This is a genomic window from Desulfosarcina widdelii, assembly GCF_009688965.1.
In the GTDB taxonomy this organism is placed as follows: Bacteria; Desulfobacterota; Desulfobacteria; order Desulfobacterales; family Desulfosarcinaceae; genus Desulfosarcina; species Desulfosarcina widdelii.
Genome location: NZ_AP021875.1, coordinates 3,052,075 through 3,513,447 on the forward strand (window position 1 = coordinate 3,052,075; position 461,373 = coordinate 3,513,447).

A 461,373-nucleotide genomic window follows, 5' to 3' on the forward strand; every position below is an offset into this window, starting at 1 on the left:
AGCTTGCAATCACCCTGCATCCCTCGCTTGGAAACCGACGCGGTAGCTCCGGCCGAGACCGTTCCGGAAAGGGCCACGTCCTCCATGGCTGGAATCAGTCGGCCCAGATCCGCACCGGCCGCCAGCGAATAAGGCGGCACCTTCATGCGCAGGACCGCGACCGGATCGGCCGATTCCGAGAGTTGCACGCTGCCTTCGATGGCAGCCGTCATTTCCGGGAACAGGTCGCTGGAATGGGTGGCGGAAAACAGATAGGCATCCGTGCTGCGGGTCACCCGCCCGTCAAGGCTTCCCAGGCTATGGACACCGTAGCGCATCCGCTTGACGGAAAAGCGGCCCTGGGCCGTGCCCGCCGGGGTATTGAGGCCATAGGGCAGATCCAAACGGAGCCCCGCCAGTTCAAACCCGGCGGAATCATGCCGCAATCGGCCATCGGACATCCGCAGCCTTCCCTGGACAACGGGGGCGGCATCGGCATCCTGTCGGGCACCGACCGACATTTCCAGGTTCGCCAGGTCGCCGGCCAGGCCATGGCCATCCAAGGTTGCGGCTGGCAGGTCAAGACGGACATCCGTCTGCCAGGATACGTCAAAAAAAGGCGCCTTGACCGCCACCCGCCCTTCGATCCGGGCAGAGTCGCCCCACACCTCAATTCCGAATGCAGCGGCCCGGATTCCCGGCATTCCCATTTGCCAACTGGCCTGCATCGCCTCCGCTTCAATCCCGACTTCCAGTTTGAAACGCGGCACCTGCGATTGCAGGCGTAGCCCTTTGACAGTCAAATCCAGTTGGTCGGCCCGTTCGGCCTCTTCCTTTTGGTCGGTTTCTTCCTTTTCGGGAGTATGACAGGATGCCGACCATCCTCCCGATGCGGAATTATGGATATCAAAAACCAAGGGCAACGGTACTCTATTTGCCAATGTCACCGTCTCGGGACAGCGAATGCCAAACGGCAGGACCGTCAGATCCGCCTGCCCGGAGATGGTGCGGACATCCCCAGCCAGACCGATGCTTGCCTTCACGGTTTTCACGGCTACCCGGGCTGGGGTTTGAAGCTGCGCGCCGCTCACATCGATCTGCCAGTCGGCAAGGTTTGCCGAAAACGCCGAAAACGTTGCCGGGGCATTGTCCGCCTCGGGCATGATCGAAGCGTTCCCGACCTTCAGGCGGCCGTCATGCCATGCGGCATCAATGCTGACATCGGAGATCGCAAAGGGCTGTGTCTGCACCTGGGCCGACGCATTGAGATTCAGTGTACCGGAAAGATCCAGGTTCGGAACACGGTGAAAAAGGTCGGCAAAACGGTCCAGGTGGATGGCCGAACCGTTCAGGCTCAGCGCACCGGTGCCGTTTGCAAGGTCGGCCCGCAGCTTCAGGGCGACCCTCTGCTCACCGGGAAACAGACGCACCTCGGCCGTCAATTTCGTTGGATCGGATGGCTCCGGTGCGATATCGACATCGAATGGAATCCGGTAGGTCGATTGACCCCATTGGAGAAGGATGCGGGCGCTGCGGATCTCGATCTTGCCGAAGATTTTTCCAAGACCGGCCGGCAGCCCCCCGGAAACGGACGGCTCCTCCGGTGTTTTTTTACCCGAATGAATCCCTTCCAGCCCCGGAAGGACGATGCCGTGGGGCGTCACCAGGGCGTTGACCGTCACATCGTCAATGCGGACGCATCCGATTTTCCGGCGGCGCAGTTCACCGGGGGAATAGTCGAGTTCCACAGACCGAATGACGATGGCGGGCCGGTGGGCTTGGCCGAAAATAAAAGGCCCTGCCGCGGTCCGATACAGACCGATTCGGGAAATGCGTCCGTTGAAATCGGCAAACCCCAGCTGCCGGATTTTCTCTACGGGCAGGTATTGGCCGGCCAGCATCGGCAAAGCCAGGTATCCTGCGAGGACCAGGCAGGCCAGCAGGGCGACAACGCTTACCGCCGCCAACGCGATAACCGATCTGCGGCTTCTCTTTGGGGCAGGCGGGTTCATCTACCAGTCGAGGCCCTGAGAAGAGAGTAGTTTGGTCGCCCGCTGGTGGCCCAGCCGGGCGGCCTGTTTAAACACCTCGATGGCGCCGGCGGTGTCGCCGTTTTTATTCCGCACCACCCCCAGGTTGTACAGGGCGCTGCCGTTTTGCGAATCGAGTTGAATCGCCTTTTCAAAGGCTTCGGCGGCATCGTCGAAACGCCCGGCTACATAGGCCTGTTTTCCGGTTTTGATCCAGGCATCGGCCGTCGGCGGAGGCGGGTCGGAAGGCGCGGGGTTCGGCATCGCCGAAGGCGCCCGGGGCGGACCTGGCGGTGGCGGGGGGCCGGGAACTGGACTTTTTCCCACTGCTGGGATTGAAGCGCCCCCCACGACCGGTTGCACGGGCGGCGGCAATGGTGCTTTGGCAGGCTTGCTTGCCTTTTTTCGTCGCCATATCACCCATACAACCAGAGCCGTACCCACACCCATCAGGGAAAATCCCAGTACGGGCCGGTAAAAAATCCAGGCCACCCCCATGACCATGAAGCCGAAGAACAGGGCCAGCACAAATGCGATCAGACCGGTCCCGGCCTGGACGATATTGCCCACGAAGGGGATCACGTCGGCAAAAACGGAAAGGGGCTTGAGCAGCAAGGTCAGGCCGATGAACATCATCAACACCCCGCCGGCACGCAGCCCCCAGGTCAACAGGCGGTTGTGGAAATGGGCCGTTTTGAACATGTCGACGGCGCTGTGGATTCCCGTCTGCAAAAGACTGATGGTTCCGCCGGTCTTCGTGGCATAGGGCGCGAACGAGCTGCCCTGCTGGGCGGCGATCAGGCTCACCGGCCCAGGATAAACGGCTTTGAACGTGATACGCACGTCGCCGATGGCCGGATTGCCCGGATCATCCCCGCGATAGTAGCCGTCGCCGTGGATCATGCCCCGGCTGCCCAGGGCCGCGGGAACCGGCGATGACGAATCAACGGCCACGGGTTTCCAATTGTCGATTTCCTGGATTAACGCGGGAGAGAGTCTGAACGCGCCCACGGTCACAAGGGTTGCGTTGCGGGTCTGGGAGGGAAAGGGCATGGAGCCGGGATTTTCGTGGCCGCTGCGCCGTTTGAATCCCGAAGAGCGGATGAGCGAAGAAGACCAAACCCGGGAGTAGGAGTAAGTCGTCACTTTCTTCTCGCCGCCGCCGGCCTTTTTTTCCGTGCGCGTGCTTTTATTTTCCTTCCATTGGTACATCTCCACCGTTCGCTTGAGACGCAGGGCGGTGATAGAGACGGCAAAGGCGTCGTCGGTCAGTGTCTGGCGGGTATCCGCTGTTCCGCTCAGGTGCACCAGTCGGCCCTGGTTGGCCGGATCCACACGGTCCGGGGATGCGGAGATCACGACCCCCTCCCCTTCTTTCAGGGTCTGGTAGCGTTTGATCGCCCGGCCTTCATTCCAGAACAGCAAGGGAAAAGCTCCAAGAAACAGAATCAAACCGAAAAAAAGGCCCTTGAAAGACGTTTTGATCCGCCCGCCCCACGAAGCATGGCTGACTTCGGTAAAGCTATCCTCTGACATGGCTCTCTCCCGGGTATGGAAAGCAGTGTGGATTCGACCAGGGTGCAAATAGACCTGGATATTTTTTTTTCTAAATGATATTGGAGAGATATCTTTGTGTCAAACAAAAAGACCCACTTTGGTGGATTTCGCGGACGGGCTCTATTTGTGAACATATGATCGAATGTCACGATATTACCTTTCGATATCCGGGGGCAGACACGACGCTTTTTCAAGGGCTCGACCTGGTGATCGACCAGGCGGGTTTTCACGCCCTGTTCGGACCGTCAGGCGTCGGCAAGACCTCTCTTGCCAGAATCATTTCGGGTGATATCGAAAAATTTTCCGGGGGGGTGAAAATCGCCGGCGACCGGCCCTGTCTGTACACCCACAACCGGGAGCGACTGCCCGGATGGTCGCCTGTGGGCCGGCACCTGGAGAAAACCACCCCCGCCGGCCGTCATACCCTGAGAGATGATCTGATCGACGGTTTCGGTCTGTCGGAGTTGATGGGCATGCGCTACTCCCAGCTCTCCATGGGCCAATGCAACCGGGTCAACCTGCTGCGTTACCTGCTTCAGGATTTCAGCCTACTCATCATGGACGAGAGTCTGGCCAACGTGGACGAGCCGACCCGGCAGGCCATCCTCTACACCATCAAAACGACTTTTCCTGACGCCGGCTTTTTCTATATTTCCCACAACGTCGTGGAGGTATGCCGGTTCTGCGACCGGATCGTGGTTTTTCGCGGCGCCCATAAATCACCCCAGATCCTTCAGATTGGTGGCCAGGACCATTATGCGGATCGTCCCCTGGACAAGGCCGCCTTGGAGCGGTCCATGCTGGAGGTGATCAATGCTGCATAGACGCATCCTTCAATTTCTCATCGTCTACCTGCTGGGCGTCGGCCTGCTGCTGACTCTCAAGCTCGCTCTGGGACTTTCCGACTACGTCATCCCGGGTCCGGCAAGTGTCTGGCATACGGGCCAGACGCAATTTTTGCGCTATGCCGGGGATGTGCTCGACACATTCGGCGTGGCTGTTGTCGGCCAGGTGCTCTCCATTATCCTGGCCACAGCCGTTGGCGTGGCCGGCAGACGGGCCACCTGGTTGGGGTCTTTCATCAAGGTAGCGGCCTACAATGTCCAGGCCTATCCCATCGTAGCCATTGCCCCCATCCTGTTTATCCTGTTGGGAGACGGCTTTTTAACCCGCCTGTTCATCGCCGCCATGATCTGCTATTTTCCCCTGCTCCTGTCGGTGATCGGCATCATGAGCGAACCGGTTGCCGATATCGAGCATTTTTACCGGGTGACCGGACGGCTGCGCTGGCAACTGGAAGTCAAAATCCGGGCATTCGAAAACCTTCACAAGCTGACTACGGTAATCTCGGGAAGCGCGACCCTGGCCATGGCCGGAACCATTGTGGCCGAATTCATCGCGGCCAATGCCGGCATCGGCTACAGTATCCGCATTGCCCTGTACCAGAGCGACCTGGCCAAGATCCTGGTGGCCCTGTTTATCATCGGCATCACGCTCTCCCTGTATCAGGGGCTGCTGGAGATGCTGGGCGCCGGTGTCAAAAAAGCCTGGGCCGCCGGATAGGAAACTTGTAAGCGACCATGGGGCTAGCGCATCTGCTTTGCTCCCGGGTACTTGGAGGTTGACCAATACGTCTGCGCCCCCGGCGCCTCACATCTGCGGCACCCCATGAACGACTACTGACCGGGCAGTTGCAGCAAATTGGGCATTTCAACCTCCTTAACGCATACGAAAACTTTCTTTTCAAAAAAAAGGAGGTCGAGCCATGCGAGCGTCTTGGCGCGTATATCTTTTTATTCTTCTTGTATCGCTATGGGCCGTAAATAGTGGTTGCCTGACGCCCCGCACAGCCGTTGCCGGGGAAAAAGTAGCCTACCGCCTGAAATGGCTGATCAACGCCAGCACTGCCGGCGACGTCTTTGCAGCCAGTCAGGGATTCTTCGCAGCCCGGGGACTGGACGTGGATGTAAAAGCCGGGGGACCTGAGCGCGATGCCATTCGCGAACTGGAGCTGAACTATGCCCAGTTTGGCGTAGCCTCGGCGGACCAGGTGATCCGGGCGCTGGCCAAGGGGGCCTCGGTCGTGGTGCTGGCCCAGTTGTTTCAGGTCAATCCCCTCCAATGGATCTATCGAACCAAGGACTGCACCATCAAGAAAACGCAGGACCTGGCGGGGCGCACTGTCGGCATCACCTACGGCGGCAACGACGAAACCATCATGCGGGCCCTTTTGGCCAGCGCAGGCATGACGGAAGGCCAGGTCCGCCTGGCCAGCGTACGCTACGACTACACGCCCTTTTTAAATGGCAGCGTATCCATATGGCCTGTCTACCGCAACACCCAGGGAATCTATCTGACGGACAAACTCGCTTCAGCAGGCGAACAGGTGGCCTTTTTCGACCCTTCGGATCATGGGGTCCGCTTTGTGGCCAACAGCGTGGTCACCTCCCAGAAAATGATCGATCAGCACCCCGACATGGCGAAGCGATTCGTCCGGGCCCTTTTGGCCGGTTGGGAGGCGGCCATGAATCCTGCCAATGAGACCGAAGTCATTCAGGCTCTGGCCAAATCCGATCCGGACACCTTGCCTGAAACGATGCGCCGCCAACTGGCGGTTACCCGCCGCATGGTCCAGCCGGACCCAACGGTTCCCTTGGGTCGCATCGATAAATCGGCCTGGCAGCAGACAGAGCAAATCATGGTCGCGCAGAAACTGGTCCCGGATCAGGTTGGTGTTGTTGAGCGGCTCGTGGAACCCTGACGGATTGGCAAGAGGCCAAAATCTGTACTTCCCTTGGCCTATTCGGGGTATTGTTCCTTGATCTTGGCGTGCAGTTTTTGAGAACGCATCCACAGGTAGCCCGTATCGGACTGGTGGTCGTAGGACAACTGCCGGTCAGTTCCCCCGCCGCGCCAGCGATACTTGTCCGGCTGGCCGGGAACCGGGTCGGCTTCACCGTAGCGTCGGAACGCCTCGGCTTTTAAATCGAGAAAGTCCATGTAATTGCTGACTTCGACAAGGATGGTGTACAGCTGCTTCTTCCAGAAACCGAAAACGATATTGTCGACCCGCGCACGAACGAACCGTTTTCTGGCTTTTGGACGGCTGTACTGCTCAACGCCCCCGTACGCGGGATCGGTTTGGACAAATTCAAGCCCGTCGATCTGCGAAGGCGGCTGGCCCCATTTCACCCCCAGGTACCCGGCATCGTCGCCGACCGATGGCTGGAATCCGGGCAGCCGTTCGGGGATGCCGATGTCGGGAGGCGCTGACGGATTGGGCAGTGATTGCGGGACCGACGGCTTTGGGGGCGGCGGTGGCGGTTTGGCCGGGGTCTGCGAATGGATCAGACGCTCTACGGCCTGCGCATCGACCCGAACCACCCGACCGTCGCGATAATAGCAGACGGCCCCATTCTCTTCCCAGGCCTTGGAGGTCTGGAACATCTCGCCGGATTTGAGGATGACCATATCGGCATCGACCGGGCCGAGGCCAATGGCCATGAGGATGGAAAAAATCAAGAAAACCCGCTTGCTCTGCATCGATACGAACCTTCCCAATGAGCGGTGAATCGGGGAAAACGACACGCCCGGATCCATCGAACACAGGGTATCCCCCTACCCGCCTCCTGTCAAAGAAAAAGCTTTGAATTTCTCATGACAATGGCATAAGCTGCCGGAACCTGTTCACGGGGTTGAAACGCCCAAGGAATTCCAACCCCTCGCAAGGTAAGCGTTTACAGGGTGCTTTAGATGCGAGACGCCGGGCATGCCGACGTACTTTTCCCGTACTTCAAATGCCCGGGAACAAAGCAGATGCGGTGCCCTGTGAACGCTTACAGCTGCCGTTTTCAACGATTATGTCAGCGAGGCGCCATTGGCAGCCAGAACGAACAATCCTCGCCGTCGACCGGAACCGCCGCGCGTATGGACGTATACGCTGCCCGGCGGCCACCGGGTGATGGCCGGCAAAACCGATGCCGACAACGACCGGCTCAGCCTGAAAATCGCCGGTCCCGGGGATTGGTGGTTTCATGTCCGCGGTATGCCCGGCAGCCATGTGGTCCTTAAAACCGCCGACGGGCAAGAGCCGGATCGGGAAACCCTGGAGCAGACGGCCGCCATCGCCGCTTTCCACAGCAAAGCCAGGTCAGGAGGCGTGGTTGCCGTTTCCGGAACGCTGGCGCGCTATGTTACCAAACCCCGCGGTGCCAAACCGGGCAGCGTGAGCATCCGCAAAGAACGCGTCTTCAAGGTCAGGCCAGCTCTGCCGGATGCCGGGTAGAAGCAGAACCGACTGTCCGGATGACCATCCATCCAAAACTGATGCTGAAAGGATTCTTTGATGCTGTATCAATTCGACGGGAAGCAGCCCCAAGTGGAAACGGGAACCTATGTTAGCGAGCTGGCCCATGTCATCGGAGACGTGATTATCGGAAAGCAATGTTATATCGGCCATGGCGCCATCATCCGGGGGGACTACGGCCGGATTGTCATCGGCGACGGCACGGCCGTGGAGGAAGGCGTTATCATTCACGCCCCTCCCGGAGACACCCATACCATCGGGCGCAAGGTCACCCTGGGGCATGGCGCCGTTCTTCATGGAAGATCCATCGGTGACCTGGCCGTAATCGGTATGGGTTCGATTCTCAGCATTTTCAGCCAGGTGGGGCAACGCAGTATCGTCGCCGAGGGCAGCGTGGTCAAACTCAACCAGGTTATTCCGGAAAAGGTGGTCGTTGCGGGAAATCCAGCCAGGGTGGTACGGGCGGTCAGCGAACAGGATGAAGAAATGTGGGCCTACGGCAAGCAGGTTTATATCGATCTGGCAGCCAAATACCTGAAGCAGGATATGGTTCCCGTCTCCTGAACCGGCGGCTTATTGCAGCCAGGGCCTGGAAAGCCGCCGGCCATGGTCGCCGAAGAAAACCAGTTTCGGGCAGCGAAGGCGCAGATCGGAAAGATTGCGCTGCAGGACCGCCTGGCCGAAAGGGTGTATTGCTTTCAGACCGCTGGTATCGATTACGACCTGATCCACACCCTGCTCACAGGCGGCCAAGGCGTTGATCAGTTCATGGGCGGAAGTACCGTCGAAGTCGCCATCGAGAGCGAGGCGGACACTGTTTTTCGATTGGCTTCGAAGTCGATAGATCTTGAAGTTCACGGCCATCGGCTGCCTTCCTTTCGACCGCCGCACAACGGCGGAATCCATTGCCGACCAAGGGCGCGGGAAATGGGTGGTCGGCGGTTGGGACGGGGAAAGCGGTGAAACGGCGGGAGGTTCAACCGGGGAGCCGGATATCCGGTCCAGGCAAGTCCAATGGTCAGCCTTCACTTACCGGTTCACGCTTCATTGAAAAGCAATGAGCAATGATAATGCCGTTTTTTATCCGGCGGGCTAATAATTTTTTTATTTCCTTTGATATCAAACTGATAACTCTCACCTCGAAATTTATAGCAAAGACATCTCCCGATTGATTTAGGAAATCCGTTACCCACTCTCCATGAATATTATGTTATACTGCTTTTTACTGCTCCTTTCGGTGGCCCCCGCTCCAAGATAAGCTAAAGTTTTCAGTAAAGATTCCGATGATAGCCCCAATCGGATGATCACTTTTAGGAACACGACGAAAACCGACAAAGCGGCCTTCACGGATGGCAGCAAGCGACAGGCAAAAGTAGGATAGACTTTCATGACGGACGATCAAGCAGCAAATAACAGGTTTGGCGAGATTGCCGTTGAAATGAACTTTGTCGAGCAGGAAAAAATCGACAAAGCTCTGGTGGTCCAAAAACGCATTTTTCAAAAGGCAGGGGTTTCCATGCCCATCGGTCAGATATTGGTTGAAATGGGCACCATTACCGCCGATGTATGTAAAGAAATCCTTGAGATGCAGCGGGAGATCGAAAACAAACTGGCTGCCGCGACCGGCGGAAATACCCCGAAAAAGAAACCTTCCGGGCAGGTGACCGCCAAAGGGGACAATGAGCTGGACATCCGGGTTTCAAGGGACAAACTGACCGTCACGGCAACCATCGAGGGAAAGGTTCCGGCAACCGAATTCGACGTCAATGACGTCAAGGTGATGCTCCATTCCGAAAGCATTCTTTACGGCATCGTTGAAGACAAGCAGATCGAGGCTTTTCTGAAAGGCGAGTCCGAAGTGGAAGAAGGTTTGGTCATTGCCAAAGGCACCGCCCCTGTTCCGGACACGCCGCCTGAACTCAAGTACCATTTCGACACCGACCCGCTGAAAGTCGGGACCCTGACCGAAGACGGCTTGATGGATTGGAAGGAACGGGGGAGCCTGCCCCAGGTAAAAGAAGGGGACCTGCTCGCGGAAAAAATACCGGGACCTCCGGGCAAGGAAGGGATGGACGTATACGGCAAGAAGATTCCCATCCCCAAAGCACGCGATAAAAGGTTCAAATGCGGCAAGGGTGCCCGGAAATCCGAAGACGGCATGCAGGTATACGCCACTCAGACCGGATTCGCCAAACTGTCCTTCAACGGCGAAATTTCGGTGATGCCCACCTTGCATATCGAGGGAGACATCTCCCTGGAAACCGGACATGTAACCTTCGATGGACATATCGAAGTGACCGGCACCGTCGAGAAAGGCTACCGGGTAAAAGGGGGCAGCCTGCGAGCAAATGAAATCCGCGATGCCCAGGTCGATATTGACGGTGACATCACCGCGACCAAAGGCATTTTGGGAGCCACCATTCGATGCGGCGGCAATCTAAAGGCCGGTCACATCAACAATGCCGATATCGTTCTGGCCGGTGACATCGCTGTTGAAAAAGAGGTCATCGAATCGAAAATCGAAGCCAATGGGCGCTTTTTGATCAATGACGGCATCATCATCGGTTCCACCATTTCCGCAAAAATGGGGATCAGTGCCATGGACATCGGAACCGAAGCGTCCAAATCCAGCGAGTTGATCGTCGGCATCGATCAGCAGATGGAACGGGAGGCCGAGTCCATCGCAGCAGAAATACAGTCCATTAAAAAAGAGCGGGAAAGCCTTCCAAAACGCCTGGAAAAACTCAAAGAACAGTCGGACCACGTCAATACCCGGCTGGGGGAAGTCGCCCAGGAGCAGGACAAATGCATGGTTCAACATCGGCAGCTACAGAAAGAGGTGGACACCGATTCGCTGAATCAAGGCGATGTCGCCGCCGAAAAGCTGCAACAACGGATACTTGAACTGCAAGCCAAACAGGAAGCCTACGACGAAGAAGTGGCCGGGCTCATGGAGCAGGACGATGCGATCAGCCAGGAAATTGAGGCCACGGAAGCCAGAATCGTTGAATCCAAAGAGAGAACCGAGGAATTGAACACCCGGCTGGATGCGATTGCCGAAGCCCGGAAAACGGATCAAGGCATCGCGGCCGTCAAGATCGGCGGCAACGTCTTTTCAGGAACCAAGCTTACCGGACCGCACAGCGTGCTGGTCCTGCAAGAAAACCTCAAGCGGCTGTCCATCGTCGAAACGGACAAACCGGATCATGAAGGCGCCAAGCGCTGGCGATTCGAGTTGGCCCCTTTTCGGTAAAATGCATGCGAACGCACTGCTGTCAATTCCTCCCGGTGTCCACAGCGATTAAAATAATGTTTTTGGCAAGACCACTGGGAGGAAGCTGTATAATCAATACCGCGACCACCAATAACGCAGTCCAAAAACATTGCCTTTAACGCTATATATTCGCTTGACGGAAGCCTTTCCAGAATATATAGGTGGCCACCTAAACAATTTTGACAGGCCAACCAAACGAGGGAGGAAAACAAAAAATGAACAAAGGTGATTTAATCAACGAAATCGCTCAAATCGTAGCGACCAAAAAACAGGCTCAGGAAGTTGTGGACACCGTTTTCTCCGTGATCACCAATTCCCTGAAAAAAAACGAACCCGTCCAGATCGCCGGTTTTGGCAGCTTCAAAACCGCCAAGCGCGAAGCTCGCACCGGACGCAACCCCCAGACCGGCGCCGAAATTCAAATCGCCGCCAGGACCGTTCCCAAGTTCGTACCGGGAAAAGCGCTCAAAGATGAGCTGAAATAGCGGTCTCCTTATATTCTGAAAAAAGCGAAGGCAGGGCTTTGGCCCTGCCTTTTTTATGGTCCGGCAGAGTTGCAAGCTCGGGGCTCCACCCTCTACGCAATTGACTTTCACCAGGGGGGTTGTTAATACCTTAAGCCATGGAATCAGGCGAAGTTGTAGAATATATTGACAATAATAAAATTATCTGCTCGGTGGTCATGGAGAGCGGGAACCAGAAGCTAAAGCTGTTCACCGAAAACGACCGGGAAGTCAAAGTCTCCGCCCAGAGGCTCTCCCATCGGGGAAAAACGAAACTGCCCCTCATCACGGACAGGCATCGGATGGCAACATCGCTCAAAAACCTGTCCGCCGCCCGGCAGGCCATTGCCGAAACGATCCAGATCCACGAATTATGGGAAATTCTCAATCAGGAAGAGGACTGGATCGACCTGGAAATCATGACCGGCCTGTGTTTCCCGGATTCCTCGGACGACGATCATCAATCTGCGGTGATCCGTGCCATGTTTAAAAGCCGGCGCTATTTCAAATTCAAGCCGGATCGTTTTTTACCCCACACAGAAGACCAGGTCGCAGAAATCATTGCTCTTGAGCAGAAAGCGGCGCGTGAGCAGCGGCTCATCGATGTGGGTGCCGCCTGGGTCCGATCCACCCTGTCGGGATCGGTTGTCGAGCCCGGCGTCGATCATCGTGAACTGACGGAAATCCTCAAGGATTTCTACCTTTTCGAAAAAGACAGCCCCCGTTGCGAAATCGCCAGAGCACTCGTTAAAAAGGTCCAGTTGAAATCCCCCGAGGCGGTTTTCGACCATCTGGTGGCGGTTGGTGCCTGGTCTGCGGACGAAAATCTGGATCTTTTGCGCTACCGCATCCCTACCGATTTTTCGCAGCCGGTTATTGAAAAAGCCCAATCCCTGCGGATACCGACGGAAGAAGATTTGAAAGCCAGTGGACGGGTGGACCTCACCCACCTTGCCACCTTGACCATCGACGGACAGTCCACCCTGGATTTCGACGATGCCTTGAGCGTCGAACCCCGCGACGGCCATGTCCTGGTCGGTATCCACATCTCCGATGTCGCCCAGTCTGTCAAAAAGGGGCATCCGCTGGATGCAGAGGCTCGCGCTCGCGGCAGTTCCATCTATATGCCCGACCAGCGCATCTCCATGATGCCTCCGGTACTGGCGGAAAACCGCCTGAGTTTGAAAAAAGATTGCATCCGGCCGGCCATCAGCACCATGGTCAAAATCGACCCGCGCGGAGAAATCGTCAGCTACGATATCTTTGCCTCCATCATCCGTGTCAAGCATCAGCTCAGCTATTATGAAGCCAACGGCAACGCGGAACAGGCGGAAACGATCAACTGCCTTTACGACATCGCCACCCGCTTCAGGGAAAAGCGCCTGGGACAAGGAGCCCTTCAGATCACCCTTCCTGAAATCAATATCTGGCTGGACGACACCGGCGCCCCCGTGATCAATCGGGTAAACCGCGAGAGTCCGGGCCGCCTGCTGATTGCCGAAATGATGATCCTTTCCAACTGGCTGGCAGCCCGATTCCTGACGGAAAAGAAGATCCCCGCCGTTTTCAGGTCCCAGCCCAAACCCAAGGACCGTATTCTGAAAAACGGCCCCGGCACCCTGTTTCAGAACTGGATGCAGCGCAAATTGCTCAATCGCTTCGCTTTGCGTCCCGAACCGGATCGCCACTGCGGCTTGGGACTCGACGCCTACGTGACGGCCTCGTCGCCGATCCGAAAATACTTCGACTTGGTGACCCAGCGCCAGATCCGGGCGGCCCTGGGTCTCGAAAAAGCCTATACCCGAACGGAAATCGAGGAGATAATCGACCGGTTGTCCAGACCCATGGCCGACATTGGACGGGTCCAGTATCGCAGAAACCGTTACTGGCTGCTCAAATATCTGGAGGGCCGTGTCGGTGAGAAGGAGGAGGCCATTGTTTTACAACGAAGGCGAAACGGTTACGCCATCCTCCTCAAAGCTTACATGATCGAATGTACCCTGCCCCAATCCAGCGGTATCGATCTGAAAGCCGAAAATCTGATACGGGTCACCATCCAGCATGTCAACGCCCGCCGCAACATCCTCTCCGTATTCCTCGGATAGTGCGCATGCCAGCGTATTGACTTTTGTTTTCCCGTACTTACTTTTACTCATTTGAGTTTCTTATATTCGCACGGTTGGTTCTTGCAGACCGGCGCAAATAGACACTTTAAAGGAAAATTGGTCGTTTTCGCTTGACCCCGGATTGAATATTCATTATAGAGTCGTTTTCAAAATAAATTATATTCAGGAAGCAATTGTATTATGGGTATCCAGGAACGAAAAGAGAGAGAAAAAGAAAGACGGCGGCAGCAGATTATCGTTGCGGCAAAGCGGGTTTTTTCGGAAAAAGGTTTTAACAAAGCAACCATGGAGGATATCGCCAAGGAAGCGGAACTCAGCCCGGGGACGCTCTACCTTTACTTCAAGAACAAGGAAGAGCTTTACGCATCGCTGTCTTTGCGAATCCTTCAATACCTTCACATCCGGGTTACCCATGTCAACAAGGAAACGAGTCTGACACCGGACAAGAAACTCAGCGCGCTCATGGAAGCCATGTACGATGTCTATGAGTTCGATCCATTGATCATCATCAACATGTTCCACCTGCAATCCAGCGAAACGCTGAAAAATCTTTCCGAATCTTTACTCGACGAGATCAAGGACTTGTCGAAAAAATCCATCGGAGCGATTGCCAAAATCTTTGAAGAAGGCATTGAACAAGGCATTTACGAAGATCGTCATCCGGTGGCCCTGGCTGATATTTTCTGGGCCATGTTTTCAGGCGTGGTGCTGTGGGAGGCCAGTAAAAAAATCATCAGTTCTGACAAGGATTATCTCAAATCCACTCTGGCCGCAGCTTTTGAGCTGTTCGAACGGGGAATCCGGAAGGCAGGCTGAACCGAAGAACAGGCATCTTTTTCTCATTCCCGTTCCTGTCAAACAATTAAAACGAACTTCCATGCAAGCCGGCAGTTGCTGCCGGCTTGTCTGTTTTCAACGGCACCGACGAAACAAGCGAGCACACCATGACCGGTACACTGGTAAACGCGGCCGCGATCATTGCAGGCGGCCTGATCGGGCTTTGCCTTCAAAAAGGAATTCAAGAGCGCTTCAAAGCCACCATCATGCAGGCCATCAGCCTGACGGTCATTCTCATCGGAATCCGATCCGCCCTGAACGCATCCGACCTTCTGGAAGTGATCGTTTGCATGGCGCTGGGCAGTCTGATCGGCGAAGCCATGGGCATCGAAGACCGGATCGAAGCGATGGGAAGGCTGGTTGAAAAACGATATAGCCGCTCTTCCAATGGCGGCTTTGCCAGAGGACTGGTGACGGCCAGCCTGGTTTTCTGCGTGGGATCCATGGCGATTGTCGGATCGCTGGAAAGCGGGCTTACCGGCAGCCATGAAACCCTCTTCGCCAAGTCCCTGCTGGACGGCATCACGTCGGTGGTTTTTGCCTCAACCTTTGGCAGCGGCGTAATTTTTTCCGCCGTTCCCGTAATGATCTACCAGGGGGCGATCACTTTGGGCGCGTCCATGCTCAAGCCTTTTCTCACCGGCGATGTGATCGCCCAGATGTCTGGGGTGGGAGGATTGCTGATTGCCGCCATCGGCATCAACATGCTGGAAGTGGCCCGCATCAAAATCGGCAACATGCTCCCAGCCATTTTTCTTCCACTGGTTTATTTCATGGTAGTCCAGCTATTTTAACGGTGGGGATTACCGTCACGCGAGGAGTCCATCGGCACATCTTGTTTACCCAAAAGAAAAACCCGCTCCAGGACGGGTTTTTCGATTTCGGATAAATTGTGTCGGCCGCTTATTATTGAGATCTACGCTGCGGCTACTCTTTGGGATGACAGCCGATACAGCCGGTGGGTCCGGTAACCGGAAGCTTGCCATCGATCCCGGCGAGGGTCTTGGCCATCTGCTGGATTTCCTGTTTCATGGTCTTGTGGCAGCCGATGCACTGGCCGTGGTAGGCATTTTTGTAATACCGGAAGGCCTGATCCTTGTCGATGGCCTTGGAACCTTCCTTTCTGGGCAGTGCATCCAGATCGTGACAGCCGGAAGTCATGCAGCCGGTGACGGGTTCGGAACCGTCCCAGGTGTGGTGGCAGTTGTTACAGGCCAGCACGAAATGCCGGCTGTGCTGAAACTCGACGGCAGCGCGCTTGGCCTCCACCGTATCCGGCGGTTCAAGCGTGATAATCCCCATGGGAACGCACATCTCTTCATCTTCGGCAAAAGCCACCCCCAACGAGGTGCAGGCAATAATACCGATGAGCAAAACCACCCCCCCAAACGATAAGCTACGCATATGTTTCCCCCTCCTCAATGCTTAATCTTGATGGTTCCCATAAAATTCCGGTAGATATAAACCCAAACAGATTTTTTTTCAATGAATAATTGGCCGCCGGCTTCGCAGAAGGTCCCCGCCTTGCGCCGCTTAGTCGCTTGACGCTCGCAACCGCTTCCCGCCATGCGGATTGGCTTATTGACGAACGGCTCTCACGGCTCCGCAGCTATCTTCACTTTTCTGGCTCCTGGTAAAAACAGTCTCCGGTACTGAGGTTACCACGTCCACGACCCGGTGATATCCCCTGGCGAAAGACTCCGACGACCAATACCACGCCGCTCCGGTAGCTGGGAAAAAGGGGCTGTTTTTGTACAGCGCCGCCAGTTCTCCGGCAGAGGGAAGGCGCCAATCCGAATGGCCGCCGGTTTTCATCCCTTTGACGTAATCCTTTGCCGCGCTGTAGGAAAGGCATTTTCCGAGCACCAGGTGAGAATCCAGCAGGCACCACGTAAGACCGGTAACCCGGTCGCTCACCGTGCCGTCCCCATGGGCGACGAACCGGTTGGACACCGGGCGAAGCTGGTCGTTCACCTGCTTGTAAAGCTGTCGAATCCGCTGGGCCTCCTTATCGCGACGCGCCTGATCCGCCTTTTTCCGGGCCAGTTCCTGGCGCCTTTTATCTTCCGCCTGCTGGGCACGGATGGCCGCCTGGAGTTCCGGTTCCAGCTGTGTCCTCAACTTGTTGGCCGGTTTTATGTAAGGGTCTGACGAATGGTTTTCGATGTACCGTTCCAACCGTTTGATCCTCTTGAAGATGTCAGTGGACTTATTCGAGGCGTAGGCCGCTGTCTTTTTCCATTCTGCCAGGCCGGCAAGATCGCTGTTCAAGGGCTCAATGCGCTCGAGGATGGCTTCTTTCTGGCTGGTGTCGGGGTGCTTGGCAAGGTAGTCGGTATAGATCCGTTTGGCTTTTTCGAAATCGCCGGCAATGAGAGCGGCCCTGGCGGTCAGTTCCTCGACGTCTTTCTTGTCTTCGAGCAGCGACCGCAGCCGTTTGACCTTTTCCACGGCCGGCTCTTCGGAAAAAACGGAAAGAAACCGGTCACAATCGGCGATGCAGTCATCCCAGTTCTGCGCGGCATCACAGTTGTCGACACGCTTGGCGATGGCCGTGTAATACTCGTCGGCCAGTTCCCGTATCAGTTCTTCGACCCTCTCCCGCTCGGCTCCTTGGGGGAACTGCTCGAGATATTCGTTGTAGGCGGCCTGCCGCTCCAGATAGTCGGTGGCGGGATTTTCCAGCAATTTTCCGTAAAATGCGGTCGCCAGCAGTTGACGGATGCCGCCAATGGCCTCGTTAATGGAGTCGGCGTAGCGGCTTTGGGGATATTTGGTCAAAAAGGCTGTATATAGCGAAAGCGCCTTTTTCTCGTATTTCTCGTCGACGGGAAGCCGGTCGACATCCGACAGGGTCCTTTCGTAGTCCCGCTTCTCGATTTCGGCGTCGAGATTCTCCAGGCGCTTTTCCAGTTCCTTGCGATGGGCATCTTTGGGGTAGGCGCTCAGGTACTGCATCAATAGCACCACCTGGCCGTCCAGCTCTTTGGTGACGGCCAGCTCCTCCATCAATTGTTCATATCGGTGACCGACCTGTTTTTTATGAAACAGCCGGCCGCCAAAAGTAACCGTAAGGGCAAAGACGATGACCACTCCCAGAACGATCAGCAGCTTGGTCTGCCGTTTCATCTGACTTTGCTTGTGCGCCGAACGGTCTTCGACTTTTTCGAAGCCGGAGCTTGCCGTCGGTTCAACCGCGGGCGCCTCCACTGCCGGCTCGGGAACCGGTTCGGGGGCCGGCTCGGAGATCTCCTCTGATGGTTCCTCGGATGCCGGCACGTGGGGTGGCTTGGACGCTGGCCTGGAGGGTGGGATGATCATCGCCTCGAGTTCGGGCACGTATTCGATTTCGGATGCTTCGGGACTCGATTCCGGCGTCTTTTCCGGAATTTCTTCTCCAGGGGGAGGACCATCCGTTTCCGTTGGCGGCTCGGGCGCTGTTTCCATTACCAGATCGGGCTCGGCGGCTGATTCCGGCTCTGGTTCAATCTCCATCTCCGGTTCCGCTTCCATCTCCGGCTCTGGCTCCGGCTCCATGTCCATCTCGAGTTCAATTTCCGGTTCCGGTTCCGAAGGGGGCTCAGGGGGTTCGGATTCGGCGCCGGTTTCGTCCTTGATCTTCAGACTCTCCATCATTACATGCATGAGGGGGTCGTGAATTTCTCGCTTCCGGTCGGGCTCGGCTGCCTGGATCTGGATGGCGGCGTTATCCCAGCCGATAATTCGGTAAGCCGCCTCGTTGCCGGAATAGTCGCCATAAGTTGCCGCAATGAGGCTGCCGTCGGCGAGATAGAGATGGCCGGTGAGGCTGCCGCTGGTCACTTTGAGAGTATAGGTGGCGCCCTCCATCTCCGACATCTGGAGAAATGAGGGCAAACTGATGCCATGAATCTGACCGCCGACATCGGCAACGGTCTCGATCTTTTTCTTGCTTAAAAATTTATGGACCAGCGTTTCCAGGCTCCGGACATCTTCATCGGCCATGTTCGGAGAGCAGAAGCCCAGCAACACTTCGATCTTATCCGGATCACGTTGCCAGGGCCACAGGGCTCCGTAAAAGGTGCCGGTTTTCAATTCTTTGAGAAAGAGTGCCTGGTCCTTGCGGATCCCGCCCAGCAATTTAACGGTAGGAAGAAAACGAAGTTCGGCGGGAAGGGTATCGCCGGGGGATTTGGCCGCCGCGCCGAAGAACTCGGATAACTTTTCCATCAAATCGTCGATGGCATAGCCGGAAGCGGTGACTTGGTACAGGCTTCGCGGCTTCTGGTAAAACCGGTTCTCCATATCCGGCAGGTCATCGATGCCTTTTACCAGCGTCAGAAATCCGACCAGCACGGCTTCGTTTTTGGCGAGGTCGCGGACCGCTTCACTGTCGCCGGTCAAATATTCATCGATCAGCGTTTCACCCATGCGTTGTCTGGTCCCTTTACGTTAATGAAAGTAACCAATCGATAACCGGGCGCTTGAAAAAATGCCCGGCATTAAAACCCCGACTGCCGGTTCAATGGTGGGCAGAGCACCTGACCGCCCCTGCAGCTATTTTTTTCAATGATCTATAACAGATGGCAAGGAATCTTGTCAAAGGCAAGATCGCGGCGCAACCCGGCCAGCACCTGATCGCCATTGTATGTACTTCGCTCGACAACAAGCCCAAAAGTGCATTTGCCTTGAGGTTTGTCGTCAATGCCCTATACTGTGACGGTAAGAAGGTGCATCGACCTGACATGGGAGCATCACGCATGCAAGCCAATCACAACGATTCAAGGAAAAAGGAACAGGTGGTCGTTCTGGCCACGGGCGGCACCATTGCCGGGGCGGCTGAATCCGCGACCCGCGCGGACTACACCTCGGGACGGGTAACCGTCGATGCCATGATCGGCGGGGTGCCGCAAATCCAGGAAATCGCCCATGTGCGCGGAGAGCAACTGGCCAACGTGGGCTCCCAGGATATCACCTTCGCCATAATGATCGCCCTGGCCAACCGGATCAACGATCTGTTGGCCGACAAGGACGTCCACGGTGTGGCGGTGACCCACGGCACCGACACCATGGAGGAGACGGCCTACTTCCTCAACCTGACTGTGGCCAACCGAAAACCGGTGGTCATGACCGGAGCCATGCGCCCCGCCACGGCCATCAGCGCCGACGGGCCTTTGAACCTCTACAATGCCGTGGCCGTGGCCGCAGACCCGCAGGCCGCCGAATGCGGCGTTCTGGTGGTCATGAACGACCGCATCCATGGCGCCCATTCGTTGACCAAAACCAACACCACTTCGGTGGAAACCTTCATTTCTCCCATCAACGGTCTGATCGGAACGGTCAATTACGGCCGCAGCGAGTATTTCCGCCGGCCCTTTCGAAGGCACACCTTCAACAGCGAATTCAGTATCGAAGGCGTAAGCGAGCTGCCCCGTGTGGATATCGTTTACGCCTGCGCGGACATGCCTCCCGATCTCATCGACGCTTCCGTGGATCGCGGCGCCAGGGGGATCGTAATTGCCGGCGACGGAAACGGCAACATGAATGCGGCCACCCTCAAGCGGGCAGCCCGGGCCGCTGCCGGCGGGGTCCTGATTGTCCGCAGCTCCCGCGTACCCACCGGCAAAGTGGGCCGCAACGTGGAAATTGACGACGACCGGTTGGGATTCATCGCTTCGGATGAACTCAATCCTGCCAAGGCCAGAATTCTGCTGATGTTGGCGCTGACGAAAAAACGCAGTTTGCAGGAAATCCAGCGGCTGTTCTACGAGTATTAAACGATCGCCCCTTCTCTTCCGGCAATAAACGCCCGTACCACCTGCTCGGTGCACCGGGCGAGAAGATCGGGAGCCTGCTGCATGGCCTCTTCCAGTGGAAGGGGGCCGCGGCAGATGGAAAAGACGGCATCGATGCCGATGTCATGCAGGGTGTGAATCGCTTCCCCCACCGCACCGCAGATGGCGAAACAGGGGACACCGGACACTTTGGCCATGCGGGCCACGCCGGCCGGAGCCTTGTTGAAGCGGGTCTGGTCGTCGATCTGCCCCTCGGCCGTAAGCACCAGGTTCGCTCCGGCCAGACTGTTTTTCAGCCCCACCACCTCAAGGACCAGATCGATGCCCGGCTTCAATTCAGCCCCCAGAAAGGCGTGCAATCCCCCGCCCAGACCGCCGGCAGCCCCGGAACCGGCAAGCTTTTGAATATCGATCCCAATATCTCGCCGGATCACCCGGGCCAGATTGGCCAGGCCGGCGTCAAGCGCATCGACCTGGTCCGCGGAGGCGCCTTTCTGGGGGCCGAAAACCTGCGCGGCACCCTCGGGTCCGGTCAAGGGGTTGGTCACATCGTAGGCTGCCGCCACCTGGATACCGGCAAGCCGTGAATCGACACCGCTCTTGTCGATAGCGGCAACGGCGTTCAATTGCCCGCCGACCGGTCTGATCTCGGCACCGGATCCATCGAGAAAGCGGTATCCCAGGGCGGCGGCCATGCCGATACCGCCGTCGCAGGTGGCGCTGCCGCCGATTCCAACGATAATCTGCGTGGCATCTTGCTCCATGGCAGACAAAATCAGTTCACCGGTGCCGTAGGTCGTCGTCTCCATGGGATCCCGCTGTGATTCGGGCAGCAGCGCCAGGCCGGAGGCCCTGGCCATCTCCACCACGGCCAGACGTTTGCCGGGAACCAGGCAAAAAGGTGCCGGCACTTTCTCAAACCGCGGGCCGGTCACTAGCGTTTCGACGCGCTGCCCGCCCATACTCTGCAGCATCACCTCGGTGAGACCGTCTCCACCGTCGGCCACGGGCACACAGGAGACCCGGCAGCCGGGGTTGGCGGCCAGAATGCCTCTTCTCATCGCCTCTGCCGCTTCAACAGCGCTGAGGCTGCCCTTGAATGCATTGGGTGCGACGACGATATACATAGGTTTTCTCCCGGAATCCGGTTGAGAAATCATCGGAAAAAATCATACCGCAGGACAACAGGAATGGCCGTAATGGCATTCGCTTCAGGTGGCATTCATCCCGAAACCAAACGCAGCTGATCCAATAGCACCCCCACCACCCGGTCGGGCGTCACATCGTCGGTGCATACAGTGATGTCGGCATATTTCTCATATAGTGGGCTGCGCTCTGCATACAAACCATCAATGCTCTGGCCGGGCGTTCGCAGCACCCCGCGTTCGTCAAGGCTGCCCAGCCGCTCTTTCAGGGCCGCCAGTCCGATGCAAAGATAGATCACCGGTCCCAGAGACCTGAGGTAGGACATCGCTTTTTGGCTGTAAACGGCGCTGCCGCCGGTGGCCACCACCCCGCAATCGGGAGGTACGCGCAGCAGGTAGTTTTCCTCGACGGCGCGAAACCCCGCGACGCCGTGTTCGGCAATGATCTCCTGTAAAAGGCAGCCCTGGCCCGTCTGGATGAGAATATCCGTATCCACGAAGGAAACACCAAGCTGTTTGGCCAGCAATACACCGACCGTGCTTTTCCCCGCGGCCGGCATGCCGATGAGAATCGGATTCCGGATGGTGCTGCTCATTGCAGGACCTTGTAATTCCCCTCGTACCAGTTCTTCAGGTCGCTGAGATACCATCGGGAGAAACGCCGGTCCGATGGACCGCCGAGCAGGTTGGTGTGGATTTCATCGACGGCCATATCGGCGATCATGCGGTATCCGGGGCTGAAGGTGGTCAACCGGCCGGCATGTTTGAAAATCTGCCCCTGGGGGATCGTCGCCCGGCAGCCGGGAAGCACCACGGGACCGCGGTCGAACCCGAGGAATCGGGGCAACTGGCCTCCGAAAAGCAGATGGGACAGGACCACGGACCGGGTTTGGCCATAGCCTTTGGGCTTGACGTCCAGCCCCTCTTCGATTCCCTGCCGAAGCAGGTCTTCGCGACGCCGGCCATCGAACCAAGCGGAAGAAGGCTTTTCCAGGATGCGATCGAAGTTGGCGTAATAGTCGTTGAACAGGCTGGTTTCCGAAAAAATATGCCCGACCACGTCCCGACCGAATCCCTGGTCCCCGAACACCACGTCGATGACGGACCGGTAGACCGATTCGAAGAGCATGGCGCCCTTCGAGTCCGCCGGATAGCGCAAATCCCAGGACTTGAGAATGCAGCCGTTTTCCGTATCCGGCAGCAGCGGGGTTATGATTTTCATCAGCCGCTCGGCCTGCAGCGAATAAAGATCGTAGTGCATGTCCTTCATGAACGCCGCGTCGATTCCGCTATGGCTCTCCAGCAATTGAACCACCCGGTCGGCCCGGTAGCTCCCCATGCACAGGTTGATGGGATTGGAACGGCCCAGGTAGTTGAGATCCTGGTTGGCCGTGGCGATGATGCCTTCGGGCGGATTGAACACGCAGGGTAGATCGTCCGGGGCGTTGAATCCTGACGAATCGTATTTCTCCTCCCAGGCCGGCAGGGGCAGAAGACCGCTGATCCCTCGCGGCCGTTTGAAATGGCGGCCGCTCATCTGGTAGCCGATATTTCCCCGGGTATCGGCGAACACCCAGTTCATGGACACGGCCTCCACCCTGCGAAACAGGCCCATGGCCGTATCAACATCCGGAGCGTCGATCATCCGGATGATGGTATCGAAATCCCTGGCTCCGCAACCGCGGGAACCGGACCAGTTCAACGCCAGGTAGTGACCTTCCCGGTCGGGATCGCCCTCCAGCAGCCCATTTTCGTTTTCGTACACCCGGATCTTAAGATCGGGCCGGTTCTTGACTTTGATCGTCTCCTCGCGAACCGAAAAAGGCTTCCATCCGTCCCGGCGATAGTACTCGCCCTCCCGGCAGCGCTCGATGCGGTAATCGAGCATGTCCATGTACGAATAGGTGGCGCTCCAGGCCAAATGGCTGCTGCGGCCGATGATCAGGCCGGGAACCCCGGGAATGCTTACGCCCAGCAAGGTGTTGCCGGGCAGCCGCATGACGATCTCCTGCCATACATTGGGCAGGCGGTTGACTTCCAGGTGGGGGTCTCCACACAAAATGGGAAAGCCGGAGCGGGTAAGGCGCCCGGCCACGACCCAGTTGTTGGAGGCGTTAAAACGCGGCAGACGGTTGCGCCAGGCCACGGCCTCGGGCACCAGTGGCTGCGCCAGCCGCACCTGCTTCAGCAGTTCGATATCGATGTCATCGGTCAGGTAGGGAAACAGCTCCCGCAGCCGCGGTTCGTCGATCCCGTTCTGGACCGCCTGGACGATAAATTTCTCCATTTCGGCCTGGACGTCGGCCAGTCCAAGAAAGCCGAAAACCTTGCCCAGCCTAAGGCAGTCGGCAACGGCATAGGGCTCCGGCCGCCGGTAGCCCAGCAGCCTGAACTCGAACACCGGCCTGTTGGCCGCCATCCATTGGTTGAACCCTTCGACATAGGCCTCCATGGCGCAGCGCGTGTCCGGCGCCAGGGCGTCGATCTGCTCCTGGGCATCGGGAAGGAAATTCATCCTGCGCATATAGGTGTCGATTTCGATCAGGGCGTCATCGGCCTTGAGCAGCTCGGCGGCGCGGCCTTGGAGGAGAATTCTCGTCAACAGGGTCTGCAACTGGCGGTCGTTGGCATGCACCCAGCCCAGTCCACGCATCAGGTCCGGTACCGTTTGGGCAGATATTTCCGGGATTCCGTGGGCGTTTCGCGCAATGCGGATCGCTCCGTCGTTTCCGGTAAGATTGACGGTTTTTTTCTTCAGCTTCATCGGGTCATGCTGGGCCATAGGTGAGAATCAGGGTCGCCACCGCTGCGGCGTGAAAGAGCCAGGCCGGCAGGATGCTGTGGGACCGCTCCCGGATCATTCCGGCAAAAAGGCCGAAAATCGCAGCCATTGCTGCAAATTGGACCATGAAAACGAGGGTCCGCGTAGAGGCGGGATCGACGGGCATCATGATCATCTGAACGCTAACGGCAGCGGTATACAACAGAGAAGACCCGATGGTCGGGCCGGAAAAGAACCAGCGGCTTTCGCAATCCTGAATGGTTGCCAGCTGGGCCATCATGCCATGTATCAGGCTCCGGAACAGAAGTTCCATAGCGAGCGGAATCAAAACCAGGGCAATGGTCCAGGCCACCACCGGGTCGGCGGCAAACAGGGCTTTTCCGGGGACCGGCAAAAGGTCGGAAAGGCCGCAGGCGACGGCAAAAGGCAGCAGGCGCAGCCAGTCTTTTCCGGAGGGCAGAATGATACCGAACTGCCAGGGCCGGCGGATGGCCATGGTCCCGAGAATGACGACCGTTAACACCAGCAGCGCCAGATAATAGCCGAATAGCGGATGCAGGCTCCACGCGGCCATCCCTTCACGGTCCAGCCAGTGTGCCGGATGCCAGTTTTGAGCGGTGGCAATGGCGGCGACCAGAATCAGGGCGGCCAGGACCGCACTGGTCAGAAACCGTTTCACATGCCGGATGTCGCTGCGCTTGTCGATCACATCGCGGCAGGCGGAAACGATATCCGCTGGGGCAAGCCGTGTTCCGGTGCTTCTGGGCGACCCCCCGATATCGCCGCTACCGCCCCAGCGGTTGACGTTCAGGCGACCTTTGACCGCCGGATCCATAAAATTCAGCCGTTGATAGACATCCTCGAGGTTCACCGGCATGAACAGGTCCATCTGCCTGAGGGTGTAATCCTTTTCTCCCCGTCGCAGGGCCACCCAGCCCAGTCGGTTGCCGTACAGTTTGGCCAGATGGGGCTCCAGTTCGTAAATTCCCAGATCCGATTCCACCACCACGGCAATACGATTGTTGGTCAGTTCGATGCGGGCCAGTTCCTCGATCCCCTTGAAATCGTCCAGTTCGCCCTGCTTGATGAGAAACTGGTCCAATTTGCGCAGTACACCGAGGGTGTAGTCGAGAAAATCGGTTCCGGCCCACTTTCCGGCCTTTTTCAATTCCAGTTCTTCGGCCCGCAGACGATCGATGACCCGCATCAGTTTCTGGAGCAGATCTTCCGGAAAACCGCTGAGTTCGCGCATCTCGAGGCCCAGAGAATCGATGATCCCTTCCAGTCGTACCAGCGCAAACAGCGATCTTCGGTTGATGGCTTCGCGGTTGTTGATTCGTTTGTAATTGAGAATGATCCAGATGGATAAAATGGCGTCAAGATCGGGCTCGTTGGCGTATATTTTCCATTCCCGTTCCTGCAGATCCAAGCCCTTGACGCACATGATCAGGGCCTGCTCGCAGGTGGCCAGGGTAAAGGTACGCACGCAGCCTTCGTGGTGATCCAGATTGTAAACCTTTTTTTCGTGATCCAGAAACGGGGCGGCCTGGGCAACGCCGTCCAGGTAGATGGTTCCGGCCGGGGCTTTGCGTGCAGCCGAGGCTGTCACCGTCAGGCTGGATTTCACGACAACCTGAATATTGGGGGCTTCCAGGCAGGTCAGGACCCGATCCGTTCCGGTCCCCTTGATCGCGTAGCGGTCCGGGAAACCGTTTCCGGCGGCATCCGCTTTGGCGGGAGCGTTTTGCAGCACAAAAGGAGCTTGATCGGTATCTTCCATATCCGGCGACCGTTCCTGGGTTCTTTGGCAGCGACAAATCGAAACCAAATCGCTTTTCAGTGCCCATCCAGAAATTGGCAAATTTGGTCGAGATCAAGGCGCACGACCAATTTTAGCTCGGGTTTTATGCCATTGGGGTGCATAGAGTTGATATTCCGAGAATAAAATTGTTCGCGCAGCAAAGATATCGGCCAAGGGTAAGATTGGCTTGGCCATTTCTGGTTGTGCACTTTTTATCCATAACAATCGCCGCAGTTAGGGTCAACAGCCAAATGGCCGGTCAACGATGGCCACAATGCTGCGCAGACGACCCTTTTCTATTGATATTACAGCTTATTTTAGAATCGATGCTTCCATCGGGCATCGTCGGCCTACAACACCCGCCCATGCTCGTCAAACTCCAGCCCCAGGTCCGCTTTTTCTGCATCCGAAAGGAAATTGACGGACATGATCTCGACCGGATCCGGATCGTCATGGGTGGGCACCACCGTCATGCTCACCCAGGGCTGCTCTTCCATGCCATAAGTAATGACGCAGAACTGGGCGCAGGACGTCACGTCGTATCCGTCGGACTTGATCCACTTGGAGATGAACCGGGTGAACCCGCCGTACTCGCTCTCGAACCATTCAACGGCATCGGAGGCACTTACCGGGAGGGTGCAGACCACATAAAAGGCATTGCCCTTGATCAAAGGAGAACAATGCTGGCTTTTGTCCAGAAGGGTCCGATCCATACTCTCACGGGCTTGTACGGCAATGGCATTGGACATTTTCTCGGAAAAGAATGCGTAAACGAATTCGTCGTATTTCTTCCCCAACTTCCGGATCTGTTCCAGGTGCCGTTCCAGGCAGCGTTGCAGCATCTTTTCCAAATCGATTTCACCGAAGCGGGGCTCGGAAGACTCGTTCGCAGAGACGTCAAAGGGGGTGATCTCCAGCATCACCGTGTCGCCACTGACAATCTGGTCCAGGCGCACGAATTTGAAAACCAGATTGGCAAAACCGATCCGGTCTCCGCTTTTCAAACGCACCGGCCGGTTGGCCAACATCTGGTGGTCATTGAGCCGGGTGCCGTTGGTGCTGCGCTGGTCCTCCAGAAAAAAGGCCCCCTCGCGGTATTCAATGGAGGCGTGCAGATTGGAAACCGTAGGTGTGGCAAGGGGCAGGTCGTTCTCTTCGTCCCGCCCCACGGTCACCCGGGACTTGTCGAATCGGTGGACGCCGCCGATGTTGGTCAAATCCTGCAGTTCCCACTCCGGAGGCGGCAGGACCCGCATGCCGGACAAAGGCGCGGGACCGTTTTTGCGCCCCCCCAACCAGGATGGCAGGCTGAACAGCTTGAACACCAGCATCGCCACCAACCCCATCAGCACAAAAATGATCAGAATCAACGGCAGGTAAAATTTCCAGAAACTGCGGGAGCCGTTGGTTTCCTTGTCGGGATGGGAGGGCGGTTCGGCAGGCGGATTTTCTGTCGATAACGGCGACGCCTCCGCAGGTGCGGTCGTTTCTTCGGGCGTTGCGGGTTCGACCGGCAAATCGGGCGGTTCGGGCGGCAACAGGGTCTGAATCCGGTCCAGCACGTCGGCGATATCTTCGGGGCGGGTGGCCCGGTAATAGGCGCCGCCAGTGCGTGAAGCCAGGGCTTGAATCAGGGGAAAATCGGCATTTTCGGTAAAGGCGATTCCCAAAATACGAATCCCGGCGGTGTTGCATTCGGCCGTCAGGTCCGTTTTCAGCCACTGGGTCAGTTCCGCGTCCTTTTGGCGGTCTCCGGTATCCACGATGCCGTCGGTCAAAAAGATGATGCTTTTGCGGGCTTGTTTCCTGCCGTCGTTTTTGAGTTCGTAGGCGGCCCGCTCGATGCCGGCGGCACTGTCCGTGAATTTGCCCCGATAATCGACCTTTTTCAGACTGGAAGAGAGCTGCTGTCTGGCTTTCGGGTCGGAAAGCTGTGTCAGGGGTTGCAGCAAGCGGGCATGCCGATCGAAAAGGACCATACCCACCCGGGTGGCATCCGGCAGTCGATCCAGAAACGCACTGACGGTCTTGGGCGTCAGGAACTCAGGGTCGTTCTTGCGCATGCTGCCGGAGTTGTCGATGACCAGCACCGCGTCCACCAGCCTTTCGCCGGTTGCGGCCGCGCTTCGGCAGGGCTGCAGCGAACCCGTTGCCAGAAGGCCGGCCACCACGAAAAGGACACATAAACGGCGCCATAACTGAAAATCGTACCTGTCGAAACCGCGCATAATCGCCTTTCCCGGCTGCCAGCCTGATCGGGGCCGGGTGCCGGTTTTTATTTTCATGGAATTCAATGGGTATGGATCGATGGTCGCTTCCGAAGGGCAAGAGGCACCGCCGGCCCAAAAAGGCCGCATCCGGGAACTGGCCGCCGGATTCCCCTCTTTCAGATAGCCAAAGGCAACCGGAAAGTCAAATCCTCTTGAACCAACGCTTTTTCGTTTGATCTGCAGGTCGATTGCAGGTAAACATTGAGAACATTCGCCGCCACTGGAAATGCAACCATAACCGCTACGGACGGGCCATGATCCGCGTGATTCTCGCTTTTCATCTGGCATTGTTGGCATCCGGGACAGGCCTTGCCGCAGAGGGCGCCGTCTGCCCGGATATGGAGCGTCCGTTCGCAGCCCCTGCCAGCGAAGTGGTTGAAGTGATCGCCGAGTGGTTCGGCAACCGGGGATATACCATCCATAAGGAACATCCACGTCCCGGAGTTGTCCATCTAAAGGCCTGGAACGCCCGCGATAACTGGGAGATTACCGTCAGGCCCCGATCGGCCCTGGCCGCCGTAGCCACGGTGGTCCATGTCAACGCCGCCAACGGTGGATCGACCTGCCGGCAACTGAGGGAGTATGTCGACGGATACCTGCTGTCAGCGGCACCCGGTTTGCCGCCAGTTGCCGCCAATCGCACCCGGACGGTTCCCACGGCGGTCCTGGACCACATGGAGGCAGCGGTCTGTATTCGGGCGCGATCCGAGAAAAGCAGCATCCAATGCTCCGGGTTCATCGTCGATCCGGCGGGTCTGGTATTGTGTACAGCCCACGATCTGAATGGCCACCAACGGGTTACCCTGACGTTCAATGATGGAACCAGCGCACCTGGAGAAGTTACCCGATTGGACCTGCGCCGGGACCTGGCCCTGGTTGAATGCCTGGCCGGAGACTTCGGTTTCGTACCACTGTCCGGCGGAAGGAACCTTTTGGGGATGGGGGAAAGCGTTTTTTCCATCGGCTGTCCCAACAACCTGCGGGGTACGTTGACTTCCGGGACCGTCAACGGGCCGCCGCGGCGGGTAGCGGACCAACCGTACTGGCAGGTGAATATGGATATCTTTCCCGGAAGCAGCGGCAGCCCGGTGTTCGACGCCCGCGGCCGATTGGTGGCCGTCGTGAAAGGCCGCTACCGGGGCACGTCGACCGTCGGTTTTCTGATACCGCTGGAAACCGTCTACGCTTTTTTATTGAACTCCAGAAATTGATCGGCTCGTAAAAAAGGATCGGGAGGGAAAAATGCAGCAGCGCACCATCGTTTTTCGGATGATCGGACTGGCCGTCATTTTGTTCTTGTCTACGACCATAGCGGTCGGTGCCCAGCCGTCCCCCGGGCAGGTGGGTCCCGACTTTACGCTCAAGGACGTCAAGGGGACCGCTTATGTGCTGTCTGCACTGAAAAATCACCAGATGGCGGTGCTCTATTTCTTCGATGCGGCATCGCGCCCCAGCCAGGAAGGGCTGGCCTATCTGGACACGCTTAAAAAGCGCTTTCCCGACGACAACCTGGCGGTATGGGCCGTTACCATGAGCCCCGCCGATGCGGTGGCCCGCTACGTCAAACAGGCGTCCCCGGCCTTTCCGGTGCTGCTCGATCCCGGTGAGGTGAGCACCAGCTACAACGCCAAGGCCATCTTGCCCGCCATTTTCGTCATGGGACCGGACCGCAAGATTCTGGACTTGTTCCAGGGCGGCGGGAAAACAACGGAAATTCTGCTTGTACGGCTGGCCGAACGAACCTTGAGCCAGAAAAACCAGCAAATGGCAAAAGCCATCAGCGACGCGGTCATCGCCAAAAACCCGGACAACGTCGAAGCCAAAACGGTCAAAGGGTATGCCGAGATGAAGTCAGGCAACCTGGATGCGGCCGAGACCATCTTCCAGGACGTTGCCGCCAGTTCCGGAAACGGAGAAGTGCTGGGCAAGGAGGGACTCAGTGCCGTATATGCCGAAAAGGGCGAAGACGAAAAAGCCGTGACCCTGGCCGACCAGGTGACCCGCAAAGCCCCAAAACGGGGCTTTGCCCATATGGTCAAAGCCAATGTGCTTTACCGTCAGAACAAAAAGGAAGCAGCGGCGGCGGAGTATAAAGAAGCCGTCGCAAAACCGGACGCTTCCCCTAACCAGAAGGCCGTGGCCCTGAATAAATACGGCCGGTTCTACGCCAGCATCGGCAAACAGGAAAAAGCCCGCGAGCTTTACGACCAGGCCGTGGCCGTGGACCCCTATTTCGTGGAGGCCACCTCCAACAAGGGGATGTCCTACCAGCGGGAAGGCAAGTGGGACCAGGCCCTGACCGCCTATCGCAAGGCCTCGGATGTCAGCACCACGGACAGCGTCGCCGCCCTTTTGGCCCGCAAAGCACGGGAGATGGTCGAACTCCAGAAGGATGCCGATCGGCGTAAACAGATCGATACCCTGGTCAAGGACCTGGCCGAGCGCTACCGCAAGCAGAAGAAGAACCCACCAGCCAATCCGGATGAATGGACCTCGCGCCCCCTGGCCTTAGCCTTTATCGATTTCCAGGAAAAAGGCGGGCTTTCCGACCGGGACGGGCTTTCGACCATCCTCACCGCCCAACTGGCGGAAAATCTCAACGCCTCGGGAAGGGTGAAGGTGGTGGACCGGGTGGTGCTCGACCGGCTTCTTTCGGAACTCAACCTGGGCTCCTCGGATCTGGCACAGCCGGAAACCGCCCTGCGCCTGGGCAGAGTCATGGCGGCCCGGATCATGGGCACCGGCACCCTGTTCACCATGCCGGCCGATACGCTGGTGAACCTGCGTCTGGTCGATACCGAAACCTCGGCCATTGCCAAAACCCTCACCCGGCAGTTGGGCCCCGAGTCCGGCTGGGACAAGCAATTGCATCGTCTGAACCGCGAAATTCTATCGGCGATCATGGCCGACTATCCCTTGCAGGGATTCGTGGTTCAGGTGGCCGGCGACCAGGTGCTGATCAATCTGGGGGCGGCCCAGGGCATGGTCGAAGGCACCCGGATGGATGTGATCGAAGAGGCCGAACCCATCGTTTACAAGGGCCGCAAGCTCAAGGGCCTGCCCAAGGTCGTCGCCCAGTTGGAAGTAACCCGCGTGGAAACCGATCTGTGCCATGCCCGCATCGTGAAAAAGGAACGGGACCTGAAAGCCGATGACAAAGTCAAGGAAAATGCAGCGGAAATGTAAGCACTGCGGCCCATGGGCCGCGGTTGGAGGCCTGGCTTTATGCCTGATCCTCGTCATGGCCGGCTGCGCCGGCCAGCCGGCCCCGGCACCGTCCGGCCCGCCGGCGTTGGCGGTCTGGCCCCTCGAGGATCTCAGCCTTCCGGGAAGCGGCCGGCCGGAGGCGGCGGAACTGATGACCGCCGCGGTCATGGAAGCCGTGGAAGCCAACGGCGACTATGCGCTGGTAGAACGGGAAAAGCTGCTGGCCGTTTTGCAGGAACTCAGCCTGGGTTCCAGCGAATTGGCGGCCGAGTCCACCGGCCTGCGCATCGGGCGGATCGTGGGCGCGCGGCTGATGCTCTTTGGCGCCTGCCAGGCGGTTGCCTCCCAGATGCGCGTGGATTTGCGTCTGGTTGAGGTGGAAACGGGCAAGGTAATCCAAACTGCCCAGAAAACGACGTCCGCCGGGGACTTGCCCCGAATGATGCAGGTGGCCGCCGAAGCCGCACGGGAGCTATTGCAGCACCAGTGATTTCATTCAAGGACCCGCTTTTCCGGCAGGTTCGGAAAATCCGGCTCTTTTCCGTCTAAAAACGCCCCGATCCCTTGCAGGCATTCGCCAGAGGCAATCAGATCCACCGCAATCATTCGCTCGAGGTCCAAGGTCGCCTCCAGGGATAGATTGCGACCGGCCCGAATCACCTTCAGGGCGCTTTGTACGGCTCGCGGCCCGTTGACCATGATCGCCTCTGCCAGTTCGAAGGCCTCGTCGACAGCTTTTCCAGGCGCACTGACGCGATTCACCAACCCCAATTGCAGGGCTTCATGGGCGCCGACCCGTCGAGCGGTCAGGATGAGATCGGCCGCGGCAGCCGATCCGATCAAATGGGTCAGCGTGGCCCCACCGCCCCAATCCGGCATCAATCCCAATCGGACCTCGGAAAAGCATATCACCGCGGCAGGATCCATGATCCGCATGTCGCAGCGTACGGCCAGTTCCGCCCCGCCGCCAAAGGCCTTGCCGTTGACGGCGGCAATGATGGGCACCGGCAAGGCCACCAGCCGATCCACGGCCTTTCTTATGGCAGCGATTGCGTTTTCGATGGGCCGGTGATCCCCCTTTTCCAGGGCCTGGGCCATCTCCGCGACCATGGGATTGTCAGGATTGACGTCGAATCCGGCGCAGAACGCATCCGATCCCTCCCCGGTGACGATCACGGCACGGGGCAAGGGTCCTTCGGCCAGGTTGCGGGCGGCGGCTTCCAATTGGACGAACATCTCCCGGTTGCAGGCATTCAACCGTCCGGGCCGCCGGAGAACCATCACGGCCAGCGCCCCCCTTCTTTCCAAAAAGACGCCTTCCGAACGCATGGCTACCCTCCTTTACAGATTTTCGGCATCAACGGAATATGGGGCACCCCTTTTAACAAGCAGCGGTATGAAAAAGGGCAAGCGTCTGCGTCATGGAATAAATGGAGGTGGGCATAGGTGATTTGAACCGGTTCGAAGCGTTCAACTCTTGTCGGAGTCCTTTTTACCTTTAAACCCCGGGTAGAGTTGCTTGATGCATTCCGGGCATATGCCGTGGCTGAACTCCGCTTCGGAATGGTCCCGCACGTACACCTCCACCTGTTCCCAGTAACCTTCGTCGTTCCTGATCTTTTTACAATTGCTGCAGATCGGCAGCAGGCCGCTCAGGGCCTTGACATCCTTGAGCGCTTTTTCAAGCTGCTGTTTCTCATTCCGCAGGGCCCGGTTTTTTTCACTCAGCAGGCGGCTGAATCGCGTTCGCGACGATTCCAGCCCGAAACCGACAATGGAGATGATCGTCAGTGTAATGAGAAAACGGGAAATCGTAACCCCGCTGTAAACGTGTCCGTCAAACCAGCCCGGCAGGAACAGGATAACGATCAGGCAGGCGTAAAAGAGAATCGTCCAGATGATTCCTTCCCGCTTACCGAAAAAGAAAAAAAACAGCAGGGGTGCAATCAGCGCCCAGAAAAGCACGGTTTCTTCTCCGGCACCAATCGAGACGCTATAGCATAAACCGAGGCTGATCAACGCGTGTGACGCCCGATAAATCGTTTGATCGGCGTCCCATCTTTTCAGGGCGGCCAGGCTGGCGGTCATGACCGCAATGACGGCCAGATTGATGGGAATCTCTTTGAAATTTCTCTCGGTGGCGTTGATCGCCGTGAGGATGGTAAAGGCCACAACGATGATGACGGCGCACAAGGTGTAAAGGAAGCGCTTTCTCTGCCGTTCCGTCGATGACGTCGCTTGCATGTTTGAACCCCTCTATCGGGCGGGCCGGAAGGCGCATCGGCCGCAGTTCAAAAGGCTTTGCTCACCGCGATATCCATGATCATGCCGCGATATTCGCGATCCTCTTCATGGTACCAGTTGCGCCCTTCGTCCAGCAGGTAGCCCTCCAAACCGATGCGTCCGGAAAAGTCCTCCGCGAATTGATGGTGGAGAGAAACCTTGAGAGAAACCTTTTGCTTCTCATCGATAAAAGAGGGATCGTTCTCTTCGTAATCGTTTTTCAAGACCATCAGGTAGTAAAGACGCGAACTGAGAGCGTTTTCCGGGGACAACGCCAATCGTACCGTCAGATCCGCCAGGAATTCGTCGCCGTATCCGGCCCGGTCTTCGGTGGCCAGTTGCAGGTTGTCCGCCTGGAATTGGCACTTACCCCGGAAAATACCCTGACCGCTGAGCGAAGCCTCCCATTTATCCTTGAAGTAGTCCACGCCGATGCCGGCCAGAAAGAAGTCGCCCTCCTGATAGTACTCCTGGCTCTCCATCTCATCGGTGCCGTAAAAGGCCATCTCTCCGAAAATCCGTCCCAGCCAGACGTCGGTAAAGGCGTAAAAGCCCTCGGCCGTGATGTTGAAAATGTCGCCGGGATCGTAATTTTGGGCGGTGTCGCTGAAATCGTATTCTCCCCGCCACAGGTATCCGAAACCCACACCGATGCCCCAGCGTTCTTCCTGCCTGGCCATGGTGAAGGTGGGATTGACGTTGAAGCCTTCCCCGTAGCGGGAAATGTCCACCAGATCGGGATCCAGCAGCAGGTTGCGCTCCTCGCTGTCCAGGTCGGTTTTGCCCGTGGGCAGGTTGAAATCCAGGCCGAAGAGAACATCCACGGGGAATTTCTCCAAGACGGCATAGGAGAAGTTGAGTTTGGTATCCACCGCTGTGGTCAGGGAGTCTTTCGAGGCGTTCGACGGATCGATGCGTGTGTTGACAAAGGCGCTGAGCACCTGCATGGAAAAATCCCCGTGGACCCCGTCGATGGTCACCGGGATATAGGTCTGGTTGCCCCGGTCATTGCTGTCGCTGTCCCACCAGTTGGTGCTCAGGCCGGTCTGCACGCTGATGTCCATGGCGTGTGTTATGCCAAATCCGCTTAGAATCAGGGTTGCTATCAGAATCCATCGAAAACAAATCATCATAGCTATCCTTTTCGCTGATGGTCTCTTAAAAGCATAACGAGTATAAATACCACAAACAACGAGAAAACCGGTCAACAGTTTTCGTTGCTCAGACCATTGCAGTTCTCATCCACCTGCAGGTCATCACAAATCTCCTCCGCACCGGGGTTAATCCTTGGATCACTGTCGTTACAGTCCACCGAGGCGGGGTAGCCGTCGCCATCTTCATCGATATAGTCCAGCGAATTGATGCGTCGGTCCCGCTGTTCCACATCCGCTGGCGTCCGCACGCGCTTGAGCACATTGGGCTGGCTCAGGCTGTTGCTCAGCGACGTCCGCTTGCGCACGGATCGAAGCAGCGCGGCGGGCTGCTTTGGTGGCACGCCGTACAGTCCCAGGCGGCGAAGCTCCTTTAGGGCATCGGCCGCCGGTTTCAATCCGGGATCGGCCTGGACCGCCTTCTCATAGTAAGCACCAGCCTGATCGTACATCTGCATGTCACTGGCGTTGAGCCCCATGAAAAAGGAAAACAATGCCCGGGCGTTGGTCGTCATGGGAACGCGCAGGGCCGCTTTTTCACCCTCGCTCAAGGCAATTTCAAGCCGTTCGACGATGGAAAAAAGAATCTGCTTTTCTATCCGAAACAGGGTGTTGACCAGTCCGTCCACGCCGGGCAGCGGCTGGAGACTTCCCTCCGGAACGTTCAACAAGTTGGGATCGATCCGGATCGGAATGTCCAAGTCCCCACCGGTCTCGCCGGCCTGCTGCCCCGAGGCACCGCCTTCGAAGATCGCTCCGCCCACAAAAAAGCGGGCACCCAGCAGGCGGCCCAAACGGGGGGCCGTTCCCGGCTCGACCAGACCGGAAGCACCAAGACCGAGTTCTTCGATCACGGCCTGCAGCTTGATCCGCTCTACCACAATCAGGCCTTTGACTTTGGACAGATCGGTGACGAGCATGTAGGCCAGCCCTTTTCGCAGTACATCGAGGGTAGGCTGTCCCGTTGTATTCGAAAAGTAGGACACCGCGAGCGTGTTGTCGCGCATCTGGGCGCCATCCAGGGACGATTCCCGGGCCAGTGCCTGCCGGGCCCAGTTCCGCTCCTTTTCGGTGACCACCTGGCCGGCCTGGGCCATCGACACCACCAGCAAACAGCATAACCATCCGGCCAGAAATGCACACGCGCTTCGGTTTCTCATCTCTGCGACTCCTTTGCGTTTAGACGACACATCTTCAACACCCTGGTCCGGCATCCTCTGGGCACAGAAAACCTGTCCATCGGGCCACGGGGAGTTTCAGCGTACAGGAGGGGGCAAGGTACCATCCCGACCAGCTATCGTCGGTGTGACCAGCTATCGTCGGTGTGGCGACCGTATTTCATATACCCGCCGAACGGGAAACTGTCAATAAAATAGGGAGAAAACTCAGGGATTCCGTATGATTAGAAAAGTATGAGCACAATCGGGTTGCCCGAAAACAGGGATTTTTCTCAAACGAGCCAGTTACAGTTCAACTTTAATACGTCCCACAGCCGCCTCCACCGCCTCCAGGATCGCGCCGGAACGTAGCACATCCACCATGATCTCCATGTCCTTGTAGAGTTCGCGGTCCCGGTCCATGGTTGGCACATGGCCGCGGATCACCCGGTAGGCCTCGCGGGTGCCCTTTCCGGCCTTCAGCTGCCTGTTCTCAGTGAGCAGGTCATAAGCCTGGGCCGCGCAGAGCAGTTCGATGGCAATGACGGTTTCCACGTTGGTGAGGATTTCACGGCTCTGGCGGATGCCGATGGTTCCCATGCTCACATGGTCCTCCTTGTTGGCCGACGTGGGAATGGAATCGACGCAGGCCGGGTGGGCCAGCACTTTGTTCTCGGACACCAGGGCCGCGGCGGCGTACTGGCCGATCATGTAGCCGGAGTTGATGCCGCCCTGCCGGGTCAGAAAAGCGGGCAGTTCGCTGAGCTGGGGGTTGACCAGGCGCTCGATGCGCCGCTCGGAGACGCTGCCCAGTTCCGCCAGCCCCATGGAAAGGTAGTCGGCAGCCATGGCCACCGGCTGGCCGTGGAAATTGCCGCCCAGGCGCACCTCCTCCGTATCGGGAAAAATCAGCGGATTGGTGGTGGTGGAATTGATTTCGATGTCGATGACCCGGCGCGCATGGGCCACGGCATCCTTGCTGGCGCCGTGGATCTGGGGAGCGCAGCGCAGGGTGTAGGCATCCTGGACCCGGGCGCACCCTTCGTGGGAAGAAACGATTTCACTATCCGCCGTGAGGCGCAGCATGTTGTCCGCGGTCACCAGCTGGCCGGGATGGGGACGCACCTGGTGGATGCGCGGGTCGAACTCGCTGTTGGACCCCATGAGCACTTCCAGGGTCATGGCGCAGGCGATGTCTGCCATCTTGGACAGGCGCACTGCATCGTGCACCACCAGGGCACCGATGGCGGTCATCACCTGGGTGCCGTTGATCAGGGCCAGTCCTTCGCCGGCAGCCAGGGCCAGGGGCACCAATCCGATTTTTTCCAGGGCCGCTGCCCCCAAAATTCGCTCACCATCGTAAAAAGCCTCGCCCTTGCCGATGAGCACCAGCCCCAAATGGGCCGTGGGCGCCAGGTCGCCGCTGGCCCCCACCGACCCTTTTTCGGGAACCACCGGCGTGACGCCACGGTTGAGGAATTCCAACAGGTAGCGAACGGTCTCCATGCGGCAACCGGAATACCCCAGGCACAGATCGTGGATCCGCAGGGCCATGATGGCCCGGACCACGGGTTCGGGCAATGGATTGCCAACCCCGGCAGCATGGCTCATCAGGATGTTCTCCTGCAGCCGCCGAGTGTCTTTCTCGGAAATAGTCACGTTGCACAAGGCCCCGAATCCGGTGGTAATGCCGTAAATCACCTTTTTTTCCCGGACCCAGCGTTCGATCAGGGCGCTGGTGCGGGCCACGCGCGACGCTCCGGCCTCGGAAACCACAACTTTCCGGTCAAACCGGGAGACCTGCACCAGGTCTTCGATGGTCAGATTCTCTTTGTCCAGCAGCAGTTCGTTCATGGCTGTTATTCCCCGTTCATGGATTGGACGCTATTTTTCCTTCATTGAAAACATCCCGTCTACTGCGATCTCGACAGCCTCGTCGTCGGCCAGGAAAGGCAGCGTGATCTGATCGCCGTTGTCGTTTTCCCGGTTGTAGGCGGCGGCCACCGCCATGGCGTTGGGGTTTCGGGCCCAGTTGCGCCGGGCCACCCCGCCCATGACATCCCAGTTCACGGCGCTGCGGATGATCCCGTCCACCCGCCGGCTGCCGTCCAGAACCAGGCCGAAACCGCCATTGACCGCCTTGCCGATGCCGGTGCCGCCGCCGTTGTGCAGCGCCACCAGGGACATCCCCCGGGCGGCATTGCCCGCGAAACAGTGGGTAGCCATGTCCGCGGTGACGTTGCTGCCGTCGTTGATGTTGGCCGTCTCCCGGAAAGGCGAATCCGTGCCGCCGGGATCGTGGTGGTCTCGGCCCAGCATGATGGGACCGATCTCTTTGCTTCTCACCATGGCATTGAAAGCCAGGGCGATTCGCATGCGGCCCGCGGCGTCCTGGTAGAGAATTCTGGCCTGGCTGCCGACCACCAGACGGTTTTTGCCGGCGTCGCGAATCCAGACATGGTTGTCACGGTCAGCAGGGCGCCGTTCGGGATCGATGCAAGCCATGGCGGCCCGGTCGGTTTTTTCCAGATCATCGGGATCGCCGCTTAGGCACACCCATCGGAACGGGCCGTAGCCATAGTCGAAAATGGGCCCCATGATGTCTTCGAAATAGGAGGGGAAGACAAAGCCGTCCTTGACGTCCCGGCCGTTTCTGGCCACGTCGGTGACGCCAGCGTCGAAAACGGCCTTCAGAAAGGCGTTGCCGTAATCGAAGAAGTAGGTACCCCGCTCCGTAAGGGTGCGAACCAGCCCGATGTGCACTTTGAGGCTGGCATCCACCAGCTTCCGGAAGGTTTGGCGATCCTCGGCCAGCAGCCGGGTGCGCTCCTCGAACGAAACCCCCTGGGGGCAGTAGCCGCCGTCGTAGGCCACATGGCAGGACGTCTGGTCGGACAGCAGATCCACGGGAACCTGTCTGTCGGCCAGGTATTGCAGCAGGTCGACCACATTGCCGTCGTAGGCGATAGACAGGGTCCGTTTTTCATCTTTGGCCTTGTTCGCCGCCGCCACGATATCGTCCAGGTCGCTGGAAACCATATCGACCCATCCCTGGCTGTGGCGAGTGTCGATGCGCGATTTGTCCACCTCGGCGATGATGGAAACGGCCCCGGCGATCTCGGCCGCCTTGGGTTGGGCGCCGCTCATGCCCCCCAGGCCCGAGGAGACGAAAAGCAGCCCGGCCAGGTTGCCGTCGGACGGCACCCCGCACATCTTGCGGCCGGCTCCCAGCAGCGTATTGTAGGTCCCGTGGACGATGCCCTGGGGGCCGATGTACATCCAGCCGCCGGCGGTCATCTGGCCGTAGGAAGAAACCCCCATCTGGGCGGCGACTTCCCAGTCTTCCGGGTTGTCGAAAAGACCTACCAGGAGGCCGTTGGTGATGATCGCCCGCGGCGCGTCCGGTGCGGAACGGAACAGGCCCAACGGGTGGCCCGACTGCATCACCAGGGTCTGGTCGTCGGTCAGCGCCTGCAGGTATTTTTTGATCAGCCGGTACTGCATCCAGTTCTGGCAGACGCTGCCGGTCTCGCCGTAGGTGACCAGTTCGTAAGGGTAAAGGGCCACCTCGAAATCCAGATTGTTGTCGATCATCAACTGCAGGGCCCTGCCGGCCAGGCAATTGCCCTCGTATTGGTCGATGGGCAGGGCCCGAATGGCACCTTCCGGACGAAAGCGATAGCCATAGATGCGGCCCCGCGTTTTCAGCTCTTGGAGGAACTCCGGAATCAGCTCGGCATGATGCGCTTCGGGGATATAGCGCAGGGCGTTTTTCAGGGCCACGACCGTCTGGCCACGGGTAAGCCGGAAACCCCGATCCGGTGCCCGCCGGATACCCGGTTGAAAGGTGGGCATGGGCGGCAAAGGACGGTCCAGATAAATTTTCATGGCGCTGGAAGTATCGGTTGGGGTGGGCATGATGGCATCCTTCGTTAATCGGGCAGCCGTATGCTGCGTTAAAGGTGTATCTCCATCTGATAGGTTTGTAACAACCTGCTTTCCAGACGAATTCGTAAAAGCTCCGAGGTCAAGGCTTGCAAGTCCCAAGGAAGGGGACGCACATAAACGTACTTCGCACTGACGAGGGATGAAGCGCAACGCAGATATCGGTTGTTTTCCGAATTCATCATTGTTCTAGCATTAAATGCAGGCTGTACCCCTGTCAAGCAAAGAACCGGGTCCGGCCATTTGCTGTTTCGCTGTGTTTGCATTGCCGGCGACAGGCCATGACGCCGGTAACGGACCGCCGGGTTTTCAGGCCCTCGAAAATATGATAATCAATTTTGACAGTCTCGCAAAAAGTCACAGACTCATCATGCCGGACTTGATCCGGCATCCAGAACATGTTGAAATAACTGGATTCCGGCATACGCAGGAATGACGGCAACTTGCGATTTCCGACTTTTTGCGATTTAATCAATTTTCTTCCTGGCGTATCCCTTATCGATTTCCGGATTGCGAAAACACAAAGAGGTTCCTATGGCCACCAAACCCACCGATCAATGCATCGTCCTGCCCTTTCAACCTGCAAACCCGAACCCTTTTGACGGCAGCGGCCTGGCCCTGCATTTTCTCATCGGCAATGTTCTGGTCCTGCACGACGGCCTCAAGGAGATGTGGTTCGGCTGGCGGGTGGGAAAGATCTTTCCCCGGCAGAAAATGCTTCAGGATTACTGCCGCGATGCCAGCATCCAATTGGATCTGGTCCAGGTCAGCCTTTCGCAGAAAGTTCGTTTCTGGATCTATGGCAGCTATACGGAAGATACCGTGTCCGTGAACCTTTTCGACGCCCAATCGCCTGAAAAAACAGCGCAGTCCACCGAATTGCCGATTTCGGTCGACGACGGGCTGGTTCGATTACGCAGCCAGTTCATCCAGTGGCTGGATTCTTCGGGACTCGCCATGGAGCAGGCGCAAGCCCAGGCGGCCCTCTGGCCTGAAACCGTTGGCCGCAAGGGCCTGGATGCCGTGGGACGCGCACTGGAGCGTTTTTATATCTACTCGTCCTACGGAGGCGACGGTTCAATAGATCTCGCGCCGTTCGAGAGGGCCGCCGCCATTGCGCCGGACTCGTTCATGGCACAGGACCTTTACGGCTGGGCGCTTTACCGCAACAAAGACTATATAATGGCAAAAATCGCTTTTCTCAAATCCTTGAGAGTCAACCCGGCAGGCGCCGGGGCCATGTCCGGCCTGATGTGGTGCGGGGTCTATGCCAAGGACCTGGAAGAAGCCATGTTCTGGTCCGGCCGCAAGGCCGATGCCTGCCGCCAGGATGTGGCCGCCGCGCGCGAAGCCGGCCGCCGCAGATATGAGAAGGCCAACTCTTAGTGCACCTATACATAAATACGATGGCATTCGATTGCCGCTGCATCGCATCCCGGCTCGCGGCGTTGCTCGGCGCGTAAATAGGCTTTGGCTATTCACGCTTCTCGCGCCTTGCGATCCGAGCGCAGCAACAATCTCGATACGTCACCGTATTTACGAACAGGTGCACTTAGCCGGGAAAAACTCCGGGCCATGCGAAGCTATCCGTTCAAAACCCTGCGATCCCGGTTGACCGTCCTGCTGATCACGCCGGTGGTGGTGATCCTGCTGACAGGCGGCATATGGGGCTTCATCCATGCGCGCAATACCATGCTGGGGCAATGGACCGAGCATGTCATGCTGCAGCTTGAACAGGCGGCCCACACAATCGAAGCCGGACTTTCCCGGCCCATGGAGTTGATGAAGATATTCGGCCAGAGCGGTGTCGACGGAACATCCGCCGACCTGCCGGAAGTTCTGGTCGACAAACTTCGAACACTTCCGGGCGTGGTCGCGGTGAACGTAAACTGGCACGGCGTTCCGGGCGCTTTGCAGCCGAAAACCCGGCATAAAGGACCGAGCAGAGGCCGATTCATGCGATTCCATCGGGGAACGTTCACCCGAATCTTGCCTCCCGTGGTCGATGAAACCACCGGGGAACAAACCGTCTCCATCAACATGATCCTGATGGATGCCGACGACACGCCGGTGGGCAATCTCGAAATCGTTCTGCTTTTCGAGGCCCTGGTCGCCCATATCACCTCCGATCCCTGGTGGCAAAACCACACGGCGTGCATCGTCGACCGGAAAACGGGCAAAATGGTGCTGGCCAGCGGCCTGATGCGAGGCCGCAACCAACTCGGTGATAACGGAGACCGGTTGGAACAAACCGTAAAAGACGCACTCGGAGAAAAATCCGCGGGTACGGTGTGGGGGCAGGGTCAGCCCCCGGAACGTATCGCCGGCTACCACAGCCTCGATACCTTTCCCTGGGCCTTTGTGGTTTTTGCCGACGGCAGGACGATCCTTGCACCGATCATCCATTTCCGGAACGGTTTCATCATCGGCGCAGTCGTCCTGATCCTGACCATCTTCGGCATTATCCGGTTTAACGTGGACCGCATCTCTTCCACCGTCAAGCGCCTTTCCCAGCAGGCCGTTGCGATTGCCGACGGCGATTATAAGGAGAAAATCGAGGTGACCGCCCGGGACGAAATCGGACTGCTGGCCAACAGCTTCAACACCATGATCGACGGTCTGCGCGAAAGGGACGCCATCCGCAATACTTTCGGTATGTATGTCGATCCGGATCTTGCCCGCACCCTGCTCAGCAAACCGCAGGCCGACCGCTTGGGAGGTCGGCGACGGGACGTGGCTGTTCTGATGGCGGACATCCGCGGATTCACCCCCATGACCGAAAAAATGCCTCCTGAGAAAACCGTCGACATCCTAAATCGTTATTTCTCGGCGATCATCCCGCTGATTCAACAGCATAGAGGCATTATCGTGGATTTTATCGGCGACGGCATCCTGGCATTTTTCGAACCTTTCGAAGAAACGCTGGACACTGCTGCACAGCGCTGCTTACAATGCGCCTTTGCCATGCAGGATGCCATGAATCGGCTCAACGAGGAGTTGACCCAACACGAACTGCCCGATCTTGCCATGGGCATCGGCATCAACTGCGGGCCGGTGGTGGTCGGCAACATCGGATCTGAAAGACGCAAGAAATACGGCATCGTGGGATCGGCCGTCAACATCACCCAGCGGATCCAGGGGCAATCCCGTGCCGACGAGGTGGTGATTTCAGAAGCGGTGTACCGTCTCATCCGATCCGATGTGGCGGTCTCGCGAACCATCTCGACCGCTCTGAAAGGGGTGGCATCGGAGATGCAGTTGTACGCCGTTTACCCCAACAAAGAATCGAACCAGGAATAGAGGAAGTGGAATTTATGGAAGATCGATCAAATTTGCTGATGGCCTGTGTGAAAAGCGCCCTGGCCGCGGGAAGGGCCATCCTGGAGGTGTATGACGGACCGGACATGCAGGTGGAAAAAAAATCGGACGACTCGCCCCTCACCCTGGCCGACCGCCGCGCCCACGACATCATCATGAAAGGCATAGGCAATTTGGACATCCCCGTTCTCAGCGAGGAAGGACGGAATATTCCCTTCGGGGAGCGCAGCCAGTGGCCGCGCATGTGGGTGGTCGACCCGTTGGACGGCACCAAGGAATTCATCAAACGCAACGGCGAATTCACGGTCAACATCGCCCTTGTGGAAGAGGGTGTTCCCACCCTGGGGGTCGTCTTCGTGCCGGTGTCGGACTGCCTTTATTTTGCCGACCTTGAGAAGGGTGCGTTTAAAATCGAACGTTGCCATGAGGCCGGCATCGACGAAAAGCTGATCAATTGTATCGGTGAAATAAAGACCTTGATCGATCAAGCGGTCCGCCTGCCCGTGGCACGGGAGAAGGAACGGCCCTTCACGATCATGGGCAGCCGCTCCCACGCCACGCCCGAACTGGAAGCCTATGTGGAAGAGATGCGCCGCAAGCACGGCGAGGTGAATTTCATTTCAGCTGGCAGCAGTCTGAAAATCTGCCGGGTGGCCGAGGGCGCGGCCGATATCTATCCCCGTCTGGGCCCGACCATGGAATGGGATACCGCCGCCGGCCAGGCCGTCGCCGTAGCCAGCAGGGCGCAGGTCGTCCGCCACGACGACGGCACGCCCCTGGCCTATAACAAAAAAGATCTGCTCAACCCCTGGTTCATCGTCGAGAGAAAAAACGCTTGACTTGAAATGCCCTGCCCCTCTATATGTAGGGACACTTTTCGGGCGATTAACTCAGCGGGAGAGTGCCACCTTCACACGGTGGAAGTCACAGGTTCAAATCCTGTATCGCCCACCAAAAAAATCAAGGGGTTAGCGATTTTTCGCTAACCCTATTTTTTTGAAATGTGTCAGGATTGTGACAAAAAAATTCGGCCGAACCCTGTCAGTTGGGTTTAGACTTCTCATTTTCCCCGAATATCTGTTCTTCCAACGCCGTCGCAGCATCCGGGTTTCTGTCTTTAAGCAGGTGTGAATAGACGTTCAGGGTCACCGTCGGGCTCGAATGACCGAGTTGATTCTGAATGTATTTGATGTTCCTGCCCTGGGCCAGCTGGATCGACGCGTAGCTGTGGCGCAAAGCATGGAATTTCACCATGGGGATTTTGGCTTTTTCCAGGGCGGGATTGAAGTACCGGCCCACCATATTGTTGTGGTTCATCGGGTTGCTTATGGTTCTATTTTAGATTCTCCAGTCGTCACTGATGATTCCGATATGACTGAATTGGCAGATCAATTTACAATAGAAGTCTGGGGGATTTTGGATTTGCTTGAAATAATGAAAGAAAATGGGCATGCCACAAAAAGCCAAATAAAGGCCTTAATTGAATTTCTAGAATACAATAACGATTTACCCTATCCATCATTTAAGAAAAAGGCAGTTTAAAAATTTAATATTATTTTTTAATTGGGGAATACGGGGGTGGGATGGCCTGCAATATAGCAGAGTGCGGCCTTATCGGGCCTTTTAGTACAGGCTTTCTCATATTCAAGCGTTCAGGGAGTTGGCCGCGATGATTTTCTGGAACCCATCCAGGTATTCTGGATAGCGGGTCGATAAAAAACGCACGATTTTTCCGTTGTCCAGCAGGCGCGACAGGAATCCACAGCAAAGCACGAGGTTCAAGGTATCATTTTGCACGATGCGAACATCGAAAATATCTTACAGTATTATTTTTTTGCTATCTTACGAACCATCAATTCTCGTTTTTTCGGGGGAAGACGGCTTTTTCCTTAACTTTCGGTTTGAAATATTCCGATCTATCCCTCGGAAGCCAATAAAAGTCCCAGAATCGTTAAATATTGGTACACCGCTGGTTTCCAATACTACCCGGCAACCGTTTTTATGCAGGTTCACGTTTTCGATTGCTTTTAGGGGGCTGCCTTCTGCCTTTAGTTTCCGAAACACCCGCTTTATTCGTTCGGCCTCGTTTTTTGGCATGAAATCGAATGGCTTTTTCCCAAGGATTTCTTCAGGTAAATATCCTAAAAGTTCATATACAATTGGATTGGAGTATGTGTATGTGCCGTTAGCGTCTACTTCCCACAACCAATCGCTGGTTACTTCAGCCAGCCTTCGAAATTTTTCCTTTTCTCTTTTCAATTCTAAGGTTCTCTTTAAAGTATTAATTTCATTTGACGCTTCCTTTAGCTCCTCCAGCAACCTTACATTTTCCAACTCAATCCGTTTTCGTTCAGTAATATCCCGGAATATTTCAATAATTGAAAGGCTCCCATCAGGATTCTCAAAAAACGTATCGATCAGATCGTATGTCTTTTTAGTCTTTGGCGAATACCAATCTCTTCGTATAGTTTCACCTGAAAATACTTGGGGATTTTTGCACCAAGAGCAGACGGTTCGTTTTCCAAGAAAATATTCATAACATTTTTTTCTTTTATAATCCCCAAAATCTATTTCCATTGCCGAATTTGCATATTGTATTGAATGGTCTTCGTTGATTATACAAACACCATCAGCCATAGCATCAAAAACTTTTTTCATTTTTTGTATCTCATTTTGAATGAAAGTATGTGAACAACCTTCCAAAAACGCCTTGGCATCCTCGAAATTATTGAACAGCATGGTATTGACTGGTGAGTTTTTATTAACCATACGATATGATTTCATTAAATTATGTTGGAACCGCCTTGGCGCAAAAACCGATACAATAACATTGCTTAACCGTTCACGTCGGAAGACTTCACTACAATAGTCGGATACCTCTCTAAATCCTTGAAGGGTTACTTTTGCGTCATCTAAAGCACTAAGGTCAATCAGTTCAGGCATGCCTGGAGTCCATTCACTTCCTTCATAGACCCCTTTCCAAGCTCCAATGACCTCATCATCCGACACAGTTCCTTTATAACTGGCCGTCAAATATTGTCTCTTCTGGTCGATTTCAATTATTATCGGCATGCTACAGCATCCAGATGATTAGCGGTTTCAATCACGCAAATATTATATGGGACAAATTTACCAAAAACAATTTGGAGTTACAAATGGTAAAATATAAGCTCAAGTTCGAGTTGTTCTCATCCTTCATCTGTTTTTGTAAATGCTCTTATCTGCACCGGGTGCGGACTCAGAAAGGAGTGACTGGATCTGGTGGTCATTCAATGGATACATGGTATTTCGACAGGGCCGGAAAACATGTATCCACTGTCTATCTGACAAATTTGATCATGGATCGTTAATAGCAAGAGTACCTGGGCATTGCTGGAATTGAAATATGGTCAGTACAATCTTTGTAGCGTCTTCAGACACAAAAAACCATTAGTTCAACTAAGGGTTTTTTAGGAAAAATTCGGTGTATACAATGGCTACACTCAACAATATGATGTAACAGTTCGTTACATTGCTGCACTGTAATAAATTGGTACACGAACTAACTTAACAATGACATAAATGGCGTTTTATTATGAATCGGCATTTCATTGTTTTGACCGCAATCTTCTCTGTTTTGATACTGATACCTGTGAATTCAATGAGCTGTGCTGGTTCAATAAAAACAGGTCATGATTTATACAATAGCTTGTTGCTGATGGATAAAATTTCAAACGCTGAAGAACTTTCGATCATCAATAATGCAGTCTGCTTTATTGGTAGATTTATCCAAAGCATCTATCTAATACAGGACACCTGTCAGGATAAGATATTGTCAATAAATATAAGCGAAAAAGAGCTTATTGAGCTTGCCAAACTTATGAATCAAAAATGTTTGGATCTGCCTGATGAAGGAATCGAAATAACTCAGGCGATAATGATATATCAAAGATGGGCCAAGAATAACCCTGATAAACTATACGATACCGCAAAGGTTTGTTTTTTTATGTCATGTGTTGAAGCCTACGGATTTGAGATGCCAATAAAAAAACTGTAGGAATTAGTCTCTATAAATAAAGCAGTAGGCTTTTGTACTGACCGTATGCGTTAAAGAGTTCCATATCAGGAATGCTCATTGGTCATGCACCATTGGCACCTCCAAAATTCCTGATATTGTTGGAGGGGTTCTTGGGAAAGGACCCCTCCAACACAACATTCCTATTATACCTCCCCAATTTAAAGATACATTAAGATCGGACCAGGTCTTGCCAGACTTGTGATAAGTAAATGGATAGCTGCCGGTCCAGCCCGTCCTGAAAACATTTAATTGCCAACAGCTATGCGAATCCCAGGTAGTTACCGACCTTTTGGATAGCCAGTTGGAATATGGTCATAGGGAAGTCTTGAGGGATGGCATTGCTATCTTCACCGGCGTAGGAACTGATGACGCTTGGGATACATTAAAAATATATAACTTGATACTTCGCTCTTTGGATAAATTCTTTTAGCTGTCCTCAATCAGCTATGTTCAAAATACGTTAATGAATGCTATATATCTTTCAAGTTGATGAAACGCTTTTATTGACATTTTCTAAGAGTTGTGGACGTTTAAATGCTCCCCCTGCTCTTGACCATAGGTGTACTGTATATATTCGCAATCGGCGTTGGCCGCTTGAGTGCCGCTTTGGGAATTCCCCGCGTTACCGGATACCTTTTAGTGGGTCTGGTGGCCGGCCCCTATACCGCTGAGATTTTAGGGTTGCCCGCTATCGTTACAAAGGCACAACTTGCCAAACTTTCACCGCTGCACGATATGATTCTCAGCTTGATTGTATTTACCATCGGCGGCAGTTTTCGTTTGAAAACCATTCGTAAAATCGGATCGGGGCTATTTCGTCTCAGCGCATTTGAAATCGGCTTGAGCGCACTTCTTGTCTGGGTGGGGACCCTGTTAATGGGGGCTTCGCCGCTGGAAGCAGGCTTCCTTTCCGTGATGGCGATCACCACTGCTCCGGCCGCCACCCAAATGGTAATGCGCGAATATCAATCGCGGGGATCACTGACCGACACCATTCTGCCGCTCATCGGTATAAACAATCTACTATCGATCATCGCTTTCATATTGCTGATGCATTACGGCTTATCTACTTCCCCGCCATTTTGGAAAACGATGATCCAACTTTTGGGTCCTCTCGGATTGGGTGTACTTGCTGGAACATTTGTCGCTGTCATGGATCAGCGTCTCACCCGTCAGGTGGAACGACAAATGTTAGTATTGGGGGCTGTTGCTCTCGCCACCGGTGCAGCTTCGTATTTCCACTTATCAGCTATGCTGAGCATCTTGGTCGCCGGCGTCGTTGCCGTGAACGCCGCCCCCCACGGTCCGCGAATGCTCGAAGAACTATCGGGAATCGATTATCCATTTTATGTGCTGTTTTTCATCATGGCAGGAGCAGAACTCCATATCGAAGCCCTTTTCCATATGGGGGTCATCGGTTTGGTTTACATAGTTGCACGGAGCGTGGGAAAATTCATTGGATGCCGTACAGGGGCCAGGATGGCTGGGATGAATATTACGATCAGAAATTGGCTGGGCCCAGCCATGCTGGCACAAGCCGGCCTGGTAATCGGTTTATCAAACGTTTTGGCGAAGGAGTGGCCAGGTCCTGGCAAGAATCTACAGACGTTGATCCTGGCATCGGTGGTGGTGTTCGAAATGGTTGGCCCCCTGCTTACCCGCACTTCGCTGGTCAATGCTGGTGAGATAACGGTTTTGAATCTACTCGGAAAGCGCAGTCCGGTGGGCTATGGCGATGGCTTGCGACGGGTCTTCGGCGAATTTGTGAGATCCTTGGGTCTTTCTCCCATTGTGCGACGGAATCTGCCAGGTGATATCCGGGTATCCCACATCATGCGTCACAACGTGGAGGTATTATCCCACAGGGCGCCGTTCGACGAAGTCGTTAAGACCCTTGGCCATTCCAGCTATGACAGCATACCGGTAGTCAATGACAGTGATGAGCTTATTGGGGTTGTGAAATTTGCCGATGTTTCGGATACCCTTTTCGATCCGGGCCTGAGACATATAGTCGTCGCGGCTGATATCGCCACCGATGTCTACCTTAAAGTGACCCCGGAAGATACCCTTCAAACGGCTATACTCAAACTGAAAAATCACCCACGGGCCACCTTCCTGCTGGTGGTGGCACAGGGCAATCCCTCCATGTTGGTGGGCATCGTGAGCCACAATGATTTGCTGGCAGCCCAATTGCACTATCCTCGATAGCCAACGATCGATAGTCCGCGAAAATGAATCTCGATGTATAAAGGCGGATACACGCATGGTTAAAATCGTTGGAATTACAGAAACTTGCAATCTCTGGAATTCAGGCTAACCTCATTCAATCCCATATCTTGTGGTCGGCCATTATTCCCAATTATTGCAGCTTACAATTACAAACATGGCATGCCGCCCGAAACTTTCATTGTTCAGATTTGTAAATGGATACCTGCCGATCCAGCCCAGTCCGAAAACGTGCTATTGCCAAAAGCTACTTGCCACTGGCGCAGGTACGAACACTATAGAGTGAAGAACCTTATAACAGGAGGGATAATACCTAAAATTTGATAAAATATTTCCCTACCCTCCAATCATTTCGGCATTTTTGATTTTGGTCGGAATATGATTTTGTTGAAGTGAAGGTCAGGCGTTGAGCTTTTGCAGTTGTTTGCGCGCTGCGTCGCGGACCGTTTTGTCGGAATCGTTATCGATGACCTTTTTGAGAACGTCTATGTTGGTCTCTTCCTTGACGGCAGATTTTCTTACCTTGGGATCTGAGCGAGCAATTTTAGGAAGAAAAATGTCTCTGAACTTCATACGCGATTTGCCCTCCTTTGTTTGCTTTTTTTTATTTCGTATAATGCGAACATTCGTCTTTCAATGGGGTGAAGACTGTATTTTGACAGCCAAACCGTCGAAACTTGCGCAGACTGGTTTTGTGCAAGTTTTCCGGGGTCATAGAGATGAGTAAGCGCCTCACTGAAGCCATTCAAAATACATGCTTTACAGTATATGCAAATGGGTATCCCTGGCGAATTGTTTAAATCGATTCGCAAGGGTTTTTTACGTTTTCAATCTCCCGGTCCTTATTTTTCTGATTTAGTGTGCAAATAATTCTGAGATAGTGAGCAAATTTACAGCGTGTTTGATACAGGTACAGGGGTATAGGGGGGGTTGACTATTCCAACAAAACGGAATGCGGGGATCTGATGCGACTTTTGTGATACTTTGATTAGACGTTCCTGATACTTATGTGATCCGCGCGGCGTGTGCCGAGGCGGATTTTCTATTCCAGAAAAATGGTCTGTTTACGGCATCGCGGAACAAATTTTTGCACTCTATTCCAGAAATTAGAACCGGGGGTTTTAAATGAATATGTTTTGATTAGTTGTGTTTGCAGTGCATATACGAAGCCCGGGTAATGACCGACCTTTCGGATAGCCAGTTGGAATATGGTCATAGGGAATTTTGAGGGATGGTATTGGTACCTTTACCGGGGCTGAAACGATTTCGGATTTAAGGGATGTGGCTATCTGTCGTTGGGCTAGTTTGGTAATTAGTTTGAGGCATCAGCATAAGCCTGCCTTGTCATCATCCCTATTCGATAAAAAGCATGCTTAAAAGTCACCCAATGGTCTACTGAACGTAAACTTGAACGGATCAGCCACCAAATAGTCGTAGGCGGGCTTTGTGTTGCCTCCCAAAGCAGAAAATGGAAGGGAAATGACGAACACCGCTCCGCCGATCACCGTCGCACAGAGACCCAATGGTCTGACCACCAAAGCATCACTTGCCATTTTCCCGGCAATGAGATCGTCGTCTTGTTCTAATTCTCCAGCAAAGCAGGCCATGCAGGGAACAGTTACCAATGCCATCACGGTCAGTAATACGATAACGTGTTTCAGAATCCCGTTCATTTTATTTCCTTCCTATCGGTGAAACGGTACCTTCGTAAAAACATCGGGCGACTGATAATGATATCGGAAGACAACAAATTTACTTTAGAGACCTTGGGCAGAATAGACTACAACCTGATCACCCGCAAAGCTCACCTGGATGTATTTCCCTTCATTACCCCAGATGCAATTTTTCAGGCCAATCGCTCCATCGCATTTGTCAGATTTTCCCAAAAGAGAGACAACCTCATCGTAACTCATACCGATTTCCAGCTGGTTATAATTTTCTGTGGTTATCTTGCTGCAGCCAACGAACAACAAGACTGCAGACAAAACTAAGAGCACTGTTTTTTTGAGCATATTGAGACTCTCTCTTGAAATAAAAAAAAGGCAGGGTCGGATTGCCCTGCCATTAAAAATTTTTCCCTACCTTCTATTTTTTAGCCCATTTATTGTTTTTCTTTTTATTCATTTTTTTCATCTGACCGGGAGGGTACTGTTTCCGGTGCTGATCATTGTAGGTATAAGGTTTATCGGTATCCATTTCGATCGACACAGAACTCCCAAGCCGAACCCTCAAATCATGAGGAAGTGATGCCGCAATTTGCCAGTTCGAACCATTGAGATAAAAATACAGGCCCCTGTTGGCGTCATGATACACAGAGGATGAAGGATAATACTCGTATTGATGTTTTGCGCGATATCCGTGAGCAGGCGCATGAGACGGTGGACCGTTCTTCTTTGCTTTCACCACAGTTGGACTCGGTTCCGCCTTCTGGTCGTTGCCCCAAGAAAAACTGAATGATCCAGCAAAAACATACGATGACAATAGAAAGAAAACTGATAAAAAAATGATACATAGAATGAATTGCTTTCGCATTATCCCCCCTTTCTGGTTTGTGATAAATTCCTGCAAGAGGGGTGCCGACAATTTCAATCATGAAAATACATATTATTACAATATGTTAAAAATTTAGGATTTAATTCAATTCATTGTCAGTAACAATAATTGTCAATGATACCGTACAAAAAAAGTAAAAATGCTGGCCTATTGAATGTGAAAAGATGCAAAAGTCTTATTTGTCCGTTCTTTTGATGAATTGTTATTAATTGAGATAAGTCAAAGTCTTGCCGTACTTGGGATATGTAAATGGATACCTGCCGATCCAGCCCAGTCCGAAAACGTGCTATTGCCAAAAGCTCTTGCCACTGGCGCAGGTACGAACACTATAGAGTGAAGACCTTATAACAGGAGGGATAATACCTAAAATTTGATAAAATATTTCCCTATCGAGTTGTCTGGATCGGCTCGTATAGGTTTTTTACGTTTTCAATTCACCGGAATGGATTTTTCTGATTTAGTGTGCAAATAATTCTGAGATAGTGAGCAAATTTACATTCTAAAATTATCATAACCTTCTGTTGTTTAAAATGAATTCCCTCCTGTTTCTGCTAAATCCTATGTCCAACGTTCCTCATTAAGGTTACCGATTAGCCGATTGCAGCACGCCGGGCATATGAACACCGTAAACGCCTACATTTTTTGCCTCAGAAATTTCTGACATATTGGTAGGATTAACCTACCGTCAACCGGCCAAACTTCTCATATTGCCAAATACAAGCCCCAACATAAATTAAATCTGTACAAAATTATGTAACGGGCGGATGGGATATGGTGACCATGAACAGACGAATTGAGGCTGTGCGTAGATTACAAAACTGCGGGACGCAACAAATGGTCGCATGGATCTTTGCTGCCAGCCTCCTGCTCTATGGCTGCCAAGCCCATACCATCAACCCATCACCAGAGCCATTGCAGACCGGAGGCGACGTTTACAGCATCCCCTTGCCATCTTCAAAACCAGTCGATCAAAATTGGTGGGCGTCGTTTGAAGATGCCAAGCTCGATGAACTCATCGATGAAGCACTGAACCGCAATTTCGATATCATGCGGGGCCTGGCCAGGATCGATCAGGCCGATGCACTCACCCGCCAGGCCAGGGCAGCGCGCCTACCTCAGGTAGACCTCGAGGCCAGCGTTCTGAGGGATTGGGCAGATGGTGAAACACGCAATCGCCTGGATCGGATCGGCGGTGCATTGGCCTGGGAAGTCGATGTGTTCAATCGGCTGGGATCCGCAGAATTGGCGCGCCAGAGTGAACGCGCAGCACGTGTTGAAGACCTGGAAGCCATAAGGCTCAGTCTGTCCGCCGAAGTAACCACTGCTTATTTTGATGCGGTCGGACAACGCGCCCAACTTCTCTTGCTCGAACAACAGATTGAGGTTGACCGGGAGTTGCTGGAACTCACCGAGCTTCGTTTTGAAGCGGGCCTGACGGCATCGGTGGATGTACTGCAGCAAAGCAGTGTATTGGCCGAAACGGAAAGCCTGGTGCCCCCCACCGAAGCTTTGCTGCGCGTTGCAGAAAACCGCTTGGATGTGTTGATCGGACAGGCACCGGATGCCGTGGATCGCATAGACGACAGCGATCGGTTTGTTCCAATCAAAGACCTGCCGTTTATCGGGGTCCCCTCCGATCTCTTGCTCAACCGTCCGGACCTGAGGGCCTTGAGAAACGAGCTGATCGCAGCGGATGCCGAGATTGGACAGGCCATTGCCGACCGCCTGCCGCGGATCACGCTTGACGGTTCCCTATTTTACGGAGACGGTTCGGACTTCACCGGACCCGCAGGCATCCTATTGGGATCGATCGTCCAACCGCTTCTGGATTGGGGGGCGCGCAAGGCCGAAGTCGAACGCAGCCGCGCGCTGTATGTCGAACGGCTGGCGGTATTTTCCCAGGCCTATTTGCAGGCGATCGAAGATGTTGAAAACGCGCTTTTCCAGGAACGCAAACAGCGCGAGTTTCTGGATCGCCTGGAGCGTCGTCGCCGTTTTCTTAAGCGCACCGTCGAAGAGACCAGAGATCGATATACCAATGGCCTGACAGATTTTTTGCCGGTCCTGGATGCGCTCAAAGAGATGCAGAGGATCGAGCGCATCATCGTCAGACAGCAGCGAGCGTTGCTGGGTTTTCGGATTCAGCTCCACCGTGCTTTGGGTGGACAGGTGAACGCAACCGGAAATGGAGATCCGATTTCATGAAAATCAAAAACTATTCAACGATTCTGCTTGGGACGGCCCTGGCGGGGCTAATGGGCGTTTTTGGGGTTGCGCAGACAAGCGCTGCTCAGCAGGCCGTGCCCGTGATTGTCAAGGCGGTTGTGAGCGATCGTTTTGTCGACCGTGTGGAAGCGCTTGGAACGCTGCGTGCCAACGAAACCGTGGCATTGACCGCAACGGTTTCCGAAATCGTGACCGCCGTACACTTTGAGGATGGCCAGCGGGTGAACAGCGGCAGCATCCTGGTCGAGATGACCAATGAAGAGGAGCATGCCCTGATCGAAGAAGAACGTTCGACGCTGACCGAAGCCAAAAAACAGTATGATCGATTGCGCCCTCTGGTCGGGCGTGGGGCGGCATCCACATCGTTGCTCGATCAGCGGCGCCGGGAGTACGAAACCGCAAAAGCGCGGCTTAGGGCCATCGAATCCAAGCTGCGGGATCGTCTGATCATCGCACCGTTTGCCGGGATTGTCGGCCTGCGCAATGTCAGTGTGGGTGCACTGATCGAACCGGGGGACGTGATCACGACCCTGGACGACGACAGCGTCATGAAGCTCGATTTTACGGTGCCGTCCATTTACCTGGCGAGCCTCAAAACCGGCCTGCCCATTGTTGCCACATCCCCCGCATTCGGCGAACGCCAGTTCGAGGGCAATGTTTCCAGCATCGACAGCCGCATCGATCCGGTTACTCGTGCCATCGTCGTCAGAGCGATTCTGCCCAACCCGGAGCGTCTGCTCAAACCGGGGCTGCTGATGCACGTCACGTTGCTGAAAAATCCGCGGGATATTCTGGTGATTCCTGAAGAAGCGCTGATTCCGTCCGGGCGTCTTAACCACGTGCTGGTCGTTGACCGATCCGCCGACCCCAGCGTCGTCCACCGCCGCCAGGTGACCATCGGCAACCGCAGGACGGGCGAAGTCGAAATTGTCGAGGGACTTGAAGCCGGAGAATTCGTGGTCGTTGACGGTACGTTGCGCGCTCGACCGGGGCATCCTGTTACCATCATCGCCCAGGACGGCGGCGACGAGCCTTTGGCCCGCCTGTTGAACCGTAAACGGAAAGGTCAGGGCCAATGATTCTTTCCGATGTTTCCGTCAAGCGGCCCGTATTTGCCGCCGTAATCTCGCTATTGCTGATTGTCTTCGGCATGGTCTCGTTTGGCCGACTCCCGTTGCGGGAATACCCGGACATCGACCCTCCCGTGGTGACCATTGAAACGCTCTATCCAGGTGCCTCTGCCAATGTGGTGGAGACACGCATTACCGAACTGATTGAAGAGCGCATTGCCGGCGTCGAAGGCATCGATTTTATCTCCTCCACCAGTGAAGACGGGCTTTCCACGGTGACGGTCGAATTCGATACCGGGCGGGATGTTGACGGGGCGGTCAACGATGTTCGGGATCGGGTCTCGGCGATTTTAGGCGATTTGCCGGACGAAGCCGATCCGCCGGAGATCCAGAAAGTCGATTCCAACAACGATGTCATCATGTGGTTGAACCTGGTCAGTGATCGTATGAACGTGCCAGCCTTGACGGACTATGCCGATCGCTATCTGGTCGATCGGTTTTCGGTCCTGGACGGTGTCGCCAGGGTGAGAATTGGCGGCGGTCAGAACTATGCCATGCGGATCTGGATCGACCGCAATGCCATGGCGGCGCGGGGGCTTGTAGTCAGCGACGTCGAAACCGCCCTGCGAGCAGAAAATCTGGAACTGCCGGCCGGAAGTATCGAATCCGAAACGCGCAGCTTTACGGTGCGGGTCAAGCGTGCCTTTCGAACGGCGCAGGATTTCAGCCGCCTGGTTCTGGCCCGCGGTGACGACGGCCACCTGGTTCGATTGGGTGACATTGCCCGCGTCGAGCGCGGCACCGAAGAGGACCGGACATTCTTTCGGGGCAATGGCGTGGCCATGGTGGGCATGGGCATCATCAAACAATCGACCGCCAATACGATCGATGTGGCCCGCGGTGCCAAGCAGGAAATGCAGCGCCTCAACCCCACCTTGCCCGAGGGGATGGAAATCAAGCAGAGCTACGACACGTCGGTTTTTGTCGAAGGCGCCATCAAGGAGGTCTATAAAACCCTGCTGATTGCCATCGGCCTGGTCATCCTGGTGATCTTTTTCTTTCTGGGCAGTATTCGGGCCACGCTCGTTCCGGCGGTAACCGTTCCGGTTTCCATTGTTGCCAGTTTTATCGTTTTAAATATACTGGGGTTCTCGGTCAATCTGCTGACGCTGCTGGCACTGGTCCTGGCCATCGGATTGGTGGTGGATGATGCCATCGTGGTCTTGGAGAATATCTACCGGCGCATGGCGGAAAAAGGCGAATCCCCCCTGGTTGCGGCGTATCGCGGCGCACGCCAGGTTGGCTTCGCGGTAATCGCCACCTCCCTGGTGTTGATCGCGGTGTTTGTTCCCATTGCTTTTCTGCAGGGGGATGTGGGGCGTCTGTTTTCCGAGTTTGCCATCACCATGGCGGCGGCGGTTTGCTTTTCCAGCATCGTGGCCCTGAGTCTCTCGCCCATGCTGGCATCCAAAATACTGAAACGCAAAACCAGCCGCCGTGACGGTTACACCCGTATGGGCCGCTTTTTCAAATCCATCCGCAGCCACTACCGCCGATTGCTCAGCCGCTGCATGAAGCGCCCCATGCTGGTGGCGGGCCTTTTTGCGGCACTGGTCTTGGCCACGGTGTGGCTGTTTGGACAGATTCCCACGGAATTCGCTCCCAAGGAAGACCGCGGCGCATTTTTTGTGATCGTCAACGGGCCGGAGGGCGCCTCCTATGCCTACATGGAAGAATATATGAACGAAATCGAGCGGCGGTTGATGCCATTTGTCGAAAGCCAAGAGGCCACCCGGCTGCTGGTTCGAGCGCCGCGAACTTTTTCGAATTATGAGAACTTCAATACCGGCATCGTGATTTTCGTTCTCAACGACTGGAACCAGCGGCGATCCGCCTGGGCCATCATGGGCGAGGTGCGCAGCAAACTGGCCGGCCTGCCGGGGGTGCGCGCCTTCCCCGTTATGCGCCAGGGCTTTGGTGCTTCCATTCAAAAGCCGCTGCAGTTCGTCATTGGCGGCGGCACCTATCCGGAATTGGCCCAATGGCGAGATACGCTGCTGGCGCAGATTGACGCCAACAATCCGGGCCTGATCGGGATCGACTGGGATTACAAAGAAACCAAGCCCCAGCTGCAGGTGAACATCGACTACGATCGCGCCGCCGAGTTGGGGGTGACCATCGGCGCTGTCGGTCGCACCCTGGAAACAATGCTGGGCTCCCGGCGCGTGACCACCTATCTTGACGCCGGTGAAGAGTATGACGTGATTCTGGAAGGTGAACGCGAGCGTCAACGCACGCCAAATGATCTGCAGAACATCTATGTGCGTTCATCGCGCAGTGGCGAGCTGATTCCGCTGTCCAATCTGGTCACCATAGAGGAGTTCGCCGATTCGACCACCCTGAACCGCTACAACCGGGTCAGGGCCATCACCATCGAGGCCAACCTTGCAGACGGTTTGGCCCTGGGTGATGCGCTGGCCTACATGGAAGGATTGGTCAAGGCCCACCTGCCGGAAAACACGATCATTGATTACAAGGGACAATCCCAGGATTACAAATACGCAACCCAGTCCATAATGTTCGTTTTCCTGCTGGGAATATTGGTGGTGTTTCTTGTTCTGGCTGCCCAGTTTGAAAGCTATCTCAATCCGCTGGTGATCATGCTGACGGTGCCGCTGGCCATTGCAGGCGGGTTGATGGGTCTGTATCTGACCGGAAGCACCTTGAATCTGTACAGCAAAATCGGCCTGGTCATGCTGGTCGGACTGGCGGCGAAAAACGGCATTCTCATCGTCGAGTTCGCCAACCAGCTCCGGGAGCGGCACAAATCGTTTAATTATGCGATCCTGAAAGCTTCCGAAGTTCGCCTGCGCCCCATCGTGATGACGGGCATCACCACGGCCACGGGTGCAATCCCCCTGATTCTTTCCTCGGGTGCCGGGTCGGAAACCCGCATGGTGATTGGCGTTGTCGTTCTGGCCGGGGTGTTGTCGGCGACCCTGTTTACCCTGTTTGTGGTGCCGGTTGCCTACAGCCTGCTCTCCCGGAGAACGCATCCACCCGGCCAGGTCGCGCGACGGCTCGAGCAAGAGCGGGCCAGTCTGAAAACCGGCCCGACCTTGCAGCTGTATAAAAAAATGATCCCAATCGTTTTCAACAGACAGTTAAAAAATGACAGGAAATATAGATAGTGCCCGTCCAGAAATAGGCAAATTGGGTCGAGATCGAGGCGCACGAAAAATTTTACCACAGACATATAGTGGATATTTCGAGGATAAAATTTTTTGGTGCAACAAAGATATCGGGCGAATTGGCCATTTCTGGATAGGCATTAGATAAAAAGGGAACAATTTCTATGCGGTCCGTTTGTTTATTGATCATCATATTGGCAGGATCAATCATTCTACCGGCCTTCGACAGCTCGGCAGACAATAACGAGATGATTGCCCGGCTAAAAGCCGGCGGCCATATCTTAATGGTTCGTCATGCGCTTGCACCGGGAAGTGGCGATCCGGATCATTTTACGATTGGTGACTGTGCCACGCAGCGGAACCTCAATGAAACGGGTCGCGCTCAAGCGCGAAGCATCGGCAATTGGCTTCGCCACATAGGCGTCGCATCGGCGCGTGTATACTCCAGCCAATGGTGCCGGTGCCTCGAAACGGCCAGTTTAATGCACTTGGGCCCTGTAAAACAGTTGCCCGCCTTAAATTCGTTCTATGAGCGAATTCAAGACCGGGAGCCGAACATCAGCGCGCTGAAAGATTTCATTTCCCGGCAACCCGTGGATGGCGAGTTAATTGTAATGGTAACCCATTTTGTATCCATTGCCGCCATGACAGGCGAGAGCGTTTCCTCAGGCATGGGAGTACTGTTGGAATTGAAGGAAGATGCACCCTACAGCGTGGTCGGCAAGCTGACTTTTGAGAATTAACACAATGGACTCTTTGACCCAGTTAACATTCGGCGCCGCCTGTGGAGAGGCCATCCTTGGTAAAAAGGTCGGCCGGAAGGCTCTTGTTTGGGGTGCCGTCTTGGGGACATTACCGGATCTGGATGTCTTTATCCCCCTGGGCGGCCCGGTAGACAACTTTGTTTACCACCGCGGCTTCAGTCATTCTCTTATTCTCCTGGTGCTGTTATCACCGATGATTGCCTGGCTGATTTCGAATATCCATTCTGACACGAAGCGATATTATCGCAGATGGGTTCTGCTCGCCTTCCTTGTACTGGAAACCAGCGTGCTGTTGGATCTGCTGACCATATACGGGACACAAATCTTTTGGCCGTTTGACACGACGCCCATGGCACTCCCGATTTTATTCATCATTGACCCCCTTTTTACTTTACCGATACTTTCGGGCGTTTTGGCTGCACTGGTGCTAAAGAGGAACAGGTCCCTGGGCCATCGACTCAATTCGGTCGGCCTGTTTCTCAGCCTGATCTATCTTGCCTGGGCGTTTGGTGCCGGCGAATTCGTCGAACGCAGGGTAAAAGAAAAGCTTGCGCATCAGCAGGTATCTCATTCCCAGCTCATATCCTCCCCGGCGCCGTTCACCACGCTGCTATGGCGGGTGGTTGGCATCGATAAAGACCGATATTTCGAAACCTATTTCTCGCTGTTCGATAAAGAAACACCGTTGCTGGTTGATTTCCACCCCAGAAACCTGGCCTTGATGACAGGAATCGAAGAACACCCGCCGGTTGTCAAACTGAAGTGGTTCACCAGGGGCTATTATGCCTTTTCTACTGTGGACGAGGATGTGGTCATGACCGATTTGCGCATGGGGTCGGAACCCGATTATGTCTTCCGATTCAAGGTTGCCCGATTGAACGATTTGCAGCCCTATCCGATCGACGATGAAAGATTGAAAACCAGCCAGGATTGGCGGCGCCTGGCTTGGGTGTGGAAAAGAATCTGGAACGCGAGACCTGAAGGCTGAAAAAACCAATTTTGAAAGTCAGCCAGATTGATACTTGACGGTCTTGTAAAAAGTCGCAGCGCCGTCATGCCGGACTTGATAAGCCTGCCCCGGACCTGATCCGGGGGCATCCAGAACCCATTGAAATGACTGGATTCCGGCCTGCGCCGGAATGACGAAAAAATGAAAATTTCGACTATTTATGAGTCTGTCAAGATTAACCACATTGCAAAATAAACTGTTTGTCGTAGATTATTATTATGATGACATCCGATTCTCGACATCCCCATCCGTTAAGCACCCTGCGCCTTGTTTTCGTCGCTGCGCTGGCAGGACTGTGGATTCTTTTTGCGGCGGCCGTCGATTCCGCAGCACAGCAGACCCTCCACCACGAACTCGAGGTGGAAATCCTGCACGATGCCAAAACCCTGCGCGGCAAGGACACCATCCGTTTTCCCAGGGGCGCGTCGCGCCTGCGCGTGGCCTTTCGCCCCGATGTGCGCATCCTTGGCGTAAAGGGCGCCACGTACACCCAAAAAAAGGGCGTGCTGGATCTGAATCTCGAGGCCGCAGATCCGTCTTCGAACACCGTGGTCCTGCGCTACGAGGGCGTATTCGACGACCCCTTCGAGGCCGAGCCCTTTTCCATGGACAACCCCGGCCAGGGTGTCATGGGAACCATCACCGGGTATGCCGCCTTCTTCCTGGCTGGCAGCGGCTGGTACCCAGTGATCCTGGAAGATATCCCCGAGACCTTTCGGGTGTCGGTGACCGCGCCCAGGGGTATCTATGCGGTGATGGAAGGCAGGCTTGAAACCCATGCCGACGACGGCGACAGGAGTCTTTCAATTTGGTCGGTGGCTCGCCCATCGGGACCGCTGGCCATGTTTGCGGGGCGCTACGTCGTCAATGAACGTATGCACGGCAAGGTGCGCATCGCCACCTACTTCTTTCCGGCCAATGCAGGACTTTCAACCCGTTATCTGGACGCCGTGCAGCGTCACATCAGCCGCTATGAAGCGCTTCACGGGCCTTATCCGTTTGCCAAATTCGCCGTGGTGGAAAATTTCTTTCCCACCGGATACGGTTTTCCATCGTTTACGCTGCTGGGCAGTCGCGTGTTGAGGCTGCCTTTCATTCCCGATACCAGCCTCAGGCACGAGGTGGCCCACTGCTGGTGGGGCAACGGCGTGTTGGTGGATGCTGCCGGGGGCAATTGGTGTGAGGGGCTGACCACTTACGTGGCCGATTACCTTTCCAAGGAGGAGGATTCCTTCGAACAGGCCCGGGGCTATCGCCTGCGTACGCTCGAAAAGTATGCGCTTCTCGCCGCAGGAGAAAAGGACTTTCCCCTGTCCAATTTCCGCAGCCGCTACAACCCTGCCAGCCAGGCCGTCGGCTATGGAAAGGCCATGTTCGTGTTCCATATGATGCGCCTGCGAATCGGCGACGCGGCGTTCTGGGCTGCTTTGCGGGACATCTATGGCGAGCGGCTATACAAGAAAACCAACTGGGGCCACTTTATGGATGCTTTCGCCGAGCACGGCGGCTTGGATCAAGATGCGGTGCGCACATTTTACGATCAGTGGATCACCCGTCCGGGTGCACTGCAATTGGCCATGGATCGCCCCCGGGTGGTTACCGCGGCAGGCCGTACGCAGGTGGAGGGGGTACTCATTCAGAAATCTCCCCGCTACAACGTCCGCGTGCCGTTAGAGGTGGCCGGTGCCACGGTCAAACAGAGGGAGAACGTACCCCTGGATGGTGCCACGGCGAAGTTCAGCATCCGAATGCAACAGGCGCCTCGAACCGTGGCCGCCGACCCCGACTTCGATGTTTTTCGCCTTCTCTACCCTGAGGAAATTCCGGCCACCGTCAATGCGGTTAAGGGCTCCGGCGCCCTCGCCGCCGTTCTCGCCGAAGACAGCCCCGAACCCTGGGCACAGATTTTCCGAGGACTTCTCATGGGCCTCAACCACGGTGGCACACCCGTCTGGAGAGAAAGCAGGTTCGCTGCCGAGGATACCGCCGGAGCGGACGTACTCTTCTTTGGCATGCCCAAACGGGAAAAAGGACGGAACCTGTTGTCGGAGTTAGGTGATGCAGTACTGCTCTCGTCCAGGGCTTTCCAGGTGGGAAAGGACATTTCCAGCCGCAATGCCGACACCCTGTTCGCGGTCTTTAAAAAGAACCAGAGGCTGGTGGCCGTGTTCCTTCCCGTGGCGGGCACCGACGTCGAGACGGTGGTGCGCACGGCCCGCAAAATTACTCACTACGGCCGCTATGGCCGGCTGTCCTTCAAGGGCGGCGTCAATACCGGCAAAGGCGTCGGCGAGGTGTCCGGTTCGCCCCTTGTCGTTGATCTGGGAGACAACTCATGAGAATGCGCCTTGGTGTTCAAACGCTGCTGTTTGTATTGCTGTTCATTCCCGGCACCATCCTTCAGGCAGCGGACATGACCCTATGGGACGTGGCCGGCAGAGCCGAAATCAGCCTGGACCAAGCCGCCGGGAAGTTGCCGTCACCGGGTATTGTCTACGTCGGAGAATTCCACGACAATGCGGCCCACCACGCCGCCCAGCTGGCTGTCATCCAAAGCCTGGATAAACGCAAACGCCCCGTGGCCGTGGGCCTGGAGATGTTTCAACACATCGAACAAAGCGTCCTCGACGCCTGGGTCGCGGGGGCGCTGAGCGAGGACGAGATGCGCCGGGCCTTTGCCCGCAATTGGAGTCAGGACTGGCATTTGTACCGGGATATCTTCCTGTACTGCCGGGACCGGAGCATTCCTATGATCGGTTTGAACGTGCCGCGAAGCATCACCCGCAAGGTGGCGAGAAACGGCTTCGAGTCCCTGACGCCCGAGGAGATCGGTAAGCTTCCCCCCATCGTTTGTCGCGTAGACCGGGAATACGAGGAATTCCTGCGCCGTGTACTTGGCCATCACGGCTCGGAATCGGGCTTTCGCCGCTTCTGTGAGGCCCAACTCGTCTGGGACACAGCCATGGCCATTTATGCCCTGGCGTACCTCGAAGACCATCCCGAGCACACGGTTGTCGTTCTTTGCGGCATGATCCACGCCTGGAAGAAAGCCGCTCCCGAGCAGGCCGCGCGCGAGAATGCCGAAGTCGAGCAGGCCGTGATCCAACCCTCTGTAAAAGGCCGCTGGACGCCCGGAAGTGTCTCAAAGCAGGACGCCGACTACCTGATCCTCGGCCTGGAGGAATAGCCCAGGAGAAGATCGCCAACCGTGCAGAATTGCCTGAATGATTCGACCCAACCGTCATGGCGAGGACGGGGCCTGGCGATCCGCGGCCGGTTCGAGGCGAATGAGGTGACCGTCGGATTCATCCGTGAGAACGTAAATCAGTCCATCCGGTCCTTGACGGACATCTCTCACGCGATGCCCGATGCGCAGGGCCGTTTGAGCGATCACCCGTCCGGAATGATCCAGGTCGATTCGCCGGATATCCTGGGACTTGAGTCCGCCAACGAAGATATCGCCGTGCCACCGGGGAAAACGGTCGCCGGTATATACCATCAACCCGGAGGGAGCAATGGCCGTCATCCAGACCACTGTTGGATCCACCATGCCAGGTTTTGATACGTGGTCTGAGATTTTGAAACCGCCCAGGTACTCGCGGCTGAAGGTAGCCTCCGGCCATCCATAATTTCCGCCCTTGACAATGCGGTTCAACTCGTCTCCACCAAGCGCCCCGTGCTCCGATGCCCACACCACCTTTCGGAGCGAATCGTAGGCCAACCCCTGGATGTTCCGGTGCCCATAGCTCCAAATGGTTTTCTCGGCATCCGCCGTATCGGAAAAAGGATTATCCCGGGGCGCATTGCCGGCATCATCCAGCCGCAGTATTTTTCCCAAATGGTTTTGTTTGTTCTGGGCCTGTTTGCGAATCCAACCCCCCGAGAGTCGTATCGGTGGATTCCCGCCATCACCGATGGAGACCAGTAGGCTTTCATCGGGAAGCCACAGCAAGCGCGATCCAAAATGTTGTTTGCCGGACTTATGCACCCCGACTTGAAAAATCACCGTCCAGTTTTCGAGGCGGTCACCATCGAACTTGGCCGCGGCGACGCGCGTATGGTTCGCATTGGCATTGCCGTGAGCATAGGAAAAATAGATCCGGCGGGTTTCAGAAAAACGGGGGTGCAAACGGACATCAAGCAGGCCTCCCTGACCCGCGGCAAATACTTCGGGGACACCATCGACGGGAGCAGGCACCAGCCTTCCCCCCTTCACCAGACGCAGCCGCCCCGGCCGTTCGGTGATCAGCAGATCACCATTCGGCAACCACGCCATGGACCATGGGTGCGCCAACCCTTGAAGCAGTGTGAAACTGCGAAAGCCACCCTCGGCAGGCACCTCGTCGTCAATGACAACAGGCTCTGCCGCGCGAACAGATACGACAACCGTTGCCAGCAGAACAATCATCACGGGGAACGCCAATGCTCTCGTCAATAAATGGTTGCCGGGTATCATTTACTCAATCCTTTACACGGTTAAGGGAAGCAGCATAAAAAGCGAACCCGCCCAGGTGACCGTGGTAAAAAAACATTCAGAAAATTACTGATCCTATGCTGCCAAACATATCTCATATTTCCAGATTTTTGTATCTGTGGCAAGAGCACAAGAATCGGTAGGGTTCTTTTTTATGGGATCGCCGGAATGGTTTTGCCTTTCCGTCCGAATCCGTTCGAATTGACCGCCCATCGCCCAACATCTTGTATTTTCTTTCCAGACTGTTATACTTAAAAGTTTATACCAGACGCTTTTGTTGATTCATGCGCACTCGGATCGCACGGTATAGACACCATAAATAGGCCTTTCGCCTTTTTTGAAAAATAAGGATAAAAGGTATTTCCATGTCCGTAGAGCAGAACGTCGAAGGCGATGCAAAAGGCGTCCACCAATCCTCAATGATATCGCGAAAAAGAAAGCAAGGTGCGGGGTTGCCGCACCTTTCGCTGTTCACGTTTGAAAAAGGACCCCAAGCCCACATACGCGGTTTACAGTCCGGGAGACCGGGTCCGGCTAAGCGCCGAAACTGGAACCGTATGGATTATCACAAGGGCACAGTTTCAACATGGAGATGTCCATGCTGAGGCAGGCCGCTGCTGCGCTGGGCACGGCTCTTTTAGGTTCATGCCGTGACCTTGCGCCGATTGTGGTCGTCATCGCTTTGTTCCAAGGGATGATCCTGCGTCAGCCCCTTCCGGAATTTTTTTCTATTGCAATGGGACTTGGGCTGGTCATTCTGGGGCTGGCCCTCTTTGTCGTTGGTTTGGATATCGGCCTTTTCCCTCTGGGTGAGGCGCTGGCCGAAGAGTTTGCCCGAAAAGGAAGCCTTACCTGGCTGCTGGTGTTTTCCTTTATGTTGGGATCGGGAACAACGGTGGCCGAGCCGGCGTTGATCGCCATCACCCGCGAGGGTGCGCTCGCCGTGTCGGAAGCCGGACTCATTCCCCGCACCCAGGCATCCATTGCGGGATACGCGCTGGGTGTCCGCCTGACGGTGGCTGTTTCGGTGGGCGTGGCTATCGTCATCGGTGTTTTGCGAATCCTTCGCGGGTGGCCCCTGCCCTATTTTATTTTAGGAGGTTACGGCCTGGTGATGCTGATGACCCTGTTCGCCCCGAAAGAGATCATCGGGCTGGCCTACGATCTCGGTGGGGTGACGACCTCGACGGTGACCGTGCCCCTTGTGACCGCTTTGGGTGTGGGACTCGCCCGCACCATCCGTGGTCGGGACCCGTTGACGGACGGATTCGGCCTCATCGCCTTGGCGTCGCTGACGCCGATGATTTTCGTCATGGTTTATGGCCTGGTCATGCACTGACGGGATGGACCGAAGGCGGTCTCCGGATAAAGTCGCCAAAAGCGACATTCGAAAATGCCGCCCATCACATCGGGAGATGACAATACCATGGAAATCCTTTTCAATCCGGCTCGACTGCTTTTTGCCACCGCTAAAGACGTGGTGCCGGTGCTGGCGCTCCTGGTCTTTTTTCAGATGGTCGTTCTTCGCCAGCCGATCCCCCGGCCCAGGCGCATTGTCTTCGGTTTTTTTCTGGTTCTCGTCGGGATGGCTTGCTTTCTGGGCGGCCTCGATCTGGCGCTTTTCCCCGTGGGACGAAGCATGGCCAAAATGCTCACCGAAAATGCGGGCGGCGGCAGCGCGGTGTCCTGGACGGCTTACGGGTGGGTGTATCTCTTTGCCTTCATGGTGGGGTTTTCCACCACCATTGCCGAGCCCTCCCTGATCGCCGTGGCCAACAAAGCCCAGGAGGCCTCCAAAAGAACCGTGTCGGCGATGGGTTTGCGTGTGGCCGTGGCCCTGGGTGTCGCCGTCGGTATCTCCCTGGGCACGTTTCGCATTGTCACCGGCACACCGCTTTATCTTTACATTCTTGTCGGCTATTCTTTGGTGGCCATTCAAACCATGGTTGCACCTAAAGTCATCGTTCCGCTGGCCTACGATTCGGGGGGCGTCACCACTTCAACGGTTACGGTTCCGCTGGTGACCGCGTTGGGTTTGGGTATCGCCTCCAACGTACCGGATCGCAGTCCGATTCTGGACGGCTTTGGCCTGATTGCCTTTGCCAGCCTGTTTCCCATCATCAGTGTGCTGGGCTATGCACAAGTTGCCCAGTGGATGATCCGCAGGAAAGGCTGAGTAAAATGACTCCGCATGAGGGTGGCCGGATAAAACAAGGGAAAGCGCAATGCCAAAAGCAACCGGTTGGCAGCGCCCAGAGGAAATGCAAGATTATCGGTGCGTCTTGCAGACATCGATTCACACAGGAGGACAAACGTGGCTTTTAAATGTATCGTAGCCATGGTCAAACCGGATCTCACCGACAAGGTCGTCGACTCGGCGAAAGGCGCCGGCGCAACTGGGGCCACCGTCATCGACGCGGCGGGTACCGGTGCGCGAGAAGCTAAGACGTTTTTTGGATTGAGTCTCGACATTCGCACTGAGGTGGTGCTGTTTCTCGTAAGTGAAAATTGCGTTGCATCGGTGCTTTCGGCCATTCACGAAGCCGGGCGATTTCACGAACCCGGTACCGGGATTGCTTTTGTGCTCAGCGTAGAATCGGCAATCGGCATCGAAAGCCAGATGACCAATGAGCAATAGGTAGACTCCCTGTTGGAAAAAAAACGAATCATGGCGGCTCCAAAAGCAATGATGAAAATAAGTTGGATAATGAGAAGAACTCCGGAAGAAAAAAGTAATTGATACCTGATGAGGCACCTCATGCTTAAAAATACCCGCGAAGATTACGGCTTGGTGTCCCGATTGCTGCACTGGCTCACCTTTTTTGTTGTTGCAGGGATGTTGGCCGGGGGGCTGTTGCTTGGGGTGTTGCCGGATGGCGGCATCAAATCCATCGTTGTCAGCGCCCATAAATCATTTGGGGTTTTGGTTTTTTTCTTAATGGTCGTGCGCTTGCTCTGGCGTCTTGAAAATTTTAGACCCCGGTTTCTGGGTTCCCACCTGGCGCTGCGCTACGTTTCAGAGGTTTTGCATGTCTGTCTCTATGTCCTCCTGCTGATTCAGCCGTTGGCTGGAATCCTCATGTCCCAAGCCTATGGATATCCCGTTGGCGTGTTCGGCTGGATCCAAATGCCGACGCTGGTCTGGCACAGTCCATCCCTTGGCGGGATTTTCAGTCAGATCCACAGCGCAACCGCAATGATTTTGGCGGCGGCCATCGTTGTCCACGCTGCAGCGGCCTTGAAGCATCACTACATCGACGGCGACCGGACGTTGATACGAATGCTGAAAGGTCGATAAACGGATATGGGTAGGCTTGGCCTACCAACTACCGATCAGGCATTTCATATTGCAGCCTTCTGGATCGGCCATAGCTTTGTTCTGAGAATGGTAATGAATATGCCATTTGTCCGAAAAGTATGGTCGCGGGCAAGGAGGTGTTGCCATGAAATGGTCAATCAAAATCGGAAAATTTCTCGGTATCGACGTAAACATGCATCTCACCTTTCTTCTGCTGATCGGATGGGTCGCGCTGGTACACTGGCAGCGGGGCCAAAGTGTCGGCGCCGCGCTGATTGGTGTTCTATTTATTCTCGCCATCTTCCTGTGCGTGGTGCTGCATGAGTTCGGCCATGCCCTGATGGCCAGGCGGTATGGAATCGCGACACGTGACATTATTCTGCTGCCAATCGGCGGTGTGGCGCGCCTGGAGAAGATTCCTTCCCAACCCATGCAGGAACTGTGGGTGGCCCTGGCCGGACCGGCCGTCAACGTGTTCATTGCGGCCGCCTTGTTTTTCTGGCTTCAGGCAACGGCTTCATGGGAACCGTTGCAGCGCCTGACCGTCACCACAGGCCCGCTTTTGGAGCGTCTCATGGCGGTCAATCTGTTCATGATCGCTTTCAACATGATTCCCGCCTTTCCCATGGATGGGGGGCGCGTTTTTCGCGCCGCCCTGGCAACGCGGTTGAAATACGACCGGGCGACCCGGATTGCAGCTTCCGTTGGCCGCGTGATCGCCGTTTTGTTTGGCCTGATGGGCCTCTTCTATAGTCCGTTTCTACTGTTCATCGCGGTGTTCGTCTGGCTGGGCGCGACCCAGGAAGCGGCGTTCACCCAAATGAAATCTGCTGTCGGCGGCATCCCGGTTCACCAGGCAATGGTCAACGAATTCAAGACCCTCGACGCCGATGACAGTCTGCAGCGAGCTGTTGAGTTCACGCTGACCGGCACCCAGAAAGATTTCCCGGTCGTCAGCGATGGCATTTTGGAGGGTGTTCTGCGCCAGGCCGACCTTGTCACGGCGTTGTCCGGAAAGAGCTCCCAGGCAACGGTAGCATCCATCATCCGCAAGGATGCCGCTTCCGTCGAATCAACGGAAATGCTGGATACGGTCGTTACCAAGTTGAATGAATGTCGATGTGACCTGTTGCCCGTGACCCGGGAGGGAAAGCTCGTCGGTGTCGTGACGACAGACAACCTCGGTGCGTTCATGCGGATTCGGGAGGCTGCGGCGGACTAGTAATGAAAGGAGACCTTTATGGAGCTGAATATGCGTGCAATCGGCAAACAAGAGGTTCAGCTGTGGGATCATTCGCGGGTACAGCTGACAGAATTCTGGAGGCAGGGCCCACTGGTGCTGGTTTTTTTGCGACATTACGGCTGACCGTTCTGCCGCGAGCAGGTGGCGCAGTTGCGCCGCGAAAAAGAAGCGTTTGACCGCCTGGGTGCGGCAGTGGTGCTTGTCGGGTTGGGCAGTGTCGGGCAGACGGCCGCATTCAAAGAACGGTTCGATGTCCCCTTTCCCATGATTGCCGATCCGGATAAACGTCTTTTCGAGGCCTTTCGACTCAAACAGGCGTCCGCTGGGGCGCTGCTGTCTGCCAAAATGGTATTACGGGGGGTTACGGCCATGGCCAAGGGCCATGGTATCGGCGTTCCCCAAGGGGACGTACGCCAGCTGCCCGGGGTCTTTATTATCGACACCGACGGTCGCATCCTGTTCAGCCACCATGCCGCCGGACCGGCCGATCATCCGTCGCCCGATGTTCTGCTTGATGTGCTGAGCGGTGAACGCACTGCATGATCATCTGGCGTGACACTTCTCAATGTATCCCCACTTGGCGCAATTGCCTAAAATACACAGATTACAAAATGCCAATGCAACCAGATCGGCACACCGACTGTTCGAGATTCATTTTTGGTTTTCAAATACTTCAACCATTGATTTGTATTTCTCGTGAATCATATTTCGATCAAACTCCCAGAACTCTTCAAGCATTGCCCGGTCCTCTTCATCAGTGAAGTAAATTCTGGATCTATGGGTAAAAATTTTATCTTCTTTTTCAATATGTCTGGGATAAAAATCAATGAGGGTTTTAAGATTTGCAGTAATATCTGCCAAGGCAAGCTCATCCCCATTCCGATAGCGAGTGTCAACTTCAACAAGCGCTTTGGTTGTCTGTCTACCAAATACATGTTCATCGATCAGTTCTTTCATGATTTTAATATCTTCTGATTTCAACCTTTTTTTATTGAGTTCCCGAAAAAGAATATCTTCCTCTTTCCCGTGATGCGTCCGGTCGGCGTATACACGTATGAAATCAACTGCTATATCCACGAACACAGGATCTAACTCGTGATTCGATTCGATTTTGGCCAAAACTCCTTTGAGTACGTTAAGAATTCTTTCAATCAAAAGGTGCTCTATCATGAGAGCGCCTCATGCTTGCATATTAATACCTACTTTTTTATTCCCGAAACTCATTTTGATGAAATTACAGAGTCGGGTGTAGCTTTTTTGCGTAGTCAGCCGCATTGATACCGGCAACACACCCCTCACCAACCGCCTTTGCTACCTGCCATGGTGGGCCACAGATGTCCCCGGCGGCGAAGATACCAGGTACACTGGTGAGTTGGTCCTTGAACTGGCTGCCGAAGTTTTTCGCTTGGCGTAGGCCAGTTTCCAGCATCGCCTAGCCAGTGGCATTTAACAAGCTCGCCATGTTCTCCACGTGTGCCCGAAATAGGCTGCTCTTGTGCTCCTTTTACGAACACAACCTGGAACTGGCCGACTATAAGCGGATGGCGGTAGTATTGGCCGGGATCTCCAGCCGATTCATCATTAGCATCAATGACCATCCAGATATCAGGGAGGTTTTCAACAATTTTGAAATAAAGTCGATGAGTTTGAAGTATACGGTTTCGAAAGACAAACAGACGACAGGAAAGAAGTTGTTGGTTTCCAATTTCTGATGCTGGAGGGTCCCAACTGCTTTTAATGACAGTTTGCCACATATCCAACCGACAACGTAGTTCCGCAAAAATCGGGCTTTGACAGAGATTAATTTTATGGATTAGGCTCAATTTATCCGCAATCGAATCAAAGCTGCGATAAAGTATTGTATTCTTCGTTCCGATTTGAAACGTTTGGGGCAGTCAAGAGAATGATATTTGTATTTGGAGTCTGCTATTGCTTTTAAGGAACGAGTTAATGCCATGATTCAATTTTGAATAATGATATAAAACAGTTGGGGGTGAGTTGGTTTTATTTTGTCAGCGGCCACGGATCAGCAACCGCCTATAACTTTTTATGTCTGATATTAAGGAAGGTAAGAAATGGTATCAGGTACTGATTTATTCTATGGCCTATTTAATAATATGGCGATTTTTATCGTCTTAATAGCTGTCTATGGATTTTTAATCAGTACTTTTGAAGAATCAGCCAAATTTACCAGGCAGGCTTTGGTCGGTTTTACTTTTGGTCTTTTTGCCATTGGCTGCATGTATGCCAAAATACCTGTAGCTGAAGGCGTTGTCGTCGATCAAAGAAACGCCATAATCACACTTTGCGGTGCTTTTGGGGGGCCACTGTCAGCAGTTATAGGCGCCTTTATGGCTGGCACCTACCGGATCAATCTTGGCGGAGCAGGCGCTTTAAGTGGAGTAATCGGGGTTGGCTTATCTGCTCTGGGTGGTACGGTTTTATATAATTTCCGTGACAAAATTGACAGCATCCCAAAGGCATTTGTTTCTGCACTGGCAGCAACACTAATAGTCCTTCCTGGTTGGCTTTTTTATAAAGATATACAGACAGCATGGGCGTTGTTAAAAGCGGTGGCTTTGCCTTATGGTTTAGCCATTTTCTTCGGAATTTTTTTTGTTGGCCTCCTGCTTGCTCGACAGGAGCACAGCCACCTTGCAAAAATAAAACTAATAAAATCCGAGGAACGCTTACGAGAAAGTGAGCAGCGTTTAGATTTAGCATTGTCGGGTGCAAATGAAGGAATATGGGACTGGAATCTACAAAACAACACAATTCATTTTGACAAACGCTATTACACAATTTCTGGCTATTCGCCCAATGAATTCCCAGCTAATTTCGATGAGTGGGAGCTGCGGGTCCATCCTGATGACATACAGCAGGTGAAGTCTTCAATTCAGAATTATTTGTCTGGAGAAATAGAAAGCTACGATAATGAATTCAGGTTTAAACACAAAGACGGCCATTATATGTGGATTCAAGGCAAAGGAAAAATCGTGGCACGGAACGATCAGGGAGAACCTGTTCGTTTTATCGGTACGCACTCGGATATCACCCTACGGAAACAAACAGAAGACTCGCTGCGTATCACGCGATTCATTTTTGACAAGGCCTCTATCGGGATTTATCGAATTGGGTCAGACGCTATGATTATTGACGTAAACAGACAAGCTGCCTTAGAACTCGGGTATACTGTTGATGAGCTTCATGGAATGTCAATCTTCGACATCGACCCACATACAAAAAGCGATGAATGGGGGGCGATGTGGCAATCATTATGTGAGACTGGGTCAAATCATTTTGAAAGAATACACCGCCGCAAGGATGGCAGTGATATGTTCGTTGAGATTACAACGAACCTGCTTGAATACGAGGGAAACCAATTTTCTGTTGCATTCACCCAAAACATCACTGAACGCAAAATTGGGGAGAATAATTTAAAGGCCAGTGAGCGCCGATATCAAGATCTATTTAACGAAGCTCCGATAGGATACGTGGTAATCGAAAATAAAGATGGAGATCCTTATATCAAAAATGTCAACAAAGCTTTTCTGAACCTCATAGGCTATAATCGCGAAGAAATTTTAGATACGCCTCTGTCTCGATACTACACAGAGACATCAAGAGAACTATTGAAGAAAGTTGATTATCAGCGAGCATTCAATGGGGTTACCATACATGAAGAACGCGATCTTCTAACTCGCGAAAAAAAGATTGTGAACACGATTTTGCATGTCCATCCTATTTATGAAGAACACAATAAAATAGCCGGTGCACGTGCAATGTTTTTAGACATCACGGATCGTAAAAATGCTGAAAAAGAGGCCAAACGATTAGAGCTTGCTTTGCTGCAAGCCCAGAAAATGGAGGCCATTGGCACACTTGCCGGAGGCATTGCTCACGATTTTAACAATATCCTTGGAGCGATTATAGGCTATACCGAGCTTGCACAAATATATTCAAAAGAAAATCCTAAAATTCAAGAATATACTAAACAAATTTTTATAGCAAGCGAACGTGCAAAGGGACTTATACAGCAAATACTCGCTTTTAGTCGGCAGACTAAACTTGAAAAGCAACCGCTTGATATTGGTGTGGCTGTAAAGGAAACATTAAAGCTCCTCCGGGCATCAATTCCAAGAACTATTGAAATGCAGCAGGATATTAAAACAAATATAGGTGCTGTATATGCGAACCAAACTCAAATCCACCAAGTCGTTTTAAATTTGTGTACGAATGCAGCCCATGCTATGGAAAAAAAAGGTGGAAAGCTTTCCGTTGATTTGCATCCTATAGCCATCAATGAGAACGATCGCTCAAACTTTAATGAACTAAAACCGGGTCTTTATATTAAGCTTATGGTTACAGATACAGGCCACGGTATGGATAATTATACAATCTCGCGAATATTTGACCCTTACTATACGACCAAAGAAGTTGGAGAGGGAACCGGGATGGGACTTGCCCTGGTACATGGAATCGTAAAGGATCATGGCGGGGATATAAAAGTCTACAGCGAGCTCGGTGTTGGAACAGCTTTTCACATATTATTTCCTACAATTGAAGGAAACGAAGAAAAAGCAACAACAGAAATAGATCCTTTGCTGAAAGGTAAAGGCAACATTTTATTTGTTGATGATGAAAAGCCCTTAGTTGATATTGGAAAGGATTTATTGGAATTTCTTGGCTACCAAGTTGAAACGCGAACAAGTCCTATTGATGCATTAGAAGCCTTACGAGCAAAACCTGACAAGTATGATTTAGTCATTACGGACATGACTATGCCTAATATGAACGGTGACAAACTTGTTGAAGAAATAAAACAATTCCTACCCAAACTTCCTATCATAATTTGTACTGGATTCAGCAAAAGACTATCACAAGACAAAAAATCGGAAATGGGGATTGATAGCATTCTTATGAAGCCACTTACATTAAACGATCTTGCTACTACGGTTAAGAAAGTGTTGGATGAAACAAATCAATCAATCAATCAATAAATAATGCTTGAAAAGCAAGCCTAAACAACCTCAAATTGAATATGATAAAAGACCATCCGGATATACGAAGCCCAGGTAGTCACCGACCTTTCGGATAGCCAGTTGGAATATGGTCATAGGGAAGTCTTGAGAGATGGTATTGTAACCTGCACCGGGGGGTGAAACGATTTCAGGAAAACGGAATGTGGATATCTGTCGTTGCTCCAAACTGGCTTTTGGGGAGGTATCTGGATTCAAAACTTAAGAGGCCTGTTTCTCGTCACAGATCTATTCCTACACCAACTCAGCTTTAGATTTTCAGGAAGCTACTTTCACTTGAATTTCGTGGAAATATATTCGATCGGCTGCTTAGAATCCATCTCTATGATTTTTACCTTTCCGCCAGCCCCAGCCAACGCCTCGCGCACGTCAACACTCCGAATTGACTGGTCGTTATATGTCCTGAATGCCCAGCGAATGTTCTTCAAGTCGGATGCGCTCGTCCAAACGGTGTAGTCATAGTGAACTTCGTCCCCGTGCACGTCGCGCACTGCGCCTACCGGAATGTCGAAGGCGTTCATGATGTGAAACACCTGCTGTAAGGTTTCCTGTGCCGTCGGCAGCTTTTTTGCGAACTGAGAGTACGCAACTGCACGCACAAACCGTGACGGCGGCGAGAAGTCACCTGGGATTCCGCGCAGACCAGTGCCTTGGCCAAACTGAGTCAGCTTAATTTTGCCTATTTCGACAGGCGGCACGTTGGTAGCGGTCAAATTGATGTAGTTTCGAAGATTGGTGATGTGCCAGTCAAAGGTTGGAGAATTGGACATCGCACCAATGGGATTGTCATAGATCTTCATGGTTTTGTCCACTGGTTCGATCACTACTGAGGCTCCGGTGCTGTCATGCAGGATAAAGTGGCCGGGGAAGCTTTCACCACCGATCTCCTTTATTGGATTCGGAACCAAGACGGCTTTGTCGAAGTTGGCCTTAACTTCCTCGACACTGGCGAAGTTTGCGAGAATCCAAGCGCCGTAATCCTCCGGCGCGAGAGCCCGAGAAGCATTTTTCGGATCTGGATCGGCATAGCTTGCGTAGCCGGGAAAATAAAATCCGCCAATGTAAAGTCCTTTCTCGTTGACGCCGTCTACGATCACCTTCATGCCGAGAATGTTGGCACCGACCATTCCATATTTGGACGTGTAGCTCATGCCTTGGGACTTATCGGCAAGGGAACTCGTCAGCTTTGTGCCAGCTGGTACCACGACAACGTTAGACTGAACGTCGAAACCGAACTCCATCGTTCGGCCGACAACCACACCGCCGTCCTCTGCAACAAGACGGATTCCGGTGCATGCGTTTACTGAGGGATTCTGGATACCGGTCAGCATAACTGCGACAATTAAAAGTATTACTTTAGATTTCATTCTCTTTTCCTTGTTTTCGAGGTGGCAGGCTCGACTAAGCAATCTTTTCCTAAGCTACCGGGTTATTATGCAGAGCCGGATATCATTACATTTGTGATGTTAAACAGAAATATGGGAGATCTCATCGGAATATAGATAAATTGAGATTACCTTGCGTCGGACAGCCCTGTCAAATGTTGTGATAGACGGCCTTCAGGAAGCCTTCCGGTTTTTTCGCGAAAATCAAGATACGTAAATGGATACCTGCCGATCCAGCCCAGTCCGAAAACGTGCTATTGCCAAAAGCTCTTGCCACTGGCGCAGGTACGAACACTATAGAGTGAAGACCTTATAACAGGAGGGATAATACCTAAAATTTGATAAAATATTTCCCTATCGAGTTGTCTGGATCGACTCGTATAGGTTTTTTACGTTTTCAATTCACCGGAATGGATTTTTCTGATTTAGTGTGCAAATAATTCTGAGATAGTGAGCAAATTTACAACGAGAACGAACATGTGGCCGCCGCCAAGGCACTGGATCGCAAGCTGCTCGAACAGTTCGAACAGATTTACGAGGTGGTCTATGAGTTCAGGCAAGGGGCGGCGGATGTCGACGACAACGAGATCGAAAGTATTGTCGATGAAACTGTGGATGCGGTCAGGAAAATGGCCTAACCCAACTGGACGCAAACTGCGAACGGTCATCGACACCAATCTGTTTATCAACGGAATGTTTGCCAGGGATTCTTAGTCGGCGCAGCTTCAAAATCTCTGGATCGACCAATAGTCCGAGTTGATCAATTCCTTTGAAATCGTCAAAGAGATCGGCCGAGTGCTCAGATATCTATTGATTAAGGAACGTTTCAACCCAAATGAAGACAATGTGCGGCGGCTTTTTTCGGCTGATTTTCAGGGAGACGATTATCACGAAAAGCCCTTGCCGCAAGAACAAAATGGTTGACGATCCCACCGACAACAAGTTTTTTGCCTGCGCCTTGGAGAAAAAGGCCGATCACATCGTTCCGCGCGATCCCCACCTGAGGAACCTGAAGCATTTTCACGGCATCCAGATCATTGACGCCACCAGATTTATTCGGAAGGTCAAAACGATAACATAAGTTAATGCGTCCCTTTCATACGCCGTGTTACCGTATCTTCGTTTCAATACTATCATATCCACAAGCAGGAAAGGTTGTCTCTATTTTGCTCAAAATTCGACAACCCATGGGGCAATGAAATTTTAATCAGGCAAACATAAGGATAGCACATGAAGATTAAGCAAATGCAATTTGCAGCAACACTTTTTGCTTTGGAAAAAATAATAAAAATTACAGCTGCCCGGAACAAGGAATACAGGGATAGAATTGAGAATGCACCGAATTTTATTGCTCAGATACGAGTTAAAGACAATTCCCAGGGCAGATATTATGTATTTAAAAACGGGAAACTCTCTTCCAAAAAGGGCATCCATCCGTCTCCGGATGTATTGATGACAATGGAAACCGCAGAACTGGCTGTAAAATTGATGAGCCCTGCCAAAAAGCAGCTTGATATGATCAATGCCATGAAGGAGATGGTGGTCAACATGGAAGGGCCGGACCATCTTATGCAGTGGTTTGGCGAAACCCTGAATTTGATCGAGCATGTGGGGTCGGAATACGGAATTGATATGGGCAATGGGGTCACCCGCTATGTGAACTGCACCAACGGCGGTGCCGTGCACGTAGATGTCAAAGATGGTAAAATTCTGCGTATTATACCCATTGAATTTGACGATGAGGATGCTGCCTCCTGGACAATTGAGGCCAGGGGCAAAAAATTTACTCCCCCCAGAAAAACCAGTCTTTCTTCTTATTCCCACGCTATGAAGTCCATTATTTATTCCAAGGACAGGCTGCTTTATCCCATGAAGCGGGTGGATTTCGATCACAATGGCGAACGGAATCCTGAAAACAGAGGTGTTTCCGGATATGAACGGATCTCCTGGGACGAAGCCCTTGATATTGTGGCCAATGAGATTATGAGGATGAAAGAGGTGCATGGCCAGGGCGCTATTCTATCCAGCAACGGGTCCCACCATATGTGGGGAAACCTGGGGTATTGGCTGAGCGCCTTTAAACGGTTTTTAAACCTCATCGGCCATACTCCCACCATTCAGAATCCTGATTCCTGGGAAGGATGGTATTGGGGTGCCTCAAATCATTGGGGATACAGTATGCGCTTAGGGGGAGGCGAATGCTACGGGCTTGTGGAAGAACAACTGAAAGAGTGCGAAATGATTGTTTTCTGGTCCAGCGACCCTGAATCCACCTGTGGCGTTTACGCCGGCATGGAGGGCACCATCCGCCGCCTGTGGGCTAAGGAACTGGGCATGAAGTTTGTCCATATCGACCCCTACTATAACCATACGGCAGCGCTACTAGGCGGAAAATGGCTGGCGCCGCGCCCCGCCACGGGCAATTCTCTTTCCCTTGCCATCGCCTATGTTTGGATCACGGAAGATCTCTATGACAAAGAGTATGTCGCAACCCGGACCACAGGGTTTGATGAGTGGAAGGATTATATCCTGGGTAAAAAAGACGGCATTCCCAAGACCCCGGAGTGGCAGGAGGGTGAAGCCGGAATTCCGGCAAAGGACGTAAGGGCCCTTGCCAGGGAGTGGGCAAGCCATAAAACCTATCTGTCTGCCGGCGGAGCCGGCAATAATGTCGGCGGGGCCTGCCGGGATTCCACCGGTATTGAATGGGCCCGTTCCATGGTCTGCCTTATGGCCATGCAGGGACTTGGCAAGCCCGGTGTGAACATGGGGAACCTACAGGCCGGAACTCCCATTGACAGAACCTTTTGTTTTCCCGGTTATGCAGAAGGCGGCATGTCGGGCAGTTACCTGGATACCGGCCTTGCCATGCGCATGCTCAACCGGATGCCCCAGATTCCTACCTTGAACCCCTCATTTCAGAAAGTTCCCCGCCTGCAACTGCCCGAAGCCATTCTCGAAGGCAAGGCCGAGACCTGGGGCAATAACAATGCCCCCTTCTCCATTGAAAGCCAGTTCCAGAAATTCGATTATCCTGCACCCGGCCATTCGCCTGTAAGAATGTACTACAAATACGGGGGATCGTTCATCGGCACACAAAGCGAAACCAACCGTTATGTCAAGGCTTATCGGACCGACAAGCTGGAATTCGTGGTCAACCAGTCCATCTGGTTCGAAGGGGAGGCCCAGTTTGCAGATATTATCCTGCCGGCATGCACAAATTTCGAGCGCTGGGATATCGGCGAAAGCGCCAATTGCGGCGGTTATGTCCAGGATTCCTTTGGTCAGCTCAATCATCGGGTGATCACCCTTCAGCACAAGTGCATCGAACCTTTAGGCGAGTCCAAATCCGATTATGACATTTTTCAGGAACTGGCCAACCGGTTGGGGATCGGGCCTGTTTTTTCAGAGGGCAATACCGCCTTCGAATGGTGCAAGCGCTTGTATGATGCCACAGACCTTCCCGGAAAAATATCCTGGAAAAAATTAATGAAAAAAGGGTATTACGTGGTGCCTGCTCCACCCGAAGAACTGCGGAGTAAACCATCTTACAGGGCCTTTGCCGAAGACCGGGTCAAGGATACTCCGGAGCTTGGCCCCCTGCCCGGCGACTACAATGGAAAATTCGGAAAAGGGCTCCAGACCCAATCCGGTAAAATCGAGTTTGTCTGTTCAAGCCTTAAACGGTTTGATCCCAATGATCCTGAACGGCCTGTGATGACCAAGTATATTCCGTCATGGGAAGGGCACCATACAGCAGAGTTGTATGAAAAGTATCCGCTCCAGCTCATATCTCCCCATCCTCGGTACAGCTTTCACACCCATAATGACGGCAAGGATTCATTCACCATCGATATTAAAAACCACCGGGTTCTCCTCGACGGGTATTACTACTGGATTGTGAGAATCAACCCTGAAGATGCCAAACAAAGAAATATTAAGGAAAAAGATCTGGTCAAGGTATTCAACGATAGAGGGGCTGTGATCTGCGCCGCCCAGGTGACCGAACGGGTATCCAGAGGAACCTCCCACTCCTATGAGTCCTGCTCTGTGTATGATCCCATCGGGGAACCCGGCAACTCCCCGGACCGGGGAGGATGTATTAATCTTCTTTCATCCAAACGTCCTATTATCAAAAAATCGCATTCAACTTCAGCCATGTCATGTCTCGTGCAGATTGAGCGCTGGGAGGGAAAATAAAATGAAAAATTGGTATATGATCATCGACATTGAAAAATGTGAAGACTGCAACAACTGCTTCATGGCCTGTAAAGACGAGCACGTGGATAATGACTTCCCGCCGTATTCGGCGGCTCAACCCCTTCACGATCACAGGTGGATGAACATCATGCGCAGGGAAAGGGGCTCCGGGTCCCTTATGGATGTCGCCTACCGACCAACCCCGTGCATGCACTGCGATGACGCTCCCTGTATTAGAGCCGCTGAAAACGGGGCGGTTTACAAGAGAGAAGACGGCATTGTCATTATTGATCCGGTAAAATCAACAGGGCAGAAAAACATCCAAAAGGCCTGTCCCTATAACGCGGTGTATTGGAACGAGGAAAGGGATATCCCCCAGAAATGCAACTTCTGCGCCCATCTTCTGGACGGGGGCTGGGAAGAACCCCGATGCGTTCAGGCTTGCCCCACAGGTGCCTTATCCATTGTAAAGGCAGATGATGCTCAAATTCAGAAAATGGTCAAAGAGGAAAACCTTGAGGCCTTGCACCCGGAATACAATACGTTCCCCCGGGTCTTTTATCGGAATCTATACCGATATAACCGGGCATTCATTGCAGGGAGTGTCGCCTATGGGGCGGACAGTGGTGAGGAGTGCGCCAAAAATGCTGTTGTTAGCCTAGTAAAAAACGGCAGGGCCGTTTATGAATGTAAAACCGATTTTTTCGGTGATTTCAAGTTTGACGGCCTTAAAGAAAACGGCCAAACCTATGAGGTTCATATCCTGCTTGCGACCTTTCCGGAAAAAATTCTCACGGTGGACTTGAAAACAAGTATCAACCTTGGCGCCGTTACTTTATAGGAACGCCGGATACACGGTATGCGGAGTTGCAAGCGGCAAGAGAAATTCTGTAAGGAAGAATAGAAAATTGAAAGCAATTACGATCAACTCCTACGGTTCATCCGAGGTTTTAAACCTTGACACCCGACAGCCTCTTCCTGTGGTCGGTCCCCATGACATACTCGTTCGGAATAAGGCCACCAGCGTCAATCCCATAGATGTGATGAAACGGGAAGGGTACGGCCGGCCTGTGTTTGAAAAAAAACGACAGGTGAAGTTTCCGTGGATCCTTGGTAACGACACTGCTGGCATTGTGGAAAAGGTTGGAAAAAAGGCAACCCGATTCAAGGCGGGCGATGAGGTGTTCAGCGCTCCTGGTATCCACCGCCAGGGAACGTGGGCGGAATATGCGGCCGTTGATGAAAAAGAAGCGGCATTTAAACCCAAAAACCTGTCTTTTGAAGAAGCGGCATCCATCCCCTATGTGGCCATGACTTCCTGGAAGGCCTTGGTTCACCATGCAAAAATAACCCCGGTCAAAGCCTCGGGAAAAAAAGTGCTGGTTCATGCCGGATCCGGGGGCGTAGGAACGTTTGCCATCCAATTGCTCAAGGCTTGGGGATGTCATGTGGCCGCCACCTGCAGTACAAGGAACATTGAACTGGTCGAAGAACTGGGAGCGGACACTATTATTGATTATACCGTTACCGATTTTACCCGTGAGCTTAAGGATTACGATGTCGTATTTGACACAATCGGTCATAAGGTGGCCGGTCATGAAGAGAAATCAATATCCATACTCAAACAAAACGGTACAGCCGCTTATGTCAGCATTGTCCACCCGATGCTCTCCATTATAACCGATAATGGTCTTCTGGCCGGGGTGCCCAAGATGGGGTTGGCGCTTTTATCCAATAAATTTAAAAACCGGGGAATCCGCTACTGTTGGTCTGTTTTTTCTCCAAACGGCAAGGCGCTGGAACAAGTCCGACAACATCTGGAGGTGCAGAAAATCAAGCCGGTGATTGACCGGGTTTATCCTCTGGATCAAATGGCTGAAGCCAATACTTACGTAGAAACCGGTCGGGCCAGGGGGAAGGTTGTCATTCGCATAGACTGATTGGCATCAATGATCCAGAGCCTTGGTACTTTTATGAAAAGGCCGGGGTGCCGGGTATCGTTCCGGACATCTCCTTGTTTTAACAGGATACCCGTGCTAACTCATTTAAGAATACAAGATTGACAGGCTGTGTTTTTTCCAATCCGATAGATGGGTTGATAGGTATGACCGCTTTTGATCCTCAGGTAATAGAAAAATTTAAAGCTATCTCTAAAAAGATTGATTACCCGAAAAAAACGTTTCTGGTGAATGAGGGAGATGTCTGCAAACAGATTTTCCTGATTGAGGACGGCTGCCTCCGGTCATGGTTTAACGATGACGGGAACGATATAACCTTTCAGTTTTTCTTTGAAGGCAATTTTGTCTCTTCCTTTGAGAGCTTTAAAAACAACCGGCCCTGCCTCTATAATATTGAAACCTTAACCTCGGCTGTTCTATATGTGGCTCAACGGGCCGACTTTATGAAGGTTCTTGAAAAAGAGCCCGAAATAAATGAGCGGTTGAACCAATTTCTAATGCAGCGGCTATACCATTACCAGAAACTGTTCATATCCAGAATCACCCATAGTCCCCAGCGGCGATATGAAGAACTGATTAAAGAACAGCCACAACTCATGGACCGCGTGCCCCAGCATTATATTGCCACCTACCTGGGCATCACCCCAGTCTCCTTAAGCCGTATAAAAAAGAAAATACGGATCTCTATGAAACCCTGGTAACGGTAAAGTACTCAGAAACTGGGCCCATCGCCTCCCTCATGCGAGCAATCCACATCAATAGGAGCCGAAGTGCTTCCGTTCATTCAAAATACAAATAGATCGGCGCCGCCAGTCACCGGAATTGCGGCACCGGTAATGTACCTCGAAACGTCGGCCGCCAGGAAAGCCACCAGGGCGGCCACTTCTTCCGGCTTTCCCATGCGCTTCATGGCGATCCGTTTCTCTATCCGTTCACGCATTTCCGGGCGATGGAGTTGAACGGCCTCGGTATCGATAAATCCCGGCAATACCGCGTTGACCGTGATGCCATCTCGGGCACCTTCAAGGGCAAGGGATCGGGTCAGGCCGATCATGCCCGCCTTGGAGGCGCCGTAGCCTGGCTGGGCAAAAGCACCGCTCAGTCCGACAAAAGAGGAAATGTTGATAATACGTCCCCATTTGTTTTTTCTCATGTGTGGCCAGACCGCCTGGATGCAATTGAAGGCACCGGTCAAATTGACACCCACGTCCCGCTCGAACATCTTCACGGCTTGGTGTTCCATGGTCGCCATGTTGTCCATCACCCCGGCGTTGTTCACCAAAATATCCACATATCCCATCCGATCGGCTATTTCTGAAAGAACGGCCTGAATTTGATCCGGTTTCGTGACATCCATTTTTATGCCAAGGCTGTTGGCATTCATTTCACGGATTGTCTCTGCCGTTGAAGCTGTCCGGACATCTTCAGAGCCGGCAAAATGCGCGGCGAGAATGCTGTATTCGGCGAGTTCCTCTTTGTCCACATTCTCATTTTCAATGAGAAGATCGGTGACGGCGACATTGGCTCCGGCACCGCCGAGGGCCATGGCGATAGCTCGACCAAGTCCCCTGGAGGCACCGGTCACCAGAGCCGTTTTTCCGGATAAAGTTGTCATATCGAGTATTTTTATGAATTGCTCGGAGTCTGTTATATTTGCGGCAACGCGTCGGCTTTTTCTCTGAACCGGTTCACTTTTTTCTCCAGTTTCGGCGTGTTCAACCACAGGTCCGGGTACAATTTTTCGCGCCCAGCCGTGGGATTGACCGAGCATTCCAGCCAGTGTGAGATCATCAGATTCATGTAACACCGCTGGCATCGGACGCATTTTACGATATCATCGACCCTGCCCGCTTTGACCTTGGCAGGCCAGAAGGGGTCCGCAATGGCCTGTCGCCCCAGGGAAATCATGTCGCTCTGACCGGAGGAAATCACCTCGGCGGCGACTGCCGGATCGATAAAATTGGGTGTAATGACCGGCAATCCTCCCGAAGCCTCCTTGAATCCTGGCGCCCAGCGCGTAAATTCGTTTTCTCCATCAGGGGCAAAGGCCGCGCCCGGATTTTCGTAGGACCCCTGGGAAATGTTGAAGAAATTAGCCCCCGCATCCTTGCACCAGGAGACAACCTGCTTGATCTCTTCGTGGGAAATGCCACCCGGCATCAGCTCATCTCCGGAAAGCCGCACCCCAAAGGCTTTGTCCGGCCCGATTTTCTTGCGGGTTTTGTCCACGATATTGAGCAAAAACCGCGCCCGATTTTCCAGGCTGCCGCCATATTGGTCGTGTCGCTGATTGGATCGGGGCGACAAAAACGAATGAAGCAGATAGCCATGGGGTGCGTGCACCTCCACGCCGTCATACTCGATTTTGAAGGCCGCATCGGCCTGGACGGCAAACCGGTCTTCCAGATCGACAATTTCGCCCACCGTCAGTTCGCGAGGGGTGTCGCCATACATCACATGCAGCATATCGGGCGACTTCTCGGCCAAGACATCACGGACCATCCCTCTTACAGCGGCATACTCCTCGTCGCTCATATTGCGCACCGTGTCGAAATCTGGAATAAGCTCCGCAAACTCGGGAGTTACCCGTTTCATCTGGCGCTCCCATCCTTTGTTCAAATTTCGGACGTCCACTTCCAGGGCAATCGCTGAAGGCCCCCCGGAGGGGCATTCGGGCGTTTCCGCATGGGGATGCCCCTGCCATCCCCATCCTGGGGATAACTGCATAAAAATTTTGCATTGGCTGTATTCGTGTACGAACTGGACCATCTCGCTGTGGTATCGGTAATAGCGATAATCCGTGAACCGCGAAGGGTTGAGAATTTCCGATCCATGCCAGGGGTGCGGATTCATGACGCAGCATTCGGTGATAATCAGCCCGAAACCACCGCGCGCCCGCGTCGCATACCAGGCGGTGTTCACATCCGTATGGTATCCCTCGGGCCCCGAAAGGCCCGGATTCATGGGCGCCATGGCGATTCTGTTTTTAATTTCCACATCACCGATCTGGATGGGTTCGAACAACTCATCGTAAGCCATGGAAATCTCCTTTATGCTTTAAGTTTTCGTTTAGAGGTGTCGATGTTCAATAGTCGGCCCAGGTTTCCGCCAAAGATCTTCGCCCGGTCTTCGTCAGTAATGGCTGGATAGCCGTAATCTAACTGCATGTCCTCAGGAATTTGGAAATCCCGAAGTCCCATGACCGCAGAGCGGATCTGAGCAGCGTAACCGGCGTAGTCGGTGCCCCAGATGATTTTGTCCGGTCCTACCCAGCGCAGGGCCTCACCGATGATCGTGGCAAATTTTCGGGGGGCGCACAACGCCCAGGGAACCAGCAGACTCAGGCAGACATAGACGTTGGGATGACCCATGGCGATCATATTCAGATCGTCACAATAGGGATATCCCATGTGAAAGGCATTGATCTTCAACTCCGGGAAATCACGGGCCACGTCGTCTAGGTGAATCGGCAGGGCGTATTTGCTTTTCCCCGGCGGCACCCAGCAGAATCCGGTGTGAATGTCCAGGACGATGCCCAGTTCCTCCGCTTTTTCATAAAACGGCCACAAGTCCCGATCATTGATGTAGGTATCTTCGGGAGGGTAGAACTTGAAAATCTTGGCCCCTTTCTCCTTCACCCAATATTCCAACTCCCAGATCGTGTTTTTCACTCCCTTGTGTTTGATAGGCGAGACATTGGGCTGGTACATGAAGCGATCGGGATGGGATTCCACCACCTGGGCCATCTCGCCATTGGTGCACCAGCGACTGGTGTACCCGGTGGTATCCATCATCGATTCGGGCAGCAAGCAGGCGATATCCACCCCGTATTTGTCCATGGCCCTGAGCAGTGACTCCGGATCGGCGGTTTTCACCATTTCCCACTCTTCCAATCCCTCATAGGTGCTCGCAGGCATACCGGTGAGCATAGGGCGGTGAATGTTTTCGATGGCCCTCCACCACATCTGAACGCCGGGGAAATGATTGACCTGGTCCATGTTTCCGATCAGGTGGGGTTCGGGATCAATTTTGAAATAGTCGTCCTTTTCATAAGCGGTCATCATCTCTCCTTATTTTGGGTGATTGGGTGGAAGACCAAAAAATCGTCAATTGGCGGTATTCTCATTGTATTGCCATATGGTACAAAGATTAGCCGATAGAGCGTTCATGACCTTTCCAGAATGTCTCCTTCACATCCTTGCGGAGAATTTTTCCCACAGGAGTGGTTGGAAGCGAATCCCAGAAGTCGATGGCTTTGGGGTATTTGTAACCGCCCAGTTTACTTTTGCAAAAAGTGATCAATTCATCTTCCGTTGCCTTGTGGTCCGGTTTCAGCACCACCACCGCCTGGACGCGCTCTCCCCATTTCTCATCCGGGGCTGACACCACCGCTGCCATGGAGACGGCCGAGTGTTCGTAGAGAACATCTTCGACCTCCTTGGGGTAGACGTTCTCTCCGCCGGTGACGATCATGTCGGCCTTGCGGTCCAGCATAAACAGGTATCCGTTTTCATCCATGTAACCCATGTCCCCGGTGTGGTACCATCCGTTGCGAAGGGCATTGCCGGTTTGTTCCGGGTTTTTCCAATACCCCAGCATGACATGCTCTCCCCTGACGGCGATCTCCCCGGTTTCATTGGCCGGTAATGGGGCACCCTCTTCGTCCACGATGCGGATTTCCGAGCACAGGGAGGGTTTGCCGGCGCTGACCAGCAATCCCATTCTTGGGCCCGACAAGACGTGGTCCTCTTCCCGTAAAAAACTGATGGCGCCGCCGGCGGTCTCCGTGGCTCCGTAACCCTGGGCGAAAATCGGGCCGAATTTCTCCATGCACTGTTTCAGGATTTCCGGCGGAAAGGGACTGCCGGCATAGGAAAGCAGTTTGAGACTGGACAAATCGTAGGCATCCACATTGGCAAACTGCAGCAGCCATCCGTAAACCGTTGGCACGGCGTTCATGTGGGTACATCGTTCATCCTGAACGATGCGCAGGATTTCGTCGAGGTCGGCCTTGCGGTTTATGGCGACTTTCCCGCCGGCCAAAAGCAGACAAAAGGCCGGCCAGAAAGAGACGTGAAAGAGCGGCAGCACAAAGCATGTGGCATCCTCGCTGGAGAGATTGGACATCAGGTTAGCATTGATCACACCGGTGAGGATGTTGCGATGGGACAGCATGACGCCTTTGGGAAGGCCTGTAGTGCCGCCGGTGTACATCAGCACCGCCAGATCGTCTTCATCTACGGTCACATCCGGTTCGGTGTCAGCTGCATCGGCGAGCATCTCTTCATAGGCCATGAAACCCTGCGATGGGTTATCCAATGCAACCCAGGTTTTGATCGCATGAAGATGTTCACGCATCGCCGCGGCTTTCGCCTCATAACCGTCTCCGGCAAAAAAGCAGGACGCCTCGCTGTCATTGGCGATGTGAACAATTTCCGTCTCAGAAAGTCGGAAGTTCAACGGCGTTACGCTCATGCCCAGCTTGGCGGCGGCGAAATAGATTTCAAGGTATTTGTGGGTGTTCTCGGCCAGAACCGCCAAACGGTCCTGGCGGGAAAAGCCCATTTTTGTCAGCGCATTGGCCAGGCGGTTGATGCGCCGGTTCAGCTGGCCGTATGTCAGCCGATTTTCTTCAAAGACGATGGCTTCGTTGTCTGGGTAATACAGCGCGCCTTTACGGGGAATGTCGCCGAGGGTGTACATCTATCGATCTCCTGTCGTTTGGGGTGATCGTCTTCCGCGCCACAGATCGACGTCCTTTTGGCTGTACCCGTTTTCCGTGAGCGGCGGACCGTTTCTTGCTTTCAAGACCACGACTTTGGCAGTCCCTGAAACTGCATCAGCATGTTCTTGCTCATCTCGTTTGAAATCGGCGAGAATTGAAGTTGATAGGTATCCCGCAGATATCGCTGCATGGGGTATTCAAGGCAGATGCCGTAGCCACCCATGATCTCGGCCCCGAAGCGACCGGCGTGTAGGGCTCCTTCCGAGGCCACCAGCTTGGCCATGGTGGCCTCCAGGTGATAGGGCTGACCCTGATCGCACAACCAGGCCGCCTTGTAGGTCAGGTTGCGGGCGTTTTCCAGATTGATGTACATGTCCGCCAGGTAGTGTTGCAGGATCTGGAAACGGCTGATGGGGCCGCCAAAAGCCTGGCGCTGCTGGGCATATTGGAAGGCGTCCGAATAGGCGGCGGCCATGAGACCGACCCCCATCATAGCGCAACCGATGCGTTCGGGATTCAGCACGGTGAGCATTTCATACCACCCGTTGCCACGGGTTCCCAACAGATTCTCCGCGGGGATTTCCACATTGGAGAACGTGATCCCCACGGAGTCGCAGTGATGACAGCTGATCTTGGGAATACGGGTAATGGTGATGCCCTTGGTATCCGACGGCACCAGAAGCACGGAAAGGGACTGGCTGGGTTTGGCATCCGTTTCGGTCCTACAGATGGTGATCATGTAATCCGAGGCATGCGCACCGGTGATGAACACCTTTTCTCCATTGATCACCCATCGCCCCTCTTTTTCCTCCGCGAAAGTGGCGACGCTGCCTAAAATGTCCGTACCGCCGGCCGGTTCGGTCAGGGCCATGCACATCTTCAGTTTGCCTTCGCCCAATAGAGGAAGGAACTTTTCCTTCTGGGCGGCTGTACCCATCTCCGCGATAAACCGGGTGCCGAAGCCGATGGTGGTCCCCACTGCAAGGGCCACGGACATGGAGGCCTTGCAGATCTCTTCATACGAAATCATGCCGTCCACCATGCCAAGTCCTTCCCCGCCGTACTCCCTGGGGATATTGTATTGAAACATACCGATGTCCACGAATTTCTGCCATAACTCCGGCGGCGGGAAATCGACGTTTTCGTCCATCCAGGCCACATATTCCTTGTTCAATTCCTTTTTGCAGAAATGAGCCATCTCTTTGCGGATCATCTCCTGCTCTTTGGAAAATCCAAAATCCATGTGTAAGTCTCCTCGTTATTACTCAGTGTCGGAACAAATGTTCTGCTGTTTCTGCTGCCGGGTCAGCTGATCGGGCTGGGCCCGGAACTGATCCATGACCGCCTGGATATCAGGCGAATAGGTCAGCCACTGAATACCGTTTCGTTCCACCGCCAAAGCGGTTTCCATGTCGCAACCGTCAACGGAGCGGGCCATGACCTCCTTACCCATACGCAGGGCGATGGGCTTTTTTGCGGCGATGTTCTTAACCGTTTTCTCGAACTCGGACTCGAAGTCCTCATCCTTGAACACCCGGGTCAGCAGGCCCATGTCGTACATTTCCCGGGCGGTATAGTCCTTGCGGCCGCTGAAGATGATTTCCCGGGCACGAAAAATCGGCATGCTACGGGGCAGCCGGGCGGTCCCTCCCCAACCGGGCAGAATCCCCATGTTGATTTCCGTCGTGCCCATCTTTGCCGATTCACTGGCGTACAGAAGGTCACAGGCCAGGGCCAGTTCGAGGCCGCCGGCCAAGCAATGTCCGTCGATTTTGCAGATCACGACTTTCTCGCAGCTTGCAATTGCGCGCTGCACATCGAGACCTTCGTGGGACAGCCAGTTGAGGCTGTTCTGGTGCTCGGCTAACGAGGGGAAAATTTCCAAGTCGCCGCCCGTGCAAAAGGCCTTCTCTCCGGCGCCCGCCAGCACGACGACACCAACTGCGGGCTCATTTCTCACCCGGCGGAAGGCATCGATGAGTTCGATCGCCATCTGCCGGTTGATGGCATTGTATTTGTCCGGACGGTTCAGGGTGATGGTGCATCCGCCGTCACAGGTTTTGCCGATTTCATAGAGGATGGTCTGGTAGTTATCGGGGCCCATGGCGATGTCCGCTGCGCCGGTTTCGAGAGTTTCAGCTTCCTGATCCGGTCCGGCCAGCCGCAGGGATTCGTCCGCCGGCTGAAACATCGGGAGGGAGCAATCCGGCGACACATCTTCGAAAACGACCTCAACGTTCATGCCGATGGAGACGTCCTCCGGCTTGCAGTTCACAATCCGGGTGGTCATGCGGATTCCCTCGTCCAGATCCACCATGGCGATTACATAGGGCAGGTCCCCCATAAATTTGGGTTCCACCATGTCCAGCATGGTGGTGAATGTATGAACCGCGGCTTTCCCTCTCGATTCGATCCAGCCGAGGTTTTCAGACCAGCATTCCGGGCAGACTTTTTTAGGGAAGAAAATGTTCGCTTGGCAGTCATTACAATGCTGAACCAGAAGTTTGCCCTGCTTGGTCGCTTTCCAGAATTCTTTTGTCCAGGGTTGCATCACCGGAACCGGACGTTGTATTTCCATTAGTTATTCCTCCCCCACACGGTAGCGATGAAATTCATACCCGATCCTCCGGATGTATTTTGGAAGATATGGCTAACACCCGGCACCTGCCGCTCACCGGCCTTTCCCATGAGCTGACGGGCGGTCTCTACATAGGTCGCCATGCTGACACCCGACCCCGTGTGGCCCCGGCCGATGGCGTCGCCGATGGTCGCCCACGGCAGTTTTCCCCCCGGCCATGTATGGCCTTCCATGAACATCTTTCCCGCCTGGCCGGGCTCGCACAGACCGACGGTTTCCATGAACATGGGATGGCCCACCGGATAGGCCAGATAGATATTCCAGATATCGATCTCTTCCTTGGTGAGACCGGCTTGATCCAATGCCTCCCGGGTTCCGTTAAGAAAACCGGCTTTGACATCTTCCGTACTTCTGGTGGTTGTGAATGCGCTGAAATAGCGGGAACTCTCACCCAGTTTGACAGCGGCCGGACACCTCATTTGCTTTGCCGTATCCGCGGAGGTTACCACCAGGGCGGCACCGCCATCGGCCAGCACATTGCATTCGCGTTTGTGAAGCGGCGAAGAAACCATGCTTGACGAGAGCACTTTTTCGACAGTGGGGGCCTCTTTGCCATAAAAAATGGAATTGGGGTCCAGGGTCGCCCATTTTCTCAATGAAACCACCACGGAGGCCATCTCTTCCTCTGTGGTACCGGACTCATACATGTAGCGCCGGGTCATCATGGCAATGACGCCGTTGTATGTCGTCCCGTAGGGGTACTCCCATTGCCGGTCGATCCCCGCCTTGGCAAAAAAGTTGATCAGATCGGAGAGCGGAATGGTGGAATGAACGGTTACGTGGGGTATCAGGACGGCCTTGGCCTGACCGGTTTCGATCAGTTGTTCCGCCAACCGGAGGCAATTGGACGTTGATGCGCCGCCGGCGTTGCAGGTGCAGACGTCCCTGCATCCCTTCAACCCCAGCTCTTCGGGTATCTTGCCGAAGGAGATCTCCGCGTACAACTCCGGCTGCGCCTGGGGCGCCACCGTAACCACCGCCTCGATGTCGTTTTTGTGTAAACCGGCATCCCGTACCGCCTGAATGCTGGCGTCATAAATGATGTCCCACCTGGATCGATCCGGATAGGTACCGGTCGGGACCTCGCCAATGCCGATGATTGCAAGATGTTGCTTTCCCACTTGTGCCTCCATGTAATATATCTTGACTTCCAGCATGCTTCAGTTTACAGAAAATGAGGTTTCATTTTTTATTAGTTTGCAAACAACAAGCTGTCAACATTTGCAAGCATGAATCATTGAAATAGAATGAATTGTTTTAACACTTTAATATATTTGATAATACTAAATAGCCGAACCGGGTTCAATCCCCGCACCACCGCCATGCCTGAGGCAGCAGCCGTCAACTTTACAAAGTTCCACTCTATAGTTTCGAAAGAGGATCAGAAATGAAAATAAAGGAATTGGTAGAGAAGTCAGGTCTGCCGCGATCTTCCATTCAATACTACCTTCGAGAGGGGCTGCTGCATCCGCCCCTGAAGACAGGAAAGACAATGGCCTATTATGATGAAAGCCATCTTCATCGATTGAAACAAATCAAGAACTTGAAGAAAGACGCGCGGGTGCCGCTTTCCTTTCTCAGGGAAAGACTCAAAGAAACCGAAGAGGAATCGCAATCGCCCCCCCGGCAATACGATATCCCCCGAAAAGTGATTACAACCAATGAGAAGAAGAAAAAGAAGGCGGCAATTATCAAAAAAGCCATCGAGGTCTTCAGCCAGAAAGGCTACCATCGGACCAAGGTGGTGGATATCACCGACTCGCTTAACATTTCAACCGGTACGTTTTATATCTATTTTAAAAACAAAAGAGATCTGTTTGTCGAGGTCATTGACGATGTGTTCCGCAATATCGTAGGCGAAGCCGCCTCCTCCATAAAAACCGAAAGGGACTTCTTAAAGCGACTGGAAATCAGGGGACAAGTTTTTTATAACAATTACACCAAATACAATGAAATTTTAAACCAACTGCGCGCAGAAATAACCAGCGATGACTTATGGCCGGAAGAAAAACTAAAAAAAATCTATCATGGATTGACCAAGCCCGTCATACGAGAAATTCAAAACGCTTCTGAAGAAGGTGTCATTAAAGAAATCGATTCTGATCTCTTGGCGTATGCCCTGACGGGGTTGATCGAGATAATGTCCTTCAGACTGTCGTTGGACAGCAAATATTCGCTTCGAGATGTTATGGCATTCATCGGGGACCTAATCGGGAGCCGGTTGGTGACGAGTAAATAACCCTACCCTAACCAACCCTTACAGGAAGGCATATCCCATGGAAATAGAAGCAGATCCAAAAGAATTAGAAGCACACCTGAAGCAGCTCCAAAAAAAAATAGACGCGTACGAGACCATTTTTAAAGAAATCGAGGATGGCTACGCTGAAATCGACCTTCATGGCAGGGTCGAATCTTGTAACCCTGCGTTGTGTCGTATCATCGGATACACCGTTGATGAACTCACAGGGATGGATTACAGGGAATACATGGATGCCGATACTGCCGCAAAAGTGTATCAGGCACACAATGAGGTCTTTAAGACAAGTGTCCCCAAAAAGTCATTTAACTATGAGATCACCGGCAAGGACGCCTCCAAACATATTGTTGAGATTTCCATTGCCCTTCGTAAAGACGATGCCGGCAATCCGGATGGATTCCGCATCTTCATGCGCGATGTCACCGAGCGTCGGATTGCCGAGCAGGAACTCTACAATCACAAAAGCCGCCTCGAGGCCATATTCCGCAGCGTCAAAGATGCCATTATCACCGTCGATCCCGATATGAACATCATCGATGCCAACGAGAGTGCCAAAACGATCTGTGGAATCTCATCCGACGAAATGGGCGGCCATGATTTTTCACATTGTCAATGGGGCGGCTGCCAGCCATGCCGGGACGTACTCTCCGAGACGTTGAACAAAAAGAAGGCAATTTACGAATACCAGGTTGAATGCAGCCGTCGAGATCGACCCCATCAAAAAGTTATTCTCTCGAGCGCCCCATTGCTAAATGGTATGGGTGGCTTCTCAGGAGCAGTATTGGTTATCCGGGACATTACCCGAATCAACGATCTTGAAAATGAATTAAAGATGCGGCACCGGTTCCATAATATTGTAGGGAAAAACGCAAAAATGCAGGAACTCTACAAGTTGATCGAAGATTTGGCCGACTTTGAAACTACCGTCCTGATTGCAGGTGAAAGCGGGACGGGCAAAGAACTCGTCGCCCGCGCATTGCACCAGTCCGGCAGGCGGGCCCTCAAACCGTTTATCGCCGTGAACTGCTCGGCGCTGGCTGAAAACCTGTTGGAAAGCGAACTTTTCGGCCATGTGAAAGGTGCATTTACCGGGGCAATTCACAATATGCAGGGAAGATTTCAAAAGGCGCACACCGGTACCCTCTTGTTGGATGAAATCGGTGATATTTCACCAAGAATCCAGCTGAAGCTGCTGCGGGTGCTCCAGGAAAAAACCTTTGAACGCGTCGGTGATGCAAAGGAGATCGAAGTGGATGTGCGCGTGATTGCCTGCACCAATCAAGATCTCAATGAAAAGGTTCGACGCGGGGAATTTCGGGAAGATCTCTACTATCGCCTGAAAGTCGTTGAACTCAAGGTCCCGCCGCTGCGGGAGCGCAAGGACGATATTCCGCTATTGGTGGAATACTTCAAGGAGCGGTACCAAAGAAAATTTAATATCGCTATCCCCGGCATTGCCAATGACGTGCTGCGGACGTTCATGGATTATTCATGGCCCGGGAATGTCCGTGAACTGGAGCATAGTATGGAACGCGCCGCAGTACTCTGCCACGGCCAGGCCATAACCCTCAAACAGCTTCCGCCTGAACTCAAAGAATCCATTCCCGCCGGCAAGCAAGTCCACCCGCAATCCACAGCAGAAGAACCCGAACAGATCCTGAGCGCACTCGACAAAACCGACTGGAACAAAGCCAAAGCTGCCCGCTTACTGCACATTAGCAGAAACACGCTTTATCGTAAAATGAGAAAGCATGGTCTGGCGCGTTCAACCGACCCACATCGGTAACCACCCAAGGACGCACCTACTTTACGCCATCCTCGGCCTGTTCCATCGGGCGGATCGGATTTCCGTCTTTCGCCTGCATCGAGTGTAACCTGCAACACATGTGCCCTGTTACACATATGTATCATGGCACACATATTTCACCATTTCACGGCCATAGATAGATGCCTAAAACCAGAAGAAACTAAAATCACACCAGAATTTTACACCCCCAGTGCGTCCGACAGCTGGCATACCTCTTGATTGTGGGACATAAGCGTGCCGAATTGGTTATCCGTTAAAAAGAACCGCGCGATCGCTGCAAAGGCATGGCATGCATCGTTTTAAACTTCTTGATGAAAGCAACAATGAGAGTCTCGCAAAAAGTCCCGGACTCGTCATGCCGGACTTGATCCGGCATCCAGAAGGCATTGAAATGACTGGATTCCGGCATATGCCGGAATGACGACAACTTGCGATTTCCGACTTTTTGCGAAAGCATCAACAATACTCACCAACCACATAGGAGTCGGATGCCATGGCACGAGAAGTGGTTTTTATCGATGCAGTGAGAACCCCCTTCGGGCGTATGGGTGGAACGCTGAAGGATATTTTCAATTCCAAACTGGCAAGTATCGGTCTGAAGGGACTTCTCGATAAAACCGGAATCCTCGAAAAGGCCAGGGTTGACTGTTTTTTCATGGGCAGCGCCGCTCATTGTTCCCACGCCCCTGAATCCAGCCAGGTGTGCTGCACTGGACGCCGGCGTGGGTTATGCGACATCCGCGTCTTACATCGAAATGCAGTGCGGTTCGGCCATCGACAGTATCAACCATGCCGCCTGGAAGATTCTGGCGGGCCAGGCCGATGTCATCGTCGCCGGCGGATCCGAATCTTACAGCCAGATGTTCGCCAAATTTCCCATGTCTCAGGCACCCTACCGCCAGATCCCGCCCGCGGCCATTATTCAGACCCTTTCGCCGGTGACGGCTGAGCAGATCGGCATGGGGCTGACCGCCGAAAACCTTCAGGAGAGGTACAACATTCCCCGCGAGGCGTCGGACGCGTTCGCCTTCAACAGCCAGATGCGCGCCAAGACGGCCTGGGGCAAGGGGTTTTTCAACGGGGAAATCATCCCCGTCACCATCCCCGGCACCCGAAAGACACCGGAGGTCGTTTTCGACAGAGACGAACATCTCCGGCCCGACACCACCCTGGCAGGACTCGCCAAGCTGAAGCCTGTGTTCAAGGACGGCGGTACGGTGACGGCCGGCAACGCATCTGGCCTCAACGACGGCAGCGCCTTTGTGCTGATGATGGCCGCCGAGAAAGCCGAGGAACTCGGCTACGAACCCATGGCGCGTTGGGTCTGCGGAGCCGATTGCGGTGTAGACCCCAAAATCATGGGTATCGGCCCGGCCTACGCCATTGTCGATGCCCTCAGACGCGCCGGCCTGACGCTCGACGACATGGATGTCATGGAGTGCAACGAAGCATTCGCGGTCCAGAACCTGGCCGTGATCAAGGAGGTGGAAAAGCAGACCGGTTGCAAGGTGGATATGGACAAGTGGAACCCCAACGGCGGGGCCATCGCCTACGGCCACACCAACAGCGCATCGGGAGCCCGGGTGGGCATGTTTGCCATGCGGGAACTGATCCGGCAGGGTGGACGCTACGGCTTTTTCAGCTCCTGCTGCGGCGGTGGGCTGGGCGTGGTGACCTTGATTGAAAACCTCAAAAGATAAATGAAGGAGAATTGATGATGAGAATTGATGATATCAAAAACATCTGTGTCGTCGGGGCCGGCAACATGGGCCACCAGATTTCGCTGCACTGCGCCATCATGGGATTCAACACCTTCTGCACGGATGTCAGCAAAAAAGTCCTGGCAAAAGCCGACGCATTCGTGGATAAATACCTGTCCGGACGCGTCGAAAAGGGGAAGCTGACAACACAACAGGCAGCGGCCGCCCGGTCACGAATTCGTTTTATGCCGTCCATGGAAGATGCCGCCAAAGACGCGGATTACATCATCGAAGCCGTTCTGGAGGTGCTTGACCTCAAGCGAAAAATTTTCGCAGACCTGGACAGGATCGCTCCGCCCCACGCCATTCTGGCGACAAACTCCTCGGCCATCGTCAGTTCCAAAATCGCCGATGCCACAGGGCGGCCGGACAAGGTCATCAACCTGCACTTTTTCAATCCTGCGTTGGTGATGAAGCTTGTGGAAGTGGTGCAAGGCCCGCATGTGTCCGAGGAGACCGTTCAGGTCAGCATGGAATTATGCGAGCGCCTTAAAAAAATCTCCGTGCATGTGAAAAAGGAAGTCAAAGGTTTTTTGCTGAACCGCATCCTGCTCAGCATGTTCAAGGAAGCCTTCTGGCTTCTTGACATGGACGTTGCTTCCATCGAAGACATCGACAAGGCCTGCGTGTATGGTGCCGGGCACCCCATGGGGCCGTTTACCCTGAATGACCTCACCGGTATCGATTTGCAGTATATCATGGACTTGGAAACTTTCCGGGAGACGGGCAACGTTGCCGATCTGCCGTCGCCAAGCCTTGTGGAACGATATGTCAAAGGCTGCTATGGTAAAAAGACCGGCAGGGGCTGGTATGATTACAGCGACAAATGACACCTGACCCATCAACAAAGGAAACACGCAGCATGGCTTCTCACTTTATCGTGTTTAACAAGGAAAAACGAAAAGCACAGTTCAAAGGAAGGTAAGAGAAATGGAGACAAAATTCCTCAGTGAAACCAACCTCAAGTTTCTCCTGCACGATGTCCATGAGATATCTGCCCTGACCGAATACGACGCCTACCGCCACCAGAACCGGAAGATGTTCGACATGGTGATGGGGGCGGCCCTGGATCTCGCGAAAACAAAGCTCTATCCCATTCTCGAAGAGATGGATGAAAACATTCCGGAGCTGTTGGACGGCTCGGTCCGGGTGCATTCGGCGGTTCGCAACCTGATGAAAGAGTACGGTGAAGGGGGCTGGATCGGGGCATCGTTTCCGGAACAATACGGCGGGGAGCAGCTGCCCCTGGCCGTGGCCATGGCCACCAGGTATATTTTCGCTGCCGCGAACTACAGCGCCAGTACCTTCCCGGAACTCACCGCAGGTGCGGCCCACCTGATCATCTCCTTCGGCAGCGAAGATATGGTGGCAGCCTATGTCCCCAACATGCTGTCCGGCAAATGGCAGGGCACCATGGCCCTTACGGAACCCGAAGCCGGCAGTTCTCTGGCAGATATCACCGCCAGTGCCAGTCCGGCCGGCGATGGAAGCTACCGGATAAAAGGCCAGAAAATCTTTATCTCCGGAGGGGACCACGACGGGGTGGACAACGTGGTTCATCTCATGCTGGCCAAAATCGATGGGGCCCCGGCAGGGGTCAAGGGCATCTCGTTGTTCGTGGTGCCCAAGAAACGCATCGATCCTGCAGGCGCCCTGGTTGGGAACGATATCGTGGTTTCTCAGGTCTTTCACAAGCTCGGTTACCGTGGAAATCCCATCACGCAACTGAGCATCGGTGAAAACGGCGACTGCCATGGCTTCCTGCTGGGGGAGCCTCACAAAGGCCTGGCCTACATGTTCCAGATGATGAACGAAGCAAGGCTCGGTGTCGGTATGGGGGCTGCCGCCATTGCCTCCGCCGCTTACTATGCGGCCCTGGAATATACCAGGGGCCGAACCCAGGGAAGAAAAATAGGGCAAAAAAACCTCGCAGATCCCCAGGTGCCCATCATCGAACATGCGGATGTCAAACGTATGCTCCTGTTCCAGCGATCCGTGGTCGAGGGTTCCCTGTCCCTGCTTTTACAGTGCAGCATGTATGCGGACCTGGCGCACCTCCAGGATGGCGAAGATAAAACGAAGCATGCCCTCCTGCTCGACCTGCTCACCCCGGTGGCAAAATCCTATCCTTCGGAGATGGGAATCCTGACCACCAGTCAGGCCATCCAGTGCCTGGGCGGATACGGATACTGCAAGGATTTCCCCGTGGAGCAATACTACCGCGATGTGCGCATCCATCCTATCCATGAGGGGACAACCGGCATCCAAGGCATGGACTTGCTGGGGCGCAAGGTCACGATGCACGGCGGCGAATCCTTTAATCTGTTCAACAAGGAGGTTGGCAGCACGATAGCACACGCGCGCAGGTCGCCCGAGCTGGCTGCCAGTGCAGATCAGCTGGAAGCCTCATTGATCGAGCTTCAGAACGTTACCCGGCACAAAATCGAGCAGGCCGCCACCAGTGGTCCTGAGGTCTTCCTGGCGGATGCAACCCTGTATCTTGAGTACTTCGGAATCATCGTGATTGCATGGCAGTGGCTCAAGCAGGCCATCGTGGCCCAATCCCAATTGGAAAAAGCCAGCCGTATCAGGCGCAGCTTTTTAACTGGCAAAATGTTTACATTTCGGTACTTCTTTGCCTACGAGCTTCCCAAAACCAAGGGACTGAGGAGCCGTTTGCTGGACACCGACCCCCTGACCGTACGAATGGAATCATCCTTTTTCAATGATTAACAGCCTGTCAACGTATCGAGAAGTCAGACCATAATGGGCCGCCTGCTGCCCACAAGGAAAGAAAACGGCGATTGAAGGAGAAAATTCCTTCAATCGCCGTCCATATTCCCGGTTTTCGAACCTGTACCGGATAGTTTCCTTAAAACGCTCTTTTTGAACCCGAAAACATCGATTTAAGACAGAAAAACGGGCCTGATTTTGACCTAACCCATCGATATATTGGCATTCTGCTTGGTCCGACCCGATTTCATTTCGACCCCAACGCCCCGTTAAAAATAAACAAACCAGTTAGCTTTTGTTTATATCAAATCATCTGCTGCTCATAATGTAGTTTTTCAACTCTAAATTGAGCACATTCCTCACCCTGCACTTTTTTATCGTCGAAAAGAGCTATATTCGAGCCACTGCTGATAGAGCTCTTAAAAACAACACCATCATATCCACATCTCTTTATAAACTCGCATATCCGAACAAGACATTCTCTTTTCCCCTCCCCTTGTTGCTCTCCTCATCAATCTGCCGGCAAAACCTAGTAAATATTCGGGCCTGTAGGACCCGGCTTTGGGTTCCCCCTTGAAGTGGGGTTGAATGCAATCACGAGAAACAATAGGCGTCAGAAGACAAAATTCAGAAGCCAGAAGGATTTTGATGTCGCTTCGCTCCGTCTTTTGGAAAAAATCGAATGCGCCGAAGGCGAAAACCTTATTCTGAATTCTGGATTCTGACTCCTGAATTCCTACACGACTAATACGGCGGAGCCAATTATCTCTGACTTGGCCCAGAAGACCAGGTTTTCTGGATCGAATAAAAAAAATCAAGGCTGAAAGTTACACCCTCATCGAGTCTTGACATGACCGGCGCATTCGCGCTATGTAATTCGTAAAAAGCCTTAAAACAAGAAAAAAATAATCCGTATGAAACAACGCTTCACCATCATGACCACTACCACCAGGACCAAGCGTCTCAGGGCTTGGTGCGGTCATTTTGCCGGGGAATGTTTATAACCCAATAAATACAAACACCACTGACTCACCAAGCCCGGATGCGACAAACGCATTCGGGCTTTTTTATTTATACGAGGGTTCCATCAACTGAAAAGGAGAAGACAATGCAAAAAATCCCAGTCGGCGTGATCGGCGCTACGGGCATGGTCGGACAAAATTACATTCGGCTTTTGGACGCACACCCGTGGTTCGAGGTAACCTGTGTGGCGGCCTCTCCCGGATCGGCCAATCAACCATACCGGGATGCCGTGGCCGGCAGGTGGCTGATGGCCAGCCCGATTCCCGAGGGCGTGTCCCACTTGATCGTCGGTGATGCCAACCGGGCTGATCAGGCCAGAAATCAATGCCGTTTGATTTTTTCAGCCGTCAATATGAAAAAAGACGCCGTCGCGGCCCTGGAAATGGAATATGCGAACCAGGGCCTGGCCGTGGTCTCCAACAACTCGGCCCATCGCCATACCCCTGATGTTCCCATGGTCATCCCGGAAATCAATCCCCATCATCTTGAAATCATTCCTGCCCAGCGAAAAAGCCGAGGTTGGGACAAAGGACTGATTGCCGTAAAATCCAATTGCAGCGTTCAAAGTTACATGGCCCCGATATACGCCCTCATCAAGGCCGGTTTTCCTGTCAACCGGATTATCCTGACCACCCTTCAGGCCCTGTCCGGCGCGGGCTACCCGGGACCTGCCGCAATTGACCTGGTGGATAACATCGTCCCTTATATCGGCGGCGAGGAAGAGAAGTCCGAGATCGAACCTCTCAAAATCCTTGGACGCGTCGATGGGAACGCCATCGTCAATGCCTCCGGTATAGACATTTCCGCCCACTGCACGCGCGTTCCGGTAACGGATGGCCATACCGCCTGTGTCAGCCTGGAATTCAAGGAGGCCAAACCGGATCTCGATGAGATCGGAACCATCTGGCGTCGATTTTCAGGGCTCCCTCAAGAATTGGCGTTGCCGTCGGCCCCGAAAAGACCCATTATCGTCAAAACGGAACCCGACCGCCCCCAACCTCGAAAAGACCGGGACCTCGATAAATCGATGACTGTTACCGTAGGCAGATTGAGAAAATGCAACGTATTTGACGTACGCTTCATCGGACTGCACCACAACACCGTCCGTGGTGCTGCCGGCGGAGCTATTTTGACAGCCGAATTGCTGCAGGCTGGCAATTACCTTTGAATTTTTCGTAAGATGTGACCATAGCCTATGTTTCTCCCTATCCCTATGTCCGGAACTCAGAAGGTATAGCGCACGTTGAGCTCGAAAGAATAGGCCTCGGACCTGTACCCCGAAAGGTATGGAAGGTTGCCATCGGGTGCCAGGGTGGTGTCCCTGCCGCTGGGCACTATCTGCGGCACAAAGGTGAGTTGGCGTATCTTGCCCATGACGCCGAAGGACCAGGGCCCCCAATCCCGGGCCAGTGCGGCGCTGAACTCCAGACCGGTGGTTCTGGTCTTATCGCTCAGAGAAAACTCCCCTGAATAAATTGGCTCCTCGGCCTAAATGCCTTTATAGTCGGTACGAACCTCGTATCTGCCCACGCTGCCGGCAATGGTGGCCAGGCATTCGCCCAGAGGGATCTGCAGCCTGGCCCCGATCAGTCCTCCCCGGTACCTCGTATCCACGCGATCATGGAACTCCCTGATGTCCGCATCGGTGGTAGTATAATAGTCCATATCGTACGACTGATCGATGTCCATGATCTCACCACCCAAAAAGGGGCTCAGGGTGAGGCCATAACCAAGCTTCAAAGCATAGCCGACCAGAAAACGACCACCGGATTCGGAAAAACGGGTATGCAAACACACAAAGGCGGTTCCCGATGTGCGCCATTAGCCGAACGCAAGCCGTCCACCGGGAAAAAGCCAATGTAGTCGCTCCCTTCTTCAGCGGTGGTATAGGCTTTGTTGATTCTGTCGTTTGTTTTGAAGGTCCGGCCCGTCAACTCAAAAAAGATCGGGGACGCCGTGCGGATCCCCAGGGTCAGACGGCCCATGATCCCTGTTGCGGGATCGTCATTCACCGCCAGTCGCGTCACAAGTGTGCAGGGCGGTCCCCCAGGATAATTGAACGCCTGAATGGGCCTATAGTCCGGAAGCGCCAGGATGTATCGCGACACGCCTCCGTCCACGTAGAAGTCCGGACCGCCGTCATCCCCCGCCAGGGCCCGGGGTGAGCCACAGATTTGGATCAGGCAACAGAACACGAAGACAATGTATAACGCGCGCACAGACATCTACTCCCCCTCTCATCATCCGTAACAGTGGCTTCGTCATCAAAATGGGGTAAAAATGGGGCATCGGGATCACAGCTTAATTATTAATTTTTGGGGTTTTTAGGCTTTAACCGAAACTCTGCCGAGTCTTTCACCCATCCAAAACTTTTCGAATCTTGTCCGACAATTTGGAAATCGTGTAAGGTTTTTGGATAAAGCCGTTGCAGCCGCGCTTCATAATCTCTTCCGCTTTCCCGTCGCGGGCATATCCGCTGGACAGAATGACTGGAATATTCGGTCGGACGTCTCTGATGCGATCGAAAGCTGCGCTTCCATCCATACCCGGCATAATCATGTCAAGAATTACCAGATCGATGGAATCGCCCGTTTCCGATAGCTCGAAGATTGCCTGTTCGCCTCCGTTTGCAGCAATCACCGTATAGCCCATACTCTTCAATAATTCGGTAGTCACATCGATGACCATGGTTTCATCATCCACCAGCAGGATCGTTTCCGTTCCCTTCCGCATCTCCTGGACAGTGGGATGCTCGTGATAGACTTTTTTATCTGATACAGGCAAATGGACGGTGAAGGTGGTCCCGATGCCGACTTCACTGTTTACCGTTATGAAGCCGTCATGATTTTTGACGATTCCGTAGGCCGATGCCAGCCCCAAACCCGTACCGCGGCTTTTTTCCTTGGTCGTGAAAAAGGGATCGAACACATGCTTGATGTCGTTTCCATCGATGCCCATGCCATTATCCTTAACCGAAATGGTTGCATACCGGCCGGGCATCGCATTGTGAAGCTTACATAAGTTCACGTCTAATGTTGTGACATCGGTCTCCAGCAAGATCGTACCGCCCTCAGGCATGGCCTGCCAGGCATTGACATACATGTTGAGCAATACCTGCTCAATCTGCTGCCGGTCTGCCTCAACAACGATGGGATCCGGTGACGGTTGCTTTTCGACTTGAATTTCTTTCCTGGTCCGGCTGAACATGGCCGAACTTGCATTGACCACTTCATTCACATCGATGGGTTTGGGCTCGTATTTGCCGCCTCGGGCGGCGCCAAGCAGTTGTCTGGTAAGCCCCGATGCGCTTCGAATATATTCATCGATGGCCTGGACATGCTCTAAAAGGCTGTGGGAAGGAGGCAAGTCCATGGCCATCAGTGAGGCACGCCCCTGAATACCCATCAGCAGGTTGTTAAAATCATGGGCGATGCCTCCGGCAAGGGTTCCCATGGACTTCATTTTCTGGGCCTGTTGAAGTGCATCCTCCATCCGTTTTTGCTCGGTAATATCACGCATGCAATTCAATGTAGCCGGTTTGCCGTTCCATTCGATTATCGCTACGCTGATTTGAACGATTTTTTCAGTGTTTTGTTTTGTGATCAGTCGAAACGAATAGGTTGACGGCAATTCACGCTCACCGCCAGTACGGCGGGCAAACCGATCAAGTACTGTCTGTAAATCGTCCGGATGAATGAACGCCTGGAAGGGTCTCCCTAAAATCTCATTGATTTCGTATCCTGAGATTTCAGAGGATCGGGCATTGGCAAAAATAACTTTTTGCCCCTGGGCAATAAAGATGGAATCATTGGCCGTCTCGACAAGCTGACGGTATTTAAGCTCACTTTCCCGTAATGCATGTTCAGACTTTTTTCGCTCGGTAATATCCCGAACAAAGGCGAGCAGCAGCGGTTTTCCCTCTTCATCACCCAGCCGCTTAAGCCGGACTTCAGAATCGAAGAGGCGTCCATCACTGGTTTGCGTCTTCCACTCGAAGGTCTGCAATTCTTTTATCAAGGCGTTTTTAACGAGCTTTTCGCCAAGTAAGGCAGAGGGTTCACCATCCTTTTGCTCCGGTGGAGAATAGTCGAGAAAATTTTTCCCTATAATGGACAATCGATTTGTTCTCAACAGACTCAGCGTAGATTCGTTACAATCGATAATTGACACGCCCATCATCAAAAGAATCGCATCCGGACTTGCTTCGTACAGACTCCTGTATCGTTCCCGTTCACTTTTGATCTCGTTGTTCTGCCTCTCCGTCATATCCAGAAATGCGTTGAATTCCCGCGCCAATTGGCCCAGCTCATCATCGGCCGGGATAGGGAGGCGAACATAGTCTGCGTTTGTGGAGTTCATATCCAATTGACGCAGCATCTTAATCACCGGTCGTGTCAATCGTCCGCTTAAGTAAAAACTTGCCAGTCCTCCTGTCAGCAGAAGCAGGAGCGCCGAACCATGCGTCACGATCCGGGCCAATTTAGCCGGCCTCATAATCTCGTCCAAATAAGCTGAAGACGCTACCACCCAGTTATAGTTGGGTATGGACTCATAGATCGCGATTTTACGCCGCTTCACGTTCTCATCCGGGTTGCGCCACTCATACTCTACGATACCGGGACCGCCGGAGAGTATTTCCCGACACAAATCGGAATTTTCTGTTCCATGCTGTAGAATGTTAAATTCCGACAGTTTGGGATGGATCAGCACACCTCCGTCTTTTTCTAAGACGTAAGCATACCCGCTTTTTCCAAACTGCAGGGACAAAACCATATCCCGTAGGTCTCCAGGGTTGAGCAATTCACTGAATTCCGATCGATAACTCGAGACTGAGATGATCCATTCAAGCTCTTTCAGATAAACCATATAGAGGGCTTTTGGGCGGGGTTCCGGCTCCCCGGGATTTTGCCAGTCATATTCAAGGTACCCCTCTTTACGGGCCAGTTGTTTCTGAAAAAAGTCAACGCTGGAAAAGTTGCTGCCCTGCACTTTTGGGTTAGGATGAACAACCATCCGTCCTTTTGAATTAAGGCAGTATATATAACCGGAACTGCCAATTCGTTGACTGAGCAGAATCGATCTCGTTCGTTTGAGCGCTTCCTCTTTTGTAAGCATCCCTTGATCGACATAAGAGAGATGTTGTCGAACAATTTCACGATTTCTTTCAGCAATGGCTTTAAGATGATTGCGTATCGCAACGGATGCGCTGGCTTGAATTGCATTGGTCAGCGCGTGGGTTGAGTTGGTGAGGTCAAGCTTGGCATGAGAAGTCAACGATGGAACATAAAACAGCTCGACGGCAATCGATAACAGCAGGACGACCGGCAAATAAGCCCAGAGGATGGATCTGAAAATACGGGCGCGAAATGTTCTGTTTGGCTGTTTCAACGTCCTGCCTGATTCCTGTTCCGATTCAACAATTCTGTTCTGCGCCACATCAACGTCTAAATTTGCATCGGCTTGTTCCTGCTTAACTTTAGCCTAAAGAAGGCGTTTCTCTTTTTTCGAAAAATAGACGAGGTTTCATGATTTCAGACAATCGCCTAATTCAGGCTTAGGAGAAACGCCATCTTAAATGGTGACCATCCGGAAATGGCCAATTTAACCGACATCTTTGTTGCGCGAAAAATTCTTTCAGGAAAATATCGGCAGGATCGGCTTTTCTGATTTTTCTTTTGATTCAATCGGCATTATCTTGTTACTGGGCAGGAAAGAAACTATTTTTACCTGACGATTGACTCAAGGATTTAAACGAGGTGTCCCATGGCCAGCCACGATACAATGCTCAAGGAGATCCCCACCCGGCCGATCCTGCTGGACGGGGGGATGGGGCGTGAATTGCAGTTCCGCGGGGTACGACTGTCCAGGCAGATCTGGTCGGCCGGTGCCCTGACAGAGGCGCCGGATATGGTCCGGACGGTTCATGAAGACTACATCCGGGCCGGTGCGGACATCATCACGACCAACACCTACGGATTGATCCGGGAAGATCTTGCAAAGGCCGGCCTGGAAGACCGGTATGAGGATCTCAACGCCATTGCCGGACGCCTGGCCAGACAGGCCTGCGCCATTGCGGACCGGCCCGTGTTGGTGGCAGGCTCCCTGCCGCCGCTGCGGGGCAGTTTCAGGCCGGACCGGGTTGGGCCCGCATCAAAGCTTATCCCCTTCTATCGGGAACAGGCGAGGCTTCTGGCCCCTTTTGTGGATTTTTATTTGTGTGAGACCATGTCCAGTGCCGCCGAGGGCAGGGCAGCGGCTGCAGGGGCGCAGGAGGCGGGAAAGCCCGTGTGGGTTTCCTGGACCCTGCACGAGGATCATTCCGGACGGTTGCGAAGCGGAGAAACCATCAAAGAGGCGGTCCATGCCCTTGATGGGCTCGGGGTCACCGGCTGTCTTGTCAACTGTTCCGCCCCTGCAAGTATCACAAAGGCCATCCCTCTGCTGGTCGAAAGCGCTGCAGATCGAATCATTGGTGGATATGCCAATACCTTCCATCCGATCCCTGAAGACTGGCAGCTTGACGGGAACCAGGAAACCGACGGGCTGCTCTCCTTGAGAAGCGATCTTGATCCGGAAGCCTACGCCCAATACGCCGGCCAGTGGATTCGGGACGGTGCTGCCGTGGTTGGCGGATGCTGCGGCACCCGGCCCGCCCATATTAAAAAAATTTTCAATCTCATATCCGGGGGAGGCAATTGATGACGATTTACGCTTACATGGACAAGTAAGTGGCGGCTTTTCAATTGAAAAGCGGCAGATATGCGGCCCAACCGCCGACGTGCAGTTTATATCCTGGAAATGCTTCCCATGGCGCATGAAATGCTTTGTGAAAGAACCGCAGCCCAGTGGTTCAAGCGGTAGTCTCGGACCGCAGCGTCGGGAACCTGCATTCTCTACTCAGCCCATCCCGTATAAAAGGAAAGATCGAAAAAGTTACCATCACCGGATTCGTTGGGGAGGACCCATGTCCGGTTGCGGCTGTTTTTATGAATTGAACTGTTTTATCAGATTGATGATGTCTTTGTTCAAAAGAAGATCCGCCATGGAATGTCCGTAATGCACATACCGAAGCATCCCGGATTTATCGATGAGCATTTGGGCCGGCATTCTGCCCAATTTAAACAACTTAACCTCCTGACCATACAACTTTAAAATTTCATGTTTCGGGTCGGTCAGCCCGATAAATGGCAGATCTTCTTTTCTCCAATACTCCCGAAAAGATTCGGCACCTTCGGGTCCGATAACAACGATTTGTGTATCCAGCTTTAGAAAACGACGGTAAACCTGACGCAACTGCGCCATATGCCTGCGGCAAAAGGGTCAGATAAATCCACGATTGAAAACCACAAGTACATTTTTCCGACCGGCAAAATCTGATGGTTTCGTAAAAAGTCGGAAGCTCCAAGTCGGCGTCATTCCGGCGTATGCCGGAATCCAGTCATTTCAATGCTTTATGGATGCCGGATCAAGCCCGGCATGACGAGCCTGGGACTTTTTACGAGACTGTCAAAATCTGAGAGAGAAACACTGTTTCCATTAAAATCCGCTAAAGCAAACTCGGGTGCAGGGGTATTTATCTCAATTCTGGCCATGGATTGGCTGATCTCCTGAAGTTTTGATCGGCGGTTGCCGCTGAATCCGGCGTCCGTATTTGCTTGGCCGCTACATATGCCATTCGTTCATCAAGATATATTTTCGAAAAAATTTCCCCAATCGGGAACGACGCGTTTCAAGATCAGCCGGCCGCTCAATTGCATTAGCCCCGATTGACTTGCTGTAAGCGTCCAAAAAATCCCACTGCCTTCGACTCTTAGGCTCGGAAGGTGTATGATCGAGCAAGGCCTCAGCCTGGTCTGCAGAGTATCCCTGCCCAAGCAGCCATGCCATTACCACGGTGCCGGTGCGTCCAATCCCGAAACGGCAATGGATCAAAACCTTCTTGTTGGCGCCGATTTTTGAATTCAACCAGTCGATCGCCTTCTGGGCGTCCTCGAGTTGAGGGGCGTCTTCGTCGGTTATGGGCAGCCAATGTACATCCAGTCCGTGAGCGTTCTCGATCTCGTGAAGATCGTAACACTCAGCGCACAAATTGAGGACAGCTTCGATGCCGGATGATTTGATCGCTTCGATATCAGCCAGCGAATGCGGCGCGTAACCGACGGCAACCTGCTTAGTAACCCACTTTAGAGGGTACGTGTTTTCTCTGGACGTTTCCACTGACAAGTCTTCTTTCCTGATATTCGATTCGTACTGCTACACCAGGTACTGTTGGAAAATTACGGCAAATCCGAGAAAAGCAAAGAATCCGATGATATCGGTTACCGTAGTCAAAATGATATTGGCGCTTTGCGCTGGATCCAAACCAACCTGCTTCATAAACAGCGGTATGGTGGCACCCGATAGCCCTGCAAAGAAAAGATTCACCAACATGCCCAGCCCGGTTACCAGTCCCAAAAAGGGGCTGCCCATCCATAGCCAGGCCGCTGCAGCGGTCACCGCGCCGATGATCGTACCGTTGATGGCGCCCAATCGCCCCTCTTTGAAGATCAGCTTCAAGCGCTTGCCGGCGGGGATTTCCCGCATCACGATGCCCCGCATGACGACGGCAAGAGATTGCGCACCGGCGTTGCCGCCCTGCCCGGCAACGACCGGCAAAAAGACCGCCAGGATGGTAATCTTTGCAATGATACCTTCGAACAGAGCCACTACACCCGCAGCCATAAAAGCGGTCACCAGATTTATATTCAGCCAGAACAGGCGTTTCTTCAACGAAAAACCGATGGTGGAAAACGGCCTCTCATCCGCGCTGACGCCGAACATTCGCTGGATGTCCTGGGTGGTGCCCTCCTGCACCCCCTTGATCAACCTTTCCGCCTTGATGATTCCCAGGATGTGATTCTCACTGTCGACCACGGGGGCCGCAAAGTAGCGTCTTTTGGCCAATGCATTGGCAGCCTCCTGGACATCGGTAAAACAGTGCAAGGTGAAGATATCTTTCAGACAGATCGATTCCAGCGACTGCTGGGGGGAGGCGAGCATCAAATCGCGCATGTTCAAAACGCCGACGAGGTGTTGCTCATCGTCGACCACGTAGGCATAGGATGAAGGCATCCGTTTTTTCGCCAATGAACGGATCTTGCCGATGGCGTCGTGCGCCAGGGTCTCCTTGCCGAAAGACATGAAATCCGATGTCATGATGCGGCCGATACTGCCCTGCGGATATTCCAGCAGATCCCGTATTTCATCTTCGGTTTTTCCCGAGATATGCACCCGAATGCGCTCGCGGGATTCTTTGGGCAAATGCATCAGGATGGAGGCCAGAAACTGCGGGTCGAGTTGGGAGGTGATGTGTTGAAGGAATCCATCGGCCGTCTGGTTCAACAATTCAGCGGCAAATCCGATCTGCAGGGTCTTGATTACCCGCACAGCCATCGGACCAGGCAGGGACTCGAGCACATCGGCTGCGTCCGGAACCTTCATCCCCTCGAGGACACGAGCCGCACCCGCCAGATCCTGTTCTACAAACTTGATAACCAGCGGCAGATAAAGATTGCGATCGGGCATACGATCTTCTCCTATTGTTCAGGAAGCCGTTCATGGCAATCAGGTCGAACCCCTTGGGGTTCGATATCGCGAACGAAAATGGGATAGCGGTTAATCAATGTCCAGTTGGCCGGCAAACCAGTAGCAGTTGTGTACCATGGCCAGCAGCACCTGGGCCCATTTGCTGGCCTCTGAAGTGACGCCATCCGTTCCGGCAAAACGTTTCGAAATGAAACCGATATTCTTTTTCATGGTCTACCCTATCAGGCCTGAACGATAAGCATCACCGTATAACAGACGTACAGGGTGACAAACAGAATTCCTTCCCATCTGTCCAGTACATGGCGTTGTCCGGTATGCATAAAGGCGAAGAGCAGGAGCGTCGCCGCCAACATTGCCGCGATATCGAGATTGCCGTCGGTCCGAAAGGGCAAAGGCTGAAACAAGGCGCTGAGCCCCAGAATAAATAAGGTGTTGAAGATGTTGGACCCGACCACGTTGCCGACGGCGATGTCTGCGTTGTTTTTACGCGCAGCGATGGTGGATGTCGCCAGTTCGGGCAGCGACGTACCCAAGGCCACGACGGTCAAACCGATTAACTTTTCACCAACTCCCAACTGGCGTGAGATCGTCACTGCACCATTGACGATCATGTGTCCACCCCCGATCAGGCCTGTGAATCCCAAGCCGATAAAAAACAGGGACCGCCGAAGATTCGCTGCCGATTGGGGCACAAATGCATCGATACCCTTTATATGCATTGCGCCGGCCAGTGTATAGTAGATGAAAATGATGAAAAAGCACAACAGCACCCATCCATCGATACGGGAGAGGATATCGATGCCACCTCCGTCGATGAAGCGATCATTGGCCAACAGCGACAGAACGAAGGCGGCCAGCAGGCACATGGGAATCTCGCGCCAGACGGTTTCCGACGTGACGCGAAGCGGCCGGATCAGGCTCGAAATTCCGAGGATAAGGAAAATATTAGCGATATTACTGCCTACGACATTGCCGATGGCAATGTCCGGGGTATTCTTGACGGCAGCCAGTAGGTTGACGGCAAGCTCAGGTGTGGATGTTCCGAAAGCCACCACCGTCAGGCCGATAACCATGTCGGATACATGGAACCGGCGGGCCAATGCGGAAGCGCCCTCGACCAGCAAATCGGCTCCCTTGATCAGAAGTCCGAATCCGATAAGGATCATCAGGTAAGGCAACACATTTACCGGCATGAATGCCACTCTTTCTATTTGTTCTTCTGCCGGGGTTGCGGATCTTCGGCCAAGGCCTCGTGCGTTTTCGCGGATTGGACCGGGACGATAATGCCCCGCATCAAACGCCCCAAAATATCGGCACCCGTAATAACGCGTCGTTCATCTCCCCAGAGCAAGATGATGTCGTGGTCGATGACATCGTCCTCCGGTTTTTGCGGATCGACTTTCAACCGACCGATCACTTCGCCAAGGGAGGTCAGGGGGTCGCGAACGATCACCGGGCGGTGGCAATGCGCAAATGGGTTGATCTCCTGATGAAACAGGGCATGGCGTAAAAAGCTGTCCGAATTCATAACCATCTGAGGTTCGCCAAGACGATCCGTCAAAATGATCCATTTTTTCCTCGATCGTTCCACCTGCCTGAGAAATGGATCGCTGCATGAATTTTCGAAATGCGGAAAGACCAGCCTGTTTTTCTGATCGGTATCGAGCGGGATCACACTTTCCGGATCGACGGTTTCGCCCTCGTGGCTGACGGCCAGGTCGTCGATCGCCAAAAAATTCAATGCGCCGGAACCTTCCATATGGTCGACTTCGGCCTCGTCCGATGCCATATGCATCTTGATCATTTCACGCAAATCGCGTTCGCGGAGATAGTGGATTCCCTCCGGGCCAAGCCAGTTATCGAGAATTTTCGCAGTTGGTTTGGCCACTGGATACAGCAGGATCTGATACAACCTCAATACGGGCGCCAACAGGGAAGCCATTTGCAAAGCATGTCGGGAAAAATATGCCTGAGGGATAATTTCACCGACCAGGGTGATCAGTATGGTGGAAAAGCAAAAAGCCAATACACCAGCCATGACCGAATCGGAAAGCAGTGTCAACAGCACATTGATTCCAACGTTTCCCCATAGGATCGTTGTCAATAAAAAGTTGGCATCCTGCCGCAGGACGAGCGCCTTCTTCGCCAGCGGGTCACCGGAAGCGGCCTGCACTTCCAAGCGCAATCGGCTGATACTGAATGCCGCCAAATTCATACCGGAAAAAATTGCGGATTGCGACAGGCAAAAGACAATGCCTATCCAGTTTAACCATTGATATGATACCATATTCCCTTTAGCGACAAAACGTCCAATCAAACAAGTTATGGCCTATCTTCCTTTGGCGTTGAACCATCCGTACCGCGTCAGGTTGGCTTTGATATAGGACCAATGCAGCCAGATGTGGATGCCGACGGCCAGCAGAAATGCCACCGCCAGCCAGGCATGGACATCCATGATAAAATGGCGGGTCTCCGTCACCCATGATTTCCGCCCACCGCCGTGGGGCAGCACCAGCCAGTTGATCAGGCCGGTAATCGCCAGCAGGAACAGAATAACGAACGAAACCACGTTCACGATCCAAAGTTTCATGCTTCTTGGTGCTGTCATGAGCACATACCTCCTGTTTCCGTCATCATCGTTTAGCCGTTGACGTCGAACCATTCAACGCTGCAACGAGTCTCGCGTCGCGGCCGTAAATGTCGTTGATCAGACGCAAGGAGCCGTCGGGCTCGGAAACCGCGGTAAAATAAAGGATGTAAACCGGAATGTTTTTTCTCAAATTGATCCGCTTCTCGCGTTTTTCCGAGATGGTGTGATCGATTTCCGACCGCGTCCAGCCCGGCGTTTCGTCAAGCACCCATTCCGCCAATCCAATCGCATCCGAAACCCGCACGCATCCTGAAGAAAAGGCCCGTTCGGTGCGCGCGAACAAATCCCGCGACGGTGTATCGTGCAGGTAGACGTTGTGCCTGTTGGGGAACATGATCTTGACCATCCCCAGGGCGTTGTGTGGGCCGGGCCGCTGCCGGAGGCGGAAAGGAAAATTCCAGGTGGTGTATCTGCCCCAGTCGATATTTTTTGGATCGATGACTTTTTCGGATCGATCCAGCACTTCGATTCCTAGACGGGTCACCGCTTTCGGGTCTTTGCGAAATTCCGGCAGTTTGTCCAGACGGGCGATGCTGTCGGGGACATCCCACCAGGGATTCAGCACGACATAGGAAATCTCCCCTGAGAAAACCGGCGTCATGCGATAGGGTTGGCCGACAATCACATCGTGGACGCGCTCTATCCGTCCGTTTCTTCGCGCCTCGAGGCGAAAGTCGGCAATGTTTACGCGAATGTGCCGATCTCCGAGATCCTCCGGCAGCCAACGCCACCGTTCCAGGTTGGCGCGGATCTGATCGACACGTTCGGCCGGACTTTTATTCAACTCTCGAAGCGTCTTCGGCCCCACCACACCATCGGCCTCCAACCCGACCCGACGCTGAAACATGGCAACGGCGGCCTGGAGTTCGGCGTCGAACCGGTCCGAAACCGATGCTGAAACATCAAGAAGCCCCGTGGCCCGGAGTCGCTCGCGCAATTTGACAACTCCGGGACCTTCATGGCCTGGTTTTAGTGCAGCGTCCTCTGGTATGGGGCTCCAGCCTCCGTCTCTGGAGGACTTGCGATACATTGCCAAGGCATGCTTGAGGACACCGTAACCCGGGGCATTGGGTTCGAGGTCCGACAAGCTGGCGGCAATCGTTCGGCTGGAAACCGCATCTTCCAGATGCTTCACCAAGTCGCGTTCGCGACGCATGGCGGTCCAGTCGGTTTCGATCGTTACCGGATTCAAGCGCCCGCCGACAAGATGGGCCGCCATGGTTAGAAAGGCATCGGTGGCAAGCAGTTCGACCGCCACCGGGTCGTCGCCGGCGTTGGCGCTTTCCAGAGCGGACAGATGGTAGTCATCTGGCGACAACCCATGTTCGTCGATCCGCCAGATGAAGCTTACAAGCTCCGATAACGGGGTCTGACCGGAATGATCCGACCAGGCCGGAGAATAACCGCGGTTGACATAAAATTTTTGAAGCGCAGTTCTGGCATGGAGCGGCTCCTCCTCCGGGAGAATTGTTAGCGGGACGGTTGTGCCCAGCAGTTCCTTCAATATCGTGGATACCGGTGCCTTCCCATCCGCCGCCATCGATATTGAAGCCGGCGAAAGGATAAAGGAAAGCACCCAAACACAGCACACGATGAACTCGCGTTTAAGAACCAGGAAGTCTCTTACCGGTTTTGCCATCTGGAATCTTGTTCAAGGCGTTTCTTTAGAGTTTGAATTTCGTCCAGCAGCCCCATCTCCCTTACACGCATCCGCGTTTCCATCTCATCGAGCCGCTTCTGCAAGTCTATCAGGCGTGTGCGCAAGCACAGGATGAAGTCGATCGCTTGAAGGTCGAATCCCAAATCCTCATGGAAGTGTCTGATCCGGATTAGTCTGCGGACCATCGAATGATCGTAACCTTTTCTGCCTTCCAGAACTTTTGCTTGAATCAGGTTTTCTCTTTCGCACTCGTTGACAAATGAGGTCGAAACACGAGCCGCCATGGCGGTCATCGAGACGGTATAGAAACTCTGGCGGGAGTCCAGTTGAATATCGATCATGCTTTCAGTCAATGGTAACCTCCCTAACGCAGTTTTTTCCAATGTTGAATGAGATCTTTCTCTTCCGCAATCAGGTCTTTGGGAAGTTCGGCGTCCACGGTGACATATAAATTACCGCGTTTTTCGGGATTCTTCAAAACCGGCATCCCAAGCCCCTTCAACCTGAAGACCCGCCCATTAGGGGTTTCCGCCGGGATATCCAGGCGCACGGAGCAGTCGATACCAGCCACTGTCACACTCCCCCCAAGGAGCAGCGTAAAAAGATCCACGGGTATACTCGCCTCAAGGTCGTCTCCCTTACGATGAAACCGAGAGTCGGGCAGCACCTCGATGATCAGGAAGAGATCACCCGGCACGCCCCCATGGTCGCCTGGCTCTCCCTGGCCTTTCAATCGCACCCGTGATCCCGTTTGAACGCCACGGGGGATTTTCGCTTTGATGGTACGGCCGTCCTCCCACTGAAAAGAGCGCGTGGCGCCGGAAAACGCTTCGTATAAGGATATGGGCAGTTGGTATTCGCGGTCATGGCCGTTTCTGGAACGGCCATGAAGATGAGCGCCTTCGTCACCCGCACCACTGGCCGCCCTTCTTTGGCCGGCTCCACCGAAAAGCGTCTCAAAAAAATCCGAATATCCTCCTGCGCTTCCGAACAATTCTTCGAACTCTTCGGGAGTCACCGTGCGGTAGCTGTAGGTACTCTGCGGACTGGACCGCCATTGCTCCCAGTTATAGCTTTCAGGTTTTCCACCTTTATTGCGGTAGTTTAGCCATTGCGTTCGGAATTGATCGTATTTCTTTCGCTTCTCCGGATCGGAAAGAACCTCTTGAGCTTCGTTGAGTTCCTTGAACTTATTCTCCGCAGCCGTATCACCAGGGTTATGATCCGGATGAAATTTTCTTGCCAGCTTGCGATAGGCCTTCTTAATTTCATCCTGACTGGCGTTGGAACCGATTCCCAGGACGCTGTAGTAGTCTTTGTACTCCATCCACGTTTTTCCCGTCTATGGCAGCTTACCTCTTATCAGCATTCAGCATGTTCGAAGGTTCAACCCATGTCTTCAATCTCATAAAAATCTCGAACCCGCGCAGCGATCTGCCTGGCTGTCATTTTATCGGCTGTTTCCACCATCATGACTCTTCCCGAGAGGGCCTTTGTCCTATTGATCGCATTTTTCAACTGGTTCTTGGTTTCGCCCGGCCCCATAATGAAAATCCGATCCGCGCCTTTAATCGTATCCATGACCGAGTCGAAATATTCTTCAAGTTGTTTCTTTCTGCGGGCCGCACTTTTACTGTCGACGGAAACATCCTGAGGTCCCCATGGTGTTCCTCTGACCCCTGAACCGCCTGAAAGCCTCAGGCGCGGTTCAACCTCCGACGCAATGGTTTCGACGGCCTGTTCATATCCATCTTCGGGTGGGTTTCTCTTGGACAGGCTGACGATATGCGCATTGCGGCGGTCAATCCAAATACCGATATAGATCGACATTGCCTCCTCCTTCGGATTCCTCTTGCTGTCATCCAAATGCACAAAATATCAATGCCATAGACAAATGACAGAATTATAGCTGTCTCCGTATGGCGTCGGGGTTTGATCATCGGCGTCCGGATCGTTTCCCCATTCAGCATCGCCCAACAAGTATCTAAACTGATAGGATTGGTTGGTTTCAAGTTCCAAGGTAGCGCTGAATTCACCGGTCTTCAACTTTTTCATGGGAGTTGCCGAAGTTGACCAACTGTTAAAATCACCCACGACATGGGCAAGATCGGCTTTCTCTCCCAAGCTTTTTGGAACCTTGAATGTTACCTTGCATACGGGCTTGCTTTTTAAAAACTGTTTTCGAATAGTCATGTTCAACCCTCCTTTTGTCTACCGAATCCTGTTTTGAGCTTGGCATTTGCGTATTATTCCTGCAACCTGACACTCACCAATGGGAAGGGGCAGTGCCGGAACATCTTTTCCGCGGTGGCGCCGAGAATCACGTCAGCCAGGTTGCTGCGCCCCTTGGTTCCGATAACGACAAATCGGGGGCCTTCATCCTTGGCCACATCGATTAAGCGTTTGAAAGGAACCCCGACCGCAATCCGGATCGCGTGCGGCGGCTTCGGACAATCCAGTTCGGCCAACAATTTGTCGATGTCGTCTTTACGTTGTTTTTTCAACCCTTCCAGGTATTCGCCAATGGTGACCGGGAAGTTGCTGATCTCCGCTTTTATTTTTTCGATGGCGTGTTCCATGGCAGTTACATCCCGCTGGTTGATAACGTTAACAATCAGCAATTCGGTATTCAGGTCCATGGCCAGGGCGGCGCCACATCGAATCGCCTCTTTTGAATGGGCCGACAGGTCGCAAGCCACCATAATTTTGGAATTGGTTTTCATTTTCTCCTCCGCAGTCTCGATAACAACCTGCTTTTTGCTCATCCTATTTTTTTATCGTATCCGCAGAAAAACCGTGCGACCTTGACTGTCGCCCGGTATTTCAATGGCTTATGTTTCGGAAACTGTTCGTTGCTTTACGACCGATTCGAAGCCATAACCATTTTAAGTGGTTTTTATTTCTATCTTCTTGCTTTCCGACGGAACCATTTTGTTGAGGGATACCGTCAGGACGCCCTTCTTGTAGGTGGCCTCCACGGCATCCTGGTCCACCTCGGCCGGAAGCTCGATGGTTCTGGAGAAGAAACCCCGTGCCCGCTCCCTGCGGAGATAATTCTCGTCTTTTTCTTCTTTTTCGTGCTTTTTCTCGCCTTTTATGGTCAATCTGCGACCCTCGAGAGAAATATCGATGTCGCCGGCTTCACATCCCGGGATTTCAGCCTGGACCGTGATCTGTTTTTCGCCGTCCGTCACATCCATGCGCGGCGCCCACTCTCCGGCTTTGAGCAAAGGAAAGTCGAGATCGAAAAACCGGTTGAAGAGGTTGTCCATCTCGCTTTTGAATCCCATCAGGTCACTTCCCGAACCTTTACGCCAAGGCATCAGATCAAACATTTTTCCTTCCTCCCTTTATTGTTTGTTATGGTGACCAATAGTGTCCTCCAGACACCCCATTGTGTCATCCAAAACACTTTCAAACGCTGCTCTAAGATAGGCATGTGCCCGACGCTTTGTCTGCCTTTTCAACAAACTAACGGGTGTTGCTTTCAACCAGATCGCCGTTGGCCCCCATGAACAGCACCCCGGTAATCCGGCCCTTGTCGTCGATCAAAACACACCCCAAAGGGGGCATTATTTTCATTGGGGTCGACTTGTCTTCAACCGTACCCGCAGACCGGGCATGGTTCGTCTGTCCCCCGTTCAAATTTGTCGATACCTCTTTGGAAAACGATGTGCTGTTGCATGATGACAGGCTGAGCGCCGCCAAAAGTATCAAAACCACGCCGGCAACGGTAAGCGACCGATTCATTTTTCATCCATCCTTTTTTAAGGGTGACTGGCCGGTTTTCTTTAGCTTGAGGGGCCGATATTGCCATTCGCCTATCAGGCACAGAGACGTTTCCCTTGGTATAGCAACCCACATACCAACTATGGGTTTGCCTGAATGCCGTCATCGATTACTAGAGAAAAATAACGACAACTTACGATAGCAGACAGGCGGCAAAAAAATCCGGTTCGTTTACTGCATACGAACCGTATGCGTACTCCCGCAATCAAATGGCCGAAATGTTCAGTTTGAGAAAATCGGACATTTCGTTTCCCATCGATCACGACGGAGGACATCCAATGTCCTGGTATGAAACGAACACACGCCTTGCACAAATCGTCGTCGCGAATATCGGATAGTCGCAACCGTGTCGAAACGGCCCTTCCCTCCCCTCATGATAACCAACGAATGGATAAGCGATTCACCTTTATGGGTTTTTCTATTACCGGTGGAACATCGCCTATCTGATCGAAAATTGGAGGATTGAATGAATTGGGCTTATTTGTTGCATTGGCAGAATTGAATTGGGCGGATTTATCTTAAATCATTTGGTGAAAATATGGACACGGGTCCGTTGGTCACTTTAAAAGGAATCGTGGTCGCTGCCGACTGGGAGACAAACGGGAAGGTTTCGGCGGTGGATATTGCAGGGTACGATGAAAAACGCTACCGCGTTGCCGACGAACTGATGGGGCCCAGATTGCTCAACCTGGTCAAGGAGAGAATCATTGCCCAGGGAACAGTGGTTTCGGAGAACCAGCGAAATGTGATTTATGTTCACCGATTCCGACTGGATGACAAAGAAACGGTACTTGCCGTTGTCTAATTTCCCCAGCTTTAAAGCCCTCTTTTCATTGATCGAATAATTTGGTAATAGTGTATTTGATCAGATGCTTTTACGTTTAAAATTTTATTCCCGCACCAATCCCGAACCAAAATAAGCACCACCAACTGCTAACGATGAACGACGTTCTGATCATTTGCGCCGATCCGGAAGTCACCGAGCTGATAGAAAGCAACCTCGGCAGAAATAATACCGTTCAGCATTCAGCGGGGCTTCACGCCTCCCCGGAAGTCCTTGATACGCAATTCGACCTGATCTTTATCGATCTAATATCGATGCAAACCACCGCGGTTGACGCGTTCCAGCAAACAATACAAAAATTCAGGCTGCAAAATCCCTGGGTACAATTCGTCGCCCTGGCTCCGCAAAAACATACCAGGCAAGCCGTCAATGCCGTCAGGCAGGGAGCTGACGATTTTTTAACCTACCCCTTCGATGAATCCGAGATCAAATTGGTGGTAGATAACCTCCAACAGGAGCGGACCAAGCATTTCGAGCTGGAATACCTCAGGGACAAATTCTGGAAATCGGACTGGCTGGATATCATTTACACCAACAATCCGGCCATGCGAAAAATCCTCAAAAAAATCCAGAGCGTTGCGCCAACCATCGCCACGGTCCTGCTCCTGGGGCAGACGGGCACCGGAAAAGGCCTGATGGCCAGACTCATCCACCGACACAGCCATCGATCCGAAGGCGCTTTTATCGCGGTTCATTGCGGCGCCATTCCCGACACCCTGATCGAAAGTGAACTGTTCGGCCACGAAAAGGGGGCATTTACCGGGGCGGACCGCAGAAAAATCGGCAAGTTCGAAATGGCTCGCAACGGTACCCTTTTTCTGGACGAAATCGGCACCATCTCCCTTGCCGCCCAAATCAAACTGTTGCAAGTTCTCCAGGATGGGACCTTCAACCGGCTGGGCAATGAGGAAACATTGCAGACCAATGCCCGCATCATTGCAGCCACCAACGCCGATTTGGAACAGATGGCAGCCACCGGTGCTTTCCGGAAGGATCTGTTTTACCGCCTGAATATTTTTCCGATTCAGTTGCCGCAGCTATCGGAGCGTCTGGAGGACCTGCCCCATTTGGCCGATGTCTTCCTGAATCGTCTCAACAATAAATACGGGAAGAATATCAATGGATTGCATCCCGGCCTCATCGACGCCCTGAAAGCCTACGACTGGCCCGGAAACCTTCGGGAACTGGAAAATATCCTGGAGAGAGCCTACATTCTGGAAACGGGAAATGTCCTGCGTCCCGAGAGCTTTCCCGAAACGCTGATCGTTGGATCCGAAATCCAGCAGGCCGTGGATCGATCCGAAGAACTCCCCCTGTCGGAAGCTCGTCAAATCGCTATCGATGCATTCGAGCAAACCTACCTGGAAAAGCTGTTAAAAAAACACAGTGGAAAAATCGGCTCCTCCGCCAAGGAGGCGCATATCACGAGCCGGCAGTTCAGCAGGCTGGCGAGCAAGCACGGTCTGGACAAGAAAATGTACAAAAAGTAAAAGGAGCCGTACTCCGTTTGTTGAATGATTCAGGGCTGCTTTCTCCCTGTTTATCGCGTATGATCTCTTTAGGAAGGCAGCTTACGCAACAACGATTTAACCCCGTACCGGGCGAGTTCTTCGGCGGTGAGCCAATGCAGCCCCATTCCCAATTGCTTGATCCCGCCAAGGACATCCTCGGTCAACGCTTTCTGGGTGCCGTCGAAGGTGCCGCGCCACAATCGCAGGCCCGTTTCGACATCGACCAGGTACAGGGCGAAACCCACCGATGCCGGACTGTCCGGCACATCCTCGAGAGCACCCTTCTCCCGGAACCGCCATACCGTGCCGACCACGACGATATCCGCCTGAAGCATCTTTCCGAATCCGACAGCCCGCTTGCGGGGCGTATCCAGGGTCGGGTCCTTTTCAATTTTGGCATAGGCCTCCACCGCAAGGTCTGCCGGGATCATGTTGTCCTGAAACCGCAATTTCAATTCCTTTCCGGCAACGCGGTAAATGATCCGGTCCGATCCCTCGGGCAATCCACGGTAATCCACTTCCAGTTCGGATAAAGTTTTGCTCAGCGGTTTGGCGATGGTTTGATCGGCCGACTCCAACTGGCCCTGGAGAAACGGCATCAGCGCAATCCTTGCGTTTGTAAGATCAGCGGCGGCAATTTGCTCCGATTCGGATTGCGCATGGCTTTTTCCGAAAAACAGCAGGCACGCGATCATTGCCACCAGCAAGGCGGCGAAACATGGATTTATTTTTTTCATGGGCAGCACTCCGGTTAAAGATGGTCTGACACGTCGCTCATCGTTCCCGCGGCTCAGCCGTTTGATTTTTAAAATCTATCACAATTGATCAGCCAATAACAATATGTTAGACCTTCTCAAAAAGCATTCCACCGCATCGAAAATTCCGATGCTTCTTCCGGCATCTTCAACATACCGGCCAACGACCTGCATGAATTGAAAATGGAAGCATTCCTGCAAACCTACGGGTACTGGGCGATCCTGATCGGCACCTTCCTGGAGGGGGAAACCATCCTGGTGTTGGCGGGCCTGGCCGCCCATCAGGGATACATGACCCTGGAGGGCGTTATCCTGTGCGCCTTTGCCGGCAGCCTGTGCGGGGACCAGATGTTCTATTTTCTGGGGCGCCGGCACAGCGATTTCATGTTGCACCGGCGACCGGCCTGGCGAGAAAAACTGGAGCGGGCCAATCGCCTGGCGGATCGCTTTCAAACCCCGTTGATTTTAGGATTCCGGTTCCTGTATGGACTGCGCACGTTGATGCCGTTCGCTTTCGGAATCAGTGAGGTCCCGGTGCTACGCTTTGTCTGGCTCAATGTCATCGGTGCCGGTATCTGGGCGGTGGTGTTCGGCGTGGCCGGATATCTTTTCGGCAGCGCCCTGGAGCAAATCCTGGGCAATCTGCGTCATTACGAAAGAATGCTGTTTGTCCTGGTGGCCGTCGCCGGCGCCATGGTCTGGATCGTCTATATTTACCGCCGCAACAGCCGACGGACGCCGGGAGATGAACGCGGCAGGGATAAGGAAACAAAATGAAGTTCAAACCGCCTGCATGGGTGGGGCCTTTGTTCGGCATCCTGCTGTTCTCCCTTGCCGTCTGGGTGCTGCATCACGAGTTGGCCGCCTATCACTTAAAGGATATTGTTCATCAGATCAGGTCCATCTCCATCGCCCGCGTGGCCCTGGCCTTGTTGCTGACCGCTGCCGGTTACGGTGTCATGACCCTTTATGACTTTCTTGCCCTGCGTTATCTCAAGCATCTGCTGGGATATGGGAAGATCGCCCTGGCCGCCTTCGTCGGCGCCGCGTTCAGCAACAACATTGGGCTTTCCATGATCGCCGGCGCGTCGGTACGCTACCGTCTGTATGCCAACTGGGGACTCTCCGCCCTGGAGATCACCAAGGTGGTTTTTTTCTGTACCCTCACGCTGTGGCTGGGGTTTCTGGGTCTCGGCGGGACGGTGTTTTTCCTGGTGCCCCTGACCCTGCCGGACCAACTGCATCTGCCCGCGATCTCCATACACCTGGTCGGCCTGTCGATGACGCTGCCGGTCGCAGCTTACCTGCTCGCAGGGGCGTTTTTGAAAACACCGCTGCGCCTGCGCGACTGGCAGATCGACGTGCCCGGCTTGCGGACCGGCCTTCTGCAGCTTCTTACGGGGACGGCGGACTGGCTGCTTGCCGGCAGCGTGCTGATCGTCCTGCTGCCGCCGGTCGACGGGCTTTCCCTGCCGCTGATTCTGGGGATGTACCTCCTGGCCCAACTGGCCGGTCTGGTCAGCCAGGTTCCGGGCGGATTGGGCGTATTCGAAACGACCTTCCTGCTGTTGATCGGCGGCCGGTTGCCCGCCGAAACGGTGATGGGGGCCCTGTTTGCCTTCAGAATCATCTACTATCTGCTGCCCCTGGCAGTTTCGGCGCTGCTGTTGGGAGGCAACGAAATCCTTTTGCACCGGGAATCGGCGAAAAAGCTGGCCGCAACGTATCATCGCTGGAGCGGTCCGGTGGTGCCCCCGGTGCTGGCCTTCACCACCTTCATCGCCGGCGCAGTTCTGCTCTTCTCCGGGGCGACACCGGCCCTGGATCACCGCCTGGCATGGCTCAGGCAGGCGATCCCGCTGCCCCTGCTGGAAGTCTCGCACCTGGTGGGCAGCACCGTCGGCATGGGGCTGCTGCTGCTGGCCCGGGGAATCCAGCGGCGCCTCAGCGGCGCCTATTGGATCACGGCGATCCTGCTCGGCGTGGGAATAGCCGCATCCCTGTTCAAAGGCTTGGATTTCGAGGAAGCGCTGTTTCTGGGGGCGCTGCTGGCGGCCCTGCTCCCCAACCGGCGTTTTTTTTACCGGCATACCTCCCTGCTCCACCAGCGCTTTACCCCGGCCTGGATCGCGGCCATCGCCATGATCGTCATCAGCGCTTTCTGGCTGGGATTTTTCTCCTACAAACACGTGGAATACCGGGAAGCCTTATGGTGGCAATTCGCCTTCAATGCAGATGCCCCCCGCTTTCTGCGTGCCTCGGCTGCTGCCGCGGCGGTTTTGCTGCTCTTTGCCGTAGCCCGCTTGCTACGGCCTGCCCACCACCGACCGGGGAAAGCCAGCGAGGAAGAGATGCAGACTGTGGTTCGCATTGTCGGCAGCGCCAATGCGACCACCGCCAACCTGGCCCTTTTGGGAGACAAATCCTTTCTAATCAATCCGCAAAAAAATGCCTTTATCATGTATGGGGTTCAGGGGCGCAGTTGGGTGGCTATGGGAGATCCGGTAGGACCGCAGGACGCCTGGCCCGAGCTGATCTGGAACTTCCGCGAGCAATCGGACCGGTTCGGCGGATGGGCCCTGTTTTACCAGGTGACGCCGGACGGTCTGCCCTATTACCTGGACCTGGGGCTCACCCTGACCAAACTGGGCGAAACCGCCCGCGTTCCCCTCGAAGACTTCTCCCTGGAGGGCAGCCATCGCAAGGGACTGCGCTACACCCGGCGCAAGATGGAAAAAGAGGGCCTCTCCTTGGAAATCTTGCCCGCCGATCAGGCCATGGCCCGGTTCGATGCGCTCAAGCAGATTTCGGATGCCTGGCTGACGGAAAAGAACACCAGCGAAAAAGGATTTTCCCTGGGCCGTTTCAGCGAGGAATACCTGCGCTGGTTCGACGTGGCGGTGATCAGGAAAAGCGATGCCATTGTCGCCTTTGCTAATCTTTGGAAGGGCGCGGACAACGGCGAATTCTCCATCGACATGATGCGCTACGATCCGGCGTTGGCGCCGGGCGGGGTCATGGATTACCTATTTATTGAACTCATGTTGTGGGGTCAGGAAAAGGGCTACGAATGGTTCGATCTGGGTATGGCGCCGCTGTCTGGTCTGGCGGATCGATCCCTGGCGCCGCTTTGGAACCGCCTGGGAGGGTTTCTGGCGCGTCACGGCGGACACTTTTACAACTTCGAAGGGCTGCGCCAGTACAAGGAGAAATTCGACCCGGTGTGGGAGCCGCGCTATCTGGCATCTCCCGGCGGTATGGCGCTGCCTTTGATTTTTGCCCATCTGGTCCAGTTGATTTCGGGCGGGATCAAGGGCACAATTGCCAAATAACCCACATGGAATGCGGGCAATGAAGAAATATTTGATCGTGATGATCGGGGTGGTTCTGGCCGTCCAGAGCGCCGCCGCCGAGGAATTATCCCTGACTTACGGCCGGTTCGGAACGGTTGCCGTTTACCGGCAGACGCCCCATCCGACCCGTGTGGCGTTGTTCGTCTCCGGCGACGGAGGCTGGAACCAGGGGGTGGTGGACATGGCCCGCCAGCTTGCCGGCCTGGATGCCCTGGTGGCCGGCATCGACATCGTTCACTACCTCAAACAACTGGCCGACAGCGGCGAAGCATGCAGCTATCCGGCGGCCGATTTCGAGAACCTGAGCCACTTTCTCCAGAAGAAGCTCGATTTCCCCGATTATATTCAGCCGGTGCTGATCGGCTACTCTTCCGGAGCGACCCTGGTGTACGCCACCCTTGTCCAGGCGCCGCCGGGAACCTTTTCAGGCGCCATAAGCCTGGGCTTTTGTCCGGATCTACCCCTGGTCAATCCCTTCTGCACGGGCAGCGGCTTTAAAATGGAGCCGGGGCCCAAGGGCAAGGGGGTTAACTTCCTGCCCGCCTCCCATCTCGAGAATCCCTGGATCGCCCTGCAGGGGGACGTGGACCAGGTGTGCGATCCCACCGCCACCCGGCGGTTCGTCGATCAGGTGGCCAAAGGCGAGATCGTCATGCTGCCCAAGGTCGGCCATGGATACAGCGTCCCGCGCAACTGGATGCCTCAGTTCCGGCAGGCTTTTCTGAAAATTGTCGGAAGGCAGGTAGCGGATACCGGGGGGATCGACGGTACGCTTTCCGACCTGCCGCTGGTGGAAGTCCAGCCTGTCGGGAAACAAAGCCGGACCATGGCTGTAATCGTCACCGGTGACGGCGGCTGGGCCGGTGTCGATCGGGAACTCGCCGCGGGACTGGCCGACCGGGGAATCGGCGTGGTGGGACTGAATTCACTGAAATATTTCTGGACGCCCCGGACGCCTCAACAGTTGGGGAGCGACATGGATCGCATCCTGAGCCACTACATGAAATCCTGGCGCAAGGAGCAGGCGGTTCTGATCGGGTACTCCCTGGGAGCCGACGTGTTGCCGTTTGCCGTCAACCGTTTGCCGGAGAGCCTTCGGGCGCTCGTCCGCTGCGTGGTGTTGCTGGCTCCCGGCAGGCAAACCTCCTTCGAGTTCCATCTTTCCAACTGGATCGGCGGCCCGAGCAGCGATACTTTCGCGGTCCAGCCGGAAATCGAGCGCATCTCCGGACCATCGCTGTTGTGCCTGTACGGCGCACAGGACAAGGAGAGTGTATGCCCCCTGCTGGCCGAAGGAAGCGCGCAAATAGAGGAATTGAAGGGGGGTCACCATTTCGGAGGGGATTATGGCGCGCTGGTCCAAAAGATCATTGCCCGGACCGAGCCCTGAGAAGGAACTATAATTTTAATAAAATCAATTGGGACGGTTATGCCATTGAAAACATCCCGTGACGGGAAGAATAAAAAACCGGTTTGCCGGATCTGCCAGGCAGCGGTGGACCGCCCGGAAAGCGTGCCTCTGGCCCTGGTCCGGCCGGCGGTCCTCGAAGAAATCCGCAAGGACCATCCCGACCTGTCCACAGACGGATTCATCTGCAAGGACGATCTCAACCGCTATCGCATCCGGTATGTGGAAAGTCTCCTGTCATCGGAGCAGGGCGAGCTTTCCACCCTGGATCGGGATGTCCTGGAAAGTTTCCGGCAACATGAAATTCTTACCAGCAACCTCAATGAGGAGTTTGTCAACAAACTGACCATGGGCGAGGCCCTGGCCGACCGCATTGCCACATTCGGCGGCAGTTGGCCCTTCATCATCGTGTTTGGATCCGTACTGCTGGTATGGATTTTGATCAACACCATCTTCCTGGTAAACAGGCACTTCGATCCCTATCCGTTCATCCTGCTCAACCTGATCCTGTCCTGCCTGGCGGCGGTCCAGGCGCCGGTGATCATGATGAGCCAGAACCGCCAGGAGGCCAAGGACCGCCTGAGGTCCGAGAACGACTACCGGATCAACCTCAAGGCGGAACTTGAAATACGCCATCTGAATGAAAAGGTGGATCACCTGCTGTCCCGCCAGTGGGAACGCCTGGCCGAGATCCAGGCGATCCAGCTTGAACTGATCGCCGAAGTGGCCGCCCTGAAACACAGCCGGGATTGACGTTCCCACCCGTGGTCGAGATGGTGAACCACCCGATGATAAAATACTTTTCCTTGGCCATGATCGGCATCGTCGCCGTCGGCCTCATCTATTGGCGTGCCATTTCCGTCAATGTGGCGCGCTACCTGGTCTGGCGCCTGACCTCGAACGCCACGATCGCCAGCGGACAGGTGCGCAACGCAGACGCCGATATTCACTATGTCGGCTACGGCAGCGGTTCGGCGGTGTTGCTGTTGCATGGGGGCTTGAGCAACCGGCTCAGCTGGTTTTCCCAGGTTCCTGAACTCGTCGATGCCGGACGGCGGGTGATATTGCCCGACACGCGCGGCCACGGCGATTCGGATCTGGGCGGCAACGAACTGAGTTACCGGCTGATGGCCGCCGACGCCGTCAAGATTCTCGACCGGCTGTCCATCCGGAGGGCGGATGTCGTCGGCTGGAGCGACGGCGGCAACACCGCCCTGCTGCTGGCACGCTATTGGCCGGAGCGGGTGCGGCGCATGGTGGTCATCAGTGCCAATTTCAATCCGCAAGGCTTGACGCCGGAGGTTCAGAAAGAGAACACCGGACCGAGTCGTGGAATAGAGCGATGGTGGAAGCGATGGTGGACGGGGGCCGGCGACCGGCTCCACGAACTGGAAGCCCGGGTGAAGCGCATGTGGCGGACCCGCCCGAATCTGCAGGCTGCCGATCTGGCCGATATCGCCGCACCGACCCTGGTAATCGTCGGCGACGCCGATGTCGTCTCCACTGCTCATGCCCGCCTGATGGCAAAATGGCTCGCCAATGGATCGCTGGCGGTTATCGCCGGAGGGCATTTCACACCGGTGACGCAAGCCCGCCGGGTAAACGAATGGATTGCTCGATTTCTGGGTGAGGGGACGCTGGAAGGCAGCTCTTGACGCGTTTGTTAAACGGATACGACGTCGTCGTTTGGATGAAGTATCGCCGTGCCGGCGGCTCAAATCGCCGGTGCAGAGTCGAGAATCCTTCGTGCTTTTAAACGAAAAATCGCTTTGGTTGGTCGATAGGTGCTTTACCGGTACTGCGGGTTCCGATTCAGAAAGCGACCACAGGAGGAAATGTGATTCAGCAAGTGTTTACGGCCGTCGTGGGTATCCTGCTCCTGACCCTGGGCTGGAGGCTGTTCTGGATGTTTGTCGGTGTGTTGGGCTTTGTTGCGGGCCTCCAGATGGCCCAATCGCTTTGGGTACAACAACCCTTCTGGATACTTTGGGTTGCCGGACTGGTCTGCGGCTTTTTCGGAGCGATACTGGCGCTGTTTTTGCAGCATCTGGCCGTGGCCATCGGCGGTTTTTTCGCCGGCGGAATTCTTGCCCTGCAACTGGTAGCAATGTTGGGATACAGCGTTAATGGACTGATCGCCCTTATCGGAGGTATTCTCGGTGCGGTGGCCCTGGTCCTGTTCTTCGACTGGGCACTGGTGTTCCTTTCGTCAATGGTGGGCGCCGCTTTTATCGTGGATGCCATCGACGGTGGACGTTTTCCCTATGCACCGTGGCTGTTTGTGGCTGTCGCTGCCGCGGGGGTGGTTTTTCAATCGCGCCTGCTGATGGCTTCACGCCAGCCAACACACTGAGGATTCAACCCCCAAGGCAGCAGCGTATCGAGGCCGCCGGAGGAACTTTTTCAGTCAGAAAGCAAAAATCCCAACGTTACCGTGCAGACAAACTTCATTCGACCAACGAAAGGAGAGTCCCTATGTTCAACAAGATCCTTTATCCCACCGACTTTTCCGACGTTGCCGCCAAAGCGCTTGATTACATCAAACAGCTCAAGGAGGCGGGCAGCCAGGAAGTAGTGATCCTTCACGTGATCAATCAGCGTATTATCGATGGCCTGATGCGTCATGCCATTCTCGAAAGCGACATCGAAAATTGGCGTAACAAGGCCCGGGAGGTCGCCGACGAATCCATGGCGGAGATGCGCAGAGATCTGGAAGCCGTTGGATTCAAGGTGACCTGCCTTGTCAAAACCGGATTCCCATGGCAAAAAATTCTTGCCGTGGAAGAGGCGGAGTCCCCCTCGGTGATCGTGATCGGATCGCACGGCCGCACCAACCTGGGCGAGGTCCTGTTGGGGTCCGTCTCCGACCGTGTCATCCGCAAGTGCCGGCGTCCGGTCCTGGTGGTCAAGCGGGACACGACAGTCTGACCGAAGGCCCAAGCGAGGAACAAACGATGAAAAAAAGCCTCCTTCTTGCCATAGTTTTCGTCATCATGGCCCTGCTCCTGGTCGCCGCTGCTCCTGTCACCGATGCTGCCGACCGCTTTCAATCCTCCTTTTCGGGACTGGTCAAAAAGACCGGCCCCGGCGTAGTCAACATCGTGGCCACCAAACTGGTTCAGGCATCCGAACAGGATCAGTCGCCCTTTGGGCCGGACAACCCCTTCAAGGATTTCTTCGACCACTATTTCGGCAACCGCATGCCCCACGAATACCGCCAGGGCGCCTTGGGCACCGGTTTTATCATCGACAGGGACGGATTGATCCTGACCAACAATCACGTGGTGGAAGATACGACGGAATTGAAGGTCAAACTGGCCGATGAACGGGAGTTCAAGGCTGATATCGTCGGCCGAGATCCCAAGACCGATGTGGCGCTGATCCGCATCACATCCGACAAACCCCTGCCGTTTCTACCCCTGGGCGATTCCGACGCGCTGGAGGTGGGCGACTGGGTGGTGGCCATCGGCAACCCCTTCGGCCTCGGCAACACGGTGACCTCGGGCATCGTCAGCGCCAAGTACCGCCAGATCGGCACCGGAGCTTACGACAATTTCATCCAGACCGACGCCTCCATCAACCCCGGCAACAGCGGAGGCCCACTCCTCAATATAAATGGCGAAGTCATCGGCATCAATTCCGCCATCTTTTCCCAATCGGGCGGCAGCGTCGGCATCGGCTTCGCCATCCCCATCAACATGGTCAGGGAACTGCTGCCCCAGCTTCGCCAGGGCAAAGTCCGGCGTGCCTACCTGGGCGTTATCATCCAGGACATCACAACGGCGCTGAAAGCCAAACTCGGGCTCGATTCGGAATACGGCGCCCTGGTGTCCGATGTGGTGCCGGACGGTCCGGCAGCCGCGGCCGGCATCCAACGCGGCGATGTGATTCTCTCTTTGGACGGCAAGCCTGTAAAAAATTCCCGCGAGCTGCCCCTAATGGTCGCGTCCAAGCCTATCGGCAAATCGGTGATGCTGGAAGTAGTGCGCCAGGGCAAACGACTATCTGTCAAAGTGGTAACCCTGGAGATGAGCGAGGAGAAGCCTTCCGATGCCGAGGCCCGGATCGACGTCGGCCCCGAACTGGGTTTGGCCTTGCAGGCCCTGACGCCCGAGATTGCCCGCGGCTATGGCCTGTGGCGTTCCCTGGGCCTGTTGATCGTCCAGGTGGCTCCCGGATCGCCGGCGGGCGAGGCCGGTCTGCAGCCGGGCGACATCATTGTCGAAGCGGAACAGTCGCCGGTGGCGGACGTGGCATCGCTGCGAAAAATCCTCGATCGGCACGCCGCTAACGACACGATCCTGCTGCTGGTGGACCGGGATGGGACTACGATATTTGTCACCATGGTGCTGCCGTCGTAAACCATATAGAAAGCCAACTTGTTCAGCGAGGTAGTCAACAACGCCAGTTTGCATTATACTGATGGTATGTTCTGACGGTATCTGGCCATTCCTCCGGGACGATGGATCCTTGGCCCTACCTGGATGCTGACCGGTTCGATCATTCTTGTCGCAATCGTGCACCGCCTCGACCGAACGGTTTGAAAATGAAACTTCCAAAGACATAGCTGCATTTTGCCAACAACCGTTTGGGTTCTTTTCTTCAGTGTCTACAAGGAGAGAACGATGTGTACCCGGACCAAACCATGGAAGCTGCTATCCATCATCATGGTGGGCATTTTAGTTGTGTGTTTCGGTTGTCCGGCAAGCGCCCAGACGCCTGCAGATCCCTCAGCCGGTAAGCCACCCGAATCGACCGAGACGCCTGCCGAGAAGGACGTCAGGCCCCCGGAGATCGGTAAGATCGATGCAGCCGGGAACCGGATCAGCCAAAAAATCGAGGCGTTTTCCGAAAAAGCGTCTGACCGCGTTGGTGGATGGATTGACAGCAAGGTTTTCCTGAATATCAGTTGGCTCAAACTATTCTTCTGTCTGCTTCTGGTTTTTTTGGTGGTGGTTATAGAAAGGATGGTCCGCTGGGCAATCCAGCGTCGGATTGAAGCAATCCCCCAGGTCGAAGGACAAATATCCTGGGCGCGCCTGATGCTTAAAGCCTTGATACATCCATTGAATTTGTTGATCTGGGTGTACGGCATCTATGGTGCTATATCGCCCCTGTATACCCATTTTCAGGCAGCCGACGGTAGCAACTTGGTCCACCTGGTCATGCAGAAAGTGGCATCGGCGGGAGGCATTCTGGCGCTGTTCTGGTTCGTCTACCGTTTCGTCAACGTCTTGGACGCCCGCCTGTCGCTTTGGGCCAAGAGCACCGATAGCACTATCGACGACATTCTGGTTCCCCTGTTCGGAAAGACCATTCGCATTTTTATCATCCTCCTGGCAGGGATCATCGTGCTTCAAAACCTCACCGGGGTGGAGATCGGCCCTCTGCTGGCCTCGTTGGGCATCGGAGGCCTGGCCGTGGCGCTGGCCGCCAAGGATTCAATCGCAAACTTTTTCGGCACCCTGACCATTCTGTTCGACAAGCCGTTTCAGGTAGGCGAGCGCATTGTCATCGACAACTATGACGGAGTGGTGGAAAATGTCGGCTTTCGCAGCACACGCATCCGGCTGCTCACCGGGCACCTGGTGACCATCCCTAACGAAAAAGTGGTCAACTCCGGACTGGAGAATATCGGCAGGCGGCCCAACATCCGCTGGCTGACCAACATCGGCATCACCTATGATACGCCGACGGAAAAAATCGAGAAAGCAGTCGCCATTGTCAGAGAGCTTTTAGCTGACCATGAGGGCATGCATCCGGATTTTCCCCCACGGGTATACTTCAACGGCTTCAATGACTGGAGCCTCAACATCATGGTGATCGCCTGGTATCACCCGCCCAACTACTGGGACTTCCAGGATTGGATCCAGCAAACCTGCCTGGAAATTACCCGCCGCTTTTCTGCCGAAGGCATCGATTTCGCTTTTCCCACTCGCACGCTGCATCTGGCCAATGACGCCAAAAGGCAGCTTAAACTTGAATTGCTCAAAAGCGATGGGGAGGTCGTTGAGTAAATGACTTGTATGCAACCCAAAGCTATTTTTACGCACAGTAATCTCCATGCGATGAATACTTTGACAGCCGCATTGATGTGTGCCGTTTTCGTTTTCAGTTTGGTTGCTCCGGAACTATCGGCATTTGCTCAAGAAGGCGGTACGGTCAAAAAGCTCAGGAACCGGGCTGAGTTCTCCGTTGTGGATACCAGTGGCAACACGGACCTGTTTACGCTGTCTTTGAAAAACACGCTTGAATACAAATTCCGCCCCGATCTGATGGGAACCTGGAATTTGTCCGCGCTTTACGGCGAACAGGATTCCGATAAAAATGCCGAGCGTTACAGTACGGATCTGCGGTTTGACTATGATCTGGCGACAACCTACTATTCGTATCTTTTGGGAGGCTGGCTTCGCGACCGGTTCGCCGGGTTCGACCACCGCTATCATATAGGTCCGGGCCTCGGAAGAAAGTTTCTCATTGGCCCCAGGCATTTTCTCAAAGCCGAAACCGGTGTCAACTGGACGCGTGAAGACTACATTGAAGAGGGTGCCGAGGATTTTCTGGAAGGCAGGATTTACGGTCAATACGATTTCGTTGTCTCCGAAGGCAACAAATTCTTTCAGGGCCTTGAATATCTTCTGGATTTCGAGGATAGCGACAACTACAAGATCATATCCGTGACCGGAGTGACCTCGACTCTGACCAGGGGCCTGGCCATCAAGGTGGCTTACGAAATCCGTTACCAGAACAGACCCGTTCCCGAAACGGTTGAGAAAACGGACACAACCCTCAGCGCATCCCTGGTGCTGAGCTACTGAGCGCTCTTTAATTGACGAAACCGAATCGGAGCCGCTTATGATCGAACCATCGTCCGGATTGGTTTATACCCACACCACAGGAAGTGGCAAATCCAATGTTTCATTGACCTGGAACGAAGTCAATGCCTGCCAGCCGGACCGGGCGTGTTGTGGACAGATTGGATCCAACATACCCGCTGCACCAGGTTCTTTTCAACTCCGTGAATATCTATCCGCATGCCCAGTATACGGATACGCCGGCCGAAAGTCTGATCGACTATCAGGATCTTACCCATGCCTTCCGGCTGGGATTTTCCATTGTGAGATAGTGTCGCCGGGCGGATCTACCGCTTCGATTCACTCATCGAATATGAAAACTGATATAAAGAGGTGACAATGAAATTGAACCGTACAACCCTTCATCAAAAAAGGAGAATCTCATGATCAGCGACAAAATGACAGAAGCATTGAACGAGCAGGTCAACCGGGAAACGTACTCGGCCTATCTCTACATGGCCATGTCTGCCCATTGCAATCAGGTGGGACTCAAGGGCTTTGCGAACTGGTTCATGGTGCAATACCATGAGGAGATGCTGCACGCCATGAAGATCTACGAGTACATCCAGCGCCAGGGCGCGGCAGTCACGCTGGCCGCCATCGAGGCACCGCCGGCAAGCTTCGCGTCCCCCATGGACATGTTTACCCAGACCCTGGCCCATGAGCAGTTCATCACCCGCAGCATCAACGACCTCATGGAACTGGCCATTGCCGAGAAGGATCATGCCTCCCAGATTTTTCTGGAGTGGTATGTGACCGAGCAGGTGGAAGAGGAGGAGAACGACAACGACATCCTGGCCCAGCTCAGGCTGATCGGAGACAACCCCCAGGGGCTGATGATGCTGGACCGGGAACTGGCCGCGCGGATGACGACGGTGCCCACCGATTTCAGCAAGGGCGTCGAAGCGGCCATGGCCGCAACAACTGCAGCACCGTGACAAAAGATAACCGTGTCCATCATGCGCAACCAACCGGTTAGAATCGTTTTTATTTTGATCGTTCTGCTCGGCGTCTGGATGCCGGGTGCCGATGCCGGCACGATCAATGCGCTCAATGCGGAAAACCTCTACGTCTCGGGCCAAATCGTCAATTCCCACGGTGAAGCGATTCCGGAGGCCAGTGTGACGCTGGCCGTGACGGGAAACGATGCGCCGGTAAAGAAAACCGTCCTGACCGATGGAAACGGCCGCTACGAATTCAAAGCGCTCTTTCCAGCGGGGAGTCTTCTAAATGCCCGAATCCTTTTGGAGGCCCGAAAGCTTTCTTATGCCCCTTCCGTCCGGATATCGCTGCTGCCGATCCGGGCCAGCATCGATGCACTGGGAAGCTCAGTATATCTTGCAGAAGCCAACCTGACCTTGATGCGGGTGGCCTCGCCGGCGCTCTGGATATCGGGCGCCGTTCTGCTTTTCGTTTATGTGATGATCGGATTCGAACTGGTCCACCGCACACTGGCCGCTCTGGCCGGTGCGACGTTGCTGTTGAGCTGCTCCTACCTGGTGGGGCCGTTTTATCCCGATCTCAGGATAATCAGTTTTGAGATTGCGGCCCGGTCGGTGGACCTGAATGTAATTTTCCTTCTGTTTTCCATGATGATGATCGTGGGTGTGTGCGAAAAAACCGGAATGTTCCAGTGGCTGGCCCATCGCTGCTACCGGATCTCCGGCGGCCGCGCCTCTCTGCTGGCGGCGGTATTGATGATCCTGACGGCCGTCACTTCCTCGTTCCTGGACAATGTAACCACCATGCTGCTCATTATCCCGGTCACCATCCGGATCGCCCGTTCTTTGGGGCTGAATCCCATCGCCCTGATGGTTCCGGAAGTATTCGCCTCCAATGTCGGAGGAACGGCCACCCTCATCGGCGATCCGCCCAACATCATGATCGGATCGTATACCGGTCTCACCTTTATGGACTTCGGTCTCAACCTGGGGCTACCCTGCCTGTTGGTCATGGCGGTTTCAGTGCTTTTTTTTCTGATCTATTACGCCAAGGACTATCGTGATGTCGGAAAGGCGATTGAAAGCAAACATCCTGAACCGGCAATCGACTTTGCCATCAAAGATCGCCGGCTTCTATTTCTCAGCCTGGTTTCTCTCGGCATCACTATCGTCCTGTTCCTCCTGCACGGCATTCTCAAAATGGCCCCGAGTATCGCCGCCCTGATCGGCACCACGATCCTTCTCATCAGTGTCGGCCGCCGCGTCGACATCGTCGAGCTGCTGGAAACCAAGGTAGAGTGGTCGACTCTGGTCTTCTTTGCAGCGCTGTTCACGGTGATCGCCGCGGCACAGGAAAGCGGGCTGATTCACCTGATTGCTGACGGTGTTAAATCCGCTTCCGGAGATTCGTTGATCGTTGCCGTTCTCATGATCCTATGGGTGTCGGCGCTGGCATCCGCAGTTATCGACAACATCCCGTACACGGCCACCATGCTGCCCGTTGTGGCCTATCTTACCGCCACCGTCCCGGGCGCCCAGAACGGGGTCCTCTGGTGGGCACTGGCCATGGGGGCCTGCCTGGGAGGCAACGGGACCCTGATCGGTGCCAGTGCCAACGTGGTCACCGCCGGGATGGCGGAAAAGGCCGGCTACCGCATTGCATTCGCCCAATACTTGAAGATCTGCCTGCCGCCGATGATTCTTTCCATTGTCGTATGCACCATCTGGCTTCTTGCAGTCGAATTATAAAGGACATCGGCCGTCCGAAAAACGTGAAATCATCAACCGACGGCAGGAAATATTCAATTCGCCCAATAGCAGCCGGATCTTCGGCCGCAAAAAATTAGCCGTCGGTCCATGTGGCGATAAAAACCGGTCGCGGGAACTGGTACTGTTCCTTATCCGACAACCAAGGAGGTAAACCATGACGACACAATCCAACCCTTCGGCAGCATTCATCACCTCGAAAGACTCACTGGATGGAGCCTATCCGGGGTTGATTCTTGCCATCAACGCCCGGCGCATGGGAATGCAATCGACTATCTTCTATACCTTCATGGGCATCAACGTCATTCGAAAAGGATGGGTCGATCATGCCCGTTTCAATCCTCCCGGTTTCATGGGGGCCATTCCCGGCATGTCCGCCGTAGCCACCTGGATGATGAAGGAAAAAATGGAGCAGGCACATATCCCCGCCCTTCCCGACCTTCAGGAGATGGCGGCGTTGGAAGGCGTCAAGTTTGTCGCCTGCCAAATGACGGTTGATATGATGAAACTTGAACCGGACGACTTTATCGAGGGGGTGGCCATAAAGACGGCCGATGATTTTCTTAAGCAGGCGATCGAATCCAAGATTTTGCTCTATACATGACCGTCGCCGTATCAAAGAAAGGGGCAATTGGGTCGGTTCCACGTGTTTATCTTTATTGTCCCACGTAATTCCTGTTGCATTTTTGAATTGACTGCTTTAAAAGGCCGCTCGCATTTCATCAGGGCGAGATGGCATAGGGCATATCGGAGAACTTCTTTCCGAGTACCCGTTGCGCTGGTCAAACAGTCATCCACACGAAGGAGGTCAAATCGGTCAGATGGGAACCTGACTATTTTTCTTTTGAATGGTGCACAAGGTAATAACGGCTTTTTACTTATTTCAGTGTGTTGTTTGGGAGGAATATAGAAAATGGTATCATTTAGAAAATATTGGATTTATTTTACATTGATTGCCGGTTTGATGCTCGCTTCCACAACTTCATTTCATGCCCTGGCCCAGAGCCGGGCGGATAATTCCACAGCAACGTTGGATGCCGGGCAACCGTCGGCTGTGCCCGCACTGGTGGGCAGCGATCTGGGGCTTCCCGGCAAACTCGGACAAGCCGTGGCCAAAGCGCCGCAGGGCAGCGGAAAGGGTCAGATCAACCCCCAGGCCGCTCCCGGATACCTGGGTATTCCCGGCGGCAGGCAGGTCAGTTTGGCAACTGCTCTGCTGTGGTCCATCTGGGTGGGATGGGTCTTCTCAACGGTGGGCGCCTTCGGTGGCGTGCTGGCCGGTGTGGGCCACATTTCCGTCTTCGGACTGGGTGCTTACGCCAAGACATTCAAAGACACGGCACCGGACTTGAACAAGTTCGTTACCGACAGCATCCGCGTCTCCAACCAATGGCTGGTGGGCCTGTCTGCCGCAGTATCGAGCTTCAACTATGCAAAACAAAAACGTCTTGTGATTCCCTTGGGACTGTCCCTGGGAATGGGCTCTCTGCTGGCAGCCTTCCTGGTGGTCTACACCACGATGGGCAAGATCAAATTCTCTGAATACCAGGGGTATTTCGGATTGATCGTCTTCGTCATCGGCGGGTTCATGATTTATGAAATGACTCCGCGGGGCCAGTCCAAGAAAAAGGCCGCCAAGGAAGCCGTCAAGGCGTTTGAAGCGACCATCAAGCAAAAGGGCGACATCACCCTGTCAGGAGCGCAGACCACCCGGTTCAGCCTTGCCCGGGCGGAGATCTCCTTTTTCGGCCAGACATTTACCTTCAACCCGATCTGGGCCTTCGTGGGGGGCTTTTTCATCAGCGCCGTCTCATCCTTTATCGGCGTGGGCGGTGGTTTTCTGTATGTTCCCTTTCTGACCAGCATCGTAGGACTGCCCATGTTCGTGGCCGCCGGCACTTCGGCACTGGCGGTGTTGATCAGTATGATCCTGTCGATCTTCAATTTTATGATAAAGGGCGTAACGATCTACTGGACAATGATCGGTGTCGAGCTTGTGGGCATTTTCATCGGCTCGATGATCGGACCGCGAACAGGCAAATACATTCCCGAAAAGGGCCTCAAATGGTTCTTCATCGCCTTGGCGATCTACGTCGGACTGGACTACACGTTGCGGGGCTTTTTCAATATTCGCATGTTTAGCTAAAATGGAAATCGGCTGGACTCCGGTCCATCGTCTAAAATAAATATATGAAGCATGGGCCGGTTCCGAATGACCGGAACCGGCCAGAAACGATTCCCATGGAACAGTGGCTTGAAGCACTCTTTAAAACCGCAGATCCCCAGATAACCCGTCTGTTTCTTCTCACAAGGGACCCGGTGATCAATTTCTTCATTGGCTCGTTCCTGCTGGCTTTTGGGTGCGTAGTGGTCGGCGAGATAACCCTTTTGCTGGCCATCCGCTGGAACCGCAACCATATTGAGGGACTTAAAAAGGAAATCCGGAACAAGGAGAAGCTCAGCATACAGGCCTACGAAATGGGGGATCGCGACAGCTACCGGGCGCTTAACAAGGACGCCAACGATGCTTGGGGACGCCATTTTTTCACCATGACGGCCTACTCGGCCGGGGTGCTCTGGCCGGTTCCCTTTGCCCTTGGCTGGTTCCAGATACACTACGGGCAAGTCCGTTTCCTACTGGCATTCCCGTTTTCTCTGATCTTCGGCGAGACCGTAGGCTTCGCTTTCAGTTTCATTCCCGTCTATATTCTCTGCCGCATCCTCTTTCGCTATTTGCACCCCTGGTTGCCCTACTTCAAGGAGATTCACGGCGGGTTGGAAGCAAGTCGTTCCTGACCGGCATTTCGACCCTCCACACCGCTAAAACGAAGAAGGACATTCTGGGAAGCAGGCTTTTCCCACCCTGCACAACGGTCGATGGCGGAGCTTGAAGTGCACTTTGGAAAAGAATAGCTGTTGTTCGATTTTTATTTCAAGTGGCCTCGGGTTTCACTTGAAATCATCCTCGGCGGATGATTATCATTGAGTGCTTCTGTAGGTTGATTGGGGTGACTTCTACGAGGACGGTTGCACGCCATCGGCATGGCAGTTCTTCGAGCAATTATTATTATCCAATCGGTACATTAGAAAATCATGTTTGACACACAGGTCTTGTTGACAGGCGCTTTGGTCTTCCTGGCTCGTATCTGCGACGTTTCCATCGGCACCATTCGAACCATCGTAACGGTACAGGGAAGAACGGCCATCGCCTTCGTACTGGCGATTTTCGAAATCACCATCTGGGTGACCGTAGCAGGAACGGTAATCAATCAGATCAAGGATCAACCGCTGCTGGTGGTTTTTTACGCATTTGGCTACGCTACCGGTAACGTATTGGGGATTCATGTCGAGCGAAAACTGGCCTTCGGCACCACCATTCTTAGAGTCATTACCCGCACGGCAGGCGAAAAAATGGCTGCCCATTTAAGAGAGAAGGGTCAACCGGTCACCATTTTTAATGGCGAAGGGATGCAGGGGCCGGTTCACGAGCTGTACATTGCCTGCCGGCGTAGGGATTTGAAGTGGATACTGCCCGAGGTTCAAAAAATCGATCCGAAACTGTTCTACGTTATCGAGCAGGCCCGGGACATGAGCAAGGTGCTCAAGCCGGTATACACGCCTGTCGGTGGATGGCGCAGCGTAGGTAAACGTAAATAGAAAGCATTACTCCTTGAGCTGCCGAAAGAGGATTGGCGATGGAGATTATCAAAGAATTGGCGACGTGGCGGGCGGCGGTGGACATCCTGCTGATTACTGCAGGGTTGTTTTTTCTCTACAGGACATTGCTGCGTTTGGGTACCTGGGCCATCTTTACCGGCATACTGCTGGCCACGGCCGTTTTCTTCGTAGCCAATTTTCTCGATCTGAAGGGCATCGAATGGATCTACTCCAACCTTAGCCATGTGGCGCTCATCGCCCTGATCGTAATTTTTCAGCCGGAACTGAGAAAGATCTTCGAAAGGGCCGCTTCGGTCACCCGCCAGGAAATCCAAAAAAATGAGGAGGGGCTGGCAGCCATGGTGGCACACTCCCTGTTCAAGCTGGCCGAGCAGAAACGGGGTGCCATCGTGGTTTTTCCCGGACGGGAATCGGTCGGCGAATGGCTTTCCGGCGGATTCCGACTGGATGCCAGGCCCAGCCCGCCGCTGCTCATGAGCATTTTCGATCCCAACTCCCCCGGACACGACGGGGCCTTGATCGTATTTAAAGGCATGTTCACCCGCTTCGGCGTACGTCTTCCCGTTTCCGAAAGCAGGCGGTTGGCGGAAGACTATGGCACCCGTCACCATGCTGCCATGGGGCTGGCAGAGCGTACCGATGCCCTGGCACTGGTGGTTTCCGAAGAACGGGGCAAGCTGTCCATTTTCAGCGACGGACAGATCCGACCGGGGAAAACTCCGGATGCCGTCGAGGAGGCCATCGTTGCCCACTGGACAAAAACTTCTGAATCGGCCATGGAAATGCCTGGAAAGGGGCGATGGTGGGCGGCCATGGTTCAGTTGCTGCCCAGTTTCATCGTGGCGGTTCTATTCTGGATGTCCATTACCGTCTCGCAAGGGGAGGTGTTGGAAAAAAGCTTCAATGTCCCTGTTGAGTATACGCTGACATCACCGGATCTGGTCCTGGTCGGCGACAAACCCAACGAGGTTCGTCTCCATCTGGCAGGACCCCGCATCAATCTTGACGGGTTGAGCCCCTCCCAGTTCAGCGTTAAAATCGATTTGTCCAATGCCGTACCCGGAAAACAATCCTTTCTGATCACGGAAGCGAACCTGCGGCTGCCCAGGAAAATCAGACTGCTCGATGTGACGCCGCCCAACGTGGAGCTGACCCTGGCTGAAATCGTCAAGCGGGAATTGGCCATCAAGCCGCAGCTGGTAGGCCGGCTGCCGGACAATATGGCAATTTCAACCCTGACCGTGAAACCGGATAAGTTGAATGCCCTGCTGCCGTCCATGCAGGGTAAAGGGCAGGTGTCGAACCTGACGACCACCCCCATTTACCTGGAAAACATTCGTGAAACGACCACCTTGTTCTGCAAAATCATCGCCCCACCGGCCATTCAACCGCTGGACAGGCGGTGGCCCGACGTGGAAGTGGTCGTTGAGGTGAAATCCAAAAACTAACCCATGCGCCCGTTAAAAAATTCATAGAACCCGGAGGTGAAACAGCTCCAATGACCTGGACCACGTTGGTATTCGAAACCCCGTTTGTCACCCGCCTGCTGAGCACGCTGGTACTCATCGGGATCATCCTCGGCGTCCGATCGATGCTTCTGCGCCGGCTTGCCTCGCGGCAGGATGTGGATGCCACCACCCGACGGCGGTGGATTGTTACCACCCGCAACACCGTTTTCTTGATTATCCTTGGCATCGTGGTGGTCATCTGGCTGGAGCAACTGCGTGCCGTGGCCGCCACGGTCGTGGTGATCGCCGCCGCCATCGTCGTCGCCACGAAGGAGTTTCTGCTGAACATCATCGGATACTTCCACCAACGCAGTGCCAAGTTCGTAACTGTCGGCGACCGCATCGAGGTCGACGGCATCCGTGGAGACGTTATCGATCTGGATCTGCTGGGCATGACCCTGATGGAGATCGGTTCGGGGGAGAAAACCAACCAGTACACGGGATTGACCATTTATGTCCCCAACGCCAAAATGCTTTCTGCTACCGTTAAAAACGAAACCCGGTTGTGGGGCGATTATGTGTTTCATCTGGTAACGATTCCGGTGGAAGGCCTTCAGGGGTGGGAGGCGTCCGAACAGGCCCTGCTTCAGGCGGCGAACAAAGTTTGCGCCCCTTATCTGGAAAAGGCCCAGGAATCGATGACATCGTTGTCCCAACATCACAGCCTGGAGGCGCCTTCCGTTAATCCCCGGGTGAATGTACAGATGGCAGCGACGGACAAAATCAACCTGATTTTACGGATGCCGGTACCCACACGGCATCGCGGACGTTTGGAACAGGAGGTCACCCGTCATTATTTAAAGATTCTAACCGATATGCAGCAATCAAACGCAATGCCGGACGGTTTGGGAAAAGCATGACAAGAAATCTGCGCAAAAATTGATTTATTAAACCAGACAGGTTTCAGGAACTAACCGAAAAGCATTATAATCTGACAAGTTATTGCGGAATCGAAAAACAGTTACATCTCACCTGGAAATTTAACGGATCATGTCTATCAAAGCATCACGTGCTCTTTGCTTCGGTTGATTTGTTGAAAGGAGTCAAGCCGGAGAACAAATTGTTGCACCAGACTTCAAACGAGCGAAAGGATATCCAATGGCGCCTAGCATACCCGGAGGTCTGCTGACGACTGCAATGGCCGTGATGCCGCACACGGAAGTTGACCGGGCTCTCGAAACGGCCCTGTCCCTGGACATCCCTTTCTGGCCCCAGTTGCCCAACTACAGCTACTACGAAGATATGTATGTCCAGGCGGCCGAGCACTTTCCGGGCATCGTACTGGACATCGAAAAGCGGACCCTGCGTTTTTCCATGGACAAGTTTGCCGAGGAACTGGAAGAGACGCTGCTTCGATTCGACGACCCAACCCTTTTTGATGTCAGTGAAACCTATTCTGCGGTCTATCAACGTTTCCTGTCATTGGATCTTTCGGACCGGCCCGCCATTCGCGGCCAATTGGAAGGCCCCATCAGCTTCGGCTTCAATATCTTGGATCAGGATGAGCGACCCATTATTTTCGACGACACCGTCAGGCCGTTCATGCTCGAATTCATGGCCAAACGGTTGAACGTTCAACTGGCTCGGCTTAAACAGCGCAATGCCAATGCCTTCATGTTCGTGGACGAACCGGGGCTGCAATTCCTGTTTTCCGCCATAGCCGGGTATGGAGACATGAAGGCCAAGGGAGACCTGGATCAATTTTTCGCTCAGGTGGATCGACCGCGGGGCATTCATTTGTGCGGCAACCCGGACTGGGACTTTCTGTTGAGCCTGGATTTGGATGTGCTTTCCCTGGATGTCTACGCCAATGCCGAGATTTTCGCATCTTACGCGGCATCCATAAAAAAATTTCTGGATCGCGGTGGCGTGATTGTCTGGGGGATCGTTCCCACGGGATTCGAGACCTTTCAAAAAGAAGACATGCAATCCATGATGGAACGACTGGAAAATATCTGGCGCGTCTTGTGGCGCAAAGGGATAGATAAAGAGCAAATGATTGCCAACAGCCTGCTTTCACCGGCTACGTGCTGTCTGGTCAACCCGGACAAAGAACGCACGGTTGAAAGAGCCTTTACTGCCGTGAAACAGATGTCGGATCGGTTGCGGGTTAAATACCAATAACCATCTAAACCAAGGAGGGATCCCATGTTTTGCTTTCAATGTCAGGAGACGGCTAAAAACCAGGGATGCACCGTAAGGGGCGTGTGCGGCAAACCGGAAGAGACCGCCGATCTTCAGGATCTGCTCATTTATGTGTGCAAGGGTATTTCGGTGTACGGGGAAAAGTTGAAGGAAAAGGGTACGGTGGACAAAACCGCCGGTCGCTTCATCTGTGAAGCCCTCTTCACCACCATTACCAATGTGGCTTGGAACGATGACGTGATCATCGATCGAATCAAGCAAGCGCTCAAAGTTCGGGATACGGTCAAAGAAAAGCTTGGCACTGATTTTCCCGGTGCGCTTCCGGATTGCGCCACCTGGACCGCGACCGACAAACAGGCGATTATCGACAAGGCTCTGTCCGATCCGCTGCGTATAACAGCCACCCAAAACGAAGATGTGCGCTCATTGCAGCAGATGCTGGTCATCGGATGCAAAGGCATCGCCGCCTATGCCGATCATGCTGCGATTCTCGGCCATGAAAAGGACGACATCTATGGCTTTCTGATGGAAGCCCTGGCGTCCACGACCAGGGAACTGTCAACGGACGAGATGATCGCCATGGTGATGAAGGCTGGAGAGTGCGCCGTCAACACAATGGCCCTGCTGGACGAAGCCAATACCAAAACCTACGGCAATCCTGAAATTACAGAGGTGAACATCGGTGTGGGCAAAAACCCCGGCATCCTGATTTCCGGCCATGACCTGAAAGACATGGAGGAACTTCTCAAACAGACCGAGGGAACGGGTGTGGATGCTTACACCCATGGCGAAATGCTGCCGGCCAATTACTACCCGGCCTTTAAGAAATACGGACACTTCGTGGGCAACTACGGTGGGTCGTGGTGGCATCAGAACAAAGATTTCGAATCCTTCAACGGCGCTATTGTTCTCACCACCAACTGCCTGATCCCAATTAAAAAGGACAACAACTATCTGGACAGGCTCTTTACCACCGGCGTGGTCAACTATCCGGGAGCCAAGCACATTCCCAACAGGCCGGCGGGCGGGACGAAAGATTTTTCCGCAGTCATTGAGCTGGCCAAACAGTGCGCGCCGCCGCAAGAAATCGAGTCCGGCAAGATCGTGGGCGGTTTCGCGCATCACCAGGTTTTGGCCCTGGCCGACAAAGTGATCGAGGCCGTCAAATCAGGCGCCATCAAGCGGTTTGTGGTCATGGCCGGCTGCGACGGACGCCAGAAAGCCCGTAGCTACTTTACCGAGGTAGCCAAAAACCTGCCCAAGGATACCGTGATTCTCACGGCAGGTTGCGCCAAGTACCGCTACAACAAGTTGAAGCTTGGCGAAATCGGCGGCATACACCGCGTTCTGGATGCCGGCCAGTGCAACGATTCATATTCCCTGGCCGTAATCGCGTTGAAACTCAAAGAGGCTTTCGGGTTGGACGACATCAATGATCTTCCCGTTTCTTACGACATCGCCTGGTACGAGCAAAAGGCCGTGGCGGTGCTGCTGGCCCTGCTGGCCCTCGGTGTCAAGGGGATTCGCCTTGGACCGACCTTGCCGGGATTCCTGTCTCCCAACGTGGCCAAGGTATTGGTGGAAAAGTTCAATATCAAACCCATCGGCACCGTCGAGGAAGATATTGCGGCGATGATGGCTGGCAATTAAAATTGCTTTTTACTCCGTTTTAACGCCGGCTTTCTGGAGGGTGTAGATTTTAAGGTGAGCCTCCATCCCGATGGTTTCCTTGACGATCTGCCGCAGGTCGGTCCGAAGTTCAGGCGGTACCGGACCTTCGGCGGCAAGCAGAATGCCGACGACGATGCCCTTTTCGAGAACGGGAGACCGACCGCTTAGAATGAGTTCGAGACCGGGCTCCTGTTCGATGCGATATCTCAGCGCATCGTGCAGCACCGTTGAAAGCGGATAGGCCATGGGCCTCGTCGGCCCCTCCATGATTTTGGCCGCCGACCGGTGAAACAGCGGTGCGCTGAGCAACACGGCCGCCAGCGACAGCACCAATATCGACCGACGTGCCCACAAGGCCGGCCCGATACCGAGCCGAATCCCCTGAATGCCCAGTACCCGGAAGGTGGCGGCGGCCCCCAAAGTAATGGCCACCAGGTTGGTCACGTGCAAAATGGCCGCACCTTCGAATACGCGCCACGCCCCCCGGCTGAGACCGATTCCGGCAGTTGCCAGCGGCGGCACCAGGGCGGCTGCGATGGCCACACCGGCTAAGGTTCCCGCCAGGCCCGGCCGGGCAAATGCATAGGCCGCCGCTGCACCGGAAAGAAACGCGACAAGCATATCCCGCACTTCGGGTCCGGTGCGAGCCATGATCTCCGCCGTGAAATCCTCATTGGGATTCAAGAATCCGATCAGCACGGACAAGGCAAACCCGAATAAGATACCCAGAGCAATGCTGCGGATGGAAAACCTGAATAGCCTTATGTTGCCCTGGACCAATGCAAAGCCGGCCCCGATCAGGGGGCTCATCAATGGCGCCACCAGCATGGCGCCGATGACTACGGCACCGGAGTTCTGCAAAAGGCCCAAAGCGGCAATAGCGGTGGCCATGGCCATCATGATCAGAAAATCGGGATTAAAACGGGCTCCGGCCAGCAGTTGATCGAAAACCCGCACGCGTTCAGTGGAATTGAGTCTCGGCAGATATCTGGCCAACCACTCCATCAGGGCGGTAACCCGTTCCTTCCGGGCGGGGCTGTAAACCAGGAGGGTGCCCCTGGCTTCAGTCTCTGTTTCGCTCTCCCGGCGGATATGATGAAACCGGTGCAGGACCTGTGCGCTGGACGCTGTAATCAGCATGGTGTCTTCAGGGTGCAATGCCCGCACCAGTCCCTGCATTGTATCAGGCGCCACGACGACGTCCGGTACGAATTTGTCGGACATGCCCATTCCGATTTCGCGCAGTTTCAGTTCCAGTTCCTTGCGGGCGGTGGCCCGGGCATCGGCCCCGAACGCCGGTCCTACCAGCAAGGGGACAACCGTACCGCCCTGTTGCGCCAAATCCAGCGCAAAGGACAAAGAAGACTCACGCATCGAAGACCCCATGGGGACCAGTATGCGGCGCTTCTCTATGGGGCCCGAAGGAGCGGGGTCAACCAAAAGGGTTTCACACGGGGCAAAGCGAAACAGTCTTTCGGCGAAAGAGGCGTCTCCTGTGCCGTCTCCCATGCGGCCCTCGGTGCCGATGATCAAAAAGTCGAAGGCATTGGTCTCGAGGGTTTCGAGCACCGCCGTAACCGGGTCGGGATGCCGCAGATAGGCGATGACGGCATCCTTCGGATCGCCGTCGGATGCATTCAACGCCTGGTGAACCGCCCGCAAAAGGCCCTCCCCGCTGATCAGTCGTTCCGGCGTCAATGGGGTCAAGGGTTGGATCGGGTGTCCCTTGAAACAGCACAAGATCGTCAATGGACCGAAACGGGAACTTGGCAGCCGGCCGGCCCAGTCGATCATCGCCCCGGCGTTTTCCGCATCAGTTAGCACCATCAGACTTTTCATAGGGTCACTTATCCTTCAGGAGGACTGGCGATCTCCCTGGGGTTGTAAATCTCGATATCGCCCGTTCCGTAATACGGAATCGTTCCGTCCTCGTCGTCGACCACGGTGATATTGTATAACGCACCCGGCAAGCCCCCTTCAGCCTCTTTGCGAGTGGCCTGCCAGAGCTTCCAGGCATATCGCCAGGCCGTAACATCCGAATTCAGCATCGCATCCGTCATCGGAGGGGAGTACACCTGTTCGAATCCGGTTTCGTTCTGCCTGTGGAAGCGGACCCGATAGCCTTTGGGTTTACGAATCCAACCCTTTTCGATCACTTTCAGTCCTTCGACGATTTTCATCGATCTCTCCTCATCTCATGCAATCGTTTCGTCTTGATCCGCTTGGAGGCCGGTCACTTTGTCCGACACCGCAGCGCTGCAAATGCCCTGTCCTTCCACCGCTTCGCCAGGATTGAGGTGCAAGTCCAATTGCGGGAATGCGAAACAAATCCCTTCCTGATCGAACCGCAATTTGGTCTTCTCCAATAATTCGCAACGCGCCACCCAGTAGTCCTTGTTGTCCACCCAACAGCGGCCGCCCAACTCCACCGCGCTTGCGGCCAGGTTGAGAACGTATACCATGGGCCCGGGTTTGGTCTTCACCCGGGCATCTTCGGTCATCACCGCTTCTAAAACCCGTTTGGCTTTGAGCAGGTCCTGGTCGTAACGAATACTCACGTCAACCTTCACCCGGCGCGTCTGGGTAAAGTGATAATTGATCACGATATCGTTGAGAATCTGGCGGTTGGGAACGAAAAATGTCTTTCCGTCGAAAGTTCTCAAACGGGTGTTGAGAAACGTGATGGCCTCTACCTTGCCCAGCAGATCGCCGGCTTTGACGGTATTACCGGCCTTGAAGGGCATGGAGGGGAAAAGAGGGCGCAGGAAAAGAATCAGCCCGACCGCAACCAAGGCAATAATCGTAAGCAGTCTGACGATGTTGACCGGCTTGGCACCATACTCTACCGCCGCAACGGCAACGACGCTGGTGACCAGCAAAATATATACGACATTGCAGGTTGCGGTGGCATAAACTGTTTTCGGCATTATTCGTTGCAACAATTTGCGCAGCCCCTTGTCGATCCAACGGGCCAACAACAGGCCCAGGATCAGGATGGCCAGTGCAATCACCATCTCCCTGCCGTGTAGGGCAAGCGTATCGCCAATCTGTTGTATTCGGGACAGCTCAGGGTTCATCTGTTTTCACCTCCTTGAAAGCGGTCTCTTTAGTCATTTTTTTTCATTATGTTACAATAGGTTACTGCGGATGGCCGATGTCTTTTATTACTTCATCTGCGGAAAACAATCAATGACCGATATTTTTGCAGTGCTTGTCGGTTTAACGACGGAAACCACGCGTAGATACAGGCATGCAGCGCATGGGTGTCCGGAATGACGAAGCTGGTCTTTTCGATTCCAATCTCGTCCAGAAAGAACACAAAGGCTTCCACCGGTCCGTTTTGATGTTCTTCCAGCACTTGGGCGTTTGCCATTCGGTTTTTCAAAGGCAATGGGGCCTGGTCGCAGAGGCGTTTGAAAAGCCAGTTCGGCTCGTTCGTACAATGTAGGGCGCCGAATAGAATAAGATGACGCCTACCTGGTCGATACCGGCTCCAGAAGTTATGGGCAATCGATTGGTCGCGCGATCCCGAATGAATGTTCTCTTCTTTTTGCTGTTCGTCGGTTTCTTCGATACCGCAGATCTGGACATTCGGGTTCTTGGCCCTGACAGTACGCAGAATATTCATGATATCGGCCCCCAGTAAAGGGAAATAGGTTCGCCCGGCGTTCATCCGTTTGGTAAGACGTCTCAACGCTTCAGGGGTCGCCTCAAGCAGCAGGACATCGACACTTAAATTTGCGAAGAATTCTTCAGCAAGAAAATTACGTGTCGATTCCTCGTGAAGCTCTCCAATGCACATGATCCGGCAATCCGATTGGCCGATACGCGTCAGCCACTGCTCCATGGAAATCAAACCGGATTCCAGGCTTTTTTTAATCCCATTCCTTTCGCGGTTGGACAGGCGGGCAAACCGCTGCAGGGCGTTGACCGCCTGTTCATGATAGAAGGGGTGCTGGATACGTTCGGTATTCAGCGGCCTGGCGGAAGGTTGCGGATATTCCTCTTTGATCCATTCGAATACGGTCAAACTGATCAGAATGAGGAGGTACCCGCCAAGTACGGCCAGGATCACACGGGCCAGTGGTGAGTCCATTTGGTAGATCTCGTTTTAGTGGAACGGGATTCGAATTACCGACAAGCTACGCTGCCGTTTGATTCTTTTGTGCTGTTGAAAGGCATTGTCTGCATCATTGTTCAATCCATTAAAAACCAGGCCCCGGGGGTTGTCAATGCGGGCGGGCCTTGTTCCAACCATCACGTTGCACGTGCAGGTCGGGCTGGAATTGGGGTTGACACATCCTTTGTAAGGCTCTATTCAATTCGCAGCGCTTGTCTGAAGACAGGTAATAAACCCCGCAGCAAAGAATCAATTCGAATACCGAAAGCCACGAAGGCCAACGCAATAAATGCGTGCAGCCTTGGTGGCTTTTTTATTTGAGGGAGAACGTTTTATGAAAAAATGTCTTGTCTCGCTAACCGGAGTTTTTCTTTTATTGATTATATTTTCAAATACTTGCATGGCCGAACAAAACATCGTAGATGCCATGGGGCGGACGGTTTCCATTCCCGACAAGGTGGAAAAAGTCATTTGTTCCGGACCGGGCTGCCTGAGACTGCTCACCTATCTGCAAGCCCAGGATAGGATTGTCGGCGTGGACGACATGGAAACCCGGCGCTCCCGCTTCGATGCCCGCCCCTATGCCCTGGCCCATCCCGAATTCAAGCAATATCCCGAATTCGGCAGTTTTCGCGGCCATGACAATCCGGAACAAATCCTGGTTCTCGACCCTCAGCCCCAGGTAATTTTCAAAACCTACGCCACCATGGGCCATGATCCTGTCGAACTTTCCCAAAAAACCGGGATTCCCGTTATTGTGCTAAATTATGGAGATCTGGGGGCGAACAGAAACCAGTTGTTCCAGGCCATTGGCATTATGGGCAAAGCTTTGGGGCAGGGAAAAAGAGCACAGGCGGTTGTCTCTTTTTTTGAGTCGACGATTGCGGATCTTCACGGCAGAACCAGGGATATTCCCGAGGACGCCAGGCCCTCCTGCTATGTGGGCGGCATTGCTTCCAAAGGACCCCACGGGTACCAATCCACGGAACCCGGATATCCGCCCCTGGCTTTCATTCATGCAAACAACGTGGCCTACGAAACGGGTTTAAAAGGCAGGGCCCTGCTGCACAGCAACGTGGCCAAGGAGAAGATCGTGGAATGGGACCCGGACATCCTCTTTCTGGATTTATCCACCCTGCAAATGGGCGACAAGGCCGGCGGCCTCTACGAACTGAAAACCGACCCTGCCTATCAATCCCTTACAGCCGTGCAGCAGGGCAAGGTGTATGGTGTGCTGCCCTATAACTGGTACTCTCGGAATTACGGCTCCATTCTGGCCAACGCCTATTACATGGGCAAACTGATGTATGCCGATCGTTTCGAAGACGTAGACCCCAAAGCCAAAGCGGACAAAATTTATACTTTCCTGATCGGCAAGGGGGTCTTTGAAATCATGAATCAAAGTTTCGGCGGGCTGGTCTTCCAGCCGGTGCCGGTGCAATAAGGGGAGATACCGATGCACCTGATGCATGGCACCAAGCATGAGGCGTATTCCCGATACGTGGGCCGCAAGGCCGCAATGCTCATGCTGGCCGGGGTCCTGCTCGCCCTGGTTTCTCTTATCAGCATTTCCAAGGGCGCGGCCAATCTGCCCATCCAGGAGGTGGCCAAGGCCCTGTTGGGCTATGATGTGGCCAAGCGATACGAACTCATTGTCTGGAACATTCGCCTGCCCCAGGTTCTCGCCGCGATTGTCGCCGGGGCGGGACTGTCTCTCTCCGGAGCGGTCATGCAGTCGGTCCTGCGGAACCCTTTGGGCTCTCCGTTTACCCTGGGCATTTCCCACGCAGCCGCCTTCGGCGCCGCCTTTGCGGTCATGATCCTTGGATCGGGAACCATGGCCAGCTCCCAGGTCGGTGCGATAACCCTATCCAATCCATATCTGACGACGGGAATGGCATTTATATTTTCCATGGCCGCTTCGGGGTTGATTGTGGGGATATCGCGTATGCGAGGCGCCACCCCGGAAATCATGGTGCTTTGCGGGGTGGCATTGGGGGCCCTGTTCACCGCGGGAACCATGTTTCTCCAGTTTTTTGCAGACGATGTCCAGCTTGCCGCCATGGTCTTCTGGACCTTTGGAGACGTCGGCCGGGCGTCATGGTCCGAGTTGGGGGTACTTTCTTTCATTACGATCACCGCCTCGGCCTATTTTCTGATCAATTCCTGGAATTACAACGCCGTGGATGCCGGGGACGAAACCGCCCGGGGACTGGGCGTCCGGGTGCAGCGGGTGCGCATCTGGGGCATGCTGGTATCTTCTCTGGTCACGGCCGCGGCCGTGGCATTTTTAGGCATCATCGGCTTTGTGGGCCTGGTCTGCCCCCACATGGTCAGGCGGATGATCGGTGGAGACAATCGTTTTCTGCTGCCGGCTTCCATGCTGCTTGGAGCCATCCTGCTGCTGGCGTCCGATACCGTGGCCCGGCTTCTATTGGCACCCCATCTGCTGCCCGTTTCCATCCTTACGGCTTTTATGGGAGCGCCGGTTTTCCTGGCCTTGATCATCAGAGGATATGCAAAATGATTCTGGAAGTGAACGGCGTAAAATTTGGGTACAACGGGAAAGCTGTTCTGAAAGATGTGGAACTGGATGTCAAAGAAGGTGAAATGCTCGTGATTCTCGGTCCCAATGGCGTGGGCAAAACTACTCTGTTGAGATGTATCAACGCCATTCTCAAGCCCAAAGCTGGGACCATTATGGTGGATGGCAAAAACGTGTTGAAAATGGAGCCCAAAGCCATCGCCCGCCGGGTTGGCTATGTGGCCCAGTACCAGGCAAGAACCCGCATGACCGCCTTTGACGCCATACTCATGGGCAGAAAACCCCATCTGCGTTTTCGCACATCGGAAAAGGATCTTCGCATGGTGGACGGGGCCATCAAGGTGCTCGGTCTGGGAGAACTGGCCATGCGGCATATCGATGAGATGAGCGGCGGCGAATTGCAAAAGGTTGCCGTGGGCAGGGCGCTGGTCCAGGAGCCGCGCCTGCTTCTGCTAGACGAGCCGACCAGCAGCCTGGACCTTAAAAACAGCATGAACATCCTTTCGCTTATCAAGCGCGTGGTGCGGGAACATCGTGTCAGCGCGGTCATGACCATGCACAATCTCAATACGGCCCTCCGGTTCGCAGACAAATTCGTTTTCCTCAAAGGGGGAACGATTCATTCGGCCGGCGAAATCCGTGATGTTTCCGCAGATATGATCAAAGACGTTTACGACATCCCCGTGGAAATTCTCCACCACAAAGGCCGCCCGTTGGTGGTGCCGCTGAACTGAAGCGCAACCTTATCCGAGCCAATTAACGGGCCGCACCGCTGCGGGTCGATAGGGAATGGTAAAAAGCATGATCAACCACGACCGTATTGGGGGGCTTGCTTTCGCGAATGTGCGGGAATGAGATCGTCAGCGGGTTTACCTATCCTGCGAATAGCAACCCGGCATACCTTGCACCCGTGTGCGGCCTGGGATTCAAGAACGACAAACTGCCCGCGGATCTTCTCCAACAGGCATCGGTCGAATGCCATCACCTTGTAGCAGGCCTGGACATCGCCACTGTCTCGCGGGGGACACCGGACATGGGTCTCCGCATACACCGTATCGGCATCGGATGAGATGATTTCCTGCATGCCAGAAGCAGGAAACATGCGTTTCCACTCTCTACCGGCATCCGTTATATCCTGCTTGGTTTCGGCCCGCCTGATAAACAGCACCGATCTGGCATTCAGTCGCATAAAATGCCTGGTAAAGGAATCCCATCCCATTCGGGCCGAGAAGGCGCCGATGACGAGACCAATTTTGAAAACCGGAAAATAGATCAACGTATCAAAAAAGGATTTTTGCCTTTGCCTTCAGCATGATTTCTCTTTTTCGGTAAGTTCATGCAATATTTGGGATATTTTAGCCTCTGGATCGATGAGTATTATCAAGAAAAGTAAAGACACCAACTTCGTCATGCCGGACTTAATAAGCCTGCCCCGGACCTGATCCGGGGGCATCCAGATTTTTCCTGGATTCCGGCTTCCGCCGGAATGACAAATATTGGTTTGGCCATTTCTGCATCGACAATAGTTACAGGGTCCACGTACCGTAATAATATCTATCGAGAATTTCACCGGCCTCATTCTTTGCCCATTTTTCAATTCCGACATTTTTTATCCGGCAAAGATTAATTTTAGCTATTCTTCATTCGCAATGCCCACGCGGCTTTATCGATGTCCGGCGGGCGATAGGATGCAAATTTTTCAAGCAAGGACTCCGGGCTGTCGTCAATCAGGACAAGTTCGCGGTGTCTTTTTCCAATAAAATTTTGGCCCGCAACATGATCTATAAATTCAGAAAATTTTTTATAATATTGACAAACATTTAAAAGGCCACATGGCTTCTGGTGGATCCCAAGCTGCGCCCATGTCAGGACCTCGACAAATTCTTCGATTGTGCCCAGTCCTCCCGGCAGGGCAATAAAGCCGTCGGAAAGTTCTGCCATCAGGGCCTTACGTTCATGCATCGATCCAACGACACGCAGATCGTCCAAGTCCGTGAAGGCCACCTCCTTGTCCGCCAAGGCCTTCGGTATGACGCCAGTGACGTTGCCGCCTTTCTCAAGCACCGCTCTGGCAATTCGTCCCATGAGACCGACATTTCCGCCACCATAGACAAGTCCGATATTCTGATCTGCAAGTGCGTGACCCAATTCTAGAGCGGCTTCAGAATATTCCGGCTTCGCTCCCGGACTTGAACCACAGAATACACAAATTCTTTTCATAAAGTCCTCCTGCAGCAGCTAAACTTCGGTCGTATTTGTGGCATAGGTGAGAATATCGGCAATGGCTTTTCCCCACGCGTAGCTTCCTTCCAGAAGTGCCTTTTTCAAACCCGATACAACGGCATCATGGTAATTTTTACCCGTTGGATAAGATGCGAACTCGATGTATTGGTCAAGTTCCGTTTCTGTAACGTTTCTATACGTATAAAGCAAAGAAACGATTGTTTGGGCACGCATCGCACTTTCTATCTGAGGACGGGTTTGTTCGACAACCGCAGCCAAATTGTCATATGTTGGCCGTTGCTCCTTCGGTAGCGAGGCAACAATGGCTATAGTGATGGCCAGCTGGGTGTTCATCGCCACCTCCACGCTGGTCTCCGTAGCTTTTGCGGCTTCATCCAATCGCCCTATGATTTCCAGCCGTTCCGGCAACGGCGGCGATTCCTGAAGCATCTGCGCGAATTGCTGCATCTCGGTATATTTTTCGGGTGTCGAAGCGGCCTCCTCCAGTTGGGTAAATTTACGACCTAAAGGCGAGTCAAGCCATGCCAGTACTTTTTTCAGGTCATCAATGCTCAGTTTTTCTCTGCATTCACTCAATATGGCTCTTTTGATATTTTCCGGAGCAAAGACCGTTTCTATGGACGCCCGGATTTCACCAATGACGGTTCGGGGCATTGCTTTCAAACGGTCATCGGTTGCAACGGCTTGATCAAAACCGACCTGGACGACCATCGGCAACTGCAAGACCTGCTCCTCAAGGCCGGCTTTGCCATACAAAACCTGTAAAAACGCTTCTTTGCTGTCCTGCGCTGTTGCTGTATTTGGTAAAACAAAAAAAACGATAGCCAGCAGCAAGATTTTTGAACGCATTATATTCCTCCGGTCCATTATTAAGCAGATTTCCATCGAACCCATTTTCCTTTGGATTTTATTGGAACGAAGCACAACCGCGGCTTTTTTGCCGTTGGCTGCAATTCGCCATACATGCAAGCAGTAGTATGAAGTATCGCGTTAATTCTTGGCCCTGAGAATATGGCGGGTTTCCAAGCGGGTGTCAACTTTATGAATTTTTCAGCGTCTTTTTGACTTTAATGGCCAGATCTTTCACCGAAAACGGCTTTTGAATAAACTGCACCTCTTTTTCCAGTACTCCCCTGTTCGCAATTACATCGGCTGTATAGCCGGACATGTATAGCGCTTTAATATCAGGATAGAGCGACTTGATCTGCTGCGTCAGCTCGTGTCCGTTCATACCCGGCATAACGACGTCGGTGACCAGCAGGTCAATTTCACCCTGGTGTTCGTCGGCAATGTGCAGCGCCTTTTCGGGCGCATCTGCGGACAATACCCGATAGCCCAATTTTTCAAATATGGTCTGACACATCTCGCTAACCGCCGGCTCGTCTTCAACGAGAAGCACCACTTCTCCCTCTCCCAAAGGTATTTCGGGCACCACATCAGGCGACATTGCATCTACGTCACCGATATGCTGGGGAAGGTAGACGTTGAATGTGCTGCCGCCTCCCGGCTCACTATCCACCTCTATGACGCCATTGTTCTGCCTGACAATCCCGTAGACCGTCGCCAACCCCAAACCGGTGCCTTGAGCGACGCCTTTGGTGGTAAAAAATGGCTCGAAAATATTTTTCAGGGTTTCCTTGTCCATACCGCATCCGTCATCACTGACGGACAGCTTGACAAACTCGGTGCTGCCATCCCCCGCAAAATCACTCCGGTTTGCTTCGTCAATGGATTCCATTTGGGTTTCGATAATAATTTTCCCGACACCGCCAATGGCGTCCCGGGCGTTGACACACAAATTGGCCAAAATTTGTTCGAACTGGGATGGGTCGATTTTTACGGGCGACAGCCGCCGTCCTGGATGCCAGATGACGTCGATATCCTCACCGATGAGGCGGCGCAACATATTGAGCATCTTTTCAATAACAGCGTTGATATCGAGTGCTTTTGGCTCAATAGCCTGTTTGCGGGCAAAAGCCAGCAACTGTTGGGTGATTTCAGAAGACCGTTTTGCGGCCTTGTATATCTCCTGAAGATCGGTACGCAATGGATCACTGTACGGGACCTTCTCCAGGGCCATTTCGGTATAACCGAGGATCACACTCAACATGTTGTTGTAATCGTGGGCCACCCCACCCGCCAACCGTCCCACGGATTCCATTTTCTGGGCCTGGGTCAATTGATCCTGGAGTTTTTCTCGTTCTTTCTCAGTTTGCTTTCGTTCCATGATATCGTGGTAGTTGCCTAAAACCCCCCGGATATCCGGATCGTCCAAAAGGTTGCTTCCCGTGAACTCGATCCATTTATGGGTGCCATCTTTGCATTTGTAGCGGGTTTCGATGGTGCCGACGCTTTCGGGTTCGCGTATCAGCGATTCAAAAAATTCTCTGGAAGCCGCCAAATCCTCGGGATGCACGTTATCCCAGACGCTGGCACCCACCAGATCCTCGGGTTTCCAGCCAAACATCTTCTCTATGTTCGGGCTCTTATATCGGTTGATGCCGTCCCGGTCGATGATGACAATGACATCTCCAATGTTAGCGACCATTTTTCGCTGAAAGGCTTCACTTTTCTTTAAGGCGATCTCTGCTTGTTTGCGGTCGGTGATTTCAATGACTGAACCTTCAATATACCCATGCTCCGGGTAGAGGGTTGCTGAGAACAATATCCAAATATGTTTTCCATCCCTGCGGATGATTTCGGCCTCTTAATCGGTTACCGAGCCTTTCTCCCGCAAGACGCGCACCATTTTTTCCCGTTCGCTCGGATCCGCCCACGCATCCCCGGGAACGTATTCTGCCATGCAGTGTTCAACACTCGAAAAACCCGCCCTTTCCGCATAGCGTTTGCTGATTTCCAAAAGCCGGCCATCAACACTCGTCCTGAAAAGCGCCGCCTGCGCCCGGTCAAACAACGAATGGTACTTTTTCTGGTTTTCTTGTAACTCTTTTTCAACCTGCTTGAGTTCGGTGATCTCGGTAAAAATGCCATACAGGCCGGCCTCTGAGCCGTTGTCATCGAGCAAAGGGAACTTGTTGGAGATGAAATACCGCGTTCCTGATGTCGTCTCCAAACGCTCTTGCGTCTCCATGGCCGAACCCGTCCGGATTACATGCAGGTCGTTATCACGAAACTGGCGGGCCATTTCAGGCGAAAACAGTATGGTATCGGTATTCCCCAGTACGGATTCCCTTTTCAGGCCGGTAACTTCCTCCCATTTGCGATTGACCAGGAGGTAATTCCCCTCAAGATCCTTGATTACAATAAGGGTCCCGCTGTTTTCGATGAGATCGATGAGAAAGCGTCTGTTTTCCAGCAGGATCTTAGTGGCCGATGGGTGCATTGCAAAGGCGGCGGCCAAAGGTTCGCGGCTGTGCTGTTTCCGTTTTTTATCGGGAGGCTTTTGTGTCATGAATAATTTGGATGATAATTATGAATCCGGATAGTTATATAATTTTTTCAGAGCTGGCGTTCGCCTTTCTCGAAGATGTTATTGTCGGCGTTGAATGTGCATTTTCCTGACGCTGGCAAACCGGTCTGTAGGCCGACCACAATATCGAGTCTGTTGTTGGAAAAGCATTATACATGAAGATCATTCATGGGGGCAAAACAAAAAAAGGCCCGATGCTTCACAATTAAACCTTCCGGCGTTTAAAAAGACGCCGTCTCGCAAAGCCAGCCCCAAGGGGTTTGGCGATCCGTCAGCGCGTCTTGGCCCGCGTCCAGGCTTCGTCCATAATGCGGTTGTCCTTGCCCAGGTCCTTGGTAAAGTGGAGGTTCTCCATGATCTCGGGTGTGGGGTATATGCCCGGATTTTTGAGGTCTTCAGGCGTAATGAAGGTTTCCGCAGCCGCGTTGGGCGTAGCGTACTGATTGTAATTGGAAAGCTCGGCACCCACTTCCGCTTCCAGAATCCAGTTGATCCACTTGTGGGCGGCATCCGGGTTGGGCGCCTTTGCCGGAATACACATGGAATCGAACCATATCTCGCTGCCCTCTTTGGGAATGGTGAAAGCGAGGTTTTCCGGGTCTTCGGTCACCGACTGAATGGCGTCGCCGTTGTAAACAATGGCGGCCACGGCCGTGCCGGCGACCACGTCGTTTTTACCGCCCACACCGGATTTAAAGCCCATGCAGTTTTTGGTTCGCTTGGTGGATACCAGAAGATCCGAAGCGGCCTTGAGGTCTGCGGGTCGGGTGCTGTTGAAGTCTTTCCCCAAATAGACCAGCGCAATGCCCATCATCTCCCGTACGCCGTCGATCAGCCAGAAGGGACCGGGCTGGCTTTTCTCGTCGAACAGAACCGACCAGCTATTCACCGCATCTTCAGGGACCTGGTTCCTGCGGTACATCAAGCCCACCGTACCCCACTGATAGGCCACCGAGTAAACGTTGCCCGGATCGTACCCCGTCTGGTGAAAAAGCGGTTTGAGGTTTTTCAGGTTGGGCAGTTTGGCATGGTCCAGGGGCTGAACGAGTTTCCGATTGATGAGCACCGGCATGATATAGTCGGAAGGAACAATGATGTCGTACTGGCTGACGCCGCCGGCCTGGAGCTTGGCCACCATCTCCTCGTTGTTCTCGAAAATGTCCAGGCGTACCTTGATGCCGAAGCGCTTTTCGAAATCGGCCGGCATCTTCTCTTCATCCATGTATTCGGACCAGTTATAAATTCTCAGTTCCTGGCCACTGGCGGCCACGGCGGTAAGAAGCAGTACAATGCCGATCAGTAGACTTAATTTGCGCATCATGGTTTTCTCCTTTTCAGACCTGTCGCTAACGACGGGTGAATCGTTCCGCCAGAATTACCAGCACGACGGTGATTAACATGATCAGGGTGGACAGGGCGTGGATTTGCGGTGTCACCCCCCTGCGGACTGCCGCGAAAATAAACAGCGGCAGGGTCTGCGAATCGGGCCCGGCCATAAAAAAACTAATCACGAAATCGTCCAGGGAAAGGGTAAAGGCCAGCATGGCTCCCGCCATGATGCCGGGCATCAGCAGCGGCAGCATCACCTTTCTGAACATGTACCAATTGGATGCAAAAAGATCTCGGGCGGCTTCCTCCATTTCCCGGCCGATGGCCCCCAGTCGGCTGCGAACCACCAGGGCCACGAAGGCGATCTGAAAGGTGACGTGACCGACAATCATGTTGGGCAGTCCGGGTTCGAAAAAGGAGGAAAGCAGCCGCAGCAATCCGAAAACCACCACCAGGGATGCCGCCAGGATAATGTCCGGGATGACCACGGGAATGTACAAAATGGTATCCAGAAAATTGCGGGTCCGTCTGGCCCAGGGAAAGCGGTCCATGGCAATGGCCAGGATTGTACCCAGGACAGTGGCGACGAAAGTGGAGATCACCGCCAGCAGTAGGGTGTTCCAGGCGGCCTCGAGGATCCACTCGTTTTCGAAGAGTTTGAGATACCACTTCAGGGTGAACCCTTTCCACACCAGCCCCCTTCGCGCATCGTTGATGGAGAAAACTGCTACGCCAACCAGCGGCAGATAGAGAAATGCCAGGGTCAGCCAGGAAACGGCCGCGGTAACGAAATCGCTGCGTCTCATAGGACCTCGATCTCTTTGCCCCTGCGCCGGTAGATTTGCAGCCCGACCATGGTCAGCAGCATCAGGGCCATGCTGATGGCCGCTCCGAAGGGCCAGTCCCGGCTGGGGCCGAACTGCTGCTGAATGAGGTTGCCCACCAGCATGTACTTGGCCCCGCCCAAAAGATCGGGAACCACAAACATGCCCATGGCCGGTATAAATGTGAGGATGATTCCCACCGAAAGGCCCGGCATGGTCTGGGGCAAAATCGCCTGGGTGAAGACCCGCGTCCGCGAGGCGTACAGGTCCTGGGCCGCCTCCACCAGCGACCAGTCCAGCCGCTCTACGCTGGCATACAGCGGCAGGGTTACGAAGGGCAGAAACATGGAAACCATGCCCAGATAGACGGCAAAGGCGTTGGGGTACAGCGGTGCCCCGGCCGGAATGAAGCCCAGCAGCGCTGCCAGACGGGCAAAGGGCATCTCGGGCGACAGGATCAAAAACCAGGCGTAAGTCCGGATGACCATATTGGTCCAAAAGGGAATGATGACCAAGGTCAGCCACAGGTAGCGACTGCGCTCGGGCCGTGCGGCGATAAAAAAGCACAGGGGGTAAGAAACGACCACCGACACCAGGGTGGTAACAAAGGCCACGACCAGCGACCGCCAGAGGATGATCAGGTAGTCTGCCGTCCAGCCGAAAAGCGAAAAGCCGGCCAGCCGCCGGTAATTCTCCAGCGTAAAGGTCCATTCCAGCTCGCCGTATGCCCCCCGGGTGAGGAAACTCACCGCCACCAGCACCAGGCCGGGAATCACCAGAAAGAGCATCAACCAGAGCATTCCGGGGATCAACAGGCCGCCGCCGAGTCTCATCAACCGGTGCCGGGTCGTCAATGCCCCGTACCAGGCAATCGTGGCATCAGTTCGTGTCATCTTCAAGAACCTGCAGTTCCTCGGGGGCCAGTTCCAGCCAGATTTCCCTGCCTGGATTGATGCGTCGATAGGAGCTGGTGCGCACACGCAGCGGCCCCGGTTCCACCCACAGTTCGAAACTGGTGCCCCGGTAGACGATATCCGTCACCCTCACACGAACGCCGTTGCGCTCGGGCGGATGCTCCCCCACGCGGATCCATTCCGGGCGGATGGCCACGGTTCCCTTTTCCCAGGGAACCTCCTGCTCCAGGGCCAGAAAGCCGAAGGCGGTCTGCACGCCTCCCGGCACCCGCGTACAGGGGATCAGGTTGGCGACGCCGAGAAACTCGGCCACAAAACGGTTTTTGGGGTAATCGTAAACCGCCTCCGGATCGCCGGTCTGAACGATCTGTCCGTCGCGCATTACGGCCATCCGGTCGCTGCAGACCAGGGCCTCGGCCTGGTCGTGGGTCACCAGGATGAAGGTTCGCCCCAGCTTGCGCTGCAGCCGCCGCAGATCCTCCTGCACCTGGGCACGCAGACGGGCATCCAGGGCGCTCATGGGCTCGTCCAGCAGCAGCACATCCGGCTCGTTCACCAAGGCTCTTGCCAGGGCCACGCGCTGTTTCTGCCCGCCGGAGAGCTGGTGGGGCTGCCGACCGGCCAGGGCTCCGAGATCCAGCATCTCCAGCCGGCGTTCGACCCGTCTTTTGATTTCGCCGGCGGGAAACTTGCGCGAGCGAAGCCCAAAGGCCACATTTTCCCAGACCGTTAAATGGGGAAAAAGGGCATAGCTCTGAAAAACCGTGTTGACCTGGCGTTTAATGGCCGGAAGTCGTGTAATATCTTTCCCGCCGGAAAAGATCTGACCCGAATCGGCAAGTTCCAGCCCGGCGATAATGCGCAACAGGGTCGTCTTGCCGCAACCCGAGGGTCCCAGCAGCGTAAAAAATTCTCCCGGGGCCACATGCAGGGAGACATCCTCCAGGGCGGCAAAATCTTCATAATGCTTGCAGACATTGCGAATCGCAAGGCCATTTTCAATAATGGTTTCCGGGGACCGGCTCATTTATCTATCATTCCAACTCTTGATGAACTCGCAAACGCGGATATCTATAAAACTCCAGTATCTGCCTCCCATACTCTGCATGGGAACCTGTAGCCTGATAACCCGTCAAATTTTGCTCCTATACAGAAACATGGGAGCCAGGCACGCGATTAGCTTGAGCTTTACAGAAAAGCGTTTCCAAAAAATTTGGCGGCCAAAATATATAACTTGGCCAAACAATGCAACCGTTGTGTTGGCTCCATAGACAATGCCCGTCTATCGTGCTTGACCGGCACCAGCCGAGGGCCCGGGAAAATTGGCATCTGTTTTCCGAATCGACTGAATGCCGCCCTGGGGTTCGTTGCGCGGGTCCATCGCCATGACCACCGGCGATGAACGTTTCATGGGAACGAAAGAAACCTGGTCTTCCACCGCGACCACTTCGACCTTTTCCTGTTTGAGCAGATAAAGTGTGACCAGGGCCAGGCTTGCGTTGACCAGACACCAGAAGGCAAAAAGGCCGAAGGGACTTTTCAGAAGGGTCATCAATCCGGAAGCCAGCAGGGGACTGGCACAAGCCCCGACACTGTAGGCGAACAGGAGGCAGCCGCTGACCGCCACGGTTTCCTTGCCTTCGAACACATCGTGAGCCCGGGCCACCGACACGGGGTAGACGGCGAACACAAGGGCGCCCAGCAACCCCATTTTACCGATCAGCAACCGATAGGTCGTCTCCTGGCCGACAAACATCCATCCGCTGACGACGGCAATGGCGACAGCGACGACAACCAGGACAAAGGTGCGGTCAAAGCGGTCAGAGACGGCCCCCACAATCCATTGGGCCGTCAAGCCGGAGAAGACCGTTGCGGACATGATCCAGGCCAACTGGGAATGGCTCATCCCGATGCTGGTGCATACGGCCGGCATCATGGAGAAAAATGCGCTGTTGGTCAAGCCGGCGGCCATGCTCCCCAGCATGCCGATGGGCGAGGTTCTGAATACGCGCCTGAGCTGGATTTTCTTTCTCTCGGGCAGTTGGGGATGGATGCCTTCGGTTGCGGATACCGGGACCAGGCACAGCGCAAAAATCACGCCGGCAACGATAAAAAGGTTGTTGCTCCCCACGTCTCCAACGTTGAGAAGCTGTTGGCCGATGCCGATCCCCAGGTAACTCAGGGCGATGTAGACCGAAAAAATCCGTCCGCGGTACCTGGATTCCGTACATTCGTTCAGCCAGCTTTCTATCACCATGTACATGCCGAAGGTGGTTATGCCGCAAAAAAAACGCAGAACGCCCCAGGCCACAGGAGTCATCCACAAACCGTGAAGCAGCGTTGTGGCCGTCGTTCCTGCGGCAAAGATGGTGAACGCCCGGATATGGCCGATCCTTTGGATCGGCCGATAGCATACCGTTGAACCGGCTAAAAGGCCGGCAAAATAGCAGGATAGGACAATGCCCGTGACGGCCATCGGATATCCCTCCATGGCCATGCGGGTACTCAGCAGGGTATTGAGCAGGCCGTTGCCGGTCAGAAAAACCAGAACGGCAGCGAACAGAGCACTAAAAGAACCGACGATCTTAACCACTTCAATCTCTCTCAATCTTTTGGATCAAACCCCAACCCCGGCTGTCCGGTGGGGAACAAAACGCCCCGGCGCAGATGGACAGCGCCCCGGGCGGGATCGTTTTTCAAATCCAGATGTCCGTCCAGGTCGGCATATCTGACGTTGGGCCTCGCCAAGGCGAAATGGAGTCCGGCGGCGATGCCCAGGGCCGATTCATCCATACAGCCCACCATTACCTCAAGATTGGCGGCGCGCGACACGGCATTGATCTTCAGGGCTTCGTCGATGCCCCCAACCTTCATCAACTTGATGTTGATCATATCCACCAGATCTTTTCTGGCCAGTCGGAAGGCATCGCTTAAATCCATGAGACTCTCGTCGGCCATGATGGGCAGCGGCGCCTGTCGGGTGATTCGACCGAGCATTCGCTCCCGGGTGCGGGGTGTGGGCTGCTCGATGAGTTCCAGGTGCACCGGACGAACCCCTTCGACAAACCGCAGGGTATCGGCCTCCGAGTATCCCTGGTTGGCATCGAAGCGCAGCTCGATCTTGTTGCCCACCGCTTTCCGGACGGCAATCAGGCGTTCGACATCCACGTCCACGTCCGCGCCGCCCTTGATTTTGAGGGCCCGGAAGCCTTGACCGGCAAATTCGACGGCCTTGTCGACGGTGGCTGGAACCGGAAGAATGCCGATGGTAACGCTGGTGCGCATCCGGTCGCGGAAACCGCCCAGCAGGCGGTAAAGGGGCAGGCCTGCCGTCTTTCCCAGGATATCCAGCAGGGCCATGTCCACCATGGCCAGGACCGATGGCTGCGCCTTCAGATGCGGTCTGATCCGCTCCAGAAGCATCAGCTGGCGCAGGGGATCGCTTCCTTTGAGGGCGGGCAGGACGATATACTGGGCAGCCTTAAAGGTACCCGGTGCCGTTTCACCGGTCACCGCCAGATCCGGTGCCGCACAGCCGTAACCTGCAACTCCGGTGGAAGTCTCCAGGCGCAGGAATACATTGGTGGTCGCCGTGACGGTTTCGTAGGCGATGGTGTAGGGCTCGGTCAGCTCCATGGAGACCGGCCAGGCTTCGATGTTTACAATTTTCATGGTTGTCCTTTAAGGAAAGGCCATTTCCCTTCCTCCTGGTTAATATCGCCATTTGTGCTTTGCAAACGGTTTCGTGAGAAGTTCGAGATCAAGGCTTGCTAGTCCCAAGGAGCGAGGTGTATTCAAAATACTCCACAACGACGAGAGACGAAGCGTAACGAATATATCGGGCTTCTCACGAAGCCGTGTTAGTATCGTGCCCATCCAGAAATAGGAAAATTTGGTCGAGATCGAGGCGCACGAAAAATTTTACCGCAGGCATATGGTTGATATTTCGAGGATGAAATTTCTCGCGCAACAAAGATATAGGGCAAATTGGCCATTTATGGATGGGCACTAGTATCGCTTCTGATAAATCTCCTTTAACGTCATGGATTTGATCTGATCCACGAACGCCACCAGATTGGAGATCATCAGTTCCCACATTTTCTCCCCTTTTTCCACCGTCGCCCGGGTGGGGTCGCCCATGACGCCGCTGGCCGAAATCTTGTGGGTGTGGGCATACCAGGCCACCCCCCGTTTGGAAGTAAAGTCCAGATAGCGGCTGGTGAACTCGGGCACCTCCATCTGCAGGCGGTCCATGCGCACCAGCTCCGGCCGAATCGCCAGGCTGGTGCTGGTCTCGATCTCGCCGGCGTGGACGTCGTTGGGCGTCTCGATCAGGCCGTCCACGTCCACATCGCTGGTTTCTCCAGTGTCCACGCAGACGAAGATGCGGGCATCCTGGTTGATGCGCTGGGCAGCGAAGTTCAACGACGGCGCGTTGCCGCCGTGTCCGTTGATAATGACCAGCTTTTGAATGCCGTTTTTGGCCAAACTGATGCCGACATCGTAAACCAGGTTGGCCAGGGTTTCGTTGTTGATGCTGATGGTGCCCTTGAAGGCCTCGTGGTGGTAAGAGACGCCGTAGGCGATCAGGGGCAGCACCAAGGGTTTGGGCTCGCTGCACCCGTCGGCAACCTTTCTTGCCAGGTATTCGGCGTCGAAGGCGTCCGTGTCCAGCGGCAGGTGGGGACCATGCTGCTCGACGGCCCCTACCGGAAGCAGGGCCGTATCCACGATGTCAAGGCGCGCGGCGGCATCCGGCCAGCAAAGTTCTCCCCAGTAAAAGGTGGCCGGCGGAGCGGCCGTCTTTTCCTGCTCGCCGGCATCCGTTTTGGATTCGAAGCGGTAGGCTGCCTGCATGCCGGCATGGGAGAACACTTCCACCGGCTGCCATTTCGTCCCCTGCCTTTCCACCGCCCCATCGGCATACTCGAGGCAGATGCGGTACAGATCGGCCCGCAAATCTTCGGGAATGCCGTCGATGGGCGATACCTGGGCATCGAAGCGCAGCTTCAAGATCTCCGGATAGGGCTTGGCGGTTGCAGCGATCTCTTCCGGCACCGATACCCGATCGCTTCGGGCCAGCAGGTAGAAAAGCTGGCCGGCCTCGGCCGTGGCCTGGGTGTAGGCCCCTTTCTCGAACAGCGCTTTCAGGCATTGGGTCGTCTGGTCCGCGGTGTAGCCGCAGCGGGAGGGATCTTCTCCCATGGCGAGAAGCATCCCCACGATGCGGCGGCACTTCTCGCATTTACCGCAGGGCCGGATGCGCTCGTCCGCCTTGTGGGCGGCGTGGCAGGAGGTCTGATGCTCCTGAAGGTGCGGATAGCGCTTGGCCAGGATTTTTTCGATGAGCAGTTCGGACAAGGGACGCAGCACCGAAAACTGGGTAAGCGCCCATCCCTTGCGCTGAAAATAGCGGGACAGCACCGCATCGAACCAGATGCTCTGGTCGAACAGGCCGTCGTAGTGGCGGATGCCCCGGGTGGTGACCCGCCGGGAAGTATCAAACTCGTCGCCGATAATCAGGCGCCCGATGCCCCGTTTGCGCACCAGCGGCAGGACGCCGAAGAGAAATACCGCCACCGTCCAGAGACGGATCGGATACTCGTCGGCGCGTACGCCGGCAAAATCGCTGCGGATGAAAGGCATGCGACGCAGCATCCAGGAAAAAAAGCGGTCCGCATTGATCCAGACCCGCGCCGTGTTGGGGACGTTGTCCCGAAAATGGCGATAGGCGTTGAGAGCCGTAAACCAGTGCCGCCCCGATTCGTTCACGAAAATGGAATGCACGTCTTTCCCGACCTCGTACAGCAGCCCGAAGCTCAGCAGGCTGTCCTTGCCGCCGCTGGAAAGGACACAGTAGCGTCCGGGATCGGTTTTCCAGGAAGCCAGATGGTTGTGCCGCGCCCGGTCGGGAAAGACCAGCCTGGCCCGCAGGAAGGCCTTGGGTTTCACCGCCGGCAGGCCGACCGCATCCCCGATCAGAAAGGGGTTGGGTTCCAGGAATTTTTTGACATAGATTTCACGGGCGGTGTTCTCGGCCATCTCCCTGAGAAATCGACGATCCGTTTTGTCAAACAGACCGTAAAGGACGATCTCCCGGCAGAACAGCCCGTAATTGAGGGCCACCTGGGCCGCGATCATGGCGGCCAGGTTGTGGGATTCGGGCGAGCGGGGATCGAACACCTTCTCCTCGTAGGTGCAGATCAGCTCGGTCTGCTCCACCTTCTCACCGATGATCAGGCGATAGGGAGCCACCAGGCGCCGGCCTTCCAGTTTTACCGGACCCATTTCCAGGCGGTCGAACACCTGCAGCACGTCCGGCAGTTCGGTCTCTTGGTTTTGTTCGCGGATGTCTGTGGCGCTCATGCTTCGGATTTCTCTTCAAAGTTGTCGGTAGACGCCGCAGGCTGCCGGTTTTTCAGATGGGGCACCAGCAAATCCATTAAAGCATCGGCCCGGTCCCGCAGCACGTCGAAGGCCGGCAGCCCGGCCACGGTGTGGATGGCCTCGCAGACCGCCGGAATCCGGTCGGCGTCCAAGTTCTCATGGTTCACGGTAACGGCCACCACGGGCTTGCCCGAAAGAATCTCGACGGCTTCGATCTGTCGGGACAGCGGCTGGATGGGATATCCGGGAAAGCCGTCGTAGTCTTTTCTGGCCGGGGCATGCTGCAGGAGCACCAGGTCCGGACGTCCGGCTGCCAGGATCTCGAACCCGCCCGGATAGGCAGGGTTCATCAGGCTGCCCTGCCCTTCGATGATGATGACATCGGGATGCTGCTCGTTCCAGGCGGACCAAACGGCATGCTCGATCTCCCCGGAGACGAAGTCGTTGACCAGCGAATCCATGATCATGCTGTAGCGGGCGCCCTGCATCCAGGCGGTCTGCCCGGTGCCGATCATTTCGGCCTTGTAGCCCAACCGTTCGAAGGCCTGCACCAAAAGCCAGGCCGTGGTGCGCTTGCCCACGGCCGAGTCGGTGCCCAGCACGGCGATCTTCAGGGCCGCTACCGATTCGATCTTTCCCGAAAAGAAATGCAGTTGGCTGCGGTCGGGCGGTTTGCGGATGTCCCGCAGGATAACCCCGTTTCGCTCGGCGTGCATCGCGATCTCCTCATCCTCGGAGAGAAAATCGTGCAGGCCGCAATCCACGTTGAGTTTGTGGCCGATGGCCGCGATCACGTCCCGACGGGCCTGGCTGCCCAGGCGCCCTCCGTCGGGAGCGATGCCGATCACCAGATGGGTGGCCGGTGTGCCGGCCTGGCGGCCCAGCGTCAGGGCGTCCTCGATGGACGCGGTAACGGGGATGCCGTTGGCCTTTCCGTCGATCACTTCGCCGGCATCCTGCCCGGCATAACGCGAGTCCACCACGGCAAGGACGCGGTACCGCCGGGTAAAGCGGACCAGGCCGTGGGCGGTTTTGCCGTTTAAGGTGTTGTAGGCGCCTTCACAGTAGACAATGGCATTTGCTTCGGGTGTCATGATTTCCTCCCGGTCAGAACAACCACGTAACGGTCGTTGGGCAAAGGTTCGATTTTGTGGCGTTCGATCAGCGCGATCAAACCGGCCGTGGAAGCCGGCAGCACGTCCAGTCCCTCTTTTTCGCGGATCAGGCGAGAGTAGCTGCGCATGTTTTTATCGGAGGCATCGCCGGCCCACCCGTTGGTCTCCCGCAAGGCCCGCAGGGCGATGTTGCCGTCGATGGCATGCCAGTTGATCAGCGGTTCGTTCACCCGGGTCTCCCGGATTTTCTCCGGCACCAGATCTTCACAGGTGGGCCGGTTCTTCAAGGCCGCCTGGATGATGGGATTCTTCTTGAACGAAGAGCCGGCCACCATGCGCGGCATGCGCGACGTCTTGCCGCGTCGGTAGAGGCTGGCAAAGCCTTTGAACACGCCAGCGAAGGTGGTGCCGTTGGACACCGGAACGGCCACTGCCGCGGGCGCATCGCCCAATTCGTCGTAAATTTCATAGGAAATGCCACCGTAAGCGCCGAGCTGCATGGTCGTGTTGCCGCCACCGGGATTGGCATCGTACCATTCCTCCTGCTCGGCCCGCCGGCTCGACGCGATTACCGCCCCTTCGTAGTCTCCCTCCACCCGGACGATTTGGGCCCCCAGGGCCTCCATCTCCCCGATGCGCCGGGTGTGATAGTTGCCCGGAATAAAAATCACACAGCGAATGCCGGCCAGCGAAGCGGCCAGGGCCTGGGCCACGCCGAAGTTGCCGCAGGTGGCCACCGTGATGGCGTCGAACCCGCGCCGCAGGGCATCCATGGCCTGGGCGAATGCCACCCTGTCCTTCTGGGTACCGGTGGGATTGCCCCCTTCGAACTTCAGGAAAATCTGGCGCAGACCGGTCTCCCGTTCGATGTTGCGGGCCCGAATGAAGGCCGTGTCGCCCACTTCGGAGTCGATGATATCTTCGTAGGCTTCCAGGCGCTCCTCGATGGGTTTGGAGAGATCGGCACTGATCTTCCGCTGTGGGTTGACATCCTGCTGGATCTGCTGAAGCGCGCCGGAAGCGCCGTCCAACAACTCGAAGGGCTGGGTGAACTGGTTGTTTTCTGTGGGCATGGTTTCTATGGCCTCCTATCTAAAAACGACGCGTTATGCGCTGTTCACCAAACGGAGTGGGCGATAGCAATATTTGTGACAAACGCGGAACTTGAATTCTTTTTTTTGAATATCAGGGCCGACACCTCGATAAAATCCGGCACCCACACACCGTTTTTAACGGTGAAGCGTCACGGCATCCGGTCAATACCAGCCCGACTGGTTGCCATTGGCCTGTCTTCAGCTCCGTGTACAAATTTTTCGATTTTTCAGGAAATCGATTGAAATTTTACTTTCCGAAAGCGGAACTCTCCATGGAAAACGGAACCTTCAGTTCCGATTGGGGAAATATCGTACCCGTCGGTGCCGAAATTGTTTTATTGGCAACCATAACAGATTGTTAGCGACTTTTTAGTGGATAGAAAGGAGCTATTTCAGGAATCGGACCGACACCCGGCACACATTAAATTTGGGTACAGATTCTTATAAAAATGTAAATATATCTTTACAAATTAATTAATTATACACTTGGCCCGAACATTGCTCAACACGGATTGCCTGACAATCGGAAACATCGCAGGCAATTCTCTTAAAAAGCCTAACAAAGGAGAGGACCAATGGAAAGAAGGAAAATTAACGTCGTTGCGGGGTTGATCGTCATGGTTATGCTGCTCATCCTGCCCCTTGCTGCGGTGGCCGGATCCACCACCATCGAGGGTGAAGTCAACGACAGCTATCAAATTGTAGCCAGCGACGGCCAGGTGTACGAGGTGACCGACACCACTGAGGGCAACGATCTGGTTGAGAATCACATCGGAGAAAAAGTCAAAGTGACCGGAACCGTCGAGCAGGACGGTGACGTAAAGGTCATTACCATCACCACGTTCCAGGTCATAGCCGAATAAACTGTGGGGGACCCGGACAGATCTGTCCGGGTCCCTGCACGCGATCCGGAGCGTCCATGAAGAAACCAATCATAGCATCCACCCGGACTCTTGTCGGGGTGATCACACCCTTTGCGTGGGATGAGAACGACCGGGTCACCGAAGTCTCCCTGTCGGCCACCGACGATGAGGAGTACATCATCGAAAACGGCCAACGTTTTCTGGAACTGGTTCAAAAACCGATCCGGGCGACCGGTATCATTAAAAGCGGTAAAAAATTTCACCGGGCGATCAATATTAAAAAATTCGAGATGCTGGAGCACACCTACATGGCAAAATAGCCTGCCGGATCGCCGATAGCATTGACTCCCAGGCAGGCGCCGCACAGATAACAGCCCGGCATGTTAACGAATTTTCACTTCAAATCGAACAGGTTATCATGAAAGAGGAAGATCTCGAATATTTTCGTCAGTTGCTCGAAACCGAGTTGGCGTTTCTGCTGGACAAGGCGGGAACGACCGTCCTGGAATTGCTGGAAACTTCCTCGGACGGCGAACCGGACCCGCTGGACCGGGCCACCATCGACGATTCCCGCAGCGGGATCTATCGGATCCGAAGCCGGGAGAGTCGTTTAATCAAAAAGATACGGTCGCGCCTGGCGGCCATCGAAGACGGCACCTACGGCATCTGCGAAGATTGCGAGGAACCTATCTCCATCAAGCGACTGAAAGCCCGGCCGGTGACCAGCTATTGCATCGCCTGCAAAAGTCGCCGTGAAGCCTATGAGAAAGCCTTGGGGTAGACGCACCGAAGTTCTTTGTTCAAAGCGTCTTCATCCTGAATTATAGCGTTTGCGAAAAAACCCGAATCCAATGGCCAAACGGTACCGGCATTCCCACTGCCCACCCATAGGAAAGGGCTCACAACCCATGGCCGGCATGTCTAACAGAATCGTTGCCTACGACCATGCACGCGCCTTGGCCGTTGTCGGCATGATTTTCGTAAACACCTATAAAATCATGGACATCAACCGCTTCAAGCCCTGGTGGTTGGACACCCTCGTCCGTTTGGCTACCGGTCGGGCGGCCGTGCTTTTCGTCATGCTTGCCGGAGCGGGCATTGTGCTGGCCTATGACCGGGCTTCCGACAACGAAAAACCGTTGGTCCGGAAGCGCATGATCGCTCGTGCGTCATGGCTATGGCTATCTGGCATGCTGCTGACGATGGTTTGGAATGCGGACATTTTGCATTTCTACACGGCTTATATCCTGTTCGGTGTCCTACTGCTGGACCGTTGCACCGCCCGATTGAAAAAACTCCTTGCGATCATGGCAACCGTTTCCATGATCGTTTGCGCCCTGGTCACTTACGATTTTGAGGGGGGACAGATTCTGGAAGAGGTTTTCGACTCCGGGCTGTCGAGCCTTGTCGTCGATTATTTATTCTTCAGTACTTTTTACCCGGTTTTCCCCTGGTTCTGCTTCTTTTTATTGGGCATGCTGATCGGGCGTTTGGAGCGGTCTCCGAATCGATTGCGGTTTCGCTTCATTTTTGCCGCAAGCAGTGTTTGCTTCGTCGGCATCGAACTTTTTTCCGCACTGCTAAATGCCGAAACCATTGCCGGGCGGTGGGTGGATATCGAGCTACCCTTGTGGCGGGCGTTCAGCCTGTCGGAAGCCTTTCCTGCCGGTCCGCTGTTCGTTTTCTCCGCCGGCGCCTCTGGTCTGGCGGTGATTTCGCTTTTGCGGTACCTGCCGGAACGAAAACCGCTCTGGGGGGCTTTTACGCCACTGGCCGCCTTCGGTCGTCTCTCTTTGACGTTTTACATCGCCCACATCCTCATCGGCCACGTCTTCCGCCGATGGATTGGAAACCCGCACGCCATTGTCTCCAACGGCCAGGCGATTTTCTTTTCAACGGGTTTTATCCTTGCCGGCATGGTGTTCGCCATTGTCTGGACGCGGCATTTCAAGCGCGGCCCCCTGGAAATGGTATTGGATGCGCTGTCGCGTCTGTTCCTGAAAAGCCGGGACGCATCGCTGCGGCACCCGCCTGAAGCATTGTCGGGTGGATGAAAAAAGGAACTGTCGGTTCCGGTTTATCCGAAAGCGGAATCGAGCATTCTCATTTTGGGTCCGGAACCGCTGCGACATTCAAGGATTTCGCCACCACCCTTCTTTTCCGATCCCAACCCGTCGACTTCTCACTTTAGACTTGTTTTTACCCCACTGATGTGACAAATCCCGGACAAGTTGCCGGTAAAAATCGACCTGGGGTCTGCCCAATGGCCGGGCAATTCCCGGAAGCACGGCCAATTATATAATTTTACTGTCGATTCATGAACACCATTCTTCTATTTACGCAAAACCTGCATACACGCGATACCATCCGAAGCGCCGTGGCTTCTAACAGCCGCGTCCAGGCGGTCTCGGAACCGCACCAATTTTGGGAAAGTCTTCAATCAATCGCCTGCGACTGCCTTTTCATCGACCTGGCCGCACTGGAAAAATTGTCGACCGAAGAAGAAGCACGGGAGCCGCACCCATCGGCCGTGATCGAGCGCATCAAACGGCTGCGCCCCATGATGGGCATTGTCGTGATCGCCGCCAACGCCGACGTTCGCAAGGCCGTGGCCTACATGAAGCACGGCGCCAGCACCTATATCACCGAGCCGGTCGATGTCGACGAGATGCGCCTGGTGCTCGACGAAATTCAGCGCGAATGGCGCCAGCAGTGCGAACTGGCTTACCTGCGTGAGCGCCTGTGGCAGGGAGACACCATCGATCATGTCCAGACCGTCAGTCCTTTGATGAAAAAAGTGACCGAAAACGTAAGGTCCGTCGCCCCGACCAAAGCCACCGTGCTGCTGCTGGGGGAAACTGGAACGGGGAAAAGTTTCACCGCCAAAATGATTCACCGGTACAGCAACCGCAAGGATGGCCCCTTTATCAGCGTTCATTGCGGGGCGATCCCGGACACCTTGATCGAGAGCGAACTTTTCGGGCATGAAAAAGGGGCCTTTACCGGCGCACACCGCCGCAAGTCGGGAAAGTTCGAAATGGCCTCCAGCGGTACGATTTTCCTGGACGAAATCGGCACCGTGACCCCATCGGCGCAGGTCAAGCTGCTGACCGTTCTACAGGAGGGCATCTACCAGCGTGTGGGCGGGGAAACCAATCTGAAGGCCGATGTGCGCGTGATTGCCGCTTCCAACGGCGATCTGAAGCAGATGTGCGTCGATGGGCTCTTCAGAAAAGACCTCTATTACCGGCTCAACGTATTTCCAATCACGATTCCCCAGCTTTTTGAACGCCGGGAGGACATTCCGCTGTTCGTGGACTTTTTCGTTAATAAATTCAACCAATTCAATGCAAAGAATATTCAGGGCGTCCACCCCGACGTCATGCATGCCCTGATGCAGTACGACTGGCCGGGCAACCTCCGGGAACTGGAAAACCTGCTGGAACGTGCCCATATCCTGGAGACGACCGGTCAACTCACCCCGGAAAGCTTTCCGTCGGAACTCTTCGAACGGATGGAGCCGGTGACAGAAATTGCCATCGACACCAGCGAAACCCTGGCCGCCGTAAGGAGCAAAGCGCTGGCCGAGACGGAGCGCCGCTACCTGAAACAACTGCTGTTGCGCAACAACGGCAGGATCAACGCATCGGCAGGCGAGGCCGGCATCAGCACAAGGCAGTTGAACAAGCTGATGCACAAATACCAACTGGAAAAAAACGCCTTTAAAACCAGCGCTTCTCCTACGAAATGATCCGGACTTTCCTTTAGCCTCCCGGCGTAAACGGAATGAAAGGTTCCGATTCGTCTGTTTTTTGCCGGTCCTCTTTTCTTTGGCCCAGATCGGCTCACCGACGGTAGCAACTTACCAACGCCTTGATGGGTTCTCAAAAAGTCGAACTTGGTCCATGGATACCATTCCCGCGCAGGCAGAAATCCATTTTTTCAAATAGTTAGGAATTTCTACCTGCGCGGGAATGACATGGCTGGTGAATTCTTTCGAAAATGTCAAACATGAGTTCACGATTCTTAAAGACGCCGTCAAACTTGGTATGGTTTTTGGTTATCGGTGATATCGGCGCATTTCCCACCGGACGAGTAAAACCGGATGGATGCGGCCCAGGACGAATAACGACGAAAGGATATCCACCAATGAACTGGAAATTCTGGAAAAAAACACCCGACCAAAACGGCGGCACGGCCGCCCACCCCCCCAGATCCGCCAGGCCGAAGGATCTGCCCGAAGTAGTGGGCCGCAAGATGGTCGTCTCCCTGAAGATGGATCCCGATGAGGTTTGGGCGCTCAAATGTGTGAGCCGTCCTTTGGAAGGCCGCAAAAAGCAATACGAATTCAGGATATTCAGCCCCAACAAGGCCATTACTTCCGGTGTTGCCGTCAAGGACTGGTCTTCTCTCGAGGATCGACCCGACCTGATTATGTACAGTGGACAATACAACAAGGAAACCGGCAGCGTCGATTTTTCAGAAAATTCATGATATCCCCTTTATGACAGGGCCCACCGGAATGCTTGCGGCGGGCCCCTCCCCCCGAAAAATCGCAAAAGCCAAATCCGCTATGGAGAGATCACCCGGTCTTCACCGTCAAGCGATTCAACTTTTTTACCCAAGCATCCCTTTTCTTCCCCATTTTCCTTCGATCATATTAAAAAAAAATATCATATCCAGCTGTATAAATTGCGATTTTTTATTTTACTACTCCGCCTTGACAAGGTTCGTTTTTGCCTTAGATTTTCGATATCCAACTGGGCTTATGCTCTCCATTCGATGCCTACATTCGGGATAAAATCCGCACCCGTGCCCTTCTTTTTCAGAAGGTATGTCGCGGGCGACGAAAGGTCTGGTAGGTCCGCTTACAACCCTATTGAATAAAAACAGGAGGAAAAAAATGAAGGTCAAACCGTTGAACGACAGGCTACTGGTGGTGCGTGTCGACGAGGAACAAAAAACCAAGGGCGGCATCATCATTCCGGATACGGCCAAAGAGAAACCCATGGAAGGCAAGGTGGTCGCCGCCGGCCCGGGTAAACGGGACGAAAAAGGCAACCGGGTCCCTCTGGACATCAAGGCCGGCGACCTGGTGCTCTTCTCCAAATATGCGGGCACCGAGATCAAGATCGACGACGTCGAGCACCTCTTCATGCGTGAAGACGACATTCTGGGTGTGATTGAATAGTCAAGGAGGATAATGAAATGGCTGCAAAAATGTTTGTTTACGGGTCCAGCGCCCGCGAGGCAATGCTCAAAGGGGTCAACACCCTGGCCAACGCGGTCAAGGTCACCCTCGGTCCTAAAGGCAACAATGCGGTACTCGAGAAATCATTCGGCTCGCCACTGGTTACCAAGGACGGCGTGACCGTGGCCAAGGAGATCGAACTGACCGATAAATTCGAGAACATGGGCGCCCAGATGGTCAAGGAAGTAGCCAGCAAAACCAGCGATGTGGCCGGGGACGGTACAACCACGGCCACGGTGCTGGCGCAGGCCATCTATGCCGAAGGCCAGAAACTGGTGGCCGCCGGGGCCAATCCCATGTCCGTCAAGCGCGGCATAGACAAGGGAACCGCCGCGGTTGTGGAGGCCCTGAAAAAGATGTCCAAACCCACCAAGGACCGCAAGGAGATCGAGCAGGTCGGCACCATCTCGGCCAATAACGACGAAACCGTCGGCCAGTTGATTTCCGAGGCCATGGAGAAAGTGGGCAAAGAGGGCGTCATCACCGTTGAAGAAGCCAAGAGCATGGATACAACCCTGGATATCGTGGAAGGCATGCAGTTCGACCGAGGTTACCTTTCCCCCTATTTCGTCACCGATGCCGAGAAAATGCTCACCGAACTGGATGAGCCCTATATCCTGCTCAACGAAAAGAAAATATCCAGCATGCAGGACCTGCTGCCTCTGCTGGAATCCACGGCCAAAACGGGCAAGCCTTTGCTGATTATTGCCGAGGACGTGGACGGCGAAGCCCTGGCCACGCTGATCGTCAACAAATTGCGCGGCACTTTGAAGGTGGCGGCCGTCAAGGCACCTGGTTTCGGAGACCGGCGCAAGGCCATGCTCCAGGATATCGCCATCCTCACCGGAGGTCAGGTGGTTTCCGAAGACCTGGGCATCAAACTGGAAAACCTGACCGTCAACGACCTGGGCAAATGCCGGACCGTGAAGATCGACAAGGACAACACCACCATCGTCGACGGCGCCGGCACCAAATCGGCCATCGAGGGCCGCGTCAAGCAGATCCGCGCCCAGATCGAAGAGACGAAATCCGACTATGACCGCGAAAAGCTCCAGGAGCGTCTGGCCAAACTGATCGGGGGCGTGGCCGTGATCAATATCGGCGCGGCCACGGAGACCGAAATGAAAGAGAAAAAGGCCCGCCTGGAAGACGCCCTCAACGCAACCCGTGCGGCCGTTGAAGAGGGCATCGTTCCCGGCGGCGGCGTGGCTCTACTGCGCTGCAGTGACGCCCTCGACAAACTGGATGTCCGCGGAGAAGAGAAAAGCGGTGTGGCCATCCTGAAGCGCGCCCTCCAGGAGCCTCTGCGCCAGATCGTGGGCAATGCCGGCCTGGAAGGTTCGGTGGTGGTCAACAAGGTCCTCGAAGGCAAGGACGACTATGGTTTCAACGCTGCCACGGAAACCTATGAGAACCTGTTGGCTGCCGGCGTTATCGACCCCACCAAGGTGGTGCGCTTCGCCCTGCAGAATGCCTCCTCGGTTACCGGCCTCATGCTGACCACCGAGGCGATGATAGCCGATAAGCCCGAGAAGAAAAAAGGGTCTGCCGCACCGCCCATGGACGACGACATGTATTGATCCACATCGGATTACAGATAAACCGAGCATCCGGTTTAATTAAAAGAGGCCATACCTGCCGACTCCTGTTCAGGCGGGTATGGCCTTTTTTGTTTCACAATCGCGTCTACCGATGGTATTCTTAACCAGAAAGCCGGGAAAAACGATGTCGCCGGTAACCCGATCCATCGAACCTCGATGGCCCGGCGGGAAAGGGTGGCTTTGCCATGCCAATCTCCCCCGAATTGATCCCCAAAATCAAGATGGTCGCCCCCGGCACCGTTCTGCGACGCGCCCTGGATGATATCATCATGGCCGAGTTCGGTGCGCTGATCGTGTTTTTGGACGACATCAGAGAACAGGAGAACATCCTGCAGGGCGGATTTTACATCGGTACCGGCTTTTCACCTGAAAAACTCTACGAACTGGCAAAAATGGACGGCGCCATCATCCTGGATGAGAATGTTAACCGAATCCTGGCAGCCAATGTCCAACTGGCACCCGACCCCACTCTGCCGACCAATGAAACCGGCATGCGCCACCGTGCCGCGGAGCGCATGGCCCGCCAGGCCCAGAAATTCGTGCTGACCATCTCGCGGCGCAGAAAAGTGATCACCCTTTACTACAAGAGCCACAAGCACCAGCTCAGCGAAATCAATGCCCTTATTGCTCGCATCAGCCACACCATCGGCACGGTCGAGCGTTACAAGAACAATCTCGACAAGAAATGCCTGAGAATCGAACGGGATGAATTTCTGGATCAGGTGCAACTGATCCAGGTAACCGACCTTCTCAACGACTGCATCGGAATCATGAACCTGCTCGAAGAAATCGACCCGTATGTCATCGAAACCGGAGGCGAAGGCCGCCTGCTGGTCCTGCGGCTCGACAGCGTGAGAGAAGATGTCGATACCTTGGTGCAGATGCTCGTCAAGGATTACGGACTCAGCTCCTTCTCGGAGGACGAGATCGTACAAATCATCGAGAAGCTGAAATCCATCAAACCGGCCGATCATGAAAAAATTGCCGTGCTTTTAGGCTGGCCTCCAACGGCAGAAACCACACTGCACGATATCGCCGTGCGCCCCCGGGGATACCGCCTGCTCAAGCAGATGGCGAAAATTCCGCCGGGCACGGTGGACAACGTGGTGGAACGGTTCAAGGATCTGGTCCATCTGAGCATGGCCGATGAAGCCAACTTGTTGGAAGTCGAAGGTATCGGCGAGAAAAGAGCCAGGTCGATTATCGATGGGATTCAGCACATGCGCAATCGACTCGTTTATCGGTAGTCATTAATAATACGCGGACAGTCCCGGTATAAACGCTTCGAGATGCCTTATGCCATTCAACGGATCGGGCAACTCAACCGCCCCTTGCCCGTTGAGCAATTCTGCCCTTCCATTCCCAATGAACCGCCCCAACGCCTCGATCTGCTCCCCCTCCAGCCAGATTCCGGGCTGGACCGTCTGCCTTTCAACGACCAGCGTCTTTCCGCTGTCCAAAGCTATTTTTTTGAACGAATGACGGTAGCTGACGCCGTTTCTGAGAACCGCCTGGCTGTAGCCCAACTTGAGCCGGATCGAGGAGAAATCGATCAACGGCCACAGTTCGGCTGCAAAGGAGAGGCTGTCGCGTTTGGCGGAAAGACTGTAGAGCGATGCCGCAACGTCTCGGGATGCAAACGTTCCGGCAACATTGGCGACAGCTTCTTCCGGACCGGCAATGGTCAGTCGGCGGATATGCCCGGTAGGGGTGACGTCTTCGTATTCGGCCTTGATGAGACCGGCGCAGCGTCTCCGGGCCCCGGCCGCCTGGAACTGGTGCTGGTAGGCATGCGAACAGTAGTTGATCGGCAGTTCGATGGAATTCTCCCGGGAATACCGGATCAGTTCCAACGCGGCCAGTTCGGTTTCCAGCACGGTGACTTTAGGGCCGTGAAGAAAGGTGTATCCCCTGGCTGCCAGTTTACCGTAATTGTAGGGAGTACATCGTATCTGGTGAAGGTTGAGATGGCCCACCCCGGCCGATGCCAGGTCTGCGATAATCTTCTTCGTTATCGACAAGTCTTCCGGAATGGCAGGAATCTCTACCGTCACCGTAGGAATCACACCCACGGCACGCTCCAGAGCATCCAGGCGGTAACGGTCGGCGCTGAGGTCGAAACGGATCTCGTTCAGGCCGCCATCGCGCAGCGCAAAGAGCTTTTCCGGGGTCGCCAGAATCCCGTTGGTATACAGCCAGGTGTACACGGGATGGTCAACACGGTTCTTGACAGCCTCCAGGAAAGCGAGCACCCGGTCGAAGCTCAAAAACGGCTCCCCTCCGCTGAAGCTCACCCCCTGGATATTAAACCGGTTGACATAGTCAGCGTAATCCGCCGCTTTTTCGAAAACGAGGGTGTTGGTGACCGGCGGCCCGGAGTCATCCTGAGAGGAGGGGCAGTAAAAACACCGGGCATTGCAGATTCCGTTTACGAAAAGGCAGGACCACGCCCCCTGACCGCAAAGCAGGCACCCGGGTGAAAGTGCATGGGTGAAGAGTTTGGTGCCGGCGCAGGTCCACGTTGCACCGGAAAACCGGGAAATGGATGCAATCAGGGATTCTCTTTCCCGATAGGCATTCGCCGCATCTTCGGGGCGCAACCACTTCATCGAATCGTAAACGTCAGCATACTCCTGCCGGTTGCGGTCTACGTTTTCCCGGTATTTTATCAACCCCACAGGCGCTCTCCTTCCTAAAAAAGCAACGCCTACCACTGCAGGATCGATACCAGACGGAATTAGCTCCCCGGAAACAAATATAACCCTCTTATATCATATGAAATATATCAATTTCAGAACGCAGCGCTAAAGCCAACAGGCCGTTCGTTATCCGCAAAACAGGAACTTCGATTTCCGGTTTTGATCGCTTCTGATTGACTCCGGATCTATTGGATGTTGAAGCAGCACCTTCACGTTATGAAACGGTTAGGCGGAGGTGGAAGATGGAAGGTATCTTTCCAGGAAATTAGGAAGCAGATTACGGCTTTTCGGAAACATGTTCGAGTTTCGATATATCGATATATCGGCCCAAAAGCTTAACATATAATTGTTGTCCGCCCAGCCGTTGGAAGGCCTGATCGAATTCATCGGCCAGGACTATAGTGTCTTGGGAAAACCCAAAGTAGAGCGCCGTCGGTTTTTCAGGGATGTCAATGAGTCTGAACTCGTCGATTACACCGAACTTTTCCAAAAAGAAGATACTGGAAGCTTTGCCGGGTGAGTATATCCCGTCGATGCGATGGGCCATCACTTTTTTCAGGTTGATTTCTAAAAAATCAGGGCTGCTAATTAAATCGAATTGGATGGACGGATCCCTCATGAAGGGGGTTACATATGCCCTTTGAGAATACCCGAAAACCATGTGACTGATGTCACCGGCTTCATTAACGACTTTTAAGGGATTGCTCCGATGAACGGCGATTATGGACTGCGCATAATAATAAGGCGTCTTTGAGTATATCATGTAATCTCGCCGTTCCGGCACGTAAACAGCGAGACACATGATACGGTTCTTCTTTTCCCGCAAGTTGTAAAGCTGTCTGGCGGGGCTTGTCGGTTCCGTTTCCCATTTGAAGTCGATGCCGATTTCCGGTGCGACATGATCTACCATCAAATCGTAGATGGCACCGGTGACCTTTTTATCTTTATCGAGAAAAATATGCGGCGGTATTGAAAAATAGCTAAGTACCGGTGAATCGGAAAAAAGGCGATCCTGTTCCATCCGGTCCGATTGAACTGTGACCTCTTGTCCATGAGGTGGTGGTTTTTGTTGTTTTCCTTCCCCCCAACAAATCAGAACTGGAAAGAAAAAAATAATCAGTAAAACGGCTTTTTTCATCTTCACGCATAAAAATGCCGATTCAATCGGCAGTATAATTCATTATGATATTTTCCCCACTTTGAAGTCGCATTATCGGGATTTCAGCTTCGTAACTTAAGCGCTCGATTGACAGTACACATACCTTTTGATTGTTTTTTTCAAATTCCAAGGCTAACGGTTGGCTGACAACGACTGATTCGGTAGCCTGAAAACCTGAAGGCCCAGAAAAACGTTGCCATGAAATCCCATTTTCCCTGAAAACATTGACCACGTTATGGGCTTGCTACTTCTTCTAATTGGTGAGGGACAGCGGCGGCGCAGATTCACGCGGTAACTTCAAAAACCGGGGTCAATAGCCATTTCTGTATGGGTAGGTCTTTAACCAAAAGGATTTTAAAAAAGACTGTGCACGGCCGGCCATTAGATCGTTAACTCGGCCTTTCGATTGGGGGAGCCTCGTTGGGATCTTCCGGAGTGTTTTTCGAACCCAGCCGCTTTTGGACTGCACGAATACAATCATCGACGATCAGGTAGAGCGCCGGCACGTAGAGCAGGGTCAGCAGGGTCGCCGCCAGCAGGCCGAAACTGATGCTCACCGCCATGGGGATGAGGAATTGTGCCTGGAAACTGCGTTCCAGCAGTAAAGGGAACAGTCCGGCAATGGTGGTCACCGAGGTCAGAAGCACCGGCCGGAAGCGCGAGCGGCCGGATTGCACCACCGCTTCGGCAATCGCCATTCCGCCGCGGTGGGCACGGTTGATGAAGTCGATCAGGATCAGAGAATCGTTGACCACGATGCCGGAAAGGGCCACGATGCCGAAAATGCTGATGATGGTAAAAGCAATCCCCATGACCAGATGCCCGGCCACGGCACCGATCAGTCCGAAGGGAATGGCCATCATGATGATTACCGGCTGAATGTAGGATCGAAACTGGGTAGCCAGCAGCAGAAAGATGCCCATGAGGGCAAGCGTGAATCCCTTTTTCAGACTCTCCAGAGATTCCTGGGTGCGCTTTTCCTGCCCCTCCAGATCGTAGCGTAGTCCCGGGTAGCGTTTGAGCAATCGGGGAAGAAATTCCGCATTCAGATCGGCAACGATCTTGCTCGTGTTGCCCACATCCTCGTCGATATCACTGCTTACCGTAATCACCCGTTTGCGGTCCACCCGCCGGATCAAGGAATAGGCCCGCGAAGGCGACACTTCGGCCACCTCGGTAAGGGGAACCTGCCGTCCGTCGGGGGTTCGCACCCGGGCCCGCTCGATAGAGAAAAGTGTCCGCCGGTCTTCTTCGGCGTAGCGCACCTGCACCTTGACGTCGTCCTTGCCGCGCTGAATGCGCAGGGCTTCCTCACCGTAAAACCCCTGGCGAAGCTGGCGGGCGATATCGCTCATGGTCACACCGATGCTCTGGGCGCCGTCTTTGATCCGCATGCGCCGTTCGGGCTTGCCGGGTTTGAAGTCGTCGGCAATGTCGTAGGTTCCCGGATATTTGCCCAACTCGCTTTTCAATTCCGCGGCAGCCTGCTCGAGCTGGCTGAAATCGTCGCCGATCAACTGGATTTCGATGGGACTGCCTGCCGGCCCCCCCTCGATGGTGAAGAAAGAAAGCTGGTCCACGCCGGGGATTTCACCGGCAAACTCCCGCCATCGGTTGATGACGGCATTGACCGAAACCCGCGGCCGTTGGGCTGACGAAATCATCTCGATCCAAACCTCACCGCAGTGGCCGCCGATCTGCGACGGCTTCCAATCCCTTCGGGGAATGTAGCCGGTCAACGAGTAGGTATTGGTGATCAGGTCCTTTTCCTTATCCAATTGCCCGGCGAAGGCCTGGTTGAGTTTGAACGCCTGCTGCTCCAGGTAGGTGATGGTTTGCGCCGTGGTAGCCACCGGCGTTCCCAAAGGATAGTTGACTTCGGCGATCACCCAGTCGCTGTCGCCCTTGGGCATGAAGATGAAAGGCACATACCCACCGCGCAGAATCCCCAGGCTGACGATCAGCACCCCCAGACCGATGGAAAATGTAAAATAGCGATTCTCCACCACGTACCGAAGGATCGGCGTGTAGATTCTTTCGATGGTAAACTGCAGCCCGGCTTCGATGCGCCCAAGGATTCTCTCGTGAACGGCCCGCCCGACTTTCTTGCCGGCCATCCGGCTCTTCATCAGGGCTCTTTCCAGGTGCGCTGGCAGTATAATCAGGGCTTCGCCCAAAGAGACGATCAGAATGGCGATCACCGCCCGGGGCATGACACCGATGAATTTACCCATGATGCCGGTAATAAACATCAGCGGTGTAAATGCCACGACCGTGGTGGTCACGGCCATGATCACCGGTCCGCCGACCTCTCCGGCGCCGTCCACCACGGCACGAACGGGGGACTTGCCCTGCCCGTAATGGGTAAAGATGTTCTCCCCGACGATGATGGCGTCGTCCACCAGAATACCCAGGGTCATGATAAAGGCGAACAGGGAGATCATGTTGATGGTCTCGCCGCCGAAATCCAGCACGATAAAGGCCCCCATGAAAGAGATGGGGATGCCCACGGAAACCCAGAAGGCGAGACGCAGGTTGAGAAAAAGGGCCAGGGCGATAAACACGAGGACAATTCCCTGGAATCCGTTGCGCAGCAGCAGGTCGATGCGGTCCCGCACCATGGTGGACAGGTCGAACCAGGTGGCCAATTCGATTCCGGCCGGCATGCGGCCGCGGTTGGCGGCCACGTATTGCTCAACGGTGTCGGAGATGGCAATCACGTCCTCCTGGCTGGTGCGGTTGACCTGCACCAGGGCGGCGGGCTTGCCGTTGAAGCGGGCGATGATGTCGGTATCCTCGAATCCGTCAACCACCGTGGCCACCTGCCCCAGCCGCACCACTGTTCCCTCGGTGTCGGTGATCAGGGGCAGCGCTTCGAATTCTCTGCCGGTGTAAAGCTGGCCCTTGGCGCGCACCAGAATCTCCCCGTGGTCGGTCTTGATGGCGCCGCCGGGAAGATCCAGGCTGCCGGTCTTCAAGGTGTGGACCACCTGGTCAAAGCTCAGTCCGTAGCGCCTCAGGTTTTCCTCGGAAACCTCCACCGCGATCTCGTAGTCCCGCACCCCTACCAGCGTGGCCAAGGAGATGGGGCCTGTATCCACCAGATCGTCACGGATACGGTCCGCCGTCCGGCGAAGGAGTTTTTCGGGAACATCGCCGTACACGGCCACGGTAATAGCCGGGTTGCGGTTGATGATCTCGGTAATAATGGGGTCCTCGGCCTCATCGGGGAAGGTGTCGATGAGGTCCACTTCGTTCTTGATGTCGTCCATGGCCTTCTGGACATCGGCGTCCTTGTCCAGTTCGACCGTTACCGAACCGCTGCCCTCTCTGGATGAGGAATAGGTTCGCTTGATGTTCTCTATACCCTTGATCTTCTCCTCGATCTTGATGCAGATCCCCTCCTCCACCTCGGCCGGACTGGCACCGGGGTAAGGAACGGTGACATTGATCATGTCCAGGGCGTATTGCGGGAACATCTCCCTTCGCATGTTCACCACCGTCAACAGCCCCGCAACGATGATGAACATCATGATCAGGTTGACCGCAACGCGGTTATCTACGGACCATTGGGCGAGTTTCTTCACAATTTCAGATGTCGGATGTCTGAAGACAGAAGTCGGATGTCGGGAATCGGGAACCAAGAGGAATCGACTCCCAACTCTATCTTTCTATGCATCTTCAAACCTTTGTTATTAAGCATCGATGCTCTTCCAGTTGTTCATCAGGCGGTAAAACTTTGCATTTAGTTGATCATACTCCTGATCCAGATGAGCGCAAAAATCCTTATCCAAATATCCACAATCCAAGGCAAAAGAAAGCCATCCGCGCGTTTCTTCGGCGGAGCCAAAGGCATCGTTGAGGTGTCGTATAAATACATTTTCATATCTGCGCTTGGCGTACCCTTCCCGAATATTGATGGCGACGGATCGTGATGATCGTCTTATCTGATCCGTCAATGAATAGATCTCATCTTTTGGGAAACGAGTGGTGCACTTGAAGATCTTCATCGCCAATGAATACGCCAAACGATAGACCTCCAGGTCATGAATCGATCTTATAGCCATGGCGTTTCCTTCTTGACTGGGCTCCCGGGTCTGTTGCCTTCCGCCTTCCGACCTCAGTCCTCCGTCTTAAGCCTCATCTTCATCCCCGATACCGCATCAGATATCGGCGTGGTGACGACCTTATCGCCGTCGGCAAGGCCTTCGCTGATCAGCACTTCAGTTTTAAAGCGGCGCAGAACGGTGACCGGCCGAATCTCCAGTCGGTTGTCGACAGCCAGATAAACGGTGTCGTCGTCGTGGACCAGATGCCGCTGTAGGCGATGGACATGGTCTACCTGACGTCCCTGGATTCTCACCGTGACGAACATGCCCGGCTTCATGCGCCCGGCGGAATTCGTCATGGAGCTGGAACCGATTGGTTCATCCACCTGGACGACCACAGGCAGGGTGCGGGTGGTTTGATCCAAGGCCGCTTTGATCCGCGCCACTTTACCGTTCCAGGTTCGGTGTGGTTCGGTTTCTGAAAACCGGACCTCTGCCTTCAATCCGTTTTTGGAGGCAGTCTCGTCGGGAAACCAGGTCAAATCTCCCACCGGAATTTTTATCTCGATGTCGAATGCCCCGGCCCGGTAGATGCTGCCCACCGGCTGGCCCATACTCAGGTACCGGCCGGTTTCCACGCTCTTTTGCGTTACCCAGGCTTCGTAGGGAGTTTCGATCCGACAGCGCTCCAGATCCAGCTTGGCCTGTTCCCAGGCCACCCTGGCCATCTCCAACTGGCTCTGCAACCGGATACGATTGGGACCGATAAGGGCCAGTTGGTTTTCCAGGGTCTGAAGTCGTTCCCGGCTGGTGAGATATTGACGATCAGCTTTATCCAGCACGCTCTGGGCGGTCATACCCTTGCCGGCCAGTTTCTTCAGCCGCTTGACCTCCGCCAACGCCAGCTTCACATCCGCCTTGGCCAGTTCCAGGCTCTCGTTGAGATTGAGAACATCCTGATCAAGGCGCTCTAAATCGGCCTGGGCTTGGCGAATGCCCACCGTTGCCCGTCGCACGGCCAGTTCGTAGTCTTGCGGGTCGATGGTCACGAGGACTTCACCGGACCTGACGAAGCCGCCTTCGATGAAATCCGGATGTAGGGCCACCACCTCCCCGCGCACCTGGGCCACTATTTTCAAGGCTTCCCGTGGAGCAACCGTTCCGTATGCCTCTACAACCATGGGCAAGCTTTCCGATCGGGTGGCGACGACCTCCACCAAGCGGCCGTTGGACACACGCTCCTGCTTTTCCGCCCGGGGCCGCAACTGAACCAGCAAAAAGGCAACGGCAACTGAAACCAGCAGCACCACCAGAACGCGAACGGTTTTAAACAGGGCGCCTTTCTTCATCGGGTCGTCCTTTTTATTAACGACAATTCTCCAAATGAGGATAAGGAAATGAAATCCTCAGATCGGACTATAGCCATTTTATGATAAATTCCTTGAAATATATTCATTTAACCAATCAGGCACCGGTTTTCAACGCCTTTTTGTATGGGCATTCGGTTGCCCCCATCATGCTTTAGCGGCCATCCATTATTCTCTTGACCCTATATCCAGATAAACAGCTCAATCCCGGTCTGCACCAAACGCTGTCCAGGGTCTAAAATAGACTTGAAGGGCAGAGAGAAATCCTACAATTGAACCCAGGTCCAAAAAAAGCTCTGGACATTCCTGTCCGTCGACGGTACAGTAAGAATGCAAAAAAATTCTGGACATCCCTGACGATCTTTTATATGAAAAAAATAGAAAAAAGCTCTGGACATTCAAACATGGCTTGGATACAGTAGAATCCAATCAACCTGTAATCTCTGTTACTCCTTATGCCACCGACATCCTCTGAAACCTTTTGTGGGCAATGGGTCAGCCCGGAACAAATCCAGGAGATAGGGGATATCGTTTCCCTGTTTCCCAAACTGACTCGCACTGAAATAGCCAACACCATTTGCGAACTATTTGCATGGAAGCGGCCAACAGGCAAATTGAAAACTGTCGAATGCCGACAATTTCTCGAACGCCTGGATGATGTGGGACTCATCAAGTTGCCGGCCTGCAAGACTCAATATACCAGGCCGTGCCAAGTCCGAATCGCAACAACCAACCGAACCAACGCCCGGCCGATTCTTTCCGTGAAACTGAGTGAGCTGTCGCCGATTACACTGCACCGAGTCACAGATTGCAGGCAGCGAAAACTCTGGTCCGAATACTTGGACCGCTACCATTACCTGGGCTACCGGATCCCCTTTGGCGCCCAACTGCGATATTTCATCGAAGCCGGAGCCGATCAGACTCGGCTGGGATGCCTCCAATTTTCCAGTCCGGCCTGGCGCATGGCGGCCAGGGACCGTTGGATTGGATGGAGCAATGAAGAGCAGCGCAACAACCTGCAGAAAATTGTCAACAACAGCAGGTTCCTGATTTTTCCTTGGGTGAAGGTAAAAAATTTAGCCAGTACGGTTCTGAGTCTGGGAGCAAAAATCGTACCGGTGGACTGGCTTGACACATTTGGATATCGGCCGGCCCTCATGGAGACCCTGGTCGATAAAAAACGCTTTCCCGGTACGTGCTACAAGGCCGCCAATTGGGTTTACGTTGGTGAAACGACAGGGCGGGGGCGCATGGATCGAGAAAACAAACGAACCGGAATGGCGGTTAAGGATATCTACCTTTATCCGCTGTCGAAACGGTTTCGGCAGGAATTGATGCAATACTGAACGCGATAAAGCAACTTGTTGATAATATCGTTTCGAAGAGAAGTTTATACCTTTTAATACAATAAGTTAAAACTCATCTCACCTGTAATTGGAAGGGCAGAGCTATATCTACATGGAACCAGACCGAACAAATCCCACGATATGCTAACCACAAGTGAACGGGAAAAATCGAATCAAGAGGCCGGGCCGGGAATCCGCGCAAGGCTTTTGAAAGGAATCGGTGCACAAGGCTTCTCCCAATCCGTGCAGATCTTCATTCGCCTGGCAGAGGTGCCCTTGTTGCTGGGTTATTGGGGTACACAATTATATGGCGAATGGCTGATGCTGGCAGCCATACCGTCCTATCTCAGCATTGCCGACGGTGGGTTTGCCGGAGCCGCCTGCCGAGAGATGACCATGCGTAGCGGCGCCGGTGATCGCAACGGCACGTTGGTAGTTTTCCAGAGCACGTGGATATTACTCATGGTAGTCTCCGTGATCGCGGTTCCATTGGCATCCGGCTTCGTTCATTTCGCGCCTCTTGGAGACTGGCTCGGGTTTTCGGCCATAACCGCCATTGATGCAAAAAAGACCCTATTTCTTCTCATTTTATTCGTACTGGTCGGCTTTCAAATCGGATTGCTCAACGGCGGTTTTTGGGTTGCAGGATGTTATTCAAAAGGTATGTATTTTATCGCATTGACGCAAGTTTTAGAGTTCGGCGGTATCGCTGCTGCTGTATCACTGGGAGGCGGTCCGATCCAGGCGGCTAGCGGATATCTTTGTGGGAGACTTCTGGGTACCGGAATCATGTGGTTCGGTCAGCGGCGAGTATGCCCCTGGCTTCACCATGGATTAACCAACGCTTCGTTTGCAGAGCTTCGACGGCTTACAGCACCAGCAATTGCTTCCCTTTCCTTCCCCATTGGAAACGCTTTGAACATCCAGGGTATGCGGCTGGTCGTCGGTGTTATCCTCGGCCCGTCAGCCGTGGCTTTGTTTGTGCCTATGCGCACACTAAGCCGCATCGTCATGCAGCCAGCAAGCATCGTCAATAGATTGGTAGAGCCCGAGCTAGCGCTATCTCACGGTGCCAAAGACAATTCTCTTTTCAAGCGTCTTTTCACAAAATCCTGCCAAATCACACTGTGGGGATGCCTTGGAGCCTCTCTATTCGTGGGGCCGAGTGCGCACTGGATCTTTTCAACATGGACGAACGGTAAAATCGAGCTGCAATGGCCAACATTTATCATCCTTCTTGGTGGTGTTGTGATCAACAGCCTCTGGTATACGGCCTTGATGGCCTCTTACGCAATAAACCGCCATGGTCGTATCGCAATGTGCTATGTCATAGTGTATGGAATCGCTGCTTTCGGTTTTGGTTTCCTCGGAGCAACCAGTTGGGGACTCGGAGGCGTGGCGATAGTGCTCCTTCTAACGGAAGCCACAATGGCCGTAATCGTAGTGCGCCCTGCCCTGCAGATGTCAGGCGTTAAGTTCAGCCAATGGGCCAGTACAATTATGCGCCCACCCGTTGATATCTTTGGTTTCAACTCATTATTTAGGCGGATAAGGATGAAAGTTTCATCCTAAAGATTGACAGGAAAATAAACACTCAAATTATTTTGCAATTTGACAGGTTATGAACCAGAACCTCCGCATCCTTTACTTAGGACGAAATTCCGGCACTTCCTGTCACCGGGCAGAAGCATTGAGGCGACTCGGGCATAGAGTAGACATTTTAGACCCATGGGATTTTTTTCCGAAGAACAAGATGGTTAAAAAGGTTATAGGAAAGCTCGTATACGAGGCGGGTCCCACCTGGATAGAACCCTACATACGGCAACGACTTGCAGCCAGCCTCAAGGGCCGTCATTATGAGGTGTTGTGGAGTGACCAATGCGTGCTGATCGGCTCAACGACAGCATTGAACTTGCGTCACCATTCAGATTTCATGGTTTCTTATTCAATTGATGATCCTTTTGGCACCAGGGATAGAAACAAATTTTTACTTTATCGCAAATCCCTAAAACTATACGATCTCGCAGTTGTCGTCCGCGAACCGAATATAACCGAAGCTTACTCGCATGGTGCTCGCAAAGTTTTGCGTGTCTTCATGTCAGCAGATGAAAAGGCCCATCTTCCTTTGATGTTAAACCAGGAAGAAAAAGCTCGTTGGTCAAGCGAGGTGGCCTTCATAGGCACTTGGATGCCGGAGCGGGGTCCGCTTTTATCCCGCCTCATTGAACTCGGAGTACCTATAACGTTATATGGCAACCGGTGGCAAAAGGCAAAGGAATGGCCAGTCATCAAAAAAGCCTGGCGGGGTCCCGGATTGACGGGTGATGACTATGTCAAGGCCATCCAGGCCGCGAAGCTATGTTTAGGCCTGCTTTCCAAAGGAAACCGAGACCTGCATACAAGTCGATCCGCGGAGATTCCTTACATCGGCAGTCTTCTTTGCGCCGAACGCACCGCGGAACACGTTGAAATGTATCATGAAGACAAAGAGGCCGTCTTTTGGAGCAGCCCTGAGGAATGTGTTGCAAAATGTTTTGCGCTTCTATCCGACCGGTCCAATCGAAAAGCCATTGCCCAGGCCGGCCGCAAACGCTGCCTGACCAATGGCTTGCTTAATGAATCCATTATGGAGACAATCCTTAACACGCTTTTCGAACAGGAACGGGTACCGTTACATTCACTCGGCAAATCGGAAAGTCATCTGCCATGCGCCCCATCCAACTAGATTCGTGGCGGCTTACACCGGCCACCCGCCAAGGCCGACTATTAGCAAAAGGCGGGGGTATCTTCACTGTGCTCGTGTGCGTCCTGCACATTGCGATAGGCGCGGATCCCCTCGTAGCATGCCTTGCAGGTCTGGCAGTAATAATCAGTATCTATCCTATCGCCATCCATGGATTTTTAAATATTGGGGCTGTGTTGATTGCCATGGTTGGCTTTCGATATGTCGGCTTCCCATTTTTTGCCAAGCTCACCATGGGTCAGCCTTTGGATACCTACCTGCTGGATCCTGCAGGATCATTTTGGGTTGTTTTATTAGGGCTTCAGGGCTACCTATTTGCCTTTTCAGTGGCTTCAAATCTTCCAGTCGGCCGACCGGCCCTTAAACTTGTGACCAGCAATGCGACATTGGCTCGAATTTCCTTTCTTGCAGCGATCATCGGCATAATGGCCAACTTATCCGTAGCCTTTCGGGCTGGGGAGCAATACACTGGACTCACTGTTGCCGAGTTCTTCGTGCCATTTCTCCACCTTGCCTTGATCAGTGCCATTGCGAGGGTACTTCAGGCCACTGAAAAACGGCGAGGCCTTGATATGTGGATTATCTGCCTATTAATCGCGGAGATTGCTTTTGCCATGGTTAAAAATTCACGCATGGCCTTAATGGAAACTTTTCTGTGTTTCATAGTAACAGTGATTAGCTTTGAAGCGAAAATCAGATGGAGGCAGTTCTTATTTACGGTTTTCGCAATAGTGATGGTGATCATATTTGCCACACCTGTTTTCTTGTATGTGAGAGATTCACGCGATGACCTTTCATGGACTCAACGTATCGAAGCAACCCTTGAGATGGTATTGAAATGGCCGGAGGCATTTGCCGAATATCAAGAATACAGAGACCTGGCGAATCGATCAGGGTGGCACCTCAACTACTATGGGAGTCCTCAGAACATCTTTGAGCGTACGACGCTAGTAAATCATGTGGACGTGATTAAGGCCGGGTCGGACATATACGGTCCTGTGGGACTGGAAGACATGAAATTATGTCTGAAAAGGGCCATGCCAAGAGCACTTTCGCCCGACAAGCCTCGCGAATACAGCCAAGGCTCGTGGCTGTATGAAAAGATCGGCCTTTCAAACCAGGGGCCCTTCGCAACGGCCCCTTTGATTGGCACGGGCTATGCGGCCTTTGGTTGGGCCGGTGCCTTCTTTTATCCTCTTGTCCTTGGCTTGGCCTGGTTTCTCATCGTTAAAAAGATTTCCGGCTGGCATCTTCAAGGCAACGTCTGGGCCATTTACCTGCTCCTCCGCATACATAATCAGTTTGTTGAAGGAGCCTCTGATGCATATGTAGTGAACGTCCTCAGGAGTCTTCCACAGGATCTATTTTTATTATGGCTTATTGAAATTTTTGCTAGAGGTCGCTTCCTTCATCCATGGCGAAAAATGGCTGTATAGGCTTATAGAAGAAAATTGCCTTACGTTTTTCTACGGAACCTGTGCATGAAAGATATTCAACCGAGTCTTTCATTTCCCACTTTTATACGGGACATTTCCTGCTTTGAGAATGCTTCACCATGATGCCCGAAATTTCACAGCGGAGGGTAAAACGGGTTCTTGTTTACCGGCTTGGCTCAATGGGCGACACTATCGTCGCATTGCCCAGTCTGCGCTTAGTGGCCCAAGCCTTTCCCAAGGCGCAGCGTTGGATGCTGACAAACTTTAGGGTTTCGGAGAAGGCCGTTCCTATGGCTCAACTCCTCGAAAATACAGGACTGATACATGGTTACATTCAATATCCTCTTAAATTGAGCAACCCTTGTGTTCTGGCAGCACTATTGAGGCGCATCCGTTCAATGCGTCCGGAGATCATGGTATACCTTGCCGAGCCTCGTGGGTTAATCCAGATTTTACGTGATGTAATCTTTTTTAAACTGTGCGGCATACAAAAACTTATCGGCGTTCCGTATATGGGGACATTGCAGCGACCAGCGCGGATGGCCAACGATTCTTACGAATACGTGGGGTCTCGCCTTCTTCGCTGTCTACAGTCTTTAGGTAAATTTAACATAAAGGACCCATCCGCCTTTGATTTATATCTCACACCATTTGAGCACGCTTCGGCCGAGACGGCGCTGAAGAGTATTGGAATAAACAGATCTTTCATCGCGGCAAGCATTGGCGCCAAGGTGGATGTGAAGGATTGGGGTGATGAAAACTGGAGTTTATTGTTTGCTAAATTAGGCAGAGAACTGAAAGGGTGGTCGCTTGTCATGGTTGGTTCAGCAGATGAAAGAAAACGCACCTCCCAGGTACTCAGGAGCTGGCCGGGCAATAGCCTTAATTTGTGCGGCCAGTTGAGCGTACGCGAATCTGCTGCGGTTCTTTCACTAGCCCACACCTATGTGGGACACGACTCCGGCCCAATGCACCTTGCCGCGGCTGCCGGAACCACTTGCGTTGCCATATTTAGCTCAAGAAACATGCCCGGAGAATGGTTTCCCCCCGGGGACCGACACACCCTGCTTTATAGGACCGTTAGTTGCATGGGGTGCCGACGTGAAGTATGTGAAGACTTAAATAAAAGGTGTATCCAGTCCATCTCCGTTGATGAAGTCTTTGGTCATGTATTGCGGGTTCTTAACACCGAATGCCCTTCGAATTAATACGGCGCTCGAAACATCGTCTCTATGTTACAGCCCAAAAACAGAATGACGCCAACACTGGTTATGCGTGAAGAGCTTTTCAGGGTCTCCAAACTATTCCGTTTGGCGAATCGATTGTTTCGGGAATTGAAAGGGGTGTATAGAATTGGTGGAAAGCGTATTTTTTTTTTGTACTTGTCGGCAGTTTTCAGACGCATCCCTAAAATCATCAGAGAAACCAGCTTGAGGCCTGCTGATAAGTTGATGGTCAACAAGACACTCTGTCTCACCCCCCTCGGAAAAGAAGTGAAGGTAGATGGAAAACATTTTGGCCTTGTTCGGGAAATATATTGCTCCAACTGTTATTTCCCGCCGTTGCCTGGTTTTATAGTACAGAACAATGATAGGGTTGTAGACTTGGGATGTAATGTGGGGATATTTTCAATGCTGTCCGCAAAATTCGCCCAACAGGTGATTGCCGTAGATGCCCAATCAAGATTGTTGACGGATTTAAAAGCAAATCTCGCGCAAAACGATTGCATGGAAAAAGTAACTTTCCAATTGGCGCTCATTGGTTCAAAAAGCGGCGTTTTTTCAGACCCAAAGAAGCTAACGGCTGCTTCACATTATGGCGCCCCCCCACCCATGGTGTCAATGAATGATCTCTGCGAATTTCAACAAACGGACCGAATAGATTTTCTCAAGATAGACATCGAGGGTTCTGAATTTGATTTGTTTTCCATCAACACACAGTGGTTGGAGCGGGTAGGAAAAATCGCCATGGAAGTCCATCAAGATTATGGCGAATTGGATGCTATTATTGGAGTGTTGAAAGCTTGGGGGTTTAAAATCTGGATTCAAGATAAAAAAGGCCTGTTTGTTGATACGTTAGAAGATTCAACGGGATACCTTTATGCAAGTCGCGCGCATGAAGGTTGTTAAAACAGTCACACACTTGATTGAGTCAATAAATCTGTTTCAAAATTCTCATCGACTTCAAATGTCCGTTCCATATTGGTCGTTTTTCCTTCTCCTTGCCACCGTCTTAAACTGCTTTTAACATTTATTAAAGTATATTTTCTTAAATAATGTCAAAAACTAAACCGCCAGGGATAACTGCTGTTGTCCTGACATATAATGAAGAGAATAACATCAACCGCTGCTTGGCCCGCCTCTCATGGGTCGACCGTATAGTTATCGCAGATTCAGGCAGCACCGATAAAACCCTGGAGATCGCTGAAAGCGTAGGTTGTGATATCTACGTCAACCCCTGGTCCGGATTCGCTTCCCAACGCAACTGGGCCCTTGAGAACACGGAAATACGTACACCTTGGGTAATATTTGTTGATGCCGACGAGGAAATTACATCGGATCTTCAATTAGAAATGTGCGAAACGCTGTCGGTTACCACCTGCGATGCATTTTATCTTTGCTCCAAGGTGATGATGTTCGGCAAATGGGTCAAATACAGTTCCAATTTTCCGGTCTGGCATCCCCGTGTCGTTCGATTCGGCAGGGCATGTTTCAAAAACGCAGTCACCGGCCACGGTGAAACATGGGAGCTTAACGGTGACACCGGCTACCTCCAGGAGCCATACATTCACCACAGTTTCTCAAAGGGCATCAGGTACTGGTTTTCTAAACACAACCGCCTGTCAGATATCGAAAGCGCCGCCTGTCTGGGAAAAAGAGAAATCTTTTCTGATTTACACACCTGCCTTTTTGTCAAAGATAAGCATCGGAGACGGCAGGCGTTACGGGCGCTCTCCTATAAATTCCCCTGTCGCGCTTTGTTCCGGTTTCTACATCAATTCGTTTTGAAAGGAGGTTTTCTGGATGGGGCTGCTGGGTGGACTTATTGTACGCTGTATTTTGCCTATGAAATCATGATATCTGCCAAGGTTAGAGAAAAAAAATTTCACGTTTCATCCAGCTACGACTGAACGACTACCTTTCCTTCCTCCCATGCATATCACTTTTGTGACTACCCATTTCCCTCCCTCCAGCGGATTTGGAGGTGTTTGCGAATCAAGTCATGGTCTTACAAGAGCCCTGGCCAGGGCCGGTGTTACTGTCGATGTGGTAACCAGCGATGCGACTATGGGCTCAAGAATACCTTTTGGTGATTTTGCCGAAGTGGAAGAACCGAATCTTCGTATTTTCCCCTTTACGTATTTAGCCAGCGAAAAAAGCTGTTTCTCCTATCATGCGATACGCGTTTTGCATAAACAGGTACCCAAAAGCGACCTTATTCATGTAAACGGTATATTCACCCATCCGGTTACACTTGGTGCGTGGTTCGCACGACGCCGGCACAAACCGCATTTAATTGCAACCAGAAACGGTTTGGATCCTTGGCTCTTCAACATCAGGCGCCTTAAAAAAAAAATGGGGTTTAAACTATACGCCAAAAGAGATCTTGAAGGTGCCGATTGCATTCATGCCACCGCCCTGCAAGAAGTAAAGGCTTGTCGAGCATTCGGTTTGAATGGGCCTTTCACGATAATCCCCAATGGCATCGATCCGCTCCAATACCAGCATCTACCAGCACCTGATGTTGCTGAGAAACAATGGCCGAAGCTGCATGGAAAAACCGTCGTATTGTTTCTTTCGCGTCAAAGCCCCCAAAAGGGACTTGATTTGCTCATTTCCGGGTGGGATGAGGTCAGGCAAAGACATCCAGAAGCGTTGCTGGTTATTGCAGGCCCTGATTATATGGGATTTTCAAGCAAAGTGCAGCGATGGGCGCATCGGTCTGCCGATCCAGACTCAATCCTGTTTGTCGGTGGCGTCTGGCGGGAAGACAAATTGGCGCTTTATTCCCGCGCAGATCTGTTCGTTCTTCCGTCCTATTCCGAAAACTTCGGTAATGTTATTGCGGAAGCACTTGTTTGTGGGACGCCGGTAGTAACGACTCAGGCAACACCATGGAAGGACATCCAAAAGACGAATTGCGGACGATGGGTTCCTGTAAACAGGCAGGCCATCATGAAGGCGCTTGGCGAGTTGATCAGCATGTCGGATGATGATCGTCGGGAAATGGGCCGGCGGGGTAAAAAGCTGATCATGGAAAATTTTACCTGGGATATCGCCGCCCGTAAAATGATGACCGTCTACAGCGCGCTAATCAATGGAGGGCGTATCCCACGGCATCCCCAACCATTTGCCTGTTCAAGATAATGCGTTGAAAATAAATTTTTCTTTATTGCTCTTGCGCCTTGAAAAAATCATGCACGTGATCTTGTCACCACGACTGCTCAAGGCGCTTTATGCACACCGGGTACTTGCCGGAACTGAGCATCGCTCCATCCTTAAAACGCACCTTGTGACGGTGGTCGATGTAGGCGCCAACCGAGGCCAGTTCGCCCTTGCCGCCAGAAAGTGGGCAAATAAGGCTACGATTATCTCTTTCGAACCCCTTGCCGATCCCGCAGACAGGTTTCGAAAAGTATTTCAAAATGATCCTGGAGTCACCCTTTTTCAGGCAGCTGTTGGACCACGGGCCGGCGAAACGACCATCCACGTGTCTGCCGCAGACGACGCCTCTTCCCTTCTTCCCATTGGACCGCTACAGGAGCAGCTGTTTCCCGGCACCAATGAAATCAGGGCAGAAGCAATAAGAATAGGGCCACTATCCGATTTCATTGACCATGAGGCAATTGTATCGCCCGCCATGCTCAAACTGGACGTGCAGGGATACGAACTGGAAGCGCTTCGCGGTTGCGAGGAATTGCTGGGCCGATTTTCCTACGTCTATGTCGAGTGCTCGTTCGTTGAGCTGTATGTCGGCCAAGCCATGGTGGATGACGTCATTGTCTGGCTGCATGAGCGTGGATGGGTTCTCAGCGGTGTCTACAACGTAATCAAAGAACATCGGGGAAGAAGTATACAATCCGACTTTTTGTTCAGAAACTCCTACCTTGGGCAATCAACAGTAACATAATTGGTGAGAGATAGTTAATGCGCATCGCCATAAATGACTATGCCGGCTTTTCGTTCCCTCTGGAACTGAGCAGAGAGTTGTCCAGGCGCGGGCATCAGGTTCTACATCTATATTCCGGGGCCAGTGGCGGCCCGAAGGTTTCAGCCCAGCTTGATGGTGAAAAAAGACTGTGTATCGTCAATCTCGATGCAGGCCGCGTTGACAAAGACAATTTTTGTAAAAGATGGAGACAGGAACGCCATTATGGCGTCGTAGCGACGGCAAAATTGAACCAGTGGCGGCCAGATCTTGTCATATCCGCCAACACCCCCTTGGAAGCGCAGAAGAAAATTCTTTGCTGGGCTAGCAAGCACTTCATTCCATCAATCTTCTGGCTCCAGGATCTGTTGAGCATTGCTGTAAAATCGATACTTTCCAATGTTAATCGAGTGCTGGGCCGCCTGGTCTACGGCTACATGAATCGAATCGAAATCGACCTTCTGACCCAGGCCGACCATATCATTTCGATTACCGATGATTTTTACCCCTATTTGAATGCCTGGAATATCGATCCAGCCAAAGTGAGCCTGATACCCAACTGGGGTCCGATCGAGCAGATCCCCGTGCTGCCCAGAAAAAACCGATTCTCCGCTCACCATGGCCTGGATGAAAAATTTGTCGTTTTGTATTCGGGCACATTGGGGAAAAAACAGGATATCCATCTGATTGCCGATACCGCAGATGGGCTGGCCGATGACGGTGACATCCTTTTCGTTGTCGCCACCGACGAGCGCGGGCATAGATTACTCAACCGCCAGGTGGATGGAAAAGACTTTGCAAATCTTCTCCAACTGCCGCTTCAACCCGCGCAGATGTATCCATACCTGCTGGCCTCCTCGGATGTAACAATAGTGACCCTTGACCGGTCGGCCGGCAACTATTGTGTGCCGTCCAAGCTGTGGTCGGCGTATTGTGCCCAGAAAGCCTCGGTCGTTGCCGTTGGTAAACACAACCTGTGTGCACGAATTACTGATCAAATCGGTGCCGGAAGCGTAATTTCTCCAGGATCGGTCGATCAATGTGCAGCGGCCATAAGAAGATTGAAAAGAAACCCCTCATTGTGTGTTGCAATGGGAGCCAACGCCAGGCGGTATGCCGAACGCTGCTTTCCCATATCCTCGATTGCGGACAGGTTTGAAGCCGTAATCGACCATATTGCGATGCACTGATTCAAGCTCTTTTCTGCGCCACCCATACGGTCACTACGTTTGATTCTCCACCCTCTGAGGGTGCCGAAAAAACATCGTATATTCTCCCTTTCGATTCATAAACCCAAACGAGGTACCGAGATGGAAAACGGGAATTCAAGACTCCTGTTCATCACCGATCTGGTCATCATGTTCGCCTGCTTCTTCTTTGTTTTTAAGTACTACACGGGCGGAACCATGGTCCCTTTAAAAGGCAATATCCTGATGGGCCTCATTGTCATTTACTGGTTTTTGATATCCGTCAATTCCAATATTCTGCGGATCAATCGCCTGTCGAACATCACTTCGGTCACAAAAGATATCCTGATCGCTTATTCGGTGTTGAGCACGATCACGATTGCAACTGTCGCCATTTTTGGTCAATTCAGACCCAACGACAAGCTGATCCTCTACCCGTTGCTTTTCGGAGCCCTTTCCTCAACCAGCCTGCGTCTATTGTACATGGTTATCAGCAAACACCGCCTGAAACTCGGTCATCAGCAGAAAGCTGTCGTGTTGATTGGCAGCGGAAACGCAGCCAAACAGATCATCGCCACTCTTCTGACCACCCCGGAGTTGGGATTTAGAATACAGGGGGTGTTGTCCGACAGCGACCCGGGCCTGCCCATCAGGGGATTGTATGCGGGCAAGCTATCGCGGTTTCCCGACATCCTGCGCAGCCATCGGATCGATGAAGTCATCATTGCCGAACCTTCAAGTAAAACGCATGCCATCAAGCGTATCATCGACCGATGTGAGGTGGAGGGGTTGCGATTCTGCATCGTCCCGGACTTTTATAATCTCATCCCCAAGTGGACGGTGCTCAACGGCCTTGGAAACCTGCCGGTCATTGCCGCACGCAACGAACCCCTCAACATCTTCAGCAACCAACTGATCAAGCGGTGCTTCGACGTAATCGTCTCCTCAATAGGCCTATTGGCTCTCTCTCCCCTGTTTTTGATTATTGGTGTGGGGATAAAAATCTCTTCGCCGGGGCCGATCCTGTTCAGGCAAAAACGCATCGGTAACAACAACGCTGAATTCACGCTCTTTAAATTTCGGAGCATGATCGTGCAACCACCGCAGGATTCCGATACGATCTGGACGATCCCCGATGATAAACGGATCACACCTTTCGGAAAGGCTATCCGACAAACCAATCTGGACGAACTGCCGCAGCTTTTGAATGTACTCGCCGGTGATATGAGCATCGTCGGGCCCCGGCCGGAGCGGGAACATTTCGTTGAAAAATTCAGCAGAGAAATTCATAGCTACCGTGTACGCCACCTGGTAAAATCGGGAATCACCGGTTTGGCCCAGGCGAATGGGTGGCGCGGGAACACATCCATCCAGAAACGAATTGAAAACGATCTCTACTACCTCGAACACTGGAGTCTCTGGCTCGATCTCAAAATTATCTTCATGACCTTTCTTAATCGAGAGGCCTGGAAAAATGCCATCTGATCTGCTTTTCTCGACTTATAGCCCCGAACTTCGAATGAATTGGGCCACAACCGTACAACAAACCCTTTCCACGTTTTGGCCATCATGACCTCTTTGCAACGGATCACCCTTTTCATAATCGCGACCATCCCCCTTCCCTTCGCGGCAGTCCAGCCATGGGTCTGGTCCGGCTATGGGTTCTTGATGGTCGTAGTGTTCCTCATTGGCTTGTGGACGCGACCTTTTACGGCACCTGTTCCGATCGGCAACCAGAAGAAAGCATTGGCGCTGTTTTTCATCTGGTCGCTTTTCCTGTGCCTGCCGATTCCGCCATCGATTCTATCCATCCTCAACCCGGCTCGGGCCACGACACTAAACGAGGCCTGGACGCTTACCGGCGACACCCCCACCTGGCAGGCCCTTAGCTACTTGCCAAGAGAGGCCTTGGCCTGGTGGACATTCCTGCTCAGCCTGGGACTATTCGGCTCCGTGCTCCACGACCTGTGCAAAGACCGAAGAATACTTCGGCGAGTGGTCTTCCTCATGATTGCGGTTGGGGTTCTTGAATCTATTTACGGATTGATTCAGGCCCTGGTACCTTCCATGGGCGTACTATGGGTCAATTATATCCAGGAATACATGGGCACCGCCCGGGGAACGTTTATCAACCGGAACCATTTTGCCGGCTTCATCGAAATGATCTGGCCCCTGGCATTGGCCGTCACCCTTGCCATGACAGGGCAGGCACGTTCCATCAAGGCGGCACTTGGATCGGACAGTCTCAATCGTCAGGCCTTGATGGCCCTGTGCATCATCGTATTTTTATTGGCGCTGATTCTCACCCGCTCCCGCGCCGGAATCATCAGCGGTCTTTTGGGATTTTTCGTCTTTTCGATCATGGCCCGTCCCGGCTTGCGCAACCGTCCCAAACAGACCCGTCTCTTACTGGGAGGCATTCTGATTCTTCTGAGTATCTACATCGCCACCGTCGGTATCGGTCCGGTCATAGACCGGTTTCTTTCCATCGGCAATGACGGCAGTTCGCGGCTCACCATCTGGCAGGACAGCCTATCGATTGTCAAAAATCATCCGCTGGGAATCGGTCTCGGCAACTACGAAAACACCTTTTCGGTTTACAACCAATCGCCGATATTCGACAAAACGGTTGCCCATGCCCATAACGACTATCTTCAGTTCCTCGTTGAAACGGGATGGATCGGCTTTTGCGCCCTGCTCACCGGATTTCTTCTTTTTCTCATCCAATGCGGCCGACGCATTCAGCACATCAACACACGAAAGGACCCGTTGCGTTTTTTCCTGGCCGTAGGTGCCTTCAGTGGAATCGTTTCAATTTCTGTTCACAGCCTTTTCGATTTCAATCTGCAGATACCGGCCAATTGCGTTTACTTTGTTGTATTGATCGCTATATTAGGGGCCTGTACTCGCCTCGAACCATCGAACGCCTCACAACGATCTCTATAAAAGATTGCGTTGGAGGCGAAAATCCTATTCTGAATTATAGGTTGCGGTTCCTGAATTCATCTGCCCGATTTCAGAACAACCATTCATCCAGGACCATGCCTGGAAGATCGGCAATTATCGACGGAATGATCGACCTGCATTGCCATATTCTGCATGCCATCGATGACGGGCCCGCGACGATCGAGGAAAGCGTTCAAACGGCTGCGGCTCTCATAGAGACCGGTTATGGGTTGGTGGTGGCCACACCGCATATGATCCCGGGCACGGCCTGGATGCCACCGATCAACCACGTTAAATCGCGGGTGAGGCAGATAAACGAAGCCATACGGCTCGCCGGAATGGAATTGGAAATCCTTTCCGGCATGGAGATCGCGCTGGACCCGCTGATTCCCGATCTCTTGGATGACGGCCGTTTGCTGCCATTGGGCAACTCTTCCTGTCTGCTGGTCGAGCCCCCGTTTCAACAACTGCCACCGGGCTGGCGACAGCTGGTTTTTACCATTCTGGCCAAGGGGCACACCATTCTGATGGCACATCCCGAACGCTGCCCGCAACTGTCGGCCAACCCGAAATGGATTGAAGACCTCATCCAATCAGGCGTCTACCTGCAGATCAACTGGGGAAGTTTCCTCGGTCATTACGGGAAACCGGCGAAAAGGGCAGCGATCCGCTGGGCGCAAACCGGTTGGATTCACTGCCTGGCAACAGACAGCCATCATCCTGGCAGGCGTCATTTTGCGGGGATGCAAAAGGCCGCGGTCAAGCTGGCCGAAATGATCGGCGAGGCAAATTTATGTCAGCTTACCCACGACAATCCGCAGCGGCTTCTCCGCGACGAACCGTTGCATCCGATGGTTGCGTCAGGGCGAATGAAAAAGCACTGGTGGCGGTTCTGGTAAACGCCCCATACCCATTTTTTCTTTTTGTGACGGGCGGTGAACCCACTTCTAAAGCCAACGGACTTGAATTTGAGAATTAAAGTGCAAAGAAGCATTCCAATGCGGCTTGTTATCAGCATGGTCCTGTTGGCATTGGCATGCTGGTCGATCAAAACCGCATGGCCGCTTCGAATCGTTCACCAGGGCAATTTTGCCTTCACCAAAGAAGAATCTCGCCGCTTCGAAAAATACGCGGACGCGCAGTATGCCTATGGCATGCAAAGTTGGATGGATCAGGATCCGCAAACAGCGGTCGGCTTTTTCCGAAAGGCCATTTCCCGGAACGTTCTGCACATGGATGCCTGGCTCAGGTTGGCTGAGGCCGAGGCCGCGTTGGGACGAGAGGAGAACGCCCGTTCCATTCTGGTTTTCACCACCGATATGACCGATCGGGTCCTGCACTGGAAGTGGGCCCAGATGGTGTTGGCCCTCCAACTGGACGTGGACCCAATTTTCTGTCACAACGCCAACGATCTGCTGACCCGCAAGGTACTGGAAAGAGATACGCTCCAGTTGTTGCACACCCATTTCAACGGCGACAGTCAGGCCGTTATTGCCGTCCTGGAGCCGCAGCACCTGGCAGGCTATCTGGACTGGCTGATCGGTTGGGGTATGGCAAAAGAGAGCCAGGCGGTATGGCGGGCCATGACCGCACAATGCACTGCGCCGACCGACACCGCCCTGCGTTACGCCCATTTTTTGATCGGCCATAAACGCATCCGTTCCGCTATGGACATTTGGCAGCAATATACGAATCCCACGAACGCTTTGACCAATCCGGGATTCGAAACCAGGATCACCGGTCAGGGCTTCGACTGGCGGTGCCAAGATGAAAAAAATGGTCATTGGGAGATAAAGCGCGTCTTTTCCGAGAGCACCGAGGGCAACTACTCCCTTCAAATCCGTTTTGCCGGCAAGGCCAACGTCGTTTTTCACCATCTCTACCAGATTTTCGCCGCAGCCCCCACGCAACGTTACCGTCTCACCTATCAATGGAAAACCAGAGGTATCACGACCGATCAGGGGCCTTTTGTGGAAATTGTCGGCTACGACGGAAAGGGACTTCAGCAAAATGGCCCCATGATGACCGGCTCCCACGGATGGCGTCAGGAAGTCATTGACTTCACCATGCCCGTGGACTGCCACGCAGCCGTCGTTCGTCTGCGGCGCCGGAAAAGCATGCGATTCGATTCAAAAATCCGTGGTCGGCTCTGGGTGGACGACTTCCAACTGGAACAAGTTCAGAACGATCCGCAGGAAAAACCCGCTGCGCAAAGGGTCCGGCTGTCCTCTTTAAAAAGACAAGCCGATCATTGATGGGCTCGGCTGAAACGTTACTCAAAAGCACAATCCTCATCCGCTGGCATTGCCGCCTGTTGGAAAATATCAGGGTTGATTTCAGACCTTCATCAGAAAATAAAACCTGCGAGGAAATCCTATGACATCTGAGCGAATCCAACCCATCGACGAGTCCAGGATGCCGGTGCCGCCGGAGTACGGCAGCCACCTGCTGCCGGCCGGCGCCCAGCAACAGGCTCATTTCGAATGGCAGGAGACCGAAGAGGTCCAGCTGCGGGATTATCTCGATGTGATCCTCCGCCGAAAATGGCTGATCGCGACCGTACTCATGCTGGTTTTTCTGTCGACACTGATTTTCACTCTGGCGGCAACCCGAATTTACGAGTCCTCGGCCGTTATCGAGGTAAGCCAGCAAACGCCCCACGTGACAACCTTTCAGGAAGTGCTGGGGTCCGAGATTCAGGCCAGGGAGTTTTATGAAACCCAGGTGGAACTCATTGGCAGCAAGGCGATGATCGATCGCGTGATCGACAAACTCGATCTGTTGGCCCACCCGGTGGTCAAAAAAACCGTTTTTGGCGACGGCCGGGACGGAATCCTGAATCGATTGAGCCGTGTGTTGAAGTCGCTTGTGGGGAATGTGTTTGGCGGTCAGATCCAATCCGCAGTTTCCGGAGATATCGCCGCCCATCAACGGGTCGCCGAATATATTTCGGAGAACCTGGCAGTAACGCCCAGCCGGAAATCCATGTTGATCAACGTTGCTTTCCGTTCTCCCGACCGCCACCTGTCCCGGTCCGTGGTCAACGCGCTGATCGAAGATTTTATCGGTTGGAAGATGGAGTTGAAGGTCGAGGCCTCCGGCATGGCTCGGGATTTTCTGATGATGCAAATGGACCGGGCCAAAATCAACCTGGAACGGGCCGAAGAGCGTTTGAACGACTTCGCCAAACACGCCGGCATCGTTTCCCTCGATGCCCGCATCAACAGCATCTATCGACATATGGAGGAGTTGAACGCTTCCTTTGCCAAGGCAGAGGCCGACATGATCGCCAAGGCGGCCGTCTATGAGCAGGCGGTCAAGGAAGGGCCGGCCAATCTACCGCAGGTGCTGGGCAGCGATCTGATTGCCAGCCTGAAGAACAGGTATGCCGAACTCAGCGCCCGTTACGAGGAATTGAAGACCACCTTTCACGACGGCTATCCCAAGGTAAAAACACTGAAGTCGAGCATGGACAATATCGCCGCCCTGATCGCCGCCCAGGAGGAGGGCATCTTCCTGTCCATTGCCAACGAGTACGAGTCGGCAAAAAAAATTGTCCGCGCCATGGAAAAACGGATCGAACACCAAAAGGCCCTGGTGCTCGATCTGAACGACCGCGCCACCCAGTATTCGATCATGGCCCGTGAAGTGGAAACCAACAAAGAAATTTACCAGAGTCTGCTACAGCGCGCCAAAGAAATCGAATCAATGGCAGGTGTCTCATCCAGCAACATTCAGATAGTCAATCGGGCCGCCCTGCCCCTTGAGGCCGTTAAACCGAACGTCAAACTCAATCTACTCCTGGCTGTGGTGCTGGGCCTGCTGGGAGGCATGGCATGCGCATTCACCGCCGAGTATTTCGCCGATACAGTGACCCACCCCGGTGAAATCAGCGACCGATTCCACATTCCCCTGCTGGGAACGATTCCCCAGGCCAAACCGGATAAATTGGGGTTGGAGAAAGCCTTTTGGCGCCACCCCCGATCGGCATTCTCCGAGGCCATTCGTTCGGCAAGAGTTTCGGTGCAGCTTTCCGGTTCAGGAAACCGCAGCAAGTGTTTTCTCATCACCAGTACTCTCCCCAGTGAAGGAAAGACCACCATGGCGATCAATCTGGCGCTGAGTTTCGCTGCGGCGGGAGAAAAGACCGTGATTATCGATGTAGACCTGCGCAAACCCCGCCTGCATGAGGTTTTCGATCTCAAGCACCGCGTCAATGGCAACGGAGTTTCCAGTTTTCTGGCCGGCATAACCGGGAAGCTCAAAATCTACAACGGCCACACCCAAAAACTGAGTGTCATCCCTTCGGGACCGGTTCCCCCGAATCCGGCGGAACTGCTGGCTTCCCGTCGGTTCAGACTTCTGCTCGACGACTTGGTTGGACGCTACGACCGGGTCATCCTGGACGGACCGCCCCACATTGGCTTTGCCGACACTCTCATCCTTTCCAAAATCGTCGGCGGCATCGTTCTGGTCAGCAGTGTGGGAGAATCCAGCCGTGAAGCGATCGCTCACTTCAAACGATCCATCCAAAACGTGAATGGCGCGATTCTGGGCTGCATTGTGAACAAAGTCGATTTCAACCGGAAATATGGATACGGCGGCTATTACCAATCCTACAAGACCTATGCCGGGTATGGGCAGGATCAGGATGCCGCCCACTCATTTCCGCAGCGACTGAATTAAAGGCAATTCCATGATTGCCCATCGTCAAATGCAATTGCTGACCCGGTTTGTCAGGCAGGTTCAAAACCGTTTGGATACCCCGTCTCTCATCGTCATGATCGCCGCCAATGACCATTACCTGCGCCTGTGCCAGACCATTGTCAATCCAGCGGCCGCATCATCACCCTTTTCCAGGGAAATTATCGAACGGGTCTGCCGCAATCACGGTTGGCGTCTGAGGGATCTCCAGGAGAGGCTCGCGCCTGCAGCCAGGGCTCTCGGAATCGCATCCGCGAATGGAGGCAGCGCCGATTATTACCGGATACTCGGTATCCGGGAAACAGCCAGCCCGCGGGAAATCAAACAAGCCTACCGCAGCCGGGCGCTCCATCTGCATCCCGACACCTCGAGGGATACGAAAGACAGCGTCCGTCGTTTCCAGGAGCTCCACGATGCCTATCAAACTCTGCGTGATCCGGCGCTGCGAGACGTTTACGACGCCGGCCGCCGCCAGCGTTCACGGTGGCACGAGCATCCCATGCGGTTTCTTTCGGCCGACGGCCGAGCCACGCTCTACCTGTGGTATGTCGGCGGCCTGCTGGTGGTGTTTATTGTATTGTTTTTTGCATTGGATGCAATTTCGGCATCTTGAAGGTGGCACGAATGCCCGCATCCCAACAAAAATGCCGCCCGTAAGCGCCGCCGGTTTTGATTCCCAGGTGGCAGAAAGGGCGTTGAGCCAACAATTTCATTCTCAACAAAACAGGAGATCATGTCATGCATCGCTTTAGTAAAAAAGGGAAGGCCATCAGTCGGCTGGCACTGGCTCTAACGGTTTACATGATCGGTCAAAGCGTCGCCGTATGGGCCGGGTCGGATCGAATTTATCCCACGGGCAAGGTGACCTTGTTGCGGGGCGATCGCACCGTCGGGGTATACACCCGGGAAGCGCCGTTGCCGAACGGTACGATCCTGTCAACCCAAGGCCGGTGCGGCATCAAGTTGAACGATTTGTATCTGGTTGCCGAGGATCAGTGTGTTTTTTCGATAAACACCACCGGCCGGCAGCGGCACCTGTTTATCAGGCAGGGAAGCGTCTATTTTAAAACGCGCGGGATGAAGCACACCTTGACGCTCTTCACTCCAAATGGAGCAATCAGCGTCCAACGCATCCGACTCAACGCCGGCTTTGACGATGCCTTTCTCAAAGGCTACATCTCGGTGTCCGATGAGAGAAGCGAACTGGGCGTCGCCGAAGGCGGGTCCATGGATGTTTTTACCGATGACGGCCTGATGACCATTCCAGCGGGCAAGAAGATCATTCTGGCTCAGGCCGACATGGACATCGGACTGCCGGAAGAAGAACCGCCGGCCGCACGGGAGCCGCCGGAGACCGAAAAAGGCTGGTCCACCGGAACGAAGGTCGCCGTCGGCACATTGGGTGTCGGCGCCGTCGCCGGTATTCTGATGGGACTTGGCGGTGGCGGTGGGGGTGGCGATGGTGGTGGCGGCGGCGGTTCCGTCAGCCCGTCTGCACCCTGATGTCCAACTGAATGGAACATAGATCAGCGCCCGGACGTAAAAAAGCGTCCAGCAACAAAGGAGCAAACGCAGTGAACGACACCATGGCTTCAGATCCGCGCATCGAATGGATGCATCGGCAGCGAACGGCGGGAAGGATTTTACTATTATTGCTGGCGGCGGTCACCATTCTCGGTTCATGCGCCCCTCTTTCCACTCCTGCCAACGAAGAAACCGATAGCGAACCGGTGGCCGCATATTATCTGAAAGCGGATGAAATCAACCGGATGAATACGATGATTCTATCCCGGGCCCAGACGGTCTCCCCCCCTGGCGAATATCTATTAGGAGAGGGGGACCTGTTGCAGATCAGCGTCTTCGAGGCTGAAGAACTCGACTCTAAGGTGCGGGTCAGTTCCCGTGGGCTCATCAATCTGCCCCTGATCGAAACCGTTGCCGTAAAAGGGCTCACCGCCATCCAGGCCGAAGAGAAGATCGAAGCCCTCTACAGAGCATCGTATATCAAAAATCCCCATGTCACTATTTTTGTCGAAGAACATATCAGCCAGCGGATTACCCTGGTAGGGCAGTTCAAAATCCCCGGCACCTATGATTATCCGAGCAAGCAGCGATTGCTGGATGTGATCGCCTTGGGTGGAGGGATGAATGAAAAGGCCGGGCAGTTGGTTCAGGTTCGCAGATCCCGCTCCGTTTCGGGACAGCCGGATACCTTCATGATCGACCTGGATCAGTTGATCACACAGGGCAATACCCAACTCAATATAGAAATCAATGGGGGAGATGTTGTTTTTATCCCTGAAGCCGGCGTTTTTTTCGTGGATGGTTCCGTGAGACGTCCCGGCGCCTATGCCATCAAGCACCATACTGTAGTTCAGGAAGCTATAGTGGAGGCCGGCGGCTTTGAAACCTGGGCAAAAAAAGATGCAATTAAATTGCTCCGCGTGTTTGAAAATGGGGAGCGGAAGGTGATCGACCTTGATCTCAGTTTGTCGGATGTCCGGGAGATGGCTATCAACGACCGCGATATTCTGGTGGTGGAAGAAAGCGGTGCGGCCGGATTCATGAAAGGTTTCGGCGTGTCGTTTCTCGGCACCGGTTTCAGTTATTATGGGCGATAAATCGAATCAATCCGTTCAACCACCCACAGGAAATTCAACTTCCCTTTCCGATGCATTCATGCTGATGAGTTAGATGCATCAGCGGCAGCCTTCACACCAGAGATAGAAATTATCCTTTTATATTAAGGCCTTCTATTTTCAACTGTGGGCCACTTTGAAATTTTAAAGCCTCTGATTAACTTTTGATCTTGTTCACCGCAGATCGGCACTGAAGCGATACCCCTTGAATACTTTTCCTTATTTCAAGTTGTAAACGCTTCCGACCCTGCGGTAAAAGGATCAAACGTTTCTTGGAGGCTTTTTTTATGGTCTCTTGTCAGGTAAATCAATCGTCACCAATAAAAGCGACGCGCTTTTTTGACTCTTGATTAAATTCTTGTATATGATAGCCGACAAATGAACCGTTTCGATCCACATTTGGCTTTCACAAACAGGACGAAAACCGCCGAATATGTACCTCAGGCACTATCACTTAGAAAAAAAGCCCTTCGATTTAGCTCCAAATCCAACATTTCTATGGCTGGGGGAAAAGCACAATGAAGCCCTATCCACTTTGAAATATGGAGTTTTTTCAGATATGGGGTTTCTACTTCTCACCGGTGATGTGGGAGTGGGCAAAACCGCGCTGATCCATAGACTGATCAGCGAAATCGATCCTGCAACCATTGTTGCGTTCATTACAGATCCCGGGGTGAGTATCCACGATTTTTTCCGGCTTTTGTATAACGAATATAAAATTGACAAGGAATTCCGCAACAAAGCTGAATTTTTGATCGAGTTTGAAAAATTCCTGCGTCGATCTGACCAGGAGAACAAAAGCGTCCTGCTTATTGTGGACGAAGCCCAACGTCTAAGCCATAAGCTTTTGGATGAAATAAGAGTGCTTTCCAACATTGAACGAAACGACCGGAAACTAATAAACATTTTTTTTGTAGGCCAGCCTGAATTCATTGATCTGGTGACGGACAACAAAAACCGGGCCATCAGACAGCGGATTGCCATCAACTACCACATTCAGGCGCTGAATGAGGATGAAACCGGGCAATATATCACCCACCGGTTGAAAGTAGCCGGCGCCGTCCAACCCATATTCACGCCCGACGCATTTAGCGAAATATTTCGTCTAACCGATGGCTATCCACGCGCCATCAACATTCTTTGCAATCATGCCCTGATTGAAGGATATGCATCCGGCATCCAGACAATTGATGCAGAAACGGTCAGGAAATGCAAACAGGACGTCAACATAAGATCCGGCAAGACGGTAAAACATACCGATGTACAACGATCTCCAAAACCCGTCCTGCGCGAAAAAATGCCGCATCCTGCAGACCGTTCAACCGCCAGATGGGTATCGCCATGGCTGCTCGCCGGTATTTTGGTCGCCGCTGTGACGGCTTATTATTTTTTGAGATTCGAACCTCACTGGACAAATCGAAACAATACCCAAACGCAAATTGCGGAATCCATCCGACCACCGGAAAAAATAACGGAAATAGAGACATTACCAACACCTGAAAAAATTGAAATTTTTGTTTCAGCTCCAAAAATAGAAAAAATCGATCACAGCAAAGAAGCCAATGTAAAAGATAGACCGGCTTCCAGTGACCAACCACAGCCAATGATAATTGCCCGGGCCACCTCCCCACCGGTATCATCCCCGAAAGAGCCAGCAGAAACGGTCCCTCCGTCTATTGCAGCGCCTGCCTCACCGCCGGAGTGGTCCAATTGGCCTGACGCCGGAAAACAAGGAAAACGTTCTTATGGATATGATGGCCAGGAGACGCTTGATAACCGGACCGAAGATGCAACCGGAGACACGACCGCAACGGACCAGTCGGTCACAAGTCTAGAGGACGACGGTCAGCAGACCTTCTCGGAGAAAAAAATTGAAGGTTATAGTGGCAAAACAACCCAGGATAATAGGGGATCGAATCTGCAGGATGAACTCCCCCTCCAAAAGGAGGTTCCCAAGCCTGAAACATCAGCCGCCAAAGAAAAACCCAAGGACGAGGATGAGCCACCAACGCCGATAAAAGCGACCATCGAAAATTTAACAGCACAATTGCCTGCCGATCATAAGAATGACAGCCAATCGTTTCAATCTGATGAACCAGTGCCACCCTCAACGGGAATAATTGCTTTGGCTGGCAGTCAAACCAAAGCGCCGAAGAATAATATTACCCCGTCGGAAAATGCGGCCGTAAAACCAGATTCGGCGACTGCAAAGGAAAAGAATGCCGATGCGTCCAGCACCACCAAACCCCGAAGCGAACACCAGGAACAGTCCTCGTCCCTTGCACTGAAAGAAGGGTCCTTGAAACCAGCCGCTGTCGACCAGACGCCCTCACCTGAAACCGCGGCACCAGAAAAACTGCCTCCCGTCAATCTCCCTGAAACAACAATGGCGTCGAAATCGGACGCTCTACTTGAACGGCCGACGAACCGGAGTGGAGCCGGTTCGGCTCCGGTGGAGGAGCCGGATGTCAACCTTATGGAAGATCGGCTGCGTTCGTTTCTCAACTTGTATTGCAGCACGTATGCGGAAAAAAATTTGGACGGCTTTACTTCTTTTTTTACAGCCAATGCTTTGGAAAACGGGAAGCCGTTCGAGAGCCTCTTGCCGAAGTATAAAAGGAATTTTACCTATATCGATAAGATCCAATACCAAATCGAACTGCAGCAATTTACTTATGATAAAAGCGAGAAAATCGTCAAAATAGAAGGTGATTTCTTTCTGAAATGGCTGCCTTCCGGAAAAAATTGGCGGGAAAATTCGGGCAAGATTTTCATGGATCTTCAAAAAAACGGTTCTACATTTCTGGTGCAGCGTCTGAACTACTTCGGCCACCATTCCCAAAAAAAATAACCATCCTTACAAGAATTCCGCGAACGCTAACAGCTTGTTGAACACGATAGCGAATAAATCCCATTAGTGCCCTTTGTTCATCGGAGAGCCAATCTATCGAATCGAAATTGGCTTTTCAACGTTTTCTATTGGGGAGAATGAGCCTCTATGCATGGCGGTGGTCAGGAAAGGTGCGGTGGTACAGGCGGGTGAGTTCAAGGGGAGAGAAGGCCGTTCTTTTTCTCAGGGACTCGTCCTGGACCACCGAAAGCAACCTTCGGGTTTCATCGTCATTCAGAACCACACCAGCTTGTTTCATGAGATGTCGGATCACGCTGGTTCCGCTATACCGCCCCACCACCAACCGGGAACGCTTATGCCCCACAGTCTCGGGGGAAAACGGCTGATAGGAGGACGGGTCTTTCAACAGGGCCGCACAGTGGATACCCGATTCATGGGTGAAAACCGCTTCGCCCACAACGGGTCGGTCCGGCGCAATCTTACGGTTGGTGATCCGGGCTACCCATTGGCAGACCGTTGCCAATCGGCGTGTATCGACCGACGAAGATCGATTCTCAAGGGTTTTGGCCGCTACAGCCACCTGCTCCAATGCCGCGTTGCCGGCCCGCTCGCCGAGTCCGTTGACCGTTACGCTGACCGCCTGTGCCCCTGCCTCGATGGCGCTGACCGCATTGGCCGTCGCCATTCCCAGATCGTTGTGGCCGTGAAATTCAAGTGAGGTTTTCCCCAGCAAAGGAATCAGCCGTCGGACCAGTTCGGTGACATGGAAAGGGCGGGTCAGGCCGACGGTGTCGGCGATGCGCACCCGGTGCGCACCGCAAGCGGATGCCATGCAGATGAAGGTGTTGAGAAAACCGGGATCTGCCCGAAAGGCGTCCTGTGCACCCACGGACACCAGTTGGAATCGCCCCAGCGCCGATGGTATCAGATTGCAAAGCTGTTCCTGAACCCACCTTTGAGTTTTTCCCATGGCCTGTAAAAGGACCGACGAGACCGGAAAGCTGATGTGGACCCCCGCGGTTCCGGTTTCTGCAGCCATGTCGATATCTTTTTGGACGGCCCGGCACCAGCTTGTGAGAAGAGCGGAAGGGTTCAAGGCAACCATGGCGCGTATATCGCGGCAGGCCGAGTGCCCCATGGCCGGGATGCCGACTTCCAGCTCGTCCACACCAGCGTCGTCCAACAGGCGAACGAGTGCCAGCTTCTCGGCGGTGCGAAACGCCACACCGGGAGCCTGTTCTCCGTCGCGCAGGGTTGTGTCGATGATCCACACCCGCCCGCTATCGGAAAAACCGTTAATCTGGCCTTGTTTTTCCATCTTTAAGTCCAAGGACCGGGTGCCCCCTTTCGATTAAAAAGCACCGCTGTTTTCGGCCTTGGCTGCCGGATCCGGAACAGCACATTTTTTCCCGATTATTTTGCATCGCCTGAACTCAGTGTACGGATAGATTCGATCTTGTCCAGGTCGTAATACGTGTTGGCCGTGGTTCCGTCGGGTTCGGTCTCGGTGAGGCGCACGAACTTTTCGTTTAAAAAGAGGACGGCGGTTTCGTAAATCTTGCCTTCGTTGATCTGCAACCGAAGCCCCTTGCGCAGCTTGCGCGACATGGTGCCGTGCAGGGGCATGGATGCATATTCAAAAATCTTTTCCCAGGTTGATTTCATTTTTCATTCTCCAAAGAATCTGTTTACAATTATGCCACCGCGGACGCCGGCCGGTTTTGCGGAACATGTTGATCGACGAACTCGGCCACTTCCTTGCCCACGGACAGGATCTCACGGATCGCATTGTCTCCCGGCGGCTCACGATGCTCCACGGTCAAGGCGCACATATGGTCGATACTTTCGATCTGCCGAATCCGGTCGGCCATTTCAGGGTCCAGGGGACATACCGCCGACAAGGATTCCACCAGCCCGGACAGGGTATTGTCTACCGGCATTTGATGGTGGTAGTGGGCCAATCCCACGATGAGTTTTTCAATGGCCATGGCGGCCAGTTGGAAAATCAGTTCGTTATTGAACACTGCGGGGCGGGAGACGCCTTTACTGGCGGTCTTCAGATATTCTCGTCCGGCCTGAATAAAGTCCTGCCAACCGCTGATGGATTGAATCTGCATGGGGCCTCTTCTTTTGCTGCGGGGGTGCCCGGCAACTGTTGTCAGGCGATCAGAAGATTGTCGACCACCTCTCCGTCTTCCAAAGCATCTAAAATCTCGTCGACCGTGTCCTCGCTTTCCACACCTCCGTACCAGTGCCCCATGGGGTACACCACCATCACCGGCCCATGGTCACAGGCCTTCATGCATCCAGTACTGGTAATCTGGGCGTTTAGCCCACGATCGAGGATTTCGTTTTCGATGTAAGGCAAAAGGTCCGTGGCGCCCTTTTTATTGCAAACGCCTTTTGGATCGCCGCCGGCGCGGAAACTTGCACAGACAAAAATGTGGTATTCGGGTTTTTCCATTTTCAATTGTTCTCCATGTTTTGATCGATTCGTAAAAAGCGATTCCGGGCGTTTACCGTGAGCATCACATACACCCCATTCCCGCCATGGGATGCTGCTTGTTGCAGGCCTCGATATCCCGCCGGACCATGAAGTTCATGCTGTAGCCCTCGAAAACGGCTTCGGCGGCCTCTTCGATCATGCCGTCCAGTTCCAGAATATCGATCTTCTTTTTGCTCAGCACACGGCGGGGATTATCGCCGATACCGGCAACCATCAACGCCCTGCAATCGCTGAGCAGTTTACCAAGATCCTCCCAGCGCTGCAGACCGCCGCCCGGTTCGGGCGTCTTACGGGCTTCGACGAAATAAATCTCGCCATCGTCCCGGCGCCCATAGATCAACAGCTCTTCGGCCTTGCCGAGCTTCTGATTGACCAGGACACCTTCCAGGCTGGCCACCGCCACGTAAGGTCGCGTCTCGCCTAATATTTCGGGAAGTTGGGCGCATTCCTGCAGCTTCTCGTTGACTGCGCAACCGTTTTCCTGACCCATGATTCCCACTGCATCAGCTCGGCAGCGTTTGCAGTGGTACATCTGGGGGATATGCCGGGCCGCCTTTTTACGGATCGCGGTAACAACCTCCTTGGACGGTTCTTCCAAATTAGCGAATTTGGCGCCCGCGTTGGGATAAAAAGGAATGCAGTTGAGAATGTCCACCCGCAAATCAGCCATCTTCTCGGCCACCGACTCGATGTGGGTTTCGTTGACACCCGGCACGATAATAGTGTTGACCTTGGTGGTGACGTTTTTCTCCTTGAGGCGGATAATGGCTTCGAGCTGTTTTTCCAGCAGGACATCGAAGCCGGCCCTGGGCCCCAGCACCTTTTTGCCGTGGCGGACAAAAGCGTACAATTGGGAGCCGATTTCAGAATCGATTGCATTCAGGGTTATGGTAACATGGCTGACATTCAGTTCGGCCAGTTCGTCGATATACGGACCGATACCCAGTCCGTTTGTCGCAAGGCAAAGGATCATCTCGGGGTAACGTTTTCTCGTCAGCCGCAGCGTCTCCATGGTTTCGTCGGGGTTGGCGAACGGGTCCCCCGGCCCTGCAATGCCTACGACCGAGATGTTTTTCACTTCCTCCAATACATATTCGAGATAGGCCATGGCCTGATGCGGGGTCAGGACTGCACTGGTTACGCCGGGCCGGCTTTCGTTCACGCAGTCGTATTTGCGATCACAGTAGTTGCATTGAATATTGCAGCGGGGCGCCACGGGAAGGTGCACCCTTCCGTATTTACCTCTCATCTTGGCATTGAAACAGGGGTGGTGTTCTATATTCATGATTTCCGATTCCTAATTTCTGGTTTAGGGTTTATCGTTCAAGGTTCAGAGTTGAGAAAGATACGGATTGGTCGGGGCTGGAAGCCGCTCCAACAATCCCTTAATTCCTGAATCCAGAATTGATTCTCCATCAACCCTACATATAGAAGTACCCTACGGCCGACGAATCCTGCTTGGACGCAATAATCGTGTTGGTAATGGTATCGAAGAGTTGCTGGGCGCCGCGGTACCCCACATGTACGATTCTCGCCCCTCCCATGCGGTCGTGAATCGGAAAACCGATGCGAATCAGCGGTTTTTGCATTTCCCTGGCAATTTTGTAGCCCTTGCTGTTGCCGATTAGGAAATCAGGATTGACCTTTCTGGCGGCCTTGCCGATCTCGACGAAATCGACACCTTCCATGACCTGGATCTGTTTCTCATCGAAATCGGCAACAACCTGACGCAGCTTCGCCTCGAGGTGGCCGCTTTTCCCGCCCGATGCACAAAGGGCGGGAACAACGCCGATCTCCGACAAAAAGGAGGTTATGCCGATGACCAGATCCTCTTCTCCGTAAACCACGGCGCGTGCCTCGAAAACATACTTGTGTCCGTCCGCGTATGCGTCGATAAGGCGCGCACGTTCCTGATGATACTTTTCCGGAATGGGCCTGCCGGTGCTGGCTGCAAGGCAATCGAACAAAACATCCGTCTCCTTAATGCCGATGGGCATTCCGATACCGTAATTGGGGATGCCAAATTTTTCGGACAACAACTTCCCCGCGCTTTTCGTTTCGGACAGAACCCTTCCCAATTCAATGCTCGCCAGGGCATCGCCCATGGCGGTGATCCGTTTGACAGGCGCCCCCCCCTGGGGAATTTTATGGTACTGGGTCCACATGGGACCGTCGAGGGTTTGCGAGTAGTCGGGCAGCATGTTGCAGGGAATGCCGAAATCGTCGAAGATCTCCTGGAAATGTCGGTAGTCGGCCGGCGACAGCATACCGGGGAAAAAATTGATGCCTGCATCCGGGCGGTCTTGCTTTTCGGCCAGGGCGTCGACCGTGGCCTTAACCGCTGCGTGGAAACCGTCCACATGAGTTCCCGAATAACTGGGAGTGGAAACGGAAACAATTGCCGGACGGTTGCCATCGGCGTTGTTGCGGGCATAACTCTTTACAATCGACTCCACGTCGTCACCGATCGTCTCGCTCAGGCAGGTCGTCCCGATCCCGATCAAGGCCGGTCGATACTGCTGGATGAGGTTGTCTATGGCCAGTTTCAAATTGGCGCCGCCGCCGAACACCGCGGTTTCTTCGGTAAAATTGGAAGAGGCAATATCCACCGGTTCGTTGAAATGGCTGATCAGATAGCGGCGAATGTAGGTGGAGCATCCCTGGGACCCGTGCAGCAGGGGCACGGTGTTTTCGATTCCTCTGAAAACCAGTGAGGCTCCAAGCGGACTGCAAAGCTTGCAGGCATTGCTTGTGGCCTTGTATTCGACTTTTTCCTGGGTTTTCATTGTTTCGTCACCTCAATTCTCTATGGTCTTCCGGGGAGCAAACTGCCAAACCGGACTGGTAACGGAGGCATAGACTTCTCTGGCAAAGTTGATCATGCCGCCATACCCGGCCAAAGAGAGCTTGCGCTCGTGGTTGTGATCGCAAAAACCGATTCCCAGTTTGAACGCCATGGGTCTTTCCTTGACACCGCCGACGAAAAGCGACACCCCTTTTTCGATACTGTACTTGGAAAGCTCGACGGGGTTGGCATCGTCCACGATTACGGTGCCGTCGTCGCACATATCCCTGAGCACCTGGTAATCCTCCTTGGTGCCCGTTTGCGAACCCGCCAACACGACATCCATCCCCAGGGTCCGCAACTGCTTGATCATGGAAAAGGCCTTGAATGCGCCGCCCACGTAAATCGCGGCTTTTTTGCCTTTGAGTTTCTGCTTGTATTGCTTGAGGATCGGGTAGACCTTTTTGACCTCCTCACGCACCAGGGCCTGGGTCCGCTGCATGATCTCGGGGCAGGTGTCCTTGAAATGCTCAGCCACATCGTAAAGGGCCTTGGACATATCCTCGATACCAAAATATGAAACCCGGATGAAGGGGGTGCCGTAACGCTCAAGCATGTGCTGCGCCAGATGGATCACCGAGCCCGAGCATTGCACCACGTTGAGGGCGGCGCCATGGGACCGTTTAATGTTCTCGACGCGGCCGTCCCCCGTAAAAACGGAGACCACCTCTATCCCCATCCGTTCGTAGTAGTCCCGGATGATCCAGGCCTCGCCGGCAATATTGAATTCGCCCATGATATTGATGCTGAGCGGGCCGACATCTTTGACTGATCCGGTGCCGACAAGGTTGGCCATGGCATCGCAGGCCGCCTTGTAGCCGTCTTTTTTCGTTCCCTTGAAGCCTTCCGAATGGACCGGCAGAACGGGGATGCCTTTTTCCTGCGACGCCTTCTTGCAGATGGCGTCAATATCGTCGCCGATCAATCCGACAATGCAGGTCGCGTAGACAAAGGCGGCCTTGGGCTTGTATGTGTCAATGAGCGTATCCAAGGCGCTGGCCAGCTTCTTCTCGCCACCGAAAATGATATCCTTCTCCTGAAGATCCGTGGAAAAACTCATTCGGTGTAACTGGGGTCCGGATGAAAGCGCACCACGGATATCCCAGGTGTAGGAGGCGCAGCCAATGGGGCCATGGATCAGATGAAGCGCATCGGCAATGGGATACAGCACCACTCGTGATCCGCAGAACACGCATGCCCGCTGGCTGATGGAGCCGGCCAGACTCTTTTTCTCGCAGGACATATCAAAATCTTGACTGCCCTTTTGATAGATCTGCTGTTCCCTGCCTTTTAATATGGAGATGGATGACATGGCTGTTCCTTTGTTATCGGATGTCGGAGGTCTGAGGTCGGATGACGGATGTCCGAGGCCGGATGGCGGATATCCGATTTCTGTTCTCAGACCTCTGGCTTCCGTCATTTGAGTTCTGACCTCGGGCCTCAGTCCTCCGATCTCTGTCTTACATCACCAGTTCGAATTCGATTTCAGAGGAATCCCGGTCCTGGCGGTCCATCAGGGCATCCAGGATCTTTTCCAGCAGCCGCATTGCGCCCTTGTATCCCACCGTGGGAAAATAGCTGTGGCCAATACGGTCTAAAATCGGGAACCCGTGCCGGATAAAGGGGATATCCTCATCCCGCGAAATATATTTGACATAGGTATTGCCGATAAGCAGATCCACCGGCTCGTTTTTCACCCACTGGTGGAACAGCATCATGTCGCCGCCGCTTTTCACATTCACTTCGCAGGGAAGATCAGCGGTGAGTTCCTGGATCCGCTTTTCGAATTTCTTGTCCCTGGTACCGGTGAGTACGTGAATCGGCAGCATGTCGATGTCGATCAGAAATTCGGTGAGCGCTTCCAGTTGATCGGGATCACCCACCAGACCGACCTTTTTGTGATAAAAATAGGCCTGCATGTCGGTGATGATATCCAGCAACTGACCGCGCTCCAGATTCAATGAATCCGGAACCGTAACCCCGGCCATTTGTCTCATGGCGTCCACGAACCGGTCGGTGGCTTTCAGACCGATGGGCAGATCCAGGATTTTGCAGGGCACCTTGAATTTCGCGTCCAACGCCAGGGCCGCCGGTTCGGATGCCAGACGCCCAAGACCGATGGTTCCCCGGCTGCTCCCGGTTTTTTTCAATTGATCGACGGTGACGCCACCTTTGGGATACATGGTGAACTTGCCGGTCTGGGGTCCGTTGAGCACATTTTCCGTATCGGGAAACAGGATCGAGTTGACCCCCATCTCGGTTGCGATCCGTTTGATCTCCTTCATGTCCGAAGGCTCTACCCAGCCGGGGATCAAGTTGAGGCACTTCTCCCTGTGACCGTTGCCGGTCGCGAAATACTCGACCATGGCCTTGGTCATGTTGGCAAAACCGGTTACATGGGACCCAACGTAGCTGGGGGTATTGGCATGGAGCACGTATTTTCCCTCCGGAATCTTGCCGTCGGCTTCTGCCTTGCCGAAAATCTGGGGGATGTCGTCTCCGATGGTTTCCGACAGACAGGTGGTGTGCACGGCGATGACGTCCGGGTTGTATACGGTGAAGATATTGTTGATCGCCTGCAAAAGGTTGGCCTGGCCGCCGAAAACGGAGGCCCCTTCGGTAAAGGAACTGGTGGCCGCCAGGACCGGCTCTTTGTAGTGCCTTGTCAATGTGGACCGGTGATAGGCATAGCAGCCCTGGGAACCATGGCTGTGCGGAAGGCAGCCGTGAATCCCCAAAGAGGCGTACATGGCCCCGATGGGCTGGCAAGTTTTGGCCGGATTGACGGTCAACGCCTTGCGCTCGGATATTTCCTTGGGTGTATGTCGCAGTAACATATTTACTTTCCTCTCAATTATTCATTGGCATACATGGCTGCCAGTTGCGGATTCTCCTCCCAGGGAGCCCGGATGTGCTTCCACACCTTGCTGTTGATCATCCGGTCGATTTCACAGTAGAAATTAATCGCCCCCTTATAAGCGGCGTAGGGTCCGCCCGAATCGTAGCTGTGCAGTTGTTTCATGGGCATACCATGCTTTTGCACCATGTATTTCTCCTTGATGCCCGCGCAGAAGATATCCGGTTTGTAAATCTCGATCATTTTCTCGGTTTCGTACTGGCTGATGTCGTCGATGGCGTAGGTAACGTTTTCCTCCATGTCGGCCATCATGCCGTCATAAGCCTTGAGTTCGATTCCGTTTCTTACACCGGCGGCCAGTTCGTCTTCGGGAATTCGCGGATTGTAGCGTTCAGGATCTTTTTTGACTTCAAGCTCTTCGATATTCCGGCTGTCGGCATCGACCTTGATCGTCGGCAGCACATTCCGCCCTTCGTAATCGTCACGATGGGCGAATTCGTAGCCGGCCGCGATGGTCTGCATGCCCATTTCGTTGAACAGCTCCTGGTAGTGATGGGCGCGGGAGCCGCCGACAAACATCATGGCCAGCTTGCCCTCCAACCGGGACCGGACATCGGCCTGGGCTTTTTCTACGGCCACCATCTCTTCGGCGATGACCTCTTCCACCCGGTCGATGAGTTTTTGATCGCCGTAATACTGGGCGATTTTTCGCAGGGAAGCGGACGTCGCATTGGCGCCCAGAAAATTGATTTTCATCCAGGGAATGCCGTATTTTTCTTCCATCATGTCGGCCACATAATTGATGGAACGGTGGCACATGATCAGATTCAGGTCGGCCGTGTGTGAATTTTGGAAATGGTCCACGCTGGAGTTGCCCGAGAAGGTGGAGATAATCTTGATGCCGCATTTTTCGAACAGTTCGTCGATGATAAATTCATCCCCACCGATGTTGTATTCGCCCAGAAGGTTGACCTTGTATTCTCCTTCCTGGACCGTGTCGTCCTTGCCGATGACATGCTGGAACAGCCCGTTGTTGGCCACGTGATGGCCGGCAGACTGGCTGACTCCCTTGTATCCCTCGCAACTGAACCCGAAAATGGTGATTCCCAGTTTTTTCTGCATCTCCCGGGTAACAGCGTGGACATCGTCGCCAATCAGGCCCACCGGACAGGTTGAAAAAACGGAAATCATTTTGGGCTTGAACGTATCGTAGGCTTCCTGAATGGCCTGCCTGAGCTTTTTCTCGCCTCCAAAAACGATTTCCCGTTCCTGCATGTCGGTGGTAAAACAATAGGTCATGAAGTTGTCTCCGTCCGGCGTCGTGGACGGATCCGTCTGGTTACGTCGTGTGAGCCAGGAGTAAAACCCGCATCCGACGGGACCATGGGTCAGATTGATGATGTCTCGCGTGGGTCCCATGACCACACCCTTGCAGCCGGCGTAGCAGCATCCCCGCTGGGATATAATTCCGGGGATCGTTCTTACATTGGCTTGAATTTCCTCGTAGCTCTTTTCATCCTTTTTTTTGTTGACAACAAAATGCTTGGAGCGTTTGCGGGCCACCTTGGGGGGATATTTGGCCAGGATCTCGGTTTTCACCGATTCCGGATCGATTTCCCTCCAGGTTGCGGCATTTTCATCATATTCGTCTTTTTTATCGGGCATCGCCGTCATGATCGCTTCTCCTATACATCGTCTAGTGTTGCATCGCCGTTTTCGCCGGTTCTTACACTGACTGAATCGATACTCGGCATCACGAAAATCTTGCCGTCACCGGATTTGCCGGTCCGGTTTACGGAGACGATTGTTTTGACCGCCTTCTTCACGGACTTGTCCGGTACGATCATCAGGATCGCACGCTTGGGGATCAAACGGCTCGATTGCCCCAACTGGGAGATCGCTTCCTCGAATCCTTTTTCCGCGCCCTGGAGCAGTTCCATATCCACGATCCCTTTCCCGCGGCCCAAACACTCCTTGGCGGTAATCGATGAAAATCCGGCATCGGCCAGCGCCTTTTTGGTCTGGTTCATTTTGTTCATTCGAATGACGGCGATAATCTCCTTCATATGGTCACCTCTTCGGTCGTTCCATCCTGATTTTGCTTGATGCCGGAGCTGATCGTATACGTTTCCTCGACCGGGCTGACAAAGATCTTGCCGTCGCCGTATGCACCTTTCTGTCCCGTTCGTGCCGCGCCGATAATGGTACGGATCACAAAATCCTTATCCTTGGCCTCAATTGCGGTCAGCAGCATTTCCTTAGGGATCTCGTCATAGGTAATTTCACCAATCTTTATACCGCGTTGTTTGCCGCGCCCCACAACCGAGAACTTGGTAACCCCTGGAAAACCGGCTTCCATCAAGGCGGCCAGTACATCGTCGACCTTTTCCGGACGAACAATCGATCGAATCATAATCATTTTGGTTTTTCTCCTTTGCTAGGCGGCAATGCCGTAGTCAATCAGCATCTTCTCCAACTCTTCGATTGCCAGTGGCGTTGGGATGACCCGCATTTCGTTTCCATCGATTTTCTTTGCCAGGGTTCGATATTCGTCTGCCTGGACATGCGAGCCGTCATAATCGATTACGGTCTTTCGGTTAATTTCGGCCCGCTGAACCATGTTGTCCCGGGGGACAAAATGAATCATCTGGGTTCCCAGGCGGTCAGCCAGCGCCTGGATCATCTCCTGCTCATTGTCCACCTTGCGGCTGTTGCAGATCAGGCCTCCGAGTCGTACACCACCGGCTTCGGCGAATTTGACGATGCCCTTGCAGATATTGTTGGCCGCGTACATAGCCATCATCTCGCCGGAAACCACGATGTAAATCTCCTGGGCCTTGCCTTCGCGGATGGGCATGGCAAAACCACCGCAAACCACGTCGCCAAGAACATCGTAGAAAACGTAATCCAGATCTTCGCTTTCAGCGTAGGCACCCAACTGCTCCAACAGGTTGATCGAGGTGATGATTCCCCGGCCGGCACAACCCACCCCCGGTTCAGGACCACCCGACTCCGTACACAGGGTGCCGCCGTACCCTTCCTTGCGCACATCCTCCAGCTCCACGTCCTCGCCTTCCTCGCGCAGCGTGTCCAGCACCGTGCGCTGGGCCAGGCCGCCCAGCAGCAGCCGGGTTGAATCCGCCTTGGGATCGCATCCCACGACCATTACCTTTTTCCCCATTTCTGCCAGACCGGCGACCGTGTTCTGGGTTGTTGTGGATTTGCCGATTCCGCCCTTGCCGTAAATCGCTATTTTTCTCATCTTTCAATTCCTTTGTTTACCGGGTCATTTAAACGGTAGTAGTGAAGGTTTGGTTTTTTATTGAGCAATGGCTATGCCACAGTCCCGCAATTCTACTTCTACAAATGCTAACCCACAGAATATACGTAAAAAAATAAGCTGATAGCTTATTCTTGCGTCCATTCTTCTCGGACAACATCTACATTGCCACCTACATTAGTGTAGATGCACACCCTACACGAATGTAGATGTGTCGATGGATGCATAAAAATATTTGGCCTGGCTTCTTTGATCGAAGCCAGGCCGTAAGCAAAAAGCAGGAAGGAGAATGGAGAAAATGTGAATTCGGAAGGGTTAATTGGAAAGATTTTTATATTGCAAATTTCTCTGCTTGTTTTCGCGAATAATTCGAGCCAGCTTGAATTTTTTTACCCGGTATCCCATTTGACGCAAGGTCAGGCCGATCTCACTGGCCGCTTTTTGCTGCACCCATCCATTGCGGGCCAGGGCCTCCAAAACGGTTTCTCTTTCCATCATTTCCAGTCTTGAGGTAGCCGGTTCCAAGGGAGTATCGTACGGATTACCGCTTTTGCGATTGAAGAGATATTCCGGCAGCATCTTGGTGTCGATTTGGCTGGAGTCGGCCATGATCGCCACCCTCTCCACGAGGTTTTCCAACTCGCGCACATTGCCGGGCCAGTGGTAGGCGCTCATGATTTCCATGCATTCCGACGAGAAATAGAAATTCCGGCCATATTCGCGGGCGTTTTTGGTAATGAAATATTCCACTAGCAAGGGAAGATCGGCTTTGCGGTGGCGCAGCGGCGGAATCGAAATGGGGAATACGTTCAACCGATAAAACAGATCCGAGCGGAAGCGTCCCTCTTCCACCGCCTGATTGAGATCGACATTGGTCGCCGCGATGATGCGGACATCGACCTTGCGGGTCTGTGTGCTGCCCAACCGCTCGAACTCCCGCTCCTGCAAAAACCGCAGCAGTTTGGCCTGTACCGCCAGAGGCAGTTCGCCGATTTCGTCCAGAAACACCGTCCCGCTGTGCGCCTCTTCCAGGCGCCCGATCTTCAGTTGGGTGGCGCCGGTAAAGGCCCCTCTTTCGTGGCCGAAAAGCTCCGATTCGATGAGGTTGTCCGGGAGGGCGGCACAATTGACCTTGGCAAAAGGGTTTCTGCGCCGCTCGCTCAGTTCGTGGATAATGCGGGCCGTAAGCGTCTTGCCGGTCCCCGATTCGCCCAGCAGCAGCACCGAAGCCCTGCTTGGCGCCACTTTCTGGATCAGCTTGTTCAGGGTTTGCATGGCCGGGCTAACTCCTACGGCAAAAAAGTGATTGTATTTGGCCGACACTTCAGCACGCAGACTGCGATTTTCGGTGAGCAGATGTTCCTCGCGCTGGGCTACATGCTGATTGAGCTGGACGAACTGCGCCATCAGGGCTGCAACGATCGTGAGGAACCGGATGTCCTCCTTAAAGGCCACTTCCGGTCCGAAAAGCCGGTCCACGCTGAGAACGCCGACGGGTTCACTGTTGAGAAGGATGGGCACGCCGATAAACGCCAGGCTATTTTTCGTCAGGCTGCGCGCCTGGGTACGATTCAAAAACAGGGGCTCTTTTCCGATATCCGGAACCGCAAATGGCTGGGCGGTTTCGAAGATGGCCCCGGTGATCCCCTCGCCAGGCTGGTAAATCCCCCTTTTCTGTTCACAGGGATCCAGGCCGTGGGAAGCGATAATTTTTAGCATTCCGGTCCCTTTTTCCTTCAGGGTGACCGTTCCCCGCTCCATGGAGAGATTCTTCGAAAGAATCCCGAGAATCCCCGTCAGGGTCTGCTTCAACTGGAGAGCCTGACCGATCTTCTGGCTGATGGCGTAAAGTGTCGTTAACTCGAGTTCGAATATATGTTCTGGCATGGATATCTGTTTTAAATGTTTCCTGGTGTCCGATAACACGCTATACTGACAAAACTTGCCACGTTGCGGATTGGTAATGAATATCCCGCCACGCTCGTTTCCAATCTCTATATCGGTTGTCTTCAACAAACATGCCATGGCAGGAAACGGCTTGGAAAATCGATAACCGCCTGGAAGAAAAAGTTTTAATGCCGATTGCGTCCGTTAGACAGCAACGATACAAACAACATTGTTGTAACAAAAAGGATTAACGACTACAATGATGTAATTTTTTGGTTTAGTGGCGGGACATTCCACCCCGAATCGTACAAAGGAGGGTATAATGAACAAATCCGATCCAAGCTGAAATCCATCGGCATCGAAAACGCGTTGGAGCAGTTGAATGTTAAAGCAGTGGAACTGGCTGTCGAGGCCGCCCGGAAAACCCGGGCCCTGGTGGCTGGCAACATCTGCAACACCTGGGAATACGACCCGTCCAATCTGCAAACCTCCGAAAATCGGGTAAGTCTGATTTTGCAGTAAAGGCCCGTGAGATGGGCATCAACTACATCGGGATTTGCTGCGGTGCCGGCCCCCACCATGTGCGCGCCATGGCCGAGGCACTGGGTCGCACGGTTCCGGCCAGCGAGTACTCCCCGGCCATCGATCTGCATCCCATTTTCGGGGATCAGAATTCTCAACGCAAAAGTTATGTGGAGTGTCTCTACGGGCCAAGGGGTGAAACGCCGCAGCAGTGAATCTTACGTCAATCGCTCATCTGTTTCACCGTTCCCCCATGCTCCGCATGGAAGTACGCTTGGACGCTATCTGGCAAGTTACGGGATGCCACGCAGGAACATGGGAAACAGACAAACCGCCCCTCCCCCGAAAAAAAAGCGCGTCTGCCCGGGTCAACAAACCGACCATCCTAACGTCTTGTTAGCAGAACCCAGTGTTAAAATTTTGCGCACCGGAATACTCAAATATTGACAACCAGCGAAAAGAACATCAAATTTACGGACAAACGAAAAAACCAAGTTCAAGGGAAAACGCATGCATTACGAAGGCAACATCATCCGTCCCCCCAGCGAAGCCAACAGTATCCTGCTGCAGGTCACCGTGGGCTGCTCGCGCAACAAATGCACCTTCTGCGGGGCCTACCAGGGGGAACGCTTCAGGATCAAATCCGACGATATCATTATGGCGGACATCGCCTTTGCTGCCACCCACTGCCAGCGTCAGCGTAGAATTTTTCTATGCGACGGCGACGCGTTGATCATCCCCCAGAAACGGTTGCTCAAAATCCTGACCGAGATCCGCCGCCAGCTGCCCTGGGTGACCCGGGTGGGGGTGTACGCCAATGCCAAAAGCCTTAAAATGAAAAGCCTGGAAGAGTTGAAGGAACTGAGAGAAAACGGTATCGGCATCGCGTACATGGGGTTGGAGACCGGCGACGATGCCACCCTCAAGGCCATCAACAAGGGGGCTACCGCGCAGACGATGATCGACATGGGCAAAAAGGCTCGGGCCGCGGGCATCAAGCTCTCCATCACCGTGCTGCTGGGCTTGGCGGGAAGGCAGCGTTCCCAGATCCATGCGCGGGAGACCGGCCGGGTGCTGTCGGCCATCGATCCCGAATATGTGGGTGCACTCAGCCTGATGCTGATCCCCGGGACACCCATGTACGATGACTACCAGGCCGGTCGCTTCGAACTCATCGAACCGGACGAGATGCTGGCCGAACTGCGCACCATGATCGCCGAAACCCACCAGACCCAGGGTCTGTTTCACGCCAATCACGCCTCCAACTATCTGCCCATTCGTGCGCGCATGCCCAAGGACAAGGAAGAGACCCTGGCGCTGATCGACGCTGCCCTGGCTGGCAAAGTACAACTTCGACCGGAATGGATGCGGGCGCTTTGATTGTCTGTGGAATCTTCCAATGACGATCGTCAATTATCGGGCAATGGCCCGATTGTATATGACGGGCTAAAATTCTTTTTAACAGAATCAGGGATGGCAGCGAAGGGGTTCGAACCGGGAGGTATAACCGGTCCGGATCCCCTCGACAAACAGAGTTGCGTCTGCCGGCCTGCGAATGGTCACGCAGCGGTCTAAAGGCAGGTTTTCCATACTTGCGCAGGCCGTCGGGCAGCCGTGGATCATCAAAATCCAGTCGGCAGGCCCGATGCCATCGTCGAACGTGCAATGATCATTCAGGGCTTGCTTGATTTCAGCCACGAGGTCGGTTCGATCATAGTCCGGATTGCAGCCGCCGCAATAGCGGATATCAATCCTGATTTTTTCCATCCGTCTCTTCGATGCCGCATAGATTCCGGGCAGCCCGTTTCTTCTCGTTCATATTCACCTGGCGGGCTATCATGATGCGCTGGGCCTGCGGCGAACCGGCGCCGTGCATGGATTCCGTGAGGTAGCCCACGGCCGCGGTTCCCAGGGTCAGGTTTTCAATCAGCCGGAGGATACGCATGCGCGCTTCGGTGGAGACGCCCTCCCGGGTACGAAAATATTTTTCGATCAGGGGGCCAACCGTTTCCGACCGGTAGTCGGCCTCGGAAGGCAGTGTTACCATCAACCCGCCGGCGATATCCTGGGCCAGACGCGAGATTTCGTAAGGAAAGCGGGTAACGTTCTGTTTGTGGACGTTGGCCAGCAGCGTCTGCACGCAGTAGGTGCCGCTGGGTTCGACGGCCCCTTCGGCTGCGCAGGCGATGCAGCCGCAGTACAGGGTTTCGTTGAGCTGGTTCATTTCGATGATCTTGTCGCGGATGTGCGAGGCGCGCTCTGCGCCGTTGAACTCGGCCGCCGTCTGGGCAGCACCGATGAGCACATCCCCAACCCCCACCTTGCAGGCGTAGCTCTGGCGGTGGTAGGACGCGAACTTCTCCACCAGTATCCCCGAGAACTCGGTTTCGCCGCACATGAAGACCCGATCCCAGGGGACGAAGACATCGTCAAAAACGACCAGGGCCTCGTGCCCGCCGAAGCGGATATTGCCCTGGTCCAACTTGCCGTTTTCCATTTTGCGGGTGTCGCAGGACTGCCGTCCCATGATGTAGGTAATACCCTTGGCATCGGCGGGCAGGGCAAAGGAAACCGCGTAGTCGCCATCCGCTTCGCGCATGGTCAGCGTCGGCATGACGATGATTTCATGAGAATTGACCGCGCCGGTCTGGTGGGCCTTGGCACCGCGGACTACGATGCCCTCGGCGGTTTTCTCCACCACGCGCAGGAACATGTCGGGGTCGGGCTGCTTGTGGGGCGGCAGCGATCTGTCCCCCTTGGGATCGGTCATGGCGCCGTCGCAAACCAGGTCTCCGCGTTGAACCATTTCCAGATAGGCCAAAAACCGGGGGTTGTATTCGGTGCCAAGGGCCTGATCCATGTCATAAGTAACGATGGAAAGCGCATTGAGCGCATCCATGCCCACGCAGCGCTGGAAGCAGCAACCGGTTTTGCGGCCCAGAAGACGCCCCATCTTGCTTTTCTTGACCAGATCCTCTCGGCACTGGTGAATGTGGGTAAAGCGATTGATGCGCTCGCCGGTTAAGTGTGAGGTGGCCGTCATCAGGTCCCGGTATTCCGGCTTATGGGCCAGCTCGTACGTCATGGCCACGGCATTCATGGATGGCCGGATGATAGGGTTGTCGACCACGTTGTCGATCCGTTCGCCAAACATGTAGACCACCAAGTCGAGTTTTCTCAGGCTCTCTTCGTACTGTGCAGCGGTCATCATTGACATTGATCAGCCTCCTTCGTTTCAGCTCCTTCGCTCTGGTTCTCGATAATGATCGCGGTTCCCATGCCGCCGCCAGTGGGCAATGAGCTCTTTGCTTAAATAGGTACTGCCGTTTCTATCATAGTTGTCTGATGAAGGGAAACACAAACGCCTTGGGTGGCAGTGAGCACAGCAACCGATTGGCAACCCTGCGGTGTTCGCTCCGGCCTTCCCGACCGGTGGCCGCAAAACCCTTGCGCCACGGACAAATCTTTTGTATCACCCCCCAATATAAAAACCACGACCGGCCAACGACAACCAATGCCTACAAGGAGCAGTAGAACATGACCAAGGCCACGCCCAAGCAGCAGACGACCACCGCCGAACTTTGCATCAACACCATTCGCACCCTCTCCATGGATGCGGTTCAGAAGGCCAATTCCGGCCATCCGGGAGCGCCCATGGGACTGGCACCAGCCGGTTATGCGCTGTGGACACGGGTGATGAAACACAATCCGAAGAATCCGGACTGGCCCGACCGCGACCGCTTCGTCCTTTCCGGCGGCCACGCCTCCATGCTGCTCTACAGTCTTTTGCACCTCACCGGCTACGACCTGAGCCTGGAAGAAATCCAAAACTTCCGGCAGTGGGGCAGCAAAACCCCCGGCCACCCCGAATACGGCCACGCACCCGGCGTGGAGACGACGACGGGCCCATTAGGTCAGGGATTCGCCAACGCCGTGGGCATGGCCATGGCCGAACGGCACCTGGCCGCCGGCTTCAACCAACCCGGCCATGAAATCGTCGATCACTACACCTATGTAATGTGCGGCGACGGCGACCTGATGGAAGGGGTGGCCTCCGAATCGGCCTCTCTGGCCGGCCACCTGGGACTGGCCAAACTCATTTGCCTGTACGACGATAACGGCATCTCCATCGAAGGCACCACCGGAATCGCCTTTACGGAAAACGTGGCCAAGCGCTTCGACGCCTATCGCTGGCAGGTCATCAAGGTAAAAGATGGCAGCGACCCCGATGCCATCGAAAAGGCCCTTATAGCCGCCAAGGCCGAAACGAAAAAACCGACGATTATCATGCTTAAAACCCACATCGCCCACGGCAGCCCCAACAAACAGGACGCGGCCGATGCACACGGCGCGCCGCTGGGCGAAGAAGAGATCAAGGTCACCAAAAAAGCGCTGGGATGGAAAAGCAAACAGCCCTTTACCATTCCCAAAAAGGCGCTGACCGCTTTTCGAAAATGCGTCAAGGCCGGGGAAAAAGCGGAGGATCGATGGAAAAAAGCCTATCAGAAGTACAACAAGAAATATCCGGATCTGGCCGACGGTTGGGTCAACGCCCTGACCCGCTTTATGCCCAAAAATTGGGATAAGAATCTTCCCTGCTTCCAGCCGGAAGACGGCCCTCTGGCCACCCGGGCTGCATCGGGCAAGGTCCTGAACGCCGCCGCCGCCATATTCCCCAGCCTGATGGGCGGCTCCGCGGATCTGGCGCCTTCCAACAAAACCTTCATTGACGGCAGCCCCGAGTTCCAGAAAAAATCCTACGACGGTCGCAACATCCGCTTCGGTGTACGGGAGTTCGCCATGGGCGCCGTCATGTCCGGCATGTTCCTGCACGGCGGCGTCCGTCCCTATGGTGGAACCTTTTTGGTGTTTGCCGACTACATGCGACCGGCCATTCGCGTGGCGGCCCTGATGAAACTTCCGGTAATCTACGTTTTTACCCACGACAGCGTGGCCGTGGGCGAAGACGGCCCCACCCACCAGCCTGTGGAACATCTCGCCTCGCTACGGGCCATCCCGAACCTGACGGTAATCCGCCCGGCCGACGCCACGGAAACCACCGAAGCCTGGCGCAAGGCCATCACCATGAACGACCGGCCTGTGGCCCTGATTCTCAGCCGGCAGAAACTGCCCATTCTCGACGCCAAGCAGACCGCCCGCGGTGTGGATCAGGGGGCCTACATCCTGTCCAACTCCAAAGGCAGAGCCCAGATCCTGCTCATCGCCACGGGTGCCGAGGTACACATTACCCTCGAAGCCCAACAGATGCTGGCGAAAAAAGGCGTTGCCGCCCGGGTGATTAACATGCCTTCCTGGGAACTGTTCGAAGAGCAGTCCGAAGACATTAAAAAGCGCATTCTGCCCCCCACCCTGAAGAACCGCATTGCCGTCGAAGCCGGCATTTCCATGGGTTGGGAGCGCTATGTGGGCCCGCAGGGCAAGGTCATCGGCATCGACCGGTTCGGCGCCTCGGCACCGGGAGGAACGGTGCTTCAGAAGTACGGGTTCACTGCCAACAAAATTGTTGCAGCGGCCCTTGAAATGCTTAAAAAATAAACGTTTCCACTATACCAAAACGAATCGGGGGCGCCTTTGCAGGCGCCCTTTTTTTTATTTTTTGCGTCAATCCGGCGATAAGTAACATAGACGTTGCCAACACGATGCAATGAATCATCCGGCAAACGGGCAGGCATTGAATGGCGGCCAATTTACGTCTTGACAAACATGCTGTTTTCTTTATATTTTTTTTGATCAATCGAGCACTAATTGATCAAATGATCCAAAAAAACGGAGGCTAACTTGAAAATCTCAACTGTTTGTGGCTGGATCATGGTCCTTGTTCTTCTGCTGAGCGTACCGGCAATGGCGGGCACCCGGGATGATTGCATTTCCAAGTGCAAGGAAGCGGCAACGTTCATTAAAACCCAGGGCATCGATGCCGCCATCAAGGAAATCAACAACAAAGAGGGCCGTTTTGTGTGGAACGACGGTGTCAGCTACGTTTTTCTGATGAACATGAAGGCCAGGATGCTGGCGCATCCCCACAAACCGGAATTGTTGAAACCGGAGACCCTGATCGATGCCACCGATGTGGATGGAAAGGCGTTTTTCAGGGATTTCGTCAAGGCCGCCAAGAAAGGCAAAGGCTGGACCAAATACATGTGGCCCGTTCCCGGCATGGATGTCAACAAGCCCAAACATACCTTTATCTATCGGGTACCGGGGACGGAGTACTTCGTGGGCGCTGGATTCTACGTTATGTCGCCGGGCGTGTATTATTGACAATCTCGGTTGGTTCGAAGATCCGCACAATTCCTTCCAGTAGTATGCCGCCGCCGGTATCGGCGGCGGCTATGGGCTTTTTTCTTCCAGGATGTTCAACCCTTAAACACGGGTATTCACGGACATAAGCGTACCGGATGAAGTAAAAGCGCTATTTCCACCAAACATCGCCGATGAGGCGAAGGACTGGTCCTGGCTCATACCCAGGTTAGCCATCGTCATGTAGCTTTCGATACCGGCTGCTGCTTGCCATGAAATGTTCTGTTGGCCGTATTCCTCCATTTCGGGGGGTGGCTGCGGACCTTCTGGTCGGTTGGCCTCCAACGCCGCTCGGGTTTCCTCCTCGCTGAGGACGCCGTCTTCGTCTTCGTCATACGCCTCGATCAGTTCTTCGGCCGTGACCTCTTCGCCCGTTGCGCTCCTGATCATCTCAGCAAGCGTTTCCGTTTTGTCCTTGTCCTCATCCTCATCGACATTGCCGAACATCATGCCCCCTGGCGGGGGGCCATCGGGCCGGTTGGCCTCCAATGCCGCCTCGGCCTCCTCTTCACTGAGGAGGCCATCACCGTCTTCGTCATACTCTTCGATCAGCGATTCCGCCGTGACCTCTTCGCCTGTCGCGTTGGTGATCATATCAGCGATCGCTTCCATCTCAGTTGCGTCCAGGCTGTCGTCTTCGTCCTCGTCAGAATCGGAAAACATATGCGATGCGTCGAAATCGCCGCGAGTCATCATGCCGCCCGGCGGGGGGCCATCGGGCCGGTTGGCCTCCAATGCCGCCTCGGTCTCCTCTTCGCTGAGGACGCCGTCGCTGCCTTCGTCATACTCGTCAATTAAATCCGCCGCTGTTACCTCTTCACCCGTTGCATTGCTGATCATATCAGCGATCGTTCCTGCTTCGTCTTCGCTCAGGCTGCCGTCTTCGTCTTCGTCGATATTGTTGAACATCTCCGACGGGTCCTGGCGGCTGCCAACAGGTGGCATTTGCCTCATTGAATAAGGCTCGGAACCGACACTACTAACCATCATGATACGCCTCCTTTGTATTTGGTGGGTTGATAAAAACGCCAATCGTACATCTCTAATCGAATCCTTACTTGATGCTATCGTTGGATATTCCATAAACTTTATGGCAGTTGTGTAACCCCAACGTAACATTTTGTAACATGCCTAATTAGGGTTTCCTGAATTAAAGATAAACACTTGAAATACTATACATTTTATGGTATTGAGGATCGAGCTAAATGCAAATATAACCACGCTTTACCCCTCAAAACCCTTGCACTTTTCTCGGTCCTATCATGTATCGACATAATCAAAAGCAGCTGGAATTCGAAACTTTCGAATTGCCTTTCGGCGGAAAACTGCGAAGCGACAATCGCTGGGTGAAATTAGCCAAGTTTATTCCATGGGGTCAGTTCGAACCGGCCTACAGTAAATCGTTGACCAACTCCGGTTTGGGCCCTCCGGCCAAATCGGTAAGAGTCGCCTTGGGCGCCCTGATTATCAAGGAGCGCTTGGGAACCAGCGATGAAGAGACGGTAGAACAGATCCGGGAAAATCCGTATCTCCAATACTTTTTAGGCTACAAGGCCTATGAGGACGAAAAGCCCTTTGATCCGTCCCTGTTCGTATACTTCCGCAAGCGGTTTGGCAAAAAGATGCTGGCCAAGATCAATGAGTCGATTGCCCGCAAGGCACTTGAACAAGAAAAACAATCGAAAGACCGTTCCCAAACCAAAAATGACGATGATTCCACGCCTACAGGTGGAGGTAGTGAAAACCAGGGCAAATTACTTCTGGATGCCACATGTACCCCCGCGGATATTACTTTCCCAACCGACCTCAAGTTGTTGAATACCGCCCGGGAGAAGAGTGAAGGGATCATTGATATCCTACACAGTCCATTCAAGGGGAAATATCCCAAACCGCGTACCTACCGTAAGTTAGCCCGCAAAGCGTTTCTATCTGCAGCCAAAAGCAAAAGATTGTCAAAGAGCAAGAGGCGTAAGGCCATTCGGAAACAGTTGGGATATCTCAAGCGCAACTTGAAAAGCATAACCAAGCTATCCCAACGAACGCCGCTAACGAAGCTCAGTCCCCGTCAGTACAAAGAGCTGCTGGTCATTCACGAAGTCTATCGCCAGCAGCAATGGATGTATGACCAGCATGAAAATCGTATCGATGATCGCATCGTCAGCATCAGCCAACCCCATGTGCGTCCGATCAAACGGGGTAAGGCCGGTGCGGCTACCGAATTTGGTGCCAAGATATCGGTCAGTCTCATCAATGGCATTTCATTCGTGGACCGCATCAGTTGGGATGCCTTCAATGAATCCGGGGATCTGATCGATCAGATCAAGGCATTTCGAAAACGATTTGGGCACTATCCGGCATCGGTTCATGTGGATCGGATTTACCGTAACCAAGATAATCGCCGGTTCTGCAAGAAACATGGAATCCGCCTTTCGGGTCCCCCGCTGGGCCGGCCACCGGCCGCTGTCGAGATACAGAAAGAGATCAAAAAGCAGGTCCGTCAGGATGAGCTCGATCGGATCCCGATCGAGGGAAAGTTCGGCCAGGGCAAGCGGCGCTTCAGTCTATCCAGAATCATGTGTAAGCTGGCAGTGACATCCGAGACGGCGATCGCGGTATCCTTCATCGTCATGAACTTGGAGAAATGGCTGAAAGGCCTTTCTTCTCTCTTTTTTACTTCCTCGTTGCTGTTCATGGTCCATATCAGAGTGCTTCAGAGACGATTTAACGGGCTTTTGGGTCGATTAGTCGGTAAATATTTTCAGGCTAAAATGCACCTGTCACTGTTGAGAGGGTGAATTTACCCATGCTAATGCGGCATCTTTACTAATTCAGGAAGCCCTAATTAATTTAATTTTTTACCTATAAACTGAATTACGGTTTTACCCGAAGCAAGACACATACCATTTTTCTCCAGGAAGTATTGGTGAGACAAAACTGAGGAAACTAAAAATGCAATTGAGTGATGATTGATCAGGGGGCAAATGGGAAGGCGCCTTGACGAGTTAACGGCTTTACTATTTGCAATAATTATATATTTTTTATTTCTTTCCAGACTGTTTTCGTGGAAACGATGTAAATTCTGCGATTTCGGGCCGCAGTCTTTAAAAAATTGTTGTGCGCTGTTAGCAATCTTTCACATGGACAATGAGAACAACGCCGATAGGCAAAAAAATCTATGTGAGATTTCTCGCAGAGAAGATTGTACCTACCCCTGTATGGATTGGCGGGATTGAAAAAAAATGAACGACTTGGATCGACTTTTTCCTTCATGCCGTTTTTTGACTGAAGCATCGTCAGTCGATACGGTTCCAGGGCGTCCAAGTCATGGGGTAGAATCCTTTTTTCCTGGCGAAGATATCGAGGTGGACCATGGCGACGGCAGCCATATCCAGGGAGGGTGGCGCAGCGATTTCCCGTAAATCGACACATAGCAGATAATGGCGGCACTTTTTACATGCATCGATGCGTTCGCCGGTTTCACCGGATTCCTGGTAGTAGCGCAGGTTGTCCTTTTCCTCGGTATCGCATGCCGGGCACCGGTTTCGTTTGAAACGCCACTGGCAGCCGCACAAGGCGCAATGCAGGTATTTTTGCCCGCCGCCGCCTTGAAGGAATTCGGTGGTAGGACCCTGGGGCTTGGCGAGATAACTGATGGCGGGCATGGCTCCGCACAAAGGGCAATACCCCAGCGACCAGGACGATAAATCGGCCGATGCCGCCCCCTTCATCCTTACGGCGTTGAGCACCGTCGACAGTGCCCAATTGACGGCGAATCCGAGGGAATCCTCTTTTAGCCCGCCCACTTTCCCCGCCGCACGGAATGCCTCGGCGTTGTCCTCCAGATAAGCTTTCGCAATCACGGCCAGGTCCAAATCCCCTCTTTCGATGACAGCTTCGATGGCACAAAGGTCTGTCTCCAGGTTCGGAAAAGCCAGTTTGAGGGTCGGCATCAGGTCAGCGTATGCCTTTTCCAGGGAAGGTTTCAAGTCGGAAAAAGAGAGGTCCGCAACCATGGGAACACCTGAACGGCGCCGGCTGCCGGCAGGCTCCGGATCCAAAGGCGGCAAACAAACTTTTATCTCATCGATGGCGGTCTCCCTTTTGAGCAATACAGGAGCAAAGGGTTTGATGACGGTTTCCAGAGCGGGTCGTTTTTGCAATGACAGGGCAATCGCCTGATCGTACTGCTGTTCGATCATACCATTCGATCTTTCGAGTTGCATCGTTGAACAACTTTCTATGAGTGGAGAGGATCCCACCCCGGGCAGACACCTGGGCGAAAACCCGGGGTAGGCAGCAATGGCGAAAAGAGTTTTGGCCTCGCGCTTAAACCCTCAGCAGCGAACGAACGCCCTTTCGCAGCGGAGATCCCAGTTTGGCCAGAAAAGCTTTGCGGTCCAGCCCCGGTATAAACTGAGCCACGCTGAACTCATAGTACTTGGTAGGATCGTCCACGAGCAGGTAGATTACGTTTACATCGTCCGGGTCGGCCAGCATGGCCTTGGGATGCTCTTTTTTTACCCTTGCCAGCCGTTTTTGGGCCAGCGTAAGCATCTCTTCCCGCTCGCCGAAGTTCATGGCACCCGTGGGGCACACCTGAACGCAAACCGGCAGCAGACCTCGAACGACCCTGTCATTACACATGGTGCACTTGCTGATCCGACCCGTAGTGGGATCTCGCCGGGGAATGTTGTACGGACAAGATTCGCGCATTTCCTCGAAGGTCTCTTCGGAGAGTTGGCGGGTTTTGTCCGTGTAGACCACGGCGCCGGTTTTTTTGTCGTGGATGATGGCCCCCTCCACGATATCACCGCCCACAGCCACGCAGGGCGGGTCGATGCAATGGCGGCACTGGTCGGGGAAGAAATACCAGCGGATTGTGTTGCCCTCCAGGTGTTCGCTGAACCGCACGATTTTATAGTTGTTTGGGTTCAGATCCGGTGGATTCTGATGGGAGCCGGTCTGTTTGGTTTTATTGGCCGGCAGCTCGAACCACTCCTTGCAAGCTATCTGGCAGCCCCGGCACGCCGTGCATCGGGACGTATCGATTAGAAATGATTTGGCCATGATGATGTCTCCTTTCGGGTATCGGGCAAAACGAAGCTACCCTCGTCCGTTTCAGGCAATTTCGGTCAGACGGTCCGCCTTGCGAATGTTGACGCAGCAGGCCTTGAATTCGGGAATAGTGGTGTTTGGATCTCCCACCCCCGGGGTCAGGCGGTTGACGCCGTCGCCACAGCCCGGCGTCGTCCAGCCGAAACAGAACGGCATGCCGATCTCATGAACAATGCGGCCTTGAACCTTCAACGGACGCATGCGAACGGTGACCATGGCAATGGCCTCCACCCTCCCGCGAGCGCTTTCCACCACAACACCGTCCCCGTTTTCGATTCCCTTCTCGCCGGCCAGTTCGGGGCTCATTTCCACATAGAGTTGAGGTTCGGCTTCCAGCAGGTTGGGAACGTTGCGGGTCTCGCCGCCACCGCACCAATGCTCGGTAACGCTGTACGTGGTCAGCACGACGGGGTAATTCGGATCCGCCGGCTTGGCCAGCAGATCCATCTCGCTGGAGAGGGATTTATAACAGGGACTGTTGAGCTGAGCCGAAAATGGATGACGGCTCACCGGCGTCTCTACCGGCTCGTAGTGTTCGGAAAAGGGTCCGTCGGCGCGGCCGGGGCCGAAGATCTGTCCGAACCCGTGTTTGTGCATGATGAACGGATAGCGCCCCTTGCCAGTGGCCAGCGGCGGCCAGCCGCCGTCGGGTACATCCCCGACCCATTTGCCGTCTTCCCAGGCGATCACCGCCTTGGAGGGACTCCAGGGATTGCCGTTGAGATCCACCGAGGCCCGGTTGTAAAGAATCCGGCGGTTCACCGGCCAGCACCAGGCGAAATTTGGGTACAGACCAATCTCGGCCTGCATCGGGGTCTGGGTCGGATCGCGGCGTTTGGACTTGTTGCCATCCTCCTCGGTGATACTGCCGGCATAGAGCCAGTTCAGCGAAAGGGTCGAGCCGTCATCCGCCAATGCCGTGAAGCTGGGCACCTGCTGCCCTTTACGATAGCGCTTGCCCTTGATTTCCACGTCCCGTGTGAACACACCGTTGATCCGGCGAGCCACCATTTCGGGATCATAGGAATCGTGCCAGGCCATTTTGAGAATGGGATCGGGATAGGCACCACCTCTCTTGTAGGCTTTGCGAATACGGTTCATCAGGTCCACGAACATGTCGCCGAATGTGCGGGCCTGTCCCGGTGGCTTGACCGCTTCGTAATGCCAGAGCATCCAGCGGCCGCTGTTGGTCACCGAACCGTCTTTTTCCAGCCGGTGGGCCGACGGCAGCAGAAAGACTTCGGTCTTGACCGTTTTCGGATCCACACCCGGGCGATGCCAGTTGTCGCTGGTTTCGCTGTTGTGGACATCCACGGCCACCATCCAGTCGAGGTTGTCGAACGCCTTGCGGACTTTATTGGCGTTGGCCACGCTGTTGGCCGGATTGAGGCCGAGAATGAAGCCGCCTTCGATCTTTCCCCGGTACATGCGATCGAACAAAAAGAGGTAGGAGTAGTCCACTCCTTTGTCCAGCTTGGGAACCATACCGTAGCCGAAGTCGTTTTCCTGCGTTGCGTTGTCGCCGAACCAGGCCTTGAGCAGGCTGTTGAAATACTTGGGTTTGTGCTGCCACCAGTTGGCGCTGGCCGGGTCCGCACTTACCGGCGTGTTGGCCTTGTGGTAATCGGCCAACGTCGGCCAGTCGGCGCGAGGGGTGGCCATGTAGCCGGGAATGATGTGGTAGAGGAGGGTGTGATCGGTGGAGCCCTGAACGTTGGGTTCGCCGCGCAGGGCATTGATGCCGCCGCCGGCGACGCCGATATTGCCCAGCAGCAATTGCAGGATGCCTGCCGAGCGTATGTTCTGAACGCCCACGGTGTGTTGGGTCCAGCCTAAAGCATAGAGAATCGTCCCCGATTTTTCCGGTGTCCCGGTCGCCGCATAGGACTGGTAGACCCGCATCAGGTTCTCTTCGGAGACGCCCGTGATATCGGATACCTGATCCAGGGTATACCGGGAGTAGTGCTTGCGCAGCAGTTGGAAGACGCAACGTTCGTGTCTCAGGCTGGGGTCTTTCAGCGGCACCCCCCTGGCATCCGTGTCGAAAGACCACTTGCTGCGGTCATAGGTACGTGTTTTCGGGTCATAGCCGGAGAACAGCCCGTCCTTGAAACCGAATTCCTTACTGACGATCAGGGCCGCGTTGGTGTAGTTGGCCACATATTCATGAAAGTACTTTTTATTTTCCAGAATGTAATGGATCATGCCCCCCAGAAAGGCGATGTCGGTGCCGGAACGCAAGGGGACGTGGAAATCGCTGCGGGCCGAGGTTCGCGAGAACTTGGGGTCCACGTGCATGACCACGGCCCCGCGGTTGTATTTGGCATCCAGCACCCATTTGAAGGAGATGGGATGGTGTTCGGCAGCATTGCTGCCCATGATTAAAATGGCATCGGCATTTTTAATGTCGATCCAGTGGTTGGTCATCGCACCGCGTCCGAACGACTCTCCCAGAGCCGCAACCGTGGCGCTATGTCAGATGCGTGCCTGGTGGTCGAGGTGGACGACCCCCAGCGCCCGCACGGCCTGGTGAACCAGTGCACACTCTTCGTTGTCCATGTGCGAGGTGCCCAGGGTAAAGAGGTTTTCCAGACGGTTGACCCGCTGCCCGTTGGCATTGGTAGCGGTGAAGCCCTTGTCGCGCGTCTTCTTGACCCGATCGGCGATGCGGTCCAGCACCCAGTCCCAACTCTTCTCTTCCCATTTGTCGCTGTATGGCGCCCGGTAGAGCGGTTTGGTTACCCGGTGGGGATTACGCGTCAGGGAAAGCATGGCCGCGCCCTTGGCGCAAAGCGCGCCTTGGTTGATGGGATAATCCGGATCGCCTTCGGTGCTCACCAGCCGCCCGTCTTTGACATGGGCAATGATGTGGCAGCTGACCGAGCAGAATGGACAGATACTGAGCACCTCCTTTGCTCCATCGATTTTGAGCCCTGCGGAATAGCCTTTAACCTGCTTCATACTGCAGCCCAGTTGTATCAGCGACAGCCCGGCTACGCCCGCACCGCTGATTTTGAGAAAATCGCGTCGGTTGTAATCCATACCCGCCTCCTTTCAATAACCTTTGGTTTAATACCAGAACGCCTGACGTCTGGCGGTTGATCAATAACGAAGTTGGATGGTACTCCGGGTAGGGTGGAGAGACGGTTTTCAACGCAACGGCATGCAGCAGCCTGTTTCCGGCGGGTCTTCTTGCAAAGGCGCGGGATGAGGCTGAACGTATTGAGAGGCAACACGAATTAATGGAAAGAGAATCTACCCGGCTATAGTTGTATCAACATTGACATAACAAAAAACGGGGTGTCAACGATATTTTGCGTTTATCCCATTTATTTTAATATGTTAATTAAAACGTAACGGGGCCGAATTTTCCTTTCCGCCCTTACCCCCCATACGATTTCCGGGAGGCTGGCATCGCCATAAAAGGCTCCCGGCCATATCAAAAGCCTGGATTCTTCTATAATTGACAATGTCTTCTGAGTAAAATAGAAAAGATTGATTGAACATTGGGCAATCGATTAGACGCATGCGTCTAAAAAAGTCGATTTTCGGACGGCTTTGCAAAAATCTTTTTACGAAATCGTCATTATTGATGAACGCGTAAAAAGTTGAATTTAGCCCGTTGATGTCATTCCCGCAGGGAATACAGCATTTTCATATAGGTATAGATTCCCGCCCCGCGGGAATGACATGTCTGGTGACATTTTGCGAGACTGTCATTATTGGTTAGTCATGGACCGAATAAAGGAATTCATCGCCCTTTTTCAAATCCCCCCGGCCATTGCACCTTATGTAACGGTATTCGCCGAACCCGACGAGATCGACCTGATCGTCACCATGGCGGGCAGGACCCTCAGCGTTGTGGAAGTGGCCGACCTGTTGAAGCTTCCCATGTATCAGGCCGCTGCGTTTCTGGAGAAAGCCTACCGTCGACATTTCGTCCATCGTGAGGTCGCGGGCCGCAAAGTCGGTTACATTTTCGATCACGTCGATACCACCGATAAACCGTTACGCTATATTCCGGCCCGATTCTACGATCGGCTCGATGAACTGACCATGTATGGTGACTGGGATGCCCTCCCGAAAGAAATCCGGGATGAAGTCACGGGTTGGTGGTTGCAGGAATATGCCGATAAAATTGCTCCGGTGGTGGAAAAAATAAAACAGGACCCGGACGCCCACCAGAAAATCAAACAAAAAGATTTTCTACTTCTCGACGAAGCGGTCGCCCAGGTGGATGCAGCCGCGGTTCATGCCGTGGTCAATTGCGACTGCCGTAGCAGTACACAAGGATGCAGCCGCATGGTCGAGGCCTGCATCCGCCTTGATGACGGCGCACGCTATACGCTGGAGCGGGGTTTGGGTCGACAACTCTCCAAGGATGAATGCAAGCAGATCGTCCTGGCCACCGACCGCGACGGATTGATGCATATCGACACACGCGTGTGGCAGGACCACGGACTTTTCGGCTTCTGCAACTGCTGCACCTGCTGCTGTTTTCCATTGCGCGCCTCCACCCTCCTGGACAGTGATCGCGTCTATCCCCGGGTGCACTACCAAGCCCGTCGGGACGAAACCGTCTGCACCCACTGTGGTCGTTGCGTCAGACGCTGCCCATACGGGGCCTTTTATCATGACGGCAGCACTATCCTCATGAACGGCAAAAGCCGCAAGGCCGTGGCCTTCGATGCGGCCAAGTGCTATGGCTGCGGCCTGTGCAGAACCGGCTGCCCCATCGGGTGCATCGCCATGCACTCCTTGCGGGGAATTCCTGATGACCACCCTTGAGATCCGCCAGGCGATCACTGCGGCCAATGACCGATTGGCGGAGAACCTGCGCCAGCGATTCGCCGACTACGGGGTCCTGGTACTTAACCTGATCGCTTCGCCGGGCGCCGGTAAGACAGCATTGCTGGAAAAAACCATTGTCGCTTTGGGGTCCAGGTTCACCATCAATGTGATCGAAGGCGATCCCTATACCCGCCTGGACAGCGAGCGGATCATCCACGCCGGCGGCGGCGGCGTCCAGATCAATACCGAGGGCGGCTGTCATCTCGATGCCCGCATGGTGAGCGAAGTTATTGACCGCTTTGACCTGGCCGACACGGACCTGATCGTCATTGAAAACGTGGGCAACCTGCTCTGTCCGGCAGCCTGGGATTTAGGTCAGGATGTCACCGTGGTGGTGACCAGCTTGACCGAGGGAACGGACAAGCCTCTTAAATATCCCGAAACCTTTGCCCGTGCACAAGTTGTCGTAATCAACAAGATAGACTTGGAACCCCATCTGTCGGCCACTGCCGCCGACCTAAAAACCAATGTCCGGACGATCAATCCGGACATGTCCGTTTTTGAAGTCAGTTGCCTTGCCGGAACCGGTCTGGAGTCATGGCACCATTGGGTCGCAGAGGCGATCAAAACCAAAAAGGGAATCCGCGGCCATGCATGAAGAGCCCTATACACAGGCCATGTTGGACTTGGCCCTGGAGGAGGCAGGTGGAAGGCGAATCACCGAAATCCGTCTGGGAGTGGGTCGCTTCAGTGCTATTGTACCGGCTTCGGTGGAGGTGTTCTTCCGCTACCTTAGCGCAGGCACGCTGGCCGAAAGGGCCCGCCTTATCTTCGAAACGGTTCCAGTAGAGCTTACCTGCACGGCATGCGGAAAAATCGTGACGGCGGATATTCCTTCCCAGGTGCCCATCCACCCGGCCTTGGGGGCTCTTTTAAAAAAAGGATGCGGCTGCAGTTTGGGAAAACTAACGATCACCGGAGGCTTGGGATTTGATCTGATCGATCTGACCCTGAGCGATCATGATCCCATTCTCCCAGATGGAGAAGCCGGGAAATGACCTCTTGGTTGAAGTCTCAGGCGGCGCTGCGCAAATTCAAACCTGCCTTCATCTGAGCAGCTGTGCGGCAACGACGGCACCCTCCGGCAAAGACTTCACGCCTTCTGGGATGGCGATCACCCCTTCGGCCCGGGCAATGGCTTTCAAACGACTGGACATCCGCAAGGGGGTAAAAAGGGGATGCCGCTCTCCATCGGTCAGGGAGCCGTAAACGAACTCGGTCCAGTCGATCTGGCGGCAGGTCAGGTGGCGAACCAACTTCACCATCGTTCCAGGCAGGGAAGGTTTGCCGTGGCCGCCGAGCTTTAAAAGACCCGGCAGAGCGATCTGGAGAAAAGCGGTAAGGTTGGACGGCGGTCCTCCGGGAAGAAGGAACACCGGTTTATCCCGGAGCATGCCGAAACCGACGGGCTTACCGGGCCCCATGCGGACCCAATGAAAGCATTTCTTCCAGCCGAGGGCAGACAGCGTCCGGGCCACGAAATCACGGTCGCCGGCCCAGGCGCCGCCGCTGGTAATTACCGCATCATGGGTGGAAATGGCCTCGTCGATGGTTGCCGTGATGAGATCCGGTCGATCTTTGAGGATGGAGAAGGTGGTCTGCATACCGTATCGCCGGCACCAGGACTTCAGCATTTCCAGATTACTGGCATACAATTTTCCTGCGGGAAGGGGCTGCCCGGGAGCCACCAGTTCATCTCCCGTTGCAATAATGGCGAGTCCGGGCTGACGATGGACAGGCAGTGTGTCATAGCCGGCGGCTGCGAAGATACCGATCATGCCCGGCGAAAGGCGGCTGCCTTGTGCAGCGATCAATTCTCCCGCTTCGATATCGGCGCCCTTCGGCAGAATATTGCGACCCGGCTCCGCGGTATTGAAAACAGCTATGCACTCGCCTTCTAAAATAGCGAACTCTTCCGACACTACGGCATCGGCCCCGTCCGGAATCTTGGCACCGGTAAGGATTCGAATGGCATCGCCACCGGATAGGGCGGTATTTGCCGGAAGCCCGGCGGCCGCCGTGCCGATAACTGTCAACGAAACCTTGTTTTTGGGAGATGCCTTTTCGATGTCCGTCGATCGGACTGCGTAACCGTCTTTCAGTGAAGCGTCCGTGGACGGTGAACACACCTGGGAGTATAGTTCGCTGGCGAGAATTCTATCCGAGCATTCAAAAAGCGATAGCCTTTCGCTGCTAAGGGGAGTAATCGTCTCCAGGGTCACCCGCAACGCTTCTGCGTAACCCGTCTGTACTTTCTTCATAAGTCACTCACGTTCAAGGAAGAAAAGGATGTCCCGATGGATAGACCGGCAATGATGCTCGGCCGCACGCGTTCACTTATTTTGCGACATGCGGGCAAAAGCAGTGGTTATCTTATCAAATCCGTGTTTGTCAATCAGTGCCGCCAATCCTGCATCCATCTCTTCCATTTCTACCTCTTCTTCGACTTCCTCCTCCCGCTCTTCGTAAATCAAAACATCGTTCAGGCACCATTCGACACACAAAGGGCCCTCTTCGCCTTCGCACATATCGCATTTGAGCGGGAGTCCCGAATTTGGATCCTTGAACATGTCTCGCGACGGGCAGGTCGCCCTGCAGAAAGTGCACTCGTCGTACTCCTTTCCGTCGATGATATACTTATCTCTGCCCATACATTCAGAAGGCGAGTACTCGCCCGCAAACACCGGCAGCCAGATGTCGTCCAGACGGTGCGTAATGATGCGTATGCGCGATGCTGCCGGATTGACACTGCTGTATTTCGGTTGAGAATGATAGGCGGCGCAGATGACCTCGCATGTGCGGCAGCCATTGCATTTATCAGCATCGATCTTGATGGTTTTCACCTTTTTTTTGATCTTGGCCATCGCTCAAAATTCCTCTCTTGGTTAAATCTTCGGCCACATACCCCAGATCCAGATCCTTTAATCTTTCCCGGGTGGGAATGCCATCTACAGTCCACCCCTTGAATTGGTAATAATGCATCATCAACGCTTCTTCCAGTTCGGGGAACCGATGCTTCCAATGGTCCTCGGGCGGCAGTTCCTCGACTCTTCTCAGCCCTCTCATATTGTTCAAGGCCCGGTGAAGGTTCCGGCTTCTGTTGACAATTTTCTTCAGCCCCTGCTTATCGATATCCATTCCGGTCGCCGATGAAATCAACTTCGGATAATTATGAATATGGTAGGGCGGCTTGAGGCAAAAAGATCCCATGCCTGCGCAAAGCCCCAGAGCGTCGTCGATGTTGTGCAGCATCTCCATCCAATCCACAATTTGGGATGCTATTTCGGGGGTTGGATAGTGCGGGTTGGCCTTTTCTCCCCGAGGTTCCCAGTCCAGAAAATACTGCTTGAATTTTTCGTCCGGAAGCTGCGGCCAATCCTCTACAAAAGCCTCCCTGTGCTCCTTTTTAGGGAATGCCGCCTGGGGCCAGTTGCCCTCGATCTGGGTTATGCTCACTTTTTCGTTTGTAGCATACATCAGATAGTACAAAGGGTCGAACATGCCCAGCTTGATATTCATCTGCTCATGCTTCTTGGTAGTGTTGTGATCGAAGTCCTCCGCTCCGTTTCCGATTCTTCGGGCCGCCCAATAGGTGCCGTCAGCCAGCACGTCGCCGATGCCCTCCCGCCGGGCAATGCGATCCAAAAGCCAGAAAAACCGTCCTTCCTTGTCCGCTGGACAGCCTTTAAAATCGGCATCGGTTAAAATGCCCGCCTCGTACAATTCGAAACCAAATGCCAGGATCTGGGGCGTTGAGAATGAATCCAACCCATACTCGAAAGCGCGCTGACAGATTTCCCACGAAAAATCCAGATCATCGACAAACGCCGCCATGGCATAGGTCAGTTTCGAAAAGCATTTCATCATGTATCTGGGAACGTCTTTGTGTGCGATTAAAGCGCCACACTGCTGCGGGCAATTGAAACAACTGATGAACCGCTTGATGGCGCCGGTTTGACTTTTTTCCCAGCTTTTTTCGATTTCCTCTGTCCAGAAATCCTTTCTGCGGACGCGGGCATTGCCCCAGGCAAAGCTTTCCGTATGCCATTTTTCGTCCACATGCTTCATCATCTGGGGCGATCCGATTCCCGATAAAATCGGCATCAGGCCCGGCAGGGGATTGGCGTTCCTGAAATCGATATATTTCCTGATCTCCTTCATATGCTCCATAAATTCAGCCCCGCGGGCCAGATGGACCGCCTTGGTCCCTCGCACGGCGATCGCCTTGATGTTCTTGTCTCCCATGACCGCCCCGCCGCCGCCCCTGCTGGAACTCGACCGCGACTGCTCGATGGAAGCCGTGAAGCATCGGTTCTCTCCGGCCAGGCCGATGGCTGAGATCTGCACGTAAGGATCGTTTAACTCTTTTCGGATCAGCTCCTGGGTCTCGACGGCACCTTTGCCTTTCAAGTGGGTGGCATCGCGCAGTTCCACCGTTTCGTTGTGGATCCAGATATAGATCAGCTCTGGAGATTTACCGCGTATTACGACTTTGTCGTAACCGGCATATTTCAGCTCCGACGCCCAAAAGCCCCCCATCATCGGATAGGCCAAAAGGTCTGTCTGGGGCGAAATAAAACTGACGATCGTTCGATTGGCGCTGAAAGCCGGCGTTCCGCACAAAAGACCCGAACTGTAGATGAGAAGATTCTCAGGGTCGAATGCTTTCGTTTCCGGAGGCACCCGGTCGTAGTGAATTTTGACGCTAGTTCCCAGTCCGCCCAGATGTGTTTCGAGAAGTTGCGGATCGGTCTCTACCCGTTCGATATTGCCTCGAGTCAAGTCGATTTCCAAATTGTATCCGGTTTCGGCATAGCGCATGGTTCAATTCCTCTGGCCTTACAGTTTTCTTTGTTTTCAACCAGCAATTTTGAGTAAAAATAGGAAAACGTCAGCGGGCAACGACTTTGAATCGTTTCGGTACAGTCACTGTCTTGCTAACATGATGATCTAACTGCCTTCCCAGTGGAACTTGCGACGCCCGCCGATGATCGTTTTCCTCTCCGGGTCGCTTTTTAAAGGAATCGATATTTAGCAGGCCATCGTTTCCGTGACCCGATGCTGCGTTGTTATAAGGGATGTACAATCCGTTTCGATGTCCCATCATCTTGAGCAGTGCCGGCCGGATGAATTGTTCAAAGGAAAGCATCGTTGCCGATGGGTTTCCGGGCAACCCGAAGACCGGACGATTTCCGATGGTTCCAAATAGGGTCGGTTTTCCGGGTTTGGCAAATATCGTGGAAAACCGCATTTCCATTCCCATGGATGCGAATGTCTCGCGAATCAGGTCGTATTTTCCTCGGGAAGTGCCGCCGGAAGTGACGATCAAGTCCGCTCGAAGCGCCTCGGTTAGGATGTCCTGTTGGGACCGCAGTTTGTCCTCGACAATGCCGAGGCAAAGGGGCGTGGCGCCGACCTCGACAACCTGGGCAGCCAATGCGTATAAATTCGAGCACATGGCTTTCCAGGGAGAAGCCGGTTCGTGAAAGTCCGACAGTTCATCTCCCGTCGAGAGAATCGCGACAGTGGGCTTCCGATGTACATAAACATAGGCGCGACGCATGCTGGCCAGCGCACCGATTTCCAGTGGGCCGATGACGTCTCCTGCACGAAGGACAATTTGTCCTTTTTTCAGTGAGTCTCCCTTCGGGCGTATACCATATCCCTGCCCCGGATTGGCCATGCACATCACGTTACCGCTGTCTTCAGCCGTTGCCTCCAGCTTTATCACCGTATCCGCACCTTCGGGAACCAGCCCCCCGGTCATGATTCGAACCGCTTCACCGTCGCCTACGGTTGCCCCGCATGGTTTTCCGGCGGGCGCTTCGCCGATAATCCTGAGATGGACAGGATGACGGCGTGAAACGCCTTGAAGCGAGGTATGCCGTATGGCGTAGCCGTCAAGCGCAGAGACGTCCGAGGCAGGCAGATCTTCTATGGCAGCGATATCCAGGGCAAGGACTCTTCTCAATGCCTCGATGATGGGCACGCTTTCTCGCCCCAAAACCGGAGTTGCCTGCAAAATCCGTCCCTGTGCCTCATGGAGATCGATCATACCTGTGCCTCAATACATTTGTTTGTTGTGTCAACAGAGACATAACGAATACGCTACGAATAAACCCCGCATAACGGGTTGTTTTTCAATGATCGGGTATCCTGGAGTTTTTGTACGGGCCTGGGTTCTGCTTCGCATAAAAAAGATACAATATAGCTTTTATGTAGCTTTAACTTAGCTGAATGTCAACACCATTGTTTGCGGCTGTTTTCGAAACCCAAGCTGATCGACATGAGGTGTCAAGCTGTGTCATGATGGGAGGTATCCAACGATAATTGGTGAGGTCGAAGGCGAAAGATGGATTCGGTGATGAACCGATCCGAACCGCGTCGCCCTAACAATAAGGTCTTTAAATGGTAGGAAACTTTTGCGACAGAGAAAAATCGCACCCGTCAAGAAATCGGCTGGAAGCGTCGGCGTTGCAGATGATTCTTTCAATATCGTCGCCCATTTCGTTGAAGCAATCCAAATCGAACCGGCATAAATTCGCTGCAATCAAGGTGTTGTCCTCGCGGGCGGCAGTCACCATCCGCTTGGCAAGGTCCCTGCAATCGGCGATTTGCCATGCGGCTAAAAAAGCAATAGTATCGGCCACGCGGCACATTCGCCGATCAAGCAGGGCCAGGTAGTCCGAATGCATCCATCCCGAGGATGCGAGTCGTTCTTTCAAGTAGGGAATCAGCGCCTTCTCGCAGACATGGGAAAGTGTTTTCCTGCTGAGCCAGGTTGCCGGTTCTTCCCTGCCAATGGCCGAAGTGAATTGCTCGCGCAGACCGCAATGACGCTTTTTTATGACAGGATCGGTTCTTCCTTGCACAAAAATCTTGATCCGGCGCGGATTGACCAGCAGGTCGCCGGCAGCCTGGAATTCACAGTGGTCGGCATAATCACCCGCCTGTTTCAACGCCAGTTCGGCAAGCCGGGCCAAGGTAAGCCAGAAAAGACGTGGATCGGCAGCTTCGATGCCCATGAGTTCTTCCAGCCGCTGCTCACACCATGCCTCGTTGGGCAGACGCTGAACATCTTTGGTCAATCGACGGTTTAAATTCGACCAAAGAACATGCGTCTGAAGATGGGCACCACCGATGCAACTGTTTCCGGAAATTGATGCGGGTATGGTTCGCATACCTTTTCCCTGGCTTGATGTCGCCTTTTCAACTCATGAAAAAACGGTAGATGAAACGGTGAACGACCCGGCCGTATGGAGGGTAGATCAGTTTCCCGCTGTTGAATTTGGGTTTGGTCAACACACCCTTGGCTTTCGACAGGGCCAGAAACCCCTCGTGGCCGTGATACTGACCCATACCCGAAGGTCCTACGCCGCCGAAGGGCATATCGTCCTGGGTCACGTGCACCAGGGTATCGTTGACCGACACCCCGCCCGAATGGGTGTGGGTGAGAATATAGTCGATATTCTGTTTGTCACGATCGAAATAGTACAGGGCCAGCGGTCGGGGATGATCGTTGACGTAGGCCACCGCATCTTCGAGCTTATCGTAGGGCACCACCGGCAGGAGCGGACCGAAAATCTCTTCCTGCATCACCTCCATCTCTTCGTTGACGTCAAGAAGAATCCGTATCGGCATCTTGCGGACCTCGGCAAAGACCTCGCCGGCCGGGTTGACCTCGACGACGCGGGCGCCCTTCTGAACGGCATCTTCCAAAAGGGCATGAAGGCGCTGGTACTCCTTGTCGTTTACGATTCCGGTATACTGGCTATTTTCCGCCATGGTCGGGTACATCCCACCCATCACATCGGCAAACCGGGACACGAATTCGTCCACGACCGGTCGGGGGCATAGCACGTAATCCGGGGCCACGCAGGTCTGCCCCATGTTGAACACCTTACCGAAGGCGATGGGGGGCACTGCCTCAGCCATATCCATACCGGGAGCGATGATCACCGGCGATTTGCCGCCCAGTTCCAGCGTCACCGGCGTGAGATTGTCCGCCGCCGCCCGCATGACATGCCGGCCCACGGAAGTCGATCCGGTAAACACCAGATGATCCCAATCCAATTTTGAAAATGCCGACCCCAACCCCGGTGCGCCACCGATTACAGCGACCTGGTCTTCGGAGAAAATCTCCGCCATCATTTTACACACGACTTCGGCCGTTGCCGGAGTGAAGGCGCTCATTTTGATCATGGCCCGGTTTCCCGCGGCCAGTGCGCCCACAAGGGGTCCGATGGCCAGATAAACCGGATAGTTCCACGGCGTGATGATGCCCACCACGCCCAATGGCTGGTAGATGACGCGGGTGCTGGCCGGCAGATAAAGAAACCCCGGCCAACGGCGGGAAGGTTTCATCCACTTTTTGACGCGCTTGGCGGCATGACGAATGCCTTCCAGGCTCGGCAGAATTTCGGCCAGGTAGGACTCGTCTTTACAGCGGCAGCCGAAGTCCTGATCGATGGCTGCGGCGATTTCTCCTTTACGGCGGATCAAGGCCTTTTCCAACCGTTTGAGATTACCGACACGCTGGCCGGCGTCCGGCATGGGATTGCGCCGGAAAGCATCTTGCTGGCATTTGAATATCCGTTCCATTTCCGCGGTCGCATTCGTCTGCTCTATACTTGTCACTGGCGCCTCGCTGTTTTGCCCGATTCCGATTCCATTGAGCTGCCGGCTTCAGCACACATGCCTGCCGGCGAACCAATCCTCTATCCGTTTCGCACTCACATTTTTTCGATTCTCACGGCGCAAGCCTTGTATTCTGCCGTCAACGTGACGGGGTCGAAGGCCGCGTTGGTCAGCCAGTTGGCATTGCCTTCCCGGAAATGAAAGGCCATCCAGACCATGCCTTCAGGCACTTCGAGGGTCACGTTGGCCGTTACATTCACTTCGCCGCGGCGTGATTTGACGCGGATCTTCTCGCCGTTGGCGATACCGACCCGATCCGCATCGACAAAGGAGATATCGGCGGTCTCCTCGCCCAAAAGATCGTTGAGTCCTTCACAACGACCGGTTTGGGTACGCGTGTGATAATGGTAAAGCCGCCGCCCGGTGCTGAGCACCAGGGGATATTCCTCATCGGGGACCTCGGCCGGCGGTGTCCATTCGGCCGGCATGAAGCGCCCAAGCCCGAAGGTAAATTTACCGTCCTTATGCAAAAAGGTGGTGCCGGGGTGTTCGACCGTGGGACAGGGCCATTGAAGTCCGTCTTCCTCAATGCGGTAATATTTGATACCGCCCAAGCTAGGAGCCAGTGCCGAGATTTCGTTGTCCCAGATCTCCTTACCGCTGTCGGAAGCCCAATCGTGCCCGAAGCGTTTGGCGATCTGTTTGAAAATCCACCAGTTGGGTTTTGCGTCACCCGGCGCCTGGCTAGCCGTGCGCACCCGGTTGACCCGGCGTTCGCTGTTGGTGAAGGTGCCGTCGTTTTCGCTCCAGGCTGCCGCCGGCAACACCACATGGGCAAAGCGGGTGGTTTCGTTATGAAAAATATCCTGAACCACGAGGAACTCTGCCGAGGCCAATTCGTGCTCCACCTTGTGGATATCCGGCTCGGTATTGGCCATATTTTCGCCGAAAATGTAGAAGGCACGAACCTTGCCGTCCACCAACCCCTCCATCATCTGGGGAATCATCAGCCCCAGTTTGGTGGACATGCCGGTGGTTTCCCAGGCTTGCTCGAATTTCGCGCACATCTTCTCGTCGGTCACGGCCTGGTAGCCGGGATAAACGTTTGGAAGCGCACCCATGTCGCAGGCGCCCTGGACGTTGTTCTGGCCACGCAGCGGATTGACGCCGCCCATTTCCACACCCATGTTGCCCAGCAGCATCTGCAGGTTGGCGGTGGACATGACGTTGTTCCTGCCGCAGGTGTGCTCGGTGATACCCAAGGTGTAGCACAGCATCACCGGTTTTACCGAGGCCAGCATGCGCGCCGTTTTCCGGATGGTTTCGGCATCGATGCCGCAGATGTCGACCACTTTCTCCGGTGGATAGGTCATAACGATTTCTTTGAGCTGCTCGAAACCGGTAGTGTTGTTCTCCACGAAGAGCTTGTCGTAAAGATCCTCATCGATCAAAACATACATCAGGGCATTGAGCAGGGCGATATCGCTGCCGACCTTGAGCTGCAAATGCATGTCTGCAAAATCCACCAACCGATGCCGCCGGGGATCGGCCACAATCAGTTTGGCGCCCTTGAGCAACGCGTTTTTCAAAAAGGTTGAGGCTACGGGATGCGCCTCGGTCATGTTGGAACCGATAACAAAGAACATTTTGGCCCGAGAAAACTCGGAGAAAGAGTTGGTCATGGCACCTGACCCAAACGTGGCCGCCAGCCCGGCGACCGTCGGGGCATGTCAAGTACGGGCGCAATGGTCTATGTTGTTGGTCTTGAACACCCCTCTGAAAAGCTTCTGCATCTGATACGAATCTTCGTTGATGGACCGGGCACAGCTTACACCGGCCACGGCGTCGGGACCGCTTTCCTTGATAATCTCCTTGAGCTTGCTGGCCACCAGATATAGGGCTTCGTCCCAGGAGGCCTCCCGGAACGCGTCTCCTTCCCGGATCAGTGGCGTCGTGAGGCGTTCGTCCGAGTAGATAAAATCGTAGCCGAAGCGGCCCTTGACGCACAGGCGTCCCTTGTTTGGGGAGCCCTCTTCCACACCGGTCACCTTGACGATGCGGCCATCCTTCACATGCAGCCATTGCTGGCACCCTACGCCGCAGTATGGGCAGGTAGTACGGATTTTCTCGACATCCCAGGGCCGCCAGTCAAAGCGTGCCTTTTTCTCGGTCAAGGCACCGGTGGGGCAGGCCTGAATGCACTCTCCGCAGAAGACACACTGGTCGGAATCCTTGAGCGGTACGTCGCCGGCGGTCACGATCTTGGTGGCATCCCCCTGATAACCGAAGTTGATGGCCCGGTTGACCTGAACCTCGTTGCAGGCCTGAACGCAGCGGCCACAAAGAATGCAGCGGGAATGGTCGCGCACGATCAGGGGGTTGACGGTTTCCATGGGATACGGGGTCTGTCGACGCGGATATTTGCCACCCTCGACCTGATAATGATAGGCCAGGTCCTGGAGCTGGCAATCGCCCCAGGAAGGACAAAGCGTGTCGAAATTATCGCTTGCGGCGGCCTGCATCTGGACCTCGGTCCATTTGCTTTCCCGGCCGGAACCGATCGAACAGTTGTGATTGCCCGAAGCCAGCATAAGCTCCAGCGTTTCCCGCCTGGAGGCGACTACCTTGGGCGATTCGGTCAAAACGACCATGCCGTCCGCAGCCGGTGTATTGCATGCGGTCATCAAATTGCTGCTGCCATCAACTTCCACCACGCAGATTCGGCACCTGCCCGTAGGAGTTGCATCCTTCAGATAACACAACGTCGGAATGTGGATGTCGTGCGCTTCGGCGACCTGGAGAATGGTCCGCCCTGGTTCGAAAGGCAACGCCGAACCATTTATTAATATTGTGCCCTGCTCCATGGGCTGCTCCTTTCTCTGGGTTTTGCAGGCTTGATTATTGCCGGTGGTCGCAACACCGATCTCTATGTCATGGGTGACATAACGTAGCTATTCGAAATCGATGGATTTGTCAATCGATAACAACGCATTTGAAGGTGCGACGTTCACGAATTTGTTCAGCGGGAAAAGTGCCGAACCAAGCGCATTCATATATCCGCATTGACATAATGCCGCGGCTGCGGTATTTCCGCATTAAATAGATCAAAATAACAATGCATAATGGACGGGAGACAGTTTATGGCAACGAAAGCGAAGACCTACAGCGTTTGCGGCATGTGCACAGTCAGATGCCCCATTGAAGTCGAGACCGAAAACGGCGAGATCACCTTTATCAAGGGCAACCCGCATATGGGAGGCCTCAACGGGGCCCTTTGTGCCCGCGGTGCCGCCGGCAAGGCATTGATCAATGACAATGAGCGCATCCAGCAGCCCATGATCCGTGTGGGCGAACGCGGTCAGGGCAACTGGAAGCCTATCAGTTGGGATGAAGCCCTCGACTATGCCGCCGATCAGCTTAAAAAAACCATCGATACCTACGGCGGAAAAAGCGTACTTTTCTCGGATCGTGGTGGTCCTTTCCGCGACCTGCACCAGGCTTTCGTTCGCGCGCTGGGTTCTCCCAACTGGACCAACCACGACGCCTCCTGTGCCCGCAATGTCCAGCACGCAGCCCTCTCCCTGTTCGGCTTCGGCCGCAAAGGCGTTTCCTACGATCTGAAAAACGCCCGTCACGTGGTGCTCCAAACCCGCAACATGTTTGAAGCCATCAACGTGAAAGAGGTCAACGACCTCATGACGGCCATGGAAAACGGCTGTAAGCTGACCGTCATCGACATTCGCGCCAACATCTCGGCCACCAAGGCCCACCGGTTCCTGATGATCCGTCCCGGATCGGATTACGCCCTCAACCTGGCGGTCATCCATACCCTCTTGAACCGCAAGCTTTACAATGTCACCTATGTCAACAAATGGTTCAAGGACCTTGACGTGCTGGAACGCTTCGTCAAACCCTACACACCCGAATGGGCCGAAGAGGAAACTGGAATTCCGGCGGCGGAAATCGTGCGCTTCGCCCAGGATCTTTCCAAGGACGCCCCGGCGGTACTCTGGCACCCCGGCTGGATGAATGCCCGCTACAACGACTCGTTCTATATGTCGCGCACCATTTATATCATTAACGCCCTTCTGGGGTCGGTCGGCGCCAAAGGCGGGCTGCCCATGACCAACAAACCCGGCGATGTGGATCGCAAGGGGCTGAACAAACTCGTCGACCTTGTCCCCAAAGTCGAAGAGAAACGGGCCGACGGCACCGGCTGGAAACATGCCCATCTGGACACCGGCCCCGGTCTGCTGCACCTGGGATTCGATGCCATCGAAACCGAGGATCCCTACCCGGTCAAGGCCTACATCGCCTATCGCCACGATCCGCTCATGGGCTTCCCGGACCCGGAGCGCATCAAACAAAAATTGGCCAACCTGGACTTTCTCATGTCCGTCAGTTTTACTTGGTCGGATACGGCCTGGCACTCCGATCTGGTGCTGCCCCTGTCGCCCTACTTGGAACGGGAATCGATTCTGGCCTGCAAAAACAGCCTGAATCCTTTTTATTTTACTCGCCGCCGGGCGGTGGAACCGCGCTACGACACCCGCGCCGACTGGGAAATTCTGTGCGGTATCGCCAAACGCCTGGGCATAGAGGCCCTGGCCTTCGACGCCATCGAGGATATCTGGAAATACCAGTTGGAAGGCACCGGCGTGGAATTGGCCGACTTTGACGAAAAAGGGTTCATCCAGTTAGGAAAGGGTCCCTTGTACAAACCGGAACCCACCTTCAAGACCCCATCGGGGAAAATCGAGATCGTCTCCGAGAAGTGGGAAGCCCAGGGCATCCCATCTCTCAAGCCCTATGAAAGCACCCATCCGCCGGAGGGGCAGTTCCGACTGACCTTCGGCCGCTGCGGGGTTCACACCCAGGGTCATACGGTCAACAACAGCCTGTTGTTCGAACAGGTTCCGGAAAACACCCTCTGGATCAACACCCGGGCCGGCAGCGCCATGGGGCTGTCCGACGGCGACATGGTGAACGTCAGCGGAAATGGCAAAGGCGGCCGCATGCAGGCCAAACTGACCGACCTTATCCATCCCGAGGCGGTGTTCATGCTGCATGGGTTCGGCCACCGCCTGCCCGTGGAGAGCCGGGCCTTCGGCAAGGGTGTGGCCGATCATGAATTGATGTGCGGCGGTCTGGAGAAATGGGACAAAGGCGGCGGCGCCATGGCCATGCAGGAGCATTACGTCACGGTGGCCCCGTGCTGAAAAGCCGGCCAACCGGCTGAGAACTGAAGAACAAAATAAAATGCCAATCGCAGGGTCTTACCCCCGATTGGCATTTTTTTCCTTTAGCACCTGTTGTACGACTTCTTTGAACGTTCAGCGAACCGCTTTATGCTTGTTGGCCCGGTGCTGGATCATCTCGGCCACAATGCTCACGGCGATCTCCTCCGGCGTCTCCGCGTCAATGGCCAGACCGATGGGAGAATGAACCCGTTCGATGTCCGCCTGGGTGGCGCCTTCCTTCAGCAGCACACCGTAAATGGCGTCCCTCTTCTTCCGGCTCCCGATCATGCCGATGTAGCCCGCCTCGGTTCTCAATGCCCTGGCTAAAACGGTCTTGTCGTGCAGGTGGCCGCGGGTGAGAATAACAATATAATCCTGGGTGCCGACGCCGATACCGTCAAAGGCCCGCTCGAAGTTCTCCAGAGCGCGGATCTCATGGGCATCGGGGAACCGCTGCCGGTTGGCGAATTCCTCCCGGTCGTCGGCCACCGACACCCGGAATCCCACCATGGCAGCCATGGCGGCCGTGAACAGCGCCACATGGCCGGCACCGAACAAATAGAGCGTGCATACCGGCTGTACCGGCTCCAGCAGCACAAAACCCTCGTCAATTGTCAGCGTTATTGCAGAGGAGATTTGCGCGGCCTCCTGTCGGACCTTTTCCAGCGCCGCTTCGCCAAGCGGCCAATGTCCGAGAATTTCATCCTCATTGACCGCCAGGCAGTGGTCGATTCGCTCCACCGTCTCGTCGTTGACGTCGACAACGGTAAGCAGCAACCCTTTTTTACGCTCCGCCAGCAGCCCCCGCCATCGATGGAAGATGTCCAGGATTGCCGATGTTGGCCGAATGCAGTCCAGCAGCACTTCTGCCCGACCGCCGCAGATCATGTCCATGGTGTCGACGTTCTTATAGCTTAGATCAAAGGGTAAAATTGTCGATTGTCCGGTCTGGATCAGTGTTTTGGCACGGGACATGACCTCGGCTTCAAGCAGTCCTCCGCCGACGGTACCGATACCGCTGCCATCAGCGGTGACGATCATTCGACTGCCTGCCGTCCGTGGGGTGGAACCGGAGCGGCTGACAATCGTGGCCAGGACAAAGGATTCCCCTCTATCTATCAGTTCGCAGGCCGCGGATACGATTTGGTTCATCGACACGTGTTCCTTTCTCTACGATGCTCGATTCTTCGTTTGGCGGTTCCCGTGGAAACCGCCACGGGACCGTCGGCCAATTGAATATCGACAGTCAATCGGCCGTCTGCCATAGCGCTTCGGATCGCCGACAGGCACAATACGGCTTCACGAACGCAGGCTTTCATCGTATCGAGCGATTGCAATTCCACCGGGACGATGTGCAAGGTCAGCCGGGTATGATGGTCCTGGCGGTCGATCCGGCCCCGGTAGTCGATCACGCCATCTACGGCGAAAATCTTCTCGTCCAAATCGCCAATGAAGAACCTCCGTCCGCGCCGCGTCATTTCAAGCATGGCGTTCTGTCGTCCCCGGATCCGTCCTAGCGTTTTCAATACCGTTCCACAGGCGCAGGAATCAAGCCTGAATGCCGCCATATCGCCGGTGCGGTACCGGATCAGTGGCATGCCCTCGCGAGTCAGGGTGGTAAACACCACTTCCCCTGTGTTTCCGTCTGCCAGCGGCAGGCCCGTGGCAGGATCGACGATTTCAACGAGCAGGTCGGCTTCACGCAAATGGTAGCCCTTGCGGGCCGAACACTCGACGCCTCCTCCCAGTCCCATCTCGGTCATGCCGTAATGCTTGAACACCCGGCAATTCCAGATTCGCTCGATGCGCGCTACGATGGCGTCGGGAACATAATCGGTACTGAGCAAAACATTGCAGATTTGTCCGGCCAGAGCCGGTCCTTGCCGGTGGCTGGCCATGGCCAGCACCTGGACCGGAATGCCCACCAGGCAGTCCACTTTTTCTTTGAGGGCATGGTCGATGGCAGCGGCCGGGTCATCGACCGGCCCTTGAACGATGCCTTCGACCTGCAACCGGGAAAGCCCCCGGACCAGCAGGTCGCCGACACTTCCCGGGGTTTGGCCCGGCATGAGAATCAGGACCCGCTGGCCGGGCTGGACCAGGGTCGCCATGCCGTGATGAAAGAAATCCACGGTCAACTCCTGATCGGCCGCGGTGAAAAAAAGCCGTTTGGGGGTGCCGGTGGTGCCGGATGTCTCCAGGGTAACGACCCGGGCAATACGATCCTGGGAGGCGCAAACCAGAGCCAGGGGATCGCGACGGATATCCTCGGCCGTGGTGAAAGGAATCTCAGCCAGTCGGTCAAGGCTGGTAAGCGTTTGAGGCAGACCGACCAGGTGCTCCCGGTAGAAAGGACTGTTTTGCCGGGCATGGTCGAGGGTCCGGTTGAGGGCCTGGAGCTGGTACCGATCGATGGCCGACCGGGTCAGGGCAATGCCGCGATCCGGTCCGATCTTACGGCGGACCCAATTTTCCAGCGGGGTGATCGGTAACTTTGTCATGGTCGGTAGAGGCCTTTGCCGAACTGGCTGGTCAGGTTGTAGAGGCAGAACGGAATCAGACGGGTATCCGGGGCCATGACGTGAATGCAGCAGTCCCGCACCCGCTCCAGGTCCAGGTTCCACACGTCCTGAAACGCCATGGCCGAAACCGAGAGGCGATGGGTCCTGGCCTGCCGTAGAAAAGCGTCCAGATCCATGGCGCCATCGATGGTCATCGCAACATCATTTTCCGGTGCCGGGGAGCAGCAGGCGTCGGGTGCCCGCCACTGCCGGGCCACGGAATTGATGGCGTTTCGGGCACCCTCCAGGGCCGGGATCGGTTGGCTGCAGCATTTACCGCCGGCGATGGCTCGCACCCCACCACCGGGCAGCACCAGGTAGTTGGCGCTGAAACTGCACAGGCTGTTCTCGCAGCCCGGCGGATTGAAATCAGCTGTCTTGAAGTTGCCGCCGGACTGCTCTTCGATCAAACGCATGAGTTGGGGCAGGGTCAGGCGATCGGCGTCATCCGGCGCGTGGGGAAAGCGGCCGAAATAGCTGACCGGCTGAAAATGCAGGGCCCGCACCACCGGAACATTTTCGGTGGCCATGCCCAGCAGGTTGCCGACATCATTGTCGTTTACGCCTGGCACCAGGGTCGGCACCAGCACCACGCCGATGCCGTGCCGGCCGCACTGCTCAATAGCCGCTTTTTTGGTCGCCAACAGTGGCCTACCGCGAAGCTTTTCGTAAACAGCATCACAGGTGCCGTCGAACTGCAGGAAAACCGATGCCAGCCCGGCATCGGCAAGGTCGCGGACAAAGCTTTCGTCATCGGCCAGCCGCAGGCCGTTGGTGTTGATCTGGATGAATTCGAAACCGGCCTCGCGGCCCATGGCGACGATGCGCGGCAGATCGTCGCGCAGGGTCGGTTCGCCGCCGGACAATTGAATGTTGCTGCCCGGCCCCATGCGAACCGCCGCCTTGAACCAGCCTTCGATGGTCGCCATGCTCGGGTCGTTTTCGCCCGTGTTCTTTGAATCGGCATAGCACACCGGGCAGCCCAGGTTGCAGCGGTCGGTAATCTCCAGAAGGATCGTGCACGAGCGCTGGCGATGCTCCGGGCAAAGGCCGCAGTCAAAGGGACAGCCCTTTTCCACGGCATGGCCGGGGTGTTCCGGGTGGGTGGGAATCTTGGGACGCTGCCAGCTCGAAAAGGCGGGCTCGCCGTCCCAGATACGCGTGCTGAAACGGCCGTGGCGGGAGCAGGTTTTTTCAAGAAAAACCCGGTCCCCGCGAATCGTGCGCCGGGCGTCGATCCGCTCAAGACATATGGGGCAAAGGCTTTGGGTGGCTTGTTCAGTCGGCGTCATAAGGGTCGAAACCATGGGTGGTCAGAATTTCCATGGCCTTGGCAAAGGTTTCGGCCACAATGGCGCCGCAGCGCTGGCGGGCTGCGGCCGGACCGTCCTCGCCGGTGATGGTTTCACAAGCTGTGCCACCGTATTGGCCACCCACCTGAGATTCAAACCAATCCGACATTTCACTCAGCATCAGTTGAAGTTGGTCTGATTCCGTTTCCGTGTCCTCGCCCTTGCCGGCATAAAGGGCCAGGAGGCAGCAACCTCCCGTCAACGCGCCGCAACTGGCCTTCCCGCCGCCGCAACCGTAAGCCAGCCCGGCCATGGACCGCACCAGAGTCGGGTTCTCCTCGCCCCGAACGTCCAGGGCCAACTGAATAAGAATCTGACTGCAACTGTAGCCGCTGCTTGCCAGACGCAACATCTGGATCTGGTAATCATCCATTTGGGTTCTCTTTCTTATGCGCAATCATCAGGCAATACCCCGGACGACGGTCATTGTTACAAGCCCCCGAAAAACAGTCAACACCCCACCAGTCGGTGAGCGATATACCGGCCCAGACAAGCTGCGCAGCCAGTTGTTTGAGCGCCTCCGAATGGTCTTCCCACACATCGATATCGAAGCCGGCATTCTCGATGCGCCGGACCAGGGTGCGCCGGTCCACGGCACCTGCCAGGCAGCCGCCAAGGGAAGCCTTGGGCTGCATCGCCGTCCGGTCACATGCCCGCCAATACAGATCCGCCACCACCAGATGGCCGCCGGGTTTAAGCACACGATGAAACCCGTCCAATGCTGATACAGAATCGGGTAGCAGGGAGCAGACACACTCGGCAAATACCGCGTCAAACCCACCGGACTGAAACGGCAGGTCCATGGCGTTTGCCCGGATCAAATTCATCCCGGAGTGTTGAAGGATGGCTTCGTCGAGCAGAACGGGCGAAAGATCCATACCGATCACGGCGGTGCCATATTCGGAATGCAAACAGCTCGCCGTGGCGCCGGTTCCGCAGCCCACATCCATTACCCGGTCGCCTGGACCCAGGCCACAGACTTCCGCCGCCCGGCGCGTAAGCGCCAAACCGCCCGGCCGGATCGTCGTCCCGGTGACGGCTCGCACCGTTTCGGATTCGTAAGGTCGCATTCTACTTGTCTTCCAGGATTTGCTCCACCTCCGCCATCTTCCCCATTGCCACCCGTTCAACAATCAGCACGGTTTTACACGTCGGGCAATAAGGCAGATCTGTGGAAAAGCGGTTGTTCATGTAGGTGGCCGCCACCGGCCCCACCACCAGATCGCAGTCGCAGCGCTCGCAGCGCCAGTTCAGGTCTTCGGGCTGTACGTTATCATATTTCACGGTCCCAGCACCTCCATGCGATGGGCGTAAGCGTTATGGACCCGGAAACCGTCGCCCTCCGGAGTGTACTCAACCCAGAAGGTGGCTTGGTATGGCCGAAAAACCGCCAGGAAATGGCCGCTCTCCTTGTGGCGGAACCGTGAACCGTCGGCTTGTGCATGGGCGATCACCCGGCGGATGTCTTCCTCCAGTATCCGGCGGCTGTCCAGCAGCGCTTCGACTTCGTCATTCATAATCAGTTCAATGGCCTCATGATCGTCCCGGTCATCGACGGATTTTTCGTTCCATAACGACCGGCACAATTCCGCTTTGAGCCGCAGGCGATTTTCCCGCCGTCGTGACCATCCTGGCCGCGACCGGCCGGCTGGATCAGCAACCTGCGGGTCCGGAAAAAGCAGGTCCAACAAATGCAGAGTCCGTTTGTCCACGGCCGCCAGGTTGTCCCGGCACATGGCGCAATAGGCTACAAAATCGCTTCCGCTGAGTTTGCCGCGCCGGTCGGCCACTTCGCGGGACAATTCCGGATTGGCCGCCTGCATCAGTCCGCCGAAGCCGCAGCACTCGGTTTTGTCGCGGCCCAGAGTCAGTTCTTCGATGGGCACACCGGTTCGGGCCAACAGCCGGCGCACGGCATCCTGCACGGCCTGTTCACCGCGGGTGGTGCATGGATCGTGGACAGCCAGCGGACCGTCCGGCGACCGCCTATCAGTATCGGGAATGCCGGTTTTCTCCAGCACTTCCCACAGGGAGACGGCCCCGGCTTCCGGCAGGTGATCTTTGAAAACACGCAGGCAGGTGGAGCAGGCCATGACAGGTCTGGGGCGGCCCAACCCGATCCACTGCGCCTCCCACTTGGCCAGTTCTTCGGAAAAAAGCGCCTCCTGTCCGGCCCAATGAGCCGGAGCCCCGCAACAGCCCAACATCAGGGCCACCCCGCCGGTGATTTTCTCCCTCAGACAATCGTAAACCTGTGTCACCTGTTGGGGCGACGACGCGCAGAGTTGGCAGCCCGGAAAGAACAGGTGGCTGCTGGCCGCGGTGCCGGGAGCGTGACGGGCCAGGGCGAAGCGGTCGCTGTTGGCAAACGCCATGTCCTGGAGGGCGAAATCGTGGGCCGAGGGCGGCATCTTGCCGCGGGCAACCATGTCCCGGCGGGCTTCCAGGCAAAGGTCCTGCATGGCAAAATCGTTGGGGCACACCGCTTCGCATAGACCGCACAGGCTGCACGAGTTGATCAACCGGTTGGCCTTGCGTTCGCCCATAACAATGGCGGCATTGTTATAAATCTCGCGGGCATAGGTTTTGGGATACCCCCCGAAGGATTCCAGATACCGGCAGACCTTGACGCACTCCAGGCACTCGCAGGCCAGGCATCGCCCTGCCTCCTGCTGCGCCTCGTCATCGCTGTACCGGTCGCCGACCTTAGATACAATCCTGGCCGCGGGCGCCACGTTGTCCAGGGAAGTGAACAGCTGCGTGGCGTGGGGACCCTCTTTTTCCCGGCCGGCCGTCATGGAAACCTTTTGCAGCATCCGATCCATGGAGGTGGCGGCCCAACGTCCCTGGGCGCATCGCCAAACCGGAGAAACCGATGCATCGCCGCGAGTGCCGCCGGCAAACACCCGCTCCGTTCCGGTGGTCTGCAGCTTCGGCGCAACCGCAATCGCCCCCCCGGCGTCCCGATCAAGATTCCAGGCGTCACCGGCAACGGCATCCAGCCCCAGATAAAGGGCATCGAAATGGTCCAGGCAGTCGTTGATGAAACCCTCTGAATCGATCCGGACATTGGTTTTAACGACCACCTTCAGCGATTCCAGAATGGCGGTTTCCCCCTCAATGATCTCCCGGGTGAGCTTCTCCGGCGCCATCGAGATCAGTGTTTGGCCGATGCGATCTCCCGGTTCGAAAAGGGTTACGGCATAGCCTTTCCGGGACAAATCCCAGGCCACGGTAAGGCTGCTCAACCCGCTGCCGGCCACGGCCACCGAAAGGCCCTTTGACGGCAGGGGCATCACCCGATGGCGGGGAGCGGGATGGGCCACACAGGCCGCTTCCAGGCGGTGGATCTGGATGGGATCCCCGGCCTGACCGCGTTTGCATCGCGCAAGACAGGATCCGTCACAAATCCGCCCCAGAATTCCGGGAAAAGGCATGGTGGCCCGCAGCACCTTCCAGGCTCGCTCCCAGGCCCCGTTTTGCACGTGGCCCACGAAGGCCCTGGCATCCACGTGAATCGGACAGGCCGCCACGCACTCGGGCGGTTCTTCCTGAATGCATCGCTTTTCCAACTCACGCAGGCTTTGCTGGTCCATAGTCGTAATCCGCCACCTTTATGAAATGGGTCGGCATAGAATAGAAAGGGTGACGCCTTCTGAACATGGAAAACCGCAAGGCGTCACCCGTATATTATTCAACAATTCAAAAATAATGCAATCAGGCCTTCAGGCCGGCCAGCACCTTTTCGGGCAGGGCCGGCAGCCGGGTGATCCGGACACCGCAGGCGTTGGTTATGCCATTGATGACCGCCGCATGGGGACTGGTCAAGGGCATTTCACCCACGCCGGCAGCGCCGAAGGGGCCGTCCTTGCGTGGCGTCTCGACGTAGATCAGTTCCATGTCGTCGGGAATCTGCTTGATATAGGGAAAGCCTGCACCGACCATGGTGGAATGCTTCTTGATGTCCTCGTAGTCTTCGGTCAGGGCCAGGCCGATGCCCTGGGCCATACCGCCGTACATCTGACCGTCGACCACCAGCCGGTTGTTGATCGACCCGATATCGGACACCAGGGTCATCTTTTCCACCGTGGTCTTGCCGGTGGCGGTTTCCACGGCCACCTGGGCCATGAACACCCCGTACATGTATACGGAGAACGGGGAGCCCTGGCTGTTCTCGTCGCAGTTGGTAGCCGGGGCGGTCCACTGGCCGGTGTAATGCACCGGGATGTTGTCGGACTGCATCTCGGCATAATTGCGGTAGCTGCCGTCCGGCTTTTTCATGGCCGCGACCAGCGCTTCGGAAGCATTTTTAATGGCCTGGCCGGTCATGACCTGGCTGCGGCTGCCGCCGGCCGGTCCCGAGTTGGGGGCCTTGCTGGTGTCGTTCATCACCAGTTTCACCCGATCCGGGGTGAGTCCGGTCACCCGCAGCGCCTCGAAGGCCGATCCCAGCGCACCGGCATCGGCGCCCTGGCCGTGGTCCTCCCAGCAGGAATAGACGGTAACCGTGTCGTCGGCGTTGAGTTCCACCCAGGCCTCTGAGCTGTCCGGACCGTCCAGGCCGCAGCCGTAAACCCCAACGGAAATGCCGACGCCCTTCTTGACTTCCGCGGTGGATTCGGCTTTGGCCTTGTCCAGGGCCGCCTTGTATTTGGGGCGCAGGATGTCGATCATCTCCGGCAGGCTGTAGACTTCTGGATCCTGGCCCGTGGGGGTGGTCGATCCCTGCCGATAGACGTTCTTGTAGCGCAGTTCCAGGGGGTCCATACCGAGCTTTTCGGCCAGCTCGTCCATGAGCACTTCCGAAGAGAACTCGCTCTGGGGGGAGCCGTAGGCCCGGAACGCCGAGCCCCAGGCGTGGTTGGTGCACACGGTGCGCCCTTCGCCGCGAATGTTGGGGATGTCGTAGCCTGCGCCCATGAACTGCGTGCCGCGCAGGGTCAACAGATCGCCGAATTCCGAGTAAGGACCGTGATCCACGCTGTAGTCGGTTTCCATGGCCAGCAATTTGCCGTCCTTGTCGGCGGCAAAGCGCATATTCATGAAGAAGGGCGAGCGTTTGCCAGTGTAGGCCATCTGCTGCTGGTAATCGTATTTGAGAAAACAGGGCCGTCCGGTGGCCATGGCCGCCGCGCCCACCAGGGCCTCCATGGTGGGGCTGAACTTGTAGCCGAAGGTTCCGCCGGCCGGGTTCTGAACCATGACCAGATTTTCCAGTTCCACCCCCAGACCGGGGGCGATCATGGCCGCGTGCAGGTGCAGGCCGATGGACTTGGAGTGGATCACCAGCTTGCCGTCATCGTCCTTGTAGGCAAAGCCCACATCCGGCTCGATGGGCATGTGGGGCTGGCGGCCGACGTAAAAATCGTCTTCCACCACCACGTCCGCCCCATCGAAGATCGGGCCGGTCTCCTCGCCTTTGGCGATTTTCTGGACATAGTAGACGTTGGGCGTTCCCGGATGAATCTCGATGGCGTCGTCGGCCATGGCCGCCGGAGCGCTCATGTACTCGGGCAGCGGCTCCAGGTCCACCTTGACCTTGGCCGCCGCGGCCTTGGCATTGGCCTCCGTATCGGCACAGACGATGGCGATGGCATCGCCGTATTGGAAAACCTTGGTGTCGCACAGAATCGGCCGATCCCAACCGTCGCCCTTGTTGGAGGGGAAGGTGATCAGTCCGCTGATGCGGTTCTTGCCGGGCACATCCTTATGGGTCACCACCTTGAAAACGCCGGGCATCTTTTCGGCCTCGGCGGTGTCGATCCCCTTGATGTTGGCATGGGAAACCGTGGCCTGGACCAGGGCCAGATTCAGGCGATCCTCGGGCAGCTTCAAGCCCAGGTCCGCTCCGTAGTCCAGCGTACCGGTCACCTTGGCGACAGCCGTGGGCCGGGGATACTTGGTGCCCCAGATGCGGCCGTCGTCCGGGATCTTGAAATTGAGGTCATCGGCCTTCAATTCCCCGCGCAGCACCTTGGCCGCGTCCATGACCGCGTCCACCAGGGGTTTGTAACCGGTACAGCGGCAGGCGTTGCGGTGCTTCTGGAACCAGTCGCGAACCTGATCCCGGGTCGGGGCGGGGTTTTCGTCCAGCAGGGCCTTGGCCGAAACGATGAATCCGGGGCTGCAGAATCCGCACTGGGCGCAGCCGTGGGCAATCCAGGCCAGCTGCAGCGGATGCAGGCCGGCCGGCGTGCCGATGCCTTCGATGGTGGTTACCGATGCGCCGTCTGCCACCCGGGACATTTTGGTAACGCAGGAGCGCACCAGCTTGCCGTCCATGATGACATTACAGGCGGCGCACTGCCCCTGACCGCAGCCGACCTTGGTGCCGGTCATGCCAAGCTGCTCCCGCAATACGCTGGCCAGGCTGTCATCGGCCGCAGCAACGATTGTCCGATTAACCCCGTTCACGTTCACTGTTCGCTTAATCATAATCCCTCCTGATATGGTACGGTTGATTTCGCCTTTTGCCCGTCAAAACGGGAACACCTCGCCTCGGATCCGTAAACCCCCACTACTCATGTGGGAAATCCCCAGAAGCCTTATTTACGCACCCTTCGCTGACCATGGATCGATCCGGCCCGCTCCTGGCTGTTGCCGAATCCGGAAATCGCTGGTTCCACCTCATCTGCGTGGAACGCAGCGCTCCAGGGGTGACTCGATCGACCGATCTTTGTAAACAGCCGTCCGTTTGATAACTGCTGAAAAGTAAATGCGCGGTGGATATAAAAATGACCGTTAAGCTACCTTACCGTACCCGATGTTTTTATGTCAATGCTGACATAAGCAAGCCCGCAAAATCGCCGGTCCAGGGGCACCGTCTTGATGGATAGGGGTACTTAGTCCAGATCCAATCGGGTGGTATAATGCATGGGCCGCTGTGGGCGGGTGTTTTTTTCCTGCGATTCCTGTTCCCGGCGCAACCAACCCCCGCCAAGGGCCTTGTACAGGTTCACAAAGGCGGAAAGGTATTGCTCCTGTAAATCAGAAAGCTGCAACTCGACATCGAACAGGGTCCGTTCGGTGTCCAGCACTTCCAGGTAGCTGGTGACGCCCTTGTCGTAGCGCTGGTTGGAGAGCATATTGGCATTCTTGGCGGCTTTCTGTTGCCGGTCGGTGGCGGCCAGTTCGTCACGCAAAGTAGTGATGGCCACCAGGGCATCCTCCACCTCACGGAAGGCATTCAGAACCGTGGCCTCGTACTGGTAAAGGGCCTGGCGGGTTTTCTCTTCCTCGATTTCCACCCGTCGTTTGTTCTTGCCGAAATCGATGATCGGCGCCAGCACCTGGCCGCCAACGGACCACACCCCACCCTCGCTGGTGATCGACCCGACCTCGGTGCTGGCCACACCCAGGGTGCCGGTCAAAGAGATGCTGGGCAACCGCAGGGCCTGGGCCACCCCGATTTGATCGGTCTGGGCCTTGAGCAGGTATTTGGCCTGGACGATATCCGGTCGGCGCTCCAGAAGATCCGACGGCAGGCCCACCGGAATGTCTGGCGGAATCGGCTGGTCGGACAGCTTGCGGCCCGTCTGGATCGGTTCCGGCAACCGGCCCAGCAAAACGGCCAGCCGGTTCTCGGTCTGGACGATGGCGCGCCGGTACAGGGGAATCGCTGCCTGGGCCACCTCCTTTTGGAGCTGGGCCTGGTTAAGATCGATTTCGGCGATGATGCCTTTATCGAAGCGCTGCTGGATAATCTCCAGGCTCTTCACCCGGGTATCCAGAGTCGATTGGGAGATCTGCAGGCGCTGATGATAATCCAGAAGCTGATAATAACTGACCGCCACATCGGCGATCAGCGACAACTGGATGGTTTTGAGGCCATAGTCGGAGGCCGTCAGCTCGGCCCGGGCCGCATCCGTGGCGCGCCGGTACCGGCCCCAGAAATCGATTTCCCAGGTCAGGGGTGCATCCAGGTAAAAGGTGGAATTGGTGCCCGTGGTGGACCGGCTCCCGGCGTTGTAATTCCCCGTACTGGCCCCGGCCCGGCCATTCAGGGTTGGATACTGGTCGGCACGGGTGAACCCCACCGTAGCCCGGGCCTGTTCGATTCGGCTGACGGCGATTTTGATATCGCGGTTGTTTTCAAGGGCCGTTTCGATCAGGGTGGTCAGCATGGGGTCGTCGAACAACTCCCACCATTTCAAATCGTCGGCGCTCGTGGCCGGCATCGCCCGGGTGCGAAACGCCTCGGGAGTCCCCATCTCCGGGTCCTTGAAGTCCGGTCCCACGGCACAGCCGACCAGCCACACACAGGCCAGCGTCAGCCGAACAGTCCCTTTCCAAATTAACTTGCAACGACGGTTCATCATGCCTCTTCCGCCTGTTCGGGTTGAAGGTCTCGCTTTTTCTCGTAGCGGGCGATTTTGCCGATGAAGACAAACAGCATCGGGTAGAAAAAGACGCCCAACAGGGTGGCCAGGCTCATACCGCCCAGAAGCGCCATGCCGATCACCACCCGGGCCTCGGCCCCGGCGCCGGTGGCCACCACCAGAGGAAACACGCCCAGGATGAAGGAGAAGGCGGTCATCAGGATGGGCCGGAAACGCAGCTTGGCGGCCTTGATGGCGGCGTCGAAGAGCGACAGGCCCTTATTGAATTCGATGTTGGCGAATTCTACGATGAGAATGGCGTTTTTGGCCGCCATGGCGATGAGCATCACCAGGGCGATCTGGGCAAACACGTTCAATTCAAAGCTGGGACTGAAAAGGCGCGCCAGGTAAAGCGCCAGCAGGGCGCCGAACACGGCAAAGGGCGTACCCAGCAGAATACTGAAAGGCAGGGACCAGCTTTCGTACTGAGCCGCTAAAATCAGGAACACGAACAGCAGCGAGAACGCGAAAACCATGCCCGCGGTGCCCGAAGCCTGCTTTTCCTGAAAGGACATGTTGCTCCAGGCATAGCCCATGTCGCTGGGCAGGGACTCATGGGCCACCTCTTCGAGGGCGGTCAGGGCCTGGGCCGAGGTGAATCCCGCGGCCGGTGCGCCGGTCAGTTCGATCGCCCGGTAGAGATTGAAACGGTTGGAGAAATCCGGCCCGGCCAGAGATTTGATGGTCACGAAACTGCTCAAGGGGACAGCGCGCCCGTCCCTGTTTTTGACAAAAAACTGGTTAATCTGTTCCTCGTTGAGGCGATACTCGGGCTCGGCCTGGATGTAGGCTTTGTAAAGCCGCCCGAAACGGTTGAAGTCGTTGACATAGGAGCCGCCCAGAAACGCGCCCACGGTCGTGTAGATGTCGTTCAGGCTCACCCCGGCCTTGAGGGCCTTGTCCCGGTTGATGTCCATGTAACGCTGTGGCACGGTGGCCCTGAAGGTGGTGAAGACCGAGCCGATCTCCGGTCGGGCCTGGGCCGCCTGGATAAAAGCGGCTGTCTTTTGGGCCAGATATGCGGGGGTATTGCCGCCCCGGTCCTGGATCATCATCGTAAAACCGGAGCCGTTGCCCAAACCGGGAATGGCCGGCGGGCCGAAGGCAAACACCTGGGCTTCGTTGATGCCCATGAAAAACTCGACATTCAAAACGTTGACGATTTCATTGGCGGTTTTCTCGCGCAGCCCCCAATCCTTGAGGGAAACGAAAACGAAGCCGGCGTTGGAGGACATGCTGCCCGATATCAAGCTGAATCCCGTGGCCGCGGTAACGTGCTGAATCTCGGAGTGCTTGCCCACAATCTTCTCGACCTTTCTCACCACCGCATCGGAGCGCTGCAGGGAGGCGGCGTCGGGAAGCTGGACGTTGACCATCAGGTAGCCCATGTCCTCGGAGGGCATGAACCCGCCCGGCACCGCCCTGGCCAAAAAGAGCAGGCCGCCGGTCAACACCAGCATGATAACCAGGCCCATGGCGATCCGCCGGGTCATAAAGCTCGCAAGGTGGATATACCCGTTGGTGGACTTGTCGAAAACGGCGTTGAAGGCCTTGAAAAACATCCCCAGGGGCCCGCGCATGGGCTTTTGCTTGCGCAGCAGGATGCCGCACAGGGCCGGGCTAAGGGTCAGGGCGTTGATGGAGGAGAAGACCACGGATACGGCCACGGTGATGGCGAACTGCTGGTACAATCTTCCGGTGATGCCGCCCATCACGGCCACGGGGATGAACACCGCCACCATCACCAGGGTGGTGGCGATGACCGGCGCGGTGACTTCTTTCATGGCCGCCCGGGTGGCCTCCTTGGACGGCATGCCATTTTCGATATTTACCTGAACGGCCTCCACCACCACAATGGCGTCATCGACCACGATGCCGATGGCCAGCACCAGCCCCAAAAGCGACAGCACGTTGATGGTGAATCCGATCAGGGGAAAGACGATGAAGGCGCCAATCAGGGAAACCGGAATAGCGATGGTGGGGATCAGGGCCGCCCGCCAGTCCTGGATAAAAATGTAAACCACCAGAATCACCAGGGCCAGGGCCACGAAAAGGGTCACGACGATCTCATGGATACCGGCCGTAATGGCCTGGGTGGTGTCCAGGCTCACGTCGTAACGCATGCTTTTGGGAAAAGAGCGGGCCAGTTCATCCATGGTCCGGCGCGCGGTCTCGGCCAGTTCCACGGCATTGGAGCCCGGTGCCTGGTACACGGCGATCATGGCGCAGGGCTTGTCGTCCATGCGGGTAAAGGCGTTGTAAGTTTCCACCCCCAGTTCTACCCGGGCGATGTCCTTGATCTTCACCTGGGAGCCGTCGGCCGTGGTGCGAACGACGATCTGGCCGAACTCCGCTTCGTTTTGCAGACGTTCGGGCAGGCGCACGGTGTAGGTGAACTCGTTGCCCGGCGGAGCCGGTTCGGCGCCGAACTTGCCGCCGGGCACCACCACGCTCTGGGCCCGAATGGCATCCACGATCTCGGGAATACCGATTCCCATGTGGGCCAGGCGGTCGGGTTTTACCCAGATGCGCATGGAATAGTCGCTGGCCCCGATCACGTTGACCCGACCGATGCCCTTGATGCGTGCCAGGATATCCTTGACGTTAATCAGGGCGTAGTTGCCCAGGAAATTCTGGTCGAAACGGGGGTCGTCGGCGGTGAGGGAGATCAGCATAAGGATGTTGGGCAGAGACTTTTCGGTGGTCACGCCCAGCCGTTTGACCTCCTCGGGCAGCTTGGCCGTGGCCGCGGAGACCCGGTTCTGGGTGAACACCGTGTTCATGTCCGGATCGGTTCCTACGTCGAAGGAGACCTGAATGGTCATGGTGCCGTCGTTGGCGTTGGTGGACTTCATGTAGATCATGTTGTCCACACCGTTGATCTGCTGCTCCAGCGGCGAAGCCACCGACTGTTCCACGCTGACGGCATCGGCCCCGGTGTAATTGGCCCGCACCTCGACGATGGGCGGGGTGATGTCCGGATATTGCTCCATGGGCAGGCCGCTCATGAATACCGTTCCGACAATGACCATGAAGATGGCGATCACCATGGCCACGATGGGCCGTCTGACAAAAAAATCACCCATGGTAGATCACTTTTTCCCTTGGTCGTTTGAGCCGGTTGAATTTGTTGGGGCGGCGACCGTCGGCTTGACCTTGGCGCCGTCCTTGACCTTTTGCAGGCCCTCGTAGATGACACGCTCGCCCGGTTTCAGGCCTTCTGGGATCAGCCAGTCGGAACCGATCTTGGGCCCAACGGAAATTTCCCGGTTATGGGCCGTGTCGTCGCCGTCTACAACATACACGTTGAACAGCCCCTGAACTTCCATGACGCAGCGCTGGGGAATCAGGATGCCGTCCTTGACCACCCGGCCTTTAACCCGCACCTTGCTGAACTGGCCGGGTCGCAGCAGCCCCTCGGGATTGGGGAAACTGGCCTGGACGAGCATGGCGCCGGTGGTGGTGTCCACTTCGCGGTTGACGAAATCGATCTTGCCGGGATGCTTGTATACCGATCCGTCGACCAGAAGCAGTTCCAGGCTGAGTTTTTCTTCCCCGACGTTTTTCTTGCCCGACTCACTGAGATAACGGGCAACCTCCAGGTACTGGTTTTCGGTGATGAAAAAGGTTACCAGGATGGTTTCCACCTGAGAGACCGTGTTCAGGATCACCGGGTTGGGATCACGGCCCACGAAATCGCCGACCTTGGCCTGGGTTTTGCCGATAATGCCGTCGATGGGCGAATGGATCCGGGTGTACCCCAGTTGGATCTGGGCGGCCCGCAGGTTGGCCTTGGCCGCCTCCACCGAGGAGATCCTCGCCTCGTAGGCGGCCACGGCCTCATCCAGGTCGCTCTGACTGACCGCATTGATCTCGGCCAGGGGCCGGATGCGGTCCAGATCCCCTTTGGCCTTGGCCAGAAAGGTCTTCTGTTCGGCCACAGCGCTTCTCTGGGCGGCGACCTTTTCCTTGAAGGGCTGGCTCTCCAGGATGTAAAGAAGATCGCCTTTTTTCACCGGTCCGCCCTCCTGGAAATGGATGCCTTCGAGAAAGCCTTCCACACGAGCCCGGATGGCAATATCTTTCAGGCCGTGGGTCTCGCCCACGAACTCCAGGTAAATGGGCACATCCTGGGCCTTGGTTTCGACCACCGAAACGGCCGGCGGCGGTATGGTCGGCGCCTGGGCGGTTTCTTTCTCGCCACAGGACAGCATCGACACGGACAAACAGGCCAATAACAAACAGACGGTTTTAAATCTCATGGCGCCTTCTTCGAGGGGTTGGCGGTTAATCGATCAGATGCGAATAAAAATTGCGGATTGGAAACCATATCATTTATTCAAATTCTTGAAAACCGACATTTCAATACCAGCATTTCAATATCTGAAAACAAAAATCTTCAGGCGAATGGAATAACCGCTGAAGCCGCCCGGTTCCCCGACGTTCGGACTGCCAAAACACAAATCTTCCAAAACCCATATCCTGGCACAATTCGTGATGGGTCATATGTAAGGACGAGGTTTACGGATGAAACCCCATACCAATGGAGGGCAAGCCATGAATCCAGCCGTTTTGATCCCGACCAGTACTCAGGAGACCGCCAGTTGTCCTTACTGTGGCGCTAAGACGTCACTGGAACTGCCCGGTAACTACAAACCGGTGTTTGTGTTCTGCGATGGCTGCGGTACGAAATTCATTGCCGAGCGCCTTCAGGAGGGGTTCCAGGTGATGCAGGTGGAAAACGCCCCCTGCTTCAGCAACCCCGACTGCCGGGAACTCGAAATGGGCGCCGGTGACGAGGAATAACCGGGCAACACGCATCGTGGCGGGACAAATCCGGGTGGCGGATGCCCAAGCGGGGTAACGTTAAGTAACGGGACCCTACCGTTATCGTAACGCTGCTATCCGGACGCATCGAACCACCGCTGAATCCGGTAAGGACAGAACGAAACCCTGTCTCTCAGGCAGCGACCACCTCCAGGATGGTCTTCGAGGTGTACTCGCCCACGTCGGCCAAGCCGTCCATGGGCATGAATTGGTTGGCGTTGGTCGAATATAGGCAGGTGACCGAAGGCGGAAAATCCTCATCGGCTTCGTAAAAAATGTAGCACAGATAAATCTTGGGCAGCGGCCGCACCACGAAGGCGAAATCGCCGCTCACCAATGCGGGTGCCGGCCGGCCGTTAAGCTTCTCGACAACGAAATCGGTGCGGGTCCTGATTCGTTCGACCGCCGGCACCAGGATCTGTTCGGTGTGGGAGGCAAAGGCCCCCACGTAGGGCGCCGAATCGGGAAACTCCTTGAAAGCCCGCAGCGGTTCGATCACGGGCGCATCGGGCACGGCATGCAGGGCGTACAGGGAAAGCAGAATGCCGATCACACCGGGCGGTTCGGCGCCATCCAGAGAAATTCCGTCGGGTGTGATCAAACAAGGCCTTCCGAACGCCGGGAAGGTGAAGACCGAGCCGCTTTTCTCGGCCGGCAGGTTGTTTTCCAGGTTTTCCGGCAGGTTTTCATAAAGTCGCCGGAGATTCTCTTTTGCCAGTCTGGCGTAGTTGTCCACCATTCCTCCTCGATGATATCTTCCCCTCGATTTTAATCCCATAAACCGGTATTGATTCTGTTTCCGTTGTACCTGTTATGGTATAGTGGTTCGGAAAAAGATCGCTTTTTGATAGCAAAACGGAACAGGATTGTCATGAAAGAGTTTTTCAACGTCGAAACCATCGAGGCGGTTCTGGCTCACGCAGCCTCATTTTCTCCGGTTGACACGGAAATGGTCCCACTGGCCGAATGCCTGGGACGCGTTCTGGCCGAGGATGTCTTCTCCGATGTAGACATCCCCGATTTCAATCGTTCCACCATGGACGGCTACGCCGTCAGGGCCGCCTCCACCTTCGGTGCTTCCGAAGCCAACCCCGCCTATCTCAATGTGTGCGGACAGATCAAAATGGGCGAGCGTCCCAGCTTCACGGTTCATCCCGGCGAAGCGGCTAAAATCGCCACCGGCGGCATGCTTCCCGACGGGGCCGACAGCGTCATCATGGTGGAGCACACCGACCGGTTGGACGACACCACCATCGAGGCTTACCGCAGCGTGGCGCCCGGCCAGCACGTGATTGAAAAAGGCGAAGATATCCGCCGCAGCGAACCGGCCCTGATCCAAGGAATCCGCATCCGTCCCCAGGAGGCGGGCCTTTTGGCCGCCTGCGGAAAAACGGAAATAGAGGTCTTCCGGCGCCCCATGGTAGGCATCATCTCCACCGGCGATGAAGTCGTGCCCGTGGACCGGGTGCCCGGCGACGGCCAGATCCGAGACATCAACACTCACAGCCTCTCCGGACAGGTGCTGGAAGCCGGGGGCGTACCGATGGTCTTCGGTATCGTCAAGGACGACCGCGACGATCTGGAGGAAAAATGCCGACGCGCCCTGCAGTTCACCGACATGGTCATGATTTCCGGCGGCAGTTCGGTGGGAGCCCGGGACTACACCGTGGAGGTGCTCGACGAATTGCCCGACACCGGGATTCTGGTCCACGGCATCTCCATCAGCCCCGGCAAGCCGACTATCCTGGCCCGCTCGGGCGGCAAGGCCTTCTGGGGATTGCCGGGCCATGCCGTATCTGCCATGGTGATCTTTACCGTCGTGGTCCGCCCTTTTCTGGACAGGATTTGCGGACTGAGGCAAGCCGTCCGGCGGCTCCCCATACAGGCGGTACTGCGCCGCAACCTGGCCTCGGCCCAGGGGCGCGTGGACTACGTCCGGGTTCGCCTGGTCGAGGAGAACGGCACCCTTTTGGCCGAACCGATCCTGGGCAAATCGGGCCTGATCCACACCATGGTCAAGGCCGATGGGCTCATCGCCATCGGCATGAATAAAGAAGGGCTGTATGAGGGCGAAACGGTAAACGTACGGTTGTTATAACCGTAGTCAGGGTTTTGCCTTTTTCGAAAAAAGGTGACATCTCCCACTGAAACGGAACACAGTATCCGGGTGTCTCAGAAACTGCAGGGGGGCAATTACATCTCTTGATTTTAAAAAACATTTCGAGAGGACCACAAAAAAAACGTCTAACAAAAATCTAACATATTTTTCATTGAACCTGGCCGATTTAAAAAGTAGTAGTGGATGGAACCGGATAACGTCAATTACATCACTGCTGAAGCGGAACGGCGACACCCTCAATCCAGCCAATCAAAAGCTGCAACCGACAGCCACATTCCGACTATCGAAGATTCGGAAAAATTTATCAGATAGACCGAAACACACGTTTCGGGAGGACTCTGAAACGTCAGGTACCCTGTACATATCTTTAATCCCGCAAAAATTGCGGCGGGGCTGCCAAAGGGCATCTATCACAACGATTGACAGGGATCGTGGACGCAAGGCACTCTCAATTTATCCAACTTACCTGAATTTTGTGATATAGGAAGCTTACACAATGTAATCGCAAACGGATCGGATCTATAGCGGGACACAAAATCTCGATTTCGACAAATTCATAAAATACCATGATCTTGAAAAGATGCCAGCCTTCGGAGGGTTCCGTTTTTTTGGATAGCCAGAACCGTTTGCCTACCGCAATCCAAAACAAACGCTATCACATCCTAAATCAGCCCTTGACCTTTAGGCTACCTTCATTTTATTTTTAAATTTAGAGATTGTACATACTCCCCCCCCGTATTCTAAATTCACAACGATCATAGCGCAATCCTCCACATAACCTCGGTGCCTGAATTTCTAATAAAATCGATTAGTGCTCGTACCTAAACAAAATGGTTCGAGATATAACCGTCCTGCCAGCAATTGCGTTAGATTAGTGCTCATCCACAGGAATAACTACCTGTAATAAATAAGAAACGCGCATTTTGTAGTGGTTTTTCTCTTCTCTTTGTAGTATATTGAAAGTCGCCAAACAACCAATATCACTACAAAAGAAAGAAAGGAGCCGATCACAAAATGCGCGAAAAATGGCAAAAACAGATGCCCCTGATGCCTCAGATCAAAGACCACGCCCAAGCAAAAGAACTTACAGCTATCAGTGGTATCATCGATGCTCACCCTATCATCTGTGATCGCGTTCTTCAAGATTTGAACAAGGGCAAGCTGGTGGCCTATCGAACTGGGGCTGACGGCATGAGCGCCGACCAGGTACTGCGTTGTGCTATCGTCAAAATCCTTTTCGGTTTTACGTATGATGAACTGGCATTTCATATTGTCGATTCGCAGGCATTGAGTTGGTTCTGCCGGATCGGTATCGCCGACAAGGGATACAAAAAATCCGCCCTGAACAAAAATATCAAAGGCATATCGGACGCCACCTGGGAACTGATCAATGCGGATCTTTTGGGATATGCGAAGCAAAAGGGCATTGAAAAGGGCCGACAGGTCCGGGTCGATTGCACGTGCGTTGAAACTCACATCCATCATCCCACCGACTCCAACCTGCTGTGGGATGGTGTTCGCGTGTTGACGAGGCTGCTGAAGCGCTTCCGGGATGAATCGGGGATCACAGTTCCTGACTTCCATAACCATACCCGTGTTGCCAAACGACGGATGCTGGCGGTGATGAATGCCAAACGGAAAAACAAGCGTAAGGTTGCCTATGTGGACCTGCTCAAAACCAGTCGCAAAGTGGTTGGGTACGCTCATAAGGCAGTCGCTGCGATCAATGCCGGTGCGACCTGCGACCCGCTGGTCATGACGATTGGCTTCCAGATCGAACATTTTGTCGATCTGACCCGCAGGGTGATCCACCAGACCGAACGCCGGGTTCTTCATGGAGAAACGGTCGATGCCAAAGACAAAGTAGTATCGTTGTTCGAGCCACATACCGATATCATCGTCAAGGATAGGCGCGATACGCTGTTTGGTCACAAAATCTGTCTGACCGGAGGCGCGTCGAACCTTATTTTGGACTGTGTCATCACCGAAGGCAATCCGGCCGACGCCGACCTGACGATACCGATGCTTGAGCGGCAAAAACAAATTTATGGCCGCTATCCCCTCAAGGCCAGCTTCGACGGCGGTTTTGCATCCAAGGAAAACTTGAAGCGAGCCCAATCGCGTAAGATCAAAGACGTCTGCTTTGCCAAGAAACGAGGTCTATCTGAAACCGACATGTGCCGCAGCCAATATGTGTATCGTCGATTGCGCCGCTTTCGAGCGGGTATTGAATCCGGTATCTCCTGGCTGAAGCGTTGCCTTGGCCTGACCCGCTGTACCTGGAAAGGATGGGACTCGTTTAAATCCTATGTTTGGTCTTCGATTGTGGCCGCCAACCTGCTGACCATCGCCAGGGGAAAAACAGCCACTTGAGACCTTAATCGATTCCGCATCGTGAAAACTGGTTGAACAAGTGCGCTTGCATTAAGCCGATTTCGGTAAATTAGCCACAAACCGATGTAGCGATGGTGAGAAAAATCCTGCCGAGGATTTTACCACTCTATTTTTTTGCGACTCGGCTCTGAAAATTACCATTTATGGATCGACACTAGATTAACAAAACGTATTTTAGTTGAATTTTTTATTAGCAGGGCGTCATTCAACAATTCAAAAAGAATATAGCGGAGGGTGTCATGAAAACTAAATCCATTTGGATACTTATAAACGTATTTATATTGTTTGGCTACGCCCACAATGCGGCTCAAGCTGAAATCAAAGTTGGCATCGCCGGACCTCTATCGGGCATTTCAGTGAATTTGGGCGAACAACAGGAAATTGGGGCTCAAAAAGCCATCGAACATCAGAATGACAAGGGAGGATTGCTTGGCAACGAGATTGTCGCCATATCCGTGGACGATGCGTGTGAGCCCCGGCAAGCCAAGGCGGTAGCAAAGCAATTGGTCAGTGAGGGCGTGGTTTTCGTCGTTGGGCATGGTTGTTCGGCCTGCTCTCTTGCCGCCACACCGATTTATGAAAAGGCAGGGATTATCATGATCTCACCGGCATCAACCAACCCCAAGGTCACCGAAGAAGGGGGAGACAATGTATTTCGAGTAATCGGCCGCGACGATCAGCAGGGTACCATCGCCGGCAACTACCTTGCCGACCATTTTGGAAATAGCAAGATTGCGATAATACACGATGGTCAAGCCTATGGTCTTGGTTTGGCGAGTTTTACAAAGCGCCAACTTAACCAGCGCGGCATATCCGAGTTCCTATTCGATCGATACACACCGGATCAAAAGGACTACAAACCGTTGGTTAACAAGCTCGTTCAGAAGAATATCGATGTTCTCTATGCTGGTGGCTACCTGACCGATATCGGCATAATCCTGCGTCAGGCCAAAAAAGAACTGCCCAATCTTCGTCTGTTCTCCGGTGACACGTTGGTGAACGTCGAGTTCCTTTTCGTTGCCGGTGAAGCAGGCACAGGCACCTACTTTACATTCGGCCCCGACATGCGTCAGAGGCCGGAAGCTCAGGAAGTCGCCGCGGCCATACGCGAAGAGGATGCCTACGAACCGGACGGATATACGCTTTACAGCTATGGCGCGGTGCAGGCCTGGGCGCAGGCTGTCGAACAGGCGGGTTCCTTGAAACCGAATGCGGTTATCAGGGCTTTGAGGTCTGGAAGCTTTGATACCGTCATCGGAAAGATCGGCTTTGATGAAAAAGGCGATGTCACCGGCATCAGCACTTTCGTTTGGTATGTTTTCGGCAAGGAAGATTATTCGCTCGCCAAATGAACGAGCGAAGGGTGCCTTTTTTGGAGTCATTCAAGTGCCATAAGGCGACCACATGCTCGAATCAGGGATTGATTTCGCGTGGATGAACCGAGCAAATCTGTATTGATGGGTGTCCGAGGACGGCTGCTGCTGTCCTTTCTAGGAATCGCGATGTTCTCACTGGTTGCGGCGGTTTTGGGGTTGTATTCTCTGGACCAAGTTGGCGGTGCGCTTAAAAGGATTACAGAGCAACGCGTGCCCGAAGCACTGTCGTGGCTTGAACTATCCCGACGCGTCGAAAGTATCGTACGCGCGGCGCCAGCCTTGCTCGTCGTGAAAACCGATAGGGTACGGGAAAAAGTCTCAAGCGAAATCGCTTCACAAATCGAACAACTGGAACCCTATCTACGGCGCAAAGAAAGCTACAATACAATAGAAGACCGTGAAGCAACAGCGGACGTTTTACGGCTCATTGCCGCTCTGAACGATAACCTAGAACGTCTGAATCGACTGGTGAGCAAAAGGCTTGCAATCGTTGACCTCAGGGAAAGGAGGGTTCGAGACCTGTCGCGGGCAAACAGCATCGCCCAGCGGATGCTGTCACCGGGTGAACGGATCCTTGGTGCCCAGATGGCGGATTGGAGCAGGCGTCACGAGTCAGCCGACGCAAGCCAATGGTCTAACAAAAAAGCGGAGCTTGTAGATTCGATCATCAACCTGATTCCCCAACAAAGGGCAGCGCTACTGGTTGACTCCATACAAAATAAGCTTTTGGAAATCACAGACGCCGATTCAGCCGAGCGTATTGAGGTGTTGATATTTCCTCTTAAAAAGTCCCTTCAAGAGCTGTATGAGGTCTCTCTGGTCGTTTCAAAGGGTGCGAAAAGGCGTCTCGCAATACAGATTGCAGCGCTTGAGGAGCTTACCGTTGGCCCGAAAAGTCTTTCAACGATCAGAAAAGATGAATTGAGCGTTATCACCAAGGCGGAGAATCTATTAGACATTAACGTTCGATTGTCCAAATTTCTCACCAATAGAGTAGGGTTCTTGGTTAACAACGCGAACTCGGATATTGATCGAGCCAACCTGCAGGCTGCGGCAATCCAGAAACTCAATCGCGATATTTTAATCGGTATCGCAGTTTTGAGTCTCGTTAGCTCCCTCCTCATCGGTTGGCTCTATGTCGGTCGCAATTTAATTGCCAGAATAACCGCACTCAGCGATAGCATGCTTGCGATTGCCGGAGGCAACCTCAGGGCTCCCCTGCCGAAGCCTGGCGGTGGTGACGAGATCGGGCGCATGGCTGAGTCCCTTGTCGTTTTTCGCGATACGGCCATCGAAGTTGAAGAAAATAATTTGCGTGACATTGAAACAGCACGCAGGCGGCTAATCGACGCCATAGAAAATTCATCTGAAGGGTTCGTGTTTTTCGATCCTGATGATCGTTTGGTTCTTTGCAACTCCAGGTACAAGGAATTGCTTTATCCTGATATTGATGTCGACATTCAACCGGGAACACCTTTCGAAACCATTATTCGCCGAGCCGCCGAAAATGGCCACATTGTTGATGCCGAAGGCCGCATAGAAGAATGGGTGACCGATCGCTTGGCGATTCATCGAAATCCAGGTAAACCACGAATTCAGCGGCGTAAAAACGGTCAGTGGATTCTGATCACCGAACGTAAGACCGGGGATGGCGGTATTGTCGCAATCTACTCAGACATTACGGACCTAAAGCTTCGCGAAGAGGAACTCACCACGAAGTCGAATGCCTTGAAAGAAACCAATACAAGACTCAAAAATGCGCAAGAACAAATCTCGAAGTATATTGATCCCCATCTAACTGAGAAAATATTCAAAGGCGAATTTAAGGCGGAACTGACACACCAGCGTAAAAAGTTGACGCTATTTTTTTCCGACATCAAGGATTTCACGCAGTTTACCGATTCATCTGATCCCGAGGATGTAGCTATTTTGCTCAATGAATATTTAGGTGAGATGGCTAAGATTGTTCGGAAATGGGGGGGAACGATCCCCCAATTCACCGGCGACAGCGTTTATGCCATATTTGGTGCACCGGATTCCAAAGGTTTGCGTGAGGACGCCTTGGCTTGTTTACGCATGGCTTTAGAGATGCAAGAAAAAATGAAATCCCTCAGAGAAAAATGGTGGAACCAAGGCGTCCAGTTCCCTTTTCAAATTCGTTGCGGCATTCATACCGGTATGGCGAATGTGGGCAATTACGGTTCGGAAGGGTTTATGGAATACTCGGCTATTGGTTTGAATACAAATCTGGCTTCTCGTCTGGAACAGGCCTGCCAGCCAGGTGAAATCTTCATATCGCATGCTTCATGGGCGTTGGTCAAAGATGATATTCCTTGTGAGGAAGTGGGGACTATCGAGGTTAAAGGGTTCCACTATCCAATTCAGACTTACCGGGTTCTTCAGGATGATGTGGACACATTTCCTGTATCACCTAATTGACATATCTCATTGTAATAGAATAAAAATTCAAACGGCCACCATATCATAAAATTTGTCCCCCACCTCTAATGACCGTTTTAATATTGTGGGTTTGTGTTGGCTAAAAAAAAAGCCCGGTGAAAAATCGGCCGTTAACGTTTTCTCCAACTTATCACCGGTCAACCCCGATTACAGATATTCACATCCCGGCGATTCGTAATTATTCAAGGCATCGGTACCGAATACAATACCATATCCCATCATAAGCCCGATTACAGACACATTGAGCGTTTGCTGCAAGCTGCGGAACAGGAAAAGCTGCAGACAATGGAATCGGGATCGAACCAAATTGACCTGTTGCATAAAAACATAAAAATCGGATGATCGATGCGAGCGGATAATCCATTTGTTGCCGTCATGCCGCTTATGGTATATTGCCATTGTTGAAAAATCAGGCCAAAAGCGCCCAAACAGAACCGTCAAGATAAGGTGTTTCTATCGCCATGACTACCAAACGCAACGTCTATTTAAACATGAAGCCGCTCGACGAAGCCCGCCAAATCCTCTTCGATCATTTCCCGGCCGTTGGCACCATGGCCGCGGAAACCGTGTCGCCGCCCGATGCCGTGGGACGCATCCTGGCCAAACCGGTGACAGCCAAAGTCTCCTCGCCCAATTTCCATGCCGCGGCCATGGATGGCGTGGCCGTAAAGGCCGAGGACACCTTCGGCGCCAGCGAAACCCGACCCAAGGAGTTGCAGGTGGGCAGCCAGGCCCGATTTCTCAACACCGGCCATGTCATGCCACCGGACACCGATGCGGTGATCATGATCGAGAACATCCAGATGGTGGGCGACGACCGCATTCGCATCGAAGCCCCGGCCTTTCCCTGGCAGCACGTGCGCAAAATGGGTGAGGACATCGTGGCCACGGAACTGCTCTATCCCCGGGGTCATATGGTCAGCCCCTATTGCGTGGGGGCGTTGATTTCCGGCGGCATCTATGATGTGCCGGTGAGAAGAAAACCGAGGGTGCTGATCATCCCCACCGGATCGGAGCTGGTGGACTGGCGAACGACTGCCCCGGAGAGTCTGAAGCCGGGTCAGGTGCTGGAAACCAACGCCTACGTATTGGAGAAGATGATCGCGGCCTGCGGTGGCCATGCCACCCGCCACGAACGGGTCATGGACGACCTGGCGCTGATCCGGCAGACCGTGGCCGATGCCGTTGCCGGCGATTTCGACATGGTAATGACCATCGGCGGCTCCTCGGCCGGCTCTGAGGACTACGCCCTGCCCGTTTTGCAAGATCTGGGAGAAATGCTGGTCCATGGGGTGACCATCATGCCGGGCAAACCGGTGCTGCTCGGCGACATCCAGGGCAAACCCTTTTTCGGCATCCCCGGCTACCCCGTATCGGCCATCATCGCTCTGGAACAGTTCGTCCAGCCTTTGATCCGGCGCATGCTGGGCGCCGCCGACGAACCCCGCCGGACCGTTGCGGTGGTGCCTACCCGCAAAATCGCCTCCAAGCTGGGCGTGGAAGAATTCCTGCGGGTCAAACTGGGCCAGGTGGGCGAGAACATCGTGGCCACCCCCCTGCCCCGCGGGGCCGGCATGATCACCAGCATCACCGAGGCCGACGGCATCATCCGCATCCCCAGCCATTCCGAGGGCATCAAGGACAGCGACTCGGTGCAGGCCGAACTGCTGCGCCCCCTGTCCGCCATCCGCAACACCATCGTCGTCGTGGGCAGCCACGACAATACCCTGGACGTCCTGGCCGACCAGTTGCGCGCCGGCGATGCGGCCCTGACCCTCTCGTCCAGCCACGTGGGCAGCATGGGCGGACTCATGGCCGTCAAACGCGGCGTCTGCCACCTGGCCGGCGCCCATTTGCTGGACACCCAGACCGGTGAATACAACCGATCCTACATTCAGCGCTACCTCCCCGACAAGCCCGTGAAGCGGGTCAACCTGGTCATGCGCGACCAAGGGCTCATCATCCCCAAGGGCAACCCCAAGCGCATTCGGGGTATCGAGGACCTCGGACGGGAGGACATCGTTTTCATCAACCGCCAGGGCGGTTCGGGGACGCGAATTCTGTTGGATTACCGGCTGGAGCAGATCGGCCTTTCTCCCGAGAAGATCAACGGCTATTCCAACGAGGAGTTCACCCACATGAACGTGGCCGTGGCCGTGCTCGGCGGCGCGGCGGACGCCGGGCTGGGCATCTATGCGGCGGCCAGGGCCCTGGGGCTGGATTTCATTCCCGTGGTCACCGAGCAGTACGACCTGATCATTCCCGAAGCACACTTTAAAAGCGGCAACATCCAGGTGCTCCTGGAAACCATCACGACCGATATCTTCAAACAGCGGGTGGAAGCACTGGGCGGGTACAGTACGGAAAATACCGGAAACGTCTTCGAATAGCGGAGAAAAGCGTTCGGCCAATCGTTATTTCACTGGCAATTAAATATGAGAGGTTTCGTCATGCCGGACTTGATCCGGCATCCAGGAGATCACTGGATAGCGCTAAAGCTTCACTTCGTGCCCGGCTTCCGCCGGAATGACGAACGATTGTGCTATTTAATCACTTGAACTACCGGGGGCTTACATCCACCGTCACCGAAAGGGTATGCTCACCGCCTCCCATAACCACCCCTTTTACCGGCGTGACATCGCCGTAATCCCGCCCCCAGGCCAGGGTGATATGCTTTTCGCCGGGAATCTGGTTGTTGGTGGGGTCCAGATCCACCCATCCGGTTTGCGGAACGTACAGGGAGAGCCAGGCATGGGAGGCGTCGGCCCCCACGAGCTTGGGTTTGCCGGGCGGCGGCAGGGTTTCCAGATACCCGCTCACATATCGGGCCGCCAGGCCCAGACTGCGCAGCCCGCTGATCATCAGGTGGGCAAAGTCCTGGCAAACGCCTTTGCGGTTGCGCAAAACCTGGTCCACGCCGGTTTCCACGGTCGTGGCGTTTTTGTCGTAGGTGAAATCCGAAAAAATTCTTCCCATGAGATCGACGGCACCCGCTAAAATCGGACGCCGGGGCGGGAAAGACGGCTGCACGAAATCCTTGACGGCGGCGCCTGTGGTCGTCAGCGGGCTGGCGAATGCAAATTGGTAGGCCTCCAGTTCTTCGGGCAGGTCATGAGCGGTCAGTTGCCGGGCCACACTTTCCCAGGCAGGCGTCGCTTCGGCCACCGGAACGGTCGGCGAAAAGGTATCCACCAGACTGGTGGCAATCATGGAAAGTTCGCTATGGGGGTGCTGAATCATGAACCCTTGCACCGGGTTGCCGAAATAGTCGCTGCGGTCGTTCACAATTTCCGGTTTCGGCCGGATTTCCAGCCTACTGCTGCCCACCTTCTGGGCGGCTGTCTCACGGGGCCTTAGAATCAGTTCGTTTTGCGAAAGCGAGGCCGGCTCCGAATACCTGTAAGTGGTATTATGGACGATACGGTATTTCATAGTGCCCGATCACCGCGCATCGTCGAGAAATGGGGCGTTGACGGTATCCGGGTCAGGTAGTGGGCGCTAACCTGCTGGGCGAAGTCGGTCAATCGATGGTCCATGGCTTCGAGGAACGCACGCAGCGCGGCATGGCGATCGTTGCCCGTCTTGCAGTCGATGCCGCTCAAGTCCAACAGGCGCACCGCGGTGAGCATTTCCAGCGCCAGCCGCTCTTCGGCGGTGGCGTAGCGCAGGTCGTCCTGTCGCGGCAGGGCCTCGACATGCTCGGCGATCTGGCTGCATTGAAACGCAAGGGATTTGGGATTGCTTTCGTCCATCACCAGAAGGTCGAGCACCGGGGCCAGTTGAAAAGCCGTTCGGTAGCGCGCCCGATAGGTCATGATGCTGTCGGAAACCTCCAGCAGGGCCTCCAGGGCGCTGCGCGAATCGTTGCACACCAGCGGCAGGGCGATGTTGATGAGGTGAACCTGGTTGATGGCACGCTCCACACGCCGCCCCATGTCCATGAACCGCCATCCCAACCCCCGCGTCATGCTTTCCATGGCCAGCCCGCTGAAGGCACTCAGGGTGAACAGGGTCTCGTCGAGCAGTTCCAGCGGATCCATGCCCGGTGCCTCGGCAAATCCATCCAGGTGATTGATGACCCGCCAGCAGTCCAGAGAGAGGCGATCCCGGACGCTTTTTGCCGCCTGTTGCACCCGTTTGAGGTTGGCCGCAACACTCCCGGAACGGTCCTGCCGAAAGAGTGCATCTTTCAATTGAACGGACAGCTCCCGGTAGCGGAGCGGGTCCTCCTGCCCTTCGGGCACGTTTGGGATGGAATCTTTGGAGCGCAGCAGGTTCAGCAGAAACGGCAGTTCGGGAATATCGACCGTTCGGGCTTCGCCGGCCAGACGCCGGAAAACGGACCGCAGAAGGCGAATCATATTTTCCGACCGTTCGAGGTAGCGCCCCAGCCACAGCAGGTGATCCGCCACGCGGCTGGGCAGGTCGCTGCCGCGTTTGAACGTTGACACCGTCTGCAGGCTGCTCATGAGGCTGAAGGGAACCACCGGCCGGTCCGAAAAAATCCAGATGTCCTTGCTCTGCTGGCGTTCCGGTTCGTTGCCCGCCAGGGTTTCGACGTCGCCGGCCGTGATGGCCAGGCCGCCGGGCATAAAGGTAAAACCGTTTTCGCAGGCACAGGCAAAAAAGCGCATGAGGGTGTAGCGCGGGGCCGCCTTTCCCGGGCTCCATGCCGGAACCGTCGACGGTCGGATCGGTTCGCATGCCATGTAAAGATGGGGGGCCGCGGCGATCCCGGACGCCGGATCATCCTTTGGGTTAACTGGCGCAAACCGCTGCATGGCCGGCTCGACGATCAACCGGGACAGATTGGCCAGGACATGGCTGCGCCCCGCCTCGGTGCCGCAATACCATGACGGGTGGTTTTCGAGAAGCAGTTCCGTGCCCGTCAACTGCCGGCACAGGTCGGGCAGGAACGCGGCCAACGCCGGCGTATCCACAAATCCGCTGCCAACGGGATTGACAATGTCGATTTGCTGCTGACGGAAAGCCTGGATCAGTCCGGCTACGCCGCCGGCTGCCGATCGGCTGCCGACAAAGGGATCGATGTGCACATCGGCGACGTGGCGGAGGATGGTCTGCACCGGCTCCAACCCGGCCAGCTTTTTTAGAAAGACCTCCCCTTTTCGAACGGTGAGATCCTGCGCCTCCACCAGTGGATAGCCCAGATAGCGGGAGAGCAGGGCGTGTTCGAAGTAGATGCGGCTGTCCGGTCCCGGAGAAAGCAAAACGATGCCGGGATCGTCCCGCCGCAGGGGGCTCCGGTCAATCAGGCTCTGGTGCAGGGTATGGAAAAACGGCGCCAGCCGGCGAATCTGGTTTTTGTGGTACAGGCTGGAAAAGGCCCGGGAGATCACGATCCGGTTTTCCAGCGCGTAGCCGATGCCGGCCGGGGTGTCGGCGTAATCGCGAAAGACCCGGAAGCGTCCGTCGGCACCGCGATAAAGGTCAACGGCATAATAAGTGAGAGAGCGGTTGCCGGCCGGTGCGATGCCGTGGCAGGACCGCAGAAAATTGGGGTTGGCGAAGACCAACTCGGCGGGCAGGTGTCCTTGACGAATCAGATCCTGGGGGCCGCAGACATCCGCCAGAATTCGTTCCAGCAGCTGGGCCCGCTGGTTCAGCCCGGATTCCAGCAGGCTCCACTCGTCGGCGGTGATGGGCAGGGGGATCATCTCCAGCGCCCATGGGGTCCCCTGGCCGCCGGCATCGTCGAAGGGATTGAACGTCGCGCCGTCCTCATGGCGCATGCGCCGTACCCGCTCCTGGCGCTGGTCGAGGGTGCCGGGGGGGATGCTGGAAAAGGCCGCCATCAAAGCGCGCCAGTGATCCCGGATGATCCCCGGCGATCCGAAGGCCTCGGAATAGCTATCTTCGGGAAAAGGCATGGATTCGAACCGGGAGGCCGGTCCGGCCGCTATGGGTTCGGCCATAAACGCTAAAAACCTCGCTTGGGATGTACACTGCATCGCCGACAAAAAGGCCGCTTCGATTTACCCCGTCCGGCGTCGTAAATCAAGGGTGTAGGGAAACTCAGGATTGATCTCCGCTTCCGGGACCGTACCCCGGGCGCCTGGCGTGTGGCCGCCGGGGATGAAGCGGGCATGTCGGCGGCCCTCGGCTTCCCAGCCGTTGACCGGAAAGGTTTCGTAGTTGCGCCCTCCCGGATGGCCCACATGATAGGTGCAGCCGGCAACGGCCCGCTGGGACCAGGTGTCGAACAGATCGATGGTCAAGGGCGCATCCACACCGATGGTGGGATGCAGGCAGGCCTGCGGCTGCCAGGCCCGGTAGCGGATGCCGGCCACGAAGACGCCGTCGACGCCGGTGGGCTGCAAGGGTACGCGTCGTCCGTTGCAGACGACCCGGTGGCGGCTGCCGGTCATTCCCGTCACCTTGACCTGGAGGCGCTCCACCGAAGAATCCACGTAGCGCACGGTTCCGCCGCCGCCGGGCTCTTCGCCGAGGACATGCCAGGGTTCCAGGGCCTGGCGCAGCTCCATCTCCATGCCTTTGTAAGTGACGCGTCCATAGATGGGGAAACGGAACTCGAAATGGGGATGAAAAAAATCCATGGAAATTGGGAAACCGGCCTGCTGCAGGGCTTCCAGGACGTCGTTGAAGTCCTGTCTGAGGGGATCGGGAAGCATGAAACGATCATGCAGCCGGGTCCCCCAGCGAACCAGGCGCCGACGATAGGGGGTCTTCCAGAACCACAGCAAAAGGGTGCGCAGGAGCAGCTGCTGGGCCAGACTCATGCGGGCGTGCGGCGGCATCTCGAAGGCCCGGAATTCCAAAAGCCCCAGCCGACCGGAACTGCTGTCCGGCGAATAGAGCTTATCGATGCAAAATTCCGCCCGATGGGTGTTGCCGGTGACATCTACCAGCAGGTTGCGAAAGAGCCGATCCACCAGCCACGGCGGACAAGAATCGTACCTGTCCATCTGCCGGTCCAGTTCGGCAAAGGCGATCTCCAACTCGTAGAGGCTGTCGTGGCGGGCCTCGTCGATCCGGGGCTGCTGGCTGGTGGGGCCGATAAAGAGACCGGAAAAAAGGTAGCTCAAAGAGGGATGGTTGTTCCAGAAGGTGACCAGACTGCGCAGCAGGTCCGGCCGGCGCAGGAACGCGCTGTCCTCCGGCGTCGCCCCGCCGAGAACGATGTGGTTGCCGCCGCCGGTGCCGGTGTGGCGGCCGTCGAGCATGAATTTTTCCGTGCCCAGCCGCGTCTGGCGTGCGGTTTCGTACAAGGTAGTGGTGCCGTCCACCAGTTCGCGCCAGGTGTGCATGGGTTGAATGTTGACTTCGATCACACCGGGATCGGGTGTAATTTTTAGACTCTTGAGCCGCGGGTCATAGGGCGGGGTGTAACCTTCGACGATAACGGGCATCCTGGCGGCGGCGGCCGTCGCCTCGATGGCGGCCACCAGTTCCAGGTAGCCTTCAAGAACGGCGACCGGCGGCATGAAAATGTACAGGCATCCCTTGCGGGGCTGCACGCACAGTGCCGTGCGGACAAGCCAGGCGGCCGATTCGCCGACCGCGGGCGCCGGGTCGTCGAAGGGCTTGGGCTGGGTTCGGACGTCTTCGCCCACCGCTTCGGCGGCGGCGCCCTCCAGAAAGCGCTGGCCGTCGTGCGGGTCTGGCAGTGGTCCGCGATCGGCCATGGGATCCAGGGGATGGTCGTAGGTCAGATCCTTTTTGGCAACCCAGGGCAGCGACTCCAAAGGGAGACGCAGCCCGGCCGGTGAATCGCCGGGCAGCAGATACATGTAATCGCTGCGCAATGGCCACGGTCCGCTTTTCCACGACCCGTACTGCAGGGGAAGGACGTAGCCGACCACGGCGCCCAATCCTTTCGCAAAAGTCTGCATCATGCGCGCCCGCTGCTCGGGATCATTCAGCCGCGGATCGGTGGGCGACACATTGGACGGCAACCGCTGCTCCTTGTACAGGTAGTATAAAATGTCTTCAAAGCTTTCGCGGATAAACCGCCTGTCAACGCCCAACCGGTCGGCCAGCGCCTCGATGAACCGTTTGGCTTCCAGAGCACCGTAGCCATAATCTGTTGACGCATCGGCCAGCCAGCAGTCGTTTTGCCAGATGGGTTTGCCGTCGGTGCGCCAGTAGCAGCCCAGTGCCCAGCGAGGAAGCGATTCGCCGGGGTACCATTTCCCCTGGCCGTAATGCAGCAGTCCGCCCGGCGCCCACTGCAGCCGCAGGCGCTTGATCAACTTTTCGGAAAGGCGTTGCTTCTCCTCGCCCAGGGCCTCGGTGTTCCACTGGTCGCCGTCCATGTCGTCGATGGAGACGAAGGTCGGCTCGCCGCCCATGGTCAACCGCACATCCGCTTCTTCCAATTGCCGGTCCACCCGGTCGCCCAGATCGAGAATCGCCTCCCAGACCGGCTCGGGGTAAGGACGGGTGGAACGGGGTTCTTCGCGAATCCGCCGTACGTTCATGGTGTGGCTGAAATCGACTTCGCATTTTTCCAGGGCGCCGGTGATGGGGGCCGCGCTTTGCGGCTCCGGCGAGCAGGCCAGGGGAATGTGCCCTTCGCCGGCGAACAGGCCCGAAGTGGGGTCCATGCCCACCCAGCCGGCACCGGGGATGTAGACTTCGGTCCAGGCATGAAGATCGGTAAAATCGGCTTCCGGTCCGGACGGGCCGTCCAGGGATTTGACGTCCGCCGCAAGCTGAATCAGATAGCCGGAAACGAAGCGGGCCGCCAGGCCCAGGTGGCGCAGGATGTTTACCAGCAGCCAGGCCGAATCCCGGCATGATCCGCTGCCCAGGGTCAGGGTCTGCTCGCAGCTTTGCACGTTGGGTTCCATGCGGATGAGATAGCGGATTTCCCGGCTCAACCGCTGGTTCAGATCCACCAGGAAGTCGATGGTCTGCTTGGGCTTGCGATCGATGCCCGCCAGGTAGTCGGCCAGTTTTTCGCCGGCCGGTTCGCATTCCAGGTAAGGCGCCAGATCCGTTTTCAACTGTCGTTCGTAGGCAAAAGGAAAGGAATCGGCGGCCGGTTCCAGGAAAAAGTCGAAGGGGTTGATGATGATCATGTCGGCGACCAGGTCCACCTCGACCTGGAAGACGTCCGTTTTTTCCGGGAAGACCAGCCGGCCCAGATAGTTGCTGAAGGGATCCAACTGCCAGTTGAGAAAATGTTTTGGCGGCGTGACCGTCACCGAGTAGCTCAGGATCGGCGTGCGGCAATGGGGCGCCGGCCGCAAACGCATGGTCTGGGGGGCGAGGGTGACGCGTCGGTCATAACGATAGAGGGTTTGGTGATTCAGGGCAACATGGATTCCCAAGGACGGTTCCTTTCAATATGGAGGGTTGAGCAAGAGCCGGTATTACTGCTCGACACCCGCCGATTCTATAGCCGGTTTGATGTTGAAGTACGTGGTGCCGATGGCCGCGTCGATCCGGTTGAGCCGAATCTGCAGGCTGTCCAGGTATTCGTGCATGCCCCTGGCGATCACTTCGTCGATGTCACCGTAAGCCAGATCGGCTTCGAGGCGCCCGACCTGCTTTTCGGCGGCATTGCGCGACGCTCCGTCGCCCCCGCCGTTGATCCGCTGCAGGCAGATCTTGGATTTGCTCACACAGTGACGGATGGAGCGCGGGAAATGGCGGTCGAAAATCAAGAAATCGGCCACGTTGCGCGGCGTGATCTGGTGGTGTCGCTTACGGAACATCTCAAAGGCACTGGCGGATTTGAGCACCGCGGTCCATTGGATATTGTCGATGGACGAGTTGACCAGATCGGCCCGGGGCAGCAGCATGAAGTACTTGACGTCCAGGATGCGCGAAGTTTTGTCCGCCCGTTCGATCATCATGCCGATGCGGGCGAAATTCCAGGCTTCGCCTTGATTCATGGTGGAGTCCATCAGCCCGGTGAACAGGTGGCTGCGCATCTGGATGATCCTGAAAAAGCGGTGAGGATCGGTCAGCGCCATCGCCTGGCTTTGTTTTTCGGCCAGTTCCAGATAGAAGTTGTTGAGATGCTCCCACATCTCCGAAGAGATGATCTCGCGGATGGAACGGCCGTTTTCGCGGGCCGCCGCCAGGCAGCTCAGGATGGAATTGGGATAGTCGCGGTTGAAGGTCAGGAACCGAATCACTGCTTCCTGGAGGCAATTCTGGCATTTTTCTTTGAACAGGGCCTGGTCGCCGGTAGTCATGATGACCGACTCCCAGTGCTGGTCTTTTTCAGACGGCATATCCAGCAGCAAGTTGAGGTTGACGCTGATGAAGCGCGCCACATTCTCGGCCCGTTCGATATAGCGACACATCCAGTAGATTGAATTGGCGACTCGGCTGAGCATCGTGCCCCCTTTGGTTATGCTTTTCCTGCGGTTCGGTTGTCCTTCGACGGCAATGTTTTCGACTGGCGTCCGGCTTTTTTATCCACCCGGCATCCCCCGGCGGGATTCGGAAATATCCTCTGTTAAGGTGGCTGCATTACAAGACCCACGTGTCTTTGCTGCCGCCCCCCTGGGAGGAGTTGACCACCAGCGACCCCTTGCGCAGGGCCACACGCGTCAGGCCGCCGGGCTGAACATAAATCTCCTCCCCGAAAATTACATAGGGGCGAAGATCAACGTGGCGCCCCTCGATGCTGTCGCCCACGATGGTGGGCACCCGGGAAAGCGATATGGTAGGCTGGGCCATGTAGTTGCGGGGTTCGGCTTTGATTTTTTCGGCAAACGCCGCCCGTTCCGCGTCGGTGGCATGGGGCCCCACCAGCATGCCGTATCCGCCGGATTCGTTGGCCGCCTTGACCACCAGTTGATCCAGGTTCTCAAGCACGTAGGCCTGATCGTCCTTGTCCCGGCAGATGTAGGTGGGCACGTTGGGCAAAATGGCCGTTTCTCCGGTATAATACTCAATGATATTGGGCACATAAGCGTATATCACTTTGTCATCGGCAATTCCCGTTCCCGGTGCGTTGGCCAGGGCGATACGCCCGCTTTTGTATACGTCGATCAAACCTTTCACGCCCAGCAGGGAATCGGGGCGGAACACCTCGGGGTCGATGAAGTCGTCATCGATGCGCCGGTAGAGGACATCCACACGCCTGAGGCCCTTGGTGGTCAGCATGTGGACGTAGCCGTCGGACACCACCAGGTCCTGGCCTTCGACCAGTTCCACCCCCATCTGCTGGGAAAGGAAGGAGTGTTCGAAATAGGCGCTGTTGTAAATACCGGGCGTCAGGACGCCGATGGTCGGGGAGTCGATGTGGTCCGGCGCAAGGTGTTCCAGCATCGCCAGCAGCTTGGAGGCATAATCGTCCACCGGTCTCACCCGGGACGCTTCGAACACCTGGGGGAAGGTGCGCTTGAGCACCTGGCGGTTTTCCAGCACATAAGAAACACCCGATGGGCAGCGCAGGTTGTCCTCCAGGACATAGATCGTACCGTCACGATCCCTAACGAGGTCGGTGCCGGTCACATGGCACCAGATCCGTCGGGGCGGGGTGAACCCCTCACAGGCTTTCCGGTAGGTCCGGCTGCTGAAAATCAGATCCTCGGGGATCACCTTGTCCTTGAGGATCTTGCGGTCGTTGTAGATGTCCTGAATAAACTCGTTGAGGGCAAAGATGCGCTGCTTCAGGCCGCTTTCGATCTGCTGCCAGTCATCGGCCGAGACGATGCGCGGGATGATGTCGAAAGGAAAAATCTTTTCCGTACCCTCCTCGCGGCCGTAGACATTGAAGGTAATGCCCATCTTGAACAACAGGGTCTCGGCCGCTTTCTGGCGTAGGGCCAACTCACCCGGCGGAAGCGACTCGATCTTTTCTACCAGCAGTTGCGCTCCGGGTCGGGGTGTGCCCTGCGCATCCATCAACTCGTCGTAATAGTCCTCAGGATCATAGCTTTCAAAGGTTTTCATTCCGTCTTCCCCTCTTCCGATGCGTTCTGATGAAAAAATAATTTATCGATCACTGAATCGACTGAATTCGACAATCTCGGGGGGTGATCGCCAGTCCATCCAAATTTCCGAATAAATCATATCAGCACGTTACATGCCAACGATGGCCATACTTTCCCTCATCAAAGGCATAATCGACTGTATCGAGGCAGAAAATGAATCAAACGGATACGGGAACCTGTTGTCTGGCGGACAAGGCCTGCGGTTCGTCGCATTCGTATTACATATTAGTAAAAATAGGTGCCAATTACTACAGGATTGTAATTTTATTTCTTTAGGAACCTTGATTAAGGCCATGCTACAGACAAAAACAACAACGCGTGGTAAGATAAATGGCAATGTAGAGTCATAATCCCGAAATTCGTTTCATAAAGCAACTTTAAAACACCTGCGCGAATGAACCTTACCTACCAGCTCCTCGACCACACCGCCGACCTGCGCGTGCGCATCATCGGCGAAAGCAAGGCCGAACTTTTCCAGAACGCAGGTCTGACCCTGGCCGACCTGATCTGCGACCCGGACACCCTGGCATCGACGCAAACGGTCAGCATCGATGTCATCGGGGATGACCCGGCCGATCTGATGGTCAATTTCCTGCGCGAGTTGCTCTATCTGTGGACTGGAAAGGAAAAACTGGTTAAGATGGTTTCTATCCTCGATGTTTCCGATACCGCACTGACTGCAAGCATCGCTGTAGCGAATTATGATTCTCAGAATCATACCATTTTAAACGAGATCAAGGCGGTGACCTATCACCAGATCGCGGTGGAACCGATCGAGGACGGATGGCAGGCAACGGTGGTGTTCGATATTTGATAAAAATATGAAACTCAACCCAATCTCCCCCTTCTGTTACGAAATCCCTCGCACCGGCGACATGCGCGTGCCCGGACGGATCTTCATGAGCCGTCGCATGGCCGCCGGACTGAGCGAGGAAGAAGCCCTCAAGCAGGTGGCCAACGTGGCCACCCTGCCCGGCATCCTCACCGCCGCCATGGCCATGCCCGACATGCACTGGGGCTACGGATTTCCCATCGGCGGGGTGGCGGCATTCGACTGGAAGACCGGCGTCATCTCCCCCGGCGGCGTGGGCTACGACATCAACTGTGGGGTGCGCCTGGCGGCTACCGGCCTGGAAGAAAAGGACATTCGTCCTGTGGCGGAGCGTTTAGTTACGGCCCTGTTTCAAAACATCCCCACCGGTGTGGGATCGACGGGCTCGGTCAAACTGTCCGTCAAGGATGAATTGAAAGTCTTAAAGCAGGGCGGGGCCTGGGCCGTGCGCCAAGGCCTGGGCGATGCCGTAGATGTGGAGCGCACCGAGGACGGCGGCTGCATGGCCGAAGCCGACCCGTCGGTCGTCAGCCAGCGGGCACTGGAACGGGGTCTTAAACAGCTCGGCACCTTGGGTTCGGGCAATCATTTTCTGGAAGTGGGCGTGGTGGACGAGATCTTCGACGAGGATGCGGCCCGCGCCTTTGGACTGTTCGAAAATCAAATCACCGTGCTTTTGCATACGGGCTCCCGGGGCCTGGGATACCAGGTCTGTGACGACTCCCTGGCCTTCATGAACAAACACGTCAAAACCCTGGGCATCCGGTTGCCTGACCGTCAACTGGCCTGCGCCATGATCCGCTCTCCAGAAGGAGAGCGCTACTTTGCCGCCATGGCCTGCGCGGCCAACTATGCCTGGGCCAACCGCCAGATCCTGTTGCATCGTGCCCGGGAAACCTTCCAGCAGGTGCTGGGCATCGGCCCGCGGGATCTGGACATGCATCAGGTGTACGACATCTGCCATAACATCGCCAAACGGGAGACGCACATCGTGGACGGCAACCCCCGGGACGTCTGCGTACACCGTAAGGGGGCCACACGGGCCTTCGCCCCCGGCCATGCGGCGGTTCCCGCGGCCTATCGCCATGTGGGCCAGCCAATCCTAATCCCCGGCGACATGGGCACCGCTTCATACGTGCTGGCCGGCACCCAAAAGGCCATGGAAGAGAGTTTCGGCTCCACCTGCCACGGGGCCGGGAGGGTGCTAAGCCGCAAAGCTGCGAAAAAACAGAGCAAGGGGCGCGCCATCCATCGGGAGCTGGCCGACAAGGGCATCCTGGTCAAATGGAGCGGGCGCAGCACCCTGGCCGAGGAGATGCCCGACGCCTACAAGGACATCGACCAGGTTGTGGAAAGCGTCCATGGGGCCGGTATTTCAAAAAAGGTAGCGCGGCTGCGGCCGATTTGTGTGATCAAGGGCTGATGGCTGCATTTCAACGCCAAAATTGTATAGATATGATTTTACAGATGCGATTGGTTGGATCGTTCTGTTGGCGGAATACTCCATTTTGGAATTCATCCCATCCGATATAAAAACAGGGCGGGGTTGATCCCCGCCCTGTCCGATATGCTGCGATAAGGAAAATAGGTCCAGCGCTATGCCGCCGGTTTGAATTTAAACAGCGGGCATCCCTTGCAGACATCCATTCCCGGCCAGGGCTTGTAGCCCTTGCCCAACACGGAGGCGCCGCCTTTTTCGACGCGCATGGCCTGTTGCTTGGCCGTGGCGGCCATATGCTCTCCGGGAATGAAGACATTGACGTAATTCATTTCCGTTTTGCCGGAAGTTTTGGAGCCGGCGCACATGGTGGTCATGTTGGCGGTCTTGTTGTTGTAGGACCAGACGCTGCCGGAGCAAACCGCCGAATTGGGCGTGTGGAAAAAGTTCAGGTTGGCCCTTTTCATGGCTCCCATATAATCGTTGAAAATGTGATAGGCCTGATAGGGAACGCAGACAAAGAAAACCACGTCGGGACCCGCTTCGAGGTTGTCAAAATGGTCCAGCGGGGCCATGTAAATCGCCTTGCAGTCGCCCACTTCCAGCCGTGCCTTTTCCTGGGGCGCCTTCCAGGCCAACTCTTCATCCACCAGATACTTCATGTGGCGCTGGGTATCGGCATCTTTTTCCAATTCACGGAAACCGAATACCGGATAGGCGTTCTGGCAAAGCAGCTTCTCGGGTTTCATCAGCAGGGCATAACGCTCCTGCCGGCAAGCGGCCAGGAACTGACAATAGGTAATTTTGGCACCGGCCGTATGGGTTACCGGAAGCTTGTCGATCTCCGCCTCATCCTGGATGAATCGAATGCCAACCGGGTCGAAGTCAAGACGCAGGTTCCAGATCATCTGATCACGCATCGCTTTGTAATTCACCGCCGTACTCTCACTTCCTTGTTCACTTGCCGCATCTTTACTCATCAACATAATCTCACTCTCCTCGTTCTTGACGGAGGCGTTGAAAAGCGGGTACCGCCCATCGACAATCAAGACTCGCTTTTACGGAACCGTCACTTAAAAATTATTGGTGACAAGGCAACACCCTCACAATGTTACCGGGAAGGTCCCTACCAAAAGCGAATCTGTTTGGCAAACTTTTTTTGAGCATTCTCTTACAACATGCCGCTCCGGTTGACGCTATCTTTCATATCTTGCAAGGAAAACAGACTTGAAGCGGAGCCAGAAGACAAACGTCAAGCTTCCGGTGATGGCGCCCATCGTCCCCAACACGGCAATCTTGTCATTCCATTGAAGCGATACGATGCCCATGGAAAGGGCGCCAAGAATCATGAATGTGAAAACGAGCAGGGAGGATGCCGCGCCCACGTCCCGATCAACCTGTTCCAGGATCAGGTTGTTCGTGGGAGGACGATTCAGGCCGAAAAAGAAGGTCATCGCGCCCATGGGCAGCGCCAGACTCCAGGGGGACTGGTGCGGTTCCAGCAGCATCCAGAAACCGGCCGCCATGATGCCTGCAAAGGAAACGGTAACCAGTTTTTCCATGCGAACGTAGGCAGACAACCTTCCGAAGACGATGGCGCCGAGCATGCTTGCCATGGCGTTGGCGCCGAAAAAGAAGCCGAATGTCCGTTCACCGAGACCGAAATGGGTCATGTAAATCTCGGACGACCCGGCGATAAAGGCAAACAGGGGAAACACCAGCAGTGACATGGCCAGAAGAAGGCTGATGTAACGCCCATTTCCCAGCAGGCGGAGGTAAACACCGATCACCTTTCGTGGGCTCACCGTGCTGAAGGTTGTCAGCGATTCGGTCATGCGATACACGCCGAGAAAAGCCACCAACCCCATCAGGGCCTGAATGACGAACACCCATCGCCAACTGCTCCAGTAAATCACCCAACTGCCGATGATGGGAGCCATCATGGGCGCCAGGGCCATGATGACGGCAATGTGAGCCATGACCCGCTCCCGCGATTTGGCGTCAAAAAGATCCTTGCAGATAGCCAGGCTCAAGGCCGATGCTGACGCCGCACCGGCAGCCTGAACCACTCTGGCGGAGATCATCATGTGAATACCGGCGGATGCTGCGCAGGCCAGGCTGGCAAAGATGTAGATACCGATTCCCGCCATCAGCGGCCTCTTCCGACCGTAACGATCGGATATGGGTCCGTATACCAGCAGAAAAACGCAATAGGAGATAAAAAAACCGATCAGCGTCAGGTTGATCACCACCAGCGGCTGACCCCACTGCTCCCGCAGCAGAGGGATGGCCGGTATGTACATATCCGTGGACAGCGGAGGAAAGGCCGCCAGCAGACTGATTAATAATAGAAGCCGAAATTTCAACGCTGTTGTTCCCATCCGCCCCCGAGAGCTTTGTATAGCGATATCAAATTGGTCGTGACCGTACCCTCGCTCTGGGCCAGTCCGTCTTGAAAGGAAAGGAGGCTGCGCTGGGCGTCGAGAACGTTGGAGAAATCAACCAGGCCGGCGGCATATCGGTCCTGGGCCAGATCCGCGGCTCGCTGGGCTGCGGCAACCGCTTTCTTCAGATGGCTGCGGCGGACCTGCTCTTCAGCATAAGTGGTCAGGGCATTTTCCACCTCTTCCAGGGCGCCGAGCACGGCACCTTCGTAGGCAGCCAGATACTGCTCGGCAATGGCGTCCTGGACCTCGATGTTTTGTCTAATGGCGCCGGCGTCGAAAATCCGCCAGGATATCGACGGACCCAGGTTCCAGAACCGGCTGGACTTGTCGAAAAAGTCCCCGGAGTTGATGGACTCCAGGCCGATGGAGCCCAGCAGTTGGAATTTCGGATAAAGGTCGGCCGTGGCCACGCCGATGCGGGCGCTCTGGGCGGCAAGTTGACGTTCGGCGCTGCGGATGTCCGGACGCCGGCGCAGTGTGTTGGCCGGGACGCCAACGGCTAATGTCATGGGCGGCACCGGTATGGGGCGCCGCGCTTCGAGCTGCCCGCGAAGGCTGCCCGGTGCTTGTCCGGTGAGGACGGCCAGGCTGTTTTTGGCCGCCTCCAGTCCACTGCGCAGGCTGGGCAGTTGACTGCGGGTGTCCTCCAGATTGTAGCGGGCCTGCTGAATATCGAGTTCATTGCTCAGACCGGCCTCGAACCTGGACTCGATCAGATCGACGGTCTCTTCCTGGGCCTCGATGTTGGCCATGGCCACGTCCAGGCGGTACTGGTAAGTCCGCGCCTCGATGTAGTTGCGCGCCACCTCGGCGGCCAGGGACACCCGGACGTCTTCAAGGTCGGCCTGGACGGCTTGCAGATCCGCATCGGCCGCCTCCACGCTGCGGCGCATGCCGCCGAAAACGTCGATCTCCCAACCCGCATCGAAGCCCGCCTCGTACCAGTCCCGTTCAACACCCGATTCCGTGCCGCTGCTGGCTTTGCTGACCCGGTTGGTCGTTACCGACCCGCCGACATCCAGAGAAGGGAAACGGTCGGCATTGGTAATCGCACGGCTGGCGCGGGATTGGCGCACCCGGGCAATTGCCTGTTTAAGATCTGGATTGGCGACCAGGGTTTTTTCGATCAGGCTGGTCAACAGGGGGTCGTCAAGGGTTTCCCACCACCGGGCCAGTTGGTCGGAATCGACCGGCTCGTCTTTCAATCCGCCTTGAAGCGGGGTTTGCCAGGTGTCCGTCAACTCAGGATCCGGCGCCGCGTAATCGGGGCCGACGGCAGCGCAGCCGGCCATCAGCAAGAGGACCGACACAACGGCCATGGCACACCGCAACCGGTTTATGGGCTGTTTTATAGAATTACTCATTGGGCACCTCCAGGGAGCAGGCATTGGCTGAATGACGCTTTCCGAATCGTCGGTTCGTGGCCTCGCGCATGGTCTGAAAACCAGCATAAAGGGCCGGAATCAAAAAGATTCCCACCAGCGTGGCCGCCAGCATGCCGTAAAACACCGTGGTGCCGATGGCCCGCCGGCTGGCGGCGCCGGCTCCGGTGGCGACAATCATGGGAAAGACTCCCAGGATGAACGAGAAGGCTGTCATCAGTACGGCCCGGTAGCGCATGCGGGCACCGGTAACAGCCGCCTCGTAGATGGAAAGCCCCGCTTCGCGCTGTTCGCGGGCGAACTCCACGATCAAAATGGCATTTTTGGCCGCCAGGCCCACCAGCAGCACCAACCCGATCTGTGCATAGATGGAAAGCGCCAGGCCGCAGACCAAAAGGCCGGCCAGAGCTCCCAGCACGGCCACCACGATGGAAATAATCACTGGCAGGGGCTGGGTCCAGCTTTCGTACTGGCCCACCAGGAACAAATAGCCGAAGAGCAGGGCCAGTACCATGAGAACCGTCGATTCATTGCCGATTTTTTTCTCCTGAAAACTCATGCCGGACCAATCGAAGCCATATCCTTTGGGCAGGGTTTCCCCGGCGATGCGTTCGACAATGGTTAGGGCCTCACCGGAACTGATCGTGGGCAGGGCCGCACCAATGAAACTGGCCGAGGAGAATTGGTTGAAGCGGGCCACCGACTGGGGGCCGAGTACCGTGGATATGGTCATCAGGCTGGACAGGGGCACCATGTTGCCGTTGTCGCTGCGCACATGCAGGCGAGTGATGTCCTCGGCCGTGTCTCGGAAAGACGCATCGGCCTGTACGGTAACCTGGAAAACCCGGTCATTGAGGTTGATATCATTGACATAACGCGACCCCAGGTTGGCTTGAAGCGTCGAGAATACCCGGCTGACCGGCACATTGAGCAGACGCGCCTTGGTGCGGTCTAGGTTCACGGACAACTGGGGCACGTTAGCCGAGTATGCGGTAAAGGCATAGGCGATGGACGGTTCCTGGTTGAGGGCCACCATCAGCCCCTTGGATACGGCATCGATCTCCTGGGGCGACTGCCCTTCCAGGGCCTGCATCTCCAGGTTGAATCCGCCGGACAAACCCAGCCCCCGGATGGCCGGGGGAACGAAAACGTTGATGTTGGCACCGGTCATCGTAGCTGCGATCCCTCGGATCCGGTTCTGAACGCTTTTGATTTGCAGATCGGGCGTGGTGCGCTCGTCCCAGGGGGTCAGCCCAACGAAAGCGATACCGGCGTTTTCGCCGGCGCCGCTGATTATGCTGTAACCGCGCACACCGATGACGAAATCGACGCCCTCGATGGCCTTGATGCGCTTGGACATATCGTCAACCAGTTCGGTGGTGCGGGCAAAAGCGGCGCCGTCGGGCAGTTGAATGTCTACGATCATGAACCCTTTGTCCTCTTCGGGCAGAAAGCTCGTGGGTACGATGCCGAAAAGCCGCCACACGCCGACGCTGATGATGACCAGGATTAACAGTGCAATTGCGATCTTGCGCACCAGCCAGCCGGAAACGGCCACATAGAGGTTGCGCGAGCCGTTCAGGGCGCGGTTGAACCAGGCCAGGGGGCCTCGGCGAGCTGGTTTCGGTTTTCGCAGCAGCAGGCTGCACAGTGCCGGACTCAGGCTCAGGGCGTTGATTGCCGACAGCAGCACGGCCACGCAGATGGTAACGGCGAACTGCCGATAGATCTGGCCGGTAATGCCGGGCAAGAAACCCACCGGTACGAACACGGCGAGCAGCACCAGAGTGGTGGCGATGATCGGGCCGGTTACCTGTTCCATGCTGCGTTCGGCCGCACAACGGGAATCGAGCCCCTCGTCGGCCATCACCCGCTGGACGTTTTCCACCACCACGATGGCATCGTCAACCACCAGGCCGATAGCCAGAATCAGAGCGAAGAGCGTGATGGTGTTGGCCGAATAGCCCATGGCGATCAAAAGGGCAAAGGTGCCGACCAGTGATACCGGGATGGTCAGGGTCGGGATCAGGGTGGCCCGCCAGTCCTGGAGAAAGATATAGGTCACCCCCACCACCAGGCAAAAGGTAATCAGCAGGGTGAGCACGATCTCTTCGATGGCGGCGGAGACGAATTTGGTTGAATCGTAGATCACATCGTATCCGACCCCTTCGGGCAGCCGCGATTCAAGCGCTTTCAGGGATGCGCGCACATTCTCCATGGTTTGCAGGGCGTTGCTGCCCGGTGTCTGGTAAACGGCCAGTGGAATGCCCGGCTGGCCGTTGAGCGTATCTTCTGACGCATAGGACTCGCTGCCCAGCTCGATCCGCGCCACGTCGCCCAGCCTTACGATACCCGCTTTGGCGTTGGTCTGAACCACGATATCCTCGAACTCCGCCGGCTCGGTCAGGCGCCCTCTCACCTTCAGCGTGTACTGGACCTGCTGACCCTCGGCCATGGGCGCGGTGCCGATGGAACCGGCGGCGGCCAGCAGGTTCTGCTCCTTAATGGCGCTGATCACGTCATCGGCGGTCAACCCCAGAGCGGTGAGCCGGGTGGGATCCAGCCAGATGCGCATGCTGTAGTCGTGGGAACCGAAGGGACTGGCCTCGCTGACCCCCTCCACCCGTTTGAGCGTATCGCTGACGTTGATGGAGACCCAGTTGGCCAGGGGCAAAACATCCCGACTGGTGTCCTTGTAATAAAAAAACAGCACGCCCAGCATGTCCGACGAACGCTGGCGCACGGAAATCCCCTGCTCGGTAACTTCGCTGGGCAGACTGGACTGGGCCTCCTGGACACGGTTGAGCACGTTGACCTGGGCAATGTTAGCATCAGTGCCCACGGCAAAATAAATGGAGAGGGAATAGCTGCCGTTGTTGGTGGCCTTGGAGGACATGTAGAGCATGTCATCCACCCCGTTGATCCGGGCTTCCAGCGGGGATGCCACCGAGGCTGCCACCTCTTCGGCGTTGGCACCGGGATAGGTGGCGGAGACCCGGATTTCCGGCGGCACAATCTTGCCTGGATACTCGGACACCGCAATATTGAAAATGGCCAGAAGGCCGGCAAAGGTGATGATCAGGGAAACCACCATTGCCAAACGGGGCCGTTGAATGAATATTTTGGAGAGCATAATCGAACCTCTTTGTTCAGTGTCCATCCAGAAATGACCAATTTGCCCGATATCGGCGTTGCGCGAAAAATTCTATCCTCGAAATATTAACCATATGCCTGCGGTAGAATTTTTCGTGCGCCTTGATCTCGAACAAATTTGCCTATTTCTGGACGAACACGATTTACTGCTTGCCCGCGGATTGGGGATTGACCGTCTGTCCGGTGCGAATCTTTTGAACGCCCGACACTACAACGGTTTCGCCGGCCATCAGGCCGCTTTTCACGGCCCATTGCGTTCCAATGGTGACACCGGTGGCGATGTTGCGCCGTTGAACCCGATTTTCGGTATCGACGACAAACACATACTGGCCCTGACGGTCTTCGAGCACGGCGCGCTGCGGCACCACGGGCATGTTTTGCGGATTGGCCAGGCTGAGTTCGACGGTAACGAACTGGCCCGGCAAAAGCAGCTCGTCGGGATTGTCGAACATGGCGCGCACCGCCACGGTGCCGGTAGTGCTGTCCACCTCGTTATCGGTGAATTCGATCCGTCCGGGAAGCGCGTACATGGCGCCGTTGGGCAGCCGCAAATGCGGCACGAGATCCTTCTTGGCGTCTTCGAAAGACTTGCCCTGTCCCTGGATGCCCAAAAGAACGTCCACGCGGTCAGATTCACTCACCGAATAGACCACGCGAATCGGATTCAACTGGACGATGCGCGCCAGCGGTCCCGATTCCGGACCCACCAGATTTCCCCGGGTAAAATTGGAAACACCGATGCGCCCGCTGATGGGTGACTTGATCGTCGTGTAGTCCAGGTTCAAACGCGAGACATCCAGGGTGGCAACGGCCTGGTTCACCTTGGCCTGGGCCTCCTGCTCATCGGCCAGGGCGGTTTCCAAGTCGGTTTTGGAAACGCCTCCGGATCTGACGTTCTGGAGTCGTTCGCGGTATTGACGGGCTTTGCTGAGCGCAGCCCTGGCCTCGGCGGCCTTGGCATCATCCGCCTTAACCTGGGCGGCATAGGGGGCCTGCTCGATGACGTAAAGCAGATCTCCGCTCTTGACCCGGCTGCCCTCGGTGAATGCAACTTTCTCCAGATAGCCCTGCACCCGGGCCTGGACATCCACGGCCTGGATCGCCTCGACCCGACCCACATGAGTCATGGGCGGGTTGACGGCCTTTTCGGTGATCACGGCCACCTCCACCAGCGGCGGTGGTGCCTGGGCCTTGGATTGGGCGCCGGCATGGGAAGCCGTGGCCAGGATCAGCATAATCAACCCGCCAATTACCAACTGGCGGGTTTTGCGTTGGATTGGTACCATTTTATTTTCTCCCGTGTTCGATTTTTCACCTCTGCTTGCCCCAGGGGACGGAACAGTTTCTGAAAGGAAATACCTGCCCTAAATTCAATTGTTATGCAATGTAACAATCGACATTACAAAACTCAAACATTTTTTTAAAAAAAGAATTTGAAATAGGAATTGCCGATCGGCGGTGCGGGGCAAAACGAAGCAACGGTAGCGGTTTCAGGATTTATGCGCTTTGCGTGGACCCGGAAGTCAACACAGCCTGTTTCCCGCTCCCGGAAACAGCAGGATCGAATCGACGCCCACGATTCTTAAACAGCCGGGCGACATCTTCGACGATTACATAGAGCGAAGGCACCAGCCCCAGGGTGATCAGGGTGGCGAAAAGCACACCGAATCCCAGGGAAATGGCCATGGGGATCATCATCCGCGCTTGACGGGAAGTTTCCGTAATCATCGGCATCAGGCCGCCGAAGGTGGTCACCGTGGTGAGCAAAATCGGCCGGAAGCGCTGGATGCCGGCCGAAATCACGGATTCCCTGACCCCCATCCCGGATTTGACATAGCGGTTGGCCAGGTCGATCAACACCAGCGAGTCGTTGACCACCACGCCGGACAGGGCCACCACGCCGAACAGACTGTTCAGCGACAGGGCATAACCCATTAACAGGTGGCCCAAAATGGCGCCGATGACGCCAAAAGGGATACTCATCATGATGATCAAAGGCTGGGCGTAACTTCTAAACGGTATGGCCAGAAGCGCATAGACGCAGAAAAGGGCCAGCATCGAACCGGTGATCAGGGCGCTGATGCTTTCGCGCATATCGGCCTGATGCCCCTCGAAGCTGTAGCTCAGCCCCGGATAGCGCTTCATCAGATCGGGCAGCAGAGACGATTTGAGTTCGTTCATGATGTTTTCCGCCTTGGACGGCGGAGAGACATTGGCCGTTACGGAGATATCCCGGCAGCCGTTGGTGCGCTCGATGGACGTATACGCCCGGCCGGCGGTCATGGTAACCGCATCGCGCAGATAGATCTCGCCCTCGGGCGCCTGCAGGATCATGTTTTCCAGGGTGGCTTCGGCGGCACGCTCGTTCTCGGGCAGGCTGACCCGAACCGAGACCTCGTTCTGACCGCGCTGCAGCTTCATCGCCTCGGCGCCCTGAAAGGCGTAACGCACCTGCTCGGCCACCGACTGGGAGGTCAGCCCCATGCGTTCGCCCAGGGGCCGCAGATTGATGTCGAACTGGCGCTTGCCCTGCTCCGATCCGTCGTCGATATCGTGAACGATGGAAAAATCGGCCAGCATCGCGGCCAGGTCCTCGCCGGCGGATTCCAACGTCTTCGTATCCGAATGGCTGAGCATCACGGTGAGGTTCTTGCCCGATCCCGGGCCGCCCATGTTGGACTCGAAGCGGATGCTTTCCAGTCCGGCGATGTCTCCCGCCGCCTGGCGCCACTTCTCGACCACCTTGGAGGTGGAAATGGGCCGCTTGTCCGTATCGGTCAGAAAGATACGCACCGCGATAGTGTTGCCCGATACGTTGCAGAGCACCCCCTTGGCCAGCTCCTCGCCGCCGTTTTCGGCAACCACCGCCTGGGCCGATTCCAGCAGATGGTTTTCGACTTTCTCAAGACGCGCCTTGGCGCTGCCGTAGGGCAAGGTTGCCGAAGCATAGGCGTAATCCGATTCGTTGGCCGGAAACATCTCCAGCCCCATTCGTCCCGAGGCCACATAGCCGCCCAGGGCCAGGATCAGAAAAAGGCCGAAGGCCATAACCGAATAGCGCTGTTTGATCATAAACTCCAGCAAATCGCCGTACCGGTGGCGCACGAAGCGCTCGAAGGCTTCGCTGAAGCGCGCCTGCCAGCGTTCCAGATAATTCAGGGGCCACATGGGGGTGCTACGTTTGCGATGACCCAGGTGGGCCGGCAGGATAAAAAGGCTTTCGATGAGCGACACGCCGAACACCGCGATCACCACCAGGGGGATCACCTTGAAAATCTTGCCCATGAAACCGGGCACGAACATCAGCGGCATGAACGTCACCAGGTTGGTCAGAACGGAGAACACCACCGGCAGGGCCACTTCCCGGGCGCCGGCCACGGACGCTTCGAGGGGGTCCAGCCCCTGGCGGCGCCAGTGGTAGATGTTTTCGCCGACCACCACCGCGTCGTCGACCACGATGCCCAGGGTGACGATAAAAGCGAACATGCTGATCATGTTGATGGAAAAAAAGGTTCCCGAAAGGAAGATGAACGATCCCATGAAAGAAATCGGAATTCCCAGGCTGACCCAGAAGGCCAACCGGGTTTCCAGGAACAGGGCCAGGAAAATAAAAACCAGGGCCAGCCCCTGAAGAGCGTTTTTCATCAGCAGCTCGGCGCGCTCGGTAAACCCTTCCGAGTGGTCGTCGAGCAGGGTCAGGCGCAGGCCCTTGGGAAGCGAAACGTTCAATTCCTCCATGATTTTCTTGCCGACGTCGGCAACCTCGGTGGGCGTCTGGTTTCCGACCCGGTAGACTTCGATCATCACCGCCGGTTCGCCGTCGAACTCGGCCCAGGTGTGGGATTCCTCGAAGGCCTCGCGCACCGTGGCCACCTGGCCCAAAAGTACCTGGGAGCCGTCGCTTCCGGTCAATACCGGCAGTTGGGCGTACTGCCGGGCGTATTCGCGCTGGTCCTTGACCCGCACCAGGATATCGCCGCCAGAGGTTTTGAGGCTGCCGCCGCCAAGTTCCACCGAGGCATTGGCGATGGTATCGGCGACATCGCCGAGGGTGATCCCGTAGCGCCGCAGGGTGGCCTGGGGGATCTCCACCCGGATTTCATAATCCTTGACGCCGGTGAGGTCCACCTGGTTGATGTGCTCGCTTTCCAGCAGCTTGTCGCGCACCTGGTCTGCGGTGGCGCGCAGGGTCAGGTCGTCCACATCGCCGGAAAGGGCTATCGTCAGCACGCCACGCTTGTGCTCGGCGATGGTGACCTGGGGGTCCTCGGCCTCGTCGGGAAAGGTGTTGATGCGGTCGACCTCGCTTTTGATCTCCTGCCACAGACGGGTCACATCGGCACCCTCGATAATGTCGACGCTGATGCTGGCGCTGCCTTCGGAGGCCGTCGAGGAAATTTCGTCCACGCCTTCCAGGTCCTGGATCGCCTCCTCGACGGCCAAGACGATGCCGTCCTCCACCTCTTCGGGGCTGGCACCGGGATAGGACACCGAAATTTCAACGGTGTCGATGGTGAAATCGGGAAACATTTCCTGTTTGACACGGAAGCCGGCGATCAGCCCCCCAACCAGGAAAACGAACATCAACAGGTTGGCGACCACCGAGTTGCCCGCCATCCACGCGATGGGCCCGCGGCTCAAGTTCTGGCGATGGGATGCTTGCATGGCGCCCTCACCTTCCTTCGGCATCTGTTGCCGCTGCGGGCTGTGCGTCGGCAACTTTCAGGGCCATGCCCTGCACCGGAGTGGCCAGGGCCGAGGTCACCACCTTTTCGCCGGCTTTCACGCCGCTGTCCAGGTACACCGCAGCGGTGCTTTTCCACGCCAGGGTGACCTTGCGGATGTCCAGGGCGCCGTTGTCGTAAACCCAGACCCGTTTGCCGTCTTGCATGACGGCGCGGGGCAGTTCGATCACGTTGGCAAGCTCGCGGCCGGTGATTTCCACATTGACGTAGTCGTCGATCATCAGGTGAATGGGAGACGGTTTTTCAATCGCGCCCAGCGGGTTCTTAACCGAAACGATCACCGTGGCCATGCGGCTGGATTCGCTGAGCTTGCCGGCCACCTGGACCACATAACCGGTCCAGGTTCCCGTGCCGACCTGGGATTTGATGGTTACCGGGCAGCCGCCCGGATAATGCAGATCGATCAGGGCCAGCTGGTCCAGGGAAACCACCGCCTCGATCCAGAATTCGTCCGTTCCCACCAGGGTCGCCAGGCTGTCCTGGGCGCCCGCATAGGTCCCCACATTGACATTGCGCTCGACGACCATGGCATTGAACGGCGCCCGCACCACCGTACGGTTCAAATCCAGCATGGCCTGGCGCAGATCGGCCTCGGCGCTGGTCACGTCGGCCTGGGCCTGCGCCAACTGGGGTTTGCGCAGGGCCAGATCCGTCTCGGAAACGCCTTCGGAGGACAATGCCGACATCAGCGCCAATTCTTCCCGGGCGATGTTTTGGCTGCCCTGCTCGATGGCCAAAGCGGCCTTCGCGGTGGCCAGAGCGCTCTGGGCCTTTTGCACGGCCACCTCGTAGTCCACCGGGTCCAGGGAAAGCAGTTCGGCGCCCTTGGCGATGCTCCCTCCGGGAACATAGGCGGCGGCCACGGATAAAACCGTGCCGGAGACCTGGGCCTTGAGGGTCACTTCACGGGCTGCAACCACGGTGCCCATGGCGGAAACCACGGCGCGGGTATCGGCCAGGCGGGCCGTTTGAACGTCGACCACGGCAACCTTGCGCTCCGGCTTGGCCTTTTGCATGACCGGGGCGGTGGCCTTGAAGTGGGCAAAGGCGGCCGCACCGGCCGCAATCAACAGCAGGGGGATCAGTATCCTGATGACCTTGCCCCAAAAAGTGGGTTCCGGGTGATTATCCGACATATCGATCTGCTCCATGGTGATTGGCCCTTAAGCTGTTATTGCATTCAGATGACGGCTCTTTTCCGTCTCTTCGTCCGTCGTCCTCTCGCTTAGTGCACCTGTTCGTAAATACGGTGACGTATCGAGATTGTTGCTGCGCCCGGATCGCAAGGCGCGAGAAGCGTGAGTAGCCAAAGCCTATTTACGCGCCGAGCAACACCGCGAGCCGGGATGCAGCGGCAATTGAATGCCATCGTATTTATGAACAGGTTCACTCAGGCATCGCCGGCCAGATTGCGGGTCCAATCCCCGCCCAGGGTGCGATAAAGGGTTACCCGGTTTTTGATCCGGGTGGCTTTTTCATCCACCAACTGCCTCTCGAGGCTCTGCACATTGGTCCAGGCGGACAGATAGTCCAGATAGTTGGCTTGGCCGTTCAAATACTGCAGACGGGAGGCCTTCATGGACGCCAGCGACGCCCCGAGTTCTTCTTCCAGAAGGGTGATGTATTCGGCCTGCCGGGTTTCGGTGGCGAGGCTGTCCTCCACCTCCTGGATCGCCTCGGCCACGGTCTGGGCATAGGCGGTCATGGCTTCCTCGGCCTCGGCCCGGGTTTTATCCACTTCGGCGGCCCGGTAGCCCCCATCGAAAATGGGCCCGGTGATACTGGCGGCCAGGGTGGCGACCCAGTTGCTGAAAAGCAGATCCAGGCTGTCGCTGGAAAATACCGCGTCGGCGGACAGGGTCAGGGACGGCAGCCGGTCGGCACGGGCGGCGCTGACCTGCCAGTCGTTGGATTTGAGGCGCAGGCCGGCGGCGCGCACATCAGGCCGTGCGGCCAAGATGTCAGCCGGTACACCGGCGGCCGGCAGGGCGATCAACTCCGGCAAGGTGGATTGATCGACGGCAACATTACCACTGCCGGCAAGGCCCAGCAGAACGGCCAGGGCGTTGCGCTGCACCTGCTCTTCGAGTTGCAGCGGGGGCAGATTGGCCTTGGCCTGGGCCAGAGCCTCCTTTTGCTGGGCTACTTCCAGGGCATCTGACTGGCCGTTGGCGAAGCGCAATACCTGCAATTTCAGCATCCGCCGGTTGAGATCGATCTGTTCGTTGAGGATGTCGATCTGGCGGCGCAGGGACAGAATGTCGATCCACGTCGTCACCACCTCGGCGGCGATGGTCACGACCGCCGCATCCAGATCTTCCCTGCTGGCTTCCAGTTCCAGCGTCTCGGACTGACGCAGGGCCGCCAGCCGTCCCCAAAGATCGAGTTCGTATGCGGCAGTCAACCCGGCACTTAACGTTTCGTCGTTGCTGCGTTCGATCCCCGACCCATCGGTTTTGGTCTGCCGCCAGCTTTTTTCGGCACCGGCGTTATATTCGACGTCCGGCTTGAGGTCGGCGCCGGCCTGACGGGCCACGGCGTCGGCCTGTTTCAGACGCGCCCAGGCCGAACGCACATCGAAATTTCCGGCAATGGCCGTATCTACCAGGAGATTGAGTTCATCGCTGCCAAAAGCCTCCCACCAGCGACCGGGACCCGGTTCCTCAACGGTATAGAGCGAATAGCGCTCGGGCAGATCGATGGGGGCATCCGGCCGCACCTGGGGCTGAAACAGGCTGCACCCGGCAAGGATCAGAACAGTGATAAATGAAAAAGCGCTTCGGATCATAATGGACTCCACAAAGTATCCCCGCTCCGTAATGACGGGGTTCAGTCACTTATAACGGGCGTTACGATAAAACCCTGCGCTAAAAAAATTGCACAGGTCAAAATCGGAGGTTGGGAGAGAAGTGATTCATTTTTCGTGGAGGACCAAAGCCCGCCGCAGCGCACGACGGGCACGCACCAGCAGGGATTCGACAGCCCCGATGGACACGTCCATGATTTCGGAAATGCGTTGGTAGGAGAGTTGTTCGGTGTGGCGCAGCAGGATGGCGGTGCGCTGATTGACGGGCAGGTCGCCAATCGCTTTTTCCAGGCGATCAGCGGCAATGGCGCCCTCGAGTAAATCCAGGGGGGTCTCTTCGGTCGGTGTTTCGGGAAGTTCTTCCATGATTTCGGGTCTTTTTTTGCGAAAATGGTCAATGCAGATGTTTCTGGCAATTTTAAGCAGGTAGGTCCGCAAGGTTGCATCGGCGCGGTAGCGGTTCGAGGCCCGGTAAAGCCGCAGGAAGGTCTCCTGGGCCACATCCTCGGCCTCCTGGGGATCGCCCAGCATCCGGCAGGCGAATCCATATACGGCATCCCGATGGCGCCGCAGCAGTTCGGTAAACGACCCTTCGTCGCCGTCGGCAATCTTGACGATCAGATCGGCGTCGCTCCGACGGGTATGGCGATTGAAAATCATCGTTTGGCGTTGTTTTTCCTGGATTCGAGATGGGCCTGCAGCAAAGAAAAAAACCGCGCCCCTTTTTCGTTGCCCAGCAGACCGCGCAATTCGATCACGTGGGCCTCGAACACATCGGATTTGCGCTTTTCCCGGGATTGGGCGGTCTCGATCAGTAAATGGAGCTGGTTTTCGTCTATGGGGCCGTCGTTTGCCAGAAAACGGATGATATCGCCGCGGGCCTGCTTGAGATCGCGTTCGTATCCGTCCATCGTCTCTCTGAACTGCTGCATGTTCGCCATTACGGCGTCTTCCTGCTCCGCCGGCAGGTTCAGTTCCTGGACGATATTGACCAACTCCTGCCAGGAGCGCTCCCTGAACGGTTTCGGGTGATGCAGGACCATCACGATGGCCATGACGACGAACCCGACGTTAAGGGCGATCGAAAAAAAGACCAACAGGCGTTTTTGGGAGAGTGTCACGGGTAGATTCCTTTACTGGCGTATACGCTTTGATACGGGTTGGCGACAACGGCCGTTTCGAATTGGATCACGCGGGTGCCCAGCACTGCACCACACAGCAGGCCGGCCAGGGCGGTACCACAGACCGCGCTGCGCATGGCCAGGCTCAAGCTTCGCCACCATTCGGCCATGCCAGGCTTTTCCAGGCCGGCCCGAAATGCCTGCATCGTCCGGCGGGAAAACGCCGCCGGAGCAGCCAGGGGCGGCAGGTGGTCCAAAAGGTCCATCAACTGCCGATTCCCCTGCGCCTCTAAACGGCAGGCCGGACACCTTTTTATATGATCGCTGATTCGTTTGGCCTCGGGGGCTGGCAATTCCCCGTCCAGCCAGGCATCGAGACGCCTTCTGATCTCTACGCAATCCATTGGATCCTCCCTTTTCGATGGCGCTGCAGACACGACCGTTTATATCGTTCTTTATGATAGCATAAACGTATAGACATTCAATTTCCTGCGCAGGTATTTTACTTTTTCTAAAAGTGCGTGCTGTGGACAACGACTGGGCGACGTTGTATGGTATACGCAAAAATATTGTACCCGTTCACGGGGTTGAAATGCCCAATGTGCTGCAACTGCCTGACCAGTAAGCGTTTACAGGGTGCCGCAGATGTTAGGCGCCGGGCACGCCGACGGTTTGGTCAACCTTCAGTGCCCGGGAACAAAGCAGATGCGGTACCCTGTGAACGCTTACAAAATATTCACATTGGAGCCGACCGTTGAACACCATTGAAGCGATTGTGCTGGGCGCCATTCAGGGCCTGACCGAATTTTTGCCGGTGAGCAGTTCGGGCCACCTGGTCCTGTTTCAGAATCTTTTCGGACTCAAGGAGCCGGAACTGCTTTTCGATATCTGCCTGCACGTGGGAACCCTCGCAGCCGTCCTGATCGTCTTTTACCGGGAGATTCTGGACATTCTCACGGCCCTGGTTCAAATGCCGGGCCGCCTCCAATCCGCCGGAAGCATCGCCAATCTTTTGGCAGCGGATCGATCCATCCGCATGGCCCTGCTCATTGTGGTGGGCAGCATTCCCACCGCCGTTATCGGCCTGCTGTTCAAGGAGATCACCGACCGGCTGTTCGGCTCCCTGACAATCGTGGGTTGCATGCTCCTGGTCACCGGCACCCTGCTTTGGCTGACCCGCGCCATACGGTCCCAGGGGCGGCCCGTCGAACAAACCACCCTGAAAAATGCAATTGTTATCGGCATCGTTCAGGGACTGGCCATTTTGCCGGGGATTTCGCGCTCGGGGTCAACCATCGCAACAGCTCTATTTTTGGGGGTAGACCGTACGGTGGCCGGCCGCTACTCCTTTTTGCTCTCCATTCCGGCCATCGTCGGTGCCCTGGCGCTCAGCCTGGACACGCCCGAACTGCACACGACGATTCCTCTGGGAACCATCCTCGCCGGCTCCGTCGTTTCGGCAGCGGTCGGTTGGCTGGCTTTGGTGATCCTGCTGCGAGTAGTGGACCGGGGGCAACTGCACCGGTTCGCACCCTATTGCTGGATCGTGGGGGTAATTACCCTGGTCATCGCCTGGATGGGATAAAACGGGAAAAACGGTCCGCCATGGCCCGAACCTACATCAAAACCCTGGACCGACTCAAAGTTTCCAATCTCGCCGGGCGGCTCATCGCCGGCATCGACCGGGTGATCCCTCCGGACACGGCCCTGTTCCACGAGGCGGTCGTCAGAGCAGGCGCGCCAGCCGGCGGCCAGCCCCTGCGCTACCTTCCCTACAATCGGCAGATCCACAGCGACGGCGATGTGACCACGACGCTCTCCCTGGTGGTGTTGTTCAACAACCTGCGCATGGAACGCTTCTTTTTAAAAGGTTTCAGAGAAAAACTGAGCCGACTGGTTTTCAAATTCTCTTTCAACATCATGGACCGATTTATCCGATCGGTGCGTCTGGACAGAAAGCTTTTGCAGATCATGGCGGGTGCTGCCGGCGAGTTCAGTATCATGGGCATCGTCCAGCAGGACGAAATCGTCCGCAGACGGTTCATCCGGCGCCGGACGCGCCTGATCTACCCGTTAATGCTTGTTTCCACCAGCGACGCAGCCAGCCGGGACTACATCGGTCAGTTCGAACGGCACCAGGCCATCCGTAAAATTAAAATTCCACTGCTGCCTTTCTATCGAAAGGGACCGCAAAACGATAAAAAGTAGCTTAAAAACAAACTTTTGCATACGTACTATGTATTTTTTTTCATAACAGAATGGGTAATTCATTCGCCAATTTTTGGTCCATTCCCCTGCCCCGCTTCCGGTGCTTATGGCCGCCGGGTTGCATTGGCAGAACGTTTTCAATTTATAGGCAAACGAGCAGTCTGCACGGTCGATAGCTGTAAAATAGCGGTTTGCGGGCGTTTTTGCGCCTTCTATTGGAAACGGGGCGCGCGCTGCAAAGGCGCCCAAGGCGGCCGGCGAAGCTGCCCTTGCCAAAGAGGACATAATGGCATGACTCTTGTATCACTATGTTGCCGATTTCAGGGTTAAATACCGGGCGCTTGCGGTCTCGGTTCTATCCGCAGCGTCGCCATGCTTTCCCGTTGACAACCGGCAGGTGCTGTTCGATAAACTTGAAACGAAATTGACTTGAAGCCCTAAAGTGAAAAATGGACCCCATGGCCCCCAGCGTAACCCCATTGTCTTCCGAACCCGAAACACCCGATCCGAAGGATCGAAAATGGTTGAGCGGAAACGAAGTATTGCAGGAAACCGGGATTTCCAAACGGGACCTGATCCGGTTCATTCAACTGCGGGTGCTTCCGAAATCGATGATGCGGGTATCGGCAGTCAACGGCCACGGTCGTAAGAAAAGCTACTTCTCGGCCGACATTCTGGGGCACGTATCGCTGCTCAAGCGCCTGCGGGACCAAGGGCACTCCATTGATGAAATCGCCAGGGAAATGCATGAAGCCGCTGAAGGCACGGACACACCGCAACCGCCGCCCTCCCCAAAATCACCGTCGGCTGATCAACCGGTAAAAACCACAGGGCAAGAAGGCATACCGCCGCAGATTAACCTGCTGGTCGATTCCATCGCCACGGCCGCGTTTTTCGTCACTCCCGATCTGCACATCGGCTGGATCAAGGCCGGTCAGGGGGATCGCCTTTCCGTGGCCATCGAAAACGAACTGGCCAACGACCCCACCGGAACCGTCCTGGACATCATGCTGCGTGCCTCCCTGAAGGAAATGGTTTTCAACTGGCCGCCGCTGTTTTCGTTTACCTATCGCTTCCTGCAGGCGACCGTTCCGGCCGAAACCTTCGAAAAAATGGCTCCAATGGTATCCTTAAACCTGGAAGAAACGGATTCCGCGGAAGGTTTTATTCCCGGCGGCGGGACCAACGGCCCGATCGACAGTTGCCCCATCCGTCTGGAAGATGAGGGCGGTCAGGTCCAGTTGCTGCGCTTTTACGGAATCGCCCTTTCGGAGGGAACGCTTTTCATCCTGGACGAGGATCGCTGGCAGGAGCCTTTGCCCGTCGTGCGACTGGAGGACAGCCAGGGAAAAGCCGTTTCGAAGGACGATCTCGACTCCAGGAAGATCCCATTCAGTGTTCTTTCCGCCCGGCTTGACGATTCTAGAAGCATCGTCGACACCCTGCTGCCGGAAACCTATTTCAAGCTGATGACACGCATCTGGGACGAAAGCGACCGGGTGCTGGCATTTTACGGCGGCCAGCGGGCCAAACGCAGCGGGACCGAAGTTCAATACATCATCCCCAAACACGCCAACACGGATCCTGCTTTCGATGCCATCCGCTGTGCCTTTGCTTTAAAAGAAAAGATGCGCGAAATCGAGGAATCGCTGAAGGCGGACGGCGGCTGGTTCGCCAATATCCGGCTGAACATCGGCGTCAGCAGCGGCAGCGATCACGTCCAGCAGGAAGATCTGACCGCCAGCATGGCCTTTTTGCTTCCCGGCGGGGCGTCGGATCAGGCCTTTCACCTTTCCGCCATTGCCCACGGCGGCGGCATCTGGATTACCAAATCGGCCTTCGGCCATCTCTCGCCGCGTCAGAGAGACCGCATCGTTTTCGGCATCTATCGCGACGACAAGCTGATCCGCAATATTTTCGCCCAGGTTGAAGATCTTCCCCATGCCCCTGATACCCCGCCTTTGGCACGGGCCATCCGCTCCCTTTCCGTGACCCGCATCATCGATTTCAAATAAACTTATCTCACCGCAGGTACCCATTTACGGGGTTGAAATGTTCCATGTGCCGCAACTGCCTGCTCAGTAAGCGTTCACAGGGTGCCGCAGATGCGAGGCACCGGGCACGCAGACGGGTTGGTCAACCTTCAGGTGCCCGAAAGCAAAGCAGATGCGGTACCCTGTGAACGCTTATCACCGCAGAGCTTTTTGACTTTCCAGGCTTCCGGCGTTATAGCAGGGCACTGTTTTGCGATGAATTGACGACTTCGTAAAAAACCCGATATCTTCGTTACGCTTCATCCCTCGTCACTGCGGAGTATTAACGATACGCCTCATTCCTTGGGATTCGCAAGCCTTGATCTCGGGCTTTTTACGAAGTCGTCTGGGAACCGAATTTTTACGATACTGACAAATTTTTACGGATAAAAAAAGGAACACAATGACCCAGAATAGAAAATCCACCGGCACCCTTTGCGTATGGGGTGGAGAACCGATTGAAATGGCAGAACAGGCCACCCAGGTGCCAGTTGTCCACAGCGTCTCTTTCGGCTATACGGATGTCGACACTTGGCTGCAGGTCGCCAAAGGCGAACAGCCCGGGCATATCTACAGCCGAAACACCAACCCGACGGTCAAGGCTTTCGAAGACAAGGTCCGCCTGCTTGAGGGGGCAGAAGCGGCCACCAGCGCCGCCACGGGGATGGGCATTATCAGCAGCACCCTGTTTGCCCTGCTCTGTCCCGGCGACCGGGTCGTTTCGGTGAAAGACACTTATGGCGGAACCAACAAGCTGTTCACCGAATTCTTGCACCGCTACAATGTCGATGTGACCCTTTGCGACACCACCGACCATGAGGCTATCGAAGCGGCCGTGGCCGGAGGCTGCCGCCTGCTCTACCTGGAAAGTCCCACCAACCCGACCGTGAAGGTGGTGGACATCGCCCGGTTGGCCGCCGCCGGAAAACGGGCCGGAGCCATCGTCGTGGTGGACAACACCTTTGCCACCCCCGTCAACCAGAATCCTTTGGAACTGGGCGCCGACCTCGTGCTGCACAGCGCCACCAAATACCTGGGAGGCCACGCCGACGCCCTGGGCGGTGTTGTCTGCGGCAAGAACGAATGGATCGAGGCAGTCTACCACTACCGCGAAATCAATGGCGCCACCCTGGACCCCATGGCCGCCTACCTGCTGCTGCGGGGGATCAAGACCCTGCATTTGCGCATCCGCCAGCAGAACCAGAGCGCTTTGGCCGTTGCCCGGTTTCTGGAATCCCATCCTGCCGTGGAGCAAGTCTTTTATCCCGGTCTCGACTCCCATCCGGGCCACGACATCGCCGCCGGACAGATGCGCGGATTCGGCGGCATGCTCAGCTTCATGCTCAAGGAGAACAGTCTCGATGCCGTGCGTCGGCTGCTGCCACGCCTGCGCTACGCCCACGCCGCCGCCAACCTGGGTGCCGTGGAAACCATCGTGGGACCGCCGGCCACTACCAGCCATGTGGAGTGCAGCCCCCAGGAACGGGCCTGCATGGGGATCCCCGAGAGCCTGGTGCGCTACTCTACCGGAATCGAAGAGACCGCCGATCTGATCGCCGATCTGGAGCAGGCGCTGGCCGTCTTTACCTGATGCCCATCCAAAAGCTGGAAATTTTAAAGAGCTACGGGTGGTCTATTCGCCGCATCCAAGGAAACCCAACGCCGTGCGAACATACAACTCCGCACCGATGAGTAATGCTTTCTCGTCGAAGGTGAAGCGGGGATGGTGGTGGGGATAGGGTATCTCACCGGCCGGATCGCGGGCGCCCACGAAGGCGAAAGCGGCCGGAACGGCATCCGCGAAGGCGGCGAAATCTTCTCCTGCCATGGTCTTTACCATGGCGGTCACCGAGTGGCTGTCGCCCAGGACCGCTGCCGCCGATTCCCGGGCCAGTCGGGTGATATTTTCGTCATTGGCAAGCAGATCGTTGCCGACCGCGAAGGTCAGCTCATAGTCGGCCCGGTGGGCTTTGCAGGTGTGTTCGACGATCCGCTCGAACCGGTTGCGGATCTCATCTCCTCCCTCATAAAGAAATCGAATGGAGCCGCCCAGGGTGACCGTTTCGGGAACGATGGTGTTGTTGCTGCCCGCCCGCAGGGCGGTGAACATGATGACCGCCGGATCGAGGGCATCGACCTCCCGGGTCTGGATGGCCTGCACCGCCTGGATCACCTGTGCGGCCGTGAGGATGGGGTCGATGGACTGATGGGCGAAACCCGCGTGCCCGCCCCTGCCCCGGATGGTGAGGGTGAAATAGTGGCTGGCAGCCATGATCGGCCCCGGTTTGAGGTCGATGGTGCCGGTGGGCAGGCTGTTCCACAAATGAAGGCCGAAAGCGGCATCCACGGCCGGGTCTTCCGGGACGCCTTCCGCCACCATCCGGCCGGCCCCGGCATCCTCCTCGTTGGGCTGGAAGACGAATTTGATGCTGCCGGCGATCCGGTCGCGATGCTCGGCCAGCACCTTGGCAGCCGCCAGCAGCATGGCCGTGTGCCCGTCGTGCCCGCAGGCGTGCATCACCCCGTCCGTTGTCGAGCGGTAGGGAAGGTCGTTCTCTTCGTGGACGGGCAGGGCGTCCATATCGGCCCGCAGCAAAATGGTCCTGCCCGGCCGGGATCCTTGCAGGAGGCCCAGCACCCCGGTGTCGGCCATGGCCCTGGCGGGAATCTGCAGGGCTTCCAGGCCGCCGAGAACTTTCGCCTGGGTGCGAAATTCCTTAAATCCCAACTCGGGATGGGCGTGCAGATCCCTTCGCAGGGCGATCAGTTCCGGATCCAGTTCCGACAGGCGCTGTTTGAAGGACATGGGATCAATTGAGCCCCAGGTATTTCAGCAACCCTTTCCCATATCGGGCAACAAAGGCCGGATCCACCTTCTGCACGGGGTTGGCCCCTAAAAAGGCCAATTGTTCGTCCAGCCGGGCCCGGCGGTCGGCGGCATCGGCGACCTCCTTGAGCGCGGCGATCTTTTGTTCGACCTCGAAATATTTCAGCTTGTCGTCCAGGGGAAGCTGCCAGAAGAGCAGGTAGCCCCGCTCGGGAAAATCCACCCCCAAAATGCCGTAGCAATAGGACATGAAGGCCCGCTCCAGCTTCTGCTGAATGGTGACAATCTTCTCTTTGGCCGCAACGATGTCGGACGGATCGAAGGGTGTACCGAGAACTTCGATGTAGATCTTGAACTTGGGCTCGGTCCCCGAAGGCCGCACCGTAATGCGGATGCTGCGGGTGTCGGGCAGGTTGTCGAGCTTGAGGATCAGGACGTTGCGCGAGGAGGTGTCGGTCGGCGACAGGTGGGGCTGGGGCTCTCCCTTCCAGCGGTCGATCTTCTCGGCCACGCCGAACTCGCCCACGGAAGAGATCTCGTTTTCCCGCAAATGGGCCATGATGGTCTTGATCCGGCCGATTCCCCGGGCGCCCAACAGGCGGATCTCGGTGAGATAATTGTGGCAGTAGCCGTATTTGGCGTAGATGCCGTCCAGGTAATCCACCAGCGTACGCCCCTCGGCTTTGAGCCGGGAGGCGAGTTCGGCCAGCCACACGGCGGCGCCGGCGGCGTCCTTGTCCCGGGCATAGTTGCCCATGAGAAAACCGTGGCTCTCCTCGGTGCCCAGGATGAAGTCGTTCTGGCGGCCCTCGGCCTCCAGGCGGTTCATGCGGTCGCCGATGTATTTGAAGCCCACCAGCAGATCGCCGATACATTGGATCCCGTTTTCCGAGGCGATGGTATCGATCAGCGAGGAGGTGACCTCGGTTTTGATGATCACGTTATCGCCCGATAGCCGGCCTGCCTGGCGGTATTGTTCGATGGCGTACTCGGTCAGTACGATGCCGATCTCGTTGCCGTTGAGAAATTTCCACTCGCCCCCGTGGCGCACCAGGATGCCGATGCGGTCGGCATCCGGGTCGGTGCTCATGATCACATCGGCGCCGATGGCATCGGCATTGGGTCGGGCCGTGTCGAAGGACTGGATCACTTCGGGGTTGGGAATGTTGAAGGTGACGTTCTCGAAGGCGCCGCTCAGGTTGGACGTGGCCGGGTCCAGGTGGATGTCGAAACCCATGGCCTTGAGTACCGGGTAGACCGACGTCAAACCGGTGCCATGCAAGGGGCTGTAGAGAATCTTGACCCCGCGGGCATCGCTGAGCTGCAGGGCGGCCACAGCCGAAAGATAAGCCTCGTCCACTACCGCGCCGATGGTCTCCAGCAGCCCGTTTCCCGTAGCTTTATCCAGATCCAGGGTCTTGATGGCGGAAACGTTTTGGGTCACCTCGTCTACCAGTTCCTGGTCATAGGGCGGAATGAGCTGGCCGCCGTACTGGTCGTATACCTTCTTGCCGTTGTCGGTGGGCAGGTTGTGGCTGGCCGAAAACATGCACCCGGAAACGGCTCCCAGATGACGGATGGCAAAGGAAAGCTCCGGGGTGCTGCGGGTGCTTTCGAACAGATAGACCTGTATGCCGTTGGCCGTGTAAACCTGGGCCGCCGCTTCGGCCAGCTGACGGCAGTCCAGATCCATGACCGGATTGGGCCGGTCCGCGGCGTAGCGCGCGGTGTCCGTAAACCGGCGCACATCGTAGGCCAGCACCACCCCTTTCTGCCTGGCCGCTTCGCCGTGGGCCTTGGTCAAAAACTGGCTGTGCCCCTGGGCCGAGGCCTGGATGGTCCACGGGTTGATGCGGTTGGGCCCGACGCCCACCAGTCCGCGGCGGCCACCGGTGCCGAAGGGGATGACCTGGTAAAAGGAATCCAGCAGAAAATCCCACTGCTGCGATTCAATCAGGTGTTCGATCTGGGGAACGTAGTCGGCAAACATCGCGTCGGTGAGCCACGCCTGCAGGTTCGCAAGGGCATCGGACTTGAAGTTTTCCGGCAAGTCGAGGGTATCGAAGCCTTTTTTTGCTTTTTCAAGCAGGGTCTGGTATGGGTCCATGCCATTGTCCTTTTTGCACATGTTTGATGAGGAATGTTCACATCGTCAAACATAATTATTTCATTTTTTTCCCCCATTGACAACGGATTTAAGGAATTACCTCCGGCCCCATGAATGCCACCGACCGCAAAATCTTCTGCGCCCTTTTCGCTTCCATCTTTGCGGCCGTCACCGGTGTGGGCATCGTGGTCCCCCTTTTGCCGGTCTATGCCCACAGCCTGGGTGCCGACGGAATTTACATCGGACTGATCTTCGGTGCGTTCTCGCTTTCCCGCACTTTCTTCCTGCCTTACTTCGGCCGCCGGTCCGACAAAAAGGGGCGCAAACCGTTTATCGTGACCGGACTTTTTTTCTACGCCGTGATCTCCATCGCCTTTATTTTCTCTACCGGCGTCGAGTCCCTGATCGGCATCCGCTTTGTCCAGGGAATCGCCTCGGCAATGATCATGCCGGTGGTCCAGGCTTACGTGGGAGACATCACCCCCCCGGGCAAAGAGGGCTGGATCATGGGGCTGTTCAACATGTCCATGTTCATCGGGCTCAGCGCCGGACCGCTGATCGGCGGGATCATCAAGGACCGTTTCAGTCTGCAGGGGGCATTTGTCTGCATGGGAATCCTGTCCCTGGTCGGCTTCGGATTGAGCCTGGTTTTCCTGCCCCCCGTTGCCGAGGAGCACACGGTAAAAAAAGGCCGGCCGCCGGTTGCCTGGTCGAAAATTCTTAAGGATCGGACGATTATCGGGCTTTCCGTCTTCCGTCTGGTCTACACGGCCTGCATTGGGATTATCTGGGGCTTTTTACCGGTGCTGGCCGACACCGAGTTTTCCATCTCTGCATCGTCCATCGGCATCCTGGTAATGATGGGCGTCAGTGTGAGTGGGGCGATCCAGGTGCCCATGGGATGGGTGGCCGACCGGGTGAACCGCAAGGCGATGGTCGTTGTGGGGGGGCTTGTGGTGACCGCCTCGGTGTACAGCTTCGTCCATGCCACCGGCTTTCATTACCTGTTCTGGGCCAGCGTCGTTTTCGGGATTGGCGGGGGCATCTCCATGCCGGCCCTGATGGCGGCCGCGGTTCTGCGGGGCAGCCATATCGAGGCCATGGGATCGGTGATGTCCCTTCTCACGGCAGCCCACAGCCTGGGTATGCTGGTCGGCTCGGTGCTGGCCGGCGTGCTGATGGATCTGTTTCAACTCAGGCAGGCATTTTATTTTGGTTCGATGGCCATGGCCGTGGGAACTGTGCTGTTCGTCATCTGTACCTGGCAGTCGGACCTGAGCAGGGGAACGGTTCTCTCGCCGCCTCCCCAGATCCCGGAGGGATGAAAACAATGCCCCTACCCTACACCTTCAATCGCATGGAATTCGCCGGCTCCCTGGGCGACCTGGGAACCCTCTTGCCCCTGGCCATCGGCATGATCATCGTCAACGGCCTGGACCCGGCAGGTCTGTTTCTGTCCGTGGGTCTGTTTTACATCTTCACCGGCATCTATTTCGGCATCACCACGCCGGTCCAGCCCATGAAGGTCATCGGCGCCTACGCCATCGCCACCGCCATGACGCCCCATCAGATCATGGCCTCGGGAATTCTCATGGGAGTCTGCCTGCTGATCATCGGCGCCACCGGCGCCATCACCCTCATCGGCAAATATACGCCCAAGGCCACCGTGAGAGGCGTACAGCTCTCCACCGGCACCCTGCTCATGGCCGAAGGGGTCAAGTTCATGCTCGGCAAGACCCGGCTTCAGGCGTTGCACCAGATGGCCGAACCCTATCTGTCGATCCAGCAGGTCGGGCCTGTTCCCATGGGCCTGATCATCGGCATCGCCGGCACATTGCTCACCCTTTTGCTTCTGGAGAATAAAAAAATGCCGGCCGGGATCGTGATTGTGGGCGTGGGAATTCTCATCGGCCTATTGGCCGGCACCCGCGAGGGGTTGGGCGACATTCGCCCGGGATTTTACCTGCCCGCCATTCTGCCACTGGGATTTCCCCAGGGCGCGGACTTCACCGTTGCCCTGCTGGCCCTGGTGGTCCCGCAGATGCCCATGACTGTAGGCAATGCGGTGATTGCCGACATGGACCTGTCCATCAACTATTTCGGCGACGCCGCCCGGCGGGTAACCGGCAAATCCCTGTGTGTCAGCATGGCCCTGGGCAATTTTCTCAGCTCCTGTCTGGGGGGCATGCCGCTGTGCCACGGCGCCGGCGGACTGGCCGCGCATTACCGCTTCGGCGCCCGCAGCGCCGGATCGAATCTGATGATCGGCGCCCTGTTCATCCTCTTCACCCTGTTGCTGGGCCATCGCATCCTGGCCCTGTTCAACCTGATCCCCATGGCCATCCTGGGCGTGCTGCTGCTTTTCGCCGGCAGCCAGTTGGCTCTTACCATTTTGGATGTAAAGGACCGCAAGGAGCTGTTCGTGGTGGTGGTGATTCTGGGAATCACGCTGGCGTCTAACCTGGCCGCCGGATTCGCGGCCGGTATTGTCCTGGCCTATCTGATACGGTCGGAAAAACTGAATGTGTAAAGCGATCCCGGCAGGCTCCACTAAACAGGAAGGGTTCCATTCAACCGTGCGACAGGCTCTGACGCACGACGATGCTCCCCACCGGCGCACCGATGTCTTTGGCGATCACCGGACACTTGACCTGAAGCAGGCAGAAGACCTTCTCGCCGGCCTGACTGAGGGACTCGTAGTTGGCCTGCCCCTTGGCAAGGATCAGATCCGACGATTCGAATATCTTTCTGAATTCCTGTGAACAGGAATCCAGGACTGTCCCGGGCGCATCGGAGCCATTGTCGATGATGGCCGCACACCGGTCCAGGCCCGCCGCCAGCGCATCCTTGACGGTGGCGTCGTTCAACACGGGATGCCCCTTTACAGCATAGGTGACGGCATTGTCGATCTTTTCGATGAATACCCGGTCGAACACCGTTTCGCCGGCATTGTCGGCCAAATATAAAATGCGCTCGTGCCAGCCCATCTCGCGGATCAACGTCTCGCGATCATCGATGGCAAAGGGCTGTGCCAGGACCCGCTCCACGGTTTTCCATAAATCCTCATATCGGCCGCCAACGCCGGCATCGATGATGTTTCCCGCGATGGCGATGCGCAGGAGTGTCCCGATATCGCTGCCGTCGCCGGCCAGTTTCATTAAATCAGGATAAATGGCCAAGGCTTCCTGCGTGCTCTTCTCCTTTTCCTTTTCATAGGGATCTTCGATCTTCAGGGTCTCTCTCACCGTACGGTGGATCACACCGGCGATCTCCGGCGGAGTGGCGCGTTCATCCAGCCCCATGATTGTTTGCAGAACCGATTGAAGCACAGCCTTGACTTGCGGATCGGCGGCGCCGGCATGCCTGGCCGCCTCGAGGGACTGCCGCAGGAAACAGGGATAGCAATCGTAATAGACTTTCACTGAAAAAACCTCTCAAAAACGCCTCGGGTGCTCCGTCAAACGGGTTCGTCCATATCTTCATAGGCCTCGGGAATGAAACGGGGAGTACAGATTGCCAGGAACAGCAGATCGGTGGTCCCGGAATTTTCGATCTGCTGGGAACAGCGAGGCGGAATGATGACCACGTCTCCAGGCCCCACCGTCTGCGCGGCCTGCCCGCCGAGACTCACTTGCCCGCTGCCCTCGAGGATGACGTAACGCTCGGTGATTCCGTCGAGGCGATGCAGCCGGGTGGTCACACCGGGCGCCACCCGTGCCCGGGCAATGGAGACCTCGGGATCATCTGGGGCGTTGGACATCTCGAGGATATGGCAGCCCTCCTTGAAGTAGTACTCGTCTTCCGGTTTTGCCCTTCGAATCCTGGGGTTCATTACCCCTTCCCTCACGATTAAGAATCAATTTACTTCTTTGGAAGATTTCGTAAAACGTTCGAGATCAAGGCTTGCGAGCCCCGAGGAGGGAGGCGTATTCAAAATACTCCGCATTGACGAGGGGCGAAGCATAACGCCGATATCGGGCGTTTTACGGAATCTTCACCGTTTTACTGTGGCCAACTTCACCGCCAACCCCACAAAAACCAACCCGGCCACCCGGTTCATGACCCCCTGGGTTTTCGGGGAACGGGTGAGCCACTGGCCGATGGAGCCGGCCATCAGGGCGATGCCGCCGAAAACGAGAATCGTGGAAACGATGAAGACACCGCCCAGCAGAAGCATCTGAAGGCTCAGCGGGCCGCGGGCTGGATCGGCAAACTGCGGCAAAAAGGCCATGAAAAAGATCGACACCTTGGGATTGGTCACGTTCATGATAATCCCCCGCCGGTAGAGGCGGCCGGCGCTCAGCCCGTTGGACCGGCCGGCAGAGATATCCTGCGACGAGGCCCGGAAGGCATGCCAGGCCAGGTACAGCAGATATGCGGCGCCAAACAGCTTGAGCGCGGTAAAGGCCACCGCGGAGGCCTGGAAAATGACCGCCACGCCAAAGGCCACAGCGGTGGTGTGCACGAGCAGTCCCGTGCACAGACCCAGGGTCACCAGCAGACCGGCGGACTTGCCGCGCAGGGCCGACTGGGTCAGCACGAAGATGTTGTCCGGGCCCGGGGCCAGCGCCAGCAGTACGGACGCCATGAAAAATGCTGCCAGGGTGTCGATCGGTATCATCGAAAGTATCATGGGACCACCTTTACCTCCCGCTCCAGATTCACGTCAAAGGTTTCATTCACCGACCGGCGCACGCGCTCGGACAGATCCAGGATCTCCCTGCCCGTAGCGCCGCCCAGGTTCACCAGTACCAGCGCCTGCCGGTCATGCACACCGGCCCGGCCGATCTGCCGGCCCTTCCAGCCGCAGCGGTCGATCATCCAGCCGGCGGACAGCTTGACCCGGCCGTCCGGCTGGGGGTAACGGGGCAGGTCGGCAAAACGCGCCTGCAACCGGTGCAGGGTTTCCGGTTCAACCACCGGATTCTTGAAAAAGCTGCCCGCATTGCCCAGATCGGCGGGATCGGGCAGCTTGGCCCGCCGAATGGCGATGATGGCCTGCCGAAGCGTATCCAGGTTCACCGGCCCCAGGGCATCCACCTGCTCCCGGACCTCCGGATAATCGAGAACGAATCGCGGTTGACGGCAAAACCTGAACACGACCGCCGTAATGATGTGGCGCCCGGTCCAAAGCCCCTTGAAATGGCTGGTCCGGTAGCCGAAACCGCACGCCTCGGCTGGAAAAACGATCTTTTCGTGGCTGTGGATGTCGATGGCCTCGACGCTGTCGATGACGTCCTTGACCTCCACACCGTAGGCCCCGATGTTCTGCACCGCACTGGCGCCCACGCTGCCGGGAATCAAAGAAAGATTTTCGATGCCGCCCCAGCCGCTGGCCACCGCATGGGCCACCAGCTCGTCCCAGTTCTCACCGGCCATGGCCCGGACCCGGATGTACCGTTCGTCGGCATTGAGCACGTCGATTCCCTTGAGCACCGGATGCAGCACAATACCGTCGAAATCGTCCACGAAGAGAAGATTGCTGCCGCCCCCCAGCACCAGAAGGCGTTCTCCCTCAAAGTATTGAACACCGAGAAATTCGGAAATCTCCTTCTCCTCATCGAACCGGACATACCGCCGGGCACGGGCTTCGACGTCGAAAGTGTTCAGAGATTTGAGTGAAAAATCGGACCGGCTTTCCATGATCTGCCTCGTGATTCAGATGGATTGGGGCTGCAGGGCAAATGCCGTGCGGGAAGGAAGGTAGAGAGACAGCCGGCTGCCAAAGGGCGAGTGTTCATCTTTCAGGCCTTGATGGCGCTGGTCGGCCGTGAGGCGTCCGTGGCCGCCGAACCGATCATCGTCGGTATTCAATATCATGCGGTAGGACCCGGCCGGCGCCGGAAAACCGTAATCGGGCCAGGATCGTTCCGGATGGAAGTTGAAGGCGAACACCCATCCGGCCCGCATGAAAATCAGCACCTTGTCGCTGTCATGGTCCCACAGCCGTTGAGGGTCGCCGCCGGCCAGCAGGTCGAAGCGCGCAAACAGGCCGATCATCTGCCGGTCGAAGCGCGCCAGCAGCCGATACTTGAGATCGGGGGCATCCACCAGGTGCCACTGGCGCCGGGCATAGCGATAGCTCCAGCCGTTGCCCTCCCGGGGAAAGTCGATCCAGTCGGGGTGGCCGAATTCGTTGCCCATGAAATTGAGATATCCGCTGCCCGCCGTGGCCAGAGTGATCAGCCGGATCATCTTGTGCAGGGCCATGGCCCGATCCACGGCCAGGTCCGGGTCGTCGATGCACATGTGGTCGTACATGGCGGCGTCGGCCATGCGGAACATCAACGTCTTGTCCCCCACCAGGGCCTGATCGTGGGACTCGGTGTAGCTGATGGTCCGCTCTTCTCGTCGCCGGTTGGTCAGCTCGTACCACAGATGGCCCATGGGCCAGTTTTCGTCGGGAGTATCTTTGGTCAACCGAATCCAGTTGTCGGGAATCCCCATGGCAAACCGGTAGTCGAACCCCACGCCGCCCTCGGCCACGGGCAGGGCCAGGCCCGGCATGCCGCTGATATCTTCGGCCACGGTCATGGCATCGGGCCGCAGCCGGTGAATGACCTCGTTGGCCAGGGCCAGGTAGGCCAGGGCATCTTCGTCCACGGTGTCGTTGAAGTAGTCGTCGTACCCGCTAAAGGCCCGCTCCAGGCCGTGGTGAGTATAAAGCATACTGGTGATGCCGTCGAAGCGGAACCCGTCCACATGAAAGGCGTCCAGCCAATAGCGGCAATTGGACAGCAGAAAGTGAACCACCTCGGGTTTGCCATAGTCGAAGCAGCGGCTGTCCCAGGCATAATGATGGCCGCGGGCTCCCTGGTGGAAGTACTGGTATTCCGTTCCGTCGAACAACCCCAGCCCCTCGACGGTGTTGGCCACCGCGTGGGAGTGCACCAGGTCCATGATCACGGCGATGCCCGCTTCATGGGCCGCGTCGATCAGGGCCATGAGATCTTCCGGCGGGCCGAAACGCGAGGAGGCGGCAAAGAAGTTGGACACATGGTAGCCGAAGGAGCCATAGTAGGGGTGCTCCTGGACGGCCATGAGCTGGATCGTGTTGTAGCCGGCGGTAATAATGCGCGGCAGCACCGTTTCCGTGAACTCGCGCCAGGAACCGACCTTCTCTTCCTCCTGGGCCATGCCCACGTGGACCTCGTAAATCAAAGGGGCCCGATCCGGTCGCCTGAAGTCCGGACAGCGCCAGCGGTAGGGCTGCTCCGGTGCCCACACCTGGGCGTTGAAAATCAGCGTATACGGGTCCTGAACCACCCGGCGGGCATAGGCCGGGATGCGATCCCCGGCCCCGCCGTTCCAGTGAATCCGCAGGCGAAACAGGTCGCCGTGATGCAGAACATTCGCCGGCAGATCGATGGCCCACTGGCCGTCGGCAGCCAGCTGGGTCAACGCAAAGGCGGAATCTTCCTGCCAGCCGCAAAAATCGCCCAATAGGTAAACGGCGGTGGCATTGGGCGCCCACTCCCGAAAGATCCAGCCTTTGGCCGTGCGGTGCAGGCCAAAGTACTCGTGTCCCGATGCCAGGTCCAGAAGATCCACGCTTCCTTCGGTGATCCGCTCGCGCAGGGTCTGGATATGCGCAAGCCGCCGGGTCAGCGCCGTGCGATGGGCGCTGAGGTAGGGATCGGCGTCGATCAGACGGTCGGCAAGGGAGGTGACAGTGGTCATGGGGGCTCTTTTTTGGATTTTCGAAAAAGGTCCGTTGGCATCAATTGATCAGCGGCCGTTCCAGCATCTTCTCGTAAAGGTCGATATACTGCCGGGCCGTGTTGGCATGGTTGAAGGTGGCGGCGCTCTGCTGCATGATCCGTTCGATCTGCCGGCACTTTTCGGTTTCAGGCAGCTTGAAGAACGCGATAGCCTGGCTTACGGCCCAGTACAACCCGGTTGCATTGTAATGCTCAAACAGGAACCCGTTTCCGGTATCTTTATCCGCATCGAGATGAACAATCGTGTCGTGAATCCCGCCGGTATCATGGGCCACGGGAAGCGCCCCGTAAATGGGGGCGATCATCTGCGGCAGGCCGCAGGGTTCGAACAGCGACGGCATGAGAATGAAGTCGGCGGCCGCATAGGCCTGATGTTCCATCGTTTCGCTGAAGTCGCATACCGCCACCCGGTCGTGGAAGCCATGGTGGTTGACGATATCCCGGAAAACCGACTGGAAGTCTCCGTTGGCCACGAATACCACCTGCAGGTTCATGTCCCAGTGGTTGGACAGGATGCCATAAAAGGCCTCTGCCAAAAGCTGGCAGCCCTTCTGGATCGGGTCCAGGCGCGACGGCCAGAAAAACAGGGGGGCATGGTCGTCGCGGATCAGTCCCAACTGTTGCTGCAATTGGCGTTTATTCTCCAGCTTTCCGGCTTTATGCTCTTTGGCCGTGTATTTGCGTGCGATCAGTTTGTCCGATCGGGGGTTGAATGCCGGGTCCGGCGCATTGAGAATGCCCGTTCCGCAGCCGGCATAAAACTTGTTGCTCAACTCCTGCCTGAGCGGCCATTCCACGAAATCGTGGCGACCCTCGACAATTTCTTCGAGAAAACGGGGGCTGACCGTATTGACAAAATGGGCCGCGAACACGCCGCTGGCCAGAAAGTCAACGGGGTTGAACTCCCAGGCCTCCTCGTAGCTGGATGAGAATTTCTCGAAGAAAAGATGGTGCCAGAAATAGGCCGCGTCGATGCCGCGATCCTCGATGTGGGCCAGCGTTGATTTTACCGTATGGATATTGTGGATGGTAAACAGGCAGGGAATCCCCATCTGGCGGGACATGGCCGGGATCAGGCCTGTCATCCAGTCGTTGCAGTGGATCAAATCCGGCCGCACCCGGGGAACGATGTTGTTGATCACCTCGCGCTGAAACGCCAAAGAGAGCTTGGTGTTCTCGCCACCGTAGGCCGAGTAGACCCGGTTGAGGTAAAAAAAGGCCCGATCCTCGGCCAGGTGGACCCGGTCGTCCGGCATGACATTGCGAATGGCCCACTGCTCCCGAGCAAGAAAGGGAGCCAGCCGATCATGGAAGATCGACCGATAGTCCGGAAGGGCCACGTGGACGTCGGCCCCTTCGTTGAACAAGGCACTGACCAGGGCGGCCGAAACGTCGGCCAGGCCGCCGGCCTTTGCTGTCAGATATTGGGAAAGGCTGCCCATCCGATCGGGAAGATAGGTCACCTCCGGGGTAACGATCAGTACCCGCGGATTCGGTTTGGGCGACGGCATCGGTTCCTCCTTTCACGCCTGGAGACGCGGCGGTCATCTCTCTCCTTTAAGCCGGTCTTCCTCCCTTTAGCAGGGTGTTGAAAATAGTTTTTCAACAGCCTATTAAGCCCAGGTCAGCAGTTCCGGCCGGTACCGGATCCACGCGTCCGCGTTGGGGGTCACCCGCACGGTGAATCCGTAACGTCCCGAATCACTGCACGGCAGCGTGCAACCGTAAAGATAGGCCCCATCCGAGCGACTTTCCCGCACATGCATCATTTTTATGTGAGGGTCGTCGATTCGGTCTACATGTTTTATCTTGCCATAGTACAGTTCTACGTTCAACTCCTCGGGCCGCAACTCGCCGGTCTGGACCACCGTGGTGACATCGAAGGACTGGTTGACCCGAAAGGGCCCCCTGGCGCTGGCAATCGGAGCGGACAGACGAATCTGCCCCCACTTTTCGACGTAGCGATGGTGCTGCTCGCCGAGCTTTTTGGCCTCTGCGCCGGTGTCGGCCACCAGTTCCCCGAACCGGTGGCTGGCCGGCAGGTAAAAACGCTCCTCGTATTCCGACATCATGCGCAGGCTGCAGAAACCGGCCATGGCCATTTTCATGGAAGCCTTCATCATCTTCAGCCACGCCGTGGGCATACCGCCGCTGGGCCGATCGTAGTAAAGGGGGGCGACCTCATTTTCGATGATGTTGTACAGGGCCTGGCTTTCGACCGAATCCTGGAAGTTGTGATCCTGATATTCCTCGCCGTTTCCGATGCGCCATCCCAGCTTCGGGCTGTATGCCTCACACCACCAGCCATCCATGGTGCTGACGTTCAGCACGCCGTTCAAGGCCGCCTTCATGCCCGAGGTGCCGCAGGCCTCCATGGGCCGCCGGGGGGTATTGAGCCAGACATCGGCGCCCTGGACCAGATAGCGGGCGATGTGCATGTCGTAGTCCTCGAGAAATAGAAACCGGTGTCGCAGGTTGGTGCGCCGCCCGAAATCCACCAGGCTGCGGATAATCCCCTTGCCCTCGTTGTCCTTGGGATGGGCCTTGCCGGCGAAAATGAACTGCACCGGTCGATCCTTCGAATTGACGATCGCCTCCAGACGTTCCGGATCCTTGAACAGCAGATGGGCGCGCTTGTAGGTGGCGAAACGCCGGGCGAACGCAATGGTGAGAGTGTCCTGGTCGAGCACCGAATCCACAGCCTTCATGATGTTCACGGGTGCGTTGCGCCGCCCGTACTGGCGGTGCATCATTTCCCGGACCATGCGGATCAGGCGGGAGCGGCTCATCTCGTGGGCCTGCCAGAGTTCCTCGTCGAAGATATCGTCGATGCGGCGGGCATTGTCGGGAATGGTGGAGCCCATGTTCCACTGGGGCCCCAGGTGACGTTCGTAAAGCAGTTTGATCTCCGGCGCCAGCACCGTAGGGATGTGCACGCCGTTGGTGACATGGGTGATTGGCGTCTCGTCGTCGGATCGGGTGGGCCAGACGTGGGACCACATATGGCGAGCCACCTGCCCGTGAAGTTCGCTCACCCCGTTGATGTACTGGGCGGTGCGCAGCCCCAGGATAAACATGGAAAAAGGAGACTCCGGCATCGCGCCGTCGGGTTGGCCCAGGGCTACCATCTGGTCGATGGTCATGCCGAAAGCGCTGGTGAAGGGCTCAAAATAGGGTTTGACCATCGCAGGCGGGAATTCGTCGTGTCCGGCAGCCACCGGGGTGTGGGTGGTGAACACCGTGGTGCGCGGCACCACCTCCCGAGCGGTTTCCAGGTCAATGCTGTACCTCGCCATAATCTGGCGCAGCCGTTCGATGCCCACGAAGGAGCAATGCCCTTCGTTGAGGTGGCAGACCGTGGGCTGTATGCCCAGCGCCTCCAGTGCCCGCATGCCGCCGATTCCCAGCAGAACCTCCTGGGCCAGGCGGATGGGCTGCTCGCCGGAGTAAAGCCGGGCCGTGATATCGCGGATCTCGGGCGGGTTGTCGTGCAGGTTGGTATCCAGCAGGATCAAGGGAATCCGGCCAACCTGGACCTTCCACACCAGGGCGCGGATATCCTGGCCGGCAGCGGTCAGGCGGATCACCATGTCGTCGCCCTGGCTGTCCTTCTCCTTGGTTAAAGGCAGGTGGAAAAGATCGGTCTCCGGATACTCTTCCTGCTGCCATCCGTCGTTGTCCAGAAACTGACGGAAATAGCCTTCTCGGTAGAGTAATCCCACGCCGACCAGGGGAATCTTCATGCCCGAGGCGGCTTTAAGGTGGTCTCCGGCCAGAATGCCCAATCCGCCGGCAAATAGCGGCAGGGTTTCGTGGATACCGAACTCCATGGAAAAATAGGCCACCAGTTCCCCTTCGTCCCAGGGGCTCTCGCCGTCGGTCTGGTTGAGCACCCGGTTTTCGAAGCGCCGCCGCACCTGGTCCAGATGGGCCAGGTAGCTGTCGTCCACGGCCAGTTCTTCTAACCGTTCCTGGGGAATGAGGGTGGCGAAAACGATGGGATTTCTCCCCGACGCTTCCCACAAAGGCGGATTGACCCGGCGGAACAGCTCGATGGCATTCTGGTTCCAGCTCCACCACAAATTGCGCGACAGCGTCTCGAGAAAGGCGAGGGGCTCGGGGATATAGGGAAAAACTTGAAATGTCTGTATTGACCTCATGTTGGAACTCCTTGGCGGACCGTGATGGACCGTTCAGGGACCACCGGCCGCGAATTCGACCGGGGGTGCCAGCAAAGACGCGGTTGGCGGCGGTTCAACTGCCGTCCGGCAACGGACTATACGGCCACAACTGAATTGTCACAATCTCCATAATCGCTTTTCACATAGCGATCGGCCTCCCAGTCGTTCTCCCAGACGGTCTGGTCGATCAGGTAGCGGAACTGGTATTCCCGCCCCGGCACCAGCTCGACAACGGCGGTGAATTCACCGCTTTTCAAGCGTTTCATGGCCGTTTTTACCGTGCTCCAATCGTTGAATTCACCGACGATATGGACCGTTTTGGCCCCCGGGGCCGCCGCTTTGGGAAGCCGGAAGGTCACTTTACACCGCTCTTTGGTTTTTAGATACTGTTTTTTCAAACTCACGATGCACCTCCTGTTGGCCGTTCGTGTAAATCCATTCATTTTTGCCGCAGGCCCTGAATCTTGATCCAAACCCGCAACAGTTCGCTGACACCCCACGCCTGGGCATCGCATCCCCTTGGGCGGTGGGGGGCGTCCCCGTCCACGATCTCCGGCATATGTCCCACGCAGCCGTTGTCGATCAGGCGGCTGCTGCTGCCCAGCCAGGCCAGTGCTGTCTCATAGGCATCGGCGCCGAAGCAGTCGGCCCAGGCCTCGCAGAAGCTGGGAAACACCCAGGTCCAGGCCGTGCCGTTGTGGTAGGCCGGCTTGCGGCGGGTGTCCTCATCACCGCCGTATTCCCCCACATAGGGTCTTTCGGGGTCGTTGACCAGAACTCCGTTGTGGACGATGGGCAGGGCCGGATGCACGGGGCGGTCGGCCAAGCTGCGAATGGCCCCGGGAACGATCAACTCCTGGCAGGCCGCCAGCACCCGGCCGGCCACGGTCTTATCCTGCACCGCCCCTAACGTCAGGGCGAAAAGCTGGTTGGGCCGCAGCGCGTCGTCGGTCGTGGCAGCCGCGGCCGGCGTGCCGGGTGCCGCGTGCAGGCAGTCGGCCAGGTAGCCCAGGTCTTCCCGAAAAAACAGGTCGGCGATGGATTGCCGGACTTGATCGGCCAGCTTTTTCCAGGACTTGCGTGTCCGGGGCGCATCCACCCGGCCCAGGTAGTCCAGGGCCGCCTGCCACAGGGCCTGGATTTCGATGGGATACCCCTGCCGCGGGGTGCCGGCCGGATGGTTGGTATCCATCCAGGTAAAATGGGCCGGGCTGAAGAGCAGGCCGCTGGCCGCGTCCATGACAATGCCGTTGGGGGTGCCGGCCATGATCGACCGGGCGACGTCCAGAAGCACCTGTTTCAAGGAACGCCCGCTGCAGTCGGTGGCCAGCACCTTTTCCTGTCCCATGGCGGACCCCAGTTCGTCGCAGACCCGGAAAAGCCACAGGGGCGCGTCGGAGGTGTCGCGGTTGCCCGTGTCGGTGCCGCGAATCATGTTGGGGATGGTGCCGCGATCCTCAAAGGAGGCGAACTGCTGGATGATGGACAAGCCTTCCTGGTGCCGCCCTGCGGCGACGATGCCCCGCACCACGATCAGGGTATCCCGCCCCCAATCGAGAAACCAGGGGTATCCGGCGATGACCGTCTTGAATTGATCGCGCTTCACAATGTACTGGTCCAGGGCTTTTTCAAGGGCCGGCACCGGCGCCTGTTTTGATGGCGTGGCTTCAAAGAACCGGACCACCCGCTGCCGGAGTTCGTCGGCCGTCTCCGCGTCCGGGGCCGCCTCCCCGGACACCCGGGCAACCAGCATCTCGCTCTGGCCACCGACTATAGGACCGGAAAAATAGCCCGGACTGAACAGGTCCGAATCCGGGTCCTGCCCCCGCTGAGCCTCCTGAGGATGGTGGACCATGTACTGCCATTCGGGCTCGGGGAAAAAGCCGATGCTCTCGGCGGCCAGATTCAGCGCGTGTCCCTCGCAGGGATGGAACGCAAACCCGTTTTCCCGTGGGGTGACGGATCGGGGAAAATGATCCTCCGGCCCGGTAAAGGCCTTGGTCGTCTCGTGAAATCCGCGGTCTTCCACGTCCGGACGCAGGATCAGGGTCACCGGCGTGTCGTCGGCCAGCCGGTCTTTGGCCCCGCTGGCCGGATGCCGGTAAAAGACCATGGCCACGGCGTTTTTTCCCGGAATCGTGCGCATGCCCACGTGGATCACCACATGCTGTCCCTGGCCGCAGGGAATGTGGTAGGACCAGCAGCCCGGCCCGTCGTAGTCAAACCCGAAGGCATCCAGGCAGTCCCGTCCGATCTCCTGGGAGAACCCCTGGAACACCACCCATCCCCGCAGACGGGTCAGCAGGATGCGGCGGTCTTCGGGCACGTCGGGGCTCAGATTGGCCGCCAGAAGGGCATCGTAGCGGCTGGGCAGCCGGTTCCAGTGGGCATGGGCCCGGGTCATACCGCCGCGACCGTTGGTGCCCAGCATGTGGATGGCGGCCAGGTTCTTGCGCGGGCGGGAGAAGATCTTTCTGACCTTTACCCGGTCAGCAGCGGTCAGGTAAAGCAGCGGCGCCTCGTGATGGGTGCAGCCCCCGGGATCGAAAAGGGAAAGCTTGAGGGTTCGCGCCTTGTGGCGCCCGCCGACCGGCAGGGGGGCGAAAAGCGCAAAGCTGCCGCCGCCATCGTCGGCCAGGCTCTCCTCCACGGCCATGGCTGTCTGCCGCTCGACAATTGTGGCGCGAAAAGGAGTGCGGGCGCGGACCAGCAGAAAGTGGCCCGGAGGCACCATCACCTCCCGCCGCTCGTCCACGGGAAACTGCCAGGTCACGACCCGCGGCGCATCGCCCGACGGGTTCATGGCCCGGCAGAAATCCATGGGCGAGGATCGCAGCCGGGCGGTGGCCTCGTCCGGGTCCCAGCCGTCCAGGTCCCCGACGCCGCGGTAATAGCGCCACACCTGCAGGGCCTTGGCCCGCATACGCTGCCGCAGGACCCGTTCCGGCGACCGCGGAAATCCCTTTTCGATGCCGGCCAGCAGCGCCGGATCGTCCGGATGATCGCTCAGGCAGACCACCTGGCCCGGTGCCAGGTCCAGGTACAGGGTTTCGCCTTGCTGATCGACGGCCACCGGCTTTCCGCCAAGCAGGTCGATCAGCTCCTGCCGGCTGGATAGGGGCATGCGTTCGGCCGGCCAGGCCGCCCGGTTGCCGGCATTGGCATCCAGGTTGACCGCGACCAGCAGATTCCGTTCGCTATCGCTGCGTCGGGCGGCGACGATGCAGTTGCCCGGCCCGGTCTGGATCATCTCCAACGTCACCGGGTGGGCGAAGGCCGGATGGGCACCCAATATGGCGTTGAGCCGGCGGATATGATCCACCAGATTCTCCGCCGCCCCCCAGTTGAGGGACGGCGCACCATGCACATCGATTTTTTCCGTGGCCAGCCACTCCACGCCGTTGGCGAAAGCAAAGCCTCCCTGGTGAGAAAGCAGGGCGCATAAAGCGGTGCGCATGCGGGCATAGGCGGTCGAGGTGGCGGCCAGACGCAGGTTGTCGTGGGTTTCGGCAAAATGGATCACGCTGCCGTCACTGCCGGCGATCTCCATGGCGCCGGGCAGGTAGTGCTCGATCTGGCCGCGGTCGTAGTTCTGAAACAGCTCGCTGTAGGCCCAGTTGAAATCGGCCCAGTTGAGCAGTTCGCGGGTGACGGAAATCTTGCCGCCCAGCCCCTCCAGCAGGAAGATCGCGTTGGGATACTGGTCGCGGACCCGGGCAATGATATACCGCCAGGCCGGTGTGGGGATCATGTACCCGGCGTCGCAGCGGAAGCCGTCCACCCCCCGGCGGCACCAGGTGAGAAAAACCTCGGCCATGTACTGCCACAGGTCCCGGTGGCGAAAGTCCAACCGGGTGAGATCGGCCCAGACCACCCCCCAGGCGCCGGGGGTTTCGATCTGCCCGTCCGGCTCCCGGGAAAGCCACTGGGGATGGGTTTCGTGAAGGCCGGCCGCCCAGCCGGTGTGGTTGATGGCGATGTCTATGAAAATCCGCGCGCCGCGGGCGTGGATGGCGTCCACCAGCTCGATGAACTGCTCCAGGGGCGTGGCCTTGGGATCAAATTCGGCCAGGGCCGGGTCCACGGCGGTGAAACTGAGCGCGGCGTAGGGGCTGCCGAACCGTCCCATGCGGGCGTAAGTGGTTGGAGTGGGGTGAATGGGCAGCAGCTGGATGGCGCGGCAGCCCAGTTGGCCGATGATGAAGTCCAGTTCGCCAATCAGATCCCGAAAGGTTCCCGAGGGGGGAATCACCGTGTACCCGGCCTCGTCCAGCGGCTTTGCGGCCGCGTCGATGTCTCCCATGCCCCCGTTTTTGTTGGGGCCGAACTGGCGCACAAAGGCGTTATAGATGATATTGGCGCACACGGTGTCCGCCGGCGCCACGTTGACGGCGGTGTTGGTTCCCGGCGGCCACAGCGGGTCGGTCCCTTCCGTACGCAAAAAATAGGCTTTGGCCTCGAAGTGCCCCACTTCGGTCAGGGCCACCGTGAGAGAATAGTGCCCCTTGCCGGACGGCTTCATGGGGACGTCGTACCAGCAGCGGCCCAGGGGATTTTCCTCGCGGTCCACTTCGCGCAGGATTTCACGCCTTACGCTGCGGCCGTATCCCAGGCTCGTACGCAACCAGGCCTGGCCGCGCCACGATTCGGGCACACGCAGGTGAAAGGTAAGTGTATCGCCCGCAAAATGAAGCTGGTGGGTGCCGGGTGCGGGGACCTGGACGATGGCATCGGATTGGACCATAAACCGACTTTCTCCTTCAGCGGTGGTTGAGGCGACAGCGCATTGCGCGAAACGGGCATTGGGATCGCGGGCGGCAATGCCAAACGCCAGCGTCCCTTTCTACCGGGTGGGAACCGCCTCCGGCCGGAGTCAATGGACAAATCGATAAAACAGAAGGGACGGCGCAGGGTCCATCGGCCCCTTGGACAGTCAATGGTCCCGATGGATGAACAGCAGCAGTCATGAAATTATAGAATACGGTCAATTCTTCTCTCTTGTCAACACGGAGATCGTTGGCTGTGACCGCGCGCACCTTATTGCAAAAGACAATGCCGGCCGGGCAGCGCTTATGCGGGTCGTGCGAAATCCCTGCAAGCACCGTGTGCCTGTATCGGAGAAATCGCTTCCCGCGTTTCAGGTGCGCCTGGCGCGCAACAGGCGCATTGCCACGATCAGAACGACCAGGCCGGCAGCCAGGGAAACCGGGAACCAGAAAAAGGTTTCCTTAAAGACCAGGTTTTCCACCGACCGGTCGTCCACAGCGGCACCCCCGATTCCCGCCTTTTTCGCCTCCAGCAGCCCCGCGTAAACCACGCCGATCAGACCGTAGGAGAGGTTGTAGGCCAGGCCCTTGAAACTGAGCACCGTGGCCCGGCGCGAAGAGGGGGCTTCCCGGTTGACAAAATAACTGAGGTAGAAACCGACCATGTACAACGCCGAAAAGGCGACCAGGGCGGGCAGCAACCCGATGGTCGGCCAGAAAAAGGCCATCCCCGAAAGCCCGGACAGCGCCACAAGGCTGGTGGTCCAAAGGCAAACCGCCGGCGAGTGGTTTTCCGCGATGCGGCGAGCCAGCCTCGGAATAAACAGCCCGGCCACCGCCATGACCGAACCCAGGATACCAAACAGCGATTCAGGCAATTGTACCATGCGATAGTACTGGCTGGCCAGGGTGATCACCATGCGTAAGACGCCATCGAAGAGCATGCCGAAAAGGATCACCGCTAGGACAAAAGGCGTTTTCAGGATCCATCGCCCGGTGGAAAAGGTCAGCTTTAGGGCATCTACAGTCGATCCGCTGAACCGTTTTTCACAAGTGCCCTCTTGCCGGGGGTCGGGGCAGATCTCATCCAGACGCAAGGCAGCGGCCAGGGTGAACAGGGCCAGGATGAAGGTGAGAAAAAGGGGAATCCGCAGGGTCTGGTCCTGGGTGAATCGAAACTCCGATCCCAACCAGGCCATCACCCGGCTCATCAGGTCCGGATCGTAGACCGCCGCGCCAACCGACATGGTGAGAATGAACATCACCGACCGCAGCCGCATCTGCACGTCCAGCACCCTGCCCCACTGGTCTGCCATCCCCTCGGCCTGAAGGGCGTCGTAGGCGATGGCCTCGTCGGCTCCGCTGGCCGCCGCTTCGGCCAGGCCGCTGAGCACCCGATTGACACAAAAAAATCCGAACAGCAGCGGAATGCTTCCCCTGGGAGCCAGACAGAGAATCGCCATTTCCACCAGCATGGACATCGCCGCGAAGACCAGAAGCCGGCGCCGGCCGACGATGTCGGCCAGGGCCCCGGAAGGCACCTCGGCCATCACGATGGTGGCGGCCCACACCGCGTTGAGAATCGAAAATTGGGCCACGCTGAGTCCGAAATCCAGAAACAGGACGGTAAAGATAGGGTAGTAAAACCGGCAGTTGAAAAATACCCGAAAGGCGATGAACATGCGGACATTGTTCACCGCAAAGGGGTTTTTCGACGCTGTCGGGTGCGTATTTGCCGGCATTTTCCGCGCTGCTTTCGAAGAGATTGGCAGATAGGGAATAACATAAGATCGAATTATCATCGGTAAAGGTCGTCTTTTCGCCTGTCCGTCTGAGGGCAGGCAGCTACTCACGATACCGGGTTTTCGCAACGGCGGGTTCAATTGACAAACCGGGGGAGCGGCTATACCTTCCGAAAAATCAAAGACTGCCGCTAAAAATCCTGTTATCCATCCATCTGTGAGGTTTGCATGACCATGCCGATAAAAATCGAGGCACCGAGCATCGTCGAAGCCGCGGGCAACAAACCCAAGCGCATCGAAGAGTATATCGGGCAGGTCAACTCCGGCACCGCGGCGGTCAGCGTCGCCCGCATGGTCTCGCCCCCCGGCTGGAAGGAACCGGGGCAGCGGCCGGAATTCGATGAATACACCGTGGTATTAAAGGGACGGCTTCGGGTCGAATCGAAAGAGGGAACCTTGGATGTACAGGCCGGTCAGGCGGTCATCACCCACGCGGGCCAATGGGTGCGCTACAGCACACCGCAACCGGAAGGTGCCGAATATATCGCCGTATGCCTTCCCGCCTTCACACCGGATACGGTTCACCGGGACGATCCGACGGCGTGACAAACGCACCTCCTGGCTGGCATCCGGATTTCAACAACCATCAATTCAGAGGACCCCATGAGAAACCTCCTGTTTCTAACGCTGGCCCTTTGCGCCGGCGGCCTGGTACCGATTCAGGGAGCCCTTAACGCCCATCTGGGCAAAAGCCTCAACCATCCGCTGCAGGCCACCTTCATCTCCTTTTTCGGTGCCATCGTCGTTCTGGTTCTCCTGCTGATCCTGCTGAGCCCTTCCCTGCCGTCGCTTGCGGATCTCAGATCCACGCCGGCGCTCTACTACACCGGCGGCATTTACGGGGTGATTTTCGTTACCGCCATTTTGACGCTGACCCCGCGCATCGGCATTGCCAACACCATTGTGGCAACCATCGTCGGGCAGCTCATCGTCTCGGTGATCCTGGATCACTTCGGCGTCTTCGGCCTTGCCCGACATCCAATCAGCGCATCCAGAATTATTGGATGCGTGGGACTGCTGGTGAGTTTATACCTGATCCAATTCCGCCATTGAGGATTGATAAATCTGTAAAAAGTCGAAATTATCACAATTTCGTCCCGGCGTAGGCCGGCGCACGTAGTGAAGCTTTAGCGCGCTATCATGCGGTTTCAATACGTTCTGGATGCCCCCGGCTCAGGTCCGGGGCAGGCTTATCAAGTCCAGCATGACGAGGTTGGTATTTTTTACGAGACCATAAGAATTGCGTAGATTACCATCCGGTAATCCTGGTGTCATCTTGTTGTAAGGGATCTTTGCTAAGTTGAGATCGTGCTTCGGGCACTCTGCTGACCTTGTCCGGGAACCAGAGAACCCAAGGCTCCTCCTTATCCCCTCTTAAAACCGGGCCGCGATATCGCGGCCCGGTTTCTTTCTGCAAAAAACCGTGTGATCGAACCGATTTCTAATGAAACCGTAACAATGGGTTTATAAAATGTGGATCACTTTCAGGGCTCAACCCACAAGCCCAAAAAAGCTCTTCCTTTCCAGACCGGACCTCAACCACGAGGTCCGGTTCTTTTTTGAAGCCAGTGTTCTTCATTGGCGATTCAACGATCTGCCTTGATAATTGCCCGGTCTGATTGTAATAATGCGTATAAAAGGCAATCCTGGCAGCTGAAAAAGCGGCCAGGCTATGAATTTTCGAAACGATATTCAGCCCTCAGCGAAAGGGTAAAACCGTCGGTCATCGGAAAAATGGACGATAAAACGCCGGTCATTGCGTTTTCGAAAGTGACCTTTTCTTATCCCAACGGAAAGGTCCTTTTCCAGGATCTTTCGCTCGAATTGGCCGGCGGCAGCTTCTACCTGGTGCACGGGCCTTCCGGCTCGGGCAAATCGACATTTCTACGCCTGATCAACCGGTTGGAGGAACCGTCTCTCGGCCAATTGATGTTCGAAGGCCGTCCACTGACCTCATACAATCCTCCCCTGCTTCGCCGGGAGGTCCTTTATATTCAACAGACACCAACCTCCGTGGATGCAACGGTTCGAGAGAACCTGCTGCTGGCATTTTCGTTTAAAAACAACCGAGACCTTACACCACCCGACGACGATATCCTCAAATCCCGTCTGGACAATTTTCTGCTCAACGACATCCGTCTGGATACTCATGCTTCGACCCTGTCCGTCGGTCAGCTTCAACGCCTTTGCTTTATAAGGGGATTGCTGCTGAATCCGAAGGTTCTCCTGCTGGATGAGCCGGCCAGCGCGCTGGATGAAGAAAGCGCGCGGATCGTGGAGGAAACCGCCGAACGGATGTGCGTCGAGTCGGGCTTGACGGTTCTGATGGTAAGCCACCGAACGTTCAGGCCCGCGCGGGTAAGGCACAAGGTGCTTCAAATCGTCAAAGGTCAAATTGAGTTGCTGACATGACAACAGAAATCGTATCCATCGGGCTGGGCCAACTGGCCATCGGACTTGTCTTCATTCTGTTGGCCGGGCTTGCTTCGTTGCATCATGCGCTCAGGCTGGAAAAAGACCTGCTGGTGGGGACAGTCCGAACTTTTGTACAACTGTTTCTGCTTGGCTATATTCTCATCTTCATTTTCAAGCTGGATAAGGCGGTTTTTGTTCTCTTTGTATTCGGCTTCATGATCTTTTTTGCCGCCTGGGAAATTCGAAGCCGGATCAAAGAAAAGCAGGTTACTTTTTTCTGGCCTTTGCTCGTTTCAATGGCGATCAGTTATATCATCGTTTCCTACATGGTAACTGCCGTGGTGATTGGCGTTACGCCCTGGTGGAAGCCGCAGTATTTCATCCCCATCGGCGGGATGGTGATCGGCAATTCGATGAATGCCATCGCAATTGCTTTGGAACGGCTGTTGGGCGAGCTCCGGAAGCGCCGACACGAAGTTGAGGCCATGCTGTCTTTGGGCGCCGATTACAAGGAGGCCAGCAGGGATATTCTCAGTAACGCCATGCGGGCCGGAATGATTCCATCGATCAATTCCATGATGGCCGTCGGCATTGTGTTCATTCCCGGCATGATGACCGGACAGATTCTGGCCGGCGCCGACCCCCTGCAGGCGGTCCGCTACCAGATCGTGGTGATGATCATGCTGGTGGGATCGACGGCCATTGGGTCTTTGCTGGTGGTTTACCTGGTTCGAAAACGATGCTTCGGCAAAGGTGAGAGGTTGCTGTTGCAACCAGGGAATGATTGATTTTTTAAAAATTCTGTGATGCCTCGAAAAGGCAAGTCTCAAAAATGACTTGCCTTTTCGTTTTTTTCAACGGCATCGTTGCATGATCGGAAGGTTGTTTGTTGAAAAGGCCTCCAAATTCGTTTTACTCATGATGTTTCAAACCATGCGCGGCCTTGAACGCGTGCCATTCATCATGGTCGATACTGCTGTCCTGATTCATGTCGACCGCGTCAAACACTTTTTGTTCCGTATTCTCAAAATAAGATTCAAATTCTTCCCAATTCACGAGGTCATCTCCGTTGGTGTCCATGTCTCCGAAATGGGCGTTAAATGCCTGAGGGTCAGGCATGTCGGTGCTGTGGAATCTTTTATGGCTTGAACATCCAGCGGTCAGCATGATTAGAACCATAAAACCCATAAGCAGAAATCGTCGCTTCATATCGGCCCCCTGTTTCTATCGTTGGTTATATTGGTCGCAGCTGCTTTGGTGCAGTGCGGCGGCTTTTTGCACAACAAAAAGGCAGAGCCCCGTTAGAGGCTCTGCCGTGTACCGCCATACCGGCGGATTTCAATTTATTTGCCTGAATAATCGAAGCTCTGCCGTTGATCATGCCCTTAAATCTTGCAAGCGGCGGCCGATGCCCGGCCAGTGATGCATCGATTGATGAAGTAACCCAGCGTAATCAGCGTTATCGTTGTTCCAATCATCGGGCACCTGCCTTTCGGTTATCCTGCCACATCGATTCCCGGGTCACATCCCAGATGCGGATCCTTGTTTTCACATTCGAAGTTTCTCTCGCGGGTATCCACGTGTCCTTCATTTCTGTCGTCGGTGTAATCCTGAGTTCTATTTTCGGCCATGATGTCACCTCATGTATTTTTTGGTTTTCGATTGTTGCTGTTCCGTCTTGCTTGGTTAAAAGATACAGCATCGGAAGAATTCGGCAATGGGAGCCGGTCGGCTGGGTGATGGCAGGGAAAAACTACCACCATATCCTTTCATTACCATCCGGTAATCTTGGGGTCATATCCCCGTGAAGCTTCGATGGTAGGCTTCGATTCAGTAAACTAAATAGAAAGGCGGTTCAATGCAGACGCAAACCATCGACCAGATTGTAAATGACATCATGACAGACATGTCCAAGGGGAACCGGGGTGCAGCGCCCCGTGCGAATGCCGCATCCGTTCCCGATTTCGATGACGCATTTGGAGACATTCTCCAGGAAAACGATAAAACCGAAAACGACATCATGCGCAAAATCTGGAAGGAACTGCAGGAAACGCATCGGACATCAGTGAAAAGCTGATGGGGCATCCACTTCGGGGGGGAAGCCATTCTGCTGTGGCGGTGAATCGTTAAAGCCGTTTTGATCGATCCTCATCTTTGATATTCCCGTAAAAAGTCACCAGACATGTCATTACCGCGGCGGGAATGACATCAAAGGGCTAAATTCTACTTTTTGCGAAACCGTCATATTTAGACGCAGACAACCGTTTAGGGAACGAACATTTCGTAGACATAAACAGAAGGGGCGGTTCAATTGCGAACCACCCCTTTGATTTTTGGAAAGACGGAATTGTCACGATGGACGGCTGTCGGTCAACTTGGCCGACGCATTCTCGGCGGCCAGCATAGCGTGATACCCCAGAGGCGATGCGGTCAGGAGAGGATGCGTGGCATACTGCATGGTGGCCAGATCTTCGGCCGTGAGTCCTCCCTGGATGGCAGCGGCCACAATGTTGACCATATCCGCAGTGGCTTCTCCTCCGCGCACATGCCCGCCAATAATTTTGCCGGTCTCGCTGTGGAACAGGAGTTTGGCTTTCATGTCGGGGATGCAGCCCGGCAGGCCGCCCGGATGACGGTTGGGGAAAACCGCCTCGCCGACCACGTAGGGGATGTTGGCATCATCGGCAGCCTTGCTGGTCAGGCCCGCGGCACCGATGGAATTCTTCCCCACCGTGGTGCCGAAAGCCCCTACGGCCCCCATGCACTTGCGAACGGGGGCATACAGGTTGCTGGCGGCGATCATGCCTTCGCTGCAGGCAACCGAGGCAAGGCGAACACAGGTCGGCTGGCCGTCGAAGAAGGAAAACTTGGCTGCGCAGTCGCCGGCCGCGAAGATATCCGGGTCGTCGGTCCGCATGTAGGCGTCGACTTTAATGCCCATACGTGGATCGGCTTCCAGGCCGATCTGCTTGGCCAGTTCGATGTTACCGGTGTTCTTTGTAACCTTCACACAGTGGCGATTACTTAAAGGGTAAATTGGACTCAAAATATGTGAATATATGTTATAGTATTGGTGGTTTATAGCGATTTTTAGGCAAAAATAGTGGGAAATGCGAAATTGCTTATGAAGTTTTCGGGTTGAAACCAAGCCATCTGGCTGGCTATTCTACGATATGGCTGAAAAAGACCGAAAAAAATGGGATGCAAAATATCTGGAAAGGCTTGGCAACTCTGAACCTTCCTCCGTACTTGAGAAGTATTGGTCTCTGGCACCAGTTGGCAAAGCTTTGGACATCGCCTGTGGGAACGGCAGAAACAGCATCTTCCTGGCTGATAAAGGATTCGTCGTGGATGCCGTGGATATTTCTAAAGTGGCCACCGACCAATTGGCAGGCAGGCATTCGAATATCAATGTCATTTGCACAGATTTGGATACTTGGGATATCCAACCAGATCGCTATGATCTGATCGTCAACATCCGATTCCTGGACAGACGTCTTTTCCCAATGATCCAAGATGGTCTGAAGCCAGGTGGTATCCTGATTTTTGAATCATTTATGAATGGTAAAAAGGATAAATATTGTCTAAAAAAGAACGAACTGCTTCATGCTTTCCAGCCGTTACGAGTCGTCTATTACGAAGAAAAAAAGATAGACCAAGATGAAAAGTTCGATCAGGTGGCTTCACTTGTTGCGATCAAGGCGGGAAAGCCTTTGATGTGACCATCCACGACTCATATACCCGCAACGAATGTTTTCCTCACATTACTCCTGTAGACTTTTCAGGGTTAAGAAATGGATCGAAAACAAGTTTATCCCCTACCTTAACTTGGGCAAAACAACGTTATGTTTTTACCACCTCTGCAACTGTTTGAAATTGCATAAATTTCATTACATTGTTCCAAAGTTTTTCTCCTCCATTACTAAGTTTGGCTAATTGTTCATCGGTTATCACGAAAGAAAAAAGTACCAAGTGGAAATCGTTTTCCGCCATTCAGATCGCTTGTACACTGGTAGCCTAAAAGATATCAGCCTCGGCGGTGTATATATTGAAACCTATAGCGTTAATCAATTCTCTAAAAAAGATATTGTCACAATTAGTATCCCGTTTGCCTCAGGCCAGAAAAATTTAAAGCGCAAAGGGTGCATTAAATGGCTAAACAATGCAGGTTTTGCTGTTGAATTTATGTAGGTGATAACGAACCGGATTGAAATTAGGCTACATTATAACTTTTTTTAATTTAAGCTCAAATGCTTGCCGTGGAAAGGCATTTATTCTCTCGATGATTGATTCAGTTGCCGCTTTTTGGATTGTTCGAATATTTTGTTCTGATATTTTTTCTTCGATCTGAAAGGACCCTCCTATCTTTTCCGGACCTTCTCTCAGGAACATGAATGGTATAAATGAATTGGCGTCTATCTGTTCCGCTGCGTCTACCAAAATTGTTATGAATGAAATTCTGCATGATTTTCTCAATTTGAATTATCAGTACGACGCTCCGTTTACCCATATTTTTCGTAACAAGGAACACATAGTGCAATATAATTCCCAAGATCCGCTTCGTACAAAACACCGCCAAGAAGGCCATAGCCTCCGGATGTTTTCGATATTTCAATTGTGGTCAAGCAACCGCAGATATGACATCTACCGCGAAACGTATGGGTTTCAGGATTATTATTTCGCTCAAAAATCCTATTGAGCGATTCAATCCCGATGATTGATCTCAGGTCCATTCTGTATGCAGAAAGTGTGATGACCATATAATTCGAAAAAAAATAGTATCCGACCAGAAATTAATTACTGCAATAAAGCAGATCCTCAAACTTTTCAACAGGTATCGGCGGACTGAAAAAAAATCCTTGAGCAAAATGGCATCTATTATCCTTAAGGAAACTCAAACTCTCTATGGTTTCTACACCTTCAGCAACAGCCTTGATATTAAGTTTATGACACATGTCGATCATAGAGGATATAATGGCCCCATCGCGTCCGTTTAAATCAGCATTTCTGATGAAAACCTGATCAATTTTCAACATGTCAACAGGAAAAAGTTTTAAATGAACCAATGAAGAGTAACCTGTTCCGAAGTCATCAAGAGATATTTTAATCCCCATGCTCTTGATTTCATTTATGATTTTCATCGCTCCTTCAGTATCATGCATCATCGCCGTTTCAGTGATTTCAAGCTCTAAAAAATTAGGGTCGAATTGACTAGTCTCGATAGCGGATTTTATTTTATCCACAAGATTAGGATCAAAAAACTGACGTACCGATAGATTGACGCCTAAATTGAGATCATTGAAACCTTGGTCATGCCAAACTTTACCTTGGTGGCAGGCGGAATTAATAACCCAATCTCCTATTTCGATAATCATTCCTGTTTCTTCTGCCAAAGGGATGAAATCTTTGGGAGATACCATACCCAGTTCTTTGTCTTCCCAACGGATTAGGGCTTCCATTCCAGTCATCTTAGCATTATCGATATTATACTGCGGCTGGTAATATAGCTGTAGATCACTGTTTTTAATAGCGTATCGTAATTTGGTCTCTACTTTAACACGCTCTTTGGCTCTTTGATTCATATCAGGTGAATAATATTGAAAGTTATTCTTCCCTTTGGATTTGGCCTTATACATTGCCGTGTCAGCATTTTTGAGCAAGGTTTCAACGTCATCTCCGTCATCAGGATAAAAAGCGATTCCGATGCTGGTCGATATGAAAATCTCCCTGTCTAATATCTCGAAAGGCTCTTTGAATATATTTAGGATTCTTTCCGCAATCCTTGTTGTGGCCCGTTTGTCTGAAACATCAGGAATGATGAAAGTAAATTCATCTCCACCTATTCGTGCAAGGTAGTCAGAATTGTTCTTTTCGTCCAAGTTAATAGTTCCACCAGGCCTTGCTATCGTATCGGTTTCCCTCAAATATTTTTTTAGTCTATCGCCCACATTAGTAAGAAGTTTATCGCCGGCAGAATGACCGAACGTATCGTTCGTCTTTTTAAACTCATCCAGATCGAAAAAAAATACAGCTACTGATTTACCTTTTCTATTTGCTTTGGTTATTTCGTGATACAGTCGGTCTAAGAATAAAGGACGGCTGGGAAGATTGGTTAAAGAATCATAATAGGCCAAGGCCTCTATTTTTTCCTGGCTTTTCTTTAATTCGGTGATGTTGTGTGAAATGACGACTGCATAGGATGCTTTTGAACCAGAAGTGAAGCAGGGTGTATAGACGGTCTCAATATAGCTGATCTCATTCTTTTTAAATTCGTATGCCGCTATATGAGATACTGTTTTCCCGCTAAAGCATTCGTCCAACTTTGATTTTATTATTTCTTCGAATATTTTCTCTCCCCAAACATCTGCCACGGTATGATTTAGGATTTCTTCCTTTTTTAACTGGCGAGCCCTCGTGTAAGCATCAGTAACTATGAGATATTTATAGCCCCGGTCAATAAGAGTGATAGAGTCGAGAGAGGCATTTACCATCATCTTATATAGTTCCAGTTCGTGTTCCAGTTTTTTATGTATGAGATTTTTTGTGTTCATCTTTTAAAGCCTTATAACTCTACTACGAGTATTTTGGATGATAAAACAAATTTGCAAGTATCGGTCATCAATTGAGATCTAATGATCCTTAGCACGATATTGCCAGCATTTGTAACACTTATTTGCGGATATATTTAAAACCCTATGCCCGAACGGTGTTACGAGCACCTGGTCTACAAGCATTACCGATTGAGGTGCTGGAAATAAAAAAAGGGACCCCTCATACTGCTGAGGGAATCCCTTTCGAATTAAATATCGACGCGTTAGACTTTTGTCACGTTTGCTGCAGCAGGTCCTTTTGGACCCTGTTCGATGTCAAATGTGACCCGGTCACCTTCGTTGAGAGATCTGAATCCGGTGGCGTTGATTGCCGAATGATGAACAAAAACATCATTCCCATCTTCCTGCTCGATAAAACCAAAACCCTTGCTGTCATTAAACCACTTCACAAGAAATAATAGGGGTCACATCTTAATTATTAATTTTTGAAAAATCTTTACGCTTTGATTTTTAAAGCCCTGAGATAGGAAGGGCAAATAATTAAGATGTGATAATCATATAAAGGACTTAGAGTGACTTAGGCGTCAACTTCAGATGGCAAGGTTGCGCATCAAGCGTGACATTTATCCATGAAACGATTCTGGATTGGGGTGACGCTTACGAGCGTTATTGCAATGTGAAATACATCCTGAAAAGTCGATAAATATCACTACCGCCTGATGCGCTAAAAGAGGGCACCTCCCTAATCGTAGCAGCAACTGCTATGATACCAGCAGGCGTGAGAGCCTGACAATTCGACTTTATTGGATTTAGGAGGTGCCCAATGACAACATATGCCGGAATCGATCTTCATTCAAACAATATTTTTCTCGGGATCATCGACAGTGAAAACAAGAGGCTTTTCAGTCAACGTTTGGCCAACAAGCTCAACGTCATTAAGGAAGCCCTGAGGCCGTTCAAACAGGCCCTGTCCGGTATCGCAGTCGAATCAACCTTCAACTGGTATTGGCTGGTCGACGGGCTTCAGGATGCCGGATACAAGATGCATTTGGCAAATCCATCGGCGATTAAGCAGTACGAAGGGATCAAACACAGGGACGACAGGTCCGATGCGTTCTGGTTGACCCAGATGCTCATGCTGGGGATATTGCCCGAAGGCTAAAGCGGCCCGGACCAACAATACCGTTGCAAGAAAAGCCCTGGCCAATAAAACTGAAACCCGGCGACGTATTGAAATACGTGCTCAAACAGAAGGAGAAAAGAAGCGGAGCAGTCGGGTGGTAAGAAATGAAAAAGCCGTCTGAAAAGCCGTCAATCGAGGTGCTGGAAAAAGAAAAGAGCCCAACCGGTTTTCTAACTGGTTGGACTCTCTATAAATAATGGCGGGAGCGACGAGACTCGAACTCGCGACCTCCGGCGTGACAGGCCGGCGTTCTAACCAAACTGAACTACGCCCCCGAAAGTGATGTCAGCATTTAGGCTGGTAGGCGGAACAGGGCTTGAACCTGTGACCCCCGGCTTGTAAGGCCGGTGCTCTCCCAACTGAGCTATCCGCCCGAATTTATAAAGAGCTTTCCTTTGCGGACCTGCAAAAGAAGAAGCGCATAACTACCAATTCACCCTGACAAAGTCAAGCCAAAAATCAGGGCGTAACCACTTTTCAATTGATGGAGAGACTGGCCTGTTCGCCTTCGTTTTTCCCCACCCCGATATGCATGTCATCGTTGGCAAACAGGCGCTCATCCTGGCCAAGCACCAGGGCATGGCCGAGCACCTCGTCCATGTGCTCCACGGGAACGATTTTCATCTGCCGGGTGACCACTTTGGGGATGTCCTTGAGGTCCTTCTCGTTTTCCTTGGGGATCACCACCTTGCGAATCCCGCCCCGGTGGGCGGCCAGCAGCTTCTCCTTGAGCCCGCCAATAGGCAGAACCCGCCCCCGCAATGTAATTTCGCCGGTCATGGCCACATCACGGCGAACCGGACGACGCGTCAGGGCCGACACCAGGGATGTGCACATGGAGATACCGGCCGAAGGACCGTCCTTGGGAATGGCCCCTTCCGGGATATGGATGTGAAGATCCAGTTCCTTATAGAAATTGGTATCGATGCCTAGCCGTTCGGATCGGGAACGCACGAAGCTCACCGCCGCCTGGGCGGATTCCTTCATCACATCCCCCAGTTTTCCGGTAATGTTCAACTTGCCCTTGCCCGGCATGGTCAGCGTTTCCACGCACAGCAGTTCACCGCCCACCTGGGTCCAGGCCAATCCGGTCACCAGGCCGATCTGATCTTTCTCCTCGATCTGGCTGACCTTGAACGGCGGCGGTCCCAGCAGCGTGGTGACGGTGTTGGATGCGATAACGTGTTTTTTATCTTCCTCCTGGTTGACCACCTTGCGGGCCGTCTTGCGGCAGATGGAGGAAATTTCCCGCTCCAGGTTGCGCACGCCCGCCTCGCGGGTGTACCGCTGAATGATTTCGTACAGCGCCGCCCTGGAGAAAGAGATATTTTCCTCTTTCAGACCGTTGGCCGAAATCTGCTTGGGAACCAGAAACTCTTTGGCGATATTGTATTTTTCCAGCTCCGTGTAGCCGGGCAGCCGGATAATCTCCATGCGGTCCTGCAGCGGCAGCGGAATGTCCGGCAGCGTGTTGGCCGTGGTGATGAACAGGATCTCGGAAAGGTCGTAATCCAGATCCAGATAGTGATCGTTGAAGCTGTAATTCTGCTCCGGATCGAGCACTTCCAGAAGCGCCGATGACGGGTCGCCCCGGAAATCCATACTCATCTTGTCCACTTCGTCCAGGCAGAAAACCGGGTTGTTGACCCCCGTCTTTTTCAGGGACTGAATAATCTTGCCGGGCATGGCGCCGATGTAGGTGCGGCGATGGCCCCGGATCTCGGCTTCGTCCCGAACGCCCCCCAGCGACAGACGCACAAACTTGCGCCCCGTGGCCCGGGCCACGGATTTGGCCAGGGATGTTTTGCCCACGCCGGGAGGACCCACCAGGCAGAGAATCGGCCCGCGCAGTTTTTTGACCAGGGTCTGAACGGCCAGGTACTCGAGGATACGCTCCTTGGGTTTTTCCAGGCCGTAGTGGTCTTCATTGAGGATTTTCTCGGCCTCGATCAGGTCGTGGCGGATTTTGCTGCGCTTGAACCACGGAAGGCTGATCATCCAGTCGATGTAATTTCTCACCACCGTGGCTTCGGCCGACATGGGGGTCATGAGCTTGAGCTTCTTCAGCTCCTGACGGGCTTTGGAATTGGCCTCCTTGGACATGCGCTTGCGCTTGATCTTCTTTTCGAGATCCTTAAGCTCGTCAGCCATCTCGTCTTCGGCGCCCATCTCCTTCTTGATGGCCCGCATCTGCTCATTGAGATAGTAATTCTTCTGGGTCTTTTCCATCTGCTCTTTGACCCGGCCTTTGATGCGCTGATCCATCTGGTAGACTTCAATTTCCAGTTTGATCAGCTTGACCAGCAGCGCCAGGCGCTTGCTCAGATCGGTGGTCTCCAGCAGATTCTGCTTGTTTTCCAGCTTAAAGGAGAAATGAGAAGCCACCGAATCGGCCAGTTTGGACGGATCGGAGATGGCCGAAACTTTGGCCAGCAGCTCTTTGGAAATGCTCTTGTTGATGGACGCGTATTCGCTGAAATCGTCGATCACCGCCCGCATCAGGGCCTCGACCTCGACGGCATCACCGGGCTCGTCGGCAAGGGCCTTGAGTTCGACTTCAAAAAATTCCGGATTGGAAACATAGCGCTGAATACTGGCGCGTTGCTTGCCCTCGATCAACGCCTTGACCGTTCCGTCGGGAAGGCGCAGCAGTTGGAGAACGGTTCCGATCACGCCCACGTCGCAGATATCTTTTTCCGTGGGATTGTCCACGCTGGCGTTGCGCTGGGTGGCCAGGAAAATGCGTTTGTCCTTGTTCATGGCGCTGGAAAGCGCACTGACGGATTTGTTTCTTCCGACGAAAAGCGGCGCCACCATGTGCGGGAAGACAACGATGTCTCGCAACGGAAGCAGCGGAAGCGTTTCGCTGGCGATTTCGATTTCCTGGTTCTTGAAAAATTTAGGTATATTTACCATATGTTCGTACTAACCTTTATTGGTTTCGCAACAAGCCGGGGTATTTCCATTTCAGTCGCACCCGCAAAGGCGAAGACACGGTATCGCCGGTCAGTTATGGATAGCGCTAAAGCTTCACTGCGTGCGCCCGCCTGCGCTGGAATGACATGAACGGTAACCGATTTCGAGTCTGTCGAACTTTACTTGGCTCCCCGGTCCATCAGGCCTGTTTCTTGGACGGCTCGAAAAGCAGGATCGGCTCCTCTTTCTTGAGCACGACCTCTTCGCCGATGACACACTCTTTGACGTCATCCTTGGACGGGATGTCGTACATGATGTCCAGCATGCAGGATTCCAGAATGGCCCGCAGCCCACGGGCGCCGGACTTCCGTTTCAGGGCTTCGTCAGCGATGGCCGACAGCGCGCTGTCCGTCAGGCGCAGGTTAACGCCCTCGATTTCAAACAGCTTCTTGTACTGCTTGATCAAGGCGTTCTTGGGCTCGGTGAGAATCCGAACCAGACTTCCGGCGCTGAGTTCGTCCAGGGTGGCGATCACCGGCAGCCGGCCGAGAAATTCGGGAATCAGGCCGAATTTGATCAGGTCTTCGGGCTGCACTTCCTTCAGGGTTTCGCCCAGGCTGCGTTCGGTCTCCTTTTTGACCTTGGCACCGAATCCCATGAGCTTGCTGCCCATGCGCCGGTTGATGATCTGCTCCAGGCCGTTGAAGGTACCGCCGCAAATGAACAGGATGTTGGAGGTGTCCACCTTGACGAAATCCTGCTGGGGATGCTTGCGGCCCCCTTTGGGCGGAACGCTGGCGGTGGTGCCTTCGATAATTTTCAGCAGGGCCTGCTGCACGCCCTCGCCGGACACGTCGCGTGTGATGGAGGGGTTGTCCGACTTGCTGGCGATCTTGTCGATCTCATCGATGTAAACGATGCCCCGTTTGGCCTTTTCCACATCGTAGTCGGCGTTCTGCAGCAGGGAGAGAATGATATTCTCCACGTCCTCACCCACATAGCCGGCCTCGGTGAGGCTGGTGGCGTCGGCAATCGTGAAGGGCACGTTCAGAAAACGGGCCAGGGTCTGGGCCAGCAGGGTTTTTCCGCAGCCGGTGGGACCGATCAGCAGAATGTTGCTTTTCTGGATCTCCACCTCGCCCGAATTGAGGCTCGAGTCCAGCCGCTTGTAGTGGTTGTAGACCGCCACCGCCAGGATCTTCTTGGCCGCGTCCTGCTCGATCACGTAGTCGTCCAGACGATCCTTGATCTCGTGAGGGATCATCAGGTTTTCGAACTCGCCGGCTTCTTTTTCGTTCTCTTCCTCGATGATCTCGCTGCAAAGCTGGATACATTCGTCGCAGATGTAGACTGCCGGCCCGGCGATCAGCTTTTTGACCTCTTTCTGGTTCTTCCCGCAAAAGGAACAGAACAGATTGTCATTGGAATCGTCTTTTTTGGCCATGTTATTCCTCCGATTCGGATATCTTGTCCAGGTCATCCCGGTCGGTGATGACATGGTCGACGATACCGTACGATTTGGCTTCCGCACCGGACATGAAGTTGTCCCGGTCGGTATCCTTCTGGACGTCCTCCATACTCTTGCCGGTATGACGCACCAGGATGTCGTTCAGGGCGTCTTTCATGCGCAGGATCTCCTTGGCCTGGATGGCAATGTCCGACGCCTGGCCCTGGAACCCGCCCATGGGCTGATGAATCATAATCCGCGAGTGGGGCAGTGCATAGCGTTTCTTGTTAGCGCCGGCGGCCAGCAAAAGCGCGCCCATACTGGCGGCCTGGCCGATGCACACCGTGGTCACGTCGGGTTTGATGTACTGCATGGTGTCGTAAACCGCCAGCCCCGAGGTGACAACGCCGCCCGGCGAGTTGATGTACAAATTGATGTCCTTGTCCGGGTCTTCGGATTCGAGGAACAGCATCTGGGCGATCAGCAGGTTGGCCACATCGTCGTTGATGGCGGTACCCAGAAAGATGATGCGGTCTTTCAAAAGCCGGGAGTAGATATCGTAGGCCCGCTCGCCTCTGCTGGTTTGGTCGATGACCATCGGAATTAATGCCACTCTTTGGTCTCCTTTACACCGGATTCAATCCCGTTGCCGCCTGATCATCCAGCGCTGCCGGGTTTGAATCCAATGGCATGAAAAAGTGATTCTGCGTTCCGGCCATAACCTTGAAATGACCGCCAACCGTTTCGGACGAAATCCCTATTCCGAGGCCTCCGGAGCTTCTTTCTCCGGCTCCACGGTTTCGATCTCGTTCCTTTCCATTATAAGCTTAATCGCCTGTTTTTCAAGTAAGGCGTGCTTAAAAAGCTCCAGCTTGTCGCCGCTGTTTCCGTAGATTCCCTTGATCACATCCACCGGTTGGTTGTAGGTGGCGGCCATCTCTTCATAGCCTTTTTCAAGATCCTCATCGGCCAGTTCCATCTTTTCTTGATCGATGATCTTTCCAAGAATCAGTTGGCGCCGCACCTGCTTTTCCGCCGTATCGCGATATTTTTCGGCCAGGCTCTCTTTGGAAATGCCGGCCTCTTCGAAGGTTTTGTTGTGGTACGAAAAGGATCTTTCGGCATCGGAGATGATGCTGTTGAGTTCATATTCCACCATCACATCGGGAACTTCGAATTCGACCTTTTCCAGAATCTGGCTGAAAATCTGTTCGTTGATCTCCTGCTCCTTGCGCTTTTCGTACCCCTGGGTCAGGTTCTCCCGGATCTTTTCCTTGACTTCGTCGATGGTGGTGAATGGCCCGAGCTGCTTGGCCATTTCGTCATCGATCTCCGGCAGCACCTCTTTGCGGATTTCGTTGAGTTTCACTTTGAAGTCCACCGTGTGGCCGGCCAGCTTCTTGTTGAAATAGTCCTCGGGGAAAACCACGGTGATCTCTTTTTCGTCACCGGGATTCATGCCCACAACGCCCTTGTCCATGTCTTCGGAGATGTGGCCGTCTCCGAGCTTGAAGACGAAATTTTCGGTTTTTTTAGTCTCTTCAAAGGGTTTGCCGTCCTTGAAGCCCTCGTAGTCCACCTGCACGAAGTCGCCTTCCTGAGCGGCCCGCGCTTCGTCGATGGGCTCACGCTTGGCCAGGTTCTTCTGCATCATTTTGATCTGGACGTCCACCTCTTCTTCGCTGGCCGCATAGTTGGTTCTCTTCAAGGTCAGCCCCGTGAAATCGATATCGGCGATTTCCGGATGAACTTCAACCTCGGCGTCAAATTGATAGGCACTTTTGGGATCCAGTTCCGGCGGGTCCACCGTCGGCGATCCCACCACCTTCAGCTCGGTTTCCTTGAGCGCGTCCACATAGGCCTTCTGGATCAACTCGCCGGTTACATCGGCATGAACATCCTTTTTATATAGACGTTCGAGAACGTTGCGGGGTGTTTTTCCCGGCCGGAAGCCTTTGACCTTGGCCGTTTTCTTAAGGGTTTTGTATGCATCGTCCAACGCGCGGGTCACGTCCGCTTCGGGAATTTCGATGTGCATCACTTTTTTTACGGAGCTTCGATCTTCAACGGTAACCTTCATAATCTTCCTTTCTGGGGCCTGAACGAAAACATCTTGCGGCAGTATCTTGGTTCAGGTAAAAAATTAAGCGCCCCGACGCGACAGGCATCAGGGCTACGTACAAACCGTTTCCGGCAGAACCGCGACGCCGGGATTAAAATGGTGGCAAGCGTTCACAGGGCACCGCATCTGCTTTGTTCCCGGGCACTTGAAGTATGAACACAATACGTCTGCGTGCCCGGCGCCTCACATCTGCGGCACCCTGTAAACGCTTACTGAGCCTGCAGTTTCAGCACATTGGGCATTTCAACCCCGTGAACGCGCACAAATGGTGCGAGAGGGGAGACTTGAACTCCCACTCTGTCGCCAGAGCTGGATCCTAAGTCCAGTGCGTCTACCAATTCCGCCACTCTCGCATGATTTACCCACAATTATTATGTCGAGTGCATTCCGTAACTTGACAATATCTGCAAATAAACTAAACTTCGCAGGAAAATCAACCAGAAAAAATAATATTGATGGACCTTTGTGTCAAGGATTCCGACTTGTTCACCGTCTCCGCTAAACCGCAGATCGCCTTCGTAAATGTCCTGGCATTGCTTGCTATTGGGTTTCTTCTTTCAATCGCAGCGGTTTACGGCCAGGCCGAACCCGTTCTTGCGGCTACCGTTGTTCTTGATCCCGGCCACGGCGGCAATGACGAAGGGGCGGGAAGCGGCAGTGCCTTTTCGGAAAAGCGTTTCACCCTGGCATTGGCGCAAGCTGTGGCTGCCGCTCTGCCTCCGAAGCACCGCGTTGAACTGACCCGCACTGCCGACATCGATCTGGCTCCGGCAGATCGGGCCGCTTTGGCCAACCACCTGAAGGCGGATCTGATGGTCAGCCTGCACGCTGCTGTGGCCCCGTATTGCAGCGACCCAACCGCCGCCGTCTATGTCCACAATGACGAGCGGCTGGTTATGCCTTCGGGAAAAACCAAGGCGCCGGACAGCGACCCTCCGGCATGGGAAACGCTCCAAATCCGGCACCAGCAAGAAAGCCAGGAGGTTGCCGAAGAGATCCGGATGACATTGGAAGCCAGCGGTTCGTTTGACCATGTGGCGGTTTACAAGGCGCCGCTGATCGCCCTGATGGGCGCCGATCTGCCGGCGGTGCTGCTGGAGGTTGGCTGCATTCATCCGACCATCGCGCTCACCAAGGATCAATACGAACAGCAGGTGAAGGCTTACGCCGGGCCGATTGCCGCAGCCATCGAAATGGCCCTGGACACACTGGCGCCATGACCATCAGCGGCACTCAGCGCTTGCACGTCGAAATAAACAATGGTAAGAGGGCACCAAAAATATCGGGGCGTAGCGCAGTCTGGTAGCGCACCTGCTTTGGGAGCAGGGGGCCGGAGGTTCAAATCCTCTCGCCCCGACCAATTTCCAAAATAAAAACGGGGAATTAGCGAAATTGTTAATTCCCCGTTTTTTGTTATTTTTGGTTTGGGTACCCGTTTGGGTACCCGTTTTGGTGCCTTTATAAATTGGACCAAAAAAAAACCGGCCTCAGGCTTCCCCAGGTCCGGTCGATGCTTTCGCGATGTTAAGGTTGAGAATTCGCCACCCCATCATATCCAACATAAAAACAACACGGGGTTGTCTAAAAATTTGCACCCTCGTGTTCAGTCACTTTTCGCAAATTATTAGTTAGCTTTAGAGCCGTCAAAAACTTTTGCTTGAATTTTTGCATTTTCATTAAATACCAAACTATATTCTGCTTCTAAAAACCTACTTATAACCCTAGAGGCAATGTCAATATACTTATCAGTTACGAAAAAGTAGCCTTTTAACTTTTTCAGATCATAAGTAGTTTTCCATCCCTCAAGATCAAAAAAATCACCCATTGGAGCGATCTTTCCGCTAAAAGTCATTACGGGGCCATGAACTGCCTCATCAAAAGATGGTGCTTTTGGGAAACTAAAATAAATATCATCAATTGAAAAATTTTCGCATCCATCTATTGATCTCATTTCAGCGACAATTTTTTTTCTTAACTCATACCTTGTGCTTGGCAATCCCCGGAGATCCTCTAACAGCCTTCTCCAATTTTTCTTTACAGAATAGTCGGTTGTTAAATTTACGACCGATTCTTTGTTTAAGACGAGACATCGTTTTGGCAAATCACGATTTTTTATTTTGTCCCTAATCTTGTTATACCTATCTGTCGTTCCCACGTTACAGGATGAAAAAAGATCGTAGTCAGTATACTTTAAAAAATCAGTCGGGTGTTCGATATCAATTCTATCGTTCTTCTCATGAAGTAGCTCCATGACTATGTCATGTACCAAAATATCCGAAGCAAGCACTTTTTGGTGATGGTAGACAAATGAAAAAAGCATCATTTTGCTAAATATCATTTGTTCGACAGCGCTCACCCCCCCTTGTTCCATAGCCAACCTACAACCGCTGTCGTCTGCAAATATATGTATTTTATAAAAATAACGTTCTATATCGTATGTAATTTCTAATCCTGCAGTCCGGGCATCCCTGTAAAGATATTCAAGTTTATCAACATCATAAGGACCGTAAATAATATCTTGCAAATAGCGCTTGTCATCTGAAGGTGGTATACCCACAATAATTTTGGATATATCATCCAAACTTGGAACAGATTCAGAATCTGGGAACAACCCAGCAATGTTTTTTTCCCAATACTCTAAAAAATATGGGTTGCTAACAATCAAATATGAAAAAAACTCATGTGGCTTTGCAGATATTTCAACTTCCTTCATTACAGGTTTAACAATGGGACCTAAAGCAATTTCACTTGCATGAGATAAAAAGCAGTGACCAACATCATGCAGCAAACCAGCGAGTCGAACAGTATATATATCACGATTGGAGATCCCAACATCTTTAACCGCTTGAACTTCTGCCTTCTCTTTTAAACGAGTTATGAGTCGACCCGCAAGGATAGTTACTCCCAAAGTATGACAAAACCTGTTATGAACGCCTGAGGGATATGTAAGAAATGCTGACCCTAACTGATGAATCTGACGAAGGCGTTGGCAAAGGGGGGTGTCAAGCAGAGCTATCTCCCAAGGGTAGAATAAACGAGAGCCCCAAAGTGGATCATGAATTACCTTCATTCCTGGCTTTAGGGCTTTGCTTTTAGGAAGTAAGAAATTTTTTAATAGGTCTGTTAGGTGGTCCGAATATTCATCAACAAGTTTGGGTTTGCTCATCATTGATTATTTCGAAGTTTTGATTGAATAGTTCGGCAATTTTGGAAATAGTTTCAATCTCTGGCTTATCTTCTATAGACTCATCTTCACTAAAATTTGCATCAACTCTGAACATAGTCAATGATGGATTTGGGCGTGTTAAAAAACCAGCCTCTTGCAATTCAATAAAGCAATCTGCGATTTCTTTTGAATATTTGTAATCAGGACTTTGTCTGAAGTTAACATCTTCAAATAACGAAGGATAGTCTTTTTTCATGTTGAAAAAAAACTCATGAATCTTCGACAAGGGTGATGAAAATTTCATTCCCCTTTGTGGTAATGACTTAGCCAAAATAGTCAATACGGTATCAAATAAGCTTCTTTCGGGCACATAAGCTGGGAAACGACCTACTTTAGTTTGCATTATTGCCCTCCTTAAGTTAAAATAATTATACAAACTACAACAGAGCGTACTTCACCCTTGCCTCGATAGTGAGGTGAATTTTTAATAAATGGTAACATTTTAGGTAGTTTGAGACAAGAGTCGGTGCGATTCCATTTCGGTTTCATTTGGATTAAACCTATAAAATAAAACGATGTCAATAGTTTTCGTACTTTTGTATACATGCAAAATACATGCTGTGTAGTCAGTTTTTTGATCTAAAAACTTTTTTACTATTTTGCCGCGAAATACGTGACTATCTGATAATTAATTCATATCAACCTACTGTGACAGATCAGGTCACAGCGTCTGGAAAATTTATCAAAAGCCGGCCCAGGCATCGCCCAGGCCGGTTTTTAATTGGTTCCGCCGACTATACAGCCGCGCCATCCAGTAGCGCCGAGACTTCGTCCGCCGTCATTCCCATCGATACAAGTTCCGACGCGGACCGGAACAACCCCGCGATCCGTTCCGCCGTCCATCCCGCCAGTTCAAGATCAAAGACCGCGTCCGCTTCCTTTTCCCCGACGCCATATCGACAAAGGATAGCCCGGTTCCGAAGCCTTAACCGTCGATTCGGCCCTATTTCGCGCTTTTCCATGGTTAAAATCCTTCCGTTTGGGTTGTCTTTCGTCAACAGTCCCAAAAAAAGAACAATTTGTCAACCGATTGATATATTTATGTTTTTCCATTTTTGGTTCCAAATTTGGAAGTTTTTAAATCGGAATTCGGAAGCCGTCGCTATCGGACGGACGGTCCGCCGTCGACTAAAGCGGAAACGAAACCGACCGGGTCCGCGTCGATACATTCGACAACCGCCGCGACGGTTACGCCTGGAACGAAAACCGCCAGGAGTAAAGCCAAGACGCCGGGAAGGTCGGACAGGTCGACCCGGCCGCACCGGTCGGAACTGAACTGGCAAGATTCACATGGAAGGGCTTTATCGTTCCGACGGGCGGCGCGGGTAAGGCAAGCGCTATAATGACGACAAAAGGGGTTCCGGGTCAAAGCGATTCCGCCAAGGCCGTCAAGGCGTTCCGGATTTCGACGCGAAGGATGGTTTCAACCTTTTTTTGATCGCTTTCAGCCGATAGGACCGCCGCCAACCGGTTCGGGATGTTCAACATTGCATCGCGGGTGGTCCTGGCGCATTCAAAGGCGTCCTTTTCGACTTCGGACCGTGGGATAAGGTCGCCCGACTTGGCGTCGTATTCCAGCTTTTTAAGCGCCGCTTTGTAATGTTCATTCAAAGCCCTGCTTCGTGCATAATCGGGGTCCTGGTCGCCAAGCCCGGCGGCCTGGATGGTTTCGCGCATTTCGCTTTCTGGAATGACGGCCACGGATTTTGACGGGTCCAGGTTCCTGCGAAGATCGTCGTCGGCCATATCGGGATCAATCAGGGTCCACTTGCCCTTTTTGGTTATGGCGGCGGCGCTGATTTGGCCGGTCTGGATTAGTACGGAAACACGTTGACGGCTTATTCCGACGTGACGACCGTATTCGGTCATGTTCATAAGCGCCATTGCGGCCCCCCTCGTTTATGGCAACGGAAGTGCAATATTGCGGTCAAACTCATTCCTGGAAGGACGAAACCGACCGAAAACCGCGACCGCCGATATATGCCACAATGTGGTAATTTCAAAAATGCCCCTTTTTTCAGGGTTTTTATACTCAAGCGCAACAGTTTTTTTGCGCTCCTGCGTTCTCAAAGAAAGCGCCTCACTGCCCCGCATGTCGCTTGAACGCTCAGAAGGACCCGCGCCCGGCCCCGGCCTTTCCCTGGACGCAAGGGGAAGCCCAGGAACGGACGCAAATCTAATGAGGATGTCCGGGCCGGGACGGGGGGAATGAAAGGCCCCTGGCGTCGACCCGGACAATAGCGCGACGCCCCACGCGACAAAAACAAAGGCCGCCGGGACCGAAGCCCCGACGGCCCACGAAATGAAATAAAGACTGCCGCTGGCATTGGTTCGTTTTCACCGTTAAAGAATTAAAGCCGCAACCCATCCAGACGAAAGTTGCGGACCACCGTAGGGACCGGACGAACCTTTAAGGGAACCGGATCTGCCAGCCGACCCGGCAATGACGCCCATGGTGGTGAAAAGGCACCCGGAACGTGCCCCAAAAAAGTAGCGCCCCGATGAGAACTCTCCAAAAAACAGGAACCAATTAAATTTTGGGTGTTGGGTATTGGCATCGGGGCGCAAATTGTAAACCTTATCGCAAAGCTTTTTCGACGGCCGTCACGACCTTGAAAGCCGAATCGATTTTCTCGCGGGCCGACTTGACCAATTTGGAACCATATTTTTTCTCAAGGCCGTCCAGTTCGGCATATACCGTATTGCCATAATCCGTGGCATCGGCGACAGCGGATCGAATCTTTTCGACCATATTGGAACGACCGGCATTGCCCATATCGCGGTCAATCGACACTTGATAAAGCTTCAACGATTTTTCCAATTCCTTAGACCTGACAGAACGCCTGTCTTTCAATTTCTTTAGCTTGCCGTTTAAGACGTCGATTTCTTTATCCAGTCGGGCGGACTCGGCGGTAATGCCGTTATGTTCGCTTGATCCTTTGACTTCCTCTTTCAAAGCAAGCTTACAGTTTCGACGCGCGACAATGGCCTGTCCAAGCTTTTCTTCAACGCGAGTAATATTCCAGTCGATGTCATGAATTCGGCCTTCGATTGAAACCACTTCTTCATAACCGCCGTTTAGGCGCGCGGTTTGACTTGTTTTTTCGGCTCTACTCTTTGCCGAACCCGTAAACGAAAAACTTGTCATGTTGCGGACTGAATCGGTAGTTGATCTGTCCATTAGCGCCCCCCCTGGCCGAAGCCCTTAATCAAGCCTTGGCTATAGGCGGCTTGATAATGGCAATAGGCTTCGAAGTCGCCTTCGAATTCGTCGCGAAGCTTGGCGTCGCGATTCCATTCGGCAAGGTACGATTGGCCGTTTTTAAACTTCTCAGCAATGTTTTGATTTTCGGTGGACATTTTCTGATTTCCTTTCAAGATTTCATTTTGTGGTGCGGTTTCACTAAGTTCACGGCGAAGCAAACAATCGACGCAATGCCCGCAATCGCAAGCCGGACGGTCCTGTAAATAAAGCGCGGCGTTCCGGCGTTCCGATTCAAAAAAGCATTTCATCGAATGCCCCCATTGATTCGCGGAACCTTGCTTACCAGTCGCCGCCGGATTTCGTCGTCAAGACGGCGTTTAGCCGCGAGAAGTTTTTCTTCATCGTCGCGGCGACCTTCGTCGATGGCCTGAAGCCAATGCGACAACATTTTTTGACGGGCTTTCATGACAGGATGTTCGACAAGCATGGTTTTCTCCATTCGATGGCCCCATAATATCACCGCCGGGGCCGCCGGTTCAAAACACGCGGCGGTACTACGCGGTACGAAACGGAAAGTTTTTACAGCAAACGTTGATCCAGTTCGGCCGCCATTTCGGCTTCTTTCCGTTCGATAAATTGGACGATACCGCCCCGATGAACACGAAGCCCGCCAACCTTAATCACCGGCCCAAGTTCGCCATCCCGAATTAAATCATAGGCAAGGGTCCGACCGATCCCGAATAAATCCATGATCTGTTGTGGTGTCCAGTACTGGCGCTTATGGATGGTATTGGGTTTCATCGCCGCCGCCCCTTGGAAAGCGCCCCGCCCGGAACATCCAGCCATTTTTCTTGATACATACCCCAGTCCGGACGCTTCACGACTTGGCCGTCATCGAGCAGTTTTTTAGCCAAGGCTTCGAGTTTTTTTCTGGTGAACGCTTGGAATTCGGGCGGAAGCTCATCTCTCCGCCCGAACAAGCCGCTTTTTCGACCGCTATAGGTGAAGGGCTTGTTCAGGGCCGCCGTCTTCGCTATGGCCTGTCTCAGTTCGCTGAGAAGATGCTTTTCATTCGGTGGCTTGACGGGGGCGTTGTTTTCAACATCCTCTTTGATCTTTTGAAGGAAGGCTTCGAACGATTCGATAATGCCGATTATTTCCGGGCCGTAATTCTTAGATATAGTCATTTCCTATTTCTCCTTTGGTGGTCGTCAGCATGGCCGCGAAGCGGCCCTTCTATTAATAACCCAGGGGGACGGGCGGGACAGGAACCGCCCCGGCCCCCGGCCGGGTTATTAATAGAAGCTTCTTTTTAAAGCTTCTATTAATAACTTCGTGGCTCGCTCCGATACAGGTGGGTGGCTCGCTCTGATACAGGTAGGTGGATCGCTCCGATACAGGTTCGCGAAAACCTGTATCACTCCGATACGGGTTTTGCCTTCGTTCCCGAAGTCCGTTCCCGGATAAAACCTGTATCGCTCCGATACGGGTTTGAAGTTGGTGGGCGGCCCTTATTTTCATTCGTCACCCCCCTTCTTTTTCTTCCTGGCGGTCTTGTTGCTTGGTGCAAAAATAGACCGATAGGCAAGGCCGGGAACGATAGGATAAATTATCGGGGCAACGCCGTTGCCGAAGTGTTCCAATTCAACCAACCCCCTGTTTGCAAGATTGTCCCGGTTCCGACGCCAAGTCATTCTTGACATGGTTGAAAAAGCGGCGGCCCGGCACGGACCCGGCCAGCATTCGAACGTCCATGGACCAATAAGGGCCGATTTAATAACGGCCGCAACAACGACTTTCAGCCGCTCGTAGTCCCTGCCATCGACGCTCATGGCTACAAGAAAATTTTCTATACCCCTCCATTTTTCCACAAAGGCGTTGCAACGCCTTTGTGGAATTTTTCGCAACTGTTGGAATGATCGCGCTCGCTGGATAGCAAATTGCCGTTTTCGGAGGAATTCCGAGCTCGGTCAGACTGGAAACTCGGGGTGACTGCGGGGGTGCTAATTCGATCTAACCAGGAATAACAGGCCAATACCGGGTGCGGGATGCGCTGCGAGTTGACATAATGTTAGTTTAGTGTCGATCCATAAATGGTAATTTTCAGAGCCGAGTCGCAAAAAAATAGAGTGGTAAAATCCTCGGCAGGATTTTTCTCACCATCGCTACATCGGTTTGTGGCTAATTTACCGAAATCGGCTTAATGCAAGCGCACTTGTTCAACCAGTTTTCACGATGCGGAATCGATTAAGGTCTCAAGTGGCTGTTTTTCCCCTGGCGATGGTCAGCAGGTTGGCGGCCACAATCGAAGACCAAACATAGGATTTAAACGAGTCCCATCCTTTCCAGGTACAGCGGGTCAGGCCAAGGCAACGCTTCAGCCAGGAGATACCGGATTCAATACCCGCTCGAAAGCGGCGCAATCGACGATACACATATTGGCTGCGGCACATGTCGGTTTCAGATAGACCTCGTTTCTTGGCAAAGCAGACGTCTTTGATCTTACGCGATTGGGCTCGCTTCAAGTTTTCCTTGGATGCAAAACCGCCGTCGAAGCTGGCCTTGAGGGGATAGCGGCCATAAATTTGTTTTTGCCGCTCAAGCATCGGTATCGTCAGGTCGGCGTCGGCCGGATTGCCTTCGGTGATGACACAGTCCAAAATAAGGTTCGACGCGCCTCCGGTCAGACAGATTTTGTGACCAAACAGCGTATCGCGCCTATCCTTGACGATGATATCGGTATGTGGCTCGAACAACGATACTACTTTGTCTTTGGCATCGACCGTTTCTCCATGAAGAACCCGGCGTTCGGTCTGGTGGATCACCCTGCGGGTCAGATCGACAAAATGTTCGATCTGGAAGCCAATCGTCATGACCAGCGGGTCGCAGGTCGCACCGGCATTGATCGCAGCGACTGCCTTATGAGCGTACCCAACCACTTTGCGACTGGTTTTGAGCAGGTCCACATAGGCAACCTTACGCTTGTTTTTCCGTTTGGCATTCATCACCGCCAGCATCCGTCGTTTGGCAACACGGGTATGGTTATGGAAGTCAGGAACTGTGATCCCCGATTCATCCCGGAAGCGCTTCAGCAGCCTCGTCAACACGCGAACACCATCCCACAGCAGGTTGGAGTCGGTGGGATGATGGATGTGAGTTTCAACGCACGTGCAATCGACCCGGACCTGTCGGCCCTTTTCAATGCCCTTTTGCTTCGCATATCCCAAAAGATCCGCATTGATCAGTTCCCAGGTGGCGTCCGATATGCCTTTGATATTTTTGTTCAGGGCGGATTTTTTGTATCCCTTGTCGGCGATACCGATCCGGCAGAACCAACTCAATGCCTGCGAATCGACAATATGAAATGCCAGTTCATCATACGTAAAACCGAAAAGGATTTTGACGATAGCACAACGCAGTACCTGGTCGGCGCTCATGCCGTCAGCCCCAGTTCGATAGGCCACCAGCTTGCCCTTGTTCAAATCTTGAAGAACGCGATCACAGATGATAGGGTGAGCATCGATGATACCACTGATAGCTGTAAGTTCTTTTGCTTGGGCGTGGTCTTTGATCTGAGGCATCAGGGGCATCTGTTTTTGCCATTTTTCGCGCATTTTGTGATCGGCTCCTTTCTTTCTTTTGTAGTGATATTGGTTGTTTGGCGACTTTCAATATACTACAAAGAGAAGAGAAAAACCACTACAAAATGCGCGTTTCTTATTTATTACAGGTAGTTATTCCTGTGGATGAGCACTAGTTTAACATGATGTGTAATATCAGAAAAAAGGATTTAATCATCTCAAATGAGGGCAATGGAGCGCTTTTCAGGAGACAGCTTTGCCGTAAACAAAAAATTTTCCCCATGGACTGTCTCTCTAACGATACGACCCATACGAAAATAGCCTTTCTTTTTTCTGTGGTGGGTCGGTGGATTCAACTGACTGGACAGAGCGGACATTTGTCGGATACTGGTCTGATAAAAAAATTCCAAAGTGAAAGTATATTTTAGCTCGGCAGGAAACGATATGGGAAACGGTGCTTAAAGCCTCAAAATAGGGAAAAGGCGTTCCTATTTATATCATATGATTACAATATGTTATAAATTCTCATCGGAAATTGACAAATCATCGTGTAAAAACACAGGATATTGACAAAATTCGTTAGAGGCCATTGCCATTTTTCGTTGTGACTCCGTCAATATCTTCAATGATTTCAAGCCCCCCATTGACATGATTCGTTGTGACCTACAAAAAGATAACGGGAGGTTAGCAATCTTGCTAATTTTCCCGTTTTTCGTTATTTTCCTTTGGGGTACAATATGGGGTACAAAAAACAGGGTCTTTATCAACCTGTGTTGTCAATTTGCTATGGTAAGCGGTCGATGTATTGAACATCTGTCATGACACATTGGATAACGCCTTTTTCCAAAGAAGGGTACAATTCAGCAAAAGGTATTTTAAATGGCTTTCCACCTGCTGCGGTGACGACTTCCTGTAGTATATCTGGATTGTCGGCCTCTTTAAGAGAAACGATTCGCACCCTTTTATCTTTTAAATCTTCTAGTTCATGTACCCAGCGGTCACAAAAAACAACTGTCTCTTTGCAGATGTCGCAAGCGCTAAAGCTCAAGCCGTCAGGATGAAAAAACCGCGACTTTTTCGTAAGGGTTATGATTTGTGTGTTTTTTATTCCAAGTGCGTCTTTAGCTCGCCATTGTCGTAATGACACCGGCAGGCCCCAATTTTTTAATATTGCTGTCATGCTATCGATCCTTAGGGCAATGCCATCGTTTAAATTGGATCTTTTTATCATTCCGATTAGCTTCAAGTCCGTGGTAAACAATGCACCGCCAGATGAGCCAGGGGGAAGGTTTGTCGCTTCGAACTCATAATCGGCAAGGCGCTTTTTTTTAAATTTAAAGGGTATGGCGTTCAAGGACCATTTTTGGCCTTTTTCATGCGTGATGGCATGAAGGCTATCGCCCCACGCCATATCGGTATTTTCATCTATGATCGCAAACGGAAAAAGCTGCCTTGTCAGCCCCAACGATTCTGCATGGGTCACTACAAGCACGGCAAGGTCGGTCTCTTTGGCTTCCCGGTAGTCCGAAAGCAATTTGGCGGTGAATTTTTCGCCTGGCAGCTGAGAAAACTCCACTTTAATATTGTGAGCATCTTCAACAGCCGATTCACCCGAAAAATTGGGATCTTTTCTAACAATATGGCGTGCTGTTGCTATATATAGCCGGTTATTAGCTGCGCCAAACACGATACCGGTTCCTACACAAGGAGCATCTTTGAACTCACCGCTGATCATAGCGACAATTTTCTTTGCCTGTTTTACTCGCCTTTCTGAGTTCAAGGCACTATCGGCTCGAACATCGGCTTTTGCTATGCACAGCAAAATGACTGCCGCAAACAAAACAGTTTTAAAAATATTGCGGGCACATGTTCGACAAATCATATCAAAATCCTTTCCACCACTTTATGGCTGTATAGACAATGCCAAATACATAAAGGCTCGAAAACCATAGCAAAGCCATCGCTTTTTGAGACTTTGCCAATTCCAGCAGTGTAGGCATTAGGTTTAACGCGTTGGCTTTCTCGCCCAAATATAGCTCGCGAGTGGTGCCATGAAATAAAGCACGAAGGTGCTGCGCTTCGGTTTTGACCAGACGGACTGTGCCCGAAACCAAATCAAGTTGCAGATTTTCACCATAGCGCAAACTAAGCTTTTCACCTTTTAATTCTTCAAGATAAAGGTCTCCAGCTACAATTGAAGATCGCCATGAAAAGACAGGATGTGAAGTTTCACTAAGGTTTTCCCTCTTGGATAACGAAAGATAATCTATAGCAAGTTGCTCTATAACAAGATCATTTATGCCTTTGCTTACCATAAATTGCAATTTGAACCCGGATGGATGCCATAAGAATTGGGGCAAAACAGGATCGCTGTATACCATTTTAGATTCTGCCTCAGCATAACGAACAGCTATTTCGCCTTGGATACTTAGAGAAATCTCACTTTTTATCGGCTTATTGTTTTGATTATATATTTTTAAAATCCACTGGTCTTTTTCACGCATCAATTCAATGGTATCTTCTTTAGCCACGACTACTTTGTTGAGTACTATATTATTCGCAGTGGAATTTGGTGTAGCAGAATTATGTTGAAAATTGAGCATGGGTTGGCTTAATTCGAGTATTTTTTGGTTGGCTTGTGGAGGAAAAAATGCTCTTTGAATCCCTGAAAGTGATGCACTTTCTATCGCAATAGGAGATGAAATTATTTGACTTTTTGAAATTGGACTAAAGCTCAGGCCAGATAATAACAGGTCGGCATCGATTCTGGTATCGCCGACATTTATAAATAATAGGGCGCTAATTATGACGAGAACAGAAAGAAAGACAGTCAGTATAAACCATGGATTACGCTTGTCTTCTTTTTGATTAAAGGTATTGCAGATAGTCTTAAGATTTAGTATACGTTCGATTTGCTCATCACTTATTTTTTCTCCATTCGACAGATTATCGCATAATTGTTTTAAATGTTTTTCAACCATTTGCTCAATAGGACACAAATTAAAATTCTTATGGCTTTTTGCTTTCAGTCGTGAAAAAACCATATAATCTCACCTGTCGGAAGATGATCAGATCCATAAAAAGCATTTATCTGAAACTGATAGTACCCAGTTTGCATACCACCTTCTATATTGATGATTATCAATTCATCTGGCCCTTTAAATTTCGCCACCGGCTTTGATTGGTGAAAATAATGAATGGGAAAACCGCTTTGTTGATCCACCGAAGCTAAGCTGTAAGTTATATCATATAAATAGTAATCTGATTTAAACACCAGTTTATAGGTATTGGGAACCGTAGAGGAAATCTTTATCGGGTAATAAATTTCTTTTTCAGTATTTCCCTTGGCCAATATAGTTCGGCAAACGATACCTATCTCTTTTGCTTCTATATTGAGAGCATAAATAAACCCCAAGGGCCAGTTATATTTCCCTGGATTTTTATCCATTATTTTGTCCATCTGATAGCTGTCAGAGTATGGATAATTCAGTACATACCCGCTAAGATGTACCGGATCGCTATTTTGGTTGCTCCACTTTAGCGGCAGGCTTTCAGGTCGTTCATGTAAAGTCGAATCAGCAGGCTGGCAGAATGAGACCAAATATAAGGAACCTTTTTTTGGTTTTTCATACAGACCTTCGCACCTGCCACCTCTTTCTTTATAGCGTAGTGGATTTTCACCTGGTGATATCAGCGATCGTACACAGTTGGTATCGCTTGCTGCGGGTTTAACTGCAATAAATTGAAAAAACAAAACCACAAAAATGGCAAACTGAATGAAAAGATTATTTTTCATCGCTTTACCTATTCTGTACAATATTAAGAAAGACAAGGGGCTACAAATATAAACGGTCTGAATGCTAATTATTATCTCATAGCATCAACTTTTTTGTAAAGACTCATCAGCTTTTTACATGGCTGACCATACTTGGGCGAGTCGGGGACGCCATCAATCTTCTAAGTCTAAGATTTTAAATTTAAAAGAAAAAAAATCCGGGCATACCTTTCCTTTCCAGAAAGGCAGTCTGGATGGTTCGATTAAAAAATCGCTCGTGACAGGAGCGACCCGTTTTTGGGCAGAGCGGGTATCGATAGGATATTGGTCGGAAATTGACAAATCATCATGTAAAATCAAAGGGTATTGACATAGTTTATAGAGGTCATTGACATTATTCGTTGTGACCTACAGCGATCAATACCCGAACATTCGCCTTTCAAACATCCTTGCAAGCGTCGGCACCTGCAAAGTCTTTTTTCATGCCATGAAGTTTGTGCAACCGGGCTGAATCTTGAGAGGCGGTCTCACCTTTCGCATCTTGACATATAGTTCGAGATCGAACTATTATCACCTCATGGACTTCGAAACCGACATCATCATTTCCCTGATTTCAAGAATCAGGGAAAAAGCCAACCGGTTCATCACGGCGGAACTTTCCGCCCGAAAGCTTAACGGCCTCAAACCCATCCACGGCGATCTTCTTCTGGCCTTGTTTACCAGCGACCGCCCCACGATGAAAGAGCTTGCTGACCGGGTGGACCGGACAAAATCCACGGTCACTAACTTGGTGGACAAGCTGGTACAATTGGGTTTTGTGGTTAAAACCCGGGACAACGAGGATTCAAGGGTATTCCACGTTTCTTTGACCCAGGAAGGAAAAGCCCTGAAGCCTCATCTGATCGATATCAGCCGCAAACTTATTGACCGCGTCTACAAGGATACGCCGGAGGAAGAGAGAAAACAGGTGGTTCGTATTCTAAAGCAGATTAATGATCGCTGGCCGCGGTAAAAATTTTCACCATATAGTTCGACATCGAACTATATTACCCCGGAAAGGAGGACGTTTTGACCCTTATCGAAAGACTGACCCGTCACGAAATCAAGGAACTGATCTGCAAATGCTGGATGACCCATGATGCCATGTGGTTTGCCAATACCCTTTTCACCCAAGGCGTTGACCAGGCGAACCAGTTGAACCGGGCGGCCATTAAATCCATGGTGGATGTCGAAATTGGGCGGTTTCTGAAAACCATGAACCTGTCTCGGGATCAGATAAAAAGCTTTGAGGGATTCAAGGCCTTTTTCCAGAATGTCCGGGAATTGCTGATTCCGGATTTCATGAATGTGACCATCGGTTTCGATGCACCGGATACCATATTCTGGCACTTCAATGAAAAAGGGTGTTTTGCCTACAATGGAGTGAAACGCCTGGAAGTGGAAAACCAATACCGATGCGGCGTTCTTTATCGCATTCAATGCTGGCTCACCTGCCTTGACATCCCCTTTGAAATGAACCCTGTACTTAAAAACTGCCTCATGGCCGAACAGGGCCGCTGCCAGGGGCACTTTAAATGTAGTTTCAATGAGCAGGTGTAAATTTACAGCGCCCTTCGACCTGGCTCACTATGGGATATTTTGGATTCAACCATCCAAGGCAGACCTGACGGCAAGTTCTCAATCATGAACCCGCAAAATCGGACAGCGCCTCGCCGTCAAGTCGGTAGAGAACCCAATCGTTTTGCGGCGTTGCATGGATGCTTCGATAAAATTGGATGGCTGGTTCGTTCCAGTCCAGCACGCTCCATTCAAAACGGCCGCAACCCTGGTCGACAGCCAATTTGGCCAGATAGCGCAGCGCGGCCTTTCCAGCGCCGCACCCTCTGTGTTTCCGGGTGATGTACAAGTCTTCGAGGTACAATCCGTTTTTCCCCAACCAGGTCGAGTAATTATAGAAGAAAACGGCATATCCGACGGGTTCATCGTCCAGGGAAACGATCAGGGCTTTCGCGCTGGCACCCTCGGACAGCAAGGATTCGCGTAACCCGTCAACGGTGGCCACGACGTCATTTTCCATTTTTTCATAAACGGCCAGTTCTTTGACAAAACCGAGGATCAAGCCTGCATCTTCGGATGTTGCCTTCCGAATAACGATCTTTCCCATTCTAACCTCCGACATTATAGGATATCTTTCGACCAAACGGTGTCATTAGCATATTCCGATGGAAATTCCAGAATACATTCTGTTCAGAGCTGGAAAATCAGGAATTCGTCAAGGCGACTTGTGATGAAGGACATCGCAAAAAAAGGGGAAGCCGGGCCGCCATTCGGCAGTCCGGCTTAATGAAGAGGAGGAGGCCAACACGGTGGTCCGGTTCAGTGACGCCGTGTTAAAATCCGATATGCAGGCTTAACCTTGCCGGGGAATGATCTCAACATTACCGGATGGTCATGTTGGGTTTCGGAAAAAGCAGCGATTTGGCGCAATCACGGAGGAAAATTTTCGCGTTGAAATAGCCGGAGGTTCTATATAAGGCGGGAATTTAATATAACTTCAAAATCTCGTTCGTGAAACGCAGGGCTTCGCTCGCGGTGGCGCTTAATCTGAAACCCGTCCGATATTTATTCGGGGTATGGGGGATGCAATAAACGGTTTCCGCCATGGTTTCCACGTTTAATCCGCCGCCGACAGAAGCTCTGATTTTAACGGATTTTGCATGAATCGCTTCGGACGCCTCAACCATCATTCCATTGGGGCTGATATTCAGGGCGGTTCCCACACCTTGACGGTCTATTTCGCCCTCGGAAGTCATGCATGTGTAAATGATCGGATGCTCGATCCTGACTCTTTTATATTCACGCATTTTCAGACAGTCACACCAAATTTTCTTTTTTATTAATGCATTAAGGTTTTTTATGCCTTTTTATGGCAGACAATGGAGAGGCTGACAAGTCAAATTTCGGTTAGATGGTGCTATGTAATCCATTTGCGGTTCACCTTTTACAAAAGTCTAATTTGACATTGAATTACTATGCGATCATTCTTTAGCGAAATGAATAATCGCAAATCTCAGGTCCACACACAAGGACAGGGCACTAAAGGATCCTATGAATAATTTTACTAAAATTTTAGCAACCATCGGTCCAGCCACATGCCAACCGGAAACGATCCGGAAGCTATTCGATGCCGGGATAAATGCGATCCGCATCAACATGTCGCATGGAGACCGATCTTCGCAAACCGAATATATTCAAAATATCAGGAAGCTTAACGACAACTTTCCCATCCTGATCGATACCAAGGGACCGGAGATCAGAACCGGAAAGATTCTCAACAATGCCGTGGATGTTGGCGTTGGTTCAACATTGCGTTTGATCGAATCCGAAACCCAGATGGAACCCGATACGATACCTGTCGATTATCCGCATCTGGATGAAATTCCCGTTGGAACCCGCATTCTTTTCGATGACGGACTGGTCGAATCGGAAGTTGTAAAACAGGAAGGCAACGCGTTGTTCGTCCGGGTGATCAATGACGGTCCCATTGGGACGGGTAAAAAGGTAACCATTCAAGGCTACCGCGTTCAATTGCCTTTTCTCACGGAGCGCGACAAGCAAGACATCCAATTTGCCGTAGAGAAGAAAATTCGTTTAATGGCCGTATCTTTCGTTCGCAGCGCCGATGACATCAAGTCCCTCAAATCATATCTGGCCGCACTGGGGACGACGATGATGCTCTTCTCTAAAATCGAAACGGGTGAGGCCGTTGCCAATCTGGAAGAGATTCTGGAAGAATCCGATGGGATCATGGTCGCCAGGGGAGACCTGGGCGTTGAACTTCCGCTTCAGGAAGTTCCCGAGATTCAAAACAGAATCATCAAACAATGCAATCAGGCCGGCAAACCGGTTATCGTTGCCACTCAGATGTTGGAATCCATGCGCGAAAACGCGCGTCCGACACGTGCCGAGGTCAACGATGTTGCCCATGCCATATTACAGGGTGCAGACGCCATTATGTTGAGCGCGGAAACCGCAACGGGGAAATATCCCATCCGCTCGGTTGAAATGATGCGCCTCATCTCGAATCAGTATGAGAAACAGGTGAGCGGCATCATCAAAAAATATCGAAGAAAGGAAGAGGTGGGGCGGACCGGCATTGCTCAATACATCGCCAAAGCGGCCTATCACGCTTCCGAGGAGCTTGGCGCCAAGGCGATTCTGACGCCGACAGAATCCGGTTTTACGGCCAGAAATGTCTCACGCTTCAAACCCAAATGCCCGATTTTAGCGAGCACCAGAGATTCCATCGTTGTCCAGCTATTGCACCTGGTTTGGGGTGTGTTTCCAAGGCTGGATATAGACGCAACCCTGGACCTGAATCACTATGCCATGTCTTATCAACTCATTGAGCACTATTACAAAACCGGTATTCTTTCCGAACAGGATCGAATTATCATTATTTCGGGCAGCAACCTGATGACCAAAAGAGGAACCAATCTGCTTGAAGTGTATTCGGTTAAAGACATTATCGAGGATGGACTGACCGGGAAATCCGACGCATAATTTTCTGCCTTCGAAAAAAATACGAAAGCAGCCGGTGATTTTTATAAAAATCGCCGGCTGCTGTAGTCAAAAAATGGCCCTTAAATTTTCTCGATCCTCGTTTTTATGTACTTGAGCAGGGGGGTCCCTCCCATTTCCTCAGAGATGTTGGGCTTTTGAATGCCGGGTGGATTCTGCCCGCCGAATTGGGGGAACTTGGGATCGCCCTCCAGCCCCCGCAAGTGACCGAAACCACCGGCGGCGCCCAATATACCGGGCATGATATCGTAAGTGGGATGCGCTGTCATCTCCACCTGTCCCCATGGGGACTTGAGCCTGACCCGGTCACCTTCGGAAATTTGAAGATCATGGGCATCCATCTTGTTGATCCACAAGGGATTCGAACTCATTGACTTCATAAGCGCCCAGTCGCTGAATGTGGAAGAGTGCTCATGCTCGAAAATACGGAAATTCCCGAAGTGAAACGGATAGGTGGCATCGGTGGCCAGGTCTGGCGGACCGTCATGATAGTTGGGCAGCGGATCCACACCTTTTTCCTGGGCTACCGGGTTGACAAAATTGTACTTTCCGGTTTTAGTATTGCCCGATGAGCCATATCCCTCCGGTGGATTGAGAGAGCCCCACTTTTTGTATTTATAGTAGGATGCTTCGTCCGTAATCACATAGCCTTTCTTCTTCAACTGGTCCAGAGTGCATGGCAATCCGTCCAACTGGTTTTCAAACGCTTCCTCGATGGTTTTCCATGGGAAAAAGTGGCCCAATCCCATCCGGTCAGCCAGTTCCATGGTGATCCAGTACATGGACTTGGATTGATACAGCGGTGGGATCACCTCGGCCCAATAACTAATCTGGGCTTCATACAGCCAGTCGGGTTTGATCTGGCTCTGCTCAAGCCAGGTGGCGTCCGGCAGAACAACATCACACAAAAGCGCTGTATTGCACATGAAGGCGTCAATACAGACCTTGAATTTCATCTTATTGATCGCTTCGGTGATTGCTTCCTGGTTTCCCCAACTCAGCACCGGATCGCCAAAATAGCAGATCATCCCCTCAAGCTTACCGGAATCGACATCATCAAGCAGGTAGGCAGGGGCCCACCCGGACCACATGCCCAGTTTGTTCAATTTGGGCGCGTTGCCTTTGGGTGGCTTTTCCTGGCCTTTGCCCCAGGCAGGCTTAAGCTTGCGTTTGAATGGCAGCGAAGGACCGCCCGGCGCATCGAATGTGCCGCACAGCCCGTTCAATGCCTGGAGAGCAGCGGTAGCATACATACCGTTGGGAACCTGGGCCAGTCCTGTCCACGACATGGCGCCCTTGGCCGTCGATTTGGCGAATTCAAGGGCAATGCGCTCGATGGTTTCAGCCGGAACACCGCTGATTCGGGAAGCCCAAGTCGGTGTTTTGGGGGTATCGTCGTCTTCCCCCATCACTCGCTTTTTGAACTCTTCGAATCCGGTCGTCCAATTCGCCACGAAATCCCTGTCGTAAAGCCCGTTTTTAATGATGACATGGCACATGGCAAGAGCGACCGCCGCATCCGTGGACGGCTTGATTGGGATCCATTCCGTTGCCAGGGCCGCCGTTTCAGAACGCCTCGGGTCCAGCACCACCAGTTTGGCTCCCCGGGCAACAGCCGCTTTTAGCTGGGCCGTTTTTCTCTGACCATAGGAGGTAGACAGTTCGTTCATCCCGAAATGGAGAATGTAGTCCGCCTCCTGGTAATTGATCCATGGCCGCTTGTCGCTCAGGTTATGCTCGTTGGACATGCGGTTGGCGTTGTCGCACATGGGGCGATGGGTGGTCTTGGGGCATCCCAGATGATCGAAAAGCGCTTCATGGATCCAATTGGTAAAGTCATTGCCCCGCATGTACCCGATCCGGTTCGGATCCAACGATTTAAAATCTGCGACGACTTTATCGAGTGCTTCATCCCACGAAGCTTTTCGAAAACGACCATTTTCCTTGATTAGCGGCGATTTAAGTCGGTAGGCCGAATAGACGTGGTGCCTTGCAGATGCGCCCTTGGGGCAAAGCCGCCCGCCACCTTTAATATCTCCCTGCAATCCTGCTGTGGACATCAACACCCCATCCTTGAGCTTGGCGGTCATCCCGCACAGCGCCCCGCAGGCGTAGCAATGGGTCGGCACGGTCCGGGCCGGAAGAGGATCGATCGCTCCCGGTTTCAAAAGAAAGGACTCTTTTGCCAGAGGCAAAAGTCTAAACACCTTGCCGAGTTCAATCAAATCGGCTGCCGGGTCCACGGGTGCCACTTCCTCACGGGGAACGGATTCCAAGTGGGCCACATACAGATACGCTAGGGTCAGTTCCGCAAAAGCTTTGTAAAAACCGGACTTGTCGGCGGAATGAAGAACAGCACAAAATTCCGTTCGCCAAGCCATATGCCGCCGTCCGAAATCCTTGCGGGTTTCTGCTGCGGACCTGTCGCCGACCTCCTCCCGCCGGTTCAGTTCGGCCAGAAAATCAAATTCGACGGAGATGTGATCTTCCGGCTCCGGATACTGCGGATCTTTGTGAAGGCTATGTTTTCTTAAAGATTCCCTCATCTGAAAAACCGTCTCGCCGTAAAGTGTAGGTTCCCTGTCCGCGTAAAACGATTCATAAGGAATAACCGGGTTGTCGCCGGCATTGAGAAAAAGATCCGCATATTCGTATTTCAGGTTCTGGAAGGTATCTATTCCTGCGCTGTCCATGAACTCGAACAGCACATGTGTACCATGGCGCATCTCTTTTGAATAAAATCGTCCCGATGCATCCTTCAGGGCTTCCAGGAAAGCCTCGCTTTTTAGGGCCTTGTATAGTTCTTCACTGATCTCGTCCGCGAAAATAGTAGCCAGAAATCGCTGAATGGTAAATCTTGCTGCGGCAAGTTCTTTGGTTTCCATGGTCTGCTCCATAATGATTGGATGGATTAAACGTTAAGGCTGCCTTTAATGGTGCTCTTCCCTTTCAAAAGGGCGCGTTTGAGACAGGCGTCCAATTCTTCCCTGACGATCGGCTTGAACAGAAACGAACAGGGGGCAAGCCTGAGCGCCCGGCGGACTTCCATAATGTCGGGAGCATCACAAAAGATCACCACCTTGAAATTAGGGGATATCTCCCGTAAATGTTTGATCATGTCGATGCCTTCAGCATTTGATAAAAGCGCGATATCCACTTTGTTTTCCCGGGCAAAATCGATCGTTTCTCCGGGATCGTTGAATGTTGCGACATCGTGCCCCAAGGAAGACACTACATCCCAGTTCATTGCCAGATCGGAATCGTAGGCCAGTATTTGAGCCATAGTTCACCTCCTGAAATAAATTCGTTAGAGTCCTTGTACGACAGAATCATTTTCCATCAGTTGCAAAACTATTTATTTTACATCATCTTCCAAAATCACATGATCAGGCAATCAAGCGGCTGGCGCGCCAGAGGAGATCGTCACCATGCATTATTTCCGGCACCGGCGACGGGTGATAAATGAATATATTCGAAAGCGTTTTTAGACGCATCTGTATAGAGCATTATCCCATAACTCGTAATTATTGGTCTTTTCCGGTAATGTCAAGAAAAACCAAGAATGACATCATAACGTTGTCCGTTCGCATCATTTTGATTTCAGTTTGTTTTCGTACATCTTTTTCCTGTTGATGACGTCGGTGGTCATAACGGGGGAGAAGTTACCGGAAGGGGGCGGGGTGCCGGAAAAATAAACAAGCCCGGAAATCCGATTTCATCATACCGAATCGGATTTCCGGGCGGCAGGGATAGCAATCGGTTTGCTATTCTGCTTCCTTTAGCATATTGAACGGGAAATCAGGCACATGAAAAAATCCGTGGAAATTTCGCCGGGACAGCAGCGGCTCTTTCAGGATCAGTCCGGTCGCTGCGTCCTTCTTCACAAGACCGGTATCGCCGTGTCTTTCTGGCTGACTGAAGACAACGCCGTGCATGTGGTGGACCGGATCGAGGGAATCGACTTTAAAAAGACCGGCAGCCAGTTGATACGCGAAGGATGGAAATGCATCGGACCGGGAATGGACTATGCCTGGCTGATAGAAAAAACGTAAGCGCTCACAGGGTACCGAATCTGATTTGTTCCCGGGCGCTTGAAGGTTGACCAAACCGTCTGCGTGCCCGGTGCCTCACAGCTGCGGCACCCTGCAGACGCTTACTGATCAGGCAGCTGTGGCACATTAGGCATTTCAACCCCGTGAACGGGTAAAAAAAAACGGATGGGCAATGGGGCGTTTAGTGAAACGCCATGGCAAGGCCAGGGCAAGAGCCCTTTTCGAAGACGCCGGTCCCATGCAAACCGGCTAATCGGGCCTGCAGACGTCCTGCCCGAGGTTTTCGAGAACGGAAAGTTTTTTGTCGGCAGGCGTTTGTTTGATGCGATATTCCAGCTTGAGTGCATCGCTTTTGGTCATGCCGGCGCTGGCGGCCAGAAGCTTCACCGGTCTGCGGGATCGGGTGTATTTGGCACCGGTTCCCTGGTTATGGCACTCCAGCCGTTTTTCCAGATCGCTGCTGATCCCGCAATACAGTGAATGATCGCTGCACCGGACCAGGTATACGACCCAATTCTTCTCCAGTTTCGACAAGCGATGCGCTCCTTTGGTTTCCTGGCCGGCTTCAAGATCCGTTGAATCCTGACTGATGGATATCGCCATTTTGGGCTTGCGCTATAACGACGGTCAACGTTAAATTTTTTTGGGTCAGACCTTTTATAGCACATCCGCTTTGCGTTTTAACTCATCGAACCTTCGACGTCCACAATTCACCAGGGAGGCGATCCGTGAAACAGTTCACTCATGCCTGGCTGGCGTTTACGGCTATCAAACGCCTGGAGAATGCCAGTTTGACCGACAACAACCGAACCATTGCCGACGACCTGATCCGCTGGTTCAAGAACAACAAGGACGGCGTGATCCGGGGTGCCTGGTACCCGGATTCGGTTATAAAAGACAACGCCAACAGCCATGTCCTCAAATTTACCCCGGCAGCGGCCGGCGACAGCCGGTTCAAGGAGCTGCCCAGCACCAGCCTCATGCGCGATTACCGTACAGCCTCAGGCCTTTATCAGCAGCCGTATGCGATCGATCCAGACGACAACCTTCCCGACCGCTGCGAAGCCCTGGCCCACGCGGTGATCGACAACCTGAAGATCCAGTTCAACGAAGAGAAGGGTTCGGCCGTGGCGGCGACGGACAACCACATCGCCCAACTGCTGTTCATGCTCAGCCATTACGTATCCGATGCCCACATGCCCCTTCACTGCGACAGCCGCAGTTTTTCATCGGGAGCGGATATCCACGGCCACATCGAAAAGCAATGGGAAAAGGCCGTCGAGGAGCGCTGCCGGATCGATGTCCTTAACCAGCGGTTCATCTATGACGCGGGAGGCTACCCGCTGTACGATCCCCAACTAACGGCCCCCGATGACGGTTCGGTGCTGTCGCTGGTGGAAGCCGAACTCGACGCCCGGCCCTTTCGCATCGGCTGGGCTGGCGACAACAACAATGTCTGGGATTTTATCACCGCCGTATGCCAGCACAGCTACCTGGCGGCCTATGCCTTGATTCCGCAAGGACACGATCACACCACCGTGACCACCGCCACCTATCCGCACCTCAATCCGGCTGTCACCTTCGAGGGCTGGAGCGTTGCGGTCCTGGCCGATGCCGTCGATTCCATTTCCCGTATCTGGTTTCGCATCTGGCGCAGGTATCTGAACTGGGAAATGGATCAATAAAATAATGCATTTGATGACATCCATGTCCGCCCCCACAGCCATCGGCACCATCGCAATCAAAAACCGGTTCGTTCATTCGGCCAACCATAAGGCGATGGTTTTGGATTTCATCCGGCAGGTATGGGGTTCCCACGCTCAGAGCGTGGGAACCCGACAACTGGAGTATTATAGGGAACCGTAATCGATTATTTGCGCAGACGGTAATTTTTTGAGGTGGGCGTTGCTCCATGCCGTCTTTTTCGGCCTCTGAGAAATTTTCGCTGTGGTTGTTCAGACGCAGCCAGACGGCTGATACGATCCATCGATGGGTCGCCATAGTCAAACGCAGGTAAAATGCGTTGCTCGATGGTAGAACCCATCACCCGATTAATGGCGTGCACCATTTTCCTGTCTTCATGGGTAACAAGGGTAAACGCTTCGCCACTGCGGGTCGCGCGGCCTGTTCGTCCGATGCGGTGAATGTATGCATCGGGGGTGGAAGGAATATCAAAGTTGATGACATGCGAAATCCGGGTAACATCTATTCCTCGGGCAGCAATGTCGGTGGCCACCATAATCTGAAATTTACCGTCACGGAAGCCTTCGAGCGATGCCCGACGGCGGGACTGGGAAAGATTTCCCTCCAGCGACGTCGAGTTGTATCCTGCCGCGGAAAGCTTTTTTCCCAGGCTTCTGGCGCGATGCTTGGTTCTGGTGAAAACCAGCACGGATCGGGTATCCGTATTTTTCAGAAGCTGTAAAAGCAATGCCGTTTTTAATTGCTGCGAAACCGGATAAAATGCGTGACTGACCGTATCGGCTGGTGCGGTGATGCCGACCTGGACCGTGGCGGGGTCGTGCAGGATGTTTTTGGCCAAATGCCGGATTTCCGGAGGCATGGTTGCCGAGAAGACCATCGTCTGGCGTTCGGCCGGCAGATGGCTGACAATCCGCCTGATATCGGGAAGGAAGCCCATATCCAGCATCTGATCGGCTTCATCCAGGACCAGCACTTCCAGCCTGGAAAGATCGATGCTGCTGCGACCGATATGGTCAAGCAGGCGACCGGGACAGGCCACAACGATATCGGCCCGCTTCAGATTTTGAATCTGCCGATGGATTCCCACACCGCCATAGACAGCAACGCTTCTGAGGTGCGTGTGATGTCCGAGCGTTTTAACCGCTTGATGAATCTGTTCAGCCAGTTCGCGGGTTGGTGCAACGATCAGGGCGCGAGTAATTCCGTGATGTCCTTTCATCAGCCGATGGAGTATCGGAAGAACGAATGCCGCGGTTTTACCCGTGCCCGTTTGTGCCAGCCCCATCACGTCCTGGCCTTCAACGATATGGGGGATCGCCCGCTTTTGAATCGGTGTCGGGCTTTTGAAATCCGCTGCGGCAACACCAGCGGCAACCATGGGATGAAAATGAAAAACGTCAAAATTCAATCGGTACCTTCTTTCTGTGCTCCAAATGAAAAAAGCCCCGGAGAAATTCCGGGGCTTACGTGATTTTTAGTTACAACCAGGAACACCATTAATTGGTGGCGACCATACAGGCAACCTGGATTGCTGTCAAGCGATTTGAAACGCTCGGTTTGGCTGCTGCAACACAATAGCCGTCAGATAAGAAGGTCGGGCAATTTCATGAGATCGCCAATTTCCGCGTCCGGACGCCCCGGCAGCCGCTCTTCGCTCTGGCCGAAACGGTTCACCCAAGCGACCTTGAAGCCAAAAGCGGACGCCCCCGCGGCATCCCACGCATTGGAGGACTGGAACACGATCTCCTCGGGTTTGACCTTCAAACCGTCCACGGCAATGCGATAAACACGGGGATCGGGCTTGAAAATACCCACATCTTCAACGGAAAAATTTTTCTCGATCAGCCCTTCGATTCCGGAGTTTTTGACTGCTGCATCGAGCATGGCCGGCGTCCCGTTGGATAAAATGGCCAGCCTCAGCCCCCTGTCTTTCAGGGTCGCAAGCGCTGCAGGCACCTCCGGATAGCAATCCAGCTTCAGATAGGCCTCCATGAGGTCCCGGCGAAGATCGGGATTGTCGATATGGTGCATGTCAAAGGCGAAGTCCAGCGCATCGCCGGTAACCTGCCAGAAGTCCGCATGATACCCCATCAGACTTCGCAGCCAGGTGTACTCCAACTGCTTGGTCCGCCACAGGATGGACACCGGATCGGCACTGTCGCCCAGTCGGTGACGATGTTTTCCGACGGCCGAGTGTACATCGAAAAGCGTTCCGTAGGCATCGAACACGCAAGCCTTGATTCCTTCGATGGTGCCGGTGATAGACATGAAGGCCTCCTTTCGAATTCATGGGGTGAGAACAACATTTTGATGATTTTTTGGTGTCACCGGAACAGCGATCCCGGCCCGCCCCGTCAGCCCTTCGATTGATCTTCCAATTCCCTGAGAATACTTTTTGTCGGATGGCCATTGCCGCTGATCAACTGCCGGATCTCCAGGGTCAGCCGATTGCGGGCCACGATTCGGGAAAGCGCCTGAACACACTTCTCCAGCCGTTCGAGAGGCGAGGTCATCTCGAGAATTCCCTGGCGTTCCGCGGGTGTAAAGCCTTCCATGGCCGCGATGGCAAAGGCGAGCGATTTCGGATCGACCGTTTCGCCGAGAGCTGACGGAAACCTGTCGATATCGGGCGACGATTCGATCAGTTTTAAGGCGGCATTCACAGCCTGCTCCAGCTCGCGGACGGGGGCATCTTCGAGCGCATCGTCGAAGAAAAAAACGCGCGCCTCCATGTAGGAACGGTCCTGGAGCATCTCCCGGATGACGAAACGCTTGCCGCCACGGGTCATGATATCCATGCGGCCGTCATCGTAGCGCTTGAGAACTTTTGTGATCCGAGCCATGCAGCCCACCGACCGGATGGACCCACCGTCGAACAGCACGATTCCGAAGGGCCTTTCTTGCGCCAGACATTCGGAAATCATCTGTTTATACCGTTCCTCGAAGATGTGCAGCGGCATATGCATGCCCGGCAGCAGAACCACACCCAGCGGAAAAAGTGGAATTTTTACGAATTCTGTCATGGGTACCTCAACGGTTTTCAAGGCTTCTTCTCACCAGCAGGTCCACACAAAGCCGGATGTTCTCGGGGGCATAAATCCTCAATTTTTCCTGGTAAAACCGGTTGAAAAGCATCTGCTTCAATTCGGCAGCGTCCCGTCCCCGGCCGGTTTCCGCCACGATCTCTTCCCGAACGTCCCGGGCCGCGGACAAGGATCGCTGGAAAACCGTTTTCACGTCCTGTCCCCGCCGGATGGCCCCGTGCGGAAACGCCAGCACGTTAGCCGGGTAAGCCGCCAGGTGTTCGATAGTATCAATGTAAGACCGGTAGGCGTGGAAAAAAACCGGAAAGATGATTTTTTCGGAAATTTGAAAACCAAGGGCATCGGAGACAAACAGCACGCGATCCTTCTCCAGCCACGCTGCCAGACCGCAGGGGCTGTGGCCCGGTGCGTCGATCAATTCCAGATCTCCACCGCTTTTCAACCCGATCCGATCACCCCCCTTCACCGTTCGATCCACCGCAATACGCTGCGGTGGGGACGGTCGTCTGGCAGAACCTCCGGACGGTTGGCTTTCGGGATAGGCGACTTGCCGGTCCTGATCGAAAAAGCCGGCCATGATCTTAGGATTGTCCAGGACCTTGGCTGCGGCCGGGGAGGCGAGCGTTTTGGCATCGGGGAAATGGCGCTTGAGTTCCGGGATCCCGCAGACGTGGTCGAAGCGTTTACAGGGTGCCGCAGATGTGAGGCGTCGGGTACGCAGACGGTTTGGTCAACCTTCAAGTTCCCGGGAACAAAGCAGATGCGGTACCCTGTGAACGCTTACGAAAAAAGGTTGCACCGAAGCGACCTTAAGTCAAGCAGAAGGACTTATCATCGATATCGTTCCCGATACCGATGTCGATGGGATCTTCCTGACACGATCTTCGGGTGACTATTGCCATTTGAGGTGATACCAAATAGAAAGATTCGGAAGAAGACGGTCTGGCCGCACTCAATTTCAGGCCGCAGCCGCTTTCGATAAACAAGGACTTACATGTAGAGAAGGTTGCCCATGGAAATCACATTCACCTCCATTGGAACGGCTCACCCGAGCACGGACAACATCCCCCGGCACTGGACGGTGTCGGACGTGGAAGGCACTTTGGTCATCGATCCCCAATACACCGAAGCCCTTGCGGACATCGCTGTCGGGCAGCGAATCGTGGTGCTGTTCCATTTTCACAAAAGCCCGCCCTTCTCACCCAATCTACTCAAGCAGACCCCGCCCCATCGGCAGCGGCCTTTCGGGGTGTTCAGCATCTGCTCACCCAGGCGGCCGAACTCCATCGGGTTGTCGGTGCTGGAGGTGCTGTCGCGCGATGCCAACGTGATTGGCGTACGCGGCATGGACATGATTGAAGGCACCCCCATCCTGGACATCAAACCTTTCGTCGACAAAGACTCGAACCTGCCGAGCCGTGAAGACGCCGACTGAAGTTTCCCGCCCACCGTGGAGCAGGGACTTCCGCCGCTACCGGCGCCGGCTGACCCCGCCATGCCGCCGAGTATCGGTTGACAAAACCCATATCTATTCCCACATTTTACACGTGGCGGGCGTCATATTTGAACCCTCCGATTGGACCCGCTGCTGTTTCACCATCCCGAAACCGGTGAATCTCTTTAGGTGCACCGGGTGAAAGGAGGTCTTATCATGAACAGACAGAACCTGATGGATCAGGCCCAAAAAATAGTGACGCTTTACGCCTGCCGAGGCCTTGAGGAACAAAAATGCGAAGAAATGACCCGCTGGGTTGAACGCTTTTTCCGCGATCATGTCAGCCGGCTGTCCCGATCCGAAATCATGGACCGGCTTGCCACGCCCATGAAGGCCCTGCATTGGTTCAGCGGCTACCTGTGCAATACGGCAAACTTTCGCTGCTGCAGCAAAGCGGCTGCCGACGACGGCACCTGCCGGTTGGCCGCCTGACCGGGGAGAGCCGATGCGAATCGTAGAAGTCGGCCCCCGGGACGGCCTTCAGAACGAGACCGCGACGGTGCCCACCGCAGCCAAGATCGCTTTCGTGGATGCCCTTTCACAAAGCGGTGTTGCCGAAATCGAGGTGAGCGCCTTTGTCTCCCCTCGTTGGGTACCCCAACTGAGCGATGCCAGCGAAGTATTCCAGGGTATCACCCGATACAACGGGGTCCTCTACTCGGCCCTGGTTCCCAATCGCAAGGGACTTGATCGAGCCTTCGCCGCGGAGGTGGACAAGGTGTCCGTGTTTACGGCTGCCAGCGAGACCTTCAACCAGAAAAACATCAACACCTCCATTGCCGGCGCCCTGCAGCGATTCCGCCCGATAACGGCCGCGGCCGGAGAAGCCGGGCTGCCCGTCCGGGGGTATGTCTCCACGGCCTTCTGGTGTGCCTTTGAAGGCAAAATTGCCCCCCGGGCCGTTGTCCGGGTAGTCGAACAGCTCATGGACATCGGTATTGCCGAAGTGGCCATTTCCGACACCATCGGCAAGGCGACGCCGGATGAAGTCCGTAGGTTGCTGGACCTGCTGATTCCACGGATGGCGGCCGACCGCATCGCCGTGCACTTCCACGACACCTACGGTCGGGGCGTTGAAAACATGTTAGCCGCATGGCCCTATGGTATCCGGACCGTGGATGCCAGTGCGGGAGGCCTGGGCGGCTGCCCATACGCCCCGGGAGCCAGCGGCAACGTCGCCACCGGCGATGTGGTAGCCGCACTGGAAGCCCATGGTGTGAACACCGGCGTGAACCGTCGGCAGCTGGATCGGGCACTGGAGCATCTGGCTCCCTACCGGACCGATGATCGTCGAAAGCTTCCACCGGACGGTTCGCCGCTTTGCGCCGCCTGTCCGCATTCCACCGGCGAGAATTGCTGCGGCCGCTATCAGAACCCTTTTTGACCGCCGCTGTTACCTAAGCGCCCCGATCCTGTCGGGTGACTTTGTATTGCCCCATGCAAATGGCTTGATGGCGGCCCCTCAAACACTTCCAGCGATTTTTTCGAGAAGGCGGCGGTACAGGCAGTAATGGGATAGAGGAACATTGCTGCGCGGTCGGTCGTCGAGACAGGGCAAGTAGCGGCCCCTGGCCAGCAGGGCTGGAACTGTCTTAGATACGGCCTCGCGCACGGCCGCGGTATCTTTGGCCAGGGCGCCGGCGTCGATGCCGCCGATCAGGGCGATTTCCGGGCCGAACCGACGGCGAAGCATCGCGTACGCCATGCCGGCGCTGCGGATGTTACTGATCCACAGGCCATTGATGCCGGCCTCGATGAGCGACGGCAAAAGCGCGGTCAAATTGCCGCCGGTGGTGCACAAAATCCGCAGCGGAACGCGATGGCGCTTCAACAGGTCGTTGACCTTGCGATAGCCGGGAATGGCAAAACGTGCAAACATGGCCGGCGAGACCACCGGTGCCGTGTTGGAAGCGATGGGTTCGTAAAAAGAGGCGTAGTCCACAGGCACCCTGGAGAGCACCCGCTCCAGGCAAATGCAGTAGAAATCGGTGATCCGGTCGAGCAGTTCCTCCACCGCCCTCGGCCGTTGGATGAGCGCCCTACAGGCCGCAAGCATCGATTCCCAGTCCCCCACCCCAATCATCTGCAGCAGACCACCCCCCGAGGCATCCACGTAGACCACCCGGCCATGTCGGCGCAGACGTCTGGCCTTTTCCTCAAAATTATCGGCATAACGCGATGGCTGGTCGGGGTCGTAGTGCCGGTCGAAGGCGGTCGGATCGTCCAGAATGCCCGGTGTCTTGCGGAAAAAGGGATAGCTGCGCAGTGTCAGCCCGACGCTGTGGTGGGGCTCCAAGTTGAAATGCGCCGCCACGGACTGTTTGCGCCCCAGCCCCTCGCTGTGCCACCGCTGAAGGGTTTCCTCACCAGGCTCCAGGTCGAAGAACGGAAAACGATCCGTCTTCTCTCCCAGAAGGGTATTTAAAAATCGTTGTCTTTGGGTAATGCCGCCCACGGTTTCACCGCTTGTCGATCCGATCTTGGGAGGAGTCGGGGGCAATTTGGGCACATTGACCCGGTGGCAAATGCCGCTATCGCATGAGCAGCAGGCTCAGTGCCATGACCAGCATTCCCGCCACGAGTCCCAGCAGGCTGTCATGGCCCTTGCCGTAGGCCCGGCTGGTGGGCAAAAGCTCGTCGAGGCTGATGTAAACCATGATGCCGGCAACGCCGCCGAACAGCACCCCCATCAATTGAGGCGGCACCGCAGCCGCACCCCCGCCGACGAACAGCCGCATCACCAAGTAGGCGACGCCTGCACCCACCGGCTCGGCCAGGCCGCTGAGAAAGGAGAGTATAAATGCCTTTTTCCTGTCTCCGGTGGCATAAAATATCGGTACGGACACACTGATTCCTTCGGGAATGTTGTGCAGGGCAATAGCCACGGCGATGGCAACCCCCAGCGCCGGGTCCTGCAACGCCGCCAGAAAGGTGGCAAGCCCTTCGGGAAAGTTGTGAATGGCAATGGCCAGGGCCGTGAACAGGCCCATGCGCATCAGCTTTTTGTGGCGCGCCTCATCCTCGTGCAGCTTCTCCACCGGCAGGCACTCGTCGCCCGCCCCGCAGGAATAGGATTCGGGCACGGGCGCGGAAGAATCGTGAAGGGGTGCGGTTTCTGCCTCCGAAGGAGTTTCATGGGGGTTTTCGGGGGCCGGTATCAGGTTGTCGATCAGGCCGATCAGCAGCATCCCGCCGAAAAAAGATGCCGCGTTCACCCAGTGCCCCCAATAATCCCCGTAGCGGGTCGTCAGGGCATCGACCCCTTTGTAAAAAATCTCCACAAAGGAGACGTACAGCATTACGCCGGCCGAAAAACCCGTGGCAACGGAGAGAAAACGATAGTTGGTCCGTTTGGCGGTAAACGCCACCATGCTCCCGATGCCCGTCGCCAGGCCCGCGAAGAGGGTGAGTCCCAGTGCCATCCAAACGTCTGTCATAAAGCCATCTCGCTTCCCGTTGGCTTTGCCTGGCCTCTTGTCGTCCGTTTCCGGGCGTGATTCAACCGGCATCCCCTTTTCCCGAAGGCCTTTGGACCATGTCGCAGCAACCGGCGGATGGTCCTACTCCTCGTCGTCCGGCCAGAAATCGTCCTTTTGGGTCTTCTGGCGATGGGAACGTTTGCCGGATCGCTTGTTGCGCTTCCCGGCCTTTTCATCCCTGTCATCCATCTCGCGGAACCGGGTGCGTTGCGAACGCTTGGGAGGGCTGTCGTTCCAGCTTTCGTAGCCATCGTCGTCGTCATGTTCGGTCATGGCGGCATCATTTCCTTTTCCATGTGATTTGCGCGGGTGAAGGCCTGCTTCTTTCAGGGCTTAGTACACCACTGTTCTTTATACTCAATTTTTGGGATGTTGAAAACCGGTTCTAGCTGATCTGCAGACCCTTTCGACCATTGAAGGCGAAGCAGAGGTCGGCGCAACCGCATTTGGCTTTTTGGATGAGGAACGATTCCGGCCATCGCTTGCCGGAATGTCAAATGCCAAATGCCGTCATTTTTGTCTATAAAAATCGATCAGATCCATCAATGAACAGTTGCCATTGAACCATTTTTGCGCGGTCCTCGAAATTGAGCAAATCTTCGATCCATGATACAGTAAAAATGTCATGAAGATCCAACTCGACCTGACCAATCACTGCATCCAGACGGAAGTCAAACGCCGCCACGAGGCCGCCATTTCACGCTATTTCAAAGGCCGGAAGGACAGAGAAGCCATCGAAGCGGAACTTGTTCTGCTGGAAAAAGCGCTTTCCTCCTTCGATTTCGCCCGCCTGAGAAGCCGCTGGCCGGTGCTGGCAGGCGGTGACGACCGCCCCGTCTTCCTCGTTGATGGCGACAGCGGCCTGCCCTGCCTGCGGTTCGACGATCAGGCCATCCGTCCGCCGGCGGACGAAAGCTGAGCATTGCGGGCGGCGGCAAGGAGAACTGAACGTACTAGAACATGTCCTTTTCACTTTCGCGAATGGTTTTCTCGATGCTCTCCTTCAACTCCCGGGGCAGTCCCATGATGTCCACATTGAGAAATCCCCGGACAATGGTGGAAGTCGCTTCTTCCTCATCTAGGCCCCGGGCCATGAGATATTCGATCTCCTCTCTGGCGATTTTGCCCACGGCCGCTTCATGGGACAGCTCCACTCCCGGCACCGAGCCGACCAGCTCGGGAATGGCGTGGATAACGCCCTGCCCCAAAATCAACCCCTTGCACTCCAGATGCCCCCGGGCGGGCACTGCATTGCCGCCGATGAATCCCCGGGCGATGATTGTCCCGCCGGTGGTGATGGTCTTGGAAATGATCTCCCCTCGGGTATTCGGGGCGTTGAGTATGATTTTGTTGCCCGTGTCCACATGGGAGCCCTCCGGGGCCACGATCACCGAGTTGAAGCGCGCCAGCCCGCCGGGGCCGTTGAGATAAACCGCCGGATAGGACTGCACGGTCCGCACCGGCTTCAAAAGAATGTAGTTGCTGACAAAAACTCCGTTTTCCTCCACGTGGACTGCGGTTCTGGGACGCACGGCCACCTGCTCGCCCCAGTTGTGGACCATGGTAAAGGTCAGCCGCCCGTTTTTCTTGACGTAGAACTCAGATATTCCCAGATGCAGGGCGGACTGCACCCCGTGGGCCGTGGCGCAGCCGGTAATGATGTGCACCTCCGAGTCCTCCTCGACCACAACGACATTGTGGACGGCCTGGGCGACATCCTTGCCCTTGATGTAAAGGCAGGACTGAACCGGATGCGGGATGACCGCCCCCTTTTTGGTGCGGATGAAATAGCCGCCATGGACCTCCTTGGCGGTCTGGCGGGTAAAATCGTCCTTGTCCGGATCCAGGGCCTTCCAATAGTAGTCAGGCAGGCCCTGGTAACGCTCCAGGGCCGCCTCGATGCCTAGAATTTCCACATCGGGATTGCTGGTCCGGCAATGGACCCGGCTCTGGTCGAATTGAAGAAAGGTTCCGCTGCGGTCGGCCTCGTCTACATCCACGCCGGCCATGCGCAACTGCTGCCGGTCCGCCTCGCTCACCTGACTCAGGTCTGGCAATTCCGGGGAACCGGCACCATCGAACGTATAATCGCTAAGATCCACCTCTATCGAGGCATTTTTTTCTAATTCAGGCATCGCACGCACTCCTTGTAACCGAATTTGGAGATGTGTTCCAGAATGTCTCTGGGCCGGGCCTGGCAGCAAAGGACCCCGTCGTACATCACATGCCCCCGGTCGGCGTTGATGTAATCCAGGATATACCCGGTATGGGTGATAATCAGTCCCGAGGTTTTGACCTTGGCCTTGAGTTCCTTCATGGAGGCGTCTTCGCGAGGCTCAATTCCCCCCTGCAAGAGCTTGCGGACGACCCCCCCGATGAGCTTCATGTTCTCCAGATCCACGCCGGACTCAGGCTCGTCGAAAAGGACCAGGCTGGGGTCCTGGGCCATGAGCTGAAGCAGTTCGGAACGTTTGATCTCTCCGCCGGAAAATCCTGCATTGATGTCGCGGTCGAGAAACGGCTCGAAATTGACCTGCCGGGCCATGTGGACGATATCCACGTCCCGATCTCGGGCGCACATCTGCACGAGATGGCGCGTTTTCAGACCGTAGATGGTCGGCGGCCGCTGAAAGGACATGGCCAGTCCCAGGCGGGATCTCTCGAAGGTAGGCATCCCGGTGATGTCCTGCCCGCGGAAATGAATGGTCCCCTGGGTCACTTCATAACCGGAAAACCCCATCAGGGTCATCAGCAAGGTGGTCTTTCCCGAACCGTTGGGACCGAAAAGGATAAAGGTCTCGCCTTCCTCGATTTTCAGATCGATCCCCTTGAGGACCTCCCGGCCGCCTACACGAACATGGAGGTTGTCGATCTTCAGCATAGTGCCCCCTTTTATTAGACTGCAAATGTCATTTTGAACATCGATTGAGACTGTTTAAAAATTGCTCGTACTAAAAATGCAGCAATGAAACGATGATTGCCACGCCCGTTTTTCGGGTGATGGGCAATTTCGAGATTACCTTTCGCCGCCACCCCTTGTCAAACGTTGAAATCGAGCCAGTTCGGAGGTGTCAGCCGCCGGTCAGGTAGCCGCTGCCCATACGTACATAGGCGTCCATGACCAGCCAGGCCCGTGCGCCGAAAACGATGTCCGTATATTTCAGCAGATCCCGCACGGCCTCCCGATCCAGCATGAAGACCTCGATGTCCTCGGAATCCCCGTTGCGGTGGGTGGCGGGTGTGCCCTGAACTTCGGCAAAGACCATGGAAATGGCCTCGTCGGTAATTCCCGCAGAGGAAAAGATGGCGGGACTTTCACGGTAGACACGCACCAGTTCCAGACCGGTTTCCTCATGCAGTTCCCTGGCCGCGGTGGCCGCCAGGTCCTCGCCCGGGTCCAGCAGCCCGGCGGGAAATCCGTACTGGTAGCCGCCCACGGGGACGCGGAACTCCTTGATCACCACCAGTTTGTCTTCATGCCGGTGGTACGGGACGATAATTGTGGCATCGGGATGCTGAATCCTGCCGGTGATGCATTTGGGCTGCTCTTCACGCGTGACCATGTGCCAGCGTTTGCGGTTGCCTCGCCGGTCTTCGTAATTCACCGCAACCATGGTGGCGAATTGGCTTCTGGTTATAACAGTGGAATCGATAATTTTCATTTTAGAGAAGGCTTCCTAAAAGGTCCGATATCTGCGTTACGCTTCATCCCCCGTCACTGCGGAGTATCTATAAGTACACCTCATTCCTCGGGATTCGCAAGCCTTGATCTCGAACCTTTTACGAAGCCTTCTGGAATGAGTAGTGTGAACCGTTCGATTACTTCATTAGGAAGTCGTACGCCTGCTGGATCTCCTTGAAGCGCGTTTCGGCCAGTTCCCGGATTTCCCGGCCCAGATGCTGGACCTTGTCCGGATGGTATTGGGCGGCCAGGCGGCGGTAGGCGGCTTTGATTTCCTCTTTGGAAGCGCCCGGCTCGATCTCCAGCACTTTGTACGGATTGGCATCGGCGGTGCAGGATTGACGGTCATCGGCCGTCTGCCCGGTTTGATCGGAACGTGTGGAAGCTTCTTTCAACAGACGTTGACGCCGGTAGTAGCGCCAGAGAAAGTAGATCACCACCGCGTCGTCCAGCCAGCCCCACCCGGCCAGAAAATCCGGCACCAGGTCGCGCGGGAACAGCACATAAAGTATCGCTCCGATGAGGTAAAGAAGTCCTCGGTTCATTTGCCGGGCTCCCGTCTGTCGGTATCTTAGCGACCCATTTTCACTAACAGCTTTCGGTCTTAAACCAACAAACCCATCATACAACCCTATCCAAAGAGAATTCACTCGAGTTTTTCCACCGCCTGCCGCCGCTTGGCCGGTTGCATTCGCGCCAGGTTGAGCATCTTCCACTGGATGGCTGGCAGCCGCTCTACCTCTGGCAAGGCAAAATCTCGCCAATCCTCATCTCCGCGTTTCAGGGCCAGTAAAAAGCGCTTGTCCCCATCGCTCATGGCCGCGTGGATCACACGGACCAATTCCGGCAACGTTTCCCGCAGTAGGCCAAGTTCCACCGGCAACCTCACCATACCCGACAACTCAGCATGATATTGCGTCGCGATATCCTGAATTTGGGGTGATAGCAATTCGGCCATTGGTCGATTATGCCCCATCAAATAAATTAGAAAAGCATTTTTCAAGTGCTCATCCACACCCTCTTGCCGCAACAGCCAATAAACATCATACAGATCCCGGGGATGCTGACGATCCAACGCCGCACACATTTTTCCGGCATACAAATCCGCGAAGCTGAGCACCGCCATGCGGGCAAAACCGAAGGCATCGGCAGCCCGGGCCGACAGTTGACGCTCCTCAGGCTGAAAAGCACTGCCCCGCAACACCGGCGTTACTTCGATCTTGACACCGATCTCCCCCTGCAGAACCAACAGTTTGAAACGCTGACCCGTGCCTTTGAGCACCGAGGCCCGGACAACGGTTCGCGGGATATGGTGTTCAATATCTGCGGCAATAACCCCCAGAGCTCGATCAATGGCTGCCATGCTGGTATCCCGATCTTCCACCGGCAGGTAGGCCAGGTCGATATCGACCGACAGTCGCGGCATATCCCGCACAAACAGATTGATAGCCGTGCCGCCCTTCAAGGCAAAGCACGACTGCTTAGCCACGCTGGGCAACAACGCCACTAGCAGGCGCACCTGTTCAGTATATGGATTGCTCTTCACTAACAGCCATCTCCCTGGGAACCGTTATTTGATAGGCGGCATCATAGGCGCCACCCCTGACCAACAGCCGCTTGCCCCGGCCCAGATCGACGCCTTGGGTGTCCAACACTTGACGCCAGGCATGCCCATGGCGGTCGCTGAACCACAAAAAAAGCCGCTTGGCTTTGACCTGGGTACAGGAAAGCAACAGGTCTCGCAGCAGACCTGGCCGCAGGTTGACTGCCGCCTCAAAAAACTTATCGGCCATGGAAAAGTCCGCCCCATGACGAACCCCGGCCATCAGTTCCAACAGGGCCAACTCGGGCATACTGAACGGAATGGGCCAGTCCCAAGCCCCGAACGGCCGGTGGTGGACGGACGCCTCGGGCAGTGGATCAAACAGCTGCGGGGTGTGAATGGTGAACTGAAAGGAAGCCTGAAACGACTGCACCCATGTCGGCACCTTACGCCCGCCGTAAAGATCGATATATTGGGTTTCACCCAGAGGCAGGTAATGGGCCAAGCCCTGCAACTCCAGGGCGGTGCGGCCGCCTACGCGCACGGGATATCCCATTTGGTTAAGGGAATAGACCACATGCTCCCATTTGAGCGCAGGCCCCGGCCGACGGTAAATGCCGTGAGCCACAGCAGTTAACTTACCCGCCCGCAGGGCATAATCCACCCGAGGCCGATTGAAGCCGCGCGCCTGCAACCAGGCGCGATCCACCAACTGCCCTTCGGGTAATGTCTGTTCCAAGGATGATTCGGGTTTAGCCATTATAGTTTACAAATGCTTTCCAATGCATAGTTTATATATGCATCGAAAGAGTTTTGTAAACCGATAGTTTAAAATTTTTTAATTTTGCATAAATTATCGCTGCAAAATACAGGATTCATAAACCAAAAATTTGTCTTTTGAATGGAAGCCTTGATCCATTGATATATGGGAAAGGAGAACCCGTGATCGACACCGATGATAACAGGATCATCGGTATTTATCTGTTCAAGACACCAATGGGCGATCTCCTCGCGGGTCCAGTTCCGGTGCGCTCCAGCAGGTGACGGCACTCTTTCGGGTTCATTTTTATGGGTTGCTTTGAACACCCGTAATCCTGGCAACCTTGAACCCGCGGTGCTGGCTCCAGAGTAGTCGATGCCAATATAGCATGAAAAAAGCATCGGCGTTATTTCCATACCTGTTTCATCGATAGATATAGTCCAAACACGATATTAGCCAATAAAACATTTGTTGTTTGCAGACAATAAAACAATTCGACGCTCTGCGGCAAACACCCCATGAATGCGGGGCCATATAGCTCGTGGACGATGGATGCTGGAACCAGCCGCATAGCTGGGGGGCCTGTTTATTGGTTTGGTTGGCTAAGAGCGAACTGGCTATGGGCGAGGGGAAAAAACAGTGTATTGGTTTCTGGTCATTGGTGTCTTCTCTTTCAAGTCCTTCACGGTGTTATCTCAACGAGCGTGCCGTTGGGCACAAGCCTGTAGATTTCATTCATTTCCTGGTTGGTCACCGCGATGCACCCTTCGGTCCAATCACTTTGGGCATGGGAAGCACCGGCCTGAGAGAACCCGTTTTTCAGGCCATGAATCATGATATCGCCGCCCGGACAGACGCCGAGTTCCTTAGCCCGCATTTTATCCAGCTCGTTGGGATAGGAAATATGCAGCGACAGGTGAAAACCGCTGTTGCCGTTGCGCGAATCGATAAAATAAAATCCTTCCGGGGTCTTGTTGTCACCCTCCTTCTCCTTCGGTCCGACCGGGTTGCCTCCCAGGGCAATGGGATAGCTCTTGATCACCTCCCCCTTTGCGAGCAGCGTCAATCGCCGCGCCTGCTTTTGGATCAGGATTTTATCGGCCGGTTCCATCCTGACGGCGAATACCTTCGCTTCGAGCGCGGCAACCATTTCCTGAAGCTTGGCAACCTCATCCGTTTTTCGTTTCAGGGCTTGCCGGGAACGCTCCAGCGCTGCCTGCCGGGCAGCCAATTTTTCATCCTTGAGGACAACGTTATGAATCTGCAGGATCTGCATCTGGCTATCGTGCCGGTAGTCGCTGTCCGGGTAATCGCGTACGACTGTCTGAAAACATTCGAGTGATTTCCGGTAGTCTTTATGGGCGTTTTGGGGATAGGCATAGACAACCCCCATCTCGAAGAGAACGCGGTCCGCTACCCCGGGGTGGTTCTCGAGAATTTGCGCGTATTTATCCAGGGCCGCCGCGTAATTCCCCTGGTTAAAAAACTGATTGGCCTCCCTGGAAAGGGCTCTCTCATCCAGGTGACTGCAACCGCCGGCAAGCATCGGAATGATCATGATGCCGACGACAAGGCGCCAAAGAAAACCGCCTGCGCCTTTGGACCTTGGGCACGCAAGCGTTCGGGCGCGGGGTGATGATGATCGCAAGGTCAGTCCTCTTTGTAGATCCGCATCAGACGATCAAGAAGGAAGTGGCCGGGTAGTTCTGCCCGGCCACTTCCCGGCAATTTACTTCTTCATTGATTTCTTGAACATTTCATCGGCGGCTTTGGCCTTTTCTTCAGCCATTCTTTCCTTTTCCGCGGCGATTCGCTCTCTTTCGTTGGCTCGCTGCTCAGCTTCCTCGGCGCGCGCGAGGGCTTCATTTGCCTTGGCAATGGCCTCGTCTGCCGCCATCTTGGCGTTCTCCGCATCCTGGGCCGCCTGATCCGCTTGCGCGGCAATCGCCTTTTCCCGGGCCTGTACCGCCTCGAGGTCTTTTTGAGTCGCGCACCCTGCGATACCGATCGCGAGTACTGTCGTCATGCAAAGCCCTAAAATCATCTTCTTCATGGTAAATCTCCTCTTCTTGTTTGTGTTAGGTTTCAAACAAAACCGCATCCAGTTCCAGATCGATTTTCAAGCGCCTGGCGGCTTCTTCGGCCGCAGGCTCATTATCGAAAGGGCCGGCCAGGACCCGGTGTCGATCACCCTCGGACAGCACTCTGGCAGGAATGGGCGGCCCCTGATGATTGATAATGGCCGCCAACCGCTGGGCGTCGGGCTTGTCGCGCAAACTGGCCGCCAGAACATACCACGCATCCGTTTTAAATTCCGGTAGCTCCGGTTGTCCGTACAGCCGGTCCGGGTGCCGGACTCTGATGGGTTGCGCCGTGGCCGTTACAAAACCATCACGAGCCGCGGATACCGGCACTGGGATACCGCGGGCCTCAAGCACGACCGCCTTGACCTTTTTCCAGTCCAACGGGATTCCCGATTGTGACTCGATATCTTTCAATTTCGCATAGGCCTTCTTCCAGTTGGCCGTGCCTGATTCTTCAAAAGGCGTATGCGCTTCCAGGTAAACGATACCTTCACGCCGGCCGACCAGATAGGGCTGGTTGACAATTAGAACCGGGGTTTTCACCGGGGTTTTTTCGAAAAGACGCTCGATATCTTCCGGATAGAGCCGGATACATCCATTGGTTGCCCTGAGCCCGATGCTGGCCGGTTTATTCGTGCCATGGATCAGATAGCTTGGCTCACTCAAATAAAGCGCATATTCCCCCAACGGATTGAGAGGTCCCGGCGGTACCTTAGACGGCAGGGGGTCGCCCTTTTTCCGATGATCGGCGGCGATCGAGGCGGGTACGTACCAGGTCGGCCGATGTTTCTTTCGCGCGACAAACATTTCCCCCATAGGGGTCGGCCGATCTTCGGTTCCCACGCCGACCGGGTAGGTCGATACGCTCAACAACTTGCCGTTTCTTTTAAAGTGGAAGATTCGCATGGTGGCCAGGTTGATCACGATCCCTTTGCGCCGGGTGTCGGGAAGGATAAAGTTCAAGGGCAGCAGGATTCGCTCCCAGGCACCAGGCACCCAAATATCGACGCCCGGATTAGCAGCACTGATGTCATTGATGCCCAGGCTGAAGTGTCGCGCAATATCCGGCAGCGTATCCCCCCGTTCCAGCCTGATGGTCGCCAGGCGGCCGATGACGTCATCGTCTTCGGCGACCACAAAGTCATTCCTTTCAATCGCATCCGCCGGGTATCCCGATAACGGGAGCGATCTGGCCAGATATCCACGCATGTCGGCACAGCCAGGCACAAACATGACGACCAGCAATAGAATCGCAAGATGAAACCTGTTGGGTCCGAGGGGCAAGTCAAGTATTCGTTTGAGGATCATAGATCTATGAATTTGTCACTTTTTACCGGTGCATCAAGTTTAATTCCAAAGTCACATGGAACGAGATTGTCTAGTAAACTATACCAAGCTTGGTCGATAATTACAAAATATGCGCACTCGCAGGGATGTCTATGTTTTATGTCCTCATTCAGCATCGTTGCGGGTGAACCGGCCGAACAGCCGACGGATCGAAAGGTTCCGCGACGTTTGGCCCCGTGACAGCGCCGTCAACTCGCCCAGGTTTTAAAAGTTCCGCGACGCGGCGAATAATCTATGCAAAGTCCATTCCCGAGGAAGCCGATCGGCATGTTGGGCAAGCGTCTTTCCGGCTTGCTGGTTGTGGTTAATCGTAGAGCGAAATGCCGATTTTTGTGAAAAATAGCCGTGGCTACTGTTGTAGGACCACCCTGTATGGTGGTAACATGCTTATTTAACGCAAAATGCTGAAATGATGACAACCATGCAAATCTAAACTTTTTAGAACCCGACAGTGAAGGGAAACAACATGAGCGACAAGCACACAGACGACGCGATCCTGAAAATGGTTCATGGATTCATGGCCAGCCGCGTGATCATCAGCGCGGCTGAATTGGACCTGTTTACCCTGCTTGTCAACCAAGCGCGCACGGCAGAAGAGGTTGCTGAGGCCATTGGCGCCGATCTGCGCGGGATCACCATTTTGCTCGATGCCCTGTGCGCCCTGGGATTCCTGGTGAAAACAGACGGCGCTTACCAGACCGAGTCGTCCGCCGCCAAGTTGCTGTCGGCCGATGCACCGGCATCGGTCCGACCCATGGTGCTTCACATGGGATCGGTCTGGCGCAACTGGTCCAACCTCAACGATATCGTGCTGGGAAAAGCCGTGCCGGATCTGAAAAAAGGCATCCTGGACAAGGAGAATTTTGAGGCCTTCATTGGGGCCATGCACGTGGTCGCATCCAGGAACGCACCGGGTGTCGTGGCGGCCATCGGTCCGGATGGTGCTCGCCGTCTGCTGGATGTCGGCGGCGGTTCCGGCTCTTATACGCTGGCTTTTCTCGAAGCCCAGCCGGCCATGCGGGCGACCCTGTTCGACAAACCACCTGTGATCGAGATGGCCAGGACCCGTATCGAAGCGGCCGCCATGGCAGATCGCGTCAAGCTGGTGCCCGGTGATTTCTACAAGCACGAACTGCCGGCAGGACACGATCTCGCACTTTTATCGGCCATCATCCATCAGAACAGCCCCGCGGAAAACGAGGAACTCTACCGTAAGATCCACCGGGCGCTGGATGCCGGTGGCCGCATCGTGATCCGCGATCACGTCATGTCCCCGGATCACACTCAGCCGACCGAGGGCGCCCTGTTCGCAGTAAACATGCTGGCTGGCACCAGAGGCGGCGGGACCTATACGTTCGAAGAAATTGAGGCTGGTCTGGCGGCCGTCGGATTTGTGAGCATCCGGCAGATTCAGAGCAAAGCCATGTTCTCTCTAGTGGAAGGCTTCAAACTTTGATGGACTCGTAAAAAACACCAAATTCGTCATGCCGGACTTGATCCGGCATCCAGAACTTATTGGAGTTACTGGATTCCGGCCTACGCCGGAATGACGAAAAAATGAAAATTTCGATTTTTTACGAGACTGTCGACCGTAAATCGTGTCTATCCAGAAATGGCTAATTCGCCCGAATGAGCGATCACATCCAACGTCTCTCCAAATCCCAGTACCTCAGGGGCCTGCAGTGTCCCAAGGCGCTCTGGCTGCATCGCCACCGACTGGATCTGGCGCCACCCATCACCGAGCAGAAGCAGTGGCTGTTTGACTCCGGCCACGAGGTCGGCCGGCTGGCCCAGGCCTTTTTTGAAGACGGCCTGTTGATCGACGAACCCTATCGGGCTACCGACCGGGCCATCGACGCCACAAACCACGCCATCGCCGACGGGCGCGAGGTGATCTACGAGGCCACGGCCTGCTCCCCGGACGGGGCATTCTCCCGGATCGATATTCTCAAAAAGGACGGTCCGGTTCACCGCTGGGACCTGATCGAGGTCAAGCAGTCCACGGCGGTCAAGGACTATCATATCGACGACATCGCCCTGCAGCGCTACGCCTTTGCCGAGGCCGGCTACGACGTGCAGCGCTCCATCCTGATGCATCTCGACCGCGACTATGTTCGCAGGGGCGGGATCGATCCCCACCAGCTTTTCCTTTTAGAAGATTGCACCGACCTGGCCGTCTCCCGCATGGCGGCTGTCCCCGGCCTTCTGGCCAACCTGCTGCAGGTGGCCAACCAATCCGACGAGCCGACCGCGCCCATCGGCAGGCACTGCAGGTCGCCTTTCGAATGCGACTTCGTGGGCTACTGCTGGCAGCATGTGCCGGCCTACTCCGTGTTCAACGTGTTCGGCGGGGACAAACTGGACAGTCTGCTGGCCATGAACATCCTGGATGTTCGCAACCTGCCGCCGGCACTGCCCCTGACCGACCGCCAGTCCATCGATGTCCAGGCCCATGTGAGTGGAAAAATGCACATCGACCGCGGCGCCGTGGCCGGATTTCTCAACGCACTGGAATATCCCCTTTACTACCTCGACTACGAAACCATCTTTCCGGCCATCCCCCTGTTCGACCGGTCGTCGCCCTACCAGCAGATTCCCTTCCAATTCTCCCTGCATACCCAGCAGCGTCCTGGTAGTGAGGTTGCGCATGAGGAGTTCCTGCACATCGATGGCGACGATCCCCGGGAGGATTTCATACGAGCCCTGGTCGAAAGCTGCGGCAGTCGGGGATCGGTGATCGTCTACAACATGGCATTCGAGGCGCGCATCAACCGAGAGTTGGCCGCACGCTTTCCCCGGCACGCAGCGGCCCTGGAGGCCATCAACACCCGCATGATCGATCTGCTGGTTCCCTTCCGTTCCCGGTACCTCTACCATCCGGCCATGCAGGGATCGGCATCGATCAAAAAGGTCCTGCCCGCCTTCGTGCCTGAACTGCGCTACGACGATCTGGCCATCGGCGACGGCGACACGGCCTCGCGCCAGTATTTAAAGTGTATCAAAAACATGGTGACGGAGGATGAGAAGCAGACGATCTACGCCGACCTGAAACGCTACTGTGCCATGGACACCTGGGCCGAGGTGCGGCTGATCGAACGGCTGCGGGAGATAATATAGGGTTTTTGGTTAACTGTTCAGGGGTCAAGGATTCCAGGATTTGAGGGGATAGGTGCTTATCATTGGCTGCAAATCGTTTCAATCCGTTTGATGATTATGGAAAATCTGGCCTGACTGGCGGCATCCGGAGGCAAAAGTCCCGGAAGTGCATCCAAAAAAGCGCGGTTGCCGACCCATTGGAATAGTTGATCCCTGACATAACTTAACAATTCGGCTTCCGCATGTTTTATCTCTCCGACGATCTCCTCTCGCCCATCCAATACTGCAACTACGTCTTCAACATCCCTGCTAAGCAAAAAATCCCCGGAACCGCGTTGATGAAATGCTTCGATCTTGGTTGCTATAAAATAGGGTGCTGGCAGCACTCTTATTCCGACCCCGGAAGGCAAACTCATTTTCATAGCTGCATGAAAAGCCCTTGCAAACCATCGGTTGCCAAAGCCAAGTATGTCAGGATCAGTAGGCATCACATCGAGAATAATATCGCCCGCTCGCCAACGGCAGATAGGGGCTTCCAAGCTGATGTCCTCTGAGAAGCCACGAATTCTGAGCTTTTGATTGAAATTGTGGTAAGTTGCAAGAGAAGCAACCTCTACCATCACATCGACATCCCTTGTCACACGAACGGGAGGCGCAGCAGGATCAGTCAGCAGAAGGCTGGTGGCGCAACCCCCTAAGAACACAACATCATCGATCAGAGGACCAAGCTGATCAACTGCGACTTCAAGTAATTTTATATTGGCATGGCTGTCTTTATGCATCGTCTTCCAACCGCTTTACGATCTCCTGCTGGGCCATTTGCCGCTCACGAGCCCGGCCGCCGCGGAGGGCATCGACAAGTGTAAGCAATTCATACAGTTTTCTATCTTCACGGGCCGCTTTGGGAACGGATTTGTACAACGGCGAAAAGGCTTGGCCACGGATTTCGCCATCCGGATCCGGCCAGACCGGAGGCGGATCTCCGGACATCTCGAAAAAGGGTGACAGGACCGGCCCGGCATAACCGGTTGGCATACCACGGGTAATTTGCCCCAATTCAGGCACGAAAACATAGGGCACGCCGTGAACGAGAAATTCTTCAAGGTTGCGAAAGTTAGGTATGATGCGGTCCTGCCGATCAGATGCCAGGTGCGCTCTGACAACCCGCTTAATACCTGAATGCACTTCGGACGGACTCATCCACAATGATGTGGCCAGCCGGTTATATGACCATTCATTTTGGCCGATGGCAACCAGCTTCATCAAAATGATCACGTCTTGAGGTTTCAGTATCATAACGCCTCCATTCTTTGTTCGCGAATCGCGAATCGCGAACAAAGAATGACAAAAAGCCAAATTTTTGTCAAGTGCACGGGAACTGTATTGGCCGCGAGAAAACCGATCTATCGTTCAGGGGTTTATGGTTTCTGGATCACCGTTAACTATTCACCGATCACCTTCCAGCCTTCACAGTCAACCCCTCGTCAATCAGGTCCAGAACCGTCTGCTTTTCCCGAGGAAAGGGATACCCCTCGTAGCTCTGGGAAAACAGCAGGCCACCGCGGCGGTTTCGCCAGTAGTTGCCGGCATGATCGAAGCAAACCCGGCCGGTGACCGACAACTCCTGCATGGTCAACCGCAGTTCACGAAGCTGCCCGGTGGGGGTCAGCATCTCGAAGTCGCCCGCTTCCATCTCCGCGGCCAGAGGGGTGCCGAGCCAGGGGCGCATGGGGCGCGAGCGGATGTAGTGCGGATCGATCTCGCTGAGAACGCGGGCCGTGTTTCTGGCATGCTGCTCCCACAAGGCTTTGCCGCCCAGGCCGGGCATCCAGTATTCCGAAAGCTGGAAACCCGCCGCCAGAGCCTTTTGTCCCCCCTTGATGTGGATCTCGGCGGTGGCGCCCTTGCGGATCTTTTTCAGAACCGTGTCGTCCCCACTTTCCAGGCCGACATGCAGCCGGTCCAGGCCCGCTTGCCGGATGGTCTTGAGGTCTTCGAGGGATTTTTGCACCAGGGTTTTGGAGCGCGCGTAGGTGGTCACCCGGCGGATGGTGGGAAAGATCCGGCGCAGATATTCCAGCACCTCCACCAGTTGGTCGGTTTTCATGATCAGGCTGTTGGCATCCTGGAGAAATACGGTTTTGCCGCCGGAAAGCAGCCAGTGATAGAGCATGGCAAAGCCCTGGTGGTGGTTCAGCCGGGGGTGTTTTTCGATGAGGGCGATGGCGCCCTGGTGGCTGATCTCACCGTCGGCGCCGGATTGTTTTATAAGATCGTCGCGTAGGGCGGCCATGGCGTCGATGTCGCCTTTGATCTCGGTCACCGACCGCACCTGGAATTTCTCGGTTTTATACATGCCGCAGAACGTGCAGTGGTTCCAGGGGCAATTGCGGGTCAGACGGATCAGCAGCGAATCGCTGCCGCCCTCGCTGGGCGGTCGGTAAACGCCGGTTTCGAAAGCATATCGTTCGGGAATCAATGAATTCATAAGGCACCGTTAGCGGGTTGGTTTGGTTGGTTGCATTGGTTCAGTTCGTTAAGTTGGTTTGATTGGTTGCGTTGGTTAAGATTGCTCGGGGCGCAGATGCAATCGGTCATTGGCTATCGTTCCGGTCCACCAATCCCACATCACACATCCCAGATCACAAGTCACCATTCACGGATCCCAGATCACCATTCACAGTTCACTGCTCACCGTTCACAGAACAACCGGTAGTCCTGCCGGTCTTGAAATGAACCAGTCCTTCTTCGCAGATGCGTACAAAGGGAATGGCCGCGCCGGTAAGGGCGATCAGGGAAAGCAGCGGGTCGGGGAAGGCAACGCCCAGATCCGCCACAGCCCGTTGGATGGCATTGAGCTTCTCGTTCAGCTCTTCCAGGGGCAGTTCGGACATCAATCCGAAAATGGGCAGGGCCATTTCTTCAACGACACGGCCGCTTTCACAGACCACCGCCCCGCCCTGCAATTCGTCGATGCGATTGACGCATAAGGCCATGTCGGCCTCGTCGGCGCCCACCACGACGATGCAGGAGGTATCCCAGGCCGCACTGCAGGCCATGGCGCCCCGGGTCAGACCAAATCCCCGGATCAGGCCGGTGAAAAATTTGCCCGGTGTGCGGCTGCGATCGATGGCCGCGATTTTCGCCAGATCTCCGGCATCCCTGACCTGGATTTCGCCGTTGGCCACGGGCAAATCGACTATCGCCTCTTTTGTGACCAGGTCCGTGACCATCTCGATGGCCCGCACCGCGGCCGTGTCGCGATCCTCTGAAGCCCGGACGGCAAAATCCGAGGGTTCGAAGGGCCTGGAAAGATGGACCGTTTTCAGGCTTTCAGGAGAAAACCGGTGACGGCGAGGCGCCGATTCCAGGCTTCCGTTTTTGGCGATGACGCGGCCGTTGCTGATCACCCGCATGGCCCGGATGGTCTGCGGATCGGGAATCAGAACCATGTCGGCAATTTTTCCGGGAGCGATGCCGCCGATGCGGTCGTCCAGGCCAAAGTGCTCGGCCACGTTCAAAGTTGCCATCTGCACGGCGGTTACCGGGTCGAAGCCGCAGTCAATGGCTTTTTGGACCAGAAACTCCATGTAGCCCTTCTCCATGAGATCCCGGGGAGAAATACCGTCCGTGGTCAGGATCAGCCGCCGGGTGTCGGGGACCATTTCTCGAATGGCCGCAATTTCAGCCAGATCCCGCCGGATGCTGCCCTCCCGCACCATCACATGGATGCCCAGCCGCAGCCGGTCCAGCACCTCGTCGGCCTTGATGGGCTCATGGCAAGAAGAGACCCCATAAGCTGCATAAGCCTGTAGTTTGCTGCCGCGGGCGCCGGCCGAGTGCCCCTCCAGCTTCTTTCCGCATGCCAGTGTGGCGGCAAGGATTGGTTCGAATACCTCCCGATTTTGAAACACGCCCTGCCAGTAGGACTCGCCCAATCCGACGATATCCTCACGGGATAGAAGTGCCTCCAGATCGGCCGGGTCGATTCCCGCAGCCTCTCGGCTCGTGGACACCATGGCAGGGGCCGTGGCAAAGAACTTAATAGGCTGCTCCTTCAGGGAAGCCAAAAAATCGAGGACACCGGCCAGACCGGCGACCGGATAGGGCTCCAGGGTCTCGGTAACGATGGTGGTGGTGCCGCCCACAGCCACATATTTTAAGAATTCGCCGGCGGTGAACAACCAGGCCACGTGGGTATGGCCGTCAATCAGTCCGGGGATCAGGGTAGCACCTTCGGCGTCAATGACCGTGGTGGCGTCACCGATGGCATATTCCACATCCGTCCCCACGCAGGCGATGCGCTCGCCGCAGGTCACCACCGACTGATTGTCCAGGATTTCACCGGTGTAAACATTTACGAGTCGGGCGTTAACAACAGCTAAATCCCCAAGGGCATTCCCCAGGGCCACATCGATCAGGTTCTGCCTTGGCTGAGTCATGAGTCACCGTTTTTCGGGTTGTGGGTTGCGGGCTTAGCGTTTGGAGTTTGGGGTTCAGGGGTTCTGGTTTACGGTTCACCGATCACCGTTCACGGACCACCGTTCACCGATACCACAAATCGCGAATTCCCGTCCACCGTTCCCCCATCGCCGCCACAATTTCCCCAACTGAAAAAGGCAGAGCCCCGTTAGAGGCTCTGCCTTTTTATGACCGCTTATTCGGCGGTCTGTGATTATTGCCTTTAATTAGTCGAAGCTCTGCCGTCGATCATGCCCTCAGAGTTTGCAGGCTGTTTGTGATGACCATCCGGCGACACATCGGTTGACGAAATATGCGAGCAGAATGAGCGTCAGTGCTATGCCTATCATCGGGCACCTTACTTTCACTTATCCGGCTACATCGATCCCGGGATCGCAGCCCAGATGCTCGTCGCGATTCTCACACTGGAAATTGGCTTCACGGGTATCCACATGCCCTTCACTGTTGTCGTCGAAGTAATCCTGATTTTTATTTTCGGCCATGATATCACCTCTCATGATTATAGGTTGTTGGTATTTATTCCTTCGTTATATTAAATATAGGGCTTTCTGAGAAATGGACAATGGGAGCCGGCTGGCCGTATGATGGGAGGAAAATACTACCAAAAGAGTTTTGGGTTCGGGGTTCAGGATTGAGGAACTCTTAAAAACCCGAAATTATCTTTTTTCCGTCATTCCGGCGCAGGCCGGGCACGAAGTGAAGCTTTAGCGCTATCCAGTTATTTCAATACGTTCTGGATTCCGGATCAAGTCCGGCATGACGAGTTTGGTTTTCACGAGCCATCAAGGTTCACGGTTCACTGATCACCGGCCCTTTCCCGTATAGCCTCCGGGTGTTCTCCGCAACAGCCTCGACCACAGCTTCAACTGCAACCGCCTTGATCCGGGCGATGGCCGCAACGGAAAGGCTCAAATTGGCGGGTTCGTTACGGGTCTTCGGATCGGGACCTAGCACCGGGCTGTCGGTTTCAACCAGCAGGCAGGAAAGCGGCAGATGCCGGACCAGTTTCTGCTTCTGGCGCGAACGCACGATGGAGGGCGGTACGGAGAAAAAATAGCCTGCTTCGATCGCAGGCAGGGCGGCCGAGGCTTTACCGTCGAAGGCATGCATCTGAACCCGGTTCGCACTGTTCTCCAGCAGAAGCGCCACCGCATGACGCCCGGCGGAGCGTGAATGCACGTTCAACGGCAGATCCAATTCCCTGGATAGTTTAATAAAGGTTTTAAAGATCTCCCTTTGCAGCGCCTTTTGCTCATCTTCCTTGACAGCCCAGTAATCCAGCCCCACCTCACCAATGGCCGCGAGCCGGTCACGATGGCTACGAATAAAGTTCTCCATCTCTTTGGCCTGGTCAAGATCGAGAAAGGTCGGATAGAGTCCGGCGGCCGGCCATAGCATGGGATGAATCCGGGCCAGTTCCAGATTCCTGCGGGCATCGTCCAAGTTTTCCCCCACGGCCACAACCGCCGCCACCCCTGCCTTTTGTGCCCGTTCGAGAACTGCATCACGGTCAGGATCGAAGGCAGGATCGCAGATGTGGGCGTGCGTGTCCACCAGAGGATATCCTGATAACGCCATAGCCTGCTGACTCCCTATTTCAAATTGAAGAAAAGCAACCGGACCCTAAAAGAGGCGTCCGAAATGAAGGTACCCCAACGTTGCAAAAGCCGGAGCGATTCAGAGCCAAGGCGCCAAGGGTGCCGCCGTAGTGATAAAATGCAACGCTGGGGATACTATACACCGACGACCTCAAAAGGCGCAATCGAACGTCTCGTTGAAACGATCCACCACCGCCAGCAAAACCTCCGGCAGCCGCTCACGGATCTGCCGAACCAGGTCAGAGGGCATTTTTTTGTAAAAGGCCTGGGCGATGCCGCCGGCGATGCAGGCCATGGTGTCGGCATCGCCGCCCAGTGAGATGGCGTTTTTCACGGCGGATGTATAGTCGTGGGCCTCCAGAAAGGCGATGATCGATTCGGGTACCGATCCCTGGCAGGAAACATCGAAACAGTAGCTCGAACGGATCTCGTCGACCGAACCCTCCAAACAGTATCCGAAGCGCGCCTCGATCTCTTTGCGGATGCTGTCCTTGTCCTCCCCTTTTCTCGCCAGAAAAACCGCCAACGCCGTTGCCTGGGCGCCCTTGATGCCTTCGGGATGGTTGTGGCTTACCTCGGCGGAGCGCCTGGCATGGTGCAGGACCGCATCGACCGATTCGAAGGCAAATCCCACCGGAGAAACCCGCATCGCCGAACCGTTGCCGAAGCTGTAATAGGGTATGCTGTTTGGATCCCAGATCCAGTGCCAGAACGAACCGCCATAGGGCAGGTTGGGGAAGCTGCGGGCAAAACAGGCGATGCAGGAGCGGTACCCCGTGCGGCGCAGAATGGCGTTGGCCACCGCCACGGTCAGAACCGTGTCATCGGTAAAGGCATCCACCACCAAGGGGAAGGCCACGGTCTTGACGGGGCGGCTCTCGTAGGGGGAACCGATCATGTCGCCTGCTATGGCTCCGATCATGGGTCCTTCTCCTTTGCCGATTGCCGGGAATCAAAAGTATGATAAAAAGCGCAACGTGCGGTCTAAATCTGCGGGAAGGAAGCTGCCGGGAGCGGCTGCAAAACGCGTGTGGATATCAGCAGGAAATCAACGCAATCGACATAGTCTACCCAAAAACGGATGTTCGGGCAAGCATCAGTTGGCGATGGGGCGGGGAAACGGCATTTTCAATCCATATCATCGCTCCGACGTAGGGGCGAAAATCTTTCGCCCCTACGACACCCATGGATTGCTTCTGGAAGGACAACACTTGATCGATGAAAACGGGGATCAACCCCGCCACTACGCGAGACGAGGGCGGTGACGCGGCGTCACAGCTCCAGGCGCTCACCGGGGTGAAGCAAAACCACCCGGGCGGAAGTGGCTTCTTCAACTCGTTTTTTCCAGGTCGCCGGGTCCTGTTCGATGATCTCGAAGGTGTCGTAGTGGATCGGCAGCACCTGCCGGGGTTCGATCAACTGGACGGCACGCAGGGCATCGTCCGGCCCCATGGTAAAGTTGTCTCCGATGGGCAGCACGGCCAGGTCGATGCCCGCTTCGCCAATCAGCTTCATGTCGTAAAACAGGCCGGTGTCGCAGGCGTGGTAGATGTTTTTCCCTTGGATGGAGAAGAGAAAGCCGCAAGGGTTGCCACCATAGGAGCCGTCCGGCAGGCCGCTTCCATGGTGGGCGATGGTCAGTTTGACCCGGCCCCAGGAGTAGTCGAACCCTCCGCCGATGTGCTGCGGGTGACCCTTCTCGACCCCCTGGGCGGCCAGCCAGTTGACGATCTCGAAATTGGACACCACCGTCGCGCCGGTGCGTTTGGCAATGGCCACGGTGTCGCCCACATGGTCCCCATGGCCGTGGGACACGAATATGTAATCCGCTTCGACCGCATCGGCGCTGATCGGTGCCAGGGGGTTGCCCGCCAGAAAAGGATCGACCAGCAGCCGGGTGCCGTCGGCTTCGATAAGCAGGCAGGCGTGACTGTACCAGGTAACATTTACTCCCATTCGAACACCTCCTTGACGTTGGCATAGGGTCCGGTCTATTCCACCGCAACCATCTCCGGTCCCAGAATGACGTGAGCCTTGCACTGCCGGGCAATGTTACGCAACATGGTCCGGAAAACCCACTGGTGGGCCGGGTAGAGCGCGTACCAGTAGCCCAGGCCCGGCAGCCCTTTGGACAGAAAAAGCGCCTGCACCACCAGTTCGGTTTGGCCGGAAAGCGGTCGGAGTTGAAAGACCAGCAGGGCCTCTCCGGGGACCTTCATGCGGGAGGCCAGCACCAGACGCTGGGGGCGGTGGATCCGGTATACCTGCCAGAAATGGAACACCTCGTCAGCGTCCAGGGTGGCGTTGTTCCGGCGCTTTTTCTTCATTCCGGGGCCGCCGACGATGGCGTCCAGTGCGCCGCGCAGCGCCCACAGCAAACTGTTGCCGTAATAACCTCGATTCCCGCCAATGGCCTCCACCACCTCCCAGACCGATTCGATGCCCGCCGCCAGAACGATCCGAAAAGCCAAGGTCAGTTGGGTCCCGCCGGTGTATTCGGCATCGCCGCAGGCGGTCCACTCCGGAGGCAGCAGGGTTTCAGGTGGAATGTCGCAGGCATCCTGCTCCGCCTGGGGCTCACGGTCCAGTGCAATCCGCATGGTTTCCCGGGCGCTTTGCAAGTCGCGCGGCAAGATTTCGCGAATACGGTCGTCCCGGCAGACCACCGGGATGCTCAAGCCTTCGGCCAACGGCCGTGCGATGGCCGAGGGCACCGGTGTGACCAGGTGGATCCACAGGGAACTGAGCCTGGGCGTCAACACTGGCACAGGGAAGATGATGCGCGGCATGAGCCCGGCCATCTCGGCGTAAATATGAATCAATTCCCGGTAGCTGAGCACCTCCGGCCCGCCGATGTCGAAAGTCCGGCCGACGGTTTCGGCCGCCTCCAGACAATCATGCAGATACCCCAGGACGTCGCGGATGGCGATGGGCTGGCAGGGTGTATCGACCCATCTGGGCGTCACCATGACCGGCAGGCGCTCCACCAGGTAGCGCAGCATCTCGAACGAGGCGCTGCCGGCCCCCAGGATCATGGCGGCCCGCAGGCAGGTCGCCGGCACGGCGCCCTGATTGAAGATCGCCTCCACTTCGTGCCGCGAGCGCAGATGGTCGCTCAGACCAGGATGATCCGTCTCTCCCAGGCCGCCTAAGTAGATGATCCGCTTCACCTTCCGGACGGCCGCCACCGAAGCCATGTTCAGCGCCGCCGTTCGGTCGGCCTCGGCAAAACCGGATTTCCCGGCAATCATGGAATGAATCAGGTAGTAGACGATCCCGCAGCCGGTCACGGCCGCGTCCACAGAAGCCAGGTCCAGGGCATCCATTGCCACGATCTCAACGTTGGCGTGCCCGGCCCAGGGTCGATTTTCCAGACGCCGGGGATTGCGGGCGCAAGCCCGGACCCGGCAGCCGCGGGAAAGCAGCAAAGGTACCAGGCGGCCGCCCACGTAGCCGGTCGCCCCGGTCACCAGAACAGTCTGGTTGCTATGGGTTGCAGGGGAAGCATTTGTGTCCATGGCGTCTTTCTGCTCTCCCGGCCGAGGTGATTGCCGTAAGGCCACAGGCCGGTTCGAATCACCACCTTCTTTTCTCCACCGCAACAGCATACTAGCTGCTCCCCGTTACAAAAATCCGGATGCGGCTTAAAAATGCAGGTAGATTTGAGGAAATACTGAAAGTATAATAAGCTCTATAAAAATAGCCCGATTTACAGAAGACGTCAACGCCAGAGCCCCGTGGAATTATCAATATATTGCTGATTGGACACCCCGTCCCGGCCATGCATCTCGATGGATGGGGGAGCGGAACATCCCTGACCGAGCGTTCCGACGTATAAGAATTTCATAGCAAGTGGAGAATCCATATCGACTTTCTCCTTGAACGCCAAACTTCATATACTGCCGGAAGATCTCGTTTTCTACCTAATTTCCGGTAATTGTTGCCGGCGAATTGCCGATATAAAAAGAAAACGGAAACAGGCTAAAGGGGTGCTCTCATGAAATGGAATGGCAAGCACGTGGCAGGAATGATCAAAATGATTGTTTTTTCTGTCTTTCTGGCCTGCACGGGCAATGCACCCGTCCTCATCGGCTTCTCGGGCGAGTTGACCGGTAGCAATGCGGATTTGGGTGTACAGGGCCGAAACGGAGCTATTCTGGCGATCGAAAGCGTGAATGAATCCGGAGGAATCAACGGGCGTCCCATAGAACTCATTGTTCAGGACGATGGCGGAACGCCGACCGGCGCAAAGGCAGCCGACAGCGCACTGATCGAGGCCAACGTGGTAGCCATTGTCGGGCACATGACCAGCGGGCAAAGCATGGCTGCACTGCCGGTAATCGAGAAAGCGGGCATGCTGATGCTCAGCCCCACTACCTCCACATCACTGCTGACGGGAATCGACGATCACTTCCTGCGGGTTCAACCCGCCATTACCGCCGCCGCCGGTAAACTGGCCAGGATCGCCAGATCTCAGTATCGAGCCGAACGGATCGTGGTGATCGCCGATCAGGACAATTTGGCCTACAGCGATGCCTTTCGCAAAGCATTCGTCGATACGTTCGAAAAAACCGGGGGCCATCTATCCGAAAATCTCTTTTTTTCATCTTCGTCGCATCCCGATTTTGACGAACTCATGCGGCCGATATCGCCTTCGAACGTCAACGGTCTACTGATCATCGCCTCCGCCAGAGATACGGCCTTCATCGCCCAACATCTCCGCAATAACGGCTTTTCCTGCCCCCTTTTCAGTTCCGGATGGGCACAGACCAACACCCTGATCCAAAATGGCGGCAAGGCAGTAGAAGGGCTGATCCTGGTGGCGGACTATGACATCGACAGCCGGAAGCCGGCCTTCGAAACCTTTCGTCTCAGATACCGGGAACGATTCGGGCGGCCGCCCACTTTCGCAGCCGCACAATCCTACGAAGCCATGAATCTGTTGGCAAAAGCGCTGAAGCAGACCGGAGGGAATCGATCCGGCCTGAAAGAAGCGCTGCTGGGGATAAACGACTTCCAAGGGCTGTTGGGCAACATCAAGATGGATCCATACGGCGATGTGATTCGCACACAGTTTGTCGTTACGGTGAAAAACGGCAACTTCCAGACACTGTCAGCCATCGAAACCTAGCGATGAGAGCACAAACCTCTTCCAGAAGGCCGCTTGGCCGGGTAATGCTCAATCAGCTTCTCCTGCTACTCTTTCTGCCCACGCTGATCCTGGTCGCTGTCACCTTTGTCAGTATCGTTTTAGTCTGGCAAGGAACCTTGGCTCGGCAACAGGTCAAACTGTCGCGCAGCATTGCCAACACGGTCGTCACCTATACGGACAGCGCCAAGCGCGTGCTCGATGCACTGGGGCAAACCATCGAAACCGCCGATCGCCCCCACCTGAAACAATTTCTGACCGATACGCACAGCGCCTACAGCTATTTTGACACCCTGTACATACTCGACTTGGACGGTCGACTGGATCTCATGACGCCCCTCGATCACCAATACATCGGATTGGACCTGACCCGCCAGCCATACTACGCCAAGGCCAGAGAACAAAAATCCACCTTCGTTTCGGCTCCGTTCATTTCCATGCGTTCGGGCAAGCCCACCGTTTATCTGGCAAAATCCGTTGAATCGGGCCAGATGGTTGTCGGCGAACTGAACCTTTCGACACTCCAGGCGAACATCAATGCGGCCATTGGGGGAGACCGGGAAAATCTGGTTTTTGTTGCCGACCGTGCGGGCACCCTTTTAGCCCATTCCAACAGTCAATTGGTCGTTGAACAACACAGTGTCGGTCATATGGAAATCGTCCGCCAGGGGCTCGAAACGGAATCGACAAAAATCTACCGGGCATCCACCGGTTGGGTTTTCGGTGCAGGCGTACCGATTGAATCCCTCGATTGGGTCGTGGTCAGCCAGCAATCGCTGAAAAGTGCCCTGGGGCCGCTGGTTCGCGTGGTGGCACCTGCCCTGAGCCTCTCCTTTTTCCTGTGGCTTTGGGTGTTGTGGACGCTGCGATTGCAGCAAATCAAACGGGTGGTGGCACCTGTCGGCCGTCTGGCCGAGACGGCCCAGCGCATTGCCGCCGGCAACCTGGACGAACAGGCCCGCCTGGAAGAAGGCAAGGAAATCGGGGAACTGGCTGCGTCATTCAACCACATGACCCAGCAGTTGCGCAATCATATCAATGCCGAAAACATGATCGCAGACATCTCCCGTCGGCTGATGGGAACCGACAGCGATTCCCTGGACGACGAAATAAACCGATCATTGAGGGAAATCGGCCGGTTTGTTTCCGCAGACCGATCATACCTGTTCCTGATCTCCAAGGACGGACGAACCGTGAGCAACACCCACGAGTGGTGCGACGATGGGATTGAGCCTTTCGTCGAAACGCTTCAGAACCTGCCGACTGAGAATTATCCGTGGTTGATAAAAAACGCCGCGCAAGGCAATGACATCGTTATCCCGAACGTCGCCGCATTCGAACAGGCTTCGGCGGGCGAGAAGGCGGACTGGATAAAGCAGGGCATCCAATCCCTGATTTGTGCACCGATCCTTACCCGGGGATCGCTCAAGGGATGGGTCGGTTTCGATGCAGTCAGGCAGCAAAGGGATTGGTCCGGAAAAGGAGCCAAACTGCTGCATCTGGCCGGAGAAATCTTCTACATCGCCATGCAACGCAAATGGTCGCAAACAGCACTGAAAGCAAGCGAGGCCCGCTATCGCCAGCTGGTCCAGCACGCGCCGGCCGGTATCTGCGAGTTCGATCTGCAGCATAAGAGGTTCATTGGTGTAAACGATGTCATGTGCTCTTACACCGGCTACAGCCAAGCGGAATTTCTGGCCCTCAACCCGCAAACCCTGCTACCGGAATCCCATCTTTCCCGATGGGTCCAACGGCACAAAGGCCTCACTCCGGACAACCCGACGCTGCCGCCTGAGGAGCAACGCATCATGGGTAAAGACGGCCGCCTTTTCTGGGCCTTGATCAATTGTCGATTTGTTTTCGAAGACGACACTCCCGTCAGGCTGACTGCCGTGGTCCACGATCTGACGGCCCTGCGGCAGGCCGAATCGGAAAAGAAACAACTGGAAGCCAAACTGGCTCAGGTTCAAAAACTGGAGTCACTGGGGACCCTGGCAGGCGGCATCGCCCATGATTTCAACAACCTGTTGATGGGAATCCAGGGAAACACTTCGCTGATGCTGCTGGACGAAAACCGAAAGCACAATGACAACGAGCGGCTGAACGGTATCGAGGCCCTTGTCCAGCGGGGTGTGGAACTGACCCGACAGCTTCTGGGGCTGGCTCGCGGGGGGAAATACGAAGTCAAGCCCACCGATCCCAATCATCTGGTAAACGAGAGCGCAACCATGTTCGGCCGCACCAAAAAGGAGGTCCGTGTTCATCAAAAATATCAGGCGGGCATCTGGCGGATCGAATGCGACCGGGGCCAGATCCACCAGGTCCTGCTGAACATTTTCGTCAACGCCTGGCAGGCAATGCCGGCAGGCGGGGAAATTTATATCTCGACGGCCAATACGACACTCGATGAAGCGACCGTCAAACCCCACGGGGTGCCACCCGGCCGGTACGTGAAGATCACCATTGCCGACAGCGGTACCGGAATGAATCCGGGTACCATGAAAAAGATCTTCGACCCCTTCTTCACCACCAAGGAGCGGCAGCGCGGCACCGGCCTGGGGTTGGCCTCGGCTTATGGCATTATCAAAAACCACGGCGGGATCATCGATGTGGCGAGCCAGTTGGGAGAAGGCAGCACGTTCACCATCTATTTACCGGCAGTGGACAAGCATGTCGCGGAAGATCCGGTCGCAAAAAGTCGGCTGCGAGGGGGCAGCGAAACGATTCTCCTGGTCGACGATGAAACCATGATCCTCGATGTAGGACGAGATATGCTTGAAACGCTCGGCTACCGGGTTCTTGCGGTCCAATCGGGTGGCGAGGCCGTGGACACCTACCGACAAAAAACCGGCATCGACCTTGTGGTGCTGGACATGATCATGCCGGACATGGGCGGTGCCGAAACATTTGCCCAGTTGAAACACATTGACCCTGATGTCCGCGTACTTTTGTCCAGCGGCTACAGCATCGACGGTCAGGCCAATGAAATTCTCAATCAGGGCTGCAGCGGGTTTATCCAGAAACCATTTTCTATCCAAGAATTGTCCCGCAAAATTCGTGACATCCTGAATTAATCATGTGTTCCCTTCCGGAAGATTGAAAAACCAGCCCCTGCGTCATAAAATCAGCTGCCAACCAAGACTGCCCTGACCGTTTCCGCCAGGGTCTCCAGACGATAGGGCTTTTTAAGATAGAGGATCGAACCGAGCTGCTGAAGCTGGCGTACACGGTCCGTTGCAGCATAGCCGCTGGAAATCACCGCTTTCTGGCCGGGATAGATCGCCGCGATTTGCCGGTAGGTCTCCAGTCCGTCAATGCCCGGATCCATGATCATATCCAGAAGCAGTACATCTGCCGGCTGCCGGGAAACCGCTTCCACCGCCGCCTCTCCGGAAGACACCGCATCGGCCCGATACCCCAGCCGGGTCAACATGGCAGTGGCCAGTTCTCGCTGCTCGGCCACATCGTCCACCACCAGGACACGCTCTCCCTGCCCTCGGTGGTCCTCCAGCGACCACACTTCCGTGGCTTTTTTGGCCTTCTCTGAAGTTGCCGGAAGATAAACGCTGAAGTTGGTACCCATGCCTTCACGGCTTTTGGCATCGATGAAACCGTCGTGGTCCTTGATCGTCCCCCAGACCACGGCCATCCCCAGGCCGGTTCCGCTCTTGCCCATAACCTTTTTAGTATAAAAGGGTTCGAAAATCCGCTCCATGTCTTCCCCGGATATGCCTACGCCTTCGTCTTCGACCTTCAGGACGGCATAGTCTCCTTCCCGACTTGTTTCGTAGGTCCCCATGGAAGTGTCCACGCTCTGGTTGTAGGTTCGGATACGGATGGTGCCGCCGTCCGGCATGGCCTCGGCGGCATTACTGACCAGGTTCATAACGGTTTTAGACAGGTGGACAGCCGACCCCTTCACTGCCTTCAGGTCGGCTGCCAGATCCAGGTCCACCTTCACTTTGGAATGAAACTGAACCAGTTTTTCATGCTCCGGGCTGTCCAGGTAATCTTTCACCACGCTGTTCAAATCCAGCACCTTGAAATCGGCCACACCCCGCCGGGCAAGGGTCAACAGGTCCTGGACGATTGCCGCAGCTTTCTGCCCCGATTGCTGAATGGTCATCAGCGGCTTGCGCAGACTACTGTCCGCCGGCATGTCCTGAAGCAACAGGTCGGGGTACCCCACCACGCCCGAAAGAATATTGTTGAGATCATGGGCCACACCGCCAGCCAGCGTGCCCAGGGCCTCCATCTTGCGTGCACGCTGCAGCCGTTCCTGCAGCCTGAACTTCTCTTCTTCAGCCCGTTTTCGATCATCGAGTTCCCGTAAAAGGTTCTCGTTGGCCAATGCCAGGGCCTCGGTCCGTTTGTGCACAAGCCCCTCCAACTTGTCCTGGTAAGCCTGCACTTTGGCCTCAGCCTCTTTTCGGACACGAATCTCCTGCTCGTAGGCTGCATTGGCAACTTCCAGGTCTTTGAAGGCTTTTCCGGACCGGTTGGCCAGAATCATGGCCTGGGAGAAGACAAAAAACAGCATGCCGTAAGGGATTACATGGCCGGTCTGAATCAGATCGTTGGCGTATAGGATATCATTGGCCACGGTCGCCAGTACCAGCAGAAGAGAGATCAGCATCACGGTCGCACCGAACCGTCTTTTCAGTGCGGCCCTGACCAGCACACCGGCGCTGAACAGACAAATCAGAATGATCAGGGGCGTCACGGTTGAAAACAGGCCCGTAAAAACAGGGATCGGTGCCACCAGGGTGATGATTCCCAGCAGCGTTCCTATCGCCAGCCCCCCCTGCACAATCCGAACGGAGCAGTCTTCAGGGAAAAGAGACCGAACAAAGGCGAGGCAAAGCGGGGCACCGAGATAGACACAGAGCCATTCAATGCGTATGGCCACGTTCCAGCTCAACGCTTCGAACAGATCGGCCAGAAACACTTCTCCGGTCAACCCGGCGCGCAGTCCGAAAAGCAGACAGCTAAGGGCGAAATAGAAGTTGAAACGATCCTGGGGCCGGAAGGCGAAAAGAAAAAAGTGGTAGATACTCATGATCAGCAGGCAGCCAAACACCATGATGTCCTTGGCCATGGCCCGATTCTTGACAGCTGGCAATCGTTCCGCCGTTGTCAGCCGAATAGGAGCACGCATGCCGCCTTTGGCGTGCATGAAGTTGGAGATCTGCAGGGTCAGCACCACTTCGCCGTCCGTTGGGGAATCGATGACGACAATCCGGGTGCGGTAATCGGGCTCCATCTGATCGGCGCTGGGGCCCACAAGGCCGACCGAGGCCGCCAAACGGTCGTCGATCCACAATCGACAGGCGCAAAATGCATAGGGAATGAGCAGGGCCAGCCGTTTCTGTCCGGAAACGCCGCGCAGGTGCAGACGAAAGGTGGCGAAACCGTTGCCATCCAGTTCCCGGCCGTCCACTACCGTGCCGTTCCACACGGAGGGCATGGCAAACCAGCCGGTTCTCGGCGGGGGATTGGCCGAACGAAAATCCTGCGGAGAAAGCAGCGCGCGCCAGTAAAATTCCCACTGCCCGGCAAGCGGGAGGCACTCATCATGCTCCGGCTGCCAGTTTTCGAGATCGAGTACCCCCAGGTGGCCCTCCGGCAAATGGGGCGTTGCGGCAGTGGACATACCAGGCTGGATCAATAGCAGGGTCCCGATGGCCAGGGTCAGGGCTAAAAAGAAAAATTTGATCGTTTGCCGCAATTCATATTCTTCCTATTCATGGTTGATCACACCGTTAACTAGTGTCGATCCATAAATGGTAATTTTCAGAGCCGAGTCGCAAAAAAATAGAGTGGTAAAATCCTCGGCAGGATTTTTCTCACCATCGCTACATCGGTTTGTGGCTAATTTACCGAAATCGGCTTAATGCAAGCGCACTTGTTCAACCAGTTTTCACGATGCGGAATCGATTAAGGTCTCAAGTGGCTGTTTTTCCCCTGGCGATGGTCAGCAGGTTGGCGGCCACAATCGAAGACCAAACATAGGATTTAAACGAGTCCCATCCTTTCCAGGTACAGCGGGTCAGGCCAAGGCAACGCTTCAGCCAGGAGATACCGGATTCAATACCCGCTCGAAAGCGGCGCAATCGACGATACACATATTGGCTGCGGCACATGTCGGTTTCAGATAGACCTCGTTTCTTGGCAAAGCAGACGTCTTTGATCTTACGCGATTGGGCTCGCTTCAAGTTTTCCTTGGATGCAAAACCGCCGTCGAAGCTGGCCTTGAGGGGATAGCGGCCATAAATTTGTTTTTGCCGCTCAAGCATCGGTATCGTCAGGTCGGCGTCGGCCGGATTGCCTTCGGTGATGACACAGTCCAAAATAAGGTTCGACGCGCCTCCGGTCAGACAGATTTTGTGACCAAACAGCGTATCGCGCCTATCCTTGACGATGATATCGGTATGTGGCTCGAACAACGATACTACTTTGTCTTTGGCATCGACCGTTTCTCCATGAAGAACCCGGCGTTCGGTCTGGTGGATCACCCTGCGGGTCAGATCGACAAAATGTTCGATCTGGAAGCCAATCGTCATGACCAGCGGGTCGCAGGTCGCACCGGCATTGATCGCAGCGACTGCCTTATGAGCGTACCCAACCACTTTGCGACTGGTTTTGAGCAGGTCCACATAGGCAACCTTACGCTTGTTTTTCCGTTTGGCATTCATCACCGCCAGCATCCGTCGTTTGGCAACACGGGTATGGTTATGGAAGTCAGGAACTGTGATCCCCGATTCATCCCGGAAGCGCTTCAGCAGCCTCGTCAACACGCGAACACCATCCCACAGCAGGTTGGAGTCGGTGGGATGATGGATGTGAGTTTCAACGCACGTGCAATCGACCCGGACCTGTCGGCCCTTTTCAATGCCCTTTTGCTTCGCATATCCCAAAAGATCCGCATTGATCAGTTCCCAGGTGGCGTCCGATATGCCTTTGATATTTTTGTTCAGGGCGGATTTTTTGTATCCCTTGTCGGCGATACCGATCCGGCAGAACCAACTCAATGCCTGCGAATCGACAATATGAAATGCCAGTTCATCATACGTAAAACCGAAAAGGATTTTGACGATAGCACAACGCAGTACCTGGTCGGCGCTCATGCCGTCAGCCCCAGTTCGATAGGCCACCAGCTTGCCCTTGTTCAAATCTTGAAGAACGCGATCACAGATGATAGGGTGAGCATCGATGATACCACTGATAGCTGTAAGTTCTTTTGCTTGGGCGTGGTCTTTGATCTGAGGCATCAGGGGCATCTGTTTTTGCCATTTTTCGCGCATTTTGTGATCGGCTCCTTTCTTTCTTTTGTAGTGATATTGGTTGTTTGGCGACTTTCAATATACTACAAAGAGAAGAGAAAAACCACTACAAAATGCGCGTTTCTTATTTATTACAGGTAGTTATTCCTGTGGATGAGCACTAACTATCGACCGACAGGCGGTTTTCTTGATCTATATTTGGTGGGCAAGCGATGGTAGGATATAGAGAGGCTGCGCTCCGATTCATTCCCCCGCCGCGATCAGATTGGCCACGTAGCGGGCAATGGCGGGGCTGGCAGTAAGGCCGGGAGATTCGATGCCGATCAGGTTGACAATACCGGGCAACCCTTTGGAGGACTCTTCGGCGATGATGAAATCCCGGACCGCATCGCCGGGCTGCTGCAGTTTGGGCCGGATGCCGACCATCTCAGGATTCAATTGGTCGATGGTGATGGCGGGAAGGTAGCGCCGGGCCGCCTCGTAAAACGATTGCCGGGCCGCGGGATTCACCGCGTAATCCGGATTGCGTTCTGGCAGGTAAGTGGCGTCGGGACCCAGCTTGACCCGGTTGCCGAGGTCAATGGTGGCGTGCACCCCCAGCCCCACATGATTGGCCTGGGGGACCGGGTAAACCAGCCGCTGGAGATAGCCCGATGGTACGTCCAGGCTGAAATAGTCGCCTTTCCAGTAGTGCAGGCGGTATCCGCAGGCATCGACGTCGATCCCCATCGAGCCGGCCACCCGGTCGGATTCCAGGCCGGCACAGTTGACGACCCAGCGCGATACAAAGCTGTCTTGCTCTCCGTCGGGATACGCAACGTGGACCCGGTAGCGGCCGTCATCGCACTTTTCCACCCGTGAGACCGTGGTGTGAGGTACCATTTGGGCACCGTTGCGCTGCACCCGTGCGGCAAACCTGCGCATGAGCCGATGGGAGTCGATGATGCCTGTGGAAGGTGACAGCAGCCCGGCGCAGGCCTTGACGTTGGGCTCCAGGTCCTTGACTTCGCGGGCGCTGACCATCTTGAGATCGTCGGCACCGTTTTCCCTGGCCCGCTCCTGAATGTCCAGCAGGACGGCCTCCTCTTCCGGCGCTGTTGCGACGATCAGCTTGCCGCAGCGGCGATGCGGAATCCGGCCGCTTTCGCACAGCGGGTACAGCATCCGGTTGCCTTCGACACACAGCCGGGCCTTGAGCGATCCTTTGGCGTAGTATATGCCGGCGTGAATGACTTCGCTGTTGCGGCTGGAAGTCTCCTGGCCGAAGGAGGGATTGCGCTCCAGGATCAGGACCCCTTTTCGGCTTTCGGAAAGCTCGGCCGCCACGGCCAGGCCGACCACCCCGGCCCCGATGACAGTTGCAGTGATTTCCATGGCGATATCTTAGGGGAGGCGTTCTTCTCTGGCAAGCTGAAAGTTACCGGCTGCGGGAGGAAAAATGAACTACCCCGCCGCAAGCGGCGGGGTATCTAGACCCGTTGCTTCGCAATAAATGACTTATCTTGTTTTTCAAAAAAGGCGAGACGCCAATTATAGGTCTTAGTAGAACACTCCAGGCGACATGACGTAAAAACCGGAGCCGACAAAATATTGGGTATCCGGGATCCGGTAAATAAAGGTGTGTTTGGGCTTGATGACCTCCTGCCCGGGAACCGGCCAATCGTAGCGGGTCCATCCTTTGCCCTTTTGGGCCGCCTTGATGAAATCCACGAAGAACGCCTTCCCGTTTACATCCTTGGTTTCAATCAGATTATCCGCTTGCGCCATTTCGGGTTTAACTGGATGGGCCAGCATCTTGCAGTCCATATCCATGAGGAATACGTAGCTCACGCCGTCGTTCCAGGTAAAACGGTTGTGCCGGATTGAAATTTCCTTAACGGCCGCCTTTATGCCGTTGGTTTTTACAAAATTGGCCGCTTCTTTACATTTGGCGATACAATTGTCGCGCGTTCCTGCCACACCATTGGAAACAGCCACGAAAAACAGCAACATAACACCCGCAACTACGATTCCGATCCGATGCATACGTTCTCCTTCTTTTCTTAAATGTTGAACTTGATCGTTTTCTCGTTCGCATGAGCAGATTTCCCGAGCCAAGGAATTGGTTATCGGCAGGATCTGCAAAAACTTGAGAAAAACCAGAGAAAAAAGGAGCGGTGGATCAGTAGCCGCGTTTTCCTTGGATCACCCCCCTCACCCCGCCTTTGGGGTCGTCCGTGTCGCCGTCACGCCGGGGGATCAGGTGAATGTGGGCGTGCATCACGGTCTGGCCGGCCGATCGGCCGATGTTGATTCCGATGTTGAATCCGGTAACGCCGGGATCGTCCTCCCGGATTTGTCCGACCAGGCGGCGGATCAGTTCCTCGGAGTCCCGGATCTCCTGCTGGCTCAGGGCCAGGCCATCGGCCACATGCCGTTTGGGAACGATCAGCAGATGCCCGGGGGTTACCGGGAATCCGTCGTTAAAAGCGGCCACCGTACCGCACTCTGCCACCGCCTTGCCCTGGGCGACCCATTGGCAGAACAGGCAGTCGGAGGGATTGTCGCCGCTTATTTTTGTCAATGCGCGATCCTTTCCTCAACCATCTCAATCCCCAGTTTAGCAATGCCTTCCAGCACGGGCTTATAGAGTTCTTTGCAAGTGGGAATCTGAACGCCGGTGAGATCGATTTTGCCCTCCGCCATCAGGGAAACGCCCACCGCCAGGGGCAGGCTGACGGTGCGCGCCATGGAGGAATCGCCATGGGGAACGCCGTAATCGATCAGGGTGGAAGTGATCGTGTGTCCGCTCCCGTCCGCGTCTTCCACTTCGAAGCGGTGGCGCAGGATGATCATGTCCTTCTCGCCATCCTTGTATTGCAGTTTTCGCAGGAGCTGCTCGCTGAGGATGTCCAACTTGCTGCCGGCGTCCGGCAGCGGCTCGGCGTCGAACAATCCCAGCCAGGCCAGGTTGTCGATGACGAAATGCTCTTTTTCCAGGCCCAGTTTGCGGGCCGTGGCAACGGCCAGGTCTTCGCTTTCATCGGCCCCCACCAGGTCGGCCGTCAGGGTCCTGAACGTTGCGCCCTTGGGATAGGTAGCGGGCGTTTCGTCCACCAGGCCCAGATCGATGATCTTCTTGAACGTGTCGCACCAGCCGATGTTGCGGTAGGTGCCCCGCATGACGGTCTCGGCGTCCTTGAGGCCGTAAATCTCTTTATAGGGCAGCGAATCCCGGTTCGGGTAGACTTCGAATTCTCCCAAGGGATCGACGGTCTCGATGCGCTTGTTTAAAAACAGGTCTTCCCCCTTGATGTTGACCACCTCGCCATTCTCCAGAAAGCGCGCCGAATTGCGGGAGGCCAGGACCACGCCCCGCGGGCTCCATGAGAACTTGTAGCCGAAGGGGTTGTCGTTGTCGTCCGGAGCCGGCAGGCCACCGCAAAGGGAATAGAAATGGCGAATCTTGCCGCCCCGGGCATGAACCGTGTCGATGATCCGCATGGCGGACATGTGGTCCACTCCGGGGTCGATGCCGATCTCGTTGAGAAGAATCAGGTTTTTGCTTTTGGCTTCATCGTCGAGCGCGCGCATCTCATCGCTGACATACGAGGTGGTGGCCATGGGCTTGTTGTTTGCCAGGCAGACCCGGGCCACGTCGACATGATGTACAAAAGGAAGCAGGCTGACCACGATGTCGTTCTCCCGGACCAGCGCGGCGAGGCCTTCTTTGTCCTCCACCATCAATTGTCGGGCCGTCCCGTTTTCAAACCCCTGGACGATTTCCTCGGCCTTGGCCAAGGTTCTTGAAGCGATGGTAACCGCGTATCCCTGTTCCAACAAGTACCGGGCACCCGGTCTGCAAACCAGTCCCGCCCCCAGAATCAATATTTTCTTCATATCCGCTCCCTGTCCCGCATATCGTTGTCTGCAAATGCCGGTCGTGGTCGATCAGCTCGCCTCAGCCCTTTTCTTTCTTCACAAAGGCTGGATATACGCCAGGAGGGGGAAATCTTCAACAGGCTTTTGTATAGGGCCGCCGTGTTAGGTAATGGGGTTCATTCGCTATCCCTCTGGTCTTTACCCACATTTGGTAATAGGAAGCGACGTTCCATTTGCACCGGCAAGACGAGGATTCCATGTAGAGACACGGCGCGCCGCGCCCTCACGAGGTTCTCACGGTGTCGGGGAGAAAAGGCATCTAATCTTATTGCGGGAATATTTGGTGTTGATCCCTACTCGCGAACTTGCTCGACGGCGGCCTCCCGTTCTTCGACCCGTTCGAAGGCGTTCCGGTAAATGACGTAATACTTATTGATATTGCTCACGTAACGGACGGTCTCCTGGCCGACGATCTTGAGCATGGCCATCTCCACATTGCGAAACCAGCGGTCGGGATCCAGTTGCATCTGACCGGCCAGCCGGCGCGCCTTCCGAATTCTGGCCGGACCGGCATTGTAGGCCGCCAGGCTGAAACGCACCTGGTCGCGGGGGCGGATGGCGGCATCCTTGAAATACTGGCGCCGTAAGAACGAAAGATACTTGACGGCTGCATGGATGTTGTTCTCCACGGTGTTGACATCGATTATCCCGATTTTTGGATCGGCCGCCGTCTGCGGTCGGATCTGCATGATGCCCACCGCCCCCCGCGGACTCACTTTGCTCTGATCGAAGCCCGACTCCTGGTAGGCCATGGCCGCGATCAGCCGCCAATCGAAGCCGTAGCGCTTGGCGTACTTTTTAAACAGGGGAACGATTGTCTTCAGCCGGTTGCCGGCTGCGCCGCGAAGCGGATTGCTGACCCAGGTTTTTTTCTCGTAATAGCGTGAGAAATAAATGTTGCCCAGAAGCGTACCCTTGCGATGGGACTGGATGAACTGGTTCAAGCTGGCCTTGAGCTGCGGATTGTTTTTACGCACGGCCCAGGCAATCTGACCGCCCTGTCGGACGGCAACATCCGGGTAGATGCGGATGTCGGTGAACACCTTGCTCCAGGCCTTGGCAATGTGGCTGTCGCAGATCGTGCGAGCGACGGCACCGCTGTTGACCAGTTCGAGAATGTCTTCGGTCTCCAAATTCTCGTCGGCCCGCACGATCCGGACCGGCTGTTTGCCCTGACCGCGCAATTGCCGGTTGAAATCCTGCAGGCTCTGGTAATAGCTGCTGCTCGGACGCACGAAAAGGGCTCTCCCGGACAAGCTGGATGGCGCCTCGATGGGCGGCTCCGCCGCGTTCATGACTAGCACCTCGTCGATCCCGACCACGTATGGATCGGTAAAATCGACCTGCTGCCGTCGCCGGTCGGTAACCGTCAATCCTGCAGCGGCGATGTCCCCGTATCCGGCAATCAGATCGGGAATCAAACGGTCTCGGGCCACCGGGATAAACTCGATGACGACCCGGAGTTCTTTGCGGGAAATGTTTTTGTTGAGAGCTTTCTGGTACTCTTTGAGCAGGTCGTACTCGAACCCGCGAGGCTTGCCGCCTGCCAGAAAAAAGTTGGTGCGATTGTAAGTCGTCAGGACACGGACATACCTTCGTTCCAGCAATCCGTCCAGGTCAGTGTCGTAACTTTCCCCGATATGGGCGTCGAGGGGATGGGGATCCACCGGCTCCCCGGCGTGCAGGGAACCGGTGGCCAGCAGTCCCAGCAGAGCGAAAAGTACGGCAATGATCCTACGGGTCATGGTGTCATGGTCCGTCTGGTTTGATTCGGTGGTGCCGGGAACGCGTCAAGCCTGCTTTCGTATGGTCCTTTACTCGACCATGCGGCCCCGTTCAACAGGCTCATCGCTATCCTGCCCGCCTGCATCGGCCGGTTCGGCCTCTTCAGATTCTTCGATGGAAGGCGGACCCCCAACCGACGGCGGTTCAAGCGCCTCGGTTTCGGATCGGTCGGACGGCTGCTCATCTTCGGGCTCCACCTCCAGCGCTGGCTCCGGTTCCGCGGGGACCTCTTGGGGTGGCGGTGCAAAAGAGACGGCCCCCTGATCCCGACCAGGTTCGGATTTGCCGTACACCACGATGGTTACGGTGTTATCCGATTCCCAGATGATGGAGTAGTTCAGGCTGCGCAGCAGGCGCTTGAGCCCCCTTTCCAGTGGGATTTGGTTCAAGGTGGCGCTGACCCGGTGATCTTCCCACTTCGAATCGAGATTGAACTGGTAGCCGGTTTCTCCGGTGATCTGATCGAGAACCTCGCCCAGGGGCTGGTTGACTGCCGTGATACTGATCAGCGGGTCTTGCGTCGTTTCCTGCAAGGCAAAGGATTGGCCCCCCGAAAGCCCCAGGGCCGCAACGATCCAAATACCGATGGCCAGATAGAATATCGTCTTCATTGGCGTGTACCAGAAATAAGAAATTAACGCGTGCGCCCGGGACGAATCCGGCCACCATGCGCAAATACGAATATTGGTCTTTAATAATCTATTTTTCCCGGTGGCTCAACGATTTTGACAGACGCGTACAGGGAACGACCTTTGAAAAGATGCTTTTTTATCACCGCTCAGTCCGCAAGGGGTTGAGCACGGCACACACTTGACACAGTGAGTAAGGCTTGGCTCAATGACCATGGAAAGCCCGACGCAGGCTTCGATACCGATTGCGATCCCGAGTACGAGGGGGACATTGTATCGGGTGCCAAACGACTATCCCCGAGAAACGATGCGCTTGCCTTGTACCGGTCCTGTTAGCCTGACATTCAGCACTGCCCGACAAAATCGGTATCGATTACAGGGTTTTCAACTTGCGCAGGTAGTCCCGCACATAATGCGGCAGGTCTCCCGTTTTGAGGTAGGCTTTGAAATCCGCATCCGCGGTCTGCGGGCCGCGTGACCAGCCGGCGGCCGCCCGTTTGAAAACCTCGTGTTCGCTGATTCCCTGATTGCGTGCATGATTCCACAACCGCTCCTCATCCGTCAGCGGGTTCCGGTTGGCCCAGTATCGGTCCAACCGGCGCATCAGTTCGAAATAGGCCAGAACAGCCAGAATGGCCAGCAGCATGGGCCAGTCTAAAATGAGGGCTGCGTTCATGGGGCACCTTTAGCATTCGTAGTACCTTAAAGAATAACGCCGGAAAACAAAAAACGGAATAGAAATTGTTGGCAAACGATTTCGATGCAAGCGACGCGACCGTATGAGAGGCCAACCACCCGCTGCCATGGTTGGCCTCCTCATTGAACGCTATGTATCTACCCCATAAATTTGAGGCTCTTTTCGAGCACTGCAATTTTATTGTGCAAATAGTAACGTAAATTTTCATCCAATGCCCGCTTTACCGCTTCTTCAGGTTCTACAAATTCAGCAATCCTGATTTCACGCCCATCTATTTCGATATCGACAGGGTCATAAACCTCAACTTGAAAGAGATGCGGTCGATCACATGGCCCCAGGTCACCGGTCACCTCAGCGATGAACATCAAATCTTTTTCATGGATTTGTAGACCGACTTCCTCTACCGTTTCCCGAACAGCAGCCTGCTTCCAGGTTTCACCTTTCTTAACCATTCCTCCGGGGACCGACCATCTTTCGCGATAGGATTTCTTGACCAGCAATATCCTTCCCTCATGCCAGATAGCGACGAGGGCACCCTTTAGACGCACTTTTGTGATCGTGAATACGATACGCAAGGATTGAAATGAGACTTTATAAATCGCAGCCCAAAGGAAGGATACAACCTTATCCATGTGCGCAAACTTAACCCCGCGATTATAATTAACGGCCTCTATTGATTTTCTACTCACCGATGATCTTGACCAGCACCCGCTTTTTGCGCCGGCCATCGAACTCGCCGTAAAAAATCCGCTCCCAGGTCCCGAAATCCAGGCGGCCGTCGGTAATGGCCACCACCACCTCCCTCCCCATGATCTGACGCTTCATGTGTGCATCGGCATTGTCCTCGCCGACATTGTGCCGGTACTGGGAAACCGGTTCGTGGGGTGCCAGTTTTTCCAGCCAGACATCATAATCGTGGTGCAGACCACTCTCGTCATCATTAATAAATACGCTAGCGGTAATATGCATCGCATTGACTAAGGCTATCATAAACTTCCTGAGAAAATTCTACTGGCAGGCCTGTTTCTTCAGCGAATTCTATTGGGTCTATGCCGCCCTGCCGTAATAAACCTTCCAAGCCACCAAGCACGCCACGAATCGAATAGGAAACTTGGCCGTCCTCGTTTTTCCGCACATACACACCCAGGCGTTTTCCCTCGGCGTCGTGTCCATCAAAAAATGTGTGGACCAGCTTGCATTTCTCTTCAAAGGTCATTTTTGCAATACGGCCCGGTCTATTGAAAACTGATTCAAGCATCCTTTTGGCCAGGGTTGCTTGCTTTTTGATTTGCGTCCTGGTGGGGACGCCTTGGGTCTGAGCCTCAATAGAATCAATGGCGCTTTTTAAAGATTCAATCTGTTTGCGGATGGCGGTCATCCGTTCAGCGGCTTCATCATCGGAGAGTATACCCTTGCCAATGGCTTTTACAATGTTTTCCTTTTCGGCATTGGCCGTCTTTAGCTCCTTTTGAAGAGTCTGTCGCTGAGCCAGCAAGCTATCAATCTTGGCGGTGTCGGGTATGGCGCGGGCCAGGGCCGCTTCCAAGCCGGGGGAATCCCCCGCAAGGGCAAACAGCTTGAAAAATACGGCCGTTTCAATTTCATCCGCACGCACCCAAAAGCCCGGATCACACTCAACCTTACGTCCACGAGGATGCCGGTAATAGCTGGTGATGGCGCGGTTGGTCTGGCCGAACATGGCGTTGCCACAGTCGGCGCAGAAAATTACGCGGGATAAAAGGTATTTGTACTTATACTGGCCGTGATAGTAGGTCTTGTTGGCGGCGGCTCGCTTTTTGATCTTTTTGATGGTTTCCGGCGACAAAAGTCGTGGGATTTGAATGGGGACGGTTTCATCAATAGCCACCCGTTTAGCCCGGTAGCGCACTTCCCATTTATCGCCGGAACGCTTGGTCAGGATTTTCCACAGGTTGACATGGTTCATGTCCAAGGCAGCAGCCAATTTTTGTATTGATTCACCTTGGAGATACTGTTCCGCAGCCCATACAATCTTTTTCTGCTTTTCCTCATCAATGCCCCAGGTTTCCGTTTCTTTATCGAAGGTGCGTCCATAGGGAAGCTTGCCGCTGGTAGGCACGCCCCGTTTAGCGCGGGCTATGCGGTTATTGATGGATTTGCGGGTTTGTTCCAGCGCCACGAATTCATTAATTTCCGTGGCCATGCCGAGGAACAATGTATCCGCCGGTTTATAAAGATCATATTCGCTTTGGCCAGCGAAAAATCTAACTCCAGCTTTGCGCAGGGTATCCAGGCCCTGTTTGGATTTCCCGTTGTCGCGGCTCCAGCGGGAAGCATCACACACAATGACGGCATCAAAACGGTCACGGGCCGCATCTTTTAGGAGTTGATCAAGCTTTTTCCGTTCAAAGGTGGCGGTAGCGTGCTCCTGGCCGCTGTATCGCCAAGGGTCATCAATCAGGGTGCCGCCTAAAGCTTTGACCGCCCGAATGATCTCATCTTTTTGGGTGCGTAGGGATTCCCCCCTTTGGGCTTGGCCTTCCGTGCTGACACGGACGAGCGGGGCGAACCGCAGGATTTTTGCTGGCATAATGGCCTCCCCTTATTCGCCAATGATTTTTACGAGTACCCGTTTTTTGCGTCGGCCATCAAACTCACCGTAGAAAATGCGCTCCCAAGTGCCGAAATCCAAACGACCGTCCGTAATGGCCACCACGACTTCCCGGCCCATGATTTGCCGCTTCATGTGGGCGTCGGCATTATCCTCGCCCACGTTGTGCCGGTACTGGGAAACCGGTTCGTGAGGGGCGAGTTTCTCCAGCCAGACATCGTAATCATGGTGCAGGCCGGATTCGTCATCGTTGATGAACACCGAGGCCGTGATATGCATCGCGTTGCAAAGAACGAGCCCCTCCTTTATGCCGCTATCGTTGATGCACCGCTGCACTTCACCTGTGATGTTGATAAAAGCCCGGCGGGTGGGAACGTTGAACCATAGCTCTTTTCGGTAGGTTTTCATGGTTTATCTCCTTAGTAAGGGCTGATAGCCGTCCAATTGCCAAAGTCGGCTACGTCAGATCGCACTGACAGGGCGAACGCTGGACGGAGCGAGGGGTTATATGAGCCAAAATTGGACATTAATCAGGGCGATGTCAGGCATTGCCACCCCAGAGGCCTTTGACCTGCGCAGCCAATTCCTCCCGCGTCACGTCAGCGTATATCAAGGTCGATTGAATCGAGACATGCCTAAGCTGTTTCTGAACGGCCCGCAAGTCTTTTTGTCGGCTGTACAACTCTACGCCGTAACTGTGCCGCAAGGCATGAACGCTTTTTCCCGGTTCGTAGAGTTCCAGTCGCCGAAGATATTTTTTCACGATCAATTGGATGGCCTGTGGGGTCCAGGGCCCTCGTTGCCCAATGAAAAGAAAATCATCGGGAGCGGTGGGCTCCCTGTTAGCCGTTTTCCATCTGATAAAGGCTTTTAGGTGTTTTTTCAAGGATTCAGGAATAATAACATGGCCGTTGATGGCGTCCTTGCCGTTGCGGACAAAAATGGCACTCTCGCCATAACCAGCTTTAACGTCGCCGCAGCGCAGGTTAGCCGCTTCGCTCACGCGGAGCCCGGTACAGGTCAACAGGTCAATTACCATCCACTCGCGCACCCCGGTTAGGTTCCCTTTTTGATGATCCAGTTCTGCCACATCCCGCACCGTACGGCGCAAAAGCCGGATTTGTGGAGCGGTAAAATACTTAACGCCGTCCACGTTGCGGGATGGACGCGGGGTTTTACCGGCCTGGCCGCGCAAGGTGCCGGGGAAAGCCACTACATTACGTCTTTCCATGGGGCACCCCCTTTTATTGTATGATTTCGTATTTTAGGTCGGGAACCTTTTTAAGCAGATAGCGCAAATGGGTACGCAGCTTGCCGGTTTTGTAGCCGGTGGCTTCCACCATGGCGGCGACGCTAACCTGTGCCGGGGTATCGGCCTTTTCGGCTTCGGCCAGGGTTTTAGCCACAAAGTTGTCCATGATCTCGGCAGTGGTACCCAGCCGGTGTCCATACGGACTCTTTGAGGGGGTGGGATTAGGTGCGGATGGGGCTTTAGTGGTTGAGGTTTTCTCGGGGGCGGGGGCCTTTTGAGGTGCGTTTTTCTTCTGAGTTGCCATTGGTTTTCTCCTGATTTAAAAGTTTTCCGTTGAGTTTAGGGGCAAAGTTTCGTCCGTGAAACCTTGCCAGACAAGGGTCCGTATACATCTTCTCAAAATAATAGAAGTAATTTATTTAGGGTTATAAAATATCTTTTTGAGAGAAGTAAAGAAGTATTTCTTCTGTGGAAGAGGACACGGGTAAACGCGAGGAAGTCCACTTAACCCTTTAGCGTGAATAGCCAAGCACAAATTGGAAATTGACAGCCAAATTTTGTTTTGTTCTTATGTTATTAATTTAAATTAAACTGATAAGCAGTAGAAAGCCGGGGGATTAGAAAGGGTTTGCTAATTTAACATTATTCAGAGTGGGAGGGGGGCGGACAATGCAAAACATTATAATATCCGTTTTGTGTGTGGGTGTCATATGTTCCAGTGCAACTTCCGCCCCTATCGATTATCCAGGCGGTCCGGCTGGCCTGCAACGTAAAAACGAGCAGATTAAAGCAGCTATGAAGGAGCGCCAAAGACGTATCGATGAGGAACAGCGCCAAAAAAGGAAAATCGAAGAGGATAGGCAAAAACTTATTGAAGAACGACGGCAGTTAGAGCTGGAGCAGTGGCTCGCCAATGAAAATAGGTTAAAAGAAAAATATAACAAAGAATACATAAATAATGAAACTGATGGCTTCCAATATATCAGGAATGCCGATAATTACGATTCATTAATCAAACACTTCTCTGCATCGTTTATCACCGATGAAATAAAACATAACCATCCAAAAAAATCAGCTAAGTTTCAAGAAAATGCTTCAAGAAACAACATGGCCTTTGCGGCTATTATTTTTCATGATATGGACACTTTGATCGATTATTTAGCTGAACTATTACGATCAGGCGAGAAAAACAATATTCAGGGTTCAGAAATTTATAAAACAATAAATGCCGAACGAGAAAGGCTGATAAACATTCGCGCAGAAGTTTATCTTGATGCTTTTTCACGTGAGGAAAAAATTTTTAATAAGATTACCGGCCTCAAGTTTTATTGCACCAGTGAAACAGTAAGAAATACGCTCGCGGCTTGTCTTAGCGAGCCAGGTTGGCAGCCTTCATCTGGTTATCTATATAGCCTGCAATATATGCAAGTGATGCAGAGCGTCGGGGAGGGTGTACTTATGGTTCAAAACCCTTTGCTTACAGTTGGGGGAAGAACGGCTTTTTTGTACACCCGTAAAGATTTAGTGGATCGTCAAAATTTAGATGGGCAATACGCTAATTATATCGGTGCTTATAAATATCAATCATTGACAGGTCCGAGAAAAGTCTATTCTTTCCGGATTTTCGATTTTCGCAATGATCAAGTTGTAGGCGGAAAACAATTTTATTTTTATCCCAAAATTCTTGATATCAGCAATATTGAAGACGAAGTTATTCAAGAGGCATTTGGCGGCCTTGAATAGGGGAAATAATGAAAGGAGATTCTATGACCAAGCCATGCCCTATTTGCGACACTGAAATTGATGAAAGCAAAATTATGTATACAGGAGACAACACAGATTTTTATCCCTGCCCTACATGTGAAAATTTTGACATATACCGCCCATATCTCGAAGAGCTTCCTAAAGAAATTAAAAAGTATAGGGGGCTAAAGGAAAAAATCCAAAAAGCTATAAAGGAACACCCAACAGGCGGTAATCGGTACTTTATCGACAGAACCGTTGTTAAAAAATTGCTTTTCGAAATATAGAGTAGGCAAATCAAGGCGCTGGCGATGCGGCGGGCGTGCCGCATACGGCCGGGTATTTCAAAGGCCAGTCAGGGGTTGCAACATGGTCATGTTCAAGGGTGTTTGCTTGATTCCAACTCTGCCGTAAGGTAGCCTTCCGGTATTCGAAATTAGGGATATTGTTGTTTTTTCCGTTTTCTGTTTTCCCCTTCAAAAAAAAAGAACATCACCCCCAAGGGGTGATTAAGGCCTACCCTAAGCGGATGGCTGTCTGAGACGCAGGAACACTAAGGACGCAAGGACGTAGTGAGTCAAGGCACAGGCAGACGCTTAAAGGCGTAGGCCGAAACCGAAGGTTTCCTATATAACCGGGGTATAAAGGTCTTAACTTACTAAAATTAAGGCATATATAAATTGAAAAAAGGCGGGTCTAACTTTCTAACCCCTTGATATTGCGTAGTAGACCCGCCTTTTCTTGGGTTTTAGACACGCCTTTCGGCGTGTCTAAACAAGCTTAATGACCATGCGGGTTTCTACTCTCTGAAAAGAGTAATGGCTTTAGCTGGCGTGGATTAGCGGGGATACACAGTGAACTGATGCAGCAATGGCTTGACTTTAGTTTTGTGGCTTGGTGACCAAAAATAAACTGGACGATGATTAAAATTACCATCTTTGTTGGTATATCTGACGAATCCACCGATAATCAATGGCGCTCCGCCAGGCTGTTTAACCTTGGCTTTCTTGGCGCGGAGGACCAGCCCTGAATCCACAAGGGCTTTAACGTACCGCTCCGCTAATCGCGGGGAAATGTCGCAGTGTTTCGCAATTTGCTCAGGAGGTGCATAGACCAGGACCGGAACCCTTTTTTGGAATTCCTTCTTTTTCTTGCCATCCTTGTTTGTTTTGGTCACCAGCATTTTAGTGGTTGGGGTTCCGTGATTGTACGAGGCCGATTGGCTGGCGGAAAATCCTAATGCGCTGCAAATGAGGTATTCAAGAATGGTCAACAAATGCCGGGTGCTCTTATGCTTGAGATTTGCCATAACGCTCTTGTCGTTGCGTATCCAGTTTAGTGAATCTGTGCTACGCTTCTTAAAAGTATCCTGCGACCACACAACCCATGCCTTAATCTCCCCTTTGAGCTTTTTGCCAGCGGCAGTTTTAGCCCAGTAACCTGCTGGGCTATCCAAAGGGTCACCTTCCAGTTTTTCGGCGAGGTCCTGCTCCAGTAATTGCCGGATGAAAGGCGTAAGTCTGTTTTGGGGCATACGGGGGAAGGGATCTTCTATAACTGGCGGATTGTGATTTTGCCCCTGTTCAAGGGATTTGAGCATGCGCTGACTGCGGCGGCGGTTTCTATCCTCGGTTGTTTCAGGTTTTGAAATGGGTATCTCTGCGGGCTTTGGTGCCGGCCTTGTACGGCGGGGTATGTAATTGCAATCCATAACACGTTCCCTTCAACGCCCTTCTTGGGAAGCCGGGGGAAGGGGCGGCAAGGGAACCGCCTTTTCGGGAGCGACCCTATCCCCCCGGATATTGAATCATTATTACATTAGCGCTTGAAAAGTTAAAAATTAACATCGCCATAGGTCGCGAGGCAGAGTGCCCTCGGCTCGTTGAGCAGCCGTAACAACCTGTAAAGCCACGCTAATTTGATTTCGGCGGTCACGGTTGGGTGCCGCTTGCAGCATCATCGACAAGAGGTCACGTGCTTTTTCGAGATCGGCCTGGGGACCGATCAGTTTTTCCACTTCCGGTGGCATTTTTTCCATAATCAATCTCCTTATATTCCAATCATAATCTTTTGAGTTTGTGCTGGTCACACATCAGAAACCGGCTGTTTTTGACACCAAAGCGGTGCACAAACTCTAAATAATTTTTTGGAAGGGATGCCCTGGGGCATCCCAAACCCCAGGGCATCCGGAGGGCGGATTGAAACGGGCGATTGACAGTTTCGCCCGCAAAAAGGAGGACCGCCCCATGACAGACATTTATTTTTGTTGTTTCTGTGGAACCAAAAACAACAAGTCCTCGTGCCGAGGAGCCGCATTCCCTGACGGCTGATTTGTGAAACCAAGCCGTCGGAGGTGCGCACGGCGGTTATGGGCAACCGTTTCGGCCAGGGCTGCGCGTTCAATCGCCGAATCATTCATCAGTCGGGTGATGCGTCGGCTCTCGGCCAACGGGTCCATGCACTTCCGGCTTCCCGTCCGTGCGAAAACCCGCTGCACCTGTGTTTGAGCCTCACCGGCATTTTCAAACCGGCGGCTCTCGGCGCCACTGGTCGGGGCAAAGCCCAACCGTTCTTGAGGGCTGCGCTGCCGGGTGTTAACCAACTTGAGGCTGGCAGAACCTTCCGCATCTTTGCGGGCGGCGGCAAGCTTGGATTCAATGGCAGCCAAAGCTTTCTTGCGGCCATTTTCAAAATGTTGTGAGTGTGACATTTTCATAGCTCCTTTCGTGTTCAAAATTCGGACATCACGACCCGCACGACCACGACCTTCTGCGATCAGGGCAACGTGATTAAAACGTAACTCCGTCTGCAAAGCGTCATAAGTGGCGTTATTGAAAACACCTGGTTCAAAGATGGTTTCGGCCATATACGCCGCGCTGATCTCCGGCAATTCCTCGGCTTCAATCGCCCGGATGGTTTCCGGGTCGGTCACCAACAAATCGCAAACCAAATAATCCCCATCCAACTTAGGGGTTCCGGCCACACTGCCAACGGAGTAATTTTTGACCAGCTCTGGCGTGAGCCAGGTATGATCGCCCGCTACGATGGGAATGCCCTCAAGGCTACGCAGGGCCGCAGAGGATGCCATTTCATTTTTCGTGACCAACATGTTGAAGAGGCCTTGGCCGGGGGGCGGGTCATCCAGCTCCGAGCGATCATAGGGCATAATCCGTTCTGCAAGCACCCGCGCTCGGCAACGTAAGAAACCGTCCGGGGTTTTCTCCCAATGAGGCCTTTCGGCCTTGTTTGCAAATGCGATTTTCATAATTCATCTTCCTCCATAGTTTCTTCGGGAATTGGATACCGTTCCCGCAAGACTTCAAGATCCCGTGCAGGAATGGGCTGCGTGGGCGGTTTAGGTTGATCGTCGCTAAATGCCGTCCGCAGCAGTTCGAGCATCACCTTTGCGCGGTCATCCGCCAGTTTGGGTAAGGGGATCGGTGGAACCCATAGGCCGTGCTCCATCAGCCAGATTTCACGCAGAAGCTGCTCCCGCTGGACAGGTTCGGTTAACACGCCCAGCAACATTTCAATTCGCTTGCGATTGACGGTCAAGACGGCAACGGCTGGGGTTTGACCTTTGGCTTCCTGTTCAAGCCATTCAATTCTCCTTTTTATGCTCATGCCTTATCCTCCCTTTGCAGGAATTGGTCTTCCAAAGCGGTGATACGATCCTCAAGATCCCCGCGTTCAATGATGCCTTTCAGGATGTTGGCCAGGTAAGCCATTTTGGAAGCCACAGCCGGTTCTAAAGGACCATTGCCGGGATCGGCACGGTTGATAAGCCCGGCCACATAGCGCCGAATATCCGCGATGCTTTTTAGGCGACGAGCCATTAACCCCTAACCCCCACAGGAAAGTCCTTTTATATTAGGGTGATATCCCAGTCTCGATGCTGAGAAATGGCCCACTTGAATACGGAAAAGGAGCATTTTAGCGGCCTTGTTCCGGCTGTGCCAGATAAGCTGCGATTAATTCTTCAATCTTTGCTGAGGCCGTTATCTCATCTTTCAGGCAGCGCACCTTGAACTGCTTCCACAGGGCGGCATCAACCTGTATCCCAATGTTGGTTCGAACCTGCTGCGGATATTGTTGCTTGAAACTGGCAATTTTTTCTTCGATGTACCGCAGCGCCTTTTGGCGACCTTGTTCGTAGGCATCAGAATTTTCCATCGCTTCCTCCATCATATGTGTTACGTTATTTATATTATATATCATATAATATACCTTAAAATCAGAAAAGTAAAGCGATTTTAGATCATAACTTACTGGAAACATAAATTATATAAAAAGTTTACTATCAAAATGAGAAGGAAAACGCTTCTCCCTCTGTGGAGCGCTGAGAGCTCCAAAACAAGGCGTCGGTTTTTGGGGTAGGTAGGGTTGGCTATGCCGAAGCGAGCGACCTGTGGCGGACGGCTGGGATAGTCACATGGGGAACCAAGGGAGAGGCGGGGGCCAGGAGCGGCCCCCTGTGATTTTAGTTCGGTAAACCTTTCAGATCTTGCAGCAGCCCAGTCAGTTCAAAGGGCAGAGGATGATTAATAGCGTTTACTTGGCCTTTACCAGCACCAACCCCTCCTTGACGCCGCTGTCATTGATGCACCGCTGCACCTCACCGGTGATGTTGATAAATGCCCTTCGGGTGGGCACCTCGAACCAGAGTTCTTTGCGAAAGCTTTTCATGAGCAACTCCAATGGTTGTTTAAAAGTAAACCCGGATCGAAAAAATTGATGGAGCGTCTTTTCTCGGCATTCTCTTTATAGTTCATAATCATCCCTCTGTTCAATATTATTGCTTCCCATAATGATGGGATTGCTTAGATCTTTACTCAAGGCGAAGCACCACTACCCGGCAGCATCTGTGCTGCCGAGGCCGCCATCAGAAAGGCCGGTTATTCCCACTCGCCGCCTTGACGAAAAATCTGAATTCTGAACGAGTTGCAGGCTTTTATAAGCAAGGCATCAAAGTTACAAAATCCAACATCTGCATTGGACAGCAGACAACGATCCTGAATGCGTGCAAGATTTATAAATGTTTGCAATTGTTAAAAAATTAATATAGATAGCATTCGCAGCATTGTTAAGGTTCAATTTTAATTGGCATTTAATCTAATGAGATTGAGGAGCTTTTTTTTTGAGAGCGATAATAGACCATTTTATTACAACAGAATTATTTGCTTTTATATTCTATCGATTTACCCGGTTATATTCCAGGACTTTTCGACTAACAATTGAAAATGAAGAAGAATGGCTGGAGTATTTAAACAATGGCGGAATTGTTCTGCTTTGCACATGGCATCAGCAATTTTTTTCTGCTATCCGTCATTTTCAAAGTTATAAATCCTTCAAGCCGAGTCTAATGATCAGTCAAAGCAAGGACGGAAAAATTGTTGCCGGCATAGCAAAGCGAAGCGGCTGGAATCCAGTTCGTGGCTCTTCTTCAAAAGGCGGTACGTTAGCTTTAAAAGATATGATTGCCAATCTTAAAAGATCAAAACTTTCAGGTCATATTGTAGATGGCCCAAGGGGACCTTCTGGTGTTGTAAAACCAGGTGTAATTCGTTTGGCCCATGCCACTAACGCGGTGATTGTTCCTTTTTATGTTTTTGCAGAAAACAGTTGGCATTTTAAAAGCTGGGATAAATTTCTTCTGCCAAAACCCTTTTCCAAAGTAATTCTTCGTTTTGAGAAAATGATTCCTTTACAAAGAACAAAGGATAGAAATCTTTTTGAAAAGCAAAGAAAGCAACTTGAAGATATTATGATCCCGGCGTTGAAGCTGTAGCCCGATTCCATGACGTATGGCAGTCGTCTAGCGCAAGTGCTACTTTTTAACAAAAGACACGGGGCAGTTGCTTTTCCAAAAGGCCCTGAAATCCTTATTATACTTGGGAAGTTTGGTCATGCTTCGGAAAAGGCTTTTTCTGTCGATTTTTTTATCTGTTCCATCCACGGACTTATTTGGGCAAACCATTTCCGAAAACCCTGACATTCCTTTTTATTTTTCCTTTAAGATAACCTGCTGTGCTCTCATCATACCCGAGCCATTCAAGGGCTGCATCCATACCATCTTCAATTACGTTGATTTTTAGATTACCTGAACGAAGCATGTGTGCAGCAAACTCCGCTAACGTCCGGTGTTTGTCTGCGTTGATTAGAATTGCACAACGGTAGTCTCTGTCTCCATATTCTTCAACTTGTATCTCACACGCTCGTTGTAGTCCCTGAAAGGTTATCTTTTCAATTCCCTGAATAGAACGACAATCGACCAGACGTCTTATCCGTTTCCATTCCTTCATCTCGATTTGAGATGTCAAAACGTGGAGGTACAAGTCATGGTCGTCCAAAACGCCCATGCCTTGAGCATAACTGAAGTTAGACGATGAATAATAGTACCGTGTAAATGCCATCGAAAGTAATTGTCTGGGTATTCAAGAAAAATAGAAATTATTTCCTAATAAGGTACACGACTGTAGTTTGCATTTTTTAACGTGGAGTGATTTTTTCGCAATACATATAACACCCACGTATAGCCTCACTTGGGTATAGTAAAATGTGTATTTGGAATCCGCTGCATGCCCCCGAACTGGTGTGATAAATAATTCCAAGTTCGGACATTCGACAGCCTTGAAAAGTCTATCTTACCCAAAAGAACTATGAGCCGTTCTCCGTTGTGACTCGATAGGATAGATGTACATATCGCAGGAACTGACTTCTTGATAGAAGTGCGGTGAAAGCCACCTGAATCATCCCTTTGTAGGTGTTCTCAATACGCAAAATTTTGGCTTCATTTTTTTACTGATCGAAAATATTGCCCATATTTGCACTAATCTGCTTTATAAATTTTTGGCACGCTTCGTTCGTAACCAGCAATTCATTGTAACGATTGCTGTTGTTAATGGATATCGCCACCATATTCGCGGCTAGCCGCAACAAATCAAGATCGTTATCGTTGAAGTCCCCTTCTTTCTTGTTCAATGATTGAATGGTGCCCAAACACAACTTAGATAAAACTAGTGGCGCACAAACTATGTTGTAGGTTTTAAACCCGGTCAAGTCATCAAGGTCTTTACAAAAGCGTGGACCTTTATACGCGTCATTAACTACAGCCGGCTCATGGTTCGTGAATACCCATCCGGCGACACCACACGCTTTCGGAATACTATCTACATGTTTTTCAAGATCGAGAGACGAAAATATCGTAAGTTGCTGATCCCAATGCTGGAATAAGAAAATTGATGATCTCTCAGAATCCATTATTTCATTAAGGTAGTACATGCAGGCCGAAAGAACGGTTTCGAGATTGCTCTTTAGATCGAAAATTTGCGATAATTTTTTTGACAGGCGGTAAGACCTTGTCGTGCTCTCTCTTCCATTTTTATTTCCTTGTCAGAACGTCTCTCCAAAGGTCAAAAAATATCAACTAAAAAATATTCATAAGGTGGCTTTCGGTTCTAACGTTTTTTATAAATTGGATCGCAATAATATTGAAAAAGAAAAAAAGCGTCATAGAAGAATATAATTTTATAAAATGACTTGATGATTGTGTCAATATTTTTCCAGGATCATAATTCTTTGACCAACCGATCTGATTCCGGCAAGGCAGCACCTTGTGATCGGTTCAGAATTTTTTGAATACTGAATGCTTTCAAAATTTTTTTTTAAAAACAACTTTAGCGAGTATGATTCGACTTCCAAATTTTTGCTATTATTTGTGGTATCATGGGAAAATGTATGGGAGTTTGGTATAGCTATAATTAAAGCTCACAATATCTGATATAGCGAGCCTACCGGAAGTTCAGATGGACCGGAGCCAACACTCTGGGTTTTGCGAATCCAAAAACATCGAGAAGGGAATTGAGGCGTATCTTCAATATTGACACATTTATTCAATTTTACTATAAAATAACTTACTAAACCCTCTTATTTATTATTTGTTGCAAACAACTTTATCGGTCTGGCTTTGGACTTTGACAAGCGGCAGCAGCTGATGCCGTGTATTCCTTATTCGTTAGAATCGTTTCCGGTAATTTTTCGCGAGTTCAGGATGCGCTTTTTTTATCTGGGTATACTTAATTTTTTTGAGAAGTTCCTTTTATTTTCGGTCGAATAATGATTTGATTTCGGGAACTACTTTGCAACGACTTCATCAGCATAAACGGCGATGCCTTCGCCGGTTCACCGATCGCCAGCTAAAAGAACGCGCTGAAAAATACTCTCGTTTGATCGAAGCCAGCCAAGCGATTACATCTGAATTGAACTTTGATTCGCTGTTCAGGATCATTTCTGATCAGATCGGCAAGATTTTGGCCGTCCAAAAATGCTCTATCTTTTTGATCGACGATACTGAGTGCAATCTATGTTCATTTGTTTCACCCGATCTGGCAGCAAACCAGATTCAATTTCCTAAGGATCAGGGTATTGCCGGCTGGGTATACTGCAATCAAACGCCACAGATGGTCAACGATGCCTATGGCGACCCCCGCTTTAATCAATGGGTTGACCGCAAAACCGGATCGCGGACGGTAAATCTGATCTGCGTGCCTTTGGTGGGCCGTCAGCAACTATGCATCGGCACGATGCAGGTACTCAATAAAAAGAATGGCGACTTCACGCAGGAGGATGTCGATATCCTTACCTACATGGCCAGCTACGTCGCCATCGCCCTGGAAAACTCCTTTTTAGTCAAGGAATTAAAGGCCACTGACCGCGCTAGACAAAAGGCCATCCATCATCTGTCCCACGAAATGAAAACGCCGTTGTCAATCCTGTCCGCCGTGTTGGGCCGTTGTGCCCATTTGGCCCATGACCATGATTTGCTCCATCTGGACAAGACCCTTCAGCGCGGTATGCGCAGCATCCGTCGACTGGCTGATATTCAGGAAAAGGTCGGAGACATCATCGGTCAGAAAATGGCCCATTGCGAGCGCCAGTATGTCACCATCTTCCAGAACCTCATCGACCTGATTGACGAGGCCGGTGAGGACCCCACCCTGAATTGTGAGCCAATTTCGCATCATGTCATCGACCGGATTCGATCGATCCTCGCGTTGGGAGACGCCAAAGTCGAGAAGATCCAACTGGATCGTTTCTTGAAGACAACCGTCCACCACATCCAAACCCGCATTGCCCATCGTTCCCTGAATCTGACCGTCAATGTTGAAGACGATCTGCTTGTGAATATGGACCCAACGATCTTGCGTAAAATATGCGACGGCTTGCTGAAAAACGCCGTTGAAAACACCCCCGACGAAGGCTGGATCGTTTTGCAGGTCGGACAATCGGACGATCAGATCGTTTTCGCCGTCCGCGATCATGGGGTCGGCATTACCGAGGAAGATCAAAGGCACATTTTTAAAGGCTTCTTTCATACGCAAGCGACCCTGGAGTACCGGTCAGGAAGGCCCTATGCATTCAACGCCGGCGGTGCGGGAATGGATTTGCTGCGCATGCGCACATTTGCCGAACGATTGGGATTCACGATAGCCTTTACCAGCCGCCGCTGTCGCTTTATCGCGGCGACGACCGATCGCTGCCCCGGAAACATCCGTCGGTGTCCCCACATCCAATCGGCTGCAGACTGCATCAATTCCGGAGGCAGCACCTTTACGGTAACGTTTCCCTCCAAGGTCAGCGCGTTCCGTGGATCGCCAGCGACCGCTGGCAGGCGCTGGACCTGCGCCGGATTTCATGGACTGATCGGATCGGGAAACGTTGCATCAAGGACCGAGACCCCTTCGACCGTCAACCGCTGTTGGGAGTAATGCATGCATAGACTTAATCTGCACCGGATGGTCCGTTTTTTCAGCCCAGCGGAACGCACCGAGGCGTTGCTGCGCCACCGCCCTGCCGTCCTCGGCGCTATTGCTCTCTTGACGCTGCTGTGGGCCGCCTTCATCCCCAATCTCACCTTTAAGACCTCCGTCCACGATCTGGTCATCGAGGATCTTCCCGAAACTGCCAGATACGAGGTGTTCAAATCGATTTTCGATTCCGAAGAGCTCATTCGCATCGTCATCAAATGCGATGATGTATACGACACCTTGAATTTTCAGAAGATCGCCCAATTGGAAGAGACTTCAGCCGCCATTCCGGGAGTTCAGCGCGTCATCGGCCTGGCAGGCATCCGGAAGGCCGTGGACCTGTCCGGCAGTTGGTCCATGGATCAATTCGCCAAATTCGTCGCCGGGGCTGAGCTGTTTCGAAACAACCTGGTTTCCGACGACCACCGGACGACCCTGATCACCCTGGTGTTGCAAGCCGATGCAGATCAAAGTGCGGTGATCGATGCTGTACAGCAGCTCATCATTGACGACGGAGACAGCACCCTTCGTCTTTACCAGATCGGCATGCCCTTGATCTCACAGGCCCTGGCCCAGTTCACCCTCAACGATTTTATGCGCTTGCCGCCAATCACCTTCCTGCTCATTACCGTGGTTCTGCTGGTCTTGTTCAGAAGCGTGATCTATGCCCTGGTTCCCCTCTCCTGTGTGATTCTATGTCTGGTCTGGACTTTTGGAATGGTGTCCCTGTTGGGCGTTCCCCTTTCAATTCTGACCATGATCGTGCCGGTCTTTCTCATCGCCGTGGGGACAGCCTATTGCCTGCACATCCTGGCCGAATACCGCACCATTGCCGCATCTGCCGCCGAAACGGGTGGGACGGCCATCAACGCAACGACCGTCACTTTTACCAAAACGACCCTGCCGACCCTGCTGGCGATCTTGACCACCCTGCTTGGCCTGGCTTCGCTTTTCGTCAACCGGATCTCGGCGATCCGTGAATTTGCGCTGTTTGCCTGTTTAGGCATGCTCGTGTTCATGATCCTGATGCTGACCTATCTGCCGGTGCTTGTCAGCTTCATCCCCGCCCGAAAAAACGTGCCTGCTGAAAATACGGCCTCGGCATCCGCCATGGATCGGATCCTCGGCTGGATCGTCGCCTTGAACCTGCACCATCAGCGCAAGACCCTGGCAGTGCTGGCCGTCATCGTTCTGATTGCCGGCACCGGGGTGCTTCGCCTGCGGGTGGAAACCAATCCGGTGGGCTATTTCAAGGAAGACACCCAGGTGGTCCAACACTTCCACGACATCTACCAGCATCTGTCGGGCAGCTTTCCCGTCAACATCCTAATGGCATCGGCGGAGGAGGATTATTTCGAAGACGCACAGCACATCGCCGAGATCGAAAAACTTCAGCATTTCCTGGATGCCCAACCCGGCGTGGACAAGACCCTCTCTTTTGCCGACTACCTGAAGCTGGTCAATTACGTCTCGAACAAGTTCGATCCGGCGTACTACAAGCTGCCCGAACAGTCCTGGGAGCTGCGCATGCTGATCAACACCTACAAATCCCTGCTGGGCAAAGACATTTACAACGCCTTCATGGGGCCGACCCTCTCCCAGGCCAATATACTTCTGCTCACCCACATCTCCAGTTCCAGGGATTTTCTGAATCTTCGCCAAACGATCCTCCGGCATGTAGATGAAGCAATGCCCAAGGATCTTACGTGGGATGTCACCGGCCTCGGCATCGTCATCTCGGCGTCCAGCCACCACCTGGTTGTCGGTCAGCTGAAAAGCTTTGTCCTGACCATGGTGGTCATCTTCATCATTATGTTCGCCCTGTTTCTGTCGGCCAAAGTGGGTTTGATCGCCATCGTTCCCAATCTGTTTCCCATCGTAATCAATTTTGGCCTTATGGGATGGCTGGGCATCGAGCTTTCCATGGCCACCAGTCTTATTGCCAGCATTGCCATCGGTTTGGCCGTTGACGACACGATCCATTATCTGGTGCGATTTAACCGCGAGTTCAGAATAGACCTTGATGATCGACGCGCCCTTAAGGAGACCATCTTCCACATCGGCCGCCCGATCATCTTTACCACCCTGACCATTGCCACGGGTTTTGTAATTCTCGCCTTTTCAGGCTTCAAACCCACGGCAATCTTCGGCACCATGATGGTGGGTACCATGTTAACAGCCCTGGTCGGAGACCTAGTGCTGCTGCCAATTCTGATCCAGCGCGTCGAGCTCGTCACCCTCTGGGATCTGGTGCGCATCAAGATGGGGGGGGACACGGGGTTGGGAATCCCCCTTTTCAGGGGGCTTTCACGCGCCGAAGCCCACTCCATCATCATGGCCGGAACATTGAAATCGGTAAGTTCCGGTGAAATTCTGTTTTACAAGGGTGATACCAGCGAATCGATGTACGCAATCATATCCGGTCATTTCGATGTGATTGACTACGATCCCACCTGCACCTTGAACGACCACGAGGGCATCCAGAAATGTATCGCCAAGATCAGCACCGGCGATATTCTCGGTGAGATGGGGTTGCTGAGAGGCGCTCCCCGTTCGGCCACGGTCGTAGCCACCGAGGATAGTGAACTGCTGCCCATCAACTGGAAGGTGATCCAGCGGCTGCAATGGCTCTATCCGCCCACGGCGCAGAAGTTTTTTGTCAACATGATGGGCATTTTGTGCGACCGGGTGGAGCGGCTGACCGTCTGCCTGGCTCAGGAGAGCCTGGTGGATGATCTCACCGGCCTGAAAAACCGCAAGGGATTTGCCCGGTGCCTTGAACAGGAGGCCAACCGTGCCCGGCGTCTCGGACAGTCCCTGCAAATGGCCGTTATCGAATTCACCTTTGCCGAGAATAACGACGGCCATTCGACGGAAATGAAAAACCGATTGCTGCGAAGTATTGGCGAGGCCTTCACAGCCGGTATCCGCCGCTGCGACTTGATCAGCCGGATCGATACGGACCTGTTCGCCATGCTGATTGCCGCGGTATCCGAACAGGAAACCCGTCAGATCCGGACACGACTCCAGGAAAAAATCGACGGTCTGAAAGCCCGATTCAATCCGGGCGTTGACTTCGCGATGACCTTCCGTGTCGCGCCCCTCGAGGTGGTCGGCGACCTCGACGGTGAAAAGATCATCGAGCAGACCCTGCGAAAGATCAGGGAAAGAAGAACCCTGCGTGCGAACAATTGATCCACAAAAACCATGTCGCATTCAAGTGATTTCCCTAATCCCTTCTATACTGAGGAGACATCACCATGCTGAACCTCCAAAAAGTCAAGGAAGAGTACTGTATCCGGCAGATCAAGGACGCCTATCGCCGCACTTACAGTGAAATGGAGAAGGACCTGGGCAACATCATCGCCTGGACGGCCCACCTGGCCCTGGAAAACATCGCCAACTCCGACGCCCTGTATCATGACATGGAACACACCATCATGGTCACGCTGGCCGGACAGGCGATTCTGGAAGGCAAGCACTTGTCGGAAGGCGGCGTAACGCCGCGTGCCTGGGCCCATTTCATCATCGCCCTGCTGTGCCACGACATCGGCTACGTCAAGGGAATCTGCGCGGATGACAACGGCTATCTGCTTGCCACCGGCGTCGGCGACAAGAAGATCAAACTCCCTAAAGGCAGCACCGACGCGCAGCTGGCCCCCTACCACATCGATCGAAGCAAACGCTTCGTTATCGAACGGTTTGGCAAGAAGGTGCTCGACGAATCGGGCGGTCTGCTGGACGCTGAACGGATCGCTTCCTACATTGAAATGACGCGATTTCCGGTTCCCGATGACGAGGCCCACAAGGATACCGCCGGTTTCGCGGGCCTGGTAAGGGGCGCGGACTTCATCGGGCAGCTCGCCGATCCCAACCGGATGCAGAAATGCACCAACCTGTTCTACGAGTTCGAAGAGCTGGGACTCAACAAGAAGCTGGGCTACAAAACCCCCGGCGACCTGCGGGCCTGCAACGCCCAGTTCTATTGGGATGTCGCCAAACCCTATGTCCAGGACGCCCTCGCATACCTCAAGGTCACCCACGAGGGCAAACAGTGGATCGCCAACCTGCAGTCCAATGTGTTCGGCGGCTACTTGTTCGACAACGGCCAGCAGGAAGATTTCCGACCCAATGTTGCCAAGAAAGCGCTTTAATACGGTGACCCGACCCCGATGAAACTCAACAAACTCCGGCAATACATCCGAGGCGTTTTCGCCATTACGGTTCTGTCCATCGCGTTGACCGTCTTTCTGTTTGTGATCGATGTACCCATTTTGCACCTCTTCGAACTCAAGCTTTACGACATGCGCCTGCAGCAACGCGGCAAACAGCCGGCCGTAGCGGTCATCGCCCTGGCCATGATCGATGAAAAAAGCCTCGACAAGGAAGGGCGCTGGCCCTGGCCGCGATCAAAGATCGCCGAACTGGTCAACCGGCTTTCCGACGACGGCGCCAGGGTGATCGCCTTCGACATCGGTTTTCTGGAACCGGAGGTGAACACCACCGTTTACCTGCCCAAGGGGGCCGACCAGGCGCTGCGTCAGTTGGAGGACACGGAAGATCGCCGGCCGGGCGTCATGCGGGATCGCGTGCAACGGGATATCAACGACCGGCTGCTGGCCGATGCGATCCAGCAGGCCCGAGCGACCACCATCCTGGGCTATTTTTTCCACATGAACGCCGCCGATCTGGACTACGACATCGGACAGGCGGAAATCGACCGCCAGCTGGCCCTGATCGGCAACTCCAAGTATCCCATGATTCTGGAGGAAGACCCCGATACGGCCGACCAGACATTCATTACCGCCCACGCCCCGGAGTCGAACCTGAAAATGCTGACCGACGCGGCCGACGCCTCCGGGTTTTTCACCGTCACCAGCGACCGCGACGGGGTGGTGCGGCGGGTGCCGCTGATGATCCAATGCGGCCAGGACCTCTTCCCTCACCTGACCGTGCTCAGCACCTGGTACTTTCTCGATCGCCCCCAACTGATCGTCAACGTGCCCCGCTACGGAGTAGAGGGGATCCGGATGGGCGGCCGCTTCATTCCCACCGATGAGAACGGGCAAATGCGCATCAATTACCTCGGGCCGCCCAAAACCTTTCCCCACTACTCGGTCACCGACATTCTACACGGCCGCACGCCGGCCGGCACCTTTACCGACCGCATCGTCATCGTAGGGGCGACCGCCGTCGGCACCCACGATCTGCGCGCGACGCCGTTGAGCCCGGTCTTTCCGGGAGTGGAAATTCACGCCAACATCATCGACACCATGCTCACGGGGCGCTTCATCAACAAACCCCAGTGGTCGCGAATCTTCGACCTGCTGGCGATCCTGACCATCGGCATGCTGCCCGGTTACTACCTGTCCCGGGTGCGGGCGGTCCCCGGTATTTTGATTACCCTGGGCATCTTTTCCCTTCACATCTTCGTGACCCGATGGATCTTTGTCCACCTCAGCCTGTGGCTGAACATGATCTACCCGCTCCTATCGTTGATTATAAGCTACAGTCTCATCACCGTATTCCGCTATTCCACCGTGGAGCGCGAGCGCCGCAAGATCAAGGGCACCTTCCGGCAGTACGTGGCTCCCATGGTCATCGAAGAGATGCTCAAGGACCCCGACCAGCTCAAACTGGGCGGTGAAGAGAAGATTCTGACGGTGCTCTTCTCGGACCTGGAGCGCTTCACGAGCTACTCGGAGCGCTACGGACCGCGGGAGATGATCAAGATTCTCAGCGAATATTTCAACCGGGTGTCCGAGGAAATTTTCAAGCAGCGCGGCACCCTCAAGGAGTACGTGGGCGACGAGGTGATGGCCTTTTTCGGGGCGCCCATCGAGCAGCCAGACCACGCCAAACGGGCCTGCGAGGCGGCCCTGGCCATGCGGGACGCCCGCCACCAGTTGTCAAGGGAGTGGGACGATACCGGTCGGCCGATTCTGCACGCGCGCACCGGGGTCAACTCCGGCCCCATGCTCCTGGGCAACCTGGGGTCGCGCTACCGTTTCGCCTACGGTGTGCTGGGCGACCAGGTCAATCTGGGCTCGCGCCTGGAGGGCCTCAACAAGCAGTACAAAACCAGCATCATTATCGGCGAGAATACCTACGAACTGGTCAAGGATGATTTTATCCTGCGAAATCTGGACCTGGTGCGGGTGGTGGGCAAGGAGCAGTGCGTGCGGGTGTACGAACTGGTCGACCGCGCCGGCGTAACCCTGTTACCGGAACACCAGGGTGCCCTGGAGGCTTATGCCGCCGGCTACGACGAATACTGCCGCCAGCACTGGGATCAGGCGATCGAACACTTCAAGCGGGCATTGGAACTGCGCCCCGACGACGGCCCGTCCAAGACCATGCTGAAACGTTGCATGGTCTATCAGGATGACCCGCCGCCGGAGGATTGGGAGTGTGTGTTTGAGCCGAAAACAAAATAGCCTAAACGGCTTTGGGTGTGGGTAGGAGAACAAAGTACGATGCTAAAGACGCTCGTTATTCATTCAGTTAAGTTGGTATAGCATTTTCCACAAATCTAAAAATATGACGGCAGGACTGTTAATTGCCCTGCCGCCTGGTGTTTTAGATCATCTGCTTATGAATATGATAAAAAACTCATTGTGTGTGAATATTAATTATCATTAAATACGGCCCTTATTCGACCCAGGCATCAACATCGTATCTCCCATCACAATAGGTGTCATCGGTCTAACATTCCATGACAGCTTTAAAGGAAGTTACGGCAAAGGAAACGTTCCCTCATTTGTCCACGGTGCTTGTCCACATCCAAAGCAGGTGAACCTATCGAAGCTTAAATCAATCTGCCCACCATCATCGGGGTCGATATTAGTGCAGCCGTATTCTGATAAGGTGATACCGTCTGGTAGTTCCACTACAATGTCGCCGCATATAAGCTCTTCATTCAATTCAGGGATGTCGGGTACGCCTGTTGGTGGTTCAATACGGAAGGTAAAAGCATAATCGGCATAAACATCATTGCCTCCCCTATCTTTGGGGATGAAATCTGCAAACCATGCATTCGGATCACCATTCTCATCGAAACCATATCTATCGTTGCAGAGCTTTTGGCCATCAGTATCATTTAGCACAACCTCTGCCGTTCCCGTGCATTCATAAGGAAATCCATCTTGGGCAAAGGTCGGGTTATTGTAGCAATTCAATGTGCCTGTCACCTCAGGGAATGTATTTACATCCGATGTTAGAGTATTGCCTTCATAATAGGGCGCAGGCGCCCAAACAATCGCATCCTCAGCCACATGGCATTGCCCTTGCCCAGTCACGGCGGGTTCGGTCTCATTGTACAGCAGTCTCCCGCAGACGTCGTAGGCACTCAAAACTTCCACATCCGCCCATGACCCTGATCTTTGGAGTACCCTAAACGCCGCGAGTCCAAGATAATTACCCTTCAGCGAATCGCCTTTAATCTCGTCGTGATGGACTGTCGCGCAAATTGTCTTTCCCACCAAGGGATCGAGGCCCACCCCCCACAATGGATCTAAGTTGATTTTTGAAATTTCTTTTTCACTAACTGTGGGTAGAAATTTACCCAGGGCGTTATTCCAGTCACCCACATATTCACGAAGTTCGGAGTCCTCATTAAAGGCCTCGTCGGTGATAACGTGGAATCCCGCTTGTTCGCTGACATCACCTATAGGCAGGGAAATTATGACAGGATCATCTTCTGCGGCCCATTCCCTAAAGGCTTTCAGTTCCAGCCGTTGGTTGATATCTTTTTCATTGAAATTCACATCCTCGAACGTGAAATAGCCCACAACTCCATCATCTAAGTATGGCGAGTTTGGGGCGATGGCGTCTTTGTCGAGGGCAACGACGAGTGCTGCGGAATATCCGTCCGCTTTGTCGCATGCTAGTTTTCCAGCCTCAGAATTATCCCCCTCTCCGCAATAAAGTGTGCCCCAAATGTCACCACATTTACCGCCCTCATCGGCTGGAAGGCCGAAGATTCTAGCGGTAAATTTAGAGCCAGTATAATTATTGGTTTGGCTTTTAAATGTAGCGTTGACGCCTACGCTCCTTCGATATATGGTTGTACGCGCGGTGGCTTCAGATACCCAAATCGCAACCATGCTTAGAGCAAGTATGCTCATCATAAGTCGTTTAAACATAACAACCTCCTTGATTTATCGCGAAGCAACGGGTCTAATACCCCGCCGCTCTGCGGCGTTAAAATTGATTCTTATGGCAGTGTTAATGTAAGTTTAACATAGATCTGCATGTCCTGCTGAATCGTCAGGTTATTTCTGTCTACTTCGTAATAGTCAAATTCTTCGTCGAAGAGATTCTTCACTCCCAGGGTGGCGAACCCATAGCGATTGGGAAAACGATAGCTGATCGCGGCATCCACCAGCCAGAACTGGTCAGCACCATCCTCAAAAACGCCAAAATCTATCACGGTCCGTTCTATGGTACCCTTTTGATCATAATAGGTGGCTGTTAAGCCGGCGCTCAATCCGGAAGGGTGGAAGAAATTAATCCCCAACGGAAATCGATGCGTTCGCATGTCCTTTACGCCATCGGTGAATCCCTCGTCTCTTTCAAAATCCTCATACAGATATTCCGCCTTCAATGCCAGCCACTCATGCGGGGTCCAGTAAAGGTAGGCACGGCCGAGATATTCCTCCCAACTCGCTTCTTCAAGTGTGTTTGCCAGGCCGTAAAAAGGCACACTCAAGTCCCGGTAAGAAAGCTCCATTCCGAAGTAAACGTCTTTAGGGAGTTTCTGATCGAGAGCAACACCATAGACCCACGCATCTGTTGCTTCAGGATCGTCAAAAAATTGATTGAAGCCGGCCACCTGGGTGGGTTCGAGGGTCTGTTCCGTTACTAGCGTTCTTTTAAACGTCCTGAACACGGCACCGCGAATGGTCGTGGATGAAAAAGGGTTCCAGCTAACACCCAATTTTGGATTGAACTGGGATTCTTCAATTTCCTCTTCACCGTAGTTTTGTTCATCATCATTGTAGAAGTCACCACTTGCTCCAACCGAGAATATGAAGCCTTCCAATGGTCTGAAATAGGAATATGCGTAAAGATTGACGTGATCGACCTCATATTCTAAGGGGTCAGAAAAAGAATCTATAAATGTCGGCGGGTCCGTCCCAGGCCACTGAAAGGTTCCTGCGAATGTGACATCTTCATTTTTTTTGACATATCCTACACCACTCACCAGATCGATGGTTTTCGAGCGAAACAGATAGGAAAGCTCACCAGCGTAATCTTCACTTTCTTGTGGGTTTTCAAAATTTAACTCTACAAGAGGTGGCGGAAAGCCAAAATCGTAAAAAAACACGTCGAAAAAATCGTCATCCTTTTTTGCATACTGAAAATTGCCCAAGACAATAGAACCCGGCGAAAAGGCATGGCGTAAGCCAACCCGCGCCGAATTCGTCGTGACCTCCGTGCGCTGGTCTGTCAAAAAGTCTTCCTGAAAGAACCGCTGACGTATGTCACCTCTTTCGTTGTCTCTGTATCTGTATTCTGCCTGAATACTTGTTTTATCAGAAATCTCATACTGGGCAAAAATATTGGCGATGTCGTCCTTCTGATCTGAATTCTCCCGCCAGCCATCCGTTTCGTAATGGGTGTAGCCTGCGCTAAGCGAAATCTTGCCATAAATACCTGAGGCAACACCTTCACCGCCCCACGTTTCGTTGCTTCCGTACAATCCACTGGCTTGCAGTGTTGCGCCGTCTCGGGCAAACAGCGGATTGAACTCGTTAAAAGAAGTTTGGGCCGCCCCCTGGGCGCTGATCAGAAACAGGTTGCTTTCTGCAAGACCGGGTTGGATGGGGGTGGTATTGGTGGGCTGCAGGAGCTGGGACTGGAGCAGTTCGCTGACCCGGGCGATCTCGTGCCGCGGCAGCGTGGCATAGGTGTCGGCCAGAAAGCGGTGGGCCGAAAAGTTGGTCGGGTCGGCGTTGACCGCATTGTAGCCTTCCAGCAGGCCGCGCTGCCCGAAACCGAGATCGTTGTAGATCCGAGCCGTGGCCGCGCTGCGGGCGGCCAGATCCGAATCCAATAACAGTTTGGAGCGGTAGACCGCCCGGTTGTCGTTGAGTTCCTTGGCGGTCTCGAAATCCTGCAGGGCCTCCACCGGCCGGTTGGTGGTCTGCTTGGCGATGGCACTGTAAAACCAGGGGGTGGGGTCGTTGGGATCCAGCTCCTTGGCGGTCTTGTATTCGCGTTCGTCCAGGCCGCCGCGTTTCTCTTCGTAGTAGGCCTTGCCGAGATAACTGCGGATCAATGAACTATTGGGATCCAGGCTGGCGGCCACTTCCAGATCCATGCGCCCCGCCTCCAACTGCCCCTCTCGGATCTTGGCCAGGCCCAGGCCCAGGCGGGGCAGCGGATCGGCCTGGTCGGCCTGGATGGCCTGGTCGAATGCCGCCCGCGCCTCGTCGGTCTTGACCTGGGTCAGGTAGGCGAAGCCCAGCACGGTCTGGGTGCGGGAGAGGCCTGGGGCAATGGCCGCCGCCTTCTGGGCCGACTGCAGGGCTTTGTCCAGATTGCCAAAGGAAAGGTGGATCTCGGCCAGCCGCGCATGGGCCAGGGCATCGTCCGGGGAAGCCGCCACGGCGTCCATCAGGCTTTTTCGCGCGCCTTCGAGATCGAATCGGACCTGCTGCGCGTAGGATTTGGCAACCAGAGCCGTAGCCGACTTGGGATTGGCCTCGACGGCTTGCTGGGCCAGGGCAAGGGCCTTTTCCTTGTCGTTGCGCACCAAGGCCACAATGGCCTGCAGGGAAAGGGCGTCGGCCGATGCCGGATCGATGGCCAGGGCCCTGTCAAGATCCGCCTCGGCAGCGTCGATCTCGCCCACGGCCAGGGCTTGGGACGCCCGGTTGGCTAAAAACACCGGATCGTTGAGGTCTTCACGCATTTCCGGCTGGCCGGGCGGCACGTATACCACCGGCGGGTAGTAAAGTGCCCACTGGACCGCATCCCGGGGCCGCACCACCGTGGTCAATACCGGCGCTCTGCCCTTTTGAGCAACGGCGCTCTGGCCGCTGGTCAGGGTCACCTCGCCGGCATCGTTGGACGCCAGTACGCCGCCCTCGAAGACCGACAAAAAGGTCTGATCGTCCTCCACCCGGATGAGAAATTCGGTGCCGCGAACGCCGGCGACCACGTAAGGTGTGTTGACCTCGAGCTTGTTGGGCTTGCGGGCAAATAAGTGGGCCGCCCCTTTGAACACGTCGACGAACGAGGTCTTCTCCTCGAATTTCTGGACCACGATGGAGGAGTTGGCGTTGAGCCGCAGGACGGACTCGTTGGCCAGAGCAAGGCTGGCGCGGCTGTTGTCCTGCACACGGATCTCGTCGCCGGGACAGAAGGTGTCGTTCAGTTTGACCGCCTGCCAGGCGTCCCCGCCCGTCGATCGGAATTGCACCACGCCCTGAACGGAAACGGCGGTAGCCGCCGGCGGGTCGCAATCCGATCCGGCCGCCCAGGCGAACGATGAAAAAAGGAGTGTCAGGAAGATAGAAAACAGTACAAGTTTTGAGTTGGATGTCACCCCTTGCATAAAAGACCTCCCCTCATGTCCGTTAATCCCGTGGTTATTGATTTTTTCTTTTACCTTGCGGCACTGAAAGCGCCTGTCGCTGCAGCGACCGGTTGGCAGCAAGGTTCAAGCGGGAAGTAATTCGGCTGAGAGCTATTATAAATCAGATCATTCGAATAATAGAGAACACCACAACCTTCAGGAATCTTGAGTATCCAGCATGACGCGGAGCCGAAGCTTCATTGAAATGAATATCTATATTCGCTCAAAATTAGGAGAGAGTAACATTTTTACAGATGGGACTAAAATCCCAAATATACTAAATAAACTACCATAAAAAATGAAAATGTATATAACATTTTTTCAATGATAAAACCCTTAGTCAAATTAAGTGTTTTTTGTAAAAATTAATGCTAAGACAAGGACATTCAACGAATTTTGCCATTAAAAGTTCTTCTGAAGACATATCAAGCGAAATTCAAGCAAATGCGCATGGCAATATTTCGGATACGCCTTCTGCATTGACCGAAGAATCAATCTGACCTTAACGAGACGAGAGGCGTCGATCAAAAAGGGACTTGCAACCTAATCCGCGGATGGTATTATTTTACCCGTTTGGATTTAGTGGTTCTTAAGCCCAAAAACGCACTACAATAAAAACCAAGCACCATCACATTGTCAATGTTGACGGTTGCCCTTTGTGCGGAAACGGTTTCGATGAACAGATCCTATGGTCCCGAGCTTTTCGGTTCAACTTTCCGCAGGGGGGAAATCGTTTTCCGCCAGGGCGACCCCGGCGACGTCATGTATATCATCCAATCCGGGGCCGTCGAGGTCTCCCAGTGCCAAAACGGCCGGGATACGGTGCTCGCCATTCTCGAAAAAGGCGACTTTTTTGGAGAAATGGCGCTGCTGCAAAACGATGTGCGATCCGCCACCGTCACCGCCATTAGCCATACCCGCCTGATCCCCCTGACCAAAACCCTGCTGATTGAACGGTTGGAATGCGATTCCGACGTCTCGCTGCATCTGTTGAGGAAACTGATTCAGCGGCTGCAGCGCGCCCATCACCGCTACCGTAAAGCGCTGCGTGAAAACGAAGCGTTCCGAAACGCCATGGCTGCCGGCAAAACATTTTCCGACGAAGGCAGGGAGAAAACGCCGGGGGCCGCCGCAGACGCATTGCACGACGGCGCGGACCTTGCCAATGACCTGCTGATGGCCCACAGCGATAGCGGAATGGCGCACTTTCGACATCACGCCGCCGAGGGAGAGACGATTTTTTACGAAGGCGATACCGGCGACTGCATGTACTTGGTCGTGCGCGGCACGGTGGGCATCAGCAAGCATGCAGCCCACGATTCCCGTTTTATCGACACCATCGGACCAGGTGATTTTTTCGGGGAAATGGCACTCATCACCGATATGCCTCGCAGCGCTACGGTCACGGCTCTGGAGCCCACGGACCTGATCGTCATTGACAAGCAGCGGTTCCTGGAAGGCATTCACACCGAGCCCCGACTGATCGTGGCCTTGATCAAAACGCTTATCTTACGGCTGTCCTGCCTCGAAGCCATGCTCGCCGATCCGGGTCATGCGCGTGTGCCGCAACGCTCGGTATGGATACCGAAGCTGGTGAAACGAAACCGGGTGTCGATTTCCTTTGTCTCGCTGTCGACCTGCGCCGGCTGTTCGGCCGTACTGCTGGACCAACCGCTTCTGGCGAAGATCCTTTCCAAGGCATCCATCGACTATTGCCAAATGCTCATGGATCGCGAGACGCTGCCACAATCCGAGGTCATCGTGGTCGACGGCGTCGTCCGGCTGAAAGAAGACCAGATGCGCCTGGAGGAAGCCCGCCGCAAATGCCGCTACCTGGTGGCATGGGGAACATGCGCCGCATTTACCGGGATTCCTGGCTTGGCCAACCATTTCGAGGTGGAGTCGCTTATCGAGGAAAGTTATGGCGCCACCGATGACGCTTTTTCGTATTATCTTTCCGGATCGTCCGGCATGCCTCGGGGCGACGCGGATGCAATCAATCGCATTGACCTTCAACGGCGGGCATTCACCATCGACACCTTCGAGAAGGTCGACTACTATATTCCCGGATGCCCACCGGACCCGACCATGCTGTGCGATCTGATCGAGGAATTGACCGGCGGTCAAACCGCCAAAACAGCGCCCGTCGTGTGTTCCAAATGCAATCGCAAGCCGGCCAAGGGTTATCCCGGCAGCGTTTCGTCCTCGCGCCTGCCGGTTGAGCGCATCTGCTTCAATTCACTGGGGCGGATATGCCTGGGGTTCATGACCCGGGGCGGCCACGATGCCATGTGTCCCAAAGGCGGTTTACCTTGCTGGGGGTGTCGGGGACCCTCTAAAAAAACCATCATTGATATCAAAAACGGTGATACCGTGGATGAAATTGCCGCCCGGGGTATTGCCCAGCGGCGCGGTGTACCTGTTGACGATCTGAGGGAAACGATCAAGAAAATTAAACAAAGCGGCCATTTCATGCTCAATCTGGAAAGCGATGCCATCGATAAACTGCTGAGGGTCAGATGAAGCGCCAACTCATACTCAACAAGGCGACTCGCATCGAGGGCAATGCCACCATCCACGTGGAAATCGACAACGGCCGCGTGCAAAACGCCAGGTTCATGGTCGCGGATTTTCGTGGCTTCGAGAAACTCAGCCAGGGAAAGCAGGCCGCCTATATCCCTCACATCGTCTCTCGAATCTGCGGTTTGTGTTGCATGTCCCACCAGGCGGCCAGCGTGCAGGCCATCGAAAACGCACTGGAGATTCATGTCCAGGAATCGGTGCAGCGGCTTCGCCAGGCCGCCGTGTATGGCGAGTGGATCGCCAGCCATGCCTTAAGCTATTTTTTTCTCACCCAGCCCGATGTCCTCGGCACCGATGAAGGCATTTTCGGCATGATCAAGGATCATCCCCGGATTGCTGAAACCGCCTTCAAAATCCAAAAGGCCGGAAGCCGCATCGTGGCCATCTTGGGTCGACGTTCGGTTCATCCCGTTGCCATGTGTGTTGGTGGAATGAGCATACACCCGACGAAGGACGACCTGCAGGAGATTGCTGATATTGCCGACCACGTCGCACAAGAGGCTATTGGAATCATCAGCAGACTCGAGCGGCGTAAGCTGCGGGACCGTCAGATCGCGTTTCCCCGGGACAGCAAGGTCAACTTTCTGTGCTACGACGCGAACTCAAATCCCAACGGTCACATCAAGGTTTTTTCTCCAAACGGCACCTGCGAGGAACAATTCGATATTTCCGATTTCGAGGACCATGTTTCGGAAATGCGCGTGGATTGGTCATTTGCCAAATTTCCATACCTGACGCGATTGGGTTTCCCGGACGGCATATTCCATGTCGGCCCCCTCGCACGAGCCTTCTCGGATGGCTCGGCCACCCAAATGCCCGCGCTGGCCGATCACGAGATCATTCAACGGGCCAAGTCGTCGAGAGGCATTCATATCGAATATGTCGACGTCGTCCGGTTGGCAGAAATTTATTGGTCTGCAACCCGGATCAAAGAATTGGTGCAGGACATCGACTTGTCCAAAATCGCTGCAGAGTCCATGAATCCAAGCGAAAGCGGCAAAGGCATCGCGGTGGTTGAAGCACCCCGGGGCGTCCTGATGCACAGTTATACCATCAACCGCGGAAAAATCGAGCGGCTGAAACTGCTGGTTGCCACCCAATTCAACAATCCGCTGATCAACTTCATCATCAAGGACCTGGCCGAACAACATTTAGACTCCGAGGGACTCTCCGAATCCGGGCAACGGGCAATCGCTCGCTGCATTCGCCTGTTCGACCCCTGTCTGACTTGCGCCACACACTAATCCCAGGCCCCACCCGTATCCCCCAACCGCAATAATCCTATCGACTGTTACAGATAGCAATACCCGTATCCCAACATTAGCCCAGCTTGTGATTCATTGAAAAAATTCCACGATCCGCTTCCCTGCCGTAATAGATGTTTTAAAAAGCCAGTTCATCGAAGACATTCTGGCCGGAGATCACCACGCGGATAATCTCTTCGCCGCCGAAAACGTTTTTGAAGGCTTGGTACTCGCGGGTTTCCTCCAGATCTTCAATTACCATGTCGTAGATCGAAGTGTTGAAAACCAGCTTGGGCAGGGTGGTGAGGAAAAAAAGCGTCAGCGCGAGGACGGCGAGAATAACGGATACCCGATGGCCCATGATCCATCCGAAACAGGCCTTTGCGGACAACCGGCGAAGATTGGAATAAAGGGTGTTCAGGGCCAAAGCGATTTTCCCGAAGGGTTGGGGGCGCTCACCTCATTTGGATGCCGAATAAATGCTCCTGTCCACTGCGCCCTCGGATTTCATGGTTTCCCAAGTCCTGAAGCGGCAATCGCCGATTCACCAGAGAGGCGGTCTGGCTGCACAGGACAATGGGAGCCTGAAGCGTTTTGCTGGCCATGGATGATAAACGGAAGGCCAGGTTGATGCAGTCCCCTACAAGGGCAAGATCGGCAGATCGCGACCCATAGTGGGAAAGCGTAACCTGGCCGGTGGTCACCCCCCAGCCCAATACCGGAGGGGGCAAATCCAATCCACGATCCCGCAGTTGCCGGTGGATCTCGGGCAGACTGGAAAGCTGTTCGACGGCGGCCTGGCACGCCGGCAGGGCATGTTCGGTTGAGAATGTGCCAGGATGCTCCCAGAAAGCGAAAACCGCGTCTCCGGCGTAGTCTTTCACCGTCCCATGGTGTGCGTTGACAATGGCGCTGAAACGGGAAAAAACCGCCTTGATGAACGTGTAAACGGTCGTCGAATCGACCTGTTGAGAAAAAGCGGAGAACCCGCGTACGTCGGCCACCAGGTTGGTGACGGACACCGCAGCTTGGTTGACGGTGGTCTGCTCGGTCCAGGTATCTTCGTCCGATGGGGTGATCGAACGGGGACAGGATAGAACGATGGAGATGTTGCCCAGGGTGATGCAGTCGCCGTCTTTGAGGTTGCGGGAGGCCCCTGGCGCCATGCGGACATCGTTGACCCAGGTGCCATTCTTGCTCAGATCTACAATTTCCACACCACTATGAGTCAGACGAACAACGGCATGATCCCGGGAAACCATGGGATTGCGAACGAGAATGCGCTTTTCCCTTTCGATGCCCCGGCAGACGCGGCCTAAAAAGATCCTGTCCGTCAAAGCGAGGCGATGTTGGGTACCGTTCTCGTCCTGCCATGTCAGGCAGGGTTCAGATGTCACAGCATCCGATGGCATTCTCTTTTTCAAAGCCTCACGTGTGGTGGATTGCTTTTACAGCCAAACGACTCGCTTTCAAAATCCAACAACATCGACTACCCGCTTCTTTGTGGGCAACCGCTACGACGATCACTTCCGGCAACATGCATGCCTGTCACGACTTCGGAATTCAGAGAGATGCAGAAAAGGTTTCTATTTTCTTACCACATCGATGGTTTGACGGCAATGGTCATCCGCTGCCGTCCTGAGGGAGTCGCATTCGACCTGGTATAACGCTTTCCTGGTTCCGACGCTCAAGCGTGGGAGCCCATATCCAGTCAAAGGTTTAACGCAGCAAGTCATTGCGGTTGAAAACGGCTCTGATAAACCCGCCCCGCCAAAAAATGCTTGACATGTCACCATAAAGTGACAATAAAGGAGGCCATGGCGACAAAAAAACACGCAAAAAAAGCCCCCGCGCAAAACCGCGACCGGGAAGCGACCCGCCGGCTGTTGATCCGGGCGGTCGGGGAACTATTGGGCGAGAAAGGATTCACCGGGCTGGGCGTCAACGCCGTGGCCCGTCAGGCCGGCGTCGACAAGGTGCTGATCTATCGCTATTTCGGTGGACTGCCCGGCCTGATTCAGGCATTCGGGCAGGAAGAGGACTTCTGGCCGAGCATCGAAGAACTGGCCGGAGGCGATATCGACGCCTTCCGGCAGATGCCTCTGGAAGAGAAATTGACGGCCCTGGGCTGCAATTTCCTGCGCGGCATCCGTCAGCGTCCCCTGACCCAAGAGGTTATGGCCTGGGAAATGGTCCAGCGCAACGATATGACCGAGGAACTGGAGATCATTCGCGAAACCCGCATGCTGCGCTTTGCAGAGCTTTTTCTCCCGGCCGAGGGGGCCAGGGTCGATCTGATGGCCATCATGGCCATTTTCGGTGCCGGCATCAGCTACCTGGTCTGCAGGTCCCGGAAGATCCGCTGGTACAACGGCATCGATCTGGAAAGTGAAGACGGATGGCAGCGCGTCGAAACGGCAGTCGGGCAGATGGTTAAAGGGACCATGGCGATACTCTGAATTGATGAATCGAAAATTATTATATTTTCGTCATTCCGGCGCAGACCAGGTACGAAGTGAAGCTTTAGCGCTATCCAGCTCCTTCAATACTTTCTGGATGCCGGATCAAGTCCGGCATGACGAGGTTGGTTCATTATACGCGACCATTTGAATTGTTAGGTGGGAAAATTTTTTACCCGAATTGTCACCGTATAGTGACAATAAAATCATTTTTTAATCGAAAGGACCTCACAATGATAAAGCGCAGAGATTTTCTCAGACAACTGTTCGCCACCGGGGCCGTGATAGGCAGCGGCACCTTGATTGGCGCCTGTTCGGGAATCACCCGCGCCGACCTGCCGGAAACCCAAACGGCAGGACAACCGATAGCGATTCTGGATGACACGCAAAGACGAATTCTCTACTACGCCAGTCTGGCCCCCAGCGGACACAACAGCCAGCCCTGGCGGGTACGCATCGAATCGGCGAACACATGGATCGTCGAAGCGGATAGCGACCGCAGACTGCCCTGCGTGGACCCGGACAATCGCGAACTCATACTCTCTCTGGGCGCCTTTGCCGAGAACCTCTCCCTGGCGGCAGGTGCCCTGGGCCGGCGTACCGACATCGAGGTAATCGCCAACAGCAGCCACGATCGCGATGTCCTGCGGGTCATTCTGCGTCCCGGACAGGCGAATGGCGATCCGCTGCGGCTCCTGGCAACCCGCCGCACCGTGAAACACGGCCATCTGCCCAAGGAGATCTCTGCTGACGACGTGGCAGCCCTGTCCCACCAGGCTGGCGGCGGCCTTTTCTATTTCCCACGCACCTCTTCCCATGGCGCGTGCATCCGGGAAGCTGTAGTAGAGAGCTTTCGCATTCAGGCGGCCCGAGATGACGCCCAGCTTGAGCTTGTTCACTGGCTGCGCCTGAGAAACCGGGATGCGGTGCACCACCGCGACGGCCTCACTCCCGAAGGAATGGAGATCCAGAGCTTCAACAACTGGTATGTACGCCATTTTGTGAGCCCCGAGGATTTCATGAAAGCCGGTTTCCGCCGCAAGGGGGTGGACGTTACGGCGAAGCTGGCCCAAGAAGGCGGCGGTTGGATGGTGCTGACCAGCTCCGGCAATCGTGTGGCCGACCTGATCGAAGCCGGCCGGCGGTTCCAGCGCCTGGCGCTGGCGGCACGGGCTCGGAATATCGGCATCCAACCCATGACCCAACTGCTGGAAGAGAAGACCGGCCGCGCCGCCATCTCCGGGAATCACAGCCGACACTTTTTCCCCCAGTTTGTCCTGCGGGTCGGCTATCTTGACCGCTACCCCAAGCCGGTTTCGCTACGGCGGCCGGTGGAATGGTTCGTAACCGCCTGACTCGATTCCATTCCCGCCAGCACCCATTCCTGTTGAGTAATACCGATAAAATTCACTGCATTTTTAGTAAAAATTAACCGGTCCGGATAGGTGTTGACAAAACTTATCCGGGCCACTACTAGGCATATGCTCATATGAGCTTCTTCGAATAGTAACGAATCCGACCGGCGTCGGATGTAAGCCACGAGGTGCCTTTTTGAAACTTACCGTACTGGTTGACAACAATACCCTGATCGATCGCTATTTTCAGGGCGAACCCGGCGTTTCCTACTATATCGAAAACGATGGGCTGAAGGTCCTCTTCGACACCGGTTACTCCGACCTTTTCATGAAAAATGCCGCCAAGATGGAGATCGACCTGTTCGATGTCGACGCGGTGATTCTCTCCCACGCCCATATCGATCATACCTGGGGAATTCAGGCCTTGATTCAGGCCTTTGCCGAGCGGCAATTCGAAGGCCGATCCTACAAGCGCCCCACCCTGATCGCCCACCCGACGGTCTTCGACCGGCGCGTGATGCCCGGGGTCGGCGATATCGGCTGTTTGATCTCCCGGGAAACCGCCGTCCGCTATTTTGATCTGGAGTTGACCGACCGTCCCCACTGGCTGAACCCGGACCTGGTCTTTCTGGGAGAAATCGAACGCCGCAACGACTTCGAGGCCGAACATCCCATCGGCCGTATCTGGCAGGACGGCGTCGAATCCGACGACTTCCTCATGGATGACACATCGCTGGCCTATCGTTCGTCAAAGGGCCTGGTGATTGTTGCCGGCTGCGCCCATGCCGGCATTTGCAACACTGTGGCCCAGGCCATGCAGGTCTGCAAAGAGACCCGAGTGGCAGACATCATCGGCGGGTTTCACCTGCTGGACCCCACGGAAAAGCAGCTACGGCGTACAGTGGAGCAGTTGTCCGCCTGGCGCCCGGAAAAGCTGCATGCCTGCCATTGCACCGATCTGAAATCCCTGCTGGCGCTGTCCCGGGCCGCCGAACTGGAAGAGGTCGGCGTGGGGCTCGAATTGGAGTTCTAATGCTTCCATAACATTGATCATATTGCCGATTTCCGCATGATGCGAAAATGATTGTTTCATAAATGTAAACCCACACGTTAAGAGGAGAAAATGATGCGAATTGGAAGGAAAAACGGTTTGGCGATGATCTTGATGGTTTTTGCGGCGGCTTGGCTATGTGTACCCGCCGTTCAGGCAGCGGACACCATCCGCATGGGCGTGACCGGCGCCCACAGCGGCGACCTGGCCTCCTACGGCATCCCCAGCGTCAAGGCCGCCGAACTGGTGGCAAAAAAATTCAACGCCAAGGGCGGCGTGCTGGGGAAGCAGGTGGAACTGGTGGTGGAAGACGATCAGTGCAAAACCGAAGTGGCCGTCAATGTGGCTACCAAAATGCTAACCGAAGATGTGGACGTCGTCCTGGGTCACATCTGCAGCGGTCCATGCAAGGCTTCTTTGGGCATTTATGCCACCAAGGGGCTGATCCTCATGTCCCCTTCGGCGACCAATACCGACCTGACCAAAAGCGGCCAGCACAACAACTTCTTTCGGACTATCGCTCCAGACGATGCCCAGGCCAAGACCCAGATCGATTTCTGCCTGGATAAGCTGAAGGCCAAAACCATCGCCATCGTCCACGACAAGGGCGATTACGGCAAGGGCCTGGCAGAATTTGCCAAAGCCTTTCTGGAAAAAGACAGCCGCGGCGAACTGGTGCTCTATGAAGGCATCACCCCCGGCGCGGTCGACTATTCAGCGGTCATCAACAAGATCAAACGCTCCAAGGCCGACGTGATGCTGTACGGCGGTTTCCATCCCGAAGCCTCCAAACTGGTTCAGCAGATGCGCAGAAAGAATATGAAAACCATCTTCATTTCCGATGACGGCGTCAAAGACATCACCTTCATCAAGGTCGCCGGCAAATACGCCGAAGGCGTCTATGCCACCGGCCCCATGGACACGACCCAAAATCCCATGGCCATTGCCGCCATCGAAGAGCACCGCAAAACCTACGGATCGGATCCGGGCGCCTTTTTCCTCAACGCCTATGCCGCGGCAACAGCCATGCTCGAAGGGATTCAAATCGCCGGAACCTCGGATTTCGATGCCCTTTCCAAAACCCTGCGCAGCAATTATTTCGAAACGCCCCTGGGACGCATCAGCTTCGATGAGCGCGGGGATGCCATTGGCGTCGGCTTTGCCGTTTATCAGGTGCAAAACGGACAGTATGTAGAAATTAAATAGTGCCCATCCAGAAATGGCCAATTTGCCCGATATCTTTGTTGCCCGAAAAATTTTATCCTCGAAATATCAACCATATGACTCCGATAAAATTTCTCGTGCGCCTCGATCTCGACCAAATTTTCCTATTTCTGAATGAACACTATACAGCGGCCATAGCGTAAGGCCAAATGCTTTAAAACCCGAACGGGCGGTTGGATCGACCAACCGCCCGTTTTCGATTTGCGGGAAACCTTCTTGCAGTCCGCCGTGAATTGGGCTATGGCCGCTGATGACAGGAAATGACAGCCATTCCAATACACCGCGTTCTCAGGAAGCGTTCATGCCCGAACTGCCCGAAGTACAAACCGTAGTCGACACCCTGAACCGATGCGGCATCGTCGGACGTACTATCGGCGGTGCCCGGGTTCGCTGGCCGAAAACCATTGCCCACGAGTCGCCGGC

387 protein-coding genes, 5 tRNA genes and 4 pseudogenes (2 of these 396 cut by a window edge) are annotated in these 461,373 nt (G+C 54.6%); 167 read left to right on the plus strand and 229 right to left on the minus strand.

What is annotated here, in order from left to right:
* Both GN111_RS14330 and GN111_RS14335 read right to left on the minus strand, forming a co-directional pair.
* Nucleotides 1-1,991, minus strand: the 5' portion of a protein-coding gene (locus GN111_RS14330; protein ID WP_155304404.1) for an intermembrane phospholipid transport protein YdbH family protein. It extends 799 nt beyond the left edge of the window; only the first 1,991 of its 2,790 coding nucleotides appear in the window; the start codon lies at nucleotides 1,989-1,991; its stop codon lies beyond the left edge, outside the window.
* Entirely contained in the window at nucleotides 1,992-3,545 is a 1,554-nt protein-coding gene (locus GN111_RS14335) for a TMEM43 family protein (RefSeq protein ID WP_155304405.1), read from the minus strand.
* 155 nt (nucleotides 3,546-3,700) lie between these two features.
* On the opposite strand from GN111_RS14335, the gene GN111_RS14340 reads away from it, so the two are divergent.
* From GN111_RS14340 to GN111_RS14350, 3 genes are all read left to right on the plus strand, one after another.
* Nucleotides 3,701-4,390 (plus strand): ATP-binding cassette domain-containing protein, encoded by a 690-nt coding sequence (locus tag GN111_RS14340; protein WP_155304406.1) that lies wholly within the window; start codon nucleotides 3,701-3,703, stop codon nucleotides 4,388-4,390.
* Nucleotides 4,380-5,129, plus strand: coding sequence for an ABC transporter permease (locus tag GN111_RS14345; RefSeq protein ID WP_155304407.1), 750 nt, complete (start codon nucleotides 4,380-4,382; stop codon nucleotides 5,127-5,129). The genes GN111_RS14340 and GN111_RS14345 overlap by 11 nt, the downstream gene beginning before the upstream one ends.
* A gap of 202 nt (nucleotides 5,130-5,331) precedes the next feature.
* Nucleotides 5,332-6,327, plus strand: a complete 996-nt coding sequence (locus GN111_RS14350; protein WP_155304408.1) for an ABC transporter substrate-binding protein — start codon at nucleotides 5,332-5,334, stop codon at nucleotides 6,325-6,327.
* Between the two features lie 38 nt (nucleotides 6,328-6,365).
* Here GN111_RS14350 and GN111_RS14355 read toward each other — a convergent pair whose 3' ends face one another.
* Nucleotides 6,366-7,109, minus strand: a complete 744-nt coding sequence (locus tag GN111_RS14355; RefSeq protein ID WP_155304409.1) for a hypothetical protein — start codon at nucleotides 7,107-7,109, stop codon at nucleotides 6,366-6,368.
* Nucleotides 7,110-7,443: 334 nt separating this feature from the next.
* Between GN111_RS14355 and GN111_RS14360 the strand changes: the two genes are divergently transcribed.
* Complete coding sequence (locus GN111_RS14360) at nucleotides 7,444-7,851, plus strand: NFACT RNA binding domain-containing protein (protein ID WP_179955324.1); 408 nt, start codon at nucleotides 7,444-7,446, stop codon at nucleotides 7,849-7,851.
* A gap of 60 nt (nucleotides 7,852-7,911) precedes the next feature.
* Complete coding sequence (locus tag GN111_RS14365; RefSeq protein ID WP_155304410.1) at nucleotides 7,912-8,436, plus strand: gamma carbonic anhydrase family protein; 525 nt, start codon at nucleotides 7,912-7,914, stop codon at nucleotides 8,434-8,436.
* A gap of 9 nt (nucleotides 8,437-8,445) precedes the next feature.
* Here GN111_RS14365 and GN111_RS14370 read toward each other — a convergent pair whose 3' ends face one another.
* On the minus strand, nucleotides 8,446-8,736 hold the full coding sequence (locus tag GN111_RS14370) for an STAS domain-containing protein (protein ID WP_155304411.1): 291 nt from the start codon (nucleotides 8,734-8,736) through the stop codon (nucleotides 8,446-8,448).
* A gap of 523 nt (nucleotides 8,737-9,259) precedes the next feature.
* Here GN111_RS14370 and GN111_RS14375 point away from each other — a divergent pair.
* From GN111_RS14375 to GN111_RS14395, 5 genes are all read left to right on the plus strand, one after another.
* Complete coding sequence (locus GN111_RS14375; RefSeq protein ID WP_155304412.1) at nucleotides 9,260-11,125, plus strand: FapA family protein; 1,866 nt, start codon at nucleotides 9,260-9,262, stop codon at nucleotides 11,123-11,125.
* Nucleotides 11,126-11,361: 236 nt separating this feature from the next.
* Nucleotides 11,362-11,631, plus strand: a complete 270-nt coding sequence (locus GN111_RS14380; RefSeq protein ID WP_155304413.1) for an HU family DNA-binding protein — start codon at nucleotides 11,362-11,364, stop codon at nucleotides 11,629-11,631.
* Nucleotides 11,632-11,828: 197 nt separating this feature from the next.
* Nucleotides 11,829-13,754 (plus strand): ribonuclease catalytic domain-containing protein, encoded by a 1,926-nt coding sequence (locus GN111_RS14385; protein ID WP_231715745.1) that lies wholly within the window; start codon nucleotides 11,829-11,831, stop codon nucleotides 13,752-13,754.
* A gap of 201 nt (nucleotides 13,755-13,955) precedes the next feature.
* Nucleotides 13,956-14,591, plus strand: coding sequence for a TetR/AcrR family transcriptional regulator (locus GN111_RS14390; RefSeq protein ID WP_155304415.1), 636 nt, complete (start codon nucleotides 13,956-13,958; stop codon nucleotides 14,589-14,591).
* A 128-nt stretch (nucleotides 14,592-14,719) separates the two neighbouring features.
* Nucleotides 14,720-15,406, plus strand: a complete 687-nt coding sequence (locus tag GN111_RS14395; protein ID WP_155304416.1) for a DUF554 domain-containing protein — start codon at nucleotides 14,720-14,722, stop codon at nucleotides 15,404-15,406.
* Nucleotides 15,407-15,539: 133 nt separating this feature from the next.
* Here GN111_RS14395 and GN111_RS14400 read toward each other — a convergent pair whose 3' ends face one another.
* The gene (locus tag GN111_RS14400) at nucleotides 15,540-16,016 is read right to left on the minus strand and encodes a cytochrome c3 family protein (protein WP_155304417.1); all 477 of its coding nucleotides are present in this window, start codon (nucleotides 16,014-16,016) and stop codon (nucleotides 15,540-15,542) included.
* A 174-nt stretch (nucleotides 16,017-16,190) separates the two neighbouring features.
* Nucleotides 16,191-19,022: an Lcl domain-containing protein gene (locus GN111_RS14405; RefSeq protein ID WP_155304418.1), complete on the minus strand. Its 2,832-nt coding sequence runs from the start codon at nucleotides 19,020-19,022 to the stop codon at nucleotides 16,191-16,193.
* A 152-nt stretch (nucleotides 19,023-19,174) separates the two neighbouring features.
* On the opposite strand from GN111_RS14405, the gene GN111_RS14410 reads away from it, so the two are divergent.
* Entirely contained in the window at nucleotides 19,175-20,368 is a 1,194-nt protein-coding gene (locus GN111_RS14410) for a type II asparaginase (protein ID WP_231715746.1), read from the plus strand.
* Here the strand turns inward: GN111_RS14410 and GN111_RS14415 are convergent.
* From GN111_RS14415 to GN111_RS14435, 5 genes are all read right to left on the minus strand, one after another.
* Nucleotides 20,365-21,513, minus strand: a complete 1,149-nt coding sequence (locus GN111_RS14415) for a glycerate kinase (RefSeq protein WP_170302293.1) — start codon at nucleotides 21,511-21,513, stop codon at nucleotides 20,365-20,367. The two genes, GN111_RS14410 and GN111_RS14415, sit on opposite strands and share 4 nt — an antisense overlap.
* 95 nt (nucleotides 21,514-21,608) lie before the next feature.
* Entirely contained in the window at nucleotides 21,609-22,127 is a 519-nt protein-coding gene (locus GN111_RS14420; protein ID WP_176603292.1) for a shikimate kinase, read from the minus strand.
* Entirely contained in the window at nucleotides 22,124-24,295 is a 2,172-nt protein-coding gene (locus GN111_RS14425) for a penicillin acylase family protein (protein WP_170302294.1), read from the minus strand. The genes GN111_RS14420 and GN111_RS14425 overlap by 4 nt, the downstream gene beginning before the upstream one ends.
* 4 nt (nucleotides 24,296-24,299) lie before the next feature.
* A complete protein-coding gene (locus GN111_RS14430; RefSeq protein ID WP_155304421.1) occupies nucleotides 24,300-26,093 on the minus strand; it encodes a CPBP family intramembrane glutamic endopeptidase in 1,794 nt (597 codons plus the stop codon).
* A 371-nt stretch (nucleotides 26,094-26,464) separates the two neighbouring features.
* Nucleotides 26,465-28,399 carry an FHA domain-containing protein gene (locus GN111_RS14435; RefSeq protein WP_170302295.1) on the minus strand — a complete coding sequence of 645 codons (1,935 nt, stop codon included), beginning with the start codon at nucleotides 28,397-28,399 and terminating at the stop codon, nucleotides 26,465-26,467.
* Nucleotides 28,400-28,572: 173 nt separating this feature from the next.
* Here GN111_RS14435 and GN111_RS14440 point away from each other — a divergent pair, with 173 nt between their 5' ends.
* From GN111_RS14440 to GN111_RS14450, 3 genes are read left to right on the plus strand one after another with little or no spacing between them, the layout of a single operon-like run.
* Nucleotides 28,573-29,595: a S1C family serine protease gene (locus tag GN111_RS14440; RefSeq protein WP_170302296.1), complete on the plus strand. Its 1,023-nt coding sequence runs from the start codon at nucleotides 28,573-28,575 to the stop codon at nucleotides 29,593-29,595.
* A 31-nt stretch (nucleotides 29,596-29,626) separates the two neighbouring features.
* Complete coding sequence (locus GN111_RS14445) at nucleotides 29,627-31,570, plus strand: redoxin domain-containing protein (protein ID WP_155304424.1); 1,944 nt, start codon at nucleotides 29,627-29,629, stop codon at nucleotides 31,568-31,570.
* Nucleotides 31,554-32,081, plus strand: coding sequence for a CsgG/HfaB family protein (locus GN111_RS14450; RefSeq protein ID WP_170302297.1), 528 nt, complete (start codon nucleotides 31,554-31,556; stop codon nucleotides 32,079-32,081). The genes GN111_RS14445 and GN111_RS14450 overlap by 17 nt, the downstream gene beginning before the upstream one ends.
* A gap of 2 nt (nucleotides 32,082-32,083) precedes the next feature.
* On the opposite strand, the gene GN111_RS14455 is transcribed toward GN111_RS14450, so the two are convergent.
* From GN111_RS14455 to hutU, 6 genes are all read right to left on the minus strand, one after another.
* Nucleotides 32,084-32,920: an enoyl-CoA hydratase/isomerase family protein gene (locus tag GN111_RS14455; RefSeq protein ID WP_155304426.1), complete on the minus strand. Its 837-nt coding sequence runs from the start codon at nucleotides 32,918-32,920 to the stop codon at nucleotides 32,084-32,086.
* A 141-nt stretch (nucleotides 32,921-33,061) separates the two neighbouring features.
* On the minus strand, nucleotides 33,062-33,835 hold the full coding sequence (locus GN111_RS14460) for a hypothetical protein (protein WP_155304427.1): 774 nt from the start codon (nucleotides 33,833-33,835) through the stop codon (nucleotides 33,062-33,064).
* A 47-nt stretch (nucleotides 33,836-33,882) separates the two neighbouring features.
* On the minus strand, nucleotides 33,883-35,007 hold the full coding sequence (locus GN111_RS14465) for a transporter family protein (protein ID WP_155304428.1): 1,125 nt from the start codon (nucleotides 35,005-35,007) through the stop codon (nucleotides 33,883-33,885).
* A gap of 71 nt (nucleotides 35,008-35,078) precedes the next feature.
* Nucleotides 35,079-36,185, minus strand: a complete 1,107-nt coding sequence (locus tag GN111_RS33385; RefSeq protein ID WP_170302298.1) for a CsgG/HfaB family protein — start codon at nucleotides 36,183-36,185, stop codon at nucleotides 35,079-35,081.
* 303 nt (nucleotides 36,186-36,488) lie between these two features.
* Nucleotides 36,489-38,036, minus strand: a complete 1,548-nt coding sequence (gene hutH, locus GN111_RS14475; RefSeq protein WP_155304429.1) for a histidine ammonia-lyase — start codon at nucleotides 38,034-38,036, stop codon at nucleotides 36,489-36,491.
* A gap of 30 nt (nucleotides 38,037-38,066) precedes the next feature.
* Nucleotides 38,067-40,100, minus strand: coding sequence for a urocanate hydratase (gene hutU / locus GN111_RS14480; protein ID WP_155304430.1), 2,034 nt, complete (start codon nucleotides 40,098-40,100; stop codon nucleotides 38,067-38,069).
* A 561-nt stretch (nucleotides 40,101-40,661) separates the two neighbouring features.
* On the opposite strand from hutU, the gene GN111_RS14485 reads away from it, so the two are divergent.
* The 4 genes from GN111_RS14485 (at nucleotide 40,662) to GN111_RS14500 (ending at nucleotide 44,399) form a co-directional block, all read left to right on the plus strand.
* The gene (locus GN111_RS14485; RefSeq protein ID WP_155304431.1) at nucleotides 40,662-41,513 is read left to right on the plus strand and encodes a tetratricopeptide repeat protein; all 852 of its coding nucleotides are present in this window, start codon (nucleotides 40,662-40,664) and stop codon (nucleotides 41,511-41,513) included.
* A gap of 189 nt (nucleotides 41,514-41,702) precedes the next feature.
* A complete protein-coding gene (locus GN111_RS14490; RefSeq protein WP_155304432.1) occupies nucleotides 41,703-43,427 on the plus strand; it encodes an adenylate/guanylate cyclase domain-containing protein in 1,725 nt (574 codons plus the stop codon).
* A 14-nt stretch (nucleotides 43,428-43,441) separates the two neighbouring features.
* The gene (cysQ, locus tag GN111_RS14495) at nucleotides 43,442-44,284 is read left to right on the plus strand and encodes a 3'(2'),5'-bisphosphate nucleotidase CysQ (RefSeq protein WP_155304433.1); all 843 of its coding nucleotides are present in this window, start codon (nucleotides 43,442-43,444) and stop codon (nucleotides 44,282-44,284) included.
* Between the two features lie 40 nt (nucleotides 44,285-44,324).
* Nucleotides 44,325-44,399 (plus strand) — tRNA-Val (locus GN111_RS14500).
* A gap of 87 nt (nucleotides 44,400-44,486) precedes the next feature.
* On the opposite strand, the gene GN111_RS14505 is transcribed toward GN111_RS14500, so the two are convergent.
* Nucleotides 44,487-44,720: a tyrosine-type recombinase/integrase gene (locus GN111_RS14505; protein WP_331457725.1), complete on the minus strand. Its 234-nt coding sequence runs from the start codon at nucleotides 44,718-44,720 to the stop codon at nucleotides 44,487-44,489.
* Here GN111_RS14505 and GN111_RS33930 point away from each other — a divergent pair.
* On the plus strand, nucleotides 44,607-44,987 hold the full coding sequence (locus tag GN111_RS33930) for a hypothetical protein (RefSeq protein ID WP_231715837.1): 381 nt from the start codon (nucleotides 44,607-44,609) through the stop codon (nucleotides 44,985-44,987). The two genes, GN111_RS14505 and GN111_RS33930, sit on opposite strands and share 114 nt — an antisense overlap.
* A 102-nt stretch (nucleotides 44,988-45,089) precedes the next feature.
* Here the strand turns inward: GN111_RS33930 and GN111_RS14515 are convergent, their stop codons facing one another.
* On the minus strand, nucleotides 45,090-45,242 hold the full coding sequence (locus GN111_RS14515; RefSeq protein ID WP_155304436.1) for a hypothetical protein: 153 nt from the start codon (nucleotides 45,240-45,242) through the stop codon (nucleotides 45,090-45,092).
* Between the two features lie 45 nt (nucleotides 45,243-45,287).
* Nucleotides 45,288-46,517 (minus strand): PAS domain-containing protein, encoded by a 1,230-nt coding sequence (locus GN111_RS14520; RefSeq protein ID WP_155304437.1) that lies wholly within the window; start codon nucleotides 46,515-46,517, stop codon nucleotides 45,288-45,290.
* A gap of 502 nt (nucleotides 46,518-47,019) precedes the next feature.
* Between GN111_RS14520 and GN111_RS14525 the strand changes: the two genes are divergently transcribed.
* Together GN111_RS14525 and GN111_RS14530 are read left to right on the plus strand one after the other, a co-directional pair.
* Entirely contained in the window at nucleotides 47,020-47,481 is a 462-nt protein-coding gene (locus GN111_RS14525; RefSeq protein WP_155304438.1) for a hypothetical protein, read from the plus strand.
* 555 nt (nucleotides 47,482-48,036) lie between these two features.
* Nucleotides 48,037-49,710, plus strand: coding sequence for a cation:proton antiporter domain-containing protein (locus GN111_RS14530; RefSeq protein WP_155304439.1), 1,674 nt, complete (start codon nucleotides 48,037-48,039; stop codon nucleotides 49,708-49,710).
* A gap of 417 nt (nucleotides 49,711-50,127) precedes the next feature.
* Here GN111_RS14530 and GN111_RS14535 read toward each other — a convergent pair whose 3' ends face one another.
* The 4 genes from GN111_RS14535 to GN111_RS14550 form a co-directional block, all read right to left on the minus strand.
* A complete protein-coding gene (locus GN111_RS14535) occupies nucleotides 50,128-50,301 on the minus strand; it encodes a hypothetical protein (RefSeq protein WP_155304440.1) in 174 nt (57 codons plus the stop codon).
* Nucleotides 50,302-51,101: 800 nt separating this feature from the next.
* Nucleotides 51,102-51,401 (minus strand): hypothetical protein, encoded by a 300-nt coding sequence (locus tag GN111_RS14540; protein ID WP_155304441.1) that lies wholly within the window; start codon nucleotides 51,399-51,401, stop codon nucleotides 51,102-51,104.
* Nucleotides 51,402-51,485: 84 nt separating this feature from the next.
* A complete protein-coding gene (locus GN111_RS14545; RefSeq protein ID WP_155304442.1) occupies nucleotides 51,486-51,740 on the minus strand; it encodes a DUF3862 domain-containing protein in 255 nt (84 codons plus the stop codon).
* A 73-nt stretch (nucleotides 51,741-51,813) separates the two neighbouring features.
* Nucleotides 51,814-52,260: a hypothetical protein gene (locus GN111_RS14550; RefSeq protein ID WP_155304443.1), complete on the minus strand. Its 447-nt coding sequence runs from the start codon at nucleotides 52,258-52,260 to the stop codon at nucleotides 51,814-51,816.
* Between the two features lie 855 nt (nucleotides 52,261-53,115).
* On the opposite strand from GN111_RS14550, the gene GN111_RS14555 reads away from it, so the two are divergent.
* The 7 genes from GN111_RS14555 to GN111_RS14585 all read left to right on the plus strand — a co-directional run bounded on the left by GN111_RS14555 (nucleotide 53,116) and on the right by GN111_RS14585 (nucleotide 63,728).
* Complete coding sequence (locus GN111_RS14555; RefSeq protein ID WP_170302299.1) at nucleotides 53,116-54,486, plus strand: efflux transporter outer membrane subunit; 1,371 nt, start codon at nucleotides 53,116-53,118, stop codon at nucleotides 54,484-54,486.
* The gene (locus GN111_RS14560) at nucleotides 54,483-55,586 is read left to right on the plus strand and encodes an efflux RND transporter periplasmic adaptor subunit (RefSeq protein ID WP_197740552.1); all 1,104 of its coding nucleotides are present in this window, start codon (nucleotides 54,483-54,485) and stop codon (nucleotides 55,584-55,586) included. Before GN111_RS14555 ends, GN111_RS14560 begins: the two co-directional genes overlap by 4 nt.
* Nucleotides 55,583-58,768 carry an efflux RND transporter permease subunit gene (locus GN111_RS14565; protein WP_155304445.1) on the plus strand — a complete coding sequence of 1,062 codons (3,186 nt, stop codon included), beginning with the start codon at nucleotides 55,583-55,585 and terminating at the stop codon, nucleotides 58,766-58,768. Before GN111_RS14560 ends, GN111_RS14565 begins: the two co-directional genes overlap by 4 nt.
* Before the next feature lie 164 nt (nucleotides 58,769-58,932).
* Complete coding sequence (locus tag GN111_RS14570; RefSeq protein WP_155304446.1) at nucleotides 58,933-59,511, plus strand: histidine phosphatase family protein; 579 nt, start codon at nucleotides 58,933-58,935, stop codon at nucleotides 59,509-59,511.
* A gap of 4 nt (nucleotides 59,512-59,515) precedes the next feature.
* On the plus strand, nucleotides 59,516-60,520 hold the full coding sequence (locus tag GN111_RS14575) for a metal-dependent hydrolase (RefSeq protein ID WP_155304447.1): 1,005 nt from the start codon (nucleotides 59,516-59,518) through the stop codon (nucleotides 60,518-60,520).
* Nucleotides 60,521-60,759: 239 nt separating this feature from the next.
* Nucleotides 60,760-62,880 carry a M1 family metallopeptidase gene (locus GN111_RS14580; protein WP_155304448.1) on the plus strand — a complete coding sequence of 707 codons (2,121 nt, stop codon included), beginning with the start codon at nucleotides 60,760-60,762 and terminating at the stop codon, nucleotides 62,878-62,880.
* Complete coding sequence (locus tag GN111_RS14585) at nucleotides 62,877-63,728, plus strand: ChaN family lipoprotein (protein ID WP_155304449.1); 852 nt, start codon at nucleotides 62,877-62,879, stop codon at nucleotides 63,726-63,728. Before GN111_RS14580 ends, GN111_RS14585 begins: the two co-directional genes overlap by 4 nt.
* A gap of 54 nt (nucleotides 63,729-63,782) precedes the next feature.
* On the opposite strand, the gene GN111_RS14590 is transcribed toward GN111_RS14585, so the two are convergent.
* A complete protein-coding gene (locus GN111_RS14590) occupies nucleotides 63,783-64,949 on the minus strand; it encodes a PQQ-dependent sugar dehydrogenase (RefSeq protein WP_155308025.1) in 1,167 nt (388 codons plus the stop codon).
* Between the two features lie 664 nt (nucleotides 64,950-65,613).
* On the opposite strand from GN111_RS14590, the gene GN111_RS14595 reads away from it, so the two are divergent.
* The 6 genes from GN111_RS14595 (at nucleotide 65,614) to GN111_RS14620 (ending at nucleotide 70,099) form a co-directional block, all read left to right on the plus strand.
* Complete coding sequence (locus tag GN111_RS14595; protein WP_231715748.1) at nucleotides 65,614-66,354, plus strand: DUF1538 domain-containing protein; 741 nt, start codon at nucleotides 65,614-65,616, stop codon at nucleotides 66,352-66,354.
* Between the two features lie 87 nt (nucleotides 66,355-66,441).
* On the plus strand, nucleotides 66,442-67,191 hold the full coding sequence (locus tag GN111_RS14600) for a DUF1538 domain-containing protein (protein ID WP_155304450.1): 750 nt from the start codon (nucleotides 66,442-66,444) through the stop codon (nucleotides 67,189-67,191).
* Between the two features lie 138 nt (nucleotides 67,192-67,329).
* Nucleotides 67,330-67,653 (plus strand): P-II family nitrogen regulator, encoded by a 324-nt coding sequence (locus GN111_RS14605; protein WP_155304451.1) that lies wholly within the window; start codon nucleotides 67,330-67,332, stop codon nucleotides 67,651-67,653.
* Between the two features lie 120 nt (nucleotides 67,654-67,773).
* Nucleotides 67,774-68,313: a cytochrome b gene (locus tag GN111_RS14610; RefSeq protein ID WP_170302300.1), complete on the plus strand. Its 540-nt coding sequence runs from the start codon at nucleotides 67,774-67,776 to the stop codon at nucleotides 68,311-68,313.
* A gap of 145 nt (nucleotides 68,314-68,458) precedes the next feature.
* Nucleotides 68,459-69,535, plus strand: coding sequence for a site-2 protease family protein (locus GN111_RS14615; protein ID WP_155304453.1), 1,077 nt, complete (start codon nucleotides 68,459-68,461; stop codon nucleotides 69,533-69,535).
* Nucleotides 69,536-69,553: 18 nt separating this feature from the next.
* Nucleotides 69,554-70,099: a peroxiredoxin-like family protein gene (locus GN111_RS14620; RefSeq protein ID WP_241392854.1), complete on the plus strand. Its 546-nt coding sequence runs from the start codon at nucleotides 69,554-69,556 to the stop codon at nucleotides 70,097-70,099.
* A gap of 108 nt (nucleotides 70,100-70,207) precedes the next feature.
* Here GN111_RS14620 and GN111_RS14625 read toward each other — a convergent pair whose 3' ends face one another.
* From GN111_RS14625 to GN111_RS33935, 3 genes are all read right to left on the minus strand, one after another.
* Complete coding sequence (locus GN111_RS14625; protein ID WP_231715749.1) at nucleotides 70,208-70,726, minus strand: hemerythrin domain-containing protein; 519 nt, start codon at nucleotides 70,724-70,726, stop codon at nucleotides 70,208-70,210.
* A 64-nt stretch (nucleotides 70,727-70,790) separates the two neighbouring features.
* Nucleotides 70,791-70,892, minus strand: a complete 102-nt coding sequence (locus GN111_RS14630; protein ID WP_231715788.1) for a hypothetical protein — start codon at nucleotides 70,890-70,892, stop codon at nucleotides 70,791-70,793.
* Nucleotides 70,852-71,316: a hypothetical protein gene (locus GN111_RS33935; RefSeq protein WP_231715838.1), complete on the minus strand. Its 465-nt coding sequence runs from the start codon at nucleotides 71,314-71,316 to the stop codon at nucleotides 70,852-70,854. The genes GN111_RS14630 and GN111_RS33935 overlap by 41 nt, the downstream gene beginning before the upstream one ends.
* Before the next feature lie 315 nt (nucleotides 71,317-71,631).
* Between GN111_RS33935 and GN111_RS14635 the strand changes: the two genes are divergently transcribed.
* The gene (locus GN111_RS14635; RefSeq protein ID WP_155304455.1) at nucleotides 71,632-74,556 is read left to right on the plus strand and encodes a PAS domain S-box protein; all 2,925 of its coding nucleotides are present in this window, start codon (nucleotides 71,632-71,634) and stop codon (nucleotides 74,554-74,556) included.
* Between the two features lie 311 nt (nucleotides 74,557-74,867).
* Here the strand turns inward: GN111_RS14635 and GN111_RS14640 are convergent, their stop codons facing one another.
* Nucleotides 74,868-75,962, minus strand: coding sequence for a choloylglycine hydrolase family protein (locus GN111_RS14640; protein WP_155304456.1), 1,095 nt, complete (start codon nucleotides 75,960-75,962; stop codon nucleotides 74,868-74,870).
* A gap of 497 nt (nucleotides 75,963-76,459) precedes the next feature.
* Between GN111_RS14640 and GN111_RS14645 the strand changes: the two genes are divergently transcribed.
* The 6 genes from GN111_RS14645 (at nucleotide 76,460) to GN111_RS14670 (ending at nucleotide 82,839) form a co-directional block, all read left to right on the plus strand.
* A complete protein-coding gene (locus GN111_RS14645; protein WP_155304457.1) occupies nucleotides 76,460-76,618 on the plus strand; it encodes a hypothetical protein in 159 nt (52 codons plus the stop codon).
* A gap of 197 nt (nucleotides 76,619-76,815) precedes the next feature.
* Entirely contained in the window at nucleotides 76,816-77,061 is a 246-nt protein-coding gene (locus GN111_RS14650) for a hypothetical protein (RefSeq protein ID WP_155304458.1), read from the plus strand.
* A 371-nt stretch (nucleotides 77,062-77,432) separates the two neighbouring features.
* Entirely contained in the window at nucleotides 77,433-80,180 is a 2,748-nt protein-coding gene (locus GN111_RS14655; protein WP_197740555.1) for a molybdopterin-dependent oxidoreductase, read from the plus strand.
* Nucleotide 80,181: 1 nt separating this feature from the next.
* On the plus strand, nucleotides 80,182-81,021 hold the full coding sequence (locus GN111_RS14660) for a 4Fe-4S dicluster domain-containing protein (RefSeq protein ID WP_155304460.1): 840 nt from the start codon (nucleotides 80,182-80,184) through the stop codon (nucleotides 81,019-81,021).
* Nucleotides 81,022-81,088: 67 nt separating this feature from the next.
* A complete protein-coding gene (locus GN111_RS14665; RefSeq protein ID WP_170302302.1) occupies nucleotides 81,089-82,120 on the plus strand; it encodes a zinc-binding dehydrogenase in 1,032 nt (343 codons plus the stop codon).
* A 164-nt stretch (nucleotides 82,121-82,284) separates the two neighbouring features.
* Nucleotides 82,285-82,839, plus strand: a complete 555-nt coding sequence (locus GN111_RS14670; protein WP_155304462.1) for a Crp/Fnr family transcriptional regulator — start codon at nucleotides 82,285-82,287, stop codon at nucleotides 82,837-82,839.
* Nucleotides 82,840-82,922: 83 nt separating this feature from the next.
* Here GN111_RS14670 and GN111_RS14675 read toward each other — a convergent pair whose 3' ends face one another.
* The 7 genes from GN111_RS14675 to GN111_RS14705 all read right to left on the minus strand — a co-directional run bounded on the left by GN111_RS14675 (nucleotide 82,923) and on the right by GN111_RS14705 (nucleotide 91,622).
* Nucleotides 82,923-83,753, minus strand: coding sequence for an SDR family NAD(P)-dependent oxidoreductase (locus tag GN111_RS14675; RefSeq protein ID WP_155304463.1), 831 nt, complete (start codon nucleotides 83,751-83,753; stop codon nucleotides 82,923-82,925).
* A gap of 32 nt (nucleotides 83,754-83,785) precedes the next feature.
* Nucleotides 83,786-85,177 (minus strand): oxidoreductase, encoded by a 1,392-nt coding sequence (locus GN111_RS14680; protein ID WP_155304464.1) that lies wholly within the window; start codon nucleotides 85,175-85,177, stop codon nucleotides 83,786-83,788.
* 11 nt (nucleotides 85,178-85,188) lie between these two features.
* The gene (locus GN111_RS14685) at nucleotides 85,189-86,202 is read right to left on the minus strand and encodes an amidohydrolase family protein (RefSeq protein ID WP_231715750.1); all 1,014 of its coding nucleotides are present in this window, start codon (nucleotides 86,200-86,202) and stop codon (nucleotides 85,189-85,191) included.
* An 85-nt stretch (nucleotides 86,203-86,287) separates the two neighbouring features.
* Nucleotides 86,288-87,841 carry a long-chain-fatty-acid--CoA ligase gene (locus GN111_RS14690; RefSeq protein ID WP_155304465.1) on the minus strand — a complete coding sequence of 518 codons (1,554 nt, stop codon included), beginning with the start codon at nucleotides 87,839-87,841 and terminating at the stop codon, nucleotides 86,288-86,290.
* A 101-nt stretch (nucleotides 87,842-87,942) separates the two neighbouring features.
* Nucleotides 87,943-89,106, minus strand: a complete 1,164-nt coding sequence (locus GN111_RS14695) for an acyl-CoA dehydrogenase family protein (protein WP_155304466.1) — start codon at nucleotides 89,104-89,106, stop codon at nucleotides 87,943-87,945.
* An 18-nt stretch (nucleotides 89,107-89,124) separates the two neighbouring features.
* On the minus strand, nucleotides 89,125-90,441 hold the full coding sequence (locus GN111_RS14700) for an enoyl-CoA hydratase-related protein (protein ID WP_155304467.1): 1,317 nt from the start codon (nucleotides 90,439-90,441) through the stop codon (nucleotides 89,125-89,127).
* Entirely contained in the window at nucleotides 90,441-91,622 is a 1,182-nt protein-coding gene (locus GN111_RS14705; RefSeq protein ID WP_155304468.1) for a thiolase family protein, read from the minus strand. The genes GN111_RS14700 and GN111_RS14705 overlap by 1 nt, the downstream gene beginning before the upstream one ends.
* A gap of 266 nt (nucleotides 91,623-91,888) precedes the next feature.
* Between GN111_RS14705 and GN111_RS14710 the strand changes: the two genes are divergently transcribed.
* The 7 genes and pseudogenes from GN111_RS14710 to asd all read left to right on the plus strand — a co-directional run bounded on the left by GN111_RS14710 (nucleotide 91,889) and on the right by asd (nucleotide 101,249).
* A complete protein-coding gene (locus GN111_RS14710) occupies nucleotides 91,889-92,740 on the plus strand; it encodes a MerR family transcriptional regulator (RefSeq protein ID WP_155304469.1) in 852 nt (283 codons plus the stop codon).
* A 37-nt stretch (nucleotides 92,741-92,777) separates the two neighbouring features.
* Nucleotides 92,778-94,544, plus strand: a complete 1,767-nt coding sequence (locus GN111_RS14715; protein ID WP_155304470.1) for a sigma 54-interacting transcriptional regulator — start codon at nucleotides 92,778-92,780, stop codon at nucleotides 94,542-94,544.
* A gap of 565 nt (nucleotides 94,545-95,109) precedes the next feature.
* Nucleotides 95,110-95,175: pseudogene (locus tag GN111_RS34440) on the plus strand (hypothetical protein); the annotation flags it as partial.
* A gap of 31 nt (nucleotides 95,176-95,206) precedes the next feature.
* Nucleotides 95,207-96,265: a thiolase family protein gene (locus tag GN111_RS14725; protein ID WP_231715751.1), complete on the plus strand. Its 1,059-nt coding sequence runs from the start codon at nucleotides 95,207-95,209 to the stop codon at nucleotides 96,263-96,265.
* Between the two features lie 14 nt (nucleotides 96,266-96,279).
* Nucleotides 96,280-97,155 carry a 3-hydroxyacyl-CoA dehydrogenase family protein gene (locus tag GN111_RS14730; RefSeq protein WP_231715752.1) on the plus strand — a complete coding sequence of 292 codons (876 nt, stop codon included), beginning with the start codon at nucleotides 96,280-96,282 and terminating at the stop codon, nucleotides 97,153-97,155.
* Nucleotides 97,156-97,255: 100 nt separating this feature from the next.
* The gene (locus tag GN111_RS14735; RefSeq protein ID WP_155304473.1) at nucleotides 97,256-99,058 is read left to right on the plus strand and encodes an acyl-CoA dehydrogenase family protein; all 1,803 of its coding nucleotides are present in this window, start codon (nucleotides 97,256-97,258) and stop codon (nucleotides 99,056-99,058) included.
* Nucleotides 99,059-100,166: 1,108 nt separating this feature from the next.
* A complete protein-coding gene (gene asd, locus GN111_RS14740) occupies nucleotides 100,167-101,249 on the plus strand; it encodes an aspartate-semialdehyde dehydrogenase (protein WP_155304474.1) in 1,083 nt (360 codons plus the stop codon).
* A gap of 56 nt (nucleotides 101,250-101,305) precedes the next feature.
* On the opposite strand, the gene GN111_RS14745 is transcribed toward asd, so the two are convergent.
* From GN111_RS14745 to GN111_RS14760, 4 genes are all read right to left on the minus strand, one after another.
* The gene (locus GN111_RS14745) at nucleotides 101,306-101,455 is read right to left on the minus strand and encodes a hypothetical protein (RefSeq protein WP_155304475.1); all 150 of its coding nucleotides are present in this window, start codon (nucleotides 101,453-101,455) and stop codon (nucleotides 101,306-101,308) included.
* Nucleotides 101,456-101,569: 114 nt separating this feature from the next.
* The gene (locus tag GN111_RS14750) at nucleotides 101,570-101,878 is read right to left on the minus strand and encodes a hypothetical protein (protein WP_155304476.1); all 309 of its coding nucleotides are present in this window, start codon (nucleotides 101,876-101,878) and stop codon (nucleotides 101,570-101,572) included.
* Nucleotides 101,818-102,306: a hypothetical protein gene (locus GN111_RS14755; RefSeq protein WP_155304477.1), complete on the minus strand. Its 489-nt coding sequence runs from the start codon at nucleotides 102,304-102,306 to the stop codon at nucleotides 101,818-101,820. Before GN111_RS14755 ends, GN111_RS14750 begins: the two co-directional genes overlap by 61 nt.
* Before the next feature lie 130 nt (nucleotides 102,307-102,436).
* Nucleotides 102,437-105,469: a cache domain-containing protein gene (locus GN111_RS14760; RefSeq protein WP_170302304.1), complete on the minus strand. Its 3,033-nt coding sequence runs from the start codon at nucleotides 105,467-105,469 to the stop codon at nucleotides 102,437-102,439.
* A gap of 375 nt (nucleotides 105,470-105,844) precedes the next feature.
* Between GN111_RS14760 and GN111_RS14765 the strand changes: the two genes are divergently transcribed.
* Nucleotides 105,845-106,780 carry a homocysteine S-methyltransferase family protein gene (locus tag GN111_RS14765; protein WP_155304479.1) on the plus strand — a complete coding sequence of 312 codons (936 nt, stop codon included), beginning with the start codon at nucleotides 105,845-105,847 and terminating at the stop codon, nucleotides 106,778-106,780.
* Nucleotides 106,781-107,065: 285 nt separating this feature from the next.
* Here the strand turns inward: GN111_RS14765 and GN111_RS14770 are convergent.
* The 15 genes and pseudogenes from GN111_RS14770 to GN111_RS14840 all read right to left on the minus strand — a co-directional run.
* Nucleotides 107,066-107,389: pseudogene (locus GN111_RS14770) on the minus strand (peroxiredoxin family protein); the annotation flags it as partial.
* A 354-nt stretch (nucleotides 107,390-107,743) separates the two neighbouring features.
* On the minus strand, nucleotides 107,744-108,298 hold the full coding sequence (locus GN111_RS14775; RefSeq protein WP_170302305.1) for a protein-tyrosine phosphatase family protein: 555 nt from the start codon (nucleotides 108,296-108,298) through the stop codon (nucleotides 107,744-107,746).
* A 36-nt stretch (nucleotides 108,299-108,334) separates the two neighbouring features.
* On the minus strand, nucleotides 108,335-109,645 hold the full coding sequence (gene mgtE / locus GN111_RS14780; protein ID WP_155304482.1) for a magnesium transporter: 1,311 nt from the start codon (nucleotides 109,643-109,645) through the stop codon (nucleotides 108,335-108,337).
* 90 nt (nucleotides 109,646-109,735) lie between these two features.
* A complete protein-coding gene (locus GN111_RS14785) occupies nucleotides 109,736-109,876 on the minus strand; it encodes a hypothetical protein (RefSeq protein WP_155304483.1) in 141 nt (46 codons plus the stop codon).
* Between the two features lie 11 nt (nucleotides 109,877-109,887).
* On the minus strand, nucleotides 109,888-110,859 hold the full coding sequence (locus tag GN111_RS14790) for a calcium/sodium antiporter (RefSeq protein WP_155304484.1): 972 nt from the start codon (nucleotides 110,857-110,859) through the stop codon (nucleotides 109,888-109,890).
* Between the two features lie 14 nt (nucleotides 110,860-110,873).
* Entirely contained in the window at nucleotides 110,874-111,953 is a 1,080-nt protein-coding gene (locus GN111_RS14795) for a DUF21 domain-containing protein (protein WP_155304485.1), read from the minus strand.
* Between the two features lie 42 nt (nucleotides 111,954-111,995).
* Complete coding sequence (locus GN111_RS14800) at nucleotides 111,996-112,274, minus strand: DUF4405 domain-containing protein (RefSeq protein ID WP_170302306.1); 279 nt, start codon at nucleotides 112,272-112,274, stop codon at nucleotides 111,996-111,998.
* Nucleotides 112,275-112,299: 25 nt separating this feature from the next.
* Nucleotides 112,300-113,955 carry a L,D-transpeptidase family protein gene (locus GN111_RS14805; RefSeq protein ID WP_155304487.1) on the minus strand — a complete coding sequence of 552 codons (1,656 nt, stop codon included), beginning with the start codon at nucleotides 113,953-113,955 and terminating at the stop codon, nucleotides 112,300-112,302.
* Complete coding sequence (locus GN111_RS14810) at nucleotides 113,940-114,329, minus strand: chaperone modulator CbpM (protein ID WP_155304488.1); 390 nt, start codon at nucleotides 114,327-114,329, stop codon at nucleotides 113,940-113,942. Before GN111_RS14810 ends, GN111_RS14805 begins: the two co-directional genes overlap by 16 nt.
* Nucleotides 114,330-114,340: 11 nt before the next feature.
* Complete coding sequence (locus GN111_RS14815) at nucleotides 114,341-115,303, minus strand: DnaJ C-terminal domain-containing protein (RefSeq protein WP_155304489.1); 963 nt, start codon at nucleotides 115,301-115,303, stop codon at nucleotides 114,341-114,343.
* A 59-nt stretch (nucleotides 115,304-115,362) separates the two neighbouring features.
* Nucleotides 115,363-115,806 carry a hypothetical protein gene (locus GN111_RS14820; protein ID WP_155304490.1) on the minus strand — a complete coding sequence of 148 codons (444 nt, stop codon included), beginning with the start codon at nucleotides 115,804-115,806 and terminating at the stop codon, nucleotides 115,363-115,365.
* A gap of 48 nt (nucleotides 115,807-115,854) precedes the next feature.
* A complete protein-coding gene (locus tag GN111_RS14825) occupies nucleotides 115,855-116,169 on the minus strand; it encodes an isoamylase early set domain-containing protein (protein WP_155304491.1) in 315 nt (104 codons plus the stop codon).
* Between the two features lie 53 nt (nucleotides 116,170-116,222).
* Nucleotides 116,223-116,699: a universal stress protein gene (locus GN111_RS14830; RefSeq protein WP_170302307.1), complete on the minus strand. Its 477-nt coding sequence runs from the start codon at nucleotides 116,697-116,699 to the stop codon at nucleotides 116,223-116,225.
* A gap of 162 nt (nucleotides 116,700-116,861) precedes the next feature.
* On the minus strand, nucleotides 116,862-117,311 hold the full coding sequence (locus GN111_RS14835; protein ID WP_155304493.1) for an Hsp20/alpha crystallin family protein: 450 nt from the start codon (nucleotides 117,309-117,311) through the stop codon (nucleotides 116,862-116,864).
* 136 nt (nucleotides 117,312-117,447) lie between these two features.
* On the minus strand, nucleotides 117,448-117,726 hold the full coding sequence (locus GN111_RS14840; protein ID WP_155304494.1) for a hypothetical protein: 279 nt from the start codon (nucleotides 117,724-117,726) through the stop codon (nucleotides 117,448-117,450).
* A gap of 577 nt (nucleotides 117,727-118,303) precedes the next feature.
* Between GN111_RS14840 and GN111_RS14845 the strand changes: the two genes are divergently transcribed.
* Together GN111_RS14845 and GN111_RS14850 are read left to right on the plus strand one after the other, a co-directional pair.
* A complete protein-coding gene (locus tag GN111_RS14845) occupies nucleotides 118,304-118,570 on the plus strand; it encodes a hypothetical protein (protein WP_155304495.1) in 267 nt (88 codons plus the stop codon).
* A 134-nt stretch (nucleotides 118,571-118,704) separates the two neighbouring features.
* Complete coding sequence (locus tag GN111_RS14850; protein ID WP_155304496.1) at nucleotides 118,705-120,099, plus strand: sigma-54-dependent transcriptional regulator; 1,395 nt, start codon at nucleotides 118,705-118,707, stop codon at nucleotides 120,097-120,099.
* A gap of 68 nt (nucleotides 120,100-120,167) precedes the next feature.
* Here the strand turns inward: GN111_RS14850 and GN111_RS14855 are convergent, their stop codons facing one another.
* Nucleotides 120,168-120,857 carry a hypothetical protein gene (locus GN111_RS14855; RefSeq protein WP_155304497.1) on the minus strand — a complete coding sequence of 230 codons (690 nt, stop codon included), beginning with the start codon at nucleotides 120,855-120,857 and terminating at the stop codon, nucleotides 120,168-120,170.
* 201 nt (nucleotides 120,858-121,058) lie between these two features.
* Here GN111_RS14855 and GN111_RS14860 point away from each other — a divergent pair, with 201 nt between their 5' ends.
* The 21 genes from GN111_RS14860 to hcp all read left to right on the plus strand — a co-directional run bounded on the left by GN111_RS14860 (nucleotide 121,059) and on the right by hcp (nucleotide 144,179).
* Nucleotides 121,059-121,652, plus strand: a complete 594-nt coding sequence (locus GN111_RS14860) for a DedA family protein (protein ID WP_155304498.1) — start codon at nucleotides 121,059-121,061, stop codon at nucleotides 121,650-121,652.
* Nucleotides 121,649-124,207, plus strand: a complete 2,559-nt coding sequence (gene mprF, locus GN111_RS14865; RefSeq protein WP_155304499.1) for a bifunctional lysylphosphatidylglycerol flippase/synthetase MprF — start codon at nucleotides 121,649-121,651, stop codon at nucleotides 124,205-124,207. The genes GN111_RS14860 and mprF overlap by 4 nt, the downstream gene beginning before the upstream one ends.
* 19 nt (nucleotides 124,208-124,226) lie before the next feature.
* Nucleotides 124,227-125,618 carry an AcvB/VirJ family lysyl-phosphatidylglycerol hydrolase gene (locus tag GN111_RS14870; protein WP_170302308.1) on the plus strand — a complete coding sequence of 464 codons (1,392 nt, stop codon included), beginning with the start codon at nucleotides 124,227-124,229 and terminating at the stop codon, nucleotides 125,616-125,618.
* A 39-nt stretch (nucleotides 125,619-125,657) separates the two neighbouring features.
* Nucleotides 125,658-126,389: a DUF1003 domain-containing protein gene (locus tag GN111_RS14875; RefSeq protein WP_155304501.1), complete on the plus strand. Its 732-nt coding sequence runs from the start codon at nucleotides 125,658-125,660 to the stop codon at nucleotides 126,387-126,389.
* Nucleotides 126,390-126,559: 170 nt separating this feature from the next.
* Nucleotides 126,560-127,291, plus strand: a complete 732-nt coding sequence (locus GN111_RS14880; protein WP_170302309.1) for an alpha/beta fold hydrolase — start codon at nucleotides 126,560-126,562, stop codon at nucleotides 127,289-127,291.
* A gap of 182 nt (nucleotides 127,292-127,473) precedes the next feature.
* Entirely contained in the window at nucleotides 127,474-127,989 is a 516-nt protein-coding gene (locus GN111_RS14885) for a hypothetical protein (protein WP_155304503.1), read from the plus strand.
* Nucleotides 127,990-128,111: 122 nt separating this feature from the next.
* Nucleotides 128,112-128,564 carry a universal stress protein gene (locus GN111_RS14890; protein WP_155304504.1) on the plus strand — a complete coding sequence of 151 codons (453 nt, stop codon included), beginning with the start codon at nucleotides 128,112-128,114 and terminating at the stop codon, nucleotides 128,562-128,564.
* A 26-nt stretch (nucleotides 128,565-128,590) separates the two neighbouring features.
* On the plus strand, nucleotides 128,591-129,997 hold the full coding sequence (locus GN111_RS14895) for a DegQ family serine endoprotease (RefSeq protein ID WP_155304505.1): 1,407 nt from the start codon (nucleotides 128,591-128,593) through the stop codon (nucleotides 129,995-129,997).
* Nucleotides 129,998-130,261: 264 nt separating this feature from the next.
* Nucleotides 130,262-131,653: a mechanosensitive ion channel family protein gene (locus GN111_RS14905; RefSeq protein ID WP_197740556.1), complete on the plus strand. Its 1,392-nt coding sequence runs from the start codon at nucleotides 130,262-130,264 to the stop codon at nucleotides 131,651-131,653.
* Between the two features lie 51 nt (nucleotides 131,654-131,704).
* Nucleotides 131,705-132,454, plus strand: coding sequence for a DUF481 domain-containing protein (locus GN111_RS14910; RefSeq protein WP_170302310.1), 750 nt, complete (start codon nucleotides 131,705-131,707; stop codon nucleotides 132,452-132,454).
* A 122-nt stretch (nucleotides 132,455-132,576) separates the two neighbouring features.
* A complete protein-coding gene (locus GN111_RS14915; protein WP_155304507.1) occupies nucleotides 132,577-132,762 on the plus strand; it encodes a hypothetical protein in 186 nt (61 codons plus the stop codon).
* Nucleotides 132,763-132,873: 111 nt separating this feature from the next.
* Nucleotides 132,874-133,428 carry a ferritin gene (locus GN111_RS14920; protein WP_155304508.1) on the plus strand — a complete coding sequence of 185 codons (555 nt, stop codon included), beginning with the start codon at nucleotides 132,874-132,876 and terminating at the stop codon, nucleotides 133,426-133,428.
* Nucleotides 133,429-133,449: 21 nt separating this feature from the next.
* Entirely contained in the window at nucleotides 133,450-135,180 is a 1,731-nt protein-coding gene (locus tag GN111_RS14925) for an SLC13 family permease (protein WP_155304509.1), read from the plus strand.
* 175 nt (nucleotides 135,181-135,355) lie between these two features.
* The gene (locus GN111_RS14930; protein WP_155304510.1) at nucleotides 135,356-135,802 is read left to right on the plus strand and encodes a DsrE/DsrF/DrsH-like family protein; all 447 of its coding nucleotides are present in this window, start codon (nucleotides 135,356-135,358) and stop codon (nucleotides 135,800-135,802) included.
* A 309-nt stretch (nucleotides 135,803-136,111) separates the two neighbouring features.
* Nucleotides 136,112-137,344 carry a sulfite exporter TauE/SafE family protein gene (locus GN111_RS14935; RefSeq protein WP_231715754.1) on the plus strand — a complete coding sequence of 411 codons (1,233 nt, stop codon included), beginning with the start codon at nucleotides 136,112-136,114 and terminating at the stop codon, nucleotides 137,342-137,344.
* Between the two features lie 95 nt (nucleotides 137,345-137,439).
* On the plus strand, nucleotides 137,440-137,994 hold the full coding sequence (locus GN111_RS14940) for a hypothetical protein (RefSeq protein WP_155304511.1): 555 nt from the start codon (nucleotides 137,440-137,442) through the stop codon (nucleotides 137,992-137,994).
* Nucleotides 137,995-138,291: 297 nt separating this feature from the next.
* A complete protein-coding gene (locus tag GN111_RS14945) occupies nucleotides 138,292-138,855 on the plus strand; it encodes a DUF2179 domain-containing protein (RefSeq protein WP_155304512.1) in 564 nt (187 codons plus the stop codon).
* A 38-nt stretch (nucleotides 138,856-138,893) separates the two neighbouring features.
* A complete protein-coding gene (locus tag GN111_RS14950) occupies nucleotides 138,894-140,324 on the plus strand; it encodes a diadenylate cyclase (RefSeq protein WP_155304513.1) in 1,431 nt (476 codons plus the stop codon).
* A gap of 50 nt (nucleotides 140,325-140,374) precedes the next feature.
* Nucleotides 140,375-141,244, plus strand: coding sequence for a mechanosensitive ion channel family protein (locus GN111_RS14955; protein WP_155304514.1), 870 nt, complete (start codon nucleotides 140,375-140,377; stop codon nucleotides 141,242-141,244).
* A gap of 238 nt (nucleotides 141,245-141,482) precedes the next feature.
* Nucleotides 141,483-142,508 carry a uroporphyrinogen decarboxylase/cobalamine-independent methonine synthase family protein gene (locus tag GN111_RS14960; protein WP_155304515.1) on the plus strand — a complete coding sequence of 342 codons (1,026 nt, stop codon included), beginning with the start codon at nucleotides 141,483-141,485 and terminating at the stop codon, nucleotides 142,506-142,508.
* A gap of 24 nt (nucleotides 142,509-142,532) precedes the next feature.
* The gene (gene hcp, locus GN111_RS14965) at nucleotides 142,533-144,179 is read left to right on the plus strand and encodes a hydroxylamine reductase (RefSeq protein ID WP_155304516.1); all 1,647 of its coding nucleotides are present in this window, start codon (nucleotides 142,533-142,535) and stop codon (nucleotides 144,177-144,179) included.
* Nucleotides 144,180-144,188: 9 nt separating this feature from the next.
* Here hcp and GN111_RS14970 read toward each other — a convergent pair whose 3' ends face one another.
* The 4 genes from GN111_RS14970 to GN111_RS14985 all read right to left on the minus strand — a co-directional run bounded on the left by GN111_RS14970 (nucleotide 144,189) and on the right by GN111_RS14985 (nucleotide 148,296).
* The gene (locus GN111_RS14970; protein ID WP_155304517.1) at nucleotides 144,189-146,039 is read right to left on the minus strand and encodes a DUF389 domain-containing protein; all 1,851 of its coding nucleotides are present in this window, start codon (nucleotides 146,037-146,039) and stop codon (nucleotides 144,189-144,191) included.
* 8 nt (nucleotides 146,040-146,047) lie between these two features.
* The gene (locus tag GN111_RS14975) at nucleotides 146,048-146,380 is read right to left on the minus strand and encodes a hypothetical protein (protein ID WP_155304518.1); all 333 of its coding nucleotides are present in this window, start codon (nucleotides 146,378-146,380) and stop codon (nucleotides 146,048-146,050) included.
* A gap of 15 nt (nucleotides 146,381-146,395) precedes the next feature.
* The gene (locus GN111_RS14980) at nucleotides 146,396-147,277 is read right to left on the minus strand and encodes a mechanosensitive ion channel family protein (RefSeq protein WP_155304519.1); all 882 of its coding nucleotides are present in this window, start codon (nucleotides 147,275-147,277) and stop codon (nucleotides 146,396-146,398) included.
* Nucleotides 147,278-147,369: 92 nt separating this feature from the next.
* A complete protein-coding gene (locus GN111_RS14985) occupies nucleotides 147,370-148,296 on the minus strand; it encodes a hypothetical protein (protein ID WP_155304520.1) in 927 nt (308 codons plus the stop codon).
* Between the two features lie 424 nt (nucleotides 148,297-148,720).
* Here GN111_RS14985 and GN111_RS14990 point away from each other — a divergent pair, with 424 nt between their 5' ends.
* The 3 genes from GN111_RS14990 to GN111_RS15000 are packed head-to-tail and all read left to right on the plus strand — an operon-like array spanning nucleotide 148,721 to nucleotide 151,599.
* On the plus strand, nucleotides 148,721-149,764 hold the full coding sequence (locus GN111_RS14990; RefSeq protein WP_231715755.1) for an iron ABC transporter substrate-binding protein: 1,044 nt from the start codon (nucleotides 148,721-148,723) through the stop codon (nucleotides 149,762-149,764).
* A 12-nt stretch (nucleotides 149,765-149,776) separates the two neighbouring features.
* The gene (locus GN111_RS14995; protein ID WP_155304522.1) at nucleotides 149,777-150,847 is read left to right on the plus strand and encodes a FecCD family ABC transporter permease; all 1,071 of its coding nucleotides are present in this window, start codon (nucleotides 149,777-149,779) and stop codon (nucleotides 150,845-150,847) included.
* On the plus strand, nucleotides 150,844-151,599 hold the full coding sequence (locus tag GN111_RS15000; protein WP_155304523.1) for an ABC transporter ATP-binding protein: 756 nt from the start codon (nucleotides 150,844-150,846) through the stop codon (nucleotides 151,597-151,599). The genes GN111_RS14995 and GN111_RS15000 overlap by 4 nt, the downstream gene beginning before the upstream one ends.
* Nucleotides 151,600-151,670: 71 nt before the next feature.
* Here the strand turns inward: GN111_RS15000 and GN111_RS15005 are convergent, their stop codons facing one another.
* The 14 genes from GN111_RS15005 to GN111_RS15070 form a co-directional block, all read right to left on the minus strand.
* Nucleotides 151,671-152,054: a hypothetical protein gene (locus GN111_RS15005; RefSeq protein ID WP_155304524.1), complete on the minus strand. Its 384-nt coding sequence runs from the start codon at nucleotides 152,052-152,054 to the stop codon at nucleotides 151,671-151,673.
* Between the two features lie 440 nt (nucleotides 152,055-152,494).
* Entirely contained in the window at nucleotides 152,495-153,085 is a 591-nt protein-coding gene (locus GN111_RS15010; RefSeq protein WP_155304525.1) for an LOG family protein, read from the minus strand.
* A gap of 18 nt (nucleotides 153,086-153,103) precedes the next feature.
* Complete coding sequence (locus GN111_RS15015; protein WP_170302311.1) at nucleotides 153,104-153,958, minus strand: DUF2059 domain-containing protein; 855 nt, start codon at nucleotides 153,956-153,958, stop codon at nucleotides 153,104-153,106.
* A gap of 190 nt (nucleotides 153,959-154,148) precedes the next feature.
* Nucleotides 154,149-155,774, minus strand: coding sequence for a PAS domain S-box protein (locus GN111_RS15020; protein WP_155304527.1), 1,626 nt, complete (start codon nucleotides 155,772-155,774; stop codon nucleotides 154,149-154,151).
* A 42-nt stretch (nucleotides 155,775-155,816) separates the two neighbouring features.
* Entirely contained in the window at nucleotides 155,817-156,521 is a 705-nt protein-coding gene (locus GN111_RS15025) for a PAS domain-containing protein (protein WP_155304528.1), read from the minus strand.
* A 289-nt stretch (nucleotides 156,522-156,810) separates the two neighbouring features.
* Nucleotides 156,811-157,860 (minus strand): ABC transporter substrate-binding protein, encoded by a 1,050-nt coding sequence (locus GN111_RS15030; protein WP_197740557.1) that lies wholly within the window; start codon nucleotides 157,858-157,860, stop codon nucleotides 156,811-156,813.
* Between the two features lie 25 nt (nucleotides 157,861-157,885).
* Nucleotides 157,886-158,674 carry an ABC transporter permease gene (locus tag GN111_RS15035; RefSeq protein WP_155304529.1) on the minus strand — a complete coding sequence of 263 codons (789 nt, stop codon included), beginning with the start codon at nucleotides 158,672-158,674 and terminating at the stop codon, nucleotides 157,886-157,888.
* On the minus strand, nucleotides 158,671-159,585 hold the full coding sequence (locus GN111_RS15040) for an ABC transporter permease (protein ID WP_155304530.1): 915 nt from the start codon (nucleotides 159,583-159,585) through the stop codon (nucleotides 158,671-158,673). The genes GN111_RS15035 and GN111_RS15040 overlap by 4 nt, the downstream gene beginning before the upstream one ends.
* The gene (locus GN111_RS15045; RefSeq protein ID WP_155304531.1) at nucleotides 159,572-160,633 is read right to left on the minus strand and encodes an ABC transporter ATP-binding protein; all 1,062 of its coding nucleotides are present in this window, start codon (nucleotides 160,631-160,633) and stop codon (nucleotides 159,572-159,574) included. The genes GN111_RS15040 and GN111_RS15045 overlap by 14 nt, the downstream gene beginning before the upstream one ends.
* 255 nt (nucleotides 160,634-160,888) lie before the next feature.
* Entirely contained in the window at nucleotides 160,889-162,199 is a 1,311-nt protein-coding gene (locus GN111_RS15050) for an MFS transporter (RefSeq protein ID WP_170302312.1), read from the minus strand.
* An 11-nt stretch (nucleotides 162,200-162,210) separates the two neighbouring features.
* Nucleotides 162,211-163,278: a mandelate racemase/muconate lactonizing enzyme family protein gene (locus GN111_RS15055; protein WP_155304533.1), complete on the minus strand. Its 1,068-nt coding sequence runs from the start codon at nucleotides 163,276-163,278 to the stop codon at nucleotides 162,211-162,213.
* A 336-nt stretch (nucleotides 163,279-163,614) separates the two neighbouring features.
* Nucleotides 163,615-165,972: a creatininase family protein gene (locus GN111_RS15060; RefSeq protein ID WP_155304534.1), complete on the minus strand. Its 2,358-nt coding sequence runs from the start codon at nucleotides 165,970-165,972 to the stop codon at nucleotides 163,615-163,617.
* The gene (locus GN111_RS15065; protein ID WP_155304535.1) at nucleotides 165,969-167,087 is read right to left on the minus strand and encodes an N-acetyltransferase DgcN family protein; all 1,119 of its coding nucleotides are present in this window, start codon (nucleotides 167,085-167,087) and stop codon (nucleotides 165,969-165,971) included. The genes GN111_RS15060 and GN111_RS15065 overlap by 4 nt, the downstream gene beginning before the upstream one ends.
* Nucleotides 167,084-168,181 (minus strand): pyridoxal-phosphate dependent enzyme, encoded by a 1,098-nt coding sequence (locus tag GN111_RS15070; RefSeq protein WP_155304536.1) that lies wholly within the window; start codon nucleotides 168,179-168,181, stop codon nucleotides 167,084-167,086. Before GN111_RS15070 ends, GN111_RS15065 begins: the two co-directional genes overlap by 4 nt.
* A gap of 596 nt (nucleotides 168,182-168,777) precedes the next feature.
* Here GN111_RS15070 and GN111_RS15075 point away from each other — a divergent pair.
* From GN111_RS15075 to disA, 9 genes are all read left to right on the plus strand, one after another.
* On the plus strand, nucleotides 168,778-169,065 hold the full coding sequence (locus GN111_RS15075) for a hypothetical protein (protein ID WP_155304537.1): 288 nt from the start codon (nucleotides 168,778-168,780) through the stop codon (nucleotides 169,063-169,065).
* 56 nt (nucleotides 169,066-169,121) lie between these two features.
* The gene (locus tag GN111_RS15080; RefSeq protein WP_155304538.1) at nucleotides 169,122-169,385 is read left to right on the plus strand and encodes a hypothetical protein; all 264 of its coding nucleotides are present in this window, start codon (nucleotides 169,122-169,124) and stop codon (nucleotides 169,383-169,385) included.
* Between the two features lie 98 nt (nucleotides 169,386-169,483).
* The gene (locus GN111_RS15085) at nucleotides 169,484-169,846 is read left to right on the plus strand and encodes a TraR/DksA family transcriptional regulator (protein ID WP_155304539.1); all 363 of its coding nucleotides are present in this window, start codon (nucleotides 169,484-169,486) and stop codon (nucleotides 169,844-169,846) included.
* Between the two features lie 127 nt (nucleotides 169,847-169,973).
* Nucleotides 169,974-171,119, plus strand: a complete 1,146-nt coding sequence (locus GN111_RS15090) for a DUF418 domain-containing protein (protein ID WP_170302313.1) — start codon at nucleotides 169,974-169,976, stop codon at nucleotides 171,117-171,119.
* 323 nt (nucleotides 171,120-171,442) lie between these two features.
* The gene (locus GN111_RS15095; protein ID WP_170302314.1) at nucleotides 171,443-172,816 is read left to right on the plus strand and encodes a sigma-54-dependent transcriptional regulator; all 1,374 of its coding nucleotides are present in this window, start codon (nucleotides 171,443-171,445) and stop codon (nucleotides 172,814-172,816) included.
* Between the two features lie 398 nt (nucleotides 172,817-173,214).
* Entirely contained in the window at nucleotides 173,215-173,559 is a 345-nt protein-coding gene (locus GN111_RS15100) for a hypothetical protein (RefSeq protein ID WP_155304542.1), read from the plus strand.
* Between the two features lie 409 nt (nucleotides 173,560-173,968).
* A complete protein-coding gene (locus GN111_RS15105) occupies nucleotides 173,969-174,256 on the plus strand; it encodes a co-chaperone GroES (RefSeq protein ID WP_155304543.1) in 288 nt (95 codons plus the stop codon).
* 17 nt (nucleotides 174,257-174,273) lie between these two features.
* Nucleotides 174,274-175,896, plus strand: coding sequence for a chaperonin GroEL (groL, locus tag GN111_RS15110; protein WP_155304544.1), 1,623 nt, complete (start codon nucleotides 174,274-174,276; stop codon nucleotides 175,894-175,896).
* A 206-nt stretch (nucleotides 175,897-176,102) separates the two neighbouring features.
* Nucleotides 176,103-177,164 carry a DNA integrity scanning diadenylate cyclase DisA gene (gene disA / locus GN111_RS15115; protein WP_155304545.1) on the plus strand — a complete coding sequence of 354 codons (1,062 nt, stop codon included), beginning with the start codon at nucleotides 176,103-176,105 and terminating at the stop codon, nucleotides 177,162-177,164.
* A 3-nt stretch (nucleotides 177,165-177,167) separates the two neighbouring features.
* Here the strand turns inward: disA and GN111_RS15120 are convergent, their stop codons facing one another.
* From GN111_RS15120 to GN111_RS15140, 5 genes are all read right to left on the minus strand, one after another.
* Nucleotides 177,168-178,595, minus strand: a complete 1,428-nt coding sequence (locus GN111_RS15120; protein ID WP_231715756.1) for a radical SAM protein — start codon at nucleotides 178,593-178,595, stop codon at nucleotides 177,168-177,170.
* 298 nt (nucleotides 178,596-178,893) lie between these two features.
* Nucleotides 178,894-179,754, minus strand: coding sequence for a substrate-binding periplasmic protein (locus GN111_RS15125; RefSeq protein ID WP_155304546.1), 861 nt, complete (start codon nucleotides 179,752-179,754; stop codon nucleotides 178,894-178,896).
* Between the two features lie 410 nt (nucleotides 179,755-180,164).
* Nucleotides 180,165-183,362, minus strand: a complete 3,198-nt coding sequence (locus GN111_RS15130) for an efflux RND transporter permease subunit (RefSeq protein ID WP_155304547.1) — start codon at nucleotides 183,360-183,362, stop codon at nucleotides 180,165-180,167.
* A 108-nt stretch (nucleotides 183,363-183,470) separates the two neighbouring features.
* The gene (locus GN111_RS15135; protein ID WP_155304548.1) at nucleotides 183,471-183,842 is read right to left on the minus strand and encodes a four helix bundle protein; all 372 of its coding nucleotides are present in this window, start codon (nucleotides 183,840-183,842) and stop codon (nucleotides 183,471-183,473) included.
* A 53-nt stretch (nucleotides 183,843-183,895) separates the two neighbouring features.
* Nucleotides 183,896-185,173, minus strand: coding sequence for an efflux RND transporter periplasmic adaptor subunit (locus tag GN111_RS15140; RefSeq protein WP_155304549.1), 1,278 nt, complete (start codon nucleotides 185,171-185,173; stop codon nucleotides 183,896-183,898).
* A gap of 632 nt (nucleotides 185,174-185,805) precedes the next feature.
* Here GN111_RS15140 and GN111_RS15145 point away from each other — a divergent pair.
* The 19 genes from GN111_RS15145 to GN111_RS15235 all read left to right on the plus strand — a co-directional run bounded on the left by GN111_RS15145 (nucleotide 185,806) and on the right by GN111_RS15235 (nucleotide 210,191).
* Nucleotides 185,806-186,537 (plus strand): DUF4338 domain-containing protein, encoded by a 732-nt coding sequence (locus tag GN111_RS15145; RefSeq protein WP_197740558.1) that lies wholly within the window; start codon nucleotides 185,806-185,808, stop codon nucleotides 186,535-186,537.
* A gap of 141 nt (nucleotides 186,538-186,678) precedes the next feature.
* Nucleotides 186,679-188,109, plus strand: a complete 1,431-nt coding sequence (locus GN111_RS15150) for a lipopolysaccharide biosynthesis protein (RefSeq protein WP_155304551.1) — start codon at nucleotides 186,679-186,681, stop codon at nucleotides 188,107-188,109.
* 181 nt (nucleotides 188,110-188,290) lie between these two features.
* Nucleotides 188,291-189,262 (plus strand): CgeB family protein, encoded by a 972-nt coding sequence (locus tag GN111_RS15155; protein ID WP_170302315.1) that lies wholly within the window; start codon nucleotides 188,291-188,293, stop codon nucleotides 189,260-189,262.
* Entirely contained in the window at nucleotides 189,244-190,716 is a 1,473-nt protein-coding gene (locus GN111_RS15160) for a hypothetical protein (RefSeq protein ID WP_155304553.1), read from the plus strand. Before GN111_RS15155 ends, GN111_RS15160 begins: the two co-directional genes overlap by 19 nt.
* A gap of 119 nt (nucleotides 190,717-190,835) precedes the next feature.
* A complete protein-coding gene (locus GN111_RS15165) occupies nucleotides 190,836-191,924 on the plus strand; it encodes a glycosyltransferase family 9 protein (RefSeq protein WP_155304554.1) in 1,089 nt (362 codons plus the stop codon).
* A 45-nt stretch (nucleotides 191,925-191,969) separates the two neighbouring features.
* Nucleotides 191,970-192,845, plus strand: coding sequence for an FkbM family methyltransferase (locus GN111_RS15170; RefSeq protein ID WP_170302316.1), 876 nt, complete (start codon nucleotides 191,970-191,972; stop codon nucleotides 192,843-192,845).
* 146 nt (nucleotides 192,846-192,991) lie between these two features.
* A complete protein-coding gene (locus tag GN111_RS15175) occupies nucleotides 192,992-193,846 on the plus strand; it encodes a glycosyltransferase family 2 protein (RefSeq protein ID WP_155304556.1) in 855 nt (284 codons plus the stop codon).
* 22 nt (nucleotides 193,847-193,868) lie between these two features.
* A complete protein-coding gene (locus GN111_RS15180) occupies nucleotides 193,869-195,083 on the plus strand; it encodes a glycosyltransferase (protein WP_155304557.1) in 1,215 nt (404 codons plus the stop codon).
* 4 nt (nucleotides 195,084-195,087) lie between these two features.
* The gene (locus GN111_RS15185) at nucleotides 195,088-195,846 is read left to right on the plus strand and encodes an FkbM family methyltransferase (RefSeq protein ID WP_197740559.1); all 759 of its coding nucleotides are present in this window, start codon (nucleotides 195,088-195,090) and stop codon (nucleotides 195,844-195,846) included.
* Nucleotides 195,847-195,863: 17 nt separating this feature from the next.
* A complete protein-coding gene (locus GN111_RS15190) occupies nucleotides 195,864-197,054 on the plus strand; it encodes a glycosyltransferase family 4 protein (RefSeq protein WP_155304558.1) in 1,191 nt (396 codons plus the stop codon).
* A gap of 120 nt (nucleotides 197,055-197,174) precedes the next feature.
* Complete coding sequence (locus GN111_RS15195) at nucleotides 197,175-198,536, plus strand: undecaprenyl-phosphate glucose phosphotransferase (protein ID WP_155304559.1); 1,362 nt, start codon at nucleotides 197,175-197,177, stop codon at nucleotides 198,534-198,536.
* A gap of 261 nt (nucleotides 198,537-198,797) precedes the next feature.
* A complete protein-coding gene (locus tag GN111_RS15200; protein ID WP_170302318.1) occupies nucleotides 198,798-199,997 on the plus strand; it encodes an O-antigen ligase family protein in 1,200 nt (399 codons plus the stop codon).
* A 95-nt stretch (nucleotides 199,998-200,092) separates the two neighbouring features.
* On the plus strand, nucleotides 200,093-200,896 hold the full coding sequence (locus GN111_RS15205; protein ID WP_155304561.1) for a tyrosine-protein phosphatase: 804 nt from the start codon (nucleotides 200,093-200,095) through the stop codon (nucleotides 200,894-200,896).
* Nucleotides 200,897-200,995: 99 nt separating this feature from the next.
* Nucleotides 200,996-202,252 carry a tetratricopeptide repeat protein gene (locus GN111_RS15210; RefSeq protein ID WP_155304562.1) on the plus strand — a complete coding sequence of 419 codons (1,257 nt, stop codon included), beginning with the start codon at nucleotides 200,996-200,998 and terminating at the stop codon, nucleotides 202,250-202,252.
* A 121-nt stretch (nucleotides 202,253-202,373) separates the two neighbouring features.
* On the plus strand, nucleotides 202,374-204,683 hold the full coding sequence (locus GN111_RS15215) for a GumC family protein (protein WP_155304563.1): 2,310 nt from the start codon (nucleotides 202,374-202,376) through the stop codon (nucleotides 204,681-204,683).
* A 10-nt stretch (nucleotides 204,684-204,693) separates the two neighbouring features.
* The gene (locus GN111_RS15220; protein WP_155304564.1) at nucleotides 204,694-205,314 is read left to right on the plus strand and encodes a J domain-containing protein; all 621 of its coding nucleotides are present in this window, start codon (nucleotides 204,694-204,696) and stop codon (nucleotides 205,312-205,314) included.
* A 125-nt stretch (nucleotides 205,315-205,439) separates the two neighbouring features.
* A complete protein-coding gene (locus GN111_RS33530; protein WP_176603293.1) occupies nucleotides 205,440-206,204 on the plus strand; it encodes a hypothetical protein in 765 nt (254 codons plus the stop codon).
* A 71-nt stretch (nucleotides 206,205-206,275) separates the two neighbouring features.
* The gene (locus GN111_RS15230) at nucleotides 206,276-207,322 is read left to right on the plus strand and encodes a polysaccharide biosynthesis/export family protein (protein WP_170302319.1); all 1,047 of its coding nucleotides are present in this window, start codon (nucleotides 206,276-206,278) and stop codon (nucleotides 207,320-207,322) included.
* A gap of 451 nt (nucleotides 207,323-207,773) precedes the next feature.
* Complete coding sequence (locus GN111_RS15235) at nucleotides 207,774-210,191, plus strand: AAA family ATPase (protein ID WP_155304566.1); 2,418 nt, start codon at nucleotides 207,774-207,776, stop codon at nucleotides 210,189-210,191.
* 145 nt (nucleotides 210,192-210,336) lie between these two features.
* Here the strand turns inward: GN111_RS15235 and GN111_RS15240 are convergent, their stop codons facing one another.
* The 13 genes from GN111_RS15240 to GN111_RS15300 all read right to left on the minus strand — a co-directional run bounded on the left by GN111_RS15240 (nucleotide 210,337) and on the right by GN111_RS15300 (nucleotide 223,566).
* Nucleotides 210,337-211,509 (minus strand): hydroxymethylglutaryl-CoA lyase-like TIM-barrel protein, encoded by a 1,173-nt coding sequence (locus tag GN111_RS15240; RefSeq protein WP_155304567.1) that lies wholly within the window; start codon nucleotides 211,507-211,509, stop codon nucleotides 210,337-210,339.
* A gap of 95 nt (nucleotides 211,510-211,604) precedes the next feature.
* A complete protein-coding gene (locus tag GN111_RS15245) occupies nucleotides 211,605-211,856 on the minus strand; it encodes a hypothetical protein (RefSeq protein WP_155304568.1) in 252 nt (83 codons plus the stop codon).
* Nucleotides 211,857-211,885: 29 nt separating this feature from the next.
* The gene (locus tag GN111_RS15250) at nucleotides 211,886-212,308 is read right to left on the minus strand and encodes a hypothetical protein (protein ID WP_155304569.1); all 423 of its coding nucleotides are present in this window, start codon (nucleotides 212,306-212,308) and stop codon (nucleotides 211,886-211,888) included.
* 41 nt (nucleotides 212,309-212,349) lie between these two features.
* On the minus strand, nucleotides 212,350-212,655 hold the full coding sequence (locus GN111_RS15255; RefSeq protein ID WP_155304570.1) for a (2Fe-2S) ferredoxin domain-containing protein: 306 nt from the start codon (nucleotides 212,653-212,655) through the stop codon (nucleotides 212,350-212,352).
* A gap of 64 nt (nucleotides 212,656-212,719) precedes the next feature.
* Nucleotides 212,720-213,982 (minus strand): radical SAM protein, encoded by a 1,263-nt coding sequence (locus tag GN111_RS15260; protein ID WP_155304571.1) that lies wholly within the window; start codon nucleotides 213,980-213,982, stop codon nucleotides 212,720-212,722.
* Nucleotides 213,983-214,118: 136 nt separating this feature from the next.
* Nucleotides 214,119-215,483, minus strand: a complete 1,365-nt coding sequence (locus tag GN111_RS15265; protein ID WP_155304572.1) for a nitrogenase component 1 — start codon at nucleotides 215,481-215,483, stop codon at nucleotides 214,119-214,121.
* A 12-nt stretch (nucleotides 215,484-215,495) separates the two neighbouring features.
* The gene (nifE, locus tag GN111_RS15270; RefSeq protein ID WP_155304573.1) at nucleotides 215,496-216,854 is read right to left on the minus strand and encodes a nitrogenase iron-molybdenum cofactor biosynthesis protein NifE; all 1,359 of its coding nucleotides are present in this window, start codon (nucleotides 216,852-216,854) and stop codon (nucleotides 215,496-215,498) included.
* Between the two features lie 148 nt (nucleotides 216,855-217,002).
* Nucleotides 217,003-218,379, minus strand: a complete 1,377-nt coding sequence (gene nifK, locus GN111_RS15275; protein WP_155304574.1) for a nitrogenase molybdenum-iron protein subunit beta — start codon at nucleotides 218,377-218,379, stop codon at nucleotides 217,003-217,005.
* Nucleotides 218,380-218,396: 17 nt separating this feature from the next.
* Entirely contained in the window at nucleotides 218,397-220,073 is a 1,677-nt protein-coding gene (gene nifD, locus GN111_RS15280; protein ID WP_331457718.1) for a nitrogenase molybdenum-iron protein alpha chain, read from the minus strand.
* Nucleotides 220,074-220,084: 11 nt separating this feature from the next.
* Nucleotides 220,085-220,465 carry a P-II family nitrogen regulator gene (locus GN111_RS15285; RefSeq protein ID WP_155304575.1) on the minus strand — a complete coding sequence of 127 codons (381 nt, stop codon included), beginning with the start codon at nucleotides 220,463-220,465 and terminating at the stop codon, nucleotides 220,085-220,087.
* Complete coding sequence (locus tag GN111_RS15290) at nucleotides 220,462-220,818, minus strand: P-II family nitrogen regulator (RefSeq protein ID WP_155304576.1); 357 nt, start codon at nucleotides 220,816-220,818, stop codon at nucleotides 220,462-220,464. The genes GN111_RS15285 and GN111_RS15290 overlap by 4 nt, the downstream gene beginning before the upstream one ends.
* 18 nt (nucleotides 220,819-220,836) lie before the next feature.
* Nucleotides 220,837-221,661 (minus strand): nitrogenase iron protein, encoded by an 825-nt coding sequence (gene nifH / locus GN111_RS15295; RefSeq protein WP_155304577.1) that lies wholly within the window; start codon nucleotides 221,659-221,661, stop codon nucleotides 220,837-220,839.
* Nucleotides 221,662-221,994: 333 nt separating this feature from the next.
* Entirely contained in the window at nucleotides 221,995-223,566 is a 1,572-nt protein-coding gene (locus tag GN111_RS15300) for a sigma 54-interacting transcriptional regulator (protein ID WP_155304578.1), read from the minus strand.
* Nucleotides 223,567-223,944: 378 nt separating this feature from the next.
* On the opposite strand from GN111_RS15300, the gene GN111_RS15305 reads away from it, so the two are divergent.
* From GN111_RS15305 to GN111_RS15315, 3 genes are all read left to right on the plus strand, one after another.
* Nucleotides 223,945-224,088, plus strand: coding sequence for a hypothetical protein (locus tag GN111_RS15305; protein ID WP_155304579.1), 144 nt, complete (start codon nucleotides 223,945-223,947; stop codon nucleotides 224,086-224,088).
* Nucleotides 224,089-224,099: 11 nt separating this feature from the next.
* Nucleotides 224,100-224,303, plus strand: a complete 204-nt coding sequence (locus GN111_RS15310) for a hypothetical protein (protein ID WP_170302049.1) — start codon at nucleotides 224,100-224,102, stop codon at nucleotides 224,301-224,303.
* A gap of 295 nt (nucleotides 224,304-224,598) precedes the next feature.
* Nucleotides 224,599-225,468, plus strand: a complete 870-nt coding sequence (locus GN111_RS15315) for a radical SAM protein (RefSeq protein WP_155304580.1) — start codon at nucleotides 224,599-224,601, stop codon at nucleotides 225,466-225,468.
* Between the two features lie 87 nt (nucleotides 225,469-225,555).
* Here GN111_RS15315 and GN111_RS15320 read toward each other — a convergent pair whose 3' ends face one another.
* Complete coding sequence (locus GN111_RS15320; protein WP_155304581.1) at nucleotides 225,556-225,855, minus strand: hypothetical protein; 300 nt, start codon at nucleotides 225,853-225,855, stop codon at nucleotides 225,556-225,558.
* A complete protein-coding gene (locus tag GN111_RS15325) occupies nucleotides 225,836-227,305 on the minus strand; it encodes a 4-hydroxyphenylacetate 3-hydroxylase family protein (RefSeq protein WP_155304582.1) in 1,470 nt (489 codons plus the stop codon). The genes GN111_RS15320 and GN111_RS15325 overlap by 20 nt, the downstream gene beginning before the upstream one ends.
* Nucleotides 227,306-227,625: 320 nt before the next feature.
* Here GN111_RS15325 and tkt point away from each other — a divergent pair, with 320 nt between their 5' ends.
* Both tkt and GN111_RS15335 read left to right on the plus strand, forming a co-directional pair.
* Nucleotides 227,626-229,644, plus strand: a complete 2,019-nt coding sequence (gene tkt / locus GN111_RS15330) for a transketolase (protein ID WP_155304583.1) — start codon at nucleotides 227,626-227,628, stop codon at nucleotides 229,642-229,644.
* 243 nt (nucleotides 229,645-229,887) lie between these two features.
* Complete coding sequence (locus GN111_RS15335) at nucleotides 229,888-230,370, plus strand: cache domain-containing protein (RefSeq protein ID WP_155304584.1); 483 nt, start codon at nucleotides 229,888-229,890, stop codon at nucleotides 230,368-230,370.
* Between the two features lie 102 nt (nucleotides 230,371-230,472).
* Here the strand turns inward: GN111_RS15335 and GN111_RS15340 are convergent, their stop codons facing one another.
* Entirely contained in the window at nucleotides 230,473-231,354 is an 882-nt protein-coding gene (locus tag GN111_RS15340) for a hypothetical protein (RefSeq protein ID WP_155304585.1), read from the minus strand.
* 317 nt (nucleotides 231,355-231,671) lie between these two features.
* Between GN111_RS15340 and GN111_RS15345 the strand changes: the two are divergent.
* Nucleotides 231,672-233,096, plus strand: a pseudogene (locus GN111_RS15345) (IS5 family transposase); the annotation flags it as partial.
* Nucleotides 233,097-233,702: 606 nt separating this feature from the next.
* On the opposite strand, the gene GN111_RS15350 reads toward GN111_RS15345, so the two are convergent.
* From GN111_RS15350 to fdnG, 3 genes are all read right to left on the minus strand, one after another.
* Nucleotides 233,703-234,632 (minus strand): formate dehydrogenase accessory protein FdhE, encoded by a 930-nt coding sequence (locus GN111_RS15350; protein ID WP_155304586.1) that lies wholly within the window; start codon nucleotides 234,630-234,632, stop codon nucleotides 233,703-233,705.
* Nucleotides 234,633-234,735: 103 nt separating this feature from the next.
* Complete coding sequence (locus tag GN111_RS15355; protein WP_155304587.1) at nucleotides 234,736-235,476, minus strand: 4Fe-4S dicluster domain-containing protein; 741 nt, start codon at nucleotides 235,474-235,476, stop codon at nucleotides 234,736-234,738.
* Nucleotides 235,477-235,527: 51 nt separating this feature from the next.
* Nucleotides 235,528-238,566, minus strand: a complete 3,039-nt coding sequence (gene fdnG, locus GN111_RS15360) for a formate dehydrogenase-N subunit alpha (RefSeq protein ID WP_155304588.1) — start codon at nucleotides 238,564-238,566, stop codon at nucleotides 235,528-235,530.
* A 690-nt stretch (nucleotides 238,567-239,256) separates the two neighbouring features.
* On the opposite strand from fdnG, the gene GN111_RS15365 reads away from it, so the two are divergent.
* Genes GN111_RS15365 through GN111_RS15375 form a run of 3 tightly spaced genes read left to right on the plus strand, consistent with a single transcriptional unit; the run spans nucleotide 239,257 to nucleotide 241,373 of the window.
* Nucleotides 239,257-240,312 (plus strand): ATP-binding protein, encoded by a 1,056-nt coding sequence (locus GN111_RS15365; RefSeq protein ID WP_170302320.1) that lies wholly within the window; start codon nucleotides 239,257-239,259, stop codon nucleotides 240,310-240,312.
* Nucleotides 240,299-240,973, plus strand: coding sequence for a hydrogenase nickel incorporation protein HypB (hypB, locus tag GN111_RS15370; RefSeq protein ID WP_155304590.1), 675 nt, complete (start codon nucleotides 240,299-240,301; stop codon nucleotides 240,971-240,973). Before GN111_RS15365 ends, hypB begins: the two co-directional genes overlap by 14 nt.
* Entirely contained in the window at nucleotides 240,966-241,373 is a 408-nt protein-coding gene (locus tag GN111_RS15375) for a hydrogenase maturation nickel metallochaperone HypA/HybF (RefSeq protein ID WP_170302321.1), read from the plus strand. Before hypB ends, GN111_RS15375 begins: the two co-directional genes overlap by 8 nt.
* 48 nt (nucleotides 241,374-241,421) lie before the next feature.
* On the opposite strand, the gene GN111_RS15380 is transcribed toward GN111_RS15375, so the two are convergent.
* The 7 genes from GN111_RS15380 to fdhF form a co-directional block, all read right to left on the minus strand.
* A complete protein-coding gene (locus GN111_RS15380) occupies nucleotides 241,422-242,636 on the minus strand; it encodes a molybdopterin molybdotransferase MoeA (protein WP_155304592.1) in 1,215 nt (404 codons plus the stop codon).
* A 72-nt stretch (nucleotides 242,637-242,708) separates the two neighbouring features.
* The gene (locus tag GN111_RS15385) at nucleotides 242,709-243,239 is read right to left on the minus strand and encodes a 4Fe-4S dicluster domain-containing protein (RefSeq protein ID WP_155304593.1); all 531 of its coding nucleotides are present in this window, start codon (nucleotides 243,237-243,239) and stop codon (nucleotides 242,709-242,711) included.
* A complete protein-coding gene (locus GN111_RS15390) occupies nucleotides 243,193-245,196 on the minus strand; it encodes an aldehyde ferredoxin oxidoreductase N-terminal domain-containing protein (protein WP_155304594.1) in 2,004 nt (667 codons plus the stop codon). The genes GN111_RS15385 and GN111_RS15390 overlap by 47 nt, the downstream gene beginning before the upstream one ends.
* Before the next feature lie 70 nt (nucleotides 245,197-245,266).
* A complete protein-coding gene (locus tag GN111_RS15395; RefSeq protein WP_155304595.1) occupies nucleotides 245,267-246,430 on the minus strand; it encodes a molybdopterin molybdotransferase MoeA in 1,164 nt (387 codons plus the stop codon).
* A gap of 349 nt (nucleotides 246,431-246,779) precedes the next feature.
* The gene (locus GN111_RS15400) at nucleotides 246,780-247,556 is read right to left on the minus strand and encodes a hypothetical protein (protein WP_155304596.1); all 777 of its coding nucleotides are present in this window, start codon (nucleotides 247,554-247,556) and stop codon (nucleotides 246,780-246,782) included.
* Nucleotides 247,557-247,584: 28 nt separating this feature from the next.
* Entirely contained in the window at nucleotides 247,585-249,012 is a 1,428-nt protein-coding gene (locus tag GN111_RS15405) for a coniferyl aldehyde dehydrogenase (RefSeq protein ID WP_269433839.1), read from the minus strand.
* 95 nt (nucleotides 249,013-249,107) lie between these two features.
* Complete coding sequence (gene fdhF / locus GN111_RS15410; protein ID WP_155304598.1) at nucleotides 249,108-251,876, minus strand: formate dehydrogenase subunit alpha; 2,769 nt, start codon at nucleotides 251,874-251,876, stop codon at nucleotides 249,108-249,110.
* Nucleotides 251,877-252,152: 276 nt separating this feature from the next.
* Here fdhF and GN111_RS15415 point away from each other — a divergent pair, with 276 nt between their 5' ends.
* Nucleotides 252,153-254,231, plus strand: a complete 2,079-nt coding sequence (locus GN111_RS15415; protein WP_155304599.1) for a molybdopterin-dependent oxidoreductase — start codon at nucleotides 252,153-252,155, stop codon at nucleotides 254,229-254,231.
* A gap of 114 nt (nucleotides 254,232-254,345) precedes the next feature.
* Here the strand turns inward: GN111_RS15415 and GN111_RS15420 are convergent, their stop codons facing one another.
* The 11 genes from GN111_RS15420 to GN111_RS15470 all read right to left on the minus strand — a co-directional run bounded on the left by GN111_RS15420 (nucleotide 254,346) and on the right by GN111_RS15470 (nucleotide 270,805).
* Nucleotides 254,346-255,404, minus strand: coding sequence for an XdhC family aldehyde oxidoreductase maturation factor (locus GN111_RS15420; RefSeq protein WP_155304600.1), 1,059 nt, complete (start codon nucleotides 255,402-255,404; stop codon nucleotides 254,346-254,348).
* A complete protein-coding gene (locus GN111_RS15425; RefSeq protein ID WP_155304601.1) occupies nucleotides 255,401-256,753 on the minus strand; it encodes a DVU_1553 family AMP-dependent CoA ligase in 1,353 nt (450 codons plus the stop codon). Before GN111_RS15425 ends, GN111_RS15420 begins: the two co-directional genes overlap by 4 nt.
* Complete coding sequence (gene trsS / locus GN111_RS15430; protein WP_155304602.1) at nucleotides 256,750-258,120, minus strand: radical SAM (seleno)protein TrsS; 1,371 nt, start codon at nucleotides 258,118-258,120, stop codon at nucleotides 256,750-256,752. Before trsS ends, GN111_RS15425 begins: the two co-directional genes overlap by 4 nt.
* Nucleotides 258,092-258,538 (minus strand): DVU_1555 family C-GCAxxG-C-C protein, encoded by a 447-nt coding sequence (locus GN111_RS15435; RefSeq protein ID WP_155304603.1) that lies wholly within the window; start codon nucleotides 258,536-258,538, stop codon nucleotides 258,092-258,094. The genes trsS and GN111_RS15435 overlap by 29 nt, the downstream gene beginning before the upstream one ends.
* The gene (trsM, locus tag GN111_RS15440) at nucleotides 258,531-259,235 is read right to left on the minus strand and encodes a DVU_1556 family methyltransferase (RefSeq protein ID WP_155304604.1); all 705 of its coding nucleotides are present in this window, start codon (nucleotides 259,233-259,235) and stop codon (nucleotides 258,531-258,533) included. Before trsM ends, GN111_RS15435 begins: the two co-directional genes overlap by 8 nt.
* Nucleotide 259,236: 1 nt before the next feature.
* Nucleotides 259,237-259,449 (minus strand): DVU_1557 family redox protein, encoded by a 213-nt coding sequence (locus tag GN111_RS15445; protein WP_155304605.1) that lies wholly within the window; start codon nucleotides 259,447-259,449, stop codon nucleotides 259,237-259,239.
* Nucleotides 259,446-261,761 carry a pyridine nucleotide-disulfide oxidoreductase/dicluster-binding protein gene (locus GN111_RS15450; protein WP_155304606.1) on the minus strand — a complete coding sequence of 772 codons (2,316 nt, stop codon included), beginning with the start codon at nucleotides 261,759-261,761 and terminating at the stop codon, nucleotides 259,446-259,448. Before GN111_RS15450 ends, GN111_RS15445 begins: the two co-directional genes overlap by 4 nt.
* 121 nt (nucleotides 261,762-261,882) lie before the next feature.
* Nucleotides 261,883-264,600 carry a molybdopterin-dependent aldehyde oxidoreductase gene (locus tag GN111_RS15455; protein ID WP_155304607.1) on the minus strand — a complete coding sequence of 906 codons (2,718 nt, stop codon included), beginning with the start codon at nucleotides 264,598-264,600 and terminating at the stop codon, nucleotides 261,883-261,885.
* Between the two features lie 407 nt (nucleotides 264,601-265,007).
* Nucleotides 265,008-266,483 (minus strand): efflux transporter outer membrane subunit, encoded by a 1,476-nt coding sequence (locus tag GN111_RS15460; protein WP_155304608.1) that lies wholly within the window; start codon nucleotides 266,481-266,483, stop codon nucleotides 265,008-265,010.
* A complete protein-coding gene (locus tag GN111_RS15465; RefSeq protein ID WP_155304609.1) occupies nucleotides 266,480-269,629 on the minus strand; it encodes an efflux RND transporter permease subunit in 3,150 nt (1,049 codons plus the stop codon). The genes GN111_RS15460 and GN111_RS15465 overlap by 4 nt, the downstream gene beginning before the upstream one ends.
* 6 nt (nucleotides 269,630-269,635) lie before the next feature.
* Complete coding sequence (locus GN111_RS15470; RefSeq protein ID WP_155304610.1) at nucleotides 269,636-270,805, minus strand: efflux RND transporter periplasmic adaptor subunit; 1,170 nt, start codon at nucleotides 270,803-270,805, stop codon at nucleotides 269,636-269,638.
* 295 nt (nucleotides 270,806-271,100) lie between these two features.
* Here GN111_RS15470 and GN111_RS15475 point away from each other — a divergent pair, with 295 nt between their 5' ends.
* The gene (locus GN111_RS15475; RefSeq protein ID WP_155304611.1) at nucleotides 271,101-271,349 is read left to right on the plus strand and encodes a hypothetical protein; all 249 of its coding nucleotides are present in this window, start codon (nucleotides 271,101-271,103) and stop codon (nucleotides 271,347-271,349) included.
* A 154-nt stretch (nucleotides 271,350-271,503) separates the two neighbouring features.
* Here GN111_RS15475 and GN111_RS15480 read toward each other — a convergent pair whose 3' ends face one another.
* Complete coding sequence (locus GN111_RS15480) at nucleotides 271,504-272,109, minus strand: DUF3786 domain-containing protein (RefSeq protein ID WP_155304612.1); 606 nt, start codon at nucleotides 272,107-272,109, stop codon at nucleotides 271,504-271,506.
* Nucleotides 272,110-272,241: 132 nt separating this feature from the next.
* Here GN111_RS15480 and GN111_RS15485 point away from each other — a divergent pair, with 132 nt between their 5' ends.
* From GN111_RS15485 to GN111_RS15505, 5 genes are all read left to right on the plus strand, one after another.
* Nucleotides 272,242-273,468, plus strand: a complete 1,227-nt coding sequence (locus GN111_RS15485; protein ID WP_155304613.1) for a molybdopterin molybdotransferase MoeA — start codon at nucleotides 272,242-272,244, stop codon at nucleotides 273,466-273,468.
* 1,035 nt (nucleotides 273,469-274,503) lie between these two features.
* The gene (locus GN111_RS15490; RefSeq protein WP_155302183.1) at nucleotides 274,504-275,862 is read left to right on the plus strand and encodes an ISNCY family transposase; all 1,359 of its coding nucleotides are present in this window, start codon (nucleotides 274,504-274,506) and stop codon (nucleotides 275,860-275,862) included.
* Nucleotides 275,863-276,122: 260 nt separating this feature from the next.
* Nucleotides 276,123-277,235, plus strand: coding sequence for a branched-chain amino acid ABC transporter substrate-binding protein (locus GN111_RS15495; protein WP_155304614.1), 1,113 nt, complete (start codon nucleotides 276,123-276,125; stop codon nucleotides 277,233-277,235).
* Nucleotides 277,236-277,313: 78 nt separating this feature from the next.
* Entirely contained in the window at nucleotides 277,314-279,698 is a 2,385-nt protein-coding gene (locus tag GN111_RS15500) for an adenylate/guanylate cyclase domain-containing protein (protein WP_155304615.1), read from the plus strand.
* Nucleotides 279,699-280,180: 482 nt separating this feature from the next.
* Nucleotides 280,181-282,109 carry a molybdopterin biosynthesis protein gene (locus GN111_RS15505; protein ID WP_155304616.1) on the plus strand — a complete coding sequence of 643 codons (1,929 nt, stop codon included), beginning with the start codon at nucleotides 280,181-280,183 and terminating at the stop codon, nucleotides 282,107-282,109.
* A gap of 169 nt (nucleotides 282,110-282,278) precedes the next feature.
* On the opposite strand, the gene GN111_RS15510 is transcribed toward GN111_RS15505, so the two are convergent.
* The 5 genes from GN111_RS15510 to GN111_RS15530 form a co-directional block, all read right to left on the minus strand.
* Nucleotides 282,279-283,151 (minus strand): transglutaminase family protein, encoded by an 873-nt coding sequence (locus GN111_RS15510; RefSeq protein ID WP_155304617.1) that lies wholly within the window; start codon nucleotides 283,149-283,151, stop codon nucleotides 282,279-282,281.
* On the minus strand, nucleotides 283,148-285,652 hold the full coding sequence (locus tag GN111_RS15515) for a circularly permuted type 2 ATP-grasp protein (RefSeq protein ID WP_155304618.1): 2,505 nt from the start codon (nucleotides 285,650-285,652) through the stop codon (nucleotides 283,148-283,150). Before GN111_RS15515 ends, GN111_RS15510 begins: the two co-directional genes overlap by 4 nt.
* A gap of 60 nt (nucleotides 285,653-285,712) precedes the next feature.
* Nucleotides 285,713-289,033 (minus strand): transglutaminase family protein, encoded by a 3,321-nt coding sequence (locus tag GN111_RS15520; RefSeq protein WP_155304619.1) that lies wholly within the window; start codon nucleotides 289,031-289,033, stop codon nucleotides 285,713-285,715.
* A 42-nt stretch (nucleotides 289,034-289,075) separates the two neighbouring features.
* A complete protein-coding gene (locus GN111_RS15525; RefSeq protein ID WP_155304620.1) occupies nucleotides 289,076-290,050 on the minus strand; it encodes an alpha-E domain-containing protein in 975 nt (324 codons plus the stop codon).
* A 136-nt stretch (nucleotides 290,051-290,186) separates the two neighbouring features.
* The gene (locus tag GN111_RS15530; protein ID WP_155304621.1) at nucleotides 290,187-291,617 is read right to left on the minus strand and encodes a circularly permuted type 2 ATP-grasp protein; all 1,431 of its coding nucleotides are present in this window, start codon (nucleotides 291,615-291,617) and stop codon (nucleotides 290,187-290,189) included.
* A 435-nt stretch (nucleotides 291,618-292,052) separates the two neighbouring features.
* Here GN111_RS15530 and GN111_RS15535 point away from each other — a divergent pair, with 435 nt between their 5' ends.
* Together GN111_RS15535 and GN111_RS15540 are read left to right on the plus strand one after the other, a co-directional pair.
* Nucleotides 292,053-292,472, plus strand: a complete 420-nt coding sequence (locus tag GN111_RS15535; RefSeq protein ID WP_155304622.1) for an archease — start codon at nucleotides 292,053-292,055, stop codon at nucleotides 292,470-292,472.
* Between the two features lie 7 nt (nucleotides 292,473-292,479).
* Nucleotides 292,480-293,913, plus strand: a complete 1,434-nt coding sequence (locus GN111_RS15540) for an RtcB family protein (protein WP_155304623.1) — start codon at nucleotides 292,480-292,482, stop codon at nucleotides 293,911-293,913.
* Nucleotides 293,914-294,086: 173 nt separating this feature from the next.
* Here GN111_RS15540 and GN111_RS15545 read toward each other — a convergent pair whose 3' ends face one another.
* The 11 genes from GN111_RS15545 to GN111_RS15595 form a co-directional block, all read right to left on the minus strand.
* Complete coding sequence (locus GN111_RS15545; RefSeq protein ID WP_155304624.1) at nucleotides 294,087-294,914, minus strand: DUF169 domain-containing protein; 828 nt, start codon at nucleotides 294,912-294,914, stop codon at nucleotides 294,087-294,089.
* A 210-nt stretch (nucleotides 294,915-295,124) separates the two neighbouring features.
* A complete protein-coding gene (locus GN111_RS15550; RefSeq protein WP_231715757.1) occupies nucleotides 295,125-296,294 on the minus strand; it encodes an MFS transporter in 1,170 nt (389 codons plus the stop codon).
* The gene (locus tag GN111_RS15555) at nucleotides 296,291-297,739 is read right to left on the minus strand and encodes an efflux transporter outer membrane subunit (RefSeq protein WP_155304626.1); all 1,449 of its coding nucleotides are present in this window, start codon (nucleotides 297,737-297,739) and stop codon (nucleotides 296,291-296,293) included. The genes GN111_RS15550 and GN111_RS15555 overlap by 4 nt, the downstream gene beginning before the upstream one ends.
* Nucleotides 297,732-300,890 carry an efflux RND transporter permease subunit gene (locus tag GN111_RS15560; protein ID WP_155304627.1) on the minus strand — a complete coding sequence of 1,053 codons (3,159 nt, stop codon included), beginning with the start codon at nucleotides 300,888-300,890 and terminating at the stop codon, nucleotides 297,732-297,734. The genes GN111_RS15555 and GN111_RS15560 overlap by 8 nt, the downstream gene beginning before the upstream one ends.
* Before the next feature lie 163 nt (nucleotides 300,891-301,053).
* Nucleotides 301,054-302,196, minus strand: a complete 1,143-nt coding sequence (locus tag GN111_RS15565) for an efflux RND transporter periplasmic adaptor subunit (RefSeq protein ID WP_155304628.1) — start codon at nucleotides 302,194-302,196, stop codon at nucleotides 301,054-301,056.
* 211 nt (nucleotides 302,197-302,407) lie between these two features.
* Nucleotides 302,408-305,575 (minus strand): efflux RND transporter permease subunit, encoded by a 3,168-nt coding sequence (locus GN111_RS15570; RefSeq protein WP_155304629.1) that lies wholly within the window; start codon nucleotides 305,573-305,575, stop codon nucleotides 302,408-302,410.
* 7 nt (nucleotides 305,576-305,582) lie between these two features.
* The gene (locus GN111_RS15575; protein WP_170302322.1) at nucleotides 305,583-306,791 is read right to left on the minus strand and encodes an efflux RND transporter periplasmic adaptor subunit; all 1,209 of its coding nucleotides are present in this window, start codon (nucleotides 306,789-306,791) and stop codon (nucleotides 305,583-305,585) included.
* Nucleotides 306,792-307,045: 254 nt separating this feature from the next.
* Nucleotides 307,046-308,443 carry an efflux transporter outer membrane subunit gene (locus GN111_RS15580; RefSeq protein ID WP_155304631.1) on the minus strand — a complete coding sequence of 466 codons (1,398 nt, stop codon included), beginning with the start codon at nucleotides 308,441-308,443 and terminating at the stop codon, nucleotides 307,046-307,048.
* Nucleotides 308,444-308,569: 126 nt separating this feature from the next.
* Nucleotides 308,570-309,121, minus strand: a complete 552-nt coding sequence (locus GN111_RS15585; protein WP_155304632.1) for an RNA polymerase sigma factor — start codon at nucleotides 309,119-309,121, stop codon at nucleotides 308,570-308,572.
* Nucleotides 309,118-309,582, minus strand: coding sequence for a periplasmic heavy metal sensor (locus GN111_RS15590; protein ID WP_155304633.1), 465 nt, complete (start codon nucleotides 309,580-309,582; stop codon nucleotides 309,118-309,120). The genes GN111_RS15585 and GN111_RS15590 overlap by 4 nt, the downstream gene beginning before the upstream one ends.
* Nucleotides 309,579-309,986, minus strand: coding sequence for an anti-sigma factor family protein (locus tag GN111_RS15595; RefSeq protein ID WP_155304634.1), 408 nt, complete (start codon nucleotides 309,984-309,986; stop codon nucleotides 309,579-309,581). Before GN111_RS15595 ends, GN111_RS15590 begins: the two co-directional genes overlap by 4 nt.
* Before the next feature lie 350 nt (nucleotides 309,987-310,336).
* Between GN111_RS15595 and GN111_RS15600 the strand changes: the two genes are divergently transcribed.
* The 4 genes from GN111_RS15600 to GN111_RS15615 all read left to right on the plus strand — a co-directional run bounded on the left by GN111_RS15600 (nucleotide 310,337) and on the right by GN111_RS15615 (nucleotide 315,414).
* Nucleotides 310,337-311,167, plus strand: coding sequence for an undecaprenyl-diphosphate phosphatase (locus tag GN111_RS15600; RefSeq protein WP_155304635.1), 831 nt, complete (start codon nucleotides 310,337-310,339; stop codon nucleotides 311,165-311,167).
* Between the two features lie 20 nt (nucleotides 311,168-311,187).
* Complete coding sequence (locus tag GN111_RS15605; protein WP_155304636.1) at nucleotides 311,188-311,790, plus strand: hypothetical protein; 603 nt, start codon at nucleotides 311,188-311,190, stop codon at nucleotides 311,788-311,790.
* A gap of 524 nt (nucleotides 311,791-312,314) precedes the next feature.
* Nucleotides 312,315-313,805 (plus strand): hypothetical protein, encoded by a 1,491-nt coding sequence (locus GN111_RS15610; RefSeq protein ID WP_155304637.1) that lies wholly within the window; start codon nucleotides 312,315-312,317, stop codon nucleotides 313,803-313,805.
* Between the two features lie 421 nt (nucleotides 313,806-314,226).
* Nucleotides 314,227-315,414 carry a cystathionine gamma-synthase family protein gene (locus GN111_RS15615; protein ID WP_155304638.1) on the plus strand — a complete coding sequence of 396 codons (1,188 nt, stop codon included), beginning with the start codon at nucleotides 314,227-314,229 and terminating at the stop codon, nucleotides 315,412-315,414.
* A 42-nt stretch (nucleotides 315,415-315,456) separates the two neighbouring features.
* Here the strand turns inward: GN111_RS15615 and GN111_RS15620 are convergent, their stop codons facing one another.
* Both GN111_RS15620 and GN111_RS15625 read right to left on the minus strand, forming a co-directional pair.
* Entirely contained in the window at nucleotides 315,457-316,629 is a 1,173-nt protein-coding gene (locus GN111_RS15620) for a M20 metallopeptidase family protein (RefSeq protein WP_155304639.1), read from the minus strand.
* Between the two features lie 4 nt (nucleotides 316,630-316,633).
* Nucleotides 316,634-318,757, minus strand: a complete 2,124-nt coding sequence (locus GN111_RS15625; protein ID WP_170302323.1) for a phospho-sugar mutase — start codon at nucleotides 318,755-318,757, stop codon at nucleotides 316,634-316,636.
* Nucleotides 318,758-318,867: 110 nt separating this feature from the next.
* On the opposite strand from GN111_RS15625, the gene GN111_RS15630 reads away from it, so the two are divergent.
* Together GN111_RS15630 and GN111_RS15635 are read left to right on the plus strand one after the other, a co-directional pair.
* A complete protein-coding gene (locus tag GN111_RS15630; protein ID WP_155304641.1) occupies nucleotides 318,868-320,082 on the plus strand; it encodes an MFS transporter in 1,215 nt (404 codons plus the stop codon).
* Between the two features lie 5 nt (nucleotides 320,083-320,087).
* Complete coding sequence (locus tag GN111_RS15635) at nucleotides 320,088-321,287, plus strand: putative sulfate/molybdate transporter (protein WP_155304642.1); 1,200 nt, start codon at nucleotides 320,088-320,090, stop codon at nucleotides 321,285-321,287.
* A gap of 40 nt (nucleotides 321,288-321,327) precedes the next feature.
* Here the strand turns inward: GN111_RS15635 and GN111_RS15640 are convergent, their stop codons facing one another.
* From GN111_RS15640 to GN111_RS15685, 10 genes are all read right to left on the minus strand, one after another.
* Entirely contained in the window at nucleotides 321,328-322,179 is an 852-nt protein-coding gene (locus GN111_RS15640; protein ID WP_155304643.1) for a damage-control phosphatase ARMT1 family protein, read from the minus strand.
* 35 nt (nucleotides 322,180-322,214) lie between these two features.
* Nucleotides 322,215-322,589, minus strand: a complete 375-nt coding sequence (locus GN111_RS15645) for a cupin domain-containing protein (protein WP_155304644.1) — start codon at nucleotides 322,587-322,589, stop codon at nucleotides 322,215-322,217.
* A gap of 162 nt (nucleotides 322,590-322,751) precedes the next feature.
* Nucleotides 322,752-323,390, minus strand: a complete 639-nt coding sequence (locus tag GN111_RS15650) for a LysE family translocator (protein WP_231715758.1) — start codon at nucleotides 323,388-323,390, stop codon at nucleotides 322,752-322,754.
* The gene (gene murB / locus GN111_RS15655) at nucleotides 323,387-324,400 is read right to left on the minus strand and encodes a UDP-N-acetylmuramate dehydrogenase (RefSeq protein ID WP_155304645.1); all 1,014 of its coding nucleotides are present in this window, start codon (nucleotides 324,398-324,400) and stop codon (nucleotides 323,387-323,389) included. Before murB ends, GN111_RS15650 begins: the two co-directional genes overlap by 4 nt.
* A gap of 15 nt (nucleotides 324,401-324,415) precedes the next feature.
* Complete coding sequence (locus GN111_RS15660) at nucleotides 324,416-326,437, minus strand: alpha amylase C-terminal domain-containing protein (protein ID WP_155304646.1); 2,022 nt, start codon at nucleotides 326,435-326,437, stop codon at nucleotides 324,416-324,418.
* Nucleotides 326,438-326,477: 40 nt separating this feature from the next.
* Nucleotides 326,478-327,989: a glycogen synthase gene (locus GN111_RS15665; RefSeq protein WP_155304647.1), complete on the minus strand. Its 1,512-nt coding sequence runs from the start codon at nucleotides 327,987-327,989 to the stop codon at nucleotides 326,478-326,480.
* 102 nt (nucleotides 327,990-328,091) lie between these two features.
* On the minus strand, nucleotides 328,092-330,638 hold the full coding sequence (glgP, locus tag GN111_RS15670; protein ID WP_155304648.1) for an alpha-glucan family phosphorylase: 2,547 nt from the start codon (nucleotides 330,636-330,638) through the stop codon (nucleotides 328,092-328,094).
* Nucleotides 330,639-330,754: 116 nt separating this feature from the next.
* Entirely contained in the window at nucleotides 330,755-331,063 is a 309-nt protein-coding gene (locus GN111_RS15675; protein WP_155304649.1) for an isoamylase early set domain-containing protein, read from the minus strand.
* A gap of 35 nt (nucleotides 331,064-331,098) precedes the next feature.
* A complete protein-coding gene (locus GN111_RS15680; protein WP_155304650.1) occupies nucleotides 331,099-335,403 on the minus strand; it encodes an amylo-alpha-1,6-glucosidase in 4,305 nt (1,434 codons plus the stop codon).
* A 393-nt stretch (nucleotides 335,404-335,796) separates the two neighbouring features.
* A complete protein-coding gene (locus GN111_RS15685) occupies nucleotides 335,797-337,167 on the minus strand; it encodes an MFS transporter (RefSeq protein ID WP_155304651.1) in 1,371 nt (456 codons plus the stop codon).
* Between the two features lie 228 nt (nucleotides 337,168-337,395).
* On the opposite strand from GN111_RS15685, the gene GN111_RS15690 reads away from it, so the two are divergent.
* The 4 genes from GN111_RS15690 (at nucleotide 337,396) to GN111_RS15705 (ending at nucleotide 340,430) form a co-directional block, all read left to right on the plus strand.
* Nucleotides 337,396-337,773: a cupin domain-containing protein gene (locus GN111_RS15690; RefSeq protein ID WP_197740561.1), complete on the plus strand. Its 378-nt coding sequence runs from the start codon at nucleotides 337,396-337,398 to the stop codon at nucleotides 337,771-337,773.
* Nucleotides 337,774-337,830: 57 nt separating this feature from the next.
* Nucleotides 337,831-338,280, plus strand: coding sequence for a DMT family transporter (locus GN111_RS15695; RefSeq protein WP_155304652.1), 450 nt, complete (start codon nucleotides 337,831-337,833; stop codon nucleotides 338,278-338,280).
* A 681-nt stretch (nucleotides 338,281-338,961) separates the two neighbouring features.
* A complete protein-coding gene (locus tag GN111_RS15700) occupies nucleotides 338,962-339,639 on the plus strand; it encodes an ABC transporter ATP-binding protein (RefSeq protein WP_155304653.1) in 678 nt (225 codons plus the stop codon).
* Nucleotides 339,636-340,430, plus strand: coding sequence for an ABC transporter permease (locus GN111_RS15705; protein WP_155304654.1), 795 nt, complete (start codon nucleotides 339,636-339,638; stop codon nucleotides 340,428-340,430). The genes GN111_RS15700 and GN111_RS15705 overlap by 4 nt, the downstream gene beginning before the upstream one ends.
* A 124-nt stretch (nucleotides 340,431-340,554) precedes the next feature.
* On the opposite strand, the gene GN111_RS15710 is transcribed toward GN111_RS15705, so the two are convergent.
* Both GN111_RS15710 and GN111_RS34205 read right to left on the minus strand, forming a co-directional pair.
* Nucleotides 340,555-340,851: a CREC-EF hand family protein gene (locus GN111_RS15710; protein WP_155304655.1), complete on the minus strand. Its 297-nt coding sequence runs from the start codon at nucleotides 340,849-340,851 to the stop codon at nucleotides 340,555-340,557.
* 287 nt (nucleotides 340,852-341,138) lie between these two features.
* Nucleotides 341,139-341,273, minus strand: coding sequence for a hypothetical protein (locus GN111_RS34205; RefSeq protein ID WP_269433840.1), 135 nt, complete (start codon nucleotides 341,271-341,273; stop codon nucleotides 341,139-341,141).
* 227 nt (nucleotides 341,274-341,500) lie between these two features.
* Between GN111_RS34205 and GN111_RS15715 the strand changes: the two genes are divergently transcribed.
* Nucleotides 341,501-341,719: a hypothetical protein gene (locus tag GN111_RS15715; RefSeq protein ID WP_155304656.1), complete on the plus strand. Its 219-nt coding sequence runs from the start codon at nucleotides 341,501-341,503 to the stop codon at nucleotides 341,717-341,719.
* A 273-nt stretch (nucleotides 341,720-341,992) separates the two neighbouring features.
* Here the strand turns inward: GN111_RS15715 and GN111_RS15720 are convergent, their stop codons facing one another.
* A complete protein-coding gene (locus tag GN111_RS15720; protein WP_231715759.1) occupies nucleotides 341,993-342,652 on the minus strand; it encodes an oxidoreductase dimerization domain-containing protein in 660 nt (219 codons plus the stop codon).
* A 163-nt stretch (nucleotides 342,653-342,815) separates the two neighbouring features.
* Here GN111_RS15720 and GN111_RS15725 point away from each other — a divergent pair, with 163 nt between their 5' ends.
* Nucleotides 342,816-343,364: a class I SAM-dependent methyltransferase gene (locus GN111_RS15725; protein WP_155304657.1), complete on the plus strand. Its 549-nt coding sequence runs from the start codon at nucleotides 342,816-342,818 to the stop codon at nucleotides 343,362-343,364.
* Between the two features lie 214 nt (nucleotides 343,365-343,578).
* Nucleotides 343,579-343,833, plus strand: a complete 255-nt coding sequence (locus GN111_RS15730) for a PilZ domain-containing protein (protein WP_155304658.1) — start codon at nucleotides 343,579-343,581, stop codon at nucleotides 343,831-343,833.
* 602 nt (nucleotides 343,834-344,435) lie between these two features.
* Here GN111_RS15730 and GN111_RS15735 read toward each other — a convergent pair.
* Nucleotides 344,436-346,193: a sensor domain-containing protein gene (locus tag GN111_RS15735; protein ID WP_155304659.1), complete on the minus strand. Its 1,758-nt coding sequence runs from the start codon at nucleotides 346,191-346,193 to the stop codon at nucleotides 344,436-344,438.
* Between the two features lie 263 nt (nucleotides 346,194-346,456).
* Nucleotides 346,457-346,642, minus strand: a complete 186-nt coding sequence (locus GN111_RS15740; protein ID WP_155304660.1) for a cold shock domain-containing protein — start codon at nucleotides 346,640-346,642, stop codon at nucleotides 346,457-346,459.
* Between the two features lie 374 nt (nucleotides 346,643-347,016).
* On the opposite strand from GN111_RS15740, the gene GN111_RS15745 reads away from it, so the two are divergent.
* Nucleotides 347,017-347,355 (plus strand): IS110 family transposase, encoded by a 339-nt coding sequence (locus tag GN111_RS15745; RefSeq protein ID WP_155304661.1) that lies wholly within the window; start codon nucleotides 347,017-347,019, stop codon nucleotides 347,353-347,355.
* Nucleotides 347,356-347,573: 218 nt separating this feature from the next.
* Here GN111_RS15745 and GN111_RS15750 read toward each other — a convergent pair.
* From GN111_RS15750 to GN111_RS15780, 7 genes are all read right to left on the minus strand, one after another.
* A tRNA-Asp gene (locus GN111_RS15750) sits at nucleotides 347,574-347,651 on the minus strand.
* Between the two features lie 23 nt (nucleotides 347,652-347,674).
* Nucleotides 347,675-347,750, minus strand: a tRNA-Val gene (locus GN111_RS15755).
* 103 nt (nucleotides 347,751-347,853) lie between these two features.
* The gene (gene lon / locus GN111_RS15760; protein ID WP_155304662.1) at nucleotides 347,854-350,292 is read right to left on the minus strand and encodes an endopeptidase La; all 2,439 of its coding nucleotides are present in this window, start codon (nucleotides 350,290-350,292) and stop codon (nucleotides 347,854-347,856) included.
* Between the two features lie 199 nt (nucleotides 350,293-350,491).
* Nucleotides 350,492-351,736: an ATP-dependent Clp protease ATP-binding subunit ClpX gene (gene clpX / locus GN111_RS15765; protein WP_155304663.1), complete on the minus strand. Its 1,245-nt coding sequence runs from the start codon at nucleotides 351,734-351,736 to the stop codon at nucleotides 350,492-350,494.
* A gap of 1 nt (nucleotide 351,737) precedes the next feature.
* The gene (gene clpP / locus GN111_RS15770) at nucleotides 351,738-352,352 is read right to left on the minus strand and encodes an ATP-dependent Clp endopeptidase proteolytic subunit ClpP (protein ID WP_155304664.1); all 615 of its coding nucleotides are present in this window, start codon (nucleotides 352,350-352,352) and stop codon (nucleotides 351,738-351,740) included.
* A gap of 144 nt (nucleotides 352,353-352,496) precedes the next feature.
* The gene (gene tig / locus GN111_RS15775; RefSeq protein WP_155304665.1) at nucleotides 352,497-353,819 is read right to left on the minus strand and encodes a trigger factor; all 1,323 of its coding nucleotides are present in this window, start codon (nucleotides 353,817-353,819) and stop codon (nucleotides 352,497-352,499) included.
* 308 nt (nucleotides 353,820-354,127) lie between these two features.
* Nucleotides 354,128-354,214, minus strand: a tRNA-Leu gene (locus GN111_RS15780).
* Between the two features lie 102 nt (nucleotides 354,215-354,316).
* On the opposite strand from GN111_RS15780, the gene GN111_RS15785 reads away from it, so the two are divergent.
* Together GN111_RS15785 and GN111_RS15790 are read left to right on the plus strand one after the other, a co-directional pair.
* Entirely contained in the window at nucleotides 354,317-355,081 is a 765-nt protein-coding gene (locus tag GN111_RS15785) for an N-acetylmuramoyl-L-alanine amidase family protein (RefSeq protein ID WP_231715790.1), read from the plus strand.
* A 63-nt stretch (nucleotides 355,082-355,144) separates the two neighbouring features.
* Nucleotides 355,145-355,221: transfer RNA gene (locus tag GN111_RS15790), tRNA-Pro, on the plus strand.
* A 264-nt stretch (nucleotides 355,222-355,485) separates the two neighbouring features.
* Here the strand turns inward: GN111_RS15790 and GN111_RS15795 are convergent.
* From GN111_RS15795 to GN111_RS15860, 13 genes are all read right to left on the minus strand, one after another.
* Nucleotides 355,486-357,030 (minus strand): HD domain-containing protein, encoded by a 1,545-nt coding sequence (locus GN111_RS15795; protein ID WP_155304667.1) that lies wholly within the window; start codon nucleotides 357,028-357,030, stop codon nucleotides 355,486-355,488.
* Nucleotides 357,005-357,430, minus strand: a complete 426-nt coding sequence (locus GN111_RS15800; protein WP_155304668.1) for a hypothetical protein — start codon at nucleotides 357,428-357,430, stop codon at nucleotides 357,005-357,007. The genes GN111_RS15795 and GN111_RS15800 overlap by 26 nt, the downstream gene beginning before the upstream one ends.
* A 391-nt stretch (nucleotides 357,431-357,821) precedes the next feature.
* Nucleotides 357,822-358,049, minus strand: a complete 228-nt coding sequence (locus GN111_RS15805) for a hypothetical protein (protein ID WP_155304669.1) — start codon at nucleotides 358,047-358,049, stop codon at nucleotides 357,822-357,824.
* A gap of 403 nt (nucleotides 358,050-358,452) precedes the next feature.
* The gene (locus GN111_RS15810; RefSeq protein WP_155304670.1) at nucleotides 358,453-358,971 is read right to left on the minus strand and encodes a hypothetical protein; all 519 of its coding nucleotides are present in this window, start codon (nucleotides 358,969-358,971) and stop codon (nucleotides 358,453-358,455) included.
* A 694-nt stretch (nucleotides 358,972-359,665) separates the two neighbouring features.
* Nucleotides 359,666-360,268, minus strand: a complete 603-nt coding sequence (locus tag GN111_RS15815) for a hypothetical protein (protein ID WP_155304671.1) — start codon at nucleotides 360,266-360,268, stop codon at nucleotides 359,666-359,668.
* Nucleotides 360,268-360,600: a hypothetical protein gene (locus GN111_RS15820; protein ID WP_155304672.1), complete on the minus strand. Its 333-nt coding sequence runs from the start codon at nucleotides 360,598-360,600 to the stop codon at nucleotides 360,268-360,270. The genes GN111_RS15815 and GN111_RS15820 overlap by 1 nt, the downstream gene beginning before the upstream one ends.
* Nucleotides 360,597-360,779 carry a hypothetical protein gene (locus GN111_RS15825; RefSeq protein WP_155304673.1) on the minus strand — a complete coding sequence of 61 codons (183 nt, stop codon included), beginning with the start codon at nucleotides 360,777-360,779 and terminating at the stop codon, nucleotides 360,597-360,599. The genes GN111_RS15820 and GN111_RS15825 overlap by 4 nt, the downstream gene beginning before the upstream one ends.
* Nucleotides 360,780-360,871: 92 nt before the next feature.
* Nucleotides 360,872-361,093, minus strand: coding sequence for a helix-turn-helix domain-containing protein (locus tag GN111_RS15830; RefSeq protein ID WP_155304674.1), 222 nt, complete (start codon nucleotides 361,091-361,093; stop codon nucleotides 360,872-360,874).
* Nucleotides 361,090-361,479: a hypothetical protein gene (locus GN111_RS15835; protein ID WP_155304675.1), complete on the minus strand. Its 390-nt coding sequence runs from the start codon at nucleotides 361,477-361,479 to the stop codon at nucleotides 361,090-361,092. Before GN111_RS15835 ends, GN111_RS15830 begins: the two co-directional genes overlap by 4 nt.
* A gap of 1,068 nt (nucleotides 361,480-362,547) precedes the next feature.
* On the minus strand, nucleotides 362,548-363,906 hold the full coding sequence (locus GN111_RS15845) for an ISNCY family transposase (protein ID WP_155302183.1): 1,359 nt from the start codon (nucleotides 363,904-363,906) through the stop codon (nucleotides 362,548-362,550).
* A 751-nt stretch (nucleotides 363,907-364,657) separates the two neighbouring features.
* Complete coding sequence (locus GN111_RS15850) at nucleotides 364,658-365,755, minus strand: S1 family peptidase (RefSeq protein WP_155304677.1); 1,098 nt, start codon at nucleotides 365,753-365,755, stop codon at nucleotides 364,658-364,660.
* A gap of 1 nt (nucleotide 365,756) precedes the next feature.
* Nucleotides 365,757-366,917, minus strand: coding sequence for a hypothetical protein (locus tag GN111_RS15855; protein ID WP_155304678.1), 1,161 nt, complete (start codon nucleotides 366,915-366,917; stop codon nucleotides 365,757-365,759).
* Nucleotides 366,899-367,669, minus strand: coding sequence for a hypothetical protein (locus GN111_RS15860; protein ID WP_155304679.1), 771 nt, complete (start codon nucleotides 367,667-367,669; stop codon nucleotides 366,899-366,901). The genes GN111_RS15855 and GN111_RS15860 overlap by 19 nt, the downstream gene beginning before the upstream one ends.
* 118 nt (nucleotides 367,670-367,787) lie before the next feature.
* On the opposite strand from GN111_RS15860, the gene GN111_RS15865 reads away from it, so the two are divergent.
* The 3 genes from GN111_RS15865 (at nucleotide 367,788) to GN111_RS15875 (ending at nucleotide 369,247) form a co-directional block, all read left to right on the plus strand.
* Complete coding sequence (locus tag GN111_RS15865; protein WP_155304680.1) at nucleotides 367,788-368,018, plus strand: hypothetical protein; 231 nt, start codon at nucleotides 367,788-367,790, stop codon at nucleotides 368,016-368,018.
* Nucleotides 368,019-368,225: 207 nt separating this feature from the next.
* On the plus strand, nucleotides 368,226-368,660 hold the full coding sequence (locus tag GN111_RS15870; protein WP_155304681.1) for a MarR family winged helix-turn-helix transcriptional regulator: 435 nt from the start codon (nucleotides 368,226-368,228) through the stop codon (nucleotides 368,658-368,660).
* 56 nt (nucleotides 368,661-368,716) lie between these two features.
* Nucleotides 368,717-369,247, plus strand: a complete 531-nt coding sequence (locus GN111_RS15875) for a hypothetical protein (protein WP_155304682.1) — start codon at nucleotides 368,717-368,719, stop codon at nucleotides 369,245-369,247.
* A gap of 82 nt (nucleotides 369,248-369,329) precedes the next feature.
* On the opposite strand, the gene GN111_RS15880 is transcribed toward GN111_RS15875, so the two are convergent.
* Together GN111_RS15880 and GN111_RS15885 are read right to left on the minus strand one after the other, a co-directional pair.
* Nucleotides 369,330-369,812, minus strand: a complete 483-nt coding sequence (locus tag GN111_RS15880) for a GNAT family N-acetyltransferase (protein WP_155304683.1) — start codon at nucleotides 369,810-369,812, stop codon at nucleotides 369,330-369,332.
* 379 nt (nucleotides 369,813-370,191) lie between these two features.
* On the minus strand, nucleotides 370,192-370,512 hold the full coding sequence (locus GN111_RS15885; RefSeq protein ID WP_155304684.1) for a PilZ domain-containing protein: 321 nt from the start codon (nucleotides 370,510-370,512) through the stop codon (nucleotides 370,192-370,194).
* A 244-nt stretch (nucleotides 370,513-370,756) separates the two neighbouring features.
* On the opposite strand from GN111_RS15885, the gene pyk reads away from it, so the two are divergent.
* The gene (gene pyk, locus GN111_RS15890) at nucleotides 370,757-372,211 is read left to right on the plus strand and encodes a pyruvate kinase (protein ID WP_155304685.1); all 1,455 of its coding nucleotides are present in this window, start codon (nucleotides 370,757-370,759) and stop codon (nucleotides 372,209-372,211) included.
* Between the two features lie 80 nt (nucleotides 372,212-372,291).
* On the opposite strand, the gene GN111_RS15895 is transcribed toward pyk, so the two are convergent.
* Nucleotides 372,292-375,114, minus strand: coding sequence for a molybdopterin-dependent oxidoreductase (locus GN111_RS15895; protein WP_155304686.1), 2,823 nt, complete (start codon nucleotides 375,112-375,114; stop codon nucleotides 372,292-372,294).
* A gap of 26 nt (nucleotides 375,115-375,140) precedes the next feature.
* Nucleotides 375,141-375,512 (minus strand): response regulator, encoded by a 372-nt coding sequence (locus tag GN111_RS15900; RefSeq protein ID WP_155304687.1) that lies wholly within the window; start codon nucleotides 375,510-375,512, stop codon nucleotides 375,141-375,143.
* A gap of 523 nt (nucleotides 375,513-376,035) precedes the next feature.
* Between GN111_RS15900 and GN111_RS15905 the strand changes: the two genes are divergently transcribed.
* Nucleotides 376,036-376,281: a hypothetical protein gene (locus GN111_RS15905; protein ID WP_155304688.1), complete on the plus strand. Its 246-nt coding sequence runs from the start codon at nucleotides 376,036-376,038 to the stop codon at nucleotides 376,279-376,281.
* 249 nt (nucleotides 376,282-376,530) lie between these two features.
* Here the strand turns inward: GN111_RS15905 and GN111_RS15910 are convergent, their stop codons facing one another.
* Nucleotides 376,531-376,884 (minus strand): GIY-YIG nuclease family protein, encoded by a 354-nt coding sequence (locus GN111_RS15910; protein WP_155304689.1) that lies wholly within the window; start codon nucleotides 376,882-376,884, stop codon nucleotides 376,531-376,533.
* 125 nt (nucleotides 376,885-377,009) lie between these two features.
* On the opposite strand from GN111_RS15910, the gene GN111_RS15915 reads away from it, so the two are divergent.
* The gene (locus GN111_RS15915; protein WP_155304690.1) at nucleotides 377,010-377,966 is read left to right on the plus strand and encodes a hypothetical protein; all 957 of its coding nucleotides are present in this window, start codon (nucleotides 377,010-377,012) and stop codon (nucleotides 377,964-377,966) included.
* 4 nt (nucleotides 377,967-377,970) lie between these two features.
* Nucleotides 377,971-378,147, plus strand: a complete 177-nt coding sequence (locus GN111_RS15920) for a hypothetical protein (protein ID WP_155304691.1) — start codon at nucleotides 377,971-377,973, stop codon at nucleotides 378,145-378,147.
* 4 nt (nucleotides 378,148-378,151) lie between these two features.
* Here GN111_RS15920 and GN111_RS15925 read toward each other — a convergent pair whose 3' ends face one another.
* From GN111_RS15925 to GN111_RS15940, 4 genes are all read right to left on the minus strand, one after another.
* Nucleotides 378,152-379,363, minus strand: coding sequence for a DEAD/DEAH box helicase (locus GN111_RS15925; protein WP_331457726.1), 1,212 nt, complete (start codon nucleotides 379,361-379,363; stop codon nucleotides 378,152-378,154).
* Between the two features lie 203 nt (nucleotides 379,364-379,566).
* Nucleotides 379,567-380,253: a haloacid dehalogenase type II gene (locus tag GN111_RS15930; RefSeq protein WP_155304693.1), complete on the minus strand. Its 687-nt coding sequence runs from the start codon at nucleotides 380,251-380,253 to the stop codon at nucleotides 379,567-379,569.
* A gap of 86 nt (nucleotides 380,254-380,339) precedes the next feature.
* Nucleotides 380,340-381,008, minus strand: coding sequence for an LON peptidase substrate-binding domain-containing protein (locus tag GN111_RS15935; protein WP_155304694.1), 669 nt, complete (start codon nucleotides 381,006-381,008; stop codon nucleotides 380,340-380,342).
* A 7-nt stretch (nucleotides 381,009-381,015) separates the two neighbouring features.
* On the minus strand, nucleotides 381,016-381,750 hold the full coding sequence (locus GN111_RS15940) for an MBL fold metallo-hydrolase (RefSeq protein ID WP_155304695.1): 735 nt from the start codon (nucleotides 381,748-381,750) through the stop codon (nucleotides 381,016-381,018).
* A 291-nt stretch (nucleotides 381,751-382,041) separates the two neighbouring features.
* Here GN111_RS15940 and GN111_RS15945 point away from each other — a divergent pair, with 291 nt between their 5' ends.
* From GN111_RS15945 to GN111_RS15955, 3 genes are all read left to right on the plus strand, one after another.
* Nucleotides 382,042-382,464, plus strand: coding sequence for an SAM-dependent methyltransferase (locus GN111_RS15945; protein ID WP_155304696.1), 423 nt, complete (start codon nucleotides 382,042-382,044; stop codon nucleotides 382,462-382,464).
* A 216-nt stretch (nucleotides 382,465-382,680) separates the two neighbouring features.
* Nucleotides 382,681-382,956 (plus strand): hypothetical protein, encoded by a 276-nt coding sequence (locus tag GN111_RS15950; RefSeq protein WP_155304697.1) that lies wholly within the window; start codon nucleotides 382,681-382,683, stop codon nucleotides 382,954-382,956.
* 13 nt (nucleotides 382,957-382,969) lie between these two features.
* Nucleotides 382,970-383,908: a hydroxymethylglutaryl-CoA lyase gene (locus GN111_RS15955; protein WP_155304698.1), complete on the plus strand. Its 939-nt coding sequence runs from the start codon at nucleotides 382,970-382,972 to the stop codon at nucleotides 383,906-383,908.
* A gap of 78 nt (nucleotides 383,909-383,986) precedes the next feature.
* Here the strand turns inward: GN111_RS15955 and GN111_RS15960 are convergent, their stop codons facing one another.
* The 3 genes from GN111_RS15960 to GN111_RS15970 all read right to left on the minus strand — a co-directional run bounded on the left by GN111_RS15960 (nucleotide 383,987) and on the right by GN111_RS15970 (nucleotide 386,276).
* Nucleotides 383,987-385,024, minus strand: coding sequence for a uroporphyrinogen decarboxylase family protein (locus tag GN111_RS15960; protein ID WP_155304699.1), 1,038 nt, complete (start codon nucleotides 385,022-385,024; stop codon nucleotides 383,987-383,989).
* A gap of 31 nt (nucleotides 385,025-385,055) precedes the next feature.
* Complete coding sequence (gene zupT / locus GN111_RS15965; protein ID WP_155304700.1) at nucleotides 385,056-385,961, minus strand: zinc transporter ZupT; 906 nt, start codon at nucleotides 385,959-385,961, stop codon at nucleotides 385,056-385,058.
* Between the two features lie 123 nt (nucleotides 385,962-386,084).
* A complete protein-coding gene (locus tag GN111_RS15970) occupies nucleotides 386,085-386,276 on the minus strand; it encodes a hypothetical protein (protein WP_155304701.1) in 192 nt (63 codons plus the stop codon).
* Between the two features lie 352 nt (nucleotides 386,277-386,628).
* Here GN111_RS15970 and GN111_RS15975 point away from each other — a divergent pair, with 352 nt between their 5' ends.
* Nucleotides 386,629-386,922 carry a hypothetical protein gene (locus GN111_RS15975; protein WP_155304702.1) on the plus strand — a complete coding sequence of 98 codons (294 nt, stop codon included), beginning with the start codon at nucleotides 386,629-386,631 and terminating at the stop codon, nucleotides 386,920-386,922.
* Between the two features lie 34 nt (nucleotides 386,923-386,956).
* On the opposite strand, the gene GN111_RS15980 is transcribed toward GN111_RS15975, so the two are convergent.
* The 10 genes from GN111_RS15980 to GN111_RS16025 form a co-directional block, all read right to left on the minus strand.
* Nucleotides 386,957-388,138: a SufB/SufD family protein gene (locus tag GN111_RS15980; RefSeq protein WP_155304703.1), complete on the minus strand. Its 1,182-nt coding sequence runs from the start codon at nucleotides 388,136-388,138 to the stop codon at nucleotides 386,957-386,959.
* Nucleotides 388,126-388,884 (minus strand): ABC transporter ATP-binding protein, encoded by a 759-nt coding sequence (locus tag GN111_RS15985; protein WP_155304704.1) that lies wholly within the window; start codon nucleotides 388,882-388,884, stop codon nucleotides 388,126-388,128. Before GN111_RS15985 ends, GN111_RS15980 begins: the two co-directional genes overlap by 13 nt.
* 190 nt (nucleotides 388,885-389,074) lie before the next feature.
* A complete protein-coding gene (locus tag GN111_RS15990) occupies nucleotides 389,075-389,665 on the minus strand; it encodes an NUDIX domain-containing protein (protein WP_155304705.1) in 591 nt (196 codons plus the stop codon).
* A 157-nt stretch (nucleotides 389,666-389,822) separates the two neighbouring features.
* Nucleotides 389,823-390,230: a DnaJ domain-containing protein gene (locus GN111_RS15995; protein WP_155304706.1), complete on the minus strand. Its 408-nt coding sequence runs from the start codon at nucleotides 390,228-390,230 to the stop codon at nucleotides 389,823-389,825.
* A gap of 101 nt (nucleotides 390,231-390,331) precedes the next feature.
* On the minus strand, nucleotides 390,332-391,231 hold the full coding sequence (locus tag GN111_RS16000) for a nucleotidyl transferase AbiEii/AbiGii toxin family protein (RefSeq protein ID WP_197740562.1): 900 nt from the start codon (nucleotides 391,229-391,231) through the stop codon (nucleotides 390,332-390,334).
* Nucleotides 391,209-391,967, minus strand: coding sequence for a type IV toxin-antitoxin system AbiEi family antitoxin domain-containing protein (locus tag GN111_RS16005; protein WP_231715760.1), 759 nt, complete (start codon nucleotides 391,965-391,967; stop codon nucleotides 391,209-391,211). Before GN111_RS16005 ends, GN111_RS16000 begins: the two co-directional genes overlap by 23 nt.
* An 89-nt stretch (nucleotides 391,968-392,056) precedes the next feature.
* Entirely contained in the window at nucleotides 392,057-392,404 is a 348-nt protein-coding gene (locus tag GN111_RS16010; RefSeq protein WP_155304709.1) for a hypothetical protein, read from the minus strand.
* 266 nt (nucleotides 392,405-392,670) lie between these two features.
* Nucleotides 392,671-393,636, minus strand: coding sequence for a L,D-transpeptidase family protein (locus GN111_RS16015; RefSeq protein WP_197740563.1), 966 nt, complete (start codon nucleotides 393,634-393,636; stop codon nucleotides 392,671-392,673).
* 81 nt (nucleotides 393,637-393,717) lie between these two features.
* Nucleotides 393,718-394,041, minus strand: a complete 324-nt coding sequence (locus GN111_RS16020; protein WP_155304710.1) for an Lpp/OprI family alanine-zipper lipoprotein — start codon at nucleotides 394,039-394,041, stop codon at nucleotides 393,718-393,720.
* 25 nt (nucleotides 394,042-394,066) lie between these two features.
* A complete protein-coding gene (locus GN111_RS16025) occupies nucleotides 394,067-395,209 on the minus strand; it encodes a L,D-transpeptidase family protein (protein WP_197740564.1) in 1,143 nt (380 codons plus the stop codon).
* A gap of 676 nt (nucleotides 395,210-395,885) precedes the next feature.
* On the opposite strand from GN111_RS16025, the gene GN111_RS16030 reads away from it, so the two are divergent.
* Together GN111_RS16030 and GN111_RS16035 are read left to right on the plus strand one after the other, a co-directional pair.
* Entirely contained in the window at nucleotides 395,886-396,875 is a 990-nt protein-coding gene (locus tag GN111_RS16030; RefSeq protein WP_155304712.1) for a methyltransferase, read from the plus strand.
* Between the two features lie 173 nt (nucleotides 396,876-397,048).
* Complete coding sequence (locus GN111_RS16035; protein WP_155304713.1) at nucleotides 397,049-398,536, plus strand: DUF2779 domain-containing protein; 1,488 nt, start codon at nucleotides 397,049-397,051, stop codon at nucleotides 398,534-398,536.
* A gap of 59 nt (nucleotides 398,537-398,595) precedes the next feature.
* Here GN111_RS16035 and GN111_RS16040 read toward each other — a convergent pair whose 3' ends face one another.
* The 9 genes from GN111_RS16040 to GN111_RS16075 all read right to left on the minus strand — a co-directional run bounded on the left by GN111_RS16040 (nucleotide 398,596) and on the right by GN111_RS16075 (nucleotide 408,113).
* The gene (locus tag GN111_RS16040; RefSeq protein ID WP_155304714.1) at nucleotides 398,596-399,297 is read right to left on the minus strand and encodes a nucleotidyl transferase AbiEii/AbiGii toxin family protein; all 702 of its coding nucleotides are present in this window, start codon (nucleotides 399,295-399,297) and stop codon (nucleotides 398,596-398,598) included.
* Nucleotides 399,290-399,811, minus strand: a complete 522-nt coding sequence (locus tag GN111_RS16045) for a hypothetical protein (RefSeq protein ID WP_155304715.1) — start codon at nucleotides 399,809-399,811, stop codon at nucleotides 399,290-399,292. Before GN111_RS16045 ends, GN111_RS16040 begins: the two co-directional genes overlap by 8 nt.
* 157 nt (nucleotides 399,812-399,968) lie before the next feature.
* Complete coding sequence (locus tag GN111_RS16050) at nucleotides 399,969-401,003, minus strand: radical SAM protein (RefSeq protein WP_155304716.1); 1,035 nt, start codon at nucleotides 401,001-401,003, stop codon at nucleotides 399,969-399,971.
* 196 nt (nucleotides 401,004-401,199) lie between these two features.
* The gene (locus tag GN111_RS16055; protein ID WP_155304717.1) at nucleotides 401,200-402,957 is read right to left on the minus strand and encodes an adenine deaminase C-terminal domain-containing protein; all 1,758 of its coding nucleotides are present in this window, start codon (nucleotides 402,955-402,957) and stop codon (nucleotides 401,200-401,202) included.
* A 387-nt stretch (nucleotides 402,958-403,344) separates the two neighbouring features.
* A complete protein-coding gene (locus GN111_RS34210) occupies nucleotides 403,345-403,479 on the minus strand; it encodes a hypothetical protein (protein ID WP_269433841.1) in 135 nt (44 codons plus the stop codon).
* Nucleotides 403,480-403,786: 307 nt separating this feature from the next.
* Nucleotides 403,787-404,575 carry a TatD family hydrolase gene (locus GN111_RS16060; protein ID WP_155304718.1) on the minus strand — a complete coding sequence of 263 codons (789 nt, stop codon included), beginning with the start codon at nucleotides 404,573-404,575 and terminating at the stop codon, nucleotides 403,787-403,789.
* A 171-nt stretch (nucleotides 404,576-404,746) separates the two neighbouring features.
* Nucleotides 404,747-405,517 (minus strand): ADP-ribosylglycohydrolase family protein, encoded by a 771-nt coding sequence (locus GN111_RS16065; protein WP_155304719.1) that lies wholly within the window; start codon nucleotides 405,515-405,517, stop codon nucleotides 404,747-404,749.
* 350 nt (nucleotides 405,518-405,867) lie between these two features.
* The gene (locus GN111_RS16070) at nucleotides 405,868-406,551 is read right to left on the minus strand and encodes a metal-dependent hydrolase (protein ID WP_155304720.1); all 684 of its coding nucleotides are present in this window, start codon (nucleotides 406,549-406,551) and stop codon (nucleotides 405,868-405,870) included.
* A gap of 35 nt (nucleotides 406,552-406,586) precedes the next feature.
* Nucleotides 406,587-408,113, minus strand: a complete 1,527-nt coding sequence (locus tag GN111_RS16075; protein ID WP_155304721.1) for an SDR family oxidoreductase — start codon at nucleotides 408,111-408,113, stop codon at nucleotides 406,587-406,589.
* A 518-nt stretch (nucleotides 408,114-408,631) separates the two neighbouring features.
* On the opposite strand from GN111_RS16075, the gene GN111_RS16080 reads away from it, so the two are divergent.
* Entirely contained in the window at nucleotides 408,632-409,726 is a 1,095-nt protein-coding gene (locus tag GN111_RS16080; protein ID WP_170302325.1) for an ABC transporter substrate-binding protein, read from the plus strand.
* Between the two features lie 2 nt (nucleotides 409,727-409,728).
* Complete coding sequence (locus GN111_RS16085; RefSeq protein ID WP_155304723.1) at nucleotides 409,729-412,818, plus strand: response regulator; 3,090 nt, start codon at nucleotides 409,729-409,731, stop codon at nucleotides 412,816-412,818.
* 50 nt (nucleotides 412,819-412,868) lie between these two features.
* Here GN111_RS16085 and GN111_RS16090 read toward each other — a convergent pair whose 3' ends face one another.
* The 15 genes and pseudogenes from GN111_RS16090 to GN111_RS16160 all read right to left on the minus strand — a co-directional run bounded on the left by GN111_RS16090 (nucleotide 412,869) and on the right by GN111_RS16160 (nucleotide 428,205).
* A complete protein-coding gene (locus tag GN111_RS16090; protein WP_155304724.1) occupies nucleotides 412,869-415,472 on the minus strand; it encodes a 7TM diverse intracellular signaling domain-containing protein in 2,604 nt (867 codons plus the stop codon).
* A 217-nt stretch (nucleotides 415,473-415,689) separates the two neighbouring features.
* Nucleotides 415,690-417,048, minus strand: coding sequence for an ISNCY family transposase (locus tag GN111_RS16095; RefSeq protein ID WP_155302183.1), 1,359 nt, complete (start codon nucleotides 417,046-417,048; stop codon nucleotides 415,690-415,692).
* 222 nt (nucleotides 417,049-417,270) lie between these two features.
* Complete coding sequence (locus GN111_RS16100) at nucleotides 417,271-418,401, minus strand: NAD(P)/FAD-dependent oxidoreductase (RefSeq protein ID WP_155304725.1); 1,131 nt, start codon at nucleotides 418,399-418,401, stop codon at nucleotides 417,271-417,273.
* Nucleotides 418,402-418,566: 165 nt separating this feature from the next.
* A complete protein-coding gene (locus GN111_RS16105) occupies nucleotides 418,567-419,052 on the minus strand; it encodes a cache domain-containing protein (RefSeq protein ID WP_155304726.1) in 486 nt (161 codons plus the stop codon).
* A 136-nt stretch (nucleotides 419,053-419,188) separates the two neighbouring features.
* Nucleotides 419,189-419,590 carry an HIT family protein gene (locus GN111_RS16110; protein ID WP_197740565.1) on the minus strand — a complete coding sequence of 134 codons (402 nt, stop codon included), beginning with the start codon at nucleotides 419,588-419,590 and terminating at the stop codon, nucleotides 419,189-419,191.
* Nucleotides 419,587-420,906, minus strand: coding sequence for a saccharopine dehydrogenase C-terminal domain-containing protein (locus tag GN111_RS16115; RefSeq protein WP_155304727.1), 1,320 nt, complete (start codon nucleotides 420,904-420,906; stop codon nucleotides 419,587-419,589). The genes GN111_RS16110 and GN111_RS16115 overlap by 4 nt, the downstream gene beginning before the upstream one ends.
* A 335-nt stretch (nucleotides 420,907-421,241) precedes the next feature.
* Nucleotides 421,242-422,693, minus strand: coding sequence for an MltF family protein (locus GN111_RS16120; RefSeq protein WP_155304728.1), 1,452 nt, complete (start codon nucleotides 422,691-422,693; stop codon nucleotides 421,242-421,244).
* A gap of 69 nt (nucleotides 422,694-422,762) precedes the next feature.
* Entirely contained in the window at nucleotides 422,763-423,344 is a 582-nt protein-coding gene (locus tag GN111_RS16125; RefSeq protein WP_155304729.1) for a hypothetical protein, read from the minus strand.
* Nucleotides 423,345-423,735: 391 nt separating this feature from the next.
* Complete coding sequence (locus tag GN111_RS16130) at nucleotides 423,736-424,038, minus strand: hypothetical protein (protein WP_155304730.1); 303 nt, start codon at nucleotides 424,036-424,038, stop codon at nucleotides 423,736-423,738.
* 158 nt (nucleotides 424,039-424,196) lie between these two features.
* Nucleotides 424,197-424,691, minus strand: coding sequence for an NUDIX domain-containing protein (locus GN111_RS16135; protein ID WP_170302326.1), 495 nt, complete (start codon nucleotides 424,689-424,691; stop codon nucleotides 424,197-424,199).
* 49 nt (nucleotides 424,692-424,740) lie between these two features.
* Nucleotides 424,741-425,046 (minus strand): annotated as a pseudogene (locus GN111_RS16140) (secondary thiamine-phosphate synthase enzyme YjbQ); the annotation flags it as partial.
* Complete coding sequence (locus tag GN111_RS16145) at nucleotides 425,012-426,628, minus strand: recombinase family protein (protein WP_155304732.1); 1,617 nt, start codon at nucleotides 426,626-426,628, stop codon at nucleotides 425,012-425,014. The gene GN111_RS16145 and the pseudogene GN111_RS16140, both read right to left, overlap by 35 nt.
* A gap of 12 nt (nucleotides 426,629-426,640) precedes the next feature.
* Complete coding sequence (locus tag GN111_RS16150; protein WP_155304733.1) at nucleotides 426,641-427,057, minus strand: secondary thiamine-phosphate synthase enzyme YjbQ; 417 nt, start codon at nucleotides 427,055-427,057, stop codon at nucleotides 426,641-426,643.
* Nucleotides 427,058-427,190: 133 nt separating this feature from the next.
* The gene (locus GN111_RS16155; protein WP_155304734.1) at nucleotides 427,191-427,880 is read right to left on the minus strand and encodes a tyrosine-type recombinase/integrase; all 690 of its coding nucleotides are present in this window, start codon (nucleotides 427,878-427,880) and stop codon (nucleotides 427,191-427,193) included.
* Between the two features lie 13 nt (nucleotides 427,881-427,893).
* The gene (locus GN111_RS16160; protein ID WP_155304735.1) at nucleotides 427,894-428,205 is read right to left on the minus strand and encodes a hypothetical protein; all 312 of its coding nucleotides are present in this window, start codon (nucleotides 428,203-428,205) and stop codon (nucleotides 427,894-427,896) included.
* Between the two features lie 365 nt (nucleotides 428,206-428,570).
* Between GN111_RS16160 and GN111_RS16165 the strand changes: the two genes are divergently transcribed.
* Together GN111_RS16165 and GN111_RS16170 are read left to right on the plus strand one after the other, a co-directional pair.
* On the plus strand, nucleotides 428,571-429,644 hold the full coding sequence (locus GN111_RS16165) for a hypothetical protein (RefSeq protein WP_155304736.1): 1,074 nt from the start codon (nucleotides 428,571-428,573) through the stop codon (nucleotides 429,642-429,644).
* Between the two features lie 23 nt (nucleotides 429,645-429,667).
* A complete protein-coding gene (locus GN111_RS16170; RefSeq protein ID WP_155304737.1) occupies nucleotides 429,668-429,931 on the plus strand; it encodes a hypothetical protein in 264 nt (87 codons plus the stop codon).
* Between the two features lie 551 nt (nucleotides 429,932-430,482).
* On the opposite strand, the gene GN111_RS16175 is transcribed toward GN111_RS16170, so the two are convergent.
* The 7 genes from GN111_RS16175 to GN111_RS16205 all read right to left on the minus strand — a co-directional run bounded on the left by GN111_RS16175 (nucleotide 430,483) and on the right by GN111_RS16205 (nucleotide 434,330).
* The gene (locus tag GN111_RS16175; RefSeq protein WP_155304738.1) at nucleotides 430,483-431,355 is read right to left on the minus strand and encodes a hypothetical protein; all 873 of its coding nucleotides are present in this window, start codon (nucleotides 431,353-431,355) and stop codon (nucleotides 430,483-430,485) included.
* Between the two features lie 129 nt (nucleotides 431,356-431,484).
* The gene (locus GN111_RS16180; protein WP_155304739.1) at nucleotides 431,485-431,682 is read right to left on the minus strand and encodes a hypothetical protein; all 198 of its coding nucleotides are present in this window, start codon (nucleotides 431,680-431,682) and stop codon (nucleotides 431,485-431,487) included.
* 219 nt (nucleotides 431,683-431,901) lie between these two features.
* Nucleotides 431,902-432,909 carry a DUF2213 domain-containing protein gene (locus tag GN111_RS16185; protein ID WP_155304740.1) on the minus strand — a complete coding sequence of 336 codons (1,008 nt, stop codon included), beginning with the start codon at nucleotides 432,907-432,909 and terminating at the stop codon, nucleotides 431,902-431,904.
* Nucleotides 432,906-433,268: a hypothetical protein gene (locus GN111_RS16190; protein WP_155304741.1), complete on the minus strand. Its 363-nt coding sequence runs from the start codon at nucleotides 433,266-433,268 to the stop codon at nucleotides 432,906-432,908. Before GN111_RS16190 ends, GN111_RS16185 begins: the two co-directional genes overlap by 4 nt.
* Nucleotides 433,265-433,480 carry a hypothetical protein gene (locus GN111_RS16195; RefSeq protein WP_155304742.1) on the minus strand — a complete coding sequence of 72 codons (216 nt, stop codon included), beginning with the start codon at nucleotides 433,478-433,480 and terminating at the stop codon, nucleotides 433,265-433,267. Before GN111_RS16195 ends, GN111_RS16190 begins: the two co-directional genes overlap by 4 nt.
* Nucleotides 433,481-433,577: 97 nt before the next feature.
* Nucleotides 433,578-433,817: a hypothetical protein gene (locus tag GN111_RS16200; protein WP_155304743.1), complete on the minus strand. Its 240-nt coding sequence runs from the start codon at nucleotides 433,815-433,817 to the stop codon at nucleotides 433,578-433,580.
* A gap of 378 nt (nucleotides 433,818-434,195) precedes the next feature.
* Entirely contained in the window at nucleotides 434,196-434,330 is a 135-nt protein-coding gene (locus GN111_RS16205; protein WP_331457719.1) for a YjbQ family protein, read from the minus strand.
* A 451-nt stretch (nucleotides 434,331-434,781) separates the two neighbouring features.
* Between GN111_RS16205 and GN111_RS16210 the strand changes: the two genes are divergently transcribed.
* Nucleotides 434,782-435,432, plus strand: coding sequence for a lysophospholipid acyltransferase family protein (locus GN111_RS16210; RefSeq protein WP_155304744.1), 651 nt, complete (start codon nucleotides 434,782-434,784; stop codon nucleotides 435,430-435,432).
* A 172-nt stretch (nucleotides 435,433-435,604) separates the two neighbouring features.
* Here GN111_RS16210 and GN111_RS16215 read toward each other — a convergent pair whose 3' ends face one another.
* Nucleotides 435,605-435,994 carry a hypothetical protein gene (locus GN111_RS16215; RefSeq protein ID WP_155304745.1) on the minus strand — a complete coding sequence of 130 codons (390 nt, stop codon included), beginning with the start codon at nucleotides 435,992-435,994 and terminating at the stop codon, nucleotides 435,605-435,607.
* 448 nt (nucleotides 435,995-436,442) lie between these two features.
* Entirely contained in the window at nucleotides 436,443-436,991 is a 549-nt protein-coding gene (locus tag GN111_RS16220) for a GAF domain-containing protein (RefSeq protein WP_331457727.1), read from the minus strand.
* Nucleotides 436,992-437,902: 911 nt separating this feature from the next.
* Here GN111_RS16220 and GN111_RS16225 point away from each other — a divergent pair.
* From GN111_RS16225 to GN111_RS16240, 4 genes are all read left to right on the plus strand, one after another.
* Nucleotides 437,903-439,411 carry a GAF domain-containing sensor histidine kinase gene (locus tag GN111_RS16225; RefSeq protein ID WP_170302327.1) on the plus strand — a complete coding sequence of 503 codons (1,509 nt, stop codon included), beginning with the start codon at nucleotides 437,903-437,905 and terminating at the stop codon, nucleotides 439,409-439,411.
* Between the two features lie 3 nt (nucleotides 439,412-439,414).
* The gene (locus tag GN111_RS16230) at nucleotides 439,415-442,645 is read left to right on the plus strand and encodes an MMPL family transporter (RefSeq protein WP_155304748.1); all 3,231 of its coding nucleotides are present in this window, start codon (nucleotides 439,415-439,417) and stop codon (nucleotides 442,643-442,645) included.
* Nucleotides 442,646-442,710: 65 nt separating this feature from the next.
* The gene (locus tag GN111_RS16235) at nucleotides 442,711-443,604 is read left to right on the plus strand and encodes a metal-dependent phosphohydrolase (RefSeq protein ID WP_155304749.1); all 894 of its coding nucleotides are present in this window, start codon (nucleotides 442,711-442,713) and stop codon (nucleotides 443,602-443,604) included.
* Between the two features lie 18 nt (nucleotides 443,605-443,622).
* The gene (locus tag GN111_RS16240; protein WP_155304750.1) at nucleotides 443,623-445,887 is read left to right on the plus strand and encodes a CHASE2 domain-containing protein; all 2,265 of its coding nucleotides are present in this window, start codon (nucleotides 443,623-443,625) and stop codon (nucleotides 445,885-445,887) included.
* Nucleotides 445,888-446,184: 297 nt separating this feature from the next.
* Here GN111_RS16240 and GN111_RS16245 read toward each other — a convergent pair whose 3' ends face one another.
* Together GN111_RS16245 and GN111_RS16250 are read right to left on the minus strand one after the other, a co-directional pair.
* Nucleotides 446,185-447,594 carry a hypothetical protein gene (locus GN111_RS16245; RefSeq protein ID WP_155304751.1) on the minus strand — a complete coding sequence of 470 codons (1,410 nt, stop codon included), beginning with the start codon at nucleotides 447,592-447,594 and terminating at the stop codon, nucleotides 446,185-446,187.
* Between the two features lie 71 nt (nucleotides 447,595-447,665).
* Nucleotides 447,666-451,013 carry a FecR domain-containing protein gene (locus GN111_RS16250; protein ID WP_155304752.1) on the minus strand — a complete coding sequence of 1,116 codons (3,348 nt, stop codon included), beginning with the start codon at nucleotides 451,011-451,013 and terminating at the stop codon, nucleotides 447,666-447,668.
* A gap of 696 nt (nucleotides 451,014-451,709) precedes the next feature.
* Between GN111_RS16250 and GN111_RS16255 the strand changes: the two genes are divergently transcribed.
* Entirely contained in the window at nucleotides 451,710-453,557 is a 1,848-nt protein-coding gene (locus GN111_RS16255) for a cyclic nucleotide-binding domain-containing protein (protein ID WP_170302328.1), read from the plus strand.
* Entirely contained in the window at nucleotides 453,554-454,861 is a 1,308-nt protein-coding gene (locus GN111_RS16260; protein ID WP_155304754.1) for a Ni/Fe hydrogenase subunit alpha, read from the plus strand. The genes GN111_RS16255 and GN111_RS16260 overlap by 4 nt, the downstream gene beginning before the upstream one ends.
* A gap of 139 nt (nucleotides 454,862-455,000) precedes the next feature.
* Here GN111_RS16260 and GN111_RS16265 read toward each other — a convergent pair whose 3' ends face one another.
* A complete protein-coding gene (locus GN111_RS16265; protein ID WP_155304755.1) occupies nucleotides 455,001-455,288 on the minus strand; it encodes a hypothetical protein in 288 nt (95 codons plus the stop codon).
* A gap of 28 nt (nucleotides 455,289-455,316) precedes the next feature.
* Nucleotides 455,317-456,258 carry an adenylate/guanylate cyclase domain-containing protein gene (locus GN111_RS16270; RefSeq protein ID WP_170302329.1) on the minus strand — a complete coding sequence of 314 codons (942 nt, stop codon included), beginning with the start codon at nucleotides 456,256-456,258 and terminating at the stop codon, nucleotides 455,317-455,319.
* Between GN111_RS16270 and GN111_RS33390 the strand changes: the two genes are divergently transcribed.
* The 6 genes from GN111_RS33390 to mutM form a co-directional block, all read left to right on the plus strand.
* Entirely contained in the window at nucleotides 456,252-456,503 is a 252-nt protein-coding gene (locus GN111_RS33390; RefSeq protein ID WP_170302330.1) for a hypothetical protein, read from the plus strand. The two genes, GN111_RS16270 and GN111_RS33390, sit on opposite strands and share 7 nt — an antisense overlap.
* A gap of 175 nt (nucleotides 456,504-456,678) precedes the next feature.
* Nucleotides 456,679-457,320 (plus strand): TetR/AcrR family transcriptional regulator, encoded by a 642-nt coding sequence (locus GN111_RS16275; RefSeq protein ID WP_155304757.1) that lies wholly within the window; start codon nucleotides 456,679-456,681, stop codon nucleotides 457,318-457,320.
* A gap of 233 nt (nucleotides 457,321-457,553) precedes the next feature.
* Nucleotides 457,554-458,675, plus strand: coding sequence for an Acg family FMN-binding oxidoreductase (locus tag GN111_RS16280; RefSeq protein WP_155304758.1), 1,122 nt, complete (start codon nucleotides 457,554-457,556; stop codon nucleotides 458,673-458,675).
* Between the two features lie 196 nt (nucleotides 458,676-458,871).
* A complete protein-coding gene (locus tag GN111_RS16285) occupies nucleotides 458,872-459,708 on the plus strand; it encodes an MBL fold metallo-hydrolase (RefSeq protein WP_155304759.1) in 837 nt (278 codons plus the stop codon).
* A gap of 90 nt (nucleotides 459,709-459,798) precedes the next feature.
* Nucleotides 459,799-460,932: a branched-chain amino acid ABC transporter substrate-binding protein gene (locus GN111_RS16290; RefSeq protein WP_197740566.1), complete on the plus strand. Its 1,134-nt coding sequence runs from the start codon at nucleotides 459,799-459,801 to the stop codon at nucleotides 460,930-460,932.
* A gap of 319 nt (nucleotides 460,933-461,251) precedes the next feature.
* Nucleotides 461,252-461,373 carry the start of a DNA-formamidopyrimidine glycosylase gene (mutM, locus tag GN111_RS16295; RefSeq protein ID WP_155304760.1) on the plus strand. Its footprint extends 715 nt past the window's final position, so only the first 122 of its 837 coding nucleotides appear in the window; it begins with the start codon at nucleotides 461,252-461,254; its stop codon lies beyond the right edge, outside the window.

Excerpts from the sequence above, each read along its gene's own strand:
- GN111_RS16105 (WP_155304726.1), bottom strand. The coding sequence starts at position 419,052 with ATGCATCGGATCGGAATCGTAGTTGCGGGTGTTATGTTGCTGTTTTTC.
- GN111_RS15630 (WP_155304641.1), top strand. The coding sequence starts at position 318,868 with ATGAATGCCACCGACCGCAAAATCTTCTGCGCCCTTTTCGCTTCCATC.
- GN111_RS14730 (WP_231715752.1), top strand. The coding sequence starts at position 96,280 with ATGATGAGAATTGATGATATCAAAAACATCTGTGTCGTCGGGGCCGGC.
- GN111_RS15545 (WP_155304624.1), bottom strand. The coding sequence starts at position 294,914 with ATGTTGATGAGTAAAGATGCGGCAAGTGAACAAGGAAGTGAGAGTACG.
- GN111_RS15585 (WP_155304632.1), bottom strand. The coding sequence starts at position 309,121 with ATGATTTTCAATCGCCATACCCGTCGGAGCGACGCCGATCTGATCGTC.
- GN111_RS14990 (WP_231715755.1), top strand. The coding sequence starts at position 148,721 with ATGGCCGAACAAAACATCGTAGATGCCATGGGGCGGACGGTTTCCATT.
- GN111_RS14375 (WP_155304412.1), top strand. The coding sequence starts at position 9,260 with ATGACGGACGATCAAGCAGCAAATAACAGGTTTGGCGAGATTGCCGTT.
- GN111_RS16040 (WP_155304714.1), bottom strand. The coding sequence starts at position 399,297 with ATGCATAAAGACAGCCATGCCAATATAAAATTACTTGAAGTCGCAGTT.
- GN111_RS14355 (WP_155304409.1), bottom strand. The coding sequence starts at position 7,109 with ATGCAGAGCAAGCGGGTTTTCTTGATTTTTTCCATCCTCATGGCCATT.
- GN111_RS16250 (WP_155304752.1), bottom strand. The coding sequence starts at position 451,013 with ATGCAAGGGGTGACATCCAACTCAAAACTTGTACTGTTTTCTATCTTC.
- GN111_RS14640 (WP_155304456.1), bottom strand. The coding sequence starts at position 75,962 with ATGAAATCTAAAGTAATACTTTTAATTGTCGCAGTTATGCTGACCGGT.
- GN111_RS16050 (WP_155304716.1), bottom strand. The coding sequence starts at position 401,003 with ATGAATTCATTGATTCCCGAACGATATGCTTTCGAAACCGGCGTTTAC.
- GN111_RS15975 (WP_155304702.1), top strand. The coding sequence starts at position 386,629 with ATGAAGATCCAACTCGACCTGACCAATCACTGCATCCAGACGGAAGTC.
- GN111_RS15010 (WP_155304525.1), bottom strand. The coding sequence starts at position 153,085 with ATGAAAAGAATTTGTGTATTCTGTGGTTCAAGTCCGGGAGCGAAGCCG.
- GN111_RS15090 (WP_170302313.1), top strand. The coding sequence starts at position 169,974 with ATGGCCGGCATGTCTAACAGAATCGTTGCCTACGACCATGCACGCGCC.
- GN111_RS15395 (WP_155304595.1), bottom strand. The coding sequence starts at position 246,430 with ATGATCGATCTCCATGAGGCACAGGGACGGATTTTGCAGGCAACTCCG.
- GN111_RS14985 (WP_155304520.1), bottom strand. The coding sequence starts at position 148,296 with ATGGACTCACCACTGGCCCGTGTGATCCTGGCCGTACTTGGCGGGTAC.
- GN111_RS16095 (WP_155302183.1), bottom strand. The coding sequence starts at position 417,048 with ATGCGCGAAAAATGGCAAAAACAGATGCCCCTGATGCCTCAGATCAAA.
- GN111_RS15235 (WP_155304566.1), top strand. The coding sequence starts at position 207,774 with ATGTACCTCAGGCACTATCACTTAGAAAAAAAGCCCTTCGATTTAGCT.
- GN111_RS15260 (WP_155304571.1), bottom strand. The coding sequence starts at position 213,982 with ATGAATATAGAACACCACCCCTGTTTCAATGCCAAGATGAGAGGTAAA.
- GN111_RS15435 (WP_155304603.1), bottom strand. The coding sequence starts at position 258,538 with ATGGATGATTACCAGATCCAGATGTTGCGTCTGGCAAGCAGCGGCTAC.
- GN111_RS14485 (WP_155304431.1), top strand. The coding sequence starts at position 40,662 with ATGGCCACCAAACCCACCGATCAATGCATCGTCCTGCCCTTTCAACCT.
- GN111_RS15735 (WP_155304659.1), bottom strand. The coding sequence starts at position 346,193 with ATGAACACAAAAAATCTCATACATAAAAAACTGGAACACGAACTGGAA.
- GN111_RS15465 (WP_155304609.1), bottom strand. The coding sequence starts at position 269,629 with ATGGGTGATTTTTTTGTCAGACGGCCCATCGTGGCCATGGTGATCGCC.
- tkt (WP_155304583.1), top strand. The coding sequence starts at position 227,626 with ATGACCAAGGCCACGCCCAAGCAGCAGACGACCACCGCCGAACTTTGC.
- GN111_RS15060 (WP_155304534.1), bottom strand. The coding sequence starts at position 165,972 with ATGAGCGCCACAGACATCCGCGAACAAAACCAAGAGACCGAACTGCCG.
- GN111_RS15650 (WP_231715758.1), bottom strand. The coding sequence starts at position 323,390 with ATGATACTTTCGATGATACCGATCGACACCCTGGCAGCATTTTTCATG.
- GN111_RS15880 (WP_155304683.1), bottom strand. The coding sequence starts at position 369,812 with ATGGGAAAGATCGTTATTCGGAAGGCAACATCCGAAGATGCAGGCTTG.
- GN111_RS14695 (WP_155304466.1), bottom strand. The coding sequence starts at position 89,106 with ATGGATTTTGGATTTTCCAAAGAGCAGGAGATGATCCGCAAAGAGATG.
- trsS (WP_155304602.1), bottom strand. The coding sequence starts at position 258,120 with ATGGTTTCGACCCTTATGACGCCGACTGAACAAGCCACCCAAAGCCTT.
- GN111_RS15415 (WP_155304599.1), top strand. The coding sequence starts at position 252,153 with ATGGCAACGAAAGCGAAGACCTACAGCGTTTGCGGCATGTGCACAGTC.
- GN111_RS15710 (WP_155304655.1), bottom strand. The coding sequence starts at position 340,851 with ATGAAGCGACGATTTCTGCTTATGGGTTTTATGGTTCTAATCATGCTG.
- nifK (WP_155304574.1), bottom strand. The coding sequence starts at position 218,379 with ATGTTACTGCGACATACACCCAAGGAAATATCCGAGCGCAAGGCGTTG.
- GN111_RS15380 (WP_155304592.1), bottom strand. The coding sequence starts at position 242,636 with ATGAAGAAAGTACAGACGGGTTACGCAGAAGCGTTGCGGGTGACCCTG.
- GN111_RS16185 (WP_155304740.1), bottom strand. The coding sequence starts at position 432,909 with ATGAAAATCGCATTTGCAAACAAGGCCGAAAGGCCTCATTGGGAGAAA.
- GN111_RS16010 (WP_155304709.1), bottom strand. The coding sequence starts at position 392,404 with ATGGAAATAACGCCGATGCTTTTTTCATGCTATATTGGCATCGACTAC.
- GN111_RS14910 (WP_170302310.1), top strand. The coding sequence starts at position 131,705 with ATGAATACTTTGACAGCCGCATTGATGTGTGCCGTTTTCGTTTTCAGT.
- GN111_RS15450 (WP_155304606.1), bottom strand. The coding sequence starts at position 261,761 with ATGGACCAGCAAAGCCTGCGTGAGTTGGAAAAGCGATGCATTCAGGAA.
- GN111_RS14435 (WP_170302295.1), bottom strand. The coding sequence starts at position 28,399 with ATGAAAATAAAAACCGGCACCCGGCCCCGATCAGGCTGGCAGCCGGGA.
- GN111_RS16255 (WP_170302328.1), top strand. The coding sequence starts at position 451,710 with ATGAACAGATCCTATGGTCCCGAGCTTTTCGGTTCAACTTTCCGCAGG.
- glgP (WP_155304648.1), bottom strand. The coding sequence starts at position 330,638 with ATGAGGTCAATACAGACATTTCAAGTTTTTCCCTATATCCCCGAGCCC.
- GN111_RS15175 (WP_155304556.1), top strand. The coding sequence starts at position 192,992 with ATGTCAAAAACTAAACCGCCAGGGATAACTGCTGTTGTCCTGACATAT.
- GN111_RS14785 (WP_155304483.1), bottom strand. The coding sequence starts at position 109,876 with ATGAAAAAGAATATCGGTTTCATTTCGAAACGTTTTGCCGGAACGGAT.
- GN111_RS16230 (WP_155304748.1), top strand. The coding sequence starts at position 439,415 with ATGCATAGACTTAATCTGCACCGGATGGTCCGTTTTTTCAGCCCAGCG.
- GN111_RS14835 (WP_155304493.1), bottom strand. The coding sequence starts at position 117,311 with ATGTTTGATCTGATGCCTTGGCGTAAAGGTTCGGGAAGTGACCTGATG.
- GN111_RS15565 (WP_155304628.1), bottom strand. The coding sequence starts at position 302,196 with ATGGTACCAATCCAACGCAAAACCCGCCAGTTGGTAATTGGCGGGTTG.
- GN111_RS15895 (WP_155304686.1), bottom strand. The coding sequence starts at position 375,114 with ATGGAAACCAAAGAACTTGCCGCAGCAAGATTTACCATTCAGCGATTT.
- GN111_RS15055 (WP_155304533.1), bottom strand. The coding sequence starts at position 163,278 with ATGAAAATTGTAAACATCGAAGCCTGGCCGGTCTCCATGGAGCTGACC.
- GN111_RS14825 (WP_155304491.1), bottom strand. The coding sequence starts at position 116,169 with ATGACTATTCGAAAACAGTTTTTAAAAAGCAAGCCCGTATGCAAGGTA.
- GN111_RS15195 (WP_155304559.1), top strand. The coding sequence starts at position 197,175 with ATGGAAAACGGGAATTCAAGACTCCTGTTCATCACCGATCTGGTCATC.
- GN111_RS15000 (WP_155304523.1), top strand. The coding sequence starts at position 150,844 with ATGATTCTGGAAGTGAACGGCGTAAAATTTGGGTACAACGGGAAAGCT.
- GN111_RS16055 (WP_155304717.1), bottom strand. The coding sequence starts at position 402,957 with ATGACTCAGCCAAGGCAGAACCTGATCGATGTGGCCCTGGGGAATGCC.
- GN111_RS15165 (WP_155304554.1), top strand. The coding sequence starts at position 190,836 with ATGATGCCCGAAATTTCACAGCGGAGGGTAAAACGGGTTCTTGTTTAC.
- GN111_RS34205 (WP_269433840.1), bottom strand. The coding sequence starts at position 341,273 with ATGGCCGAAAATAGAACTCAGGATTACACCGACGACAGAAATGAAGGA.
- GN111_RS15950 (WP_155304697.1), top strand. The coding sequence starts at position 382,681 with ATGAACAGACAGAACCTGATGGATCAGGCCCAAAAAATAGTGACGCTT.
- GN111_RS14430 (WP_155304421.1), bottom strand. The coding sequence starts at position 26,093 with ATGGAAGATACCGATCAAGCTCCTTTTGTGCTGCAAAACGCTCCCGCC.
- GN111_RS14385 (WP_231715745.1), top strand. The coding sequence starts at position 11,829 with ATGGAGAGCGGGAACCAGAAGCTAAAGCTGTTCACCGAAAACGACCGG.
- GN111_RS14550 (WP_155304443.1), bottom strand. The coding sequence starts at position 52,260 with ATGCGAAAGCAATTCATTCTATGTATCATTTTTTTATCAGTTTTCTTT.
- GN111_RS15615 (WP_155304638.1), top strand. The coding sequence starts at position 314,227 with ATGACCCAGAATAGAAAATCCACCGGCACCCTTTGCGTATGGGGTGGA.
- GN111_RS15240 (WP_155304567.1), bottom strand. The coding sequence starts at position 211,509 with ATGGAAAAACAAGGCCAGATTAACGGTTTTTCCGATAGCGGGCGGGTG.
- GN111_RS16115 (WP_155304727.1), bottom strand. The coding sequence starts at position 420,906 with ATGAAGAAAATATTGATTCTGGGGGCGGGACTGGTTTGCAGACCGGGT.
- GN111_RS14765 (WP_155304479.1), top strand. The coding sequence starts at position 105,845 with ATGGCCAGCCACGATACAATGCTCAAGGAGATCCCCACCCGGCCGATC.
- GN111_RS14340 (WP_155304406.1), top strand. The coding sequence starts at position 3,701 with ATGATCGAATGTCACGATATTACCTTTCGATATCCGGGGGCAGACACG.
- GN111_RS15555 (WP_155304626.1), bottom strand. The coding sequence starts at position 297,739 with ATGAGTAATTCTATAAAACAGCCCATAAACCGGTTGCGGTGTGCCATG.
- GN111_RS15645 (WP_155304644.1), bottom strand. The coding sequence starts at position 322,589 with ATGAACCCCAGGATTCGAAGGGCAAAACCGGAAGACGAGTACTACTTC.
- GN111_RS15745 (WP_155304661.1), top strand. The coding sequence starts at position 347,017 with ATGACAACATATGCCGGAATCGATCTTCATTCAAACAATATTTTTCTC.
- GN111_RS14920 (WP_155304508.1), top strand. The coding sequence starts at position 132,874 with ATGATCAGCGACAAAATGACAGAAGCATTGAACGAGCAGGTCAACCGG.
- GN111_RS15685 (WP_155304651.1), bottom strand. The coding sequence starts at position 337,167 with ATGCCGGCAAATACGCACCCGACAGCGTCGAAAAACCCCTTTGCGGTG.
- zupT (WP_155304700.1), bottom strand. The coding sequence starts at position 385,961 with ATGACAGACGTTTGGATGGCACTGGGACTCACCCTCTTCGCGGGCCTG.
- GN111_RS14405 (WP_155304418.1), bottom strand. The coding sequence starts at position 19,022 with ATGGGTGAAACGCTGATCGATGAATATTTGACCGGCGACAGTGAAGCG.
- GN111_RS16130 (WP_155304730.1), bottom strand. The coding sequence starts at position 424,038 with ATGAACGCAGCCCTCATTTTAGACTGGCCCATGCTGCTGGCCATTCTG.
- GN111_RS16290 (WP_197740566.1), top strand. The coding sequence starts at position 459,799 with ATGATGCGAATTGGAAGGAAAAACGGTTTGGCGATGATCTTGATGGTT.
- GN111_RS15815 (WP_155304671.1), bottom strand. The coding sequence starts at position 360,268 with ATGGACAGATCAACTACCGATTCAGTCCGCAACATGACAAGTTTTTCG.
- GN111_RS15125 (WP_155304546.1), bottom strand. The coding sequence starts at position 179,754 with ATGAAAAAAGCCGTTTTACTGATTATTTTTTTCTTTCCAGTTCTGATT.
- GN111_RS14980 (WP_155304519.1), bottom strand. The coding sequence starts at position 147,277 with ATGAACCCTGAGCTGTCCCGAATACAACAGATTGGCGATACGCTTGCC.
- GN111_RS14930 (WP_155304510.1), top strand. The coding sequence starts at position 135,356 with ATGACGACACAATCCAACCCTTCGGCAGCATTCATCACCTCGAAAGAC.
- GN111_RS15665 (WP_155304647.1), bottom strand. The coding sequence starts at position 327,989 with ATGCCGTCGCCCAAACCGAATCCGCGGGTACTGATCGTTACCCCGGAG.
- GN111_RS14560 (WP_197740552.1), top strand. The coding sequence starts at position 54,483 with ATGAAAATCAAAAACTATTCAACGATTCTGCTTGGGACGGCCCTGGCG.
- GN111_RS15855 (WP_155304678.1), bottom strand. The coding sequence starts at position 366,917 with ATGGTTTTTTCACGACTGAAAGCAAAAAGCCATAAGAATTTTAATTTG.
- GN111_RS16240 (WP_155304750.1), top strand. The coding sequence starts at position 443,623 with ATGAAACTCAACAAACTCCGGCAATACATCCGAGGCGTTTTCGCCATT.
- GN111_RS15820 (WP_155304672.1), bottom strand. The coding sequence starts at position 360,600 with ATGAAATGCTTTTTTGAATCGGAACGCCGGAACGCCGCGCTTTATTTA.
- GN111_RS14975 (WP_155304518.1), bottom strand. The coding sequence starts at position 146,380 with ATGAAAATCGTCGAAGGACTGAAAGTGATCGAAAAGGGTTGGATTCGT.
- GN111_RS16205 (WP_331457719.1), bottom strand. The coding sequence starts at position 434,330 with ATGAAAAGCTTTCGCAAAGAACTCTGGTTCGAGGTGCCCACCCGAAGG.
- GN111_RS14830 (WP_170302307.1), bottom strand. The coding sequence starts at position 116,699 with ATGAAAACCAATTCCAAAATTATGGTGGCTTGCGACCTGTCGGCCCAT.
- GN111_RS15970 (WP_155304701.1), bottom strand. The coding sequence starts at position 386,276 with ATGACCGAACATGACGACGACGATGGCTACGAAAGCTGGAACGACAGC.
- GN111_RS16120 (WP_155304728.1), bottom strand. The coding sequence starts at position 422,693 with ATGACCCGTAGGATCATTGCCGTACTTTTCGCTCTGCTGGGACTGCTG.
- GN111_RS15310 (WP_170302049.1), top strand. The coding sequence starts at position 224,100 with ATGGGCATCAACTACATCGGGATTTGCTGCGGTGCCGGCCCCCACCAT.
- GN111_RS16060 (WP_155304718.1), bottom strand. The coding sequence starts at position 404,575 with ATGGCGTTATCAGGATATCCTCTGGTGGACACGCACGCCCACATCTGC.
- GN111_RS14815 (WP_155304489.1), bottom strand. The coding sequence starts at position 115,303 with ATGGAGTACAAAGACTACTACAGCGTCCTGGGAATCGGTTCCAACGCC.
- GN111_RS15580 (WP_155304631.1), bottom strand. The coding sequence starts at position 308,443 with ATGATCCGAAGCGCTTTTTCATTTATCACTGTTCTGATCCTTGCCGGG.
- GN111_RS14460 (WP_155304427.1), bottom strand. The coding sequence starts at position 33,835 with ATGCAAGCGACGTCATCGACGGAACGGCAGAGAAAGCGCTTCCTTTAC.
- tig (WP_155304665.1), bottom strand. The coding sequence starts at position 353,819 with ATGAAGGTTACCGTTGAAGATCGAAGCTCCGTAAAAAAAGTGATGCAC.
- GN111_RS14855 (WP_155304497.1), bottom strand. The coding sequence starts at position 120,857 with ATGAAAAAAATAAATCCATGTTTCGCCGCCTTGCTGGTGGCAATGATC.
- GN111_RS15935 (WP_155304694.1), bottom strand. The coding sequence starts at position 381,008 with ATGACAGAATTCGTAAAAATTCCACTTTTTCCGCTGGGTGTGGTTCTG.
- GN111_RS16275 (WP_155304757.1), top strand. The coding sequence starts at position 456,679 with ATGGCGACAAAAAAACACGCAAAAAAAGCCCCCGCGCAAAACCGCGAC.
- GN111_RS14555 (WP_170302299.1), top strand. The coding sequence starts at position 53,116 with ATGGTCGCATGGATCTTTGCTGCCAGCCTCCTGCTCTATGGCTGCCAA.
- asd (WP_155304474.1), top strand. The coding sequence starts at position 100,167 with ATGCAAAAAATCCCAGTCGGCGTGATCGGCGCTACGGGCATGGTCGGA.
- GN111_RS14580 (WP_155304448.1), top strand. The coding sequence starts at position 60,760 with ATGATGACATCCGATTCTCGACATCCCCATCCGTTAAGCACCCTGCGC.
- GN111_RS15105 (WP_155304543.1), top strand. The coding sequence starts at position 173,969 with ATGAAGGTCAAACCGTTGAACGACAGGCTACTGGTGGTGCGTGTCGAC.
- GN111_RS15045 (WP_155304531.1), bottom strand. The coding sequence starts at position 160,633 with ATGAGCCGGTCCCCGGAAACCATTATTGAAAATGGCCTTGCGATTCGC.
- GN111_RS16045 (WP_155304715.1), bottom strand. The coding sequence starts at position 399,811 with ATGATACTGAAACCTCAAGACGTGATCATTTTGATGAAGCTGGTTGCC.
- GN111_RS15070 (WP_155304536.1), bottom strand. The coding sequence starts at position 168,181 with ATGCCCACAGAAAACAACCAGTTCACCCAGCCCTTCGAGTTGTTGGAC.
- GN111_RS16200 (WP_155304743.1), bottom strand. The coding sequence starts at position 433,817 with ATGGAAAATTCTGATGCCTACGAACAAGGTCGCCAAAAGGCGCTGCGG.
- GN111_RS15530 (WP_155304621.1), bottom strand. The coding sequence starts at position 291,617 with ATGAAAACCTTTGAAAGCTATGATCCTGAGGACTATTACGACGAGTTG.
- GN111_RS15850 (WP_155304677.1), bottom strand. The coding sequence starts at position 365,755 with ATGATTTGTCGAACATGTGCCCGCAATATTTTTAAAACTGTTTTGTTT.
- GN111_RS16030 (WP_155304712.1), top strand. The coding sequence starts at position 395,886 with ATGAGCGACAAGCACACAGACGACGCGATCCTGAAAATGGTTCATGGA.
- GN111_RS15150 (WP_155304551.1), top strand. The coding sequence starts at position 186,679 with ATGCTAACCACAAGTGAACGGGAAAAATCGAATCAAGAGGCCGGGCCG.
- GN111_RS14805 (WP_155304487.1), bottom strand. The coding sequence starts at position 113,955 with ATGGCAAAACCGGTAAGAGACTTCCTGGTTCTTAAACGCGAGTTCATC.
- GN111_RS16035 (WP_155304713.1), top strand. The coding sequence starts at position 397,049 with ATGAGCGATCACATCCAACGTCTCTCCAAATCCCAGTACCTCAGGGGC.
- GN111_RS14700 (WP_155304467.1), bottom strand. The coding sequence starts at position 90,441 with ATGGAAATACAACGTCCGGTTCCGGTGATGCAACCCTGGACAAAAGAA.
- GN111_RS16160 (WP_155304735.1), bottom strand. The coding sequence starts at position 428,205 with ATGGCAACTCAGAAGAAAAACGCACCTCAAAAGGCCCCCGCCCCCGAG.
- GN111_RS14410 (WP_231715746.1), top strand. The coding sequence starts at position 19,175 with ATGGCAAGGAATCTTGTCAAAGGCAAGATCGCGGCGCAACCCGGCCAG.
- GN111_RS14535 (WP_155304440.1), bottom strand. The coding sequence starts at position 50,301 with ATGAAGTTCAGAGACATTTTTCTTCCTAAAATTGCTCGCTCAGATCCC.
- GN111_RS14935 (WP_231715754.1), top strand. The coding sequence starts at position 136,112 with ATGGTATCATTTAGAAAATATTGGATTTATTTTACATTGATTGCCGGT.
- GN111_RS14890 (WP_155304504.1), top strand. The coding sequence starts at position 128,112 with ATGTTCAACAAGATCCTTTATCCCACCGACTTTTCCGACGTTGCCGCC.
- GN111_RS15250 (WP_155304569.1), bottom strand. The coding sequence starts at position 212,308 with ATGCAGATTCAATCCATCAGCGGTTGGCAGGACTTTATTCAGGCCGGA.
- hutU (WP_155304430.1), bottom strand. The coding sequence starts at position 40,100 with ATGCCCACCCCAACCGATACTTCCAGCGCCATGAAAATTTATCTGGAC.
- GN111_RS14945 (WP_155304512.1), top strand. The coding sequence starts at position 138,292 with ATGTTTGACACACAGGTCTTGTTGACAGGCGCTTTGGTCTTCCTGGCT.
- GN111_RS15255 (WP_155304570.1), bottom strand. The coding sequence starts at position 212,655 with ATGGAAAAACCCGAATACCACATTTTTGTCTGTGCAAGTTTCCGCGCC.
- GN111_RS15680 (WP_155304650.1), bottom strand. The coding sequence starts at position 335,403 with ATGGTCCAATCCGATGCCATCGTCCAGGTCCCCGCACCCGGCACCCAC.
- murB (WP_155304645.1), bottom strand. The coding sequence starts at position 324,400 with ATGGAAAGCCGGTCCGATTTTTCACTCAAATCTCTGAACACTTTCGAC.
- GN111_RS15995 (WP_155304706.1), bottom strand. The coding sequence starts at position 390,230 with ATGAACCGAGGACTTCTTTACCTCATCGGAGCGATACTTTATGTGCTG.
- GN111_RS14415 (WP_170302293.1), bottom strand. The coding sequence starts at position 21,513 with ATGTATATCGTCGTCGCACCCAATGCATTCAAGGGCAGCCTCAGCGCT.
- GN111_RS15525 (WP_155304620.1), bottom strand. The coding sequence starts at position 290,050 with ATGCTCAGCCGAGTCGCCAATTCAATCTACTGGATGTGTCGCTATATC.
- GN111_RS14445 (WP_155304424.1), top strand. The coding sequence starts at position 29,627 with ATGCAGCAGCGCACCATCGTTTTTCGGATGATCGGACTGGCCGTCATT.
- GN111_RS15980 (WP_155304703.1), bottom strand. The coding sequence starts at position 388,138 with ATGCCTGAATTAGAAAAAAATGCCTCGATAGAGGTGGATCTTAGCGAT.
- GN111_RS15365 (WP_170302320.1), top strand. The coding sequence starts at position 239,257 with ATGGACCGAATAAAGGAATTCATCGCCCTTTTTCAAATCCCCCCGGCC.
- GN111_RS15375 (WP_170302321.1), top strand. The coding sequence starts at position 240,966 with ATGCATGAAGAGCCCTATACACAGGCCATGTTGGACTTGGCCCTGGAG.
- GN111_RS15480 (WP_155304612.1), bottom strand. The coding sequence starts at position 272,109 with ATGGTGGACAACTACGCCAGACTGGCAAAAGAGAATCTCCGGCGACTT.
- GN111_RS15930 (WP_155304693.1), bottom strand. The coding sequence starts at position 380,253 with ATGTCTATCACCGGCACCATCGAAGGAATCAAGGCTTGCGTGTTCGAT.
- GN111_RS14530 (WP_155304439.1), top strand. The coding sequence starts at position 48,037 with ATGCTCCCCCTGCTCTTGACCATAGGTGTACTGTATATATTCGCAATC.
- GN111_RS15425 (WP_155304601.1), bottom strand. The coding sequence starts at position 256,753 with ATGACAAAGTTACCGATCACCCCGCTGGAAAATTGGGTCCGCCGTAAG.
- GN111_RS14570 (WP_155304446.1), top strand. The coding sequence starts at position 58,933 with ATGCGGTCCGTTTGTTTATTGATCATCATATTGGCAGGATCAATCATT.
- GN111_RS16195 (WP_155304742.1), bottom strand. The coding sequence starts at position 433,480 with ATGGCTCGTCGCCTAAAAAGCATCGCGGATATTCGGCGCTATGTGGCC.
- GN111_RS14635 (WP_155304455.1), top strand. The coding sequence starts at position 71,632 with ATGGTATCAGGTACTGATTTATTCTATGGCCTATTTAATAATATGGCG.
- GN111_RS14820 (WP_155304490.1), bottom strand. The coding sequence starts at position 115,806 with ATGTCGATCTATATCGGTATTTGGATTGACCGCCGCAATGCGCATATC.
- GN111_RS15190 (WP_155304558.1), top strand. The coding sequence starts at position 195,864 with ATGCGCATCGCCATAAATGACTATGCCGGCTTTTCGTTCCCTCTGGAA.
- GN111_RS15285 (WP_155304575.1), bottom strand. The coding sequence starts at position 220,465 with ATGAAGGAGATTATCGCCGTCATTCGAATGAACAAAATGAACCAGACC.
- GN111_RS15390 (WP_155304594.1), bottom strand. The coding sequence starts at position 245,196 with ATGCGCTATGCCGAAACCGGATACAATTTGGAAATCGACTTGACTCGA.
- GN111_RS15460 (WP_155304608.1), bottom strand. The coding sequence starts at position 266,483 with ATGATGAACCGTCGTTGCAAGTTAATTTGGAAAGGGACTGTTCGGCTG.
- GN111_RS15870 (WP_155304681.1), top strand. The coding sequence starts at position 368,226 with ATGGACTTCGAAACCGACATCATCATTTCCCTGATTTCAAGAATCAGG.
- GN111_RS15905 (WP_155304688.1), top strand. The coding sequence starts at position 376,036 with ATGAAAAAATCCGTGGAAATTTCGCCGGGACAGCAGCGGCTCTTTCAG.
- GN111_RS15315 (WP_155304580.1), top strand. The coding sequence starts at position 224,599 with ATGCATTACGAAGGCAACATCATCCGTCCCCCCAGCGAAGCCAACAGT.
- GN111_RS34210 (WP_269433841.1), bottom strand. The coding sequence starts at position 403,479 with ATGGCCGAAAATAAAAATCAGGATTACTTCGACGACAACAGTGAAGGG.
- GN111_RS14455 (WP_155304426.1), bottom strand. The coding sequence starts at position 32,920 with ATGCGTTCGGAAGGCGTCTTTTTGGAAAGAAGGGGGGCGCTGGCCGTG.
- GN111_RS15080 (WP_155304538.1), top strand. The coding sequence starts at position 169,122 with ATGAAGAAACCAATCATAGCATCCACCCGGACTCTTGTCGGGGTGATC.
- GN111_RS15535 (WP_155304622.1), top strand. The coding sequence starts at position 292,053 with ATGAACCTTACCTACCAGCTCCTCGACCACACCGCCGACCTGCGCGTG.
- GN111_RS14860 (WP_155304498.1), top strand. The coding sequence starts at position 121,059 with ATGGAAGCATTCCTGCAAACCTACGGGTACTGGGCGATCCTGATCGGC.
- GN111_RS14575 (WP_155304447.1), top strand. The coding sequence starts at position 59,516 with ATGGACTCTTTGACCCAGTTAACATTCGGCGCCGCCTGTGGAGAGGCC.
- GN111_RS33390 (WP_170302330.1), top strand. The coding sequence starts at position 456,252 with ATGTCACAGCATCCGATGGCATTCTCTTTTTCAAAGCCTCACGTGTGG.
- GN111_RS15690 (WP_197740561.1), top strand. The coding sequence starts at position 337,396 with ATGACCATGCCGATAAAAATCGAGGCACCGAGCATCGTCGAAGCCGCG.
- GN111_RS15800 (WP_155304668.1), bottom strand. The coding sequence starts at position 357,430 with ATGCAAACTAAAGTAGGTCGTTTCCCAGCTTATGTGCCCGAAAGAAGC.
- GN111_RS16190 (WP_155304741.1), bottom strand. The coding sequence starts at position 433,268 with ATGAGCATAAAAAGGAGAATTGAATGGCTTGAACAGGAAGCCAAAGGT.
- GN111_RS15570 (WP_155304629.1), bottom strand. The coding sequence starts at position 305,575 with ATGCAAGCATCCCATCGCCAGAACTTGAGCCGCGGGCCCATCGCGTGG.
- GN111_RS15575 (WP_170302322.1), bottom strand. The coding sequence starts at position 306,791 with ATGTCGGATAATCACCCGGAACCCACTTTTTGGGGCAAGGTCATCAGG.
- GN111_RS14845 (WP_155304495.1), top strand. The coding sequence starts at position 118,304 with ATGGACACGGGTCCGTTGGTCACTTTAAAAGGAATCGTGGTCGCTGCC.
- GN111_RS14540 (WP_155304441.1), bottom strand. The coding sequence starts at position 51,401 with ATGAACGGGATTCTGAAACACGTTATCGTATTACTGACCGTGATGGCA.
- GN111_RS15385 (WP_155304593.1), bottom strand. The coding sequence starts at position 243,239 with ATGGCCAAGATCAAAAAAAAGGTGAAAACCATCAAGATCGATGCTGAT.
- GN111_RS16155 (WP_155304734.1), bottom strand. The coding sequence starts at position 427,880 with ATGGAAAGACGTAATGTAGTGGCTTTCCCCGGCACCTTGCGCGGCCAG.
- GN111_RS16150 (WP_155304733.1), bottom strand. The coding sequence starts at position 427,057 with ATGAAAACCTACCGAAAAGAGCTATGGTTCAACGTTCCCACCCGCCGG.
- GN111_RS15140 (WP_155304549.1), bottom strand. The coding sequence starts at position 185,173 with ATGAAGAAAGGCGCCCTGTTTAAAACCGTTCGCGTTCTGGTGGTGCTG.
- GN111_RS14850 (WP_155304496.1), top strand. The coding sequence starts at position 118,705 with ATGAACGACGTTCTGATCATTTGCGCCGATCCGGAAGTCACCGAGCTG.
- GN111_RS14615 (WP_155304453.1), top strand. The coding sequence starts at position 68,459 with ATGAAATGGTCAATCAAAATCGGAAAATTTCTCGGTATCGACGTAAAC.
- GN111_RS14370 (WP_155304411.1), bottom strand. The coding sequence starts at position 8,736 with ATGGCCGTGAACTTCAAGATCTATCGACTTCGAAGCCAATCGAAAAAC.
- GN111_RS14390 (WP_155304415.1), top strand. The coding sequence starts at position 13,956 with ATGGGTATCCAGGAACGAAAAGAGAGAGAAAAAGAAAGACGGCGGCAG.
- GN111_RS15845 (WP_155302183.1), bottom strand. The coding sequence starts at position 363,906 with ATGCGCGAAAAATGGCAAAAACAGATGCCCCTGATGCCTCAGATCAAA.
- GN111_RS14345 (WP_155304407.1), top strand. The coding sequence starts at position 4,380 with ATGCTGCATAGACGCATCCTTCAATTTCTCATCGTCTACCTGCTGGGC.
- GN111_RS14940 (WP_155304511.1), top strand. The coding sequence starts at position 137,440 with ATGGAACAGTGGCTTGAAGCACTCTTTAAAACCGCAGATCCCCAGATA.
- GN111_RS15205 (WP_155304561.1), top strand. The coding sequence starts at position 200,093 with ATGCCTGGAAGATCGGCAATTATCGACGGAATGATCGACCTGCATTGC.
- GN111_RS15325 (WP_155304582.1), bottom strand. The coding sequence starts at position 227,305 with ATGTCAATGATGACCGCTGCACAGTACGAAGAGAGCCTGAGAAAACTC.
- GN111_RS15135 (WP_155304548.1), bottom strand. The coding sequence starts at position 183,842 with ATGGCTATAAGATCGATTCATGACCTGGAGGTCTATCGTTTGGCGTAT.
- GN111_RS15475 (WP_155304611.1), top strand. The coding sequence starts at position 271,101 with ATGAATCCAGCCGTTTTGATCCCGACCAGTACTCAGGAGACCGCCAGT.
- GN111_RS15865 (WP_155304680.1), top strand. The coding sequence starts at position 367,788 with ATGGCTGACCATACTTGGGCGAGTCGGGGACGCCATCAATCTTCTAAG.
- GN111_RS14660 (WP_155304460.1), top strand. The coding sequence starts at position 80,182 with ATGAAAAATTGGTATATGATCATCGACATTGAAAAATGTGAAGACTGC.
- GN111_RS15515 (WP_155304618.1), bottom strand. The coding sequence starts at position 285,652 with ATGGCCGAACCCATAGCGGCCGGACCGGCCTCCCGGTTCGAATCCATG.
- GN111_RS14960 (WP_155304515.1), top strand. The coding sequence starts at position 141,483 with ATGGCGCCTAGCATACCCGGAGGTCTGCTGACGACTGCAATGGCCGTG.
- pyk (WP_155304685.1), top strand. The coding sequence starts at position 370,757 with ATGAATAATTTTACTAAAATTTTAGCAACCATCGGTCCAGCCACATGC.
- GN111_RS15810 (WP_155304670.1), bottom strand. The coding sequence starts at position 358,971 with ATGGCGCTTATGAACATGACCGAATACGGTCGTCACGTCGGAATAAGC.
- GN111_RS14450 (WP_170302297.1), top strand. The coding sequence starts at position 31,554 with ATGCAGCGGAAATGTAAGCACTGCGGCCCATGGGCCGCGGTTGGAGGC.
- GN111_RS15805 (WP_155304669.1), bottom strand. The coding sequence starts at position 358,049 with ATGGAAAAGCGCGAAATAGGGCCGAATCGACGGTTAAGGCTTCGGAAC.
- GN111_RS16135 (WP_170302326.1), bottom strand. The coding sequence starts at position 424,691 with ATGGATAAGGTTGTATCCTTCCTTTGGGCTGCGATTTATAAAGTCTCA.
- GN111_RS33530 (WP_176603293.1), top strand. The coding sequence starts at position 205,440 with ATGCATCGCTTTAGTAAAAAAGGGAAGGCCATCAGTCGGCTGGCACTG.
- GN111_RS15595 (WP_155304634.1), bottom strand. The coding sequence starts at position 309,986 with ATGGATTGCGTAGAGATCAGAAGGCGTCTCGATGCCTGGCTGGACGGG.
- GN111_RS16125 (WP_155304729.1), bottom strand. The coding sequence starts at position 423,344 with ATGAAGACGATATTCTATCTGGCCATCGGTATTTGGATCGTTGCGGCC.
- GN111_RS14590 (WP_155308025.1), bottom strand. The coding sequence starts at position 64,949 with ATGATTGTTCTGCTGGCAACGGTTGTCGTATCTGTTCGCGCGGCAGAG.
- GN111_RS15900 (WP_155304687.1), bottom strand. The coding sequence starts at position 375,512 with ATGGCTCAAATACTGGCCTACGATTCCGATCTGGCAATGAACTGGGAT.
- GN111_RS15485 (WP_155304613.1), top strand. The coding sequence starts at position 272,242 with ATGAAAGAGTTTTTCAACGTCGAAACCATCGAGGCGGTTCTGGCTCAC.
- mgtE (WP_155304482.1), bottom strand. The coding sequence starts at position 109,645 with ATGCCCGATCGCAATCTTTATCTGCCGCTGGTTATCAAGTTTGTAGAA.
- GN111_RS15715 (WP_155304656.1), top strand. The coding sequence starts at position 341,501 with ATGCAGACGCAAACCATCGACCAGATTGTAAATGACATCATGACAGAC.
- GN111_RS16180 (WP_155304739.1), bottom strand. The coding sequence starts at position 431,682 with ATGGAAAAAATGCCACCGGAAGTGGAAAAACTGATCGGTCCCCAGGCC.
- GN111_RS15635 (WP_155304642.1), top strand. The coding sequence starts at position 320,088 with ATGCCCCTACCCTACACCTTCAATCGCATGGAATTCGCCGGCTCCCTG.
- GN111_RS15695 (WP_155304652.1), top strand. The coding sequence starts at position 337,831 with ATGAGAAACCTCCTGTTTCTAACGCTGGCCCTTTGCGCCGGCGGCCTG.
- GN111_RS33930 (WP_231715837.1), top strand. The coding sequence starts at position 44,607 with ATGACCGAGTTGATTCTGAATGTATTTGATGTTCCTGCCCTGGGCCAG.
- GN111_RS14365 (WP_155304410.1), top strand. The coding sequence starts at position 7,912 with ATGCTGTATCAATTCGACGGGAAGCAGCCCCAAGTGGAAACGGGAACC.
- GN111_RS14925 (WP_155304509.1), top strand. The coding sequence starts at position 133,450 with ATGCGCAACCAACCGGTTAGAATCGTTTTTATTTTGATCGTTCTGCTC.
- GN111_RS14655 (WP_197740555.1), top strand. The coding sequence starts at position 77,433 with ATGACAATGGAAACCGCAGAACTGGCTGTAAAATTGATGAGCCCTGCC.
- GN111_RS15350 (WP_155304586.1), bottom strand. The coding sequence starts at position 234,632 with ATGCAACTCGAAAGATCGAATGGTATGATCGAACAGCAGTACGATCAG.
- GN111_RS15420 (WP_155304600.1), bottom strand. The coding sequence starts at position 255,404 with ATGAACCAAATCGTATCCGCGGCCTGCGAACTGATAGATAGAGGGGAA.
- GN111_RS14465 (WP_155304428.1), bottom strand. The coding sequence starts at position 35,007 with ATGATGATTTGTTTTCGATGGATTCTGATAGCAACCCTGATTCTAAGC.
- GN111_RS14790 (WP_155304484.1), bottom strand. The coding sequence starts at position 110,859 with ATGCCGGTAAATGTGTTGCCTTACCTGATGATCCTTATCGGATTCGGA.
- hcp (WP_155304516.1), top strand. The coding sequence starts at position 142,533 with ATGTTTTGCTTTCAATGTCAGGAGACGGCTAAAAACCAGGGATGCACC.
- GN111_RS14490 (WP_155304432.1), top strand. The coding sequence starts at position 41,703 with ATGCGAAGCTATCCGTTCAAAACCCTGCGATCCCGGTTGACCGTCCTG.
- GN111_RS14380 (WP_155304413.1), top strand. The coding sequence starts at position 11,362 with ATGAACAAAGGTGATTTAATCAACGAAATCGCTCAAATCGTAGCGACC.
- GN111_RS14690 (WP_155304465.1), bottom strand. The coding sequence starts at position 87,841 with ATGTACACCCTCGGCGACATTCCCCGTAAAGGCGCGCTGTATTACCCA.
- GN111_RS14995 (WP_155304522.1), top strand. The coding sequence starts at position 149,777 with ATGCACCTGATGCATGGCACCAAGCATGAGGCGTATTCCCGATACGTG.
- GN111_RS14840 (WP_155304494.1), bottom strand. The coding sequence starts at position 117,726 with ATGAATCGGTCGCTTACCGTTGCCGGCGTGGTTTTGATACTTTTGGCG.
- GN111_RS15085 (WP_155304539.1), top strand. The coding sequence starts at position 169,484 with ATGAAAGAGGAAGATCTCGAATATTTTCGTCAGTTGCTCGAAACCGAG.
- GN111_RS14710 (WP_155304469.1), top strand. The coding sequence starts at position 91,889 with ATGAAAATAAAGGAATTGGTAGAGAAGTCAGGTCTGCCGCGATCTTCC.
- GN111_RS15660 (WP_155304646.1), bottom strand. The coding sequence starts at position 326,437 with ATGACCACTGTCACCTCCCTTGCCGACCGTCTGATCGACGCCGATCCC.
- GN111_RS15455 (WP_155304607.1), bottom strand. The coding sequence starts at position 264,600 with ATGATTAAGCGAACAGTGAACGTGAACGGGGTTAATCGGACAATCGTT.
- clpX (WP_155304663.1), bottom strand. The coding sequence starts at position 351,736 with ATGGCCAAAAAAGACGATTCCAATGACAATCTGTTCTGTTCCTTTTGC.
- GN111_RS16165 (WP_155304736.1), top strand. The coding sequence starts at position 428,571 with ATGCAAAACATTATAATATCCGTTTTGTGTGTGGGTGTCATATGTTCC.
- GN111_RS14680 (WP_155304464.1), bottom strand. The coding sequence starts at position 85,177 with ATGGCTTACGATGAGTTGTTCGAACCCATCCAGATCGGTGATGTGGAA.
- GN111_RS14875 (WP_155304501.1), top strand. The coding sequence starts at position 125,658 with ATGCCATTGAAAACATCCCGTGACGGGAAGAATAAAAAACCGGTTTGC.
- GN111_RS15985 (WP_155304704.1), bottom strand. The coding sequence starts at position 388,884 with ATGCTGAAGATCGACAACCTCCATGTTCGTGTAGGCGGCCGGGAGGTC.
- GN111_RS15925 (WP_331457726.1), bottom strand. The coding sequence starts at position 379,363 with ATGGTTGCCGCTGGTGTTGCCGCAGCGGATTTCAAAAGCCCGACACCG.
- GN111_RS15725 (WP_155304657.1), top strand. The coding sequence starts at position 342,816 with ATGGCTGAAAAAGACCGAAAAAAATGGGATGCAAAATATCTGGAAAGG.
- GN111_RS15245 (WP_155304568.1), bottom strand. The coding sequence starts at position 211,856 with ATGAAATCAACCTGGGAAAAGATTTTTGAATATGCATCCATGCCCCTG.
- GN111_RS14595 (WP_231715748.1), top strand. The coding sequence starts at position 65,614 with ATGCTGAGGCAGGCCGCTGCTGCGCTGGGCACGGCTCTTTTAGGTTCA.
- cysQ (WP_155304433.1), top strand. The coding sequence starts at position 43,442 with ATGGAAGATCGATCAAATTTGCTGATGGCCTGTGTGAAAAGCGCCCTG.
- GN111_RS15540 (WP_155304623.1), top strand. The coding sequence starts at position 292,480 with ATGAAACTCAACCCAATCTCCCCCTTCTGTTACGAAATCCCTCGCACC.
- GN111_RS15955 (WP_155304698.1), top strand. The coding sequence starts at position 382,970 with ATGCGAATCGTAGAAGTCGGCCCCCGGGACGGCCTTCAGAACGAGACC.
- GN111_RS15400 (WP_155304596.1), bottom strand. The coding sequence starts at position 247,556 with ATGCGAACCATACCCGCATCAATTTCCGGAAACAGTTGCATCGGTGGT.
- GN111_RS15290 (WP_155304576.1), bottom strand. The coding sequence starts at position 220,818 with ATGATTATGATTCGATCGATTGTTCGTCCGGAAAAGGTCGACGATGTA.
- GN111_RS15945 (WP_155304696.1), top strand. The coding sequence starts at position 382,042 with ATGGAAATCACATTCACCTCCATTGGAACGGCTCACCCGAGCACGGAC.
- GN111_RS16065 (WP_155304719.1), bottom strand. The coding sequence starts at position 405,517 with ATGATCGGAGCCATAGCAGGCGACATGATCGGTTCCCCCTACGAGAGC.
- GN111_RS14350 (WP_155304408.1), top strand. The coding sequence starts at position 5,332 with ATGCGAGCGTCTTGGCGCGTATATCTTTTTATTCTTCTTGTATCGCTA.
- GN111_RS15560 (WP_155304627.1), bottom strand. The coding sequence starts at position 300,890 with ATGCTCTCCAAAATATTCATTCAACGGCCCCGTTTGGCAATGGTGGTT.
- GN111_RS15210 (WP_155304562.1), top strand. The coding sequence starts at position 200,996 with ATGCGGCTTGTTATCAGCATGGTCCTGTTGGCATTGGCATGCTGGTCG.
- GN111_RS16260 (WP_155304754.1), top strand. The coding sequence starts at position 453,554 with ATGAAGCGCCAACTCATACTCAACAAGGCGACTCGCATCGAGGGCAAT.
- GN111_RS15830 (WP_155304674.1), bottom strand. The coding sequence starts at position 361,093 with ATGAAACCCAATACCATCCATAAGCGCCAGTACTGGACACCACAACAG.
- GN111_RS15795 (WP_155304667.1), bottom strand. The coding sequence starts at position 357,030 with ATGATGAGCAAACCCAAACTTGTTGATGAATATTCGGACCACCTAACA.
- GN111_RS15075 (WP_155304537.1), top strand. The coding sequence starts at position 168,778 with ATGGAAAGAAGGAAAATTAACGTCGTTGCGGGGTTGATCGTCATGGTT.
- GN111_RS15160 (WP_155304553.1), top strand. The coding sequence starts at position 189,244 with ATGCGCCCCATCCAACTAGATTCGTGGCGGCTTACACCGGCCACCCGC.
- GN111_RS15620 (WP_155304639.1), bottom strand. The coding sequence starts at position 316,629 with ATGTCCTTCAAACAGCGCCTGTCGGAACTGGATCCGGAACTGATCGCC.
- GN111_RS14565 (WP_155304445.1), top strand. The coding sequence starts at position 55,583 with ATGATTCTTTCCGATGTTTCCGTCAAGCGGCCCGTATTTGCCGCCGTA.
- GN111_RS15470 (WP_155304610.1), bottom strand. The coding sequence starts at position 270,805 with ATGAGATTTAAAACCGTCTGTTTGTTATTGGCCTGTTTGTCCGTGTCG.
- GN111_RS14545 (WP_155304442.1), bottom strand. The coding sequence starts at position 51,740 with ATGCTCAAAAAAACAGTGCTCTTAGTTTTGTCTGCAGTCTTGTTGTTC.
- GN111_RS15220 (WP_155304564.1), top strand. The coding sequence starts at position 204,694 with ATGATTGCCCATCGTCAAATGCAATTGCTGACCCGGTTTGTCAGGCAG.
- GN111_RS16080 (WP_170302325.1), top strand. The coding sequence starts at position 408,632 with ATGATTGTTTTTTCTGTCTTTCTGGCCTGCACGGGCAATGCACCCGTC.
- GN111_RS33385 (WP_170302298.1), bottom strand. The coding sequence starts at position 36,185 with ATGAGAAACCGAAGCGCGTGTGCATTTCTGGCCGGATGGTTATGCTGT.
- GN111_RS15065 (WP_155304535.1), bottom strand. The coding sequence starts at position 167,087 with ATGACACCCGAAGCAAATGCCATTGTCTACTGTGAAGGCGCCTACAAC.
- GN111_RS15035 (WP_155304529.1), bottom strand. The coding sequence starts at position 158,674 with ATGAGACGCAGCGATTTCGTTACCGCGGCCGTTTCCTGGCTGACCCTG.
- GN111_RS14420 (WP_176603292.1), bottom strand. The coding sequence starts at position 22,127 with ATGAGCAGCACCATCCGGAATCCGATTCTCATCGGCATGCCGGCCGCG.
- groL (WP_155304544.1), top strand. The coding sequence starts at position 174,274 with ATGGCTGCAAAAATGTTTGTTTACGGGTCCAGCGCCCGCGAGGCAATG.
- GN111_RS14905 (WP_197740556.1), top strand. The coding sequence starts at position 130,262 with ATGTGTACCCGGACCAAACCATGGAAGCTGCTATCCATCATCATGGTG.
- GN111_RS15015 (WP_170302311.1), bottom strand. The coding sequence starts at position 153,958 with ATGCGTTCAAAAATCTTGCTGCTGGCTATCGTTTTTTTTGTTTTACCA.
- GN111_RS14650 (WP_155304458.1), top strand. The coding sequence starts at position 76,816 with ATGAAGACAATGTGCGGCGGCTTTTTTCGGCTGATTTTCAGGGAGACG.
- GN111_RS16070 (WP_155304720.1), bottom strand. The coding sequence starts at position 406,551 with ATGGGAGTAAATGTTACCTGGTACAGTCACGCCTGCCTGCTTATCGAA.
- mprF (WP_155304499.1), top strand. The coding sequence starts at position 121,649 with ATGAAGTTCAAACCGCCTGCATGGGTGGGGCCTTTGTTCGGCATCCTG.
- GN111_RS14520 (WP_155304437.1), bottom strand. The coding sequence starts at position 46,517 with ATGCCGATAATAATTGAAATCGACCAGAAGAGACAATATTTGACGGCC.
- GN111_RS15495 (WP_155304614.1), top strand. The coding sequence starts at position 276,123 with ATGAAAACTAAATCCATTTGGATACTTATAAACGTATTTATATTGTTT.
- GN111_RS15885 (WP_155304684.1), bottom strand. The coding sequence starts at position 370,512 with ATGCGTGAATATAAAAGAGTCAGGATCGAGCATCCGATCATTTACACA.
- GN111_RS15700 (WP_155304653.1), top strand. The coding sequence starts at position 338,962 with ATGGACGATAAAACGCCGGTCATTGCGTTTTCGAAAGTGACCTTTTCT.
- GN111_RS15920 (WP_155304691.1), top strand. The coding sequence starts at position 377,971 with ATGCATTTGATGACATCCATGTCCGCCCCCACAGCCATCGGCACCATC.
- GN111_RS14670 (WP_155304462.1), top strand. The coding sequence starts at position 82,285 with ATGACCGCTTTTGATCCTCAGGTAATAGAAAAATTTAAAGCTATCTCT.
- disA (WP_155304545.1), top strand. The coding sequence starts at position 176,103 with ATGCCAATCTCCCCCGAATTGATCCCCAAAATCAAGATGGTCGCCCCC.
- GN111_RS15705 (WP_155304654.1), top strand. The coding sequence starts at position 339,636 with ATGACAACAGAAATCGTATCCATCGGGCTGGGCCAACTGGCCATCGGA.
- GN111_RS15625 (WP_170302323.1), bottom strand. The coding sequence starts at position 318,757 with ATGGACCCATACCAGACCCTGCTTGAAAAAGCAAAAAAAGGCTTCGAT.
- GN111_RS15040 (WP_155304530.1), bottom strand. The coding sequence starts at position 159,585 with ATGACACGAACTGATGCCACGATTGCCTGGTACGGGGCATTGACGACC.
- GN111_RS15825 (WP_155304673.1), bottom strand. The coding sequence starts at position 360,779 with ATGCTTGTCGAACATCCTGTCATGAAAGCCCGTCAAAAAATGTTGTCG.
- nifE (WP_155304573.1), bottom strand. The coding sequence starts at position 216,854 with ATGTCATCCATCTCCATATTAAAAGGCAGGGAACAGCAGATCTATCAA.
- GN111_RS14800 (WP_170302306.1), bottom strand. The coding sequence starts at position 112,274 with ATGACAGCACCAAGAAGCATGAAACTTTGGATCGTGAACGTGGTTTCG.
- GN111_RS15510 (WP_155304617.1), bottom strand. The coding sequence starts at position 283,151 with ATGAAATACCGTATCGTCCATAATACCACTTACAGGTATTCGGAGCCG.
- GN111_RS15835 (WP_155304675.1), bottom strand. The coding sequence starts at position 361,479 with ATGACTATATCTAAGAATTACGGCCCGGAAATAATCGGCATTATCGAA.
- GN111_RS15785 (WP_231715790.1), top strand. The coding sequence starts at position 354,317 with ATGGACCTTTGTGTCAAGGATTCCGACTTGTTCACCGTCTCCGCTAAA.
- GN111_RS14795 (WP_155304485.1), bottom strand. The coding sequence starts at position 111,953 with ATGGTATCATATCAATGGTTAAACTGGATAGGCATTGTCTTTTGCCTG.
- GN111_RS16020 (WP_155304710.1), bottom strand. The coding sequence starts at position 394,041 with ATGAAGAAGATGATTTTAGGGCTTTGCATGACGACAGTACTCGCGATC.
- GN111_RS14335 (WP_155304405.1), bottom strand. The coding sequence starts at position 3,545 with ATGTCAGAGGATAGCTTTACCGAAGTCAGCCATGCTTCGTGGGGCGGG.
- GN111_RS14400 (WP_155304417.1), bottom strand. The coding sequence starts at position 16,016 with ATGCGTAGCTTATCGTTTGGGGGGGTGGTTTTGCTCATCGGTATTATT.
- GN111_RS15005 (WP_155304524.1), bottom strand. The coding sequence starts at position 152,054 with ATGCGACTGAATGCCAGATCGGTGCTGTTTATCAGGCGGGCCGAAACC.
- GN111_RS15030 (WP_197740557.1), bottom strand. The coding sequence starts at position 157,860 with ATGATGCGCAAATTAAGTCTACTGATCGGCATTGTACTGCTTCTTACC.
- GN111_RS15910 (WP_155304689.1), bottom strand. The coding sequence starts at position 376,884 with ATGGCGATATCCATCAGTCAGGATTCAACGGATCTTGAAGCCGGCCAG.
- lon (WP_155304662.1), bottom strand. The coding sequence starts at position 350,292 with ATGGTAAATATACCTAAATTTTTCAAGAACCAGGAAATCGAAATCGCC.
- GN111_RS14600 (WP_155304450.1), top strand. The coding sequence starts at position 66,442 with ATGGAAATCCTTTTCAATCCGGCTCGACTGCTTTTTGCCACCGCTAAA.
- nifD (WP_331457718.1), bottom strand. The coding sequence starts at position 220,073 with ATGACGGCGATGCCCGATAAAAAAGACGAATATGATGAAAATGCCGCA.
- GN111_RS15490 (WP_155302183.1), top strand. The coding sequence starts at position 274,504 with ATGCGCGAAAAATGGCAAAAACAGATGCCCCTGATGCCTCAGATCAAA.
- GN111_RS16075 (WP_155304721.1), bottom strand. The coding sequence starts at position 408,113 with ATGGACACAAATGCTTCCCCTGCAACCCATAGCAACCAGACTGTTCTG.
- GN111_RS14735 (WP_155304473.1), top strand. The coding sequence starts at position 97,256 with ATGGAGACAAAATTCCTCAGTGAAACCAACCTCAAGTTTCTCCTGCAC.
- GN111_RS16145 (WP_155304732.1), bottom strand. The coding sequence starts at position 426,628 with ATGCCAGCAAAAATCCTGCGGTTCGCCCCGCTCGTCCGTGTCAGCACG.
- GN111_RS15265 (WP_155304572.1), bottom strand. The coding sequence starts at position 215,483 with ATGAAAACCCAGGAAAAAGTCGAATACAAGGCCACAAGCAATGCCTGC.
- GN111_RS14715 (WP_155304470.1), top strand. The coding sequence starts at position 92,778 with ATGGAAATAGAAGCAGATCCAAAAGAATTAGAAGCACACCTGAAGCAG.
- GN111_RS14525 (WP_155304438.1), top strand. The coding sequence starts at position 47,020 with ATGAATCGGCATTTCATTGTTTTGACCGCAATCTTCTCTGTTTTGATA.
- GN111_RS16175 (WP_155304738.1), bottom strand. The coding sequence starts at position 431,355 with ATGGATTGCAATTACATACCCCGCCGTACAAGGCCGGCACCAAAGCCC.
- GN111_RS15025 (WP_155304528.1), bottom strand. The coding sequence starts at position 156,521 with ATGACACAAAAGCCTCCCGATAAAAAACGGAAACAGCACAGCCGCGAA.
- GN111_RS15215 (WP_155304563.1), top strand. The coding sequence starts at position 202,374 with ATGACATCTGAGCGAATCCAACCCATCGACGAGTCCAGGATGCCGGTG.
- hutH (WP_155304429.1), bottom strand. The coding sequence starts at position 38,036 with ATGAACGAACTGCTGCTGGACAAAGAGAATCTGACCATCGAAGACCTG.
- GN111_RS14685 (WP_231715750.1), bottom strand. The coding sequence starts at position 86,202 with ATGATGACCGCTTATGAAAAGGACGACTATTTCAAAATTGATCCCGAA.
- trsM (WP_155304604.1), bottom strand. The coding sequence starts at position 259,235 with ATGCGACCTTACGAATCCGAAACGGTGCGAGCCGTCACCGGGACGACG.
- GN111_RS14425 (WP_170302294.1), bottom strand. The coding sequence starts at position 24,295 with ATGAAGCTGAAGAAAAAAACCGTCAATCTTACCGGAAACGACGGAGCG.
- GN111_RS16085 (WP_155304723.1), top strand. The coding sequence starts at position 409,729 with ATGAGAGCACAAACCTCTTCCAGAAGGCCGCTTGGCCGGGTAATGCTC.
- GN111_RS14745 (WP_155304475.1), bottom strand. The coding sequence starts at position 101,455 with ATGGGCAAGATACGCCAACTCACCTTTGTGCCGCAGATAGTGCCCAGC.
- GN111_RS14970 (WP_155304517.1), bottom strand. The coding sequence starts at position 146,039 with ATGAAAAGTCTGATGGTGCTAACTGATGCGGAAAACGCCGGGGCGATG.
- GN111_RS14610 (WP_170302300.1), top strand. The coding sequence starts at position 67,774 with ATGCTTAAAAATACCCGCGAAGATTACGGCTTGGTGTCCCGATTGCTG.
- GN111_RS15990 (WP_155304705.1), bottom strand. The coding sequence starts at position 389,665 with ATGAAAATTATCGATTCCACTGTTATAACCAGAAGCCAATTCGCCACC.
- GN111_RS14870 (WP_170302308.1), top strand. The coding sequence starts at position 124,227 with ATGAAGAAATATTTGATCGTGATGATCGGGGTGGTTCTGGCCGTCCAG.
- GN111_RS15340 (WP_155304585.1), bottom strand. The coding sequence starts at position 231,354 with ATGCCACCTGTTGGCAGCCGCCAGGACCCGTCGGAGATGTTCAACAAT.
- GN111_RS16235 (WP_155304749.1), top strand. The coding sequence starts at position 442,711 with ATGCTGAACCTCCAAAAAGTCAAGGAAGAGTACTGTATCCGGCAGATC.
- GN111_RS14675 (WP_155304463.1), bottom strand. The coding sequence starts at position 83,753 with ATGACAACTTTATCCGGAAAAACGGCTCTGGTGACCGGTGCCTCCAGG.
- GN111_RS15605 (WP_155304636.1), top strand. The coding sequence starts at position 311,188 with ATGGCCCGAACCTACATCAAAACCCTGGACCGACTCAAAGTTTCCAAT.
- GN111_RS14755 (WP_155304477.1), bottom strand. The coding sequence starts at position 102,306 with ATGTCTGTGCGCGCGTTATACATTGTCTTCGTGTTCTGTTGCCTGATC.
- GN111_RS14950 (WP_155304513.1), top strand. The coding sequence starts at position 138,894 with ATGGAGATTATCAAAGAATTGGCGACGTGGCGGGCGGCGGTGGACATC.
- GN111_RS14895 (WP_155304505.1), top strand. The coding sequence starts at position 128,591 with ATGAAAAAAAGCCTCCTTCTTGCCATAGTTTTCGTCATCATGGCCCTG.
- GN111_RS14915 (WP_155304507.1), top strand. The coding sequence starts at position 132,577 with ATGCCTGCCAGCCGGACCGGGCGTGTTGTGGACAGATTGGATCCAACA.
- GN111_RS16245 (WP_155304751.1), bottom strand. The coding sequence starts at position 447,594 with ATGTTTAAACGACTTATGATGAGCATACTTGCTCTAAGCATGGTTGCG.
- nifH (WP_155304577.1), bottom strand. The coding sequence starts at position 221,661 with ATGAGAAAAATAGCGATTTACGGCAAGGGCGGAATCGGCAAATCCACA.
- GN111_RS15155 (WP_170302315.1), top strand. The coding sequence starts at position 188,291 with ATGGTTAAAAAGGTTATAGGAAAGCTCGTATACGAGGCGGGTCCCACC.
- GN111_RS16280 (WP_155304758.1), top strand. The coding sequence starts at position 457,554 with ATGATAAAGCGCAGAGATTTTCTCAGACAACTGTTCGCCACCGGGGCC.
- GN111_RS14625 (WP_231715749.1), bottom strand. The coding sequence starts at position 70,726 with ATGATAGAGCACCTTTTGATTGAAAGAATTCTTAACGTACTCAAAGGA.
- GN111_RS15320 (WP_155304581.1), bottom strand. The coding sequence starts at position 225,855 with ATGGAAAAAATCAGGATTGATATCCGCTATTGCGGCGGCTGCAATCCG.
- GN111_RS15860 (WP_155304679.1), bottom strand. The coding sequence starts at position 367,669 with ATGAAAAATAATCTTTTCATTCAGTTTGCCATTTTTGTGGTTTTGTTT.
- GN111_RS15300 (WP_155304578.1), bottom strand. The coding sequence starts at position 223,566 with ATGCCAGAACATATATTCGAACTCGAGTTAACGACACTTTACGCCATC.
- GN111_RS15505 (WP_155304616.1), top strand. The coding sequence starts at position 280,181 with ATGACTACCAAACGCAACGTCTATTTAAACATGAAGCCGCTCGACGAA.
- GN111_RS15355 (WP_155304587.1), bottom strand. The coding sequence starts at position 235,476 with ATGGCCAAATCATTTCTAATCGATACGTCCCGATGCACGGCGTGCCGG.
- GN111_RS15100 (WP_155304542.1), top strand. The coding sequence starts at position 173,215 with ATGAACTGGAAATTCTGGAAAAAAACACCCGACCAAAACGGCGGCACG.
- GN111_RS15180 (WP_155304557.1), top strand. The coding sequence starts at position 193,869 with ATGCATATCACTTTTGTGACTACCCATTTCCCTCCCTCCAGCGGATTT.
- hypB (WP_155304590.1), top strand. The coding sequence starts at position 240,299 with ATGACCACCCTTGAGATCCGCCAGGCGATCACTGCGGCCAATGACCGA.
- GN111_RS16170 (WP_155304737.1), top strand. The coding sequence starts at position 429,668 with ATGACCAAGCCATGCCCTATTTGCGACACTGAAATTGATGAAAGCAAA.
- GN111_RS14585 (WP_155304449.1), top strand. The coding sequence starts at position 62,877 with ATGAGAATGCGCCTTGGTGTTCAAACGCTGCTGTTTGTATTGCTGTTC.
- GN111_RS14955 (WP_155304514.1), top strand. The coding sequence starts at position 140,375 with ATGACCTGGACCACGTTGGTATTCGAAACCCCGTTTGTCACCCGCCTG.
- GN111_RS16100 (WP_155304725.1), bottom strand. The coding sequence starts at position 418,401 with ATGGAAATCACTGCAACTGTCATCGGGGCCGGGGTGGTCGGCCTGGCC.
- GN111_RS14395 (WP_155304416.1), top strand. The coding sequence starts at position 14,720 with ATGACCGGTACACTGGTAAACGCGGCCGCGATCATTGCAGGCGGCCTG.
- GN111_RS15170 (WP_170302316.1), top strand. The coding sequence starts at position 191,970 with ATGACGCCAACACTGGTTATGCGTGAAGAGCTTTTCAGGGTCTCCAAA.